Raw genomic sequence first — 405,740 nt, 5'->3', positions numbered from 1 at the left:
GCTTAGCCGATTGAATTAACGACATCACCGCAGCCGCACGTCGACCCGCTTTCTCTGAACCTACAAAGAGCCAATTCTTGCGACCAATCGCGAGTGGACGTATCAAATTCTCTACCGCATTATTATCCATCGGCAGTTGAGCGTCTTCCAAGAGGCGCGTCAAGGCAAGCCAATTGTTTNGCATTGAACCAACCTTGTGCTTCTTCCAAAGGGCTAACCAACAAGCCGTAACCGTTTTACGCTTGACGACCATAGCAAGGTGGTCCCACTCCTTCCCATCCCGAACAGGACAGTGAAACACCTTTGCGCCGATGATAGTGGGTGGACACCTGTGAAAGTAGGGCATCGTCAAGCTTCTTATTCGCTAAACCCTCTAGACCTCCCTCTAGAGGGTTTTTTACGTCTAGCGACCATAACAAACTAGCTCCCCCTCCACGGTTTAAACTCATCGCCATTAAAATAACCCCCTACAACCATCACCACCCCTTCAGACAATTCTCGCTCGCTATTCCTACCTGATATTATCCTTTGCTAACCTCATACGCAAGAGACTAATAGAGTGATCAAGGACTACTTTTAGATAGCGACTATTATTTTATCGAAAACCTAGGAAGAAAAAGTTACGTGAGGCTTAATTCCTTTTGCTCTCATCCCATCCAACTAGCTTGTTCGTTTAAGACTTAATTAGTCCCCTGTGCTGAGCTAAGAATTGATTTAAATAGTCAATCACTCTTGAGACCGCCTGTTTTGCAACGCCCATAGCCTGCTGAATCTCCATAAAATGTCCAGGTAATAATCGGACATCTTTGACACGTTGGGCATCTGCTAAAAGTTGTTGATGCACGCCGGCAGCGACTTCATAGGTAAGCGTCCGGTGAACACATGTATTCATTCCTGCTAAATTGCGCGACACTATGGTTTTGTGTATGTTAGGAGAAATCAATGCCGTCTTTAATGCGTATCGAGACCGCCCAACGAGTGGGAANGGCGTCATCTTCAAAAAGTTTCGCTTGTAGGTCAGGGAGCTGTTCGCTACGTTTAGCAAAGTTGATGCGTCTTAAGATCGCCAACTCCATCTTCACTTGTTCGTAAGCGCTCAGAACACGACGATAGGCCAGATCCTTTTCTTCCACCTGTGCTGCTTTTTTTACAATCAATGCGTCTTGTTGAGCAATTAAGGCTTGTTGTTGCAGCACGAGTTCGCGCAACTGCTCAGCAGTTAACTGGGATAAATCAGAGGAAAGAAAAGCAAAAGAATTCGGCATAAGACGTAGTATGCCTTATGCCGATAAAAGAAGCGATCCCGAGAATACCTAATTGACAAGATCGCCCCATTTAGTNCTCAGCAGTTAACTGGGATAAATCAGAGGAAAGAAAAGCAAAAGAATTCGGCATAAGACGTAGTATGCCTTATGCCGATAAAATAAGCGATCCCGAGAATACCTAATTGACAAGATCGCCCCACTTAGCTCACGATCAAACTAACAATAACGATAGATACCGGCTTCACCTAAACGATGCCAAGGCAGCCCCAAGGCTAAGGCCTGCAGTTGTTCTGCTGACAGTGCCGGATTCATCCGTGAGCCTGCACCGTGAAAGCGTCCTTCATGTAGTCGACGAACACATAGCCACGACCCCATCGCATCGTGCATGAGTAATTTAAGAAGCGTGTGCGTGCGATTCATAAACACATAGGCTTCGTGAGGTGCCACCTGACCAAAGCGCTGAATTGCCTTAGTGCGCAAGGTATCCATCCCCGCTCGTAAATCTGTCGCCTCACTCACCAGGATGATTCTATCTAGTGCCAGTAGGCTAGACGCTTGCTCTTGAATTCCCACTCGTTGGGCGGTCTCGATACGCATTAAAGACGGCATTGATTTCTCCTAACATACGCAAAACCATAGTGTCGCGCAATTTAGCAGGAATGAATACATGTGTTCACCGGACGCTTACATTGCTAACCTCATCAGCATAGACGCTAATAGAGCGATCAAGCACATCAAACCCCATAGCCTCTGCGAGTCAATAACAAACAACCCTGAAAAACACTCAACTTATTGAACTGCTCTTATTCCATAGGAGCTTTTTTCTGTTTATATGAATAACATGCTAGTAATGTCATTTGTCTTATTTTTATAATTGAATAAGAGTAGAATAGAAAGAGTTATAACCATAATGTTTCTTAAGAGGATAACGGAAATGACAACTCATACAGCATTAATTACAGGTGGTACAGGTGGATTAGGTACAGCTTTTGCTCGTGCACTTCATGATTCTGGATATACAGTACTAGTAACCCATTTACCACAAGAGAATCCACAAGCTTGGCTAGCTCAACAGGCAGCAGAGGGGTATACCTTTAAAGCCTATCCTGTAGATGTTAGTGATTTTGATTCTGCTCAAGCTTTGGCTCAAACAGTACAAGCTGATGGTTATGTCGTTGACGTTTTAGTAAATAATGCGGGCATTACACGTGATGCAAGCTTTAAGAAAATGACCAAACAGGCTTGGGATGAGGTTATGGGTGTTAACTTAGACAGTATGTTTAACATGACAAAAGCATTTATTGAAGGTATGTTGGCTAAAAAATGGGGGCGTATTATTAATATTGCTTCTATCAGTGGTATAGCGGGTAATTTTGGTCAAGCAAACTATGCATCGACTAAAGCAGGCATCACTGGATTCACAAAAACACTTGCACTAGAATTTGCAAGCAAAGGAATTACTGTTAATTCTATTTCTCCAGGATTTTTCCGCACAAATATGACAGCCGCTATTCCTGCAGATGTAATGAATAATGTACTGTTGCCTAAAATTCCAGTAGGACGTTTAGGTGAGCCAGAAGAATTAGCAGGTTTAGTTGCTTTCATGGCTAGTGAAAAAGCAGGATTTTTGACTGGTGCAAATGTGAATATGAATGGTGGTCAATATATGCTTTAGGTTTAAATTTATTAAGTTATTTAATATTTAAACTTTAAGTATTAATGACTCGCCACTAAAGTCTTATAGGGTTTAGTGGTGAGTTTTTCTTTTGTAGATCTTTTAATATATTTATCTGATTAGACTCAGAATTATTGTCATATTTACCAGATTTCTCTGTCATCTTATTAATAAAATTTTCCTAATATTTTGAAAACTTTTTGTTTGTAATTAGTATAGCTAGGTTATACGTAGCAAGAATAATTTAGATAGTCAATAAAACTTGTTTGCTTAGCAAAACTTAGACTGCATCTTATCAAACAACACCTTTCTTTTTGAGCTCTTGAAGTTGTTCAGTACTATAGTATCTAGAAAGTATTTCATCTGTATTTTCGCTAAGAGTAGGTGGTGGGTTGCGATATTGAACAGGTGTATCTGATAGTTTGATAGGATTTCCTAGCGTTTGGACAGGTCTTCCTAACTTGGCAAAGTCAATAATCATATTTCTTTGCAGTGTTTGCTCCATTTCTATAGCTTCTGCAATGGTGTTAATTGGGCCACAAGGTACACCAGCCTCTTCAAATAAAGTAAGCCATTCGTCTCGCGATTTAGTCACAAAAATTTCTGACATAAGCGGGATGAGAATTTCTCTATACTTGACTCGATTTGGATTACTTGAAAAGCGAGTGTCGGTATTCCATTCTGTTTGCATAACACGGCAGACAGAGGCAAATTGGGAGTCGTTACCGCATGCAAGAATAATGTGTTGATTTTGATTTGTCTCAAAAACTTGATAAGGGACAATGCTTGGGTGAGCATTGCCTAAGCGTGGTGGAACTTGATGATTGGCTAGATAGTTTTGTCCAATATTAGCTGTCATTGTGATAGCACTGTCAAAAAGTGAAACATCAACTAACTGCCCCTTTCCGGTAAATTGACGGGCGATTAGGGCGGCTTGAATGCCAATAACAAGCTGTAGACCCGTAAACAAATCTACAACAGCTACGCCAACTTTATGAGGTAGTCCCTCACTTGGTCCAGTAATGCTCATTAAACCACTCATACCTTGGATAATATAATCATATCCGGGACGATGAGACTCTGGACCTGTTTGACCAAATCCTGTAAGTGAAGCATAAATAAGTCGAGGATTAAGCTTCTTTAATGATTCATAATCTAAGCCATATTTTTTGAGACCACCAACTTTAAAGTTTTCAACCAGAATATCAGCATCAGCACAAAGCTGGCGAATAATATTTTGTCCTTCGGGGCAAGTAATATCTACTGTTACTGATTTTTTATTACGATTAACAGTTGCAAAATAGGCAGAAGTACCGTCAGGGAAAACAGGTGGATTCCATTGTCTTGTTTCGTCACCGACTATTGGGCGTTCCACTTTAATAACTTCTGCCCCTAAATCTGCCAGTATTTGGGTGCAGCTAGGACCTGCAAGTACGCGTGACAAATCTAGTACTTTAATCCTTTGTAAGGCTTGAGTTTTTTGTTCATTGATTGACATACTAAATCCTAGCTTTTTCTGGTGTTATATAAAGTTATTAAGCAAATGCTTGAATACCTGTTTGTGCCCGACCTAAAATGAGAGCATGAATATCGTGAGTCCCTTCGTAGGTGTTGACGGCCTCCAGATTCATGACGTGACGGATAACATGGAATTCATCAGAAATACCATTGCCACCATGCATATCTCTAGCTACACGTGCTATTTCTAGTGCTTTGCCACAACTATTTCGTTTAATTAATGAGACCATTTCTGGCGATGCACGATTCTCATCCATTAAACGCCCAACTCTTAAGGCAGCTTGAAGACCAAGACTAATTTCTGTTTGCATGTTAGCGAGTTTTAACTGTACAAGCTGAGTCGCTGCAAGAGGGCGGTTGAACTGTGTGCGATCTAATGTGTATTGACGGGCAGCATGCCAACAAAACTCAGCTGCTCCTAAAGCTCCCCAAGCAATACCAAAACGAGCTTTGTTTAAGCATCCAAAAGGTCCTTTAAGCCCTCGAATTTCAGGGAAAGCATTTTCCTCAGGAACGAATACATCATCCATTACGATTTCACCAGTAATAGAGGCACGTAAAGAGAATTTACCTTCAATTTTTGGAGTGCTTAGACCTTTCATGCCTCTTTCAAGAGTGAAGCCACGAATGATATTTTGATCATCTTTTGCCCAGACTACCATTACGTCAGCAATTGGGCTATTAGTAATCCACATTTTGCTACCATTGAGTAAGTAGCCACCATCAGTTTTACGAGCACGCGTTTGCATACTTGATGGGTCTGAACCTGCATTAGGCTCTGTCAGTCCAAAACAACCAACCATTTCCCCCTTGGCTAATTTAGGTAAGAATTTTTGTTTTTGCTCTTCTGTTCCATAAGCGTAAATTGGATACATGACAAGACTTGATTGAACACTCATTGCCGAACGATAACCTGAGTCTACACGCTCAACCGCACGGGCGATAAGGCCATATGAGACGTTTGACATACCAGCACATCCATATCCATGAATCGTGCAACCAAGTAAACCTAATTCCCCCATTTTTAACATAAGGTCTCGGTCAAAGTGTTCATTGCGATTGGCTTCTAATATGCCTGGCATTAATACGTCCTGACAGAAAGACTCAGCTGTTTCAAGAACCATACGCTCTTCATCCGATAATTGATCTATGAGTAAGAATGGGTCTTGCCAGTTAAAAGAAGGGCTTTGCATTTTATTCTCCTAAATAAGCTATTTTGTTTCGCTATGCGAAAAAATGTTTTATTATAAGCAATAATTTAACGTATCTTAATAGAGATGTAAAGGGAAACATAAAGTGTTCAACGAAATCTTATTGGCAATAGAAAAGGCTGAAAAAGAGAATAATCGTCAATTTGTTACTGCTTTGGCTAGGGGGCTTAGTGTTTTATATTTAACAAGTCTTTATCCTCATGGTATGAGTTATCACCAAATATGTGAGATGACAAAGCTTCCTAAGCCCACAGTGACTCGATTATTAAAAACATTGATGAATTTAAAGTTTTTAAAGCAAAATCAACAGACGGGTTTATATGTCGCTGATGTTAGATTACAAGAGCTTGTAATGGGACAAAAAAGTATAGATGTGACGGAACAAATTAAACCATTATTACTTAATTTTGCCACTACGCATAATGTATCGGTGAGTGTGGCCATTGCTCAATATGGAGAAATGTTATATTTGCAAAGTATACGATCACCTGCAAAAATAACTGTTCAATTACAGATTGGCTCTACTGTGCCATTACCAGATACAGCAATTGGGAGGGCTTATTATGCAAGTCTTAGTGAACATGATAAGAAAATTATTAATTCGGATCTAGTAAGATTATATCCAGATGATTATGGCAAGAAATTAGCTATTCTCCAGAAACAAGAGACGTTTATTAAAAAACATGGATATACGGTATCAGAACGAGAATTTTCCAAAGAAATTTTGGCGATAGCCGTAACAGTCAAGCATGCATTAGCACCGCATGGTATTTATGCTATAAACGTTAGTGTTCCTTCTGCTAATATGGATATGAATACATTGATTAGAAAGGTTGCAGAGCCTTTAAAAGAATTAGCCGCAACTATTCAGCAGTATATGGTTAGTGGTTAGTGGGTTTGTTGAAGGTAGTAACCATTCTGAGCGGCTAAGATTATTAAAAAATATAGCAATGATGGCTGGTGCTGTTGGAGATGAGATTCAAGTGGTGGCTAAAGTATTGGTTGAAAAGTCATTAGTACGGATTGATATTGCTCAAGAGGAATTAGCAAAATTAAGAAATAAATAACCTGAGCTTATGAAGGTCTCATTAGTAAAGCGGTTATAACATATATGAAAAAACTGCCCGCCATAATGTTGCTATATACTTATGGGGGCAGCTTGAAATAACGTTTTATTTAATGAGTTATTCTATTCAGTATTAGCAATGCTATCTATTAGTTCTTTGGAATATCGTTTGTAGTAGTCTGGATAGATGCCTTTCACGATTTTTGCAAAGGCTGCTCGATTAACATCTTCGGTGACATTCATTCCCGCTTCTTTTAGTGTTTTTACGCCTGATGCTTCTACCTTATTTACATATTTACGCATAGCAACTACAGCGACTTTTGTTGCTTCTTTTAGTTTCTCTTGGTTCTCTGGTGTTAAGTTGTTATAAAAAGAGGGAGAAAATAGGACTAAAGCAGGTGAATACACATGTCCAGTTAGTGAAAGGTATTTCTGTATCTGATTTAATTTCATTGAAACGATGACAGAAATTGGATTCTCTTGCCCATCTACGGTTCCTTGTTGTAGTGCTGGTGCTACTTCAGGCCATGCCATTGGGGTTGCTAGAATGCCCAGTGCTTTGAATGCTTGGATATGCACATCATTCTCAGTTGTACGAATTTTTAACCCTTTAGCATCCTCTGGTGTTTTGACAGCACGTTTGTTATTCGTTAAATGGCGAAACCCTTGTTCTCCCCAAGCGAGTGCAATGATATTTCGTTGTTCAAATTCTTTAAGTAAATCTTGTCCAATTTTCCCATCTAATACTTTACGTGCATGTTGTAGGTCTCTGAATAGGAATGGAATATCAAATACACCTACTTGTGGAACGAAATTTAATACAGCACCTGTTGAGATAATGGCGGCATCGATAGTACCTAGCTGAATCCCTTCGATAACTTCACGTTCACCACCAAGGGTACTATTTGCAAAGTGTTCAACCTTGAATTCTTTAGGCGCTATTTCGTCAAGTTTTTCTTCAAGGGCATGGGCTGCTACGCCATAATGAGAGTCCTTCGATAAGGCATAAGCTAATTTAAAGGAGTGTTCTGCTAATGCATTTGTAGTGCAAATACCAGTAAAAATACTTGCAATCAAAAATTTTTGTAATAAAGATTTTTTCATATTCTTTATCCTTAGGAGAAGGTTGTTTCTAAGAAAGAAATTTTCGTTTAACTACAATATCTTATCAGTAGCTTTGTTGAGTATAGGTTTTTCTGTAATCTACATCTATAGGGGCTCTTACTAATTTACGTAATGGCCAGACAAGCATTAAATAATGATTTAATTGCTATAACACCTAATAAATAATAGATGGAGATGTCGATGCCTAATATGGTTATCAATGGCAAAAGTGTTGCCTCACTTTCAGGGCAGACGTTGGGGGTAATTGCTCCAGCATCTGGCGAAGTCTTTACCACAATTCCTCGTGGTTCGAGTGATGATGTAGATATAGCTGTTAAAGCGGCAAGAGCTGCGTTGTCTGCTGATTGGGGGAAATTGACGGCTACAGAAAGAGGACGGTTATTAACTAAACTATCTAATAAAATTTTAGACTGTGCGGAAGAGTTGGCTCAATTGGAAGCAAAAGACACGGGTAAGGCAATCACCACTGCTCGTAATGATATACAGGTGTTGGCTAGATATTTTGAGTTTTATGCGGGTGGTGCAGACAAGTTGCATGGAGAAACCATTCCCTTTTTAAATGACTATGCTGTGCAAGTGATTAGGGAGCCATTAGGTGTAACGGCTCATATTCTTCCTTGGAACTACCCTGCGCAGACGTTTGGGCGTAGTGTTTCTATGGGTAATGCGGCAGTGGTGAAGCCAGCAGAGGATGCTTGTCTGTCTATTATTCGTGTGGCTGAGTTAGCATTAGAAGTAGGTTTTCCACCAGGGGCTCTCAATGTTGTAACAGGACTGGGGGAGGAAGTGGGTGCTAGTTTGGCTTCACATGCGGATATTAATTTTATTTCATTTACTGGCTCGGGAGAAGTAGGCGCTTTAATACAAGCCGCAGCGGCAAAAAATGCGGTTAAGTGTGTACTAGAATTAGGAGGTAAGTCTGCACATATTGTATTTAATGATGCTAACTTTAAGCATGCTGCAAAATTAATCGTAAAAGGTATTATTGCTAATACGGGACAAACATGTACAGCAGGTAGTCGTGTATTAATTCAAAAGGATGTTTTTGAAGAGTTTTTAACTATTCTCGCACAAGAGTTTACACAGACAAAAGCAGGTACACCAGAAATGGATTTAAGTTGTGGCCCTGTTGTGAATAAAGCTCAATTTGATCGTGTAAATCATTATGTCAACCTCGGTAAGCAAGAAGGATTACGAGTTATTGCAGAGGGATCTATTGATGCGAATGTTCCTAAAGAAGGCTTTTTCGTTTGTCCTATCTTGTTTGCTAGTGACACACATGATAGTCAGCTTTTACAAGATGAAATTTTTGGACCAGTCCTTGTGGCGGTGCCGTTTGATACGGAAGATGATGCTATTGCTTTGGCTAATGCGACTAAATATGGTTTGATGGGGGCTGTTTGGACAGAGAATGGCGGGAGACAAACACGAGTAGCTAAAGGAATGCAAGCAGGGCAGGTTTATATTAATGGCTTTGGTGCGGGAGGTGGTGTTGAGCTACCTTTCGGAGGGATGAAACGTAGTGGCCATGGGCGTGAAAAAGGTTTTGTTGCTTTAGAAGAGATGAGTACGACAAAAACCATAATTCAATATCATGGTAAATATGATAACTAGACTAATATAGATAGAAGGAAAATATTGTGAAAACATATAAAATTGCGGCTATGGCTGGTGACGGTATTGGAAAAGAGGTGTTACCAGAGGGTTTAAAAGTATTAGATGCGATTATTAAGAAATATCATTTACCTGTAGAGATTGAAAGCTTTTCGTGGCCAAGTTGTGATTATTTTCAAGAGCATGGCAAGATGATGCCGGATGATTGGTTTGCTATTTTAAAAGAATATGATGCGCTTTATTTTGGGGCAATTGGTTGGCCTGAGAGTGTCCCTGATCATGTCTCATTGTGGGGATCATTGTTAAGGTTTAGACGAGAGTTTGATCAGTATGTTAATTTAAGACCCGTACGTCTTTTTAAAGGCGTACCATGTCCTTTAGCGAATAAACAAGCAGGCGATATTGATTTCTTAGTAGTACGTGAGAATACTGAAGGTGAGTACTCATCCGTTGGTGGCAAAATTTATGAAGGAACAGAGCATGAAATCGTCATGCAAGAGTCAATTTTTAGTCGTCGAGGTGTTGATCGTATCTTGCGTTATGCGTTTGATTTGGCTCAAAAAAGAGAAAGAAAGTATCTATCTTCTGCAACCAAATCTAATGGTATCTCTATCAGTATGCCGTATTGGGATGAGCGATTGGCTGATGTAGCGAAAGACTATCCTGATGTTAAATGGGATAAACATCATATTGATATTTTAGCTGCTCGTTTCGTATTGCAACCAGAACGTTTTGATGTAGTAGTAGCGTCTAATTTATTTGGTGATATTTTGTCTGATTTAGGGCCCGCATGTACAGGTACTATTGGTATTGCTTCTTCTGCTAATATTAATCCAACACGTGATTTCCCTTCATTATTTGAACCAGTTCATGGATCAGCCCCCGATATTTATGGCAAAAATATTGCTAATCCTATCGCGATGATTTGGTCAGGGGCGATGATGCTGCAATTTTTGGACAAGCATGAAAATTTCCAAAAAGCTCATGATGATATTATGCGAGCTATTGAAACAGTATTAGAGCATGGTCCACATACGCCAGATATGAAAGGATGTGCCACCACACAAATGATAGGCGATGCTGTTGTTAAACACTTATAGAGGCGGGAAATAATGAGCGAACAACAATCTATCGGTATTATTGGTGTTGGTTTAATGGGCCATGGGATTGCAAGTAATATTGTTAAGCATGGCCATTCGTTAACTATTTTAAATCATAGTGGTAATCAACCTGTTGATATATTACTCAGTCAAGGGGCTAAGTTAGTTGATTCGGTAGCTGAATTAGCTAAATCTACACAAGTGATTATTCTTTGTGTAACAGGCTCACCTCAGGTTGAAAGTATTTTTTATCAGGAAGATGGCTTATTAGCAAACCTACGAGAGGGGAGTATAGTTATTGATTGCTCGACAGCGATTCCAACATCAACAGTTAAGTTGGCAAAGGCGGTACAAGCGAAAAAGGCATTTTTCATTGATGCGCCAATGACTAGAACGCCTAAGGAAGCCGCAGAAGGACGCTTAAATCTTATTGTAGGGGGTGATGAAGAAATTTTCCTACGTGTTAAACCTCTATTAAATTGTTTTGCTGAAAATATTGTTTACGCAGGAAAAGTAGGTACAGGGCATCGCTTAAAATTAATTCATAATTTCGTCTCATTAGGGTTTACCGCTGTATTATCTGAAGCTGTGGCAGCAGCTAGAAAAGCAGACATTGATGCTAATGTGCTGATTGATATTTTAGACGCAGGCGGAGGGCAAGGGGTCGTGTTAAACCGTATGAAACCTTATATCCAATCTAATGATGATTCAAGTTTTCGGTTTGCTTTATCTAATGCTTATAAGGATTTGTCATATTATACGGAGATGACTACTGATAATCATGACTATCAAGTAGTGGCTGAGGCGATCAAACAGACGTTTGCATCATGTTTAGCTGAAAAACCAGCAGCTACATTACCTGAAATAGTCTCTTTATTAGCACAGAAAGGGTAGGTGGTTGTTTAGAGATATTTCCTTTAACAAAATAAATTACCTCCCTTAAGCGTTTAACTTTAGGGAGGTAGTCTCCAAAGAAAGTTTTATTGCTAACCTTATTCGTTATTAGTGTTCTTGACTTTCTTTAGCGTATTTTAAAAGGGCTCCCAATCGATAAAAACCGTGTACAAATTTACCAAATGGCATTGTAATAAAAAGAGATAAAATAACGCTCAAGTGAATTACCAATAAGCTAGCTAATGCATTGGTTTCTCTAAAGATCATTAACAATAAACCAGTAACAGCGGCTAAGAAAAGATGAATAATAAATGCATAATCCATCCCCATTTGTCGAATATCTTTTGTATTTGTATCACTTTTTAGTTTTAGTACAAATAGACCCATTGTTCCAATAGCTAGTGAAATTCCTCCTGTGATGCCACTTAGTTTAGGTAAGCTAAACACTGGGTAAGGGGCAGGGAGGTTAAATACATAATGCATTACTGTTCCTGCAGCAGTTGCCAAGAAGCATAGCATAAACCCATAAAAGGTGAAGTGGTGGAATCTTCTTCTCCAAGGGGATATATTGTCGTCTGGGTATGTACAGCCAGATTTTACGTTGCCGTGTAAATGCTTTAGTGTTAATGCTTCACTTAATGCCTGTTTGAGATATTTGGGCTTAAATAGCGAATGGAATGATTCACCAATATCTTTTAGAAAGTGATTAAATCCTAAAAATAAACAAATTATTACCCAGATAAAACTTAGTCCAAATACGGTGACAAGGAAGTTGTGAGGGAAGATATGATAGAAATTTCCATTGAGTTCTTGAGTATCTAAATTACTGACACCAAAGAACAATGCAATTAAGGCTAATAGGAATACCAGAGAAGCAATTAAACCATTTTTATAAAAAATGCGACTTAAAGGTGCTGGCCACGCATATTCAAGATACGTATCACCTCTTACTTTTGCAAGTTGTTGAGGAATATTAACTTGAAACTCGTGAGGTGGTGCAAATTGACACGCATAAAAGCATTCACTACAGTTGTGACATAAATTGGCTAAGTAATGAATATCACCTGTATTAAATTCTAGACGTTTTTCCATTGCAGGAAATACTGGGCAGAACCCTTCACAATAACGGCATGAATTACAGATACCAATAGATTTTTTTGCCTCGTCAACTATCTTAATTACTTTCATTTTTTGCGGCCTCCTCACCAGCGATACGACCAAAAACTGTTCCAATTGCCATGCCAAAACCAGCAACATATCCCTGACTTAAAATGTTACCTGCCATAATCTCGCCTGCCGCAAAAATATTAGTAGCTTGCGTGTTATTGTCCATAAAGATTCTAGCTTTCTTATCAACTTTCACCCCCATATATGTGAAAGTAATCCCAGTTGCTAATGGGTAGGCATAAAAGGGACCTTGGTTAATTTTTAGTGCCCAGTGTGTTTTATTAGGGGATAGTCCAACCGTTTGACAGTTGTCTAGCTCATTATGATTAAAATTACCCGGTTGGACAGCATCATTGTATTCATTAATAGTTGTTAGCGATTGCTCGACAGGCAAGCCAACTTTTTCAATTAATTCTTCGATTGTATTTGCACTGATAGATGGAAATACCGAAGGCATAAATTTTCCAATCGCTTTTGAATCAATAATACAGTAGGCTACTTGATCTGGTTGTTGGGCGACAAGTCTTCCCCAGATTGCATATCTTTTGGGCCAGAAATCCTCACCTTCATCGTAAAATCTAAGACCATTTTTGTTAAGTACAATGCCTAAAGAAACACAATCAACTCGAGTAACAATTCCTCCGTCATATAATGGAGAGCGTGCATCAATAGCAACAGCATGCCCTTGAGTAGGGTCTCCTATAATCTGTGCTTTATTTCGAATAAGTTCTTTAAGAAGCTTACCTTGGTTATATCTTGTTCCTCTAATAAGGAAGTTTCTTGCAGCGCTGCCCCATGCTTCTTCTAGCCATTCACGATTTGATTCAAACCCCCCAGATGCAATCACATATGATTTTGCCTTAAGCTCATATTCTTTTTTCGTATTATCTATGACGGTAATAGATTGACACGTATTCTGATCCATATTTAAGGCAATGACTTCTGTTTCATATCTGATTTCGATACCTAATTTTTCAGCAGATTTGTAGTAGGCATTGACAAGAGCCTTTCCTCCACCTAAGAAGAAGGCATTCGTTCGACCTAAATGTAGTGTTCCTCCTAAAGACGGTTGAAAGCGTACACCATACTTTTTCATCCATGTCGTACAGGTCGCTGTTGAACGAATCACAAAACGAGCCATATCTTCATTGGTTTGACCTTTTGTTACTCGGTAGACATCTTGGAAAAATTCATCTTCTGGATAACTATCAGTTAAAACATCGGTAGGAGCATCATGCATGCAGCGTAGATTACGAGTATGAGCACTATTGCCACCGCGCCATACTTTAGGTGCACTTTCTAATAATAAGACTTTCTTTGCCCCATTTTCTCTCGCGGATATAGCGGAGCATAGTGCAGCATTGCCTCCCCCTATTACTATTACATCATATATTTCATCCATAAATCACCTTTGAATACTTTTGTATATTATTGTACACAAAGATAGAAAAACTGCAAGTGTATTTGAATGAGTAAAGAATAAAGTGTATGATTGTTTATCATTTATTATTACTAATTATTTATATGACATTGAGGAAAAAGAAATCATCAAATGGGAGTACCGATAAGTCTATGACAGACTTAGAAGGAGATTCTTACGATAAAGGTTTAACAGTGGCAGATCAGGCATATGATCATATTATCAATGCATTGGCAGATGGGAGCATGTTCCCTGGTATGCGTGTAAAAGAAACTGAATTGGCAGCTCGTTTAGGGATTAGTAGAACACCGATTCGTGAAACTCTAGCACGCTTGGTTAATGAGGGATTAGTGAGTAACGATCCTAGGAGAGGATTAATTATTACCGAGTTGGATCAAAGTATGGTAGGTGAGCTCTATGAGATGCGTAGAGTTTTGGAAAGTACCGCAGCTGGATTAGCGGCTAGGCATGCGACAGATGTTGAGATATCTGTTCTTAGAAATATCATGGAAAAAGATTTAACCGAGACGAATCCCCAGACTATTGCTAAGAATAATAAGATTTTTCATCAGGTTTTATATACATGTGGGCATAATCGATATTTATTAAAAACCTTACAAGCATTACAAAATTCGATGTTACTGCTTGGTACAAGTACTTTAGAAAATAAAGAACGGGCTACTCAAGCACAGATAGAACATCAGCAAATAGTAGAGGCACTTGAAGCCCGTGATGCGATAAAAGCAGCACAGATGGCAAGTGATCATATTAGTAATGCTTATAAAGAGCGATTAAACAAGTTTTTATTTAAAAATAAATTGTAGAAGTTCAGACCAAATCTGACAAATGAGTTGCAAAAAAGAGAGTTTCCCGTTTGAATAAGAGGTGCGAATCTTTTAAACAAACAAAAGGAAACTCTCATGTTACATACTACCAATAATGTGATTAAACATAAAGCAGGACTGCTTAATTTAGCAGAGCAATTAAAAAATGTGTCGCAAGCATGCAAAATTATGGGCGTATCGAGGGATACATTTTATCGCTATAAAGAATTGGTTGAAGAAGGCGGTATAGAGGCACTCATTGATCGTAATAGACGGGTGCCTAACCTTAAAAATAGAGTGGACGAAGCCACTGAGTTAGCGGTGATAGAGATGGCGATTCATTATCCTGCCTATGGTCAACTAAGAATTAGCAATGAGTTGCGTAAACAGGGAATATTTGTATCACCTAGTGGTGTTCGTTCCGTTTGGTTGCGGCACAACTTGGAGAACTTTACCAAACGTCTAAACGCCTTAGAGGCGAAAGTACAGCAAGAAGGAATTATTCTGAATGAGCAACAAATACAAGCTCTTGAACGCAAGAAAGATGAAGAGCAAGCCATGGGTGAGATTGAAACCGCGCATCCTGGCTATTTGGGTTCACAAGATACCTTTTATGTGGGGCATTTAAAAGGGGTAGGACGTATTTATCAGCAAACATATGTCGATACTTACAGTAAAGTAGCGCATTGTAAGCTATACACCTCTAAAACCCCTATTACTTCTGCAGACTTACTTAATGATCGTGTATTACCTTTTTATGCAGAGCATGATTTACCTGTATTACGCATTCTGACAGATAGAGGAACAGAGTTCTGCGGTAAGGTAGAGCATCATGATTATGAGCTTTATCTAGTTATTAATGAAATTGAGCATACAAAGACTAAGGCTCGATCACCTCAAACCAATGGTATTTGCGAGCGCTTCCATAAGACCATTTTGCAGGAGTTTTATCAAGTAACGTTCCGCAAAAAACTCTATGCTGATTTAGATAGTTTGCAAAAAGACCTAGACGAATGGCTTGATTTCTATAATAATGAACGAACTCATCAAGGAAAGATGTGCTGTGGGCGAACACCCATAGAAACATTGATTGATGGTAAACAGATTTGGAACAGCAAAAAGCTGAGCTAAATCTAATCTGACAGACACCGCTTGTCAAACGGGGAACTGTCAGATGAAGTCTGAACTTCTACAAATAATGAGTTCTTAACTTAAAACAATTAAATGCTATCAATAATGCTATTTAATGTAGCAGATGGACGCATTGCTGCAGAAGTCGCATTGAAATCAGGTTGATAGTAACCTTTGATATCTTTTGCTGATCCTTGAGAACCAATCAATTCTTCGTTGATTTTTGATTCTTGTTCTTGCATAGCTTTTGCTACAGGTGCAAATTTAGTAGCTAACTCTGCGTCTTTGCTTTGATTTGCTAATGCTTCAGCCCAGTACATCGCTAAATAGAAATGAGAGCCACGGTTATCGATAGTACCAAGTTTACGTCCAGGTGATTTATCGTTATCTAGGAATTTAGCATTTGCTTCGTCCAATGCATCTGCTAATACTTGTGCTTTAGCATTTTTTTGTGTTTCGGCAACATGCTCTAATGAGGCTTGTAAAGCTAAAAACTCACCCAATGAATCCCAACGTAAGTAACCTTCTTCGATGAATTGCTCAATATGTTTTGGAGCAGAGCCACCTGCACCTGTTTCAAATAAACCACCACCGTTCATAAGAGGAACAATAGAAAGCATTTTAGCTGATGTACCAAGCTCTAAAATTGGGAACAAGTCAGTTAAGTAGTCACGAAGCACATTACCTGTTGCTGAAATTGTATCTTCGCCTTTGCGGATACGAGCAATTGAGAATTTGCATGCTTCTACAGGTGAAAGAATGCGAATATCTAAGCCGTTAGTATCAAACTCTTTGAGGTAAGTCTCAACTTTAGCAATGATTTCGCGATCATGAGCACGTGCACTATCTAACCAGAATACGACAGGTGTATTGGATAAACGAGCACGGTTAACGGCAAGTTTGACCCAGTCTTTGATAGGAGCATCTTTTGTTTGGCACATACGGAAAATATCGCCTTGAGCAACATTGTGCTCCATAAATACGTTGCCAGCCGCATCAACAACACGAATAACGCCGTCAGTTTCTGCTTGGAAAGTTTTATCGTGTGAACCATATTCTTCCGCTTTTTGAGCCATTAAACCCACGTTTGGTACTGAGCCCATCGTAGCAGGATCATAGGCGCCGTTTGCTTTGCAGTCATCAATAACAGCAGTATAGATACCAGCGTAGCAACGATCTGGGATTAAAGCAAAAGTATCTTGTTGCTTACCGTCTTTATTCCACATTTGACCTGAGGTACGAATCATGGCAGGCATTGATGCATCTACAATAACGTCAGAAGGAACGTGTAAGTTAGTGATACCTTTGTCAGAGTTGACCATAGCAATGGCTGGACCATTTTCAATAGCTGCATCAATAGCCGCTTTTACTTCAGCTTCTTTTGCATGTCCTGCAATTTTTTCATAAAGTTCGCCTAAACCATTGTTTGGATTAATACCTAATTCAGCAAATAAGTCGGCGTATTTAGTGAATACGTCTTCGAAGAAAACAGATACTACAGCACCAAAAATGATTGGGTCAGAAACTTTCATCATAGTAGCTTTTAGGTGTACAGAGAATAATACACCAGCGACTTTAGCTTCGTCTTTTGCTTTTTTTACAAATGCTTTTAAAGCTTTGAGGCTCATCACAGATGAGTCGATGACTTCACCAGCTTTAAGATTAGTTAATGCTTTTAATTCTTTAACTGCACCATCTTTTGCTACAAATTCAATTTTGAATTGTGTTTCGTTAGGTACAGTGACGGATTTTTCAGAACCATAAAAATCACTATCATCCATGTGGGCAACTTTTGTTTTTGAGTCTTTAGACCAAGCGCCCATTGAGTGAGGGTGTTTTTTGGCATAGTTTTTTACAGCTTTTGGTGCACGACGGTCTGAGTTACCTTCACGTAATACAGGGTTTACCGCAGAGCCTAATACTTTTGAATAGGCTGCTTTGATCGCTTTTTCTTCATCAGTTTTTGGATCAGCGGGATAATCTGGTACAGCAAAACCGTGTTTTTGTAATTCAGCAATTGCCTCATTTAATTGAGGAATAGACGCTGAGATATTTGGTAATTTGATGATATTTGCTTCTGGTTTCTTTGCTAATTCGCCTAATTCAGCTAAGGCATCGGCTGTTTTTTGATCCTCTTTTAAATAGCTTGATAAATTGGCTAGGATACGACCAGCTAAAGAGATATCCTTTGTTTCTACGTCAATACTTGCGGCAGAAGTAAAGGCTTTAACAATAGGTAAAAAAGAATATGTCGCCAACATTGGCGCTTCATCTGTTAGTGTGTATGTAATTTTTGCTGACATAATACAAACCCATAAAAAGTTTTAAAAATAAGCATTGAAGAGAAGCATTGGTTGCATCACTCATCATATATTTGTCTATTTTACACGGAAAACGACTTAACTCATATATAAGAGTTGAAGGAGTTTTATTTTTTAGCGATTTTTTGATTTCAGCAAAAAAATTGTCAGTGTTACAAATAGCATAATGAAGGCTGTGGTAAAGTAAATGTTTTCTTTGCTCCATCCTATTTGTAATAGATGACCTGCGAGGAGAGGAGAGAGAGGATTGAGCCTAAACGACCAACACCAATAGCAGCACCAACGCCTGTGCTACGATAATCAGCGTCGTAGAGGGTGGGATTAATTGTATATAATCCTGTGATACAACCGTTCATTAATGCACCAACAAGAATAGCTAGAGTAATAGCGATGGCTAAAATACTAGCGTTGACAAACCAAATGGCAGCAATAGCAGATAGTACAGTAAAAGCCATTAAAGTAGATTTTGCTGAGTATTTGCTGACGATAAACCCAAAAACAAGTGATCCGATAGTACCACCTAATGAGATTGCTATACCCACGGATTGGCTATGTGTCTTGCTCATTCCCGCAGTTTCCAATAAGGTTGGTGTCCAAGAGCTTACAAAGTAAAAACTAGACATTACTCCAATAAAACTTAACCAGATTAATACGGTCGTTACAAGGTTGCTCGGTTCAAAAAGACGGAAGAAAGAGCCCTTTTTTTGCTGAGGAGATATATCAACTAATGTCCATTCACCAGTTTTTTTTATTTTTTGGGCGATAGTTTGAAGTCTTTGTAATGCCTTGCTAGGACGCTTTGAGAGTAGATAGTCTACAGATTCGGGTAAAAAAGCAGTAATGGCTATAACAGTAATTCCAGTTAGAATAGCACCTGTTAGAAATACAGAACGCCAACCATAAGCTGTCTGTAATAAAATAGCAGACATTCCCCCCAAAGTAGCACCAATGCCAAAGCCGGCGGCATATATTGCAATAGCTAGACCACGCCATTTTTTATTTGAATATTCACTGACAATAACGTTTGTACATGGCAAAATCCCACCTACACCTATGCCTGTAAAAACACGCCAAAAAGTGATGCTTTCTAAACTAGAACAAAAATAGGTCATCAACATGCCTAATGAGGCGATCGCCGTTGAGGTAATCAATAGTGGACGTCGTCCAAACTTATCAGCGAAAGGAGCAAGAAAAAATGATCCTAATGCCATACCAATAAAACCAGCACTCATTAAAGTACCAATGTGAGCAGGTTGTAGATTTAACTCACCGCTAATACTTTTGGCAGTAAAAGCGATAGCGAGTACATCGAAACCATCTAGAATATTTAATAGGACAGCGAGAGATACAACTAGCCACTGATAGCCACTCATTGGGCTATCAGCAATTTTTTGACGCAAATCCATTATTTCCCCCAAACCTCTTCAGCGATATCACGAATGAAGGCTAATTTTTGCCATTGCTCCTCTTCACTGAGGATATTACCTTCTTCAGTAGAAGCAAAACCGCATTGTGGGCTTAAGCAAAGTTGATTAATATCAACAAATTGAGTAGCTTCTTTGATACGAGCAATAATATCATCGCGGTTTTCTAATGTTCCTGATTTAGAGGTTACTAATCCTAAAACAACTTGTTGATTTTTAATAAAACGTAATGGTTTAAAGTCACCAGCACGATCACTGTCGTACTCAAGGTAAAAACCGTCAACATGGCAGTTGGAAAATAAAATTTCAGCAATAGGCTCATAACCACCACTAGAGAACCAGGTCGAACGAAAATTTCCGCGACAAATATGCATAGTAATTGCCATATCAGCTGGAGCAGCTTGACGGATAGCATTAAGAACCTCTACATAGCGTTTTGCGACAGCATCTACATCCACACCTTGGGAAGTGTAGAGTGCACGTTTTTCCTCAGAGCAGAACTCCCCCCATGAGGTATCATCTAATTGTAATTGACGACACCCTAAGTCATAAAAGGCTTTGACAGCATCTAAGTAAGTCTGTGTAATATCTTGGAATAACAATTCTTGGTTATTTTTGTAACGATCAATGAGTTGTGGATTAGCTGTACGAACACACGTAATTAGGTGAAGCATGCTAGGTGATGGAATGGTGAATTTGATAGGATAACCATTAGCCTCTTTATGCAAACGTGTAAAGTGCTCCAAAAAAGGGTGTTCCGGATTCCATTCGACTTTATTCTCAATACGAAGTGTTACAGGACGGTGCATATGTGCTTAAAAGTTGTTGAGTATTTCTCTACATCTTCTAATGCCACACCTTTGAGATTATAGAGGAAGTCTAAGTGCCACCACGTATGACGTACTCACCATCACTTACGGCTTTTAAGCCAATTGCCTTTTGTTTTTGTACAAGTTTTTGAATTTCTTGGTCTTCTACGGTTTGTAATTGTTGAGGACTACATTCGCCACAAGCACATTGTTGGCGTGCTAGTTTGAGTGTTTCAGGACGTAGAAAGCTACCGACGATATCAAAACGGTAAGGGGCTTGTGTACGGAGTTTAGCATTAGGAAATAAAGTGTTCATTGTATTTGTTTAATTTGTTTATTTAAAAAATTCATGGAAATAGCAGTATATCAATATACGTGTGGACGATGAATAAGGTTGGACGTGATATTTTTTTCTGAAAAATATGAAAAATATTCATGTAATAAAAAAGCCTTATCGTATTAGATAAGGCTTCGTGCTATTAATATGCTTAGTCATTGATTAGCTAAGCAACAATAGTATGTTACTTATTTTAAATGTTGGCTAACTAGTTTAGTCATTTCGAACATAGAAACTTGGTCTTTGCCAAAAATAGGACGTAATTTAGCGTCAGCATTGATATTGCGACGGTTAGCGGCGTCTTGTAAGTTGTTAGCTTTAATATAGTCCCAAATTTTCTTAGTTACTTCTGTACGAGGTAAAGGAGTAGAGCCAACAACTGCGGCTAATTCTTTACTTGGTGTTAAAGGTTTCATGAACGCTGCGTTAGGTTTACGAGCTGGTTTTTTTTCTGCAGCAACTTTCTTTTCTGCCATTTATATACTCCTGTGTATATTTATAAAATGTGTGTACTGGGTGATTTTAAGCTATTTATTTATAAAAGAGCAATTTTCTTTTGGTAGAGTTTGTAAAATATTAACTATTGTGGATAAAAAACTAAGGATGGCACAGTTTATGCAGCTAACGGAACAAACAATTACATTTATACGTCCAGATGATTGGCATTTACATTTGAGAGATGGTGAGGCACTTTCTGCCGTACTGAAAGATACTGCTCGGCAATTTGCTCGGGCTATTGTGATGCCAAATTTAAAGCCTCCTGTAACGACTGTAGAGTTAGCAAAAACTTATAGAGACCGTATTTTGCAGGTGATGAAGCAACAGAATATCTCTGGTTTTGAACCGTTAATGACCTTATATTTGACGAATAATACTAGTATCGAAGAGGTGTTGAAGGTAGCTGACAGTGGTTTTGTTAAAGCGTTTAAATTATATCCTGCTGGTGCGACTACTAATTCAGATGCAGGAGTAACAGACTTGTTAGGGAACTGCTCTGCCGTATTAGAGATGATGCAGGAGAAAGGGGTTCCTTTATTAGTGCATGGTGAGGTTACAGATATTACCGTGGATTTATTTGATCGTGAAGCTGTATTTATCGATCGTGTAATGTTGCCTTTGCGTAAACGTTTTCCTACCTTAAAGGTAGTTTTTGAGCATATTACGACCAAGCATGGTGCTCAGTATGTGCGTGATGCAGAGGGACCTATTGGTGCTACGATTACCCCACAACATTTACTGTATAACCGTAATGCCATATTCCAAGGCGGTATTCGTCCGCATTATTATTGTCTGCCAGTCTTAAAGCGTGAAGAGCATCGTTTAGCTTTAGTTGAGGCAGCAACAAGTGGAAATAAACGCTTTTTCCTAGGGACGGACAGTGCTCCCCATGCTAAGGGTGCAAAAGAAGCGGCTTGTGGGTGTGCAGGTTGCTATTCTGCCTTGCATGCTTTGGAACTTTATGCGACAGCATTTGAAAAAGCAGGCAAATTGGATCAGTTAGAAGGTTTTGCAAGTTTAAATGGTCCTGCCTTTTATGGCTTACCTATTAATAAAGAGACAGTAACGCTTAAGCGTCAAGCATTTACTATTCCAGATGAATTAGGTTATGCTGACGGACAACGTTTAGTTCCCTTGGCTGCCGGCGAGTCCTTGGCTTGGTCTTTTGAAAATTAATTTAGTTTATATATAAAGAATATGCGTAGTGCTGTAATACCTTCACCTCTACCAGATGAGGTAGATGATCTTGTTTTTAAGCGTTTACATCAAGATGAAAAGATGTTTGATACCATTTTATCTTTTCATCGGACAAAACCTATTCCCAAAATTAATGTACCAGCCAATCATGGCAAATTCCTGAATTTTCTGATTCGCTTGATGGGTGCCAAACATGTGCTAGAAATAGGGACACTAGCGGGTTACAGCACAGTTTGGATGGCTAAAGATTTACCTGATGATGGCAAAGTAACAACAATAGATTTTGATGAAAATCATATCAAGATTGCTGAGCAAACCTTTGCGATGGTAAATATGCAAGAAAAAATTCGTCTACTACAGGGTAAGGCAATGGATTGTCTGGAGGACTTATTGAAGGAATATAAGCAAGGACTAATTCCTAGTTTTGATTTTATATTTATTGATGCTGATAAGGAAAATAATCAGTATTATTTGGATTATTGTATTGAAATGAGTCATTCTGGAACGGTAATTATTGCAGATAATATGGTTCGAGATGGAAAAATTATTACCGAAGATGATAAGGCACCTAATATTCGAGGGATTAGGCAATATTTGCAAAAATTGCAAGACAATCCACGCTTGGATTCTACAGTGCTACAGACAGTAGGGCACAAAGGGTGGGATGGATTTGCAATAACGATGGTGAAATAAATAGAATCCTTTTTTCTTTAATATGCTCAATTAGTGAAGTATTCTAAAAAGGTCTCGTTAATATCGGATAGATAACGAGACCTTTAGACTTAAAATATTATTAAGTATTAAGCTTATAAAAAGCTAGGTAAATTTTTAGCTGGATCATTTTCACGAGCGTCTAATGCATCCTTTACGCTCAGCCCTAGAGCTTTAGCGACTCCTGCCGCATAGTCAGGGTGACATTTTTCGCAGTTACGTATATGACGATATTTAATAAAATCAGGTGCATCTCCTAAAGCACGAGCTGTATTTCCAAATAAAGCTTCACGTTGTTCTTTAGTCATTAAATTAAACAATGCTCTAGGTTGGCTGAAATAATCACTGTCATCGTCACGAAAATCCCAATGATCAGCGTCACCATTGATTTTTAGTGGAGGCTCTTTATAGTTGGTTTGTTCTTGCCATTGGCTAAAACTATTTGGCTCATAATGAGGTAGGCCACCATAGTTACCATCAGCGCGACCTTGTCCATCGCGATGGTTGCTATGCACAGGACAACGAGCAGCGTTGACTGGAATTTGATGGTAATTGACTCCTAAACGATAGCGTTGTGCATCAGCATAGTTTACTAAACGTGCTTGCAACATTTTATCGGGAGAGACGCTAATGCCGGGAACAATAGTACTAGGTGCAAATGCAGCTTGCTCTACATCCGCAAAGAAGTTTTCTGGATTGCGATTTAATTCAAAGAAACCTACTTCAATTAGTGGGTAGTCTGCTTTTGGCCATACTTTAGTTAAATCAAATGGGTGATAAGGTACTTTTTCAGCATCAGTTTCAGGCATGACTTGTATATACATTGTCCATTTAGGAAAATCCCCACGTTCTATCGCTTCATATAAATCACGCTGATGGCTTTCACGATCTTTACCAATTAATGCTTCTGCCTCTGCATCTGTTAAGTTTTTGATTCCTTGCTGTGTTTTGAAATGAAATTTCACCCAGAAACGTTCTTGTTTGCTGTTGATAAAACTATAGGTATGAGAGCCAAAACCATGCATATGGCGATAAGAGGCAGGAATGCCTCGATCGGACATCACGATAGTTACTTGGTGCAGTGCTTCAGGCAAGAGAGTCCAATAATCCCAGTTATAAGTGGCACTACGTAAATTAGTACGAGGATCCCGTTTAACAGCTTTATTTAAATCAGGGAATTTGCGAGGATCACGGATAAAAAATACGGGTGTATTATTGCCAACTAAGTCCCAGTTTCCTTCTTCTGTATAAAATTTTAAGGCAAAACCACGAATATCACGTTCAGCATCAGCTGCACCACGTTCTCCAGCAACTGTGGTAAAACGAGCGAACATATCTGTTTTTTTACCTACTTCACTAAAAATTTTTGCACATGAATATTGGGTAATATCATTAGTTACCGTAAAAGTGCCAAAAGCACCAGAGCCTTTTGCGTGCATACGTCGCTCAGGAATTACTTCTCGTACGAAGTTGGCAAGTTTTTCGTTTAACCATAAATCTTGGGCGAGTAATGGGCCACGAGTACCTGCTGTCATACTATTTTGATTATCGGCAACAGGTGCACCAAACTGTGTGGTTAAATGAGTAATAGGGCATTTTTTGATGTCGTTAGTCATAATAAGCTCCTTTGGAGGTATTTGTGATTGGGAAGAAGTACTACTTAGGTATGAAATGATAGTCTACTTAGGTTTATGGTTATAGTAAAATTCTATTTTTTTATTTGATCGATAGATAAAAATTATAATTAATTGTGGATATCTGCTTCCATGTGACAATGTGACATAACCAAAACATGCTGAATTCATTTATCCAATATAATTCATTATTGTTATTATGATGTTACAATAACAAGTGCAAAGTAAGCTAGGCAATCGCGAATTATTAATTCGAGGAAAGTCCGGACTCCGTAGAGCGAGATAGCGGCTAACAGCCGTCCACTTAGCAATAAGTGAGGAATAGGGCCACAGAGACGAGACTATTATGTGGGTTTGTCCTCTGGATAAACACTGATACGGCAACTTCCGTATGGCGTTATGTCAATAACAGCATAGTAGGGTGAAACGCGGTAACCTCTATTTGGAGCAACATCAAATAGGCATACGCTAAGGGCTGCTCGTCCGAGTATGCGGGTAGATGGCTTGAGTACTTAAGTAATTAAGTACCTAGAGGAATGATTGCCGACCCATGAAGAGAAATCTTAAGGGTTTACATAATCCGGCTTATAGGCTTACTTTGTCTTTCTTTTTGGTGTATTACTGTCTATTTTTACTTATTATTCATTTTCTCTTCATTGAGTGGTTTTCCCTCATCATATCACCATACTTAACTCCCCCCTACATATCCTCTGATTTCTTTTATCTTTTTGTTTAAACCTACCCACGATTTGCTTTTAATAGTGGCTGAGGACTCTTTGTCTAGGCATACTCTTTGGCGTCTCAGAAAAAACACAGTCGCAATTGTTAAGTTTTGTAAGGTTTTTTGTGATTTTTAAGCTGTATTTAGCGTAATACTTTCAGTTAATTACATAAGCCTTTGATTTTATTAAACTTGAGTTAAGTAGTTGCATTGTTACTAATACATAAGTCTTTATTTTCATTGGAAAAAATGAAATTTCTGCTTGAAAAAGATAAATAAATGCATTAAAGTGGAGATAAGTAGGAAATTGTGTAAAAAAGTGGGATAAAATGATTTTTCAGGGTAACAGTTCACTCACGCTAGATACTAAGGGACGGATGACAATTCCGGCTCGGTATCGTGATGTGCTGTTAACAGAGTCTCATGGCAAGATAACCATCACACGAAACCTTGATGGTGGCTTGTTAATCTACCCCCGATTTGAATGGGAATCACGAAGAAAAATCATTATGGAATTGCCCTCTAATTCGCGAGGATTACAACGACTTTTGTTAGGTAATGCTCAAGATGTGGATATTGATGGTTCAGGACGAGTTCTGATAGCACCAGAGTTGCGTGACATTGCTGGTATTGTTAAGGATGTGGTCTTGGTTGGTATGGGTCAGAAATTTGAGTTATGGGCAGCAGATAAGTTTGCTGAACAGCAAATCACCGATTTGGCCTCCATTGATTTATCCCAATTAGATAGCTTTTCATTGTAATGGACACGATATTTACACATAAAACTGTCTTATTAAATGCGACAGTTAATGCCTTGGTAGCCCGCAACTTTAATGCAAAAGAGGAGTGGGTGCATCTGCCTGTGCCATCAGCTAAGGTGGATGGGGTGTTTGTGGATGGTACTTTTGGTCGTGGTGGTCATAGTCGTTATTTGTTGAGTCATTTGTCTGAATCAGCCAAATTGTTTGTGTTTGATAAGGATCCATTGGCGATACAAGAAGCACAGAGATTGCAGCAACAGGATCAGAGAGTGCACATCATACATGATGGATTTTCGACAATGCAGGAAGCTTTAAAAGAGCATGGTATTGAGAAAGTCCAAGGGATATTGTTGGATCTAGGTATATCATCGCCACAGATAGATGATGCGAGCAGAGGATTTTCCTTTATGAAGGAAGGTCCTTTAGATATGCGTATGGATACAACGAGAGGAATAACAGCACAAGAGTGGCTGGAAACAGCAGATATTAACGAAATTAAAGAGGTAATAAAAAATTATGGCGAAGAACGGTTTGCTTTCCAGATTGCAAAGGCGATTGAAAATCGCCGCAAATCCAGCCCTTTACACACAACGCTCGAACTTGCCGAGCTCGTCTCAGCCACAGTCAGGACGCGTGAGAAAGGCCAACATCCGGCCACACGCACCTTTCAAGCTATACGGATTTACCTCAATGAAGAACTCGAGGAGCTTTCACGCACCCTCGCGTCAATACTAAATTTATTAGCGCCTGAAGGGCGCATGGCGATTATTAGTTTTCATTCGTTAGAAGATCGTTTGGTGAAACAATTTATCGCAAAAGCAGTAAATCCTGCGGCGGCAATTTCTAGGCATTTGCCACTCAGGGAGAGTGAAATGCCCCAAGCGTTATTGAAAAGTTTTGGAAAAATTGTGGCAACAAAACAAGAAGTAGAAGAGAACCCTCGCTCACGGTCGGCTGTGTTGAGAGTAGCGGAGCGGACGGAGGTAGAGCAATGAAAGGTGTGGTCGCTGTATTAGTATTAGTCAGCATATTCATATATAGTGCGATGGATTTGATTACGGTTAGATATCAACAACGTTTGCTCTATAACGATTTGGTGCGTGCGCAAAATGTGGAACAAAAGCTCAATCAAGTGTGGAGCTATTTGCAGTTAGAGCGAGCCAATTTAACTAGTACAGCTTATATTAATACCGTCATGGCTCAAAAGCTAAATTTAAAACCAGCTGATATTGGACAGATTATTTATATAAAAGACTCTGAGTTACATAAACATAATTCAGTGATAGGGAAAGAGTAGTAAGGGGTTATTATGAAAAAATGGTTTAATAATTCCAATTGGAAAAAACAAAAAAACAATACTAATATTAGCCGTAATTATGAAACAGCTGGTGAGAAAGCCTCTTTTAAAACAAGAGGTAATTGGCTTTATGTGGCGTTACTTTGCGGCTTTGGTGCTGTAGCAGCGCAAGCCTTATATCACCAAGCATTTAATAGTGACTTCCTTAGAAAAGAAGGGGATGCTCGCTATGAAGCTAGAATTCCTTTGCATGCGGAACGTGGGCGTATTGTTGATCGTAATGGAGAGTTTTTAGCGACTAGTGTGCCTGCAAGTAGTATCTGGGTTGTGCCGGAACAATTATTGAAAGCACCTGTAGAAAGCCGTGTCGCTCTTGCTAAAGAGTTGGGAATGGATATTAAGCATTTAGATTCTCAATTAGAAGTAAATAAGAAAAAAGCCTTTTTGTTCTTAAAAAGACAAATTGCCTTAGATATCTCTGATCGTATTAAAGCATTAAAAATCAAGGGTGTGAATATCGACTCAGAAAGTAAAAGACTTTATCCTCAGGGATCACTCATGAGTCATATTGTTGGGTTTACCAATATTGAAAATGATGGTATTGAGGGTTTAGAGAAGCAATATAATAAAGTATTAGAAGGGGCTGATGGTTCACGTGTCGTTATTCGAAATCGTTTAGGGGCTGTGATTGAGGATGTTACCTCTAGTGATAGTTTGCCTGCTCAGCATGGAGATAATATTCAATTAACCATTGATAGTCGAGTTCAGTTCATTGCTAAAAATGCCTTAGAAAAAGCTATTAAAGAGCATGATGCTGAGTCTGGTGGTGTAGTGGTTATTGATGCAACTACAGGCGATATTTTATCGATGGTGAGTATGCCAACTTATGATCCGAACAATAATAAAGATCGTAAGGGAGCGGCGTTAAGAAATCGTGTGATTACGGATACGTTTGAGCCGGGCTCTATTATTAAACCATTGGTCGCAGCCTTAGCTTTGGATGCGGGCGTAGTCACCAAAAATACTAAGTTTGCTACAGGTAATGGTGTGTGGCTATATCAAGGCGCTAGAATTACGGACGTAAGTACACGAAATGGTACATTGGATGTAGCAGGTATTTTGCGTCGTTCAAGTAATATTGGTATGGCGATGATGTCTGAGCGTTTGCGTGCACAACAAATGTGGACAGTATTTAATGCCCTAGGTTTTGGACAAACGCCAACAATGGGTTTCCCTGGTGCAGCGGCAGGTCGTGTTAGACCTTGGAAAACTTGGTTGCCTATTGAAAAAGCTACTATGTCATATGGTTATGGTCTTTCTGTTTCGTTGATTCAAGTTGCTCAAGCTTATACTGCATTGGCTCGTGATGGGGATATGATTTCTTTATCATTGGTGAAACGTAATCCAAATGAGCGCCCAACTAGTATTCAAGTATTTTCGCCAAAAATTGCTAAAGATGTGCGTATGATGCTTGAGGGAGCATCTGGTGCGGAAGGATCAAAAATTCAAGCAAAAGTTAATGGGTATCGTTTAGGTGGTAAATCAGGAACAGCACGTCAGTTGGTTAATGGTCAATATTCTAGGACGGCTTACCGTGGATCGTTTGTGGCATTAGCGCCAGTATCTAATCCTCGCATTGTTGTCGCAGTGACCTTAGATAAGCCTAAAAAAGGTGGTTACTATGGTACTGTTATTTCTGGTCCAGTAGTGGCAGAAGTTGTTGAGCAAACACTTAAATATTTGGGTGTACCACCAGATGCGCCAGTAGATAGTATGAATACCACATCCTTAGAGGCCAATAACAAACCAGCTAAAACTCAAACAAAAAGGACGCAAGGATAATGACAACAATTGATTGGTTGAAGCAATTTACTGCTCAAGGATCTCATCTTCGGCTTGACAGCAGAGACATCCAGAAAGGGGATGTCTTTGTTGCTTGTAAAGGGCATCAGGTAGACGGTGCACGATTTATTCAAAATGCTATTGATAACGGTGCTGTGGCAGTATTGGTAGAAAAAGGCTTGGTGGTACCGCCAACCAATATTCCGGTGCAAGAAATAGTTGGGCTTAGACAGCAGCTGGGTAGTTTGGCTGATGAGTGGTATGGACATCCTTCACAACAATTGATGGTTATTGCTATTACGGGGACAAATGGTAAAACGTCATGTGTTAACTGGGTGGCTAGGGCGTTGAACAATAATAACATCCCATGTGCGACTATTGGTACCTTGGGAACAATATTACCAACAGGTGAAAATTTAGGTGGTTCATTGACAACGCCTGATGTATTGAGTATCCATAGATTATTGGCCGAATTGTTGATCAAAGGCATAAAAGCAGTGGCTATTGAAGCTTCTTCAATTGGTTTAGAGCAAGGACGGCTAGATAATGTAAACATTCAAATTGCAGGGTTCACAAATTTAACCCTAGATCATTTGGATATTCATCAAACCATGCAAGAGTATGAGCGTTGTAAGGGATTGTTATTCGCTTGGAAAAACTTAGAGCACGCTATTATTAATGTAGATGATGATGCTGGTAAACGTTTTTTTCAGCAAACTATAGCCAAACATAAACTTGCTTATACCATTCAAAACCTTTCCCAACAATATTCTCCTGCTTTGTCTGCTAACCATATTGATATCAAAGATAAGCGCATAGTCTTTGATTTATTAACATCGTCAGATAATTCTGTTCGGGTAGAAACTAAATTGGTTGGTGATCATAATGTTTCTAATTTGTTGTTAGTGGTAGGTGTTTTACAAGCGATGGGTTTTTCACTAGAAAAGATTATAGATAGTATTTCTTCGCTTGAACCAGTTCATGGGCGTTTGGAAATTGTGACTATTGAAGGCGTGACTGGTAATACTCTATCTTCGTTGCCCTTGGTGGTAGTGGATTATTCTCATACGCCAGATTCTTTATTACAAGCACTAAAGGCGCTACGTCCTTCTGCGACAGAGAAAAAGGGTAAATTAATTTGTGTATTTGGTTGTGGTGGCGATCGGGATCCTACTAAGCGTCCTGTTATGGGTAAGATTGCTGCTGAAAAAGCTGACCTTGTTTATGTGACTAGTGATAACCCTAGAACAGAAGACCCACAGCAAATCTTGAATCAAATTCTGCAAGCAATGCCAAAAGAGACTTTTGTTAATGTTGATCGTGCAGAAAGTATTGTAAGTGCTATATTAAAAGCAAAACCTGAAGATGTTATCTTGATTGCTGGTAAGGGGCATGAGACTTATCAAGAGATTAATCATCATAAATATCCGTTTGATGATAGCCACTGGGCAAAATTAGCGTTGTTATTGAAGTCTGGTGCGCATATTACAACTGATTCTAGAGCAGTTAAAAAAGGGGATATTTTTGTTGCATTAAAAGGTGATAATTTTGATGCGCATCAATTTTTGCAGGATGTCGCTGAGAAAGGTGCGGCGGCTGCTATTGTTAATCATGTTAATCCAAATGTAGGACTAGAACAATTTGTTGTTGATGATACGCTTAGAGCCTTATCACAAGTGGCAAGAGCTTGGCGTTTAAGTTTTGATATTCCAATTATCGCCGTAACTGGAAGCAATGGTAAAACAACATGTAAAGAAATGATTGCTTCAATTTTACGGGCTTATGTGGGAGAAGAGCATTGCTTAGCTACAGTTGGAAATTTAAATAATCATATTGGTGTTCCGCTTAGTTTGTTGAGACTTAATTCAATGGTAAAAGTGGCTGTCTTTGAATTAGGTATGAATCATCCGGGTGAAATTGCTACGTTGGCTCATTTAACACAGCCGCTAGTAGCAATGGTGAATAATGCACAACGAGAACATCAAGAGTTTATGAAAACCGTAGAGGCTGTGGCTTATGAAAATGGTGAGGTGTTTAAATTCTTACCTGCTAATGGTACAGCTGTATATCCAGCGGATGAAACATATACGTCGATTTGGAAAGGTTTATCAGAGCATGTGCAACAAATTCTGTTCGGAGAACAAGGGAATGTTTGGGCATCCAATATCAATACCACAGCAGGTGGTACAAGTTTTATCTTGCATTATGATGCGCCAGTAAATGCTAAGATTGCTAGCGCACAGATTCCTATTACCTTATCCATTCCGGGGGATCATAACGTGAGAAATGCTTTGGCTGCCGCCGCTTGCGCCTTAGCGATTAAAATCCCATTAGCCACCATCGCTGAAGGTTTATTGAATTTTTCGGGTGCTAAAGGTCGTATGCAAAAACAAGTATTAGATAATGGTACTGTGCTTATTGATGATACTTATAATGCCAATCCAGACTCAGTGATAGCCGCTATTGATGTGATGACTAATTTACCACAACCGGGTTTATTAGTGTTGGGTGATATGGGTGAGGTCGGAGATAATGGTCCAGCTATGCATGCTGAAGTAGGGCATTATGCCAAAGAAAAAGGTATTCAAACCTTATTTGCTATGGGAGAACTTTGCCAAGAGAGTGTCAATGCTTTTGGTGAGGGAGCATTGCATTTTACAGATATTGATGAGTTGATTAATGCCATTACAACGAGTCAATATAAAACAATTTTAGTTAAAGGATCACGCTTTATGAGAATGGAGCGTGTGGTGCAAGCACTTTTGAGTCGGTAGTGCTGAAAAGGAAAAATAAATGTTATACGAGTTATTTAAAGCATTATCAGGCACATTTACCTCATTATCAGTGTTTGAATATATCACGCTGCGAGCAATGTTAGCTTGTGGTACAGCGTTATTTATTGGTCTTATTGCGGGTCCTTATGTGATTCGTCGATTAACTGAGTTAAAGATTGGTCAAGCGGTTAGAGCATACGGCCCTAAAGATCATTTGGCTAAAAATGGTACGCCGACAATGGGTGGTGTATTAATCCTGATTAGTATTGCGATTAGTGCATTTTTGTGGGCAGATTTAAGTAATCGTTTTGTATGGGTTGTTTTACTAGTTACTTTAGGTTTTGGTGCTGTCGGTTGGGTAGATGATTACCGTAAAGTGGTTTATCGTAACCCAGAAGGAATGTCTTCAAAAGAGAAGTTTTTTTGGCAAACATTAATTGGTTTAATCGCATCAATTTATTTAAGTTTCGCGGTAGCAGCACCTGCGAATGCTGAATTATGGCCATTATTTAAAGACTGGGTATTAAGTGGTTTTACGATGTCATTGCCAGCACGTGCTGACTTAATTGTGCCATTTTTTAAGCATGTCAGTTATCCTTTGGGGGTATTTGGTTTTGCAGCATTAACATGGGCAGTCATTGTGGGCGCGAGCAATGCAGTAAATTTAACAGATGGTTTAGATGGTCTTGCTATCATGCCAACAGTAATGGTGGGTGCTGCTTTAGGTATCTTCGCTTATGTAGTTGGTCGCGTTGACTATTCAAACTATTTACTCTTTCCATATATCCCTGGTGCATCTGAAATGATGGTGTTGTGTGCAGCATTAGGTGGTGCCGGTTTGGCGTTCTTATGGTTTAATGCTTATCCAGCACAAGTATTTATGGGAGATGTGGGGGCATTGGCTTTAGGTGGGATGCTTGGCACTATTGCGGTCATTACACGTCAGGAAATTGTATTTTTTATTATGGGTGGCGTTTTTGTTGTTGAAACGTTATCGGTAATGTTGCAAGTGACTTGGTTTAAATATACGAAGAAACGTTTTGGTGAGGGGCGTCGTATTTTAAAAATGGCTCCATTGCATCATCATTTTGAAGTAGGTGGTTGGAAAGAAACTCAAGTGGTAGTGCGCTTTTGGATTATTACAATCATGCTTGTTTTGGTTGGGTTGTCGACTTTAAAGCTTCGTTAATACAGAAAAATCATGAGTCAAATTAATTCAAGTTTAAATGGTTTATCTATACTAGTGCTAGGACTAGGTGAAACAGGTTTAGCATCGGCTAAATGGTGTATGCAACAAGGTGCTATTGTTACCGTAGCTGATACGAGAGAGCAACCACCAGGATTGGCTCAATTACGTGAAGCTGGTGTTCCCGATGAGCGCTTTTTTTTAGGTGAGACAAAGGCACTCAGTAATCAGGCATTAGAGGGGGTGCACAGTATCGTATTAAGCCCCGGCTTAGCACCATTTCAGTCTCCTTTAAAAGAGTTTTTAGATGCAGCAAAGGCACAGAGTATTGAGGTCATTGGTGAGATTGAGTTATTCGCGCGAGCCTTAGTTGATTTGCAAAATAATCAACAGTACATACCCAAAGTATTAGCTATTACGGGAACTAATGGCAAAACAACAGTGACTACGATGACTAGAGATATGTGTCTCAATGCTGGACTAGATGCTGTCGCTGCTGGGAATATTAGTCCTTCTGCGTTGGATGCCTTGATGGAAGCTCAACACAAAAATACGCTACCAGATGTATGGGTACTAGAGTTATCTAGTTTTCAATTGCATACAACAGTCTCTTTAAAACCTAATGCCTCAGTCGTTCTGAATGTTACTCAAGATCACTTGGATTGGCATGGCTCAATGGAACATTATCAAGCGTCAAAAGAAAAATTATTAACCATGAGCGAAATTGCTATTGTTAATAGAGACGATGAATTAACCATGAAAATGGTGACCTATATTGATGATGTGAATGTGCGTTCATTTGGTAGTGATGAGCCAGTATTGGATCAGGACTTAGGTATTGAGACAGTCAATGGTATGGCATGGTTATGTGTGAGTGAGTATGATGATTTTGATGCGCCGATCACTAAAACAAAAAGAAAAACTCAAGAAAGACCAATGCGTTTTAATGGAGTCATTAAACGATTAATGCCAGCAGATGCTATGCGTGTAAGAGGTCGTCATAATGCATTAAATGCGTTAGCCGCCATAGGTTTGTGTAGAGCGATAGGGATTGCTTATACACCACTATTGACGACATTAAGAGATTATGAAGCGCAGGCACATCGTAGTAATTTTGTAAGATCAATTAAAGGTGTTGATTTTATTGATGATAGCAAAGGCACGAATGTTGGAGCGACACAAGCGGCCTTACAAGGTATGGGGCGTCCTGTTGTGATTATTCTAGGCGGAATGAGTAAGGGGCAAGACTTTTCATCATTAATTAATCCGATTAAACAATATGCACGAGCTGTTTTACTGATTGGTGTAGATAAAGCTATTATTGAGAATACTTTAAAAGAAACAGGTGTTCCGATAGAGAAATGTGAAACCTTAGAGCAAGCTGTTGAATTATCAATGAATTATGCTAAAGAAGGAGATGTTGTTTTACTTTCACCAGCATGTGCAAGCTTTGATATGTTTAAAGGTTATCATCATCGTGGAGAAGTATTTGTCAATGCTGTTTCTCAATTGGCGATAGAGTTAGGAGAGTTAACGTGAGCGAGGCAACAACTACTGTCAGGGGATTTTCACCTGTAAAACCAACAAGAACTAATATGCGTGATTATGATTTAATGCTTATTAGTACGGTGGGAGCATTACTCATTTTTGGCTTGATTATGGTGTATTCTGCGTCTATCGCCTTGGCTGATGGTCCTAAATATGTTAATGCTGATCGCTATTTCTTTTTTACCCGTCACCTTATTTTTATCATAGTTGGGGTTGTTGCTTGTTTACTTTCCTTACAAATACCCATGGGACTGTGGGAAAAACATGCTTTGCATTTATATATTTTAAGTGCTGTGTTTTTATTATTAGTATTGATTCCATTCATTGGTAGAGAAGTAAATGGAGCGCATCGTTGGATTCCTGTTGGTCCAATTAATTTCCAACCTTCTGAGTTAACCAAGTTTTCAATGATTATTTTTACGGCTTGGTATACGGTTCGTAAGAAACAATATATGAAGCAAGTCAGAGGCTTTTTGCCTATTTTAGGGTTTACTGCCATCGTAGCTTGTTTTTTGATTGCAGAGCCTGATTTAGGGGCGACTATGGTCGTTATCGCTATCGTTTTTGGCTTGATTTTTCTAGGCGGTGTAAATTTAAAAGTATTTGCTTCTTTAATCGTGTTAGCTGTGTTAGGCATTGTGGGGCTCATCGTGATGGCGCCTTGGCGGTTGCAACGTATTTTTGCCTATTTAGACCCTTTTAGTACTGAACATGCTCAATCGACAGGTTACCAGCTGAGCCATTCTTTAATTGCTGTAGGACGTGGCGAAATTTTTGGAGTGGGACTAGGGTTTAGTATTGAGAAATTACACTACTTACCCGAAGCACACACTGACTTTATTATGGCTGTGGTTGGTGAAGAGCTAGGTTTTATTGGTATTTTTATGGTAATTATGCTATTTGCGATTATTGTGAAAAAAGGCTTAAAAATTGGTAACCAAGCGATAGCAATGGATAGGGAATTTAATGGTCTTGTTGCACAAGGAATTGCTATTTGGTTTGGTGTGCAAGCTTTTATTAATTTAGGGGTTTGCTTTGGCTTATTACCGACAAAAGGATTGACCTTACCACTTGTTAGCTATGGTGGCTCAGCATTAGTGATGAATCTGATAGCCGTCGCATTGTTATTGCGAGTGGATTATGAAAATCGCTGCTTAATGCGAGGCCAACATATTGAGGCTAGAAGAAGAGGATAAGCATGCAGAATCAGGTAAAGAGAGCGTTAGTTATGGCCGGTGGCACAGGTGGGCATATTATGCCTGGTTTAGCTGTTGCTGCAGAACTTAAGCAAAGAGGCTGGGAGGTAAAATGGCTCGGCAATCCAGAGAAAATGGAAGGGAAACTTGTGCCTAAATATGGGTTCGAGTTATTGCCTATGGAGTTTGCCGGCTTAAGAGGTAAGGGTATAAAAGCTCTTATTAAATTGCCGTTTACAATGTTAAATGCTTGTTTATCTGCACGCAAAGCTATTAAAGCATTTAAGCCAGACATGGTACTTGGCATGGGAGGATATGTATCTTTCCCAGGAGCTTTAATGGCAAAATTTGCTGGTATTCCCGTTGTAGTGCATGAGCAAAACGCTGTAGCAGGAACAGCTAATAAAAGCATTGCTAAATTTGCAGCTAAAAAATTAACTGGATTTCCAAATGTGCTAGATGGTGGTGTGACCGTAGGGAATCCTGTACGCCAAGCGTTATTAAATTTAGCAAAGCCAGCAAAGCGATATGGGTCACGTCAAGGACCTTTAAACGTTCTGGTGGTTGGTGGTAGTTTAGGTGCAATGGCATTAAATACGTTGGTACCAGAAGCTGTAGCCATGTTGCCTGAGCAAGATCGCCCGATTATTACTCACCAATCAGGTGAGCAACATTTATCGGTACTACAAGCAGATTATCAAAAAGCTGGGGTTGAGGCAAAATGTGTTGCTTTTATTGATGATATGGCAACGGCTTTGGCTGAAACAGATTTAATTATATGTCGTGCTGGAGCGATGACTGTTGCTGAGGTGGCGGCGGTAGGGGTGGCGGCGTTGTTTGTTCCACTACCACATGCGATTGACGATCATCAAACAGCTAATGCTGAATGGTTAAGTAAAGAAAAGGCAGCGTTTACTTATGCACAAAAAAATTTAAACGCATTAGAATTATGTACTTTCTTAAAAACCTATTCGCGTGAGGATTTTAGCCAAGTTGCACAAAGAGCACATCAGATGGCATATACGCATGCCACACAAGATATTGCTGATGTCTGTGAACAAGTCGCTAAAGTTGGTTAGAGGACAAATATGAAACATAAAATACATCATATCCATTTTGTTGGGATTGGTGGCTCTGGTATGAGTGGTATTGCCGAGGTGTTACTCACTTTAGGTTATAAGATCAGTGGTTCAGATATGAGTGATACTGCTATCACTAGACGCTTGGCTAGCTTAGGCGCAACGATTTATAAAGGCCATGAGGCAAGTCATATAGAAAATGCAGATACGGTAGTGACTTCTACCGCTATTCAAGGAAGTAATCCTGAGGTATTAGCTGCTCGAGCTAAGAATATTCCCATTGTTCCTAGGGCGATTATGTTGGCTGAATTGATGCGTTTGAAAAGTGGTATTGCGATTGCCGGAACACATGGAAAAACAACAACAACCAGTCTGGTGGCTAGTATCTTAGGTGAGGCAGGCATGGATCCAACATTTGTTATTGGTGGAAAACTGAATTCAGCTGGTGCGAATGCACGACTAGGGACAGGTGAGTTTATTGTTGTTGAAGCGGATGAGTCTGATGCCTCATTTTTGAATTTATTGCCCGTCATTGCTGTTATTACGAATATTGATGCGGATCATATGGATACTTATGGACACGATGTAGCAAAATTACGTGGTGCTTTCATTCAGTTTTCACAACGATTACCTTTTTATGGAAGTATTATTGCCTGTACAGATGATGATAATGTTCGCAAAATTTTGCCATTAATTTCATGCTCTGTAACAACTTATGGGTTTAATGAGGAGGCAGATGTACGAGCGCTTAATGTCTGTGCTAAAGGTACGCAGATGTTTTTTGATGTTAAAAGAAGAAATCATCGCAAGGAAAATTTACCTGATCTGCATATCACCTTAAATACCCCAGGAAAACATAATGTACTAAATGCGTTGGCAGCAATTGCTGTGGCAACAGAGGTGGGGGCTTCAGATGCTTCTATTGCACAAGCATTAGAGAAATTTAATGGTGTTGGTCGACGTTTCACTCAGATTGGTGATTTTGCCGTCCCTCAAGAGCATGGTGGTGGTACATTTAAAGTGATTGATGATTATGGACATCATCCAGTTGAAATGGCAGCAACAGTAGAGGCTGCTCGTGGTGCTTATCCCGATAGACGTTTGGTATTGGCTTTCCAACCACACCGTTATACCAGAACTCGGGATTGTTTTGCTGACTTTGTTCATGTATTAGGTACAGCTGATGCGGTAATCTTAACAGATGTCTATCCTGCGGGTGAGGCTGCTATTGCAGGAGCAGATGGCTTAGCACTCTCTAATGCTATTGCAGAGGATGGCAAGGTAAATCCATTGTTTGTGAAAGAGGTGACGAATTTGCCACAGACAATTGTTGATTTTGTTCGTAACAATGATGTAGTGATTTGTATGGGCGCAGGATCTATCAATAAAGTCCCTAACCTTATTGGAGAATTGGTGAAATGAAAAATTTAGGTAAAGTTGGTGTTTTATATGGTGGCATTTCTGCGGAAAGATCCGTTTCATTGCAATCAGGACAGGGTGTTTATGAGGCCTTGAAAAGTAAAGGTGTGGATGCTCATCTTTTTGATACAGGTGAAAGAAGTTTAGCTGATTTGGCAGAACAAAAATTTGATCGCGTTTTTATTGCTTTACATGGCCGTTTTGGAGAAGATGGTTGTACTCAAGGGGTATTAGAGTTACTAGGGATTCCCTATACGGGTCCAGGAGTGATGGCATCTTCCATCGCTATGGACAAAATTATGACCAAACGTATTTTGCTAGAAAAAAACTTACCAACTCCTCGCTATTATGTGGCACGTAGTGAGGAAGATTTACATATGGCAGAAGAACAGCTTGGTTTGCCTATGATTGTAAAACCACCTCATGAAGGCTCTACATTGGGTCTGAAAAAGGTGAATGTATCGCAGGAAATTAGTGAAGCGTTTGAATTATCTAAGACTTATGAAAGTGAGTTATTAGCGGAACAATGTATTATTGGTAGAGAATTAACAGTACCAGTTATGGGTAAAGGAAGTGATGCTTATGCCTTACCAATTATTGAAATTATCGCCCCAGATGGTAATTATGATTTTAATAATAAATATATTGCTAATGATACAGTTTATGAATGTCCTGCAAAATTATCGCCTGAATTAACTGCAAAAATTCAAGAATATTGCGTTCAAGCATATAATGCAATCGGAGCTGAAGGATGGTCTCGAATTGATGTTATGCTAGACAAGAATAATCAGCCATGGATTTTAGAAATTAATACCTCTCCTGGTATGACATCTCACTCTTTAGTTCCAATGTCAGCTAAAGCTAATGGTATGTCATATGCTGATTTATGTGTTTATTTAGTTGAAACCGCTAGTACAAAAGTTTTTAAGAAATAGGTTTGTTTTGTGTTTAATAATCCAAGATTTTTAAATTTTATTGCTAATATCATAATGCTGGTTGCCATACTGGCATTACTTGTCGGCGCTGGTTCTTGGGTTATTAAACAGCCAAGATTTAATATTACCAAAATGGTTTTAGAGCCGAAGGAAGGGAATACGCTACTTCATGTGTCACCGGCCAATATTCAAGCGGTTATTGCAGGACATATTGATGGAAATTTCTTTACAGTAGATTTGCCTGCGTTAAAAGAACAAATTGAAAAAGCCCCTTGGGTTAGAAACGTTGATATTAGTCGTGTATGGCCTGATGGATTGTTGCTCCGAATTGAAGAACACGAGGCTTATGCCAAGTGGAATGAAAATCAGATGATTAATACCTGGGGAGAAATTTTTACGGCTAACCGCGCTGAGTTGGATAGTAATGTGGAATATCCCCAATATAATGGGCCTGATGGTTCTGAAAAATTGATAGTACAACGAGCGGGAGAGTTAGCGACATTATTATCACCATTAAATTTACATATTGATACTATGTCGTTAAGTGATCGCTATGCGTGGCAAGTAAAATTAAAAAATGGTTTAGAATTAATATTAGGTCGAGATGGTGGAGCAGAGGTTGTTGACCCGTTAGGAGGTAGCCAAGAAGCTGTCAGTTTTGCTGAAAATGTAAAGAGATTTGTTCAAGCATGGCCAGTTTTATTGGAAAGAACTAAAGGAAGACGCATCAAAAAGGTCGACCTCAGGTATACTAAGGGTTTTGCTATATCTTTTGATCAAGCAGTCGTTAACGAAGAAAGTACAGAGAAAAAATGAATCGTGATTCAAAAAGGGATTTAATAGTAGCTTTAGATATAGGCACCAGCAAGGTAGTTGCTGTTGTCGCTGAAGCACTACAAGCAGAGGGCCGCTTTGAAGTGTTGGGTCTTGGGCAAGCACCAACTCAGGGTGGAATACGCAATGGTTCAGTGATTAATATTGATATTACCGTTAAAGCTATTCAAAAAGCCTTAGAAGAGGCTGAGTTAATGGCAGATTGTAAGATTCGTGATGCTTTGGTAGGTATCGGTGGAGCACATATTTTAAGTTTTAACTCTAGTGGTATGGTGGCCATTCGTGACAAAGAGGTTACGAGCTACGATGTTAATCGCGTGATTGATACCGCAAAAGCCGTTAATATTTCTAATGATCAGCGTATTCTCCATGTGATTACCCAACAATTTATCGTGGATAGACAAGAGGGAATCTCTAGACCAGAGGGAATGGCAGGCGTACGCTTAGAGGTTCGTGTACATATTGTGACAGGCGAGGAAACAGCCGCACAAAACATTCTAAAATGTGTGCGTAGATGCGGTTTAGAGCCTCATCGCTTAACATTAAATCCATTAGCGGCAAGTAATATTTGTTTAACCGAGGATGAGAAGCAACAAGGCGTGTTGTTGATCGATATCGGGGCTGGTACAACAGGTATTGCGATGTATAAAGATGGATTTATTCGTCATAGCCATATATTTGATATGGGTGGTCAATTAGTGACCAATGACTTGGCGAAAGTATTCCATATTCCTGTGCCAGAGGCAGAAGATTTAAAACTAGAAAATGGGATTGCTAAAGCAAGCTTAGTTTCTGAAAATGATTTTGTTGCATTATCACCAGTAGGTGATCAAGGCCGTCAAGAAAGAAAAGTATCACACCAGATTATTGGTGAAATTATTTTCTCTCGGATGGTCGAGATTTTTGAAACAATTCATCAAGATTTAGAAGAACAAGATTTATCACCACACTCAGTGGTTTTAACAGGTGGTGGTGCTTTGTTACCAGGTATTGCTGAATTAGCCGAAGAGGTTTTCCAAATGCCAGCTAAGGTTGGTCGTCCTCTTTATTATGGAAGCTTGGCGGATGTTGTGTCTCAGCCGCAATTTGCGACCGTAATGGGCTTGTTATTAGAAGCTAGAGTTCATTTGGATCATTTACCATTTGAATCAAGTAAACAAGGATTTTTCAAAAAAATTTGGGAATATATAATGAATTAAACGACTTTTCATTATATAATTCTAGGTGAATGCATCTTAAAAAAGATGCGTATGTAGTATTGGTTGGGGAACCAATACTACATAGGAGACGATTCAAAGAGAATGACGAGTAGTCACGCACTGGTGTTTTCTTTGAGGCGATTTCCGAAATTAGCAGGGGGTTTCGTTAATGGTTTCGTTTTCAGGGGTTGATAATGCCAGTAGGATTCAACTTTATTGATGAAGTAGACACTTCATCCGCTCAACAAAGAGGTTCAAGTTTAGGTTTTGATATAGTCGATGATAGCCAACCCAGCAAGACACTCATTAAAGTAGTAGGTGTCGGTGGTGCAGGTGGTAATGCCATCAATCATATGATTGCATCAGGTGTAAAAGGCGTAGATTTTATTTGTGCTAATACAGATGCTCAGGCCTTAAAACAATCAAAAGCAGAGACGCAAATTGCGTTAGGTAAATCGGGTTTAGGAGCAGGTGCTCGTCCAGAGCAAGGTCGTGCTGCTGCTGAGATGGCTCGTGAACAAATTCGTTCTGCATTACAAGGTGCTCAAATGGTCTTTATTACTGCCGGTATGGGTGGTGGTACAGGCACAGGCGCGGCTCCTGTGGTAGCAGAAATTGCCAAAGAGTTAGGCATTCTTACGGTTGGTATTGTGACGAAACCGTTTGACTTCGAAGGTAGTAAGCGTATGCATATTGCTGAAGAAGGTGTTGCCGAGCTTTCAAAACATGTTCATTCTTTAGTCGTTGTATTAAATCAAAAGCTCATTGATATTATGGGTGAAGATGCAACTTATGAAGATTGCTTTAAAGAAGCAGATAGCGTATTAAATAACGCTTGTGCCGGTATTGCTGAGATTATTAATGTTCAGGGTATTGTTAACGTTGACTTTGAAGACGTTAAAACAGTAATGGGCGAGTATGGTCAAGCGATGATGGGTACAGCGACTGCATCTGGAGAAAATCGCGCAGTTAAAGCGGCAGAAGAAGCTATTGCTTGCCCACTTCTAGAGGGTGTTAACCTAAATGGTGCTCGTGGTGTTCTTATCAATGTGACATCTAGCAAATCTATTAAGATGTCTGAGATGAAGAAAATTAACGAAATCATTACTAGTTATGCAGACAAAGATGCAATGGTTATTACTGGTAACGCTTATGATGAAAGCATGGGTGATAAGATTCGAGTAACTGTTGTAGCAACAGGTTTGGGTCGTAACCTTGAGCTAGTTCATTCAGCAGAAGAAACTCAAACTCCTGCTGTCGCTACTGGTACAGACGGTATTCCTTTGTTCAATGATTTACGTTCATCTGAAAACTCATCTATTGGTTCTATCAGAATCCGTACGACTGGTCGTTCTCGTTCGTTAGGTTCTGGTTCTGATGCTGATCGTGATGTTCCAGCTTACTTGCGTAGACAAGCGAATTAATACAGTCTAAATTTCAACAAGACAAGGGCGGAAGCAGTATATAAGCTGGTTCCGCTTTTTATTTCAAAGCTAGGTATTTTGAAATAATATTAACTATAATTTGGATTTCTTTATTGTTATTTGGACTAAAATAGTAATCATTATTGAATAGTCTGTTTATAGGGTGAAATTCTCGTATGTTAAAACAAAGAACAATTAAAAAAATTGTGACAGCCACTGGAGTTGGTGTGCATTCAGGCCAACGTGTTAAGCTAGTCTTGCGACCAGCTGAGCCAAATACGGGTATTGTTTTTCATCGGGTTGATACCCCCGAGATGATAGACTTTCCTGCACAAGCAGATAAAGTTGGTGATACGCGCATGGCTTCTGTATTGCAGAATGGGCAATATCGCGTGTCTACAGTTGAACATTTAATGAGTGCTTTAGCAGGTCTAGGCATTGATAACATCCATATTGATGTCGATGCAGAAGAAATACCAATCATGGATGGTAGTGCTGCTACGTTTGTTTTCTTGCTGAAAGATGCAGGCATTATAGAACAAAATGCTCCTAAGCGTTTTTTACGGGTGAAAAAAACGATTGAAGTAAAAGAGGGTGAAGGTCATGAGGCAAAATGGGCAAGATTAGAGCCTTATGAAGGTTTTGCCTTAGCATTCTCTATTGATTTTAAACACCCAGCGATTAATTCAACAGCTAGTTTTGCTGAAATTGACTTTGGCAAAGATTCTTATGTAGACCAGATTGCTAGAGCGCGTACGTTTGGTTTTGCTAATGAAGTTGAAATGCTTCGTGGTATTGGTCTTGCTAGAGGTGGTAGTTTAGATAATGCTATTGTGCTTGATGAATATCGTATTTTAAATGCGGATGGTTTGCGATATGATGATGAATTCGTAAAACATAAAATTCTAGATGCAATTGGTGACTTATATTTGATTGGTTATCCTTTATTAGCACGTTATGTGGCTTGCAAATCAGGACATGGCATCAATAATAAATTGTCACGTGCTTTATTGGCACAAGAAGATGCTTATGAGATTGTAACTTTTGAAGATGAGCGTGATTTAAGACAGGCTGAAGCATTAAATAGAGATTGGCGCCTAGCTTAAATATATTCTTTTTAGTATCTAAATAAACGAGTTCACCATTAAGTGAACTCGTTTTTTTGTTTGAAAGAAAACTATATCAGGGTGTCTGGCGCTTTGCCAAAATAGATTTCAACGCATCGGCTAAATAACTTTCAGGGCTATGCTCAATTAGAGAGTGGTAAGCCTCATGGCAGGCCTTTTGAGCAGTAGGCTGTGTTTGTGGCAAAGATGATGAGGTAGGTGTTAGATCGCTATTAGGAATATCACAGTTATTCATCACTTTAATGGTTATTTTTTTTATTATTACATTTTTTTGCGAAAGTTCTTCAGCAAGACTCGGAATCATTTGCCGTATCTTAGTCGCTAATGCGGCATTGGGAACTGAGACGGTGAGTTGTGCATCGTTTAACTCCACGACCTTGCAATAATCGCCGAGATGATTGCTTAAACTTGTTTTAATAGATTCTTCAATATCAACAAATAAGCTTGCTTTAACCAATGTGGCGTGTATAGAGGGTTGAGAAGTGTTTCTCAAGCTGTTTAATGGACTCACAAAGCTCGATTGAATAGATTTACGTTTTTTATGTAATTGGCGATGAGTGATAAACATAGCAAAATAGCCACTTGAAAAACTTCATTTAGTCATTATAACAGTCATGATGATAGTACTGTCTTAGAGGGATGCGTTAATTGAGGATAAAGTAGTAAAATCACTCATAGTTTACTTCTAAAAATAGATAATGCTGAGCGTTGTAGAAATGAGTGAAATAATACCATTCTACATTCTTTATGCGTTAAACTATATAGCTTATAAAAATTTAATTAATTGATTGAAAAATGATTTCTTTATTCAAAAAACTCGTTGGTAGCCGTAACGATCGTCTGTTAAAGCAGTATCGTAAACTTGTGCAAAAAATTAATAGCCTTGAGCCTAGTATTCAAGCATTGTCAGACGCTGATTTAGCGGCTAAAACAGCAGAATTTAAACAGCGCTTAGCTGACGGTTCAAGTTTAGATAGTTTATTACCAGAAGCATTTGCTGTTGTACGTGAAGCATCTTCTCGAGTGCTTGGTATGCGTCATTTTGATGTTCAATTAATTGGTGGGATTGTTCTACACAACGGCAAGATTGCAGAGATGCGTACAGGTGAAGGTAAAACGCTGATGGCAACATTGGCTATTTATCTAAATGCATTGACAGGAGAGGGTGTTCATGTTGTCACCGTCAATGATTACTTAGCACGTCGTGATGCGGAAAATAATGGTCAATTATTTAACTTCCTTGGTTTAACCGTTGGAGTCGTTGTCCCAGGTCAGGATAATTTTGAAAAATATAATGCTTATCGTGCCGATGTGACCTATGGTACAAACAATGAATTTGGGTTTGATTATCTTCGTGACAATATGGAATATAGAGCAGAAGAGCGTCGCCAACGTAAGCTTGCTTATGCCATCGTGGATGAAGTAGACTCAATTCTTATCGATGAAGCTCGTACGCCGTTAATTATTTCAGGCCAAGCAGAAGACAATACTGATTTATATGTACGTATGAATCAAGTGCCTGCGTTGTTAACACGAATGAAAGAAGAGCCAAAACCTCAGGAGCCAGAACCAGAAGGTGATTTCTGGGTTGATGAAAAAGCGCAACAAATCTATCTATCAGAAGCAGGGCATATTCACGCTGAAGAAACCTTGACAAAATTAGGTATCTTGCCAGAAGGTGATTCTTTGTATGATCCTCGTCATATTACATTAATGCACCATTTGATGGTGGCATTAAGAGCACATAATTTGTTTTTTAGAGATCAACATTATGTTGTTCATGACGGTGAGGTGGTTATTGTCGATGAATTTACCGGTCGTTTTATGGCTGGGCGTCGATGGTCTGATGGTTTACACCAAGCTGTTGAGGCAAAAGAGGGTGTCGCGATTCAAAATGAAAACCAAACAATGGCATCTATTACCTTCCAAAACTATTTCCGTATGTACGGTAAATTGGCTGGAATGACAGGTACAGCCGATACCGAAGCTTATGAGTTCCAAGATATTTATGGTCTAGAAACAGTTATTATTCCAACGAACCTTCCAATGATTCGTCAAGATCAAAATGACCAAATTTATCTGAACGATGCTGAAAAATATGCGGCTATTATTAAGGATATTCGTGAGTGCTACGATAGAAAACAACCTGTATTAGTGGGTACAACGAGTATTGAAAATTCTGAGTTACTCTCAGAGCTATTGAAAAAAGAAAATCTGCCTCATGATGTGTTGAATGCTAAACAACATGCACGTGAAGCAGAAATTGTGGCAGAAGCAGGTATGCCAGGCCATATTACTATTGCAACTAATATGGCTGGACGTGGTACTGATATTGTATTAGGTGGTAATGTCTCAAAACAAATCATCCAGATTGAAGCTAATGAGCAATTAACGCCAGAAGATAAAGCTGTAGCTATTGATAAAGTACGCCAAGAATGGAAAGTACGTAACGAACAAGTTAAAGCAGCTGGTGGGTTACGCATTATTGGTACAGAGCGCCATGAATCTCGCCGTATTGACAACCAATTACGTGGTCGTGCAGGACGACAAGGCGATCCTGGCTCTTCACGTTTTTATCTATCCTTAGATGATTCATTAATGCGCATTTTTGCAGGAGATCGTGTTAGAGGGTTAATGGAAAAATTAGGCTCTCCTGGTGAACCTATTGAGGCCAAAATGGTTTCTCGCTCAATTGAGTCTGCGCAACGTAAAGTTGAGGGTAGAAACTTTGATATCCGTAAGCAATTATTGGAGTTTGATAACGTTGCTAATGATCAACGAAAAGTGCTTTATGGGCAACGAAATGAGGTCTTAGACGAAAAATCTGTCCGTGACATGATGGTAGAGTTGCGTGTAAATGCCTTGACCGATTTTGTACGTGCGTATATCCCAGAAGAGTCTTTAGAAGAGCAATGGGAGTTAGAGGCTCTAGAAACTGCTCTAGCTTCAGAGTGGGGGATTAAACTACCTTTAAAAGAGTTAGTGGCTAAAAATCATGACTTAGATGATGATGATATTTTAAAAGCTGTTCTTGATGAGGCGGATAGAATTTGCCAAGAAAAATTAGAATTAGTGGGTGAAGAGTCTTGGAGTCAGTTTGAGCGTTCTGTATTATTAGATCGTTTAGATGGTGCTTGGAGAGAGCATTTAGCCGCTTTAGATCATTTGCGTCAGGGTATTCATTTACGTGGTTATGCTCAAAAAGATCCTAAACAAGAGTACAAAAAAGAAGCATTTGAATTATTCAAATATATGCTTGAACGTGTACGTAATGAGACGTCAAAAATCTTATTGAATGTACAAATTCAATCACCTGCACAAGTTGAAGCTCTAGAGGAAGAACAAGTAGCTAAAGCACAGGAAATGGAAGATAAGATGAATTATCACCATGCTGATTATGATGAGGCATTAGCCGAGGATGTGGCAGTTAAGGAAGTTACATCTGATATGTTTGTCGGTGTCGGTAGAAATGATCCTTGCCCATGTGGTAGTGGTAAGAAATACAAGCATTGCCATGGCGCATTAAGCTAATTCTGTATAAGAAATACTAAAATAAATTCTCCCCTGTTTTATAGAGCTAAATATATAATGTTAGCCCTTGAAATAGGGGATTATTTTGTGTAGTTGAATATTGATTAAAGTAAGAAAATAGTTGCTAGTCCTAGGAAAATAAAGAACCCTAAGGCATCAGTAGCGAATGTTAACAAAACAGAAGAGCCAACCGCTGGATCTTTATTAAATTTAGCACGTACAAGAGGGATAAGTACGCCAAGAAAGGCACCAATGAGCATATTGCATATCATTGCTGTGACCATAACAATGGCAATTTTGTACGAATCAGAGACTAGCCAAGCAAAGAATGCCGCCATAATACTGCCTGTTAAACCGACTAATAGCGTTACATACGTTTCTCTTTTCAGCATGGGCATAATACTTTTAACGTTAATACGCCCCATCGCCATAGCCCTAATGACCAATGTGAGAGTTTGGTTGCCTGAGTTACCCCCAATCCCAGCTACAATTGACATCAAAAAGGCCAAGATAACAATTTGACTGACTGTGCCTTCAAATTGTGAGGCAATAAAGGAGGCTGTTGATGCGGTACAGAGGTTGATTAATAACCAAGGCGTACGGTTACGAACAGCGTGAGCTACTGAGGAGAAAGTATCCTCTTCAGCAAGACCGGCACGAGCAAGATCTTGTTCTTGAGAGTCTTCTTGGATGACATCTACAACGGCATTAATCGTTACTCGTCCAAGGAGGCGGTTTTCATTATCTACCACTGGTGCAGAAACTAAGTCATAACGTTCAAATGCTGAGGTGGCAACGGTATCGCTTTCATTTGGTGTAAGAGAAAAGAACTCTGTTTTCATTAGATCTTTGACGTGACTTTCAGGATCATTAATGAGTAAGTCAGCAAGTGATAAAACGCCGAGTAAATGCTCTTCACGATCAATAATAAATAACTGGTCTGTATGGTCGGGTAAATAATCTAGACGTCTTAAATAGCGCAAGACAACTTCAAGAGTAATATCCTCTCGTACACGCACCATCTCGAAATCCATGATGGCACCAACAGTATCTTTTTCATAGCCTAGGGCGGCTAATAACTGATTGCGTTCTTTTTCTGTTAGACCTTTCTGAACTTCAGCCACAATCTCAGCAGGAAGATCTGGGGCTAGATCGGCTAATTCGTCAGTATCAAGTGTTTCTGTTGCTGCCAACAAGTCTTCACGATTCATAGTAGCAATTAGGTCTTCACGAACCCAATCGTCTACTTCTAAAAGAATATCACCGTCATGTTGAGAACTTACGAGTTCCCAGACTTGCATACGCTCTTCATGAGGCAGAGATTCTAGGATATACGCAATATCAGCCGGGTGTAGTGGGCGTAGGAAGTTTTCTAACTCTACATGCTGCTGTCGTTTTAAGAGTTCTTCTACTAATGCGCCACTCTCGGTATTATGTTCTTCTTGTTGATGAACCAAATTTTGCACGAGTGATTGCTTGCTAAGAAGCATTTTAATATGCTCTAACACTTGTTGTGCATCTTCTGAGTCAAGCCTTTTTTGTGAGGTATTGACGTCTTTCTCTGTATCACTGTGCTGGTTTGGTGTTTTTGTCATAGGCAGCTAACCGAGTAAAAATTATGGCAAAGTTTTTAAAGATGGTTTTAGCATGGCGAAAAAATCATCAAAAAGAAGACGGTTTGTCGCAATCACATTCCCAGTGATAGGCCAAGGATGTTGTTTATATAAGTCTTGTACTTGCCCACCAGCCTCTCTGACTAGCAACGTTCCTGCTGCTACATCCCAAGGAGCTAGACGCATTTCCCAATAGGCATCAAAGCGACCACATGCTACCCATGCCAAATCTAGTGCAGCAGCACCATTTCGGCGAATACCTCGGGTTTGATGGATCGCTGCTTTTAGCATAGGATCATATTCATCTTCAAATGAAAAATCACGGAAAGGTAAACCTGTACCGAGTAAGGCATCCCCTAAGGTGGCGGTTTTATTGCAACGAATAGCTTGACCGTTTAACTGACATCCGCCAAAGTAATAGGCACTAAATAATTCTTGACGATTAGGGTCAAGCACAACAGCAACAATAGGTGTGTCTTCTGTGAGAGGAGACATGCCTGCACTTAATACTGTGCCTTTGTGAGCAACTAAACCAATAGAGACTGCAAAATGAGGAATGCCATGTAAAAAATTGGTCGTTCCATCTAAGGGGTCTATATACCATGTAGCTAATGAGCTTTCTGGTTGCTTACCTTGCTCTAATTGGGATTCTTCAGCAATAATTGCAAACTCAGGACATAGCTGAGTTAGCTTGGCAATAATGGCTTTTTCGGCATCTTTGTCAGCTTGTGATACTAAATCATTGCGAGATTTGTGTTCAATCACTAGCTCATCTCTATGATTGAAATATTCCATTAAAATTGCAGCACCTTGATGGGCGGCTTCTGTAGCAGCATGAAGAGCTTTTTGAAAGTCAATATTGGTAGACATGAGAAACCCTTAGAATTCAGAGCATGAAAGATTATAGATATCTTATTGTATATATTTAGCATTACAATAAAGAGTTAGTATTATACACGTTAGCTGTTTAAACGGCTCATTCGCTTGGTATTTATTTTTGTACTACGAGGCGATTAATGGATTGAACATGAAAACTCAGCCTCTGAACATTGCAATTTTAAGTGCCCAATACCTTAAGTATTTACCATCATTATTTGATTTTTGGCAGGGTCAGTCACGTCCTGTTCATATATTAGTTGTTGATGATGATCTCACGGCTCGTCGTGAATTATTACGACGCTTAAGCCAACAATCAATCTCGCCTATTTATGCACGCCTATTGGAACAATGGCCTATTGATTTGCTAGGTTTGCATCGATTAGATATTGAACCGTACCAATTTTGTTTGCATATTTTGAATACTAATCATCCTCATCCTTGGAAAGCATTTAGTGCAGATGTGGATGGTTTTATCGTCGATGAGATTAATCAAGAAGAGCATTTCATGGAAGCATTACGTCTGGCATCACCAATGCCTTTTGTCTATGCTGAAAAAAAATGTGTAGAAATGATTAAGAGTACATTGCAGTATCGACAGTTTTCTTTGCAATGTTCTCAAACTAGTGATGTTGTGATGGATAAATCGTCTGCACCAAATAGTCAGGTATGCTTGGATCCATTAAATTTATTTGCTCAATTTGCTGAGAATTGGCAATATTTACAGCCCACAAGTTTTCGTCCTGTCAAACAGCTAGCTGCTCAAAAAAAACGTGAAATTGCTATTATTGGTGCGGGAGTAGCTGGTGCAGGAGTCGCACATGCAATGGCAAATAGAGGGTGGCAAGTTACTGTTTTTGATCCTATGTTTGCGCATTCTCCCGATGAATTTGTTTTGCAGTTTGCGTCAGGAGCGATTACTCCATTAGTAACAGCAGATGATAGTCATAAGGCTAGGATTAGCAGGGCAGGTGTCTTAAGAGCACGGATACGCTGGCAAGCAATTGCTCAACAGGTTGGTATAAAGTATTGCGGTACGCTAGAACTTAATCGTGATAAAGGTCATGCTAAAGATTTGTTAGATGCTGTAAAGGCGCTGAATTACCCAAGTGAATGGGCGAGATTAGTGAGTGCATCGGAAGCAACGGAAATTGCCGGTATTCCTGTCGAACAAGATGGGGTATATTTTCCAATGGGCATGCAAGTTCCACCTGTTAAATTAGCTCATGTTTTATTACAGCATCCCAATATTCAGTGTAAGGCGCTTAAAATTGAGTGGATAAATAAACAAGCTGATGGGTATGAGTTGATTGGTGTGGACGAGGATGCTGTAGCGACAAAAGTTTTTTTTCATCAGATAGTAGTGGCTAACGCCATAGATAGCAAATCATTGTTAGAGAAAAATGAGTTGCATCGTAAGACACTTAAGTCAGGTAAGCAGGTTAATGCAATAAGTTGCTTAAATACTTTACACGCTTTATCAGGAGAAGTGATGATGATTCCTGATGATTTACTAAATGGTGGGCCAAAATGCATCGTAGGAGGACAGGGCTATTTTTTACCCTCCCAAAATGGATTTTGTGTGATGGGGAGTACCTATGTTCATAATGATTTAACTCCCAAAGTAAGCAAAGAGGGGCAAAAAGTTATTTGGGATAAAATTCCTTTATCACTTTCTCTAGATTTTGAAAGCTTACAACAATCAGCCACTATTAAGGGTAGGGCATGCGTGAGAGCTGTAATTCAAGGAAGGCTTCCCATTATTGGTGAGCTAGAGCATGCCAAAGGAGTTTGGCTTGCTTGTGCGTATGCGTCCCATGGGTTGACATGGAGTAGTTTGGCAGGGGAGTTGATAGGTGCAAGTCTTGAAGGAGAGCCGTTGCCGCTAGAACGGGATTTATTAGTAAGTCTGACACCAAAATAATGGTTTAGCCATAAAATTTTCTGAAGCTTATCATAAGAAATATTTCAGCTAAATCCTTGTATTTACTTTAAATTTTAATGAAAATCAGTCACAATAGCGGTATTAGACAAATAACGTCACCACTTTAAAAGCATAATTGTGATTCAGATCAAAAAGCTCAAGTTAATTGACCACCAACAAGGTCTTTGCCTATTTGAAATAGAAAAAGATTTATTTCTACGTATTGAGGCGACAGCACTAGGGGTATTTCGTATCCGTTGTGGTGCTAAAAACAAGATAGATGATAGTCTTCTTAATCCTCGTGCAAAAGAAAGACAAGAGTTATTATTGGCTCGTAATGAATTAAGTAGTGAGTTTGTTATTGAAGAGCATAAGAAAAACAGTCAGTGGCAAATTTCACATGGTAATACTAGCGTAGAGTTACAAGTAAATCCTTTTGCGATGATATTTCGTAGGGATGGAGAAGTTGTCTTAAAGACTACGGACGAAAATGCGTTAATTGTTGATACAGAAGTAGACGAAGAGGCGTGGACAATTAATTTTGCTCTTCCTAAAAATGATCATGTTTATGGTTTGGGACGCACAGCAGGAGCGTATAGTCGACGTGGCGAGGAATTATTTTCTGATGCACATGACCATCAGTACCTGCCGTTTGCATGGAGTACCAAAGGTTGGGGATTATTTCCTAACAGTTTAAAGCAAGTCAGACATCAGGTTGGTATCAAAAAAGCACCAACGATTTATCAACTGCAGATACATGATAATAGTCTAGATTTATTTGTGTATATTGGTACTGTAGCGGATATTTTTAATCAGTTTAGTGCCTCGCTTGGGCGACCGGGTCAGCCACCTTTATCTGCCATGGGTATTTGGCTTGATCAGATTGATGGGGAATCATTTACTGATGTATTAGAGCAGGCAGAGCAATTAGATCAAAAAGGTTTTGTCGTTGATACAATCAACCTCGCACCTCCTAGCGTATTTTTATTTCAAGATGATAAATTAACTCTTGAATGGGATACTGAGCGTTTGGGCGATGTTCGTCAATTTATTGCTGATTATTTAAAAGAAGGGAAGCATATTTGTGTACCTTCTTGGCCAGGAGTTCCTGTTGGTACTGCGTTATTCAAAGACTTAGAAGATAGGGCATGGTTGCTATTAGATGATGACGGTCACGCTTATCGAGTTAGTACGCCTTACGGTGAGGTGGGCATATTAGACTTGACTTATAAGGATGCTTATAAGTTTTGGGAATCTCGACATCAACAATTACTGGATAACACTGACACGGGGATAAACTTAATTGATGTTATTTCTATCCCTGATCATATTAATGCTAGACAAGGAGAGACGGGGGCTTTTTTACGTCAGCTCTATCCATTACGATTAGAGCAATCAATGTATGATGCTCAGTCTTATCACAAAATTCCTAAAGAAGCTTATTTGCGACGAGAGGCATTAAGTCTAAATAGTCCTCGTTACACTGGATTGCATTTACAGCATTCAATAAATAATTTTGAGGATATTAAGTCTTTATTGAGACTACACTTAACAACACAAGCAAGCGGAGTAATTTCTCAGACACATTCGTTGCTAGTGAATACTAATTCAAGTAATCTTTATTTACGCTTTTTGGCTTTATCGGTTTTTTCAGCTGGATTTAGTTTAGTGGCAGATAAGCAATATTTGCCCGACCAGTTTGATCAAAAAACACAGGAACAGATTAAAGTATTTTTTGATTTACGTTCTCGCTTAATTCCTTATGTGCTAGGAAATATTGAGGATGCGACAAGAACGGGATTGCCTGTTCAACGAATGATGGCAGTTGCTTTCCCTGATGATCAAAAAGCACATAAGTATGAATATCAGTTCTTATTTGGTCCTGCTTTGTTGGTTGCTCCTATATTGGATGGTGGCAATGAGGTAGAGATATATCTTCCTGAAGGTGAGGCTTGGTGGGATGTGAATACAGGAATCCGTTATGAGGGTGGCCAAGTTTTACAATATGAGTGTGATGTAAGTACGATACCTGTTTTTGGTAGAGAGGGACATATGCTATGTATGGGACCTGTCTTAGAAGGTTTATCCAAATTTAATACAGCGAGAATACTTGATCAAGTGTGGTTATTTGGTATGCCATTATATAACCCAGTTGTGATGCGCAATAAAATTCGTGTTATGCAAATGCAAGGCTCTAGTTATATTAAGGGCTTTGAAGGATTAGATATTTTGCAATCGTCGGGATTAGAAGTAAAACGACGTGGTGCTGAAGTACGTATTTCTCGTGAGCGCTAATAGCATAGAAATTTAATATGAGCACTCCCATAAAAAATCCTGCCAAAATAGTGCCTATCCTACGCTATCGTCATGTCACCCCAAATGGTGGTATGTTTAATTGTGCGCCTGAAATGTTTACAGCACATATGGCACATTTAGCCAACTATGGTTATACAGCACTTAGTGCTACAGAGTTTGAAAAATTTCTAAATGGTGAGCCTGTACCGAATCGCTCAGTAGTCATTACCTTTGATGGTGGATATTTAGATAACTATGTTTTTGCGTTTCCAGTATTAAAAAAGTTTGAACTTAAGGCAAATATTTTCCTGAGTACTAGCGTTATTAAACAAGGTGAGATAAGAGCTAGTTTTGATAGTAATGAAATTATCCCTTTTTGTCCTTCGCATGTAGAATGTAAACAGAGAATTAATAGTGGACACCCTGAAAGTGTTATGATGAACTGGGATGAGATTCGTTTAATGCTACAAAGTGGTTTAATTGATGTCCATAGTTTTGCACATACGCAGACTCGTTGGGATCAGCAATTAAATGAAGAAGGCAAAAATGCCGCTATCCAAAAAGAATTTGAGCAAAGTAAATCGGTATTAATAAGTGAAATTGGTTCGGTTAGTCAGCATTTTTGCTGGCCTAATGGCTACTTTGATGATGATTATCTCGCACTAGCAAAAGAAGCAGGGTTTAAATATTTTTATACCAATGATCCAAGGGGATTTAATACACCAACCACATCTCCTGATTACTTGTATCGTTATATTCCTTCAGAAAAAGGTGAAACTGCTTTTGGTTTGCAATTGTACGGCGCAAGACATCCCAATAAATTAGTTAGATTGTTTAGGCACTATAAGTCAGTTGAAGCCTAAGTTTTAAATAGGACTAAATTTCTAAATAGGACTAAAAACGACTAGGCAGGATAATATAGTTTTCCTATCAAGGAATAGGATAAAAATAAATATAGGGGAATGTTTAGAATATCACTATAGGTGGTGGGCTGGGCGAGATTCGAACTCGCGACCAACGGATTAAAAGTCCGCTGCTCTACCGACTGAGCTACCAGCCCTGACATATAACGTTAACAATATTAAGTTATAATGCGTGAATAAAAAAACCACTTATCAAAGTGGCTATTTTATTTCACTGGTGGGCTGGGCGAGATTCGAACTCGCGACCAACGGATTAAAAGTCCGCTGCTCTACCGACTGAGCTACCAGCCCGTGAAAGAAATATAATTATGTACGATAAATAATGTCTTGTCAATATTTATCTAGGGGTTAATCAGTAGCTCAGCGTAGTTTTGGGAATTAAAAGCGGCTTTTATACAACATGCCTAGGATAGGCAAGGATGCTTTTTAATTTATTTAACAAAATTAACAGTTTGGGTTATTTGCAAGTGAGTGGTTTCGCGAGTATGCTTATACTCAATAGATTTTTATCTATGTTTGTATGTAAAGGAGATCAAAATGGCTATTAAAGATTCTGAATATGTTAATCAAAGCCAAGAAACTGAATTAAATTATTGTTTAAGAAAACATGGTTTAGCTCAAAGTGCAGATAATCGTAAGGCATTAAAAGATTTATTGCCTCCAAGAACACGTACAGAAGAAGCTGATCGCTTAATTCTTGCAAATCTTGATAAGTTTGCAAAGAGTGCTAGCCAGTCTTAATACGCACAAACAATATATATAAATCCTTTAATTGCTACCGTGGTGATTAAAGGATTTTTTATCAATAGTATGTTTTTCTTTTTTTTAGTATATAGATAATAGTACTTCATTATTTTTATACTGGTACTATCTAATAGCAATATTACTTACGGCTGTATAGCAGTCTTTCAATCTACATAATCCTCTCGTTAAAATTCCTATCACTATCTATGCAATATTGATTAAATAGTGGGTACTGAATTTTTATCTTTGACTATACAAAATTTTAAAAATAAACTATTCTTATCGATAAATCTTCTATATTGTGAGAAGAAAAGGATAAATTATGTCAATATTGCCATCTAATTTTTATGATGAACTTTTACAATCGGATGGCACACCTCGTTTGGGGTGTGAACATGTCGCACAATGGTTAAAAGAAAATGAAGCCGCTGATATTGCTACATTAAATCAGCAGGCATTGTCCATGTTTTATCGTAAAGGAGTAACGTTTACTGTTTATAGTGAGGCAAGCAATATTGAGCGGGTGATTCCTTTCGATATTATTCCTAGAATTATCCCTCTAGAAGAGTGGCGAATGTTAGAGCAAGGTTGTACTCAAAGAATACAAGCCTTAAATATGTTTTTACATGACATTTATCACGAACGTAAGATTATCAAAGAAGGGCTTGTTCCTGCTAAACAGATTATGGTTAATGAGTGCTATCAACCATGGATGTATGATATTAAATTGCCATTTCCAATTTATGCGCATATTAGTGGTATTGATCTGGTTCGGCATGGAGACGGTAAGTATTATGTATTAGAGGATAATTTACGTACACCCTCTGGTGTGTCCTATATGCTGGAAGGACGAAAAATTACAGAGAGCTTATTACTTGATTTGTTTAATAAGCAAAAAGTTTTACCCGTAGATAATTATCCTCAATTATTAAAAGAGAATTTGATTGCGTGTAGTGGTAAAGATAATCCTCATATTGTAGTTTTAACACCAGGTAGATTTAATAGTGCCTATTATGAACATGCTTTTTTGGCTCGTGAAATGGGCGCAACATTAGTTCATGGTTATGACTTATTTGTTGAAGATAACTTTGTGTATATCAAAACAGTAAGTGGGCGACAAAAAGTTGATGTAATTTATCGTCGTTTAGATGATGCATTTTTAGATCCTTTGGCGTTTAGACCAGATTCTATTTTAGGTGTACCTGCTCTAATGGCGGCGTATCGGTCGGGTAATGTATTGATTTGTAACGCTCCAGGGACAGGTGTAGCAGATGATAAATCTATTTATCCTTATGTTGATGATATGATTCGATTCTATCTAAGTGAAGAGCCTATTCTATTAAATGTACCTACGTACCAGTGTCGTAAACCAGATGATTTGAAGTATGTATTAGCAAACCTTGATAAGTTGGTGGTTAAAGAAACTCAAGGCAGTGGTGGGTATGGAATGTTAGTGGGACCTAAGGCGAGTAAAAAAGAAATAGAAGAATACCGTTTACGCTTGGAAGCAGATCCAGAAGGGTTTATTGCTCAACCAACATTAGCACTATCCACTTGTCAAACCTGTGTGGATGAGGGTATTGCTCCACGTCATATTGATTTAAGACCCTTTGTATTGACGGGGCCTGATAAAGTTCGCATTGTCCCTGGTGGATTAACTCGAGTAGCCTTACGGGAAGGTTCACTTGTGGTGAATTCATCACAAGGTGGTGGTGTGAAAGATACATGGGTTGTTGATACTCAAACTGTACAAGGAGGTCAATAATGAATTTATTATTATCCACCGCCTATAATTTATACTGGCTTGGACGGTATATGCGGCGTACACAAGAGTTACTGCAAACTGCCCTTAAAACTAAACCACAAAAAAGGGCTGAAATGTTGGCTGTTATCGGTTATTCATTAGAGAATTTAGATGATAAATCGGTGTTTAACTTTTTGGTAGAAGAGGCGTTTCCTGAGCATTTTGAGCGGATCCATGCAAATGTTCAAGCCGTCCGTGCTGTCATAGATGCTGATGCTTCTGATTTATTTAACCATGTTCGTCGTCTGTATCAATCAGGCAGTCCAAGGGCAGCTGTTTTTCAACTGGCAGCATGTGATGCTGTGATGCTAGAGCAGCACATATTAGTTACCCAGTTTTGGCAGTTAGGTGACTATGTGGAGATGCTTGATCAACGTATTCGCCAGAATAAGGTAGAGAGTCGTGATTATCGTTATCTTGCTCAAGTGGTCACTAATTTACCAGATGGTACGGGTTGGGACAAAATTAAGCAACAAATTCAGGCCTTAGTTTTTACTACAAAAGATAGTGAGTTTTATGAATGGTTAAAACGACTAGATCAACTCTTTGAAGATGGTGTTTAAAGGAAGAAAAAATGAAGTTGCAAATAGATCATAGCACTCAATATTTTTACGCTAATTCAGCAAAGAGAAGTATCCAAATTTTACGTGTTACGCCACAGACATTGGCGCATCAGCGAGTATTATCGTGGCAATTAACCTTACCTCGTATTTCTGAAGAGTTTTTTGATGGTTTCGGTAATTTTTGTACGGTGTTAAATGTGACCGAACCTCACAATGTATTAAATATTCATGCACAAGGCATTGTGGAGATTGATAATAAGAGTGAATATAGCAATGATGATAGAGTGCCTGCAGATATTTTTCTTAATACGACAGGGTTAACTCATTGCTCGGCTGATATGTATGAGTTTACACAGAAATATACGGTGGGTGTAGGAAATCGTTCTAGCTTAAGTCGCTTAAGTCAGGCTATTTTGGAGTATATTCCTTATACGCCTGGAGCTACGAATGTGGCTACGACAGCGGTGCAATCCTTTGAGGCTAAACAGGGTGTTTGTCAAGATCATACCCATGTATTTTTAGCTTGTGCACGCAGTATTGGGGTGCCTACACGTTATGTATCTGGTTACTTATATGTAGAAGAGGAAAATCATTTGGCTAGCCATTCATGGGCAGAAGCCTACTTAAATAATCATTGGTTTGTTTTTGATGTGAGTAATCAACTATTCCAACCTCGCCAACACGTGCAATTAGCCGTTGGTCTGGATTATAACGATGCGGCACCATTGCGTGGTATGCGTCAAGGAGGAGGACAAGAGCAAATGGAGTTCTTAGTACGTGTATCGCCAGTTAAAGAGCAGTAAAATCGGCTATGGATTTTACTGCAATCTCTTTCTCATCGTAGATAGTTGCTTATGATTCCAGTTAAAATAATGTTTGTATAGTTAGAAAATTAGATAGAGATTGAGTACTATGACATATTGTGTCGCTATTCGTTTGCAGGATGGGATTGTTTTTGCTTCTGATACTCGTACAAATGCGGGGGTAGATCACATTTCTGTGTTTAAAAAGTTGTATACCTTTGGTATTGACGGAGAGAGAAGTATTGTACTCTTAACCTCAGGTAATTTGGCAACATCCCAAGCCGTTGTTAAGATGCTAGAAAATGGGGTAAAATTAGGTGCTGATGAGCATATTTTAAATGCGCCAACTTTATTTGATGCCGCACGAATGGTAGGCTCACTCGTTAGTCAAGTGGCAAGGGAGTCGCAGGCAAGAGCTTTTTCTCAAGAAAGCTTTGGGAGTAATTTCTTATTAGGTGGTCAGATCAAAGGTCAACTGCCTGAACTCTATCATATCTATCAAGAAGGTAATTTTATTAATGCCACAGAAGATACGCCATTTTTACAAATTGGTGAAGCAAAATACGGTAAACCCATCTTAGATCGTTCGCTAAATTACCGGAGCAGTTTAGAAGATGCTGTGAGAGCAGTTCTGGTCTCTTTTGATTCTACTATTCGCTCTAACCTTTCTGTAGGTTTCCCTATGGATTTATTGGTATATCGAAACGGGACTTATCATTTACCTAAAGGCATTAGAATTGATGCGAATGACCCTTATTTACATAATGTCAGAACGCAATGGTCTGATGGATTAAAAGCAATCTTACATAGTTTCTCTGTTCCGCCAGATTACTATTTCGAGTAGCAAAAATAGATCTCTAATCGTGGATTATTGATAACCTTTTTTTGTTGAAGGTTTTCGCTATCAATTATAAAAAAATTAATAGCGCTTAATACATGGGGGAAACCTATACGCCAAAGTACTACTGCATTAATAGTTACACATATCGTTATTATTAGTGTGATTAAGGAATAGCTTAGGTAATTTATATTAGTAAAACTGCTGATTGCTCTAAGTCTTATATAAGACTAAAATGACACAATGCCTTCATTTTATTTTCAGGTGTCAATCATGAGTAATGCACAATTTCGTAAACCTTTACCAGGGACTAATTTAGAATTTTTTGACGCAGCGGCTGCCGTCAATGCTTTGCAGGCGGGTGCTTGGGAAAAATTACCTTATACAGCCAAAATTCACGCTGAAAATTTAGTTAATCGAGCAACCAATGTTGATGATGAAACATTGAATAGTTGGCTATTACAACTTATTGAACGTAAGCAAGAAATAGATTTTCCGTGGTTTCCTGCACGTGTCGTGTGCCATGATATTTTGGGTCAAACCGCATTAGTGGATTTGGCGGGATTGCGAGATGCCATTGCCGATAAAGGTGGTGATCCTTCCAAAGTAAATCCAGTGGTGCAAACGCAATTAATTGTAGATCACTCGTTAGCGGTTGAGTGTGGTGGCTTTGATCCGGATGCTTTCCAAAAAAACCGAGATATCGAAGATCGTCGTAATGAGGATCGCTTCCACTTTATTAATTGGACCAAGACTGCATTTGAAAATGTGGATGTAATCCCTGCTGGTAATGGCATTATGCACCAAATCAATCTTGAAAAAATGTCACCTGTCATTCAGGTACGTAATGGTGTAGCGTTTCCGGATACATGCGTTGGTACAGATAGTCATACTCCTCATGTGGATGCTCTAGGTGTTATTTCAGTTGGTGTAGGTGGCTTAGAGGCAGAAACAGTGATGCTAGGTAGAGCATCAATGATGCGTTTGCCCGATATTGTAGGTGTTGAGTTGGTAGGTAAACGTCAGCCAGGTATTACCGCAACAGATATTGTATTAGCGTTGACTGAGTTCTTACGTAAAGAGAGAGTCGTCGGAGCATATGTTGAATTCTTTGGTGAGGGAGCTTCTAGCTTAAGTATTGGTGATAGAGCAACTATTTCTAATATGACACCTGAATATGGTGCTACTGCTGCTTTATTCTATATTGATCAACAAACGATTGATTATTTAAAAATTACTGGTCGTGATCCTGAGCAAGTAGAGTTGGTAGAAAAATATGCCAAACAAACTGGCTTATGGGCAGATGGCATGAAAGAGGCGGTTTACCCTCGTGTATTACGTTTTGATTTATCCACTGTTGGGCGTAATATGGCGGGACCATCTAATCCACATGCACGCTTTTCAACAACAGATTTAGCCCAAAAAGGTTTAGCAAAACCATACGAAGTACCATCTAATGGTGAAATGCCTGACGGTGCCGTTATTATTGCGGCTATTACTAGCTGTACAAATACATCTAATCCACGTAATGTGGTGGCAGCCGCATTATTAGCACGCAATGCTAATAAATATGGTTTAGTTCGTCAGCCATGGGTCAAAACATCTTTTGCCCCAGGTTCGAAAGTGGCTGAGCTTTACTTAAAAGAGGCTGGTTTATTAGGTGAATTAGAGAAATTGGGATTTGGTATTGTTGGCTTTGCATGTACAACCTGTAATGGCATGAGTGGTGCTTTAGATCCTGTGATTCAAAAAGAAATCATTGATCGTGATTTATATACAACGGCTGTATTATCTGGTAATCGTAATTTTGATGGTCGCATCCATCCCTATGCTAAGCAAGCCTTTTTAGCATCGCCTCCATTAGTAGTGGCTTATGCCATTGCAGGGTCTATTCGATTTGATATTGAGAATGATGTATTAGGCATTTTTGACGGTAAAGAAATTCGTCTAAAAGATATTTGGCCAACAGATGAAGAAATAGATAGCATCGTTGCTAAATTTGTAAAACCAGAACAATTCCGTCAGATTTATATTCCAATGTTTGATACAGGTAAAGCAGAAAAAGCAGCAAGCCCACTCTATGATTGGAGACCGCAATCAACCTATATTCGTCGTCCACCTTATTGGGAAGGTGCATTAGCAGGCGAAAGAACACTTAAAGGAATGCGCCCGCTAGCTATTCTTCCAGATAATATTACGACAGACCATTTATCACCCTCAAATGCTATTTTGCCAAATAGTGCGGCGGGTGAATACTTGGCTAAGATGGGGTTACCAGAAGAGGACTTCAACTCTTATGCGACTCATCGAGGTGATCATTTAACAGCACAACGAGCCACATTTGCCAATCCAAAATTATTTAATGAGATGGTATTAAATGAGGATGGAACGGTCAAACAAGGTTCTTTAGCACGTATTGAGCCAGACGGTAAAGTCACTCGTATGTGGGAAGCTATTGAAACCTATATGGAGCGTAAACAACCATTGATTATCATTGCAGGTGCTGATTATGGGCAAGGTTCAAGCCGAGATTGGGCAGCTAAAGGTGTTCGTCTAGCAGGTGTAGAAGCTATTGTTGCCGAAGGTTTTGAGCGTATTCACCGAACTAATTTAATTGGTATGGGTGTATTACCACTACAGTTCAAGTCAGGCACTAATCGAAAAACATTGGCATTAGACGGAACCGAAACTTATGACGTTATAGGTGAAAGACATCCTCGCACAGATTTAACATTGGTGATTCACCGTAAATCAGGCGAGACCGTTGAGGTACCTGTGACATGTCGTTTAGACACGGCAGAAGAGGTTAGTATTTATGAGGCTGGTGGTGTATTACAACGCTTTGCTCAAGACTTCTTAGAAGGTAATGCTTAGTTTTAACATTATAGTTAATATTTAAAATATATAAGGTTCAGTTATGAGTACTGTTTTTCCTGGTCAAATAAAAATCCCTGCTACGTATTATCGAGGAGGGACATCAAAAGGGGTGTTTTTTAAACTTACTGATTTACCTGAGGTTGCACAGAAGCCCGGTGAGGCAAGGGATAAAATTTTACTACGAGTATTAGGTAGCCCTGACCCTTATGGTAAGCAAATTGATGGTATGGGTAATGCCTCTTCTTCTACAAGTAAGGCTGTTATTATCAGTAAGCCATCTGTTCCAGATCATGATGTGGATTATTTATTTGGACAAGTGTCTATTGATAAACCTTTTGTTGATTGGAGTGGTAATTGTGGTAATTTGACTTCTGCAGTTGGTGCATTTGCCATTAATAATGGTTTAATTGATAAGGCTAAAATTCCTGATAATGGTTTTTGTACGATTAGAATTTGGCAAGCTAATATTCAAAAAACGATTGTGGCTCATATTCCTATTACCAATGGTGAGGTACAAGAAACAGGTGACTTTGAGTTAGATGGTGTTACGTTTCCTGCAGCAGAAATTCAATTAGAATTTTTAGATCCAGCTGATGATGGCGAAGAAGGGGGAGCAATGTTCCCTACTGGCAATGTCGTTGATGATTTAGAGGTGCCTGGTATTGGTATTTTAAAATCAACGATGATTAATGCAGGTATTCCCACTATTTTTGTGAATGCCGCTGATATTGGCTATGTAGGTACAGAACTACAAGATGATATTAATAGCGATCCCAAAGCCTTAGAAAAGTTTGAGACGATTCGTGCTTATGGTGCTGTGAAAATGGGGTTGATTGCAGATATTTCAGAAGCGGCTACACGCCAGCATACGCCCAAAGTGGCATTTGTAGCACCACCACAATCTTATCAAGCATCCAGTGGTAAGCAAGTGGAAAAAGAGAGCATTGACCTATTAGTGCGTGCATTGTCTATGGGTAAACTACATCATGCAATGATGGGAACGGCAGCAGTAGCGATTGGTACAGCTGCAGCTATTCCAGGAACATTGGTTAATCTTGCTGCAGGTGGGGATGAACGAGAAGCGGTGCGCTTTGGACATCCTTCAGGAACACTACGTGTGGGTGCACAAGCAGTGTTGGAAAATAATCAATGGGTAGTTAAAAAAGCGATGATGAGTCGCAGTGCTCGTATTTTGATGGAAGGATGGGTTAGAGTACCAGCCGATACTTTTTAGTTAATACTACGGGAACTGGTGCTAAAGGCTTATAACATTATAGTAAATAATTATTTTTCAACACAAAATAAAAACATTACAATCGGAAGCTAAATAGTTTTAAACTGTAAATCCTTTAATGTTGAATAATAATATTTCATGAGCACCACAAGCTATTTCTTGCAAGGTATTAAGGCAGCTATTCCGACGATGCTGGGTTATATCCCGGCATCGTTGGCTTTTGGGCTAACAGGCGCCAGTATTGGTCTCAGTCCTTTGGAGCTATTTAGTATTTCCTTTTTTGTTTATGCGGGAAGTGCACAGTTTTTTATTTTAGCCTCTTTGCAATTAGGCATGCCTATTTTAAGTATAGTGTTGTTGGTGTTTTTGCTTAATCTTCGCCATGCACTTTATGGTCCTATTATCGCTAAATACCTTCCTGAGTCTTTGAAATTACGCTTAGCTAAAGCTTTTTATTTGACCGATGAGGTATTTGCTGTTTGTTATTTGAAGCTAAAAGATATTCCTGAACAAGGTAAATCAGCATGGTATTTTGGATTGGGTCTCTTCGCTTGGTTCTCATGGCTATTAGGCACAATAATAGGCGTTTTTGCTGGTGCGAGCATTATGCAATCTTTCCCATTATTAGCAAAAACAATGGGTTTTTCATTAACGGCACTATTTATTAGTGTGACTTTATTGACCATGCATGCCACTATGCTACTTCCAATTGCTTGTGGATGTTTAGTTAGCATGGTAGTGACGTACTTTGGCTATCCTAGTTTAGCAATGATTATTGGTGCTGTGGTTGCTTGTTTCTTGTACCATCCTCATGCTAATTTGCCAGCGACAGAGGAGCATAATCATGGCTGATTTTCAAACATGGCATTTAGTTGTTGGCATCGCTCTGATGGCTATTTTGACTTATTTAACGCGTTCTTTACCTTTTGTATTAATGAAGAAAAGTAAGGCATTTAATCGTCTAGGTTCAGGTAGATTTGCCATCTTAGGGCCTGCGTTACTGGCGAGTACGACGAGTATTATTTTATTTTCTGAAGTGAATAAGGCTATTGATGGTCATGAAATATTGCCGTATGGATTAGCAGTCGTTGGTGTTGTCGTAACGCTGAAATTAAGCAAAAATATAGGCCTAGCAATGTTGATAGGCCTATGTGTCTATGGTTTAGGTTTAAACTATTTATAATAAAAACGGTCTTCCAGTTACTTGGGTGCTAGGTACTGCCATATCTTGTGCTTCCATAATGCCTGCTTCATAGGCAAGGCGACCTGCTTGGATCGCTAGTTTAAAAGCTTCAGCCATACGCACAGGGTCATGAGCTTGGGCGACAGCAGAGTTTAGTAAAACGGCATCAAACCCTAACTGCATAGCTGTGACGGCATCTTTAGGAGATCCAATGCCTGCATCAACCACTAGAAAGGCTTCTGGTAAACGAGAACGTAAAATTCGTAAAGCATAAGGGTTAACCAATCCTTGCCCTGAACCAATGGGTGCTCCCCAAGGCATCAAAATACGACATCCTGCATCCAGTAGACGATTACACGTCACAAGGTCATCCGTACAATAGGGGAAGACTTCAAAGCCATCTTTGATTAGTTCTTTAGTCGCTGTAATAAGCTCTATAGGGTCTGGTTGTAGCGTGTAATCATCACCAACGACTTCTAATTTGATCCAGTGAGTGTCAAAAATCTCACGTGCCATATGTGCTAGGGTAATGGCTTCTCTGGCTGTTTTACAACCTGCCGTGTTTGGTAATAAATGGGCACCACTTTCTTTTAATAATTGAAAAAACGTATTTTCTACACCATCTGTAGTGCTTTGGCTTAATGTTGTCTGGCCAGGGGCTAATTGTCTTTTTAAGCCAACAGTCACTACTTGAGCCTCTGAAATTTTAATAGCATCACTTAATACTTTGGGAGATGGGTAAGTAGCTGTGCCAAGGAAAAAACGACTATTTAAATCAATACCTGCTAGCGAATAACTCATAAAAACTCTTTTAAGGTTGAACTATCCTCCAGTAATTGGAGAAAAGGTCATAATCTGATCATTATTTTTTAGGATATAACTTGATCGCTGAGTACGTGGAATAAATACCTCATTAACAGCGGTAGCAATAGCTTTGGGATTATTTTCTTGTTGTAATTCTGTTTGAATTAACACGACAAACTCTTCCAAAGAAATTGGCCTTAGTAGGTCTTTAGGTTGTCCATTTATAAATACAGTGATTGCACTCATACTATCCTCATCTATTATACTTAAATCACAGTATATTCTGCGCCTAAAACTTCTTTTAATGCTTGTTCAACAGTAGCTGGTGCAATTAACCAACCATGTCTAAATAGACCATTAATTCTGCTAATACCGGGAGCAGTTTCTATTCGTGGGAAATTATCAATTAAGGCAGGTCGTAAATTAGTTTCTGTATGAATAATACGTGCCTCGGCAAGTTCTGGCAGAACGCTATGGGCTGCAGTCAGTAATTCTACAGTAGTCCTAACAGAAATGGGTGATCTATCTTCGCTTTCTATTTCACTGGCGCCGACAAAGAGGATATCTGGCTGACGAGGTACCAAGTAGACACGATAACGTGGATGTAAAAGCCTAATAGGTCGTTGCAAGGCGAGAGCAGGTGCTTGTAGCCATAGGATTTCCCCCCGAACTCCTCGTACATTTTGGCAAGAGAGGGTATGAGTATTAGCAAATTTAAGCTCTCTAGCTCCGACGCCTCTGGTATCAAATACCCAATCAAATGTAAACGTTTCTCTATCAGTAATGATTTTGTTGGCTTTTAGTTTTTGTACAGGCGTTTGCCAATGCCAGAGTGTGTTTTTGCAAGAAGCATATAGTGCATACATAGCTTCTCGAGTATGAATATGGCCTTCATTTTGTAGTGCCCACGCATGAGCTGGGCCTGAGATAGAGGGTTCTTCGGCTTTTAGTTGTTCAGTAGTTAATTTAATAGGTTTTTGGTCTACAGGTGCTTTTCTTTCTAATAAACTGATAAGACGTTGCGCTGCCCCCTCATCACCTCTGTGAGCAACCATGAGACTACCTTTATAGTGTAATGAAACAGGGGCATCTAGTTGAGGGACAATATGTTTCCAGAGTTCAAGAGAACGAACGCCAAGATTATAAATATGTTCATCTCCACTTTCTAATTCAGCGACATGACTTAGCATGCCTGCAGCAGTGAAACCTGCTGCTACGGGATCAGTGGGATGTGACGCTTTGTCAAAAACCTGTACTTGATGACCTTGCTGTGATAGTAAGAGAGCACATAAACGTCCGGCTAATCCAGCACCAGCAATACCAATATTCATAAAATTCCCTACCTGTTAATGGTTAAATGCTAGCATGACCTTTTAGTAAAGTGCAAATAAGCCCCCAAAAGAAATATATATTTTTTTATAATATAGGATACATATTTACTAAACATATAAAGCATTGTCTTTTTGGTATTGAGACTATCAAGACATCATCTCTTATGACTGATTTTACTTCCTCTGATTATCAACAAACTATCCCTGACAATAGTGAGGAAGCTCCTACACAAGTGAGTCATGCAGTTAGAATTCTACAAGAAAAATTCGGCTATCGGGGGTTTAGGGGAAATCAGCAAGATATCATTAATCACTTAATTGATGGGAAAGATGCTGTGGTTCTAATGCCCACTGGGGCAGGTAAATCACTTTGTTATCAAATCCCAGCCTTAGTACGCCCTGGGTCAGGTGTGGTGATTTCACCATTGATTGCATTGATGCAAGATCAGGTACAAGCGTTACAAGGATTAGGCATACGAGCAGCTTGCTTAAATTCAAGCATGACATGGGAGCAGATACAGGATACGGAAAACGCATGGTCAAGAGGATATATTGATTTATTGTATATTGCTCCCGAAAGACTATTAACGACACGTGCATTGAATTTATTGAAAAAAGTTCCCATTTCTTTATTTGCTATTGATGAAGCACATTGTGTATCTCAATGGGGGCATGATTTTCGTCCAGAATATTTAGGGTTAAATGAATTAGCTCGTTTATGGCCAACAGTGCCTCGTGTTGCGCTAACAGCGACAGCAACACTAGAAACTCGACAAGATATTGCTGACCGTTTAGCTTTTAATCAGGCAAAGTATTTTGTTTCTAGTTTTGATCGACCTAATATTCGTTATGAAGTGGTAGAAAAAGATAATGTACGAACACAGTTGATGCATTTTATTAGTGAGAACCACCATGGTGAATCAGGCATTGTGTATTGTTTAACACGTAAAAAGTGTGAAGTGATAGCAGAATTTCTAAATAAACAAGGTATTAAAGCATTGGCATATCATGCTGGATTAGATGCTCAAACTAGAGCAAAGCATCAGCAACAATTTTTATATGAAGATGATTTGGTGATGGTAGCTACTATTGCTTTTGGGATGGGGATAAATAAACCTGATGTGCGTTTTGTTGCGCATGTAGATATGCCTAAGTCGATTGAGGGGTATTATCAAGAAACTGGGCGTGCTGGTCGTGATGGCTTACCGGCAACAGCATGGATGGCATTTGGTTTACAGGATGTATTACAACATAGAAAAATGATTGAATCTTCTAATGCTGAAGAGGTTTTTAAGCAACGAGCACGAGAGCAATTACAAGCTATGTTGTCTTACTGTGAGTCATCCTTATGCAGAAGGGTGGCGTTATTAGCGTATTTTGGGCAATCCAGTCATGCCTGTGGTAATTGTGATAGTTGTGATAGACCTATGTCTACTTGGAATGCAACAATTGCAGCACAAAAAATATTATCTACCATTTATTGGTTATATAGATGTTATGAACAACGTTTTGGGGCCAAATATATTATTGATATTTTGTTAGGTAAGCATACGGATAGAATTGATGAGTTTGCGCACTATAAGTTAAGTACATTTGGAATAGGCAAAGAGTATGATGAAGCAACATGGCAAAGTATTATGTTGCAATTAATGGCACAAGGTTATTTGAATGTTGATATAGAAGGTTACTCAACGTTGACATTAACGCCTAAAAGCGTGCCAGTATTAAAGGGACAAGAGTCAGTATTCATGATACAGGCTCCCTCAAATACATCACAAAAATCACGTAATATTATGCCAGTACGTAAAAAGACGTTTGAGGAGCAATTTCCACAAGCGAGTGTACGTTATCATCAGCTTAAACAATGGCGAGAACAGGAAAGTCAAAAAGAGGGCGTAGAGCCACAATTTATTTTCACGGATACTACTCTGAAATATATTGCGTTAGAAAATCCTCAGACGTTAAAAGCATTGGCTAATATAGATGGTATTAATGCTTATAAACTAAATCGCTTTGGATTGTTAGTATTGCACGAATTAAATAGTTTACAAGTAAACTAATGGAGTATTGACAATCTCTTTTATAGTTTACTTTTAAACTAACAGTGTGTTGGCAATCTGTTATGGTATTTTGACGTGCAGGTTTTTTTATCTTAAGTCCAATGAGGAAACTATCAACTACAAAACCTGCACGCCGAAAGTATCTACTTTAGTAATAGACTGATAGTTTACTCGTAAACTAACGGTGTGTTGGCAATCTGTTATGGGATTTTGACGTGCAGGTTTTTTTATCTTAAGTCCAATGAGGAAACTATCAACTACAAAACCTGCACGCCGAAAGTATCCTCTTTGATAGTTTATTAAGAAACTAAAATAGTTCAGAATTATTGTTTTGACTTTTGGGTGATAAACCAAAATGTAGCCATGTATTTTGTGTGGCAACTCGTCCTCTAGGAGTACGCTGAATATAGCCATTTTGGATAAGATAGGGTTCAATCACTTCTTCGATGGTATCGCTTTCTTCGCCAATTGCTGCTGCTAGGTTATCAATGCCAACAGGTCCTCCGTCAAATTTATGAATTAATGTCTCAAGGAGTTTTCTATCCATAAGGTCTAAGCCTTGAGGGTCTACTTCTAACATGCTCAAAGCTTCTGTTGCACACTCATCGGAAATTAAGCCCTTGTATTTAACATCGGCAACATCTCTTACGCGTCTAAGAAGACGATTAGCAATACGAGGTGTTCCACGTGAACGACGGGCAATTTCCAAAGCACCAGCAGGTGTAATTTCAGCATTTAGCAGATGAGCACTACGAGTAACGATTTGTGCAAGATGCTCAGTGGAATAAAATTCTAAACGAGAAATAATACCGAATCTGTCACGAAGAGGATTGGTAAGCATCCCAGCCCTAGTAGTGGCACCTACTAACGTAAATGGTTGTAAGTCAATTTTGATACTACGAGCGGCAGGACCGTCACCAATCATAATATCAATTTGAAAGTCCTCTAATGCTGGGTAGAGAATTTCTTCTACAACAGGGGAGAGACGATGAATCTCATCAATAAATAAGACATCATTTGCTTGCAAATTAGTGAGTAATGCAGCTAAATCACCAGGTTTTTCAAGCACAGGACCAGAGGTTTGACGCATTTGTGAGCCCATTTCATTAGCGATAATATGCGCTAGTGTTGTTTTACCTAAGCCCGGAGGGCCAAATAAGAGCACATGATCTAACGGTTCATTTCTTTTCTTTGCGGCTTGAATAAAAATGCCTAATTGCTCACAGATTTTATCTTGACCCGTATAATCACGAAGTGATTTTGGACGTAGAGCTCTTTCTATCGATTCTTCTGAGCGATTAATTGGTTCAGCTTGAATAATTTCTCGCTGAGGTAAATTAACAGACAGATTATCAGGAACAATAGGCATTTTAAATCCTTAGTTTATCTTTATAAGAGTGCTAATGTAATACTAGGAATATAGGTAATTAATAGCAAACAGATAAATGATACAAATACAAATGGGAGCAATGGCTTAATAATCTGATCAACAGATAATTTGGCCACGGTACATGCCGCAAATAAGTTAACGCCAAATGGTGGTGTAATCATACCAAGTGCCAAATTAACAACCATAATGATACCAAAGTGTACTGGATCGACACCAAATTTTACCGCTACGGGTAGTAATAATGGTGCTAGCACGACAATAGAGGCAGATGTTTCAATAAACATACCAATAAAGAAAAGGGCAAGATTTACACCTAATAGGAATGTGTATTTGTTATCGAATAATTGGGCTAACCATTCACCTAGTTGATTAGGAATTCCTGCTCGATTCAATAAGAACCCAAAGAGTCCCGCATTAGCAATTAAGAACATGATAATGGCTGTAGAAATGACGGTGTTTTGGAATACTTTTTGAAGTTGAGGTAGCTTTAGTGTTTTGTAGACAAATACGCCAATAATTAAGGCATAAACAACCGCCACAACTGAAGCTTCTGTTGGTGTGAAGACTCCCCCGTAAATACCGCCTAAAATAATAATCGGCATTAATAAGGCGAGCTTAGCTTGGTTAAGTGCAGGCCAGAATGATAAACGATTTTCTCCATCGCGTAAGCCAAAATTATTGCGTTTTGCGTATAGCCAAACGTAGAAAACCAAGCCAGCAGCAATCAAGATACCGGGTAGAATACCACCTATAAATAAACTAACTAAATCTGTTTGCGTAGCAACAGCAAATAGAATCATAGGAACAGAAGGGGGAATAATCACGCCTAGCTCTGCGGCAGTGGCTTGTAAAGATGCAGCAAAAGGTCTAGGGTAACCATGAGAAATCATCGCTGGAATCAGAATTGAACCAACAGCGAAAGTGGTGGCAACACTAGAACCAGCGACTGCAGCGAAAATCATACACGTAATAACACAACTACAAGCCAAACCTCCTTGCATATTGCCAACCAAGCTTTTGGCAAAATTCACCATACGTTCAGAGATACTGGCCTCTTGCATTAGGTTGCCTGCCAAAATAAAGAATGGAATGGCTGCTAAAGGAAACTTATCTAACGATGCATAAAATTGCTGAGCAATAACTAACCAGTTAATTCCCGCCACTTCAATGCCTAAAAAAGAAGCTAGACCAATGGCAATCCCTACAGGGACTGTTAGTACGAAAAATACTAACATGGATAAAATCATGATTTGTGCCATGAGTACTACTCCATTGTTTGGGAATGATGAGAATCTTCTTTGCTAAACCATTGTACTAATAGAGCGATTAAGGCAATAGTACAGCCAACAGGAATAGCAAGATAAATCCATGAAATTGAAAAGTCCAAACCCGCAATTGATTGGAAACGGACACGATAAGTCATATTTCCGCCAATCCATGCTAACAGTCCAAGGAAGATGGCACAGAGTAAATTGGCGATATGGCGTACAATTCGACGTGCATTACTAGATAAAAATGTATTAATAACATCCACACGTAACATTTCGCCATGACGGAATGCCAAAATAACGCCTAAAAAGACAACCCAAATCAGTGATGAGCGAGTCCATGGCTCCGTCCAGGCTGCTGGTTCGTGTAATACGAAACGAGCAAATACTTGATAAATTCCTGCTATCACGGCAGACAGTAACAATAACTGAGCAGCGATAGAAACCAGTTTAAAGAGTATTTTATCAAGCCAATAAGTAAAAGATTTCATGATAGAAAATGTTAATCTCTAGAGATGAGTAAAAAGGGTTAGTTCTTACTAACCCCTCAGATTGTGGATAAACCTTTATTTTTTTAATTTTGACGTGCAGCTTTTCAAGTGTAGTCAATAAATCAATTAAGACTGATGATGAAAATCTGCACGTCGAAAGTACTACTTTATCGACAGCCTGAAGCGTTAGTTCTCACTAACCCTTACTGCTTACTAAAAACAAATAGAAAGCCTAAAGTATTGTTAGCAAGAATAATTATTTTGTGTTTTCAATACTATCAATCAGCTCTTTACTAAATTGTTTATAGTACTCAGGGTAAACTTCTTTAACGATTTTAGCAAAAGCATCACGATCAACATCTTCAGTAACTTGCATACCAGCATCTTTTAATGTTTGAACGCCTGATTTTTCGACATTGTCAACGAAATCACGCATAGCTTGACCAGCTTTTTTACCCGCTTCAACGAATTTTGCTTTTTCATCATCACTTAGGCCGTCATAGACGGAAGGAGAAACAATAATAACAGCAGGCGCATAAACATGCCCAGTTAAAGACATGAATTTTTGTTGTTGATTAAGTTTAGCTGATACAATCACAGAAGTAGGATTTTCTTGACCATCAATAGTGCCTTGTTGTAAAGCCGTTTGAACTTCAGGCCAAGCCATAGGTGTTGCTAAAATACCTAATTGTTTAAATGCTAATAAATGAACAGGGTTTTCAGTAGTACGGATTTTTAGACCTTTGGCATCTGCTGGTTCTTTTACCGCATGTTTGTTATTAGTTAGGTGGCGGAAACCTTGCTCACCCCATGCTAAAGCGACTAGCCCACGTTTTGGGAACTCTTTTAACATGTCTTGACCAATTTGGCCATCAAGTACTTTGCGAGCGTGAGCTAAGTCACGGAATAAGAAGGGAATGTCAAATACACCTGCTTGTGGTACAAAATTCAAAATTGCCCCTGTTGATAATACAGCTGCATCAACAGTACCTAGTTGTAAACCTTCGATAACTTCACGCTCACCACCCAAAGCACTATTAGCAAAATGCTCGATTTTGAATTTACCATTAGTGCTTTCAGCTAATGATTTTTCAAAGGCGTTAGCTGCTGCTCCATAATGAGAGTCTTTGGCTAATGCATAAGCCATTTTTAATGATTGTTCTGCAAACGCTGAGGTAGACGCCATAGAAGCAATGACAGCGCAGCTAAATAATGTTTTTTTAAACCAATTCTTTTTCATTTTTCCCCCTGGAAATACATAATTTATTAAAAACTTGAACGCATTCATTGCCTTGTGAGCAAATGTAGATAGTTCCCTTATGAGGAATAGTATCCTTATTTCGTTAAATTTTGTAACGCTAGACGAATACCATCAGCAACAGAAACATCGCTAGCTAAATTTTTTGTTGCATTATTGGCTTCTTTTTCGGAATAACCTAAGGCAACTAAAGCATTGAGTATATCACTCTTCGAGGATTGTTGAGTATTGCTTTGTGGTAATGTGATATTAGAAAGTTTGCCTTTTAGTTCTAAGAGTAGTCTTGCGGCTGTTTTTGCACCAATACCTGGGACTTTTACTAATAAGGTGGCATCTTGTTGTTCTATCGCCTGAGCTAAGTCAGTTGTACTAAGCCCAGATAGAATAGCTAATGCTGTACGAGCACCGATACCACTCACTTTAATTAAGGATCTAAACGTTGTTCTCTCTTCGGGTTTTAAAAAACCATAGAGAACATGTGCATCTTCACGTATGGCTAAGTGAGTGAAAAGAGTGACTTTTGCGCCGACTTCAGGCAAGTCATATAGCGTTGTCATGGGGACTTCTATGTCATAGCCTACACCATTGACATCCACACAAATTGTTGGAGGGGTTTTTTCTATTAATAAGCCAGTAATTCGTCCAATCATAATTTTTTCTTTTTACATGAATGTTAAATATGTAATCGACCACCACGCATTTTACTGGTATGAGTAGTATCTAAATCGAGTTCTTTGAGTTTATTTAGTAAGCTGGAGGCATGTGCATGCGTGATAGCACATGCTAGCGCATCAGCAGAATCAGGTTCAGGCATTGCGTTTAAATTTAGTAAATGTTGAACCATTATTTGGACCTGCTCTTTTCTTGCATGTCCTCGACCAACGACAGCTTTTTTTATTTGTAAGGCGGTGTATTCTGCTACATCTAGTCCAGTATCAGCTAAAGCACACATGGCAGCACCTCTTGCCTGACCCAATAATAATGTTGTTTCAGGATTCGTATTGACGAAGACTTTTTCAAGAGAAGATTCGTGAGGTTTGTAATGTTCAATGACCTCACGAATATGATCCATAATGTGTTTTAAGCGATGATGCAAAGGCAGATCCGTTGGTATAGCAATAGTACCACTTGCCACATAATAGATATGGGCTTGTTGAACATCTATCACACCATAGCCCGTTTTTCTAAGGCCTGGGTCTATACCAAGAATCCGCATAGTTCTGGATTAGTGACGGAAATGACGAGTGCCAGTATAAACCATCACAATGCCATGCTCATCAGCTGCATTAATGACTTCTTCGTCACGAATACTACCACCAGGTTGAATAATACAATCAGCCCCAGCCGCTACGATAACATCTAAACCATCACGGAATGGGAAGAATGCATCAGAGGCCGCCGCCGTATTTTTCAAGCTTAAACCATTTGCTTCTGCTTTGATGGCAGCAATGCGAGCAGAATCTAAACGACTCATTTGACCTGCACCTACACCCATTGTCATGCCATTAGCACAGAATACAATAGCATTTGATTTGACATATTTTGCCACTTTCCATGCAAACATAAGATCGTTAAGTTGTTGTGCTGTCGGTTGTTTTTTAGTGACTACTTTAAGTGATTCAGCTGGTACATCGAAGGCATCAGGGTCTTGGAGTAGCCAACCCCCACCAACGCGTTTTACGTCAAATGGGTTTTGCTCTGAGCCAGAGCTAACTTTTAACACACGAACATTCTTTTTCGCGGCAAGTAATGCTAAGGCATCTTCTGTGTATTCAGGCGCAAGCAATACTTCCATGAACTGTTTGCTAACTTCCTCGGCAACAGCCAAATCAACTTTGCGGTTAAAGGCAATAATGCCACCAAAGGCAGAAGTAGGGTCTGTTTTAAAGGCTTTTTGATAAGCTTCAAAAGGTGTAGCTCCAATAGCAACGCCACAAGGATTTGCATGTTTAACAATCACGCATACAGGTACATCAAAACTACGTGAACATTCCCAAGCGGCATCCGCATCAGCAATATTATTATAAGAAAGCTCTTTGCCTTGTAGCTGTTCATACTTACCTAGTAAGCCATTACCACGAACAGGGTCGATATAGAAAGCGGCTTTCTGATGAGGGTTTTCACCGTAACGTAATTCTTGGTGTTTTTGGATTTGAATAGTGACTGTTTCTGGCCATTGTTGGCGTGCTGGGGTACTTTCCTGTGCTGGCTCGGCATCAGTTAACGCTGTCAAATACTGAGCAATTGCACCGTCATAAGCTGCCGTATGAGCATATGTTTTGCTCGCTAATTTTAAGCGTAAGCCATAAGAAGGCTGGCCAAATTGGTCGATTTCTTTTAGGACTTGTTCATAATCGCTAGGGTCAATAACCACAGTGACACCACCTTGTTCGGTGCCATGGTTTTTCGCTGCTGCACGTAGCATAGCAGGACCACCAATATCAATGTTTTCTACCGCATCAGCAAAAGAACAATTTGGTTTTGCAATCGTTTCACGGAAAGGGTAGAGGTTGACTACTAATAAGTCGATAGGAGATATGCCGTGTTGCTCCATTGTGGCTAAATGTTCGGCATTATCACGGCGACCTAATAAGCCACCATGAATTTTAGGGTGTAGTGTTTTGACACGCCCGTCTAAAATTTCTGGAGAACCTGTATGTTCGGCCACTTCCGTAACGTCTAGACCTGCTTTTTTTAATAAAGCCGCTGTGCCACCAGTAGAGAGTAATTTAATGCCACGAGCCGCTAAAGCTTGGGCAAATTCAACAATACCTGTTTTATCTGAAACAGAAAGAAGAGCAGTGGTTAATTTCATGATGCGTCAATAAGATGGTTAGAAATAAGTTTTTTACGTAATGTATTGCGAGTAATGCCCAATACTTCGGCGGCTTTGGATTGGTTCCCATTGGTATAGGCCATGACTTTTTCAAGCATGGCTTTTTCTACACCATCCATGACCATATTCCACACATTTGAAGCGGGGGCATCACCTAATTCCTTGAAATAAGCGTCAAGATTCGCTGTTATACATTTATCGATAGGATCTATTTTATTCATTTTCTTCAAATCGAATGAGTTCATTAAACCAATCTTCCACAGCGTTAAATTGTTCTGAACATGTATTGAGTTGGTTCATTACTTGGATAAATTCTGTGGCACCAGGTAATTGGGCTACATACCACCCAATATGTTTGCGTGCTGTTCGTACACCAGTATGTTCACCATAAAACTGATAATGTTCATTCAAGTGCTGCAATAAAACCTCTTGCATTTCACTATAACGAGGAGGAAGTAATTCTTTCCCTTGTGCTAAGTAGTAATTTGTTTGTTTGAAAATCCAGGGATTTCCTTGAGCCGCACGGCCTATCATCACTGCATCAGCTTGCGTATAGTCCAATACGTATTTCGCTTTTTGAGGAGAATCAATATCTCCATTCGCAATAACAGGTATGGATAAAGCACTTTTAACCAGTTTAATGGTGTCATATTCTGCTTCACCATTATACATATCGGCACGAGTACGACCATGCAGTGTTAACGCACTAATACCTATGTCTTGAGCAAGAGTAGCAATTCGGAGCACATTTTTGTGCTCTCTATCCCATCCTGTTCTGGTTTTGAGTGTGACAGGTACATCTAATGGCTTACAAACTTGAACAACGGACTTTAAAATCGCAACTACTAGCTCTTCATGCTTTAGTAGCGCAGATCCTGAAGCAACATTGCAAACTTTTTTGGCAGGACAACCCATATTAATATCAATAATCTTAGCACCCTTATGGATATTAAATAGAGCGGCTTGAGCCATCATATCAGGATCAGCACCAGCAATTTGAACGGAAATAGGGTCAATTTCACCGTCGTGATTAAGACGCCTAGACGTTTTGACACTATCCCATAGTTTTGGATTGCTGGCAGCCATTTCAGACACAGCATAACCAGCCCCTAGTCGTTTGCATAATTGACGAAAAGGGCGATCGGTCACTCCAGCCATAGGAGCAACAAATACAGGGTTAGGCAATGTCCATTGTCCGATTTTCATGCATGAAATTGTAGCCCATTTACGTGGCTTAACGGGCATAAATAGGATAAAAAATATAAATATGATTAAAATATGAGCATTCAGAAAAAAGAGGTACTATGGATTTAACAATCGCTCAATGGCTTGAACCTTGGGAGTTTTCACCGACATTAATTATTTGTTTTTTGTTCAGTGCCTATTTATTTATTAAAGGCTCGCTCCATAGACCAATCGGTATAGTAAGACATTGCTTGTTTTGGTCTGGTTTTGTGATGCTTTATTTATCGTTGCATACCCATGTTGATTATTTTGCTGAAAGGGTGTTTTTTGTGCATCGTATTCAACATGTTTTTTTACACCATTTAGCACCACTCTTAGTAATGGCGGCTTATCCAGGACAGGTAATGCGAGCAGGATTGCCAGTAACGCTTAGGTTGAAATTAAGAAAATTTGAGCAAACCTCTCTGGCAATGACGTTACGTAAATGGTGTACAGATAAGTATTTTGTTCCTTTTTTATTTGTTTTCTTGGTGCTTGTTTGGTTAATCCCAACCGTGCAGTTCTATTCTATGTTGGATATTTATTTATATCGCTTGATGAACTGGTCTGTTGTGATAAGCGGTTTTATGTATTGGAATTTGATTTTAGATCGTCGTCCAGCCCCACCTGCGGCGATGACGGTTAAGGGAAGGATTATTTCTCCTATTTTAACGATGGTTCCGCAAATATTGGTGGGAATTTATATTGCTTTAACGCCCAATGATTTGTATCCACTGTTTGATTTATGTGGTAGAGCTGTACCAATTTCAGCGCTAGAAGATCAAGGATTAGGTGGTATTATTATGTGGGTGCCTGCGGCAATTGTAGAAAGTTTCGGTATTCTCGTCGCTTTAGCTACATTTATGCGATTATCAGCTAAGGGGCGACTGAGAGTAAAATAAAAGAGCGATACATCTTTTATATTTTAGATGTATCGCTTCTCTGTTTATTGCCCTAAAACCACTATCGATTAAGGCATACGAGAAATGGTTTTAAGAGTATTTGTCTATTAAACAAAATAAAAAACGCCAGTAATTAAAATACCAGAATACACTAATGCTATTAAGCAATAACCCATAATAGCGCGAGCATTAAGACCAGCTAGACCTAAAAGAGGAAGTGCCCAGAATGGTTGAATCATATTTGTCCAAGCATCGCCCCAAGCAATCGCCATTGCAGAAACGGTTGGAGGCACACCTAATTGGACGCCAGCAGGTAACATGATTGGACCTTGAACAGCCCATTGACCACCACCAGAAGGTACAAATACGTTAACTAACCCAGCACTTAAGAACGCAAGAGAAGGGAATGTTTCCGCTGTAGACCATGCAACGAATTGGTTAGTAATCATGGCGCCAAGAGAAGTACCACCATCAGCAGCCCCCATCATAAGACCCATAATACCACCATAAAATGGGAAGAGTAGAATAATACCACTAATTCCTTTGGCACTTTCTTCCATTGCACGAGAATATCTTTCTAGGGTACCATGCGCTAATAAACCTAGGAATAAGAATAAGCCAATCACAATATTTAATGAAAGTGAAAATCCTTTGCTACTGAAGTGACCATATATATAGGCAGCACCAAAGAACACTAAAATAAGTGCCAAGAAACGGTTGTCGTCAACTTTTTGAGCCCATGTATCTTTTGGTGGTAGTTCGATAGCTTCTTCGATCATTAGTTTTGGATCTACTTCAAAAGGTTTTTTAGGCATCATTGCCATATTAAGCAATGGTAGACCAATCACTAAACCAGCAATAATGGCTAAGTTATACCAAGAGAATAGCGTTTCAGAGACAGGAACTGCTGCTGTAATTGTTTGTGCAGAGATTTTTGCTAAGTCAGCACCACCAGTTGCTAATGCTAATGGAATAGAACCTGATAAACCGCCATGCCAAATCAAGAAACCAGAGTATGCTGAAGCTACTAGTAATGGGTAGTCAGCGCCTTTTACGTTACGTGCTAATGCTTTTGCCATTACTGCACCAACGATAAGTCCAAATCCCCAGTTTAACCAGCATGCTAAAAGTGCTACTAGTGTTACCACAAGAATAGCGACCTTAGGACTAGTTACTTTAGAGGCAATATTATCTAAGAAGCGACCTAGAACAGGTGCTTTAGCTAATATATGACCTGTCGCCAAGATAAGTGCCATTTGCATAGAGAAACCTAATAGACTCCATAGACCATTGCCCCAGAAACTACTAGCTTGTAAAAAATTTTGGTTGGTGAATGTTAAAACAGCCGTAAATGCCATTAAAGTTAGGATAACAACAAAGACAAAAGGAGATGGTAGGTATTGACGAACCAATCTCACACTAGCTTCGGTAATTGCACGAAACATATAGACTCCCTGTTCATACATAAGGTTTCATTGTTGTAAACATAAATAAGGGGAATGAAAATATTCCCCGGTTAGTAATAGATTGTAAATTATATTTTGTAATTATTACATTGGGATTAATCCTAATAAGGGTATAAAAAAACGCAGAACATAGGTCATGTTCTGCGTTAGGCGATTGATAGGATTGTATTTTTGATCAATACTAAGTCAATTATTTTTTAGAACTGTCAGTTTCTACTAGTATTAACGGTTCATTACTAATTGCTTGTACTGGTTTGCGTGCTCGACCTAGCTTAATACTTGGAGGAGTTATTTCTACCACCAAATCAGGCTTGGTTTGAATCCACTGCATTCCAGCACTTTCCACGACTTGAGTCAATGTAGCTGTATCTACCACTGATTTTCCATCGGACACTGTATTCATCGGTTGCTCGATGGCACTTGTTTGAACGATAGTCACACTAGTATCTTCCTCAGTGGTGGAATTGTCATCTAATTTAGCGGCAACAATAACCTCACTCACAACAGGAGGTTCAACTTCTTGAGGTAAATCAACAGCTACAGGCGGAACTGTTTCAGAAACCACAACAGGAGCTACTGTATCTGTAGTTTCAAAGACAGGTACCGGACTAGGCACAAGTGTAGCAGGTTCCACTATAGAGCTTACGCTAGTTGTAGTGTCAGTTGTTTCGCTAAGATTAGCTGTTTCAGGTACATGTTCTTTAACAGTCGCTACTGGCGAAATCTCAGATAAATCCGGTGCATGAGCATGTTCAGGATTTGTTTCGCTGTGATCAATTGTTTCAGTTACAATGGTAGCTGCAAGACCTGCTACACCCGCTACAGTGGCAGGAACAAATGTATTGTTTGTTTCTGTAGGAGGAGTTGCTTGCTGTTGGCTCAATACTTGTCCTTGCTGTGCTTCTTGTTGCTCTAATAAGACTTCGTTAGGGATGAAGGCTAGGTTTTCATTTGGCGTGATTGATTTAGCTTCATCATTTGGACGACGACCACGACGATTACGTCTACGACGTTTGCGAGCTTCCCCTTGGTCATTAGTGAAATCTTCACCTGTCGCATTATCAGTAGCACTATCAATAATATCATCGCCTAGGGCTTGAGAGCTAGTATCAGCATCTGTAACATAGGATGATTCTAAACGAGTACTATTTTCTTCAAAATTGGCTGGTTTAGTCGATACTGTATCTGCATCGGTGGCTGACACTTTTTGAGGTTTGTTTTGAGTCTCTTTTAAAACCTCTTTAGGAGCAGTGTTTTGGTTATTATTAGCTTTAGTTGAAGTTTCTTTTGTAATCGTCGTATTAGCTTGTTCAGCACTGGTCTCTTGACGTTGCTTTCTATTTTGGCGACGAGATTGACGATTCTCAACTTGTTCTTTAGCCGCTTCTTTGTTGGCCTCTTTAGCTGCCTTTAATTCTTCCGCACGCTTGGCTTTACGAGCAATAGCTTTATCGTCATCCTGAGCTTTTTCTGGACGACGAGGGCGATTGCGTTGCTTATCTTGGCGATTATGTTTTGGTTGTGCCGGTAACTCTTTTTTCTCTTGAGAAGCCTCAACAGAAGGAGTGGCTGGCGTACCCATAAACCATGCTTTGATGCGTTGGAAGAAACCTATCGTAGGTTCTTGTGCTTTTACTGCGGGAGTAACGGCAGGTGTAGGAGCAGGGGTTTCGCGATGAATTCCTTTAACAATTGCTTCAGGACGTTGTTTTTCTTCATCTTTTTCTTTTTTGTCTTGCCAAGAAAGTGTCGTATTTTCAGGTGCTTCAATCATTTCTAAGCTAGACTTTTGCTCATCCATACGTGGGTCGTCGTAACGAACACGCTCAATATCATGATGAGGTGTTTCTATATTTTTGTTCGGGATAAGATAAATACGTACTTTTAGGCGTGTTTCGATTTTTACAATATCAGTACGCTTTTCATTGAGTAGGTAAGTAGCTACTTCAACAGGAACTTGCGCATAGATAGCCGCTGTATTTTCTTTCATCGCCTCTTCTACAAGTAGGCGTAAGATATTCAGTGCACTAGATTCTACGTCACGAATTACGCCTGTACCATTACAACGTGGGCAGGTAACATGTGAGCCTTCATTAAGTGAAGGGCGTAAACGTTGACGAGATAATTCCATTAAACCAAAACGAGAAATTTTACCCATCTGAACACGAGCACGATCAACATGTAGAGCATCTCTTAATTTTTGCTCAACAGCACGTTGGTTTTTGCTGTCTTCCATATCAATGAAATCGATAACAATCAAACCGCCTAAGTCACGCAAACGGAGTTGACGAGCAACTTCTTCGGCTGCTTCAAGATTGGTACGCATGGCAGTCTCTTCAATGTCAGTACCTCTAGTTGAACGTGCAGAGTTTACATCTACGGCTACTAAAGCTTCGGTATGGTCAATAACGATAGAACCACCAGAGGGTAATTGAACGTTACGTGAATAAGCTGTTTCAATTTGGTGCTCTACTTGGAAGCGAGAGAAAAGAGGAACAGCATTTCGATAACGTTTTACTTTTTGGACATTTTCAGGCATTACATCTTGCATGAAAGCTAATGCTTGATTATGAATGCTATCAGTATCAATTAGAATTTCAGCGATATCAGGCGAGAAATAGTCTCTAATCGCACGAATAACTAAACTAGATTCTTGGTAGATGAGAACAGGAGCAGGGTATTGTTGAGATGCTGTAAAAATAGCATTCCATAGCTTTAATAAATATTTAAGATCCCAATCCAATTCAGGGGCAGTACGACCAATACCAGCGGTACGGGCAATCATGCTCATTCCTTCTGGTAAATCTAGTTGTGACATGGTTTCACGTAATTCTTGTCTTTCCTCCCCGTCAATGCGACGAGAAACACCACCACCACGAGGATTATTTGGCATTAAGACAAGATAACGACCGGCAAGAGAAATAAAAGTCGTTAGAGCCGCACCTTTGTTGCCACGTTCTTCTTTTTCTACTTGGATGATAAGCTCTTGTCCTTCGGTTAACGCATCTTGGATGCGAACGCTACGGACATCAACGCCTTCTTTGAAGTAACTACGTGCTACCTCTTTGAAGGGTAAAAAGCCATGGCGCTCATGGCCATAGTTTACAAAGCAAGCTTCTAGACTAGGTTCGATGCGAGTAATTACCCCTTTGTAGATATTACCTTTGCGTTGTTCACGACCTGCTGTTTCAATATCAATATCAAGGAGCTTTTGCCCGTCTACGATGGCAACGCGTAATTCTTCTTGATGCGTTGCATTAAATAACATGCGTTTCATATTGGTTCTTCTCAATAAAAATTTAATGCATTCACCATAAATGCATTAACCCTAGGTATCGAGGGCAAACCAATTGCTCATGCAAAGAATCCCATGACCAATAGTTGGTTGGGACTATCTATATTTAAGGCGCTCAAGCTATGTTGAGCATAAAAAGTTTTACTTAAAACCTAGACTAAGCTCTCTAGCGTAATAGGCTCAAAAATCTAGATTTTCTAATCTTTCACTGTGCACAAACAAGGTTCTAACAAACGGATATATGCATTTACGTGGGTAGGGGATTAAATATAAAACTACCGCATTTCATAACGTAAATAAGCATGCGTTTGTAACCTTCAATTACCGAAATAGCGACACCTTTGCGTTAATTCTCTCGCATCGTGCTAAAACGAAACACTGAGCTTTCTCTTCTGAAAGTTTCTTACGTGTGATAGGAGTTTTAGTCATTATGGTTAAACTATTCTCTCTCGGGTGAGCCATTATAGCATAGGGGGGGTAGATAAGAAAGAAATTAAAATCATTTAGTCAGGAATAGCTTTGCATCTTTAAGTATGGAAATAAGGTGAGCCGATATTCATAAAACTAAAATCAATTGGTTTGCGTTAAAATAAGCAATTAATTTACTGATGACAAGTATGGCTAAGCAATTATCATCTCCACTACAAAAAAAAATTTCCCCACAATCCTCTTCAGATAAGGTTAATGCTCTATTACAGGTGAGATTTGTGAAGATTGATGAGGGGGCTGATGGGCAAAGAATCGATAATTTTTTGCTACGTCAGTGTAAGGGTGTGCCGAAAAGTCATTTATACAAAGCTATTCGTTCGGGTCAAGTCAGGGTCAATAAAGGCCGTATTTCATCAGAATACCGTCTAAATGTAGGGGATGAAGTGCGAATTCCTCCTCTCAGAATGGCAGATCCTGATAGTAAACCACCTGTACCTAAAGCAGAATTTCCTATTATTTATGAAGATGATGCAATTTTAGTGATTAATAAACCAGCGGGAGTTGCTGTGCATGGTGGGAGTGGTGTTTCGTTCGGTGTGATTGAGCAGCTGCGATCGGCACGACCAGAGAGTAAGTTTTTAGAGTTAGCTCACCGGTTAGATAAAGAGACTTCTGGTTTATTGATTATTGCGAAGAAAAGAAGTGCATTGGTTGTATTGCATGACATGATGCGACAATCCGAAGGGCATAAATCTTATCTAGCACTCGTTGTTGGGGAGTGGACGGCGAAAAGACAAGAAATTAAGTTGCCACTATATAAGTATTTAACGCCTGACGGTGAACGAAGAGTACGTGTTGACAAAGAACATGGAAAATATGCACATACCATTGTCACTAAATTGCAAGGGTATTTAGGATATACTTTGCTTGGTGCTCAGCTTAAAACAGGTAGAACTCATCAAATAAGAGTGCATTTAGCTTCTCAAGGTTTTCCTATTGTCGGTGATGAGAAATATGGAAAGGATGAGGTTCGTGAAGAAGTCTCGAAAAAAGGCTTTAAAAGAATGTTCTTACACGCCCATCGCTTGCAATTTACGCACCCATTGACTGGGGAAAAATTGCTTTTGGAAGCCCCTCTGCCTGTTGAGTGTTTGCGCTTCTTAGATCAGCTAAAAAAAGGATAAAAATAATGAAGTTTTCATTGGTAGTGTTTGATTGGGACGGCACATTAATGGACTCAACGCATTCTATTGTTGTTGCTATGCAAAATGCAGCGAGAGACTTAAATTTGACGGTGCCTAGTCATCAAGACGCGAGTTGGGTTATAGGAATTACTTTAGTGGATGCGTTGAAACGAGTTATTCCAGACTTAACGGATGACTTGGTTGACGATTTTGTGACTCGTTATAAATATCATTTTTTAACTCGAGACCCAGATTTACGCTTATTTCCGGGTAATTTACAACTATTAGATGAGTTGAAAAGTAAAGGCACTCAAATGGCGGTGGCGACAGGTAAGAGTCGAGTGGGGCTAGATAGGGCTTTGGCTAATCATCAGTTGGGTCATTTTTTTGATGCGACTAGAACATCAGATGAGACAGCAAGCAAACCTGATCCACTTATGTTGAATGAGATAATGGAAGAGCTTATGGTTGAGCCTGAAAATGTGGTGATGATAGGGGATACGACACATGATATTTTGCTAGCTAAAAATGCTGGTGTGCATTGTGTTGCTGTTACTTATGGTGCACATTCTAAGCAAGAACTTTATGAGGCAAAACCAGATCATGTTGTCGAGAGTGTTGATGAGCTCCATCGCTTATTATCTATTTATTGCTAATTAGACGTAGAATAAAAATTTGAATAATAGAAATACTCACCAAGAAAGGATAGTGTCATGTGGCTCAAATTAAAACCAGTATTGTTTCTTATCTCGTTATTGCCTTTGGCAAGGTGGATATATTTGTATAGCGCACAACAATTAGGGCAAGATCCAGGATTATGGTTAATGTCTTCTTCTGGTCAAACTACCTTAAGTTTTCTAATTATTACATTATGTATGACTCCTTTGCGTCAATTGACTAAGCAACAGGGCTTTATCTTATGGCGTCGCATGTTTGGGTTGTTCACTTTTTTCTATGCAACTTGTCATTTGCTCTTATGGTCAGGCATGGAGCGACATTTTAGTTTCGCTTTGATGGGTAAGGATATTGTAGAGCGACCTGCTATCGTATTTGGTTTATTTAACTATGTCTTGTTATGTATCTTAGCTATAACGTCTAATCAGGCTATGGTACGCAAGCTAGGAAGAAATTGGCGACGTTTGCATCGCTTGGTTTATATAGTAGCGGTTTTTGCCGTTATACATGCTATTTTTATGCAAAGATCTGATGAGTCTATAGCGGATATTTATGCTTTTACCGCGGTTGTATTTATATTATTAGTATGGCGTATTGTTGCTCAACGTATACAGCAGCAACGTATTCAGCAACAATTGCAAGCGATTAAGCCTAAGTGATTTTATCCACTGATCTACTATTATGTTCAAAAAATTATTTAAATCTGTTGTTGCTATATGTTGCTTAGTATTGAGCGCTTGTGCGACGGGACCTGTAGATGAGTACCGAGAAGCAAAAGGGCAGGACAGTCGAGTTAAATATATTATCCTACATTACACGTGGGAATCCTTAATGGATTCAATAAAAATTTTAACCGAGCAAGAGGTTTCTGCTCATTATTTGATTACAGATGAGGAACCAGCTAGAGTCATTCAATTGGTGGATGAGAATCGTAGGGCATGGCATGCTGGAAAGAGCCAATGGGGTACAGACACTAACTTAAATGCTCAATCTATTGGAATTGAGATTGTTAATTTGGGACCCAAACAGAGTGGCAAAAAAGTTCCGTCTGATATTAATCAATGGCAAGCCTATACTAGCTCACAAATAGAACGTCTAATTGTTTTATTAAAAGATATCCAACAAAGACATCAAATTCAGGGAAAAAATATTCTCGCGCATAGCGATATCGCACCTCAGCGTAAGCTTGATCCTGGACCAGCTTTTCCTTGGCAATGGCTTGCCCAAGAAGGGTTGGGGCGATGGTATGATGAACATCAGGTGGCTAGTCTGACTAGAAAATATAAAAAAGAGGGGTTGCCTAGTACACTCTCATTACAAAAAGCCTTGAAAACACTAGGTTATGATATTGAACTGACGGGTGATTGGACGAGTAAGAGTCAGCAAGTATTGCGAGCCTTTCAGATGCATTACCGACCGGTAAAATTTGATGGTAGGATGGATGCCCAAACGGCAGCTATTCTGATGAATCTTCGAGCGATGGAAGCGTCAGAGAACTAATTCTGTAGTATCTATTGTGGTACTTGTGGTTCAGAGCTGCTTCCGTTTGCTCAGCGGTGTACTGTTCAAGCTAAAAATAAAAATAAGGTAGCTTGTTTGTCAATATCAGGAACAGCTTGCTTTTTCCATTCAGCAATGGTGTAGGTTTTTATCCATTCGGCATCTGTGGTAATAGCACGCGCAATACAAAGTCTAGTGCTGGGTTTTAGGGTATCTAATAGGGATTGAAACATAGCTAAATTACGGTAGGGTGTTTCAATAAAAAGTTGTGTTTGTTGGTGCTTTTGTGAGTAACTTTCCCATTGTTGCAATTGCTTTACGCGTTCATGTGGTTGTACAGGAGCATAACCATGAAAGGCGAAACGTTGTCCATCCAGACCACTAGCCATTAGTCCTAGCAATAGAGAAGAGGGGCCAACCCAAGGAATGACTCGGATATTCATTTTGTGAGCTTCCTTGACGACTATGGCTCCAGGGTCAGCCACTGCAGGGCAACCAGCTTCGGAGACTAAACCAATACGTCCTTGACTTCCGGGGTTTTTTAACCATTCTCTAATCTCTTGTGGGCTAGTTTTAGATGTTAAAGTGTGAATGATAATTTCTTGGATTGGTTTTACTGGGGTAACAAGTTTTAGAAAAGCACGTGCTGTTTTAGCATTTTCAGCGATATAGACATCAATTTCTGATGCGAGTGTTTGAGCTTCTTGAGGAAGCCAGCGTTGGATCGGGGCATTACCAAGCCCTACCGGGATAAGATGTAAACTAGTCATTATTAAATGAGTCCTGCTTTTAGTGTTGGGTTAAGTCCAAAATGTCTTAGCATTTGTGCTAATTCAATGAGTGGGAGCCCTATAATTGCTGTTGGGTCGTCACTACTTAGTTTTTCCATCAATGTAATCCCCAAACTTTCTGCTTTGGCGCTACCAGCGGTATCAAAAGGTTGCTCAATTTGTAAGTAGTGATCAATTTCGGCATCAGTTAATTGTCTAAAATAGGCATGAGTAATAACATTTCTAGAAAGGATTTCTGTTCCTTTGCATACAGCTAGTGCAGAGTGAAATTGAACATGTTGTCCGCTTAATTGACGTAGTTGTTGTTGTGCTTTTACAAAAGAACCGGGTTTGCCAATAGGGTCATTTCCAAGGGTGGCAACTTGGTCTGATCCGATAACGATTGCATCAGGGAATTGTTTACAGATAGCCTGCGCTTTTTCTATAGACAGCCTGATGGCTAGTTCTACGGGCGATTCAGCCGGTTTGGGCGTTTCATCAATATTAGGTGAAATAGTTTCAAAAGGCAGTTGAAAACGTTCTAGCATCATTTTTCGGTATTTTGAAGATGAGGCTAAAATCAATCGAAATTCTGAGTTTTTCATTGTTTTATTTGACCAAAATTTAATATCAGGTTATTATTTTATGTTTCACGGGAATTGTGAGTTTCTACGGAAAGCACATTTTCGTATTATATATTAGGCTAATTCTAGTAGCTAGTGTGTTTGAGGTGCATTTAATAGATGCGCGGAGAGTAAAGTGGAGAAATATATTGATTTAATGGATTTGGTGCGTTTAGGGCACGAAGTTCATCAGCAAAATCCACTGTCACGCTTTTTGCGTCTTACGGAAGATTTACCAGAACAGACTGATGAAAATCAAGTGTCTTGGAGCATAAAAGGCCATCAAAAGCCGCATGGTCCCGCACTGGTAAAACTTAGTATCACGGCGAACCCACGGTTGCAATGTCAGCGCTGCATGAAATTATTTAATTACGATGTAGCTTCTGAGGTAGAATTACAAGTTGTCACGTCGGAGCGAGCATTTAATGCAGATGTCTCTGAATCAGGCGAAATTGACAATGATGCCTATGAGAAAATTTTAGCTAACAAACCAGTAGATATGTTGGCGTTAGTTGAAGACGAACTTATTTTAAGTTTGCCTTATATTCCTAAGCATGATATATGCCCAGAGTTGGCAGAAATGCCAGAGGATAACTTAGAGAAAAAACCTTCTCCCTTTGCAGTGCTTGAGAAGCTTAAACATTAATTTAATTTTATCTGTCTCTTAGCGATACAGTATTTTTTGGAGTCATCATGGCTGTTCAACAAAACAAGAAAACACCATCTAAACGTGGTATGCATCGTTCTCACGATTTCCTAACTAACCCACCAACAGCGATTGAGCCAACAACTGGCGAATTGCACTTACGTCACCACATTAGCCCTAATGGTGTTTATCGTGGTCGTAAAGTTCTAAAAACGAAAAACGACGAATAATTTTTATTAGTAAATAAAAACTTAATCGTGGTACGTATCGCTATTGATTGCATGGGGGGAGACTTTGGTCTCCCCGTTACTCTTCCTGCTTCCGTACAAGTAGCAGAGGATTACCCAGAGGTGCATTTTTTATTAGTGGGTGATAAAACCCAGATCGAAACTGCATTAAAATCAGCGAAACCTTCTCGACTATCTCAATTCACTGTTGTGCATGCTGAAGAAAGTATTCAGATGGATGACTCTATTGAGGTGGCTCTTCGTCGAAAACGAAAATCTTCCATGCATTTAGCATTGCTGGCTGTTAAAGAACAGCAAGCTGATGCTTGTGTCTCTGCAGGCAACACGGGTGCATTAATGGCTGTTGCTCGCTTCATATTAAAAACATTGGATGGTATTGATAGACCAGCCATTGCTTCTGCTATTCCTAATCAGTTAGGCAAAGGAACAACCGTCCTAGATTTAGGTGCAAATGTTGATTGCACACCAGAGCATTTATTGCAGTTTGCCTTAATGGGATCTGCATTATCACAGGCGATTGATGGAATTCCTGAACCAAAAGTAGGTTTACTAAACATCGGTAGTGAAGCCATTAAAGGCAATGACGTTGTTAAGAAAACAGGTGACCTTTTACAGTCTGCCCCTATTAATTTCATTGGAAATGTAGAGGGCGATGATATTTTTAAGGGAACTGCCAATGTTGTTGTTTGTGATGGTTTTGTCGGAAATGTCTTATTAAAATCAGTTGAAGGTTTAGCAAAGATGATCAGCAAGAAAATTAAAGAGAATTTTTTAAGTTCACTTTATAATAAGTTTGCTGCTTTAATTGCTCGTCCAGTGCTCTCTAAATTTCGTGATGAGGTTGATAATCGTCGTTATAATGGTGCTGCATTGTTGGGTTTACGTGGGGTTGTATTTAAAAGTCACGGTTCAGCAGATATACTAGCGTTTAGATGTGCAATTGAACGTGCAAAACGAGCTGTTGAAAGCCAGCTATTAGATAAAACTGTATTGACCATACAGCAAATGACGCATTTGCATCAAGAAACTAATCAGAATAATAACAACATCCTTTCATAGGATGTGGTGACATCAGGAGATTTAACCATGCCATTCGCAAAGATTATAGGTTCAGGTAGTGCTTTGCCAGAAAACATTGTTTCAAACGATGTTTTAGCTGATCAGCTTGCCAAAAAAGGAATTGAAACTTCAGATGAGTGGATATTTACGCGAACAGGTATTAAACAGCGTTATATAGCAGCAGACAATATTAAAACAAGTGATTTAGCGACTGAAGCGGCTAGAAAAGCGATTGAAGATGCAGGAATTTCAGCTGATGAAATTGATTTGATTGTCTTGGCGACATCAACGCCAGATTATATTTTTCCTAGTACAGCTTGTTTGGTGCAAGCAAAGTTAGGTATCAAAGGCGGAGCCGCATTTGACGTACAAGCTGTTTGCAGTGGTTTTGTTTATGCGCTTACAACAGCAGATAGTTATATTCGTGCCGGGAATGCTAAATGTGCACTTGTCATTGGTGCTGAGACATTTACACGCATTCTGGATTGGAATGATAGAGGAACTTGTGTATTATTTGGGGATGGTGCAGGTGCAATGGTGCTTAAGGTCTCTGAAGAGCCAGGTATTTTAGCGACACAACTAAATGCGGATGGCAGTTTACACACAATCTTGCGTACAGAAGGCGCTATTCATCATGGGCAAGTTACTGGAGATCCATTTTTACGTATGGATGGTCAGGCTGTATTTAAAAAAGCAGTGACGTCTTTAGAGGATTCTGCGTTAAAAGTTTGTGAGAAAGCTTCTATCCGTCCAGAGGATATTGATTGGATGGTGCCACATCAAGCTAATGTTAGAATTATTAATTCATTGGGTAGAAAATTGGGTATTCCTGAGGAAAAAGTTGTGGTTACAGTAGATAAGCATGCTAATACTTCTGCTGCAAGTGTACCTTTAGCTTTTGATGTTGCTTATAAAGATGGTCGCATCAAAGAAGGGCAAACTATCCTATTGCAAGGCGTTGGTGGTGGTTTCACTTGGGGCTCAGTTTTAGTTAAATTATAAGATAATAAAGAGGGAAGAGAAGTGATGAAATTAGCTATGGTATTTCCTGGGCAAGGGTCTCAAGCGGTTGGTATGCTTGATGCATGGAAAGAGGTTGCAGTGGTGCAAAACATTATGCAGAGAGCTAGTAATGCACTAGACCAAGATTTAGTAAACTTAATTGCTAATGGACCAGCCGAACAACTTAATCTTACAACAAATACACAGCCTGTTATGTTGGCTGCTAGTTACGCTATGTACCAAGCTTATATTGAGCAGGGAGGTGTTATTCCATCAGTAGTGGCTGGCCATAGTTTAGGAGAATATACAGCATTAGCCGCTGCAGGAGTGATTTCGTTAGAAGACGCAGTGAAACTAGTGCGTATTCGTGCAAATGCTATGCAAGATGCTGTTCCTGTGGGTGCTGGCTCTATGGCAGCTATTTTAGGTTTAGATGACGAAACCGTTCAAAAGGTGTGCAATGAAGCCGCACAGGGTGAAGTAGTTGAGGCAGTAAATTTTAATGCTCCAGCGCAAGTAGTTATTGCTGGGCATAAAGCCGCTGTCGAAAGGGCTTGTGAATTAGCCAAAAAAGAAGGAGCTAAGAGAGCATTAGTATTACCGGTCTCAGCACCGTTCCATTCTTCATTGTTAAAGCCTGCCGCGACTATTCTTGAAAAAGCTTTAAATCAACTGGATTTAGTATCTGCAAGCATTGATATTATTAATAATGTCGATGTAGAGACAGTAACAGACCCTATTCTCATCAAAGATGGTTTAGTGCGTCAAGCTTGGCATCCAGTACGTTGGGTTGAGACTATTCAACGTATGCAAAAAGAGGGTGTTACTCATATCGTGGAATGCGGACCAGGGAAAGTATTAACAGGTTTAGTAAAACGTATTGCGCCTGAAATTCAAGCGTTATCTATTACTGATCCTACATCATTAGCATCAACTTTGGATGCCTTAAAAAATTAAGGAAGAGTTATGACAAAAGAACTAACAGGTCAGATAGCGCTAGTAACAGGTGCGAGTCGTGGTTTAGGGCAAGCAATAGCTTTAGAACTTGCTAAACGAGGTGCGATAGTTGTTGGTACAGCAACGACTGAGAATGGTGCACAAAGTGTTTCTGAACAGTTAACTCCTTTTGGTGGGCGTGGCGTCGTGCTAAACGTGACTGATGCGGCAGCAAGTGATGCTCTTTTAGCTGAGTTAGCTGCTGAGGGTGGTCCACATATTCTGGTGAATAATGCGGGCATTACTCGTGATGGTCTTATTATGCGTATGAAAGATGAGGATTGGGATGCTGTGATTCAGACGAATTTAACAGCTGTATTCCGTCTTTGCCGTGGTGTAATTAGACCAATGGTTAAAGCCAGAGGTGGCAGAATTATTAATGTGACATCCGTGGTTGGAGAAAGTGGAAACCCAGGTCAAGTTAACTATGCGGCTGCAAAAGCAGGTGTTGCTGGTTTGACTCGTGCTTTAGCGAGAGAAATTGGTAGTCGTAATATTACGGTTAATTGTGTTGCACCAGGATTTATTGATACTGATATGACACGTGCACTTGGTGATGAAGCAACAAATGCATTATTAAGCCAAATTCCTATGGCTCGCTTAGGACAAGTGAACGATATTGCACAAGCTGTAGCGTTCTTAGCTAGTCCAGGTGCAGGGTATATCACAGGTAATACGTTACATGTGAACGGTGGTATGTATATGTCCTAAGGTTTCTTAGGCTGTCAAGAATTTTAATTTTTTGTTTTTGTTCGTTTTTTGCAAAAAATGAACAAATTTTTATAAAATGCAAACTGGCAGTTGTGTTTGTATTTACAGTAGTGAGTACATTGAGTGCTGATTTTTTTTTAATTTAAAACAACCCTTTGTGTTGCATAGGGTATAACTTGGGGAATGATCCCTATTGGAGATTTACATGGACATCGAACAACGCGTCAAGAAAATCGTTGCAAAACAGTTAGGTGTAAGCGAAGCAGAAATCAAAAATGAGTCTTCATTTCTTGACGACTTAGGTGCCGATTCACTAGATATGGTTGAATTAGTTATGGCTTTTGAAGATGAGTTCGAAGCTAGCATTACTGATGAGCAAGCTGAAACTATTACAACAGTTCAAAAAGCGATTGATTTCATTTCAGCTCAAAAAGCTTAATGAGATATCTGTTTTTTTGAAAATAGACAGAGGTAGTTCAAACAAGTATTTTGTACTGCCTCGTCTCAAAGAGCGTCTTGGAAAAATCTAGCAGTGTTGTTCTGTATTTTCCAAAACGCTTTTTTTAGGTCAATATAAAATTTCAAACATGATTTGAATGAAAACGGGAGTTGTCTGTGAAGAGACGAGTTGTTATTACAGGTTTAGGTATTGTTTCACCAGTAGGAAATACACTGGCTACGGCTTGGGATAATATCGTAAATGGACGTTCAGGTATTACTAATATTACTCGTTTTGATGCGAGTGCTTTTAATTCACAAGTAGCTGCTGAAGTGAAAGATTTTAATGCTGAGAACTATATCGGTGCTAAAGAAATTAAGCAGATGGACACGTTTATCCACTATGGTTTAGCGGCATCTATTGATGCTTGGCGTGATTCTGGTCTAGAAGTGACCGAAGAAAATGCTCATCGTTTTGGTGCTATTGTTAGCTCAGGCATTGGCGGACTTAAACGTATTGAAGAAACACAAACAGATTATTTAGCAAAAGGTCCACGCCGTATTTCGCCTTTTTTTGTTCCAGCCTCATTGATTAATCTTATTTCAGGTCACTTAACTATTATGTTAGGTTTAAAAGGACCGAGTTATGCTGTTGTTTCTGCGTGTACGACAGGATTGCACTCAATTGGTGATGCGGCTAGATTGATTGAATATGGTGACGCTGATGTGATGTTGGCGGGTGGTGCAGAAGCGACAGTTTCTCCATTAGGTATTGGTGGTTTTGCGGCTATGCGTGCATTATCAACAAGAAATGATGATCCTCAAACAGCATCTCGTCCTTGGGATAAGGATCGTGATGGTTTCGTATTAGGTGAAGGTGCTGGTGTTCTTGTTTTGGAAGAATATGAACATGCAATAAAGCGTGGTGCTAAGATTTATGGTGAATTTGTGGGCTACGGAATGAGTTCGGATGCTCATCACATCACTGCACCTGATCGTGAAGGACCATGTCGTGGTATTCAGAATGCCTTACGCAATGCTGGTATCAATGCAGATCAAATTAACTACGTTAATGCACATGGTACCTCAACACCGTTAGGTGATAAAAATGAAACTGAAGCATTGAAATTAGCGTTGGGTGATCATGCATATAAAACCGTTGTAAACTCGACAAAATCAATGACAGGTCACTTATTAGGTGCGGCTGGTGGTATTGAAGCAGTCTTCACAACATTAGCTGTTCATCATCAAGTTTCTCCACCGACTATTAATATTTTTAACCAAGATCCAGAGTGTGATTTGGATTATTGTGCCAATACAGCACGTGATTTAAAAATTGATTACGCCTTATCTAACTCATTCGGATTTGGTGGTACTAATGGTTCGATGATTGTTAAGAAAATTTAGGATTAACCATGTTAATCCGTTCTCTTCCAGACTATTGGGCAAATAGTTTAGTCTTGTCTCAGTCAAGAGGAGAATTACATATAAAAGCCCTATTATTGATGTTGGCAATTTTTGTCCTATTAGGAGGAAATTTCGCTCTCATGGTAGTAGGGCTTTTTTATGCTTACCAAAAACTTCAAAAAACCCCTTCTTTATGGGTATTATCATATTCTCCTCAACAGCTTAGTTTGGTTAGTGATGAACGGGCTTATCAAGGTGATGCTATTAATATTTCCAAGGGACCATTCTGGTGGCAATTGGCTATTCGAGAAATAGATGGAAAATGCTCCAATCCGATAATCATTTGGAAATGGCAGTTGTCTGATAAAGCATGGCGAAAATTTAATGTGGTCATGCATTATTTGCAGTACAAACAAGCCTAATCGCTTAATAAAAAATTTCCTCTTGTTTCATGGGGTTGAAAAAAAAATAGATGACTATAGACTATTGATATCCATATAAGACTCCCTATTGCAAGGATTCAACATGTTTACTTTAAAAAAATTATCTGCCTCTTTGTTAGCACTTTCTTTGGCCATTTCTTCATCTGCTATTGCGGAAAATAATATTTCTTCGGTATCTAATACTGTCCCTACTAGTCAAACGGCACCACTAGTGATGGGCTTACCTGATTTTACGCCAGTAGTTCAAGCAACAGAAAATGGTGTAGTAAATATTAGAACAATGAGCAAAGTAAGCTCGCAATCTGGGATGGGGGACTTTGATGGTAGCAATCCAGAAGACCTTTTCCGGTTTTTCTTTGGTCCTGATTTCCCTCTACAGACTCCTAAACGTAATACACCAAAACCAAGCAACCCTAATTCAGAAAGAATAGAGCCTAGCGGTGTAGGTTCAGGATTTATCATCTCAGAGGACGGCTATATTATTACCAATGACCATGTGGTTGATGATGCTACTAAAGTGATTGTGACGTTGAATGATGGTAAGGAATATACAGCTAAAGTTATTGGATCAGACAAACGAACTGATATTGCTTTATTGAAAATTGATGCTAAAGCTCTTAGTGCTTTAGCGATGGGTGACTCAGAGAAACTGAAAAAAGGTCAATGGGTCGTAGCGATTGGTTCGCCTTATGGTCTAGAGTCAACAGTGACTTCTGGTATTGTTAGTGCTATCAATCGTGATACAGGGGATTATTTACCATTTATTCAAACAGATGTGGCTATTAATCCAGGTAACTCTGGTGGACCATTAATTGATCTGGCTGGTAAGGTTGTGGGTGTTAATTCACAGATTTATACCCGTAGTGGTGGATTTATGGGAATTTCGTTCTCTATTCCTATTAATGAAGCGATGAAAATTGTTGAACAACTTAAAAGCACTGGTACTGTTCAGCGTGGTCGCATAGGTGTGATGATTGGTGAGGTTAAAAAAGAAGTAGCTGATGCGTTAGGCCTAAAAGATACTAAAGGTGCTTTGGTGAGCAATGTTGAACCTGGTAGCCCCGCTGAAAAAGCTGGTATCAAATCTGGCGATGTCATCGTTAGTTTTGCGGGCAAGACTATTAACAAATGGAATGATTTACCTCGCTTAGTAGGAATGACTAAACCTGGGACACAATCGGATATTACGGTATGGCGTCGAGGTAAAGAAATTACGGTACCTGTTACCTTAGACCAGACAGCAGCTGATAAAAAAGTGACTGCCACTGGCGAGAATAATGCAGATAATGCTAGTCAGTTTGATAAATTAGGTTTATCAGTCACTGAATTAACAGATGCTCAAAAACAAAAATTCCGTGTTAATAATGGCGTTGTAGTGAATGATGTCGAAGGGCTGGCGCAAGATGTAGGATTGCGTAAGGATGATATTATTTTGGCTATTAATGACAAAGATATCATGTCAGTAAAACAGTTTCAAAATGAGGTGAAACAATTACCTGCAAATAAAGCAGCTGCACTATTAATTCGTCGTGAAGATTTGACGCAATGGGTCACTGTTACACCTAAAAAATAAGTTACAATGTTGGATTGAATAATTTTTACTATTTTTTCGATGCAACACATTCGTAACTTCTCAATTATTGCACATATCGATCACGGTAAATCAACTTTAGCGGATCGCTTAATTCAACGGACAGGGGGCTTGGCTGACCGAGAGATGTCAGCTCAAGTCCTTGACTCAATGGATATTGAGCGTGAACGTGGAATTACCATTAAGGCACAAACAGCTTCTTTGCAGTACAAAGCTAAGGACGGTAAGACCTATAACTTAAATATTATTGATACACCAGGACACGTAGATTTTTCCTATGAAGTCAGTCGTTCATTGTCGGCTTGTGAGGGAGCTTTATTAGTCGTTGACGCAAGTCAAGGGGTTGAAGCACAAACAGTTGCCAATTGTTATACCGCTATTGACTTAGGTGTAGAAGTTATTCCAGTGCTTAATAAAATGGATTTGCCTTCGGCAAACCCAGATGAAGCTCGAGAAGAAATAGAGGATGTGATTGGTATTGATGCTCATGATGCTGTATTGGCGAGTGCAAAAACAGGCATGGGTATTGATGAGATCTTAGAAGTCATTGTAAATAAAGTGCCACCTCCCAAAGGTGATCCCAATAAGCCATTGCAAGCCTTAATTATTGATTCATGGTTTGATAATTATGTTGGTGTTGTGATGTTGGTTAGAATTGTCAATGGTACGCTTAAACTCAAAGATAAAGTGAGTTTTATGGCGACAGGGGCGTCACACTTGGTTGAGCAATTAGGGGTATTTACGCCTAAGTCATCTCCTCGTCCGCAATTATCTGCTGGAGAAGTAGGCTTCATTATCACGGGAATTAAAGAGCTTGCTCATGCAAAAGTGGGCGATACCATTACACTGGCACAAAACCCAGCCGCAGAACCTTTACCTGGATTTAAAGAAATTAAGCCACAGGTATTTGCTGGTTTGTATCCTGTTGAAAGTAGTGAATACGATCAACTACGAGATTCCTTAGAAAAATTAAAGCTCAATGATGCGGCACTCATGTTTGAGCCAGAAGTATCGCAGGCATTAGGTTTTGGCTTCCGTTGTGGTTTCTTAGGACTGTTACATATGGAAATTGTCCAAGAACGCCTAGAACGAGAGTTCGATATGGATCTGATTACGACAGCACCGTCTGTGGTATATGAGGTTGAAAAAACAGATGGTGAAGTGGTCATGATTGATAGTCCATCGCGTATGCCAGATGTAGGGTATATTCGTGATATTCGTGAGCCAATGGTCAATGTGACGTTATTTATGCCACAAGATTATGTGGGGCCTGTGATGACGTTATGTAATAACAAACGTGGTATTCAAAAGAATATGAGTTACCATGGGCGTCAAGTTCATTTGACGTATGAAATTCCATTAGCTGAAATTGTGTTAGATTTTTTTGATAAATTAAAATCGGTGTCACGTGGTTATGCTTCAATGGACTATGAGTTCTTAGAATATCGTAGTGCAGATGTGGTGAGAGTTGATTTATTAATTAATGGTGACAAAGTAGATGCTTTATCTATGATGGTACACCGTTCAGTCGCTCGTTATCGTGGACGTGAAGTAGTTAGTAAAATGCGAGGGTTAATACCTCGACAAATGTATGACGTTGCGGTACAAGCAGCTATCGGAGCTGAAATTATTGCACGTGAAAATGTTAAAGCACTGCGTAAAAACGTTTTGGCAAAATGTTATGGTGGTGATATCACTCGTAAACGTAAATTACTCGAAAAACAAAAAGCGGGTAAAAAACGTATGAAACAAGTTGGTAGTGTGGAGATTCCACAAGAAGCTTTCCTTGCTATTTTGCAAGTTGAGGATAAATAAGCGAGGTTAATAAACGATGGATTTTGCGGTTATATTTTTTATTCTTTTAGTCGTAACATGGGCGATTAAACTATTGGATAAATGGGTCTTAAAACCTCGTCGCGTTGCCACCTATGGTGCTGAGCATGCAGATGAGTATCGCTCTAAACTAGTAGAATATGCGGTTGGTTTTTTTCCTGTGATTTTATTTGTATTTGTTCTACGATCATTTGTGGTAGAACCTTTTCGCATTCCATCGGGATCGATGTTACCGACATTAGAAAGTGGCGATATGATTTTGGTTAATAAATTTTCTTATGGTATTCGCTTGCCTATTATTAATCAGAAAATTATTCCATTAGGTGATCCTCAAAGAGGAGATGTGGTGGTATTTAAATACCCAGTGGATACCAAAGTAGATTATATTAAACGTATTGTAGGTGTGCCTGGAGACGTTATTCGTTTTGAAAATAAGCGTTTAAGTGTCAATGGTGAACAGTTGCCATTACAAGAAGTGGGTCCTTATGTGAATCCAAGTCAGCAATCTGGGTCACCAATGCGTTTCAAAGAAAAATTGGGTGAAGTTGAGCACGATATTTTATTATTGCCCATGCAAGGCCAAATTCGTCCAATTGTGAACTTCCCTAAATTTGATCAATGTACTTATCCAAGTGCAACAGCGGTAGAGTGTAAAGTTCCAGAAGGTTATTATTTTGCTATGGGAGACAATCGTGATAATAGTCAGGATAGTCGTTTCTGGGGGTTTGTACCAGACAAAAATATAGTGGGTAAAGCCTTTTTTATCTGGATGAATTTTAATGAGTTTGGTCGTATAGGATCATCAGTAAACTAATGAAATACCAAAGATTACAAGAACGTTTATCATATAAATTCACAAATATGAATTTGTTAATGCGTGCATTAACTCATCGGAGTTATAGTATGCAGCACAATGAAAGATTAGAGTTCTTAGGTGATTCAATTCTAAATTTTTCAGTGGCTTCTTTATTGTTTACGTTATTACAACATCAAGATGAAGGTGATTTGTCGCGTATTCGTTCTAGCTTGGTTAATCAATCTACCTTAGCTGAATTGGCCATTCAATTAGAGCTACCAGATTTATTATTGTTAGGTGAGGGTGAGCTAAAAAGTGGTGGATTTAGACGACCTTCAATTTTAGCAGATGCTATGGAAGCAATTTTTGGTGCAATTTATTTAGATAATGGTATTGAACAAGCACAACAAGTGATTGAAAAGCTTTACCGTCCTTTATTAAAGGATGTGGACTTTTCAACATTGGGCAAAGATGCCAAAACATTATTACAGGAAATGTTGCAAGCTCGTCGTTTGCCTTTACCTCAATATACTGTATTAGCAACAACTGGTGCGGCACATGATCAACAGTTTGAAGTTGAGTGTAGTGTTCCTGATTTGAATTTATCTGCTTCAGCAACGGGTGGTAGCCGTAGAGCTGCAGAGCAAAGTGCCGCCAAAATTGTGATTAACCAACTTAAGCAAGTATCACCAAATAAGAAAAGCATTGTAAAAGCTAAACAACGTGTTGTTACCCAATTGACCTTACCAGTTGCAGTGGAGCAGGAGATAAAATGACTGAGCAGACATCTTTTAAAACAGGTTTTATTGCGGTCGTAGGTCGCCCTAATGTTGGTAAATCAACGCTTATTAATGCCTTAATTGGAGGCAAAATTTCTATTGTGTCACGTAAGGCTCAGACAACGAGACATAGAATTCATGGTGTACTAACACAAGATAATAAACAGTTTATATTTGTGGATACGCCAGGCTTTCAAACACGTCATGGTGGTACGATGAATCGTATGATGAATCGTGTTGTGACACAAACATTAGCCGATGTAGATGTTGTTGTGCATGTAGTTGAGGCTGGCAAATGGGGAGAAGGGGATGATAATGTGGTGCCTTTATTACCTACATCGAAAAAGTGTATTCTAGTGATTAGTAAAGTTGATTTACTCAAAAGCAAAAATGATTTGTTTGAATTTACCAGCAAAATCTTACAAAAATTTCCTTATGATGCGGTAGTTCCTTTGAGTGCTGTTAAAGATATTCAGCTCAATGTATTATTGGATGAGATTGCACAACGGTTGCCAGAAGGTGAGCCGATGTTTGATGAAGATGCCATGACAGATCGTTCAGTGCGCTTTATCACCGCCGAACTAATTCGGGAGAAAATTTTCCGTTTAGTAGGAGATGAACTACCTTATGCCAGCACAGTCCAAATAGAAAAATGGGATGAAACTCCAGAGGGTGTACATATCAATGCGTGTGTTGTGGTAGAAAGAGAAAGCCATAAACCCATTTTGCTAGGTGCAAAAGGTATGCATATGAAACGAATTGCGACGGAGGCACGTCAGGATATTCGAGAGATGCTAGATAAGCCTGTTTTTCTAGAAATTTATATCAAAGTACGTAAAGGTTGGTCTGATAAAGAAAGTGCTTTACGTGACCTTGGTTATGAGTAAACGTCAGCACAAAGTTATTGATGCCCATGCTTTTTTATTAAAAGCGATTCCATGGAGCGAAACGTCTTGTGTCGCTACGGTATTTTCTCGTGATTATGGACTCGTTGCAGGTATTGCTAAAGGTGCCAAAAGACCGTATTCCGTCATGCGTCCTATTTTGTCTCATTTTCAACCCTTAGTTGTCTCATGGAGTGGGACAGGTGAGGTGAAAACTATTACTCAAGCTGAATTTGATGGGTTTATTGCATTGCCGTCAAAAGCATTAATGTCAGCATGGTATTTGAATGAATTATTATTGCGAAGCTTACCCCCGGAAGATTCTTTTTCTATTTTATATGACGAATATGTGTTTGCTTTACAAAACTTAAGTTCAGGTCTAGACGAAAGAATCGTATTACGACGTTTTGAATGGTTGTTACTTAAAGAAGTTGGTTATGGTATGGATGAATCGATGCCTGATTTTTATCAGCTAGAGAGTGAACCATTATTGAGACAAAGGCTGAGACAAGCTATTGATAATTACTTAGAGGGTAAAACACTCAATACGCGTAAAGTGGTTACAGAATTAAAAAATAGCTATCCTCGTTAATAAAAAACGTATCCCCTGATTATGGAACGCTTTTGCTATAAACAAATAACAGATTGTTTTATATGCCTATTGGTCTATAACCTTGCCAGTTAGGCTTGTCTGGTTTTCCATTCGGATTAGCATGAAGATGAATGTATAAAGGTTTTGTGGTATGTTCATGTTGAAATTGATGTAGTGCTAGACATTGATCTACATCTTTAAGGTTATCTTTGTGTTGGTGATCTTTACCAACTAGAAGCGTCTGAAGAGCTTTCTGCTTGGCTTGCTCTGGACTATTTGCTACGAATAGTCCATAATCATGTTGCTCTGCCAACGAGCCAGGTGTATAACCACCGACATAAACAAAGAATAGTTTTTCTTGCTGATGCGTGGGAGGCGTTTCAGACAATATAATGTCAAAGCCGTCTGCCCAATTAAGCACTGTATAGCCATCGAGATGGATTTTATCTGGGTCACCAAACCAGCGTTGGCGTAGCGTAGGAATGGCTTCTTCAACATTGTGATCAACTACAAATTGTATGTCATGGACTTCAATAGTAGAAAAACCAGCATTTCCACCAAGATAAAACATATAGAGCTGTTGCATAGTAAAATGAAAAATATGATTAAGTAAAAAGAAAAAATAGCGGTTGCTATCTAAACATAAGTACAATCTCATTATATTAATAAGATTCGCTTTATTGTAGTTAAAATGCTATGGTCTAAGCCCAACGTCTATATGTCAAAAATAAAGAAAGGTTTGTTAATAAGTTAAAGTGTTTAGACGATAGTCGGTTAATTTTTACTAAAAGGAGTTAACTCGTGGTCAAGAGAAATCAGTTATCTATCCTAGCGATAAGCTTAATGACAGCAAGCCCTGCACTTTTAGCAGAAACATTTAACGTAGATAGCCATATCCAAGAAGTTATTGTCTATCCAGAGCAAGCGTATTTAACAAGACAGGCAAAAATTCATTTACCGGTAGGTGAGCACCGTCTAGTTTTTTCTAATTTATCTGAGCAAGTTGAAAGCCAATCCTTGCAATTTAAAGCAAATGGCTCTGCGCCTTTAACCCTCATTGGTGTGGAAGAACAACAAATAGAAAAGGATAAAATTAAGATCGAGTCTTTAGAAAAAATCAAAACTCGACTAAAAGAAGCAGAACAAGCAAAACAAAAAGTTATCGATCAAATAAGAGTGTTGGATGGTCAATTAGAGCTTATTAGTCAATTACAAAAAAATATTGCCTCTTCTGAAAGGCCATTTAATCTAGAAGAAGTAAAACAAGTACAACAATTTTCACGTCAATCTCAAGCACAGTTATTAGAGGAGCAATTAGGTCTGAGTGATAAACTTTCTGAGCAAGATAAATTAATTGCGGAAATTAACAATGAGCTAGAGAAAGAAAAAGAAAAACAATTTGGTCGTAATAAACAAGTGGTTGTTAGAGTCAGAGCGAGTAAAGAAGGTGACTATACTTTAGGATTAAACTATATTAACTATGGCGTTAGTTGGGTGCCTAGCTATCAATTATTTTTTGATAGCAATGCAAAGAAAATTCAGCTGAAATATACGGCTAATATCACGCAAAATACCAATGAGGACTGGGAAAATGTCAACGTTAAACTATCTACTGGTCGCCCCGTTCAGGTTGGTGAAGTACCAGAGGTAAGTCCTTGGTTTATTGATTATTATCAGCCACCAATGAGAACAAAACGTATGGTGACAAACAAAGGAATTGCAGGATCTCAAGCAATGGAAGCTACCGTGATGGCTGCAGCACCAGCGCAAGAAGAGGCGGCTGGTGTCGTCTCTGATGCGGCAATCGTTCAGGATAATCAGCTGGCGGTGACTTTTGAAATTAAACATAAAATTAATTTATTAAGCAAAGAAGAAAGCCAAGCCATTGAGATGCAAACTAGCAATCAGGATGTAGAAGTGGTGTATGCTTACTATCCGCAGCAACAAGACAAAGTATTAGTCACAGTAAAAGGAGAAAATAAATCAGAATATCCTCTTTTGGCAGGTGAGTTGCAAACGTATTTTGATGGTCAGTTTGTTGGGCAAGGAAGTTTACCTACCATTTATACGGGGCAAAAATTTACCCAATTAGTTGGCGAAGATCAAAAAGTTGTTGTTAAAAAATCACCACTTAAACGACTAGAAGAAACAAGTGGTGTGATTAATAAAACGAAAAAGCTTAAATTTGTAGAGGAAGTAACGTTGACTAATTCACATCCAGAAGCGATTGAATTAGTGATTAATGAGCGTATTCCTAGTTCAAGACAAAAAGATATTATTGTTACTTTACAAAGTCCTAATAGTAACGATATAAAAATGGATCAATTTGGTCGATACCAACAAACGATTAAATTAGGTCCTAAAGTAGACCAAGTAGTTAAAAAAGAATTTACTATTGAGTATCCAGCAGATAAAAATATCAATACAAATTAAATTTTTGTTAAGAAATGGGTTTTAAGCTATTGAAAATTTGTGTTTAAACTGTTAAAAAAATAAAAATTAGTTATAATGGTTACTCTATCGGATTGATAATTAATATGATTTTAAATGAAATATTAGTTATCTAATTATTATAAAAATTAACGCGCAGTCAAGGCGTGCTACAGGGATTTTAAGATGAAATTAACTCGTTTAGCTTTAGTAATGTCGGCTGGATTTGTTCTTAGTGCTTGCGGAAACTTAAGTAAAGTTTCTTCTGAAGGAACGGCAGATGTTTCTGATTTAGTTTGGCCTAAATTAAGTGCAGCACAATTTAATCATAGCGGTACTCAAGAGGGGTCATGGCCTAATTGGGATAATGTTCGTCTAATTGAACGTGGCATGAATAAAGACCAACTTTATAACTTAATCGGTCGCCCACACTTTGCAGAAGGTTTTGGAACACGTGAATGGGATTATGCCTTTAATTATCGTGAAAATGGTGAGTTAAAGGTTTGCCAATACAAGATTCTGTTCGATAAAGATATGAATGCACAAAGCTTCTTCTGGTATCCAAATGGATGTAATGGCAATGCAAACTATACATTAGGCGATACGTTATTTGATTTTGATAAAGATTACCTTACAACAGAAGGTCAAGCTGTTGTGCAAAATGTGGCTCAAGAGTTAACAAAAAATGGGGCAAAATCTGTTGTAGTGACTGGTTATACTGATCGCTTAGGGTCTGAAAGCTATAATCTTGACTTATCTAAACGTCGTGCGGCTACAGTAGGACAAGCACTTAAAGATAATGGTGTAACGGCTTCAATTGAAACAGTTGGTATGGGTAAGGCTCACCAAATCAAAGCATGTTCAAATGAGACAGGTCAAGCATTACGTGATTGCTTAAAACCAAACCGTCGTGTTGAAGTAAAAGCGAATGGTACAACACCAGTCACTGGTGCTGCAGGTAAAGAAGGACCATCAGCTTTATACGATAAATCTTATCCTCAACCACCAAAACGCTAAGATTGTAGTTTATTAGTAGTTTAAATTTTTAGTTATAGTAAAAATCGAATTGCCCCTCATTAGCAGAAAACTAATGGGGGGCAATTTTTTTAAGAGTTATTATTTTTTAAATTTATTCGCCTAGAGATAGAGGGCGATGCTAGTATTCATAAGCTGTATTATTTTCTCTTTATCTATTATTGAACTAGAAATTATTTTTAATAATATATTACAATATCAAAAATGATAATGAATATCATTTGTGTTTTTATAAAATTTTAAAGAAATTATATGTTACAACGTTTTAATTTATCATCAGTCGTAGTGGCTTCTGCATTAGTTGTTGGTATGGTAGGTTCTCTCCATGCTGCACCCGTTGAAATTACCGATTTAGCTGATCGTAAAGTGACAGTAGATGTGCCTGTTAAGCGTGCTGTTGTTGGCTTTTATTATCAAGACTATTTAGCTATTGCGGGTAAAGATGAGCTAAATAATGTCGTAGGGTTTTCTAAAGCTGTATGGACAGATTGGGCACCAGCAAGCTGGAAAGCATTCAGTGCAGCATTGCCTAAGCTTAATAGCATCGAAGACGTGGGTGAGGTAGAAGTAGGTACATTCTCTATTGAAAAAGTATTATCGCTTAAACCTGATGTCTTAGTATTAGCTAAATGGCAATATGATGCACTAGGTTCAGACTTAGAGCCTTTAGAAGCGGCTAAAATTCCAGTTGTTGTGTTAGATTACAATGCTCAAACAGTACCTGCCCATGTGAAAAGTACAGAAATTATTGGTACATTAACGGGTAACGAAAAACAGGCTAAAGAATTAGCGAATGAGTATGAGGCTGTTGCCAAAGATATTCAAATTCGCGTTGAAAAAGCTAACTTGCCAAAACCAAAAGTATATGTTGAATTTGGTAATAAAGGCCCTGCAGAATATGGTGTAAGCTTTGGTAAGAGTATGTGGGGATCAATGGTTACACTTGTGGGTGGCGATAATATTGCTAAGGATGCTGTAGAGTATTATGCGGCAGTTAACCCAGAGCTTGTCTTAGCGGCTAAGCCTGATGTTGTGATTATTAGTGGACGTGAAACAGAGCTTAAGAAAAATCCTCAAGCAATGGTCATGGTTTTGACATTGAAAAAGCAGAGGCGACTAAGCGCCTAGATGGTTATAAACAGCGCACTGGCTGGGCTGAGTTGCCAGCTATCAAAAACAATCGTTTATATGGTGCTTACCATGCAAACTCTCGTACCCTTTCTGATAGCGCATCTATTCAGTTTGTCGCTAAAGCTATTTATCCTGAGTTATTTGCTGATTTAGATCCTACAAAAACTTATTTGGATTTTTATAAGAAATATTTACCCGTGACACCAGAAGGAATATTCTATTTAGCACCAGAAGGTAAATAGATATATGAATGAATCGGTTGTTGTCGCCGATATTGTAAAGAACCAGCGTTTACTTGAGCGTAAACGCTGGTTTGTACTGTTGGCTTTTTTTCTTATATGTATGGTAGGGCTAGTGCTAGATATTGCCACTGGTCCATCTATGTTGCCGATTAGTGAGGTAGTAAAAGCATTAATTGGTCATGAAACGAGTGATGCTATTAGCAAGGTGATTGTTTATGATTTACGATTGCCGATGGCATTAATGGCGCTAATCGTCGGTGCTGCTCTAGGTGTTGGTGGAGCAGAAATTCAGACATTATTAAATAACCCGATGGCAAGTCCTTATACTTTAGGCTTGGCGGCCGCAGCAGGGTTAGGTGCTTCTTTTGTGATCGCCTTTGGTGGATTTGGCTTGCCACAAGCATTTGCCGTACCCATGGGCGCATTCGTGATGACGATGATTGCGTCGGGTATTTTGTTTCTATTTGCCTCTATTAAGCGGTTTACGTCATCAATGTTAGTGTTGGTAGGTATTGCGCTATTGTTCTTATTCCAATCAGTGCTGTCATTGATTCAGTTTATCGCTGCCCCAGAAATTTCTCAACAAATTTTATTTTGGTTATTTGGTAGTCTTACTAAAGCCACATGGAATAGTTTATTTATTACCACTGTCGTAACAACTATCTGTGTATTTTTCTTATCAAAAGACATGTGGAAACTGACCGCCTTACGTCTGGGAGAAGAAAGAGCGAAAAGTCTAGGAATTAATTTGCAATGGCTGAGGTTTAAAACATTGGTTTTTGTGGCCTTAATGACGGCGACAGCGATTAGTTTTGTGGGGGTGATTGGGTTTATTGGTTTAGTAGCTCCTCATGTTGCGCGTATGCTACTTGGTGAAGATCAGCGTTTCTTCTTGTCTGGAGCGATGATCGCCGGAGCTGCTTTCTTATCCATTGCCTCTGTTTTGTCTAAGGTCATTATTCCGGGTGCGTTGTTCCCTGTGGGTATTGTCACCTCATTTGTAGGTGTCCCATTCTTTTTCTGGATTATCTTAACGAAGCGCTAGGGAATCAACATGCTAATATTAAACAATATTTCAATTTCTCGTGGTGACTTAGTTATTGCTGATAAGGCTAATTTGAGACTTGAAAAAGGGAAAACTTATACAATTTTAGGTCCCAATGGTGCAGGTAAATCAACATTATTAAAAACAATCTTTGGGGAAGTTCCTTTCAAGGGAGATATCCATTATTTGGATATGCCACTGTCATTGAAACATTTGCTTAAATGGCGTAAACCTATTGGCTATATGCCGCAAGATACGGTAGTAGAAGCTTCTTTAACGGTATTAGAGGTAGTGCTGCTGGGACGTTTAGATGCCTTACATATGCATGTGGGGGATGAGTTATTAACAGAAGCCGCGAAAATGTTAGATATGCTCGGGATTGCGCATCTCGCGCATCGTGATGTTATGCGCTTAAGTGGCGGGCAGCGGCAATTAGTCATGTTTGCGCAAGTCCTGCTTCGTCAGCCAGAAATCTTGTTATTGGATGAGCCTGTGAGTGCATTAGATATGCATCATCAACTTAACTTATTAGAACATGTGTGTGCTTATACTAAAGCAAATCATGTTATTACCGTCATGATATTGCATGATTTAAGTCTAGCAGCACAATTTTCTGATGAAATCATTCTATTAGGCAAGAATAATGTCCAAGCACAAGGACACGCCGAAGAGGTATTAACAGCAAAGATTATTAGCGATTTATATAACGTTGATATTGAAATTTTGAAGGATAGCCTTGGATTACCTGTTATCCGTCCTATGCGTAAATTAACTTGACAAGGAAAATATATAATGCTTAAGAAATTATTAGTTATCGGTTTAATGGCAGCTTCAGCTCATACGATAGGGTTTGCTGCGAATCATGAAATTAAAATGCTTGACAATGGTACTGATGGCTCTATAGTATTTGAGCCCGGTTTTGTCAAGGCAGAGGTGGGTGATACGGTTACGTTTATTCCTACCAATAAAGGCCATTGGACACAAAGTCGTGTAGTGCCTGAAGGTGCGGAGAAATTCTTGTCAGAAGAGGATAAAGAGTTTACGGTTAAACTAACGAATGAAGGCGTATATGTATATGTATGCCCTCCACATCGTATGATGAATATGAGTGGTATTATTCAGGTAGGTAAAGCGACCAATAAAGAGCAAGCGGAAAAAATGGTTGTAGAACTTGAAAAACGTGCAAATGATAATAAAGGTCGCTTAGCCAAATACTTTGAACAGGTAAAATAGGTAGTTGGTTGTTAACTAGTGTTTTGAGTGTATAGGTTTTAGGTTAATCTGTATTATTGATTTTTTCAGTTTTATACTTACAATCTATCCATCACCTAATCATTAATGTTTTTCAATAAAACAATATAAGGCATAGAAACAATAGGTTTTATGCCTTTTTTGTTAAAGGAATATCAAAATAAAATGAAAAAGTTATTAGTAGCGACATGCACTGACTGGCCAAATCTCCCTGCGAATGTATTACCTATGGTTAATTTATTAGAGGAAAAAGGTATAAAGGTGACAGTGTCCCCGTGGCAGTCTAGCGTAGCCGCCGATTATATATTGCCATTATGTACATGGGATTATGCACAAACACCGATGGCTTTTTCAGAATGGTTAGCAGATATGAATAAGCATGGTTGCCAAACCGTCAACCCTGTAACGCTGATGCAATGGAATATGCATAAGTCCTATTTACAAGAGATTGCTAGTTGGGGGATTGATGTTATTCCTACGCAAGTTATGCCTCAAATCAATGCAGAAAAACTGCGAGAATTAGCGCTATCTATTTATCAGCAAACACAACAGCATATTGTTGTACTTAAACCGTTAATAGGACAAAGTGGGCAATCCGTTCAAAAATGGGATTGCTTGTCGTCAGAGCTACCTCATTTAGAGTGCTATCAGAACGGCTTGGTAATACAGCCTTACATACAAGCTATTGAACACTATGGTGAAACGAGTTTGATTTATTTTAATGGCGTGTTTAGTCATGCTGTAAAACGTCAGCCACCGGCAGGTGAGTGGCGTGCTAATTCAGCGTATGGTGTACAAATACATACCGTAGTGCCGAGTCAACAAGCCTTAGATCTCGCAACCGCTTTACTAGATAAATTACCTCATACACCTATTTATGCAAGGGTAGATGGTACGGATATATTGGCAGATAATCGATTCTTGCTTAACGAATTAGAAGTCATAGAGCCAGCTTTATATCTTCACACGAATCAACTAGCGAGTGAGCGTTTTGCGAATGTATTGCTTGAGATGATGGGAGTGAGTAAGAATAAAAATTACTGATAAATTCAGATGTATGACTGTCGTTAGATGCCTATCTAACATATTGCAGTACGTAAAAAAACGTTAAACGGAGACAGTTTCCGTTTAACGTTATAAAAAACTATATTTTAATTGATAGCTAATTAATCATCACCGCCAACAATACCAAAGATTTGTAAAAGACTTACAAAAATATTGTAAATGTTCAGGTATAAAGATAATGTTGCTGAGATGTAGTTAGTTTCCCCACCATTCACAATGCGTTGTACATCGAACAAAATAAATAGTGAAAAGATGATAGTACCAGCGGTAGCAATAGCTAGACTTAGTGCTGGAATTTGGAAAAAGATATTAGCTAAAGAGGCTAATATCAGAACGATAACACCAATAAATAATGTCTTACCTAAAAAGCTAAAATCACGTTTTGTTGTAGAGGCAATTGTTGCCATAACCGCAAAAATTATCGCCGTACTTCCAAACGCTAGGGCAATAATAGATGCACCATTCCCTAGTGACATTATTACGCCTAAAATACGTGAAAGCATAATACCCATAAAGAAGGTAAATAGCATAAGAAAGCCAATACCTGCGGCACTATGTTTGTTTTTTTCGATAAGGAACATTAAACCAAAAGCACCCACAAAGAAAATTAATGTACTAGCTAATGGACTCATGCTAGCGAATAAGTTGAAATTCAACGCTAGAATAGCACCAAGTACCGTTGGAATTAGCGAAATAGCTAATAAAATATAAGTGCTTCGTAAAACTTTATTACGAATGGTTATGCTAGTGTTAGCATGACTTGGCATAGAAAAATTGTCAGAATGTTGCATAAAAACTCCGATATTTAAAAAATAGGGGACTTGCATTCATTTTAACGTAGTTAAGACTTTTTACAAGATAGTTCACGACAAATAAATAAAATAAGTATTTCAATGAATTTAACTAAATAATCAATAGTGTTGAAGCAGATTACAAAAAGATACCAATAGTGTTTAGTGTTATTTCACAATTATTTGAAAAGTATATTTATTATTTAGAGCTGATGGAAACGCACTTCATGCCCTGATTGCTTGTAATGTTGAATACGTAGCTTCGCTAATTGTTTATCCTCAGGGTGATTTGAGACAATTTCTAAAACCTTATCGAATACCTCAAAAAAAGGTGGGCATGCTATATCAAGGTTTAGTAGCCAAGGCTTAGTGTCCTCTAAAAAATAGTCAAGAATATTTTCTGGAATTTCCGTTGCTACTTTAATCAAGGTAGGAATACCTTCTTTTTCAGATAGCTGATAATGATAAGGAGAATGGGGGATAAACGCAGTAGGATTAACCCCCCATAGATACTGGCTAAATGCCTCTAATCGTTTTAAGTCAGAGCAGAAAATCAGCAAAGGGCGGCCAGCCAAAAATTGTTTATACACAGTTTGGCTAGCTTGTTTTAGACGATGATCTGCTCCGTGAGCAACTTCAATACGGCTCATATTTATTTATTCAATAAAAATTCAACTAATAAAGGCACAGGACGACCACTGGCTCCCTTATTAGCACCACTAGTCCATGCTGTACCGGCAATGTCTAGGTGTGCCCATGAATATTTTTGAGTAAATTTTGCCAAGAAAGAGGCAGCCGTAATAGAGCCACCGGCAGGTGAACTAGCAATGTTTGCCATATCGGCAAAATTACTTTTTAATCGTTCGGAATAAGCCTCTCCTAAAGGCATTAACCAAGCTGTATCTTGTGCTTTCTTGCCTGAGGCTAGTAATTCTTCAGCTAACGCATCATCATTAGCAAAAAGACCAGTGTGAATATGGCCGAGAGAAACAATAATAGCACCAGTTAATGTGGCTACATCAATAACCGCTTCAGGGTTGAAACGTTCCGCATAGGTTAACGCATCACATAAAATTAGGCGTCCCTCTGCATCGGTATTTAAAATTTCAATGGTTTGACCAGACATACTTGTCACAATATCACCCGGTTTTGTAGCATGACCGCTAGGCATATTTTCTGTTGCTGGTACAAGTGCAATCACTGGGCGATTTAATCCAAGCTCGGCCACTGTTCTGATAACGCCAAATACGGTTGCGGCACCACACATATCATATTTCATTTCATCCATGTTTAAACCAGGTTTTAATGAAATACCACCTGTATCAAAGGTTACGCCTTTACCAACAAGTACGATAGGTTTTTGTTTAGCGTGTTTTTTAGACTCTGGTTGATATTGCAATACGATAAAGCGAGGATCTTGATTTGAACCAGCAGCTACTGATAAGAAAGAGCCCATTTTTAGTGCTTCTATTTGTTTTTTCTCTAACACTTCAGCAGATACTGTTTTATAGTTTTTTGCCAATGCTTTTGCTTGTTGGCCTAAATAGGTTGGCGTACAAATATTTGAGGGTAAATTACCTAATTCTCGGGTAAGGTTCATACCGTTAGCAATAGCTTGCCCTTGCGCTAAACCTAAGGCTACATCTTTATCAGTATCTTTATTAGTCGTGAAAACTAATTTTTTAATCGCAAAAGCAGTTAGCTTATCACTAAACGTTGCTGTGTACTCATAGGTAGCTAACGTTGCTGCACGTGCTGCAAAACGAGCAGCCTCCAATGAGTTAATTGTTTGATTTTCTGATAAGAAAGTAATTACCCCTTCTGATAGACTACTTTCTTTTAAATACTCGACGATAGCAGCTTGTGCTTTCATTAGATTATTCGCGTTATAATGGTCTTTTTTACCAAGACCAACGAGAACAACGCGCTCTGCAGCGATATTGTCTAACTCTCTTAAGACTAGTAGTTGACCTATTTTTGCTTTGAACTCTTTGGCAAGAATTTTTTTGATTTTACCCGCTGTATCAAGTTGTGCGGCAACGTCGCCTAAAAGACCATCTTCATAAACCCCTACAAAAAGAGCAGGAGTTTTTATTTGTTCAAAAGTACGATTGGATTGTGTGGTAAATTGCATTTTAAAACCTCTTTATTTAGATAATAGTATTATTACCCAAGTTTAATTATGTCGCTATTCAAACGCTCAGTTGTTGCTGAAATACTAAGTCATGCGGGTGTTGTTTTTTCAACATTGATTGTCGTATGGCTTAGTGTTTTGTTGGTGAGACTACTTGGACAAGCAGCTGAAGGCATTATCGGTGCGGATATTGTTGTTGCTATTTCTGCCTTTTCAAGTATTACGGCATTGCCCATTATCCTTATTGTTTCACTATTTATTGCTATTTTAACGACTATTTCTAGAAATTACCGTGAACAAGAAATGTTTGTATGGTTTTCTAGTGGTATTTCGTTATTAAATTGGATTCGCCCAGTGTTAAGAGTAGGGCTACCAGTCGCCATTTTAATTGCTATTTTGACAGTGGTGAGTTCTCCTTGGGCATATCGCCAAATTGAAGAATATCGCCAGCGCTATGCACAACGTTCAGATTTGTCTAAAGTGACGATGGGACAATTCTTGGAAACAGCTCAAGGTCAGAAAGTATTCTTTATAGAACCGTCTTCTAATCCTGATTATGAAACGGGTAAGGTATTTGCTCGTGATATGACTAAAAAGGGTGTGATTAGTATTATTAATGCAGATCATGCCAAGTTTAGTCGAAATGAAGAGACGGGTGAACGTTTTATTGAGTTGGAAAAAGGGAGTCGTTATGATGCGACGTTGAATTCACCAGAGTTCAAAATATCCACGTTTGATCATTTGAAAATGCGTATTGAAAATGAGAAAAAAATGTCTGAGAGCCAGATTAGAGCCAGCTCTTTAAACCAACTCAAGGCAAGACCGTTGGAGAAGCTTATTGCAGATAATAATAAAAAAAGTGACTCACAATTAATGTGGCGTTTTTCCTTACCTTTAGCAGCATTAAACTTAGCCTTATTAGCTATTCCATTAGGAGCTGTTAATCCTCGTCTAGGTAAATCGGGGAACGTCATTATAGCAGCTATTGTTGGGCTGTTATATATGAACATTCTCAATATGATGCGAGGTTGGATTGCCGCAGGAAAGATTGGTCTATGGACAGGATTAGTGTCTGTTAATGGCGGTGTATTATTGCTCGTTATATTTTTATTTTGGTGGAAAATGAGAGTTAAAGCACCCAAAAAACGACCAGTAGCATTACAAAAAGCTTAGTTGTTGATAAGTGGCGTGATCCTCGCGAATATAGCGAAAAATTAATGTTCCTTCATAGTTTTTTCGTTTGCCAACTTCAACTGTTAGTTGCCAGGTAGGAATGACTGCTTGGCTCTCTAATTGCTTAATAAAGTCATTCAATTCACCAGTTTGACGTAGATGGTGAATATAAAGTTCCTGAGCACTCCACAATAAACCCTCGTCAGGTCCTGTTTTTTGTTCATCCACAGTAAAGCCTGCATAACGTATAGCGTAGCCATTTTTTATTTTGTCACAGGACGGCACCATTACTTCAGCATTAAGCAATTGCTCTAGTGCTAATTTTGACGGACGAATACTTGGTGTTTTTGATTGTCCCGCACGCAAGGTGAGGAGTTCATCACACAAGGTCATAATATCTTGGGGATTGACCAAAGCTAAAAATTTATTATAAGAAGACCAGCTGCGGTCAGTTTCAGCTTGTTTGGCGCCATCACGTAATAATTTGATTTGCTCGGTATTCATAAGAGGTGAGTCTGAAAAACGAGCTCTATTTTACCAGATTATTATTACTAGGGATTTCCATAGGTTAAGAAGATTCTTTGATTTTTATTAAAGACTTATTGTAATTTACCAGTATGATTAAAAAATATTCGCTCTTTTATTTTCTTTTTAATTTATCGAATATCTTTCTATAAGGAGGGTTATATGGCAGACTTTGATACTGATTTAACGCAAAATGCGGCAAATTTTATTCCTCTTACGCCTGTGGATTTTATTCGTCGTGCGGCAGAGGTATATGGTCATCGACAAGCGATTGTACATGGTGATTTGCGTCAGACATGGAGACAAACTTATGATCGTTGTCGTCAATTAGCTGCGGCACTAAGACAACGAGGCATCAAGCGTAATTCTACAGTTGCTGTACTTCTATATAATACTCCCGCCATGGTTGAGGCACACTTTGGTGTGCCTATGTCTGGTGGCGTGCTTTGTTCGCTAAATGTACGATTAGATACAGAAGCGTTAATTTTTTGTTTACAGCATGGAGAAGCTGAAATTTTACTTGCAGATAGTGAATTTGCTCCCCATATTCCTCAGATAAAAAAAGCATGTCCTAATCTGACAATTATTCAAGTAAACGATAATCTAGGCCCGACAGATGTCGAAGATTTCTCTGATATCACTTACGAAGATTTATTGAATGAAGCGCAGGATTTAACGAATTGGGTGATGCCAGAAAATGAATGGGATGCGATTGCACTTAACTATACGTCTGGCACCACGGGCAATCCTAAGGGAGTTGTGTATCATCACCGAGGGGCTGCGTTAAATGCTATTTCACAAATTCTTGAGTGGGATATGCCTAAGTTCCCTAATTATTTATGGACATTGCCATTATTTCATTGTAATGGTTGGTGCATGGCATGGGCAATTGCAGCACGTGCTGGGGTTAATGTATGCTTAAGAAAGTTTGAACCTAAACTATGTTTTGATTTAATTCGCCAACATCATGTGACACATTATTGTGCAGCACCTGTGGTACACGCGGCATTAGCGAATGCACCAGAGGCGTTGAAAGCTGGTATTAATCACCAAGTTAAAGGTCAAGTGGCTGGAGCTGCTCCGCCAGAAGCTATTTTGGCAAATATGGAAAAAATGGGATTTGATATTAGCCATGTATATGGATTAACGGAAGTTTACGGTCCTTCAGCGGTATGTGCTGAACAAGAAGAATGGGCTGACTTGCCTGTATCAGAAAGAGCTGCCTTAAAAGCACGTCAAGGTGTACGTTATCATTTACAAGGTGATGTGGATGTACTAGATCCTGTTACGATGGAGCCTGTTAAAGCTGACGGTCAAACGTTTGGTGAAATTATGTTCCGTGGCAATATTGTCATGAAAGGATATTTGAAAAATAAAAAAACGACGGATGAGTCATTTGCGGGGGGATGGTACCATACAGGTGATTTGGCGGTAAAATATCCTGATGGCTATGTCCAAATTAAAGATCGTTCAAAAGATATTATTATTTCGGGTGGGGAAAATATTTCTTCACTGGAAGTTGAAGATGTTATCTATAAATTCCCTGGTGTGGCTACTTGTGCCGTCGTTGCCCTAAATGATGAAAAGTGGGGTGAAGTACCTGTCGCGTTTATTGAGCTTAAAGATGATGCCCCTCCAGTGACGGAAGAGGAAATCATTGAATACTGCCGTGAACATATGGCAAAATTCAAAGCACCTAAAAAGGTTGTTTTTGGCGAGTTACACAAAACAGCGACTGGTAAAATTCAGAAATTTGAATTACGTAAACAAGCGTCTGAGTTATTTGGTAGTTAATATTTTTATCTTGAGACTAAGAGTTGGATAATATTATCTGACTCTTAGACCTATATTGATGTTTAATGTATAGCGCATAAGATTTGATCAGAGTGCCTAAGGAAATTAGCAGACATATTAGCGCGATATAATAAACAGCTAAGGGGTTACTGATCATTTTTTTTATTAATGCAATAGCACTACCAGTGAATAAAATAATAAAGAAAGGATAATATTTTGGATTAGCTATCCATGACCATATATGATATTTTTGATTGGTCAAAATCCCAAGGGCCGCACAAAAATAGCCAATCGTACAGCCGATCAAGACACCAAGAGGATAATGAGCTCCTATTGCAACTCTTGATAGTGCTAAACCTAGCTCAATGATGATAAATATAATAAACCACGTAAGTTTATTGGTAAGGTTTTTAGGGCGAAGAGCAAATACCAATACAAATAATGTTGTCGCTATAGTTATTGAGTGTCCAGAGGGTAGGCTATTAAAACCTTTATAGACTTCGCCAATAACAACAAACTCTTCTTGACTAAACATTTGTGCAGGTCGTGGCATCTCGAAAAGGCGTTTCAGACCGTTAGATAAAATTGCAGAGCAAATTGAAGCTGATGCTAGAGCCTCCCATATTTTAGGTAAATACACAAGCACCAGACTTAATAGAGAGAAAGCAATTAACACATTACCTAGCTGCGTTAAGTTATATTGCAACTGAGGAAATTGGGAGAGCTTTGCATTTAAATACAAGAAAATAGGTTTTTGAAGCTCAGCATATTTTACTGGTGAAAAGCGTGGTAGTGAAATAGAACACCTATTACGAGACATAGTATAAGAATAGGTGGTATGAGAGAGTAACTATTGAGGGTATTTAAATTATGGGCGATTTTATTTGCCAATAATGGAGTAGTTGAAGGCGAAAGGTTTTTTTTCCCATAAAAAAACATGGCTATTCCCCAATAGTCATTTGAAAAAGATTAAAAATATGGTTTGAAGCTTTTTTGCTCTTTATATTTCTTATGCAAAAAGTAATAGTATTAGTAGTGCTAATTTTTTGACGTAATATTAAACGAATTTATGATGAAATACCACTCATTTAAGGGATATGAGTAATTTTTAAATGTCATCTAATGAGATTTAACCATAATTATGTATGTAGTTGTTCATACGAGATATTTTAGAGCTGCTTAATTTTTTCTGCAGAAAGTCCGGTGACTTTTTGGATAAGTGTTATGTCCATCCCCTCTGTTTTGAGGCTCTTCGCTACTTGAGTTAAGCCTTCAAGTTTACCTTCAGCCATTCCACTTGTATAGCGTTCATCTAATGCAATAAGGTGATTCCAATGGTATTTATTACGGCGAATAAAGTCCTCAAACTCTTGCGCCGTCATTTGAGCAGTATTGGCTTTTTGAAAGATTTCTCTAAAGGTCTTATCAAGCGTTAGTGATTCAGGCATGGTCTCTATTTCTCCGAGGTAGTTAATAAGATAAAGCCAAGCATCTAGGCGACTATGCTGATAGTCTAACTGATTTTTTTTAATTTTTGGGAGTTCCAGAAAAATAAGATTGAGTTTTGAGCTAATAGCCGTTCCTGTATCTAAATCATTCAGTCTGGTATGACTAATAAAGCTGTCTTTCTCAAAATAGATAAAGTTAACAAATGAAATCACATAGACTGGCTCAAGTGGCTTATGCCAATTGCTCTGAGTATTGAGTTGCTTATTCATGGACGTTATCCCATAGGCAAGGGCACGGTCAATATAGTGTGGCTGCTTGATATTTTGCATTTCGATGATCAGATGTGTGTTATCGCTGGTGGTGCAATAGATATCAAAGATAACATTACGATTGTCTAATTGCTTACCGATTTGTTCGGTATTGTTAAAGGTCAGGTCGATAATGGGCGGCTCTTTGCCTTGCAGAATGGCATTGAGGAGGTCAATCAACAAAGGCTTGTGTTTTTCTTGACCGAACATCCATTTAAAGACCCAATCCGTTTTAAGACTAAGGATAGGCGGTAGAGAGGGAATAGGTGTAGTGATATTTTCTGATGTATTGGGTGTGATAATTTGAGTAGTTGATGTTGTCTTACTCGTGGTTGTAAATAGAGAATTATCTAAAGAAGATGAAGGTATTTTGTCAGTCATAAGTGTGAGTTTCTATTGGATAACAAAGAATAAAAAATTATTTATTTATGCTAAAGTGAATAGTACTGACTGACAATTAGACAAAAATATCCGTAGAGGAAGATTATGTGATGAATGACAGAGCTTGTTAAAGGAAGAACGTTTTTTATAAGTCTTTATATTAATGATAGATAAAATATTCTATCTAATATTGTTGTCTAAGAGTTATTTTTTGTTTTTGAGTATTTATTCTCACAATGAAACAATAAAATTACGTAACTATTAGACAAAACAAGAGGCTTTAAAAGATGTGCTGCGTAATATTTTCATCTAATGGCAATAACTATCCTAGCGTTAGTTATCTTTTTCAAATCTCATTTATAATCGTATCAATTGTAACTATGTTGACCGATTATGACTGTTTTTACGCCCTTATCTCTTACTGAGTTATCGTCATTACCTCCCACGCAGACAACCCTTATTACCGCTAATAATCGTCTAGCGATGTTTATGAAAAAGCTGTTATTGCAACAGCGGGCGGCTGATGTGAAGGTGATTAGTCTGCCTACGATTATGCCTTATAAAGCATGGTTTCAGCAGTTAGCAACGACGTTAAATTTTCAGCAAGTGGAGATGCCTATTGTGCTTAATGAGATGGCACAGCAATGGTATTGGCGACAAGCATTACAAACGGCATTAAAAAATAGTGATGAGCCTTTGGTGAATATGGCAGCGGCAGCGGTCTCCTTGAATCAGGCACATAGTTTGGAGACAGAATGGGGGATTGAGGTTAGGGCGGATGAGGTCAATCCTGAATATACAGCGTTTTGTGAATGGCGTCAGCAATATCAACAGTTATTGGCGGCATTGCCTGCGTGGGATACGCCTGTTTTGGCAACACAGCTGCAGCAAGCGATTCAAGAGGGTAAATTAAAAGCACCTGCACATATTGTATTGTTAGGTTTTTATAGTTTAAGTGCGTATCAACAGCGTCTGCTCGAAGTGTGTATTGCTAATGGAAGCAAGGTTTATCAATTAGTATTACATCGTGAAAAGGCTCAATCGATAGAGGTATATCGTGCCGAGGATTCGTATCAAGAAATGTTATCAGCATTGATGTGGGCAGCACAGTATATTCAACGCAATCCTACGCATAAAGTCGCTTTAGTCGTGCCAGACTTACAGCATTCCGTCCCGCAACTTCGGCGCTTGCTCACGCTGATGTTTAAGGATACGGTATTGGATCAGCAGTGGCATATAGCGGTAGGGCGACCGTTAAGTGAATGGGGATTGGTACGTTCTGTGCTAGCGTGGTTCCGACTATTAGTACGTTTTCAACAAGGTGCAGTGGTGCTGGCGGATGTGGGTAATGCTTTGTTAAATGCAGAGTTTGCGTTTGACTCGTATTATCGTGAACGGTTGGCAATGTGGGATTGTACCTTGCGTTCTGGTACATCGGTAAAATTATCGTACAACGCTTTTTCTGATGAGTTATCAAAAATTCATCCTAGTCATGCTCAGGCTTTTCAAACGAGTATCGATACATGGTCTATGAAAAAAAGAACCTGTGCAGAGTGGGTGCAGGTGTATCAAGAGACCTTAAAATCCTTTTCTTTTCCGAGTGGTTTCTCATTAAATAGTATTAATTATCAGCTTTGTCAGGCATTTGAACAAGCGATGAAAGCCTTTTCTGTGTTAGATGAAATGCTACCTGCGTTGGGTGCAGATGAAGCCTTATCGTTATTTGAGCAACACCTTGGGCAAACTATGTTCCAAGGACAGCGCCCAGCTAATGTCGTACTCGATATCGTGGGGTTATATGAAATAGAGGGAGGGCAATGGGATGCTGTGTGGGTATCGGGGTTAACGGATAATGTGCTACCTCAAATTTCCAATCCTAATCCCTATTTGCCTATACGCAGTCAGCGTAGAGCACATGTGATGCATGCAACGCCAGAAAGTGAAATGGCATGGGCAACACAAGTTTTTGAGGCGATATTGCATAGTGCACCCTTAGTCGTATTTAGTTATCCGAGTCTCAAAGGTGAAGAAATTTTACGTCACAGTAGTTTTTTAAGCCCTTATCTAGCGACACAAAAAAACTTGCCAATACAGCATATTAAGTCTGCTCAAGACGTTGTGTTAGAAAAAATAATAGATGATTGTGGCTTGCCGATGCAAGGGCATGTTGAGGGTGGATATCACACCTTAGAGAAGCAATCCATCAATCCACTATGGGCATATGCTGTGCTGCGGTTACAGCTAGAAACGCTACCTGATTATCCTGAGACTGAATTGACATCTCTAGTAAAAGGTAATTTTTTACATAAGGTGATGGAGTTGTTTTATTTTACAGGGTGTCACCAAAGTAAGCTTCAAGATAAAGAATGGGTTACTCAGCAGTTACAGCAAGCCTTAGAGACGGCAGGTCAGACAGAATTATCACATCTAAGCTCTCCGACATTAAGAGCATTAACGATAGAGCGTGCTCGTGATCTTGTCTTGCAATTAATTGACTATGATGCCGAAAAGCGTTTGCCATTTAAGATTAGGGAAACGGAAAGACGTTATATGTTGGAAGAAGAGGGATTGCACTTTACCTTCAAAGTGGATCGTATTGATGAAAATGAGAAAGAGCATTTGATTTTTATTGATTACAAAACAGGAAGTTTGGAATCTGCGTCAGAATACAAAAAGCACTGGTTGGATCGTGAGCGCTTAAAAAATCTGCAATTACCTTTATATGCATCGCTGTTAAAGATTGCTCCTGCGGCTGATGTAGATGGGGTGGCATTTAGTAGTCTCTCTCGGCAAAAAGAATATTATGTGGGCCTCTGGCAAAATCTTTATGCTCATAATCAAAATGACAGAGTTTTGATTAACGCTGAGCAGTGGATAGAAATCACAGACAAATGGCAGTCTACGTTATTGTTGTTATTCCAAGAAATAGCAAGAGGTGAGGCTAAAAATCGCTACTTGGATATCGATGATATGAGACATTGTGATGTGTTGCCATTTTTAAGATTACATGAGACAGAGGAGGAATAATATGACGAAGCAAGCGACTGACCATATCGCACGGATGCAAGCGGTTAATCCTCATCATTCTTATATTGTGCAAGCACCAGCAGGATCTGGGAAAACGGAATTATTGACGGATAGAATTTTGTCCTTATTAGCGATTGTCAATAGACCAGAAGATATTTTGGCAATTACCTTTACGCGTAAGGCAGCGGCTGAGATGAAAGATCGTGTGATGAAAAAGCTAGAACAAGCGCGATCAAATGAACAGCCTGTACCTGAACACCAACAAGACTCAAGAGAAAAAGCATTGGCTGTGTTACAGAGAGATAGTGAGCTTAATTGGTCTTTGCTAGATAATCCAAGCCGTTTACGTATTCAAACGATAGACTCTTTTGCTCAATCCTTAGTCAGAATGACACCGAGCTTATCTGGTGCTGGGGCAGGGTTAAGCCCTCAAGAGTCGGCAGAGTCATTGCATCGAAAAGCGGTACAAAAAACATTTTCACAATTAGATACTCAAGAGAGTGTGCGTGTGGTGTTATCCCATCTTGATGTAGAGGTGGAAAAATTCCATTCTTTATTAGTTCAGATGTTAGATAAACGGCAAGGGTGGATAGCATTAGCCCAAGAACCAGCACTAGCGTTAACAAAGATGATGGAAACGCTTAACAATATTATTGAGCAAAATCTCAAGCACTTAGATACCTTGCTACCAGTGGGTTGGTTTTCTTATTTATCGCCTATTTTGCCTGAGGCGGCTCAGACCCTACATCAATATTTACTGGATAAAGGTAAAGATCCAAAAGAGAATTCATTAAAAATTTTTAAGCAATGGTCTGGAGAGCCATTTACGCATAGCATTGACGATATCGAAAAGTGGCAGGCATTATGCTTTTTCTTGGCAACGAATGACGGACCTATTCGGAGAGATTTGAGGGTTACAAGTGGTATCGCACCGAAAGCTCCGTTTAAAAAGGGCTTGGTAGAGTGGTTTGAAACTTTAGACGAGCGTTTGGTCGATGTAATCAGTGATGTTAAAAGCTTGCCAACACAATTAATTGATGCTGAAAATATTACCTTATTCCAACATTTTTTTGAGTGCTTATTGCAATGTGAACATAACTTGCAAAAAGTATTTCAAGAGGAAGGGGTGGTTGATTTTACAGAAATCTCACAACGTGCGTTGCGTGCGTTAGGTAGCCAAGAAGCTCCAACAGAGATGTTATTAAAAATCGATGCAGATTTAAAGCATATTCTGATTGATGAATTTCAAGATACAAGTTTTGCACAAAAAGAGTTATTAGATCTCATTACTTCAGGATGGTCTGTGGGTGATGGTCGTACCTTATTTTTAGTTGGCGATCCCATGCAATCCATCTATCGTTTTCGCAATGCGGAAGTGAGTTTATTTCTGACATTAGCTGAAAAAGCTGCCAAAAATACAGGACTTCCTGAGGCAGAAAAACAAGTAGTATTGGGTAATGTGGTGATGGACTTACTGCACTTAAAAGAAAATTTCCGCTCAGATGCTGGTGTAGTGGATTGGGTGAATCATATGTTTAAACAGGTGTTCCCCTCTGACAATCAGCCATCGCTAGGGGCAATTAGCTATACGGATTCACATCCCTTTAAACCCGCAAAGGAGGCAAATGCAGTTCAGTATTATCCATTTAACTTCACCAAACAAAGTGGAGATGAAGGTAAAGAACAAGCATTAAAGCAGGCGGTGTATAAAGCCGTAGCGTTGGTGCAAAATGTATTGGAGCAAAATAAAGCGTCTGAGAAGAAAAGAACGGTGGCTGTATTAGTGCGTTCGCGTACACATTTAGAAGGGTTGGCAGAAGCCTTGAACCAAGCCAATATCCCTGTTCAAGCGGTAAAAATGGTGCCATTAGCACAGACTGAAGAAGTGAGTGATTTAGTACAACTCATCCGTGCGCTTAGTCATGCTAGCGATCGATTGGCGTGGCTGTCTTTATTGCGAGCACCTTTTTGTGGATTAACTTTAGCTAGTTTAACGCGTTTATTTGAGGGGAAAATAGAGCGTAGTATTCCTGCACAGATGCAAGCGTATCGTCAGACACCAGAAGCATTAGCCAGTATATTATCTCCTGAAGAGCAGCAACGGTTTTTATTTGCAGCTCAAGCTTTACTAGATATTCCGTATCTACAAAGCGATATGACTTTTGCTACCTATGTTGAGTTAGTGTGGGAGCGTTTAGGGGCGGCGAGACTTTACGCGAGCGAAGCAGCACAAGAAAATGTGATGTCTGTGTTAACTATTGTGGAAGAATTGGCACCCTATGGCAATCTAGATTTGCGGGAGTTTGATCAGCGTATGGCTAAATTATTTGCTGCGCCAGTCAGTGAAGAAAACGCTGTGCAAATCATGACAATGCATAGTTCAAAAGGATTAGAGTTTGATGAGGTTATCTTATTTGGTTTACATAAAGAGCCTCCACCAAATAAAGGTGATTTACTTGAGATTGAGAATGAACAAGGGCATTTATTAATGGGTTCTATCACTCATAAAGCAAAAGACATTGAAGACCCTATCTCAAGTATTATTAAAAGACGTAATCGAATTAGACAACGCCATGAGGTTGATCGTCTTTTATATGTGGCGTGTACGAGAGCAAAAGAAAAATTGCATTTAATGTATTTACGGTGTGAGGATAAAAAGCCAGCGGCATCAACCATGCTATCTAGTATTGAGGCGTTTATTGACCCTACCTTAGTTGTGAATGCAGACGACATTATCTTAGAAGAGGCACCTAGCATATGGGCATTTGAAAGTGAGGGGGTTAAGCGTTTTACACTTGACACTATTTGTTCGCTACAAAAAGAGTTAGTTAGTGAAGATAAGAAGGAGGAGACTGTGGTTTCTCCTTCTGAAAAGACAGCCATAAGTACAGAGAAGGAAAGTAATCTAGCCGAAGGTATGCCGTTATCAGAATGGGTGTTTGAAAATAGATTGCATTCAGCAATAGGAACGGTAGCTCATGCTTGGCTAGAGCAGATGGGGCGAGCTAAGTTACAAGATTGGTCGATAGAGAGGGTGAAATCTGGTGTAAAACTGATTAAACGACAATTACATCAGCTCGGTGTCTATCCTCAAGAGTTAGAACAAGCCTCTTCACGAGTGATACATTTACTCAGTGAGGTGTTGAATGATGAAAGAGGGCAGTATTTGTTAAGTCATCCACAAGCCACACAAGAATGGCAACTTTATAATGAAGATAATCAGCAACGTATTGTGGATTTAGTCTTGGCAACAGAAGAAGGATGGTTAGTGGTGGATTATAAAACAAATCAACGCTTACCTAATGAGAGTGATGAGGCATTTAAAGATCGCTTACGTGTTTTATATACCTCACAGCTTCAAGCCTATGCAGATTATCTCTCAGGCTTGGATGGGCGCGCTGTTAAAACGGCTATTTATGCTTTAGATGGTTGTCAATGGATTGAGCTTTTATAAAACTATGCTACAATTATTTTCGGTGGGCCCCTTCGCATGGGTCGGCAGTGAATCTGGTCAGGTCGGGAACGAAGCAGCCATAGCTGTGCGGATCTAGTGCCGGAGTAAGGCTCACTCCTTATTTATACCTACACTTAATCCATGACAACAAATAATTATCTAGTCCTTGCACGCAAATGGCGTCCCCGAACTTTTGAAACACTTGTTGGTCAAGAGCATGTGGTAAAAGCCTTGTCAAATGCGCTAAAAACACAGCGCTTACATCATGCCTGGTTATTTACAGGGACACGAGGTGTAGGTAAAACTACCTTAGCACGAATTTTGGCAAAGTCACTTAATTGTGAGCAAGGTATCACACCAACACCTTGTGGTGTTTGTCAAGCATGTACCGAAATTGATGCAGGTAGGTTTCCAGATTATTTAGAATTTGATGCGGCATCCAATCGTGGTGTCGAAGAAATGGCTCAATTACTTGAACAGGCGATTTATGCACCATCAGTAGGTCGTTTTAAGATTTATACGATTGACGAGGTGCATATGTTATCAGGAACGGCATTTAATGCCATGCTGAAAACATTAGAAGAGCCTCCCCCGCATGTAAAATTTATTTTAGCGACAACAGATCCTCAAAAGATACCTGTGACAGTGTTATCTCGTTGTCTTCAGTTCAATCTTAAACAAATGCCTCCTGATGCGATTGTGTCGCATTTGCAAACTATTTTAAAACAAGAAGAAGTTGAGTTTGATGCAGAGGGTCTACGCTTATTGGCACAAGCAGCGGCAGGATCTATGCGTGATGCATTGTCGCTAACGGATCAAGCGATTGCTTATTCAGGTGCTAATATCACGGGCAACGCTGTACGTGATATGTTGGGTACAATTGATCAACGTTATTTGGTACGTTTTTTAAATCAATTAATGAGTGGCAATGCGCAAGGACTTATTGATATAGCGACTGAATTAACGAGTAGGGGATTTTCTTTTTCGAGTGCCTTAGAGGATTTAGCCTCGTTGCTGTCTAAAATCGCTATTGAACAACGCTTGCCTGGAGTGATAACAGCCGAGGATCCAAGCTATGACGATATTTTATCATTGGCTAAAGTAATACATCCTGATGCGTTGCAGTTGTTTTATAGTATTGCTATTCATAGTCGTTCGGAATTAGCCTTGTCTCCTGATGAATATACAGGATTCATTATGGCTGGATTGAGGATGTTGTCCTTGGTGTCTCCACATCAAGTGCAATTAACCTCACCTCTCACTACTGCAGGTCAAGGTCAAACGGTAACTACGCAATCTCCTGTTGAGCATGTAGAGGCTGAAAAAAAAAGTCCTGAGCAATTTGAGCAATCTTCATCTGCCATAACGCCTAACACTATCTCTTTGGCGCCAACCACTGAAATTGTTGATAAGTCTATATCTAGTGATGATACTGATACGGATATCAAGTTTGTCTCCGAAGTGGTTACTGATGCAGGGGAACTTTCTGAAGCAATAGTGCCAGAGTCTCTATCTGAGGAAATAAGCCCTGAGGAGTTGGAAAGAGAAATTTCAGCTATCTCTAACAGTGATACAGTGAGCCATATAGATGATGTGACAGAAGAAAATATGGCACCTTATTATCCGCCAGTAGATGAAGGATATTGGTATGATGGGGATAGTGTTACACCTCCAGCAGACTATATAATTGAACAGGAAAATGGGCAATCTAGTTCTTCTGTTCCAGAATCAGCACCATTGCAAGAGGATGCTATTCCTTTAAACCATATGACTCCTGACGCATGGATAGAAGTGGTTAAGTCATTAAACTTAAAAGGTATGGTCGGTGAAATTGCCAAGCATAGTGAGTGGATTGGTGTTGAAAATCAAACGGTATATTTAAGAATTTTAGTACAAGGTAGTGATAATTTATCCGCAAAAACTACTTTGACGACTAGCTTAACAGAGTACTTTAAAACACCGCTAAAATTGAAGTTTGAGTATGGTGAGGCGAATCAATCAGTACATGCGGTAGAGCAAGCTGAATTACAAAAACGTCAACAGAAAGCTGAACAGGATTATCAACAAAATACATTTGTACAGGCATTACAAGATGAGTTTCAAGCGATTTTGGTAGAGGACTCCATTAAGCCTGTATAGGGTAAACTTATATCGCAAATTATATAAAAGGATGAATAATTATGATGAAAAATCAATTGGCTGGTTTAATGAAACAAGCACAGCAAATGCAAGAGAATATGAAAAAAGCCCAAGAAGCTTTAGGTGATATTATCGTTGAAGGAGCGGCTGGTGGTGGCTTAGTGAAAGTCTCAATGACATGTCGTCATGACGTGAAACGTATCACGATTGATCCATCTTTGCTAGCAGATGCAGAAGAAAAAGAATTTCTAGAAGATCTAATTGCTGCTGCCGTGAATGATGCTTTACGTAAAGTAGAGACAACCTCAGCAGAAAAAATGTCTGCTGTGACAGCAGGGATGCCATTGCCAGGTGGATTAAAATTTCCATTCTAAGCTAAGGGCTATTATTAATGGCACTTTTACCTGATCCAGAACCGTTATTTGAATTGATTGAGGCACTAAATACATTGCCTGGGATAGGCAAGCGTACGGCTAGGCGTATGGCATACCATTTATTGCAGTACGATAGAGAGGGTGCGGCTAAAATCAGTGAAACAATTAATCAGGCACTTAACGAGCTAAAGCATTGCCAGATGTGCAATTCCTTTACAACAGAGGATATTTGCCCTATCTGTGCAAGTCAGAGACGAGACCATTCTCTATTATGTGTGGTAGAAACGGCAGCAGACTTGAATATGATTGAGGCAAGTCATGGCTATCATGGACTGTATTATGTACTTATGGGTAAAGTATCACCTTTGGATGGTGTTGGTGCACAAAAACTAAATCTTGAACGCTTATTTCATCGGGTGTTGGATTATCCTGTGCAAGAAGTTATTTTGGCGACTAACTTTACAGCAGAGGGAGAAACCACCGCTCACTACTTAGGCAATGTATTGCGAGATCAAGGGGTAAAGGTATCTCGCATTGCTCGAGGAGTGCCTAGTGGTAGTGAGCTGGAATATGTGGATGCAGGAACAATTGCTTGGGCATTAACAGAGAGACGTACTGATTAGTGCATCTAACTTAATCGCATCGGCAACAAAAGTTCGAATACCTTCGGCTAATTTCTCAGTCGCCATGGCATCTTCATTCAGCAAAAATCTAAAACGCGATTCTGACAAAGTTAATGGCTCTATCAAAGCTTGTTGAGCACTAGAGGCATCTAATACTTTAGTGCTTAATGAACCTTCCTGTTGAGAGAGTTTGGATAAAAGGTCTGGACTGATGGTTAATAAATCACAACCTGATAGTGCGAGAATCTGATTGATATTTCTAAAACTTGCCCCCATGATTTCGGTTTTCACCGCAAATTTCTTATAGTAATTAAAGATTTGAGTGACTGACTTAACACCTGGGTCATTGAGTCCTGCATTAGCGTTTTCATCCCACTGTTGCCCAGCTTGTTTTTTATACCAATCGTATATTCGCCCCACAAAGGGAGAGATAAGTTGAACATTAGCATCAGCGCAGGCGACCGCTTGAGCTAAGCAAAACACCAAGGTCAAATTACACTTAATGCCTTCCTGTTCTAGAATACGTGCCGCTTGAATACCTTCCCAAGTAGCGGCTATTTTAATCAGGACTTTTTGGTTGGAAATGCCAGCATCATTGTATTTTTGTATGATACTCCTTGCGCGATTGACAGTGGCTGCTGTATCGAAAGAGAGGCGAGCATCTACTTCAGTGGAAACACGCCCTGGTACAATATTCAGAATTTTTTGTCCAAACTTAACTAATAAATAATCAACGACATCTTCCATAGAACTATTGGGATGTTCTTTAATCGTTTCAAGCAATAAAGGACGATAATTATCTTGTTGTACCGCCTTTAAAATTAATGATGGATTGGTAGTGGCGTCAGTAGGAGAGTGTTGTTGAATTGTCTCAAAGTCACCAGTATCTGCAACAACAGTAGTAAATTGTCTTAAGTAGTCAAGCGAAGTAGTCATATATTTGTTTATTGTCCTAGGGGAATTACTATTAAAAAATAACCTCAAATATCCAGTATATGGGTATTCAAATTTTTTTCCTATCTTTAGAATCTATAGACACAATAATAGCAAAAGAGTATTAAATTTTCATAACAAAATAGGCTATTTTTACATTAAAAATTGAAAAAAAAGTATAATCAGAAAGTTTACTTACTGATTTTGAAATTTGGGGTTTTATGGCATTGTCATCACTACTGAAAGGAAATCAAGATTTTCCTAGCGCTATTTTGGCCCTCGCTGATGGAACGGTTTTTAAAGGTGTTTCAATTGGGTCAACTGGCCATACTACAGCAGAGCTTGTTTTTAATACGTCTATGACAGGTTATCAGGAAATTTTAACTGATCCAAGTTATACACAACAAATTGTGACCTTAACGTATCCACATATCGGCAATACTGGAGTTAATACTGAAGATATCGAATCTTCAAAAATCCATGCAGCTGGTCTTGTTATCCGTAATTGCCCAAGTCTCTTATCAAACTTCCGTTCTACACAATCTCTTCCTGATTATTTAAAAGAAAATGGTATTGTAGCAATAGCTGAAATAGATACTCGCAAACTTACACGTATCTTACGAGAAGGTGGTGCACAAGGTGCATGTATTTTGGTGGGTGATGATGTAGAAAAAGCGGTAGCATTGGCTAAGGCCTATCCCGGCATGGTTGGGCAAGACTTAGCGACACAAGTTAGTGTAACGACAGAGCAGGAATGGCATCAAGGAACATGGCAATTGGGTAATGGCTATACAAAGCCAGAACAAGATAAATATCATGTCGTTGCTTATGATTTTGGGGTGAAATCGAATATTCTTCGTTTACTAGCATATCGAGGTTGCAAAATTACGCTAGTACCATCTCAAACACCTGCTGAAAAGGTGTTAGCCTTAAATCCAGATGGTGTTTTTTTAGCCAATGGCCCGGGAGATCCGCAAGCAGTAGAATATGCGATTGAAACAGCAAAAATTCTTATTGATAAAAAAATCCCTTTGTTTGGTATCTGTCTAGGTCATCAAATTATGGGATTAGCGCTAGGCGCCAAAACAGTTAAGATGAAAACAGGTCATCATGGGGCAAATCACCCAGTCAAAGACTTGCAAACCGGTCGTGTGTATATCACTAGCCAAAATCATGGATTTGCTGTTGATGGCGATACCTTACCAAATAACGCTCGTGTAACACATGTCTCACTTTTTGATGGAACGTTACAAGGGTTTGAATTGACAGATCGTCCAGCTTTTTGTTTCCAAGGACATCCAGAAGCAAGTCCAGGACCACACGATATTATTGAATTATTTGACAAGTTTATTAGCCATATGGCGAAGTAGGGAATTATGCCAAAACGTACCGACATAAAAAGTATTTTAATTATTGGCGCTGGCCCTATTATTATTGGGCAAGCATGTGAATTTGACTATTCTGGTGCTCAAGCATGTAAAGCATTAAAAGCGGAAGGATATAAAACTATTCTGGTAAATAGTAATCCAGCTACTATCATGACTGACCCAGAAACTGCCGATGTAACCTATATTGAGCCTATTACTTGGCAAGCCGTAGAAAAAATCATCGAAATTGAGAAGCCTGATGCGTTATTACCAACCATGGGTGGACAAACAGCCTTAAACTGTGCACTTGATTTGGCACGTGAAGGGGTCTTAGCAAAACATGGCGTAGAGCTAATTGGTGCTAATGAAAAAGCCATTGAGAAAGCGGAAGACCGTTTAAAATTTAAAGAAGCGATGACATCTATTGGCTTAGAGTCTGCTAAATCTGGCGTGGCTCACTCAATGGAAGAGGCTTGGGATGTACAACGTAAAATTGCGGCAGAGATTGGGACATCTGGCTTCCCTGTTGTGATTCGTCCTAGTTTTACACTAGGTGGTTCTGGTGGCGGTATTGCTTATAACCCTGAAGAGTTTGAAACGATTTGTCGTAGAGGTCTAGAGGCTTCTCCAACCAATGAGTTATTGATTGAAGAGTCTATGCTAGGTTGGAAAGAGTTCGAGATGGAAGTTGTTCGCGATAAGGCAGATAACTGTATTATTGTTTGTTCAATTGAGAACTTAGATCCAATGGGTGTACACACTGGTGACTCTATTACAGTGGCACCAGCACAAACCTTGACTGATAAGGAATATCAAATTATGCGTAATGCCTCAATTGCGGTATTACGTGAAATTGGTGTTGATACAGGTGGCTCTAATGTACAGTTTGCGGTTAATCCACAAAATGGTCGTATGATTGTGATTGAGATGAATCCTCGTGTATCACGCTCCTCTGCATTGGCTTCTAAAGCAACAGGTTTCCCTATTGCTAAGGTAGCCGCACGTTTAGCTGTTGGTTATACGTTGGATGAGCTAAAAAATGAGATTACTGGCGGTGCCACACCAGCATCATTTGAACCGACCATTGACTATGTCGTCACTAAGATTCCTCGTTTTGCGTTTGAGAAATTCCCAATGGCAGATTCTCGTTTGACGACTCAAATGAAATCTGTTGGTGAAGTGATGGCAATGGGAAGAACATTTAAAGAGTCTTTCCAAAAAGCTTTACGTGGTCTAGAAGTTGGTGTTGATGGCTTGAATCAAAAGACAATCGATCGTGAAACATTACAGGTAGAATTGGCTGAGCCAGGTCCTGAGCGTATTTGGTATGTAGGTGATGCGTTTGATAAAGGCTTTAGCTTGGAAGAAGTGCATCAATTGACTAAGATTGATCCTTGGTTCTTACAACAAATTAAAGAAATCGTTGATATTGAATTAGCCTTAGAAAAGAAAACCTTAGCTGATTTAGATGAAGAAACATTGCGCCAGATTAAAAGAGCGGGTTTCTCAGATAGACGTTTAGCGTATTTGTTGGATACGTCAGAATCTGAAGTACGTAAAGTACGTCATCAATTAGGTGTTCGTCCTGTGTATAAACGCGTGGATACGTGTGCAGCAGAGTTTGCGACAAATACAGCCTATATGTATTCGACTTATGAAGAAGAGTGTGAGGCTCAACCAACTGATAAGAAAAAAATTATTGTTTTAGGTGGTGGTCCAAACAGAATTGGTCAAGGGATCGAGTTTGATTATTGTTGTGTACATGCGGCGTTGGCATTGCGTGAAGATGGTTATGAAACAATCATGGTCAACTGTAATCCAGAAACAGTATCTACGGACTACGATACATCAGACCGTTTGTATTTTGAGCCACTTACATTAGAAGATGTATTAGAAATTGTTCATGTTGAAAAACCTGTCGGTATGATTGTTCAATATGGTGGACAAACACCATTAAAACTAGCTCGTGCATTAGAAGCTAATGGCGTACCTATTATCGGTACTAGCCCTGAGTCTATTGATATCGCTGAAGATCGTGAACGTTTCCAAAAACTCTTACAAAAATTAAACTTAAAACAACCACCTAATCGTACCGCTAGAACAGAAGCCGAGGCGATTACGCATGCAGAAGATATTGGTTATCCATTAGTGGTGCGTCCTTCCTATGTATTGGGCGGTCGTGCCATGGAGATTGTGCATGAGCAGGCAGACTTAGAGCGTTATATGCGTGAAGCGGTGAAGGTAAGTAACGATTCGCCAGTATTGTTAGACCGTTTCCTTAATGATGCCACCGAAGTGGACGTAGACTGTATTTCCGATGGTGAAGCCGTCTTTATTGGTGGCGTGATGGAGCATATTGAACAAGCAGGTGTTCACTCGGGTGACTCAGCATGTAGTTTACCTCCTTATTCATTATCACCGGCGATTATTGAAGAAATCAAACGCCAAACGCGTGTTATGGCTAAAGCATTAAATGTAAAAGGCTTAATGAATGTGCAATTTGCAATTCAGAAAGATGAAGTTTATGTGCTTGAAGTAAACCCACGTGCCTCTCGTACCGTACCTTATGTATCTAAAGCAACAGGCTTGCAACTAGCGAAAATATCTGCAAGAGCAATGGCTGGTAAGACCTTAGCTGAACAAGGTGTAACTAAGGAAGTATCGCCAAGCCATTATTGTGTGAAAGAAGCTGTTTTCCCATTTGTTAAATTCCCGGGCGTGGATACTATTTTAGGTCCAGAAATGAAGTCAACCGGTGAAGTAATGGGTGTGGGTGAGACATTCGGTGAGGCGTTTGTGAAGTCACAAATTGCAGCGAGTGTTAATTTACCTGAATCAGGTCTAGTGTTTATTAGTGTTAAAGCACAAGACAAGGCAAAAGCAATTCCTGTTGCACAAGGTCTCGTGAAGTTAGGCTTCAAGATTGCGGCAACAAGAGGAACAGCGGCTACTCTATACGAAGCAGGCATTCCTGTTCAGGTAGTTAATAAAGTGACCGAGGGGCGCCCACATATTGTGGATATGCTTAAGAATGGTGAAATTAGCCTAGTAATTAACACGGTTGAGGAGAGACGTAATGCTATCAATGACTCGCGTGCAATTCGTACACATGCCTTAGCAGGTCGCGTTACGTTCTTTACGACGATTGCAGGTGCCCGTGCAGCTGTTGAAGGTATGCAATATCTACGTGAAGGTAAAGGCTTACGAGTATATCCTTTACAAGCTATGCATGCAAAAGTGAATAAATAGTATGATGATTATTTAGGCTTAATGTAACTCTTAATAAGAGTCAATCGTATTTACCAACTTAACGGTAAATACGATTTATTAGAAAATTAAAATAACTATGGACTACAATAAGAACATAGTTATTTTTTTAAGGGGTATATCGTGAAAGGCAGTGTAAAAGTTATTGACTATTTCAATTTTTTAATCGCTGGTGAATTGGCTGCTCGTGATCAGTATTTTATTCACTCTCGTATGTATTCAGAGTGGGGATACTCAAAGTTATTTGATCGCCTAAACCATGAAATGGCAGAGGAAACAGAGCATGCAGAAGCATTGATTCGACGTGTATTAATGCTAGAAGGCATTCCTAATATGAAGCCTGAGGCATTAAATGTAGGTAAAGATGTTCCTTCCATGTTGCAAGCTGACCTTGATGTAGAACTCACTGTACGTGAAAACTTGAAAAAAGGTATTGAACTTTGTGAGCAAGAAAAAGATTATGTTAGCCGTGAAATCTTAGTTGCTCAATTAATAGATACTGAAGAAGACCATGCTCACTGGTTAGAGCAACAGTTAGGCTTAATTGAGAAAATGGGTCTAGAAAATTATCTCCAATCTCAACAATAATGACTACTCAGGAAAAATCATTACGTGTATTTATTACAGGTGCAAGTAGTGGCTTAGGGAAAGCCTTGGCTCAGGTTTATGCCAGTCAAGGGGCTACACTTGGGTTATTAGGGCGTAAAGAAGATGCCTTACAAGCGTTAGCACAAGAATTACCCGGTCAGCACAAAACCTATGTTGTTGATGTGGCAGATAGAGAGGCGTTGCATGCCGCTGCTTATGACTTCCAGACGCTAGGACCAACAGATATAGTGATTGCTTGTGCAGGCATTAGTGTAGGCACGGTGACTGAATACTTAGAAGACTTTGAGACGTTTCGTCGAGTTTATGAAACCAATGTTTTTGGGTTGGTCGCTACGTTTGAACCTTTTATCGCTAATATGAAAAAGGCGAAGAAAGGAACGTTAGTCGGCATTAGTAGCGTGGCTGGTGTACGTGGTTTACCTGGTGCTAGTGCTTATTGCTCATCTAAGTCTGCCGTGAGAACGTATTGTGAAAGTTTACGAGTAGATTTATACAATACTGGTGTCAAGGTGGTGACAATAGCCCCTGGCTTTATTGATACGCCAATGACTAAAGTTGATCCTTATAAAATGCCTTTTTTAATGCCAGTAAATGATTTTGCACAAGTGGCTGTTAGCACTATTGAAAAGGGGTGCTCTTATAAAGTTATTCCTTGGCAAATGGGTGTAGTGGGCAAATTGCTCAGATTAGTTCCTAATCCTGTGTATGATTATTTTGTCTCAAAAAGAGGACGTAAACCTCGCCAGCATGAGATGCCTAAGTAAGTCCTATCATTCCTATTATTACCAATAAAAATGCCAGTCTCTTTTTTGCTAAGACGACTGGCATTTTGATTGTAGGCAAATTTCTTATCGGTTTTGATGTGCCTGTTTTTCATTGCATTTTAGCGTTAGAATCCACAGAGTTTTAACTTATATTTTGATGAATTTAGTATAATTTCTGATGAAATTTTCAACACATCTCTTTTAGGACTTCACTCTTATGTCATATTTTCCTGAATGGCGCAAAGTCGAGCAGATTACGCCAGGGACGGTCGTGGCTCCCAACGAATATTTACCCATTAGTCAATCCTTATTAATGGGCGCACAGCACGTTGTTGCTATGTTTGGTTCAACAGTTCTTGCACCATTATTAATGGGGTTTGATGCGAACTTAGCGATTTTAATGTCTGGTATTGGTACATTGATTTTCTTTTTCTTTGTTGGTGGACGAGTACCAAGTTATTTAGGCTCAAGCTTTGCCTTTATTGGTGGTGTAGTATCTGTTACAGGTTATACAGCAGGTTCAGGATTAAATGCAAATATTGGTGTTGCTTTAGGCGCCATTATTATGTGTGGCTTGGTTTACACCATTATTGGCTTAATCATTTGGTTTGCTAATACCAAAGGGAATGCATCGGAGTGGATTGAAAAATTAATGCCCCCTGTAGTAACTGGTGCGATTGTTGCTGTGATTGGTTTAAATCTTGCTCCTATCGCTGCTAAAGGTGCTATGGCAAGTGGATCAATCTTTGATGCGTTAATGGGCATGATGACTATTCTTTGTGTGGGTGGTGTTGCTATCTTTACCAAAGGATCACTACAACGGCTAATGATTTTAATTGGCTTAATTTTCGCTTATTTAATTTATTATGTATGCGCAAATGTTTTAGGACTTGGACAGCCAATTGACTTTACGGGTATTCAAAATGCCGCTTGGTTTGGTTTACCAACAATGAGTTCACCCGTGTTTGATATGAGTGCTATTACTGTGATTGTACCTGTAGCGGTGATTCTAGTAGCGGAAAACCTAGGCCATATTCGTGCTGTTAGTGCCATGACAGGTCAAAATTTGGATCAATATTTAGGTCGTGCATTTGTGGGTGACGGTGTGGCGACAATGGTGTCTGGTTCTGTTGGTGGTACGGGTGTCACTACCTATGCTGAAAATATTGGTGTGATGGCGTTGACTCGTGTGTACTCAACACTATTATTTGTCGTAGCGGCAATTTTTGCGATTATTCTTGGTTTTTCTCCAAAGTTTGGTGCCTTAATTCATAGTATCCCTGGTCCTGTACTTGGAGGTGTATCAATTGTGGTATTTGGTTTAATTGCAGTTGCTGGTGCACGTATTTGGGTCATTAATAATGTAGATTTTTCAGACAACAAAAATTTAATTGTTGCTGCGGTAACATTGATTATGGGGGCAGGTAACTTTGCGTTTGAAATTGGTAGTTTCAGACTAGAGGGTATTGGGACAGCTACTTTTGGTGCCATTATTCTATACGCCTTATTAAATCGTAAGTCAAAAACAGCAACAGAGTGATAAATATCAGTAAATTTCATTAAGACTACTTGAAATTAAACTAAAAATCACTATAATGTACTCAAGGGCGCTCTGCATTGCGATGCAGAGCGTTTAATTTTTAGGAAAACATAACTATAAAGGGACTTATTATGTCAACAGCTTTACCATTAACGGTGTCAGGGGCTAAGCGATTAAATGAGGAGTTGGCCCGTCTAAAATCAGTAGAACGTCCAGCAGTTATTGAAGCAATTGCAGAAGCTCGTGCTCAAGGTGATTTATCTGAAAATGCTGAGTACGATGCAGCTAGAGAGCGCCAAGGCTTTATTGAAGCGCGTATCAAAGAGCTTGAAGGTGCATTGTCTAATTCTCAAATAATCGATCCTACCACCTTAGATGTGGATGATAGAGTTGTATTTGGCGCAACAGTAAAATTGGAAGATTTAGAATCAGGTGATACTGTACAGTATCAGATCGTTGGTGATTTAGAAGCAGATATTAAGCAAAATCTTATTTCTATTTCTAGCCCAGTGGCTCGTGGTTTAATTGGTAAATCAGAGGGTGATGTGGTATTGATTCGCGTACCGTCAGGGGAACGTGAATTTGAGATTCTTGAAGTGAGTTACGTCTGAGACCAATCCTGACCCAATTATTGGGAGGATGGTATAAATACTATCCTCCTTTTTTTATGGGCTGAGATTTTTATCAAGGAAAAAGGTGTTAACTTCTAAAAACCTCAAGCCTTAAAGTCTTTTAACGTCCTCTACGACCGGCACGTAATGTTAATGCACTTCCTTTGCGAGTAGGGATATTAGGTTTAGCAGGACGTGCTATTACTTTGTTCGCTTTGGTTGTGCTAGTTGTGCGTTGAGGTTTTTTAGGTGCTAAGTCATCATTACCTTTTGGTGCTGATGATTTATATTTTTTATCCTTGATTGTTTTACCTGCAGCGGCTAATTTCTTGGGTGTATATTCTTCGTTCGGCGCTCGTCTACTACGCTCAAGAGGAGGTTTAGCTGGTGCTAAAAAGTGAGCATGCTCAGGCGTATTACGGAATAAGGTTAAGATTTTGCCCAAATGAGCGACTAACTGACAGTCAAGTTCTTGGGTGATGGTATCGGCAATAGTAAGACGATTTTCGCGGTCGTCCCCAGCTACTTGGACTTTTATTAGTCCATGAACTGTTAAACTATGGTCAATCTCTTTAAGGACAGAAGGTGTAAGACCATTGTCACCAATTAAAACGACAGGTTTTAGTGAGTGAGCTGCGGCACGTAGCGTGCTACGCTCTTTAGAAGAGAGTACAATTTTCGATATAGTCATTTTCGTTAAACTCAAACAGTATTAATTAGGATTTTAGGCAAATGCCCAAAAAAAAGTTCTCAAAAGAATGGATTCATCAACATATTAATGACCCATACGTAAAACTAGCCAAGCAAAAAGGGTATCGGGCAAGAGCGGCATTTAAGCTGATAGAACTTCTTGATACCGAAAAACTTATGCATAAAGGTGACATTATAGTCGACTTAGGCTCAACACCAGGCAGTTGGTCACAAGTTGCTCGAGAAAGATTGTTAGGACCTGGTGGTGTGATTGATGGCCGGGTTATTGCCTTAGATATTTTACCAATGGAACCGATTGCTGGTGTTGAATTTATTCAAGGTGATTTTCGAGAGGATGAGGTTCTTGAGCAACTTAAAGAAAGAGTGGGTGAGCAACAAGTAGATTTAGTGATTTCTGATATGGCTCCAAATCTTTCTGGCATTAGCTCTGCAGACTCAGCAAGGATTGAACATATTGTTGAGTTAGCGATTGATTTTGCGACAAATCATCTAAAACCAGAGGGTGCTTTAATTGTCAAGGCTTTCCATGGGAGTGGTTTTTCTCAATTAGTGGAGCTGTTTAAACGTCATTTTAAACGTGTCGTAGAGCGTAAACCACAAGCATCAAGAGATAAATCCTCTGAAACATTTATTGTCGGTAAAGGACTAAAAAATCGCTCTTGATTTCTAAGTTTTTCCCCTAATATAAAAAGAACGTAAATAGAGCGTACTTAACAGCCTGTTTTGCCCACAGGAATAATTTCTCATGTAAAATAGGTCTGTTAAGCTAAATTGTAATGAGTAAAACTGTCTGAGTTTTACGCAGGAGTATTCTACGTTGAACAAGAATTTTTCAAAATTTGCCATGTGGGCGATTTTTATCGTTGTATTGTTTACTGTATTCAAACAATACGATGATGTTGGACTGTCTAATCCTAATGGCGTATCTTATAGCCAGTTTATGGCTGACTCTAAAGCAGGAAAGATTAATTCTGTTGTTATCCAAGGTAATACACTAACCGTGACCCCTAATGATGGTCGACCTTATGAAATTACAACACCAAATGATATTTGGATGGTTGGTGATTTGATGAATGATGGTGTTAAGGTAACAGCTAAACCTATAGAAAAGGCCTCGTTCTTAACAACAGCGTTGATTTCTTGGTTCCCAATGATTCTGTTAATTGGCGTATGGATTTTCTTCATGCGTCAAATGCAAGGCGGAGGCAAAGGTGGTGCTTTTAGTTTTGGTAAATCTCGTGCCAAAATGCTTGATGAAAGCAATAACCATGTGACGTTTGCTGATGTTGCCGGGGTTGAAGAGGCGAAGGAAGATGTACAAGAATTAGTGGATTTCTTAAGAGACCCATCAAAATTCCAACGTCTTGGTGGACGTATTCCTCGAGGTGTCTTAATGGTAGGTCCTCCAGGGACAGGTAAAACGCTACTTGCGAAAGCAATTGCAGGCGAGGCTAAAGTTCCGTTCTTTACGATTTCGGGTTCAGATTTCGTTGAAATGTTTGTGGGTGTAGGTGCTTCACGTGTTCGTGATATGTTTGAGAATGCTAAAAAACATGCACCATGCATTGTTTTTATTGACGAGATTGATGCTGTTGGTCGTCAGCGTGGCGCTGGTGTTGGTGGTGGTAATGACGAACGCGAACAAACACTTAACCAGATGCTAGTTGAGATGGATGGTTTTGAGTCTGGGCAATCTGTGATTGTGATTGCGGCAACCAATAGACCTGATGTGCTAGACCCTGCATTGTTACGTCCAGGTCGTTTTGATCGTCAAGTGGTCGTAAATTTACCAGATGTACGTGGTCGTGAGCATATTCTAAATGTACATATGCGTAAAGTGCCATTGGCTCCCAATGTAAACCCATCTGTTTTAGCACGTGGTACACCGGGCTTTTCAGGGGCTGATTTAGCGAATCTAGTGAATGAAGCTGCTTTATTCGCTGCTCGTCGTAATGGTCGCACTGTAGATATGGTGGACTTTGAAAAAGCCAAAGATAAAATCATCATGGGTGCAGAACGTCGTTCAATTGTGATGCCAGAAGAAGAGCGTAGAAATACCGCTTATCACGAAGCTGGTCATGCGATAGTGGCGTGGTTATTACCTAAAACGGATCCAGTTCACAAAGTAACTATTATCCCTCGTGGGCGTGCATTAGGGGTGACTATGCAATTACCAGAGGGTGATCGCTATAGTATGGATAAAGAGCGTCTATTGAATATGATTTCAGTCTTGTTTGGTGGGCGTATTGCTGAAGAAGTCTTTATGAATCAAATGACGACAGGTGCTTCTAATGACTTTGAACGAGCTACTGCATTAGCGCGTGATATTGTGACTCGTTATGGTATGACAGACTCATTAGGTCCTATGGTGTATGCAGAAAACGAAAATGAGGTGTTCTTAGGTCGTAGTGTGACTAAAACGACTCATGTTTCTGAAGCAACGATGCAAAAAGTTGATGCAGAAATTCGTAAAATTATTGATGAACAGTATAAAGTTGCTCGTGATTTGATTGAAGCTAACCGTGACAAAATGGAAGTAATGGCTAAATCATTGCTTGAGTGGGAAACGATTGATGCAGAACAAATTGCGGATATTATGGCAGGTAAGCAACCACGCCCACCTCATGAGCCTGATAAACCTTATGACAGCAAAGGTGACTCAACACCTCCAGCATCTGGCGTAGCTGTTGTGGCAGCGGATGCTCCAACGGCAGTTGATGCTGACAAAAAAGAGGGTGGTGGCGATAAAAATGCCACAGAGCCAATCTAATCTGTTGTACTAATAAACATATAGCAATTATATGAATTCTATTTTTCAATGCGGACGCTTCGAACTACGGTTCGAACGTCCTTTTATTATGGGTATTGTCAATGTAACCCCAGATTCTTTTTCTGATGGGATGCAACATTATTCTACCCAAGAAGCTATTGCCCACGGCTTAAAATTAATTGAAGAGGGTGCGGATATTTTGGATATTGGGGGAGAATCTACACGTCCTGGTGCAGAGCCTGTTCCTATTGATGAGGAAATTAGACGTATAGTTCCTGTTATTGAAGGACTTAAGGACTGTGGCGTTCCTTTATCCATTGATACTTTTAAACCAGAGGTAATGCTTGCTGCTTTAGAGGCTGGTGCTGATTTGATTAATGATATTAATGCACTGCGTGGAAAAGGGGCTATTGAGGTAGTGCAACAGTTTCCAAATTGTGGAATTTGTATTATGCATATGCATGGTCAGCCAAAGACAATGCAAGTCAATCCGCCCGATTATAATAATGATGTTACCCAAGCTGTCTATGATTTTTTGGCTGAACGTATTGCTCAATTAGAGCAGAATGGTATAGCGTCAAATCGTATTATGATTGATCCTGGTTTTGGATTTGGTAAAACTGTTCAACAAAATTATCAATTATTAGCAAAGCTACCTCTTTTAAAATCTCTAAATAAGCCTATACTAGTGGGAGTTTCTAGAAAATCCATGATTGGTTCTGTGACTGGTTTGGATGTCAACCACAGATTATCTGGAAGTATTGCTGCTGGATTAGCTAGCTTGGATAGAGGAGCAGTGGTGCTACGTGTACATGATGTATGGCAAACAAAGAGCGTAGTAGAGGTATGGAAAACAATTGCACAGGAGTCGAATAAAAAATGAGTCGCAAATATTTTGGTACCGATGGGGTGAGAGGTAAAGTAGGTGGTCCAGTTATTAATGCTGAATTTGCTTTAAAGTTAGGGTATGCAGCTGGTCAAGTGCTAACGGCACAGCATGAAGGAAATAACCGTCCTGGTGTCTTAATCGGTAAAGATACTCGTGTATCAGGCTATATGTTGGAATCGGCTCTTGAAGCAGGGTTGAGTGCAGCAGGGATAGATGTTTTTTTAGCGGGACCTATCCCAACGCCTGCAGTAGCGTATTTAACTCGTGCATTACGTCTTGATGCAGGTGTGGTCATTAGTGCCTCTCATAATCCTTATTATGATAATGGGATTAAATTTTTCTCTGCACATGGTATGAAACTTCCTGATGAAGTTGAAGCAGAAATTGAGCGTTTATTAGATGAGCCTATTGGTTGCGTTGATTCAGAAAAAATTGGTCGAGCAAAACGTATCGAAGATGCGGCTGGGCGCTATATTGAATTTTGTAAAAGTACATTCCCTCATGACCTAGACCTAAGAGGATTACGTATTGTTGTTGATAGTGCTCATGGGGCTGCTTATCATATTGCACCACCTGTGTTCCAAGAGTTAGGTGCTGAGGTGATTACGATTGGATCGAACCCAGATGGTTTTAATATTAATAAGAATGTAGGTGCGCTACACCCAGAAATATTAGCCTCAACGGTGAGTGCTTATCGTGCTGACTATGGGATTGCCTTGGATGGTGATGCTGATCGTATCCAGATGGTTGATTCTAGAGGCAATATCTATAATGGCGATCAACTGCTATATGCTGTTGTGCTTGAAAGATTAAAAAATGGTCCTGTCAAAGGGGTGGTTGGCACATTAATGACAAACTACGGCTTTGAAAAACGGATGAATGAAATGGGTATTCCATTTATTCGTGCTAATGTAGGTGACCGCTATGTGATGGAACAATTACTTGCTAATGGTTGGCTATATGGTGGTGAAAGTTCAGGGCATTTATTGTGTTTGGATCGTCATACCACAGGGGATGGGATTATTGCGGCTTTACAAGTGTTAACAGGGTTAGTACGTAATAAGACAACTCTAAAAGAGTGGGTGAAAGATTTAGAGATGTATTCACAGGTTATGGTGAATGTTCCTATTGATTCTGGTATTGATTGGAAAAATCATGCAGGTCTAATAGAAGCACAAAAACAAGTAGAGCAGAAATTAGCTGGTCGTGGACGTACCTTAATCCGTGCGTCAGGGACAGAGCCAAAATTACGTTTGATGGTCGAAGCAGAAAACTATACGTTAGCGAAGTCATGTGTTGATATATTAGCCAACGTAGATTTGAAAAAAGCGTAGTGAATAAGTTGAGAAATAATAAAACAAACGTTTTATTATTTCAGACTGTCGATAAAGTTGTACTTTCGGCGTGCCGGTTTTTATAATGAGTTTAAGAGGTTGCTGTCTTTGTAATTTTATATAAAAAACTGCACGTCAAAATCAACAATCTGAGATAATAAAACAAGTGTTTAAATAATAAAACAAACGTTTTATTATTTCAGACTGTCGATAAAGTTGTACTTTCGGCGTGCCGGTTTTTATAATGAGTTTAAGAGGTTGCTGTCTTTGTAATTTTATATAAAAAACTGCACGTCAAAATCAACAATCTGAGATAATAAAACAAGTGTTTATTAAATAATAAAACAAACGTTTATTAAATAATAAAACAAGCGTTTCATTATTTCTTGTTTGTGAAAAAAAATTGTAAAATGTCTTTGCTAAACTAAACACTTTTATAAAGACTAAGGAAAAAAATAAGATATGCGTGAGATTCTCAGAACGCAATCATCAGATGTCCCAGGAGATGCGGGGCTTGTCTTAGGATTTGCAGAAACAGCGGCTGAGGTTGAAGCCTTGCAGCGGTTACGTTACGATGTGTACACAAAAGAAATGAATGTAATCTTTCCTGATGCAGTTGATGGCATAGATAAAGATAAATACGATGAATTTTGTGAACATTTGATGGTATGTGATGAAAGAAACAATCAAGTTGTTGGTACCTATCGCATATTAAGTCCAGAGCATGCAAAAGCAGCAGGGGGCTATTATTCAGAATCTGAGTTTGATATTAGTTCATTAGATAGTAATCGTCATCTACTTACAGAATGTGGTCGTTCTTGCACTCATCCTGATTATAGAGGTGGTCCAGCAATTATGCTGTTGTGGACTGGTCTTGCACGCTATTTATTCATGCATAACTATCGTTATATGTTGGGATGCGCCAGTGTTAGTCTAGCTGACGGTGGTATTCAAGCAGCAGAAGTTTGGCGTGCAGCTAAACAAGAGATTATGCGCCACCCTGAACTTTCTCAAGTCAAACCATTATTACCTTATCCACTAGATAAATTACCTGTCTTAGAGGGAGATGCTCAAGTTAAAGTACCTCCGCTGATTAAGGGGTATTTAAAGATTGGTGCAAGAATTTGTGGTGAACCAGCATGGGATAAAAATTTTAATTCCGCGGATTTCCCTGTGATTATTGATTCTCATTATATGGATAAGCGTTATTTAAAGCATTTTGGACTCTAGCATAAGCTGTTTTGAATCTCCCCAAACCACTAGTACCTTGTCAGGGATAAGTGGATGGGGAATCATTTGTCCACGGATACCATAAGTTTTTTCTAGGTTATCAGTGGTTAGCACTTGGTTGGGAACACCTTCCGCAATTAGTTTTCCCTCAGCGAGCAAGGCTAGACGATCACAATATAGTGCTGCTAGATTGACATCATGTAAAACAAGCAAAATGCCAATATTGAACTCATGTGCTAATCGTTTAAGACATTTGAGAACACTTTGTTGATGTTTAGGGTCTAGGCTAGATGTTGGTTCATCAAGTAAGCAATATGGGCTATTTTTAGTGATATGTAAAGAGGCAAATAGTTGGACTAGAATCCGTGCGAATTGTATCCGTTGTTTTTCTCCACCCGATAAGTCTTGGTAAATACGATCAATTAACGGTGAAACCTCTGCCCATTCACAAGCCTGTAAAATAAGTTTGTCTCGTTCTGATACAGAAAGTTCAGGAAAAGGATAAGTACCCATTTCAATCACATCATGTACGCTTAATTCAAAGTGTAAACTTGGGTATTGAGGTAATACACTGCGACAACGAGCCAATTGACTAGCAGGTGAGGTGAGAACATTTAATGAATTAAGGGTCACTTCGCCAGATAAGAGTGGTAAGGTAATTTTATCACCAGCCATAATAGTTGAAAGTGTGGATTTACCTGCGCCATTAGCACCTAATAATGCCACCACTTCACCATTCTTAATTGTTAATGATACGTGATCAAGAACAGGGCGTGTACTACTATGCTTGACTAAGATATTTTTTGCTACAAGACCTAAGACAGGTGAAGAAGATGTTGTCATTGTCATATACGTTTATTTCTTAGTAAGAGATAGAGAAAGAAAGGACCACCAAATAGACTCGTTAATAAACCAACGGGAAGCTCTGCAGGTGTAATGAGGGTTCTGGCAACAGTATCTGCCAATGTTAATAATAATGCTCCACCTAGGATAGAAGCGGGCATAAGTTGTTTGTGATTTGCTCCTAATAGCAGGCGCATAATATGGGGGACAACTAATCCTATAAATCCAATTCCTCCTGTGACAGCTACTAATGGACCCACTAAAAGAGCTACAGTGAGGATTAAACGTTTACGTAGCGCAACCATGGAGAAGCCTAAGTGGACAACTTCACGCTCACCCAGTAAGAGAGCATTGAGAGCTTTCCATTGTGAATAAAGAAAAAATAAACCAATGAGTGTCCAAGGGATTAAAAAATAGAGTAAATGCCAAGAGCTGGTTGCTAAACTTCCCATACTCCAAAAAGTTAAATCACGTAACTGAGCATCATTAGCTATATATGTCAGGATGCCAATACTACTAAAAGCAATGGCATTAATCGCAATGCCAGCCAATAAAAGACCAGCAATATTTCCAAAACGTTGTCCAATTAAATACGCTAGAAGAGTTGCGATCAGACTGCCCAAAAAAGCTAAAGTGGCAATAAGTGGTAGCCCTGCACCAAATAATACAATTGCAACTACTGCGCCTAGTGACGCACCTGCAGAAATTCCCATTAACCCTGGTTCCGCAAGAGGGTTACGGAATAGAGCCTGCATGACTACACCTGCAATGGCAAGTACTGCCCCAACAATAGTTGATAGAATAACGCGTGGAAGACGAATATCAATGAGTACTTTCTGCACTAGGGTGTAGGATTCAGTTGTGGATTTGAATAAAACCCCGCTTATTTCTGACCATGAAATACGAACAGCTCCGTATCCTACCGATATAGCAATGATAACCAATAGGCATACTGCTAGCAGTAGATGAAAATAAAAAGGCTTTTTTACAAAGTACATAAACTAGCTGTCATTAAAGGTTAGTGGCGGTTTTTATTTGGCGTATAGCCTCTCCTGTTCGAGGACCAAGCCCCATGGCAAGTAAGTCATCCAAAATAATAATACGATTATTTTTAGCGGCAGGAGAATTTATGATAGCAGGATGTGATTTTATTTTCTCTATACCTCCACTTGCTTTCGCGGAGAACTCTGTGACAATAATGAGTTCAGGTTCAATATTAGCAAGATTTTCTGCTGATACAGGTTTATACCCTTGTTGATGAGCAAAAATATTCTCAACACCAGCAGATTTCATAATTTCATCTGCAGCAGTATGCTTACCAGCAGCCATCAATGCACCTGTACGATTAATGAGTAAAACTGTTTTCAATGCTTTGCCTGGCAAAGCTTGTGCAGAAAGAATATCTTGTTTTACCTTATTAATTAGCTCCTCTCCTTGTTCTGATGCATTTAGTAATTGTGAAATTTGCTTAATGCGAGTATAGATAACTTCAATAGAAGGGGAGTCGGCAATCGTATAAATGGAGAGTCCTAAATTTTTTAAATTATCAATTGTTTTTTTGGGGCCAGCTTGCTCAGAAACAAGAACCATATTAGGATTAAGAGAAATAATACCTTCAATAGGTAAGGCTCGGTAATAGCCTACCTGAGGAAGTTGCATAGCTTGTTGTGGATAAATACTTGAACTATCAACGCCTACTAAATATTTTTCTTGATTGAGAGCATAAATAATTTCCGTAATACTTCCCCCTAAACTGATAATTCGATTTTCATGAGAGGAAGATATATTAGCACGAGCAATGGTGCTGTATAAGGTACTTAAACTAAAGGTAATAAGAATATAGAAGAGTATTTTTTTGATCATTTTAATAGTCATAGGTAATTTACTTAGTACATCATGATGGATTAAGGATATATTCTTTTGAATGAGTAGGAGTAATGTTTTGTATTAATCACTTTTCAATGGTTTAGAACAAATAGATAACATGAGTTGTCTCCATTCTGGTAGTTCGGGGTTTCCTGGCTTGCGAGCTCCAAAAAATTGAGCAATCATTTCACCTCCTTTTTCATAGAGCTCTAATGATGTAACCCATCCATCTTGAGAAGGTTTATTTACAACCCAAGCGCTGGCAATATCATTAGTGTTTAGGTGAAGATTGAATGTTGGGTCGAGCACATTAAACCATGGGCCTGTTCGGAGGAGTTTTTGTATTGGCCCAGTATGAATTTGAATTAAATGAGGGTTACCTACAAAACACATAATTGGTAGACGCGTATTGGCAGTGTGCGTAAGTATTTTTTCAATAATACTAGTAGGATTTTCTAACTTTTGTGCCAAATCATTCCCAGCTGAAGCGAGGGCGGTCAGGCGATGAATATTCCATTTTTGCAACAATGGAAAGAAATCATGAGTATCTTGCATGGACAACCATTCATCACGTAATTCACTAGGAGCCTGTGAAGTATACTGATGATGGACAGTAATATCTTCTAGAGGAGGGACAAGTTCAGAAGATGTAAAGTCAGCAATTAGTTGATGAAAAGCTTCGTTATTTGTTTTTTCAGTGAGATAAACCTTATGAATAGCCACCCCAGCTTTATCAAAAAATTGAATACTATGTCGACTATCTTGAGAAACAGCCCAGACAGTTTGCCAATTTGATAAAAATAACCGTAAATCAATATCGGCACCAAGAACCAATCCTACAGGTGCTTTACCTACAGATATTTTTTCATAGTTTCCTTGTTTTTCATGCACACACCATGGATTTCGGGTTAAGGCCATGACATGTCCTAGTTCTCCAAGGCGACGAAAAATTTCTCTAAATTGTGTTCCAAGAAAAACACTTCTTACGCCACAGCATTCAGCCTGTACAAGATCTCTTTCACTAACCCCTAATTTGTCAGCCACATTTTTGATTCGTAGATGAGGTTCTGTTGTAAGTAAGCTTTGAGCTTGTTCTTTTAATGTAGAAAGATCCATGAGATTTCCTTTTTGAAATAATAAATTGAATGAAATGTTGTCTTAATAGAACCAATCAGATTACTTTTTTCAAGAGTTAGATGTTACAAAAATGTAATTTGATAGGTGTTCTCTTTAAATTTATTTATGATATTATAAATGATAATTATTATCATTCTTATTATAAAGAAATAAATAGTTTTTAGAGGAATGTAAATGCAATTATTTCAGTTAAAACCATTAACGCTAGGATTAGGGATGGCATGTAGTGGATTAGTTTTTGCCCAAACGGATGCCACAGTAAACAGTACTAATAACGCCAGTAAAAAAGATACTGTTCCTATCTTATCTTCTATAGTTGTTACACAAGACTATTTAACAGACACCCCTGCAGCTGCTGATAAAAAAGTGACAAAAAATGAGTTGGAACGTGAAAATATACAGAGTTGGTCTGATTTAAGTAAACGATTAGATGCAGGATTGAATTTTAATGAGCGAAATAAAAGCATTAATATACGCGGCTTAGATGGTGATCGGGTTAATGTAACTGAGGATGGAATTCCTTTACCCTGGCTAAATGATGGTACTCGAGGTGTAACAGGTGGTGTAGATGGTATTAATTTTAATAATATAGCTAGTATTAATATTCAAAAAGGAACAGGTTCTCATGGTACAAATGCATTAGCTGGTACTGTAGCGATACAGACATTAAGGGCAAGCGACATTTTGACTGAAGGAAAGAATATTGGTTTTTTAGGTAGAAGTAGTTATTCAGGGTATGACAATAGCTGGTTGATAGATAGTGCATTAGCTGCAAGATTAGGAGCAAATACCAGGGCACTTATTCAATATGGTTATAAGCAAGGACATGAGGCTAAAAATAAAGCTTCTGTTGGAGGGTATGGCAGCAATCGTAGCAAGACCAATCCTCGTGATTATGATGTAAATCAATATTCTTTACGCCTTGAACATGATATGTCACCATCACAACGGATTGGTTTGGGAGTGAGTATGTACCAGTCTCAAAGCGAAATAGATGAATTAAATCAACAGGGCCCTATTATTAATTCGACTACGGGAGTTAAAACAGAGAATTATTCAATTGGTCAATATCAATCAAGTGAAAAAACTCAACGAGAACGTGTTTGGTTGGAATATGATTACAAAACACAAGAGAATTTCACTGGTTTGGACCAAATTTCAGCTGTTTTATATTGGCAGAAAACAAAACGAACAGATGGTATAGATGCCTATAGGAACCATAAAACAACAACACGCAGTGGGCTCGTGTATAGTATTCATCCTTATGGTGATTATATGCGTAGTAATATGGTTCAATCACAAAGTTATGGTTTAAATCTTAAGGCATCAGGTACGGTGGGAAATGAGGATTTTTCATCTCGTTGGATGACTGGCTTGTTATGGGATAGAGGATATTTTAAACAGTACTCTAGAGGAAATGATAGCTGCTCAAATGGGCAAGCACAAACAGAGTGGGATAATGTCACTTTGCCAGCGATAAAAACGGCGTTTACACTCTTAGGTATTCCATTATCTCAAAAGGCTTTGCAAGGGGCTTATACAGGTTATATGATGGGATGCAGTTTCTTGCATACTAATCAGCAGGATATCCCCAATGTTGATACCAATGATGTCAGTATTTATTTGCAAAATACGTTTGCTTGGAATAATAATACTTTTCAAGTGACTCCAGGTATTCGTTATGATTACTATCAACGCCACCCTAAAGGAACATCACAATTTTCAGCTTCTACTATAGATTTGTTAGCTGGAAGTTTTGCTAAAAGTAGTGATGGTTATTGGTCTCCCTCTATTGACCTACGGTATCAACCGATAGCAGGATTAAATTTTTATACGCGTTATAGTGAAGGATTTAGAGCGCCTACAGCTTCAGAGTTGTATATGCAATATGGTTCAGAAGCTAATTATTTACGTCGTGGTAATCCAAATTTACAACCAGAGACAAGCAGAGGTTACGAAATAGGGGTCATGTATGAGAATCAAAATCTGACAACTTCGTTAGCATTTTTTGACCAGTATTATAAAAATTTCATCGAATCTAATCTAGCTATTGATGAGAAAATTTATGCACAGTTACAAGCTCAAGGTTTATATCCATATGGTGTTTTTGAAACACGTAATTTGAATAAAGTCAGAATTTATGGTGTTGAAGCATCTGCCTTTTTAAATTTTCAACAAAATTGGCATTTAAGAGGCTCGCTTGCTTGGTCAGTAGGTAAAGATAAAACAAACAACACTTATCTTAATTCAGTTGCTCCTTTGAAAGCGATTATTAGTTTGGGTTATGACAAAACTAATTGGGGTTTAGAAGGAACATGGACATTAGTAGCAAAACGCAGCAAAGTGAGATATCCAGCTTCTGATTTTAAAGCAGGTGGATATGGAGTATTTGATTTGTTTGGCTATTGGGCACCAGAATCAGTTAAAGGATTTCGAGTACAGGCGGGGCTGATGAATGTATTTGATAAGAAATATTGGATTGCAACTAATCTTCCAACGTATACAGGTGCTAGTGGGCAAACTGATCGTTCGATAGACTATTATACAGAACGGGGTCGTCATGCTGTGTTATCACTAAGCTATCAATATTAGCAAGAAAAACATCCACATTACTATCGTTGTCACTAAGGCATAAGTGGCAACGATAAAGCATGAATGAAAAATGCCTTGGCCCTTAAAATTCTTCGATACTAAATTCAAAGCCGACAGATTCCCACTCTTTACTTTCAAGATCCAGGCTGTAGCGAGTGAGAGGGTGTGTCTCTAACCATCTTTTATCAATTTTTAGAGATATATGCTGTTGGCGATTGGTATTTAGTTGTAACTCTACTTTAGGTGGTTGACGTTTTCTGAGGAATAACACTGATAATCTTAAACACAAAATAGCCTGCCATTTGTCCATACTCAAATGCTGAATTTGTGCTTTGTTCAATCGACCTTGATGTAGTAGCGCTAATGTAGCTAAACGACGCTGATCATCTCTTGAAAAACCGGGCATATCGGCATTTTCTAATACATAAGCGGTATGTTTATGATAGGACACTTGAGAAATACTCAAACCAATTTCATGTAAATCAGCTGCCCATCCTAAAACACGACGCATATCTTCTTTATTATTGGCATTAATGGAATCAAAGAGTCCAAGAGCAAATGCTTTCACACGTTGTGCTTGTTTGGTATCAATATGATAACGTCGAATGAATAATTTAACTGTTTCATCACGTTTGTCTGATGCCTCATGGCGACCAAGCATATCGTATAGCACACCGACACGTAAAGCACCTTCACCTTGGTACATACGCTCAATTTTAAGTGTACGGAAAATAGCCAGCATAATGGCTAAACCAGCAGGTAAAACCTCCATACGATCGACTTTTAGTCCTCTTAATTCAGGCGTATTGGCTGAGCCGTGTTGAATAAGTACTTTTTTAAGCTTTAGCATGCCTTCTAGAGTAATGCCTTTGTCAGAAAAACCAGAGTCTTGTAGCACAGCCACTAAGGCTTTTGCTGTTCCAGATGATCCAAAAGCCTGCTCCCAACCCATTTTACGATAGGCTTTACTAATGACTTCTAATTCTTTGCTAGCTGCTAATTCTGCCTTTTCAAAGGCTTGAGCTGTAACTTTCCCTGAAGGAAAATAGGCTTTGGTATAACTTACACAGCCCATATGCAGAGATTGCATTAATTTTGGTTCTAAGCCCTTACCAATAATAAACTCAGTCGAACCTCCGCCAATATCCACAACTAAACGTCCCTCTTTAGATGGAGGAAGCTCATGTGCTACCCCTGAGAATACTAGACGCGCTTCTTCTTGACCTGAGATAACCTCAATTGGAAAACCTAAAGCATTCTCAGCTCTGGGAAGTAATTCATCAATATTTTTGGCAACACGGAATGTATTGGTAGCAACGGCACGAACTCTTGTTGCTGGAAAGTCATGAATACGTTCTCCAAAGCGTTGTAATACATTAACAGCACGTTGAATGGCTTCTTCACTTAATACATTATGCTCATTTAAGCCAGCGGCTAGGCGGACAGTTTCTTTTAATCGATCAATAGAATAGATTTGAGTGATGCCTTCATGTTGAACAATCCTGCCGACAGAAAGTCGAAAACTATTTGAACCTAAGTCAATTGAGGCAAGTAAATTATCCATTTCCATGTATCGCTACCTTTGCAATAAGAGTGGTTTAAATTTTAGCGTAAAAAAAAGCAATACAAGTATTTTTTAAAATAGCAGTCAGAATTAATCTCAATATAGGAAAAATAATTTAGACTGAAAGGATTAGCACGTTTAATGTAAACTTTACTTTTTCGCTATCCAATAGTCTATTTTCAGCGTAAAGATTTTTCGTCAATAAATAGTCATATTTATAGGGTATATTGGGAAGTTTATATATTTTTTGTAGCATCTAATGAAATAATAAAAACTAAGGTAGTACATTCTTACATTACTAAATATTAAACTCATGACATCCACGACGACTATGCAAATGCCTAATTTTATCAATCGAGAATCATCACTCATTCGTTTTAATGAACGAGTATTAGCAATGGCTGAAAACCGAAATACGCCTTTGTTGGAAAGGCTTCGTTATGTTTGTATTGTGAGTTCAAATTTAGATGAGTTTTTTGAAATCCGAATCTCTAATTTAAAAAGCAAGTTAGCGAATGACCCCTATACTGTTGATGCTGATGGATTAACGCCAATAGAGGCGTTTGATAGAATTGAAAAACAAGTCCATGCTCTTGTAGAGAGGCAATATGCATTATTGAATACAGATATTTTGCCAAAGCTACGACAGCATGGTGTTTATTTGTATAAGTCAAATGATTTTACAGAAAAACTACATGCGTGGGCAAAAGATATTTTTGAAAATGAAATCTTCCCGTTACTCACGCCAATTGGGCTAGACCCATCACATCCATTCCCTAGAGTTCTTAATAAAAGCTTGAATTTTATTGCGTCATTGACTGGTCAAGATGCTTTTAATCGGCATGCTTCAATCGCTATTGTGCAGGCACCTAGAGCATTACCACGTTTAATTAAAGTCCCTGAGGAGGTATGTGGGCAAGCAAATGGTTATGCTTTATTATCAACCTTAATGCAAGTATTTGCTTCTGAAATTTTTCCGGGAATGGAAATAAAAGATTTCTATCAATGGAGAGTAACTCGTAATAGTGATTTATTTGTTGAAGAAGAGGTACAGGATTTACGTTTGGCATTACAAGGGGAATTATCACAACGTAATTTTGGTAATGCCTTACGTTTAGAGGTCATGAAAGGGATGCCTGAGTATTTAGTGAAATTCCTTCAGCAAGAATATGGTTTAGATGAAAGAGATACGTACCATACTGATGGTTCGGTGAATTTGGTCAGAATTATGCCATTAGCTGATGTTCATGCTGGTGAGGGGTTACATTTTCCACCTTATCAAGCACCAATCCCAGCACCATTTAACAAAATGTCTACTAATCCAGCAGATATGTTTGCAGAGATTGCTAAACAAGATTTGTTACTGCATCATCCATACCAATCTTTTCAACCCATATTGCATTTCTTAAAAGCAGCGGCATTTGATCCTAATGTAGTAGCAATTAAGCAAACGATTTACAGAACGGGTGAAGATTCAGAATTAATGAATTTATTAGTTCAAGCGGCAAAATCTGGCAAGGAAGTCACTGTTGTTGTGGAATTGATGGCACGTTTTGACGAACAAACCAATATTAACTGGGCAGCAAAATTAGAAGAAGTTGGTGCGCATGTTGTGTATGGTGTTGTGGGACATAAAACACATGCAAAAATGGCTTTAGTATTAAGACGTGAAGGCAAGAAATTAGTTCGTTATGGACATTTAGGAACAGGGAATTATCATCCCAAGACAGCACGCTTATATACGGACTTTGGCTTACTGACTAGTCATAAAGATATTACTGAAGATATGGATAAAATCTTCTCGTTATTAACAGGGTTAGGAGCAAGACGACCGCTGAAGATTTTATTGCAATCGCCATTTACGTTGCATCAACAAATGCTTACACGTATTGATGCTGAGATTGCAGCGGCTAAGAGTGGCAAAAAAGCCAAAATAATGCTCAAAATGAATTCGTTGGTAGAGAGAGAGGCAATTGAGAAGTTGTATGAGGCGAGCCAAGCAGGAGTAGAAATTGATCTTATTGTTCGAGGAGTATGTGCATTAAGAGCTGGGGTAGAGGGCTTGTCTGAAAATATTCGTGTTATCTCGATTATTGGACGCTTCCTTGAGCATTCGCGAGTCTTTTATTTTTATGACGGAGGAAAAGAAACTGTTTTCTTATCTTCTGCTGACTGGATGGATCGGAATTTCTTTAGACGAGTAGAAGTGGCATTCCCTGTACTAGATGCTACTTTGAAAAAACGAGTTATCAATGAAGCTTTAACAATGGCATTTAAAGATAATCAGTTGGCATGGAAAGGTGAATCAGATGGTAGCTATACTTTGATACGTAATCGACGCCAAGCATTTAACTTGCATACCAAATTAATGCAATTGTTAGGATCACAGAAGTAAACTTAACTTTTATGTGGATTATGCCAACTGTCATAAATAGTGTCGAAAATATATAATAGAGACATAGAATAAGCTTATACCTGTCTAGAAATAGGCAGGTATATTTTTGCTCAAAATAGTTGGGTAATATTATTTTTATATTAAAAATCAATTGGTTATATTTATTGGTAAGTGGTGTGTGTTGCAACTTGTCTACATTTTTATATTGCATATTGTTGTTTTTTACCACTTATCTGATTTGGTTTTGAGTGAAATATTCATGTAATAATTCAGTCGTATGATGTCACCTAAGTAAGGTAATTACGATTAATTCAAATAATTCTTAACTTAGAAGGTGATGACATGTTAAAACACGCATTCAAAAAAATTACATTAGCAGTAGCATTAGGTACAACTGCATTTTCAGTTCAAGCTGCTGTTGAAGTAACTGGTGCTGGTGCTTCTTTCCCATACCCAATTTATGCTAAATGGGCTTCTGACTTTGCTGCTGCTACTGGCAACAAAATTAATTACCAATCAATCGGTTCTGGTGGCGGTCAAAAACAAATTATCGCTAAAACAGTAAACTTCGGTGCTTCTGATGACCCACTATCAGAGCAAAAATTAACTGAAAATGATTTATTACAATTCCCAGCAGTTATCGGTGGTACAGTACCAGTTGTAAACATTCCTGGTGTTAAAGCTGGTCAATTAAAACTATCTGGTGAAGTTTTAGCTGAGATCTTCTTAGGTAAAATCACTAAATGGAATGATGCAAAAATTAAATCAGCAAATAGTGATGTTAGCCTACCTGATGCAAATATCGTTGTAGTTCACCGTTCTGATGGTTCTGGTACTACTTTCGGTTGGACTAACTACTTATCAAAAGTATCTGCTGAGTGGAAAGAAAAAGTTGGTGAAGGTAAGTCAGTTAAATGGCCTGTAGGTCAAGGTGGTAAAGGTAACGAAGGTGTTGCTGCTTACGTTGGTCAATTACAATTCTCTATCGGTTATGTTGAGTACGCTTATGCTAAACAAAATAACTTAGCATGGACTTCTGTACAAAACAAAGAAGGTAAATTTGTTCAACCAGAACAAAAATCTTTCGCAGCTGCTGCTTCTAATGCAGACTGGAAAGGTACACCAGGTATGGGTGTTGTGTTAACAAATGGTGCTGGTGCAGATAGCTGGCCAATCACAGCAGCTACTTTCATCCTAATCAACAAAAAAGTTGAAAAACCAACAGAAGTTAAAACAGCTCTAGAATTCTTTGACTGGGCATGGAAAAATGGTGCTGAATCAGCAACTAAGTTAGACTATGTTCCATTACCAAAAGAAGTTACTGATTCAGTACGTAAAACTTGGGCTGCTGAATTAAAAACTGCTGATGGTAAAGCAATTTGGCAATAAGACGTACAGATAACACGTAACACTCAATAATGTTAGTGTTTTTGATCTAGTCTAAAAAACATGGCAGATCTAACCGACTGCCATGTTTTCTTATATAAAGTGATTTTAATAATGAATCAAACAACTAGCAATTCATCATCACCAACGCAGCGTAACGTTTTTGCAGATACTATGTTTGCAGGAACGACACGCTTTTTTGCTTTTTTTGTTTTTGTACTATTAGCAGCAATTTTAATCTCTCTTATCTATGGAAGTCGTGAGACAATCCTTGAGTTTGGGCTGAGTTTTTTTACCACCAATGATTGGAATCCTGGAGAAGATATATATGGTGCTGTTGTACCTATTATTGGTACATTAATTACGGCAGGTATTGCGTTATTTATTGCTGTACCCGTGTCGTTTGGTATCGCTATGTTTTTAACAGAATTGTCACCTATGTGGTTAAGACGCCCATTAGGTACGGCTATTGAGATGCTAGCTGCGGTACCATCAATTATTTATGGTATGTGGGGACTTTTTGTCTTTGTGCCATTGTTCCAAAAATATATTCAACCATTCTTAATTGATACGCTTGGCGCTATTCCTGTTATTGGCAGCCTATTCCAAGGAGCACCTTTTGGGGTTGGGTTGTTTACAGCAGGGTTAATTCTTTCTATTATGATTACCCCATTTATTGCCTCCGTTATGCGAGATGTATTTGATGTGGTGCCTCCTATGTTTAAAGAGTCAGCTTATGGTTTAGGCTCTACTACGTGGGAAGTTATGTGGAAAGTTGTTCTACCCTATACAAAGAATGGTGTAGTAGGTGGCATTATGCTGGGCCTAGGTCGTGCGTTAGGTGAAACGATGGCAGTTACTTTTGTGATTGGTAATGCATTCCGCTTACCGAATAGCATTTTTGATCCAGCCAACTCGATTGCATCAGCGATTGCAAATGAATTTAACGAAGCGGATGGTTTACAGAAATCTGCATTAATTGAGTTAGGCTTAGTACTATTTATTATTACAACCATTGTTCTTGCTTTCTCTCGCTTACTTGTCGCTCGTATGGCTAAGAAAGAAGGTAAACGTTCTTAAGGAAAAAGCATGGCAAATACTACTCTTTCTAATTCGGCTTTACATGCAGGTAATCCAATCTATAAACGCCGTAGTGTTGTTAACAAAATCATGCTATTTTTGTCATTTGTGACATTAGCTTTTGGTTTGTTTTGGCTGTTTTGGATTATTTTTACCTTAATCGTAAAAGGTGCAGGTTCTCTCTCACTGTCATTATTTACTGATATCACGCCAGGTCCGGGTGAATCTGGAGGGCTTAAAAATGCCATCTTAGGTTCTTTCTTGATGTCAGCAATAGGAACGTTAATTGGTACACCAATTGGTATTTTGGCAGGAACGTATCTTGCTGAATACGGGCAACGTGGTTGGTTAGCACCGACAACACGATTCTTAAATGATGTGTTGCTATCAGCACCTTCAATTGTGATTGGTTTGTTTATTTATGCGTTAATCGTGTCACAACAAGGCCATTACTCAGGATGGGCTGGTGCATTAGCACTTTCTATTTTGGTTATTCCTGTTGTGGTGAGAACAACGGATAATATGTTAATGCTGATTCCGAATAATCTGCGTGAAGCAGCGGTTGCATTGGGTTGTCCTAAATGGCGTATGATTACTAAGATTTGTTATAAAGCGGCTCGTGCAGGGATTATCACTGGTGTACTACTAGCTGTAGCGCGTATCTTAGGTGAGACTGCTCCATTATTATTTACAGCCTTATCAAATCAATTTATGTCATGGGATATGAATGCACCAATGGCTAACTTACCAGTGGTGATTTTCCAATATGCAGCAAGTCCATTCAAAGATTGGAACCAACTCGCTTGGGCAGGTGCGACGTTAATTACCTTATTTGTATTAGGTTTAAACATTATCGCACGTAGCTTATTCCGTAAATAAAGCAAAATTTAGGTAGATAAAAATGTCAGATTTAATATCAGCAGAAGATACAAAATTAGAAGTTAAAAATTTAAACTTTTATTACGGAAACTTCCACGCAATTAAAAACGTTAATATGCGTATTCCTCGTAATAAAGTAACCGCTTTTATTGGTCCATCAGGATGTGGTAAATCCACTTTATTACGTACGTTTAATCGTATGTTTGAACTTTATCCTGGTCAGCGTGCAGAAGGTGAGCTTTTACTTGACGGTGAAAATTTACTGACGACAAAAACCGATATTTCTATTATTCGTGCTAAGGTTGGTATGGTTTTCCAAAAACCAACACCATTCCCTATGAGCATTTATGATAATGTGGCTTTCGGTGTACGCTTATTTGAAAAACTTAGTAAGTCTGAAATGGATGAACGTGTTGAATGGGCGTTATCAAAAGCGGCTTTGTGGAATGAGGTAAAAGACAAATTAGACCAAAGTGGTAATGGTTTGTCTGGTGGGCAGCAACAACGCTTATGTATTGCACGTGGTGTAGCGGTAAAGCCAGAAGTACTTTTACTTGATGAACCATGTTCGGCATTGGATCCAATTTCTACAGTAAAGGTGGAAGAGTTAATTACTGAACTTAAAAAGGACTATACAGTAGCTATTGTTACGCACAATATGCAACAAGCAGCTCGTTGTTCTGACTATACAGCCTATATGTACTTAGGTGAATTAATTGAGTTTGGTGAAACTAACGAGATGTTTATTAAGCCTAAACGTCAAGAAACTCAAGACTATATTACTGGTCGTTTTGGTTAATCTTGGCTAAGAGTCTAGTTAATTATTTATAGTTAAAATAAATTAGTAGGTCACCTTCTTTGCGCTACGTTTCCTTTGAGAAACGTAGCGTATTTTTTATTGGTTAATCACCTAGTTGTCCATTATTAGAAAATAGGTAAGCGTCNATGAGCAAGTGATTGAGGGGGGATGTTGGGCGCATGCGCGTCGCAAATTCCACGATATTTACCAAGCCAACGGCAGCTCAGTGGCTGAACAGGCCTTACAACAAATCCAACGACTTTATCACTACGAGGCCGAGGCCAGGAACTTAAGTCCACCGGAGCGATTAGCCCATCGACAACGCCACATGGAGCCGGCACTTAAGCAATTAGAAAGGTGGTTGCGTAGTCAGTTTGAGCTGGTGCCGCCGAACTCGGCGATCGCCAAAGCCATTCGTTACAGCCTGAACAATTGGCTTGCCTTGACGCGCCTCTTGGAAGACGCTCAACTGCCGATGGATAATAATGCGGTAGAGAATTTGATACGTCCACTCGCGATTGGTCGCAAGAATTGGCTCTTTGTAGGTTCAGAGAAAGCGGGTCGACGTGCGGCTGCGGTGATGTCGTTAATTCAATCGGCTAAGCTCAATGGCCATGACCCTTATGCTTACCTTAAGGATGTGTTGGAACGATTGCCGACACAGAAAGCGAAGGACATTACTGAGCTTCTGCCTCATCGTTGGCAAGCGCCAAACGACACCAAGAATTAACACAATGCCCCGACAAAATCGGGGCATTGAACGTTTAAAAACGGAAGTCAATCGGAGTTCACCGGACGCTTACGAAAATAGGGTGATGTTAAGGGCTAGGATGTGCAATAAAATGCCCAATAGTCTCTTTGTCTTTTTGATGGATGAGTATTAATGGTGCACTAGCATAATTAGCAAAAATTAATTGGTAGGTGGCTTGTTGGTGGATACTATCGATAGTATTGTGATTGTTTAACAATGAACTACTTATTAAAGGTGAAGACTCAAAAAAAGCATCTAAGTTATTAGCTGAACTGCTTTCTAAAGAATGCTGACAAGAAATGTTGGCGTTATTAAAAATAGTAGCTAAGTCTTTGCTAGCGACTAAGCAAAATCCTATATTAGAAAGAATATAAATAAAACCGTTATCATCCATTAACCATGCATCTATACGTTCAATAGTCTCTGAGGTATTTAAAGTATAAAATTGTTGTTTATCATTTAGTTCTATAACAAAAGGAGCCTCACTTAAATCAATGAATACACGCTGAGGACCATTTTGAAAAAAATATTCGCCTTGTTCAGTATGGCTATAATTTCGAGCAATAAAAGCCAGTATTTGAGGGTTAGTAATCTTTTCTCCTAATGGATTTTTTGCATAATTACCCCCTTGATGTATACGCCATTCTCCAGACTGATTGAGTGATAACCAACCATAAACAGCGGGTACATCAGGCCATTTTTGCATTGCTTCTACAACGAGATCATCCATTATTATCTGCTTCCAATTAATAGGGTAATAAGTGAGAGGGGAGACATAGCTATGAATAGTTAAGTTATATTGTTAAATGTAATGATACATGATGACTCATAAAAATTTTAATTATTCCTATAGTCATTTTATTTGTGCATAGTACAGCCATAAAATAAACATGATTATTTTTTGAGCATAACCGAGCAAGTCGTTAGCTAATTTTTTTAGCTGATTGAAATATATGGAAATTTCTTTTTAATCCCAATATCTTCACTTACTACCCACAAAGTTATCCACAGAAGATGGGGATAACTCAATATTTCTTGGTACTGATCAAGATAAAAAGTAATTTATGATTCAATAGAAGGGGAAAATGAGAGCTTAAAGGCTGATGCTTATTTATTTAGCAGAGCAAAGGAGTTAGCAATCTTAGTGGACTAAGTTATTGATTTATCAAGAGCAAAAGAGATGTTAGAATTTTCTTAAAAACATAATCACAACCTTATCCCCAGATTTTTCGGATAACTATTGATAAGAGAATTAACCCCCAATAAGCACATGTAACTTATCAGGGGTAGTTTATTGGTGACAGTCGTTTAGTTTGAAAACAATCAATGTTAACTTTCTAATAGATAACCATAGTGAAAATGGGTGACTTTATAGGGCAGTCATTGATTAGTTAGTACAAGGGTTTTTCATCTAAACAACGCATTAAGCCAATAATAACTTTATAAATAAACCAGATATACCAGAGTAGCAAGACTAACCAACCAATTAAAATAATATAGGTTAGGAAAGCAACCGCTAAGGCAATCATGGAATACCAGAAAATCTTGATTTGTGAGCTAAAGTGACTCTCGTAAATAGTTCCTAGCGCATCACCACGGCGTATATAAGCAATAATGACGCCGACAAACATCGGTAACCCTGTAAACATAGAGATAATATAGATACCATAAACAAGCTTTGCGTAAAGCGCGGAGTTTTTTAGTTGTATATTCTCGCTATTGGCAGAGGAATTATTTGGACGGTTAATGACTTCATTATCCATAAGTAATCCTTATAAACGTGAGGGTAACAATGATAATCTTAATATGGGATTATTTTTATATTTTGCAAGAAGTAAAAACCGTAAAAATGAATAATAATTTAATCATCCATAAGGGTTTATACTTTTAGTTGAGCGTAATTTGAGTTGATAAATTAGACTATTGCAACAAGATAACTATTAAAAAGTGAATATGTATAGCCAAAAGAAAAATAAGCTGTTATAATTTTACGCTTAACCAGTTAAATGACATGAGTGTTAACTTTTGGCTCATAGATAACATTTTAACGAATCTCTTCTAACTATTTCGATAGTTTAGCATGGCGCGGTAGCAAAGCGGTTATGCAGCGGATTGCAAATCCGTCTAGAGCGGTTCGACTCCGCTCCGCGCCTCCACTTATTTATAAGGCTCTTGAAATGATTCAGGAGCTTTTTTATTTTCCTCAAAATACATCTTTTCCGCAAAAGCTATTTTGTTGGTACAACCTTATCGCCAAGACGATTACGTAAATAATGTTCTGTAGTAGACAATCTTTTGTATCCAAGCTGCTTTTGTGAGTGGCTCTGGCACCCTTAGTGTTTTTAGCCTTGTCTGTTCCTACCTTTGCTTTTGCTTCGTTAAACCACTGATTAAACGAGTGGACTAATCCTGTCAATTAGGAGAATTTTAAACAAGTAAAATTGTCTCCCAAAATCCTCCGTTATGTATAAGTTTATTTAGGGTGAGCAGTACAAGTTTCAATAATTTTTTAAGTTATTTTCAAGATAGTTTTTATTATTTTTCAGTTTTTTTGTTATTCTGATTTTTTATTAGTTATTGTTTTATAAGGTTTTTTTATTAAAATTCAAGATAATTAGTTTTTTATTTTTAAGATAATGGCAGCGACCTTTAAAGATTTTACACTCCAATTGCTAAATCCTTTTTCCTGCCATTAAGTTTTCTGTAAAGCGTGGTTTGGGCTTGGAGGACAAGGCAAAAATTCTTCATTTTTACGCACAACGGTAGCAGAGAATAAAGAAAGAGCGATATTTTTTATTCTTTGCTGATTGTATGGTGCAGGGTGAACATCCTGTATAACATTGGCTAAATTAGCAGTGTTAGTTCAAGGGGACAGTTCAGTATTGATTTCACAGGATATTTGTTTTATATAGTTTTCTTAGACCTTTTTCACTGCTTGCATCAAAAATTGTGGATAAATTCGTCCATTATCACGAACTAAGCGATGAATCTCTGATATTTGGATATGTGTAAATCCTGCTTTTTCGGCATATTCACTGAGTTTATCAGGATCAAAACCAAAATGTTGAACACCTTTAGCGATGTTATTACCATGAAAGGTTCCATCCTCTTCAAATAAATCTATTAATGCCAATTCTCCATCAGGATTTAGGCTGTTAGCAAACGCATGAAATAGACCTTGGGTATCTTTGACATGGTGCATAGCCATAGAGCTGACAATCACATCATATTTTTCAGGTAGTCCCTCAAAAATATCTTTTTCTACCGTTTCTATATTGGCGAAGCCTTTTTCGGAGAGAACTTTTAGCATTTCAGTCGATGTGTCTAAAGCGGTCACTTTTTCTACCAAGGGTGCTACTGCTGTGGCTAGTAAACCAGTACCTGCTCCAAAGTCTAAGACATGCATATGTTTGTCAAATTTAACTTTACTGAGGAGTTTTTGAGGAAGGGGAGCGAGTTGATTAGAGGTATGGCGTTTATCCCATTCACGAGCAGAGGCGTTAAAATGGTCAATTGAGGCGTTATTCATCATATCTCCTGATTTTTAGTTTTTTGCAATCTCGTTAGTTTAGATAGTTACTATACTCATTATAAATATAAAATAATTATCTTGATATTTTGTATATCAAAAGGTTGAGTTAAACAACTAACTACGAACTAAATGTGCCCAAATATTTTAATCAAAATGTGCCCAAATATTTTAATCAGAGTAAATATTCTTTAATGGTTATTATTAGTTAACGGTTATAAAGTAAGAAAATGAGTTATTGCGATTTTGTTAAGCAACTTTCTATGGCAACAGATGATCCTAATAAGGCTTATCATGACTATGCATATGGTTTTCCGATAGAGAATGATGATGAGTTATTTGAACGTTTGGTGTTGGAAATAAATCAGGCAGGCTTAAGTTGGACATTAATATTAAAAAAACAACAAGCATTTAGAGAGGCTTATGCTCAGTTTGATATTGCCAAAGTGGCTAAATTTACAGACCATGATATTGAACGTTTATTAAATGATAAAGGGATTATCCGTAATCGTCTAAAAGTTAATGCAGCGATTTATAACGCTAATAGAATTTTAGAGATTCAGGCAGAATATGGTTCTTTTAAAGCTTGGTTAGACTATCATCACCCTTTAAGTTTAAAGGAATGGGTAAAGGTATTTAAGCAGCACTTTAAATTCGTTGGAGGGGAAATTGTTAATGAATTTTTAATGAGTACCTCATATTTACCCGGTGCTCATGATGAGAATTGTCCATGTTATAAAAACGTTATTTCTGCCAATCCTCACTGGTTAAGAGAACTTTAGGGAATAAAAGGATAAATTTAATAGCCTTTTAGATGATATTAATGGATGAGTCAGTGTAAAAACGTTGAAAATACAACAGATTTTTATAGATTATCTTCCTTTACATAAAAACGTCAAAATGATTTTTTATACTTAAAGCAATTCATCAAAATTGTTTTGTATGAGTGTGATAAGAGATAAAGGGAGAAACCATGTTTATGTATATTCTTCTATTAAGTTTATCAGTGCTGTTAAGTTATTATTTATATCCTGGAAATTATCCTCTATACCCTGAAAGCAATCACTATTGTCAGCGGAAAAGAAGATTTTATAATTTAGAACCTCAGCGCAAGGCGGAAGCCTCATTCAAATTAGCATGGGGAATGATTTTTAAACAATCCTTATTGCACCCATCAAAAAGTCTAGAAGTCCATTCAATTGAATGGGCTTCTTTTTTATCAGCAAATGATAAAGCGAAATATATATGGTTAGGGCATTCAACGCTTTTAATGAATCTGCAACAGCAATGTATATTGACTGATCCGGTATTTGAATCTTCTGTTTCACCTTTGCCGATTATGATGAATCGTTTTCAACAAGCACCGGTACAATTAGAAGAAATACCTAAAATAGATATCGTCCTTATTTCCCATGTGCATTATGATCATATGGAAGCTAAAAGCATTAAAAAACTAGCCAAACAAGCGCATGTGCATTTTATTACTACTCTTGGTGCAGGATATTTTTTAAAGAAATTTGGCGTAGATGCTCATAGAATTAGTGAGCTAGATTGGTGGCAATCAGTAGAGATAAATGGTATTACTTATACGGCAGTCCCAGCAAGGCATAATGCACAACGCAGTGTATTTGATAAAAATAAAACGCTTTGGGCGGGATTTGTTATTGAGTCGGCACAGGCACGTGTATATTTTAGTGGTGATACTGCTTATGGAAAGCATTTTCAAGATATTAAACAGCAGTTTGTAGACTTTGATATTGCGTTCATTGAAAATGGTCAATATAACGAACGTTGGGAAGATAATCATATGTTTCCAAGCGAAACAGCACAAGCCGCAAAAATTTTAAATCCTAAACGTTTTGTGCCTATTCATTGGGGAGCATATCCATTATCAGAGCATACTTGGAATGAGCCTGTTCTTATGAGCATTCCTTTGGTTAAAGAATATGGTATTTCTCCGTTAACTCCTTATTTAGGGCAAGTTTTTGACATAGATACGGAGACAACTGAGTGGTATAAAGAAGACTAAAATTCACAAAATAAGTAGTAAAGCCAACGGAATGAGTTGTAACGTGTCAAAATACTCATCTAAATTAATACAGAGTATGATGATGAAAAATTATGTGCCAGGGCTTGTGCTGATTATTTGCATATATCTAATAGCTACTTTATTAACACACTATCAAATAGGATCCCAATTGGGATTTAGTCCATTAACATTTGCGATATTAATTGGGATGTTAGTGGGGAATACGATTTATCCTAAACTAGCGCCAAGAACAGATAAAGGAGTCGCTTTTGCCAAGGGGCAATTATTGCGTTTAGGCATTATTCTTTATGGTTTTAGGTTAACGTTTGCACAAGTGGCAGGTTTAGGTTTAGGCACTATTTTTATTGATTTATTTATGGTCAGTAGTACGTTTTTACTCACATACTGGATAGGCTATAAATATCTCAATATGGAAAAAAATACCGTTATTTTAACTGGTGCTGGATGTAGTATTTGTGGTGCCGCTGCTGTGATGGCAACTGCCTCTTTAATTAAAGCCAAAACAACAGAAACAACACAAGCAATTGCAGTGGTGGTGTTATTTGGAACCTTGGCCATTTTTCTTTATCCCTGGCTATATACACTATTATTTGATCCAAAAGATGCGGTAAATTTTGGGATTGTGGTAGGTTCTTCCGTACACGAAGTAGCTCAAGTGGTGGCAGTAGGTAAGCAAATCAGTGATGGGACAATGGATTTAGCGGTTGTCACTAAGATGCTACGCGTTATTATGCTGGCTCCATTTCTGTTTATTTTGTTGTATTTTATCAATCGAGATCAGACAGAAATATCAGCAAAAAATAAAGTGACTATTCCTTGGTTTGCGGTGTTATTTTTGGTGATGATAGCAATCAATTCCATCATTAATATCCCCGGTCAAGCCACACAGCTGATTACGCAAGTGGATAATATTTTGTTGACTATGGCGATGGCAGGTTTAGGCTTAACAACACATTTTTCAGCCTTTAAAAAAGCGGGTCCTAAAGCATTACTGCTTGGTGTTATTGTGTTTATTTGGTTAATTGTAGCTAGTTTAGTAGCTTATTATCTTGTGATTGCGTAGTAAAGACTAGTTTTTTTAATAATTAGTGACGAGATGCCGTTGTTTTAATGATTTATATCGTCAATAATAATTAAATTGTTTGTCAGCTTATTATTAAATACGATAAGGAAATATGATGAGTAATATTTTATATAAACAACAATTTTCCACACCAATAGGTGACATGATAACGTTGGCAACAGAAAATGGGGTGTGTTTATTAGAATTTCTGGGGACACGTCGATTAGAAGAAGAACAACGTGATTTAATGAAAATTTATCAAGCATCGATTGTGCAAGAAAGTAATCCATGGACTACTCAAGTAGAACAAGAAGTGGATGCTTATTTTGCAGGAACTCTTCAGGAGTTTACGGTACCACTGGTATATCCGGGAACTGTCTTTCAACAGCAAGTTTGGGAGGCGTTAAGACAACTACCTTTTGGTCAGACGAGTTATTATCAGGCGTTAGCTGAAAAAGTAGGTAAGCCATCCGCATTACGTGCAGTGGCTAATGCTAATGGTCAAAATCGAATTGCGATTATTATTCCTTGTCATCGAGTGATAGGTAAAAATGGTTCGCTCACTGGGTATAGTGGGGGATTAAATCGTAAACAATGGTTATTAGAGCATGAGAGAAAATACACTAATATAGATTCCTCTCATGCCTTTGAGTTGGTTTAATCATTAGCTTGTTAAAGTGATTTAAGTCGTTCCTCGCTAGGAACAAAATAATAAGCACCTCTAACCGCTTTGGATAGATGGGTTAGTAATAAATCAGTTTTACCGTCAGTTTCACCAAACATACTTTTCAATTGCGTTTCAATATTATGCAGTGTGGCACAATAAGCACAGAATATCAGACCATGCTCGCCAGAGATTGAGCCATAAGGCAAGCTACGACGTACAATTTTTAAATCTTCACCATTCTCTTGAAGATTAACTCTTCCTACATGTGAGTCAGGTAAACGAACATCTTCATCAAACTCAAGATCATCTTTTTTAGAACGACCAATAGACGCTTCTTGTTTAGCGGTGCCAATAGCATCCCATTTTTTTAAATCATGTTGATATTTTTGAAGAAGGACATATGATCCGCCAGCATCAGGTTTATCATCACCAATGATACCAACATGGGTGACCTCTTCATCACCTTGAGGGTTTTCAGTACCATCAACAAAACCGTCAAACCCACGATTTTCAAGCAAACGAAAGCCGTGTGTTTCACTTTGGATAGAAATAAGTTCGCCAAAAGTGGCTAAGACTTGAACAGCTAGTGCAAAGGCGACTGCCTGTTGTAAAGACTGAATATGGATGAATAAATCACATTGAGTCGCAGGAGCTAAACCATTGCCAAGGGAAGTAAAAGGTTTTAATTCTTTACCCTCTGACGAGTGTCCTAATTTGTGCCATAAATCGCTACCAAAGCCAATAGCAAGACCTAAATTATCATTAGGAAATTGTTGTTGCAAAGAGTTGAGTATTTGCAAACTATCTTTGCAGGCTTGTCTAATAGCATCTAAGTTATTACCATTCAAATTTGCTTCGATAAAAATACCTGATTTAAGATGATCAGGAACAATAGCACTTTGTGGTTTTGCCATGTGATAACTCCTTAAAATTCAGACTAACTATAGTTTAATTTTAGCCTATCTTATGAGAAAAGGCTTATTGTTTATATTTATCTGTGCCATAAGAAAAATATAAGAGTGTAAATATAGTACCGATTAAAAAATGCTCATCCAAAAGTTTTTTTTATAAAGCTTTTTATTATCTATAAATCTTAATATGCAATGTTATAACATAATAAAAATATTTTAAAATCAATAACTTATTGATTTTTTGCTATGAAAGAATTACACTGTTTGCAATAGATGTTTTTAATAATAAAGGAGTTTGAAATGAGTGAATGTAAAACACATGCAAATCATGAGCATATCCATGGTAAAAATTGTGGTCATACAGCCATTCAGCATGGAGATCATGTAGATTATTTACATGACGGTCATTTGCATCATGAGCATAATGGCCATTACGATGAACACACTATTGAAGTAAGTAATAAAAATCCTGATGGTTGTCATCCAGTAGACACTTGCAAAGGTCATGTGCATGGGGAAGGTTGTGGACATGAGGCCATTCCGCATGGTGATCATATTGATTATATTGTTGATGGTCGATTACATCACCAACATGGTAATCATTGCGATGATCATGGTCCTGTGGAAATCGTAAAATAAATTCTACGGATTTTGCTTAAGAAGAGAGCGAGAATACAGAATATGTATTCTCGTTTTTTATTTGACATATAAAGGTAAAAATTGGAGGAGAAATAATCCTCTCATCATTATTGTCTATTAAGCCAGTCGCCAATCTTAAAAAGCTGTAAAATTCCTGATGTGTGAAATAGGTACCTGTTTATTATGTGTTAGCGCATGATTCGGCGTGATAGAAGAAAAAGGACTAACAGTAGGCTCAGGTAGGGTAGTCATAGGAAACTTTACTATAGTCATCGATTTTCCAATATAGAATTGATTAGCTAAAAGTAAGGTGTAGTAGTAATGAATAATTGGATATAGTTGTGATACTAGCGAGTACTATTTTTTTAATAACGTTATTTTTTGTTATTTGGCAGCCTAAGGGCTTAGGTATTGGGTGGACAGCTAGTATAGGAGCTATTCTGGCTTTAATGGTAGGTGTCATTCATTGGCAAGATATTCCTGTGGTTTGGGGAATTATCTGGAATGCGACGCTTGCATTCATTGCGATTATTATCATTAGTTTGTTGTTGGATGAGGCGGGGTTCTTTAACTATATAGCGTTGTATATAACGCGATTAGCACGTGGTAGGGGAACTAGGCTTTTTGTCTTAATCGTGTTATTGGGGGCGCTTGTCTCTGCATTTTTTGCAAATGATGGAGCGGCATTAATCTTAACGCCTATTGTGTTAGCTATTTTATCTGTGTTGCAATTTCGTTTGCACACCACGATAGCATTTATTATGGCAGCAGGATTTATTGCTGATACGGCAAGTTTGCCTTTATTAGTGTCAAATTTAGTGAATATTGTGGCAGCAGATTTTTTCAATGTGTCTTTTAATCACTATGCCAAGGTTATGATACCTGTCAATATGGTATCCGTTGTGGCGTCTTTACTTGTGCTGTACTTTTTTTATCGAAAGAATATCCCTCACGGCTATGATGACTCTCATTTAATGTATCCAAAGGAAGCGATTAAAGATAGCTTAACGTTTGCTGTAGGTTGGGGAGTACTTATTTTTTTATATTGGATCCTTTGGGAGTGCCTGTTAGTCTTACGGCAGGGATAGGGGCTATTTTATTGTTATTAGTTGCCTTTTATACAAAGAAAATTAATGTGAACAAGGTATTGAAAGGAGCTCCTTGGCATATTGTGATTTTCTCACTCGGCATGTATTTGGTGGTATATGGTTTACGGAATGCAGGTTTGACAGACTACTTAACACAAGGATTAACGATATTGTCAGGGTACGGCGCTGGAGTGGCAACAATAGGTACAGGCTTTATATCGGCACTCTTATCATCGGTGATGAATAATTTACCTACGGTCTTAATTCAAAATATTGCGATCCAAGATGTAAATACAACGAACCTAGTGAAAGAGGGAATGATTTTTGCCAATGTTATTGGCAGTGATTTGGGACCTAAATTAACACCGATAGGTTCTTTGGCTACGTTGCTATGGCTACATATTTTAAATCGGAAAAATATACATATTAGTTGGGTTTATTACTTCAAGGTCGGCTTTATATTGACAGTCCCTGTACTATTTGTCACGTTAATGGCTTTGGTTGGATGGCTTTATGTTATAGGTGTGTGAGGAAAAATGAGAGTAGGGAGTTAAGGGAGAGAACAAAACTGACGTGTATGGGGGAGTGGAGCGGGAAACGAGTCTCGAACTCGCGACCTCAACCTTGGCAAGGTTGCGCTCTACCAACTGAGCTATTCCCGCATAGAGAAATTGTCACTAATATGACAACTAGAGTAATTGGAGCGGGAAACGAGTCTCGAACTCGCGACCTCAACCTTGGCAAGGTTGCGCTCTACCAACTGAGCTATTCCCGCATAAATTCAATGTGCTAGCGATGATTTCTAAATGGATAGACTTAGAAAATTTTGGAGCGGGAAACGAGTCTCGAACTCGCGACCTCAACCTTGGCAAGGTTGCGCTCTACCAACTGAGCTATTCCCGCATTTTCACTTGCTAATGCATCGAAAGAAAATAATTTTATCTATATGTGCTGAGGCTGTCAAGTGTTTTACATCGTCTTTGCGATTATAATGTGTTGTTTGATTATTTAATTTGGTTCAATTTTTCTTACATGTTTTCTCTAACTCATCTCAATACCTTCGGTTTAAAGGCTGATGCTAGCCATTTCTTTGCATTAGCTAATGAACAACAATTGCCAGAGTTACTTTCATTGGTTCAGCAATACCCGCATTATTTTATTTTGGGGGGTGGAAGTAATGTTGTTTTAAGCTCACATATTGAGGCGTTGATTATTCATAATCAATTAAAAGGTATTCGTTTATTACAAGAAGAGGAGTCTTTTTTTCTTGTTGAAGCGGCGGCGGGAGAGGTTTGGCATGAATTTGTTCGTTATTGCCTTGAGCAGGGGTGGAATGGTTTAGAAAACCTTGCTTATATTCCAGGCACAGTGGGTGCAAGTCCTGTGCAGAATATAGGTGCCTATGGTAAGGAAATGAAGAATTATTTTCATAGTCTAACGGCAATAAATGTCTATACTGGAGAACAGAAAGAGTTTTCCTTAGCAGAGTGTCACTTTGCTTATAGGGATAGTGTTTTTAAACATGAGGCAAAAGACTATTTAATTCTTCGCGTACGTTTTGCATTTCCCAAAAATTGGAAGCCCTCATTAAACTATGCCGACTTGAAAAATTTTGGTGGTTTATCTGAGCATAGTAGTGCGATGGATATTTTTAATGCCGTAGTGCAAATTCGTCAGCAAAAATTACCTGATCCTAAGGTATGGGGTAATGCAGGGAGTTTTTTCAAAAACCCCATCGTATCATCAGCCAACTATCAGACATTGCTACAGCAATTTCCTGCTCTTGTGGCATACCCACAGGAAAATGGAGAGTATAAATTAGCAGCGGGTTGGTTAATTGATCAATGTGGTTGGAAAGGGCGTGCTTTAGGAGCGGCTGGCGTTCATGATAGACAAGCATTGGTCTTGGTGAACCGTGGAGGAGCAATGGCAGAGGATATACTGACCTTGGCAAAAGCGATTCAGCATGATGTACAAGAACGTTATGGTGTATTAATTGAACCAGAGCCTATTTTTGTGAAATAGATAACCATAGGCTTAGTTATGTTCGCTATCAATGAGATGGTAGTGATTTATTTCATCGTATTAAAGTCATACTTCAAATAAGTAAAACAACGAGGTAATCTCAATCTGTTACAGTGATGAGATACTATGTTTAAATTTAACATAGACTAAAAATTGACCATTATTTTAGGATGGTTGACCATTGTTTTACCTAGGAGACGATTATGATGGATAAACAATTAGCCGTTGCAGAATTAATTAAAATCAGTAAGCAACAAATGGAGACTAATCCAAGTCGAGACAAACTACAAAATGTTTGTGATGCTTTAATAAAACTTGCTGCTCATAAGGAATGGTGGTCTGCTGAAGAATACCCTGAGCCAACAGGTGATGAACTTCAAAATCGTTTTTTAATTCACGCTGATGAGGATAACTCATACGCATTGTATTTGAATGTGATGAAACCAGGTAAAAAAATTGTTCCACATAACCACACTACATGGGCATGTATTGCGGCGGTTGAGGGAACAGAGCAAAATTACTTGTATGATCGTACTGATGATGGTAAAACGTCAGGTCATGCCACATTAGTAGAAAAAGCAAAGTTGTCTATTAGTCCTGGTGCAGGTATTGCGTTAATGCCTGATGATATACATGCAGTGCGTATTGAAGACAGTAGTATTCGTCATTTACATCTTTATGGTCGGGCATTAGAAACATTAACCGAGCGTTTGGCATTTGATATGGAAAATAATACCTGTAAAGTTATGGATATCGGTGTTAAAACACGTGTTTCGTAAGCATTTCAGCTAGGGAAAGTTATATACCATGTACATTCTTCCACAACAGTTAAAAGACTGGCTTTCTGATCACCATGAAATAGCTTTATTGGATATTCGTGAACATGGACAGTATGGGGAAAATCATCTGTTCTATGCGGTGTCCGCTCCTTTCAGTGTATTAGAAGATAGAGTTGTTTATTTAGTCCCAAGAGTTACAACACGTATAGTCTTATATGGTAACCATGCCGAGGAATCAATAGTTCGAACTTGCATGGAGAGATTAAATCAACTTGGTTATCAGAATGTATATATTCTGATAGGGGGGGTTGAGTCATGGGAAGCTGCTGGATTTAATACGTTTGCGGGTGTTAATGTTCCGAGTAAAACATTTGGTGAATTAGCCGAACATTTTTATCATACGCCATGTATCAGTGCTAAAGAACTATATGACTTACAACATCAAGCTAGTGCTAACTATATTGTGCTAGATGGTCGTCCATTATCTGAATATCAGAAAATGAATATACCAGGCTCTATTTGTTGTCCTAATGGTGAGCTAGCTTTACGTGCTACTGAATTAGCACCAGATCCACAAACAACGATTATTATTAATTGTGCTGGTAGAACGCGTAGTATTATTGGTGCACAGAGTTTGATTAATTTGGGTTTGCCCAATCCTATCTTTGCATTAGAAAATGGTACTCAAGGATGGTATTTGGCAGATTTTACGCTAGAGCATCATGCAGATAGAGTTTATCCTGACATAATTAGTTCAAAACGGGTTGTTGAGCTGCAACTTAAAGCCGCTAAATTAAGTGAAAGATTTGCTTTGGCAAAAGTCACCGTTGATGAAGTACATAGGTGGTTAGATGAGGATGAGGTGACTGTTTATCTATGTGATATTCGTACAGCGAAAGAGTATCATAATAGTCACTGGCCTAGTCTTATTCGTCATACGCCAGGAGGGCAATTAGTTCAAGCGACTGATGAATTTATAGGGGTGAGGAACGCTAGAATAGTATTGATTGATACAGATAATATTCGTGCTATTGTGACGGCGACATGGCTTAAACAGTTAGGGTGGGATGTTTATTTATTACCTGATGATGGCGATTTAAAGCGTTTATCTACGATCAAACGTGAGGTTACTTATCAGTTAAATCACACACAAGTCTATGACGAAGAGCAGCTGATTCAGTTAATTGAAGATAATGCTGATTTGATTATTTTTGATGCTCGTGCCAGTAACGAGTATCGCAAGGTACATCTGCAAAATTCTCAGTGGATTATAAGACCTCTTATAACACAATTGGCGCCTCAAAATAAACACACTAAGATATTAATCATTGGTGATAGTAAAGTGAAAAATCTATGTTTAGCTCAAGATTTTGAACAGCTTGGTTTTAAACAGATTTATATCAGTACGATTACAGCAAATTTTTTTCATCATACAGATTTGCCTATTTCAACAGATAGTACTGTATTGCAGGATAAGGATTGTATAGATTTTCTGTTTTTTGTACATGATAGACATCAAGGTAATAAAAAGGCTGCTCAGCAATACCTTGCATGGGAAACAAATTTAATTAAACAAATTGATGCACAGGAAAAAGCTACTTTTCACTTTGAATGATAAGGCTAGAAAATAGAGTTTGATAGGAGAAAATCCATAGCGTGTAAATGTCTACAGTTTATTATTGATAAAGTGGTAGATAAACCGCTATGGATGTGATAGCAAATAGTGTGATTATGGTGATGAAATTACATCACTCATACTGTATAAACCAGTTGCTTTATCTCTTAAAAATATAGAGGCTTTGCAACTACCTTGAGCATAGGTTGCTCGGCTAGAGGATTTGTGTGCAATTTCAATGCGTTCACCAGTACCGCAGAACATTACTGTATGTTCTCCAATAATATCACCACCACGAGCGACAGAGAAACCAATATGACCGTCCTGACGAGCGCCTGTGTGACCATGTCTTGCCCAGTCTGCGATATCATTGAGATTTTTACCCCATTCATTGGCAATGACCTCGCCCATGATGAGAGCAGTCCCTGAAGGTGCATCAATTTTATGCTTATGATGAACTTCGAAGATTTCTGCATCATAACCACTATTTAATAATTGTGCGGCTAACGCTAATAGTTTTAACGTCGCATTAACACCAATACTCATATTGGGTGCAAAAACAATAGCAATGTCTTTGGAGGCATCTTCAATGGCTTGTTTGCCTTGCTCATCAAAACCTGTTGTTCCAATAACCATTTTGGTTTTGTAATCACGGCAAGCTTTAAGATAAGTGAGCGTACCTTCTGGACGAGTGAAATCAATTAAGCAATCAGCATTCGCTAAAGCAGAAAGATCAGCAGTGATTAAGACGCCTGTTGTTTTGCCTAAAAAAGCCCCTGCATCTTGTCCTAAGTGATTACTTTCAGAATGATCAAGCGCAACACTTAACGTTAATTCAGGATGATTTAAGACAGCTTCAATAAGCATACGACCCATACGGCCATTAGCACCAGAAATCGCGATACGCATAATACGTCCTTAATGATAAAAAATGCAGGTATTTCTCCTGCATTTTGGATGGGTTTAAAAATTAAATTATTGCAATGGAGCTGTTTTAACAGTTTCTTCTGCATTGATAGTAGTAGAGTCAACGGGAGTCGTTTTTGTTTCTGTCGCTTGGGTATTAGGTCTCCAAAGCTGTTGAGTCTCATAATCTGATGGTTGGAAGTTTGGATGTTCATCGCCTTCCCAACGCGCTAGTAGTCCTTTTTGATTGAACCAGACAGAGAACTTAGTCAATACAGGGTCACCATAGCCAGGTTTGAAATAAAATGGATAATCCCAACGATCAGCATGGAAGATATCTGTTAAGGTAGGTGTACCAAGTGCATAGCGAACTTGTTCAGGTGTCATACCTACTTGCAGAAGTGCAATCTGATCTTCGGTAATCCAGTTACCTTGCTGAACAGGAGCACGATAAGGAAATCCCCATTTACCAGATGAACATGCGGTAAGTGCTGAAACAGCTAATAACGTGGCAACTAAGCCTTTGCGTAAAAGCAATGCAGAAAGTAGGTTATTCATAAGCTTGAATTGTTGAGATAAAATCTTAAAAAAAAGTTATTATATAAGTTCAACAGTAATTATAGAGTCTTTTAGATAAAATAATTATTGTTATGAGTTTAATCAGTAAATTTTTGTGAAAAGGCAATCTATGAGCGATCAAAGTGAATTGCAGAGTATGGGTTTAAAAGCCACGTATCCGCGTTTAAAAATTTTAGATATTTTTCGTAATACGACTGAACGCCATTTAAGTGCAGAAGATGTTTATCGTTTGCTTTTGAATGAGAAGGTTGAGATTGGTCTAGCAACTGTGTACCGTGTACTCACTCAATTTGAACAAGCAGGTATTTTAACGCGCAGTCAGTTTGATAATGGTAAAGCGATTTTTGAACTAGACGAGGGTGATCATCATGACCATCTGGTCTGCAATGCTTGTGGTAAGGTAGAGGAGTTTACTGATCCCGATATCGAAGAAAGACAACATGAGATTGCTAAGCAAAAAGGGTTTACATTAGCAAGTCATGCCTTGGTTCTTTATGGTATTTGTTCTGATTGTTCAAAAAAAATTAGAAAATAACCTCATAAGCTACTGAGTCATTAAAAACTACTCAGTAGCATGCGAAAGCATTTCTCTGGCGTGGTCAAGACTTGTCTCAGTAATATTCACGCCACCCAACATACGTGCAATTTCTTGAGTACGTCCTTCTATTGTTAATGGCTTAATCTGAGAAACGGTGTGCCCCTCTTTTTGCTGTTTACTTACTTGGAAATGTTGATGTCCACAAGCGGCCACTTGCGGTAAGTGAGTAACACAAAGTACTTGATGGGTTTTGCCTAATTGACGCAATAACTGTCCCACGACTTCAGCAACGGCTCCGCCAATACCAGTATCGACCTCATCAAAAATTAATGTAGGAACCTGATGAGCCTGATTAGACATCACAGATAAGGCGAGTGAGATACGAGCCAATTCACCACCTGAAGCAACTTTATTCAATGCTCTAGGCGTTGTGCCTGCATGACCTGCGACGTTAAATTGAATGTTTTCTAAACCGTAGGCACTAGGCTTGATATCTTGTAGTTCGATCTCAAATTTACCGCCTTGCATGGCAAGTGTCTGCATTGCTTGTGTAACATTTTTGGCTAAGCTATTTGCAGCTTGTTGTCGAGCCTGTGTGAGTTGCTTGGCGACAGTAAAATAGTTTTGTTGCTCTATTTTTACTTGTTTTTTTAATGCGTCTATATCGACCGTTTGATTAATTTTATCAAGCTCTTCTTGTAAGTATAGTTTATGTATATATAGATTTTCTGGTTCAATTTTGAACTTTTTAGCCAAATCAAACATAGAGCGCATACGTTGTTCTGTTTGCTCTAGACGTGATGGGTCTAAATCCAAACGATTGAGATAAGCATTTAAATCAGAGGCTGCTTCCACACATGTGATGCGTGCAGATTCTAATGTTTCATAGATACTCGCTAATTGAGAGTCTTTATTCGCCAGTTGTGAAATACGGGCACAAGCATGAGAGAGTTCACTGCAAATGGATTGTTGGTCATTATCTAATGCATTAAGTGTTTGTGCAACGCCTTCCATCAGTGCTGAGGCATGAGCTAAGCGATTATAGTCACTGTCGATTTGAGCCCATTCTTCTTTACCGGGATTCAATTGTTTGAGTTCACTTAATTGCCACTCTAAGCGTTCACGAATATGTTCTTGTTGCTCTAAATTGGTAATGGCATTATCCATAGTCTCTTGTGCTTTTTGCCATAACTGCCACGCTTGTTGAACTTGTTTAACAAGTGCTGTATGGCCTCCCTGTGCATCAAGCATAGTGCGTTGTGCATTTGGCTTTAATAATAATTGATGTGCATGTTGTCCATGAATATCAATTAGCATTTCAGAGAGTTCTTTTAATTGTGTCAAAGTGGCAGGCGTACCATTGATAAAAGCTTTGCTTTTACCTTGATTATCCAAAGTACGTCTAAGGACTAATTCATCAGTATCAATATCTTGATTGTTAAGCCATTGTGTCACTTTTTCAGAGGTTTCAAAAATGGCACTAATATCTGCTTTTTGAGCGCCTTCTCTGACCATATGAGCATCACCTCGTTGTCCTAATGTCAGGGATAGGGCATCAATGAGAATCGATTTTCCTGCACCAGTCTCACCAGAAAAAACAGTAAACCCTTTTGAAAAAGAAATATCAAGTTTTTCAACAATAACAAAATCACGGATATGTAGTGAAAGTAACATAGTCGTCTAGTAGATAAAAACAATACACTTAAGGTTTATCAGAAACTTCTGGCATGATATTCCAGTGAAGCTTTTTGCGCAAAGTCGAAAAATAACTATAACCAAAAGGATGTAAAAATTGCACTTTATGAGAGGCTTTTTTGATCATGATTTTATCGCCTGCTTTTAAGTCAGACCATGTTTGCATATCAAAGTGTACGCTTGCAGAACCACCAGAGCGACTAATATCTGATAAGGTAAGGGTTAGCATACCAGATGAAGGGACAGCAATTGGTCTATGCGATAGGGTTTGAGGGGCAACAGGGACTAATAAAAAGGCTTCAACCATAGGGTGAATAATAGGACCATTAGCGGAAAGAGCATAGGCGGTTGAACCTGTAGGGGTCGAAACAATTAAGCCATCGGCACGTTGGCTATACATATGTGTATTATCGTAGTCCACTGAAATTTCAATCATTCCACCTCGTCCAGAACGACTTAATACAATATCGTTAAGGGCTAAATCAGTTGTTAAGACTTTTTTATCACGGATAATCGAGCCTTCGAGTAGAGTCCGTTTTTCAATAGTGAATTTGCCATCTAATACGGATTTAACGGCATTGATGGAGTCATTAACAGGGATATCTGTGATAAATCCCAAACGTCCATGGTTGATGCCTAATAAAGGAACAGCATATTTACATAAATCTCTCGCTGCACCAAGCATAGTCCCGTCACCACCCATCACAATGACCAAATCAGCTAATTGACCTATCTGATCCAACGAACCTGTTTGGTATTCTTTTACTCCTGTGTTGAGGGCGGTATCTTTTTCAATAATCACGCGAATATTTGCTTGCTCCAAAACTTGCGCTAATTCGCGTAAAGGGGCATCCATACCAGAATCTTTATAACGTCCAATAAGAGCAACTATTGAAAAATGCATAGGTAAACCATATAAAATAAGTAGAATGAAAGTTCTTTATGTTGTTATTGTACTGATGTTTTAGAAATTTCATAAACTCTACGATAAAAAAATCATATTTATTCGGATAGCCATGGACGAACGATCAAATCATTTATTAACTGCTTTAATTGAACGCTATATTGAGGACGGTCAACCAGTCGGCTCAAAAGCGCTAGCCGGCTTATTTAAGCTTTCACCTGCAACTATTCGCAATGTGATGGCAGAGCTAGAGGCGCAGGGGTTAGTGCATAGTCCCCATACTTCAGCAGGTCGAGTGCCTACACCCAAAGGTTATCGTATATTTGTGGATAGGTTATTAGCGGTTAAATCATTTAGTACAGAATACTCAGACGAATTAAGCCATGCTTTTACGGATAATTCACCGAGCCAGGCATTAAATACAGCGGCTACCCTAATGTCCAATTTGACTCAGTTTGCTGGAATAGTGGTAACGCCACAACGTTCGCAAATTTTCAGGCATATTGAATTTATTCGTTTATCCGAAAAAAGAGTGTTGTTAATCATCGTCACGCCAGAGGGTGAGGTACAAAATAGGATTTTGAGTGTAAATAAAAACTATTCGGAAGCTGAGTTGATGAATGCGTCCAATTTTTTTAATCAGCATTTTTCAGGAAAGTCATTTCAGGTGGTCAAACAAGAATTAGCAGCTCAGCTTAAGCTTTTACAGGAAGATATTTCCAATTTGATGCAGGCAACCATTGAATATGCCGATGAGTATCGCACAGATAATATGTTGGTGTCAGGGGAGCGACATTTATTAAATATTTCTGATATTGCGTCAGATATGAATCGTCTAAAACAGACATTTTCGCTTTTTGAAGAAAAAACAGAGTTGATGCAATTATTAGATTTATCTTCTCATTCGCAAGGCGTGCAGATTTATATTGGTGGTGAGTCACACTTAGTTCCTTTGGAAGAGTTGGCAGTTGTGACAGCACCTTATGCAGTTGATGGTAAAATTGTGGGTTCGTTAGGCGTGATTGGTCCTAGTCGTATGTCTTATGATAGGGTAATTCCTATTGTAGATATTACCGCCCGCTTATTATCAAATGCATTGAGTCAATAGAATAGTTATGAATACAACGCCTATAGGTGTCTTGTTGGTTAATTTAGGCACACCAGAAAGCTTTCAAGTTAAAGATATTCGTCAATATCTAAAGCTTTTCTTATCTGATCCTCGGGTAGTCGAGTTGCCTAAATGGTTGTGGCAACCAATTTTACGAGGATTGATTCTTCCGTTTAGAGCCCCAAAATTGGTACATAAATACCGTAGCATTTGGCTGAAAGATGGATCGCCATTATTTGTTTATACTCAAGCACAAGCTAAGGCATTGCAGCAAGAGCTTGCAACTGAAAATGTTGTGGTAGATATGGCTATGCGTTATGGGAATCCGGACTTGGGAAGTGCAATAGAACGATTAAAAAAACAAGCCTGTGAGCGTATTCTTATTGTTCCGATGTACCCTCAGTATGCGGCAAGTACGACAGCGACGTTATTTGACCGAGTGGCTGAGCTTTCTAAGACGTGGCGTGAACAGCCTGACTATCGATTTATTAAACGGTTTTGCGCTCATCCTGATTATATTCAAAGTCTATCTACTAAGATTGCTCGGTACTGGGATAAAAACGGTACACCACAACGGTTATTATTGAGTTTTCATGGTTTGCCACAACGAGCTGTGGACTTGGGGGATCCTTATCAACAAGATTGCCAACAAACAGCTGCTTTGTTAAGAGACGCATTATCCGTTTATAATGTGCCCATAGATATTAGTTTTCAAAGTCAATTTGGTAAGGCAAAATGGATTGAGCCAGCGACACAAGCAGTACTTGAGGCTTATCCATCTCAGGGGATAAAACATATTGATGTGATATGTCCCGGATTTGTCGCTGATTGTCTTGAAACCCTAGAAGAAATTCAATTGGGATGTGCAGATGCTTTCAAACAAAAAGGTGGAGAGCAATTTCGTTATATCCCCTGTTTAAATGATGACCCAGAATGGATAAAGGCGCTAGCGAATATAGTGCGTGAAAGGCTGGGTTCTTGGTCTTAATTTGTAAGGAATTAGAGTATGTTAAGAAAAAATCCTCGAGGTGATTACCCAGAAGTTCATGAAACGGCTTTTGTGGATCCTACAGCGGTATTGTGTGGTTTAGTTAAAGTGGGTGCCAATGTATTTATTGGCCCATATGCTGTTATTCGTGCTGATGAAGTTGATGAGAATGGAGATATGGATCCGATTGTGATCGGTGCTAATTCAAATATTCAAGATGGTGTGGTGATTCATTCTAAAGATGGTGCAGCAGTGATTATTGGTGAAAACACGTCTATTGCACATCGTTCTATTGTGCATGGCCCTTGTGAAGTGGGGAATAATGTATTTATTGGATTTAATACTGTTTTATTCAATACCAAGGTGGGAAGTAAAGCGGTTATTCGTCATAACTGTGTTGTTGATGGGCATGAGATTCCTGATTCTTTCTATTTACCTTCTGCAACCGTTGTAAGCAAAGCGACTGATTTGGATGAGCTAGTAACTGTGCCCGAGGAAGCTAGAGAATTTTCAGAGTCTGTGATGTTAACCAATGTGAGTTTTGCTGCAGCTTATCGTAAAGTACAAAATACTTTTTAACATAAAGTTGTGCATTTTACCCAGATATTTTTCTGGGTAAAATCCATTTGTTAAAGATTTATTGGATTTACTTGATATTTTTATTATTGTCTCCATATAAGAGAAAGTGACTATAACTGTGTGGAGAAAATAATGTCTCAAGAATCAAATACACCTAGTGATGATTTAGAAAAGCAACCAGAAGCTGAAGTGCCTACTGTAGAAGAAACTACTGATCAAATTGTCGATAGTGTAGGTGCTGATAGTGAAGAACAAAAATTAATTGGTGAGTTACAAGAACAAGTCTTATCACTAAAAGATCAAGTATTACGTGCTCATGCTGAGATGGAAAATGTCCGCCGTCGTTCACATGAAGAAGTGACTAAAGCACGCAAATTTGGTATTGAGTCTTTTGCAGAAGGCTTAATTCCTGTCAAAGATAGTTTGGAAGCTGCCTTAGCTGTTGAGAATCAATCATTTGATGCGTTAAAAGAGGGGATGGACACAACATTGCGTCAATTGACGTCTGCTTTTGAACGTAACTATCTTAAAGAAATTGCTCCTGCTGTAGGTGATAAATTTGACCCCAATGTGCATCAAGCTATTTCATCTATTCCTAATAGTGATGTAGAAGCGAATGGTGTTGTACAAGTCTTACAAAAAGGCTATACCATTTCCGAGCGTATTTTACGACCAGCATTGGTTATTGTGTCTGCTGGCTAAGAAAACATCATGTCTCATTTAATCCTAAAAAGATTGATTGATAAGTGAAAGTATATTGTTTTTGGGCGTGCAGGTTTTTGTCATAGTAATCTTTTAAGTTTTAGGTAGAAAACCTGTATGTCAACATCATATAGAGAAGATTGCCAGACGTCTGAGACGTTTTTTCAAACGTTTACTATGGAGAAGGCAACCAGTGAGACATTAGACCAGTTGCTTACTCAAGAGAGTGGGCTGCTGGTTTGTTTGTTTTTATGGTGAGACAATTGCTATAACTGCAATGTGTTCAAACAATCAGCTTTGACTATGTCATCTGACATAAAGGCATTACCCATTCGATGGCTAGAAGCAAATGTTTATGAAGATGAGGCATTGGGCCGTCGATTTGCGTTGCATGGCATACCCACTTTTATCTTTTTTTATCAACAAAAAAAGCTTGGAAAGGTTTCTGGATGGCATGGTTTAGCGTATTTTCAGGAAGTGATTCAAACTATTCAAAAAAAATTTAAAATAACCCTTGAAAAAGAATTACCTTCCCTTATATAGAGTCCATAGACAGGCGAGATTGATTTCTCGGTAACAGATTTAATACATTTAAAGGTACATCAAAATGGCAAAAATTATTGGTATTGACTTAGGTACAACAAATAGCTGTGTGGCTTTATTAGATGGTGACCAAGTTAAAATTATTGAAAACTCAGAGGGTGCTCGTACAACACCTTCAATCGTTGCTTATGCAGCAGACGGTGAAGTGTTAGTTGGTGCACCAGCAAAACGCCAAGCGGTAACTAATCCAAAAAATACAATTTTTGCGGTTAAACGTTTAATTGGTCGTAAATTCTCAGACAAAGAAGTTCAAAAAGATTTGGACTTAATGCCTTATGCTATTTCTGCTGCTGATAATGGTGATGCATGGGTTGAAGCTCAAGGTAAAAAATTAGCACCTCAACAAGTTTCTGCAGATATTTTACGCAAAATGAAAAAAACAGCAGAGGACTTCTTAGGTGAAGAAGTCACTGAAGCTGTTATTACTGTTCCAGCTTACTTTAACGATAGCCAACGTCAAGCGACAAAAGACGCTGGTAAAATTGCTGGTCTAGAGGTTAAGCGTATTATTAATGAGCCAACAGCAGCTGCATTAGCATTTGGTCTAGATAAAGCAGGTAAAGGTGATCGTAAGATTGCTGTATTTGACTTAGGTGGCGGTACATTCGATATCTCTATTATCGAAATCGCTGATGTAGATGGTGAAAAACAATTTGAAGTATTATCAACAAATGGTGATACTTTCTTGGGTGGTGAGGATTTTGACCAACGTATTATTGATTACATCATCTCTGAGTTCAAAAAAGAACAAGGAACAGATTTATCAAAAGACGTATTAGCATTACAACGCCTTAAAGAAGCAGCAGAAAAGGCAAAAATTGAATTGTCTTCAAGTGCTCAAACAGAGATTAATTTACCGTATATCACAGCTGACGCATCAGGTCCAAAACACCTTAATTTAAAAATTACTCGTGCTAAGTTAGAAGCATTAGTAGAAGATTTAGTTGAGCGTACTATTGAGCCTTGCCGTGTAGCAGTTAAAGATGCAGGTATCAAAGTGAGTGATATCGACGACGTCATTTTAGTCGGTGGTATGACACGTATGCCTAAAGTACAAGAAAAGGTTAAAGAGTTTTTCGGTAAAGATCCACGTAAAGATGTAAACCCTGATGAGGCGGTTGCAGCGGGTGCGGCTATCCAAGGCTCTGTTCTTTCAGGTGACCGTACTGACGTATTGCTTTTAGACGTAACACCATTATCACTAGGTATTGAAACGCTAGGTGGTGTGATGACTAAAATGATCAAGAAAAATACAACGATTCCTACTCGTTTCTCTCAAACTTTCTCTACAGCAGAAGATAATCAACCTGCAGTAACGATTAAAGTTTATCAAGGTGAACGCGAGATGGCGGTTTACAACAAAGGTCTTGGTGAGTTTAACTTAGAAGGTATTCCACCAGCACCACGTGGTTTACCACAAATCGAAGTAACATTTGATATTGATGCTAACGGTATTTTACATGTATCTGCGAAAGATAAAGGTACAGGTAAAGAAAACAAAATTACGATTAAAGCTAATTCTGGTCTTTCTGATGAAGAAATCCAGCGCATGGTAAAAGATGCTGAAGCTAACGAAGCTGAAGACAAACGTCTAGCTGAATTAGCACAAGCTCGTAACCAAGCAGATAGTTTAGTTCATGCTACTCGTAAGTCATTAACTGAATATGGCGATAAGCTAGAAGCTTCAGAAAAAGAGGCTATCGAAGCAGCTATCAAAGAGGTAGAAGAGGCCATTAAAGGTGATGATAAAGCAGCGATTGATGCGAAAGTTGAAGCACTAGGTACAGCTTCTCAAAAATTAGGTGAGAAAATGTATGCAGATATGCAACAACAAGCAGCACAAGCTGAACAAGCCGGTCAGCAAGCACAACCAGCAGATGAAAACGTGGTTGATGCAGACTTTAAAGAAGTGAAAAAAGAAGACTAAGGTTTTCGAATGTACTAAAAATACCCGATCTGGCTGATAAGTGCTAAGGTCGGGTATTTGTTTAAGATTTTATTTTTAAGGGCGTAATAATTAATGGCAAAACGTGATTATTATGAAGTATTGGGAGTAGCGAAGGGTGCAAGTGAGGACGAGCTAAAAAAAGCTTATCGTAAACTAGCGATGAAATATCACCCAGATCGCAATCCTGATAATAAAGAAGCAGAAGAAAAGTTTAAAGAAGTGAAAGAGGCTTATGAGACTTTATCTGATTCTTCAAAACGACAAGCCTATGATAGATTCGGCCATGCTGGCGTTGATCCTAACCAAGGTATGGGTGGTATGGGCGGCATGGGTGGTGCTGGTAGTTTTGGTGATATGTTCGGCGATATTTTTGGCGATATTTTTGGTGCAGCAGGGCGTCGCTCAGCAGGGCCACAAGTTTATCGTGGTGCCGATCTAAAATATAGCCTTGAGATTACATTAGAACAGGCGGCTAATGGCTATGATACTGAAATCCGTATTCCTAGTTATGAGGAATGTGGTACTTGTCATGGTACAGGTGCTAAACCCGGTACAGAGCCTATCACTTGTCGTACATGTAATGGTACTGGTCAAGAGTTTATACAACAGGGCTTTTTCCGTGTTCAACAGACATGCCATACTTGCCATGGAACTGGTAAAGAGATCAAAGAACCTTGCAGTACTTGTCATGGTGAAGGTCGTATTCGTAAAACCAAAACATTGGCGGTTAAGATACCAGCTGGTATTGATGATGGTATGAGAATTCGTTCAGCAGGTGACGGTGAGCCAGGGATTAATGGTGGACCTCCAGGTGACTTATATGTAGAAGTTCGCTTGAAAAAACATCCTATCTTTGAGCGTGACGGTGAAGATTTACATTGTGAGGTTCCACTACCATTTACGACTGCGGCGTTGGGGGGAACTCTAGAAGTGCCTACACTAGGTGGTAAAGGGGAAATTTCGATTCCTGAGGGTACACAAACAGGTAAGACTTTCCGTTTACGTGGTAAAGGTATTAAAGGAGTACGTTCAGGTGTGGCAGGGGATTTATACTGCCATGTCTTTATCGAAACACCTGTGAAATTGACAAGTAAACAAAAAGAGCTTTTAAAAGAATTACAAAATTCCTTGAGTGAAGATTCTGGTAAACATTCACCTCAAAATAAGAGTTTTGCAGATAAAGTAAAAGACTTTTTTAGTTAAAAATAGTAGCTAATTACTTAGCACATAATTAGAGACCCATATAGATGATTATTTTCCTATATGGGTCTTTTTTCGAGTATATGATTTACCTGTTCTGGATTCTATAAAGCATACTTTTTAGAAGAAAGATTAGGCAAAATCCCCTGCATAGGCTGTACTCATCTCATTAAAGTTTAAATAGTCTCTAAAGGCGGCATTCACGTCTTCCACACTAAGTGCTTTAATGCTTTGCTCAAATTTGGCATTCCAATGAAAATCTCGCCCACTTTCTAAATAACGTAGCCAAGTTGAACTAACAACAGAATCTTGTGTACGAGCTAATGATCGAATATTAATGATGGATTCAATGCCTTGTGTAACTTCTTCAACAGAAAACCCATCACGATAAAGTTGTTCAAAGGTATCGGTAAGTACTTGCTTTAGGGTATCACGGTTGTTAGGTGAATAAATTGCTTGAATTGTCCATTCGGCAGAGGGCTCAAAAGAAGATGCATTAATGCTACTATTGATACTATAAGAGAGCCCCTTGTCAGCGCGAACAGCTTTGAATAGACGAGAGGTTTCATTACCACCAATTAAATGGTTTGCCATTACCAAGGCAGGGAAATGGGGATGAGTATTTTGAATAGGTAAATAGAGTTTACCTATGAATACTGCATTTTCTTTGTCTGGCGTCTTAATAATAAACTCTTTTCTTGGGAATTTATCATAGGGGTCAGGCATATAGTGGTAAGTTGGTGCTTTAGGCCATTTACTGAGAGTATCTTTAATTGTTTTGAGGGTTTGCTTAGCCTCAAAGCTACCAACAATAGCAATATCAATATCGCCAGCACCAAAATTAGTCTGTCTAAAAGACAAGAGTTGTTCGCTACTGATGGCTGCTACCGCCGCTATTTGCTCCTCAAAGGTCATTGCATAACGGAAATCATCTTTCTCATAATGACTTAAGTAACGATTTAAGGTGTGGGCAGCTTTAGCACCTGGTTCAGAGGAACTTGCTTGTAATGTTTGTGTGACTTGCTTTTTGAACTCATTTAGCTTATTCTCAGGGTAAGTTGCTTCTTGGATAAGATAGAAGCTAAAGTCCAATAATTGATTCAAATAGTCACTCGTTGTGGTGAGTGAAGCCACTAATTGATTGGCACTGATGTGATAGCTTAGCGAACCATTGAACGCATCTATTTGATCTTGAATTTGTTGTTGATTAAAGTTTTTTGCTCCCATCGTAATCATGGTTGCCGCAAGACCTGATAAGGTCGCTTGATTGTGTAGGCGATCTAATGCTGAAAATTTGATTCTGTATTTTGCAAATACACGATTCCCTCTAGTGGGCTTTGGCAATAACGCATAGTGAATTGTCCCATTATCAAGCGCTAAGGTACCTTTAAGCGTTTTTTCCTGAATATGTTCAGCTGATGTATCAAACGCGTCAATCAATTGATGTGTAGAATCTCCTTTATAGTTAGCAAACATATCGTTGAGATTAGGAAGCTCAATTTTTGGTGCACGTTTGATAGGCTCTGCTGGAATGTATTGTCCACTAGTACGATTGCAAGCAACAAAATATTTTTCAGCCGCTTGTTGAACTTGTTCGAGAGTTGTTTCTTTTATGCGATCTCTTTCTAAAAATAATAACCGCCAATCACCCGCAGCAATAGCTTCACTGATACTGATGCCGAGTTGTTCTGTATTGGCAAACAGTTTATTCCATTGATTTAACCAATACGTTTTGCTGCGATTAAGTTCTTCTTGAGTAAAGGGTTCATTAGCAAGATTCTCAAGAATGTGATTAAGTGTTTGTTGGCTTTCATCAATGAGTGATGAATCACTTAATTGAGCTCCAAAAATTGCTAAACCAGTACTAAATTGAGTACTAGACACACCAAAGGTATTGGATACGAGTTGTTTATCCTGTACTAAATGGCGGTAGAGGTGTCCGGATGGGCGATCACTGAGCATATTGATAGCCATATCTAGAGGGGCATAATCACTATGACTAGAAGGAGGGATATGATAAGCACTACCAATAGCAGGCATTCCCCCCGTTTTACGTAAAATAATATTTCTTTCACCGTCTTGTATAGGCTCAGCTGTAATATAGTTAGGTTGTATACTGGGTGGCTTTGGAATGCTAGAGAAAATGTCTACCACCAAAGCCAGAGTTGGCTGTATGTCAAAATAACCACTAATTGTTAAGGTAGCATTATTAGGTTGATAATAAGTATGATAGAAGGCTTGTAGTGCCTCTACACTCATCGTTGTTAAATTATCAGGGGCACCAATTGTTGGAACTCCTTGGTTATTCCAATGATAAGCAGCAGCTCGAATACGTTGAAATAGTACTTGAATAGGATTGTTTTGAGAGCGCTCACGTTCATTTAGAACAATATCTACTTCTTTTTTTAGATTTTCCTCATTAATCTGCAAATGTTGCATGGTATCGGCTTGCCAGTGTAGATACCACGATAGGGTTTCATTATTTGTGGCAAATGAAGCATAGTAATTAGTTCTATCTGTGTTAGTGCTACCATTGGCACTTAGGCCTTTTTGAGAGAATAATTCAAGGGCATTAGGATAGTTTTTGCTTCCTCTAAATACTAAGTGCTCTAATAAATGAGCCATTCCCGTTTGACCATATTGTTCGTGTCTTGAACCTACACGGTAGGTCATATTTACAGTTGTGCTAGGTTTAGAAGAATCTGGAATAAGTAATAGCTGTAAACCGTTTTCTAGACGGTATTCTGTGATGCCTTCAATGGTTTGAATAGCTGTTATTGTTTGTTTTGCAAAAGCTATCATAAAAAATTATTAAAAAAATAGTTTAAATAGTAAATATAAAGATAGTTAAAAGCTAGAAGACTATTTTGAAAGTATCTTCATAGCATTTTCAATACCTTCTACTGTGGTTGGATACATTCTATTGTGCATAATATCTTGGATGACTTGATTAGAGTGTCGATAGCGCCAGTAACGTTCTGGTTCAGGATTTAGCCAGACATAGTTGGGCCAGGCAGTAATCAATCTGTTCAGCCACGTTTCACCTGTTTCTTTGTTATAGTGTTCCACAGATCCACCGGACTGTAGAATTTCGTAAACACTCATGCTTGCATCACCAATAAAAATAACACGCCAATCAGCATTAAATTTATTGAGTACATCCCAAGTGGATATATAGTCCCGTTTATTCTGAGCATTATAACGCCATAGTTTTTCATACACACAGTTATGAAAATAATAGACTTCCAGATGCTGGAACTCGCTACTAGCCGCAGAAAATAATTCTTCAATAAGTTGAATATGGTCATCCATGCTACCACCGATATCGAGTAGGAGTAGTACTTTTATCGAATTATGACGTTCAGGAATCATCTTTATATCTAGATAACCAGCATTTTGTGCGGTACTTTTGATGGTATTATCCAAGTCAAACTCTAATGAGGAACTATCTCGTGCAAAGCGCCGTAAGCGTCTCAGAGCTAATTTGAAATTTCGAGTACCTATTTCTTGTTGATTATCATAAGCTTTAAATTGTCTTTCTTCCCAGACTTTAATTGCTGTCCGATGACCAGCAGATTCCCCTCCAATGCGATAACCTTCGGGATGGTAACCACTATTGCCAAAAGGAGAAGTACCACCAGTACCTATCCACTTATTACCACCAGCATGACGTTCTTTTTGTTCCTCTAGTCTTTGTTTAAAGAGCTCTAATAGTTTTTCCCAACCATGTTTTTCAATCGCGGCTTTTTCTTCATCAGTGAGTTGTTTTTGAAATTCTTTTATTAACCATTCTATCGGAATTTCTTTACGCTGCTGAGATATAGATGCTTCAATTTTTTGTGCAAATAAGGCAAATGCTTGGTCAAATTTATCAAATTGACTCTCATCTTTAATTAAGATCAGACGTGCAAGATAATAGAAATCCTCTAGAGTAGGAGACATAATTGGACGACGTAAAGCATCCAGTAATGTTAAAAACTCTTTAACAGAGACAGGAATTTGTAGTTGTCGAAGATGGAAAAAAAACGCTAGCAACATGATAAGAGTTACTATTTTACTGTGGAGAATTTATGTTAAATAAACGGTCAAGTAACAACATATCTTGTTCGTTTTTAATTAAAGCACCACTCATTATTGGTCTATGTGCTGGTTTACTTAAATCATTGGCAGAAAAAGCACTAGCCATTAATAGAGAAATCCAGTCCAAAAATTCGGAGGTAGATGGTTTTTTCTTTAATCCAGGGATGGCTCTTAATTGGAAAAACTGTTGGCTTGCTATAGCTAATAATTCCTGATCTATATGCGGGAAATGTGTTAGCACAATTGCTTTAAGTGTATCGGCATCAGGAAAGTTAATATAGTGGAAAAAGCAACGACGTAAAAAAGCATCAGGTAGCTCTTTTTCATTATTAGAGGTAATAATCACCAGAGGTCTATGTTTGGCTTGTACAAACTCTTGAGTTTCATATACTAAAAATTCCATTTGATCTAATTCTCTGAGTAAATCATTTGGAAACTCAATATCCGCTTTATCAATTTCATCAATCAAAACAACACAAGGCTCATCAGCAGTGAATGCTTGCCACAATACTCCTTTTTTAATGTAGTTAGCAATATGGTGTACTTTTGCATCACCTAATTGCGAATCACGTAAACGAGAAACCGCATCATATTCATATAGGCCTTGTTGTGCTTTAGTCGTTGATTTAATCGGCCATTGTAGTAGTGTGCGTTTCAGAGATTGAGCGACTTCTTGAGCAAGCATGGTTTTACCCGTACCAGGCTCTCCCTTAATTAATAAAGGTCTTTGCAATTGCAGTGCCGCATTAACAGCCAGTTTTAAGTCCTCAGTGGCAATATAGTGTTCAGTACCATCAAAACGTGGTGTGCTATGTGTTGGCTGCATAAAGTTTCCTTAATGGTATTAATTAATGTTTATTGATTCTTTTTTGAAGTAGCTCTAAATATAAATTGTTATTTAAGGGTGTCCCCAAACGTTGTGATTCCCAGATAACCTGTCCAAGACATTCCATAATTTCGTGCATAGCCTCATGAGGGTTAGATTTTTGAGCTAGTTGTTCAAAAATGTTTTTGATGCCAGGAGGGCTATTGATGGAAATTTGTTCCTCAATAGCTAGGTGCATGGACAAATGTAGAAAAGGATTTGTTTGACCTTTGCTAATTGAAAACTCTTGTTCTTTGGCTTCTGCTGAGGATAAAAGGCTATGATATTCGGGATGTTCTAGTATCCATTTTAGGGCAATCGATTCAATAGGCGCTAAAACGCTTTTATTTTGATGTTTTTGCCAAGTGGATAAAAAAAATTCTCGAACCTGGTCTCGGGTAGGATTAAACATAACAGAGTATCAGCCTTATAAGGAATAAGAGTAAAATAGTAGCAATTAGGTTATTATAATGGAATCCTTAATTTTATGATTTTATGGGGAATACTGTGTCATATCAACATATTCAAGTACCACTAAATGGACAAAAAATAACTGTTAATGATGACGATACTTTATCAGTACCGTCAAATCCGATTATTCCCTTTATTGAAGGCGATGGTGTGGGTGTAGATGTCACACCAGTGATGATTGATGTGGTCAACGCTGCTGTTGAGAGAGCTTATCATGGCGAACGACAAATTCACTGGATGGAAATCTATGCAGGCGACAAAGCAATTAAAGTCTATGGTGAAAATGACTACTTACCTCAGGAAACAGTAGATGTTATTAGAGATTATGCTGTCTCTATCAAAGGTCCTTTGAGTACACCAGTTGGTGGTGGTATACGCTCTTTGAATGTCGCTATTCGCCAATCATTGGATTTATATGTTTGTTTGCGTCCGGTGCGTTATTTGAAAGGTGTTCCTTCGCCATTACTTCATCCTCAAAAAACAGATATGGTTATTTTTAGAGAAAACTCAGAAGATATTTATGCTGGTATTGAGTTTCAAGCAGGCTCTGAACAAGCCGCTAAATTAATAGAGTTTCTCACTAAAGAGCTAGGGGTTAATAAGGTTAGATTCCCAGCGACTTCGGGTATTGGTATTAAACCCGTTTCGCAAGAGGGTACCGAGCGCTTAGTGCGTAAAGCCATTCAATATGCTATTGACTTTGATAAGCCAAATGTGACGTTAGTGCATAAAGGCAATATTATGAAATATACGGAAGGTAGTTTCCGTGATTGGGGATATGCGTTAGCACAAAGAGAGTTTGGGGCAGAGGTGATTGATAATGGTCCATGGTGCCGCCTCAAAAATCCAAATACTGGTCGTGAGATTATTATCAAAGACGTGATTGCTGATGCGTTTATGCAGCAAATTTTATTACGTCCTGTCGAGTTTTCAGTTATTGCGACATTAAATCTTAATGGTGACTATATTTCCGATGCTTTAGCGGCTCAAGTAGGGGGGATTGGTATTGCGCCTAGTGCAAACTTATCAGCCAAGGTGGCGCTATTTGAATCGACTCATGGTACAGCACCACGCTATGCAGGTAAGGATTATGTGAATCCAAGCTCGTTAATTTTGGCGGCTGAAATGATGTTACGTCATATTGGTTGGATAGAGGCGGCAGATTTAATTATTAAATCAATGGAAAAAGCTATTCAGTCTAAAAAAGTAACTTATGACTTTGCTCGATTGATGGAAGGGGCGGCTCAAGTGAGTTGTTCTGGGTTTGGGCAGGTCATTATTAACCACATGAAAAATGATTGAGAATAAATAATGTCTGACTTTAGTATTGCTGCCTTATATAAATTTGTTGATTTGCCCGATTTTGAACAATTACAAGAACCGATTCAAAAAGTGGCAGATGATAATGATATTAAGGGTATTTTATTATTAGCTCGAGAGGGTATTAACGGTACCATAGCGGGATCAGCGCAAGGTATTGCTAATATGTTAGCGTACTTGCGTAGTGATCCTCGTTTGGCTGACTTAGTGCACAAAGAATCATACTCTGATGATAAAGCACCTTTCCATCGCTTACGTGTCAGGTTAAAGAAAGAAATTGTCACCATGGGACAACCTAATGTTAACGCATTAAATGCAGGTATTTATGTTAAACCAGAAGACTGGAATGCGTTGATTTCTGATCCTGATGTTGTCGTTGTGGATACGAGGAATGATTATGAGGTTGGTATTGGTACTTTTAAAGGTGCTATCAATCCTCATACGACTAGTTTTAGGCAGTTTCCTGATTGGGTTCAAGAAGAGGCAAAAGAGGGCGGTGTACTAGATAAGAAAAAAACTAAAAAAGTAGCGATGTTCTGTACTGGTGGTATTCGTTGCGAAAAATCTACGGCTTATATGAAATCACAAGGGTTTGATGAAGTCTATCATTTAGAAGGAGGCATTCTAAAGTATTTAGAGACTGTTCCCGCTGAAAAAAGTCTTTGGGAGGGGCAGTGCTTTGTTTTCGATGATCGTGTATCTGTAGGTCACCAATTAGTGCCGGGTGAATATATTCAGTGCCGAGCATGCCGTCATCCGTTAAGCAAAGAAGATACAGCATCACCTTATTATGTACGTGGAGAAAGCTGTCCTTATTGCTATGACAAAATTAGTCCTGAACAGAAATCACGGTTTCGTGAGCGTCAAAAGCAAGTGGATTTAGCTAGATCTCGATCAGAATCTCATTTGGGCGCTAATATGCTAGAACAAATGGCTAAACGCAGGGCAGAAAAAGCACGTCAAAAAGAAATGGCTCGTCAGCGTAACCAGCAGACGAACAATGATAAGTAATTTCATATAAGTATTAACCCAAATAGGGAAAAACCTAGATGAAAATGTTGCTGTAAACTTGCATAATGAACACATGCAGGGGAGGAGACAAACTCTGCATTTAAGGAGAGTGGTACAAATAGTTCATCAGTAGTTATTTGTGCTGTGCAGTAGAGATGGCGACTAGTGTATGAGATTAATCATCAACTATCGTTCAAGCTAATAAATATAAACAAATTAAACAACGACAAAAAATGAACCCCATAGATTTTTATTTATGGGGTTCATTTTTTATTTATTTCATTCCTTATTATTTATTATTCAAGCATATTTAAAAATTATAACATTTAAAATATTAAATATGATGTAGTGTAAATAATCTGTCTTGAATCACGAAGTTATCACGTATTTACCAAGAAAGATTATCTATTAACTATATTATTATTTAGGAGCGAATAATGAGTAAATCTTATTTAGAAATTACCCAACGAGTGTCAAGCAATATGGGTAAATTACGCAAAGAAGTCCCTAGTGTCTTAAAGTCATTTAGTGACATGGCTGCTGCTTCTTTAGTAGATGGTGCGTTAAGCAAAAAAGAGAAAGAGTTTTTAGCTTTAGCTATTGCAGTGACTCAACGTTGTGATCCGTGCATTGGTTTTCACACTAAGGCATTAGCTAACTTAGGGGCAACGAGAGAGGAAGTAGCAGAGGCATTAGGTGTATGCGTGTATATGGGCGGTGGGCCTGCACTAATGTATGCAGCTGATGCTATGCAGGCTTTTGAAGAATTTACAAAGGCTGATTAATAACTCTGTATGGTTAGGCTTGACCTTGCTGAGTATGGAGGGTAATAAAGTAGCACTAGAGGCACAGGCTTTCTGTTTGTATGATAAAGTGATTTATTAAGTGATGATGAGGAAAGCCTGTCTGATAATATTAAATAATCGGAGGTAAATAGCTTACTTAATGCTCAACTACATTTAAGAGTAGAGCCAGTACTCCGGCAGCAATCAAAGGACCAACGGGAATTCCTTTAAAGAATGTTACGCCAATAACGGTGCCAATAATAAGTCCTGTAATAAGAGTAGGCTGTAATGTCATGAGACTTACCCCTTTGCCTCCTAACCAAGCAACGAAAATACCAACTACTATGGCTAGAATAAGCTTCCAATTAGTCACTAGTTCTAGTATGGGAGGGAGTTGTACTTTCCCTGATACGAGAGGACTTAGTACGCCTATGGTTAAAATAATAATGCCAATGCTTAAGCCATTGCGTGCAATCCAAGGAACATAGACCGATAGTGCGGTTTGTTGCATAATTAACAATACACAAGCAGAAATAGTGATGGCATTGTTATGGCTAATAACACCAAGAGCGATTAAGACGAGTAATAAGCCAGCTACTGAATCAAAATGAAAGTTAAACATATATTAGAACTACATAAATAAGGTTTCAAAAAAGAGGAATCAATTTTTACATAAAATTAATAATGCACCATCTCCTCCTAAGTTGTCAGGAGCGGTAACAAAAGCAGCTACTTTATCTAAGTCTTTTAACCATGAAATAACGCGTGGTTTTAGAACTGTTTCCCCTTCTTTTGAACCATAGCCTTTACCATGAATAATCATAAAACATTTAACATTGTGTTCAAAACAAGTATGCACAAAGCTATCAAAACGCTGTGTAGCTTGCTCTAGGTTAGAACCATGTAGATCTAGGGTTGCTTCAATCGGCCATACAAGTTGCTTTAGTTTTTTAATGACATCTTTCCCCATACCTGTAGAGAGAAAGTAGTGGCTATCATCATTTAGCATAGCGTGTTGTTTAGGTATAGGTGTTGTGGTGGCGGTTCTTGTTCTCTTAGGCAATATTGGTGTAGAGTTACCTTCGGCTTGTTCACGTTTGGCTCGATAATAGTCAGTATTTTTAAGGACACCGGCTTTACGATCAACACGATTGGTATTAGTCAGTGGAGTAACCCCTTTTACTGTTTGGTGAAACAGTTTGATATCCTCAGGACTCAGAGGAGGGGCTTTTCCCTCCTGAAGAGCTAATTGCTTTTGTTGCTCATGTTGTTGCTTTTGGTGCAATACCTGTTCTTTGGTAAATTGTTTTTGCAGTTTCTTAAGTGACTGCAAATCTCCTTTAATTGCTTTCATTTTCTTCTAACCAACGTTGAGCATCCAGTGCCGCCATACATCCAGTACCTGCGCTAGTAATAGCTTGGCGGTAAATAGTATCTTGTACATCGCCAGCGGCAAATACGCCAGGTACTGATGTCATTGTTGCTAAACCATCATGACCTGACTTAGTCAGAATATAGCCGTCTTTCATTGCCAATTGACCTTCGAAAATACTGGTATTGGGTGAGTGTCCAATGGCAATAAAGGCACCTGTTACAGGAATAGTTTCTAGTTCGCCAGTATCGGTATGTTTAATGCGAACAGCAGTTACTCCAGAGGAATCGCCTAAAATTTCATCAACAACGGCATTAAGACGTAACTCCATTGTATTGGTCTTAACTTTTTCCATCATTTTGTCAATCATGATAGGTTCGGCACGGAATTTATCACGACGATGAATGACATAGACTTTGCGTACGATATTTGAAAGATATAGTGCTTCTTCAACAGCTGTATTACCACCACCAACGACAACGACATCTTGATTACGATAAAAAAAGCCATCGCAAGTAGCGCAGGCGGAGACGCCTTTACCCATAAAGGCCTCTTCACTTGGCAAACCTAAATAGCGTGCAGAAGCACCTGTAGCAATAATCAGGCTATCACAGGTATAGGTATTACCCATATCAGAAGATAAGGTAAAGGGACGTTTGGATAAATCAATGTTTGTAATATGATCAAAAACAACGTTTGTATCAAAACGTTGAACATGTTTTAAAAAACGTTCCATTAGTTCTGGGCCTTGAACACCGTCAACATCAGCAGGCCAGTTATCAATTTCAGTGGTTGTCATCAATTGACCGCCTTGTGCTAAACCTGTAATTAGCATAGGTTTTAAATTGGCACGAGCAGCATAGAGTGCAGCCGTATAACCAGCAGGTCCTGATCCTAAAACGATTACTTTAGCATGTTGAGTAGTAGACATGGAATATTCACTCCTGAGAATGTTTTACATTCTTTGATAGTTGTTTAGTTATAATATAAAAAAGTAATTATAAATGAGTTTTATGGCACGTACTAAAAATACTTCTGAAAAACGTTACCCTCGTGGTGTAAGAAACGAACCCGAACAATCTCCAAAACCAAATCGTATCATCTCCATGATTGTGGAGGCGAAAGGGTTGATTTACCTTGCTATTACGGCAGCTTTAGCTGTATTGTTATTCTCTTGGGATATTAATGATCCAGGATGGGTAAGTACTACATCTAGTCCTAATCCAGAGGTTAAAAATCTGATGGGTAAATTAGGGGCGGTGACGGCTAATATTCTGTACTATGCAGCAGGGGCTTCTATTTGGTGGTTAGTCATTCTGGCTGCTCAGAGAACTTATGTCGCGTTTAAAAGTGTGATTAAGACTATTGTGATTGATCCTGAACAGGCAATTCCTGGTATTCGTTGGAATGTTTGGATTGGTTTTATCCTCGTGCTTCTTGGTTCAATGGGTATTGAGGCTAGTCAAGCACGTTTCTTTGAAATGGGGTTTCCTGGCGGTCCAGGCGGTATTCTTGGGCAAATGTTTGCCAGTTCGTTACAAACTTATATTGGCGTGGGACCTGCGGCAATCGTTCTCTTAGTGATGTTCTTATTAGGCTTAAGTTTATTTTTTAATTTCTCGTGGTTATCGTTAGCTGAGAAAATTGGTATGTTTATTCAAGGGGTAATCAATCGATTCGCTAACAAACGTGATGAGGAAGAAGATCGCAAGATTGGTGAGCAAGCAGCAGAAGTGCGAGCGACAAGTGTGGAGTCGCATAAAGTTGAGTTACCAGTCCATAATGAGCCAATACGTATTGAGCCTGCTATTAAACAAGTCAAACCTGCGACTCAAGTAACACAGCAAATTAAACAGCCTCAATTATTTACCGAACCAAAAGAAGCCGGACGCTCTGAGCTACCTTCTATTGAATTATTGGATCCACCGTCAGAAATGATTGAAACGGTATCGCCCGAAACTATTGAGTTTAATTCACGATTAATTGAGTTGAAGCTTAAAGATTTCAATGTAGAAGTAAAAGTAGTGGCCGCTCAAGCTGGTCCAGTTATTACACGCTATGAAATAGAGCCAGCGACAGGTGTTAGAGGGACAACAATTGTCAACCTCAGTAAAGACTTGGCTCGTGCACTAAGCTTAGTGCGTTTACGTGTAGTGGAAACCATTCCTGGTAAAAATCTTATGGGCATTGAGTTACCAAATCCGCGAAGACAGATGGTAAATCTATCAGAGATTATTGGCTCGGAGGTATATCACAATAGTAGTTCCTTATTAACTATGGTGCTTGGTAAGGATATTGCGGGTAATCCAGTCGTTGCAGATTTAGCGAAAATGCCTCACTTATTGGTAGCAGGGACAACAGGGTCTGGTAAATCAGTTGGTATTAATGCCATGATTTTATCGATTTTGTATAAAGCAGATCCAAATGAAGTGAAGTTAATTCTGATTGACCCTAAGATGTTGGAAATGAGTGTTTACGAAGGTATTCGCCATTTATTAGCGCCTGTGGTTACCGATATGCGACAAGCGGCTAATGCACTCAATTGGTGTGTAGCAGAGATGGAACGTCGCTATAAGCTTATGAGTAAGATGGGTGTACGCAATGTTGCCTCTTACAATAATAAAATTCGTGATGCGGAGAAAAAAGGGGAAAAAATTTACAACCCATTTTCATTGACACCAGAGGATCCAGAACCATTAAGCACTTTCCCATTAATTGTTGTCATCATTGATGAGTTAGCCGACTTAATGATGGCAATGGATAAAAAGAAAATTGAAGAATTAATTGCACGTTTGGCTCAAAAGGCTCGTGCAGCAGGTATTCATTTAATCCTAGCTACTCAGCGTCCAAGTGTCGATGTAATTACTGGGTTAATTAAAGCAAACGTTCCAACACGTATTTCTTTCCAAGTGTCGACTAAGATTGACTCACGGACTATTCTTGATCAGATGGGGGCAGAGTCCTTATTAGGTCAGGGTGATATGCTATATATGCCACCTGGATCAGGTGTGCCATTACGTGTGCATGGTGCTTTTGTGGATGATGATGAAGTTCATAGAGTTGTTGAGTTCTTAAAAACTCAAGGTGAGCCAGAATATGTTGAGGGCATTTTAGAAGGTGTGAGTTCTTCTGATAGTCTAGATGGTGTAGGTGGTGTCTTTGGCGGTGATGGTGAGAAAGATGAGCTTTATGACCAAGCGGTAGAAATTGTATTACGTACTCGTAAAGCATCTATTTCTTCTGTACAACGACACTTACGGATTGGTTATAACCGTGCGGCACGTTTATTGGAGCAAATGGAGGCTTCTGGTTTGGTTTCGCCTATGCAATCAAATAATAATCGTGAAATTTTAGTGCCTGCATCACAAAATGCTGAGGATTAACTTACTTTTATGTGAAATTACAAAGGAAATAATATATTAGGATTTAGTATCAAACCTGCGCGCCGAAAGTACGCTATTTTTAATAGTCTGAAATCATTTCATGATTGAAATAGCTTTTTGTTTTGACCTATAGGCAAAGGGTTAAAAATCAGTTAAAAAATAATTTTGACAGCTCCTTTAAGGAAATTGTTTACATGAAAAAAACAACTTTTATTCTTTCTGTTAGTGCAGCAGTGTTAAGCTCCAGTTTAGTATTTGCTCAAGAAGGAAAAATTAACGTTAATCCAGACTTATTGGCACCTAACTCTAGTTTACAAGTAGACTTAAGCAATGTAAGTTTTAATGAGATTCCAAAAGTAGAAAATAAAGTTAAAACAGATGCTCGTCAGCAATTGAATGACTTCGTTAAGAATATTAAATCGGCAACTGGGCAGTTTGCTCAAGCTACTGTCGGTGGCAAAAAAGCTAAGCCAGCAGAGTCTGGTGATTTTTCGTTTCAACGACCAGGTAAATTTGTATGGAATGTGACTAAACCATTGGCACAATCCATTATTTCAGACGGTCAAACAGTTTATCAATATGACCCAGATTTGATGCAAGTAACAGAGCGTTCGGCTAAAAATGCAGTAGGGGCGTCACCTGCATCAGTATTATTTGGTACAGGCAGCTTAGAGCAAAACTTTACGGTTAAAGTTTTACCTGCAAAAGATGGCGTTGAGTGGTTGCGTGCAACACCGAAGGTCTCTGATGCGGGAATGAAATACATGGATATTGCTTTTGCCAATAATTTGCCAGCTGAGTTAAAAATAGTGGATTCTTTTGGTCAAACAACAACGATCAAGCTACGCAATTTTAAAGCTAATGTTGCTATTCCTGCATCAAGCTTCAAATTTAATGCACCTAAGGGTGTTGACCGTGTTCGCTTAAATTAAATTCCTATGCAACAACAGGACGTAGATTTATTTTCGCAGAAATTGTTAAATGTTCCTTTAGCGGAGCAGCTGCGTCCTAAACATATTTCTGACGTTGTTGGTCAGACACATTTATTAGCAGAAGGTAAACCTCTACAAATTGCTTTCCAATCCGGGCGTCCTCATTCTATGATTTTTTGGGGACCACCCGGCGTGGGTAAAACTACGTTGGCTCGATTAATGGCAAATGGTTTTGATGCCCAGTTTATCGCTATATCTGCTGTTTTAGGTGGTGTTAAAGATATTCGTGAGGCTGTTCAAACAGCACAAATTGCTCAGTCACAGGGGCGAAAAACTATTTTATTTGTTGATGAAGTTCATCGATTTAATAAGTCACAACAAGATGCTTTTTTACCCTATGTAGAAAGTGGTTTATTTACTTTTATTGGTGCAACAACAGAAAACCCTTCGTTTGAGGTTAATTCAGCCTTATTGTCACGGGCTAGAGTCTATGTCTTAGAAGCCTTAAAACCAGAAGAGCTCAATATACTGATTGATAGAGCCTTAAATGTTGTGAATCAAACGCATCCCGAAACGCCTTTTATCATTGATGAAAAGGCAAGAGAATATTTGTGTTATTGGGCGGATGGTGATGGACGACGACTGATTAATGCGACAGAAGTGATTTTAGAATCTGCTCTCAATATGGGAGAATTTACCATCACTTCAGAATGGTTGGAAAAGTTTTTGCCTCAAAGTTTACGTCGCTTCGATAAGGGTGGCGATGCTTTTTATGATCAAATTAGTGCCTTACACAAGTCTGTGCGTGGTTCGAATCCTGATGCAGCATTATATTGGCTGACACGGATGCTAGATGGAGGGGCTGATCCTAAATATTTGTCTAGGCGTATTATTCGTATGGCATGGGAAGATATTGGATTAGCCGATCCTAGGGCGATGCAGATTGCTAATGATGCAGCAGCAACTTATGAGCGATTAGGGAGTCCAGAAGGGGAGTTAGCATTGGCTCAAGCAGTTATTTACTTGGCTATTGCGGCTAAGAGTAATGCTGGGTATATGGCTTATAATCAGGCAAAAGCCTTTGTGCAAAATGATAAATCACGTTCAGTGCCTATCCATTTGCGAAATGCCCCTACTAAATTAATGAAAGAATTAGGGCATGGTAAATCGTATCGTTATGCTCATGATGAACCTAATGCCTATGCTGCGGGAGAAACTTATTTGCCTGAAGGTATGGATAATCCTCATTGGTATAGACCTGTCCCACGTGGTTTAGAGATTAAAATAGCTGAAAAATTAGCCTTGTTAGAACAATGGGATCAAGAAGCTCGTAAAAATAATAAATCCTAAAATCTTTTTTATTGTTTGTTCACTATTTAGCTCGGTTACAATAATACCGTTAATATTTTTAGATAGGTTGTATGATGCAAGCACAGCAGTTTGCAAGTGATAATTATGCGGGTATTTGTCCAGAAGCATGGCAAGCAATGCAGGCTGCCAATGGGGGATCCGCCATCGCCTACGGTGATGATGAATGGACAGAAAAAGCATCTGATGGTTTTCGTCAATTATTTCAAACAGATGCAGAGGTATTTTTTGTTTTTAATGGGACAGCAGCTAACTCACTTGCCTTAGCTGCTTTATGCCAATCGTACCATAGTGTTATTTGTAGCTCTTTTGCTCATGTTGAAACAGATGAGTGTGGGGCGCCTGAATTTTTTTCTAATGGGTCTAAATTATTAGTAGCGCCCACGACTGATGGTAAATTAACCCCTGAAGTGATTCGTCAGTTGGCACTGAGTCGTACGGATATTCATTTTCCAAAACCAAGAGTAGTAACGATTACTCAGCCAACAGAAACAGGTCTGGTCTATACCGTTGAAGAAATTAAGGCCATTTCTGCTGTATGTAAAGAATTAAATTTACGCCTACATATGGATGGGTCAAGGTTTGCTCATGCATGTGAGTTTTTAGGTTGTGAGCCTGCTGATATTAGTTGGAAAGCAGGTGTTGATGTACTTTGCTTTGGTGGTACGAAAAATGGCATGGCTGTAGGTGAGGCGGTGTTATTTTTTAACAAAGAGTTAGCCGAAGATTTTGATTATCGTTGTAAACAAGCAGGTCAGTTAGCCTCAAAAATGCGTTTCTTAGCAGCACCTTGGGTTGGTATGTTGGAAACGGGGGCATGGTTGAAGAATGCACAACGTGCAAATCAATCGGCTCGTTATTTGGCTGAAAATATTAAAAATTGTCCCGGTATACAATTGATGTTTCCCGTTCAAGCGAATGGTGTATTTGTAAGTGCTAGTGAACAAGTACTCGAAAAATTACGAACCAAAGGTTGGCGTTTTTATACCTTTATTGGTGGAGGGGCTCGCTTTATGTTTGCTTGGGATGCTCAACAAGAACGAATTGACCAACTTATCGCGGATATTAAATCAGCGAGTCAAGAAGTATAATAATCGTTATACAGTTTAACTTTAAATTAATGTGGATATAGAAAAATGTTAGATCCTGTTTTATTGCGTAAAGATATTCAGTTTGTCATTGCTCAATTAGCCCGTCGAGGTTTGTCTTTTGATGTAGAGCGTTTTAATCAATTAGAAGCTTCGCGCAAAGAAGTACAAGTTGAAACAGAAAATTTACAAGCTAGTCGCAATGCATTGGCTAAAGAAATTGGTAAATTGAAATCGCAAGGTCAGGATGCTAGCGAAATCATGGCTAAGGCGGCTGCCATACCAGATCAATTAAAACAATTAGAAGAAAAATTATCGAGTATTAAAAATGAGTTAGATGCTTGGTTGATGACAATTCCTAACTTGCCACATGAATCTGTGCCTATGGGTAAAGATAGTGATGAAAATGTGGAGCAACGTCGTTGGTTCCCTGATGGGGGGTATCAGTCTAATCGAGAGCCAGAAGCTTTTGCGTTTGAGGTTCAAGATCATGTTTCATTAGGTGAAAAGCTAGGTTTGGAGTTTGATACGGCGGTAAAACTGTCTGGTTCTCGTTTTGCGTTTATGCGTGGTGCAGTTGCTCGACTCCATAGAGCATTAGCACAATTTATGCTGGATACGCATACTTCTTTACATGGTTATACAGAATGCTATACGCCATATATTGTTAATGCTAGTACCCTGTTTGGTACAGGTCAATTGCCTAAATTTAAAGAAGATATGTTCTGGGTAACTAAGGGTGGGGACGATGTCGATGAAAATGGTCAAGTTGTTCCGAAAGAGGAGCTTTATCTCATTTCAACCTCTGAAATTACACTAACAAGTACGGTTAAAGATAGTATTGTTGCTAGTACTGATTTGCCTATTCGTTTGACAGCGCATAGCCCTTGCTTCCGTTCTGAAGCGGGAAGTGGTGGACGTGATACCAGAGGAATGATTCGTCAGCATCAGTTTGATAAAGTAGAAATGGTACAAATTGTTAAGCCAGAAACATCTTACGAAACGTTAGAGCAAATGACTGGACATGCAGAAAAAATTCTACAATTATTAAAACTACCTTATCGAGTTGTGCTGTTGTGTACTGGTGATATGGGCTTTGGCTCTAGCAAAACCTATGATTTAGAAGTATGGATTCCTTCACAAAATACATGGCGTGAGATTTCATCAGTATCTAACTGTGAAGCTTTCCAAGCCAGACGTATGGGGGCTCGTTATAAAAATGAGCAGGGTAAAAATGAGTATCTACATACTCTTAATGGTTCAGGATTGGCAGTTGGACGTGCATTAGTAGCAGTGATGGAAAACTACCAACAAGCAGATGGCAGTATTGTTGTGCCAGAAGTATTAAGACCATATATGGGTGGCGTAGAAGTATTAAAGGCGTAAGAGTATGCTATTCCTATTATCTCCAGCAAAGAAACTTGATTATGATACGCCATTAAGCGTAGAGAAACACACACAGCCTTTATTTGTTAAACAAGCTCAAGAACTGATCACGGTTTTGCGTAAAAAATCAGTGCAGGATATTGCTGAGTTAATGTCTCTTAGTCAAGCATTATCAGAATTAAATGTAACTCGCTATGCAGAGTGGAAACCAACATTTTCGTTGGAAAACTCTCGTCAAGCAATCTTAGCGTTTAATGGAGATGTATATGAAGGTTTAAATGCTACGACATTAACGGCTAAACAATTAGAGTGGGCACAGGATCATATGGCAATTTTGAGTGGTCTTTATGGCGTATTGCGTCCATTAGATTTGATGCAGGCGTATCGCCTTGAAATGGGAACTCGTCTGGAAACCCCCAAAGGAAAAAATCTTTATGAGTTTTGGGGGAATCAAATTGCTAATTATCTGAATGAAAGATTATCAGCAGAAAAAGAGCCTATTATTATTAATTTAGCGTCTGAAGAATATTTCAAATCGGTAGACTTAAAAGCACTCAAGGCGAGAGTTGTACAATGCGTATTCCAAGAGTATAAAAATGGTACTTATAAGGTTGTGAGCTTCAATGCTAAACGTGCTAGAGGTTTAATGACTCGTTATGCCATTGAGCATCAGGCGAAAAAACCTAGTGACTTATTGGCTTTTGATGTGGAGGACTATGCTTATGATAAGTCCGTTTCGTCAGAGGATAAGTTAGTTTTTCGCCGCCGATTGGATTAAGCAGCCGATCATTATTCAGTAATTAAACGTTCAAGATACTTGTTTTTCAAACAAGTATCTTTTTTTACATTTAATCCTTTCTCTGGGGATTTTGACATGCCGCCTTTCGTTTTGGTGAGTAGATATAAACGGCTGATAATAACGAGCGAAAGCCTGCACGCCGAAATGGCCAAGATACTTGTTTTTCAAACAAGTATCTTTTTTATATTTAATCCTTTCTCTGGGGATTTTGACGTGCCGCCTTTCGCTTTGGTGGGTGGGCATGAACGGGGTTGATGATAAAAGGCGAAAGCCTGCACGCCGAAATGGTCAAGATACTTGTTTTTCAAACAAGTATCTTTTTTACATTTAATCCTTTCTCTGGGGATTTTGACGTGCCGTCTTTCGCTTTGGTGGGTGGACATGAACGGGGTTGATGATAAAAGGCGAAAGCCTGCACGCCGAAATGGTCAAGATACTTGTTTTTCAAACAAGTATCTTTTTTACATTTAATCCTTTCTCTGGGGATTTTGACGTGCCGTCTTTCGCTTTGGTGGGTGGGCATGAGCGGCTGATGATAAAGGGCGAAAGCCTGCACGCCGAAATGGTCAAGATACTTGTTTTTCAAACAAGTATCTTTTTTATTGGTAAAACAACTTATTATCATATTGGGGAAATTATGTTTTAATGCATTACTAAAATGTCATTTTGAGCCTTTATGTTAGGTTCTATTGAGAGTAAAAATATGAAAAATGCTGGAGTGAGAATTTTTGTTTTATTTGCAAGTGCTTATTTTATCTCTAATTTAGTGAGAGGGATGAATGTAGCGTTTGCTCCTTTTTTAATTAAAGAACTACAGTTAAATGCGACCAATCTAGGATTGTTAACAAGTATTTTCTTTATTGCATTTGCCCTTTTTCAACTTCCTGCGGGGATTGCATTAGACAAATGGGGAGCCAAAAAAACGCATGCTGTGTTATTAATGATCTGTGCTCTGGGAGGAATAATTTATGCTTTCTCTAGTAGTTTCAGTGGTTTGTTAATTGGACGTATCCTTATTGGCATTGGTATTTCTGTAGGATTGGCGGGTAGTATTTTAATTTTTACTCAGAGTTTTCCTATTAGTCGTTTGCCGTTGTTAACAGGATTAGTCGTCGCTATCGGTGGTCTAGGTGGGGTGGTTGTAGGCAAGCCACTTAGTTTTGCCTTAGAGCATCTTCATTGGTCGACTATCACTGTCATCATCTCTGTGATTACATTTTTAATTGGTATGTGTATTTGGTTGTTTGTCCCTAATACACATGTCACACATAATTTGAGTTTCAAATCTCAGTATGAAGGGACTATCAAAATTTTTAAAACTAAAACATTCTGGCGCTGGGTTTCTCTGCCTGCCGCTACGGGTGGTATGTTTTATGCAGCGCATACCTTATGGGTGCGTCCATTTATGTCTGATGTTTTAGGTTATAGCCCGAGCGAAATTGCGAACTATGTCTCTCTTATTGGTATTGCTATGGTATTGGGGACTACATCGACGGGATTATGCGCTCGAGTGGTAGAAAAGATAGGTATCAACTTGCATTATTTCAGTGGTATTGGTTTGATGACTTTTGTATTGATTGAGTTTCTATTGATATTGCAAGTGCCAGTTCCGCCTTTTATCGTTTGGTTTATGTTTGGTTTTGCAGGCTCTAGTTGGACAGTTAATTTTGCAAGTAGTGCGGAGATTTTTCCCAAACATATTCTAGGTCGTGTAACGACTTCCTATAATGTGATCTTTTTCTCTAGTATTTTTGTCACACAATTAGTGATAGGGTATATCCTTGACTTGTGGGAGCAGTTGCCTGACGGTCATTATCCAGTCGTCGCTCATTTGACGGCATGGACATTGTTTTTAGTTATACAGGCGATTGCCGCTATCTTTTTCTTATGGCCTAAACCGTTAACAGTAGATCCAAAACAGTTTGATTAAGACAGCTAGTTCTTATAAGCCTAATTCGAGCCGTACATTCCGAATGGTATGTGCGGCATTTTGCATTTGTTTGAGAGGTAGCATGAATGGTAAGTTTTCAGGCGTATCTTCTAAATGTATAGGTGTAGGAGGGTCGTCTTGTTGCTTAGTTTGTTTAAGTAATTGCTCAATATAAACAAAGTGGTCTTTTAATGTTGGACTTAACTTATCTAGACTCAGTAATAAAGGTCCTAGGGAGTTAATTTGACTAGTCATGGTGTTGAGTGACATGATTAATCGGTTTAAGTGTGAAATATTAAAATGATGTGATTTAGGTTCACTTAACATACGGGCATAACTTTCTGCAAATTCGGCATAAGCATTGTGAATGTTCCGTCGTGCTAGTTGCAAATCAATATATAAAGGATTACTAGCAAAAGTTTCAGCAGAATAATTATGTCTATTAAAACCACTTGTTAATGCTGAATCAACAAACAGTAATTCTTTTTCTAAATAGGTTAGACTGGCGTTAATAGTCTTATTAGCTAAACGCTTGATTTGGTTTTCTTCCCACCAAGGGAAGGCAAAGCTACAGGCAAAAGCAATAATACTAGCAATCACCGTATCTGCTGCACGTTCTCCAATAATTGTAAAAATATTGGGGCTAATAAAATAAAAACCAATAAGCACGTACATGGTAATAAACATTGAACCAGAACGGAAGAAATTCACAATCAATGCTTGTCCTAAAATCATGCAACACAACATACTAATAGTCAGAATGATTGGGTTAGTCGTAATGCTAAATAATAAGAGAGTTAGCAGACAACCAATAACAGTCCCTTGTAGACGCATCATAGTACGCTGACGAGTCAAAGCAAAACCGGGACGCATCGTTAATAGGATAGTGATAGTAATCCAATGACTATGTTCAATAAGCTTATCTATTAATTCATTATGCTCATAAATTAAAACAATACCATTGGTAAAAAGTTGCACAATAACAATGGCGAGCGTTACTCTAAGAGCGTATCTGAAAATGGCTGAACCAAAGTGGAGGTTGTCTAAAATAGGTTGTAAGCGTAAAGATTGATGTGTCCTGAATTGAAGCAACGATTTATCACGACGCATATTATCTAGTGCTTGGATATTGGCGTCATCACGTAAGTTATCGCAAATAATATCTACATAGCGACTGGCATTACGTAACCGACGAAGTACTTGGATAAGTAGGGCATATACTTCGGGTTCAGCTTTTGCCATACCAGCCGCTTTATATTGTTCTATTTCGTATTCGATAGCACGTAATTCAGCTTTAACACTATTACGATAAGGTGCTGTTGAGTTATGGGCTAATTTAAGGGCATTACGTTGTAAAGTACGGCTTAATTTTATTAGCGTATCACGCATAAACAGCATAATGTCATCATTTTTAAAGCGCTGGCGTAGGACTTCATAATCAGTCTGTGTTGCCACCATAGTATCCAAGAGGGCAATAATTTCGATGAAAACATTCCAGAGAATAATACGCTGACGCTGATGATCTTTATGATCCTCAGGAAGATTACGTAGTACATTATCTCTGGCAGCTTGGTGAGCATCCGTCATGGTAATCATATAAGGGAGAAGTTGGCGGAAACAGCCATCTAAATCATTGTCCACATCATAAAAAGCAGCTCTGGCTCGCATATAATCACCAGTGGCATAAACGGCACTGGCAAGGGTTAAACGTTCTTCGTGCAGACGAAAAATATAACTAATGGACAGACTAAAAAGAAAATAATAAGTACTACCAGCCAAAGAAATTAAAGCATAGTGAAAAATATCTGTCCCTTGAATATTGATGCTTAGTGAGAGTAGCATCATCATCAAACAAGCAAAACCGACTAATCCACCTCTCTTACCAAAGACGGAAAACATCGAAAATCCAAAGACTTGCAGGGAAATGATTAACCAAATGATAGATGGATAAGGGCGTGCTAGACCAGTGATTAGAGCCGCTAGGTTACCGGCAATTAGTACAAATAGCATTTCCTTGATACGAAAACGTTTTGTACCCCCTGGTTGGTCAATGAGAGCAATTGCTAGGGCACCAGCAGAAAAAGCAAAACCAAAATGATAAAGATTAAAAAAACCTATTAGTAAAATAATAGGTAGTAAGACCCCAATTCCTTGCCTAAGAGCAAAAAATAGATGCGGTCCCGCCATTAAACGATTAAATTTGCCCGTAGAAATATACATTGGATGGATAGATAAGCCATAAAGCTAGATTTTATCATGTTTTATCACTTATTTAGATGTGAAAACAATACAGAGCTATGGTGGTTTTTTAACAAAAATTGCCTATGTGCATTGCAATATTTTTGGGAATACGGTAAAGTTAATTTTCTTCTTCATCCATAGAAGAATGATGTACAAAAAAGCTAGCTACCCGCTGGTATTTGAGTGTACTTTTACAAGAAAATTAGTTGTTATATTGACCACAAGTTGTTATAGCGACCTCCATTTCGAACTTAAAGCATTTTTGCTATTTGTGCTGACTGGTTGATTTCTTAAGATCTTGTTGATTAAGGTTTGCAGGTGGGCGGTTTTTGTAAAACACGAAGCGCTGTAAATTTTGATAATCAGACTTAAGTACCCTAAAATCAAATCAATGCGGTTGGGCTAGTTATGAAAGGATTTATAATGGAACTTATTGGCGCCGACATTGTAGTGCGTTGCCTTGCCGAACAGGGCGTTAAACATGTGTTCGGGTATCCGGGTGGTGCCGTACTTTATATTTATGATGCCATCTACAAACAAAAAGATTTTGAGCATATTCTTGTTCGACATGAACAAGCTGCGGTACATGCAGCAGATGCTTATTCCCGTTCCTCCCAAAAAGTTGGTGTTTGCTTAGTAACGAGTGGTCCTGGTTTAACCAATGCCGTGACTGGTATTGCAACCGCCTATATGGACTCAATTCCTATGGTCATTATTAGTGGTCAAGTGGGAACTCAGGCAATTGGTGAGGATGCCTTCCAAGAATGTGATGCTGTGGGTATTACTCGCCCATGTGTTAAACATAATTTTCTTGTCCGAGATGTCAAAGATTTAGCCGATACAATGCGAAAGGCTTTTTTCATCGCTACGACAGGACGTCCTGGTCCTGTGTTGGTTGATATTCCTAAAGACGTTTCTATGGCACCATGCAAATATACCCCACCAAAAGGTGAGGTAAAAATGCGTTCATATGCACCGACAACAAAAGGCCATAGTGGGCAAATTAAAAAAGCGGCTCAATTATTAGCGAATGCACAACGTCCAATGATTTATGTGGGTGGTGGAGCAATTTTAGCTAATGCGTCAGAAGAGCTTAAAACATTTGTTGATTTGGTTGGTGCACCATGCACGACAACGTTAATGGCGCTGGGTGCATTGCCAGCTAATCATCCATCTTATTTAGGTATGCCCGGTATGCATGGTACATATGAAGCAAATATGGCGATGCAAAATAGTGATGTGCTGATTGCTATTGGCGCACGATTTGATGATCGTGTCGTAGGTAATACCAAACACTTTATGTCCCATCCTCGCAAAATTATTCATATTGATATTGATCCATCGTCTATCTCTAAGCGTGTTCGTGCAGATATTCCTATTGTGGGTAATGTCAAAGACGTATTGATTGATTTAAATACGTTTGTACGAGAGTTTGGCGGCCCTCGTGAGAAACAAGCGAAAGCGTTGGAGTCTTGGTGGAAACAAGTTAATGAATGGCGTAGTCGTCAATGTCTGGCATATGACACTGAGTCTGATTTAATTAAACCTCAATACGTGGTACAGACACTTTGGGAAGTGACAGGTGGTGATGCTTTTGTGACCTCCGATGTTGGGCAGCATCAAATGTGGGCGGCTCAGTACTATCGCTTTAATCAACCACGTCGTTGGATTAATTCGGGTGGTTTAGGCACAATGGGTGTCGGCTTACCTTATGCGATGGGTGTTCAAAAAGCTAATCCTGATGCTCAAATTGCTGTTATTACGGGTGAAGGCTCAATTCAGATGAATATTCAGGAATTGGCAACGTGTAAACAATATCAGTTTACGCCTAAAATTTTGTGCTTGAATAATCGTTATCTTGGAATGGTTCGCCAGTGGCAAGAGTTAGATTATGAAAAACGTTATTCAGAATCCTATATGGACTCAATTCCTAACTTTGTGAAACTAGCCGAAAGTTATGGGCATATTGGTATTCAGGTTGAGAAAAAAGCGGATGTTGAACCAGCTATTAAAGAAGCTTTTGGTAAATATAAAGATCGTTTGGTCTTCTTAAATATCATCACAGATAGAGAGGAAAACGTCTGGCCAATGGTGAAAGCCGGTAGAGGTTTAACAGAAATGCTTTTAGGCCCACATGATAAGTAGGAGCACAAGATGAAACATATTTTATCAGTCTTATTAGAGAATGCTCCTGGGGCTTTATCACGTGTTGTCGGTCTATTTTCTGCACGTGGATATAATATTGAAACCTTAACAGTTGCTCCTACAGAAGATCAAACCTTATCTAGAATGACGATTAGTACTACAGGCTCAGAGGAAATCATTGAGCAGATTACCAAGCACTTAAATCGTTTGGTTGATGTGGTGAAAGTAGTTGATTTAACAGAAGGTGAACATGTTGAGCGTGAATTGATGATGATCAAGGTTCGTGCTGTAGGCAAAGAGCGTGAAGAGCTAATGCGCTTAACCGAAATTTTCCGTGGCCATATTGTAGATGTCACAGACAAAACCTATACGATCGAGCTGACAGGTGATCAGAGTAAGATTCAAGCATTTATCAATACGCTTGAAAAGAGTTCAATATTGGAAACAGTACGTACTGGTATCTCTGGGATTGGTCGCGCAGAGCGTATTTTAAAGATTTAACAATGTATTAAGTTAGTAGTTTATTTAAATAGATATTAATTATTATTTGTGGAGTTAGTGATGAAAGTTTTTTATGATAAGGATAGTGATTTAAGTTTAATCAAAAGTAAGCAAGTAGCTATTATTGGCTATGGTTCACAAGGTCATGCACATGCTTTAAATCTTCATGATTCAGGTGTTAATGTGACTGTTGGTTTACGTAAAGGCGGTGCGTCTTGGAACAAAGCCGTTAATGCTGGTCTTAAAGTAGCTGAAGTGGATGAAGCAGTTAAAAATGCAGACCTAGTAATGATTCTTTTACCAGATGAGAATATTGCTGAAGTATACAAAAATCACGTTGGTCCTAATATCAAAGCAGGCGCTGCCTTGGCTTTTGCGCATGGCTTTAACGTTCACTATGGTCAAGTTGTTCCACGCAATGATGTGGATGTGATTATGATTGCACCAAAAGCACCTGGTCATACTGTACGTGGTACATATACACAAGGTGGTGGTGTACCTTCTTTAATCGCTGTTCATCAAGATACATCAGGTTCAGCTCGCGATATCGCTTTATCTTATGCAAGTGCTATTGGTAGTGGTCGTGCTGGTATCATTGAAACAAACTTCCGTGAAGAAACAGAAACAGACTTATTCGGTGAACAAGCCGTTCTTTGCGGTGGTGCGGTTGAGTTAATTAAATGCGGTTTTGAAACATTAGTGGAAGCGGGTTATGCGCCAGAGATGGCTTATTTCGAATGCTTGCACGAGTTAAAACTTATCGTAGACCTTATCTACGAAGGTGGTATTGCAAATATGAACTACTCAATCTCTAATAATGCTGAGTATGGTGAATATGTGACAGGTCCACGTGTAGTAACAGCAGAAACTAAAGAAGCAATGCGTCAATGCCTAAAAGATATCCAAACAGGTGAATATGCGAAGAGCTTCATTCTAGAAAATGCAGCTGGTGCACCTACATTAACGTCACGTCGTCGTTTAAATGCAGAGCATGAAATTGAGCAAGTAGGTGCTAAATTACGTGCGATGATGCCTTGGATTGCTAAAAATAAATTAGTAGATCAAAGCAAAAACTAAGCATAAAGCGTTTTGCGATAAATATAGGCTCACTATTTAAGGTGAGTCTATGTGTAAATAGACAATATTAGCCGTGGTGGTACAGGTACTCTTATATCACCACGTTATTTTTGTGTAGAAGCTATGTTGTTAGGATAGAGAAATTAATTGAAATGTTACTTATAGCATACTCTCTAATCCTCAGTATTTAGTGGTAAATAATTTGATAAATAATTCTTGATTTGTTTATATTTACGTAAGCGTCCGGTGAATACATGTATTCATTCCTGCTAAATTGCGCGACACTATGGTTTTGTGTATGTTAGGAGAAATCAATGCCGTCTTTAATGCGTATCGAGACCGCCCAACGAGTGGGAATTCAAGAGCAAGCGTCTAGCCTACTGGCACTAGATAGAATCATCCTGGTGAGTGAGGCGACAGATTTACGAGCAGGGATGGATACCTTGCGCACTAAGGCAATTCAGCGCTTTGGTCAGGTAGCACCTCACGAAGCCTATGTGTTTATGAATCGCACGCACACGCTTCTTAAATTACTCATGCACGATGCGATGGGGTCGTGGCTATGTGTTCGTCGACTACATGAAGGACGCTTTCACGGTGCAGGCTCACGGATGAATCCGGCACTGTCAGCAGAACAACTGCAGGCCTTAGCCTTGGGGCTGCCTTGGCATCGTTTAGGTGAAGCCGGTATCTATCGTTATTGTTAGTTTGATCGTGAGCTAAGTGGGGCGATCTTGTCAATTAGGTATTCTCGGGATCGCTTATTTTATCGGCATAAGGCATACTACGTCTTATGCCGAATTCTTTTGCTTTTCTTTCCTCTGATTTATCCCAGTTAACTGCTGAGCAGTTGCGCGAACTCGTGCTGCAACAACAAGCCTTAATTGCTCAACAAGACGCATTGATTGTAAAAAAAGCAGCACAGGTGGAAGAAAAGGATCTGGCCTATCGTCGTGTTCTGAGCGCTTACGAACAAGTGAAGATGGAGTTGGCGATCTTAAGACGCATCAACTTTGCTAAACGTAGCGAACAGCTCCCTGACCTACAAGCGAAACTTTTTGAAGATGACGCCCATGAGGATCTGGCTGAGCTAGAAACGATGTTAGACAACATCGGTCAGCAATTAACGTCCATGAGTGGTCAAGAGCACACACCTCGCACACCGTCTCGTATGCGTTTGCCGGCGGAATTGCCCTCGGTGGATATTCATTATACGTTGGAAAGCACGAGCTGTGGTTGTGGTGCTGAGATGCGTCATCTTGGGGATGATGTGAGTCAGAAACTGGATTATGTACCCGGTACTTTTAGCGTGGAGAATCACATTCGTCCGAAATACGTGTGTGATTGTTGCAAGACCCTCAATCAAGCGCCGGTACCTCCTCACATCATTGATAAGGGGTTGGCAACGACCGGACTGCTGGCGACAGTACTCATCATGAAGTATGCTGACCATCTGCCGTTGCACCGTCAAGAAGCCATCTTTGAGCGCAGCGGTGTACGCATTGCCCGTTCTACGCTGGCGGATTGGGTAGGCACCTGTGGCGCACAGTTACAACCGCTCGTTGATGCTTTACGCCAAGAGGTGCTCTCGCATTCGGTATTGCATGCCGATGAGACCCCCATCACTTACATGCACCATAAAAAGGGCAAAACGCAACGTGGTTATTTCTGGGTCTATGCCCCGGGTGCTTATGAGCAGATGAAAGCGGTGATTTATGACTTTAAGCCAGGTCGCTCAGGCGCTCATGCCCGCGAATTCTTAGGCGATTGGCGCGGTAGTCTGATGTGTGATGATTACGCCGGTTATAAAGCCCTCTTTGCCGATGAGCAAGTGATTGAGGGGGGATGTTGGGCGCATGCGCGTCGCAAATTCCACGATATTTACCAAGCCAACGGCAGCTCAGTGGCTGAACAGGCCTTACAACAAATCCAACGACTTTATCACTACGAGGCCGAGGCCAGGAACTTAAGTCCACCGGAGCGATTAGCTCATCGACAACGCCACATGGAGCCGGCACTTAAGCAATTAGAAAGGTGGTTGCGCAGTCAGTTTGAGCTGGTGCCGCCGAACTCGGCGATCGCCAAAGCCATTCGTTACAGCCTGAACAATTGGCTTGCCTTGACGCGCCTCTTGGAAGACGCTCAACTGCCGATGGATAATAATGCGGTAGAGAATTTGATTCGTCCACTCGCGATTGGTCGCAAGAATTGGCTCTTTGTAGGTTCAGAGAAAGCGGGTCGACGTGCGGCTGCGGTGATGTCGTTAATTCAATCGGCTAAGCTCAATGGCCATGACCCTTATGCTTACCTTAAGGATGTGTTGGAACGATTGCCGACACAGAAAGCGAAGGACATTACTGAGCTTCTGCCTCATCGTTGGCAAGCGCCAAACGACACCAAGAATTAACACAATGCCCCGACAAAATCGGGGCATTGAACGTTTAAAAACGGAAGTCAATCGGAGTTCACCGGACGCTTACATATTTACTTCTTTATTGGTTGTTTATATTTATATCTTAAACTAATTTTTAATATATAAAAGTTTCAAGTATGATCGAAACTTTTATAAAAAATTGATAAAGTTTAATTTATAAATTTATTGGTAACACAATGAAAAAAGATCTTATTTATCGCAAACGCTACCTGGATCGTGTACGACCGTTTATTGGCAAATCGCTGATTAAAGTCTTTACAGGGCAACGTCGTGTAGGCAAAAGTTATTTGCTATTTCAAATTATGCAGGAGATTCAAGCGAATTATCCACAAGCCCCTTTGGTTTATATCAATAAGGAAGACTTAGCATTTTCAGAAATGAGAACAGCAGAAGACTTGGCTTCATTTGTAATGGCGAAAAAAAAGAGTGGTCAGAAAAATTATATTTTTATTGATGAAATTCAAGAAATTGCTGATTTTGAAACTGCCTTGCAATCGCTATTTAAAGCTTTTTAAATCTGTGCGATCAGCAATAACTAAGAGTGCTGGTTCTTTCGTGTAGACCGTAAAGTTGTCTTTTATTCGATCGCTAATAATAACGGTATGAGTAACCGTATTAGTTATTTTTTTTAGGATACAATCAAAAAAATTTAAAAAATATAAAATATTTATGGTTATAACCAAAATAAAACTTTAAAATAATAAATAATTTAGATTATATCCATAAAAATTTATGATTAGCCGTCCAAACTATCTTCAGCAACTTATACCATTTATCAACAAACCTGTAATCAAAGTGATTACAGGAATTCGTCGCTCAGGAAAATCAACCGTTATAAAGTTACTACAAGCTGAACTGATTGCTCAAGGTATCAGAAATGAGCAAATTATTTATATTAATTTAGAGAGTTTTGCATTTAATGAATTCAAAACGGCGGATAAACTCTATGTTTTAGTTAAAGAAAAAATTCAAACAGCGGATAAATATTATTTGTTACTTGATGAAATTCAGGAAGTTATTGACTGGGAAAAGGCTGTTAATGCCTTTATGGTAGATTTCAATTTGGATTTGTACATCACAGGATCTAATTCACATCTGTTGTCATCAGAGCTTTCTACTTATCTTGCTGGACGATATGTGGAAATACCTATTTTTACGCTCTCATATAAAGAATTTTTAGATTTTAAGTCAGGTTATTTGCAAAAAAATATTGAAAATTCTACTATGCTTTTCAATGAATATCTGCAAAAAGGTGGCTTCCCAATGGTACATACAGCAGATTATCCACAAGAAATTGTGTATAAAATCGTACAGGATATTTACGCTTCTGTTATTTTGAGAGATACCGTTCAACGGCATAAGATTCGTGATGTTGAATTATTGGAGCGTATTGTGAAATACGCATTTGATAATATTGGTAACACTTTTTCGGGTAAAAATATTGCAGATTTTTTCAAAAGCCAACAACGTAAAGTAGACTTGAATACGGTGTATAACTATTTAAAAGCTTTAGAAAGTGCATTTATCTTACATCGTGTTGAGCGTTTTGATGTGAAAGGCAAAGAAATTCTAAAAACTCAAGAAAAATTCTATTTAGGCGATATTTCTTTGCTGCATGCTACCATGGGGTTTCGTGCGAGTTTGATAGCAGGCATTTTAGAAAATTTGGTATATCTTGAACTCAAACGTCGAGGCTATCAAGTTTATATTGGTAAACTTGGTGAAAAAGAAATTGATTTTGTGGCACAAAAGCAGAATGAGAAAATTTATATTCAAATTGCTTATAAATTAGAAAGTGAACAAACCGTGCAACGAGAGTTCTCCCCATTGCAATCTATCGCAGATAATTATCCCAAATATGTTATTACGATGGATGATTTTTGGCAGGAAAATATTGATGGGATTGTGCATCAGCCTATTTGGGAGTTTTTGTTGGAAGGGCATGGGATTGAATAATGATAGTACTGTTATATTATTTGGATTCTTATAATTAAGTAGATTTAATAATATTTTTTACATCATAGGTGAATTATATGGCAATACTTATTCCAGCAAAAAAAAATAATTGAAGAACATAAAGTTCCCCCAACTAATGGAGAAAGGGCGTTAATAAATTTTTTAGAATTTACACTTAATGATGAATATGAAATCTATTATCAACCATATCTAAATGGAAAGAATCCAGATATTGTCTTAATGAGAAAAGGAGGGGGTGTTCTAATTATTGAAGTTAAAGATTGGAATTTATGTCATTACTATATTGACGAGTCTGGTAATTGGGTAATCTCCCCTCAGAACCGTAGTGATTTAAGGTAGAATTTTCTATAAAGGAAATTCAATGCGTAAATCAAGATATACCGATAGTCAAATTTTAGCGATTCTTAAGCAGGCAGAGGCCGGTACGCCGCTGCCTGCGCTTTGTCGTGAGCACGGCATGAGCAGCGCCACCTTCTATAAATGGCGTGCCAAATATGGTGGCATGGACACCTCCATGATTGCCCGTCTTAAGGAGCTTGAGGCGGAGAATAAACGCCTCAAGAAGATGTATGCCGAAGAACGCCTGAAGGCAGAAATCATCAAGGAGGCGATGGAAAAAAAGTGGTAGCGCCATCTCGGCGTAAAGAGATGGCGCAAAAGGCTGTCCAGTATCGTGGTGTCAGCATCCGCTTAGCTTGCCAAGCCTTCGGCATCAGTCAAAGTTGCTACTATTACCAAGCCAAAGGGCGTGAGGAGAATGAGCTCATCGCCGATTGGCTGTTAAAACTAGCTGCTGAGCAGAAGACGTGGGGCTTTGGTCTTTGCTTTCTCTATCTTCGCAACGTTAAGGGTTTCAAATGGAATCACAAGCGAGTCTATCGCATCTATCGGGAGTTGCAACTCAACCTGCGCATCAAGCCGCGCCGTCGCATAAAACGAGATCGTCCGGACACTTTAGGAACAGCCACAGGCATTAACCAAGTCTGGTCGATTGACTTTATGCACGATACACTCTCTAACGGGCGCACCATTCGTTTGCTGACCGTGGTGGATGATTTTAACCGTGAAGGCTTAACTATCGGGGTGGACTACTCTCTACCCTCTGAGCGCGTTACACGCGCTCTGGATCAGGTAATGGAGTGGCGAGGACAGCCTGCTTGCATACGCATGGATAACGGGCCTGAACTCATTAGCAATCACATGGTGTGTTGGGCGAAGGAGAAGCAAATAACGCTTTTACATATCCAGCCCGGTAAGCCACAACAAAATGCGTATGTGGAGAGGTATAATCGAACCGTTCGTTATGATTGGCTGGGGCAACATCTCTACGACGATTTGGAAGAGGTGCAGCAGGAAGCCACGCGTTGGCTCTGGACTTACAATAATGAACGCCCGCATATGGGCATTGGTGGCATTACCCCACAACAAAAGTTAGAACGATTTTTTAATACTGTTTCTACCTAAAATTGCTACTAAAAATGGGGGGACTACACTTGCATGAGTAATCATTGTTGTGCCAGTCATCAGTAGTAGGGTAAAAAGATAACTGATTTTAGTAAACTTCATCATATTCTCCCATCGCTTAAATTTATTTTCTAACACTTTTCTGAAAATATTAGGATAAATAATAGTAGTATCTTTGGCAATATAAGCGTTAAAACAAAAATTAATACAAGTATTAGTATTAGGAAAATAGGAAATATTAAACAAAAAAAAGCCCTTTCTTTTTTTGATTTTGTGAAACACTTAGTATATGATTAAACCAATATATGATAAGTATATGTAGACCTTGTGGATAGGGAGCTTTTTATTGATTGGAAGGCTATTTGCTACAGGGTTTTTAGATTGTCCGTTTAGACGTGAGGTCTAAAGATGGGATGGTCTAAAGGAGAAATAGGTTTCTTTTTTGGAGTGAAATATGAAATTAAAAACGTTATTTGTTGCGACAACTGTTGCAATGGGTGCTCTTTTGTCTGCTACTGCACAAGCAGAAACACTAAAAATTGGTGTTGAGGCGATGTATCCTCCCTATGAGTATAAGGATGCTAGTGGTAAATTAATGGGATTTGATGTTGATTTAGCCGATGCTGTTTGTGCAAAAATGAATGTTACATGTGAGTGGGTTGAATCTAGTTTTGATGGCTTGATTCCTGCCTTAAATGCCCGTAAATTTGATTTCATTAACTCTACAATGAATATCACTGAACAACGTAAGAAAGTGATTAACTTCACTCAACCTATTTACCAATCACCATCACAATTAGTGGTTAAAAGTGATGTTAATGTTGATTTAAGTGCGGATAGCTTACTTAAAAATAATGTGACAGTTTCTGTATTGCAAGGTTCTGCACAAGAAACATATGCTAAAAAACACTGGCAATCTAAAGGTGTAAAAGTGATTTCTTATGGTAATCAAGATCAAGCATTTGTGGATTTATTAAACGGCCGTGTCGCTAGTACTTTTTTGAATACACCAGTCGCTAAAGAAACTTTCTTGAATAAACCAGAAGCGAAAAACTTTAAAATTGTCGATGAGTTTGCTAAGGACGAAGCTATTTTAGGTGAAGGTATTGCGTTTGGTGTACGTAAAGATGATGACAAACTTAAAAAACGCTTAGATGAAGCTCTACAAGCATTGAAAGAAGAGGGTGTTATCTCTAACTTAACTCAAAAATATTTTGGTGGCGATTGGGTCGTTAAAACCAAATAATAGGTGTATGACTGATGAATGGTTTATTTAGAGGTTAAATCATTTGTCATTTAAATACGGCTAGTCTAGTGAGAAATATTGGGCTAGTCGTAATTTCTTTGTGCTTTATTTTTAACCAAATTTATTGATAATTATGTCTATTCAAGTTCAATCTAAAATGCCTAGCGTTGGCACCACTATTTTCACTGTAATGGTTGATTTATTGAAACAGTATCCTGATGTGATTGGACTCTCTCAAGGGGCTCCTAATTTTATGCTAGCGCCAGAAATGATGGATTCTGTGTATAAAGCGATGCAAGCAGGACATAATCAATATGCACCGATGATTGGTATTGAACCACTACGTCAGCGAATGGTTGAAAAAATTGAGCATTTGTATGGACATCGTTATGATGTAGACAATGAAATTACCATTATGCCTAGTGCTAGTGAAGCCATTTATTCTAGTATCGCTAGCTTGGTTCATTCAGGGGATGAGATAATTTGTTTTGAGCCTGGATTTGATAGCTATATACCTATTATTCAATTGCAAGGCGCTATTCCAGTGATTGTTGAGCTGAAAGCACCAAAATTTGATATTGATTGGGATCAAGTGAAAAGTTTAATCAGTCCTAAAACTCGAATGATTATTCTTAATTCACCCCATAATCCAACAGGCCGTATTTTAACAGAGAGCGATATAGATGCCTTAATGGTATTAACAGAAAATACCAATATTATTATTCTCTCTGATGAGGTTTATGAGCATATGGTTTTTGATGAAGAGCCTCATCGTTCAATGTCACGGTATCCATCTCTTGCCGCTCGCTCTATTGTAGTCACATCGTTCGGTAAAACTTATCAAGTGACTGGTTGGCGTGTGGGGTGTTGTGTAGCGCCTGCTGAGCTGATGGAACAAATTCGTCTTGTTCACCAATTTTTGATGTTTAGTGCTAATACTCCTATTCAATATGCGTTAGCAGAAGTATTGGAGCGTCCTGATTTCTATTTAAAATTGGGCGAATTTTTTGAGCGTAAACGCGATATTCTTATCCAAGGTATTGAGGGCTCTCGTTTTGAAGTTATCCCTTCAAAAGGAGGGTTCTTTCAGTTACTAAAGTTTGATCATTTTATGCCTTGTTCTGATATGGATATGGTCAAATATTTAATCACCGAGGTGGGTGTTGGTGCTATCCCTGTGGGGGCTTTTTATAGCCAACCACGTGATACAGGTTTAATCCGCTTAACATTTGCTCGAGATGATGAGACCTTGAGAATTGGGGCAGAACGGTTAAAAAATGCTTAGTTAACTAAATAGTGGGCAATGTGTTATCAAAAGGTTAAAATAGTCAATTGTTTTTCCGTCAGGAGTACAGAATGACTCAGAAACCACATCGTGGATTTTATTTATTACCAAATGCCTTTACGACAGGTAATCTATTTGCAGGTGTATTTGCCATTATGCTTGCGATGAATGGGCGTTTTGAATTGGCATCTACCGCCATTTTTGTAGCGATGCTATTAGATGGTATGGATGGGCGAGTGGCTCGTCTGACGAATACGCAGTCAGCTTTTGGCGAACAATATGATTCTATGGCGGATATGGTTTCTTTTGGTGTTGCGCCTGCAATGGTGATGTATGCCTTTATGTTAGACAATTTGGGGCGTTTAGGTCTTATTGCGACATTTATTTATGTCGCAGGGGCTGCCTTAAGATTAGCTAGGTTTAATACGAATATTAATGTTGTCGATAGTCGATTTTTTCAGGGATTACCGAGTCCCTCAGCGGCAGCATTACTTAGTGGATTTGTTTGGTTAAGTGCCGAAAATCGTTTGCCAGAAACTGATTTTATGCATTGGATAGCCGTATTTCTAACTATCTATGCCGGTTTAACGATGATTTCAACTGCGCCATTCTTTAGTGGTAAATCAATTCTAAAGCGTAACGATGTTAGTGTAGAGGGCAAGAAAAAACCACCAGCATGGTTATTATTAGCCTTGGTACTTACCTTTGCCATTATCGCATTAGATCCAGCGATTATGCTATTTTTGTTATTTGTGATTTATGCTTTATCTGGTTGGGTGATTTATTATTTTCGTTGGAAAAAAGCGAGAGAATTAGTGGATATCAGGCATAAAGAAGATATTTCTCATGATCAAGAGGAGTGAATGAGATAATAGAAAAACTAATTAATGGTTTTTATTTCTTCAATAGAAAAAGCTAGGATACCTAATATGTGCCCTAGCTTTTTTAATGTTTTTCTGTAGATTTTTAATGCTTTTTGTTTAATCCCCAAAAATAAAAAACCTATCTCTTTCGTAACGGGGATCTGGGCCTGAATGATAATGCGTAACAGCCTCACCATAGCGACCAAAGTAAACATACATCAAGTTATTCCAGTAATTTGATTGTTTATAACGATAGGTCCATATAAGCTCATTTTTTTCACCCCAGCCAATACGACCTGTTTCAGCAGGAGGACCAAACATACAGACAACATCTTGTTGAGTCCATGTGCCTTTATCAAGTTGACGAAAATAATCTTCGTTCAATATAGAAACTACTTTATCAATATGACCAGTACTAGAGACGTTGGTTGCATAAGCATATTGCCCATTTGGTTGTTGAGTCCAAATCAAACGCTGAACGCCATCTTTTGTTTTGCATTGATAGGAAGGAGGGCCCATTTTTGCATAGACAGCATCAACAGGACTATTGCTAGGAATATCTCGGTAAGTTGAACAGGCGGATAATAGCACTGGAATAATAGCACTGGCAAAACGTAAGTATAGTTTTGGGGTAAACATCATTTTTTCCTAAATAGGTAATTGCATTGTCTTTTGGATAAAAAATAATATATAATTGCAAATTACGTTGTCATTTAAGTGTGATAGCGTAGCTTTTATTTTAACATTAATTCACGTTAGCACCTATTCATCGCTAACGCTAGTAAAAAGGAATAAATCATGTCAGTAGCAGACATCAATAAAGCAGATATCATAGGCCAATTTGCTCGTACACCAGGTGATACAGGATCTCCTGAAGTTCAAGTGGCTTTATTAACTGCTCATATTAACGAGTTAACAGAACACTTTAAAACGCATAAAAAAGACCACCACTCTCGTCGTGGTTTATTGCGTATGGTTAGCCGTCGTCGTAAGTTATTAGACTACTTAAAAGGTCGTAACCCAGATGCTTACCGTGCTTTAATTGAGAAATTAGGTTTACGTAAGTAATTCACCCTTTGTGGTTTTAGGGTTCAAGACCGTACACAGCACCAATTGGATCTGTGTGCGGTTTTTTATTGTTTGATTTGCCTAAATACATAGCATCATGGTGTATTTTGTAGTGGATAAAGGCAATTTATTAAAAAGGAAAGAACATATGTTCAATAAAGTGACTAAATCATTTCAGTATGGCGCTCACACGGTTGTATTTGAAACAGGTGAAATCGCACGTCAAGCTTCTGGTGCTGTAGTAGCATCTATGGGAGATACTGTTGTATTAGCAACAGTGGTAGCGGCAAAAGAAGCAAAAGCAGGTCAAGATTTTTTCCCATTAACCGTTGATTATGTTGAAAAAACATATGCAGCAGGCCGTATTCCAGGTGGTTTTTTTAAACGTGAAGGTAAACCTAGTGAGAAAGAAACCCTAACGTCTCGTTTGATTGATCGCCCATTACGTCCTTTATTCCCTGAAGGTTTTTACAATGAAGTACAAGTTATTGTACATGTATTATCAGTTGATCCAGAGATTGATCCTGATATAGTGTCTATGCTTGGTACTTCAGCTGCTTTAGCGATATCTGGTGTGCCATTTAATGGTCCTATTGGTGCGGCTCGTGTGGGTTATATTAATGGTCAATATGTATTAAACCCAACAGTAAGTCAAGTTGAACAATCTGATATGGATTTAGTAGTTGCTGGTACTGAAACGGCAGTGCTAATGGTTGAATCAGAAGCTAAACAATTGAGCGAAGAAGTTATGCTTGGTGGTGTTGTATTTGGTCATGAGCAAATGCAAGCAGCGATTGATGCTATTCATGCTTTAGTCGCTGAAGCTGGTAAACCAGAATGGGATTGGGAAGCCACACCGAAGAATGAAACATTAATTTCTGCTGTTAAGGCTGTGGCAGAAGATGGATTGAAAGCAGCTTATCAAATTCGTCAAAAACAAGATCGCTCAAGCAAATTAAAAGAAGTTGCTGCTCAAACAAAAGAAGCACTTGCAAAACAAGCAGAAGAGCGTGGTGAAGAAGCGCCAGACGAAGTGGCTGTAGATAATATTATTTTCGAACTAGAATCAGCGATTGTAAGAGGTCAAATTCTTAATGGTGAACCTCGTATTGATGGTCGTGATACACGTACAGTTCGTCCAATCTCTATCCGTTTGGGTGTATTGCCTCGCACACATGGTAGTGTGCTATTTACTCGTGGTGAAACTCAAGCCTTAGTGGTGGCAACATTAGGGACTAAAGCAGATGAGCAAATTATTGACTCTGTATTAGGCGAAACTCGTGATCGCTTTATGCTTCACTATAATATGCCTCCATTTGCAACCGGTGAATGTGGTCGCTTTGGTAGTCCAAAACGACGTGAAATTGGTCATGGCCGTTTAGCAAAACGTGCTCTAGTTCCAACATTACCTAAGCATGATGATTTCCAATACACTATTCGTTTAGTTTCTGAAATTACTGAGTCAAATGGTTCATCTTCAATGGCTTCAGTGTGTGGTGGCTCATTAGCCATGATGGATGCTGGTGTGCCAGTGAGTGATCATGTGGCTGGTGTGGCTATGGGTCTAATCAAAGAAGGTAATAAATTTGCGGTATTAACAGATATTCTTGGTGATGAAGACCACTTAGGGGATATGGATTTCAAAGTAGCAGGTACTGAAAATGGCATCACTGCTCTACAAATGGATATCAAAATCCAAGGTATTACTAAAGAAATCATGCAAGTTGCTTTAGCACAAGCACGCGAAGGTCGTTTACATATTTTAGGTAAAATGAAAACGGCAATCGGAGGTTCTCGAGAAGAATTATCTAGCTTTGCACCGCGTATGTTAACGATGAAAATCAATCCTGAAAAAATTCGTGATGTGATTGGTAAAGGTGGTGCAACTATCCGTGCTTTAACAGAAGAAACAGGTTGTTCAATTGATATTACAGACGAAGGTGTTGTGACCATTTCTTCTGCTGATTTAGAAAAAGCGAAAGAAGCTGAACGTCGCATTGCAGAATTGACTGCAGTAGTAGAGGTTGGTCAAGTATACGAAGGTACTGTACAGCGTCTATTAGATTTTGGTGGTATTGTACAAATCCTACCTGGTAAAGATGGCTTATTACATATTTCTGAAATTGCTAACTATCGCATCAATGATATCAATGATGTATTAAGTGTTGGTCAAAAAGTAAAAGTAAAAGTGATTGAAGCCGATGACCGTGGTCGTGTTCGTTTATCCGCTAAAGCCTTAGGTGGTTTGGAAGGATTAGAGGGGTCTGTACCTCAACAATCGACAGCAACGGTTGATTCTTCTGCAGAAGGACAGCCATCTGCTGAGTAATAGTTTTACAATTATTTAAATTTAAACCAATAAGAGCACTTTTTAACGTGCTCTTATTTTTTATTAAGCGTGAAAGAGTTGTTCACTCAAGGCATATTTATTTAAGTCTTGAAAGAGTATAAATCTTAAAAAGAAATATACTCTTTTAGTATATATTTATTGTGAATGTTCGCTTAGACTGCACCTTGATCAATCATGGCATTGGCGACTTTACGGAAACCAGCAATATTGGCACCTAATACTAGATTGTGTGGTTGTCCAAATTCTTCAGCTGTTTGTGATGCACTCAAATAAATATTATGCATAATATTTCGGAGACGTCCGTCTACTTCTTCAAATGACCATTGCAACATACTAGCGTTTTGAGACATTTCTAATTGACTAGTAGCAACACCTCCGGCATTGGCTGCTTTACCTGGACCATAAAGAATTTTGGCTTCAAGAAAGGCATGTACTGCTTCAGGAGTTGATGGCATATTTGCGCCTTCAGCTACTAAAATACAACCATTTTTTAATAGCTCTTTAGCATCAGCAAGATTTAATTCATTCTGTGTTGCGGAGGGAAACGCTAAGTCACATTTGATGGACCATACTGGATTACGACCTTTTGGATAGTCCTTGACGGGAATATATTTAGCATCTTTATGAATTTTGGCATATTCTTCTAGAGATTCATTCTTTCCTTGTTCTTTGAGTTGTTGTAAGGTACTAAGGTTAATCCCTGTTTTATGATAGATAAATCCTCTAGAGTCGCTACAACTCACAGGAGTAGCTCCCATTTCAATCAGTTTTTTGATGGTGTAAATCGCCACATTACCTGAGCCAGAAACCACAGCTGTCTTACCTGCTAATTGATCATTACGACTAGTTAGGAGACTATCTGCAAAATAAACAGCGCCATATCCAGTCGCTTCTGTACGTGCTAATGATCCTCCCCAAGGGATTTTTTTGCCAGTTAGTACACCTTCATAACTACCTGTTAATCGCTTGTATTGACCATATAAATAACCAATTTCACGCCCACCGACACCAATATCACCAGCAGGAATATCAATGGTGTCGCCAATATGTCGATATAGCTCTGTCATGAAAGATTGACAGAAACGCATAATCTCATTGTCAGACTTACCTTTAGGATCAAAGTCAGATCCTCCTTTACCACCACCAATAGGTAATCCTGTTAAGGAGTTTTTGAAAATTTGTTCAAACCCTAAAAATTTGATGATACCGCTATTTACGCTAGGGTGAAAACGTAGTCCTCCTTTATATGGGCCAATTGCTGAGCTGAATTGCACACGGTAACCTTTATTGACTTGAATTTTACCTTTATCATCAATCCAAGTTACTCTGAATGTAATCATGCGTTCAGGTTCAACAATACGTTGGATAATATTATGCTCGCTATACTTTTTTTCCTTTTTGAATAAGGGTTCTAATGATTCTAGAACCTCTTCAACAGCTTGATAAAACTCTGGTTCCCCAGGGCTAGATTGTTGAATTCTGGACAAAGTATCTTTAATAAGCGACATGATAATAATTCCATACAGATGATTTGTTAATGAAGAATATTATCTTACCCGTATTTTTGTCATAAGAGTGAAAAAACCTCAATAGAGGTAACTCGATTGAGATTGCATCTAGTGTTGCTAAATTTTATTGATGTTTTTTGACGTACAGGTTTTTTGTGTGGGGGATAGAGGTATCAGTTCACCATGTACAAATAAAAAAACCTCGATAGAGATAACTCTCCATCGAGGTTGATTGACTAACAAACTTACAGTGTTTTATGCGTTAATTTTTTGTAATAGTTCAGCTTTTTTAGCATAATATTTTTTTAGGTTTTTCTCTTTGACATGGCCGTAACCGCGAACTTCATCGGGTAGTTCCGCCAGTGCTATTGCAACATCTATATTATCAGTTGATAGTTTGTTTTCTAGCGTTGTCAAGAGATCCATATAGTCTTGAATTAAAGCACGCTCTGCACGACGTTCTTCGGTTTTGCCAAATATATCTAAACCAGTACCACGTAATCCCTTCATCTTAGTGAGAAGTTTAAAAACTTTAAATACCCAAGGACCATAAGCTTTTTTCTGCAAATGTCCATCTGCTTTTTTCTTACTAAATGTTGGAGGAGCCATATGAACTAAGATTTCGTAATCTTTACCAGGTTCTCCAGCAAAGGTTTTACGCAATTGTTCCATATATTCTGGTCTTGTATAGAGTCGCGCCACTTCGTACTCATCTTTATATGCCATTACTTTTGCTAAATTTTTAGCAGCAGCATCTGTTAATGCATGATGACCTGTCCCTAGAACTTTCTCTTCGGTGGCTTTGATTGGTTCAATCGCTTTTAAAAACTTATCAGCGTAAGCAGCATTTTGATAATCTGTTAAATAGCTTGATAGACGTTTTAACAGAGCAGAGGTATTTTCTGTGAATGACACAGTTTTTTCCTCTTGAATACCTTGTGTTTTAAGGCTGTCATTGCCAAAATGAGCAAGGTAACGCCCCCAATAGAAAGCATCTAAGTTTTTCTCAACAGTGACACCATTGAGCTCAATAGCACGTTGAATCATCTCAAGACGTAGCGGTACTTTACCTTTTTGCCATACATAACCTAACAATAATGGATTGGCGTAAATAGCATCCCCTAATAAAGTAAACGCATAGAAGGAAGCATCGATAAAATCACATGACTCTATACCCACCACTTGGTGTAAATCTTGTTGTGTCGCGAGGGAAGGGAAGCGCCATTTTGGATTACCAAATAATTCAGCAGTAGGGGACTTTGCTGTATTTACAGCAGCATAGGTTCGACCTTTTTGAACTTTAGAGGTAATTTCTTTAGATGTTGCTACAATAGAGTCACAGGCAATAATCAAATCTGCTTCACCTGTACCAATACGTGTTGCATATAAGTCATCTGGACGATTACCAATTTGAATATGACTAACAACAGCCCCTCCTTTTTGGGCAAGACCAGTAATATCCAAAATATTAACGCCTTTGCCTTCTAAGTGTGCCGCCATACCAAGTAAAGCTCCAATCGTGACTACACCAGTACCACCAACACCAGGCACTAGAATATTGTATGAACGATTAATTGACACAAACTCAGGTTGAGGAATATCTTTTTTATCTAGAGTGTTGCCTTGAGAGGTTGGTTTAATTAATTGAGCACCTTTAGCGGTCACAAAACTAGGGCAGAAGCCTTTTTGACAAGAAAAGTCTTTGTTACAGCTAGATTGGTTAATTTTACGTTTGATTCCCATCGGTGTTTCATGCGGTTCAATAGACAAGCAGTTTGATTGAACACCACAGTCACCACAGCCTTCACACACATCTTCGTTAATAAAGGTGCGTAGTGCAGGGTCAGGATAATCGCCACGTTTACGGCGACGACGTTTCTCTGTCGCACAGGTTTGAACATAAATAATTGCTGTTGTTCCTTCAATATCACGCAATTGACGTTGAACTTCATCTAAGTCATCACGATGACGAATTTCAGTTTCGCTGCGAATACCAAGTTTACGAATATTATCTGGTTCATCACTGACAATTACAATTTTGGTGATTCCTTCAGCCACTAATTGATCGTGAATTTGAGGCACAGTTAGTGTGCCGTCAATAGGCTGACCTCCTGTCATCGCTACTGCATCATTGTAGAGAATTTTGTAAGTGATATTGGCTTTGGCGGCGATAGAGGCACGAACCGCTAAGATACCAGAGTGGAAATACGTACCATCGCCCAGGTTTGCAAAAATGTGTTTTTCATCTGTAAAGTCTTTTTGCCCAATCCAGCCAACACCTTCTCCACCCATTTGTGAGAATGTATTAGTGTCCCTGTCCATCCAAATAGTCATATAGTGACAACCAATACCGGCTACAGCGCGAGACCCTTCAGGAACACGAGTTGACGTATTGTGCGGACAACCTGAACAGAACCATGGCTTGCGTTCAGTAATCACAGAAATATGTTTACTTTCTTTCTCTTTGCGATTGATGATTTCAATACGTGCGCGAATTCTCTCACGGACATCAGCAGGTAAGTCTTGTTTTTCTAGGCGTTTAGCAATTGCTTTTGCGATAACCGCAGAGGATAAATCAAGATTAGGGGGTAATAACCATGGACCTCTAGGCAAAGACCATTCACCACCACCATCTTCGCGTGCATCATACTTACCATAAATTTCAGGACGGACATCATCACGCCAGTTATAGAGTTGCTCTTTAATGGCATATTCCATGATTTGGCGTTTTTCTTCAACGACTAAAATTTCGTTTAAGCCTTCAGCAAATTCACGAGCCCCTTGTGACTCAAGAGGCCATACACAGCCAACTTTATACACACGGATACCAATATCGCTACAGGTTTGCTCATCAAGACCTAAATCAACTAAGGCTTGACGAACATCTAAATAGGCCTTGCCCGCTGTCATAATGCCAAATTTTGCCTTAGGCGAGTCGATCACAATCTTGTCTAACTTATTAGCACGTACATAGGCAAGCGCTGCATAGAGTTTATAATTATTCATGCGCTCTTCTTGCGCGGCTGGTGTATCAGGCCAACGAATATTTAGCCCACCTTCAGGTAACGTAAAGTTATCAGGAATAACTGATTTAACACGGTTTGGATTAACCTCAACAGAAGATGAAGATTCTACAACATCGGTTACGCATTTTAGACTAACCCATAGACCTGAATAACGACTCATGGCCCAACCGTGTAAACCATAGTCTAAATACTCTTGTACATTGGAGGGGTAAAGTACGGGAATACCTGCTGCTTGTAAATCATGCTCTGATTGATAGGCAACAGTAGAGGATTTGGCAGCATGGTCATCACCAGCAATTAGTAGAACACCACCGAATTTTGACGATCCGGCATTATTGGCGTGTTTGAAAACGTCCATCGAACGGTCAAGCCCAGGACCTTTGCCATACCACATGCCAAATACACCGTCGCGATTAGCGCCTTGGAAAAGATTTAGCTGTTGTGAACCCCATACAGCAGTAGCAGCTAGTTCCTCATTAAGTCCCGGCTGGAACACAATATCATGGGATTTCAAATGTTTTTTGGCTTTCCATAGGCTTAAATCCACATTGCCTAATGGTGAACCACGGTAACCAGAAATAAAGCCAGCCGTGTTTAAGCCAGCAGCCAAATCACGCTCTTTTTGTAAAAGAGGTAATCTCACTAGGGCTTGCGTACCACTCATGAATACACGTTTGTTGTTAGCTGTGTATTTATCATCCAGAGTCGTATTTTGAATCAGCTCTAGCTGTTCTTTAGTTAGGGGTGCATTCATCGGTTGTCTCCGCTAAATTTTATAGTGGTGATTTTTTGGTTTAGTTTAGCCTCTTTTTGTGTTATCGTAAAATTAATTATATTTCTATCAGGTATTAAAAAAACAAATGTCTAAAAATGTGACGTTAAAACAAATGCGGTATTTTGTCAGTGCTGCACGAGTAGGGCGATTCTCCATAGCTGCTTTGCATGAACATGTTTCTCAGTCAGCTATTACGAGTGCTGTACTAAATCTTGAGGAGGAATTAGGAGTGTTGCTTTTTGATAGATTACAGCATGGAGTGAGTCTGACGGAAGCTGGACAAGCTTTTTATCGACATGCTGTCTTTATCTTGGACTCTGTCAAAGAAGCGATGACGCTCCCTGAGTTGAAAACAATTCATGGCGTGAGTGGTTGTATCAAAGTTGGAGCATCTTATACGATGCTTGGCTATTTTTTGCCCGAATTGATTGCACGCTTTAAAAAAGCGAATCCATTAGTCACAATAGATTTATACGATATGACATTAGATGAAATGGAGCGAGGATTACGCAGTGGAGAGATTGAGATAGCCATTGGTTCTATTTCCAACATACAAGAGCGTCACCATTATGAAACAGAACTGCTAATTCGATCAACGAGAAGACTCTGGTTATCTGCTACGCATCCTCTTGGTGAAAAAGAACAAGTCACGTTAGAGGATATCGCACCTTATCCTTACATCATGATTACTGTAGATAATGCATTGGAGTTTACGGAAAAATTTTGGAAGGAAGCAAATTTAACACCTAACTATGTCTTAAAAACTAGTTCTCTCGAATCGGTACGGGGGTTTGTAGGACAAGGGTTAGGTGTCACTATTTTATCGGATATGGTATATCGTTCTTGGTCGTTAGATGGTAAAAAAATCAATGCTATTAAAATTGCAAATGGCGTACCTGATTTAGAGGGTGGTGTTTTTTGGTTAAAAAATAAAAAATTAAGTAAAGCCTCTGAAGCGTTTAATCAGTTTTTGGCTTATGCTAGCGTAAAATAGTTATTATTTTTCCGTGTTATTGAAGAGCTTTAGGTATTGTTCAAGGTATTAAATTAAGGGTATAGATTATGTGGGTAATAGCGATTATATTGACTGTTATTTTATGGCTATTACTGGACAATATTTTAATTGCCGCTATATTAGCCATTTTTGTCGTCTATATGTATAGTTTACTGAGAGCTTTGTATAGTGCCAAAAAAGGACAGATGATAGAGGGTTCACCAATAGAATCACAACAAACACAGCTTACTCACGAACAGCCCCAAACAATAGTAGCTAATGCAGAGAGTAGACAACCATATTCTCAAGGTAATCAAGTCGATTTATCAAATGAATCAGAGCAAGTAGACTCTTCTTATATAGACTATGTAGAAGGAAAATTTGATTAAGTTTAAGAGAGGATAGAGGAAGAGGGGGAGGAAAAAATGAGGGTATGGTACTATTGGGGTGACCGATGGGGCTCGAACCCACGACAACCGGAATCACAATCCGGGACTCTACCAACTGAGCTACGGTCACCACAGTAAAGAAATAAAATTATATCGATGACTACTTCTTTAATCAAGTTTTTTGTTGTTTTTTTACAAAAATATTCGTTAAGTATAATAAAAATCAATTTGATTAGTATCTCAACTATTATTTTGTAAACAGTCAAAATCTCAGCATAATTTTGACTGTTGTACTTAGAAAAATGAAGATTGCTGTTACATGTGAATAGTATTTGCTGTAATTACGTTATGCATTAATTTTTGGTAAACGACCAAAAATAACATAATTATCCAAGTATTGCCAAATTGTGCCTACTTCATTAAATCCAGCATGTCGTAAGGCGGCTATATGAAAATCTACGGAGCAATCTTCTCCACTGGTTTGGCGTTTGGTTTTTTTGGATGTATAAAATGCGTCACGACGCTCTTTAAGGGATGCTAATTGCGTAATTTGGCTAGCTCTCATCCACCAAGTATCCCAATCATCTTCACCGTTTGTTACGGCTTCTTGTTCAATTTGTTTTCGTATGGATAGTGACAATGAATTTAGCGTTGGCCAACGACTATCAAAACGCATATGATCGCCATTCATAAAAATACCTCCGGGCATGAGTAGTTCGCCAACCACTCCATAGAATTCGGCTAGAGCACCAGGGGAGAGCCAATGCAAGGCAGTGGTAGAAACAAGCGCAGATGGTTTGCCAACCTTTAATGTATTTGCTGCTTCTATTACTTTGTCACGCCAGATTTCATTAGATAAGTCAGCTTCTATAAGAATAGCTCTATCTGCATAGGGAGCTAATGATACTTTTGCCATTTCAAGTAACATCACATCAGCATCAATAGCAATGACTTTAGCCTCAGGAAATCGCTCTAATAATCGACAACTAAGTGAACCAGGTCCGCAAGCGGCATCAATGACGGTAAAATTATTTCCCAAAGTAGTGCCTAATATATCAAACATTATATTAAAACGTTCTTCTCTTTGTTTAATATAACCTTCTTGTTGACGATCCCAGCGAGCAAGTAGCTGAAGAATTTCATTATTAGATGGCATAAATTTTCCTTTAACTGTATAAAAATAAATTTAACTATTGCGCTGATTCCATCGCGCTAGTTTAACATCAAAATGGGGTGGAGCATTTTGCGCAATTTGTACAAATTGTCCTCTGACATTAAAAACTTTCTCTAAGAGACCTGATTCTGATAGTTTTTGAGGTGATCCTGTAAATACTAGATTTCCATGATGAAGTAATGATATTCGGTCACAAATAGCCATAGCATGGTTAAGATCATGAATTGTAATGATAATTCCTACGCCTTTTTCTCGGCTTAATCGATAAGCAAGATCAAGAACTTCGATCTGATAGCCAATATCCAAAAATGAAGTAGGCTCATCTAACAACAGTATTTTAGCTTCTTGTGCCAGTGCAGCAGAAATCCATACTCTCTGGCGTTCACCGCCTGATAATTCACACAGATTTTTATTTGCAAAGTTAGCTAGACTAGTACTTTCTAATGCCCATGCAATGGTCTCTTCATCTTTGAGGCTGTAGCGTCGAAATAGCCCTACATGAGCAAAACGCCCTTGTCTAACCAATTGCTGTACGGTCATTTCATCTGGTGCTATCGGTTGCTGAGGTAAAAAGGCAAGGTGGCGAGCTATTTCCCGACGCGACATGCTTTTTATCGTTTTTTCATTTAGTATCACACTTCCTTCAGTAGGTAAAAGCAATCCTGCCATAGCTTGTAAAGCAGTACTTTTACCAGAACCGTTTGGACCGATAAGCACATGTATTTCTCCGGGATTTAGCTCAAAATCAAATTGATTAAGTGCCTTGTGTAAACCATAGGAGACTGATAATTGTTTGCAAGAAAGTAACATGGTATCCTCAAATCGTACGGCGTAATAATGTAATTAATAAAGGTACACCGCACAGTGCTGTGACAACCCCGATAGGAATTTCAAAATCCTGCCCGACCATACGTCCGATTAAATCACTAAAGGTGACAATAATAATTCCCGATACAATACTTAGTGGCAAAACTAAAGATAAATGACGACCAGCAATAAAACGTGCTAAATGAGGCGCAATTAGACCTACAAAAATGATTGGTCCTACTACACCTACGGCACTAGCAGCAAGACTACAAGCGAGTATTAATGCAAATGAAAAATGCCGTTTATAGGATAAACCAAAAGATTGTGCTACAGTTGTTTCAAAGTGTAGTAGATTTAGTGGGCGAGACAATAGAGGTAAACTAAGTAACCCAAATACTGTAAAAGGTAATAAAAATAAAACATGTTGCCAACTACGAGCATAAAGTGATCCCGATAGCCATTCGAGTACAACCTCAATCCGATGAGATCCCCAGCCAACCATCAATCCTAGCGCTATAGCATGAAGAATTGCTCCTATCGCAATACCACAAAGAGTAATTCGTAGAGGTCCCAATTCGCGTTGCAAAGCAAAAAAATAAATAATTACACCGGCTATTAGACCACCAATCATCCCTATTCCTGGTAGCCAAGCAATAGGCATTACCGGTTGAGATTCACTTACATTACCAGTGTAAACAGTAAATAATAGAAAAATAGTAATGGCTAGCGTAGCTCCTTGTGATATTCCCATAATTGATGGGTCAGCTAATAGATTTCTAGTGATAGTTTGTAAAATAAAACCTGCTACGGACAAATGCACACCTGCTAGCATACCTGTAATAATTCGTGGTAATCGAATATCCATAATAATTGACTGAGCAGTGCTAGAGCCTTGACCTGTAAAAGTCGCTAATATATCGCTTATGGGGATATCTACAACACCCAAAAATATCGCCAAAAAAATTGAAATAAGTGCTAAAACGGCCCAACCAACAATCAGTTTCCAAGATGTATATTGAGGTATGATATGTTCTTTAGTGCTTAGCATAGACTTCATTTCTTTGATCCTTTATTCAAAGAAAAGTTTGGCTTTTGTATCAAATAAATAAATACTGGCCCACCAATTAATGCCATGATGATACTGATAGGTAATTCTTGGGGGGCAGCAATAGAGCGTGCAATAATATCTGCTATTGTTGCTATTAAACCGCCCAAACTAGCTGCTAATATCACACTCCAACAGGGATCATCAGGTTGCAATAAGCGGACAATATGTGGTGTTGCTAGTCCAACAAAAGCAACTGGACCTGCAACTGGGACAACACCTGCAACTAAAATAACGGCTAAAACTAGAAAAATAGACTTCCAGAGATTGAAACGTAGTCCCATACTGCTAGCTGCCTCATCACTCAATACCATTAAGCTAAAAATACGTCGAGTCAACAATGCCCCACCAATGCCAATAGTCATCCAAGGTAACATGTAGGCTAGTTGTAACCAAGTTCGCCCTTGAAAACCTCCCGTTAACCAAAATAATAATGAAGAAGCTTGTGGACCAATTGAGATGAGTAAATAGGTAGTTATCGCATTGAAAAATAATGAGATACTAATGCCTGCTAATGCTAAATGTAAAGGACGCTTTAAATTACCACGAGTAATCCAAAAGACCATCAATGCGGCAGTAAGTCCTCCTAGAAGACCAATGAAAGAGTAAGAGCCAGATGATATTTTTGGAAAAAAGATATAGCAGGATACAATAGCTGCAACGGCTCCAGATGTTACGCCAGTCAATCCTGGTCCTGCTAATGGGTTGCGAGTCAATGTTTGTAATAAATAACCAGAGACTGCTAGACTGGCTCCTCCCATAAAAGCACAAATGCTCCGAGGCAAACGTAGCGTCCAAACAAAAATAGAATCAATTTTATTATCAGGAGAGAAAAGAGCGTTAATCATAGTATCCCATGTGAGTGGCCGTGCTCCAATCATTAACCCAATAAATATGACAGCAACGGCCGTACAGATAGAAGCTATTCCTATCACCATTGATCGTGATGTACGCATATTGATTGGAACAAAAGTCATTTATGAAGTTCTACAGGAATCATTTTTAGGGCTTCTGCTTTTACATCAATTTTAGGGAATATCTCTGGATAAAGATAATGGGCAGACTCTTTTAGCAATATTTCACGCGCAATTGGACCATTAGCTTCAGACCATTCATCCCCGGCATAAATTACACGCCCATTTTTTACGGCTGATAGTTGTTTCCAAATAGGATTATCCTCATGTGTTCGAACAGTATTACCCTTGTCATCTACTAGCCATTCTAATACTATGATAATGTCTGGATTCTTTTCTAATAAAGTCTCTAAACTGATATTTGAGGTGAAGCGGCCGTTAACTGGCATAGACCCCATAATATTCTTACCACCAAGAGCTGTCATAATAGATGCTGCTGTTTGTTCATCGTGAAAAGCCGAGTATGACCCAGCCCACATAATAACAAAGCTAGGATGTTTATCTTTGGAGACTTTTGTTAGGTAGTTAGCTAAATGCTGTTTAAATTCTTCATTAAGTTGTTTACCACGTTCTGGATAACCCATAATCTTGGCAACTTCAGCTACTTCTTTGTAGCTACCGTTTAGGAGTTCCATATTGTATGCAACATAAGGAGCAATCTTCTGTAATTGTTCTGCATTTGCAGCGGTATAACGTTTTATCGCAATAATAGTATCTGGTTTTGTTTCGGAGAGAAGTTCTAAATTTGGTCTGGCACGTTGACCTATTTTTTTTATATTTTTAGTTAATCCTCCTAAAAAGTCAGGATCACGACCCGGAATCATATAGGTAGTAGCAACAGGTTTGATACCTAATGCTAAACCAACATCAACAGCTAAATACGAAATTGCTGCAATACGTTGTGGTTTAGCAGGGACTTCAACAGTAACATTGCGATCATCTGTAATTGATAGCGTGTTATTATTTTGCGACGCAACTGATGTAGAGACAAATATATTGGCTAAAGCAAAAATTAACAAAAACCTTTTGGAGTGAAGAAATTTCATATTAATAAGCCTTTTATAAATAATAAAGCAAATGATTATCATTTTTAATAATAATTAAAAATGATAATAATTATTATTTCAAGATATTATTAAGATGGCTATTTAATTTAATAAGCAGCTAATATTCTTTTATAGGAAGCTAAGTTAATTGTTTATTATGAGGTTACTTTAGTGGAAAGGGAAATTATTTTATTTGTATATTGGAAGTTAATTTTAGAAAGAAAAGAGGTCTAGACAAAATGACGGATACCCACATAGTGGCAAAATGAGTTTGTGTCAGGGGGTATACAATAATATTTTGTAATAAGAAGATGGCGCCTCCAGCGAGAATCGAACTCACAACCTACCGCTTAGAAGGCGGTTGCTCTATCCAGTTGAGCTATGGAGACGCTAAGTCGGTAATTATACTGTATTTTTAAAATAATTTCTAAAAACAAACTTAATTAATATTCTTTTATAAAAAATGAAGACGTTTATTTAAGCTAAGTTTAGGGAAAAGCAATTTATTCTCAGTCTACTATTTAGAGAAGAATAATAACTCATTAATAGGCTCTCTTTATCTGCAAACTCTTGCCAGTAGCATTTGTGATGGTATTAATTTTTACATTTTCTTTATATCTTTGATTTTAATCTTGATGCCATTTTTATATTTATTTTGAAATAATAAGTTTCGTCCAATTTTATTGTTTTTAGGAGCATGAAATGCAATTATTGGCAGGATTGATGGCATTTGGCTTGTTCATCTATTTGATTTATGTATTGATATATACGGAGGATTTTTAATGAGTACCTCTTCAATATTATCGCTTATTGTATTTTTATTAATACTTTTTGCCCTGGCTTATCCATTGTCAGGTTTTATTGTAAGGAAAATGCAAGCACCTTTATCTACATCCGAACAGAAGTGGTTCAGTCGCTTGGGAATGCTATATAAGGATTCTTCTGGGAATACCTTTAGTGAAATGAATTGGAAACAATATGCATATGCAATTGTTCTTTTTAATGGAGTAGGTTTAATAACACTATTTGCTTTACAAATGTTACAAGGCTTCTTACCGTTAAATCCTGAAAGTTTTAAGGCACCGACCTGGCATTCAGCAATAAATACGGCTGTAAGTTTTGTGACCAATACTAATTGGCAAGGCTACAGTGGCGAATCCTCAATGAGTTATTTGACACAGTTGTTAGGTTTATCTTTGCAGAATTTTTTGTCAGCAGCAACCGGTATCGCTGTAGCATTTGCTTTAATTAGAGGGTTAATTAGTAAGGGTTCACAAGGCATTGGTAATGCATGGGTAGATTTATGGCGCAGTAATATTTATATTTTGCTTCCTATTTCTATCATAGTTGCTTTGTTATTAGTAAGTCAGGGAGTTATACAAACATTATCACCAAGCTTAGATTTTCTAAGTGTACAGGGTGATCATCAATCTATTCCTTTAGGACCTGTTGCTTCACAAGAGGCAATAAAAATGTTAGGCACAAACGGGGGGGGCTTTTTTAATGCCAACTCTGCGCATCCATTTGAAAACCCAACGGGATTATCAAACTTAATTGAAATGTTATCTATTTTCTTGATACCAACGGCATTAACTTTTTGCTTGGGCAAGATGAGTGGAGATCTACGTCATGGAATAGTGATTTTAGCCGCTATGACGGTGTTGTTTATAGGAATGTACTTATTGACACTAAGTAGTGAGTCAACAGGTAATACATGGCTTGCTCATCAAGTTCATGGATTGGTTGATCCATCAGTTAGTGGAAATATGGAGGGGAAAGAAACTCGTTTTGGGATAGTATCTTCAAGTTTATTTGCTACGGTGACTACAGCTGCTTCATGTGGAGCGGTTAATGCTATGCATGATTCATTTACTCCATTAGGTGGGTTAGTACCGATGCTTCAAATGCAATTAGGTGAAGTCATATTTGGTGGAGTGGGATCAGGATTGTATGGCATGTTGTTATTTGCCATTCTAGCTGTCTTTGTTTCAGGTTTAATGATAGGGCGTACGCCAGAATATTTAGGCAAAAAAATTGAGCCATTTGACATGAAAATGGTTGTTATAGGACTCCTAGTGTCACCTTTAGTTATTTTAAGTGGTACAGCACTTAGTGTTATTTTACAAGTGGGACAAGATGGGATTTTTAATTCATCAGCACATGGTTTTAGTGAAGTACTTTATGCGTTTAGTTCAGCGGCTAATAATAACGGATCGGCTTTTGCCGGCTTAGGCGCTAATACTCCTTTCTATAATTTAATGTTAGCTTTTGCAATGTTAGCAGGGCGTTTTGGGGTTATTTTGCCTGTTCTAGCATTGGCAGGTTCTCTGGGAAGAAAAAAACGCTTAACCGTCAATCTTGGTACCTTACCTACAAATACTCCGCTGTTTGTGATTTTGTTAATCGGTACTGTTCTATTGATGGGGGCATTGACTTTTATTCCAGCTTTATCCTTAGGTCCAATTATTGAACAAATCTGGATAAACCGTTAAAGAATTATTTAAAGGATTTTGTATGATGAAACCAGAAATAAAATCATTAACTAAAACTAAGAATGATAGTGAGTCTACTACTTTCAATACACATGGTAATGCAACAAAACAAAACATGCTTAATGCAAAGTTAATCAAAGAGGCAATAAAACAGGCATTTATTAAGTTGCATCCTAAAAAACAGTGGCGCAATCCAATCATGTTCGTTGTGTATGTGGGTAGCATATTGACGACATTACTTACTATTCAAATGTGGGCTGTAGGTCATAATTCAGACTCTTATTTCAACTTATCCATTAGTTTATGGCTATGGTTTACCATTTTATTTGCTAATTTTGCAGAGGCCTTAGCTGAGGGGCGAAGTAAAGCGCAGGCAGATAGCTTAAGGCAAACACGCCAAGATATCAAAGCACGAAAGTTGGAGAGTGTAGTCCACAAAGAGACGTTCACAGAGATACTTGCGAGCGATTTAAAAAAGGGTGATATTGTCATTGTAGAAGCAGGAGAAATGATTCCTGCTGATGGAGAGGTAATAGAAGGACTAGCCTCTGTAGATGAGTCTGCGATAACAGGAGAGTCTGCTCCTGTTATCCGGGAGAGTGGGGGAGACTTCAGTGCCGTAACAGGAGGTACAAGAGTTTTATCTGATTATTTGATAATAAAGATTACCCAAGATAAAGGGCAGGGCTTTTTAGATCGAATGATTGCTTTAGTTGATGGTGCTAAACGTAGGAAAACGCCTAATGAGATTGCATTAACTATTTTATTAGTTGCATTGACGTTTATTTTTTTGATGGTGTGTGTGACTTTGCTACCGTTCTCTAAGTTTGCTGTACTTTCTTCGGGAACAGGTGTGCCTGTGACAGTAGTTATACTAGTGGCTTTACTAGTTTGTCTAATACCTACCACAATTGGAGGCTTGCTTTCAGCCATTGGTGTTGCGGGTATGAACCGTATGATGCAAGCTAATGTAGTGGCTACTTCTGGTCGTGCTGTTGAAGCAGCGGGGGATGTAGATGTATTGCTATTAGATAAGACAGGGACAATAACATACGGAAATCGTCAGGCATCGCAATTTATAGCTGCTCCAGATGTTAGCGATAAAGAACTAGCTGAGGCAGCATTAATAGGATCATTCATGGATGAAACGCCAGAGGGACGAAGTATTGTTAAATTGGCTCAGCAAAAATTTAAATTCACTAATGAAGTGACTGAGTCAAAAGATTTTACTGTAATAGAGTTTAGTGCTCAGACTAGAATGAGTGGTATAGATATAGACGAGCGTAAGATCCGTAAGGGGGCGTTTGATTCAATCTCTCGGTGGGTTACAAATTTGGGGGGGATTGTCCCTGAAATTATTACTTTTCATGTTGAAAGTATTGCGCGTCAAGGTAGTACACCGTTGGTAATTGCCGATAGAAAAAAAATATTGGGTGTAGTTGAATTAAAGGATACAGTGAAAGCAGGTATTAGAGAGCGTTTTGCTGAATTGCACAATATGGGTATTAGTACGGTAATGATCACTGGTGATAATGTGTTAACAGCAGCTGCTATTGCTGCAGAAGCAGGAGTAGATGACTTTATGGCAGAGGCTACTCCTGAGCAAAAATTGACGCGCATTCGTAGTTATCAGGAGCAGGGCAAATTAGTAGCAATGACAGGAGATGGCACTAATGATGCTCCCGCTTTAGCTCAAGCTGATGTTGCCGTAGCGATGAATAGTGGTACTCAAGCAGCTAAAGAGGCAGCTAATATGGTTGATTTAGACTCAAATCCAACTAAACTTATTGAAATAGTGCAGATTGGAAAACAAATGTTAATGACTCGCGGTGCTTTAACGACGTTTAGTCTAGCCAATGATATTGCAAAATATTTTGCTATTATTCCTGCAGCTTTTGCTAGTACATATCCAGAATTAAAAGTGCTAGATATTATGGATTTAGGTAGCCCTTCATCTGCTATTTTATCGGCTATTATTTTTAATGCATTGATTATAGTGGGTCTAATTCCTCTTGCCTTAAAAGGGGTAAGGTATCGTGCCACTAAAGCAGCTACTTTACTAAGAATTAATTTTTTAATTTATGGTTTTGGGGGGGTAATACTTCCTTTTGTTTGTATTAAAGCTATAGATATTTTTCTAAATGTTTTTCATTTAGTTTAGGATTGGAGAATGTTATATCATGAATAATACAACGATTCTTAATAGTACAAATAGTGCCATTACGGTAACTAACAAAGAGAGTGTAATGACTAAAGTTTCATTTTTGAAGCCTACTTTTTATTTGTTTTTTTTATTGAGTCTTATTTTAGGTCTTATTTACCCTTTGGGAATGACAGTTGTTTCACAAGTATTGTTACCAGAAAAAGCGAATGCTAGTTTGTACTATGATTCGAATGGAAAAATAATAGGATCTGAATTGATAGGACAAAAGTTCGATTCCCCTAAGTATCTTTGGGGGCGCCCTTCGGCTAGTGGATATGATGCAAAATCGTCTGGTGGTAGTAATTTTGGACCATTGAATCCTGAACTTGTCAAAAATGTTCAAGAGAATGTGGATGCCTTGAAAAGTAGTCACCCAAATAATAATAATCCTATCCCCTTAGATCTTGTGACAGCTTCAGCAAGTGGACTTGATCCACATATATCTCCTGAGGCAGCTGCTTGGCAAGTAGGTCGTATTGCTAGGGAGCGTGGAGTGAGTCAAACCATTGTGCAACAAATTATACAAAACCATACTACTTTTCCTATAATAGGATTGTTAGGTGACCCTACGGTAAATGTTCTCGGAGTTAACCTAGAGTTAGATGCAATGATTAAGTAAGCTAAATGTGGAGCTGATATGAATGATAGTCGTCCATCACCTGATGAATTACTAGATCAAATACATCAAGAATTTATTGAAACCCAAAAAGGTAAACTAAAAATCTTTTTTGGCTCATCAGCTGGTGTTGGTAAAACATATGATATGCTCATGGTTGCTCATCAAGCACAAGAAAAGGGGCTTAAGGTAGTAGTAGGAGTTGTTGAAACTCATGGTCGTAGTGAAACAGCAGCTTTGCTTGAGGGTTTGACAGTATTGCCACTGAAGACCATTCAATATCGTGGACAAGATCTTAAGGAGCTTGATTTAGACGCTGCTTTAGAACAACGCCCTGATATTTTACTAGTTGATGAGTTGGCACATAGTAATGTACCAACTTCACGTCATGCAAAACGCTGGCAAGATGTGGAAGAACTCATTAATGCAGGTATCAATGTTTATACTACTCTTAATGTTCAGCACCTGGAAAGTGTTAATGATGTAGTTAATCAAATTACTGGTATCACGGTAAGAGAAACAGTACCTGACTGGTTTTTTGATTCAGCCAATGAGGTTGTATTAGTAGACTTGTCAGCTAATGAGTTATTAAACAGATTTCACAGTGGAAAAGTTTATCTTCCGAATCAAGCAAAAAAAGCGGTTAAAAATTTCTTTCGTAAAGGGAATTTAATTGCTTTAAGGGAATTGGCCTTAAGAAGAACAGCGGAACATGTGGATGCAGATATGCGAGATTATCGAAAAAGAGCTCGAATATCGCCTATATGGAATACAACTGATCAATTACTTGTTGGAGTAACAAGCACTGGAAATAATGAGGTATTAATACGTCATGCATATAGATTGGCAGGCAGCTTACATTCAAAATGGCATGTGGTTTATGTTGAAACTCCCCATTATATAAATAAAAATAAAAAAAAAGTATTAGACGCTTTAAGAATGGCAGAGGAGCTTGGAGCTACAACGCAAATTATTAATGCTAATACTATTGCTGAGGGGCTAGTTAGTTATGCACACCAATTTAATATAAGTAGAATTGTTATAGGACAACAGCGCCCCAAAATTATGAGTTTTGGATCTTCATTGGTTAATCAACTTTCCAATCAAGATGCTAAGCTTGATTTAATTTTAGTTAATCAAGTAGCTGAGAATGATAAGCCTATATCTCAAGAGGTTAGATCTGAGAGCTCAAATAATGGTAGCAATTATTGGTCTAAAGATAACTTATATGGTTATTTAATGGCATTTTTAGGATGTATAGTTGTTATTTCTTTAGCAACCATTACTCATTGGCTTGATTTAGCGAATGTGTTAATGCTATATCTGTTGGTAATTGTATTTGTATCAGTGAAATTTGGCCGTTTACCAGGTATTTTTGCAGTTTTTATTAGTGTTTTAAGTTTTGATTTTTTCTTTGTTGAACCAAAATTTTCTTTTTCGGTGAGAGATGTACAATACCTATTAACTTTTAGTGTTTTGATTATTGTATCATTATTGATTAATAATCTAGCGGTAAATTTACGTTTTCAAGTACATTCAGCGAGATATCGAGAACAACAAGCTAAATCAATCAGCCAATTAGCGCAAGGGTTAAGTGCTTCACGTAAAACCGATCAAATAGCCAGTCATGCAACAGCATGGTTATTACAATACTTAGCTCAAAATGTATTGATAATTACCCCAAATCATCAAGGACGTTTAAAAATAGCAAATAATACTCAAGCTTCTTTAGAATTTGACTGGATTGTAGCTCAATGGGTTTATGATAATAAGCAAAAAGCGGGTGTTGGCACACATACACTAGCGGCAAATAAAATGCAATATAGACCATTGATTGCATCAGGAAATGTTTTGGGAGTATTGGCCTTATATCCTAAAGATTTGACTTCTTTTAACGCACCAGAACAACAGCGTTTTTTGGATGTGGCAGTAGCCCAAATAGCTTTGGCTTTAGAGCGAATTTTTTTTGCCAAAATCGCCCAAGAGGCTGTGGTGAAAGCAGAGTCTGAACAGCTTAGGAGTACTTTATTATCAGCGTTATCCCACGATATTCGGACGCCTCTAACCGTGTTAACAACGCTAGCGGATAGCTTGTTAAAGGTCACAGATCAGCAACAACAATATCAGCTAGTAAAAGATATTCAACAACAAAGTAGAGCAATTCAACGATTAGTTGTAAATATTTTGGATTATGCTGTATTGCAATCAGGGGGGGTAACTGTGAATCAGCAATGGATAAGTTTAGAGGAGTTGATAGGAGGATTGTTACATCAATTAGAGTTTGCTCTGGATAACCGGCATGTTAGTGTAAAGATTCCCGAGGAATTACAGTTTGTCTATACAGATGAATTACTACTGGCAAGAATCTTAAATAATTTATTGAATAATGCTATTAATTATTCACCTCCACACTCACCAATCTATATCGAAGCAATGATTGCTGATAAATCACATTATCACATTAATGTTATTGATGAGGGGATGGGGGTACCTTTACAAATGCAAGAAAAAATTTTTGAAAGATTTACACGAATAAATACAGAAAGCACAGTGACTGGCTTAGGCTTAGGTTTGGCATTAAGCCGTGATTTAGTCAAACGATTAGAGGGGACATTAACAATGCATAATATCGTTCCTCATGGTGCTTGTTTTACCATTGAATTACCATTATTTGTTGAATAACGCAGAAAGGCGTATTATGATAGCGTTCTATAGGTGTTAACTATTTTTCAATGATTAAGAATTAGAAACATACTTAAATGAAAAAAATTTTAGTTATAGAGGATGAACAGCATATATCTCGATTTATCCTAAAAGTTCTTGAAGATGAAGGGTATCAAACATTTATGGCTCTCAATGGTCAGCGAGGTCTGATTGAGGCGGCATCACGTAGACCTGATTTAATCGTTTTAGATTTAGGTCTACCTGATGGTGATGGTGTGGATATTATCCGTGATGTACGTACTTGGTCGAATGTGCCAATTGTCGTTTTATCTGCTCGAGTAGATGAGCAAGATAAAATCAATGCCTTAAATCAAGGAGCCGATGATTATTTGATTAAACCATTTAGCATTGGTGAATTAATCGCAAGAATTAATGCCCAATTGCGACGCTATCAACATGGTGAAAATGATAATGCCATCATAAATATAGGCAATATAGAGGTTGATTTGAGTTGTCGTCAAGTCATTAAGAATAATGAAATTGTACATTTAACCCCCATTGAATATAAGTTGTTAATCGTACTATTACGTAATGCTCAAAGAGTACTGACTTACCAGCAAATTTTGAATGAAGTATGGGGAAAGGGGCATCAAACACAAGAGCATTATGTACGTATTTTTATGTCAAATTTACGTCAAAAACTAGAGGATGAACCGTCACGCCCTAACTATTTACTGACTGAGATTGGCGTGGGTTATCGATTAAGAATGTAATACTGTTAAAAACTTCTAGACTATAAAGAAGTTTTTAGTAATTATGTTTATTTAAATTCAAAAATTCTACTGATTTTGACACTATGACTGTTTTATTTGATATTCACCCAGACAATCCTCAGCAACGCTTTATTTATCAAGCAGCGACTATTATTAAAGAGGGTGGAGTAGTAGCTGTCCCAACAGATTCTAGCTATGCAATAGTGGCTCGCTTAGATGATAGTGATGCAGCGAAAAAATTGCGTCATATTAGGGGGCTGGATGATAAGCATTTATTGACATTGTTATGTAGAGATTTAGCAGAAATTGCCCATTTTGCTAAAGTAGACAATCAGCAATATCGATTGCTTAAATTGGCGACTCCGGGGCCGTGGACATTTATTCTTCAAGCAAGTAAAGAGGTTCCTCGTCGTGTGTCTCATCCTTCACGTAAGACAATTGGTATCAGGGTACCACAGCATGCAGTCTTACTTGCATTGATTGAAGAGGTGGGAGAGCCTTTATTATCAACTACGTTTATTGCTAAAGATGAAGAACATCCATTTACCGATCATGAAGATTTTATTGATCTTTATAAAGGGCAGTTAGATGGTGTAATCGTTTCGGGTGCTGTTTCTGCTCAACCAACGACGGTGATTGATTTAACTGGTGAGGTGCCAGAGGTACTTCGTCTAGGTATGGGTGATCCCGAAAAATTAGGTATCTTTAGTGATTGAAACATGAAGAATCAATAAATTGACTGTTTTCTTTTGTTTTTTTCATTTTATTGCTATTGCTAACGGTCATTTTCATTTAAACTAGAACATAATTATATTTTGGCTATTATTTTAGGACTAGAGTTATGGTAGCAAATGCTTTTGACTATCCTCAGTTTAAAGGCAGTATTCCTGCGTTAATCACACCGATGCTAGAAAATGGTGAGATCGATTTTGAGGCTTACAAAAAATTAATTGATTGGCATGTGCAAGAGGGTTCAGATGCTTTAGTAGTGGTAGGTACTTCTGGTGAGTCACCCACCGTTGATTTTGAGGAACATGGTGAACTTATTCGTGTCGCTGTGACTCATGCCAATGGTAGTATTCCAATCATCGCTGGTGTTGGTGGTAATTCTACAAAAGAAGCCATTTATTTAACACAACATGCTGAAAAAGCAGGTGCTCAAGCGGGTTTATCAGTAGTTCCTTACTATAATAAACCTACGCAAGAGGGGATGTATTTGCATTTTAAAACGATTGCCGAAAATACATCGTTACCTATCATTCTTTATAATGTTCCTGGTCGTACATCGGTTAATATGACTAATGAGACGATTATTCGTCTTGCACAAATCCCGGGCATTATGGGGATTAAAGAGGCTAGTGGTGATATTTCTCGTCTAGGGGAGCTTCTTCGTGATAAGCCAGATCATTTTCAAGTATATTCTGGTGATGATCCAACGGCCGCTGCATTAATTTTGCTTGGTGGTAGTGCCAATATTTCGGTGACGGCTAATGTTGCACCAAGAGCGATGCATGATTTATGTGTAGCAGCAGCTCAAGGAGATTTGGCAAAAGTTAGAGAATTAAATGGACGTTTAGCCACCTTAAATCGTTTATTATTTGTTGAAGCTAATCCTATTCCAGTGAAATATGCTGTAGCACGAATGGGTTTATCTCAATTAGGTTATCGTTTACCTTTATCTCATATGTCAGAAGGTAATAGAGTTTTAGTTGAACAGGCATTGAAACAAGCCGGTTTGATTCAATAATTAAAAAGGGTTATAAATAAATGCGTATGATGACCATGAAACGTATTGCTTCAGTTTTATTAGTCGGTTTTTCTTTATCAGCATGTAGTACGATTGATGATTTAATGGAGTCAGAACAAGTCGATTATAAAAGTACAGTAAGAGGTGATCCATTAACATTGCCGCCAGATTTATCATCTGCACAGATTAACCCACAATATTCAACACATGATGGGGCTGCATCAGCAGCAGCTTATAATCAAGCTTTAGCTAAATCTCAAAAACAACGTGCTAATGGTGGTGTTTTACCGACTGACGGTGAGATGCAAGTGCTACGAGAAGGTGATAAACGATGGCTACAAGTTAATCGTGATCCCAATGTTGTCTACCGAGATGTTATTGCTTTCTGGGGGAATGAGGGCTTTACCATCAACAGAGACAATCCAGCTGCAGGGATTGTTGAAACTGATTGGGCAGAGAACCGTGCCAAAATTCCAGGAGGACTCTTACGCCGTGCTTTAGGGTCTATTATTGATATGGTGGCTGATAGTGGTGAACGAGAGCGCTTTACTACGCGTCTAGAAAGAGTTAATGGCAAAACAGAGGTCTTTATTAGCCATGAGCGTATGGTAGAAACATCGATGGATAGAGATGGTACATCATTTAAATGGTTACCAGCAGAAGAGCAACAAGAGTTAAATGCAATTATGTTATCTCGTTTAATGGCATTTATGGGGGCTCCCAAAGAAAAAGCTCGTGAAGCAGTGAAAGCAGCTAATTCGACAGCAGCACAGAAGGCTTATAAAGCAGACTTTGTAGGAAATAATGTTGCTTTAGGGATGAATGCGAATCAAGAAAGCGCTTATCGCCAAGTTGGTCAAGCACTTTCAAGTTCTGGTTTTACCATTGATAGTTCAGATGCAAGTAAAGGGGATTATGTTGTTCGTTATCTAGATACGGATACAGGCGAAAAACGTAAGTCATCAAATATTATTTCGCGCTTGTTTGGTGACAAGGGTAATAAGATTGCTGTTCCATATACAATTAATGTTACTGGGGAAGGGTCTCAGTCAGTTATTAGCGTGCGTAATGCACAAGGAGCTGTTGATCAATCTGAAACGGCACATCGTATCCTTTCCGTATTACGAGAAAAACTTTAATTTAATGAGTTAGGTATAAAGTTATTCCGATTGAATACTGCTTATCGAATATAAAACCCCGTAAGTGAATTTACTTACGGGGTTTTAATTAGATTGTATTAGAGTAAGCTAATTAGCCAATTATTATTCAAATTAAGCCAGTACTAGCCAACCATCATCAATCCAGCGATGTAATAATTCAAAGGTTTCCATATCTGATAGACAAGCTTCACCAGCCGTGATATAACGATTATCCGCTAACTGTTTTAATAGTTTATTTAATTTGATAGTGACAGCTTCCCCATTGATAAACAATTGTTTATCACGATAAATGATGCGAGTTTTTCTATCGGTTTTAATTAAGGTCGATGCTGGTAAGTCCTCAATATTTATTTCCTCTTCAGCAAAATCAAATACACTTAATTGATTGGGCTCTGTTAGCCAACAGCCAAGAAAACGTACAGCTAAATCTTCAGTGAATTTAATTTTTTCAGCTGCTTTTAGGGCATCTGTAATCATTTTTTCAGGTAATGCAGCAGGGTGACTGCTCGCTTTAGCACCCTTGTCGTGATAGTAGCCAGAAACCTTAAAACCTTTTATCGCTGGTTCGGAATAGACACCACTTCCTAAGCCAGAGTTAACACTGACTTGATCGGCAGCGGCTTCAAAAATGCCGCGGACCATATTAGCAAACGATAATGTTCTGAATCCAAAAGAAATTGTCACACAGTCTTCTGTCTCAGCAATACCGTCATGAGCACATTGTGGTGGCAAATAGAGCATATCTCCTGGCTCTAGTACCCATTCTTCTTCTACTTGGAAATTTTCAAGAATACGGCAAGGTAAGTTTGGAATAAGCGTTTGATCTTTTTGCTGGCTGATTCTCCAGCGACGTTGTCCATGACCTTGAAGTAGAAATACATCATAAGTGTCAAAATGAGGGCCTACACCACCACCCTTAGAAGCAAGACTAATCATCACATCGTCAAAACGTGCATCAGGGACAAAGCGAAACAATTGAGCTAGATTAGCCACATTATCATCATGTAAGTCAACACTTTGAACTAATAGTGTCCAGTCATTTTCACTCATCTTCGGTAATCGTGAAATAGGTCCTTTTTTTAGCTTCCATTCACCATTAAAATTGGATACTAGACGAGACTCGACATTCTCTTGCTTGGCGAGTTTTTTTAAATTGGGTATGCTAATCGGAAGAGAGAAATTTTTAAATGCTTGGCGTATTAGCAATGGTTTGCGTTGCCAGTATTCTTGCATAAATTTCTCTGGACTACTGCCACCTAATAAATCTGTATTTTCCGTTAAATTAATCATTGTCATAGCTTATTGACGACCTTCGTCGTCTCCAAAAAGATTGCGAAGTTTGTATAAAGCATTGAGCGCCTCTCGGGGACTCATATTATCAGGGTCTAACTCATTAATGAATTGGTGTAGTGCTTGTAATTCCATGAAATTATCATTTTGTTCCTCATCTTGAATTTGGGCTTGAACAAATAAGTCTAGCTGCGGTGTTGGTGTATGAGCGGTATTAGCCTCTAATCGTTCAAGTTCTTTTTTAGCTTGTTTGATGACGGCGGCAGGAAGACCTGCCTTTTGTGCGACTTGAATACCATAGCTACGACTAGCGGGGCCGGCTTGAACCTCATGTAAAAAAGCAATACCCGTAGACGTTTCAGTAGCAGCAAGATGAACGTTTTTTACACCGTCTAGTTGCTCAGGTAGTTGAGTGATTTCAAAGTAATGCGTAGCAAATAAAGTAAGTGCTTTATTATGGGTTAATAAGCGACATGCAATTGCCCATGCCAAAGAGAGACCGTCGTAAGTTGATGTACCACGACCAATTTCATCCATTAATACAAGACTGTGTGCTGTACTATTAGCTAAAATAGCAGAAGCTTCAATCATTTCCATCATAAAGGTAGATCGCCCACCAGCTAGGTCATCAGCTGCACCAATACGGGTAAAAATACGATCAATAGTCCCTATGGAGGCTGAGGTGGCAGGGACAAAACTTCCCATTCTGGCTAATAAAGCAATCAGCGCTACTTGACGCATATAGGTTGATTTACCCCCCATGTTTGGTCCCGTAATTAATAACATTCGGGTCTGCGGATCCATATGGCAATCATTAGGTGTAAAGCGCTCTATAGTACGTTCTACGACAGGGTGACGACCACTTTCAATATGAATAGTAGGATGATCAGTGAGAGCAGGGCGCACCCATTCATATTCACGAGCGTGGTGAGCTAAGCTTGTATATACATCAATTAAGGCTAGCGTTTTAGCTAATTGTTGTAATGGTGTTACCCATTGTTGAAGGGATTGTAATAATTGATCAAATAAAAATTTTTCTCTACTTAAGGCGCGATCTTTTGCGGAAAGAACTTTATCCTCCCATGACTTTAATTCTGGTGTGATATAGCGTTCAGCATTCTTAAGTGTTTGTCTACGACGATAATGTTCAGGGACTTTATCTATGTGCGATTTGGTGACCTCAATAAAAAAGCCATGTACGCGATTGTATTCTACACGGAGATTGGGAATGCCTGTACTTTCTTTTTCACGTGCTTCTAATTCAAGGAGAAATGCGCCGCTATCACTCGCTAATAGTCTGAGCTCATCTAACTCCATATCAAACCCGTTGGCAATCACACCACCATCGCGTACCATCACTGAAGGCTCTTGTTCTAAGCTTTTAGCTAGTAATGGATATAGAGGGGCTGGTGTCAATAAAGGGTTAATTAATTCAGTCTCTGTGTCTAAGTTTATATAGTGAACTAGAAACTCAGCTAATTCAGGTAAGCTAGCAAGCGCTTCGCGTAGGCTTGCTAATTCACGAGGTCTGACAGAAAGTAATGCAATACGTGTACTAATACGCTCAATATCGGGAAAAATAGCTAATTTATCTCGTATGGTTTGCAATACTTGGTCAGGATGCAATTCTAAGGTACGAGGGCTTAAAAAGTGTTCAATAAAATTTAATCTTTCTTCAACACGTAAGTTGTCTCTCAAAGGGTGATGTAACCAATGTCGAAGCAAACGACTACCCATAGGAGTTTGGCAATGATCCAATAGAGAAAAAAGCGTAGGCGAAGTTTCACCGCTTAATGTCTCTGTGAGCTCAAGATTTTTGCGACTAACAGGATCAAGAATTATATAGTCTGAGCTATGTTCTTGAGTAATACTATGGATATGGCTGAGTGATTGGTTTTGTGTACGTTGTACATAACGTAATAATGCACCAGCAGCACAAATTGCACTAGTAAACTCTTCAATTCCAAAAGAGCTTAATGAGGAAATCTGAAAAAATTGAGTGAGCTGATGAGTAGCTTCTTTTAAGTCAAAATGCCAATCAGCTGTTTTGCTCATTGCGGCTGAGTAGGTTGTTTCAAATTTGAAAGAATCAGCCGTGATAATTTCAGCAGGAGCAATTCTAAAGATTTCAGATTCAATATTTTCATCATCTGTTTCGCAAATTTTAAATTCACCACTGGCTAGATTTAACCATGCAAGACCAAATTTAGGTTGTTTACCTTTATGTGGCTTAAATACAGAGAGAAGTGTTTTGTCGGAACGAGAGGGAAGAAGATTTTCATCCGTTAATGTACCTGGAGTCACAATACGAACAATTTTACGCTCTACAGGTCCTTTGCTTGTTGCTGGGTCACCTATTTGCTCACCAATAGCAACAGATTTCCCCATAGCGACTAAACGGGCTAAATATTGTTCCATGGCATGAGCCGGTACACCTGCCATAGGAATAGGCTCTCCATTAGATTGTCCACGTTTGGTTAATGTTAGATTGAGCAAACGTGCTGTATCAATCGCATCATCATAGAACATTTCATAAAAGTCACCCATACGATAGAATAACAATACGTTGCCAACCTCAGCTTTAAGGCGTAAGTATTGTTGCATCATAGGGGTATGCCCTGAAAAAGGATTTTGTTCTGTAGTTTGATCAGACATGCTGTTATATCGTGTTTTTGCTATTAATCATTGTGGTAATTTTAACATGCACAATAGTTAAAACAGTAATGAATAGTATTATTTCATGTGGACTAGAATTGATTAGAAATAGTAAAAAAAGAAAAACAAACTACAATAATAGGAATCATAAAATTTAAAAGGTTATCTTGATGGATTGGGTGAAAATGTGGGAGAGATATTCTCCTTTAGTAGAAGACTTTGTGCTTAATTTCTTTTCAGCAATAATTATTTTTATCATTGGTTGGTTTATCTCTAAATGGGTAGCTAGGGGTATCCGTCGAATGGCGATGAAGTCCAGTGTTATTGATAACACGGCAGTTCCTATGATACAAGCCATTGTTCTCTGGACAATCCGCATTATTGTTGTTATGGGTGTACTCACTCAGTTTGGCATTAAAACAACTTCTTTTATAGCGGCTTTAGGTGCAGCAGGTTTAGCGATTGGTTTAGCTCTCCAAGGAACTCTACAAAATATTGCGGCAGGTATTATGTTAATTATGCTAAGACCCATTAGAACAGGTGAGAGTGTAGATATTATTAGTGCGAATGTTTCAGGCGTAGTATCTGAAATTAGTCTATTTTTGACCCGAATTATCAAGTATGACGGTATTCAAGTGACTATCCCTAATAGTGTTGTATGGGGGAGTACTATCACAAATTATAGTCGGAATAAAAATCGTCGTATGGATATATTGGTCACGGTGAGTTATGGTGATGATTTAAATAAAGCTATTCAAGTATTACAAGAGGTAGTAGATAAACAAGATTTTATTCTAGATGAACCTATACCAGATATTTATGTTAGCGAGTATCGTGAATCAGTCGTCGTTATTACTATACGTTTATGGACGCCGGCTAATGTATATTGGACAGTAAATGCAGCGTTAATGAAAAAAGTACGAATCGCACTTGAAGAACAGCATTTCCAATTACCCGTACCAGCTAGAATTAGTAAAAATACGGTGGATGCTACAGTGTAATTAATTTGTGTATTTTATTTATTATTAAGGCTTAATACCCTTTAGGTGTTTCATCTAAAGGGTATTTTAGCTTTTTGCTAAGTTGTTTTTTAGGGGTGATAATAGGTTTTAGCTTATGCAACAAAAAAATATTTTAGATTGAAAAAATTTACTAGTGAACTAACTAGATTTAATTGTGTATAGAGCTATTTATTGTTATCGCTTTCTTGATGATTAGAAAAGGGTGAAGGTAGTTTTAAAATTTGTGTGCATACCCCGCGCATCATATCGGTCTCTTCTTGAGTCAGTTGGCTACGATTGAACCAGTGACGCATACGAGGCATCAGCTTTTTGGGATGAGCAGGATTGAGAAAACCAATATGTTCGAGAGCTTCTTGCCAATGTTGAATTAATGCTTCTACTTTCGCATGGGAGGCGAGAAGTGGATGATGGTCATGAGTGGTAGACTCTTTTACTTGGCTTGAATAAGCATAGCGTAATTCCCATGCGGCTAATTGCAATGCCTGGGCAACATTGAGAGAATTATAGGCTGGATTAGCGGGGATATGACAGATACGATGACAAAGACTTATCTGTTGATTATCTAACCCAATCCTTTCTGGTCCTAGAATAATCGCAATTTGAGTATTGCTATTGTCACTAAGGTGGTGGGTACTTTCAATGGCGGCTTGTCGAATATCAACAACGGGCGGTCCCATATCACGTGAACGTGCGGTTAGGCCAAAAGCAAGAGTAATAGGAGCTAAAGCTTGCTCTAAGGTGTTACAAATAATGGCTGTGTCTAAAATATCGACAGCACCACTAGCAAGGGCAATAGCATCAGGATGTTTATGCAAATCTGGATATTGAGGTGCTGCTAACACAAGTTCTTTAAATCCCATCGTTTTAATAGCACGGGCAGCAGATCCAACATTACCTGGATGACTAGTTCCCACCATAATAAAACGAGTACGATTAAAATAGTCTTGCATAATAACCCTTAAAAATAAGTAAAAAATATTAATTTCACTAGTATATAAGAACATACTCCTTTAAAATAATGGTTTATCTTATTTAGCCATAATTCTTTGACTCTTCGATTCACGATTGATTCCTTGACTCAGTATTATTGGCACTATCTTTAATCTCTTTAACATAGTAAAAAATGCATCAGTTTCTAACGATTGCCACCAAGGCTGCCCGTCGTGCGGGTAATATTATTAATCGTGCTAGTCTTGAATTAGAAAAAGTACAAGTGGCACGCAAAGGGGCTCATGACTTTGTCACAGATATTGATCGAGCATCAGAGAATGCCATCATCGAAATTATTCACGAAGCCTATCCAGAACATTCAATTCTAGGTGAAGAAACAGGTCTTACCAAGGGTACTAAGAGTGAGCCTGAGTTCCAATGGATTATTGATCCATTAGATGGTACTAAGAACTTTATCCATGGTCTTCCTGACTATGCTATTTCTATTGCTGTTGCCGAACGAGGCAAGATTATGCATGGTTTAGTCTATGATCCTAACCGTAATGAGATTTTCACAGCTTCTCGTGGTGTAGGGGCTTTTTTAAATGATCGTCGTATCCGTGTTAGTCATCGTACGCGATTAGAGGATGCATTAATTGCTGGGCGCTTACCTTATAATTCTTCAGACGAGGATAAAGCACGTTTTTATCACTTAATTGAAAAAAGTAATGCTTATCGTCGCTTAGGCTCAACAGTATTAGAATTAGCTTATGTGGCAAGTGGTCGTCTAGACGGCTATTGTGGTGCCAATCTTCAAGCGTGGGATGTCGCTGCCGGTAGTCTACTCGTATTAGAAGCAGGTGGATTAATTGGTGACTTTGACGGTGAGCAAGGTTGGATGAGAACAGGCAATGTTCTTGCAGGCTCCCCCAAATTATTCCCCCATCTAGTGAGTGCCATTAACGGTTAATTGGATATAAAAATGCTTGATTTTTTATTTTTACTAAAAGCCGCTTTTTTAGGTATTGTAGAGGGTGTTACTGAGTTTTTACCAATTTCAAGTACAGCTCATTTATTGATTGTTGGTGACTGGATAGGCTTTGATGCAGGTCAAGATAAGGTCTATGAAATAGTAATCCAATTGGGGTCGATTTTAGCGGTAATGTGGATTTATCGCCAAAAAATTAGTGACGTCTGTGTAGGGACGATTAAACGTAACCGTAGTGATTTGTTTTTTGTCCGTAATTTATTATTGGCTTTTTTACCTGCAGCAATTATAGGTCTTTTACTGATTAAATATATCAAGCAATTACTAGATGGTCAGTTTATGGTTTATGCCATTACATTGGTAGTGGGTGGTCTCATTATGTTATGGGTAGAAAGTCGCCCTGAAATGGCGAAACATACCCATCTAACAGATGATGATTTAAGTCATAAAACACAGCGTATTGAGGATATTTCTGTGAAGCAGGCACTTGTTGTTGGTTTTGCACAATGTTTAGCGATGATACCGGGGACATCACGTTCAGGATCAACAATTATTGCTGGCATGTTAGCAGGTATTCACCGTAAAACAGCGACGGAATTTTCTTTCTTCTTAGCTATGCCGACAATGATTGCTGCAACGGTATTGAGTCTTTACAAATATGGCTCTTATTTATCTGAGAGTAATTTATTAGCCGTTGTGATTGGTTTTGTAATGGCATTCTTGAGTGCCTTACTAGTGGTAAAAGCGTTATTAAGCTTTGTGGCAAAGTATTCATATAAACCATTTGGCTGGTATCGAATTATTTTTGGTTTGATTGTCGGGATATGGGCTTATAATCTGGTTTAAATTTGAACTGATATAAGTATAAATTTAAAGATTAAACCTCTTGTAGTGGCAAGAGGTTTTTTTTAGTCTGCAATATGAACTGGTATGGATATTTATATCTATCTCTATTTAAACGAATTTATCTAAGAAATGATATATTAACTATTACTTTATCAATAGAGTAATATCTAGTTGCTACGGCTATCCCATCAATACTGAGAACTATGTATGATTGATGGAAAATTAACAGGAACTTGTATGCATCAATTACCCATTAATATTAATGATTTATTAGCTAACCATAGTATTGAAAGTGAGCGTATTGAGTATAAAGAGGGTTGGAATCCTGAAAGTATTTTACATACAATTTGTGCTTTTGCTAATGATTTTTATAATTTAGGTGGTGGGTATATTGTAATTGGGGTAAAAGAAAAAGATGGTATTCCTCAAATTCCACCAGTTGGATTGCGGTCCGAACAGATTGATGTTATTCAAAAAGAATTGGTGAGTTTAGAAAAAAATGCAATTCAGCCGAGTTTCAATACATTAACAGCTACTTATAATATTCAAGGTAAACTAATTCTGGTACTTTGGGTTGTAGGTGGTGAAGTTCGTCCATATAAAGCAAAAAAAAGCTTGGGTAAAGAAAATAAAGGTTGGGCTTACTATATTCGTAAGCATACAAGTACAGTGGTAGCTACTGGAGCTGATGAGCAAGAATTAATCAGTCTTGCCAATTCAGTTCCATTTGATGATAGATTGCAGATTGCCTCTAGTCTTGATGATTTAGAGCCACACTTAATTCGTGAGTTTTTAACAGAAATAAAAAGTGATTTAGCTAAAGAAGCGAAATCTTTATCAGTAATAGAATTAGGACAACGGATGAATATCATTGGTGGTACAGCTGAAACATTGTTTCCTAAAAATGTAGGTCTGATGTTTTTTAATAGTACGCCAGAACGCTTTTTTCCCTATAGTCAAATCGAAGTGGTGTATTTTCCTGATGGTACTGGTGGCAATCAGATTGATGAAAAAGTATTTAAAGGTCCTGTTGGACGTATTGTTCAGGATGCTTTAATATTTATCAAAAATCTATATCTGAAAGAAAGAATTCATAAATTACCAGATCAGGCAGAATCTAAACGATTTTTCAACTTCCCATTTGAGGCGATCGAAGAGGCATTGGTAAATGCCGTTTATCATCGTTCCTATGAAATTCGTGAACCGATAGAAGTAAGAATAGAACGGACAGGAATAAGTATTTTGAGTTACCCTGGTCCTGATAGGTCTATTAGCTTAGATAAACTACAACTAGGTAAAGCAGTGAGTCGCCGATATCGAAACCGTCGGATAGGTGAGTTTTTGAAAGAATTGGATTTAACAGAAGGTCGGTCGACAGGTATTCCGAAAATTTTACGAGTAATGATGGAAAATGGTTCTCCGGAACCTATTTTTGAAACTGATGATGAACGTAGCTATTTTCTAATTCATTTACCAATTCATGCTGATTTTTTGGATAATGATGAGAGGAGTATTCAAGATACCCCCCAAGATACCCCCCAAGATACCCCCCAAGATACCCCCCAAGATACCCCCCAAGTGACTTCACAAGTGCTTGCTTTGTTACAAAGAATTGATGGGGAAGTGACAAGGCAAGACATGATGGAGTTACTTGATTTGAAAGATTCTAAACACTTTCGAAAAAACTATCTACAGCCTACTATCCAATTAAATTTGTTAGAAATGACTATACCAGATAAACCTAACAGCCGTTACCAAAAATATCGTTTAACGCCAATAGGTAAGCAGTTAATACAGGATAGGTAAGAGGAATACTGACAATAATTATTTTTTAAGAAAAGAAACTATATTCAATTCATTATTATCAAAATGGTGAATGATTGGAACTAATACATGGATATCGCTCAAGAATTTTTACAAACATTTAATCGATTAGAAAGTTACCTTAATCAACTAGTAGAAGGAGATGGTCATTACCCCTTTTATACATTGATTGATAAGGTTAAATCACGGCAGATATTTATTGCAAGACATGAAAGCTTTTTAAAGTACATGGCAAATATTCGTAATTTAATTGTGCATGATGAATATTATCCAAAGCGAATAGTACTTACGCCAGATGCTTCAATTGTGGATAAATTTAAATCCATTACACAACAAATTATTTCTGCACCCAAAGCTATTGATATCGCTAGTAAAGATTTAAAAGTATATGGTTTGAATACCTTATTGATTGATGTTTTGCAATATATCAAAGAGCGAGATTATTCACAAATTATTATTCAAAAAGACGATGGTCAGTATGGATTATTGACCCGTAAAACAATTTCGAGATGGGTTGAAAGAAATATTCATGATGGAACAGTTAATCTCAAAAATATCAAATTAACACAAGTGGTAAGTCTGGAGAAAAAACAAGAAACAGCTTATATCGCTGCACAGAAAAATATTTATGAAGTAGCCTCATTATTTGCTGATCAACAAAAAAGAATTCAGGCGATTATTGTGACACAGGACGGACAAGCATCTAGCCAACCAATGGGGCTGATTTCATTTTGGGATGTAAGTAGGGCGATAGTGGGGGAAGGGTGAGGTATAAAGAGTGAAAAATTTAAAAAGGTATAGCTAATTCCAGAATTACTTTTTTATTATTTGTAGAAGTTCAGACTTCATCTGACAGTTCCCCGTTTGACAAGCGGTGTCTGTCAGATTAGATTTAGCTCAGCTTTTTGCTGTTCCAAATCTGTTTACCATCAATCAATGTTTCTATGGGTGTTCGCCCACAGCACATCTTTCCTTGATGAGTTCGTTCATTATTATAGAAATCAAGCCATTCGTCTAGGTCTTTTTGCAAACTATCTAAATCAGCATAGAGTTTTTTGCGGAACGTTACTTGATAAAACTCCTGCAAAATGGTCTTATGGAAGCGCTCGCAAATACCATTGGTTTGAGGTGATCGAGCCTTAGTCTTTGTATGCTCAATTTCATTAATAACTAGATAAAGCTCATAATCATGATGCTCTACCTTACCGCAGAACTCTGTTCCTCTATCTGTCAGAATGCGTAATACAGGTAAATCATGCTCTGCATAAAAAGGTAATACACGATCATTAAGTAAGTCTGCAGAAGTAATAGGGGTTTTAGAGGTGTATAGCTTACAATGCGCTACTTTACTGTAAGTATCGACATATGTTTGCTGATAAATACGTCCTACCCCTTTTAAATGCCCCACATAAAAGGTATCTTGTGAACCCAAATAGCCAGGATGCGCGGTTTCAATCTCACCCATGGCTTACTCTTCATCTTTCTTGCGTTCAAGAGCTTGTATTTGTTGCTCATTCAGAATAATTCCTTCTTGCTGTACTTTCGCCTCTAAGGCGTTTAGACGTTTGGTAAAGTTCTCCAAGTTGTGCCGCAACCAAACGGAACGAACACCACTAGGTGATACAAATATTCCCTGTTTACGCAACTCATTGCTAATTCTTAGTTGACCATAGGCAGGATAATGAATCGCCATCTCTATCACCGCTAACTCAGTGGCTTCGTCCACTCTATTTTTAAGGTTAGGCACCCGTCTATTACGATCAATGAGTGCCTCTATACCGCCTTCTTCAACCAATTCTTTATAGCGATAAAATGTATCCCTCGATACGCCCATAATTTTGCATGCTTGCGACACATTTTTTAATTGCTCTGCTAAATTAAGCAGTCCTGCTTTATGTTTAATCACATTATTGGTAGTATGTAACATGAGAGTTTCCTTTTGTTTGTTTAAAAGATTCGCACCTCTTATTCAAACGGGAAACTCTCTTTTTTGCAACTCATTTGTCAGATTTGGTCTGAACTTCTACAACTTAGGTTTAATGAAAATCACCCTATCAAATTTTATAGGGTGATTTTTGTTTTACTCTATATTCTGTGCTTGTTCTCTTAATTGCTCAACTAACAATTTTAATTCAATGATAGCTTGTGTGATTTCAAGCGCAGTGGATTTAGAGCCTAGGGTATTAATTTCACGATTCATTTCTTGGAAAAGAAAATCTAAGCGTTTGCCAAGACTTTGTTTGTTTTTAGTTTTAGGTATGTTGCCTTGAGTGATGTCTGATTCTTGCTGGAGTAATGTAGCTAGCTCAGTTTGATGTGATTCTAGTCGATCAAGTTCCTCAGCTACATCAATGCGTAAACTAAATAGAGAGGATTCGGCCGCAATGCGAGCACTTAGCTCTTCGCCTTTGATATGTTCGAAGCCGTTAGGAGCTACTGCCTCAAGATTTTCGCGTAATTTTCGAGTTAATTTTTCGCGATAATCAGTATGAATTTGTGGCAATTTTTCTCTAATTTTTCCTAATATTTGTTGAATTTGTTGTGTGTAACCAAGCATTGTTTCAGCTAAGCGTTTTCCTTCTCTTGCTCGGTTAAGGATAAAGTTATCTAAAGCGTCATCAGTTGTCTTTATCAATAGCTGATGCCATTGTTCAAATGTATCATCATCTTGACTAAGTTGTTTGTTTTGGCTAAGGGTAATTAATTCACTAAGAGAAGGAGCGCCAGTATCAGGAATAATTTGTCTCGCTTGATTGAGTTGTTGTAAACAAAGTGCTACTACTTCATTATCCAATTGCATATCGTCTAAATTTTTATGCTTTTGTAGGGTAATCCGAAGTTCAATTTTTCCTCTGTTTAATCGGTTACTGAGTAGTTCGCGTAGTGCACTTTCGGAAGCTCGGAGTTCTTCTGGAATACGTAGGTGTAAGTCAAGGAAACGGTTATTAACGCTTTTGAGCTCAACAATTAATTGTCCTAAGGCGTGTTCGCTATGTTGGCTTGCAAAAGCGGTCATGCTATAAATCATGGAAAATTCTCTACTTGGTTTTGCCGGTTGGCAATATGGATTACAATTTACTCTATATTTTACATTGGATTTTAGAGAATGAATATGAATACACAGACTCGCCCAAATGGTAGGCAGCATAATGAGCTTCGTCAAATTAAAATCACCCGTTCTTACACTCCTTATGCTGAAGGATCAGTGTTAATACAAATGGGTAATACTCATGTTCTTTGTAATGCCAGTGTGCTAGATAAAGTGCCTCCTTTTTTAAAGGGAAAAGAGCAGGGGTGGGTTACTGCTGAATATGGTATGTTGCCAAGGGCTACGCATTCTCGCGCTGACCGCGAAGCGGCTAAGGGAAAGCAAACAGGACGCACACAAGAAATTCAGCGTTTAATAGGACGTAGTCTTCGTGCCGTAGTAGATATGACAAAATTAGGTGAACGTACTATTCATTTGGATTGTGATGTTATTCAAGCGGATGGGGGAACTCGTTGTGCCAGTATTACGGGGGCATGGATTGCGATGGCTGATGCAATTGAGCATTTGTTGGCAAAAGGTGATATCACTGAGAATCCTTTGAAAGATAAGGTGGCGGCTATTTCTGTAGGCATGGTAAATGGTCAGCCTGTGCTGGATTTGGATTATTCTGAAGACTCAGGCTGTGATGCTGATATGAATATTGTAATGACTGGGGCTGGGAGTTTTGTGGAAGTTCAAGGAACGGCAGAGGGAGAAACATTTTCCCGTAAAGAATTAAATGAGTTGTTAGATTTGGCTGAACAGGGTATTACTACCTTGGTTACTATTCAAGAACAAACATTAAAAAGTAATACTAAATAGTTTAAGGTTAAAGTGGCATGTCTAAAATTGTCTTGGCATCAAATAACAAAGGAAAATTAGCAGAATTTCAACAACTATTTGCTCCTCTAGGGATTGAGTTAATTAATCAGGGAGCGTTAGGTGTAGGTGAATGTGAAGAGCCATATTTTACCTTTTTAGAAAATGCGTTAGTTAAGGCTCGCTTTGCGAGTAAACATACGGGGTTACCTGCGATTGCAGATGATTCCGGTTTGGTTGTACCTAGTTTGAATGGTGCTCCCGGTGTTTTATCTGCTCGTTATGCATTAAGTTTAGGGGCGATAGAAAAATCCGATGCTTTAAATAATGCTTATCTATTGAAAGCCTTAGAAAACGTAAGTGATCGCTCCGCTTTTTATGTCGCTTGTTTGGTATATGTTCGCAATGAACAGGATCCATGTCCAATCGTTGCTCAAGCTTTTTGGCATGGTTGTATTGCTTTACAAGCAAAAGGTGACAATGGATTTGGTTACGATCCTTATTTTTACCTACCAGAGTTAGGTAAGACTGCTGCAGAGCTAACACCAAGTGAGAAAAATAGTATTAGTCACCGTGGGCAAGCATTGAGAAAATTATTAGCTGAGTTAAAAAATGCGTGATAAGCCAAGTAGTTCAGGATCATCGAATCAAAGAGTGACGATACCGATTGAGGTAGCTAGAGATAAATCGAAGAATAGCACTAATCATTCATCACTAACGTCTCTAATGACAACGTTAAACAAAGGAGTTAGTTTTACTCAACCATTGCCGCCTTTGTCTATTTATATTCATGTTCCTTGGTGTGTTAAAAAGTGTCCTTATTGTGATTTTAATTCACACGCTATTTCAGGTGAGATACCAGAAAAAGAATATTTACAAGCACTTGAACAAGATTTGATCTCTGTATTACCAAGTGTCTGGGGACGTCAAATTCATTCTATTTTTATTGGTGGTGGAACGCCAAGCTTGTTATCTGCTAAAGCGCTTGATGATTTATTAACCGTATTAAGAAATTTGTTCAATTTAGCGCCCTATACAGAAATTACGATGGAAGCTAATCCAGGAACAGTCGAGGTAGAACGGTTTAAAGCTTTTGCAGCATCAGGCGTGACTAGATTATCGTTAGGTGTTCAGAGTTTTAATGATGAGATGCTTAAACGATTAGGGCGTATACATGATAGTTATCAGGCGAAAAAGGCGATTGAGATTGCACAGCAATCATTTCAGCGTATTAATTTAGATTTAATGTATGCCTTACCATTTCAAACATTGGAAGATTGCCATCAAGATGTACAAACAGCGCTATCGTTTGGAACAGAACACTTATCTTTATATAACCTTACCCTAGAGCCTAATACAGTATTTGCCAAATATCCTCCTGAAGGTATTCCCGATGATGATTTAGCAGGGGATATGCAAGATATGCTGATTGATTTAACGCAACAACATGGTTTCGAGCAATATGAGGTTTCTGCTTATGCCAAAAAGAATGCCTACTGTCAACATAATCTAAATTACTGGGAATTTGGGGATTATATTGGTGTAGGGCCTGGGGCACATGGCAAAATTTCATCGCATAATCAAATTCTACGAACAGCACGTGTTAAGAATCCAGATAGTTGGATGCAAAAAGTAAAAACAAGTGAACAGCTTGCCGAGAGTCGATTATTAACAGTGGAAGATATTCCTTTTGAGTTTATGCTTAATGTACTGCGATTAAAGCAAGGGGTTCCAACCCATTATTTTTCTGATCGCTGTGGTGTTCCGTTGAGTCTGATGACAGCAAAAATAAACGAAGCGGTCTCTAAGGGGTTGCTGGATAGTGATCCCACAAGATTAAAAGCCAGTGCACTAGGCTGGCGTTATTTGAATGATTTACAAGAGATGTTCTTGATGGATTGAATTAAGATAATCATTATTAACTAGTTAGTTGTAATGCTCTTAGTATGTTTTTTTGTCTTAATTTAGCCCTCTTTGTAATCTTAAAAGGTGCACTACAATAAAAAGTAGTGCCTATAAAAAATAATTCGTTCCAAAATGAACCATAATGCACCAAAATAATACATTATTAAATTGATAACGCACCAAAATAATGCAATAATGAAAAAATAAACAGTGCGCTGACGGTAAAAAAGTTGGCACGGAAATTGCTTTAGCTAAAGTGATAAGTTTGAACGTTAGTGAAATCGTTCAACAAAGTTTAGATTTTAGGAGAAATCAACATGGCAATAACTGCTCAAGACGTTTTAAATAAAATGAGTGAAAACGAAGTTAAATTTGTAGACTTTCGTTTTACAGATACTCTCGGTAAAGAACATCATATGACTGTACCTGCTCATCAAGTGGATGAAGATAAGTTTGAGTCAGGTCAACCTTTTGACGGTTCATCTCTTGCTGGTTGGAAAGGAATCGAGGCATCTGATATGTTATTGATTCCAGATGCTTCAACAGCACGTATGGATCCTTTCCGTGAAGAGCCTACGCTAATTTTAACGTGTGATGTAGTTGAGCCTTCTGATTTAAAAGGTTATGATCGTGACCCTCGTTCTTTGGCTCGTCGTGCAGAAGCTTATTTAAAATCATCAGGTATTGGTGATACCGCTTTCTTTGGTCCTGAGCCTGAGTTCTTTGTTTTTGATGGTATTTCTTGGGGCGATGATATGTATAATCGCTTCGTTAAAATTCATTCTGATGAAGCAGCTTCAGCAAGTGCGCTTGATTATGACGGTAAAAACCATGGTCACCGTCCTCGCGTGAAAGGAGGTTATGTTCCTGTGTCACCAGTAGACTCTTTTGGTGATATGCGTTCAGAAATGTGCTTAGTACTTGAGCAACAAGGTGTACCTGTGGAAATTCATCACCATGAAGTAGCAAATGCAGGCCAATTAGAGATTGGTACTCGATTTAGTACGCTAGTTCAACGTGCTGACTGGAACCAAATCTTGAAATACACTATTCATAATGTTGCTCATATGTATGGCAAAACAGCTACATTTATGCCAAAACCAATCGTAGGTGATAACGGTTCTGGTATGCACGTGCATCAATCTATTTGGAAAGATGGTCAAAACCTATTTGCAGGTAATGGTTATGCTGGTTTATCAGAAACTGCGCTTTACTACATTGGTGGTATTATCAAACACGCTCGTGCCTTGAATGCTATTACTAACCCAGGTACTAACTCATATAAACGTTTAGTTCCTCATTTTGAAGCACCAGTAAAATTGGCTTATTCTGCACGTAACCGTTCTGCTTCTATTCGTATTCCGTATACAAGTAATCCAAAAGGTCGCCGTATTGAAGCTCGTTTCCCAGATCCATTAGCTAACCCATATTTAGCCTTCTCTGCTTTATTAATGGCTGGTCTTGATGGTATTCAAAATAAAATCCATCCTGGTGATCCAGCGGACAAGAACTTATATGATTTACCACCAGAAGAAGACAAAAAAGTACCTACAGTAGCCTCTTCATTAGAACAAGCGCTAGAAGCCCTAGATGCTGATCGTGAGTTCTTAACTCGTGGTGGTGTATTTAGTAATGATATGTTAGATGCTTATTTAGAACTTAAAATGCAAGAAGTGAATCGTCTACGTATGACAACTCATCCAGCTGAGTTTGATTTGTATTATTCACTATAAGTTTTAAAGTCGGTAGTCATTAAAGTGTTTTACAGGAGGTTCAACAATGTCTAGTACAACGTTAACTCCTGTAGCACAACAATGGCAAACATTTGATTTACTCCTGACCTGCATTATTGTTGCCAATGAGGCAGGTCAAATTGAGTGGGTAAATTCAGCCACTCAAAATCTTTTTGAACGTTCTCGGCGCTCTTTTATCGGTGCTACAGTAGCTTCTTTATTTGAGGATAAAGAGAGTTTTCAAAAAGCTTTTGACACCATTGTTAAGCGTCGTTCTGTCTCCGTTGCTTTTTCTGGAGGGATTGCTAAATTTGAATCCACAGAAACAGTGAATGCTGTTATGCATTTAAGTCATGACAATATCATTCTTGAGCTACATCCTATTGAACAGCAAGCCTTGTCAGAGCGTAGTATTCGCTTGGCTAGAGAACTTGAAATCTATCAGGAAACGTTTAGAAATCTTGCCCATGAAGTTAAAAAACCATTGGGTGGTATTAGAGGGGCTGCCCAACTGTTAGAGTTGGAGCTAGAAAATACTGATCATCAGGAATATACCAAAGTGATTATTGCTGAGGTAGATAGGTTACAGCAACTTGTGGATAGATTAATTAAACCAGCACAGTCTGGCTTGCAATTATCAGTGTTTAATATACACGAAATTTGTGAACGGGTATTTACCTTACTTAATGCTGAATATCAGGGAAAAATTACTTTTGTACGCGACTATGATGCTTCGATTCCAGATATAAAAGCAGACAAAGCGAAATTAGTTCAAGTGTATTTGAATATATGTGGTAATGCCGCTCAAGCGATTTTAGGAGCAAAGGAAGCGATTGAACAACCAAAGATTATTTTGCGTACTCGAATATTACATCGATATTTGTTACTAGATAAGATTTATCGCATGGTATTGTGTTTATCCGTGATAGATAATGGTCCTGGGGTACCTGCGAATATAGTAGATAGGGTTTTCCATCCTTTGGTGACAGGTAGAGCAAATGGGACTGGTCTGGGCTTAAGCTTAGCACAAGAATTAGTACGCCAGCATGGTGGATTAATTGAGTTCGATACAGTACCTGGTAGGACGGAGTTTAGAGTGTTGTTACCTATGGAGGATTCACATGAGTAAGATATGGATTATCGATGATGATCAAGGAATCCGTTGGGTATTAGATAAAGCATTACAAAGAGTTCATTTACAAGCTACCACGTTTGATACTGTTGATAGCTTACTTACAGCCCTAAAGACTAGTCAACCTCATGTGCTAGTAACTGATATCCGTATGCCTGATATGTCAGGGCTAGAACTATTGAAAAAAATCAAGCATGATTATCCGGATATTGTTGTCATTGTGATGACAGCATTTACTGACTTAGATAGTACGGTTGAGGCCTTCCAAGGTGGTGCATTTGATTATTTACCAAAGCCATTTGATATTAATGATGCCGTTAGTTTGATTCAAAGAGCTTGTGAGCATAGCCAAATGCTCAACTTGAATAAAAAATCTATGGCAGAGAGTGCAGATATTCCAGCGCCGTCTTCAGCTGATGTGGGAAAAATGATGACCCAATCGCATTCTAAGTCTATGCAAGAGATTTTCAGGGCCATAGGACGGCTTGCTCCTTCCAAAGTGACTGTGTTGATTACGGGTGAATCTGGTTCAGGTAAAGAATTAATTGCACGGGCTGTGCATGAGCATGGTAATCGTAAAAACAAACCGTTTGTAGCAATTAATGCCGCCGCTATTCCAAAGGATTTACTCGAAGCAGAATTGTTTGGGCATGAAAAAGGAGCGTTTACAGGGGCGAATCAACTACGTAAAGGTCGATTTGAGGAAGCCGACGGTGGCACATTATTTCTGGATGAAATTGGTGATATGCCACTGGATTTACAAACACGTTTACTACGCGTTCTCGCAGAAGGTTCTTTTTATCGAATTGGTGGCACTCAGCCAGTACATGTAGATGTGCGTATTATTGCGGCTACTCATCAACCATTAGAGGATCGTGTCGAGCAAGGGGTTTTTAGGGAGGACTTATTTCATCGGTTGAATGTTATTCGTCTACGTATCCCACCACTACGCGAGAGAAAGGATGATATTCCTCAATTGGCAAGGCATTTTCTTCGCTTATCGGCAGCAAGCTTAGGTGTACCTGTTAAGCAACTAAGTAATGAGGTCTTAGAGGCTTTATGTCAATTTGATTTTCCCGGCAATGTGCGTCAATTAGAAAATTTCTGCCATTGGCTGACAGTGATGTCTCCAGCAAGTCTAATAACTATGGATGATTTACCTCCAGAGTTGTTAGCAAGTCTTAGTGCCAAAGTAGAGATGGGATCTACCACTAAGGGTAGTCAATTAACGCATCAGACGCAGCCATTATCATATGAGCAAGGATCACACTCAGTAAGCCCTTATAACAATGTCGGCAAAGCAGATATTACAATTGCAGAGCAAGGGGGAATACAACATTTTCCTAGTGATTGGGAAGAGTTATTACGATTAGAGGTACAAAAAAGGCTGAATTCAGATGAACAATCTATCATGGATAATTTAAATAAAATCTTTGAAAAAGCCGTGATTGAGACTGCCTTACACTATTATCGAGGTCGAAAAATTGATACGGCCAATCGCTTAGGTATCGGCCGTAATACAGTTACGCGGAAATTAAAAGAGTTGGATCTAGAAGCGTAGCTTATTGAAAAAAATGTGGTAAGGATGTCACCAACATAGAAATTCCCGAAAAAGTCAGTAGCGTTAAAATAATTTGTTTGAAACGTTGCTGACTAATGCCATGGTACATTTTTGTCCCAAAATAAGAAGTGAATACAACGATAGGGGAAACAATATAAATGTATGGCAGCATATTGCGGGTAATTAAGCTATTACTAATATAGCTAATTAACACAACAATGAGCATGGCAAAGTTGAAGTTTTGAATGATGGAACGTTGAGTGTCTCTATCAAAACCTCGGATAGTACACCAAAGTGTTGGCAATGTGCCAGTGAAACCACCAAGTCCTCCCATGACACCTCCGCCCATACCAGCTAGTGCGTCAAAGAATCGATGTGTATTGGTTAGCTTAGGCAGACGATTGGCAAATAACATAAAAGGACACCATAGAATCAAGAAAACCCCAAGGATTGTTTTAAATTTATAGATATCCAACATAGGTAATAGATAGACGCCAATAGGGATGCCTACTAAACCACCAATAATAAAGGGTAGGATGAGTTTTAAATCAAACCCTCTTCGAACAGTAAATGCGGCGACTATTTGCCCGGTGAGTCCTCCTACAACCGTTAAGGCAGCAGCTAGTTGAGGTTCTAATACCCAAGCCCAAAAAGACATCGCCACTAGACCAAATCCAAAACCAGATAAACCTTGAGAGAACCCTGCTACAAGTGCACCAAAAGCAATAATAAAAAAAATACTGTCCATAAAAAAACAATTTTACTAGTCAATAAAATCGACTAATTAATATAAATAAAGAATAAAGGGGGTTAATCTTATCAGGATTTTACTAGTCTATAAATACAGGCTTACCATAATAAACACAATTATTTTATAAAAAGATAGCTTATTTTATTTTAGTGACATAGTGAGTATGCATAATTTTGCTAGAATAGTGAAGTCAATAATTTTTTTTAAAGGACGATGATATGACAGCCAAAACGATTGTACATACTGATAAAGCGCCAGCGGCAATTGGACCATACTCACAAGCGGTGGTTGCTGAAGGTGGAAAAAACCTTTATCTTTCTGGTCAGCTTGGTTTAGACCCAGCGACAGGAGCGTTAGTTTCCGATAATGTAGAAGAGCAAGTGCGTCAAGCGTTTAGTAACTTAACTGAGGTTATCAACGCGGCAGGTGGATCTTTAGAAAATATTGTTAAGTTAACGTTATTTGTGACTGATTTAGGGAATTTTGGCATTGTGAATTCAGTTATGTCAGAGTTGATTCCAGAGCCATTTCCAGCACGCTCAACTGTTGAAGTGAGTGGATTGCCTAAAGGTGGGTTGTTTGAAGTTGAGGCAATTGTTGTTATTTAGTTTAAATAGTAATTCTTTTAAACCAATAGAATTATTCCTGTAGTCCAGTGTAAATTTTGATTATATGGCAGTCAAACGAACAGCATCAGAAGAGAAAATGCAGGCACTTGGTTTGGTGTCAGATAGTGATTTTGTCTTTCATTTGCCACTACGTTATGAAGATGAAACCCAAATTCATCACATTGCCGATATTTATCCGGGACAAGTAGCTCAACTAGAAGGCGTTGTTGAAAATGTAGCGGTATCATATGGTCATCGTAAACAATTAACGGCAACGTTTAAAGATGCGACTGGGAAAATAAGTTTACGCTGGATTCATTTTTATGGCAGCCAAAAAGCACAATTAGAAAAAGCTGGCTTAATAAGAATCAGGGGAGAGGTACGAGGTAGTAGTATGTGGGGGTATGAAATTATTCACCCCAAAATATCTAAAGCGGGTCAAAGCCTACCGCAAACACTTACACCGGTTTATCCAAGTACTGAAGGTTTAACTCAACCAGTGCTACGAAAGGCGATTTTGGCAGCTTTATCACGTGTAGATTTTAAGGATACGGTTCCAGAGGAAATTAAGGAAAAATTTCACCTTCCTTCACTTAAAGAATCGATTTTTATACTGCATAATCCTAGCCAACATGAAAATACATATGCCTTATTGGATAAAACACATCCAGCGTGGCAGCGGATTAAATTTGATGAATTATTAGCACAACAAATAGCTTTGTATTTGGCTAGACAAGCCAGGACTCAGTTAAATGCACCTAAATTAACGTTTGATGATACGTTGTTATTTGATAAGGTACTTAAAACATTTGGATTACCTCTAACGGCCGCACAGCAACGTGTCATTCAGGAAATAAAACAAGATTTACTTAAGCCATACCCCATGCATCGCTTATTACAAGGTGATGTAGGGAGTGGTAAAACCATTGTTGCCGCTTTAACAGCAGCATTAGTTTTACAAAATCATCAACAAGTAGCGATTATGGCACCAACGGAGATTTTGGCAGAACAGCATTTTTATAAAATGAAAAAATGGTTTGAGCATACGTCAATTGAGGTGGTATGGCTATCGGGTAGTTTAAAAGTAAAAGAAAAACGTGAGGCATTAGAAAAAATACAGTCTGGTGAGGCTCAACTGATTATTGGGACTCAAGCATTAATTCAGAAGGGTGTGGAATTTGCAAACTTAGCCTTAATGATTATTGATGAACAGCATCGTTTTGGCGTGGGGCAGCGTTTAAGTCTCAGTAAGAAAGGGGAAGATAGTCAATTAGATATCGTGCCTCATCAGTTAAATATGAGTGCTACACCCATTCCACGAACCTTAGCCATGAGTTATTTGGCGGATGTTGATGTTTCTATTATTGATGAATTACCACCGGGGCGGCAGACAATTTTAACTAAGTTAATGTTAAATGAACGACGTGATGAGTTGTTGAATCATTTGAGGGTAGAGTGCCAGAGTGGTAAGCAAGTGTATTGGGTATGTCCATTGGTTGAGGAAAGTGAAACATTGCAATTACAAACCGCTGTTGATACCTATCAATATATTCAAGAATATTTGCCTGATTTAAAAATTGGTTTATTGCATGGACGTATGGCTGCTAAAGAAAAAGCGCAGGTGATGCAAGCGTTTGCTAATCGTGAATTGGCCATCTTGGTAGCAACTACAGTGATTGAGGTGGGTGTAGACGTGCCTAATGCTAGTATTATGGTTATTGAGCATGCGGAGCGTTTTGGTTTAGCACAGCTACATCAATTAAGAGGTAGGGTAGGTCGTGGTGATATTGCCTCTGTTTGTATTTTGTTATATCAAAATCCTTTATCTAATACAGCCAAATATCGTTTAAAAGCACTTCATGAAACAAATGATGGTTTTGAAATTGCCCGTCGAGATTTGGAACAGCGTGGTCCCGGAGAGTTTTTAGGCTTGCGACAATCAGGTGAACAGTTATTGCGTTTTGCTGATGTACATAGTGATGCTAACTTAGTTGAAAAAGCCAGAGAAGGCGCTATGCTGTTTCTTCAACACTATCCAGAACTAGCCCACCAACATGTAGAACGTTGGTTAAAAGGCAGAACGGATTATTTACGATCTTAATTATAAACAAAAACTATTAATCAATAATATTTAATTGTAAAAAATAGTGTTTTTTATAGATTTTTTAATTTTTTACGTTAGAATTGATAGGTAATTTTTATTAATAGGGGTAGGTGGAGGTAGCATATGACATTAATTGAGTTGAAATATGTGATTGCTGTAGCACGTGAGAAACATTTTGGTCGAGCTGCTGAAGCCTGTTTTGTTAGCCAGCCCACATTATCTGTAGCAATCAAAAAATTAGAAGATGAGTTAGGGGTTGCTATCTTTGAGCGAGGTGGTAGTGAAGTGTCAGTGACTGGTATTGGTCAGCGTATTGTCACTCAAGCTCAAAAAATTCTTGAAGCCAGTAGTTATTTAAAAGAGATTGCAAGACAAGGTCATGATCCTTTAGAAGGCCCCTTAAAAGTAGGGGTGATTTATACTATTGGTCCGTATCTGTTACCAAAGTTAGTACGTCGTCAATTAGAACTGACACCACAGATGCCATTGATTCTACAAGAAAATTTCACAGTTAGGCTGTTGGAGTTATTACGGTTAGGAGAAATTGATTGCGCTATTATGGCGTTACCATTGCCAGACTCTGGGCTTGAAATAGAACCTTTATATAAAGAGGAATTTATTGCGGCCGTTCCTGTGAATCATCGATGGGCAAATGCTTTAAGTATTACGACTGAAGAACTTAAACAAGAAACAATGTTGCTACTTGGAAGTGGACATTGTTTCAGAGATCAGGTTTTAGAGGTGTGTCCAGAGATGTCACGTTATTCTTCAACGGAAGAAGGAATTCAACGCTCCTTTGAAGGATCCTCACTAGAAACGATTCGCCATATGGTAGCGGCAGGGCTGGGAATCACTTTATTGCCTAAAAGTGCAGTGCCTGAAATAAGTACAGAGGAGAATAGTTTGGTACGTTATATACCGTTAGCTGACCCTGTGCCTAGTAGGGATGTTGTTTTGGCATGGAGACGTAGCTTTACACGTCAACCCGCTATTGATGCACTGGTAAAGGCTATTAAAGAGTCTGGCTTATTTGGTGTAACAATGGTTGACTAAATACCAATGCATCATCTCAATTTGGGCATTCTTAGTTTCTTAAGCAAGAGCGGAATAACTCTGTTAGTGCAGGGTCAATCGGTGTCTCTTGTTGAAGTGTAATTTTGCCATTAATATCATCTGTAGAGCCAAAAATATCGTAAACAGCTCTAGGTTTATCTGCCTCTGGACCAGGAATCATTCCATCATAATAATTTTGCATGATATATGTTAGGCTCGCAGCAGGATATTTTGCTTTTAATTTTTCTTGTAGACAAGAGGCAATAAATTTAACAGGAATATTTGCTTGCTCTTTATCCATTGTAGTGACTAGATGCGGATAGCGAGGCGTACTATCAAAAAGATCTGTTGTTGAGCAAGCACTTATAAGGGAAGTACTACATAGTGCAAGTAAAGTATAGCGTATTTTCATCATTGTGACCTTTAACTTTAAAAAAAAAGAGTTAGTGGCTTATGTTATCTTTAATTGTACTCAATTAGTTAGTATTGACTACCCAAATAGTATCACCAATAGAGACTTTGTGTTTTTCAAACCAACCTTGATTGACTTCTAAAGCAAACTTAGCTGGTTCAGCTGAGCAGATAGACGTTTGGTCTTGGGGTTCCATATTTCTAATATCAATGATTTTACTTTCGGCATTTATATAAGCAATGGATAAAGGGATAAAAGTATTTTTCATCCAAAAACAACGCGTTTGTTCATCTTCAAAAACAAAAAGCATACCGGCTTCTGTAGGAAGAGAGGCTCTAAACATGAGACCACGTGCTCTGGTTTGATTATTATCTACAACTTCAGTGCTGATTCTATGAGAATTAATTTCTAGCGTGATTTGGTAAGTTAGCTTATGTTGTTTAATAACGTCATCTAGGGAATGTAGTGTAAGATTTGCTGCAAAAGCGACAGGAGTTAAACTAATAAGGGCAAGTTTGCTAAGAGAAACATAACGTAGCAAGTTAAGAAAGGATTTGAACACAATACCCACCAGAAATAAGTTAAGATATTGTCATTGTAGCGGTTAAAAAGAGCGTTAGGAAGTTGTTATGTCAAAACTTAACGCTCTTTTAAATTCCTATAAATAGCCTATAGGAGCCAACATTACTTAGCTTCGGTAATATTAAGAGCTAGTTTACCCTTAGGGCCATCTGCTAGTTCAAAACTGACGCGTTGCCCTTCTTTTAGGGTTTTGAAACCAGACATTTGAATGGCAGAAAAGTGTGCAAAAAGGTCTTCTGAGCTACCATCCGGAGTAATGAAACCAAACCCTTTGGCATCATTAAACCATTTAACAGTGCCTAATTGTTTGTTTGTTGTTTCTGTTGTTACATTTTCAGACATAACGTCTCCTCACTTCAATTTTAGTTACAGTGTTGTTATGTCACAGAATATAAAGCTGATTTTGCATGGCGTCAATCCATGAAACTACTAATACTCTGTAAGTAAACGATAGAAATCGTTAAAATGGTAACCTTGATGATGATTGTATTTTAATTTTTTAACCTTATATTATGAGTACTGGTGTTGCAACTGAGCAGTCTATACAAGTCAAACCACCTACACCGTATGTGGTGGTTTTGCTAAATGATGACTTTACGCCCATGGATTTTGTAGTAAATATACTAAAAATTTTCTTTCATAAGTCTGAAGATGAGGCGACCCAGATTATGCTGGAAGTGCATTTTAAAGGTAAAGGTATTTGTGGTACTTATACCAAAGATATTGCTGCCACTAAGGTGGCACAGGTTAATTCTTATTCACGAGAGCATCAATATCCATTGTTATGTGTGATGGAACAAGCTTAGTGAGTGAGTTCTTCGTTTTGGAGATAGTATGATTTCTCAGGATTTAGAGGTTTCTTTGCAAAAAGCCTCTGTGATGGCTAGATTGGCGCATCATGAATTTTTGACAGTAGAGCATTTATTGTTAGCATTATTAGATAATCCTTCAGCTAAAGCTGTGCTAGAGGGGTGTGGAGCTGATTTGCCTACGCTATATCGAAAATTAGATGCCTTTATTGATGAGAATACGCCTAAATTATCTGAGGAAGCTATCGCCAAGGATTTTGATGTGCAGCCTACGTTAGGTTTTCAACGCATTATTCAACGTGCGGTATTAAGTCTAGGAGATAAGGTACAACGAGGAGAGGGGGTGACCGGGGCACATATTATTGCGTCTATGTTTTCAGAAAAAGATACTCATGCTGTCTTCTTTTTAGAAGAGCAAGGGATTACGCGCTTAAAAGTGACCCAATTTATTGCCCATGGACCAAGTGAATCTGAGCCAGTGAGTGCACAAGGCGATAACAAGCAACAAGCTGATGATAAGGACAAAAAATCAGCACTTGAACTTTATACGATTAATTACAATGAATTAGCTGCAAACGGCAAGATTGATCCCTTGATAGGTCGTGATGCAGAGCTTGAACGTGTTATTCAAGTGTTATGTCGTCGTCGCAAAAATAATCCCCTATTAGTGGGTGAGGCTGGCGTCGGTAAGACAGCGATTGCCGAAGGACTTGCATTGAGAATTATCGAAAGTGCTGTGCCAGAGATTCTTAGTGATGCTGTGGTTTATGGCTTAGATGTTGGGGTATTATTAGCAGGTACTAAATATCGAGGTGATTTTGAGCAACGGTTAAAAAATTTACTCAAAGAAATTGAACAAAAGCCTAATGCCATTTTATTTGTTGATGAAATTCATACCATTATTGGGGCTGGTTCAACTTCGGGCAGTTCCATGGATGCCTCAAACTTATTGAAGCCTGCATTATCGTCTGGTCGTTTACGTTGTATGGGGGCAACTACCTTTAAAGAATACCGTGGTATTTTTGAGAAAGATCATGCCTTATCAAGACGTTTCCAAAAGATTGATATTGAAGAACCCTCTATCAATGACACAATTGCTATTTTAAAAGGTCTAAAGTCTCGTTTTGAAGAACATCATCAAGTGAAATATGCGAATGCGGCACTTGAAGCGGCGGCTGAGTTATCTGCTCGTTATTTGAATGACAGACATTTGCCTGACAAGGCTATTGATGTTATTGATGAGGCAGGTGCAGCACAACGCTTATTACCTAAATCGAAACAAAAGAAAATTATTGGTAAGGCTGAGATTGATGCCATTATTAGTAAGATGGCTAAAATTCCTGCACAAACGGTATCCTCAGATGATATTAATAAATTATCAACGCTAGAGCGTGATCTCAAAACCTTGGTTTTTGGTCAAAATCAAGCTATTGAAGCACTGACAGCAGTGATTAAAATGTCACGTTCTGGTTTAGGTAAATTGGATAAACCAATTGGTTCATTCTTATTTTCCGGTCCTACTGGTGTGGGTAAAACAGAAGTAGCAAAACAGTTAGCGCAGATTTTGGGTGTAGAGCTTATCCGTTTTGATATGTCAGAATATATGGAGCGTCATGCTGTATCTCGTTTAATTGGCGCGCCTCCCGGTTATGTAGGCTTTGACCAAGGTGGCTTATTAACAGAGCAAATTACCAAAAACCCACATGCTGTTTTATTGTTGGATGAAATTGAAAAAGCTCATCCTGATATTTTCAATATTTTATTGCAGGTAATGGATAATGGCTCTTTAACTGATAATAATGGTCGTAAAGCGGATTTCCGAAATGTCGTGATTATTATGACGACCAATGCTGGTGCACAATTACTTAATAGTAAATCCATTGGATTTAATAATAGTCGTCAAGCAGGGGACGAAATGGTGGAAATTAAACGTCTATTTACCCCTGAATTCCGCAATCGTTTAGATGCGATTATTCCATTTGCACCATTAACCCAAGACATTATTCTGCGTGTTGTGGATAAATTCTTATTAGAGCTAGAAAATCAATTAGCTGTTAAGAAAGTTGAAGCGACTTTCTCGGATAAATTAAGAGAATATCTAGCAGAGAAAGGCTTTGATCCAGTGATGGGGGCAAGACCTATGCAACGTTTAATCCAAGACATGATTCGTAAAGCCTTAGCGGAAGAATTATTATTTGGTAAATTGGTTGATGGCGGCTCAGTGCAAGTAGATATTAATGATGACCACTCTTTAAAACTAGATTTTCAGCCTCATGCACCTGCCGTAAATTCAACAGGTAATGAAGCCTTATTATCTGAGAAAGAATAATAAAGCGTTATTTATGTTAATCAGTTCTTAGAAGAAATACCCTATCAAAAAAGATAGGGTATTTTTATGGTATTTTTGTGTTGATAGTATGTAATTAGTGTGTTTATTATATGGTATTTAATGGAATGAGATTATCGTTATCCGTAGCTATGTACTCACACTGACGGGTGTTATGAATTGAGAAAATTGTAGTAAACATATACAATGACTAAAGTATTTAATCATTTAATTTTAATCCCTAAGTTCCTAAGGAATAGTTATGAAAAAGCATTTATTAAGTTCTTGTGTTATTGGTGCATTTGTTTGCCCAACACTAGCACTGGCAGATATTAATGTCGGTATTGATTTATCGACGACTGGCCCAGCTGCCGCGATTGGTATTCAATCTCAAAATGCAATTTCGTTATGGCCTAAGACTTTAGGTGGCGAAAAATTAAATTATATTGTGCTTGATGATGCTTCTGATGTTAGTCGTGCAGTAAAAAATGTACGTAAATTGACGCTAGAGGATAAAGTTGATTTGGTCGTGGGTCCAAATTTGACAGCAGCAGCATTAGCATTTTTAGATGTGTTAAAAGAAACCGAAACACCAATGATTGCACTAGCAGCCTCTGCTGCGATTGTAGTTCCTGTTGATGACCCTGGTCGTAAATGGGCGTTCAAAATGCCACAAAACGATACCTTAATGGCAAAAGTACTTGTTGAGGATATGCTTAAGAAAGGCTATAAAAATATAGCTTTTATTGGTTATGCAGACTCATATGGTGAAAATTGGTGGAATGAATTTAATAAAGTCGCTGATAGTAAAATCAATGTGATTGCACGTGAATCTTATCAAAGAACAGACACGACAGTAGTTGGTCAGGTAATGAAATTAATCGCTGCCAAACCAGATGCTATTCTAATCGCTGGTGCAGGAACTCCAGCTGTATTACCTGCACGTACACTAAAAGAGCGTGGTTACAAAGGTCCAATCTATCAAACTCATGGAATTGGTACATTAGAGTTTTTACAAGTAGGGGGTAAGTCAGTTGAAGGGACATTATTCCCAACAGGTCCGGGCGTAGTAGCTCATACATTGCCAGATGATAATCCTGTTAAAAAAGTGGCCTTAGACTTTACTCAAAAATATGAAGCTAAGTTTGGTGCAAATACAGCGACTCAATTTGCTGGTGATGCTTATGGTGCTTGGATGATTGCTGACCAAGCAGCATCACGAGTTATACAAAAAGGTATCAAACCAGGAACAGTCGAGTTCCGTCGTGCTTTACGTGATGAAATTGAACAAACCAAAGAGCTTACCGCACCGAATGGTGTATTCAATATTACAGCGAAAGACCATCAAGGATTTGATGATAGAGCAACGGTGTTAGGTGAAATTAAAGACGGCAAGTTCCAATATGCGAAGAAATAGTAGTTTGAAAATATAAAATGAGGGGGTTACCACGAAGTGATAACTCCCTTTTTTATGTGTGAATAATGAACGTTTTCGGCGTGCAGGCTTTCATACTTGATTATTAGTGATGAACAGAATGAATAGTAAATTGAAAGCCTGCACGTCAAAATCAAAAAAAGAGAGTTGATTATTTTAAAGGGGGTTACCACGAAGTGATAACTCCCTTTTTTTATAATGGGGCATTAGATCTCTACTTTAGCACGCATTTCAACGACGTTATTGCTAGGCAATTTTAAGAACTCTGCAGCTGCACCAGCGTTTCTATGCATATGAGCAAATAATTTTTCACGCCATAATGCCATACCTTCCACATGCTCAGAAGCAATCACTGTTTCATTTGATAAGTAATAACTAAGTTCAGACGGCTTTAACTCAAAATTAAAGGATTGAATATTTTGTAGTGCTTCTGGAATATCAATATCATTTTTAAATCCAAAATTTAGTACTACTTTCCAGCAATTATGTCCTAAATAGGTGACATTAGCCCGTTTATGTTGACCAATCCAAGGAATTTCATGCATTTGAACAGTAACAAAAAGATTAGTTCTATGTAGGCATTTATTATGTTTTAGATTTTGTTTTAAGGCAATGGGGACGATATCTTCTTCAGCCACCAGAAAGACCGCTACTCCATCGATTAGTTGAATATTGTTAAAAAGCGTATGATAGTCGGTATGACAATCCAGTTTTTCTTGTAAGGCAAGATGCTGAGATTGTAATTCTAAAAAGTTTTCGTGCATAGCACTTTCAGGAGGCGTCCCTAACAGTTGAATTTTAGTTTCTGTATCGTTTAGTACTTTTTGTAAGCGTTTAGCGGTAAAACTATTAAAAAGTTGATCAAGGAATTGTTTTAAATCAACCTTGGTCGTTACATGAGCACGATGAACTAATTGTTGTCCATCACGCCATGTTACCATCATAATAAACATACTTGTCCCCAATAGGATAGGGAACCACCCGCCATGGAATAGTTTGAGTAAATTTGATGACCAGAACAATAAATCCACTATAAAAAACAGTCCTGTCACACCAAAGCAAATATAAATAGAATAATTCCATACATATCTAACGACAAAATAGGTTAGTGTGGTAGTAATTAGCATATCGGTACATACGGCAATACCATAAGCTGCTGCCAAGGCATTCGAAGTCTTAAACATAATGACAGCAAAACAAATGGTCAAAAATAATCCCCAGTTAATCATAGGAATATAAATTTGTCCTGTTTCTTTTATATTGGTATAAAAGACGCGCATTCTAGGAAGTAGCCCCAGCTGTATCACTTGCTTGGTAATACTGAATGAGCCAGAGATTAAAGCTTGTGATGCAATGACTGTAGCGAGTGTTGCCATTACAATCATAGGGATACGTAAGCTATGCGGAATCATTAAGAAAAATGGATTGATACTTGCTTCGGGATGATTGAGTAAGAAGGCTCCCTGTCCAAAATAATTAAGAATCAAAGCAGGCATTACAATGGTAAACCATGCTAAACGAATGGGTTGTTTACCAAAATGCCCCATATCCGCATATAGAGCTTCAGCACCAGTTACACAAAGGACAATAGCACCAAGTAAAATAAAGGACAATGAAGGATTATGGTGAATAAAAGAAATCGCATAAATAGGATTTAGGGCATACAGAATTTCAACGTGCGACAGTATGTGATAAATACCAAGTGCGGCAATTAAAATAAACCAAACCAACATAATAGGACCAAAAAACTTCCCAATACCTTTGGTGCCGAATTTTTGTACAAAGAATAAGCTAAATAAAATTGTTAAGGTCAGAGGAATAACTACTTCGTGTAGTTCGGGAGAGAAAACGGTTAATCCTTCAACGGCAGAAAGAACTGAAATGGCAGGAGTAATAACGCCATCCCCATAAAATAAACAAGTACCAAAAATACCAACAAGCAGAATGATGGAATGTAAGTTGGGGCGATTTTTAACACCATTTAGTGCTAAGGCCAACATGGCAATCAAGCCACCTTCGCCATTGTTATCTGCCCTTAAAACTAGGACAATATATTTTAAGCTGACAATAAAGGTGATTGTCCATGTAAATAAAGAAAGAATACCGTAAATATTTTGAGTATTAAAAGCGACGTGACCCGTAATAAAGACTTCTTTTACCGCATATAAAACACTGGTACCGATGTCACCATATACAACACCAATGGCGCCTAATGTTAAGCCAAATGATGAGCTAATTGTTGCTGATTTCTTCATAAAAAGAATGCAGAGTGGAAAACGGTGCTTATTATAAAGAAACTTGTTTTAAATGAATACGAATTTTTTGTTGAAAGAAAATCAACAACGGAATTTTTTGTTGAGGTTAAAAGAAATTTGGGGGATTTAACGTCGTTTAATCCCCCAAAGCTGTTAATTAACAGAAGATTTTTTTTTGTAACTTATTGAATTTTAATATTAGAAACTTCAATAATTGTTTTATATTTTGCATATTCTTTCTCTGCAAAGGCCTTAAAGTCTGCTGCAGAACTTGGAGTTAGATCAGAGCCCATAGTGTTTAATTGTTTTTTCACAGATTCATCGATCATCGCTTTAGCATATGCTTTATTTAGGGTTTCAATAACATCTTTAGGTGTACCAGCAGGGGCTACTACACCAAACCAAGTACCTATATCAAAACCATCCACACCTAACTCTTGCATTGTTGCTACTTCGGGTAAAAAATTAGAACGTTTAGCTGTGGTGACGGCAAGTGCTTTCACTTTTCCGTCAGCAATTAGGCTTTGAGCCGATGCTAGATTGTCAAACATTATCTGTGTTTGATTGGCTAATAGTGATAGTTTAGCGGGGTTTGCGCCTTGAAATGGGGCGTGTACAATCTCTAGATGCAATTTGTTTTTTAATAATTCACCAGCAATATGACCAGCACTACCAGCCCCACCAGAAGCATAGGTTAGCTTGCCAGGATTTGCTTTAATATAGTCAAATAGGTCTTTAGCTGAATTGATTTTTTCTTTATCTGCAAATTCTTTATTAATAATCAATACATTAGGAACATCAGATAGAAGAATAACAGGTGCAAAATCTTTGCTTGCATCAAATGGAATGTTGCTATATAACCAAGGATTAATAGCCATAGTAGCAACAGCGCCCATGGCAAGGGTATAGCCATCCGCTTTTTGTTTTAACATATAAGACATACCCACATTACCACCTGCACCGGCTTTATTTTCAACAATAACCGGTTGGCCTAAATCAGCTTGTACTTTTTCTCCTAGTAAACGAGCAACGGTATCCAAAGGACCACCTGCTGCATAAGGAACAACAAAATGAATGTTATCATGAGGATAATTGTTTTGTGCCAAACTATTTGTTGTTGTGACACAGCTTAGGCATAACGCTAGTAGGCTGACTATTTTTTTCATTGCTTTCATCCTTATTTAGTTAAACTAACCACGACCAGTACTACCGAAACCACCTTCACCACGAGTACTTGCATCAAAGTCTTCAACAAGATTGAATTCAACTTGTTGCACTGGAACAATCACTAATTGTGCCATACGCTCTAAAGGCTCTAATGTAAATGGTGTTTGACCACGATTCCAAATAGAAACCATTAATTGACCTTGATAATCTGAGTCAATCAGACCGACTAAATTACCTAGCACAATACCATGCTTGTGACCAAGACCAGAACGAGGCAAAATGATAGCGGCATAACCAGGGTCAGCAAGATGAATCGCCAAACCGGTTGGTACTAAGACAGTTTGACCTGGCTCAATCACAATGGCATCTTCTAAGCAAGCACGTAAATCTAGACCAGCGGAGCCAGTAGTAGCATAAGCAGGTAATTGCTCTTTGATACGTTCATCAAGAATTTTTAAATCAACTTTCATGCGAATCCTTTTGCTTAATAGCCGTGTTATGACGGTGTCGTTTGTTTTTCTTTTCAGGTGTCTTGTGTGGCCAAAATAAATAAATCACTAAACCAATACCTGAAATGACTGAGAAAATAGTAAATATTTCACTAAAACTAGAGTGTGATTTTTCAGCAATAGCCTGTGTACCTTTAGCTGAAAAAAATCCAGGAGCTAGCATCACAGGTAACCAGACAAGTGCTGATAAAAAATTAGCCAACTGAAATCTAAAAGGTTCTAGATTCATAATCCCTGCGACAGTGGGCATCGTTGATCGTACTGGCCCCATGAAACGTCCGAAGAAAACTGATAAAGTTCCATATTTTTTAAAGAATAAGCGAGAGTGAATAAAAAAACCTCTATGCTTTAAGAACACAGGTTTTCGGGTAATTTCCCATCCTAAGGAGCGACCTATATAATAGGAAACGGTATCGCCAATAATGGAACCAATAAATCCCCAAATTAGTATTGGCCAGGGATCTAAAGTACCTACCCCAATTAAGGCACCAGTAAAAATCAAGATGGCTGTTGCTGGAATCATTAAGCCGATAATAATTAAAGACTCACCAAAGCATAATAAACCAGTAATTGGACCCGCCCATTCTTGATTATTGGCAATGAATTGATTTAGTAAATCGATGTATTCTTGCATTGTCTTGAGCCAATTTATTTAATGGAAGGCAAGCGTTTTGCAATGGCTTGAATAAGATATTGTGCAGCAAGTGTTTTACTGGTGGTTGGCAAAGGTTCTTCACCATGCTCATCAAATAAAATCATGGTAGTTTCATCAGCATTCATGACATTTTGTGCAAGATTACCAACTAATAAAGGGACATTTTTGCGTTTGCGTTTTGCCTGAGCATAGTCGGATAGATTTTCTGTCTCTGCGGCAAATCCCACGCACCAAGGACCATTATCAAGTGCAGCAACTTCAGCGAGTATGTCTGGATTAGGAGCAAACTCTAGTTTAAGCCCATCTTGATGTTGTTTCTTTTGTTTTTGATCTGAATAATTACTGACATACCAATCAGCCACGGCAGCAACACTAATGAAAATGTCTGAATCATAGACTTGTTTCATGACAGCTTGGTACATCTCTCTTGCTGTATTCACAAATTCTGTTGTGACACCATAAGGTGTTGCTAATTGAGTGGGGCCAGAGACCATATATACGCTTGCACCGGCATTAAAGGCGGCTTCGGCAATTGCATAGCCCATTTTGCCAGATGATTTGTTTGTAATGACACGAACGGGGTCTATAGGCTCTTCAGTGGGTCCTGCCGTTATTAAGATCTTTTTATTGAGTAAATATTTGGTACTAAAAAAAGCAAGTGTTTCAGCAATTAATTGCGGTACCTCAAGCATACGACCATCACCAAACTCTCCGCAAGCTTGACTACCATGACCAGGTCCCCAAACAGCAATACCATCTTGTGTTATACGGTCAAGATTGCGTTGTGTAGCCGGGTTTGACCACATTTCTTTATTCATAGCGGGGGCAATAGCTAAAGGGCAATTGCCACGAGCAAGGCATAAGGTTGATAGTAAGTCATCGGCAAAACCATTTCCAAGTTTTGCCATAAAGTCTGCGCTACAGGGGGCAATGATAATTAAATCAGCTTGGCGGCTAAGGTTGATATGGGCCATGCTATTTGCCATACGGGCATCTTGTGTTTGGGTAAACACAGCTTGTCCACTGAGGGCTTGCATTGTGGTGGGTGTAATAAAGTGAGTGGCGGCTTCAGTCATCACTACTGTTACAGTAGCGCCTTGATCCATCAATCGTCGGCAAAGCTCTGCGCTTTTATAGCAAGCGATACCTCCTGTTAACCCTAAGACAATGCGTTTCCCTTGAAGTCTCATGCTAATTCCTTACTTTTCTTTTTAGAAAAAAATAATTCCTCAATAATAATTAGGGTTGCACCTACTGTAATAAAGCAATCTGCAAGATTAAAAGCAGGGAAGTAATATTGCCAGTTTTCCCAATAAAAGAGCAGAAAATCAATAACATGACCATAAGCAATACGGTCAATAACATTGCCTAGTGCTCCCGCTAAAATAAGGCTTAGTGCAAAGCAAAAAAAGGTATCCGTTTTGTGTTTTTTTAATAAATACAAAATAAAGCCACTTGCCCCAATAGCTAACACAATAAAGAACCAACGTTGCCAACCACCAGCATCTGCCGCCATACTGAAGGCAGCTCCCTTATTATAGACAAGAATAAAGTCAAAAAAGGGTAAAATATTTTTGCGTTCTAGAAACTCAAAATTATGTTCAAAATATAATTTCGATAGTTGATCTAGAACGATAAAAAGACTGGCAAGAATAATCCAAAAACGGTATGGTTTTGCTGGATTAGGCATATTGTCTTGACTCTCCATCACCAAATAAATTACTACTACAGCGACCGCAAATACTTGGATGATCTTTGTCTGATCCTACGTCATCGGTGTAATGCCAGCAACGCTCACACTTAGTATGGCTAGATGCATGAATACTAAAAGTTGGCTCATCGCCACTACCTTGAGAGACACGAATGCTAGAAACCATAAAGACAAAACGCAAATCTTGACCTAAGCTATTTAGTAGAGCAACATCGTTGGCATTGGCTTGAAGAGCAACTTCAGCTTGTAAAGAAGCACCAATAATACCTTCGCTACGCTTATTCTCCAATTCTTTATTTAATAAGGTACGAATTTCTAATAAACGTTGCCATTTTTGCATTAGCTCATTTTGTTGAGTAAATGTAGGCACTTCTTCATATAGCTCAGTAAATACAGTAATTTTATTAGCTAAAGATGTGTTTTTAAGGAAAGTTTGACGCATTTCACCCCATGCCTCTTCAGCCGTAAAGGATAGAATAGGCGCCATAAGTTTGACCATAGTCATCGTGATATAGTACAGCGCTGTTTGAGCTGAACGACGAGCTAAACTATTCTTGCCAGTTGTGTACAAACGATCTTTGAGCATATCAAGATAAAATGCACCTAAATCTTCTGAGCAGAAAATTTGTAGTCTAGCAACAGCGGGATGAAACTCATATTTTTCATAATTGGCTAGAATTTGTGCTTGCATATTCTTAGTAATGACTAAGGCATATTGATCTACTTCAATAAGTTTATCTTGAGGTACCAAATCTTTAGAGGCATCAAAGTCGTTTAAATTACCTAGTAAGAAGTACAGGGTATTACGGATACGACGATAGCTTTCAACCACACGTTTTAAAATTTGGTCGGAGATAGATAGTTCACCTGAATAGTCAGTAGAGGCTGTCCATAGACGGATAATTTCAGCACCTAGTGTATCGGAAATTTTTTGTGGTGCGATGACATTACCTAATGACTTACTCATCTTACGGCCATCACCATCTACAACAAAGCCATGGGTTAATAAGGCATTGTAGGGTGCACGACCGTATAACATGGATGATGTTAATAATGAAGAATGGAACCAACCACGATGTTGGTCAGAACCTTCTAGATATAAATCAGCAGGCCAAGCAAGCGTATCAGCATGAGAGCCTTGGCAGTCATGTTGTTGTCCACCTAATACGGTAAAGTGTGTTGTGCCAGAATCAAACCAGACATCTAAGGTATCACGATTTTTTTCATATTGATTGGCTTCATCGGCGGGTAATAAGTCTTGAGGCTCAATTTTTTGCCATGCTTCAATCCCTTCTTTTTCGACACGTTGAGCAATTTGTTCTAATAGCTCTACTGTACGAGGATGTAATTCACCTGTTTCTTTGTGGACAAAAAACGCCATAGGTACACCCCATTGACGTTGACGCGATAAAGTCCAGTCAGGACGATTGGCAATCATGGCGTGTAAACGGGCACGACCCCAAGCAGGGAAGAAGTTAGTATCTTCTACGGCTTTTAATGCTTTTTCACGTAGTGTACCTGAGCCATCATTTGGTGTAACATCCATACCTGCAAACCATTGGCTTGTAGCACGGTAAATAACAGGTGTTTTATGACGCCAGCAGTGCATATAGCTATGGTTAAGCATTTTTGTTTGGATCAGAGTGCCAATATGGCGCAATGTTTCTACAATTTTTGGATTGGCATCCCAAATGCTTAAGCCACCAAATAGAGGTAATGTACTGATATATTGACCATTACCCATCACAGGGTTGAGGATTTGATCATCTGTAATACCATGAGCTTTACAAGAGATAAAGTCTTCTACACCATAAGCAGGGGCTGAGTGAACAATACCAGTACCTGTATCAATGGTGACATAGTCAGCGAGATAAATAGGTGATAAGCGATTGAAGCCTTCATCAGCACGACTTAAAGGATGTTCAAAAGCGATATTATTTAAAGTAGAGCCTTTAGTTGTGGCAATCACAGAGCCTTCTAATTTCCACTGAGCTAAGCAAGCTTCATAGCGATCTTTGGCAAGGAGTAATAATTTACCGGTAGGTAATGCTTCGTTTAATTCCACTAACACATAGTCTAATTCAGGATGAACATTTAATGCTTGGTTGGCGGGAATTGTCCATGGTGTTGTTGTCCAAATCACCACGGCTCCGTCGGCAATGCTGTCTATACGAAAAGCCTTCGCTAGTTTTTCTTTTTCTGCAAAACGGAAAGCGACATCAATGGTAGGGTCTTTACGGTCTTGATATTCAACTTCCGCTTCAGCAAGAGCAGATTGACAGTCAAAGCACCAGTTAACAGGCTTTAACCCTCTAAATACATAACCTTTTTCTAAAATGCCAGCAAGTGCACGAATTTCGTTTGCTTCATTGGCATAATTCATCGTTAAATAAGGGTTAGCCCACTCACCAAGAACACCTAAACGTTTAAAGTCCTTACGTTGGCGTTCAATTTGTTCATGTGCATACGCACGGGCTTTGGCTTGTACTTCCGCAACAGGTAAATGCTTACCAAATTGTTTTTCAATTTGGATTTCGATAGGCATACCATGACAGTCCCAGCCAGGAACATAAGGTGCGTCAAAACCTGCCATGCTTTTACTTTTAATAATAATGTCTTTTAATACTTTATTGACCGCATGACCAATATGGATATCACCATTCGCGTAAGGAGGGCCGTCATGTAGAATAAATTTAGGACGCCCTTTACTCGCTTCGCGAATGGCTTCATAAACTTTATTTTCTTCCCATTCTGCAACCCATTTTGGTTCGCGTTGTGATAAGTTACCACGCATCGGGAAGTTCGTTTCAGGTAAATTTAAGGTATTTTTATAATCCATGATGGTCAAAATAATGTTGTGTGATATCGATATCTTTTTGAATAGTCGCCTTCATTGTCAATAAATCAGGGAATTTTTCTTCGTCTCTAATATATTGAAGAAAGGCAATAGTTACGATTTTACCGTAAGCTGAGCAAGAATGATGCAGAATATGTACTTCAAGTAACACTTCGCCATTGGTTTCTAACGTAGGACGAACACCTAAGCTAGCAATTGCAGGTAAGGGTTGTTCAGATAATCCTTCAACTTGCACAATATACACGCCTGAACGCAAGGCACAGCGTGGCATAACAGGAATATTTAAGGTAGGAACTCCAATAGTTCGTCCAATTTTTTTGCCATGAATTACATGACCACTAATAGTGTATGGACGTCCAAGAATGGCATTGGCTTTTTCAATTTTGCCAAATACCAATGCTTGACGTAACTCTGTACTAGAGTAGCGAATATGGTTATTATCTAGAATATCCTTCATGGTTTCTACTTCAAAACCATAATGCAGGCCAGCCTCTGTGAGTAGTTGAATATTGCCTGAGCGACGATGCCCAAATTTAAAGTCTTCGCCCACAAAAAGGTATTTAACTTGTAATTGTTTAATCAGAATCTCCTCTATAAATTGCTGAGGAGACATTTGTGCCATTTCTGCATCAAAATTTTTTAAATAAATAGCCTCAATACCTTGGCAGAATAGTGCATAGCTTTTGTCACGTAATGTCGAAATGCGAGTAGGGATTAGCTCAGGGCGTTGTTCTTTTAGGCCAAAATATTCTCTGGGATGTGGTGTAAAAGTAAGTACGCTAGGCACGAGCTGACGTTTACTCGCCTCTGTAACAACATGAGACAGTAAATGCTGATGACCAATATGCACACCGTCAAAGTTACCTATGGTTAAGGCTGTCGGTGAGATGGCTTTTTGATTACGATAAAGTTTAATAGAATTTTTCACGCTTAACAGTTTACAATTTCTATAATTAATTTGTAGGAGATTATCATGTCAGCACAAAAACAAGCCCCTAAACGATTCGTTATTTTAATCTCAGGAAGGGGATCTAATATGCAAGCTATTGTCCAGATGGCAAAAAAACGTGCCGATATTGAGATTGCTGCCGTGATTTCGCATAAAGCTAATAGTGCAGGAACGGTTTGGGCTGCTGAACAAGGTGTTCCAACAGCCGAATTATTACATAAAGATTATCCAGTAAGAGAAGAATATGATAAGCACTTAAAAGAGTTAGTACAAAGTTATCAACCTGACTATGTATTGCTCGCTGGGTTTATGCGTATTTTGACACCTATTTTTGTGGATGCTTTTCCTGGTAAATTAGTCAATATTCATCCTTCTTTACTACCAAGTTTTACAGGACTTGATACGCATGATAGAGCGATTGCTGACGGTGTCAAAATTCATGGTTGCACGGTGCATTTTGTAACACCTGTATTGGATGAGGGACCAATTATTGCACAGGCTATTGTGCCAGTACTTGCTAACGATGATGCTGATGCTTTAGCTGCACGTGTATTGGGTATGGAGCATCAAGTATTTCCTGCTGTGGTGGATTATTTAGCGAGAGATTTACTTCAAGTGAATGATGAGAAGAAAGTGGTGTACCAAGAGCCAGTTAAAACACTTTTTGTCCATGAGGATATTAGTGCTTCATAGATCCAAGTTTAACGAATTTGTTTGCTGTACTTGTCTCAACAGGTATTTGATCTAGAGCAAGCGATAAATACTATATTCCACTATAATAAACAATCTTAAATTTTCTTTGATTAATTGATAATGACTAGGCGTACTTATTCTAATAATTCCCGCTCAACCAATACTTCCAAACGTCACCAAAAAACGAGTGTTCCAGTGGCAAAATTACCTATACTGCAACAACGTATTATTCAGATAGCAGATGTTTTGGATAAAGTGCTTAAATTTCGTTTTCCTGCTGATTCTGTATTGTCTGCTTGGTTTAAAGAAAATCGTCAATTGGGCGGGCGTGATCGTGGGGATGTTGCCGAAGCTGTGTTTGATGTGATGCGCCACCTACGTCGCTATCGTCATTATGCAGAAAGTGGGGTAGGACCTGCGAATCAGCGTTTAGCTATTTTAGGCCTAGTCAATACAGTAGGTAAGGAACCCGTTATCGCTGTGTTAGAGGCTGCTCAGCAAGATTGGCTAAATCGTGTTTTACAAATTAATGTATCTAGTATTCCTCCAATGGTGCGTTTTAGTCAGCCTGATTGGCTATACGCAGAATTAAATAAGCAAGATCAAGCGGAAAGCTTATTAACAGCATTGAATACTAAAGCTCCTTTGGATTTACGAGTTAATCCTTTAAAAGTAGGGCGCGATGATGTATTGACTAAGCTTAAAGCGGATGAAATGTTAAGTAAATTCACTATTAGCCCTACGCCTTTTTCTCCTTATGGTATTCGCTTTGATGGAAAACCAGCGATTAATCGTTGGGAAGCATTTGAAAAAGGTGAGCTAGAAGTACAGGATGAGGGAAGCCAATTGCTGTGTATGTTAGTCAGTCCAAGACGCAGTGACATGGTGATTGATTTTTGTGCAGGTGCGGGGGGTAAAACATTATTGATAGGTGCTATGATGCGTTCACAAGGGCGTTTATATGCCTTTGATGTATCGGGTGCTAGATTGGCAAAAGCTAAGCCTCGTATCGCACGCTCTGGCCTATCAAATGTGACGTGTATTCAAATTGACAATGAAAATGATGTGCGTGTTAAGCGATTAATGGGAAAAGCAAATCGAGTGTTAGTGGATGCTCCATGTTCAGGGACAGGTACATTACGTCGAAATCCTGATTTGAAATGGCGTCAAACACCAGAAGATTTGGTAGAGCTTACACAATTGCAGGCGAAGATTTTAACGAGTGCTGCTCGTTGTATTACGTCTGGAGGACGTTTAATTTACTCAACATGTAGTTTATTGCCACAAGAGAATGAACAACAAGTGCAGGCATTTTTAGCCACACATCCAGACTTTTCGTTGGTATCAATTGAGCAAGTATTAGGAGATAGAATGCCATCAGGCTTAACATCTGTAGATGGAATGCTTAAATTACGTCCTGATGTACATGGTACAGATGGTTTTTTTGCGGCCGTATTAGAGAAAAAGTAATACATTTTTTACTGAGTAATAGTGAATAATTAAGGAGATACAATGAGCCAAATAGCATTTGTGACAGGAGCGACAGCAGGCTTTGGGGCGGCTATTTGCCGTGCTTTTGTTAACGCAGGTTATCGAGTGATTGGTGCGGCACGTCGTGCTGAAAAATTAGCTGCTTTACATCAAGAGTTAGGGGATAATTTTTTACCATTAGTCTTTGATGTGACTGATCGTGCTGGATGTGAAAAAGCCATTGCTAGTTTGCCAGTTGAGTGGAAATCGGTTGATGTGTTGGTAAATAATGCTGGTTTAGCCTTAGGGTTAGACCCGGCAGAGAAAGCCAGCTTAGATGATTGGGAAACGATGATTGATACAAATGCCAAAGGTTTAGCCTTAGTTACTAAATTATTATTGCCTCAAATGGTTGAGCGTAACCATGGTCATATTATTAACCTTGGCTCTACAGCAGGTACTTACCCTTATCCAGGCGGAAATATTTATGGGGCCACCAAAGCATTTGTGAGACAATTTAGTTTAAATTTACGTGCAGACTTGGCTGGTACGGCTATACGCGTAAGTAATGTAGAGCCAGGTCTATGTGGCGGTACAGAGTTCTCTAATGTGCGTTTCAAAGGTGATACGGAGCGAGTTCAAAAAACTTATGCTAATGTGGATTATGTTACCCCTGAGAATATTGCAGATATCGTGCTATGGTTAAATCAGCAACCGCCACATGTCAATATTAATGCCATTGAGATTATGCCAGTTGCGCAAAGTTTTAGTGCTTTATCTGTTAGTAGAAAAAGTTAATAGTTAACATCCATATAAGGGTGTAGATAGGTTTATAGTCAAACTATTTATCAGCTTATGTACTGTTAATGTTTAACAACCTTATTCATTTTTAATCCCCATTAGTGCTTGTCATCACGATGGGGATTTTTCATTGCTTCTTTGTGTAGAAGAGTTGTTATTTAGTCTGGAAATGTTGTTATTTTGCTGGAAAAAAATGAATACTCATTTCATTGCGTTATATCAAAAAAATTAAATATAGTTATCATAAGAAGATGACATAAATATGTTATGATTAATACATTGTTTAAATTTTTGTTTAAATTCCATAAACGTTTATTTTTAAAAGAAAAATATGCAATCAATTCTAGATTTTTTAGCGGGTGGTGTGTTGCAACTGAGTGTTTGGCAAGTGGTATTAATTACGCTAGTGCTAACGCATATTACCATTGCAGCAGTAACTATTTATTTACATCGTAGTCAGGCTCATCGGGGTCTAGATTTACACCCGATAGTTGCACATTTTTTCCGTTTTTGGTTATGGCTAACTACAGGTATGGTGACCCGAGAGTGGGTAGCTATTCATCGTAAACACCATGCTAAGTGTGAAAAAGAGGGAGATCCTCATTCTCCTGTCATTTATGGCATTAATAGAGTGTTATGGTGTGGTGCCGAACTGTATCGTGAAGAGGCTTTGAACGAAGAAACTATTAAACGTTATAGCCATGGAACGCCAAATGACTGGGTTGAAAATCATATCTATCTTAAACATTCAACATTAGGTATTTTATTGATGTTGAGTCTTGATGTTGTATTATTTGGTGCAATGGGCTTATGTGTATGGGCTGTGCAAATGGCATGGATTCCATTCTGGGCAGCAGGTGTTATCAATGGTCTAGGACATTGGATGGGGTATCGTAATTTTGCTAGTCCTGATACTAGCACCAACTTAGTGCCTATCGGTATTTTGATTGGTGGTGAAGAGCTACATAATAACCATCATGCTTATGGTACTTCCGCAAAATTTTCAAGTAAATGGTATGAGTTTGATATTGGTTGGATGTATATTTCTATTCTCCAGTTTTTTAAATTAGCAGAGGTTAAGAAAGTTGCTCCCAAATTAAAATTGGCGAAAAATATCCAAGATGAAGTTAATGAAAAAACCTTACATGGTATCATTACACATCGCTATGAAATTATGACGCGTTATGCGACGATGTTAAAAACAGCAGCTTTACAAGAGATTGCTAGGCTTAAACAAGACCCCAACGCGCAAGATGAAGTAGCTCAGTTAAATTTTGTTTCTCAACATATCACTCAATCAGAGCAAGGGCTTAACGAGACTGAAAAAGAACAGTTAAGTGCAGGTTTGCGTCAAAATCAACTGGTTGCCCAATTAGCACAGAAGCGTGATGAACTATTTAAGGTTTGGAATAGTTCAACAGCGAGTACTGAGCAGTTGGTTAATGAGTTACGCGCATGGTTGCAATCTGCTCAACAAAGTGGTGTGCAAAGTCTAGAAGAGTTCGCATTAAGATTGCGTCGTTACGCTACATGATCAATTTAGAAGAATTAAATCCTGAACAACGTACCGCCGTCACCACTGATGAGCGGTACGTTTTAGTTTTAGCTGGTGCTGGAAGTGGTAAGACAAAGGTATTAACCACTCGTATGGCTTGGTTAATTGAACAAGGTATAGCTAGTCCTGGAGGGATTTTAGCGGTGACCTTCACTAACAAAGCCGCCAAAGAAATGTTGAGTCGTTTGAGTCTGCAATCGCCCATTAATACACGAGCAATGTGGGTGGGTACCTTCCATGGTTTGTGTAATCGTATGCTTAGATCACATTATCATGATGCAAGATTACCACAGAGCTTTCAGATTATGGATATGCAGGATCAATTGTCATCTATTAAACGCGTGTTGAAACTGTTTAATATTGATACAGAAAAATATCCTCCCAAAGAAATCCAATCCTTTATCAATAATGCTAAAGAAAAAGGAGCGCGCCCAAGTGATTTAGCGCCAGTAGATCCTATGGAGGCTCAGTCAATTGAGCTATATCATTTGTATCAGCAGCAATGTGATAAAGAAGGTGTTGTAGATTTTCCTGAATTATTACTGCGTTGCTATGAGTTATTGCGAGATCATCCTGCGATAAGAGAGCATTATCAACGTCGATTTAAGCATATCTTGATTGATGAGTTTCAGGATACCAATAATCTTCAATATAAATGGTTGCGTATTTTAGCGGGTGAGCAAAATTGTATTTTTGCTGTTGGTGATGATGATCAATCTATCTATTCTTTCCGAGGTGCCAATGTTGGCAATATGGAAGAGTTTGCTCGTCAATATGCACAAGGAAATATTATTCGATTAGAACAAAACTACCGTTCGTATAACCATATTCTACATTCGGCTAATGCGTTGATTGCGGAGAATAAAGATCGGTTAGGGAAAAATTTATGGACAGATAGAGGACATGGAGAACCTTTACGAGTCAATGAATTATCTACAGATAGAGAAGAGGCACAGTGGATTTTAGAAGAAGCAAAGTCTTTAATTAATGAAGGCGTTGATAGAAAAGAAATTGCTGTTTTATATCGAAGTAATGCGCAGTCACGTGCGATTGAACATGCATTTTTTTCAGCTGGTATACCTTATCGAGTATATGGAGGCTTACGTTTTTTTGAACGACAAGAGGTTAAGCATGTATTAGCTTATCTTCGTTTAATTAATAATCTAGATGATGATAATTCATTCTTAAGAGTGGTTAATTTCCCTGCTCGGGGTATTGGTGCCAGAACACTAGAAAACTTAACAGATGCCGCACAAAAAATAGGATGTAGTTTGGCATTGGCGATTGGCGCTTTAAATGGTGCTTCTGCGACCAAATTAGCACAATTTGTTGGTATGATCATGACTTTAAAAGAAACTGCGAAGGTGCTAACTCTACCAGATTTAATCCAGCAAGTAATTCATGATACAGGTATAGAAACTTTTTATCAGAATGAGCGTGAGGGGGAAGAGCGTTTAGAAAATCTTCAGGAATTGGTGAATGCGGCTCAAACATTTTGTATTGAGGAAAGTTTTGAATCGAGCTCTGCTTTAGAAAAAGTCACTATTGCCGCTAATGATGATCAAGCTTTTCCGGAACAATTATCTGCTTTGGACATGTTCCTTAGTTATGCTAGTCTGGAAGCAGGAGATAATCAGGCTAAATATGGAGAGGATGCCGTACAATTGATGACAGTTCATGCAGCCAAGGGACTGGAATTTAAAGTCGTATTTGTGGCTGGCTTAGAGGAAGGTTTATTTCCGCATGAGAATAGCTTAAAAACTCACGGTGGTTTGGAAGAGGAACGACGCTTGATGTATGTAGCGATTACTAGAGCCAAAGAGCGTCTTTATCTATCAGGAGCACATGAGAGGATGCTGTATGGTCGCTCAGCTTATACAACGAGATCACAATTTTTAGAGCAAATTCCTGATGAACATATGAAATGGCTATGCCCTAAAACACGGTCTTATTCGTATAGTCAAGCTAATAGGGTTGATACTGATGCTTGGCAATCAGCGCCAACAACTACACGGAAAAACCCTTTTCAAAAAGGCACTAGCAATCTTTCTAGTATGGGTAGTGGTGTTCAGGTAAAGGATCAGTTATTCAAAGTTGGTAGTAATGTTCGTCATGCTAAGTTTGGTGATGGAGTTATTATTAATCTTATTGGGCAAGGGATTGAGGCTCAGGCCTTAATTATGTTTAAAGGAGTTGGTGTTAAAACTCTTGCTTTAGGGGTTGCCAAATTAGAAGTAATATAGTTTTAAATTCATGAAACTAATCGTTATAAATAAATAATTAGTTTACTGGAGTGGGCTATAAAATTAGGGTATAGTCTCAAGAAAATGCTCGTAAAGGATTGTATGATGAAAATATGGCAAAAAGTATTATTGGCTACATTATCTACAAGTGTCTTAAGTGCTTGTGTAGTACACCCTCACGATCGTGGTTATGAAAGGGGGAATAAGGCATATGGTCATTCTAGGGGGAATGGACCGAAGAATGGTGCATATCATTCACCAAAAGTTGAGGTATATGGTACTGTTGATGCAGGGGTAGGTTATTCAAATACAAAATATAAACGCAAGCATAAACATGAAGACGATTAAGCGATTTACTTGATGTTGAAAAGCTATCTGTCATTAGCGTCTAAGTCAAATTAATTGATAGTATTTATGATGATAGCTCAGATGCTGAAAACAAGTGAGACGATCAACCGAAACCAACACAGAATAGTGTTGGTTTTTTATTGGGGGAATCCCGATATTCAAATTAAACATAAAACTATACAATGTTCCTAATCTTTCGTGGGATTAGTGATTAATAATATTTCATACTAAATTGTAGTGAACTAAAGAAAAACGTTAATTATGTATTTTTCATCAAAAAGGTGGTTCAATATTGACCCCAAAATAACGTTCTTTTTCCCTTAAAAATAGTTGGATATACAACAAAAATTTATACCAACTTATTTTAAGGATTCACTATGGATAATTTTAAACATTTACCAGAGCCTTTCCGTATTCGCGTGATTGAGCCTGTAAAGCGTACCACGCGTGCACATCGAGAACAAGCTATTCTTAATGCTGGGATGAACCCCTTTTTATTAGATAGTGAAGATGTTTTTATTGATTTACTAACTGATAGTGGTACGGGTGCTATTACCCAAGAAATGCAAGCTGCAATGCTTAGAGGTGATGAGGCTTATAGTGGTAGTCGTAGTTATCATGCCTTAAGTCGTGCCGTAAAAGAAATCTTTGATTATGACTTTACCATACCTACTCACCAAGGCCGTGGTGCCGAGCAAATCTATATTCCTGTACTGATTGCTAAACGTGAAAAAGAAAAAGGTTTGGATCGCTCGAAAATGGTGGCGTTCTCAAATTATTTCTTTGATACCACACAAGGGCATACTCAATTAAATGGCTGTACTGTCAGTAATACTCCTGTGAACAATGCTTTTAATACCAGTGTTTATGAAGATTTTAAAGGCAATTTTGATGTAGAAAAATTAGAGCAGGGGATTCAAAGTGCAGGTGCGGCAAATGTTCCTTATATTGTGATGACAATCACTTGCAATTCAGCTGGTGGTCAGCCCGTATCATTAGCCAATATGCAAGCAGTTTATGCTATTGCCCGTAAATATGATATCCCTGTGGTGATGGATTCGGCACGGTTTGCGGAAAATGCCTATTTTATTCAACAGCGAGAACAAGCCTATAAAGACTGGTCTATTGCTGACATCACTAAAGAGAGTTATAAGTATGCTGATATTTTAGCGATGTCTGCTAAAAAGGATGCTATGGTACCAATGGGTGGACTATTGTGTTTCAAGAATGATGATTTTTTTGATGTATATACGGATTGCCGAACTTTATGCGTTGTTCAAGAGGGGTTTCCAACTTACGGCGGTTTAGAAGGCGGTGCAATGGAACGCTTAGCCGTTGGCTTACATGACGGTATGCGAGAGGATTGGTTAGCGTATCGTATCGGACAAATTCGCTATTTAGTTGAAGGATTAGAAGCGGAGGGAATTTATTGCCAACAGCCAGGTGGTCATGCTGCTTTTATTGATGCGGGTAAATTATTACCACATATTCCTGCTAATCAATTCCCCGCGCAGGCTTTATCTTGTGAGCTTTATAAAGTGGCTGGTATTCGTGCGGTAGAAATTGGTTCATTTTTATTGGGGCGTGATCCAAAAACAGGAGAGCAGTTACCTTGTCCGGCAGAATTACTTCGTTTAACCATTCCAAGGGCTACTTATACTCAAACTCATATGGATTTTATTATTGAGGCATTTTCTAAGGTAAAAGCTAATACGCACAATATTAAAGGTTTAGAGTTTACGTATGAGCCTAAAGTGTTGCGTCACTTCACCGCACGTTTAAAAGAAGTAGGGTAGGTTTTTCAGGCAGTCAGTTAAGATAGACGGTGACGATACTGAGCAGCCCCTATACATTGAATATCAGCGTATAGGGGCTGTTTACTGAAGTAGTTCTATTGCTTTATAGTCAAACTAACATTATGTTTAGATGGATAAATAGTGATGGTATATTAGCGTTTTAGTTTAGCAAACGCGGCTGCCATTGCACCTAAACCTTGAGAGCCCTGTTCTCTTGGGGTGTCTTTACGAGGAGGACGAGATGCCACACTATTGCTATCACGCTCACCACGTTTAACTGGGACAGAATCGTCATTTAAACGCATAGTTAGTCCGATACGTTTTCTAGGTGCATCAACTTCCTGTACCTTCACTTTCACAGTTTGACCAACACGAACAACATCACGAGGGTCTTTAACAAAAGTATCAGATAAGGCAGAAATATGTACTAAACCATCTTGATGAACACCAATGTCTACAAAGGCGCCAAAATTAGCTACATTGGTGACTACGCCTTCTAGAATCATACCGACAACTAAATCATTGATGGTTTCAATACCCTCTTTAAACGTTGCTGTTTTAAATTCAGGGCGAGGATCTCGTCCCGGTTTTTCAATTTCATTAAAAATATCGCGAACCGTAGGAACCCCAAATTTTTCATCGGTAAAATCAGTTGGTGATAGACCTTTTAAGGCATCTTTTTGTCCAATAATCTGTTTTACGTCCTGTTTAAGTTTGTCTAGAATACGCTCGACAACAGGATACGCCTCAGGGTGTACAGCAGAGGCATCTAAAGGATTATCACCGTCATTAATGCGTAAGAATCCTGCCGCTTGTTCAAATGCTTTGGCACCAAAACGTGAAACATCCATTAGTTTTTTACGATTTTCAAAACGTCCATTTTGGTCACGGTATTCAACAATATTTTTCGCTAAAGAAGCATTAAGACCTGATACACGGCTTAGTAAAGGGGCAGAGGCTGTATTAACATCAACACCGACAGCATTTACACAATCCTCAATAACAGCATCTAATGAACGAGCTAATTCCCGTTGATTAACATCATGTTGATATTGTCCGACACCAATAGCTTTGGGCTCAATTTTAACTAGTTCAGCCAGAGGGTCTTGTAAGCGGCGGGCAATAGAAACAGCGCCACGTAAGCTTACATCTAACTCAGGGAACTCTTTGGCGGCGAGCTCAGAGGCTGAATAGACTGAAGCACCTGCTTCAGATACGACAATTTTTTTAACCTGAGACTCGGGAATGGTTTTTAATAAATCAGCGACTAATTTTTCAGTTTCTCGTGAGGCTGTGCCATTACCAATAGCGATTAAATCGATATGATATTTCGCAATCAGTGCTAATAGTGTATGTGTAGAGCCAGTGACATCACGGCGAGGTTCGAACGGATAAATAGTTGTTGTTTCTAATAATTTACCAGTAGTATCAATAGCGGCTACTTTAACACCAGTACGGATACCCGGGTCAAGACCCAGAACAGCTTTAGGACCTGCAGGTGCAGCTAATAATAGGTCTTTTAGGTTGGCAGCAAAAACACTAATAGCTTCTTCTTCAGCTTTTTCACGTAATTGAGTAATTAACTCGGTTTCAAAAGCTGGTAATAATTTTACACGCCATGTCCAACGAGAAAGCTCCGCTAACCATTTATTTCTAGTGCTAGCATCTAAAGAATAGTCAGCATCTAGTGTTAGGAACTCACTGATATTGACTACACAAGGATGTGGTGTTAATGCCTCTTGTTCAGGGTCAAGACCGATACGTAGGTCAAGGATACCTTGGGTACGCCCACGCAATAAGGCTAAAATACGGTGAGAGGGGAGCGTGCGAATGGTTTCAGAAAAATCAAACCAGTCTCTAAAATTATCTCCTTCTTGCTCTTTACCCTCAATAACTTTGGCGTAGAGGTAAGCATATTTATTAAGATAGTCACGCATATAAGCGAGTAAATCGGCATTTTCAGAGAAACGCTCTGCCAGAATATCTCTTGCTCCGTCGAGCGCTGCCTTGATGTCATCAATTTTATGCTCAGGATTTAGGTAGCTTTCAGCAAGTGTAGCGGGATCGGCTGATTTATCGCTTAGAATAGCATCGGCTAATGGCTCCAAACCTGCTTCTTTGGCAATTTGTGCACGTGTACGACGTTTAGGTTTAAAAGGAGCATATAAGTCTTCTAAGCGTTGTTTAGAGTCTGCTGCATCAATTTGGGCTTGCAGCTCATCCGTCATTTTGCCTTGTTCAGTAATAGAATGAATAATCGCTAGGCGGCGTGCTTCTAATTCACGTAGATAGATTAGACGAACTTCTAAATTTCTTAAAATAGTATCGTCTAGACCTCCAGTGACTTCTTTACGGTAACGTGCAATAAAGGGAATAGTTGCGCCATCATTTAATAAATCTACAGTAGCAGAAACTTGTTGGGGACGAACATTTAGCTCTTGGGCTAACTGTTCAATAATACGCTTCTCATCAATCGTTTCGTTTACAGTGCTCATAACATCCTATTCAAGTTTATGTCAAAGCTTAAGAATGTATCACATTGCTTTCCTTAAATGTCAGTGAAAAAGCCATTGGTGCACAATTAGTGATTAAAATTTTGTAAAGATAGAAAATACTGTATAGAATACTGTATAAAATTAGGATAAAAAGCTCTCATGGTCATTTTTAAAGGGCTAATTCTGATACTATATGAACCATATTATTGGGCTATATTTTTGACGGCGAGCTATGTTGAGTTTGAATATTAAGGATTTTTTCGAAAAAAAATTAGCAAAAATTCAACCAGGTTATAGTATTCGTCAATCACAAATTGAACTCTCTTTAGCCATAGAAAAGACAATTAAAGAACATGGCACCTTGATTGCCGAGGCAGGAACCGGTACAGGTAAAACATGGGCATATTTAGTCCCAGCATTTGCATCATTGCGCAAGGTTATTGTGTCAACGGGAACAAGGGCTTTACAAGATCAACTTTATCGTAAAGATGCGCCAATGATAAAAAAGGCTACTGGTTTACCTGTTCAAGTGGCATTACTCAAGGGACGTGCAAATTATATATGTCATTTCAATTATCATCGCCTTGTAGATGATGAGTATAGTTTGCTAAAAAATCAACAGGAAGTTAAGCAGCTTAATGAAATCAAACTATTTTTCCAACGCACACAAACAGGGGATAAATCTGATTGTGATGGGGTGCCTGATAGTGCCAGTATATGGTCTAGGGTAACATCAACTAAAGAAAGTTGTTTGAATAAAGACTGTCCCTATATTGATGAGTGTTTTATTGCCAAGGCACGTGCAAAAGCCAAAGAAGCCGATATTATTATTGTTAATCATGCACTCTTTTTTGCAGATATCGCTTTAAGGCAAGAAGCCGATATTGATTTGCTTCCTTTAGCAGATACGATTATTTTTGATGAGGCTCATCAATTACCAGATGTTGCTACACAGTTTTTGGGTAGTACTATTTCTTTGGCCGATATCGATAAGGCCACTAAAGATATTGAAACAGTGACGGCAAGCTATGTGAAAAGCGTGACAGACTGGGATAAGCTATGTAAGGCTGTTAAATATAATTTGTTAGAATTGCGATTGCTTGCTAAGCCGATTGATGATTTACCTAACAAAAAAGTAGTCTATGAATCTATTCCTGATAAAGACAATTTTCTAACAGGCTTAGATACGTTATTAGATAGCTTAAATAATATATTATCTGCATTGGCTAAAGTCGTTGAGCATCATATAGATATTCAAGAAGTCTACAACAGGTTAAGCGCTTATTGTTCGGTGCTACAACAATGGGCAAATCCTGAAAAATTTAGTTCAGATGATAAAAATGTTTATGTGCGTTGGGTAGAGTTTGGTCCACATCAACTGAGATTTAGTCGTGCACCATTATCTGTCAAGGGATTTGCTAATTTTAAACGACCGGATCAGAGTTGGATTTTTACGTCTGCAACCTTGTCAGTAGCGAAAAAATTTACCCATTTCCAAGCACAGCTAGGGCTTTATGATGCGGAGTGTTACTCTTGGGAGTCTCCGTTTCATTATGCAAGTAATGGTATTATGTATGTGCCGACAAGTTTACCAGAAGTTAGGCATTCTACTTATGAGCAGTCGTTTGTCAATTTGCTTATCCCATTCATTCAAAAGACACCCGGTGGTGTTTTAATTCTGTGCACTACCTTAAAAGCAGTGGATAGCCTTGGAGATTTATTACAGCAGGCGTTTGAAAAAGCAAAAATAAATCGAACTATTTTTCGACAAGGTGAGTCAGCCCATCGTATTTTAGTAGATAAGTTTAGGGCGACCTCCAAAGGTGTGCTAATAGGTAGTGCAAGCTTTTGGGAGGGTGTAGACTTTCCAGGCGATTTGCTTACCTTATTAGCGATTGATAAATTACCTTTTGCCCCTCCTGACGATCCTGTACTGGCTGCTCGTATTGATGATTGTCGTAAAAAAGGAGGTAATCCTTTTATGGATATTCAAATTCCTTTGGCGACTATTGCACTTAAGCAAGGGGTGGGTAGACTCATTCGTACTGAATATGATAGTGGGGTTTTGATTATCGGTGATGAGAGATTGATTAATCAACGCTATAGTCGATTATTATGGGGAAGTCTACCTGATTTCTACCGGACGAGCAGGGCTGAGATTGCTTTAGAGTTTTGGGACTAAGAGATCTAAGGGGGAGCCAATAACCACTGATCTTTTTATCAGATAATTTTAGGTATAGTGCTTACGTATTAATTAAAAAGACCTCAGTGTTTTGACTGAGGTCTTTATTTGTGTAGATAGGTATGGAATTACTTAGTTAAACCAATTGTGTGGTGAGAACCAATCCGTCCAAGAAGAAGGACCTTCAAGACCATATTTATAATATTTACTATCAGGGAAGTTTTGGTCTAATACGCGTTTGGCATCGCTAGCCTGTTCTGGCATATTTAATTCTTCATATGATTTCATCATAATATACAAAGCACGTTCAGAGGCTTGAACACCGGAGAATTCACGTAAAACAGCTTGAGCACGATTGATAGCGGCAACATAGCCATGTCGTTTATAGTAGTACTCTGCTACGTTAGTTTCATTATCGGCAATAGTACTAACTAACCAAACTAAGCGCTGACGTGCATCAATAGAATAACGACTGTCAGGATAGCGCTCTACTAACTCTTTGAAGGCATGATAAGATTGACGCAAACCTTTGGGATCACGTTCACTAGGGTCTTGACCCGTATAACTTGTTAAGAACGCACTGGGTGGAGTAAACGTTACCATCCCTTTGAGGTAAAGCATATAGTCCGTGCCCGGGTGGTTTGGATATAGAGCTAAGAAACGATTAATGGCAGCTGTCGCTTGTTCTGGCTCATGGTCTTTCCAATTTACATACGCTTGATCAATAAGTGATTGTTGAGCATAGGATGTATGAGGATGACGATTTTCAATAACAGATAAGTAACGTCTAGCTGATTTCCATTCGGATTCACGAACACTTTCTCGAGCAGCGTCATATATTTGTGCGGCAGACCAGCCTTTAGTTTCATCAACTTCTTTTTGTAGAATGCCACAACCAGTCAAAATGGTTGCACAAAGGAAAATTAAGCTACCTTTATAGATTTGTTTCATATCAGTGCAGATGAATAATTAAATATTAAACGAATAACGCTAATCATACCATTACTATGAATATTCGTGTAGTTTTATACCGTTTAGACAAATTGGAAATCAATAACTACTACAATATTACATAGTTTTTTATTGAAGTCATCAACATGCCAAATAATGAAATAGAAAATCCTTTAGATGAATTATTGGATACGTCAGCACAAGAGCCTCACATTTTTAGACTAGATCGTGAAGTTAAGGGTGATAGGCTAGATAAAATTTTGGCGCAACTCATGCCAGAGCATTCAAGAGGTCGTTTACAAACATGGATTGAAGATGGGTTTGTTACGGTCAATGATAAAAAAACCAAAGTTAAACAAATTGTAGGTCCTGGTGATGTCATCGCCGTTCTTGAACAAGAAAGTGAGCAAAGCAAAGCATTTTCTCCTGAACCGATAGATTTTGACGTGATAGCAGAAAGTAGTGAATGGATTGTGGTTAACAAACCAGTTGGTTTAGTTACGCATCCTGGTGCAGGGAATTGGCATGGTACGTTATTAAATGGTCTTTTGTACCGTTACCCAGAGTTGGCAGTTATTCCTAGGGCAGGGATAGTTCACCGACTAGATAAAGATACTTCTGGTTTATTAGTAGTAGCAAGAACAGAAGTAGCACAGACACATTTAGTGAGGCAGTTGCAGGCACGCACAATGGGGCGTCGATATAGAGCGTTGGCACAAGGCATAATGAAAGAGCAAGGCACTGTGGATAAACCAATCGGTCGAGATACTAGAGTCCCCGTTCGTATGTCTGTAGATAAACCAATTGCACCTAAACCAGCTGTCACACACTATACATGCTTGCAGACAGGGGTATATGAAACTACTAAGGTAGAAAAAAGTGTGAGTCTAATTGAATGTAAATTGGAAACAGGTCGTACACATCAAATTCGGGTGCATATGGCTAGCTTAGGACACCCTTTGCTGGGAGATAGTTTATATGGAAGTCAGATTGCAGCTACACGACAAATGCTACACGCATTTAGATTGAGTTTTATTGATCCAAAAACAGAAGAAATGGTTGAGTTTGAAGCATCTATTCCAGATGATATGCAAACGTTAATAGATTCTATTCGATGGGAGTCAATGTGTTAGATAAGTTAGTAACAGGTCATAAATGGAATAATGTTTTTTATGGTACAACCACTCGGTATATGGCTGGAGTAAGTGAACCACCTTTTGATAGTTTCAACTTGGGTCTTCATTGTGGTGATAATCCAGAACACGCACAAGCTAATCGGGCTTTATTAAATGCAGCTTTACCTAATTCACCTATCTGGTTAAATCAGGTACATGGTACAGAGGTATTAGATGCTGATAGGCCTTTCGACTATCCAGCCAAGGCAGATGCAGCTGTAACAACATGTGATAAAAAAGTATTGGCTATTATGACGGCAGACTGTTTACCTGTCGTTCTTGCGGATGAAGAGGGCACAATTGTGGGGGCAGCACATGCTGGTTGGCGAGGATTGCAAGCAGGTATTTTAGAAAGAACTGTAGATCTTATGCGCAGTAAAAAACCAAATGCACATTTCAAGGCATGGATTGGACCTGCTATTTCGCAAAAAGTATTTGAAGTTGGAGCAGAAGTTTATGACGCTTTTGTGAGTCAGAATAGTAATTTGGCACCATTTTTTGAACCGGGTGTTGTAAATAAATACTTTGCTAACTTGTCTGGTATAGCAAACATGAAGTTGAAACAAATTGGTGTTAATATGGTAGAAGAGAGTAATGAATGTACTTATCTTGACAAACAACGTTACTTTTCTTATCGGCGAGAAAATCCCACAGGACGCATCGTAACGCTAGTGTGGAAGGGAGTATAAATCCCTATTTTGATTTAAGTCCAAATTGTTTAACCTATAGCTATAGAATGGGGAGGAGCGTATGTCAGAGCAGCAAAATAACGATATTAACGCATGGTTAGCACCGTTGTATCAATCTTCAGAGGCATGGCTTTCTTTACAGGCCAATTTTGTAAAAGATTTTCAACAGATTTTTTCACAGGCGTTGACTGGTAACTTACCAGAAATCAAGGATCGTCGTTTTAGTAGCGAAGCATGGAAAAAAAATCCCCAATTACTAAGTTTGGCACATTTGTATTTGTTATCTTCCAAAGCAATTTTTGATGTGTTAGACAAGATTGAACTTGATCAAGAAACAAAAGATAAATTAGATTTTGCGGTACATCAATGGGTAGATGCCGTTGCACCGTCGAATTTTTTTGCTCTTAATGCAGATGCTATTGAGACTTTCGAAAAAACGCACGGTGAATCATTACAAAAAGGTATCCAAAATTTAATGATGGATATCCAAAAAGGTCGTATGACACAGACTGATGAGGATGCATTTGAAGTTGGTAAAAATTTAGCTATTACGCCAGGTAAAGTGGTATATCAGAATGCTTTTTTTGAACTAATTCAATACGCCCCTCAAACAGAGACTGTGTACGAAATTCCTTTGTTAATGGTGCCTCCTTGTATTAACAAATTCTACATCTTAGATTTACAACCAGAAAACTCTTTTGTGCGTAATGCGGTTGAGCAAGGGCATACTGTATTTTTAATGTCTTGGCGAAATCCTTTACCAAATGATCCTGACGGTGTTCATCGTTTCACATGGGGAGATTATATCGAGCAAGGTGTGATGCGTGCATTGCAAGCTGTAAGTGAAATTACCAAAAAAGAAAAAATTAATACGCTTGGCTTTTGCGTAGGGGGGACAATGTTAGCATCAGCATTGGCTATCGCTAAGGCAAGAGGGCAAGATTATGCTAATAGTATGACGTTGTTGACGACTTTCTTGGATTTCTCCGATACAGGCATCATGCACGTATTTGTTGATGAAGCTAGTGTGGCTATTCGTGAACAAACAATCGGACAAGAAGGATTAATGCCTGCTAAGGAATTAGCGATAACTTTCTCATTTTTAAGACCGAATGAATTAGTGTGGAACTATGTGGTGAGTAATTACTTCAAAGGTGAGACACCACTTCCATTTGACATTCTTTACTGGAATGGGGATAGCACTAACTTGCCTGGGCCCTTTTATGCCTACTATCTGCGTAATGCCTATTTAGAAAATAATTTTATGGTACCTAACAAAACACAGATTGGAGATACAGGGCTTGATTTTTCTTTATTAGATATGGACACCTACTTATATGCGTCAAAAGATGACCATATTGTCCCTTGGAAGTCAGCTTATGCTAGCAAAGATATCCTTACGGGTGATATTAAATTTTGTTTAGGTGCTTCAGGTCATGTAGCGGGTGTTATCAATCCACCTGCTAAAAATAAACGTAATTATTGGATTAATAATTACATTTATGATGATGGTTATTTAAGTAGTGAGCAATGGTTTGAGGATGCTGATCAAATGCCAGGAAGTTGGTGGACTGATTGGTATGAGTGGATTGCTGAGCGAGCAGGTAATCGTATCAAAGCTAAGAAAACACTAGGTGATAGAACAATATATAAACCACGAGCAGATGCGCCCGGTGAGTATGTTAAGGTTAAAGCAGTTTAGAAATTAATTTAATGTTAAACTATTTCGATAATAGCAATTATACAAAAAGTAAAGGAGAATAAAATGAGCCGCAAGATTGCCTATGTAACAGGTGGTATGGGTGGTATTGGGACAGCTATTTGTCAGCGTCTAGCAAAAGATGGGTTTAAAGTCATTGCTGGCGCAGGTCCAAGTCGTAATTATCAAAAATGGCTAGATGAACAGGCGCAATTGGGATATACATTCTATGCTTCTGTGGGTAATGTTTCAGATTGGGATTCCACAGTAGCTGCTTTTAATAAAGTTAAAGAAGAACATGGAGCGGTGGATGTTCTTGTCAATAATGCGGGCATTACACGTGACGGTGTATTTCGTAAAATGAGTTTAGAAGATTGGACAGCAGTAATGGATACCAATCTTAATAGCTTATTCAATGTGACTAAACAAGTGATTGATTCAATGTATGAAAAACGTTGGGGACGCATCATTAATATCAGTTCTGTGAATGGTCAAAAAGGTCAATTTGGTCAATCTAACTACTCTACAGCTAAGGCAGGTATCCATGGTTTTACAATGGCATTGGCTCAAGAGATGGCGAGTCGTGGGGTAACAGTGAATACGGTTTCTCCAGGGTATATTGGTACTGAAATGGTTCGTGCTATTCGTCCAGAAGTTCTTGAGCAAATTGTTTCAACCATTCCTGTTCGTCGTTTAGGAACACCAGAAGAAATTGCTTCTATTGTTTCTTGGTTAGCTTCTGAAGATGCTGGTTTTGCTACTGGTGCAGATTTCTCTGTAAACGGTGGCCTACACATGAGTTAATGATAGGAAAGTAGTTAATGACTAATCTAACTATGCGTATTATTAAAAAGTATCCTAATCGCCGGTTATATGACACAGAATCAAGTGCCTATATTACCCTCAGTGATGTAAAGCAATTAGTGCTTGATAATATGCAATTTCAAGTAGTTGATGCTAAAACTGGTGAGGACTTAACGCGCAGTATTTTATTGCAGATTATTCTAGAGCTAGAAAGTGGTGGTGTGCCCATGTTCAATGCGAATATGCTTAAGCAAATTATTCGTTTTTATGGGCATGCCATGCAAGGTGTTATGGGGATGTATTTGGAAAAAAATATGCAAGCATTTGCAGATATTCAGAATTCCCTCACGGAACAATCTAGATCTTTATATAATCAGCCATTTAATCCTGAAACATGGTCACAGTTAATGAGTAATTTCCAAGTGCCAGGATTAAACAATGCCATGAATGCTTACGTGGAACAGTCTAAAAATTTATTTTTGCAAATGCAAGAGCAAATGCAAAACCAGACGAATACTCTTTTCAATGCGTTTAATATAGATAAAACAGAAAAGGAAAATAAGTAATATCAGTGTCTAGAATTCCTGTCAGTTTACTCTTAGGAAAAGCAGAACGGGTTAGATTGTCGATTAAAGATAATTTAACCCAAATTTTTGCATCCAGTGTATTTGCTCCATTGCGTCACAGCATTCCTTTAGCTCAAGGTGTTTGTCTATGTTGCCAATTGCATAATGAGACATCAGAAACACTAAGGAATCTTTTTATGCAAGCGTTACAACGCAAAATCCAACCTTTTCAGCATCTATTTTTAGACTGTCATGAAAATATCGATCCAGCGAATATTATTTATACATTAGGACAGGAGTTTTTTTTAAAAGAACGTTTTGTCTATGAGGCTACATTATTAGTGTTGGAGCCATCTGATATATTGATGATTGCTACGTCAACTATAGATACGAGTTTGTATAAGCTATTAAAAAATACAGATGCTATTGTAGTTGATGAGAATAAAATTGATAGAGAACAATGTGATTCATTTTATCAGCAGCTAGATCAGCTTTATCGGCAGTTTACATCATTGAGTCCACTTTTAAAGCCTGCAACTATTATACGGCTGGCTCATTTTGAAGAAGATTATCTTCAAGCGCGACAAGATTGGCTACTGAGAGAGCATCAACTCAAAAAACATCGTTTATTTCTATAACTTATTAAAAATTACTTTAATATTGCATAGATTTATTTTTATCCATTCATAAAGCAATACCCTATACATAAAAGTATTCTACAATATGGGGTTTAGTTAATTTCATCATTTTTCAGGAAAATTTACAGTGATTTCTACGGCAAATCTGACTATCCAATTTGGTCCTAAACCTTTGTTTGAAAACGTTAGTGTTAAGTTTGGTGGAGGCAACCGCTATGGACTTATCGGTGCTAATGGTTCTGGTAAATCAACTTTCATGAAGATTATTGGTGGTGATTTAGAGCCTACTTCAGGTAATGTCTCTTTAGATCCTGGTGTACGTTTAGGTAAATTACGCCAAGATCAATTTGCTTATGAGGATTGCCGAGTCTTAGATGTGGTCTTGATGGGGCATAAAGAGATGTGGGATGCTATGACAGCAAGAGATGCTATCTATGCTAATCCAGAGGCGACAGATGATGACTATATGAAAGCAGCAGAATTAGAAGCAAAGTTTGCTGAGTACGATGGGTATACAGCAGAGGCTAGGGCAGGAGAGTTGTTACTAGGCTTAGAAATTCCTGTTGAGCAACATAATGTACAGATGAAAGAGATAGCACCTGGATGGAAGTTACGTGTGCTTTTGGCACAAGCCTTATTTTCTAATCCAGATGTATTGCTGTTAGATGAGCCAACCAATAACTTGGATATTAATACGATTCGTTGGTTAGAAGGTGTGATTAATAGCTATCAAAGTACGATGATTATTATTAGCCATGATCGTCACTTTTTAAATCAAGTTTGTACTCATATGGCGGATTTGGACTATGGTGAAATTCGTATTTATCCGGGTAATTATGATGATTATATGTTGGCATCTGCACAAGCAAGAGAGCGTTTAGTTGCTGATAATGCTAAGGCAAAAGAAAGAGTAGCAGAATTACAAGATTTTGTTAGACGATTTGCAGCAAATAAATCAAAATCTCGTCAAGCTACGTCACGCTTAAAACAAATTGATCGTATTAAGTCTGAACAAGTTGAGGTTAAGCCATCATCTCGTCAAAATCCTTTTATTCGATTCGAACAAAATAAAGTGATGCATCGTTTAGCTGTTACAGCAGAACATGTATCAAAAGCTTATGATAAACCAGTGATTACCGACTTTTCTGCAATGGTAGAAGCGGGCCAAAAAATAGCAATTATTGGTGCTAATGGTGTGGGTAAAACGACCTTATTACGTTTATTTGCACAAGATCTGCAACCTGATAGTGGCGAAATGAAATGGTCTGAAAATGCCGATTTGGGCTATATGGCGCAAGATGTTTCAGAAGCTTTTGCCAACTCTATGAATGTGTTTGATTGGATGGCTCAATACCGTCAAGCGGGTGATGAGGATCAGCAAATTCGTTCTGTATTAGGGCGCTTATTGTTCTCAGCGGATGATATCGTTAAAGATGTAAAAGTATTATCTGGTGGAGAGAAAAACCGAATGTTTTTTGGACGCTTAATGTTAGGTAGACATAACGTCTTATTAATGGATGAGCCAACTAATCACTTAGATATGGAATCTATTGAGTCGTTACAGCTAGCATTAGAAAAATTCAAAGGAACACTTATTTTTGTCTCTCATGACCGTGAGTTTGTCTCTGGCTTAGCGACTAGAGTTATCGAGATCTTGCCTAATGGTGAACTGATTGATTATATGGGTGGCTATGAAGAGTACCTGGCATCACGAGGTATTGAAGGCTAATGGCTATATAATACGTTAAAGGTAAGCTAACTTACTTTGTAATCGCCTAAGTAACTGATATGTATACGTTAACGGCTGAGGTTTCTTTTGAAGAAACGATTAAAAAAAGTCTATTTATTTGTCATGCTGCGCCTGTAGAAACCGTAGAACAAGCAATGAACTTTTTCCAACAGCATAACCAAGCAGATGCTACGCATAATTGTTGGGCATTTAAGCTGAAGGATAATTATCGCTTTAATGATGACGGGGAGCCAGGAGGTACGGCAGGGCGTCCTATTCTGCAGGCGATTGAAGGACAGGACTTAGTGAATGTGGCAGTGCTGGTTATTCGTTACTTTGGTGGTATCAAGTTAGGTACTGGGGGACTAGTTCGAGCTTATGGTGGATGTGCAGCTAAGTGTTTGCAATTAGCCGAAAAAAATAAGATTATTCCCATGACTAAAGTTATATGTAGTGCCGAGTTTTCTGAAATGGCCATGCTTAAGTCTAGGCTAATGCAACCAGGTGTAGCGTTATTAACCGAAGACTTCAATGATCATGGTGTTACTTGGACGCTTAGTATTCCAGATACGGAACTAAGTACGCTAGAACAGCTCTATATTAATTTAACAAGAGGTAAAGGAAGCTGGTCTGTTTGAAGAGATAGTGACGGAAAAGCAGAAGCTTAAGTAGTGAGTTACTTAAGCTTCTATTTCTGTATGACAGAAAAAACGATGTAATAGAGCAATTGTTTCAACAATACGCTCATCGGTTAGATAATAAATACGCTCTCTATGCTTAATTTCACAGGCGACAAAACCAGCTTCTTTTAACAACATTAATTGATTAGAAAGAGCGGCTTGTGGCATATCTAGCAGATGAGATAGCTCAGTTACATTATGACGCTGTTCATGCAAGCTACAAAGAATAGCTAATCTATTTGGATTGGCGAGAAGCTTTAAAAATTGACTAGCTTCATCGCATTGAGCACGCATTTCTTGCGTATTAAGCATAGAACATTGTCCTTTTGTGTTGTTATCATATGGATGACGACAGAGGGTATCCATTCTTCAAAACGTATAGTTATAACATATACATCAGCAAATTGTTGATAGACTGAGAATTAGTTTTGCAAATAGTTACGATTCCATGGCATACCTTGTAATAAACGAGCTAATCCACAAAAACCTGTGATACCAGCAAAGAGTAAGCCTGCACCAACAAAACCACTGATGATGAAAAATGCGAGATGAATAAACCAACCAGCTAATACACCCACTAATATCATTAAGCCTGCAGCAATTTGTACTTGTCGCATTAGTTCTAATGGTTGTTTTTGATCTTTATAGGTGCTTAAACCTGCTTTTTTCCAACCATCAATACCATCTTGAAGGATATAGCATTCTTTGCCATTTGCACATTGACTAAGCAATGCGGCAGCACCACCAGTTCTCATTCCTGAGCGACAATGAAAAATAATAGTGGAAGCTTGTTCTGCCTCTTGTGGTAAACCATTGGTAGAAAGCTGTTCAGGCGTGCATTGAACAGAATTTTGGATATGTTCACGACGATATTCATTAAGCTGACGAATATCGATCAACAAGGCACCTTCTTTTAGTTTTTGTGCAACATCATTTGGACTAAGAATGCTAATACTCATTAATAACCTCTATATCTGGAAAAAACTACTTATTTGTATTGATACCTAAGAGTGAATAAAGAGCACAACGAGAAAAAATACCAGTAGCCAACGGAATAACACCAATCCAGCCCCAAGCACCAATATTTCCGTTTAAGGTTAAACCAATTAAAACTAAACCTAAAATAATGCGAATTGCACGGTCAATTGTTCCTACATTTACTGGCATATCATTCTCCTAAAATATTCAAAAAATAAAATATTAAATTTATTATATATTAAAAATAATTGATATGTAAAGAGAAGGATATGTATTTATTGAATAATTAATAATGATAAAAAAGAAGTTAAGAAGTGAATGAGAATAGGGAGCTATTAGTAAACAATCATTAGAGTTTAAGTAGTGAGAGAATACATATTGATAGAACTGATATATAGGAAATAGTGGATAGTGTTTTACAACGGTAGGATAAATGAGCGAGCTGATGGTAGAGGTCAGAATAGTCAAAATGACACAGAAAAAGAGACATGTTCATCGCTGTAACAAATAAAGCTAGAGCAGATGGTCAAACGATATAGAAGAAGAGGTAAAAGAGTGGGGCTAGAGCGCTAAGAGAGCAGAATGTAGAATAAATAGAGAGAATTAAAGAGTTAGGAAAGAATAACAAAAAATCATAAAACAAAATAGCTTTGTGCATATCCAATGTATATACCCAAAGCTAAGGGGGGTTAAAGATAAGCTATGTATTTAAGCAGGCTTAGATTCGTTCTTTTGCTGAGCTGCAATTTCCGCATGAACTTTTGCCATATCAAGTGCCTTGACTTGAGTGATAATATCTTCAAGGGCAGCAGGAGGTAATGCGCCTGCTTGGTTAAATAACATGACTTTTTCTCTGAAAATCATCAGTGTAGGAATAGAGCGAATATTAAAGCTCGCTGCTAAACCTTGTTGTTCCTCGGTATTTACTTTGGCAAAAACAATATCAGGATGTTTTTCTGCTGCCGCTTCAAATGTTGGAGCAAATTGACGACATGGGCCACACCACGGTGCCCAAAAATCGATGATAACAGTGTTAGTATCCGTTAATACAGAGGCAAAATTGCCTTCATTTAGCTCTTGAACAGACATAATATAAATCCTTTTTCTGAGTGGTTAGCGAATTACCTATGTATTATTGGGTAGTTTTCGATATTTTCAAGTTAAGCTGAAATCATCTGTTATCTCTTAAGAGAATAAAGGAAAAAGATTATCAATGTGAGCATAGAGAATTAGTTGATTAGTATATGGTTTTTGTAAGAGGTATTTTGGTTTTTATATAAGCTCCTTTATGTAAGAGGTGAGTTAATCAGGTTTTAATCAACACTATCTCCGTAAGAATAAGTCATACCCTGATATTTATTGCATAAAAGAGTCTATATCTATAGTAAGGCTAAGCTTTATACAGATTTATATAAACATATTAAATATATATTAATAATATGTTTAATATGTGTTTTTTATTGATGACTTAATGAGTAGTTAAATAACTTAGCTATATATTTATCAATTCAAAGAGTTAATGATAAAAAAATAGAAATCCCCTCTGATGCGTAAACATGAGAGGGGACTAACTATCAAAAATCGTCTATTTAATGATTCAATGAACAAAATGACTCAATTAATAGCTACTAAATTCCTAGACTTTATTAAGTGCAGCCAAGCATGCATCAATCGATGCTTTTTGAGTAGCCGCATATAATGCTAGTTCATCTTGAACTTTGGCGCCTAATGCTTCTTCAAACGCCGTGCGATTAGATGATTCATCATAATGCTTTTGTGCTGTACCTCCTAAGTTTGATTGGAAAATACCAGCAGCTGAAACAGGTAGAAAATCCTCATAGACAATCGGTTCAATACGAATAAGCCCATCATTTAAGAGTTGCGGTAAATCTGCTATAGAGACTGTCTTGTTAGGTTTTGCTCCTTCTACTGGGTAATAGTAGAAATAGGCAAGGTCTTGTGCTTGCAATTCAAGATACGTATCAGGAAAAGGTTCGAACGTTTTACTTAATACAGTCATGTATGCATCAGGATTATCCTCAATACGCTGTCCTTTTGTGGCAATACGAGTTTTATTTAATAACTCATCATATAATGCTCGACCTTTTGCTGTTAGAGCAATACCACGTTGTTCAATTTCACCAAATCGTGCTGTATGGCTACCGTCCACTTTATTATCCGCATCGATAAAAGAAACGGCTTCCTCTAGTGCTTTAAAACTTGTTTGACGTAATAGAATTGGACAGTTTCGACGAGGAGGGCCTTCAATAATTTCTTTAGGTGGAATACCTCGTTTACTCATACCTATTTGAACTTCATCAATATCTAAGGTGCGAGGTGTTAGATGGTTAATGTGAGGTCCTTTGAAAGCAACAACATCGGCAATTAATCGATGCTGATCATGTAAGGCTTGATAAATATCTTTTGACACTGCAGCTTCTTTGTGCCAACGGAATGTTTCCAATACTTCTTGTACAAAAATTTCTGCATCTTCCGCAGATAGTCCCCCTTGTTGTTCAGACTTTTCCGTTAATTCAATAGCTTTATCTGTGAAGATATTGCGGTTGGCTAAAATATTAGTTGCAGTTTGTCGAAGCTCTTCGTTATCAATAAGTTCTAAACGCAATAGAGAGGTAAAGATGCGGAATGGACTTTTATTTAATGACTCGGCTTCGATAGCACGAAATGCTGTGGAATGTACAGGAACGCCAGCAGGGGCTAAATCATAATAGCCTACAGGAAACATCCCCATAACGGCAAATACTCGACGAATTGTAAAAAGTTCTTCTGCTTTACCTAAACGAATAGCACCATGACGTTCTAAGTCTAAACGAGGTAATTCACCTGTTTGAGTCAGTTGATTTTTAATTTCAGGAGATTTTTCTAAAACACTTTTATTAACATCAGAGACAAGGCTAATCAAATCGCCATAAAGAGGTACCTCTTTTTGATACATATCTGACATCAAAGCAGAAAAGCGCGATCGAATTTCGTCAGGGTTTAAAAAATGAGACATTGTGTCGCTCCTTCTAGTAATTGTTTTTCTAAAGATTTAAATTTTAAAATCAGCATATTCTTTAAGAATGTCTGACAAAATAGTGAGTCCTTTCTCTAATATTTCTGGCTCAATAGTGAGTGGAGTGAGCAAGCGAATAATATGTCGACTTTTACCACTAGGCATCAATAACAAACCACGTTCACGAGCAGTGACTAATATTTTACTTAAGAGGGCTGAACCTGCACCAAATTCTGGGTGATATAACTCTATACCACGCATGGCACCTACGCCAGTTAGTCGACCTAACCATGGCGTTATGTTTTGTTCTTTCCATTGATGGTATGTTTTTTCAATTGTCTCTTCATAGTGTTTTGATGAGCTAAGGAAAGGTTCACTCTGCATAATGGAAAGAGTAGCTGATGCTGCTGCACAAGCAATAGGGTTACCTGAAAAAGTCCCCCCTAAGCTACCAACTGGAGGATAATTAACTAAGTCAGTTTTGCCAATGACAGCTCCCAAAGGCATACCACCAGCAATACTTTTGGCCAGTAACAGAAGATCTGGCTCTATACCTAAATGCAAGAAAGCGAATGGTTTGCCTGTACGACCGAAACCAGATTGAATTTCATCGAAGATGAGGATAATGCCATGTTTATGGCAGAAATCACGAAGATATTTGGCAAAGTCAATATCCAATAATTGGAATCCACCTTCTCCAAGAACCGGTTCAACAATAATAGCCGCAATTGTGTTGATATCTACTTCTATTTGAGTTAAACGTTCCAAAGCAGCTACAGCAGTCTCTTTGCTGATACCGTTATCCTTACTTGGGAACGGGATATGATAAACAGGGCCTGGTAAATTGCCTAAGCCTTGTTTATATGGATTCACTTTACCATTTAAATTGACCGTTGCTAATGTACGACCATGAAATCCTCCATCAAAAGCAATCACACCTGTGCGTCCTGTTTTGATGCGTGCAATTTTTAGTGCATTCTCTGTGGACTCTGCACCACAATTAGTAAGCATCCCAGCAAGCTCACCACTCATAGGGATAAAATCTACTAACTCTGCCATGAACTTTTTATATGGTTCATGCTCTGCGGCATTAAATGCGTAATGGGTCATTTTAGTGGCTTGCTCTTGGATGGCTTGGACAATAACTGGATGACAATGTCCGAGGTTGAGCACTCCAATGCCACCAACAAAATCAATATAATGCTTGCCATCAGTATCCCAGACTTCAGCATTTTTTCCGTGAGAAAGAGTGATTGGGTGAACTAGACCTAGTGCTGTGCTAATACCTTTTCTATTCATATAAAAACCTTTGTAAAACATATAATCTCAATCAAGTAGAGAGAAATTATGGTGATAGTCGGAAATAGTCGTTTAGTCGTTTAGCCGTTTAGCTTGACGTCTTTGAACTCTGCCATTTTTCTGTTTGGTCTACTACTTTTGCAGCGACTAAATCTCCAGTGACATTACCACATGTAAAAATCATATCAACGAGTGAGTTAATGCCTGCGGTTAGGGCAACAATTTCAATCGGTAAACCTGCTTGTGTAAATACGATTGACATACCGATTAAACCCGCACCAGGCACACCAGCTGTACCGACAGCGGCCATTGTGCCAATAAGTACGATAGAAACTAGTTCATTGAAAGATAAACTAATTCCCATAATTTCGGCAGCAAAAATCACAGCCATACCAAATCGTAGGGCAGTACCATTCATATTAACTGTAGCACCAATAGGTAAGGTTAATTTAGCCACACGCTCTCCAATGCCTGCTTTTTCTGCAGAACGAATGGTGATAGGTAAGGTACTTAAACTTGAGCTAGTGGCAAATGAAGTAAAGACAGCTTCTTTAATGTCACGATAAAATTGGATAACTTTAACGCCAAATAATTTTAGAATGATTGGATAGACAATCACTAGCAAAGCGATAACACCAATATAGGCAGTACCAATAAATTTTCCAAGAGCAATCACGGTATCCATACCTTGACTTCCTATGGTATTCGCAGTAATCCCCATGACACCGATAGGCGCATATTGCAAGATGCCAGCTAAAATTTTAGAGACGACTTCATTACCTGCCTCGATAACTTTGTAAATTAATTCACCCATTTCTCTTTGTTGAGCATTATCAGCGTGACGCAAAAAGAGAATCGCTAAACCCACGACAATAGCGACAAATACGACAGCAAGAATATCGCCATTTGATAGGGCGCTGAAAATATTACTCGGTACCATATTGATTAATGTATCAATAAACTTTGGGCTTTTTGGAGGGGTAACTGTTGCTCCTTCAGGTAGACTTAAGCCAACACCGGGGTGGGTAATTTGGGCAATGGCAATCCCTACAAAAATCGAAATACCAGTAGCAATGAGATAGAAGGGGAAAACCTTAGCGCCAATACGTCCTAATTCTCTAGGGTTTGAGTGGTTAACTGCAACGATAAGTGATAGCACAACTAAAGGAATTACTACCATACGTAATAAATTTAAAAATAGCTTGCCTAAGGGAGCTAATACGCTACTACCTTCCCCAAAGATGAATCCAAATAAAATGCCGAGAATAAAGCCTACCGTCATTTTCGACATAAAGGATTTATTCAAATACCATGACCAGATGTTCATATTGTGCTCCTATTTTTATATAACCACTTAATATGGTTGTGTGTTTTTTATTAATGTACGAAATACTGTACGAAAAGCAAAAGCTAGTAATTTTTATAGATTAAGGACAATATTCTTTTATGTTTGAATTATTTAAAAAATAAGGATTATCCCTAAAAAATGTTATGTCTTGTAATAAGAGAAATTTAATGGATGTAGTGATATTTAACAAACGAAAAAATAGACTCATACTATTCCGATTTGGAATATAGTAAAGAGAAAATTTCCAATGCCTATACAGAACAAGGACTGTACTAGCTCTCCGAGGAGTGGAAAGGTTCAATCCTAAAAAACTTAGGGATTATCATATGTTGCATATAAAGTGTTTTGGATAAACTGTAAAAACCGTGACAACATTATGACCACTTTTTTTAGGAGGTATTCTTATTATGATAAAAGTAAAATTATCTAGTTTAGCGACTGCTTTAGGGTTAGTGTTATCAGTTTCTGTGGCACAAGCTGAGGTAGTAAAAATCGCTGTCGTTAGTCCTTTTACGGGGCCAGTTACTCAGTATGGTCATATGACTCGGGATGGGGTAATGACTGCCATTGAAAAGATTAATGCTGAAGGGGGTATTAATGGGAATACTTTTGAAATGGTGGTGGTTGATGATGCTTGTGAACCTAAACAGGGACCTACTGCCGCTAATACGGTTGTAAATCAACAGATAGGTTTTGTTATTGGTCCATTTTGTTCTGGGGCGATAATGGGGGCTGCACCTATTTTTAATGAGCAAGGCGTAGTAATGATTACTCCTGGCGGAACATCTCCAACGGTGACCGCAGGCAAAAATTATGAAACAGTGTTTCGGTCAATTGGACGCGATGACCAACAAGCACCTGTAGCAGCCAAGTATGTGATGGAAAAGGTAAAACCTACGAAAATAGCCGTTCTTCATGATAAACAAACCTATGGTCAAGGAGTTGCTACGTATACGCGTGATAATTTAAAACAACTAGGTGGTAATGTCGTAATTTTTGAAGGTATTAATGCAGGTGAATCGGATTATTCGTCTGTGATTACAAAAATGAAATCAGCAGGTATAGATTTTGTGTTTTATGGAGGGCTCTATCCTGAATTAGGCTTACTATTACGTCAGGCTCGTGAGCAGGGGTTGAAGGCACAATTTATGAGTGCTGAAGGAGCTGTTGGTACAGACTTAAACGCTGTTGCTGGAGATGCTGTTGAGGGCTTATTAGTGACCTTATCTCCTGATTTCTCATTGAAGCCAGAAAATGCTGCAATTACTAAATTATTCCAAGAGAAGGGGCGTGATCCATCGGGTACTTTCCAAATGACTGCCTATGCAGGTGTTCAGTCTATTGCAGCAGGTATTAAAGCAACCAATAGTACTGACCCGATAGAAGTAGCGAAATGGTTGCATGGTAATAAAGTTGATTCTGTGGTTGGTCAATTAAGTTGGGAGCCATCAGGAGATTTGACCTCTTTTGACTTCCAAGTGTTTACATGGCACAAGGATGGTACTCGTACACTCATGAAATAATCAAATATTGCTAGTAAGGTTAGCTTGCTTATTAGGCAAGCTAACCTTTATTTTTTGAATGGTTTAGCTTTTATTCTCTTGAGCTAATATAGCGGCGGCAAGATCCTCTAAAGCATTTCCCACGGATTTGAAAATAGTAATTTCAGTATCACTAGTGCGACCAAGATGCTCTTTTTTACATAGCTGAGAAAGGTTAGCCTTGATGTCTTCTGCTTTTATCACGCCGTTATGGATGGGAGAAAGCAGATCGCCCGCTTTTAATAGTGCCTCTTCGGTATCAATAAAGACGGATGTGTTTTTGAAACAAGAGTCGTCAGTTTCTCGCATATCAGGTGTAAAACTACCAATTAAGTCTAGATGTACACCTGGTCGTAACCATTCCCCTTTAATAATTGCTTGTGTAGAAAGTGTTGCGCAACTAATAATATCCACTTGCTTAGCTGTGGCCTCTAAGTCATCGGCATAATGCGCATTAAAACCTTGATGGTTTAATTCTTTTACTAGTTGTTCGGCATTTTGCTGAGTTTTACTCCATACATAAATAGTTTTTAGAGGGCGTATAGCTTGATAGGCTTGAGCAATTAAACTAGCGACACGACCTGATCCAACAATTAGTAGAGAATTAGCGTCAGGACGACTTAAATATTTTGCTGCAAGTGCAGAGGCTGCCACTGTTCGGCGAGAGGTAATCACATCACCGTCAAACATAGATTCAGGTTTACCAGTTTTTGCTGAATATAGTAGGTAGACAGAGTGTAAGCCAGGTAAATGATAGTCGTGATTATGAGGGAAAACAGAAACAGTTTTGATACCCAACCATCGCTCAGATTGCCATGCAGGCATAATTAATAATGTTCCTAATGCTTCATTGTGTTGATTATTAATTTTATGAGTATGTCTAAGAGGAGCTTCGCAACCTTCAATAAACATTTTCTCAAGAGCATTAATTAAATCAACAAAGGGGAGTGCTTGTTCAGTTTGTTGGGCGTCAAAAATCTGCATATGATATTCCTAAAAGTATTATTTCAAGATTAAAGCTTTATAAAAATCTTTGCATAAGGAATTACCCTAATTAAGAAAAAAAGTAATCATATAGAGATATTTTTTCAGTTGACCTGTATTAGACTTAAACCATAGTATTAAATACTTGGTAAAGTAAATTTTAGGATGAACTGATAAAAGGAGAGAAAATGATTGAAGCGTTAATGAGCAAATTTGGTGTTGATTCGGCAGTGTATCAACAAGGTAGCTTAGCCGTTCATTCTCCTATTGATGGACAGCAAATTGGTCGCGTTAAAGAGCATACTATTGCAGATGTGGATGTGCAGATTCAACAAGCAGAAGTTGCTTTTAAGGCATGGCGTCAAGTTCCTGCACCTCGGCGCGGTGAGTTAGTCCGCATTTTAGGAAATGTGCTACGTGAGCATAAAGAAGATTTAGGTCGTTTAGTGTCTTTAGAAGCGGGCAAAATCACCCAAGAAGGCTTGGGTGAAGTTCAAGAAATGATTGATATTTGCGACTTTGCCGTAGGACTGTCTCGTCAACTTTACGGTTTAACCATTAGTTCAGAACGACCAGGGCACCATATGCGTGAGACATGGCATCCTGTAGGGGTCGTAGGTATCATCTCAGCCTTTAACTTCCCTGTTGCAGTGTGGTCATGGAATGCCGCGTTAGCACTGGTTTGCGGTAATGCATTAATTTGGAAACCCTCAGAAAAAACACCACTTACAGCATTGGCTTGCCAAGCGTTGTTTGAAAAAGCTATGGCACAATTTGGTAGTGATGCTCCCAAGCATTTATCACAGGTATTAGTAGGTGATGCTAGTGTGGGGGATAAACTTGTTACAGATCATCGTGTGCCAGTCATTAGCGCAACAGGTAGTACTCGTATGGGACGTATTGTAGGTCCTAAAGTGGCAGAGCGTTTTGGTCGTAGTATTTTAGAGCTTGGTGGTAATAACGCCATGATTCTGACACCAAGTGCAGATCTAGATTTGGCGATTAGAGGCATTTTATTTGCTGCAGTAGGTACAGCAGGACAACGCTGTACGACTTTGCGTCGCTTGATTGTTCACGAAAGTATTCGTGATGAGGTTGTGGCTAAATTACAAAAAGTCTATGCCTCTGTGACAATTGGAAACCCATTAGAGGGCAATTTAGTTGGTCCATTAATTGATGAACAAATTTTTAATCAAATGCAATTAATGCTAGAAAAAGCTACTCAAACTGGTGGTAAGGTATTTGGAGGTAAACGAGTGTTAGCTGACAAATATCCTGAAGCTTATTATGTTGAGCCAGCTATTGTCGAAATGAATGAACAAAATGAAGTTGTTAAGACAGAAACGTTTGCCCCCATTCTTTACGTACTTCCTTATAAAGATTTACAAGAAGCGATTGATTTACAAAATGCAGTACCTCAAGGCTTGTCTTCTTGTATATTTACCAATGATATTCGTGAAGCGGAAACGTTTATTTCAGTCACAGGTAGTGATTGTGGGATAGCTAATATAAATATTGGGACTAGCGGTGCTGAAATTGGCGGTGCTTTTGGTGGTGAAAAAGAAACAGGTGGTGGACGTGAGTCTGGATCTGATGCATGGAAGGCTTATATGCGTCGCCAAACGAACACGATTAACTATTCACGTGATTTACCACTGGCACAAGGTATTAATTTTGGGTAATTATTTCTTCATTTACGAGTAAGGTAATTTAGCAAGTGGCTGTCTAAAACAGATAGTCACTTGTTTTCAATAGTGTTCCAAAAGGTAAATTAAATGATACAAGACCAAGTTCTATGGCATACCCTAGTTGATTCAATTGATACTTATCCAAGACTTAACGGTGATACTAAGACACAAGTATGTATTATTGGTGGTGGTTTTACCGGTCTATCCTCTGCTATTCATTTGGCAGAAAAAGGTTATGACGTTGTCTTACTTGAAGCAAATCAAATTGGAGCGGGAGGGTCTGGTAGAAATGTGGGGCTTGTGAATCCCGGAACATGGGCAAAACCGGATGATTTAAATAAATATCTAGGTGACGAACAAGGAGAAATTTTAACGACGGCACTTGGCAAAGCCCCTAGTTTAGTGTTTGGTATGATTGATCGGTTCAATATTGACGCACAAGACAGTCGTACAGGTAATCTGCATATGGCACATAATGCAGAAGGTGAAGCAGATGTAGATAATCGTTATCAACAACTGACCCGTCGAGGCGTTAATGTTGAAGTATTATCCGGTGCTAAATGTCATGAATACTGTGGGACGACGAGTATTCAAAAAGCATTGTTGGATAAACGAGCAGGTACAGTTAATCCATATGCTTATGTGGTAGGTTTAGCTAAAGCTGCTTATCAATTGAACGTTAATATTTTCGAAAATACCGCCGTTCAACAGCTAAACCGTGTAGGAGATGCCTGGGATGTGGTCACCTCATCTGGTACTGTGCATGCAGATAAAGTAGTTATTGCAACTAATGCGTATACAGAAGGGGAATGGACTGATATTTTAAAAACCATTTATTTCGTTTGTTATTATCAAATTGCTTCTGAGCCTTTAGTAGGTGACGCTTCAGATAAAATTTTGCCTTATCGAAATGGTTCTTGGGATACTCGATTAGCCCTTTCTAGTATTCGACGAGATAAAGATAATCGCTTGTTATTAGGTACAGTTGGTTTGTCTGAAAATAAAGAAAGTTTGTATGTGGCTTGGGCTAATACTATGCTAAAAAAATATTTTCCTGAGTATATGGATCAGATCAAGTGGCAATATCGTTGGTGTGGTCGCTTTGGTTTTACTACAGATCATATTATGCGTATTTTTGAGCCAGCGCCAGGGGTTGTAGCTGCTACCGCATTTAATGGTCGGGGTATTACGACAGGGACAATGTTAGGCAAAGCATTTGCAGATTATTTACATACAGATGATAGAAGTGTTTTACCGTTGCCATTTAAAACGATAGAGGAAAGCATTATTTCTTTCAGAAAGATGAGAGCGACGCTTTATGACACTGGTATTGCCCTTTATCACGCAGGACAATGCCTTAAAATCGTTGTTTAATCCATTCAATAAGTGTTTTGACATGAGGTACATCTGACTTATTAGATGGATGTACCATATAATAAGCACCATTTCGTTCCAACATATGTGACCAAGCAAGTTTCAGTTTGCCCGTTTGTAATTCTTCTTTGACAAAAATATCAGGAACAAGAGCTACTCCACATCCTGAAATAGCTGCATGAACTACGTCATAAAAAGAATCAAAGCGAGGTCCAGCAAAGACACCTTCCCAAGACATATTAGCTGAGGCAAAATAGTCAAGCCAACCATGTGGACGGATACGAGATTGTATAAGTGTGACACTATCAATGCAATTTGGATCAGACATTGGTAATGGATTGAGTTCGGGCGTACAGACGGCGACAAAATGACTATCAAATAATTTAATACTTGCCATGCCGGGCCATACACCATGCCCATGCAAAAAACCCACATCAAGCTCACTGGCATCGGTATGAATAAAATCACCAACTTGATCGTGTACATCAAGGTGGATATTAGGATTAGCTTTGCTAAAACCTTTTAAAGCAGGAATTAACCATCTAGCACAGAAGGTAGGATGAGAGACAATTTTTAAGGTAGCCATAGCATGACTATGAGCCAGAACATTTAATACTGATTCCTCAACCTTATTTAAGGCATCTTGTGTATCATGAAAAAATCTTTCGCCTATAGGTGTGAGCTCAAGACGCTGTTTGTGACGTATAAATAAATTGCAGTCTAGAATGCTTTCTAATAAAGCAACTTGTTTACCTACAGCACTTTGTGTCATATAAAGTTCTTTTGCTGCATGAGTAAAGCTTAAGTGACGAGCCGCGGTTTCAAAACAACGCAAGGAGGTCATGGAAGGAAATTTGCTGGCAGCAATTTTTCTCATATACATTCACATTTAATAAAGTACAACTGAACAATTATACGAAATAATTGATTTTAATATGATATATCGGAAGTATTTTAAGGGTTTACCTTGGTTTTACGAACAGATAATTCAGAGTAATATGTTGCAATGTAGCGATAGTTTCAACGGCGATCTTTATATTGACTCACAAGGTCAAGAATAGCCACAGTATTACCACTACTGAATTGACTATGCACAAAAGTTTTGTATTTCTTGATTGTAGCAAGACGTAGTAATACGTCTACATAGAGTATTGGATTTTTGATGTTTGAACAAAAGAAGTGGTTAGTGCTTGAGGATACACTACAAGTCATTTTATTAGCAGCATTAGCCTGCATTACTATGGGTAACGTATTAGTACGTTATTTTTCTACACAATCATTTGCGTGGACCGAAGAGATCTCAATTTTTTTATTAATCCTAGTTACTATGTTGGGAACTAGTTCGGCTTTTGTACGTTACCAACATATCCGTATTGAGCTTTTATTAAATCGAGCTACTACAAAGACACGTCAGGTACTTGATTTTTTATCAGGAACAATTTGCCTGTTATTCTTTATCTTATTTACTGTATTACTAGCCAAACTTTGTTTGGATGAGATGGAATATGGAGATGTCTCTCCTGCCATCGGTATACCAACATGGTGGTATTCTATTTTTTTACCTATATTATCAACATTAATTACTTTCAGATTACTTCGGCAGTGGTGGGTAATGTTAGTTGCGTTAAAACGAGGTGATGCATGATTGCTGCCTTGTTATTTATTTTATTTGCTATTTTTCTCATCATTGGTGTGCCCGTTGCCATTGCTTTAGGTGTTTCAGGTATTGTGGCGATTGTCTTTAATAATTTAGATACAACATGGTTTGGATTGATGAGTGTTCCTCAAAGTTTTTATGCAGGACTTTCTAAATATCCTTTGTTAGCTATTCCTATGTTTGTTCTATTAGGCACAATTTTTGAGCGTTCAGGTGTGGCACTGCGTATTGTTAATTTTGCGACAGCTGTTATTGGGCGAGGGCCAGGAATGCTACCAATGGTTTCAGTATTAGTAGCTATGTTTATGGGTGGTATCTCGGGATCAGGGCCAGCGAGTGCAGCAGCGGTTGGTGGTGTGATGATTGGTGCTATGACTAAGGCGGGGTATAAGCCAGAATTTTCTGCTTCAGTAGTCGCTGCTGGTGCTGCAACGGATATTTTAATTCCACCGTCGGTAGCGTTTATTATCTATGCTATTTTAGTTCCGCAAGCATCTGTATTAGATTTATTTGTTGCGGGAGCAATACCAGGCTTATTAGCGGGCATATCAATTATTATTCCTGCGATTTATCTTTCTCGTAAATACAAGATGGGGCTTTTGGAAAAGGATATTGAACGTCCCGCTATTTGGCCTAGTTTTGTGCGAGCATTTTGGGGATTAACAGCACCTGCCTTACTCTTAAGTGGCATGCGTTTAGGTTGGTTTACACCGACAGAGGCAGCTGTTGTTGCTGTGTTTTATGGTCTTTTTATTGGTATGGTGATTTATCGTACGATTACATTCAAAGACTTATTGATTATTTTACGTGACTCGGCAGAGTTATCAGCTGTTATTCTATTTGTGGTGACGATTGCTGGAATTTTTGCTTGGGCATTATCAACCTTAAGTATTATCGATCCTATTACAAAATTTGTGGTGAATTCAGGATTGGGAGAGTATACCGTTTTGTTATTACTTATTTTGCTATTGATAATTTTTGGTATGTTCTTGGATGGGATTTCAATTTTCTTAATTTTTGTTCCTATCTTATTGCCAATAGCAGAGCATTTTCAGTGGGATCTAGTATGGTTTGGGGTGCTGTTAACCATGATGGTGGCGATTGGTCAATTTACTCCCCCTTTAGCTGTCAATTTAATGGTGTCATGTCGTATTGCGAAAGTGCCTATTGAGAGTACTGTTCGTTGGGTATTGTGGATGTTAGGAGGAATGTGTGTCGCTTTATTGTTATTAGTGATTTTTCCAGATTTAGTGACAGCATTACCAAGATATTTAAATAGTTAAGGAGATAACATGAGAAAAATAGTTAAACAATTATGCTTAGGTGCTACATTAATGATGGGTATGGTGGCACTATCACCAATAGTTCATGCTGAAGGTAAATATAAGGATGAATATAAATTATCATTAGTGGTAAATACGACTTTTCCATGGGGGCAAGCTACTGAAATTTGGTCTAACTTAGTCAGTGAACGTACACAAGGTCGCATTAAATTCAAGATTTATCCGGGTACTTCACTTGTACAAGGAGATCAAACACGAGAGTTTCCGGCTATTCGACAAGGTATTATTGATGTGGCTGTTGGTTCGACAATTAACTGGTCACCACAGATTAAAGAGTTAAATTTGTTTTCAATGCCTTTTTTAATGCCTGATTATGCAGCAGTGGATGCTTTAACGCAGGGAGAGGTTGGTAAAAAGATCTTTGAACGAATTGAAAAAGCAGGTGTGATTCCTCTTGCATGGGGTGAAAATGGTTATCGTCAAGTGAGTAATTCTAAACAAGCGATTCGTAAACCAGAAGATTTAAAAGGATTAAAATTACGAGTGGTAGGTTCACCATTGTTTATGGATACCTTTACGGCATTAGGTGCTAATCCAGTGCAAATGAGCTGGGCAGATGCTCAACCAGCTTTAGCAAGTAAAGCGGTTGATGGACAAGAAAACCCACTGGCTATTTATAATGGCTCTAAACTTTATAATGTGGGTCAAAAATATTTAACACTTTGGAATTATGTAAATGATCCTTTAGTTTTTGTGGTTAATAAAGAGGTATGGAATTCTTGGTCTAAAGAAGATCGTGAAATTGTCCGTCAAGCGGCTATTGATGCTGGTAAACAAGAGATTGCTATTGCTCGCAAAGGAATTTCACCAGGTGATGATGGTTTAATTAAAGATATTCAAGGTCAAGGAGTAGAAGTAGTCTCACTAACAGCAGAAGAGTATCAAGCTTTTGTTAAAGCAACGCAGCCTGTTTTTGCTAAATGGAAAGATCGCATTGGTGCTGATTTGATTGATTTAGCTCTAAAAGATATTGAAAATCGTAAAAAATAGGTAGTATTTTTCTAAGTTAATGAAGATTGGTTTTTAATGCAATTTTGTTTATCTCCCGTAGACGACTTATCAAGTTACGGGAGAATATAAGAGGTGATCAGCAATCAACAAGTCTTTTTGAGCGACTATATTGAGAAGCTTTATAAAGTACAGTGATAAGTAGCCAGACAAAATAAAAAGCAGGACTGATAAAATCAGACCTGCTTTTTAGAATATCTTGGAGCTGTACCATCACTTATTGTAGAGTATATGCCCATATTTGGACATCTGCTAGTAAATTGCTAACTAATCAACAATATTTAACGATGGTTGCGAGGGCGTGCAATGGAACATAGATACGAGCCCAGCATTCTTATTGTTCAGATACGACTACATCATTCTTAAATACCCTAAACCGCAGTATTGACAAAACCTCGGGTGCGATGCATAATGGAGCCACTACTAAATTTCCAAGCGGTTTCCGCACCCGTCAGTCAAGCGGTTTTTTTGTGCCTATTGAATTAGGCAGTCACGTCTTTTATGACGGGTCGAGAACTGGAAATACAAGACCTTCGGGGAATACCAGTCGCCGTCTTGGAACGGTAGTTGAAGCCCGTCACCCTAATTTGGGTGATATTACTAACTAAATTTCCAAGGAGTTCAGTTATGAACAATCACATCAATAATGCTCAACAAGAGCAGATTCAGCAGTTATCTCTTAACGAAAAAGTCTCTATAGCCGTCGGCATGAAAATCTTGGCCGCACAGCTACGTGCACGTGATGCAGCTAGGGCAGCAGCGACAGCACAAGACCCTAAAACACGTCCAGTGTTTACATTAGTGAAGTAGGAGAGGAAGATGAAAGATTTAACGTTGGAAGAGATAGCAGAAGCCTTAATGACTGTTGAATTTGCCATTAACAGCACCTTTGACATCTGGGATCAATACGTCCATTATCACCCGATATCGATGGATAAGATCCTGGCCATTTTAGGACCACATCTAACGGTTCTTAATACATTGGTTGTGGCACTTCACGATAATGTGGATAAAGGCAACTTTATCGAAAATATGAATTAATCTATACAGAGATAACTAGAACCGTCCTATTTAGGGCGGTTTTTTGTGTATACATTTGATTGGTTTGTATTGGTTTATATTGGTTTGTATTGGTTTATATTGGTTTATATTCCTTTTTTTATACTAGATTGGTATAATAAATTAAACATATCATTTGATGTTTAGGAACACAATGCAAGGAGAATTGATATGAAAGGTTTTTTATATGAAGGATGGGATGGAAACTAACGTGAGTGAAATTGTGTTATATCTCGGTGAAACCATTGGCTTCTGGATACAAACAGGAGCCATTATTTTATCTGCTATTTGTGCGACTATTGTTATTTATCATAATGGCAAAATTGCACGTCGTAGAGCAACAATTGATTTAATTATTGCTGAGCAACGAGACGAAGAATATAACACTAAATACGCAAGCATTAGTAGGTTAGTAAGTGGTGGTGTTTGTTTAGTTGATTATGCTAAGTTTTTAGATGAAAAGCATGACGAACTGGATAATATACGTTTTGTATTAAATCGATTAGAGTTTATTGCACAAGGCGTACGAAAAAGAGCATTTGAAGAAGAAATTTATAAAGATTTGAATTTCACTAATCTCATAAAATTATGGAGTGCAGTGGAACCATTGGTTATGGAAATTAGAAGAAGGAAAAATGTTCCTACATATTATCAAGAATTAGAATGGATTGCGAAGCGTTGGAAAAAGCGAGGAATTAAAAAACTATAATTTTTAAATTAAAAATTATTCAAACCGTCCTTTAGGGGCGGTTTTTTTATGGTTAATGATGTAGTTGTTTATTTGCAAATTTGCTAATTTTTCTTTACATTATATGCAAATTTGCATATAATAAAAACATGTTCAACAACTTAGGAGTCACAGTGAAGCAAAGCGAGTTCCTAAGGTGGCTGAAAAGCCAAGGGGTCACAGTTGAGAATGGTTCCAAACATTTAAAACTGTACTACAACGGCAAAATAAGCCACCTCCCCAGACACCCAGCACAGGAGTTAAAAACGGGATTAGTCGAAGGGGTTAAAAAGCAACTAGGCTTAAAGTAAAAGCAAGCCACCGTAAGGTGGCTTAGCTGGCACACTGTGAACAGCACACAAACTTTAAAGGATTATTAATTATGTTTTATCCAGCACATTTTGAACCAGCCGAAGAAGGCGGATTTGTGGTTACTTTTCCTGACTTACCAGAAGGTATTACGCAGGGGGATACCTATGAAGAAGCAATGGAAATGGCAGAAGATATATTAATTTCATGCGTAGAGATTTATTTTGATGAGGAAAAGCAATTTCCAGCGCCTAGATTAGTTAAAAAAAGTGAAGAAGCCGTGTTTTTACCCGATAGTATTTATGCCAAAGTATTATTGCATAATACTATGCTTAGAGAAAAAGTAAGTAAAGCGGAGTTAGCACGTCTTACAGCGATTAGACCTCCAGAAATCCAACGTATTTTGACACCTAATCATAATACTAAGATTGATACGATTAGCCGTATTATGGCTAAAATAGGTAATCCTATTACGTTATCTGTGTCACACTAATTAGCTTTTTGTTATTCAAGCCGTCCTATTTAGGGCGGTTTTTTTATGGCTAAAAGCTGGTTTTCCCTGCTTTTTTTGTGATGAGTATCTGTGAATGCTTAAATATAAAAATAATTAATATAAAAATTATTTTGAATGAATTTAAATAATAAATATTCACGAAAAAAAAGTTAGGTATATGTACGGGAAAAGTGTAATTTATGTAATTTTTTTCTAAAATCGTCTTATAAGCCTTTATTCATCAGTGTTTTAGAAAATCTTAAAAGTGTAATTTTTATGTATCTAAAGTGTAATCAGGTTACAGTCTTAAAGTGTAATTTTTCGAAAAGTCAAAATATAATAAAATCAATAACTTATAAAAAAATTACATTTTAGGTTACAGTAAATTACAGTATGACTGTAATTTTTTTATATAGTATCTATACGGTTCTTCAGTATGTTTTACTATCAAATTACATAAATTACACTTTTCCCGTGCATATACCCTATTTAAAAGTTATTCTCATTTGATAAATGAGTAAAAAAGGCTACATTGAAATGTATAAAAGCGTAGTGCCCTATTTTTAGGTATAAAATCATCAAAACACGGATCTATAAAGGCTCTCTTAATAGATAAAAACTATTAAAATGCGTAGTTTAAACGCTTGTTTTAAATTTTTATCGAGGGCGCGGAGGGGTCGGACAAAACCTCCATTGCGGAGTTGGTTTATATTCGTTTGGTGGTACTTACATTCCTTTAGTTTTAATGTACTTAAATCAAGATATTAAAAAAAATAAAATTGAATGTAGGGCTTGTATTGGCTTCCTATGCGATTTTTGGTTTTTGCTTAAAAAATGAGTATTTAAGAGGCGTAATAGATAAAATCTATTATTGAGAGAAATCGAGGCGAGATAGTAGAGCGTACCGCCTAAATGTCATACAGACAGCCGTCCTTTCGGGGGCGGTTTTTTGTTGTATTCGTTTTGATTTGATTGTATGCGTTTGCAATCTTGGTATAATGGAATCTAAACACAGGGGGGTAGAGTTATGGAATTATTACAGAAATATACTGAGAAGTTGAATACTTGGTTAATGCCTAAACCTCTAGAAATTAATAAAAAGGATGTCATTATTCTTGATACTAAAAATGGTGCAATTAGATTGAATTATGCTAATAAAGAGGTACAAGAAAAAATCAGTAAACAGATTAAGACGTTAGCTAAAATCAGAATGAAGTAGGAGGCTTAGTGTATGGGCGTTGTTTTTATATTAATGATTCTCGTACTCGGGTATTATTATGTAAGTAATTATTTGCCTGCTAAGGTAGAGTTAAAACGTAGTAATGGATGGGAAGCCTATGTTAATCTTGGAAAACATGGGCTTATTTTTTTATTGCAAGGTTTTGTAATTTCTGCTTTTTTCTTTATAGCGCTTTGGCTGATAGAGAAATTATTCTACATCTTAGGTTCTTTATTTTCGTGGAATAGTATTGATTTGACAACATGGTTTTTTAAACCTATTGTTGCTGATTTTTGCGCAGGGTATATGTGTATTCTCGCTATTTCTTTTATTTTATGTAAAGGAAAAGTTAATGAAAAAAATAAGGATCGAGGAAAAATTTTGCATGAGCTTAGAGGTGCAGATAGTATTTTAAACTTAGTGATAGAAGCGGCGAGTGTTTTAAGTTTAGTAAAAATTTCTCTAAAGTCTAAGAAAGTGTATATAGGGTTGATTGATAGTGAACAGTTTGAGTATGCGGATTTAGACAATATCGTGATTATTCCATACTTAAGTGGCTATAGAGAGAAAGACTCTCTTAGCATAAAGTTTGATTGCAATTATGCTGTCGTTTATGATAAGAAAAAGCTGACATCAGAGGATATACGTTCATTTAGAATGGTTATCAGAACGCCAGAAATAGAGTCTATTTCATTATTTAATGATGATTATTATGAGGACTTTGAGTATTATGATTATGCTCAAGATACAGCAGGTAAGCCCTCCTAACAATTAATACAACCTCACTTATTATTCTCCAAGCTTAAATCGTAGTCTTTAAACTGAATAACTTCCTCCCCGAGCCACTCATTAATTGCACGGAGTTTAGACTGTAACGGTTTGATCTCGTTAATGTTGAATACTTTAGCTGCGTCAGAGATTGATCCGAATCCCCCCGTATTTTGAGGAATAATCCCCATCAATTGAGGAGGAACACGATGGGCAGCAAGAATATCGTCTCGAGTGACATTTTTGATGTTAAAAAATTCATCTTTGGCCGCGACTTCGGATAATGGTATGACTTTTAAACCGTCAGGCTTTCCATTAGGTGCATACATGAATAGGTTTCTGAAGTTACCTGGACCTTTGGATTTTTTAATGGCTTCACGTAAAGCTTCAATATCTTTGGTATCGTGCGATTCGTCTGTGATGTACATAATGTAGCCAGCATGCGAGCCATTTTTGTAATAGCGTCGTCTAAACAGCGTGGCGCTTTCGTTTAGCCATGCTGAACTAAGGGCGCTGAGATACTCAGGGATACCATAAATCTCTTGATCGATATCGGATTGGTAGATATGGCAAATGGAGTTATGTCTAAAGTCGATATGAGTACCGTCATTATTAAGATAGATATAGTCTACTTCATTGATTTTTCTACGAGTGTATTTAGCCATCACTCTACGTAACTTGTAGTTCTCACCTCTGAGATTGCGGATACGTTCGAGATAGGCGTTACCGTACACAAGGTAGTCCAGTAGCAACGCCTCAAAGTCGGCTAGGCTGAGTACTTTATTATTGATGTAGGTGCTGGCAATCACATTACGCTTGACAAAAATCGCTGAGGAGTGGTGTGAACTAGCTTTAAATGACTTACTTAACTGGTCAAAAGACATAGGAGGGTCATAGTAAATACTGTTTCTGGTGGCTTGTAGCATGGTGATAATATCGCTGCGATTAATCACCGATTCCTCTTCACCGAAGCTAAAGACTTCAATATCTTGTGTCATAGGCTGATTTCCATAATATTGTTAGAGTTTGCTTTAGAGCCGTCTAGTGGTTCATAAATTAGGACGTTCATGATTGCCCAGGCAAGATCACTATGTCCAGTGGCTTGCGTGCGTCCAGCGTTATAGGTGGCGTGTTGGCCACTAGCGGTAATCGTTTTCTTGATATTTAAAAAGGACTGTGCGATATCCGTATCCCCAGCGTCAAACTCCAAACGGCCATTACGCATCACGTGTTGTGCTTTAAGTACCATTCTATTTTTAAGGTCTAGGGAGTACTGTAGTGAGGTTACAGCTGGGTAGAATTTACGCACTAATTCACAAACGGCTGATCCAATCCCTGTAGTGTCGATAGCGATATGTTCGACTACATATTTTTTAGTCATATGCTTAATTAATTCAGCTTGTTGGGCGTAGTCCATACCTTTGTATGAAGTTTTTTCCAGCACTCTGAATTTGCCTCCGGGCACTTCAGGCGGTGCTACAACTACTAAGCCAGCATTATCACCAGTCAAAGAGGGGTCGTAGCCTAACCAAACTTTCTTTTGGCCAAAGGGGCGGAGTAGGTGAGGTTTAAAGTCTTCCCAGATTTCCCAGCTATCCACAGCGCAACGTTGCAGTAGTTCAAAAGCAAAGACAGAATTAGTATCATCCATAAACTCGCACAACAGCAAGTTTTTGAATTGATCGTCTGTGTATTCGTATTCTTTGAGGTCGTCAATGTCGAATAAGTCGCAACCGCCAGCTTCAGCATCGTAGATCGTCACAATTTGACGCCAGACTTTATCCTCACAGAGTACACCGTCTTTTAGTCGATTATGGCTTAAATCCATCGTGATACCTTTCTTTGTGGCGAATTTATCACCAGTCCAGAATGGATAGGCTTGATGGCTTTTAGATGATGGCGTAGAGAAATACGTTTTTCTCCATTTTTTGTGTAAAGCCATGCCTGAAGCAAGTTTGTTTAATTCTTCAAAGTTCGTCGTCCAGAAGAATTCATCAAAATAGAAATCGCCGTGGTAGCCTTGAGCTGTTTTACTCTGTGATCCGAGAAAATAAAGTTCAGCTCCGTTGGGTAGCTTGATAGGGTTACCTTCCAGTTTTACACCTGTTATTTCCATAACAAACTGTGCCATATAGTTTTTAAATATAAAAGCTTGCGCCTTTGAGGCTGATAAGAAGATTTTGTTGCGCCCTGTTTTATAAGCATCCACAATCGCCTCACGTGCGAAATACCATGTCGCCCCAATTTGACGTGATTTAAGAATCTCACGAGTGCGATGTTGACGATTGTTATACCAGTTTTTTTGATACTGAAAGATTTTTTCCAGAAAAGCTTTTTCTAACTGAGTAATTTGGTCATCATCTAAATAGTTTTTGATTTTGTTATAGCGATTTTTAAGCTTAGGGTTAAGATCTATTTCATTGCCTTCAGTTAAGTATTTATGAATGCGAGCGAAGCGTTCAAGCTGTCTTGTCAGTGCTTGAATTTCTTTATAGTCAGCATTGGATTTTTTTTCTTTTAACATTAAGTAATACAGTCGAATTTCAGCCACATTCTCAATGCGATTCACACAAGCAGCATCATCCCAGCCTTGACGGCGTTTCCATGCGGAGACAGTGCCAGGCTTTTCAGAGATACGTTCAGCGATATCGATAATACGCCAGCCTTGCCAATACAGAAACTTGGCTAACTTGAATTTATCAATAGTATTGTCAATAAGTAAGTCCATAACGACATTATGTTGATGACGTAACTATTTAAAAATAAAGGTTTTTTGTTATTAATGCTTTAACAAAAACAAACGATTTATTTATTAGGGTAGCTGATGCAAACTGTCCGTATTGTTAAATTCGTGAGGTTGTTATGGGACAAAAAACGAAATTTTTTAGAGTAGCGACAGAGGGTGCTACAGCAGACGGTCGTCGCATTGAACGTAGTTGGATTGAGCAGATGGCGAAAAACTACAATCCAGAAGTTTATGGTGCACGTGTCTGGTTAGAGCATTTACGTGGCGTCTTGCCAGATGGTATTTTTAAAGCGCAAGGGGATGTCTTAGCACTTGAGGCACGAGAGGTTGAAGACGGTAAATTAGCACTGTTTGCAGCTATCGACCCGACAGATGAGTTAGTCCAAACGATTCGTTCACGTCAAAAAATTTATACAAGCATTGAAGTATCCTCACGTTTTGCTGACTCTAATGAAGCGTACCTCACAGGTTTAGCCGTGACTGATTCGCCCGCAAGTTTAGGTACTGAAATGCTTAAATTTAGTTTGACTGGATCAGCAAATGATCGTTTTACGACAGAAGTTGAAGAAACAGTGATGGAGTTTGATGTTGAGGATAAAACCTCATTTTTGGATAAAGTGAAAGCTATGTTTTCAGTTAATAAAAAAGAGCAAGAGCAGGCAAATGAAGCAACTATTCTACAAGCACTGGACACAGTTTCTCAGGAGTTCAACACATTGGAGGCTTTGTGCCAATCACAGGCAGGAAAGATTGACTTAATAGAAAAACAATATAACCAGCTATATCAAGAGCTTGAATCATTAAAAACAATGTTTAATCAATTACCAGAACCAGTGCCACAACGTGAATTATCGACTGGAGGTAACGGTTATCAAACAGATTGTTAAAAACGCTTAATTAAAAATTTCATTTGTATTTCTAAGGTAGATGATTATGAAAAATAATACTCGTGTTGCTTACGATAACTATGTTGCTCGTCAAGCAGAGTTAAATGGCGTATCAGTTGCTGCTGTAGGTTCTAAATTTTCTGTAGAGCCATCTGTTCAACAAACGCTAGAAACAAAAATTCAAGAAAGTTCAGCCTTTCTCGGTCTGATTAATATGGTAGTGGTTGATGAACAAGAAGGTGAGACAATTGGACTAGGTGTCTCTGGCCCTATTGCTAGTCGGACGAATACGACGACAACAGCACGTGAACCACGTAGCTTACATAATTTAGATTCAATTAAGTATCGTTGTGAAAAAACAGATTTTGATTATTTTTTAAGCTATCAACAGCTAGATGCGTGGGCAAAATTCCCAGATTTCCAGTTAAAAGTGACTCAAGCGTTAGCACAACGTATTGCACTAGATAGAATCATGATTGGCTTCAATGGTACTAATGTTGCTTCACAAACTAATTCAGCCGTTAATACTTTATTGCAAGACGTCAATAAGGGTTGGTTGCAACTTATTCGTGAAACAGCACCACAGCGCAATATGACTGAATCTGAAAATGGTACGGGTAAAGTTGTGATTAATTCTACTGGGACAGGTTATAAGAATTTAGATGCACTAGTGGAAGATGCTGTCTCTAATCTTTTAGAGCCTTGGTTTTCTGATGATACTGAACTGGTAGTAATTTGTGGACGTAAATTAATCTCGGCAAAATATTTTGATATTACGAATAATGCTGATAAAGCAACTGAGAAGCTTGCGAATGGTGTATTACAGACTCGAAAAATCTTAGGAGGGTTACCTGCGATTCGAGTTCCATATATGCCAGATAACGCAATGTTAATTACTCGTCTAGATAATATTTCTATTTATTCTCAAGCGGGTGCAATGCGTCGCAGTATTATTGATAATCCAGCGCGTGATCGTATTGATAGTTTTATTAGTTCAAATGATGCTTATGTTATTGAAGATTTTGGTGCAGCAGCATTGATTGAGAATATCACAATTGAGGGCTAATTCTATGATGACACCAGCGCAACGTCACTTTTTAAAAAAATCAGCCGAGCATTTAGCATTACAAGAAAACCCAACTCAGCAAGTGAGCAATAAGTACCAATTAATGTTAGCAAAGTTGGCCACGGATAAACGTCGTTTAAAAGAAGTGAAGTCTTTAGAACGTCGTACTGAAATTAAAAAGGAAATTTTACCAGACTATTATGACTGGTTAGATGGTGCGCTGGCATCGGAACAAGGTAACCAAGATGATGTTGTTGTCACCATTTTGGTGTGGTTACTAGATGTCGGTGACTTTGAACGTGCTTTGGCTGTAGGTCAATATGCTATTCGAAGTCAAATGACAATGCCTGACCAGTTTGAGCGTGATATTCAGACGGTGATTGTTGATGAAATCTCTGACGCTGCGTTAAAAGCTCAGAAAAATAATCAATCATTCAGTTTGGATTGCTTGTATCAAGCAGAAGCTATTGCTGATGGCCATGATATGGCAGATCCTGCTAAAGCTAAGTTGTATAAAGCCATCGCAGTAGAAGAACATGCGAAAGGGGCTCTAGAAGAAGCCTTGAGACATTACAGATTGGCAGAATCTTTAAACGAGCGGGTAGGTGTTAAAAAACTTATACAAGCTATTGAAAAAGAGTTAGCCAAGTAAAGAACCTTCGCGGTTGTGGCCTTGGTGCGTGTGTCAATTGGCATATTCATTTGAATAAAAAAGGTTGCCACACGTACCAACTCACCACATAGGAGAGATGATGAGTTTTGCTGTAGCACAACCAGTACCTAGATACCCATTAGACAGTACAGAACAAAACGTAGATGTTATCGTTGGCGATGATTTGTGGCCAGATATTGATCCAAAAATAGCTAGGGTAGTGATTAGATTAAACGGAACAGTCACTAATGTACGTTTAGTGGAGTCATTAGAAAACTCAATACAAGCAGTTCAGAGAGAGCTATCTGAGTGGCGTAGTCAACAGGACGGTCTAAATGATAAGCAAAAAGGATTATATAGGCGAGCTGTTTATTTCACGACAAAGGCGGAGCTTATGGAGCGTTACCGTGATTTTGATAGTACAGAAGCAGGTAATAGAGTAGCTGATGCACTGGATCCAGCTATCCGTGATGCTTGGCAAACAGTCCGTTGGGCGATTAGTGACATTATGGAGCGTCCTCGAGTGACGATTGACGTCTTATGATAGTGATTGCTAAAGAAAATGACACGATTGATGACCTTTGTTGGCGTCATTTAGGTAGGACTGCTGATGTTGTGGAGAAAGTGTTAGAGATGAATCGTAACATCTCGCGACAAGGATTATTTTTAAAAGCAGGGACGTCTGTCAGATTACCGACTAAAGAGAAGAAAAACGCACAAATACAAACAGTTCGTCTATGGGATTGAGGAATTTTTATGCATGATTGGTTGAAATGGTTAAATGAATACATACCGAGCTTTATAGGTTCAGCTAGCTCTTTATTGTGGATGGACGGCTCTGTTACACGTAAGTTTTTTATGTTCTTAGTAGGGTTTTATGTTGGATATCATGCTGGTATTTATTTTAACGAATTAACGCATGTGCCATTAACGCTTTCTTGGATTGCTATGGGTTTATATTCTGTTTCTGTCATTTCAAAGGGATATGACGCTATCGCTAATATGAGCTTATTAGATTTTATTCCTGGTCTAAAACGCAAGTTTGGAGGTGATAAATGAGTAATTATATTTTTTTGATGTACTCAATATCATGGATCGTTACGATGATTGGCGCTTTTAATCAAAAATATAATGCAACGTTTGCCCAAGCGTTAGGTATGTCTTTTTTAGGGCTAGGTGCATTGTGGGGAGCATCAGTGCAGTGGCAGCACTCATTGATGAACTACCATGACCTAATGATCTCTACAGGGTTAGCTTTTTTTAGTGTAGGTACATTAATAAAGACTTATTTTTGGAGTAAAAAAAATGTTATTACGAAGAGATGATACGGGTACTGAAGTAGGTGATTTACAAAAAACACTTTACGAAAATGGCTATACAAAGGTTTTAAAGACGCATATTTTTGATGATGCGACAGAGGATGCTATTAAGACATTACAAAAACGTCATAGATTAGTAGTTGATGGCATATATGGACCTAAAACTGCTGCTGTGCTTTTTGGTAAAAATGCATCTAAATTATTAAAACAATCAGATTTACAGGCAGCCGCAGAATCGTTAGAGTTGCCAATTTCTGTAATCCATGCTGTTAATGAAGTCGAATCAAAAGGGCGTGGTTTTTTAGAGAACGGTAACCCAATTATTTTATTTGAGAGACATATTTTTTATCGGTTATTAGCTGAAAAAAAATACGATGTCATTGAGCTAAGTAAAAGTTATCCAGGTATCGTAAATAAAACACCAGGAGGCTATGCAGGAGGTCGCTTAGAGTATACGCGCTTAGCCGTCGCTGATACGATTAATAATGAAGCAGCATTAGAGTCTTGTTCGTGGGGTCTCTTTCAAATAATGGGATTTCACTGGAAAGATTTAGGCTATGAAAGTATTCATCATTTTGTATTAGAGCAGAGTAAAAATGAAGCGGCACAATTAGATGCGTTTGTGCGTTTTATAAAAAATGATAAGAAGTTGTATGCTGCAATGAAAGCTCAGAAATGGTCTGAAGTTGCACGTATTTACAATGGTCCAAATTACCGTCGTAATTTTTATGACGTTAAATTAGAACGTGCGTTTGAACGATATGCTACTAACAATACTTAGTTTTTGTAAGAACTACGGGCGTTTAATAGTTCTAGGATTGTCTGCTTTTTTATTAACCTATTTTTATTTGCAGTGGACAAAAACAGAGCAACAGTTAATAAAGTCACAAGTTGAAGTAGCTAGCTTAAGTAGCCAGTTAGTACGACTTAATCAACAAATTGCGTCCAATGATGAGGTCATTGAAGATTTATTAAACCGTAATGATGAGTTGCTGAAATCTTTTTCAGAAAAACGACAGACGATTAAAAAGGCACAACAGAATGAAAGCGTTAAGAGCTGGGGTAGTCAGCCTGTACCTGATGATATTAAGCGCGTGCTCAACCGTTAATCCGATATACCAGATTAACCAATGTCCAGTTATTACGACTTGTCAATTGCGTGGTTACACCATTGAACGCAATGAAGACTTAGTAGATGCTTTATTACAAGTAGAAGAAGATTGGTCATTCTGTGCGGCCAAAGTCGATGTGATTGTTCAGTGTCAGGAGCGAACTCGTGCTAAAACCCAATGAAGTGAGAGAGATTATTGCAAGGGCGAATCTGTATTTGCAAGAGAATCCAGATAAATTACAGGTGTTTATTGATGCAGGTAAGGTAGTGAGTACTGGTGCTGTCGGGTTATCATTTGAATATGACTACACATTGACCGTGATTGTTCAGGATTTTAATGGCCATGCGGATTTAATTGTTTTACCACTATTAGTCTATTTGAGAACAAATCAGCCAGAACTTTTTGAAAACTACAACAAAAATAAAGAACTAATCCAGTTCGATGTAGAATTTTTAGATCAGTCAAGTATTGATCTGATGTTAAAAGTAAACTTGACTGAACGAGTATTAGTACGTGATGATGGGGCAGGTAAATTGCGTGCTGAACATATCACAGAACCAGAACATCCAGAATTACCGAATCAGGATTACCATATCCAGATTATTGACCGACATACCGATGAACTTATCGGTAATATTACAATACCGAAGTGGCAACCCACGCTATGAGTGATGATTTAAATCAGTTAGAGACATGGATTGGTGACTTGTATGCACGATTAGATGCTAAGCATATGAGTCGTGTCAATCGGACTGTAGGGACAACATTAAGACGCTCACAAGCTCAACGCATTATAGCTCAACAAAATCCAGATGGTAGCCAATATGCACCTAGATCTAATCGTCGCTTGCGTACTAAAAAAGGGACTATCCGACGTCGAAAGATGTTTAGTCGAATACGATTAAATAAATACTTTATAAACGCTAGTAATGCCAATGAGGTGACAGTTGGATTTAGAGGTCGGAATGCTGTTATTGCAGCCGTTCACCAGTATGGTGAAAGTACAAAAAACTTTGGTCGCATGATTCGCATGCCAAAGCGTGAGCTATTAGGCTTAACTGACCAAGAAATAGAGACTATTCGTGATATTTACCTGTCTTTGTTATCAGGTAAGTAGCTAAATTTTGTTATACCCATAATAACAAAACACCCATAGCGACAATGATAAGCAACTATTACAAAATAGTCGCATGGATATTTTTGAACTTGCACGATTATTACAGAATCTGATTAGGCTAGGTACAGTGACAGCTGTTCGTCATAGTACCCCGTCAGCTGTTCGTATCAAGACTGGAGAGCTTGAGACCAATTGGATACCTTTTTTGACATTACGAGCAGGTGATGTCAAGACATGGTGTCCGCCGTCCGTTGGTGAGCAGGTGGTTTTGTTATCACCAGGTGGAGAGCTGACTAATGCGGTCGCATTGACAGGGCTTTATTCTGACCACATGGCGGAACCTAGTAATAGTGGAGCTGTGCATACGATTACCTATCCAGATGGTGCAGAAATCAAATACGACCATGGAAGTAGTGCGTTGAGTATCAGTGGAATTAATACATTAGAAATTAATGCTTCAGGGGCAATTAGCATTAATGCGCCACAAACAACGATTAATGGCATTGTTACACAATCAGGTGGTCCTATGAGTTCAAACGGTATTGTAGTTGATACACATAAGCATGCAGGAGTGATTCCTGGTGGTTCAAATACACAGGGGCCAGTATGAGTTTAGGAATGGATGCTAACACAGGCACATGGTTAAGTGATATTGACCACCTTCAGCAAAGTATAAAGAAAATTTTAACGACACCAATTGGTACACGAGTAGAGCGTCGAGAGTTTGGGTCATTAGTCCCTGACTTGGTAGATAGACCTGTGAATCAGGAGTATCCATTGCTTGTATATGCGGCTATTGCAACAGCGTTAATGCATCACGAACCGCGCTTAAAACTAGAACGTATGCAATTAGATCTATCTACTGGTACAAGACCACAAATAGAGGTGTCTGGTGCTGTTGTGATGGATGATTTTGATCAACAAGTAGATATATCAGTGGGGTTATAGATGGAGTTTAATACATTTGCTGATATTGACTTAAAGCGATTGCCAGCACCTAAAATTATTGAGTCACTAAATTTTGAACGTGTATATGAAACGCGTAAGTTAGAGTTTTTGGCAGCCGTACCTGAGTCAAAACGAGCACAAGTAGAAGCAACTTTAGCACTAGAATCAGAGCCTATCACAATCTTATTGCAACAATCTGCTTATCGAGAGCTCTTATTAAGACAGAGGGTAAATGATGCGACGCATGGCGTGATGTTGGCTTTTGCTATAGGTTCAGATTTAGATCAAATCGGTGCAAATAAAGGGGTATATCGATTAGTAGTGACACCAGCAGATGATACTACTACACCACCGACGCCAGCTGTAATGGAAGATGATGAAGCTTTTAGACGGCGCATACAGTTATCACCAGAGGGTTATAGTTGTGCAGGGCCCTATTCAGCTTATTTATTCTATGCATTGAGTGCGCATGGACATGTAAAAGATATTTCTGTGATGCGTCCACGGCCTGGTGATGTTGCTATCTACGTGTTAAGTAATCAGGGTGATGGCACGACTGAGCAAGTTGTCTTGGATTATGTCTCTGCAGCTTTAAATGCAGACGATGTACGACCATTGAATGATACGGTGCTGGTGAATGCTGGAGAGATTGTGAATTATCAAATCACAGCGACTTTGAAGTTCTACCCTGGCGTCCACAAAGAATTAAGCTTGTCAGCAACTAGATCAGCGGTAGAAGAATATACCCGTATTAATCACCGTCTTGGTCGAGATATTACGATAGCAGGAATTGTACACGCATTGAAACAAGAGGGTGTACAAGATGTCACAGTAACCTCACCAATGAGTAATTTGACTATCAGCAAACAACAGGCTGGGTTTTGTACTCAAATCACCTTAAATGATGGTGGTACTGATGAATAATGTCATTTTACAGCCTACGGCCAGCACAAACTGGTTAGAACGAGCTCTAGAGCAAGGTACAGAAACGGCATATGACTTACCTGTCAGACTCTCTGAGATTAAAGATCCTGAAAAGTGTCCTATTGCGTTTTTACCATTTTTAGCGTGGGAAGAGTCTATTAGTGATGAAGAGGGATGGGCTTTTGCAGAAGGTGAAGCAGCACGTCGTAATCTCATCGCACGTTCAGCCGATATACATAAGAAGAAAGGAACCATTTGGGCGATTCGAGAAGTATTTAGGATGCTTGGTTTAGGTGAAATTGAGCTTCTAGAAAATGTCGGACGTTTATTTTATGACGGTACCTATACACATAACGAAGAAATGATTTACGGTGGTGATTTCAGTAGTACGTGGGCGACTTACATTGTACGACTCAGAGTACCGATTACCAACGATCAGGCAGAAATAGTGAAGAAAATTCTCGCTGGTATTGCACCTGCCCGAAGCGAGTTAAGACGATTAGATTATAGTGCTGTAGCGATACGATATAACGCAGTTGCTACGCATGATGGAACATACAATTATGGGAGTGCGTAATGGCAACTAATACTTTTTTTGCTCAAAATCTTGTTTGGCAGACAGGCATACGACAATTAGAAACATCAGATCCTGTATTAGGTGGACCAGATGGAGTAAGTAATATAGCACCACGGCAGTTGGCTTGGCGAACAGATTTTTTGCTAGGCGCATTAGAAATTGTGTATGACAAGGTTAGACTTGATGATGGCTCATTACCTCAAGAATTAATCACACCTGTTAAGTCTGGAGGTACTGGACTCAAAAGTGTATCTAATGGTAGCTACTTACGAGGTGGACCTAATAATACATTGGTGACAGTATCTACTGCTGATGTAGTGACCGAATTAAAAGCACTATCTTATTACGATAATATCCCTAGTAATCAGACATCCCCAGTGATATATGTGCTTGGCAAAGGCTATCTAGAGTGGCAAACATTTGGATCTTGGAGTGGTTATGCTAGTTTGGGAATTGGTAGTTATGTTACTGATACTACAGTAGCACCACGTAGTAATACTATTGAGCTAATCGGTGGAGTATTTTCTAAAACAAAATATCCAGCTTTGTGGGCTTGGGCGCAGGCAAATAATCATGTTGTGTCTTCAGCAGTCTGGAAAGAAAAAACTTTTAAATTCCTTGATCTTGGTGGTGACAACTTTAAAGTACCTGATATGCGGGATGTGTTTATTCGTGCGACAGGTGTCGACGCTGACAGTGTAAATGCGTTAGGCTCGTATGGTCAAGACCAAATGCAACGTATTACGGGTATGATGGCGGACTTTTTATATCAATCAGTGACAAGTGATGCTTTAATCACAACTTCAGGTGCGTTTTATACGAACAATGACGCTTTAAATGTTGGTCATTCCGCTGCACAACTAACGACCCAAACACGACCCGGCGATGCTATTCATTTTGATAGTAGCCGAGTAGTCCGCACTGGCACAAAAACAATGCCTGAGCGTACACACCTACATCCTCGCATTGTCGCGTTTTAAAAAGCGATTATGCGTGGGTGTAAAGCAGTGTTCATACCCTCAATGATTAATTTGTAGTCTGATGTCGAACTCCCGTAGGACGAATTATCAGAGGTAACTGGGATATGACCACCTGTCGTATCAAACGATGTCCCACCCCAAGTATTACTTGTAAAGTGTGTATGAGCCTTAATACCATCAGACTGATAAGACCCTAACTGTCTAACATTTGCATTGTCAGATACTTTTTTGAATGCCATTTTAAATGGCTTTTTTTATGGATAAATGAAATGATTACATACCAATTAGACGAATTTTTTTTATTTTTTTGTGTTAATCCTGATTATAAAGACAAGCCAAACTTGGCTGTTTTAACGGCTCCACCAGAAATCCCAGATGGGAAAGTGGCTAAGTGGAAAACGGAGCTATGCCCGATTAAAGACGTTACATTTGGTGATGCTGGAACAGGTCAATGGATAATATTAAGCGATAATCGAGGTAAAACACTCTACAACACGATTGATGGTTCCAACTACTCTGGAGACTATATAGGTATTGGTGATTTACCTAATGGTGTTACAGACATTGTCCCGCCGTCACCATTGCACGAATGGAATGGTACAGAATGGTCGATTTCCTCTGAAGTAGAAAGTGAACAAGAGGAAAAAAGAGCCATTACTCTTATAGAAGCACGCATTGCAGATGGCGTAGCAAAATACAATTTTGCTGTTCAGCCGTTACAATACGCAGTTGATTTAGAAATGGCAACACCAGAAGAGGAAACTCTACTTGCAGAGTGGAAAAAGTATCGTGTATTGCTTAACCGAGTAAAATCACAGGAAGGCTATCCATTTGACGTGGAGTTTCCTGCAGAGCCTGTATAGGTATCTTCTGCCATTAAATTTTGAATTAGCTTTATTTGTTCTTTACCATAAATAGATTGAGCAAATTTCTGACTTAACTTATGTGCATCTGGATGATAATACCTTAGTAGCATACGGGTATCTTTATGGCCTGTAATTTTGGCTAGTTCATGTGTTTCGTAAACTTCGGCTAACCTTGATGTCGCTTCATGGCGCAAGTCGTGAAAACGAAGATTGATAAGGTGATGAGGGTTAGGTATTTGCTTTTTCTTTTTACAAAGATGCTCATATTCTTTTCTAGCTCTCTTACATGCACGGTTAAAGGCGGATGTTACGGCTGTTGTTGATATATTAAATAATTTATCCATATTATCATTCTTTGATAAATAGGTGACAAGATAGTACTTGGCAAGTGGTGTTAGAGGAACAAGCCTAGAAGTACCATTTTTTGTATCAGGTAGGTATATTGTGCTTTTTTTAGATCGATAAACTTTTTTCTAATACTGACAAGCTCAGATCGTCTCATAGCTGTTTCTAACGCTAATGTAATGATTAATGGAAGAAAGGATGATTTTGTTGATTGTAATATCCAATCAATTTCATTTGAGGGGCAATCTATAGCATTTACGCCTTTAATTTTAATATCTGTAATTAACCTCCTGTTTCTATCATTAGAAACTGACGGTTTTTTTACTAGTATGACAGGATTTTCTGGAATATAAGACCATAGCCAATCTCTGCGCATAACAGTATAAAGATTTGAAAGAATAGCGAACCGTCTAGAAACTGTGGCTGGGTTTAGGTATTTTAACCATTCATCTTTGATGCGATTAAGGATGGGAGGTTTGATAAGCCCTACAGGTTTATCGTAAATAATAGTTTTAGACCATGCTCGTACTAATGAGGTCTCTTGGTAAAGGGATTTTTTCTTTGATGAAATTTCAATTAAGTAGCGATTAAAAGCTGTTTCAAGAGTAGGGCTTGATTTAAGTTGTCGTAAAGTATGCATAAATCTAATAGTTTATGTATGAGAGGAATGATATGGATAATCAATAAATATAATTAAGTAATTAAACTAATTTAATATTTTTATAACCAGCCCCTGAGTAATTTCAGGGGCTTTTTTATTGGATTCAAAATGGATAGTGAAACAAAAGCAGCAGTGATGAAGATGTCTGTAGCAGGAGCAGGTGCATCATTGTATGGACTTACTTTGAACGAGTGGATGGCCTTGGTCACGATTTTTTATGTCGTGATGCAGATAGGTTTGCTGATACCAAAATATTGGGAACTGATTTTTAAGCGAGGTAAAAAATGACTGATATTAAAAAACAAGTTTTTGGACTGATTGGGTCTGGGGTATTGGCTATTTCAGCTGCAGTGGTGGGGTATTTTGAGGGCAAACGCAATTATGCTTACTTAGATGTGGTCGGTGTTCCTACTATCTGTTATGGGCATACGTCTGGAGTTGCGTTAGGTGATTATATGACGGATGAGGAGTGCTTAACATTATTAAGAAATGATTTGAACGTTTATTACAAAGCCGTTGTGGATAGTGTAAACGTACAGATGACTGAAGTACAGACAGCAGCGCTTGTTAGCTTTGCTTATAACGTGGGCATTGGCGCATTTAAGAAATCTACGTTACTTAAAAAATTAAATGCTGGAGATAGGATAGGGGCTTGTGATGAATTAAGGCGGTGGGTGAACGCAGGAGGGAAACCTTGGAAAGGCTTAATCAATCGCAGAGAAGTAGAACGTTGGATGTGTCAGCTTTAATTTCTTTAAAACATATTAATGGCGTTCAATAAATGTTCTCATTAATAATACATAAAAGAAAACCAAAACTGCGGGAACAGCTTTGGTTTAGAGATTAACCTTCAAATAAATGAATATGATGGAGACCATCACAAGTGAATTTTAACATAGATTTAAAGGTGGAAAAAGTGCTAGAAAAGTATGAGAAATCCTCAAGAGTACGCACATTAATCAATAGGTTGGTATTTATATTATTTCTGTTTGTTTTTGGAACATTTATTTCGGCTATTCGATGGTGGTGATATGTATAAAAAATATCTAATCGGATCAGGAGCAGTCATTTTGACTGCTCTTTTTGTTTATACGTATGGGCAGTATCAATATGGAATCGGTAAGAAAGACGCAGAGACGGCTCAATATTTAGCTGATTTAGAACAGTTTAAAAATCAGGTAAAGCAGTTACAGTCGGTATCTGCTCATATCTCGCTTTTATCAACACGTCTACAGTCAATATCTGACGATATTATTAAGGAGTATAACAATGAAGTTATTCAAAATCCTCTGTCTACTGACTGCATTATGTCTAATGGCAGGGTGCGTCTCATCAACGACATCATTAAGGAGAGCACCACTACCCGTCAATCTAGCCAAGTCTTGCCCAGAAGTGCAACAAATAAGTAGTAACTCATGGGACGCACTCGCACAGTCTTATATTCAATTAGTACGTGACTATACAGACTGTGCGATGCGCCATGATGCTGTGGTTAGAATGTGGGATAAGTAGTAAGTTATCTCATCAACGCTTCTTTCATGCAAGGGAAGATGTGATGCATTCTATCCCACGGTTCTGTATAGCCATAGATTGGACTATGCTTTTTGCCTTCTGGTGGGCATTGAGCAAGAATTTTTTCAAATAAAGGCAGCCTTTCTAATAGACTATGCTGATATTCAAAGCCTTGGCTGTATAGTGAGCCAGCATGTGCGTTACCCAAGAGGCGTAATGGTTTTTCTAACCAACGTATGGTGTCATTCATATAGCATGCCATTGTAAACACACTCATGATGTCATAAACTTCTTCCTTTGTAAAAGTGAATGTGTTGCTAATAGGTGCAATATGTGTTGTTTTTGTGTTATCTTCTACAAGCTCCCACTCGACATAGTGCCGTTGAACAATGCTTACCGCTTCTGTAAAACTTTCCTGAGGTATTTTGCGATAAGGTACTTTGTAATGTGACTTTAACTTGCTCCATGCTTGTACTATCGCTCCTGCTTGTTTATCTCGAGGGAGTTTTTTGGCATTATTAACCACCAATTCTCTCAGTGATTTTTGTTGCTCTTCGGTGAGTAGATCCGTTGGTTTCACTGTGTAGCTGTAACCACCAGTTTTGCGGATCGTGGGGAGGACTTCAGAAGTGACCCAACGACGGAATTGTTTTACTTGTTCTTTACGACTTTTGAAAGCTGCATGATATAGTCCACTTTCCGAAATAATTAAAATATTTTGCTTTCCACCAAGGGTACTCATATTATGAGTACCCTTTTCATCATCATCTAAAATTCGAGTCAGATTTGATGCATCACGATAGCCGAAAATTGTAGCAACTTCTGAAGCGATGAACCAAGCTTCATTGTCTTTGTTGATGACTTGGATAGATTGAGTTTTGAAATTAAAAGTTGTGACATTCATTGTTTTGTCCTTTTCTAGAGGAACCAACAAAGGCTGTTGGCGGCCAAGAGCTAGAAACCGTAAAACAGGACGGCGGACGTATTTCCACGAGGGTATTGTATTAGTCGCACTCTCGGCCATAGAAATCTATGGACGAAACAATAGCCACAGACTGACGGGGTGGCTCAACCGCTGTTCTAAGTGTTTCTAGCACTTAGACTCATCATAACTCATCAGACAAGGTTTGTAAACAGGAGTTGGTGGTGAAATTGTGGGGTGAATGAAAATAATAACGACCAAATAATAAAATGACACGTTTTAATCACAACAGCAAATTGATATATTGATTCAGATAGTGTATTTATTGCTTCGAATTTTCTCTATAGCCTTTATCCACAAGGCTATGGTCTTTTTAGAGTTGTGGCAAAATTGTGCCATTTTGATGTCAAAAGCAGTAGAAAATAGTGGAATTAAGACGAAAATTACAGAAACTACATTTTCTAACTATTTGATTTTATTGAGTTTTGAAAAATCAATGGTCGGAGCGGCGGGATTCGAACTCGCGACCCCTTGCACCCCATGCAAGTGCGCTACCAGGCTGCGCTACGCCCCGACTAAGTCAGCTATTCTAGCATAGTATTTTGGTAAAATAAATAGTGTCTTTTTAATTATTAAAATCAATAACTTGGCTATTAAACCATGTTGCTTCACTAATCTCTTGATCAAAAAAATCAATATAAATTTTGTTAGTTTTACTACTTACGTGGTAGTGCAAAAGACAATTATTTTCTTCATCGTAGAATAGACCTGATATACCATCGGCATAGTCAGGAATATAGCCGTATCTCATAAAATGCAGGTAGATATCCTCGGCTTCTTTGCCTAAATAAGGTGAGTCAGCATCAGTGCATTTTGGATAAATACATCTTGGTGCAAGTGGTAGATTAGGATGCAATTTTATTTTCATCATTAGACTTTATCTAGACAAAGTTTATTATTTACAGGAATGTTGAATTAGTATACGCAATTATTTAATACGGGCGTGTATCACAGGACATAAATATCCTAAATATTTGCTATAGGGCGTAATGTTCTTCTTGTTAGCAACGCTTAATTACTTAAACTAATCCAGCAATGTTTTATCCATGCAAGGGGCTATTATTTTGGTAGTTTCTTTGGTAATGTTTAGCATTTAGTATTATATGCCAGTGCAAGCACATAGGCAGAATAGATAGTAAAAGGTGCCATTACGAGCATAAGCGAGATGGTAAGCATTACTATTGATCATTCGCTATATGTATTAAGTAGAAAAAGCACTATTAAGTGTTTTTCTATTGCCTATCGTTTTTGGGGATCAGTGGTTGGTAGGGTAATTATCAATTCGACAAAATAAAACTTATTTTGTGTTATAATGCAATGTATTATAAAAAGGATGGAAAAATGTACACCATTGTTGAGAGTGAAATCTTTAAAGGTAAGGTAGGAAAAATCTGGACTGAAGAAGAGCGTTTAGAGTTTTTTACTTATCTTTCTCAAAATCCTCTAATGGGTGATGTAATCAAGGGGGCTCAAGGCTTACGTAAAATCCGATGGCAACCCCCTGGAAGAGGAAAAAGAGGAGGGGCTAGGGTTATCTATTTCAACGTATTTGATGATGGTTTTATTTTGGTTTTAGATGTTTATGTAAAAAATGAACAAGAAAACCTATCAAAAAAAGATTTAAAGTTACTTTCGGAGCGTAAAAATGCTTAAGAAACAAATTAAAGAAGCGACAAAAGACTGGGATATTGAGGCGATGTTGCAAGCGGTGGTCAGAGATGATCCAGAGATGAAAAAACATCAAGAGAGTCTACGTCAAGCCTTATTAGAGGCTAAGAGTGGACGCTTTGCTCGTAAAACAGAGGTTGAGGTGTCCCCTATTGTCCAGACTCGTCATAAAGTGGGCTTATCACAAAGTAAGTTTGCGAAACGCTTAGGAATTTCTGTTAATACTTTAAAATCGTGGGAGCAAGGGCAACGAAACCCAAGTGGTGCTGCCTTAAAACTCATTCAGCTGTTGGAGAAGCATCCTGATTTAGTGATGGAGTTGGCTTAAAAAAACAAAACCCACTCGGGGAGTGGGCTAGGGAAGATAATTTAACTATCTACTATAACCAATTTTTATCAATAAGCTAGTTTTTAAAAATCTAACTTATTGATTTTACTAAAAAATTGGTCCTCCCAGCTGGACTTGAACCAGCGACCAAAGGATTATGAGTCCTCTGCTCTAACCAACTGAGCTATAGGAGGTAAGCTGCCTATTATACTTTATTTTGTAGATTTTGCAAAAATTTAATTAGAATCTGAGAAGAAATAAAGCGAGCTACTTCTGTTAAAAAACGTTTGAAATCTGTATGAGCGGTCTGATCTGCTTTATCAGAAATAATACGCATCACGGTAAAAGGTATGTCGTATTCATAGCAGACTTGTGCAACAGCTGCGCCTTCCATTTCTGTACAGAGTCCTTCAGGAAAGACGGAAATAAGGTCAGCAGCAGTTATTCTATGTCCAACAAATTGATCACCACTAAGAATAAGTCCTTGATGAATGCGTAGGTTATCTAAAGAGAATGTTTTGAAAGCATCACGAGAAATGATCTCATGGATATTATCGTTGATACTTGGATCTAAGAATTCATGTGCTGAGTGTAGTAAGGCGTGATTTAACTGTACATCACTTTCAAAAAATGTCTTGCCTAATAAAGGCACTTCGTAGCGAGGGAAAAAAGGATCTGCGTCTAAATCATGCTGACAAAATGAGGTACCAATAACAATATCACCTATATTCACATTGGGTGCTATGCTCCCAGCTAAACCAGTAAAAATAATTCGTTTAACATTGAAAGATTGGATTAACGTAACGCAAGTGGCACTAGCCGCTACTTTTCCTACTCTAGCTAGAACAATAATGCAATGCTGTCCATAGAGATTACCTTCATAAAAATCGCGTCGTCCAATGGTATGTTTCACCATATGCTCTTTCATTTGATCAAGTAAGTCAGCAATTTCTTCAGGTAAAGCCGCAATAATTCCGAGCGTCATATTAATCGTCCCAAGTAAATAGGGTAAACAGTTTATTGTTAAAAATTTTAAGTAGAAATAATGAAGGGCTTAACATATAAGCCCTTATAGTACCGTATTGAATTAAATTTCTTTAATCCTCAATTAATCTTCCTTGCGTAAGTGAGGGAAGAGTAATACATCACGAATGCTAGCGCTATCCGTAATTAACATCATTAAGCGATCAATACCGATACCACAACCACCAGCAGGAGGCATACCGTACTCAAGTGCACGAATATAGTCAGCATCATAGTACATTGCTTCTTCGTCACCGGCATCTTTAGCACGAACTTGAGCCATAAAGCGTTCTGCTTGGTCTTCAGGGTCATTTAACTCAGAGAAGCCATTGGCAATTTCACGGCCAGTGATAAATAATTCAAAACGTTCAGTGATACCTTCTTTTGTATCTGAAGCACGTGCGAGTGGAGATACTTCAACAGGATAGTCAATGATAAAGGTAGGATTCCATAATTGGCTTTCTGCTGTTTCTTCAAAGAAAGCTAATTGTAGACCACCAAGACCTGCGTTTTTAATGGCAGGATCATTCATATCCGCCCCTAATTTTTTCAACTCACTACGCAAGAAATCACTATCACTAAGTTGTGCTTCTTGGTATTGAGGGGCATATTTTAGTACGGCTTGAACCATTGTTAAACGTTCGAATGGTGACTCTAAGTCTAATTCTCGTCCTTGATGAGTAATTTTTGCTGTGCCTAATGTTTTACGAGTTGTCTCACGAATAATTTTTTCCGTGAAATCCATCATCCAGTTGTAGTCGGTATAGGCTGCATAAAATTCCATCATCGTAAATTCTGGATTATGTCTAGGACTCACACCTTCATTACGGAAGTTGCGATTAATCTCGAATACACGTTCAAAGCCACCAACGACTAAACGTTTTAAGTAAAGTTCAGGCGCAATTCTTAAGAACATATCCATACCCAATGCATTGTGATGGGTAATGAATGGCTTGGCAGAGGCTCCTCCTGGAATAGGGTGTAGCATAGGGGTTTCGACTTCTAGGAAACCAGCTTCTGTCATTAAACCACGAATTGCATTCATGGCAAAACTACGTTTTTTAAAGGTCTCACGTGTTTGCTCTGTCATGATAAGATCAACATAGCGTTGACGGTAACGCAATTCTTGGTCAGCAATACCATGGAATTTATCAGGAAGAGGGCGTAGCGATTTGCTAATTAATTCAACAGATTGAGCATGAATAGATAGCTCACCTTTATTGGTTTTAAACACACGACCTTTTACACCTAAAATATCACCAATATCCCAGGTTTTAAATGCCTCGTAGACATCCTCGCCAATATGAGCTTTGTCTAAGTAGACCTGAATTCTACCTGTTGAGTCTTGTAAAGTGGCAAAACTTGCCTTACCCATGACACGCTTTAACATCATACGACCAGCGACACAAGCAGGAATTTCTTTAGGGTCTAATTCAGCCTTTTCTAATGAGTCATAGGCTTGATGTAAAGCTTGAGCTGTATTTTCTGGACGAAAACTATTGGGGAACGCTACACCTTTTTCTTGGCGGATCTTATCTAACTTTGCGCGTCGTTCAGCAATTAATCGGTTTTCGTCGAATTCAGGGGTTTGAGTTTGTTCTGTCATGATTAGTCTTTAATTAAACGAATATCTGCAAGGGTTTGAGTAGCAAAATCATCACTTAAACGATATTTTAAAATTTTATCTGCTACTTCATAAGGAGCACTAAGTGCTTGGTTTGTATGTAAATCTTTAAATCGTTGTAGATTAGGAAAGTCGTCTACGGTGGAATTACGAATATTAGCTTGCATACCTGTATCTAAAACACCAGGAGCTAACGATACAATTTTTGCAAAAGGAGCTTCTAGTTGAGCCACTTCACTATAACGGTCTAAGGCGGCTTTGCTTGCACAGTAAACAGCCCATCCAGGGTAGGCTGAACGCGCTGCTCCTGAGGAGATGTTGATCACTTGGATGTTAGCACCAGAATGTTGTTGACAAGCAGTAAGGAACACACTAGTTAGTGTGATAACGGAAGCAATATTTAGATTAAATGTATGCGCAATTTCTTGTGCTTTGTCAGATGTCAGCCCATTAAATTGCTTGATAGGACCTAGCTCGCCAGCATTATTAATTAATAAGTAATTATCAAAAGATTGATTTAAATATGAATCAATTTGACGGGCAATACAGCTTACTTGTTCCATATCGCTCAAATTTGCCGAGAAATGAATATGCTGACAGCCGAATTGCTTGGCAAAAGAGGAAATCGTTTCAATCTCATCTTGGCGAGCAATAGTGATTAAAACCTTGCATTCCTTAGCTAACTTTTCTGCTAGAGCAAGTCCCAATCCTCTGGATGCACCTGTGACAATGGCAATAGTCATTAGATTCCTTGTTTTAAACTAGCTTCAATAAATAAATCCAAGTCACCGTCAAGTACTTTTTGAGTATTTGAAATTTCAACATTGGTACGTAAATCTTTGATGCGACTTTGATCCAAGACATAAGAGCGAATCTGATGTCCCCAACCTACATCTGTTTTTGCATCTTCCAGTTTTTGTTGGTCAGCCATACGTTTGCGCATCTCTAACTCATAAAGTTTTGAACGAAGCATAGACATAGCCTCTGCTTTATTACGATGCTGAGAACGGTCGTTTTGGCATTGCACGACAATACCTGTTGGCTGGTGGGTAATGCGAACGGCAGAGTCCGTTTTATTAATATGCTGACCACCAGCACCACTAGCACGATAAGTGTCAATACGTAAATCAGCGGGATTGATGTCAATCTCAATAGAATCGTCAATTTCTGGGTAAACATATAAACTAGCGAATGACGTATGTCGACCATTAGCTGAGTCAAAAGGGCTTTTGCGAACAAGGCGATGAACACCACTTTCTGTTCTTAAAAAGCCAAACGCATATTCACCTTCAACTTTAATGGTAGCTGATTTAATACCAGCAACATCACCGTCAGATTCTTCTAGTACTTCAGTTTTAAATCCTTTGCGTTCGCAATAGCGTAAATATTGGCGTAATAACATAGAAGCCCAGTCTTGCGCTTCAGTACCACCAGCTCCTGCCTGAATATCGATAAAGCAATTCATCGGGTCAGCCGGATTGTTGAACATACGTCTGAATTCAAAACCTTCAATAATTTCGCCATATTTTTTAGCATCTTCTTCAATGGCTAAAAGTGTTTCATCATCATTGTCACTACTGGCGAGTTCGAATAGATCTTGACTATCTTTAATGGATTGTTGAAGCTCAGTTAGAACAAGGACAATATTTTCTAGGTTCTTTTTTTCTCGACCGAGTTCTTGTGCTTTTTCAGGATTTTCCCAAATTGTAGGGTCTTCCATTTCTAGATTAACCACTTGTAGGCGCTCTGACTTCGTATCAAAGTCAAAGATACCCCCTAAGGGCTTTTTCACGCTCTGCATAGTCAGCTAAAGTGTCGGCTAGCTGATTCTGACGTTCAACTTCCATGTAAATTCCAGTGATAATTTTAAAGATTAAGCTGATTATTTTACCTTATTTAGACTAATTAGATACAGTCTGAACCGCTAATCATTGAATTTGCTTGAGAAAATGAATAAAGTGCATGAATAAAGAACAAGACGACAAAAACAAGAAACATCTATTACATAGAAAAATTTCTTGTTGCTTGCTCAAAATACGGGGATTTAACTAATTATTTAGGCTGATTAATATTGCCAAAAGCACCACCAACTGTACCGACTACGCCATCAACAGACGCATTGGGGTCTACCATATGGCAAGCCTGCAAAAGAAGGATAAAGCTGAATAAAATTAATTTTTTCATCATTTTTTACATAGCATGTCTAACCATTAATTGAGTATAGACATTTCCATTCCAGTAATTAGGGACAAACTCATAGACTAATTCTACGGTATTATCAACACTTTCTGTGTGATTAAACCAAATAGCATCAAATATCATACCATCACGTTCTACTTGTAGTTTTAGGTGTTTTTCTTTTAATAATCGCTGATTTCTAACGCTAAAGACATCTCTAAATAAGGGGGGAGGAAAACCTGCACCCCAGACAAATTGACTCAAGCCAACCGCTGTTTCTGCTGTTGCATAAGCGACATCTAAAGATCCATCGGTTTCGATTAGGGGATAAAAAGTCGTTTTACCACTAATATCGACAACCGCTTTATCAAAAGCTTGAATGAATTCAGTAAAGTCTTGCTCTGCAATGGTTAATCCTGCTGCCATAGCATGACCACCAAATTTATGAATGAGGTTAGGGTGGCGCTTTGATACTAAGTCAAGAGCATCCCTGAGGTGGACATCAGGAACAGAGCGTCCTGAACCACGAATTTCTCCTTCATCACCTGGTGCAAAGGCTAAGGTAGGTTTCCAAAACTTTTCTTTTAAACGTGAAGCAACAATACCGACTACGCCTTGATGCCAGTCGGCATTAAAAATACAAATAGAATGTTTAAGTGTAAAAGAATCACTTTCTATTTCTTCTAATGCCTGCTCGCTCATGTCTTGCTCAATATTACGGCGTGCTTGATTCCATTGATCTAATTCTTTGGCTAGGGATAATGCTTCATCATAGTCTTGGCTAATGAGGCAACGGATACCAATACTCATATCGGCTAAACGGCCAGCGGCATTGATACGTGGCCCAATTTTAAACCCTAAATCCATACTATTTGCTTGGTAAGGATTTGTTGACGCAACATCAAATAAGGCTCGAATACCGTACTGCATTTGACCAGAACGGATTTTGTTTAAGCCTTGTGTCACTAGAATTCGATTGTTTGCATCTAGTTTGACGACATCGGCAACCGTACCCAAAGCGACTAAATCAGCTAATGAATCCAAACGAGGCTCAGAGATAGTCTGAAAATGACCTCGTGAACGTAACTCACTACGTAAAGCGATTAGGGTATAGTAGATAACACCTACACCGGCTAAGTTTTTAGAAGGGAAAGTACATCCTTTTTGATTTGGATTGATAATAGCTAATGCATCGGGGAGAATATCACCAGGTAAATGATGGTCAGTAATGAGGACTTCCATGCCATACTTTTTGGCTTCAGCAACTCCATCGACACTGGCAATACCATTATCGACAGTGATCAAAATATCTGGCTTTGGATCTACTCTCTCCATAATCACATTAATGACAGCGGGTGATAAGCCATAGCCTGTTTCAAAACGATTAGGCACAACAAAATCAACATTGGCGCCCATCATTCGCAATCCGAGTATCCCTACTGCACAAGCTGTTGCACCATCGCAATCATAGTCAGCAACAATTAGGAGGCGTTTACCCGATTGGATAGCATCAGCCAAAATTTTTGCCCCATTCGTTACTTGAGAGAGTAAAGAGGGGGCGATAAGCTGTTGCCAAGATGTTTGCGTCTCAGCAATATCCGATACACCACGAGCAGCCCATAGTTTAGCCATAAAGGGATTTACCCCTTGCTGGATAAGTTTCTCAGCGTAAGAGGTATTAACGGTACGATTGTTTACTTGGACAGAGACCACCATTGCTTCCAGTTGTTTTTGTTATTAAAAATAGATTTCACCCACGAATCAGGTGTTAGGGTAACAATTCTATCAAAACCTATTAGTTGAATTTGCTCTATTTCTTTCTGATGAGAATTTAATTGTTCATCAATGCTAGGTAAGGTGGCTAACCAAGTCCCCCAGTCTTGATGTAAATGAGGTAAATATAATTTATCTATAATCAATGTCTGGGTATTCTGGTGTTTTTCAGTGTTAGACAAAGGCTGCATAAAATGATTCAATTGCGCTCCCCCATAAATCCAAGCATGATTGAGTGGTTTTAATCGCTTTTGTTCTCTAGCTTGGTTGACGGGATGATTAAAAAGAGTCATTTGTACTTCATTTAAGAGTGCACGTAATTCTCTTGGTAGTGATAATTGACGATACCAATCGTTAAGATTACCTGTCGCTAATAAACTAGGGCTTGGTAATGGGTGGTTAAAATTAGCTCCCATATCAATCAAAGCATAGCGATGATTGTGGTCTAGAAAAGTAAAAGGTGTTTGTTCAAAAAGCGATTTAACCGTGTCAAATAATTGCAGGGTCTCACTTTGCTGTGCACCTAGTTCATCATATAGAAACAGACTGGCATTATTTAATCCCATCTCAGCGTGGCTTAGCTCCATTAAATAAATGTTTTCTGATGGATAAGTGTTAAAATGCTGAGAACTATGGTAAGCGTAAAGAATACCTAAGCCTTTGGCACAATACCCATCAAGGTGTTGATAGTGTGCTTTTTGGAGTTGATAGTATTCATAAGGTGTGCAACCGATGGATTCTAAATCAAACCATTGTGTACTGGCAGAATGGGTTTGTAATAGGCGAGTAAAATGCGGGGCTTGTTTAGGTAAATAAGCCTCACTTTCTTTTGCCATTGTCGTGTGGGGTAATGCCCCTAAAATAATTATTTCCATAGCTGAAATTGTACCTGTATTTATTTTAATTAGAAGAATTATTGTGAATTTACCTTATGAAATTTGGATTGGTTCTCGTTATGCTGGATTGACGAGATCCAAAGGAAGAGGGAAAAAGCGGGATCGCTTCGTCTCTTTTGTCGCGGCAAGTTCGATGGCAGGGATTGCCTTGGGTGTCGCTGCATTGATTGTTGTTTTGTCGGTAATGACTGGTTTCCAAGTGCAAGTCCGAGATCGGATGTTATCTGTATTACCTCATATTCAAGTGTATAACCCAGGTGTACCAGCGACAACAGCTATTGAGGATTGGAAAAACCTCAAAGAGCTTACGATGAAAAATCCTGAGGTAGTAGGTGCATCTGCTTTTGTGGCAGCAAGTGCCATGTTAGCACGTCAAGACTCGTTAAAAGGCGTAGAGATTCGAGGTATTTTGCCTGAATCAGAGGGTGATGTATCAGATTTGCCAAAGCAAATGCAACAAGGGGATTTGGCTTCTTTACAACCGGGGTCGTTTAATATGGTGCTAGGGACTAGAGCGGCAGCTCAGTTGGGCGTTGAGCTTGGAGATACCGTGCTAGTGATGTCTCCTCAGGGGTCAATGAATCTAGCGGGATTTTCACCAAGGATGCGGCAATTCACTGTTACAGGTATTTTTGCCTCAGGTCATGCTGAATATGATTCAAATTTAGCCTTTATTGCGGTTAAGGATGCGGCAGTCTTATTTAGAGATTCTGGTATAGCAGGTGCTCGTCTCAAAATTAAAGATATGATTAAAGCACCACAAGTGGCGAATGAATTAACGAACAGTTTGCCACCAGGATATATTTTGAGAGACTGGACGTATGATAATCGCACATGGTTTGCAGCGGTCAAAACAGAAAAACGTATGATGTTTATGATTTTGGCGTTGATTGTAGCTGTGGCGGCATTTAATTTATTATCTTCTTTAGTGATGTCTGTTAAAGATAAACAATCAGATATTGCTATTTTAAGAACATTAGGCGCAAGTCCTAAATCTATTGCGGGTATTTTCTTGGTACAAGGCTCTTTGATTGGTATTTTGGGAACCATCATTGGCGTGGGGTTAGGTTGTCTAATTGCTTATAATATTGATGTGATTGTGCCATTTATTGAAAATCTTCTTGGTACTCATTTTATTGACCCGGGTGTTTATATTATTAATCAATTACCTTCACAAGTAGAGCTTGATGAAGTGGCAACAGTTGGTATTACATCGTTGGTGTTATCGTTATTAGCAACGTTATACCCAAGTTGGCGTGCGTCTCGTTTACAACCTGCGGAGGTTTTACGTCATGACTAATCAAACAGTTTTACAGATTAATGCTGTGACGAAGTCTTATTTCGATGGGACAGAGCATCTTGAAATTTTACGAGGGGTTGATTTATCTGTCTCTCAAGGTGAAATGCTAGCTATTATTGGTGCCTCTGGATCGGGCAAAAGTACCTTATTGCATATAATGGGTTTATTAGATCAGCCAAGCTCTGGGGAGCTTTGGATTGATGGTACAAATGCAGCCAAACTGAATGAAAATCAGCGTAGTAAGTTACGTAATCAAAAACTAGGCTTTGTATATCAATTCCACCATCTACTACCTGAATTTACAGCATTAGATAATGTGGCTATGCCATTGATTATGCGTAGAGTTTCTTATGCTGAGGCGCGTCAGCAGGCAGAAGTAGTATTGGGTAAAGTTGGTTTAGCGGAGCGTATCCATCACCGTCCTGGGGAGTTATCTGGGGGAGAAAGACAACGTGTAGCTTTAGCGAGAGCATTGGTCGCTAACCCTGTGTTGGTGCTAGCAGATGAGCCAACGGGTAATTTGGATACGGAAACAGCGGAGAGTATGTTTAGTTTGCTTAAAGAGGTTAATAAAGAGTTTAATACCGCTTTTATTATTGTGACTCACGATCCCAAACTAGCGGCTTTAGCCGATCGTCAATTGGTGATGGAGAAAGGCGTATTAAGAGGGTAGATAGTCAGTGATTTATGTGGTTGGATAGGTTTTATCAATTATGCTGAAAGCCTGTCCATTGATATTAATCAAGAGAAATTTATTCACACCCTACGGCTAAGTTCAAAAGGTCAGTTTAAAACTGACCTTTTTTATGGAAATTATTTCAAAACTGAAGCAAAAAATAATCACTCGCTACACTTTAGTTAGCTGACGAGTAATTAGATATTTTATGGGTGGGAAGTTATTACTAAAACGCAATACCGCTGAGCGTAATACTTTCACAGGCGTATATTCAGTCGTAAAGAGTTTAACAACTAAGTTTGTACCATGATACAGCGGTCTTGTATTAAGCATATGTTGACGCTCGTATTTGACTAATAAACTTGGAGAAGCAATATCGTGACCTGCTTTGGCTGCCTCGGCAATAAGTCCCCCTAAAATCGTCCCACTTTGTAAGCCTAAGTTATAGCCTTGGGCCGTCACAGGGTGCATACCAACAGCGGCATCACCAATGACAGCACAAGATAAACCATAGAAACGTTGGGCGTGAACACCTACTAAGGGGTAACTGACGATTTTGCCATCTAATGTCATATCGCCTAGCTTATGATTTAGCTGAGCCATAATACTTTGAGCGAGCTCCTCAGGGCTTAAGTCAGTAATCTCATGCGATTTATGAGTATCAATTGTGACTACACAGCTAGAAAGATTTTCTTCCAAAGGTAGGATAGCAAGTGTACGTCCATAGTGGAAGCATTCTGTAGCGGTATGTTCATTAGAAATAGTATGACGCATACGGAAAACATGTACCGTACGACCAAAATCATTCATATCAGCACCAATACCCATTTTACGGCGAGTGTTTGAGAAGCGACTATCTGCAGCAATCACCATGCGTGCACTGATCTTGTCACCATTCTCTAAGGTGACGGTAGCGCCTTGAGTGCTAAGACTCACATCATTTACACCTAAACCATAGCGAATTTGAACATTTTTTTGATCTTTAATGGCTTGATAACTCGCCTCTCTAATTCGATAATTAGGAATAAGAAAACCTAAACCCTCACCAGGAATGCGAGGTTGGCTAACATCAAAATGCAGTTGATAATCTGAATTACCATTGATTACTGTGGCATCTTTTAAAAGGTAAATTTCTTCTACTGGCAGATGATCCCAAATACCCAGCTGCTGCATAATTTGACGAGAAGAATGGGTAATAGCAATCTCTCGACCATCAAACGCGGGTGTGCTTACACTACTTTCAGGCTGTTTCTCTATAACTAAAATAGAAACGGGACTATTGGCTAGCGAACGGCAGAATGCTAAACCAGCTGGCCCTGCACCCACCACAATAATATCAGCGTCAAAAGACATTATGCCTCCCTAATGGGGTTACTAAAAGTACAATATAAATATTTAACAATAGCCTCCATTTTAACAAATTGCAACGATAACCATGCTAATAGATACACATTGCCACTTAGATGCCCCAGAATTTGATAGTGATCGCCCAGACGTTATTCGTGATTGCCAAGTATCAGGCGTTGGTGCTGTAATTATTCCTGCGGTATGGCGTGAAAATTTTGTCACGGTAAAAACATTAGCCCATCAATTTCAAGGAGGCTACTACGCCCTTGGTATTCATCCTATGTATGTACGCTATGCCAAGGATGAGGATTTGCAAATATTGGATCAGACAATTGAAGAGGCTTTACAAGCAGAAGATGAACGTCTGGTGGCGGTAGGAGAGATTGGGTTAGATTATTTTGTACCAGAAATCTCATCAGGATTGGAAAAAGAGCGACAAGAATTTTTTTACCAACAACAAGTAAAGATGGCAAAAAAGTATGATCTTCCTGTGCTATTGCATGTGCGTCGATCTCAGGATCGGGTACTTAAATATTTAAGACAATATGATGTGAGAAAAGGTATTGCTCATGCGTTTAATGGTAGCGAGCAACAGGCAAAAGCCTATATTGAACAGGGTTTTTGTCTTGGGTTTGGAGGAACAGCAACATTTACCCGTGCTTTACAAATTAGACGATTAGCTACTGAATTGCCCATAGATAGCTTAGTATTGGAAACGGATGCACCTGATATTCCACCTGCATGGTTAAGCAAAGATAATCCACGAAATAGTCCAGCTTTTTTACCTCAAATTGCTCAAGTAATAGCGAATTTGAGAGGAATTACACTGGCTGAGCTCTATGAACAAACAGCTATAAATGCCCAAAGAGTATTGCCTCGTCTAAAAAATCATTGTCATATGTAAAGTAGCTTATTACGGTAATATGCCGCTATCTATTTCAGATGCAATAGTAGGGATGAAGTAAGCGATTTAGTTGCTACGTACGGAAAAATCCTATTGGATACTTCTATCCACTTACCCCTATGCTCTTATATAAATTCACCTAAGATAATCAATTGACTATGCGAGTTAAATGGTATAGCCAGAGGGTATTTCTATGCTGTCTTTTTTTGGCTAGGTGATGATTGATATGCTGAGTCTATTTCTGGCGGGAATGATTCTTGGTTTTTTTGCCGTACAACGCTTAACAAGCTTACCTACAACCATGACTCTTTTGTTTGGATTGTTGAGTTTAGCTGTCATATCTTATGGTTTGTATTTTGACACTATCAATAAGTATTTTTTAGAAAAAAATCCGTTAATCCCAAAAATAAGAGAGGTTAGAGAATATTGCTGCACTCACCAAGGATTAGCCACTAGATTTCCCTTGTTAAATAGTTTTTTTAGCTTCTTATTGGGGGTGAGTGTGGCAGTTTGTTATGTGCTTTTGCTAGCATATCCTCGCTTATATAACCAACTTAGTGACAACTATGATAATAAAGTCACTACGTTAGATCTCTGTGTAGTGAGTCTAGCTACCTATAGGGATGATTCAATAGAGTTTGATGCTGAATTACTATCGCCGATAAAGGGTATTCCTTCTACTATTAGAGTGCTGTGGAATCTATCCTCTACGTTTGATTTGTATCAATCGAAAAAGGTAGCTACGAAGCCGACATTAAGACCGGGCGACTGTTGGAGAATGAGTTTACGACTTAGAAAGCCAAATACCTTGATGAACACAGGAGTGTTTGATAATGAGACCTACCTTTTTCAAGAAAATATTCGAGCATTGGGAACGGTGAAGCAGACGCCTGAAAAATTAGCGATTCAACAGCTAGGGTTTAATACGTATATTCAGGCTGTCCGAGATAGGGTTAGAGAGCGTATGCAAGCCTATTTACAAGGTAAGCGATATGCAGGTGTGATTCAAGCCTTGGTGATAGGAGACCAACAAAGTATTGCACAAGCGGATTGGCAGCTATTTAACCGTACTGGAATGACTCATTTGGTGTCTATTAGTGGCTCTCATATTACGATGGTTTCTAGTCTTGCCGTAGCGGTGAGTTTAGTCTGTTTCAAAAGAATACGGTATAAGCGAAAACTACTTGCTGATTATGTCGCCCTTAAGTCTTTTGCCTTAGGAATAGGTGTTATTGTTGCTTTATTGTATTGTTTATTAGCAGGCTGGGGGATTCCTGCTCAACGTACTTTTTTGATGTTATTAATTTTTTATATAGTGGAGTTAAGTAAACGAAAATTTAGTTCGATTTTTTTATTATTGTTAGCAGCGGTAATTGTGTTATTGCTTGATCCTTGGGCAATATTAACTACTGGCTTTTATCTGTCATTTGGGGCGGTGGTTATCTTATCTATTATGGTAAACAAACTTAAACAAACACCTCACAAGAATAATAGTCGAATCCGTAACGTTTGTTTTTTTATCAAGGAATGGCTGCTGTTGCAAGGTATCATAACCATAGGAATGATGCCTTTTTTAATCCAGTTTTTTCATCAGGTATCTTTAATTTCTCCTATCGTCAATAGCTATGCCATTTTAGTAGTAGGGTATTTAATTACGCCATTAGCGTTGTTGCTAGGTATATTCAGTGTATTAAATCCATGGCAAACACTTAATCAGTGGGTCGCTGATACGTGTCATCAACTATTGGAATGGGTGATGCAATTAAGTAGTTACCTAAGTGAATTTACTTGGGCGGTTATTGATGTGGGGGAATTACCTGAGTGGATTAACGTGTTAAGCGGGATCGCTTTATTGATTTACTTGATGCCCAAGGGTATTCCTTATGCGCGATTAGCACCGATTTATTTTATGCCCAGCTTTTTATATGCACCACCAATGTTACAAGAGGGAGAATGGCAGATCCATGCTTTAGATATTGGTCAGGGAGGAGCTGTACTTATTCAGACACAACATCACACGCTATTATTCGATACAGGTTTACGAAGTTCTCCTCATTATGAGTCCGGCACCAGAGTGCTAATTCCTTTTTTAAGGGCTCAGCATATCCATTCGTTGGATGCGGTGGTTATATCACATGCTGATTTAGATCATAGTGGTGGCTTATCTAGTTTAGTGGAAACAATTCATTTAGAAAAAATGTTTGCCTCTTTTCAAGTTAATCGCTTTATTGATGAAGAGGAGCGGCGCTTGGGAAAAATCATTAGTAGCAAAAACCCACAATTAATGTATCAGCAATGTAAAGAGGGGGTGGAGTTTGAGTGGGATCAGGTAAGGTTTCATTTTTTAAATAAAGCTGAGCAAGCTACTATTCCTATTAAGTCTAAAAATTATCAAAGCTGTATTTTATCCATTGAAGGGAAGTATGATCGTGCGCTATTGACGGGCGATATGCTACAAGAGCAAGAGCGTATGAGAAATTGGCAACATTACACCTTAGTGCAAGTGCCACATCATGGCTCCAAAAGCTCATCAAGTGAACACTTTATTCAACAAATAGCAGCGAAGTATGCTTTTGCGCAGACGGGCTTTTACAATAGTTACCGTCATCCTCATCCTGTTATTGAAAAACGATGGCAGGATTATGGTAGTCAGTTTTTTAATACAGCCTTAACGGGAGAAATAGTGTTTGCATCCACTCATTTGGGTTTTCATATTAGTCAATGGAGACATCAGCAACGACGATATTGGCATCGATAAATGTAGACATTGTGGTATAGTGGATAAAAACTATGGGAGTAAAAAATGAGCTCTTCTCAACAAGAACCACGTCTGAAATTTGTGACATGTGCTAATCCTCAAGGTTTTCACCGTATGGCCTATTGGGAATGGGGTGATCCACATAATAAGAAAGTGTTGATTTGTGTGCATGGACTTACACGGACAGGACGTGACTTTGATGAAGTAGCACGTCGTATGAGTCTGACGCATAGGGTGATATGTCCTGATGTTGTGGGACGTGGGGCATCAGACTTCCATATCAATCCAGATTATTATGCCGTGCCTTTTTATGTGGCTGATATGTTAACCTTGATTGTCCATTTAGGCGCTGAGCATATCGATTGGCTAGGTACATCCATGGGTGGGCTAATTGGACTTGGGCTAATGGGGGCTCGTTCACAGTTACAGATGAGTTTAGGGCATAATCAGTTTTTGCCTCCTCAGACACAACTACCAATTAAACATTTTATTCTTAATGATGTAGGACCTCGTCTTGAAATACAAGCACTTAATCGTATAGGTGACTATATTGGTAAAAAAGTTACGTTTGATACCTTAGAAGAGGCGGCACAAACATTAAAAGTAGTATCGGCTTCTTTTGGACCTATGTCTGATGAACATTGGTTGGTGTTTGCTCGAGCAGGTCTCAAACAAGAAGGTACTCAATGGGTGACACAATACGATTTAAAATTGGCAGATTCATTTAAAACAGCTAATTCTAGTACATATCTTGAGGTTAGTGAAAATCTGCTCTGGGGATGCTATACAGCAATTGATTGTCCTATTCTGATTATTCATGGCGAACAGTCAGATTTATTGAGTGCACAAACGGTGGAGCAAATGCTCGCTTTTAATGCTAGGGCGACGGCTAAGCATATTCCACTGACAGGGCATGCACCGGCATTATTAGAGACTGAACAAGTTGATATGGTTCAGGATTTTTTATTGGATAAGTGATATGGAGTATTCAGGTATAGATTTACATTGCCATTCTACGGTTTCTGATGGTGTGCTTACTCCCACACAGCTTGCTCAGAGAGCTTATGAAAATGGAGCAACATTGTGGAGTTTGACTGACCATGATGAAGTAGGTGGTCAAGCAGAAGCACGACAAGCTGCATTAGCGTTGGGCATGAGCTATATCACTGGAATAGAAATTTCAGTGACTTGGCTCAATAAAACGGTGCATATTGTGGGGCTTCATTTTGATCCGGAAAATACGACTTTACTGAATGGCTTGCAAAAAATACGTGACGACCGAGTCAGTCGTGCACATGTTATGGCAGCCAGATTAGAAGAGTTTGGGGTAAAAAATGCGTTTGAAGGAGCGCTTGCTTTGGCAGGGAATCCTGACTTATTAAGTAGAACACATTTTGCACGTTATATGGTTGAACAAGGCCATTGTAAACATATGCAAGAAGTATTTGATCGTTATTTAGGCGATGGCAAACCTGCCTATATACCGGGCACATGGGCAACATTATTGGAAGCGGTGACGTGGATTACAGAAGCGGGAGGAACTGCTGTTATCGCTCATCCGGGACGTTATAAGTATTCTAGTAGTGAGTTTTCTACGCTATTTCATAGCTTTAAACTGATGGGAGGCACGGCAATTGAGGTGGTGACTGGTTCACATAAACCTGAGCAATACCATCAATATGCCAATGTGGCAAAACATTATGGCTTTTTTGCTTCTTGTGGATCGGATTTTCATGGACCAAATGAAAGCAAAATGGATGTGGGTAAAGTTCCTGAACTACCCTTAGGGCTGACCCCTGTGTGGGAACAATGGCTAGATGATTAGCATATGATAAGAAATAGTAGATAGAGCAATTAATAAGAAGATATGAATAAAGCGTTTGTAAAAGAAACTGAACAAGAAGATGATGACCCACAGGAAGCCTTAATTCCTAAAGGGTTAAAAAATTACATGACATTACAAGGCTATCAAGTATTGAGAAAAGAGCTTGAGCATTTAGTCAAAGTAGAAAGACCTGATGTGGTATCGGTGGTAGCATGGGCGGCGTCCAATGGAGATCGCTCTGAAAATGGGGATTATTTATATGGTAAAAAACGATTAAGAGAAATCGATAGGCGTATTCGTTTTTTAACTAAGCGATTAGAAATCGCTGAAGTCATTAATCCCGCTACACAACCCAATAAGGATCAGGTTTTTTTTGGTGCCACTGTTATTTATGAAAATCAAGATGGTGAAGAGGTACAAGTCACCATCGTCGGTATTGATGAAGCAGATCCTTTAAATGGCAAAATTAGTTGGATATCACCAGTCGCAAAAGCATTATTAAAGGCACGAGAGGGTGATAGCGTACACTTGATGACTCCAGCGGGTAAGCAGGAATTAATTGTGTTGGACATTATTTATCCTGACGAATAAATCCTTATTTACCGAGTGCCAACGATGAATATTGCCGTTATTAAAGGACAGAGCGCATGTGTTTGAATACGACTTATTTTTCAACGTGTTCTAAGGTATATAACGCATGTGTATCTTCAGCGAGATGTTCTTTAAGATATGGCAATATTTGCTCTAAAGCAGGGTATAGGGTATAGGGAGGATTAATAATAAACATCCCACTTCCATGCATACCATAGCCATCTTTGCTAGGTTTTTTAATTGTCAATGATGCATTAATCCATTCAATATTGGGTAATTTTTGCAGGTGCTGCACCATATCATAGACTTCTTTACGCTGAACGAGAGGATACCAGATAAGATAACATCCCGTCTGAAAACGTTCTAAGCCTTCTTTCATCGCCTTGATGACATGGCGATAATCATGCTTATCTTCATAAGAAGGATCTATCAGAGTAATAGCACGGCGAGTAGGTGGAGGAAGTTGAGATTTTAAGTACTCAAATCCATTTTTTGCAAAAATACTGACCTGTCGACGAATTTGTGCATCTTGTTGTTGAATATTATCCGTTAGGATTTCTACTTCACTAGGATGTAGCTCAAATAGACGCAACTTATCTTTATCACGCATATACTCTAGTGCAATCCAAGGAGAACCGGGGTAGAATTGAAGCTCCTCTCCAAGGTTTAACTCCTTGATATATTGCACATAAGTCGCCAAATCTTCTGGTAAGTTAGTGCGTCCAAATAAACGACTGATGCCCGTTTCAAATTCGGCATTTTTCTCAGCCCATTCATCAGCCAAATCATAAATACCAGCCCCTGCATGAGTATCAATCACCCAGTAGGGATTTGGTTTACGATTAAAGTAATCTAATGTATGAATTAAAACGGTATGTTTTAACACATCGGCATGATTACCTGCATGAAAAGCGTGACGATAACTAAACAATATAACCTCGAAAATTTAACAAGTGAACAAGATAGTATTTTAGAGTAACAGCAACGACTAAGCCATAGAGGCAGGTACACGCTCTAATTCATCGGTAAAAATAGCGTCACATCCCCAAGCTAGCAATTGTTTAGCTCGTTGATAATCATTGACTGTCCATGCACAAATACGGTAGCCATCTTTGTGAATTGTTTTAATTATTTTTTCAGTTAAGGTGCTTTCACGAGGATTCACGGCAACACAATCTAATTTTTTTAGAATCTGTTTAGCATTATCATCATATTGTTCACATAGATAAGCTCTAGGCAGTTCAGGAGCTGCTTTGTAGGCAGCTTCTAGTGCTTCAGCTGAGAAAGACGATAGTAAAGGTAGGATTTCGGCATTTTTAAACCAAGAAGAAACAGCCTCTGCCGCTAGTTTACCTGTGATTTTTTCACGACCGGGGCATGGTTTGATTTCAACATTACAAATAATATTGTTTTCTTGTGTAAAACGGATAATACTTTCTAATTTAGGAATGGGTTCACCCGTATAAAAGGCAGAATGCCACTGACCCATATCAAACTCTAGTAATTCAGCATATGTTTTTTTAGCCGCTAATCCTTTGCCATTTGAGGTACGTTTGATATCGTCATCATGTAAAAGAATTAATACATTATCTTTGCTCAGTTTTGCATCAAACTCCACCATATCAAAGCCATAATTTAAACCACAGCGCATAGCGGCAAGTGTATTTTCTGGTGCAAAATGACCACCACCACGGTGAGCAATAAGACGAGGATAAGCCCAAGTTGTAGACATAATAATCCTTTAAAAACAAAGATAGATAAAAACATGCAAGTAAACCAAATACTACGACCCAGTTTATTTAATAGGGTATCGCATGGTTCCTAGTACGCGTATTGTAAAGCATGCTCTGCAAATATGGCATATTTTTAGGGAATATTTTTTTAATATTCTGTTAGAATAGATGGTTACTTATCGATATGAATAGAAAAGTAATCTAGTTTATGTCATTGTCTGGCTACTGATTGGCTGGTAGTAATGATGTAATCAATAAACAATTATGCAATCTAGAACGAAGAGAAAATAATATGTTAGAGTTTTTTCGCCGCCATTCACGTTTAGTGATGATACTCTTGTTTGTCCTTGTGGTACCATCCTTTGTCTTTTTTGGTGTGGCTGATTACCAAAGTTTTAATACGAATGAAGTTCCACTGGTAAAAGTAAATAAACAACAAATTACCCAACAGGATTTTAACCAGTCATGGACACAGCGCTTAAATGAATTACGCGAAAGCCAAGGTCAAGCATTTGATGTCAGTAAAACTGACACACCAGAGGCACGTGAACAATGGTTAAATGCATTGACAGATCGTATGGTTGTAGAGCAAACAGCCGTAAATGACAAATTTTCTGCTCCTTCCTCTCTAGTGCGTCTACAAATTAGTCAATTACCTCAAACACAAGAAAATGGCAAGTTTTCTATGGAAGCCTATAATCGCTTTTTAACTAGCGTGGGTATGACGGCAGAACAATACGAAGCATATGTAAGAAATTATGAGTCTTTAGGGTTGGTAGTTAATCCTATCGCAGACAATGTGATTTTACCAGCTGCCACATTAGGTGCTATTGAGAAATCAATGACAGAAGAGCGTTTAGTGCGTTTCCGTTTTATTAGTGCAGAGCAATTTGTGAAAGATGTTACGCTATCTGATGATGAATTAAAGCAATGGTATGATCAGCATAATAAGGCATTTGAGATTCCAGATTATGTAAATCTTGACTATGTTTTATTAAATCAAGACGCAGCGGTAGCACAAGTTCAGACTCCTGCTGAGGCAGAGCTAGAAACATACTACAAAAACAATCTTGCTCGCTTCTCCACTGTAGAGCGTCGCCATTTAAAGCATATTCAAGTGGATGATTTAGCTAAGGCTCAAGAGATTATTGCCAAAGCAAAACAAGATCCTGCTCAATTTGATGCTTTAGCTAAAGAATTTTCTTTAGATGCAGGTACTAAAAATTCAGGTGGTGATTTAGGTATGATTCGCCGTGGCGAAATACCAGAGCTTGATACGACTGTATTTGCATTAGCACGACCGGGTATCTCTGAACCAGTGAAAATGGGAAATGATTACCATGTTTTCCAAGTAGTGACTATTGAGGCAGGAACGGTTAAATCTTTTGCTGAAGTAAAAGATGAGGTAACTAAAGAAGTTCGCCTACAATTAGCTTCTGATAAGTTTGCCCATTTAGCCACTGAATTGACTCGCTTAGTTCAAGAACAACGTGATTCTTTAGCACCTGTGGTTGATCAATTAGGGTTAAAAGTACAGGAAGTTGCTGGAATTAGCCGTACAGGTCTGTTAAGCAAGGAAGAGGTTGGTGATAAAGCGGTTGCTGGTACAGAGCTAGCGAAAATTTTCGATACACCACGCGTGCGAGAGGTAGCTTTTTCTGCGGATGTGTATAACCAACAGCTTAATTCTGGAGTGATTGAGCTATCACCATCAGAGTTTTTAGTTGTGAGAGTTAAAGATAAAGTAGCTAAACACATTCCTACGTTGGATCAGATCAAAGGACTAGCAGAAAGCAGACTCAAAACAGAAAAGGCATCAGCGTTAGCTCAAAAAGACGGTGATAGTGTATTGGCTCAAGCACAGCTAAATGCTACGACAGATGGTTTTGAGCCTGCTGTACCAGTTAGCCGTATTGCTACCAATTTACCAGATAATGTATTAAGTAAAGTAATGGATGCGCCTAGCGATAAATTACCGTTCTATGTGGGTTTATCAGTAGATAATGGCTATTTATTGGCTCGAATTGAGTCAGTCACACCAGAAAAACCAGAATTAAAAAATCTATTCCAACAATTTAAATCTCGTTTGGCGAGTATTGTTGGTGTAGAAGCGGGTAAAGCTTATACCCATAATTTACGTGCTAAAAACAAAGTAGAGTTTTTACCAGCGGCTAAAGAAGCTATTGCGGGTGAACAAAAACAATAAGGTAAATGTGTAGACGTTTAACCGACACTAAAATCAACATAATCAACCTAAGCCCATCAAAGAATTTCTTGATGGGCTTTTTTGATAACGACAGTGATTAGTGTAAAAAAAGAATAGTCTGGGAGTCTAGAAGCCTATAGTTGTTTTATAGAGATTGACCAGACTGAAAAACGCTTTTCCTTTCTTTGATAGTTATCGTTTTAAAAGAGTATTCAAAAAAATTAAGTCTCTTATCTAATGTGTAAATAGATTTATACCACTTAATCATCAGTAAGTAATATCTGAAAAAGAATAATTTATATTTTCAAAAGTAATATAAAAACAATAAAACATTATTATTTGAATTAAGAAAATGGCGTTATACTGCTACTCAAGGATTAAATCTATTGGCTATAAGCGTTCATGTTTTAGTCAAAATTATTATAAATAGTGTGTTACGCTACCGTCGTGGCAGTAGTTATCTATGTAGTCTCTGCTCAAGCACTGAAGCGTTTAAAACACATAGCGTTAAAAAGGATTAGAGAAATGTCTAAATGGTTTGAAAATAATGCTCAGTCTATTGGCCGTACACCGCTTATTAAACTTAACCGAATTGGTGATGGTGTTAAAGCCACTATCTTGGTGAAGATTGAAGGACGTAATCCAGCTTACTCTGTTAAAGACCGTATCGGTGCTGCGTTGGTTAATGATGCGGAAGAAAAAGGTATTCTTGGTCCGGGCAAAGAGATTGTGGAGGCAACTAGTGGTAATACAGGTATTGCACTTTCTTATGTTGCTGCTGCAAAAGGATATCCAATTACGATTGTGATGCCAGATACAATGAGTTTAGAGCGTCGTAAGCTAGTGGTTGCACTAGGTGCTAAACTTGTCCTTACTGAAGGTGCTAAAGGAATGAAAGGGGCTATAGCCAAAGCAGAAGAAATTGTGGCAACTGATCCTTCTAAATATGTATTACTTCAACAATTTAAAAATCCAGCTAACCCTGCTATTCATGAGCAAACAACAGGACCGGAAATTTGGGAAGATACTGATGGAAAAGTCGATATTTTTGTCTCAGGTGTTGGGACTGGAGGCACGCTAACAGGGGTATCTCGTTTTATTAAACATACAAAAGGTAAAGCTATTCAGACGGTTGCTGTAGAGCCTAGTGCTAGCCCTGTAATTACTCAATTTCTTAATAAAGAAGAATTAAAACCTTCTCCTCATAAAATCCAAGGATTGGGTGCTGGCTTTATCCCTGATACCTTAGATGTCTCATTGATTGATAGTGTAGAGCAAGTTTCTAATGAAGAAGCTATCCAATATGCCTTACGTTTAAGCCGTGAAGAGGGCATTTTGTCAGGGATTTCAAGTGGAGCAGCAGTAGCAGCGGCTATTCATGTTGCTTCTAAACCAGAGAATGAAGGCAAATTAATTGTCGCTATATTGCCAGATTCGGGAGAGCGTTATTTGAGCTCTACATTATTTGACCAGCTTTTCGATGAGAAAGGATTGCCGATAGCGTAAATAATGGTATACTAAGCACTTAATCAAGTTAAAGCATTTCAAAGGCAAACCTGTTAATTTATGTTAACAGGTTTGTTTTAGTTTTTATAAGGCTTTACAATCATGTCAGCTATTCTTAGTCAATTATTAGCTGACTATTTTTGTATTGATAAACTATTTGTGACTTTTTTTACTGAGCAAGACCAGACGGGTGATGGCCAATCGCTAGGCATAGCCATTCATGGTGATTGGACTATTCATAATTATGCGGAAATCAAACAGGCTTTAAATACGTTTAAAGCTCGTGGACAGTCATATATTTTGCACTTAGAGGATGTTAAGACGCTAGATACCGCTGGTGTATTGTTATTGGCGGACGCTTTTGGATTGGGTAGTTTAGAAAAAGCGTTATCTTCAGATAATTTACCCACAGAAAGAAAAGCGATGGTAGACGCTATCGTCAGTGCTATTCCCCATGAGGATGCATTAAAATCACCGCCCAAACCTTTTTTTCTTACGGCTTTTTTTGAAAATCTAGGTATTCAGGTTGTTGATCTTTGGGAAGAGTTTCTGCATTGGGTGGGTTTTTTAGGCCTAGTCATTGTTGCCTTTTTCCGTGTGTTGATCAATCCTGCTAGATGGCGTCTTACTTCATTGGTTGCAAATATAGATAGCAGTGGTTTTAAAGCGGTTCCTATTGTTATGCTACTATGCTTTATGGTGGGTGCTGTAGTGGCTTTTCTAGGGGCAACTGTACTAGAAAATTTTGGTGCACAGGTATTTACCGTGCATTTAGTGACTTTTTCTTTTTTGAGAGAGTTTGCAATTATCTTAACCTCTATTCTTATTGCCGGCCGTACCGCGAGTGCCTATACCGCACAATTAGGCTCAATGAAAGTGAATGAAGAAATTGATGCTTTGCGTGCTTCAGGTATTGACCCTCTAGAGGTTTTGGTCGTTCCAAGGATACTAGCCTTAGTCATTGTGATGCCAATTTTGACCTTTTTAGGTATGATGGCAGGGATTTTTGGGGGCATGATTGTCGCGAAATTCTCAATGGATATTTCTCCTTTATTGTTTATTGATATCTTAAAGAATAATGTTGATGTTAGGCATTTTTTTGTCGGTCTTGTAAAAGCCCCAATTTTTGCTGTGGTAATTGCTATTACAGGGTGTATTGAGGGATTTAAGGTTTCTGGTAGTGCGGAGTCAGTTGGCGAACATACGACGAGTAGTGTTGTTAAATGTATTTTCTTGGTGATTCTATTGGATGCTTTATTTGCTGTTTACTTTATGGAGGCAGGATGGTAGACGATAATTTATCGAGTCATTCAACTCAAGAAGTAGATACATCACAGCAGGTAGATACACCAGCAACGATTGACGCATCCACTCAGCAGGAACGCAAGCAACAGTACATAGTAGGTTCTGATGATAGGACTACACCCGTGATAAAGGTTAGAGGACTAGATAATGCGTTTGGTGATTATTATGTACACAAAGGCTTAGATTTGGATGTGTACTCAGGTGATATCTTAGGTGTTGTTGGTGGATCTGGGACAGGTAAATCGGTTTTATTAAGAAGTATTGTCGGACTACGTACGCCTACTGCGGGTAGCGTAGAAATCTTAGGTAAATCCATTGATAGTTTGTCTGATAAAGAGCGTGCTGTATTAGGGAGAAATTTGGGTGTTCTCTTTCAGGCAGGGGCATTGTATTCGTCTCTAACCGTACAGGAAAATATTGCTTTTCCTTTGATTGAGCAATTAGGTTTAGCCAGAAAAGATGCCGAGCATATCGCTATGCTGAAAATTCTATTAGTGGGCTTACCTACCAATGCGGCGCTTAAATATCCAGCAGAGTTATCTGGAGGGATGGTTAAGCGTGCATCATTAGCAAGGGCATTAGCCTTGGACCCTAAAATCTTATTTTTAGATGAACCTACGGCTGGGCTGGATCCTATCGGTGCCGCGGCATTTGATCAGTTAATGTTGACGTTAAGAGATGCCTTAGGCTTGACGATGTTTTTAATTACGCATGATTTGGATACCTTGTATACCGCATGCAATAGGGTAGCTGTACTTTCTGAAAAAAAAGTATTAATAAACGATACGATTGAAAATATTGTAAAAGTTGATAATGAATGGATTCAGGCATATTTTAATGGTCCACGAGGAAGAGCCGCCTATACGGCTCATGAACAACTAGGAGTTAAATAAAATGGAGCCTAAAGCTAGGCATATACTTATCGGTTTGTTTACGTCAATCATGATTTTGGCTGCCGTGGCCTTTGCTTTTTTTCTGACTCAGAACAAAGGTCAGGAAAAGTATTTTTATAAAGTTCTCTTCCAAGAAAATGTCACTGGACTTGCCAGAGGGAGTGCGGTTCTTTATAGTGGTATTAATGTAGGTGAAGTTGTACGTTTAACGTTAAATAAGAAAGATCCTCGTCACGTAGATGCCATTATTTCAGTGGATAAAGATATTGTGGATATCCGTGAGGGTGTCAGAGCTAGATTACAGTTAATGGGTGTCACCGGACAAGCGGTAATTTCGTTAAAAGGCGGAAACCCAAATTCACCACAATTACCAAAAATCACTGAATTACCACCTGAGGATGATGATGATACGTCAATTGCAGAGATGATTAGTCGAAAAGGAAGTGAAATTTTTTCTAACCTAAAAGGTGAAGATGGTGTAGCTAAAATTGAGTTACCAGTTATTCCTAGTGATACGTCTCCATTGAGTGCCTTGTTAGAGGACGGTCAGAATGCAATGGCAAATTTAACAGAGATTAGTTTAAATTTAAAAACCCTTTTCTCTGATAAGAATATGAAGCATGCAGGGAATATTTTGGAGCATATCGATGGTCTTACAGGTACTGTAGCAGGTGAAGATGAAACGATTAAAGAAGTCATTAAAGGTGCCAATAAAACAATTGCTGAGTTTAATAAGACACTGGCTAGTTTTGAACGTTTAGCTAATAACACCGATAAGATGTTGACTTCTGAGGGTAAAAAAGCGTTAAGTAATGCTTCTCAAGCGATGATTAGCTTGTCGGACTCAACAAAAAAAATACAAGGTGTTATTACACAAAATCAGGGTAATTTGAACCAAGGTTTACAAGGATTTAAAGAGCTTACTCCCGCTATTATTGAGTTTAAACGTGCATTTGGTTCTTTACAAAAAATTTTACAGAATATGGAAGATAACCCTGGTGGATATTTTATTGATGGCAATGCCATGAAGGAGTTTAGACCATGAGTATTAAGCGATTAGCGGTGATGTCGAGTATAAGTTTATTACTTGGGGCCTGTGGTATTTTACCGAGTAACCCTGCTTTGCAAACGTATCAGTTACCTGCGGGGAGTACTCCTATACAAGTAAGCATGTCATCTAAAAGCTTGTCGATTCCAGAGCCTTATGCCAATCGTGTGATTAATCATCAACGAGTTGCTGTGGTATTGGATAGCCTTGAGGTGCAAGCCTATGAGGGGATTCGTTGGGAAGATACTGCTCCTAAAGTATTCAGGGATCGATTAGTTGAGGATTTTCGTCGTGCTAATGCGTATAAAACAGTACTGATTAATGATGAACAAGTCACCGTAGATCGTTCTTTGCGCTTGGATATGCAGGCCTTTCAATTACAATACAAAGAGAAAAAGCCGTATGTTGTCATTGCTGTAGGGGTAACATTGATTAACCGCTTATCCGGTACTGTATTAGCGGCAAAAACATTTCATATTGAACGAGAAGTGCCTAATGTCAATGTTGATACGATAATGCCAACATTTGCACAAGCAGTAGATCAAATAAATGCTGATATTATTAGCTGGACCCGTCAGAACGATAGATAATGAAGATAGTATTACAAAAAGTGGCACAAGCATCTGTTAGCGTCAATCGAGAAGTAGTCGGTGAGATTAAAGAAGGCTTGTTGCTACTCGTTGGTATCAGTCCTGAGGACACACAATCGGATATTGATTATATCGCCCGAAAAGTGACTCAAATGCGTGTTTTTGAAGATGAAACGGGGGTTATGAATCTATCTGTTTTGGATAAGAAGGCAGAGATTCTTTGCGTGAGTCAATTCACGTTATTAGCGTCTACCAAAAAAGGAAATCGTCCTTCATATAGTCAAGCGGCAAGACCAGAAATAGCATTACCACTGTTTAATCAACTGGTGGAAACATTTTCTGTTATATTACAAAAACCGATACCAACAGGTGTTTTTGGGGCACATATGCAAGTGAGCCTTATTAATGACGGTCCAGTAACCATACTCTTGGATAGTAAACAAGTATAAGTGGCTACTGTTTACGAGGAAAAAAACTATGTCAATGAGTGAATGCTTATTACAAATAGATCATTTATCTCGCATTGATAGTCAAACTGGACGTGTATTTTTTAAAGATTTTTCCTGTACGGTTCATGCTGGGGACAAAATATTAGTAGATGGTGTATCAGGTTCGGGTAAATCCGTTTTTTTAAGAGCCCTTGCTTTATTGGATCCTATTGAACAGGGCAAAATTTATTTAGAAAATACGCTAATTACGCCTAAGAACGCCTCTTTTTATCGTAGTCAAGTGTTGTATATATCACAAATGCCTGTGGTTGAGGGAGAAACTGTACGCGATATGTTGGAACTACCTTGGGGACTATCCATTAGGAAAAAGAGCACGTTCCCTGAAAAAAATCTGCAAACTTATCTGCAAGCCTTACAAAAAACGCCTGATTTTTTAACGCAATCGACAAAGTTATTATCAGGCGGTGAAAAACAATTATGTCAGCTGTTAAGAGCCTTATTAATTAATCCTAAAATATTATTGCTTGATGAGCCAACGTCTGCACTGGATGCAGAAAAAGTGACATTAGTAGAAGCCTTATTAGAGCAATGGTTAAGTATGAATGAACAGCCTAAAGCGTGGTTTTGGATTAGTCATGATAATGCTCAAAAAGCGAGAGTAGCTGAGCGGCGATTATTGGTTCATGACCAGCTAATAGAAGAGGTAGGGCGTTATGAATTATCATGAGATTGGCTTAACAGAAATATTTTTAGCGGCTTGTTTAGTATTTATTAATGGGCTGATTTCCTTTGTCTTAAATTTAGGCTTAGGTAAATCATTATTGATTGCCAGTATTCGTACTATCGTCCAGTTAAGCTTAATTGGAATTATCCTGAAGTGGATTTTTTCTATTAATGAGTTTTGGGTTGTGTTGCTATGGGTAACGCTGATGATGGTTATTGCAGCTCAAGCCGCCAAAAATCGACTATCATGGTCTTATTCAGGTATTTTTCACGATACGTTTATATCTGTTTTTATACCAGCTTGGTTCGTTGTTATTGTAGGGATTGAGTTAATTTTAAATATACAACCTTGGTATAGCCCACAATATTTAATTCCTATGGCAGGTATGATTATTGGAAATATTCTTACCGCGATTTCTCTTGTGCTGAATAATTTATTGTCGCAATTAACATCACAAAGAGAACGGGTAGATAGTTTACTAGCACTTGGTGCAACCCCTTGGGAGGCTTTTCGAGGGCAAGCCGCACAGGCAGTTAAAACAGGTATGATGCCTACTATTAATAGTATGACTGTTGTGGGGCTAGTGAGCTTACCCGGTATGATGACAGGGCAAGTATTAGCTGGCCAAGACCCAGAACAAGCCATACGGTACCAAATTGTGATTATGTTTTTCTTAGCCGTGGGAACAGGTCTTTCCTGTGTTCTGTTGGTATATACGGTATTTAAACGGCTTTTTGATGCTAATGGCACTTTCTTATTTAATCGCTTAATGATGAATGCTAAGAAGAAAAAATGAAACAGTATTTACGCATAGAAGGACAAGAGCAACCACTCTTATGGCAATCAGAGCATCAAGCCAAATTACCTAAGCAGTGTGTATGCGTGGATGATTCATTGACAGCAGAAAAAGCACTTAACTTTGCTCGTAATGGTATTGTGATGTTGTGGCAAGGGGATTATCACAATGCCAAACAATTATTAAGTGCCATGGCTAGGCATATTGATAAAAAGAAAAAGAAAAAATTGTCATCTTCTATAGGTAATGGGATAAGTTTAGATAGTAGTAGTGATGGTTATGATATATCAGAGACTAAGTGCCCAGATTCATCACAGCACCAATCACATTTACTCAAAGAACAATTCAATTTATACCGTTTAGCACAAGCGCAAAAAGCACAAATTCTCAGTATGCTATTGCTTAGAGTGAATTATGTGGATACGCATTTCATGATACCGTTAAGACGTAGCCCAGAGATTGATTTGGCTATTAGACAAGTGTGTTCTTGGCAAGAAGACTTTGTGATTTCTCTTAGAGAATTGCTTGGTATCATTGGTGCCTATGAGTGGAGAAAAAAGGGAGTAGATGTAGCTGCGCTAGGTAAAGACGCTAAAATTTATCCTTTTTATGGTGTGTTTTCTCCTATCAGGGGAGAGTATTTGGCATTAGTTGCCCAAGCACCATTACCATCACAAACCAATATAGCGATTGAAATTGGCTGTGGTACAGGTGTCTTAGCCGCTATAGTCGCCAAAAGAGGGTTTAGCAAAGTCGTTGTCACTGATATTTCTAAGCGTGCTATTGAGTGTGCAACATATAATCTACAACAACTCGGCTTAAATCACTGTGTTGAGGTACGTCAACACGCCTTTTTCCCACCAGAATCGGCTGATTTAATTATCTGTAATCCGCCTTGGTTGCCGGCCAAAGCCAGTACTAGTCTGGAAGCTGCTGTGTATGATCCTGATAGTCAAATGTTAAAAGGCTATTTATCGGATCTTGTTAAACATTTAAATCCAGATGGGGAAGGGTGGTTAATTATGTCTAATTTAGCAGAGTTACTTGGGCTAAGAGGCGAGACGCAATTAGAGGACTGGATTAGCACAGCAGGTTTAAGAGTCAAAGCCAAATATGATACGCAGGCACAGCACAAAAAAGCACGTGATGGGCAAGATATATTAGCAGAAGCAAGACAACAAGAAGTCACCTCGTTGTGGGTATTAGTAAAAGCGTAATTTTTAATAAAAAATGTGCCATTACTTAGTATTGAGCAGTCATGACTTTACATTTAACACGTCCAGTGTCAATACTAAGTAAGGCTAAATACGAGTCTAATGAAACTGGTTGACCTTAAAAACTATTGGCAACTAAACGTCATAAAATAAGCATCATCAGGTGAGCCTGAACCAGTAGGAGATAATTGTTGCACATTAGCGACTTGTTGTGGCGAGCATAATTGTTGCGCAGATGCCATACAACCTTCCCAGTTAGGGGCACTGTTAGCATTAGCAGAGCATTTTAGCCCGTAACTATTTCGATTGCTTAGGTCTATATTCCCAGTGGTAGAACAAGCAGCTAATAACGCAGTCAAAGAAATAATAATGAGTTTTTTCATTTTTAATCAATCGATAAAAAAATAAGCAAAGAAGAAATAAAACAAAGTATTTTAAACATCAAAAAGTGGCATCAATCTCTAGCCTATATGACTAATTTACTGAGTAACACTTTGTCTGGTTAATGATATTTTCTCATAAACCGTCGCCAAAATGTTTGATACTTAAAAGATTATATTGTTTATCTTGTGTCATTACCCTAACTTTTGATAGATTAGTAGTATTTTATAGCACGAAAGCATGCTTAGTACTGTAAATTTGCTAGTTAATTTACTTTTGATGGCGCTATCCTATCAAAAGAAATCATAACACTCACAATGGCACAACGATGTTGGGTAGTGATAGATATTAGTATGAAAAAAATAACAATTGAAAGTGAGCAAAACAAGTAGGATAAATAGCTCAAAAATTACAACAAAATGTTACTGGCAAATAATAGTATGCTTACTTACTAATATTAATTTATAGCTATTTATAAACACGGGCATCATTCAAGGGGCTAAACCCCAATCCTTGAGTTTATCCTAATCTTACACTCATTAAAGGCATTTTTAGAGGAATAGGAGAGGAATAATTATATTTTTTCTATTGTAGAGACATACAAATCTCTTAATAGTACCCAACTACTTAGAGGTTAAAGACTAAAACATAATAGCGAGAATTTCCTATATAAATGTAATAGTCTGTAGCTTTTATCATGATTCGGGTGTTCACAAAAAAGATCGTATTTGTTAGCATTATAGTAAGATACTAATTAATTCATTACTTTTATTAAAGGGAGTTTAGTATGAAAAAAGTTTTATTGACAGCATTAATGGCGTTATCTGCTACAACAGCATTTGCAGAGAGCGAGGTTGACAATCGTCCTGCTCGTCAAAAAGCTCAGGATATGTATGTAGAGCCTACACTACGTATGAAGCAAACAACAACAACATCAAATGCAGGCACAGGCGAAGTAATCCGTGTCGAAGAAAATACAAAAGTTATTAATCATGCAGGCGATGTGGTAGGTGGAACAGGTACTACAACACCGGAGGTAGCACCTCAGGCACAGCCTACTCAAGGAACAATGCCTGCACCAGCTGTTCAGCCACAACCTGAACAAGTAAAACCTGCTGTTGAGCCTATGAAAAAAGAAATTACTGATAAAAGCCGTGTTATTCAATAAATGATTACGAAGGTTTAGAGTTTAGGGTTTAAAAATTAGGGGGATTTCCCCAATTGATAAAACCTATCGTTATAGCGTCTAATGCCACAAGAAATAATTCTTGTGGCATTTTTCTTGATTAATAACCTGAGTAAACGCACCTCAGCATTTTAAATCAGTAGATGTTTCACATTTCTTAAAAAGCTTTTAAGAGCACTATTATTTGGTATTTTTTGTTTAAATTTACAGAAACTAATAATTTTCTTATAATTAAACTGCCATTTAAAACTAAATGTTTATGATTTTTATTAATAAATAGAAAATAGGGAGAAGTTATGGGTTTAAATCCTATGTATGTAACGTTTGTCCTTTACATTATTGCCGTATTAGGGATCGGGGTTGCTGCTTATCTTGCTACACGCAATTTTGATGATTATATTCTTGGAGGCCGCCGACTAGGTGGCTTTGTAACGGCTATGGCTGCTGGCGCATCAGATATGTCAGGTTGGCTATTGATGGGTTTACCGGGCGCTATTTATGCGAGTGGCTTAATAGAGGCGTGGATTGCAATTGGGTTGACGATTGGTCAATACTTTAACTGGTTATTAGTATCAGGTCGTTTACGTGTACATACTGAATTAAATAATAATGCTTTAACGCTACCGGAGTACTTTGCTTCTAGGTTTGGTGAATATGGGAAGTTATTAAAAATAGGTTCAGCAGCGATTATTTTATTTTTCTTCACTATTTATAGTGCTTCTGGTGTTGTTGCTGGTGCGCGTCTATTTGAATTGTTGTTTGAAGTGGATTACGGAACAGCTATCGTATTAGGTGCCGTAGCAACGATTATTTATACCTTTATTGGTGGTTTCTTAGCCGTGAGTTGGAGTGATAGCCTACAGGCGACACTCATGTTTTTCGCGTTGATTTTTACGCCAATTGCTATTTATTTGCAACTAGGTGGTGCCGAAGAATTGAGCGCAGCATTTGCAGCTGCTTCACAAGCGACTAATATTCCCTATTCTAGTTTAGTACCAGATACATCAAGTGCTGCTATTATTGGGATTATCTCAGCCGCTGCATGGGGGTTAGGATATTTTGGTCAGCCACATATTTTGGCTCGCTTTATGGCATCATCGTCTGTTAAAACACTAAAAAATGCACGTCGTATTAGTATGACATGGATGATTTTATGTTTACTTGGCGCTGTATTAGTGGGGTATTTTGGTATTGCTTACTTCCAAGAGCATCCTGAGCAAGTGGGGGTATTAAAAAGTAATCCAGAGCGTATTTTCATGGTGTTATCAACTATTCTATTTAACCCATGGATTGCAGGAGCTATTTTATCGGCTATTTTAGCGGCGATTATGAGTACCTTAAGTGCTCAATTATTAGTTTGCTCATCAGCCCTAACAGAGGACTTCTATAAAGGCTTTTTGCGCCCACAAGCTAGTCAAACAGAATTGGTATGGATTGGTCGCTTGATGGTATTAGCGGTTGCGGTATTAGCTATTTTCATTGCCCAAGACCCTAATAGTAAAGTGCTAGGATTAGTGTCTTATGCATGGGCAGGTTTTGGTGCAGCGTTTGGACCAGTAGTGTTATTTTCAGTATTCTGGAAACGCACTACAGCTATTGGTGCCTTGGCAGGTATGATTGTAGGTGCTGTTGTTGTCGTCTTCTGGAAAGATGTCAGTGGTAGTGCTTTATATGAAATTGTTCCAGGCTTTATAGCATGCTCGGTAGTACTTTACGTTGTCTCTTTAATGGGTAAACCACCTGCTGAAGTTGTTCAACGTTTTGATACAGCGACTCAAGAGTTTAAACGCTTAAGTGCGGAATAATAGGTAGAGCCTATTTGATACTAGACTAATTTATTAATATAAATAGACAATAATAAATAAGATGGTGGTAATTAACTATCTGGGAACTAGATATTAACTCTATTGACTATTAGTGAATTATGGAAACCTTGTTTAGAGAGCTTATTGCTCTAAACAAGGTTTTTTTTATGTAAAAAATAAATAGAAAGTGAATAGAAAATGGATAGGGCAAATCTATCCTATTCATCTTGATTCTTAAGGGAGATGGTTTTATTGTTAACGCTCGATAGCTATTACTATTAATGGGAATAAGACATACAGAATAAATAATAAGCAATAAGAAAGAGCTTGCTATGAAAATATCGGGCGAGGAGGATGGCAGCTATTAGAAAGGAGTAAGAGCAACATAAGGGTGATAGGTTTTATAAAGATTATAAGTTATATCATAAGAATCATAAGAGTCATAAGAATCATAAGTTTAATACGTTAGACCAAGAAGAGTATATAAACAGGATTGATGGTATAGATGGATAGAACAGATAAGGTGGATAGGACAGATGATGTGTATAGGATAGATGAAGTGGAGGTTATAGAAGGTATAGATGACTCAATGAATCAACAGAGACATATTCCATTATGGGCTGGTTTAGAAAAGCATCCGCTGACAGCAAAACAATATCAAGCTTGCTCTTCTAATGCACAGAGTACACTTGTCTTGGCGGGTGCAGGAACGGGGAAAACCAGTACCATTGTCGGTCGTTTAGCCTATCTTTGGGAAAATCATTTAGCCAATGCGGAGCAGGTATTATTGCTAGCCTTTGCTGTAGAGGCGGCAAATGAGATTAATGACAGGGCATCAAAGATTATGCACCATTATCCGTGGATTAAAGAGCAGGCAGAGGAAAATCAAGGCTTTCAAGCACGCACTTTTCATAGTTTAGGGTGGTCGATTATTCAAGCCGTTGAACAAGCGGAGAAAGAGCAACAGTACAAAGAACAACAGGAGAAAGAACAATATAATCAGCTAAGACTAGACGGAGAATATTCAACTCAGGTTATAACACCTAATTCTTGCGAAGAAAATGGAGATTTATTTTCACAATCAGAGGTAAATTCCTTCTCAAAAAATACATGCTTAAAACTAAGTGCCTTAGTGGATGAGGAAAAATTAAAGGAGTTTATTGCTAGTCATCTTAAACAGCAAATTAGCCATAAAGCTATTTTTACTTACTTTACGTTTTATCACCAACCAGTAAGGGCATTGGTATGGCGAACGCTGAAAGATGATTATGTGCAAAACCAATTAGAGCTAATCATCGCTAATACGCTTTACTATCACCAAATTCGCTATATCTATCAAGCACATTTTAAAGAGGATATTTATTTGGACAAAAAAAGCGATGAGCCTTACCGATGCAGTTTTTTGATACCTGAGCTGAATATCTATGTTCAAGTATTTGATGCATATTTACATGATATAGATGAAAACCATACGCTAACAAGTTTTAGACATATGACGCGTGAAATTCATCAGCAGTATAAGACATCATATATTGAAATATATAGAGATACGTGCTGCTTTTTTAATGTAAATTTGATCATCCATACAGATACCAATATCTATATAGATACTAATATAGATACTAATATTGATACTGTTAATAGTATCCATATCAAGGGTGATATGGTAGAAAAACAAAATGTATTTATCTGGTATGACTATTGGAATAGTATTTGTTTAAGTTTAAAAGAGTTAATTGTATATAACCAATCGCCCACACAATATCAGGAGCAGAGCCAATATCAACTACACCATGTAGTGCAACCACCATGTCAATATCAAGAGCAGAAGTCGTTTGAATCCATTCCATTGGCGATTAATAGCCCGGGAAGGCTTGATGAGCTGATCGCACTTTTACAAGATTATTTTATCTATTTGAAATCTGAAGGAAAAACAGCGGCTAATTTAGCAGAAGAGCAAGCGCAGCTTGAACAAATTAATCAGCAAACCAATCATTATTTTTCTAGTGAACGTATACAAGAAAAACAACACTTAGCAGAAATAAAGGAACAACAAAAAAATCAACAGCGCAATACAGGTATAAATACTGAAGACTTATCATCAGAGACATTAATGCTGACATACTGGATTAATAGTGAAAAAATGTTTATATATTCGTTGTTAATCCCTATTTTTGAGGCTTATGAAGATTATTTACGTGAGGAGCAAGCTATTGATTTTGATAGCATGATTAGCCTTGCTACACATTATGTGCAAGAGGGTAAATTTCAAATTCCATGGACAGATATTTTGATTGATGAGCTTCAAGATATATCTGTGGCTCGTTTTAAATTGATTCAAGCAATGCGACAACAACGGCCTAGCCTTCGTTTATTTTGTGTAGGAGATGATTGGCAAACAATTTTTGAGTTTGCTGGTAGCCAATTAGCGTATATTCGTCATATTGAAAACTATATTGGCGATACAACAAAAATAAGTCTGGACGTGAGTTTTAGGTTTCATCAAGGATTGAGCGACCTAAGCAGTGCATTTATCCAAAAGAATCCTTCGCAATATAAAAAAACGTTGCAGGCACTTGAGGTTAAACAGGAGGAAGGTAATGGTGTCACGCTGGTACCATATCAACGTGAGCAACGCCAAGAGTATCAATTTCAGAATCAACAATCCCAGTATCGATATCAACAGAAGCTTCAATATCAATGTATTGAGCAGCTTTTATCGCGTATTGAACAAAAGTATATATTATCTAAACTGACTCCATCATCAACGGAAACAGTGTTTCACCCTACAAAAATCACTTGTCTTATATTGGCACGTTTTAATCATTTATTACCAAGTGAGTCACAATTAGCAATTTATCAGCAAAAGTTCCCATCTATCCATTTACGCATGTCAAGTATTCATAGTGCCAAAGGGCAGGAGGCGGATATTGTGATTTTGCTTGGCTTAAATAAGGGAGAGTTTGGCGTACCTTCAGAAAAAGCAAGCCGTTTGGAGAAATATAAACCGACTTTCGAGCAATTCCCTTTTGCCCAAGAGAGGAGAGTTTTTTATGTTGCACTGACCCGCGCTAAGAAGCATGTGTATTTGATGTATGAACAAGATTATCCAACACTTTGCAATGATAAACAACGTCAATCTATATCTGAGACTAGTCATTCAGTATTTTTAGAAGAGTTAATAAGAGAGTTTACTGTGAGTATTGAACCTTTAGTTGATAACCCTGACGTTCCTCAGCAATCTCAATCCCAATCGCAATTCTTATCTTTTATTCTACGTAAATTGAGGGCTTCTTTTAATAGAATAGCGGAGTGATATTATTTTAGGTCTAACTATTTTTAATATTAACGTTTAGAGAGCCTAATTTAGACTGACAAAAAATCGTGTTTTTAATAAATGAATATAATTACGCTATTCACGCCAAGAGATAAATAATTGATTTTTGGCTTAAATAGAGAAGATACGTATTCTGAGTAGAGAAAAGTTCTCAAATTAAATGCTTATGAAATTAAAAATAAAGCCGTGAGAGTCATGAACATTCAATTAGTTTAACTATAAATAGTTTAAAAGAGAACAATAAAAATCTCTTTAATATTTTCTTTTTACTTACATAACCATCAACATTGTGAGGTTGGGAATTTATTTGGTAAATTAAAATATCAAAGGGGTATTATGTACTAGAGAGTATCTATTAACGCTGAGTTAGTATAAGGAAAATAACAACGTAGGTCTAACGGCCTAAGACAAGACAATAGCAGCTCAAGATAAGATATGGCTAGCATTGATAAAGGTTAAACCATCCACAATATTATCTTCATCCTCACAGAAAAACACCACCGTATCACCGTCATCCATATTGGCAAGAATAGACTCCATTTCATCAGCAACATCAATCTGTGCATTCAGTTCACCAACGTGTACATTATGACCTGTTTGAAAGCGTTCTTCAGGAATAATGTGGGGGAGGGCATCGAAATCTGTTTCAGATAGGTAAAAACAAACAAACAGGGTTAAATTATTAACCTCTGTTTTGATTTCTAAGCCACCCTCAAATTGGCGATTTATCTCCGAATGGAGGAAATAATCACTGCTACTCATAACCTAAGATTTCTTTTGTAATAAATCAGTTGGAGGAGGGATATCTGCTGGTGGAGGTGGACGATCATCTTTTTTACCTGCACAAGCGACAAGCAATAGGCTACATAGGAGAATAGGGATAAATTTTTTCATTATGATCTTCTGTAAAAATACAAAGGTTGTTTTAAATCGTTATAAACAGTATTTCAATCATACTACTAAAAAGCAGCTAAGAGTAATAGTTAAGCCGTTAATACAGCAAGTAGTTAAGCAGTTAAACTGTTAAGTAGTTCAATCGTTAAACGATTAAGAAGCTAAGTGTCTAGGATCATTAAACAGTTAAATAGGAACAAAACTAAAAGAAACAAAACTAAAAACGGCTGTTTAAATTTCAATGGTGATGATTTGAGCTGAATAGCTTCTATTCAAGTAAAATAAGAGGTGTTATTTTTGACTAGCAGACTAGCCGTTATGCTGTCAGTTTATACCTATAATATTTGTACGCTTCAGCCGAATGAGAAAAATTATTCATATCGATATGGATGCTTTTTATGCATCAGTTGAGTTAAGAGAGAATCCTCATCTAAAAGGCTTGCCTGTTGTGGTAGCGTGGGACGGACCACGTTCAGTCATCTGTGCCGCCTCATACGAAGCAAGAAAATTTGGCTTGCGTTCAGCCATGTCGGTAAGTCGAGCTAAGAAACTATGTCCTCAAGCTATTTATATTCCTCCCCATTTTGAGCTATATCGCCAAGTATCTAGACAGATTCGTCAGATTTTTGAGCAATATACTCACTTAATAGAACCTCTTTCTTTAGACGAAGCTTATTTAGATGTGACGCATAATTTAAGAGGTATAGCCTCTGCAACGGAAACAGCTAATTTGATTCGTAAAGAGATTTTTCAACAAACACAATTGACAGCTTCTGCAGGCGTTGCGCCGAATAAGTTTATTGCTAAAATTGCTTCGGATTGGAATAAACCAAATGGTATTTGTGTAGTGTCCCCTCAAAAATTGATGGCATTTTTATTACCACTTCCTTTAGAAAAAATACCCGGCGTTGGAAAAGTGACGTTGTCAAAGTTTCATCAGCTAAATATGTTCACTGTGGAAGATATGTCTAAGAGAAGTTTAGAGGAACTGACTTTTCATTTTGGTAAATATGGGCTACGGTTGTACGAATTAGCTAGGGGAATTGATGAGCGTCCAGTACAGGAAAGGCAATTAGCTAAACAAATTTCTGTTGAAACAACATTTGATACTGATATTCCGATTATGCAAATGAGCGATGTATTAACCCGTTTGAGTGATAAATTATGGCAACAATTGCTCAGGAAAAATCGTTTTGCTCGTAGCGTTACAGTAAAGTTTAAAACACAACAATTTAAGGTGATCACACGTAGCAAGACATATGACGTGCCGTTTCAATCAGAAGAGGATATGCTAAATGCAGCAAGGCAGTTATTACTATCCACTCAACAAGAAATGCCAAATAAGTTATTTCGCTTATTTGGCATTGGTGTGGGCACTTTTATGGATGAGGAGCAATCAGCACAGATCTCATTGCTTTAATCGTTAAACGACAAATTTTAATGCTAAAGACTTAACTCTTTTCAATCTTAATAATTAGTTGCTAATGAGAAAGTTTAATCATTAAAATTTTAACCCTTAACAATCCATAGTTTATTCGCTTGTGAAGCGTATGTGTAAACGTTAATCCTACTTATATCTATAGCTTAAAGCATTATAGAGCAGCTTTGAGTAATTGAGATACTTTACCCATATCTGCACGACCAGCTAATTTAGGTTTAAGAATAGCCATCGCTTTACCCATAGCAGGTGCACCAGTTACTCCTTGAGCTGCTACTTCAGCAAGAGCCGCTTTAATTTCTGTCATTAGCTCTTCATCAGATGCTTGTTCAGGTAAAAATTCAGATAAGACAGCTAATTCCGCTTTTTCAGCTTCTGCTGTTTCTGTACGACCTGCGGCTTCAAACGCTGAAATAGACTCTTTGCGTTGCTTAATTTGTTTTTCAATAATAGCTAAAACATCGCCGTCAGATAGTTCGACTCTTTCATCCACTTCTTTTTGTTTGATAGCGGCTTGTAAAAAACGGAGCGTTGCTAGACGTGCTGTTTGTTTAGCTTTCATCGCTTCTTTTACTTGCTGGGTAATCGTTTCTTTTAATGACATGATGAATCTCTTTAGATGAATAGGTATAAAAAATGAATAAGTGTAAAATACAAAGATACAAGATAATCTATGGTGTTATTTTAGCAGAGTTAAAAAGCACACAAGCAATATAATAATGAGATGAAAAGGTTTTTTATGTCACTTTTTACCATTGAACAAGCATTACAACCCCAAGGTGGGCAGGTATCACAGCTATTTATGATATTCACAGATGCACATGAACGTCATGATAAACAAGCGGGCTATCAAGAAGTCATTCAAGCTATTGCCAAGACATTTCCTAGCGCAGCAATTGTCTTAGCAAGTCCTGGGGAAAAATTAACTCATTACGAATCATTAGTTGAACATCATAGTTTGAGTGATGAGCAAATTAAGTCTTTTGTTCAACAACATCAGCAGGATTTACAAGGGCTTATTAAAACCTTTCAATCTCATTTACAGATTGATTCTGCGGCAACGGCTGTGATTGGTATAGGACAAATTGGTAGTTTAGTCTTAGAATTAACCAAGCTTGCAGAGCCTTTGGCGGGTAGGGTGATTACGTTTGGTAGTCGTTATGCCGAGTTACCAACAGAAAAATTGTCATTGGATCAAACGATTCATTTATTACATGCAGGACAAGATAAATTGATTCCTTTTGCACATGCTGTTAGTGCACAGCAAACAATTGCTGCCCTTGAAGGAGATGCAACGATTGATGTTGCCCATCAGATAGAACATTCATTTTCTACGCTATTAATTGAGCAAATGATGCAACGCTTGTTGTCGTGTGTGCCATTGCGTTATTGGAAAGAAGCTCAAGAAAGTGCCTTAAGTCCTGACCCAGCTTCTAAACAGGATAGCATTCATTAGGACATTCAAGCATAAAATATAAGGCACTAAAAAAGCATAAAGACTAAGAATCTGACCTTTCTTAGTCGCTATGCTTGGAAATACTATATACCTATATACAGGTGATTTGTTAAGTTATGCCGTATTAATAAAGTGACGGATAATCGTTTTGCACGATATGACGTACACGGATAGCATCGGTAAAGCGAGTAACCGTTTTCTCACCATTGAGAAGAACAATTGCCATATCTTTACCATTAACTTTTGAAATCATCACTAAGCAGTTGCCTGCTTCACGAATATAACCTGTTTTAGAAATACCAATTTTCCAGTCGTTATTACGGATTAAACGGTTGGTATTATGGTATTTTTGAGCACGACCACTTGCTGTCGTGATAGTGTAGTCATCACTAGTGGTAAATTGGTGAATAATAGGTTCTTTATAAGTAGCTTGCAATAAACGTACCAAATCTTGAGGTGATGCTACGTTTTGGGGAGATAAACCAGTTGGCTCAACAAAACGGCTACGTGTCATACCAATCGTGCGTGCCATAGCATTCATTTCTTTCACAAAATTTGCTTCGCCACCGGGGTAAGTGCGTGCTAAAGCATGTGCGGCACGGTTTTCAGATGACATCAAGGCTAATAATAATGCTTCACGACGAGTTAGGGTAGTTCCTACAGATAGACGAGAAGCAGATTTTTTGACATAGTCCACATCATCATTAGTGATCGTAATTAGCTCATCTAAATTAACTTTTGAGCGAGCGATAACTAATGCTGTCATTAATTTAGAGATGGAAGCGATTGGGCGCACCGTATTCATATTTTTTGAATACTCAATATGATTGTCATTTAATGACATCACCAAAGCGACTTCGGAGTTAATAACACCACCACCTTGAGCCATACCTATTACTTTGGCAGACGTTAAATCATTGGCGGCATTTATATTATCTTCTTGAGCAAATGTAGCTTGCCCCAAGAAAAGAGTGCACAAAGCACCATAGCAAAATTGCTTAGATAGTTTCAGTAGCATAGATATAATTTATTATAGGTTTAGGGTATGGCTATTATAGCGTTTAATTTAAAAAAAATATATAGCAAAATTAACTATTTAGGGGTTTTTCCTAAAAAAAATTTTAAGTTGAGGTAAATCTCAATTATTAACCGTGAGAAAAAGTCCAATAAAAATAACAAGATGCTAAAAACCAATAGGTATCATGTTTTTAAACTTTTTTACAATTTTTTCGATTATTACTTTTTCATAGGAAAAAATGATCATCAATATTTTGTTTTATTCTCTTAACTGAATAGATAACAGAAAAAAATAGCAAAAAACAGTAAAATAGAGGCTTAATTTGGCGAGATAACTAATTCCTAGCTCGTTTTTATTTTATCTTCTTTTTTAAGCGAAACTACAAAGTGACGACTTATCAATTTATCCCCGGCTCTATTGCGCTGACCTCATTCAAAGCTGAAAAATTAATTGAAGACCTCAAGAAAACTCAGATTCCTGTACAACAAATTTCTGCTCGCTATGAGCACTATGTATTTGTGGAGGGTGAGTTATCTACTCAAGAACAGACACAATTAGAGAATTTACTGAATTATGGCAAGACCTCAGTAGAGGATGACAATAAAATCAATGATAGATTTCTGGTGCTAAGAGTGATTCCTCGTGTAGGTACTGTATCACCTTGGGCAAGTAAGGCAACGGATATTGCACATAATTGTGGATTGAGCAATATTAAACGCATTGAGCGTGGTATTGCTTATACGATTGTGCCAGAGTCAGGCTGGTTAGGAAGTAAAAAATTCTCTGATGAACATATCCAACAAATTGCTGATGTGATTCATGATTGTATGACAGAGTCAGTTGTTAATAGTGACTTTGATGCATCGACCCTAATGACGGAATTAGAGGGTAAGCCTTTGCAACAGGTTGATGTGTTGAGCGAAGGTAAGCAAGCGTTAGAAGTAGCAAATAAAACGCTAGGTTTGGCTTTATCAGATGATGAAGTGGACTATTTACACAACGCATTTAGTGAGTTGGGGCGTAATCCTACAGATGTCGAGTTAATGATGTTTGCGCAGGCAAATAGTGAACATTGCCGCCATAAAATTTTTAATGCCACATGGACAATTGATGGACAAGCTCAAGAAAAAACATTGTTTGGCATGATTCGTGATACGCATAATGCTCAGCCACAAGGTACGGTAGTTGCTTATTCTGATAATGCGGCAATTATGCAGGGGCGAGAGGTTAATCGTTTTTACCCAATTGAGTCTGCTGGTTCATCAGCTCGTTATGGTATGCACCAACGTTTGACTCATACATTGATGAAAGTGGAAACACACAACCATCCAACAGCGATAGCTCCTTTCCCCGGTGCTTCTACTGGTGCTGGCGGAGAGATACGCGATGAAGGGGCGACAGGACGAGGCTCTAAGCCTAAAGCAGGCTTAACAGGCTTTACGGTGTCTAATCTTCATCTAAATGAGGCGACAGAGAAATGGGAGAGCGATTCTCATGGCATGCCTAGCCGTATTTCAAGTCCAGTGGATATTATGATTCAAGGACCTATCGGTGGTGCTGCCTTTAATAATGAGTTTGGACGCCCAAACTTATTGGGTTATTTCCGTGTTTTTGAACAGACAGTAGCGGGTCAGAAATGGGGCTATCATAAGCCAATCATGATTGCGGGTGGTCTAGGTAGTATTGATGATAAATTAACCCATAAAGATGAAATACCTGCAGGGGCTTTACTTATCCAGTTAGGTGGTCCGGGTATGCGTATTGGTATGGGTGGTGGTGCCGCTTCTAGTATGAGTGTGGGTAGCAACACGGAGAGTTTGGACTTTGATTCTGTACAACGTGGTAATCCAGAACTAGAACGACGTGCACAAGAAGTGATTGATGCATGCTGGCAATTAGTGGATAAAAATCCTATCGTGGCTATCCATGATGTGGGTGCTGGTGGTCTGTCTAATGCTTTCCCTGAATTGGTGAATGATGCTGGACGTGGTGCTATTTTTGACTTAAAACGTGTTCATCTAGAAGAATCCGGAATGTCTGCGGCAGAAATTTGGAGTAATGAGTCACAAGAGCGTTATGTATTATCTATCCTGCCTGAGAATTTAGACTTATTCGATAAGATATGTGCACGTGAGCGTTGCCCTTATGCTGTTGTGGGGATCGCGACTGAAGAGCGTGTATTACGTGTGGTAAATGGTGAAGGCTTGCCTGGTGAAGTAGGTGAAACGAGTACCCAATTGGCAACAGTCGTTCGTCCTGTTGATGTGCCTATTGATGTGATTTTAGGTAAACCTCCACGCATGCATCGTGATGTTCAGCGTGAACAATTGACTAGTGCACCTGTGGATGTGGTTGGGCTAGATTTTGATGAAATTGGTCGTCAGGTAATGCGTCATCCAACAGTGGCAAATAAAACTTTCCTAATTACTATTGGTGACCGTAGTGTAGGTGGGTTAAATGCACGTGATCAGATGGTGGGTCCTTGGCAAGTACCTGTAGCAGATTGTGCGGTTACGTTAGATTCTTATGAGGGATATACCGGTCAAGCGATGGCAATGGGTGAAAGAAGTCCATTGGCTATTATCAATGCGCCTGCATCTGGTCGTATGGCAATTGCAGAGTCTATGACTAATCTAGTAGCGGCTGATGTTGAGAAGATTGAAGATATTAAATTGTCAGCCAACTGGATGGCGGCTACTGGTGTCAAAGGTCAAGATGCTGCCTTATATGATACAGTGACCGCGGTGAGTAAGTTCTGTCAGGAAGTAGGTTTGTCAATTCCTGTGGGTAAAGACTCACTCTCTATGCGTACATCATGGCAACAGAATGATGAAAAACAAGAGGTGATCTCACCGGTTTCTCTGATTGTGACGGCTTTTGCTAATGTGAGTGATGCGCGTAAGACATTAACGCCTCAATTGAGAACAGATTGTGGTGATACAGCCTTAATCTTCATTGATTTGGGGCAGGGTAAAAATCGTCTAGGAGGCTCAGTCCTATCGCATGTTACTAATCAATTTGGGCATGAAGTACCCGATATTGAGGATGCAGAATTATTACGTAAATTCTTTGTCGCTATTCGCGCCTTAGCACAAGACGGTGCAATTTTAGCGTATCACGATCGTTCGGATGGTGGTTTATTTGCGACGGTGGCAGAGATGGCATTTGCTGGGCATGTGGGTGTTTCGGTAAACGTGGATATGCTTACGTTTGATGCCAATAGTGCCGATTGGGGGGATTACAAAATTAGACCTGAGCAAGTCTCTGTACAGCGTGATGAAAGCACCTTTAAAGCATTATTTAATGAAGAGTTAGGAGCTGTTATCCAAGTTAGAAGTAGCGATCGTGATGCTATTTTACAAGTCTTGCGTGAAGCAGGCTTATCATTATGCACATATGTAATTGGTAGCTTAAATAACAAAGATAAAATTGAATTTTATCGTGATGGTCGGGTTATTTTTGACTTTAATCGTGCTGATTTAGGTCAGGAATGGAGTAAAGTTAGTTACGAGATCATGAAGCAACGAGATAATCCAAAAACAGCCTTGGCGGAGTTTAATCGTTGGCAAGATACAAGTGACCCAGGGATGTCACCCAAAGTTGCTTTCAATCCTCAAGAAAATATTGCTATGCCGTTTATCAATACGGGAGCAAAACCAGCTGTCGCTATTTTGAGAGAGCAGGGATGTAATAGCCATATCGAAATGGCTTGGGCATTTGATAAAGCAGGGTTTAATGCTTTTGATGTGCATATGACAGACTTGATTAGTGGTAGAACAAAACTGAGTGATTACCAAGGCCTAGTTGCTGTAGGTGGATTTAGTTATGGCGATGTGCTAGGTGCAGGTGAAGGTTGGGCGAGAACCATTCGTTTTAATGCACAATTAGCGGAACAGTTTACAACGTTCTTTAATCGTCCTGATGTCTTTGGTTTAGGTGTGTGTAATGGTTGTCAGATGATGGCAAACTTGGCAGATATAATCCCTGGCGCTAACCATTGGCCAAAATTTACCCAAAATACCTCAGCCAAATATGAGGCACGATTGACTATGGTTGAGATTCCAGAATCACCGTCAATCTTCTTATCTGGTATGGCAGGTACACAAGTGCCTATTGCTGTTGCTCATGGCGAAGGGTTTGCTAATTTTGCGGCTCAGGGCGATATTAATGAAGTATATACAGCACTGCGTTATGTCAATAACAATGGCATGATTACAGAGGCATATCCAGCTAACCCAAATGGCAGTATTAATGGTATCGCTGGGGTGACAACAGCCGATGGTCGCTTTACCGTTATGATGCCTCATCCTGAACGTGTGACTCGTAATGTGATGATGTCTTGGAGCCCTGAAAAATGGGGCGAACAGGACTCAGGTGGAGATTATTCACCTTGGATGAGAATGTTTATGAATGCGCGTGTGTTCTTAAAATAATTCTCTTTTTATACAAATGGCAAAGCAGATAGATTCAATATTTATCTGCTCTATAATTAAGTGGTTGTAAAACGCTTACAAATCAACGGTTTATTGATAATTGACTTGAATATTGAATTTGATAGGCGTATAATCGGTTTTTGTGCTTGGAGTATTTCATGCGTCTCATTAAAAAAGCGCTTACCTTTGATGATGTATTATTGGTTCCTGCGTATTCAAATGTGTTGCCTCGCGACACGTCTCTAAAAACTCAACTCACTCGTAACATTTCCCTTAATATTCCTCTTATTTCTGCTGCCATGGATACCGTGACAGAGTCGCGATTAGCTATTGCTATGGCTCAAGAGGGTGGGATTGGTATCATTCACAAAAATATGTCTGCTGACCAACAAGCGTTAGAAGTGTCACGTGTTAAGCGACATGAGTTCGGTGTGGTGATTGATCCTGTGACTGTTTCACCACAAACAACAGTGAGAGAGGCTGTTGCCTTACAAAAAGAGAATGGTATCTCTGGTTTGCCTGTTGTTGAAAACGGTAAAGTAGTCGGTATCGTGACTAACCGTGACTTACGTTTTGAAGATCGTTTGGACGAACGTATTGCTAACGTGATGACACCAAAAGAACGATTAGTTACCATGAATGAGCATGGTACGTTAGAAGAGGCACAAGCCTTAATGCACAAACACCGTTTAGAACGTGTTTTAATTGTAAATGATGCTTTTGAGTTACGTGGTTTAGCGACGGTTAAAGATATTTTTAAAAATACAGAGCATCCTAATGCCAATAAAGACGCCCTAGGTCAATTACGTGTTGGTGCAGCGGTTGGTGTTGGAGAAGGTACCGAAGAACGCGTGAGTAAATTAGTAGCAGCTGGCGTTGATGTGATTATTGTTGATACAGCACATGGACATTCTCAAGGCGTATTAGATCGAGTCCGTTGGGTAAAACAAAACTTCCCTAAAGTAGATGTTATTGGTGGCAATATTGCTACAGGTGAAGCAGCTCTAGCCCTAGTTGAGGCTGGTGCTGACGGGGTCAAAGTAGGGATTGGTCCTGGCTCTATTTGTACTACACGTATTGTTGCAGGTGTAGGTGTTCCTCAAATTACCGCGATTGCCGATGTTGCCAAAGCACTAGAGGGTTCTGGTGTACCGCTAATTGCTGACGGTGGTATTCGTTTCTCAGGGGATGTATCAAAAGCATTAGTGGCTGGTGCGCATGCTTGTATGCTTGGTGGTATGTTTGCAGGTACAGAAGAAGCTCCTGGTGAAGTCATCCTATTCCAAGGTCGTTCGTATAAATCATATCGTGGTATGGGTAGCTTAGGTGCGATGGAAAAAGGATCTGCTGATCGTTATTTCCAAGATAATGAAGCCAATAATGCAGATAAATTAGTACCAGAAGGTATCGAAGGTCGCGTACCTTATAAAGGTAGTGTATTAGCTATTATTTATCAATTAATTGGTGGTGTGCGTGCCTCAATGGGGTATTGTGGTTGTGCTTCCATTGAAGATATGCGTACTAAGCCGCAGTTTGTGGAAATCACAGCGGCTGGTGTGCGTGAGTCTCATGTACACGATGTACAAATCACTAAAGAAGCACCGAACTATCGTGCTGATTAATTAGCCTATTTAGTAATGTTTATCCCCTATTTAAAGAGTTTTCTATAAGTAGGGGATTTCTTATATAAAGACTGAACAATGAATAATATCCACAATCATAAAATCCTTATTTTAGACTTTGGCTCTCAATACACGCAGCTAATTGCACGTCGTGTGCGTGAAATCGGTGTTTATTGCGAACTTTGGGCATGGGATGTCTCAGAACAAGCCATTAAAGAATTTAATCCAACAGGGATAATTTTATCAGGTGGTCCAGAAAGTACCACGGAAGATAATAGTCCAAGAGCACCTGAATATGTATTTAATGCAGGCGTCCCAGTATTAGGCATTTGCTATGGTATGCAAACAATGGCAATGCAACTAGGTGGCTTAACCGAAGGGTCTGAACACAGAGAATTTGGCTATGCCGCTGTGGATATTAAAGTCAAGGATAAATTACTCGGTGATTTAGGTGATGAGCTGCAACGTCTAGATGTGTGGATGAGTCATGGTGATAAAGTTACTAGACTACCAGAGCAATTTCAGGTCACAGCGGTGACATCAACATGTCCAATAGCGGCTATGGCAGATGAAACTCGCCGTTTTTATGGTGTACAGTTCCACCCAGAAGTGACACATACGAAAAAAGGTCTTGAATTATTAAAGAACTTTGTACTTAACATCTGTGCTTGTGAAGCCAATTGGACTGCTGAAAACATTATTGAAGATGCGGTAGCTCGTATCAAAGCACAGGTTGGTGATGATGAAGTGATACTAGGCTTATCGGGTGGTGTGGATTCATCCGTGGCGGCGTTATTATTGCACCTTGCTATTGGTAAAAATTTACATTGCGTATTCGTGGATAATGGTTTATTGCGTTTAAATGAAGCTGATCAAGTGATGCATATGTTTGGCGATAAATTTGGTTTAAATATTACCAAAGTGGATGCAGAAGCTCGTTTTATGGATGCATTAAAAGGGGAGTCTGATCCAGAAGCTAAACGTAAAATTATTGGTAAAGTATTTATTGATGTTTTTGAAGAGCAGTCTAAAAAACTCAGTACAGCAAAATGGCTTGCCCAAGGTACTATTTATCCAGATGTTATTGAATCAGCAGCCAGTAAAACAGGCAAAGCTCATGTCATTAAGTCACATCATAATGTTGGTGGCTTACCTGATTATATGAAGCTAGGTCTTGTAGAGCCATTACGTGAATTATTTAAGGATGAAGTCCGCAAAATTGGTTTAGCACTTGGCTTACCAGCAGAAATGATTAATCGCCACCCATTCCCGGGACCAGGCTTAGGCGTGCGTGTATTAGGCGAAGTGAAAAAAGAATATTGCGATTTATTACGACGTGCCGATGCGATTTTTATCGAAGAGTTGCATAAAGCCGATTGGTATTACAAAGTTAGCCAAGCCTTTACTGTATTCCTACCCGTTAAATCAGTAGGCGTTATGGGTGATGGGCGTAAGTATGATTGGGTGGTGTCTATTCGTGCTGTAGAAACAATTGACTTTATGACAGCGCATTGGGCACACCTACCTTATGAATTACTAGGCAAAATCTCTAATCGTATTATCAACGAAGTGGATGGCATTTCTCGAGTGGTATACGATATTTCAGGTAAGCCTCCAGCTACGATAGAATGGGAATAATTAGGACAAGGAATAGTCCTAGTGGACTATTCCTCGCCTAATTATTCTGAGAGCCTCTGGCTCGAAGTGGGATTCTGAGAGCCTCTGGCTCGAAGTGGGATTCTGAGAGCCTCTAGCTCGAAGTGGGATTCTGAGAGCCTCTAGCTTGTCATAGTACTTCACTTTTTTGACGGTATAATTGACGGTAAAAATAAATTTACCGTCATTTTATTGCTAATTTTACCGTCAATTTCTGACGCTAAAATCAAATCCCTATAGCAAAGATGCTGATTTTGCTTCGTCTCTTGCTTCTTAATCATCCACTGTCCAACAATCATTCGTCACATCTAATCGTTTATTAGTATCTTTAATTCAACCCTCTAAAACTGATTTACGTCTCGTTACTATTTGCTATAGGTTTGACGTAAGTAACATGTAAAAATAATCTTCTATCATTTAAATTCAGTTTAGAGTGTTTAATCATTTTATTGATAAGAGAAATAAAGAATAGGAGATTGTCATGTTAAAAAAATCATTGATTACTACTTTGCTTGGTGGGCTATTATTAAGTTCGCCTTTGTCTTATGCCAACCAAGCAGGAAACGACAATCATGAAACAAAAAGACGAGCGACTATTACTGATTTTCCTCGGGTAAAAGCGTTAGCTGAAAAAGGAAATGCAGGTGCGCAAAATAATTTAGGCTTAATGTATCAAACAGGCGATCAGGTCAAACAAGATGGTAAATTGGCTGTCCAATGGTTAGAAAAAGCAGCAAAAACCTTACCAGAGGCGAAATATAATTTAGGTCAAACCTATTTAGAGGGCTTGGCTGGTGAAAAAAAAGACTATGAAAAAGCTCGCTCTTGGTTTGAAAAAGCGGCGAATGACGGTTATGCAAGTGCCCAATTCCATCTAGGTCAAATGTATTATTTACCTCAAGGGATACAAAAAGATGATAAACAAGCAATTAAGTGGTTTAGTTTAGCGGCTGAGCAGGGGCATAAAAACGCGCAATTTAATCTAGGGCAATATTATTGGTTCGGTAAGGGCGGGTTGAAAAAAGATCCTCAAAAGGCAAAAGAGTTACTTGAAAAAGCTTCTGCACAGGGACAAATAGAAGCACAGGCATTGCTTGGAATGATTTATTTATCAGGAGAGGGTGTTGAGCAAGATTTTGCTAAAGCCAAGCCTTTGTTGGAGAATGCTTCAAAAGAGGGTAATGCAGACGCATTATTTCATTTGGGTTTGATGTATGGTGATGGCTTGGGTGTAACAAAAGATACTCATAAAGCAATTCAATACTACACAGAAGCAGCAAGCAAAAATTCAAGTCGAGCACAATTTAATTTAGGTGCTATTTATGCCAATGGCACAGATGTTCCACAAGATATTGATAAAGCCAAACGTTATTTTACACAGGCTTGTAATAATGGACAGCAAGAAGGATGTGATGCTATTAAACAAATTGAAAAAGCAATCGCACAATAAGTTAAGTTTGGGGTGATGTAAAATAGATTGTTTGATGTAGATTGTTAACGATGTTGCAATTGGATGCGAGTTACTTTATAGCCTTGTCAGGTAGTGCTGATAATCCCCGTTATGGGATTATTTAAGTCTTAGAGGCGATAGGATTAAAGCTTGTGGCTATTTCAGATAAACCCCCGCATTGGGGATAGAGTTTGTTTAGATTAAATAGTTATATTGTGATACAATGAAATTACAACGTAGTAACAGGAGTATTGCAAATGTCAACTAATTTTAATTTGCGTTTAGATGATCAGTTAAAAAATAAATCGTTTAGTGTGATAGAGAGCTTTGGCTTAACACCTAGTCAGTTTATTCGTCTTGTGCTTAAGCAAGTGGCTGATACAGAGAGTTTGCCTCTATCTTTTGAGAAGAGAAGGGATACGTTAAGTAAAAATGGTGAAAAGCTGTTGCTAGAAGCGATTGAAGACGTTAAGCAAGGGCGAACCACTCGATATGAACGCTTAGAGGACTTTGTTAAAGCAGTGTCATGAGAGCACTACAAACTTCAAAGCATTTTGATAAGGACTTAAAGAAGTTTGGTTTATGTACTGAGCTAGTAGAAATTCTTAGTCCCGACCAGCAGTTTCACACTTAAGGATATTTAGGTAGACTTAATAACTCTTAAAAATCCTTATTTCTCAATCTGTTAGGTCGATTTCCGACAAACAATACAGTGATTAAGCGGGATTTAATATTATATAAAATCCTTGCTTTTTTACGGTATCAAATTAGTCTAAAGTGACGGTATTTCCTATTTTTAATGGAGTAGATACCGTATGCTTACAGACAAAGAAATTAAGACAGTCATTATCCCTTCCAATAAATCCTCCAAATTAACAGACGGAAAAGGTCTGTATTTGCTTGTTACGAGCCGTGGTAATAAGTATTGGCGATTTGATTATAAGTTTAATCAGAAGCGCAAGACCTTGGCTTTGGGGGTCTATCCAGAAATCTCATTAAAACAGGCACGAGAGCTGCACCGTAAAGCCATGCTCCTTTTGGAGCAGGGAACTGATCCTATGGTTGATAAGACACAAAAACAGGCTATTATCAATCAGGATAAGGCAAATACATTTGAAGTGGTTGCTCTTAAGTGGTGGGACTACTGGCACTATGGAAAAGCACAGCATTACACCCAAACGACATTAACAGGGCTGTATAACGTTGTGTTCCCAGAAATTGGCAATATTCCCATTAAAGAACTTGTTTACTCTGATATTAGACGCTTAATTGAATCCATTGTGGCTAGAGGTGCTTTTGATATTGCCAAAAGAACACTACAAAAAATTAATCAAATCATGAGATTTGCGTATGCTCGAGAGTATGTGACAGTACCTTTGCCTGAAATTCGTCCAGGAGATTTGATTCCTAGCCGTAAAAGGGTTAACTTTAAGCGTATTCATACTCACGAAATTCCTCAATTACTAGAAGATATTGATCTATACACAGGCTCTCCAATTACAGTTATTGCCATTAAATTGATGTTACTTACGTTCGTGCGGACAAGTGAATTAATTAATGCGCAATGGAGTGAATTGGATTTACTCAATCATCGTTGGATTATTCCTGCAGAGAGGATGAAAATGGGTAAAGAGCATATTGTGCCATTGAGTAAACAAGCGCTTAATCTGTTAAGAGAATTGCATCATTATTCATCTGGGACAAAGTGGCTATTTCCATCTAGCTCAGGCAGGAAGGGTGAGAAATCTATATCAAATAACACGATACTGTTTGCTTTATATCGTATGGGATATAGAGATAAAATGACCGGGCATGGATTTCGTGGATTGGCTAGTACAGCATTGCACGAAATGGATTTTCCTCATCAGCATATCGAAGCACAGTTGGCGCATGCAGAACCAAATCGGGTTAGTGCTGCTTATAACCATGCAACCTACTTGAAGCAAAGGGTAGAAATGATGCAGGTGTGGGCTGATTTCTTGGATAATCATGCTCCGAAAGGGTTCTTTGATTATAATGAACCAAAGGGTCACAGAGCTGGTTTTAAGACAAGTACATACGAGGTGCTTAGTCGTCGTTTTGGAGGTGAGGTGCCAAGCCGTTTTGGAGTAAAATTTTTGGATGATTAAGTTATAAATTTTTGGCGCGCCAGCTTTCAGGATCTTTTAAAAACTCACTGATGGTAGTGGCACGCCATCTTAAAAATTTGTGCCCTTTGATATCAGGTTCTGGCATTGTTTTTGCGTAATACCATTTTCTTACTGTGTTCTCACTTTTTAGCCCGAGAATATTTGCTATATCTCGGGCTGACAATAAGTATTCTGGTGATATTGGCGTATCAGTCATGGTTGCTCTCTTAAAGGTTAGTTCATGGTAGGGGTTCTCTTCTAAAAAAATTCTATAGTGTTTTCTTGTGATAATAGTGCTTTGGTCAATACTCTGTTTCTCAGGGTTCTTACCAAAGCACACTGCATACTTGAGTATGCAGTGCCTTATCTGACAACTGTTCTGCCCGGTCAACTCGATTAATGCGTTTCAACAGTTTTTACTCCCTCTGAGGGTTCTGCTCATTTCGCATCGTAAATATAAGTGTTTACAGCGAGTAATTTCCACTTCATGCGCCCATGATATGTCGGACAGGTAAACTCAACCTTGTCTATGCTATGGTGTGCATACGTGCTTTGTATCATAGTGGATACCAGGCGCACCGACAAATCGCCTGTAATGACTTTAAAATGAGTGTGTCATTAGTGAATTACTTGCGAGGTAATTCTATGATTGCAGGTTGTTAAGGAGCCGATAGAGCGATTGGTCGTCTCTATGGCTTGATATTAACTAAAGTTTTTTTGATGGTCAATTAAATAAATATTAGTTGGTTGTTAAGCAACATTTAAAATTAACTTTAGTTTAATTTTGGAGAAAGAGAATGTTTTTATGCTATCCTTTCTTGTTTAGTTAATTGTTTTTCTTCAAATTTTTGTATTTTCATAAGAATATAGTCCTCAATGTCCTCAATGTATTCTGCAGGTAGGTGCCGTAGATCCTCTAGTGAGATTTTTTTGAATGGTGAGGTCGCATTACATCCGTTAACTAGCCAAGAAATGGATACGTCCAGGCAGTCAGCCACTGCGATTAAATGAGTGCCTTTTATATTTTTTGTGCTGCCTTTTATCCACTTGTTAACTGCTGTGGTTGATACACCAGCTATTTTTGCCAAATCTAACTGGCTTACACCCTTTTCTTTCATTGCGTATAAGAGTCTTTCAGAAAAAGTATTCATCATCTTTCTATAATCCATCTTGACATAAAAATTAACTAAAGTTATTATTTTTGAAATTAATTTTAGCGTCTAAAATTAACTATAGTTAAATGATACATTAACCTAAGTTAAATTGAAAGGGCAATATGAAAGATAGCAACAAAATTATTGATGAGCTTGGTGGGACTGCAGCCGTTGCAGAATTATTTGGTATTAGTGATGCTGCTGTTTCGAAATGGAGGGTTACTGGGATTCCAAAAGCTAGGTTGATGTACCTAGAGGTAAAGTATCCAGAATTAATGAAAAAATGTCATAAGGAAAGCTGAGTGGCTGTTTTTGATGGCGATATTTTTCAAAAAGAAAGAGAGCTGGGGTTTATGAGCCGCTATTTGGCTCAAATATCCCTGCCTCATTCTAAGTTGAATACGCATTATTTTGAGAGAACTACTGGGTTGATGACTTTAAGTATTCTTTCTAATCCTAAGATAGGTTGTCCTTATGGTACTTATCCAAGATTATTATTAGCATGGTTATGTACCGAAGCCGTCAAAACACAAAGTCCCATCCTGTATTTAGGTGTAAATCAGACTGAGTTTTTAAAAAAATTGGCGCTTAGGAACAGTGGTAGTTATATACAACCCTTACGAGAACAAACAAACAGACTTCTGTCCTCCGTTTTTAGAATAGATTTTAAAGATAAAAATATTAGTGGATTTAAAAATATTTTATTGGCAGATTCAGGGTTTGAATTGTGGATTCCTCAGAAAAAAGAATGGGAGTCGTGTATTAAACTTAATAAAGATTTCTTTGATTCTATTGTTCAGCATCCAGTTCCTTTGGATTTAACGATTCTACATTGTCTACGAAAAAGCCCAATGACGATGGATGTTTATGTGTGGTTGATATATAGAGCTTATAGTATTTTGGTCTCAAGAAATCGAGCTGTTAAAATCTCATGGGCTGATTTGCAATTGCAGTTTGGGGCGAATTATGGTGGTGAGGTGGAGAATGAGCATTTGACTGCAGATCAGTTATTGAAGAAAAGACAGAAAGGGTTATATAACTTTAAACAAAGTTTTGTTGAGTCATTATCTAAGATTAAACAGTACTATCCTAATCTTGATTCTGTTGTATCTGCGAATAGCCGTTTTTTGATCATTACTGGAGCAAGATTGATTAAATAAAACGTTAGATGGGTAGAAAAATAACGTTAGAAGGGTAGAAAAAATACGTCATAACGGTAGAAAAAATTTACCGAAAAAATCATAAAAAGTTATTAAAAATCAATTTGTTGTGTATTCTTTGTTTGAGGTGCAAATAGCTTCCAACTAGGTAAGCAATACAACTTAGATTTTGAGGAGGGATTCATTAGAAGTATATATTCAGGAATTGCATGTTCAAAACCCTTTGCCTCACATATTTATTTTATTTTATTTTTTTTTTTTTTTTTTTTTT

At 38.5% G+C, this 405,740-nt stretch carries 363 protein-coding genes, 10 tRNA genes, 1 rRNA gene, 2 other RNA genes and 6 pseudogenes; 249 read left to right on the top strand and 133 right to left on the bottom strand.

Annotated elements, in window-relative coordinates; all coding sequences use genetic code 11:
• Positions 1-172 (bottom strand): annotated as a pseudogene (locus BQ4443_RS05515) (transposase); the annotation flags it as partial.
• 69 nt (positions 173-241) lie between these two features.
• Here BQ4443_RS05515 and rrf point away from each other — a divergent pair.
• A 5S ribosomal RNA gene (rrf, locus tag BQ4443_RS05510) occupies positions 242-354 on the top strand.
• A 319-nt stretch (positions 355-673) separates the two neighbouring features.
• Here rrf and BQ4443_RS12765 read toward each other — a convergent pair.
• Both BQ4443_RS12765 and tnpB (BQ4443_RS05495) read right to left on the bottom strand, forming a co-directional pair.
• Complete coding sequence (locus BQ4443_RS12765) at positions 674-892, bottom strand: type 2 periplasmic-binding domain-containing protein (RefSeq protein ID WP_071058272.1); 219 nt, start codon at positions 890-892, stop codon at positions 674-676.
• 589 nt (positions 893-1,481) lie between these two features.
• Positions 1,482-1,874, bottom strand: a complete 393-nt coding sequence (tnpB, locus tag BQ4443_RS05495) for an IS66 family insertion sequence element accessory protein TnpB (RefSeq protein ID WP_023950278.1) — start codon at positions 1,872-1,874, stop codon at positions 1,482-1,484.
• 325 nt (positions 1,875-2,199) lie between these two features.
• Between tnpB (BQ4443_RS05495) and phbB (BQ4443_RS05490) the strand changes: the two genes are divergently transcribed.
• The gene (gene phbB, locus BQ4443_RS05490; protein WP_023949651.1) at positions 2,200-2,940 is read left to right on the top strand and encodes an acetoacetyl-CoA reductase; all 741 of its coding nucleotides are present in this window, start codon (positions 2,200-2,202) and stop codon (positions 2,938-2,940) included.
• Between the two features lie 295 nt (positions 2,941-3,235).
• Here the strand turns inward: phbB (BQ4443_RS05490) and BQ4443_RS05485 are convergent, their stop codons facing one another.
• Together BQ4443_RS05485 and BQ4443_RS05480 are read right to left on the bottom strand one after the other, a co-directional pair.
• On the bottom strand, positions 3,236-4,438 hold the full coding sequence (locus BQ4443_RS05485) for a CaiB/BaiF CoA transferase family protein (protein ID WP_071058270.1): 1,203 nt from the start codon (positions 4,436-4,438) through the stop codon (positions 3,236-3,238).
• A 37-nt stretch (positions 4,439-4,475) separates the two neighbouring features.
• On the bottom strand, positions 4,476-5,651 hold the full coding sequence (locus tag BQ4443_RS05480) for an acyl-CoA dehydrogenase (protein WP_071058269.1): 1,176 nt from the start codon (positions 5,649-5,651) through the stop codon (positions 4,476-4,478).
• Between the two features lie 103 nt (positions 5,652-5,754).
• Between BQ4443_RS05480 and BQ4443_RS05475 the strand changes: the two genes are divergently transcribed.
• Together BQ4443_RS05475 and BQ4443_RS05470 are read left to right on the top strand one after the other, a co-directional pair.
• A complete protein-coding gene (locus BQ4443_RS05475) occupies positions 5,755-6,561 on the top strand; it encodes an IclR family transcriptional regulator (RefSeq protein WP_023949645.1) in 807 nt (268 codons plus the stop codon).
• Positions 6,554-6,736, top strand: a complete 183-nt coding sequence (locus BQ4443_RS05470) for a hypothetical protein (RefSeq protein ID WP_071058268.1) — start codon at positions 6,554-6,556, stop codon at positions 6,734-6,736. Before BQ4443_RS05475 ends, BQ4443_RS05470 begins: the two co-directional genes overlap by 8 nt.
• A gap of 122 nt (positions 6,737-6,858) precedes the next feature.
• Here BQ4443_RS05470 and BQ4443_RS05465 read toward each other — a convergent pair whose 3' ends face one another.
• The gene (locus BQ4443_RS05465; RefSeq protein WP_071058267.1) at positions 6,859-7,839 is read right to left on the bottom strand and encodes a TRAP transporter substrate-binding protein; all 981 of its coding nucleotides are present in this window, start codon (positions 7,837-7,839) and stop codon (positions 6,859-6,861) included.
• Between the two features lie 201 nt (positions 7,840-8,040).
• Between BQ4443_RS05465 and BQ4443_RS05460 the strand changes: the two genes are divergently transcribed.
• Genes BQ4443_RS05460 through BQ4443_RS05450 form a run of 3 tightly spaced genes read left to right on the top strand, consistent with a single transcriptional unit; the run spans position 8,041 to position 11,468 of the window.
• On the top strand, positions 8,041-9,474 hold the full coding sequence (locus tag BQ4443_RS05460) for an aldehyde dehydrogenase family protein (protein WP_071058266.1): 1,434 nt from the start codon (positions 8,041-8,043) through the stop codon (positions 9,472-9,474).
• 23 nt (positions 9,475-9,497) lie between these two features.
• Positions 9,498-10,574 (top strand): tartrate dehydrogenase, encoded by a 1,077-nt coding sequence (locus BQ4443_RS05455; protein ID WP_071058265.1) that lies wholly within the window; start codon positions 9,498-9,500, stop codon positions 10,572-10,574.
• 12 nt (positions 10,575-10,586) lie between these two features.
• On the top strand, positions 10,587-11,468 hold the full coding sequence (locus tag BQ4443_RS05450; protein ID WP_071058264.1) for an NAD(P)-dependent oxidoreductase: 882 nt from the start codon (positions 10,587-10,589) through the stop codon (positions 11,466-11,468).
• A gap of 108 nt (positions 11,469-11,576) precedes the next feature.
• On the opposite strand, the gene tcuB is transcribed toward BQ4443_RS05450, so the two are convergent.
• Together tcuB and tcuA are read right to left on the bottom strand one after the other, a co-directional pair.
• Positions 11,577-12,656 (bottom strand): tricarballylate utilization 4Fe-4S protein TcuB, encoded by a 1,080-nt coding sequence (tcuB, locus tag BQ4443_RS05445; RefSeq protein ID WP_256330904.1) that lies wholly within the window; start codon positions 12,654-12,656, stop codon positions 11,577-11,579.
• Positions 12,643-14,037 (bottom strand): FAD-dependent tricarballylate dehydrogenase TcuA, encoded by a 1,395-nt coding sequence (tcuA, locus tag BQ4443_RS05440; RefSeq protein ID WP_071058262.1) that lies wholly within the window; start codon positions 14,035-14,037, stop codon positions 12,643-12,645. Before tcuA ends, tcuB begins: the two co-directional genes overlap by 14 nt.
• Before the next feature lie 170 nt (positions 14,038-14,207).
• On the opposite strand from tcuA, the gene BQ4443_RS05435 reads away from it, so the two are divergent.
• Together BQ4443_RS05435 and BQ4443_RS05430 are read left to right on the top strand one after the other, a co-directional pair.
• On the top strand, positions 14,208-14,879 hold the full coding sequence (locus BQ4443_RS05435) for a GntR family transcriptional regulator (RefSeq protein WP_071058320.1): 672 nt from the start codon (positions 14,208-14,210) through the stop codon (positions 14,877-14,879).
• Between the two features lie 96 nt (positions 14,880-14,975).
• Positions 14,976-16,010 (top strand): IS481 family transposase, encoded by a 1,035-nt coding sequence (locus tag BQ4443_RS05430; RefSeq protein WP_071057811.1) that lies wholly within the window; start codon positions 14,976-14,978, stop codon positions 16,008-16,010.
• Positions 16,011-16,099: 89 nt separating this feature from the next.
• On the opposite strand, the gene BQ4443_RS05425 is transcribed toward BQ4443_RS05430, so the two are convergent.
• The 5 genes from BQ4443_RS05425 to BQ4443_RS05410 all read right to left on the bottom strand — a co-directional run bounded on the left by BQ4443_RS05425 (position 16,100) and on the right by BQ4443_RS05410 (position 21,377).
• Positions 16,100-18,313, bottom strand: a complete 2,214-nt coding sequence (locus BQ4443_RS05425; protein WP_071058261.1) for an NADP-dependent isocitrate dehydrogenase — start codon at positions 18,311-18,313, stop codon at positions 16,100-16,102.
• Positions 18,314-18,537: 224 nt separating this feature from the next.
• Entirely contained in the window at positions 18,538-19,737 is a 1,200-nt protein-coding gene (locus BQ4443_RS05420) for an MFS transporter (RefSeq protein ID WP_218118027.1), read from the bottom strand.
• Positions 19,737-20,564, bottom strand: a complete 828-nt coding sequence (locus tag BQ4443_RS05415; RefSeq protein ID WP_256330902.1) for a 5-methyltetrahydropteroyltriglutamate--homocysteine S-methyltransferase — start codon at positions 20,562-20,564, stop codon at positions 19,737-19,739. The genes BQ4443_RS05420 and BQ4443_RS05415 overlap by 1 nt, the downstream gene beginning before the upstream one ends.
• Before the next feature lie 70 nt (positions 20,565-20,634).
• Positions 20,635-20,880: a hypothetical protein gene (locus BQ4443_RS12605; protein ID WP_256330901.1), complete on the bottom strand. Its 246-nt coding sequence runs from the start codon at positions 20,878-20,880 to the stop codon at positions 20,635-20,637.
• 209 nt (positions 20,881-21,089) lie between these two features.
• A complete protein-coding gene (locus tag BQ4443_RS05410) occupies positions 21,090-21,377 on the bottom strand; it encodes an SWIB/MDM2 domain-containing protein (RefSeq protein WP_023950353.1) in 288 nt (95 codons plus the stop codon).
• A gap of 139 nt (positions 21,378-21,516) precedes the next feature.
• Between BQ4443_RS05410 and pyrC the strand changes: the two genes are divergently transcribed.
• On the top strand, positions 21,517-22,575 hold the full coding sequence (pyrC, locus tag BQ4443_RS05405; RefSeq protein ID WP_031274392.1) for a dihydroorotase: 1,059 nt from the start codon (positions 21,517-21,519) through the stop codon (positions 22,573-22,575).
• Between the two features lie 21 nt (positions 22,576-22,596).
• A complete protein-coding gene (locus tag BQ4443_RS05400; protein ID WP_071058260.1) occupies positions 22,597-23,289 on the top strand; it encodes an O-methyltransferase in 693 nt (230 codons plus the stop codon).
• Positions 23,290-23,402: 113 nt separating this feature from the next.
• Here BQ4443_RS05400 and BQ4443_RS05395 read toward each other — a convergent pair whose 3' ends face one another.
• Positions 23,403-24,923: a catalase gene (locus BQ4443_RS05395; RefSeq protein WP_071058259.1), complete on the bottom strand. Its 1,521-nt coding sequence runs from the start codon at positions 24,921-24,923 to the stop codon at positions 23,403-23,405.
• A 239-nt stretch (positions 24,924-25,162) separates the two neighbouring features.
• Here BQ4443_RS05395 and rnpB point away from each other — a divergent pair.
• The 16 genes from rnpB to lpxC all read left to right on the top strand — a co-directional run bounded on the left by rnpB (position 25,163) and on the right by lpxC (position 44,262).
• An RNA gene (gene rnpB, locus BQ4443_RS05390) (RNase P RNA component class A) lies at positions 25,163-25,545 on the top strand.
• Positions 25,546-25,994: 449 nt separating this feature from the next.
• Positions 25,995-26,423, top strand: coding sequence for a division/cell wall cluster transcriptional repressor MraZ (gene mraZ / locus BQ4443_RS05385; RefSeq protein WP_173391498.1), 429 nt, complete (start codon positions 25,995-25,997; stop codon positions 26,421-26,423).
• A complete protein-coding gene (gene rsmH / locus BQ4443_RS05380; protein WP_071058258.1) occupies positions 26,423-27,418 on the top strand; it encodes a 16S rRNA (cytosine(1402)-N(4))-methyltransferase RsmH in 996 nt (331 codons plus the stop codon). Before mraZ ends, rsmH begins: the two co-directional genes overlap by 1 nt.
• Positions 27,415-27,720 (top strand): cell division protein FtsL, encoded by a 306-nt coding sequence (locus BQ4443_RS05375; protein WP_071058257.1) that lies wholly within the window; start codon positions 27,415-27,417, stop codon positions 27,718-27,720. Before rsmH ends, BQ4443_RS05375 begins: the two co-directional genes overlap by 4 nt.
• 12 nt (positions 27,721-27,732) lie before the next feature.
• The gene (locus BQ4443_RS05370; RefSeq protein ID WP_023950342.1) at positions 27,733-29,562 is read left to right on the top strand and encodes a peptidoglycan D,D-transpeptidase FtsI family protein; all 1,830 of its coding nucleotides are present in this window, start codon (positions 27,733-27,735) and stop codon (positions 29,560-29,562) included.
• Positions 29,562-32,336 (top strand): bifunctional UDP-N-acetylmuramoyl-L-alanyl-D-glutamate--2,6-diaminopimelate ligase MurE/UDP-N-acetylmuramoyl-tripeptide--D-alanyl-D-alanine ligase MurF, encoded by a 2,775-nt coding sequence (murF, locus tag BQ4443_RS05365; RefSeq protein WP_023950340.1) that lies wholly within the window; start codon positions 29,562-29,564, stop codon positions 32,334-32,336. Before BQ4443_RS05370 ends, murF begins: the two co-directional genes overlap by 1 nt.
• 19 nt (positions 32,337-32,355) lie before the next feature.
• Complete coding sequence (gene mraY / locus BQ4443_RS05360) at positions 32,356-33,525, top strand: phospho-N-acetylmuramoyl-pentapeptide-transferase (protein WP_023950338.1); 1,170 nt, start codon at positions 32,356-32,358, stop codon at positions 33,523-33,525.
• 12 nt (positions 33,526-33,537) lie between these two features.
• On the top strand, positions 33,538-35,061 hold the full coding sequence (gene murD / locus BQ4443_RS05355) for a UDP-N-acetylmuramoyl-L-alanine--D-glutamate ligase (RefSeq protein WP_023950336.1): 1,524 nt from the start codon (positions 33,538-33,540) through the stop codon (positions 35,059-35,061).
• A gap of 56 nt (positions 35,062-35,117) precedes the next feature.
• Positions 35,118-36,266: a putative lipid II flippase FtsW gene (gene ftsW, locus BQ4443_RS05350; protein WP_052019285.1), complete on the top strand. Its 1,149-nt coding sequence runs from the start codon at positions 35,118-35,120 to the stop codon at positions 36,264-36,266.
• Positions 36,267-36,268: 2 nt separating this feature from the next.
• Entirely contained in the window at positions 36,269-37,345 is a 1,077-nt protein-coding gene (gene murG / locus BQ4443_RS05345; RefSeq protein WP_071058256.1) for an undecaprenyldiphospho-muramoylpentapeptide beta-N-acetylglucosaminyltransferase, read from the top strand.
• Positions 37,346-37,354: 9 nt separating this feature from the next.
• The gene (murC, locus tag BQ4443_RS05340; RefSeq protein WP_071058255.1) at positions 37,355-38,767 is read left to right on the top strand and encodes a UDP-N-acetylmuramate--L-alanine ligase; all 1,413 of its coding nucleotides are present in this window, start codon (positions 37,355-37,357) and stop codon (positions 38,765-38,767) included.
• Positions 38,764-39,699 (top strand): D-alanine--D-alanine ligase, encoded by a 936-nt coding sequence (locus tag BQ4443_RS05335; protein ID WP_071058254.1) that lies wholly within the window; start codon positions 38,764-38,766, stop codon positions 39,697-39,699. The genes murC and BQ4443_RS05335 overlap by 4 nt, the downstream gene beginning before the upstream one ends.
• A gap of 9 nt (positions 39,700-39,708) precedes the next feature.
• Positions 39,709-40,515 carry a cell division protein FtsQ/DivIB gene (locus tag BQ4443_RS05330; protein ID WP_023950328.1) on the top strand — a complete coding sequence of 269 codons (807 nt, stop codon included), beginning with the start codon at positions 39,709-39,711 and terminating at the stop codon, positions 40,513-40,515.
• Positions 40,512-41,732: a cell division protein FtsA gene (gene ftsA / locus BQ4443_RS05325; protein ID WP_023950326.1), complete on the top strand. Its 1,221-nt coding sequence runs from the start codon at positions 40,512-40,514 to the stop codon at positions 41,730-41,732. The genes BQ4443_RS05330 and ftsA overlap by 4 nt, the downstream gene beginning before the upstream one ends.
• A gap of 194 nt (positions 41,733-41,926) precedes the next feature.
• Positions 41,927-43,156 (top strand): cell division protein FtsZ, encoded by a 1,230-nt coding sequence (ftsZ, locus tag BQ4443_RS05320; protein ID WP_023950324.1) that lies wholly within the window; start codon positions 41,927-41,929, stop codon positions 43,154-43,156.
• 176 nt (positions 43,157-43,332) lie between these two features.
• Positions 43,333-44,262, top strand: a complete 930-nt coding sequence (lpxC, locus tag BQ4443_RS05315; protein ID WP_023950322.1) for a UDP-3-O-acyl-N-acetylglucosamine deacetylase — start codon at positions 43,333-43,335, stop codon at positions 44,260-44,262.
• Between the two features lie 76 nt (positions 44,263-44,338).
• On the opposite strand, the gene BQ4443_RS05310 is transcribed toward lpxC, so the two are convergent.
• Positions 44,339-44,851, bottom strand: coding sequence for a DciA family protein (locus BQ4443_RS05310; protein WP_071058253.1), 513 nt, complete (start codon positions 44,849-44,851; stop codon positions 44,339-44,341).
• A gap of 227 nt (positions 44,852-45,078) precedes the next feature.
• Between BQ4443_RS05310 and secA the strand changes: the two genes are divergently transcribed.
• On the top strand, positions 45,079-47,814 hold the full coding sequence (gene secA / locus BQ4443_RS05305; RefSeq protein WP_023950317.1) for a preprotein translocase subunit SecA: 2,736 nt from the start codon (positions 45,079-45,081) through the stop codon (positions 47,812-47,814).
• A gap of 104 nt (positions 47,815-47,918) precedes the next feature.
• Here secA and mgtE read toward each other — a convergent pair whose 3' ends face one another.
• A complete protein-coding gene (gene mgtE, locus BQ4443_RS05300) occupies positions 47,919-49,409 on the bottom strand; it encodes a magnesium transporter (protein WP_071058252.1) in 1,491 nt (496 codons plus the stop codon).
• A 21-nt stretch (positions 49,410-49,430) separates the two neighbouring features.
• The gene (locus tag BQ4443_RS05295; RefSeq protein ID WP_023950312.1) at positions 49,431-50,297 is read right to left on the bottom strand and encodes an inositol monophosphatase family protein; all 867 of its coding nucleotides are present in this window, start codon (positions 50,295-50,297) and stop codon (positions 49,431-49,433) included.
• 157 nt (positions 50,298-50,454) lie between these two features.
• Between BQ4443_RS05295 and BQ4443_RS05290 the strand changes: the two genes are divergently transcribed.
• The 3 genes from BQ4443_RS05290 (at position 50,455) to BQ4443_RS05280 (ending at position 55,385) form a co-directional block, all read left to right on the top strand.
• Entirely contained in the window at positions 50,455-52,227 is a 1,773-nt protein-coding gene (locus BQ4443_RS05290) for an FAD-dependent oxidoreductase (RefSeq protein ID WP_023950311.1), read from the top strand.
• Positions 52,228-52,365: 138 nt separating this feature from the next.
• Entirely contained in the window at positions 52,366-54,522 is a 2,157-nt protein-coding gene (locus BQ4443_RS05285) for a TIM-barrel domain-containing protein (RefSeq protein ID WP_083331867.1), read from the top strand.
• Positions 54,523-54,539: 17 nt separating this feature from the next.
• On the top strand, positions 54,540-55,385 hold the full coding sequence (locus BQ4443_RS05280) for a polysaccharide deacetylase family protein (protein ID WP_023950307.1): 846 nt from the start codon (positions 54,540-54,542) through the stop codon (positions 55,383-55,385).
• Positions 55,386-55,506: 121 nt separating this feature from the next.
• On the opposite strand, the gene BQ4443_RS05275 is transcribed toward BQ4443_RS05280, so the two are convergent.
• Positions 55,507-55,582, bottom strand: a tRNA-Lys gene (locus BQ4443_RS05275).
• Positions 55,583-55,660: 78 nt separating this feature from the next.
• Positions 55,661-55,736, bottom strand: a tRNA-Lys gene (locus BQ4443_RS05270).
• A 246-nt stretch (positions 55,737-55,982) separates the two neighbouring features.
• Between BQ4443_RS05270 and BQ4443_RS05265 the strand changes: the two genes are divergently transcribed.
• From BQ4443_RS05265 to BQ4443_RS05225, 9 genes are all read left to right on the top strand, one after another.
• Entirely contained in the window at positions 55,983-56,186 is a 204-nt protein-coding gene (locus BQ4443_RS05265) for a hypothetical protein (protein ID WP_023950303.1), read from the top strand.
• A 325-nt stretch (positions 56,187-56,511) separates the two neighbouring features.
• Positions 56,512-57,954 (top strand): circularly permuted type 2 ATP-grasp protein, encoded by a 1,443-nt coding sequence (locus BQ4443_RS05260; RefSeq protein WP_071058250.1) that lies wholly within the window; start codon positions 56,512-56,514, stop codon positions 57,952-57,954.
• Positions 57,954-58,556, top strand: a complete 603-nt coding sequence (locus BQ4443_RS05255) for a hypothetical protein (protein ID WP_023950299.1) — start codon at positions 57,954-57,956, stop codon at positions 58,554-58,556. Before BQ4443_RS05260 ends, BQ4443_RS05255 begins: the two co-directional genes overlap by 1 nt.
• Before the next feature lie 11 nt (positions 58,557-58,567).
• On the top strand, positions 58,568-59,359 hold the full coding sequence (locus BQ4443_RS05250) for a transglutaminase family protein (protein ID WP_071058249.1): 792 nt from the start codon (positions 58,568-58,570) through the stop codon (positions 59,357-59,359).
• A gap of 109 nt (positions 59,360-59,468) precedes the next feature.
• A complete protein-coding gene (locus BQ4443_RS05245) occupies positions 59,469-60,203 on the top strand; it encodes a proteasome-type protease (protein WP_023950297.1) in 735 nt (244 codons plus the stop codon).
• Positions 60,204-60,470: 267 nt separating this feature from the next.
• Positions 60,471-63,071, top strand: coding sequence for a Fe/S-dependent 2-methylisocitrate dehydratase AcnD (gene acnD / locus BQ4443_RS05240; RefSeq protein WP_218118026.1), 2,601 nt, complete (start codon positions 60,471-60,473; stop codon positions 63,069-63,071).
• A 43-nt stretch (positions 63,072-63,114) separates the two neighbouring features.
• Positions 63,115-64,308: a 2-methylaconitate cis-trans isomerase PrpF gene (gene prpF, locus BQ4443_RS05235; protein ID WP_023950293.1), complete on the top strand. Its 1,194-nt coding sequence runs from the start codon at positions 63,115-63,117 to the stop codon at positions 64,306-64,308.
• Positions 64,309-64,446: 138 nt separating this feature from the next.
• A complete protein-coding gene (locus BQ4443_RS05230) occupies positions 64,447-65,160 on the top strand; it encodes an AzlC family ABC transporter permease (protein WP_071058248.1) in 714 nt (237 codons plus the stop codon).
• Positions 65,153-65,491: an AzlD domain-containing protein gene (locus tag BQ4443_RS05225; RefSeq protein ID WP_023950290.1), complete on the top strand. Its 339-nt coding sequence runs from the start codon at positions 65,153-65,155 to the stop codon at positions 65,489-65,491. Before BQ4443_RS05230 ends, BQ4443_RS05225 begins: the two co-directional genes overlap by 8 nt.
• Here BQ4443_RS05225 and BQ4443_RS05220 read toward each other — a convergent pair.
• The 3 genes from BQ4443_RS05220 to BQ4443_RS05210 are packed head-to-tail and all read right to left on the bottom strand — an operon-like array spanning position 65,486 to position 67,626.
• Positions 65,486-66,292: a thiazole synthase gene (locus BQ4443_RS05220; protein ID WP_023950288.1), complete on the bottom strand. Its 807-nt coding sequence runs from the start codon at positions 66,290-66,292 to the stop codon at positions 65,486-65,488. The genes BQ4443_RS05225 and BQ4443_RS05220 overlap by 6 nt on opposite strands.
• A gap of 21 nt (positions 66,293-66,313) precedes the next feature.
• Positions 66,314-66,541 carry a sulfur carrier protein ThiS gene (gene thiS / locus BQ4443_RS05215; RefSeq protein WP_071058247.1) on the bottom strand — a complete coding sequence of 76 codons (228 nt, stop codon included), beginning with the start codon at positions 66,539-66,541 and terminating at the stop codon, positions 66,314-66,316.
• A gap of 20 nt (positions 66,542-66,561) precedes the next feature.
• The gene (locus tag BQ4443_RS05210; protein ID WP_023950284.1) at positions 66,562-67,626 is read right to left on the bottom strand and encodes an FAD-dependent oxidoreductase; all 1,065 of its coding nucleotides are present in this window, start codon (positions 67,624-67,626) and stop codon (positions 66,562-66,564) included.
• 164 nt (positions 67,627-67,790) lie between these two features.
• Here BQ4443_RS05210 and recQ point away from each other — a divergent pair, with 164 nt between their 5' ends.
• Positions 67,791-69,686 (top strand): DNA helicase RecQ, encoded by a 1,896-nt coding sequence (gene recQ / locus BQ4443_RS05205; protein WP_083331866.1) that lies wholly within the window; start codon positions 67,791-67,793, stop codon positions 69,684-69,686.
• Positions 69,687-69,993: 307 nt separating this feature from the next.
• Here recQ and ruvB read toward each other — a convergent pair whose 3' ends face one another.
• The 9 genes from ruvB to dusB form a co-directional block, all read right to left on the bottom strand.
• The gene (ruvB, locus tag BQ4443_RS05200) at positions 69,994-71,055 is read right to left on the bottom strand and encodes a Holliday junction branch migration DNA helicase RuvB (RefSeq protein ID WP_023949113.1); all 1,062 of its coding nucleotides are present in this window, start codon (positions 71,053-71,055) and stop codon (positions 69,994-69,996) included.
• Positions 71,056-71,075: 20 nt separating this feature from the next.
• Complete coding sequence (locus BQ4443_RS05195; protein ID WP_023949115.1) at positions 71,076-72,335, bottom strand: TRAP transporter large permease; 1,260 nt, start codon at positions 72,333-72,335, stop codon at positions 71,076-71,078.
• Between the two features lie 5 nt (positions 72,336-72,340).
• Positions 72,341-72,835, bottom strand: coding sequence for a TRAP transporter small permease (locus tag BQ4443_RS05190; protein WP_071058246.1), 495 nt, complete (start codon positions 72,833-72,835; stop codon positions 72,341-72,343).
• A gap of 256 nt (positions 72,836-73,091) precedes the next feature.
• Positions 73,092-74,075: a TRAP transporter substrate-binding protein gene (locus BQ4443_RS05185; protein WP_071058245.1), complete on the bottom strand. Its 984-nt coding sequence runs from the start codon at positions 74,073-74,075 to the stop codon at positions 73,092-73,094.
• 95 nt (positions 74,076-74,170) lie between these two features.
• A complete protein-coding gene (ruvA, locus tag BQ4443_RS05180; RefSeq protein WP_071058244.1) occupies positions 74,171-74,743 on the bottom strand; it encodes a Holliday junction branch migration protein RuvA in 573 nt (190 codons plus the stop codon).
• A 23-nt stretch (positions 74,744-74,766) separates the two neighbouring features.
• The gene (ruvC, locus tag BQ4443_RS05175) at positions 74,767-75,309 is read right to left on the bottom strand and encodes a crossover junction endodeoxyribonuclease RuvC (protein ID WP_023949123.1); all 543 of its coding nucleotides are present in this window, start codon (positions 75,307-75,309) and stop codon (positions 74,767-74,769) included.
• A gap of 9 nt (positions 75,310-75,318) precedes the next feature.
• A complete protein-coding gene (purH, locus tag BQ4443_RS05170) occupies positions 75,319-76,908 on the bottom strand; it encodes a bifunctional phosphoribosylaminoimidazolecarboxamide formyltransferase/IMP cyclohydrolase (protein WP_071058243.1) in 1,590 nt (529 codons plus the stop codon).
• Positions 76,905-77,150 carry a helix-turn-helix domain-containing protein gene (locus BQ4443_RS05165; RefSeq protein ID WP_031274030.1) on the bottom strand — a complete coding sequence of 82 codons (246 nt, stop codon included), beginning with the start codon at positions 77,148-77,150 and terminating at the stop codon, positions 76,905-76,907. Before BQ4443_RS05165 ends, purH begins: the two co-directional genes overlap by 4 nt.
• On the bottom strand, positions 77,143-78,135 hold the full coding sequence (gene dusB / locus BQ4443_RS05160) for a tRNA dihydrouridine synthase DusB (RefSeq protein ID WP_071058242.1): 993 nt from the start codon (positions 78,133-78,135) through the stop codon (positions 77,143-77,145). Before dusB ends, BQ4443_RS05165 begins: the two co-directional genes overlap by 8 nt.
• 98 nt (positions 78,136-78,233) lie before the next feature.
• Between dusB and BQ4443_RS05155 the strand changes: the two genes are divergently transcribed.
• Positions 78,234-79,055, top strand: coding sequence for a cytochrome c oxidase assembly protein (locus BQ4443_RS05155; protein ID WP_031274031.1), 822 nt, complete (start codon positions 78,234-78,236; stop codon positions 79,053-79,055).
• 107 nt (positions 79,056-79,162) lie between these two features.
• On the opposite strand, the gene BQ4443_RS05150 is transcribed toward BQ4443_RS05155, so the two are convergent.
• The gene (locus tag BQ4443_RS05150; protein WP_023949133.1) at positions 79,163-80,500 is read right to left on the bottom strand and encodes a short-chain fatty acid transporter; all 1,338 of its coding nucleotides are present in this window, start codon (positions 80,498-80,500) and stop codon (positions 79,163-79,165) included.
• Positions 80,501-80,711: 211 nt separating this feature from the next.
• Entirely contained in the window at positions 80,712-83,798 is a 3,087-nt protein-coding gene (locus BQ4443_RS05145; RefSeq protein ID WP_071058241.1) for an Rne/Rng family ribonuclease, read from the bottom strand.
• A gap of 635 nt (positions 83,799-84,433) precedes the next feature.
• Here BQ4443_RS05145 and BQ4443_RS05140 point away from each other — a divergent pair.
• From BQ4443_RS05140 to BQ4443_RS05125, 4 genes are read left to right on the top strand one after another with little or no spacing between them, the layout of a single operon-like run.
• A complete protein-coding gene (locus tag BQ4443_RS05140; protein WP_083331877.1) occupies positions 84,434-85,429 on the top strand; it encodes an RluA family pseudouridine synthase in 996 nt (331 codons plus the stop codon).
• Between the two features lie 5 nt (positions 85,430-85,434).
• Positions 85,435-86,085 carry an HAD-IA family hydrolase gene (locus tag BQ4443_RS05135; protein ID WP_023949137.1) on the top strand — a complete coding sequence of 217 codons (651 nt, stop codon included), beginning with the start codon at positions 85,435-85,437 and terminating at the stop codon, positions 86,083-86,085.
• Between the two features lie 57 nt (positions 86,086-86,142).
• Positions 86,143-86,763, top strand: a complete 621-nt coding sequence (locus tag BQ4443_RS05130) for a protein-methionine-sulfoxide reductase heme-binding subunit MsrQ (protein WP_071058240.1) — start codon at positions 86,143-86,145, stop codon at positions 86,761-86,763.
• Between the two features lie 22 nt (positions 86,764-86,785).
• On the top strand, positions 86,786-87,604 hold the full coding sequence (locus BQ4443_RS05125; protein WP_023949141.1) for an N-acetylmuramoyl-L-alanine amidase: 819 nt from the start codon (positions 86,786-86,788) through the stop codon (positions 87,602-87,604).
• A 65-nt stretch (positions 87,605-87,669) separates the two neighbouring features.
• Here BQ4443_RS05125 and BQ4443_RS05120 read toward each other — a convergent pair whose 3' ends face one another.
• Together BQ4443_RS05120 and BQ4443_RS05115 are read right to left on the bottom strand one after the other, a co-directional pair.
• The gene (locus BQ4443_RS05120) at positions 87,670-88,377 is read right to left on the bottom strand and encodes an SAM-dependent methyltransferase (RefSeq protein ID WP_143000559.1); all 708 of its coding nucleotides are present in this window, start codon (positions 88,375-88,377) and stop codon (positions 87,670-87,672) included.
• A complete protein-coding gene (locus tag BQ4443_RS05115) occupies positions 88,377-88,979 on the bottom strand; it encodes a Maf family nucleotide pyrophosphatase (RefSeq protein WP_071058239.1) in 603 nt (200 codons plus the stop codon). The genes BQ4443_RS05120 and BQ4443_RS05115 overlap by 1 nt, the downstream gene beginning before the upstream one ends.
• 154 nt (positions 88,980-89,133) lie before the next feature.
• On the opposite strand from BQ4443_RS05115, the gene BQ4443_RS05110 reads away from it, so the two are divergent.
• The 15 genes from BQ4443_RS05110 (at position 89,134) to recO (ending at position 102,422) form a co-directional block, all read left to right on the top strand.
• The gene (locus BQ4443_RS05110) at positions 89,134-89,643 is read left to right on the top strand and encodes a YceD family protein (protein ID WP_218118025.1); all 510 of its coding nucleotides are present in this window, start codon (positions 89,134-89,136) and stop codon (positions 89,641-89,643) included.
• A gap of 47 nt (positions 89,644-89,690) precedes the next feature.
• Positions 89,691-89,873 (top strand): 50S ribosomal protein L32, encoded by a 183-nt coding sequence (rpmF, locus tag BQ4443_RS05105; RefSeq protein WP_023949147.1) that lies wholly within the window; start codon positions 89,691-89,693, stop codon positions 89,871-89,873.
• Between the two features lie 27 nt (positions 89,874-89,900).
• Positions 89,901-90,950, top strand: coding sequence for a phosphate acyltransferase PlsX (gene plsX, locus BQ4443_RS05100; protein ID WP_023949149.1), 1,050 nt, complete (start codon positions 89,901-89,903; stop codon positions 90,948-90,950).
• Positions 90,951-90,977: 27 nt separating this feature from the next.
• Positions 90,978-91,952, top strand: coding sequence for a beta-ketoacyl-ACP synthase III (locus BQ4443_RS05095; RefSeq protein ID WP_023949151.1), 975 nt, complete (start codon positions 90,978-90,980; stop codon positions 91,950-91,952).
• A gap of 24 nt (positions 91,953-91,976) precedes the next feature.
• A complete protein-coding gene (gene fabD / locus BQ4443_RS05090; RefSeq protein ID WP_083331865.1) occupies positions 91,977-92,909 on the top strand; it encodes an ACP S-malonyltransferase in 933 nt (310 codons plus the stop codon).
• A 9-nt stretch (positions 92,910-92,918) separates the two neighbouring features.
• Positions 92,919-93,659 (top strand): 3-oxoacyl-ACP reductase FabG, encoded by a 741-nt coding sequence (fabG, locus tag BQ4443_RS05085; RefSeq protein WP_023949155.1) that lies wholly within the window; start codon positions 92,919-92,921, stop codon positions 93,657-93,659.
• 205 nt (positions 93,660-93,864) lie between these two features.
• A complete protein-coding gene (gene acpP, locus BQ4443_RS05080) occupies positions 93,865-94,098 on the top strand; it encodes an acyl carrier protein (RefSeq protein ID WP_023949157.1) in 234 nt (77 codons plus the stop codon).
• A 176-nt stretch (positions 94,099-94,274) separates the two neighbouring features.
• Complete coding sequence (gene fabF / locus BQ4443_RS05075) at positions 94,275-95,504, top strand: beta-ketoacyl-ACP synthase II (protein ID WP_071058237.1); 1,230 nt, start codon at positions 94,275-94,277, stop codon at positions 95,502-95,504.
• An 8-nt stretch (positions 95,505-95,512) separates the two neighbouring features.
• Positions 95,513-95,926: a hypothetical protein gene (locus BQ4443_RS05070; RefSeq protein WP_023949160.1), complete on the top strand. Its 414-nt coding sequence runs from the start codon at positions 95,513-95,515 to the stop codon at positions 95,924-95,926.
• A 103-nt stretch (positions 95,927-96,029) separates the two neighbouring features.
• Positions 96,030-97,520, top strand: coding sequence for a DegQ family serine endoprotease (locus tag BQ4443_RS05065; protein ID WP_023949161.1), 1,491 nt, complete (start codon positions 96,030-96,032; stop codon positions 97,518-97,520).
• A gap of 39 nt (positions 97,521-97,559) precedes the next feature.
• Positions 97,560-99,353, top strand: coding sequence for a translation elongation factor 4 (gene lepA / locus BQ4443_RS05060; protein ID WP_023949162.1), 1,794 nt, complete (start codon positions 97,560-97,562; stop codon positions 99,351-99,353).
• Positions 99,354-99,369: 16 nt separating this feature from the next.
• Positions 99,370-100,185 carry a signal peptidase I gene (lepB, locus tag BQ4443_RS05055; RefSeq protein ID WP_071058236.1) on the top strand — a complete coding sequence of 272 codons (816 nt, stop codon included), beginning with the start codon at positions 99,370-99,372 and terminating at the stop codon, positions 100,183-100,185.
• Complete coding sequence (rnc, locus tag BQ4443_RS05050; RefSeq protein ID WP_023949163.1) at positions 100,185-100,943, top strand: ribonuclease III; 759 nt, start codon at positions 100,185-100,187, stop codon at positions 100,941-100,943. Before lepB ends, rnc begins: the two co-directional genes overlap by 1 nt.
• Positions 100,940-101,833, top strand: coding sequence for a GTPase Era (gene era / locus BQ4443_RS05045; protein ID WP_023949164.1), 894 nt, complete (start codon positions 100,940-100,942; stop codon positions 101,831-101,833). The genes rnc and era overlap by 4 nt, the downstream gene beginning before the upstream one ends.
• Positions 101,826-102,422 (top strand): DNA repair protein RecO, encoded by a 597-nt coding sequence (gene recO, locus BQ4443_RS05040; protein WP_023949165.1) that lies wholly within the window; start codon positions 101,826-101,828, stop codon positions 102,420-102,422. Before era ends, recO begins: the two co-directional genes overlap by 8 nt.
• Positions 102,423-102,480: 58 nt before the next feature.
• On the opposite strand, the gene BQ4443_RS05035 is transcribed toward recO, so the two are convergent.
• The gene (locus tag BQ4443_RS05035) at positions 102,481-103,008 is read right to left on the bottom strand and encodes a DUF1543 domain-containing protein (protein ID WP_071058315.1); all 528 of its coding nucleotides are present in this window, start codon (positions 103,006-103,008) and stop codon (positions 102,481-102,483) included.
• A 215-nt stretch (positions 103,009-103,223) separates the two neighbouring features.
• On the opposite strand from BQ4443_RS05035, the gene BQ4443_RS05030 reads away from it, so the two are divergent.
• The 8 genes from BQ4443_RS05030 to BQ4443_RS05000 all read left to right on the top strand — a co-directional run bounded on the left by BQ4443_RS05030 (position 103,224) and on the right by BQ4443_RS05000 (position 110,600).
• Entirely contained in the window at positions 103,224-104,855 is a 1,632-nt protein-coding gene (locus tag BQ4443_RS05030; RefSeq protein ID WP_143000558.1) for a mucoidy inhibitor MuiA family protein, read from the top strand.
• Between the two features lie 183 nt (positions 104,856-105,038).
• A complete protein-coding gene (locus tag BQ4443_RS05025) occupies positions 105,039-105,869 on the top strand; it encodes an OmpA family protein (RefSeq protein ID WP_071058234.1) in 831 nt (276 codons plus the stop codon).
• 270 nt (positions 105,870-106,139) lie between these two features.
• Positions 106,140-107,015, top strand: a complete 876-nt coding sequence (locus tag BQ4443_RS05020) for an ABC transporter substrate-binding protein (protein ID WP_218118024.1) — start codon at positions 106,140-106,142, stop codon at positions 107,013-107,015.
• 32 nt (positions 107,016-107,047) lie between these two features.
• Entirely contained in the window at positions 107,048-107,260 is a 213-nt protein-coding gene (locus BQ4443_RS12535; RefSeq protein WP_218118023.1) for a hypothetical protein, read from the top strand.
• Positions 107,261-107,264: 4 nt separating this feature from the next.
• Positions 107,265-108,305 carry a FecCD family ABC transporter permease gene (locus BQ4443_RS05015; protein ID WP_071058233.1) on the top strand — a complete coding sequence of 347 codons (1,041 nt, stop codon included), beginning with the start codon at positions 107,265-107,267 and terminating at the stop codon, positions 108,303-108,305.
• 9 nt (positions 108,306-108,314) lie between these two features.
• The gene (locus BQ4443_RS05010) at positions 108,315-109,082 is read left to right on the top strand and encodes an ABC transporter ATP-binding protein (protein ID WP_023949169.1); all 768 of its coding nucleotides are present in this window, start codon (positions 108,315-108,317) and stop codon (positions 109,080-109,082) included.
• A gap of 15 nt (positions 109,083-109,097) precedes the next feature.
• Positions 109,098-109,538 carry a pseudoazurin gene (locus BQ4443_RS05005; protein ID WP_071058232.1) on the top strand — a complete coding sequence of 147 codons (441 nt, stop codon included), beginning with the start codon at positions 109,098-109,100 and terminating at the stop codon, positions 109,536-109,538.
• A gap of 183 nt (positions 109,539-109,721) precedes the next feature.
• Positions 109,722-110,600: an ATP-grasp domain-containing protein gene (locus BQ4443_RS05000; protein WP_071058231.1), complete on the top strand. Its 879-nt coding sequence runs from the start codon at positions 109,722-109,724 to the stop codon at positions 110,598-110,600.
• Positions 110,601-110,722: 122 nt separating this feature from the next.
• Here BQ4443_RS05000 and BQ4443_RS04995 read toward each other — a convergent pair whose 3' ends face one another.
• The 3 genes from BQ4443_RS04995 to BQ4443_RS04985 form a co-directional block, all read right to left on the bottom strand.
• The gene (locus tag BQ4443_RS04995) at positions 110,723-111,412 is read right to left on the bottom strand and encodes a Bax inhibitor-1/YccA family protein (RefSeq protein ID WP_023949171.1); all 690 of its coding nucleotides are present in this window, start codon (positions 111,410-111,412) and stop codon (positions 110,723-110,725) included.
• A gap of 203 nt (positions 111,413-111,615) precedes the next feature.
• Entirely contained in the window at positions 111,616-112,062 is a 447-nt protein-coding gene (locus BQ4443_RS04990; protein WP_071058230.1) for a DNA polymerase III subunit chi, read from the bottom strand.
• A 2-nt stretch (positions 112,063-112,064) separates the two neighbouring features.
• A complete protein-coding gene (locus BQ4443_RS04985) occupies positions 112,065-113,546 on the bottom strand; it encodes a leucyl aminopeptidase (protein WP_023949172.1) in 1,482 nt (493 codons plus the stop codon).
• 48 nt (positions 113,547-113,594) lie between these two features.
• On the opposite strand from BQ4443_RS04985, the gene lptF reads away from it, so the two are divergent.
• Entirely contained in the window at positions 113,595-114,719 is a 1,125-nt protein-coding gene (gene lptF, locus BQ4443_RS04980; protein WP_071058229.1) for an LPS export ABC transporter permease LptF, read from the top strand.
• On the opposite strand, the gene BQ4443_RS04975 is transcribed toward lptF, so the two are convergent.
• Complete coding sequence (locus BQ4443_RS04975; protein WP_023949173.1) at positions 114,705-115,223, bottom strand: hypothetical protein; 519 nt, start codon at positions 115,221-115,223, stop codon at positions 114,705-114,707. The two genes, lptF and BQ4443_RS04975, sit on opposite strands and share 15 nt — an antisense overlap.
• Before the next feature lie 183 nt (positions 115,224-115,406).
• Between BQ4443_RS04975 and BQ4443_RS04970 the strand changes: the two genes are divergently transcribed.
• Entirely contained in the window at positions 115,407-117,038 is a 1,632-nt protein-coding gene (locus tag BQ4443_RS04970) for an acyl-CoA synthetase (RefSeq protein ID WP_023949174.1), read from the top strand.
• A gap of 16 nt (positions 117,039-117,054) precedes the next feature.
• Here BQ4443_RS04970 and BQ4443_RS04965 read toward each other — a convergent pair whose 3' ends face one another.
• Together BQ4443_RS04965 and BQ4443_RS04960 are read right to left on the bottom strand one after the other, a co-directional pair.
• Positions 117,055-117,858, bottom strand: a complete 804-nt coding sequence (locus BQ4443_RS04965; RefSeq protein ID WP_083331864.1) for a phosphatase PAP2 family protein — start codon at positions 117,856-117,858, stop codon at positions 117,055-117,057.
• Positions 117,859-118,207: 349 nt separating this feature from the next.
• Positions 118,208-119,176 (bottom strand): Rpn family recombination-promoting nuclease/putative transposase, encoded by a 969-nt coding sequence (locus BQ4443_RS04960; RefSeq protein WP_071058228.1) that lies wholly within the window; start codon positions 119,174-119,176, stop codon positions 118,208-118,210.
• 393 nt (positions 119,177-119,569) lie between these two features.
• Here BQ4443_RS04960 and BQ4443_RS04955 point away from each other — a divergent pair, with 393 nt between their 5' ends.
• From BQ4443_RS04955 to recR, 6 genes are all read left to right on the top strand, one after another.
• Positions 119,570-122,203, top strand: coding sequence for a PD-(D/E)XK nuclease family protein (locus tag BQ4443_RS04955; RefSeq protein ID WP_083331863.1), 2,634 nt, complete (start codon positions 119,570-119,572; stop codon positions 122,201-122,203).
• 1 nt (position 122,204) lies between these two features.
• Positions 122,205-125,657, top strand: a complete 3,453-nt coding sequence (locus BQ4443_RS04950; protein ID WP_071058226.1) for a UvrD-helicase domain-containing protein — start codon at positions 122,205-122,207, stop codon at positions 125,655-125,657.
• A 21-nt stretch (positions 125,658-125,678) separates the two neighbouring features.
• Positions 125,679-125,776, top strand: an RNA gene (gene ffs / locus BQ4443_RS04945) — signal recognition particle sRNA small type.
• Positions 125,777-125,798: 22 nt separating this feature from the next.
• Positions 125,799-127,796: a DNA polymerase III subunit gamma/tau gene (gene dnaX, locus BQ4443_RS04940; RefSeq protein WP_071058225.1), complete on the top strand. Its 1,998-nt coding sequence runs from the start codon at positions 125,799-125,801 to the stop codon at positions 127,794-127,796.
• 41 nt (positions 127,797-127,837) lie between these two features.
• A complete protein-coding gene (locus tag BQ4443_RS04935; RefSeq protein ID WP_023952919.1) occupies positions 127,838-128,170 on the top strand; it encodes a YbaB/EbfC family nucleoid-associated protein in 333 nt (110 codons plus the stop codon).
• A gap of 17 nt (positions 128,171-128,187) precedes the next feature.
• Positions 128,188-128,793, top strand: a complete 606-nt coding sequence (gene recR / locus BQ4443_RS04930; RefSeq protein WP_071058224.1) for a recombination mediator RecR — start codon at positions 128,188-128,190, stop codon at positions 128,791-128,793.
• Here the strand turns inward: recR and tal are convergent.
• Positions 128,770-129,729 (bottom strand): transaldolase, encoded by a 960-nt coding sequence (gene tal, locus BQ4443_RS04925; protein ID WP_023952923.1) that lies wholly within the window; start codon positions 129,727-129,729, stop codon positions 128,770-128,772. The genes recR and tal overlap by 24 nt on opposite strands.
• Before the next feature lie 218 nt (positions 129,730-129,947).
• Here tal and carA point away from each other — a divergent pair, with 218 nt between their 5' ends.
• From carA to greA, 6 genes are all read left to right on the top strand, one after another.
• Positions 129,948-131,096 carry a glutamine-hydrolyzing carbamoyl-phosphate synthase small subunit gene (gene carA, locus BQ4443_RS04920; RefSeq protein ID WP_071058223.1) on the top strand — a complete coding sequence of 383 codons (1,149 nt, stop codon included), beginning with the start codon at positions 129,948-129,950 and terminating at the stop codon, positions 131,094-131,096.
• Between the two features lie 6 nt (positions 131,097-131,102).
• A complete protein-coding gene (carB, locus tag BQ4443_RS04915; protein ID WP_071058222.1) occupies positions 131,103-134,342 on the top strand; it encodes a carbamoyl-phosphate synthase large subunit in 3,240 nt (1,079 codons plus the stop codon).
• A 141-nt stretch (positions 134,343-134,483) separates the two neighbouring features.
• Positions 134,484-134,948, top strand: coding sequence for a bacterioferritin (bfr, locus tag BQ4443_RS04910; protein WP_023952927.1), 465 nt, complete (start codon positions 134,484-134,486; stop codon positions 134,946-134,948).
• Positions 134,948-135,733, top strand: a complete 786-nt coding sequence (locus BQ4443_RS04905; protein WP_023952929.1) for an SDR family oxidoreductase — start codon at positions 134,948-134,950, stop codon at positions 135,731-135,733. The genes bfr and BQ4443_RS04905 overlap by 1 nt, the downstream gene beginning before the upstream one ends.
• A 217-nt stretch (positions 135,734-135,950) precedes the next feature.
• Positions 135,951-137,273, top strand: a complete 1,323-nt coding sequence (locus BQ4443_RS04900; RefSeq protein WP_071058221.1) for a solute carrier family 23 protein — start codon at positions 135,951-135,953, stop codon at positions 137,271-137,273.
• 131 nt (positions 137,274-137,404) lie between these two features.
• On the top strand, positions 137,405-137,884 hold the full coding sequence (gene greA, locus BQ4443_RS04895; protein ID WP_023950379.1) for a transcription elongation factor GreA: 480 nt from the start codon (positions 137,405-137,407) through the stop codon (positions 137,882-137,884).
• Between the two features lie 121 nt (positions 137,885-138,005).
• Here the strand turns inward: greA and yhbY are convergent, their stop codons facing one another.
• Positions 138,006-138,569 (bottom strand): ribosome assembly RNA-binding protein YhbY, encoded by a 564-nt coding sequence (gene yhbY / locus BQ4443_RS04890; protein ID WP_173391499.1) that lies wholly within the window; start codon positions 138,567-138,569, stop codon positions 138,006-138,008.
• 47 nt (positions 138,570-138,616) lie between these two features.
• Between yhbY and BQ4443_RS04885 the strand changes: the two genes are divergently transcribed.
• The 5 genes from BQ4443_RS04885 to BQ4443_RS04865 all read left to right on the top strand — a co-directional run bounded on the left by BQ4443_RS04885 (position 138,617) and on the right by BQ4443_RS04865 (position 144,818).
• Positions 138,617-139,258, top strand: coding sequence for an RlmE family RNA methyltransferase (locus BQ4443_RS04885; RefSeq protein ID WP_023950383.1), 642 nt, complete (start codon positions 138,617-138,619; stop codon positions 139,256-139,258).
• Between the two features lie 154 nt (positions 139,259-139,412).
• A complete protein-coding gene (gene ftsH, locus BQ4443_RS04880) occupies positions 139,413-141,365 on the top strand; it encodes an ATP-dependent zinc metalloprotease FtsH (protein WP_083331861.1) in 1,953 nt (650 codons plus the stop codon).
• Between the two features lie 31 nt (positions 141,366-141,396).
• Positions 141,397-142,248, top strand: a complete 852-nt coding sequence (folP, locus tag BQ4443_RS04875; protein ID WP_071058220.1) for a dihydropteroate synthase — start codon at positions 141,397-141,399, stop codon at positions 142,246-142,248.
• Positions 142,245-143,588: a phosphoglucosamine mutase gene (gene glmM / locus BQ4443_RS04870; RefSeq protein WP_023950389.1), complete on the top strand. Its 1,344-nt coding sequence runs from the start codon at positions 142,245-142,247 to the stop codon at positions 143,586-143,588. The genes folP and glmM overlap by 4 nt, the downstream gene beginning before the upstream one ends.
• A 462-nt stretch (positions 143,589-144,050) precedes the next feature.
• Complete coding sequence (locus BQ4443_RS04865; protein WP_071058219.1) at positions 144,051-144,818, top strand: GNAT family N-acetyltransferase; 768 nt, start codon at positions 144,051-144,053, stop codon at positions 144,816-144,818.
• Here the strand turns inward: BQ4443_RS04865 and BQ4443_RS04860 are convergent.
• The 4 genes from BQ4443_RS04860 to BQ4443_RS04845 all read right to left on the bottom strand — a co-directional run bounded on the left by BQ4443_RS04860 (position 144,798) and on the right by BQ4443_RS04845 (position 148,643).
• Entirely contained in the window at positions 144,798-145,661 is an 864-nt protein-coding gene (locus BQ4443_RS04860; protein WP_052019289.1) for an ATP-binding cassette domain-containing protein, read from the bottom strand. The two genes, BQ4443_RS04865 and BQ4443_RS04860, sit on opposite strands and share 21 nt — an antisense overlap.
• 2 nt (positions 145,662-145,663) lie before the next feature.
• Positions 145,664-146,659, bottom strand: a complete 996-nt coding sequence (locus tag BQ4443_RS04855; protein ID WP_071058218.1) for a FecCD family ABC transporter permease — start codon at positions 146,657-146,659, stop codon at positions 145,664-145,666.
• 13 nt (positions 146,660-146,672) lie between these two features.
• The gene (locus tag BQ4443_RS04850; protein WP_083331860.1) at positions 146,673-147,536 is read right to left on the bottom strand and encodes a heme/hemin ABC transporter substrate-binding protein; all 864 of its coding nucleotides are present in this window, start codon (positions 147,534-147,536) and stop codon (positions 146,673-146,675) included.
• Positions 147,537-147,608: 72 nt separating this feature from the next.
• Positions 147,609-148,643, bottom strand: a complete 1,035-nt coding sequence (locus BQ4443_RS04845; protein ID WP_023950397.1) for a hemin-degrading factor — start codon at positions 148,641-148,643, stop codon at positions 147,609-147,611.
• 195 nt (positions 148,644-148,838) lie between these two features.
• Between BQ4443_RS04845 and BQ4443_RS04840 the strand changes: the two genes are divergently transcribed.
• Positions 148,839-151,256 carry a TonB-dependent hemoglobin/transferrin/lactoferrin family receptor gene (locus BQ4443_RS04840; RefSeq protein WP_071058217.1) on the top strand — a complete coding sequence of 806 codons (2,418 nt, stop codon included), beginning with the start codon at positions 148,839-148,841 and terminating at the stop codon, positions 151,254-151,256.
• 82 nt (positions 151,257-151,338) lie between these two features.
• On the opposite strand, the gene ppx is transcribed toward BQ4443_RS04840, so the two are convergent.
• The gene (gene ppx, locus BQ4443_RS04835; protein ID WP_173391500.1) at positions 151,339-152,820 is read right to left on the bottom strand and encodes an exopolyphosphatase; all 1,482 of its coding nucleotides are present in this window, start codon (positions 152,818-152,820) and stop codon (positions 151,339-151,341) included.
• Between the two features lie 313 nt (positions 152,821-153,133).
• Here ppx and ppk1 point away from each other — a divergent pair, with 313 nt between their 5' ends.
• The 6 genes and pseudogenes from ppk1 to BQ4443_RS04805 form a co-directional block, all read left to right on the top strand.
• Positions 153,134-155,215, top strand: coding sequence for a polyphosphate kinase 1 (gene ppk1 / locus BQ4443_RS04830; RefSeq protein ID WP_071058216.1), 2,082 nt, complete (start codon positions 153,134-153,136; stop codon positions 155,213-155,215).
• A gap of 342 nt (positions 155,216-155,557) precedes the next feature.
• Positions 155,558-156,604 (top strand): phosphate ABC transporter substrate-binding protein PstS, encoded by a 1,047-nt coding sequence (pstS, locus tag BQ4443_RS04825; protein ID WP_071058215.1) that lies wholly within the window; start codon positions 155,558-155,560, stop codon positions 156,602-156,604.
• 111 nt (positions 156,605-156,715) lie between these two features.
• Entirely contained in the window at positions 156,716-157,681 is a 966-nt protein-coding gene (gene pstC, locus BQ4443_RS04820; protein WP_023950403.1) for a phosphate ABC transporter permease subunit PstC, read from the top strand.
• A 9-nt stretch (positions 157,682-157,690) separates the two neighbouring features.
• Positions 157,691-158,560 carry a phosphate ABC transporter permease PstA gene (pstA, locus tag BQ4443_RS04815; RefSeq protein ID WP_071058214.1) on the top strand — a complete coding sequence of 290 codons (870 nt, stop codon included), beginning with the start codon at positions 157,691-157,693 and terminating at the stop codon, positions 158,558-158,560.
• 22 nt (positions 158,561-158,582) lie between these two features.
• Positions 158,583-159,359 carry a phosphate ABC transporter ATP-binding protein PstB gene (gene pstB / locus BQ4443_RS04810; protein WP_023950405.1) on the top strand — a complete coding sequence of 259 codons (777 nt, stop codon included), beginning with the start codon at positions 158,583-158,585 and terminating at the stop codon, positions 159,357-159,359.
• Between the two features lie 154 nt (positions 159,360-159,513).
• Positions 159,514-160,089 (top strand): annotated as a pseudogene (locus tag BQ4443_RS04805) (IS66 family transposase); the annotation flags it as partial.
• An 88-nt stretch (positions 160,090-160,177) separates the two neighbouring features.
• Here BQ4443_RS04805 and BQ4443_RS04800 read toward each other — a convergent pair.
• The gene (locus BQ4443_RS04800; RefSeq protein WP_023951928.1) at positions 160,178-160,840 is read right to left on the bottom strand and encodes a DUF2946 family protein; all 663 of its coding nucleotides are present in this window, start codon (positions 160,838-160,840) and stop codon (positions 160,178-160,180) included.
• 661 nt (positions 160,841-161,501) lie between these two features.
• Positions 161,502-161,873: a DUF4870 family protein gene (locus tag BQ4443_RS04795; RefSeq protein WP_023951926.1), complete on the bottom strand. Its 372-nt coding sequence runs from the start codon at positions 161,871-161,873 to the stop codon at positions 161,502-161,504.
• 319 nt (positions 161,874-162,192) lie between these two features.
• Here BQ4443_RS04795 and BQ4443_RS04790 point away from each other — a divergent pair.
• A tRNA-Cys gene (locus BQ4443_RS04790) sits at positions 162,193-162,266 on the top strand.
• A gap of 761 nt (positions 162,267-163,027) precedes the next feature.
• Here BQ4443_RS04790 and BQ4443_RS04780 read toward each other — a convergent pair.
• The gene (locus BQ4443_RS04780; RefSeq protein WP_081710687.1) at positions 163,028-163,642 is read right to left on the bottom strand and encodes a class I SAM-dependent DNA methyltransferase; all 615 of its coding nucleotides are present in this window, start codon (positions 163,640-163,642) and stop codon (positions 163,028-163,030) included.
• A 260-nt stretch (positions 163,643-163,902) separates the two neighbouring features.
• Here BQ4443_RS04780 and BQ4443_RS04775 point away from each other — a divergent pair, with 260 nt between their 5' ends.
• The 4 genes from BQ4443_RS04775 to BQ4443_RS04760 all read left to right on the top strand — a co-directional run bounded on the left by BQ4443_RS04775 (position 163,903) and on the right by BQ4443_RS04760 (position 167,413).
• The gene (locus tag BQ4443_RS04775) at positions 163,903-164,421 is read left to right on the top strand and encodes a DNA-3-methyladenine glycosylase I (RefSeq protein ID WP_245587028.1); all 519 of its coding nucleotides are present in this window, start codon (positions 163,903-163,905) and stop codon (positions 164,419-164,421) included.
• A gap of 191 nt (positions 164,422-164,612) precedes the next feature.
• Positions 164,613-165,668, top strand: coding sequence for an MBL fold metallo-hydrolase (locus BQ4443_RS04770; RefSeq protein ID WP_071058212.1), 1,056 nt, complete (start codon positions 164,613-164,615; stop codon positions 165,666-165,668).
• Between the two features lie 31 nt (positions 165,669-165,699).
• Complete coding sequence (locus BQ4443_RS04765) at positions 165,700-166,752, top strand: YeiH family protein (RefSeq protein ID WP_218118022.1); 1,053 nt, start codon at positions 165,700-165,702, stop codon at positions 166,750-166,752.
• Positions 166,753-166,864: 112 nt separating this feature from the next.
• Positions 166,865-167,413: a methylated-DNA--[protein]-cysteine S-methyltransferase gene (locus BQ4443_RS04760; protein ID WP_052019378.1), complete on the top strand. Its 549-nt coding sequence runs from the start codon at positions 166,865-166,867 to the stop codon at positions 167,411-167,413.
• Positions 167,414-167,424: 11 nt separating this feature from the next.
• Here BQ4443_RS04760 and BQ4443_RS04755 read toward each other — a convergent pair whose 3' ends face one another.
• A complete protein-coding gene (locus BQ4443_RS04755) occupies positions 167,425-168,333 on the bottom strand; it encodes a Dyp-type peroxidase (protein WP_071058210.1) in 909 nt (302 codons plus the stop codon).
• Positions 168,334-168,630: 297 nt separating this feature from the next.
• Here BQ4443_RS04755 and BQ4443_RS04750 point away from each other — a divergent pair, with 297 nt between their 5' ends.
• Together BQ4443_RS04750 and BQ4443_RS04745 are read left to right on the top strand one after the other, a co-directional pair.
• Entirely contained in the window at positions 168,631-168,969 is a 339-nt protein-coding gene (locus tag BQ4443_RS04750) for a hypothetical protein (RefSeq protein WP_023951916.1), read from the top strand.
• A 341-nt stretch (positions 168,970-169,310) separates the two neighbouring features.
• Positions 169,311-170,587: pseudogene (locus BQ4443_RS04745) on the top strand (arsenic transporter).
• Between the two features lie 56 nt (positions 170,588-170,643).
• Here the strand turns inward: BQ4443_RS04745 and BQ4443_RS04740 are convergent.
• The 3 genes from BQ4443_RS04740 to BQ4443_RS04730 form a co-directional block, all read right to left on the bottom strand.
• Positions 170,644-170,719, bottom strand: a tRNA-Gly gene (locus BQ4443_RS04740).
• 37 nt (positions 170,720-170,756) lie between these two features.
• Positions 170,757-170,832, bottom strand: a tRNA-Gly gene (locus BQ4443_RS04735).
• Positions 170,833-170,884: 52 nt separating this feature from the next.
• Positions 170,885-170,960, bottom strand: a tRNA-Gly gene (locus tag BQ4443_RS04730).
• Positions 170,961-171,089: 129 nt separating this feature from the next.
• On the opposite strand from BQ4443_RS04730, the gene murB reads away from it, so the two are divergent.
• The 3 genes from murB to BQ4443_RS04715 all read left to right on the top strand — a co-directional run bounded on the left by murB (position 171,090) and on the right by BQ4443_RS04715 (position 174,476).
• Positions 171,090-172,082 carry a UDP-N-acetylmuramate dehydrogenase gene (gene murB, locus BQ4443_RS04725; protein ID WP_071058313.1) on the top strand — a complete coding sequence of 331 codons (993 nt, stop codon included), beginning with the start codon at positions 171,090-171,092 and terminating at the stop codon, positions 172,080-172,082.
• Between the two features lie 257 nt (positions 172,083-172,339).
• Complete coding sequence (locus BQ4443_RS04720) at positions 172,340-172,861, top strand: cysteine dioxygenase family protein (RefSeq protein WP_245587029.1); 522 nt, start codon at positions 172,340-172,342, stop codon at positions 172,859-172,861.
• A gap of 28 nt (positions 172,862-172,889) precedes the next feature.
• The gene (locus tag BQ4443_RS04715; protein WP_071058209.1) at positions 172,890-174,476 is read left to right on the top strand and encodes a rhodanese-like domain-containing protein; all 1,587 of its coding nucleotides are present in this window, start codon (positions 172,890-172,892) and stop codon (positions 174,474-174,476) included.
• A 114-nt stretch (positions 174,477-174,590) separates the two neighbouring features.
• Here the strand turns inward: BQ4443_RS04715 and dapB are convergent, their stop codons facing one another.
• Both dapB and BQ4443_RS04705 read right to left on the bottom strand, forming a co-directional pair.
• Positions 174,591-175,385, bottom strand: a complete 795-nt coding sequence (dapB, locus tag BQ4443_RS04710) for a 4-hydroxy-tetrahydrodipicolinate reductase (RefSeq protein ID WP_071058208.1) — start codon at positions 175,383-175,385, stop codon at positions 174,591-174,593.
• 66 nt (positions 175,386-175,451) lie between these two features.
• A complete protein-coding gene (locus BQ4443_RS04705; protein WP_023951106.1) occupies positions 175,452-175,940 on the bottom strand; it encodes an outer membrane protein assembly factor BamE in 489 nt (162 codons plus the stop codon).
• 130 nt (positions 175,941-176,070) lie between these two features.
• On the opposite strand from BQ4443_RS04705, the gene fur reads away from it, so the two are divergent.
• Complete coding sequence (gene fur, locus BQ4443_RS04700; RefSeq protein WP_071058207.1) at positions 176,071-176,496, top strand: ferric iron uptake transcriptional regulator; 426 nt, start codon at positions 176,071-176,073, stop codon at positions 176,494-176,496.
• Positions 176,497-176,523: 27 nt separating this feature from the next.
• Here the strand turns inward: fur and recN are convergent, their stop codons facing one another.
• Both recN and BQ4443_RS04690 read right to left on the bottom strand, forming a co-directional pair.
• The gene (gene recN, locus BQ4443_RS04695) at positions 176,524-178,173 is read right to left on the bottom strand and encodes a DNA repair protein RecN (RefSeq protein WP_023951102.1); all 1,650 of its coding nucleotides are present in this window, start codon (positions 178,171-178,173) and stop codon (positions 176,524-176,526) included.
• 28 nt (positions 178,174-178,201) lie between these two features.
• Positions 178,202-179,098, bottom strand: coding sequence for an NAD kinase (locus BQ4443_RS04690; protein WP_023951100.1), 897 nt, complete (start codon positions 179,096-179,098; stop codon positions 178,202-178,204).
• A gap of 112 nt (positions 179,099-179,210) precedes the next feature.
• On the opposite strand from BQ4443_RS04690, the gene hrcA reads away from it, so the two are divergent.
• The 7 genes from hrcA to dnaJ all read left to right on the top strand — a co-directional run bounded on the left by hrcA (position 179,211) and on the right by dnaJ (position 186,229).
• Positions 179,211-180,206 (top strand): heat-inducible transcriptional repressor HrcA, encoded by a 996-nt coding sequence (gene hrcA / locus BQ4443_RS04685; protein ID WP_023951098.1) that lies wholly within the window; start codon positions 179,211-179,213, stop codon positions 180,204-180,206.
• A gap of 7 nt (positions 180,207-180,213) precedes the next feature.
• Entirely contained in the window at positions 180,214-181,194 is a 981-nt protein-coding gene (hemH, locus tag BQ4443_RS04680) for a ferrochelatase (protein ID WP_071058206.1), read from the top strand.
• A gap of 18 nt (positions 181,195-181,212) precedes the next feature.
• Positions 181,213-181,773 (top strand): LbetaH domain-containing protein, encoded by a 561-nt coding sequence (locus tag BQ4443_RS04675; protein WP_023951095.1) that lies wholly within the window; start codon positions 181,213-181,215, stop codon positions 181,771-181,773.
• 132 nt (positions 181,774-181,905) lie between these two features.
• Positions 181,906-182,475 (top strand): nucleotide exchange factor GrpE, encoded by a 570-nt coding sequence (grpE, locus tag BQ4443_RS04670; RefSeq protein WP_071058205.1) that lies wholly within the window; start codon positions 181,906-181,908, stop codon positions 182,473-182,475.
• Between the two features lie 303 nt (positions 182,476-182,778).
• Entirely contained in the window at positions 182,779-183,018 is a 240-nt protein-coding gene (locus BQ4443_RS12150; protein WP_143000557.1) for a YbbN family protein, read from the top strand.
• A 64-nt stretch (positions 183,019-183,082) separates the two neighbouring features.
• Complete coding sequence (gene dnaK / locus BQ4443_RS04660; protein ID WP_071058204.1) at positions 183,083-185,005, top strand: molecular chaperone DnaK; 1,923 nt, start codon at positions 183,083-183,085, stop codon at positions 185,003-185,005.
• Positions 185,006-185,098: 93 nt separating this feature from the next.
• Entirely contained in the window at positions 185,099-186,229 is a 1,131-nt protein-coding gene (gene dnaJ, locus BQ4443_RS04655; RefSeq protein WP_023951087.1) for a molecular chaperone DnaJ, read from the top strand.
• Positions 186,230-186,358: 129 nt separating this feature from the next.
• Here the strand turns inward: dnaJ and BQ4443_RS04650 are convergent, their stop codons facing one another.
• From BQ4443_RS04650 to BQ4443_RS04635, 4 genes are read right to left on the bottom strand one after another with little or no spacing between them, the layout of a single operon-like run.
• Entirely contained in the window at positions 186,359-189,028 is a 2,670-nt protein-coding gene (locus tag BQ4443_RS04650) for a M16 family metallopeptidase (RefSeq protein WP_071058203.1), read from the bottom strand.
• Between the two features lie 60 nt (positions 189,029-189,088).
• Positions 189,089-190,264 carry a vWA domain-containing protein gene (locus BQ4443_RS04645; RefSeq protein ID WP_023951083.1) on the bottom strand — a complete coding sequence of 392 codons (1,176 nt, stop codon included), beginning with the start codon at positions 190,262-190,264 and terminating at the stop codon, positions 189,089-189,091.
• Positions 190,265-190,280: 16 nt separating this feature from the next.
• A complete protein-coding gene (locus BQ4443_RS04640; protein ID WP_023951081.1) occupies positions 190,281-191,132 on the bottom strand; it encodes an AAA family ATPase in 852 nt (283 codons plus the stop codon).
• 22 nt (positions 191,133-191,154) lie between these two features.
• The gene (locus BQ4443_RS04635) at positions 191,155-191,583 is read right to left on the bottom strand and encodes a DUF1841 family protein (protein ID WP_023951079.1); all 429 of its coding nucleotides are present in this window, start codon (positions 191,581-191,583) and stop codon (positions 191,155-191,157) included.
• A 95-nt stretch (positions 191,584-191,678) separates the two neighbouring features.
• Here BQ4443_RS04635 and icd point away from each other — a divergent pair, with 95 nt between their 5' ends.
• The 3 genes from icd to BQ4443_RS04620 all read left to right on the top strand — a co-directional run bounded on the left by icd (position 191,679) and on the right by BQ4443_RS04620 (position 194,758).
• Positions 191,679-192,944 carry an NADP-dependent isocitrate dehydrogenase gene (gene icd, locus BQ4443_RS04630; protein ID WP_023951077.1) on the top strand — a complete coding sequence of 422 codons (1,266 nt, stop codon included), beginning with the start codon at positions 191,679-191,681 and terminating at the stop codon, positions 192,942-192,944.
• A gap of 9 nt (positions 192,945-192,953) precedes the next feature.
• Entirely contained in the window at positions 192,954-193,973 is a 1,020-nt protein-coding gene (locus BQ4443_RS04625; protein WP_071058202.1) for an oxygen-dependent tRNA uridine(34) hydroxylase TrhO, read from the top strand.
• A gap of 437 nt (positions 193,974-194,410) precedes the next feature.
• Positions 194,411-194,758 carry a carboxymuconolactone decarboxylase family protein gene (locus BQ4443_RS04620; protein ID WP_023951075.1) on the top strand — a complete coding sequence of 116 codons (348 nt, stop codon included), beginning with the start codon at positions 194,411-194,413 and terminating at the stop codon, positions 194,756-194,758.
• 157 nt (positions 194,759-194,915) lie between these two features.
• Here the strand turns inward: BQ4443_RS04620 and BQ4443_RS04615 are convergent, their stop codons facing one another.
• Genes BQ4443_RS04615 through trxB form a run of 3 tightly spaced genes read right to left on the bottom strand, consistent with a single transcriptional unit; the run spans position 194,916 to position 197,061 of the window.
• Positions 194,916-195,380 (bottom strand): DUF441 domain-containing protein, encoded by a 465-nt coding sequence (locus tag BQ4443_RS04615; protein ID WP_023951073.1) that lies wholly within the window; start codon positions 195,378-195,380, stop codon positions 194,916-194,918.
• Positions 195,381-195,419: 39 nt separating this feature from the next.
• A complete protein-coding gene (locus BQ4443_RS04610; protein ID WP_023951071.1) occupies positions 195,420-196,112 on the bottom strand; it encodes a Smr/MutS family protein in 693 nt (230 codons plus the stop codon).
• Entirely contained in the window at positions 196,099-197,061 is a 963-nt protein-coding gene (trxB, locus tag BQ4443_RS04605) for a thioredoxin-disulfide reductase (RefSeq protein WP_023951069.1), read from the bottom strand. Before trxB ends, BQ4443_RS04610 begins: the two co-directional genes overlap by 14 nt.
• Positions 197,062-197,143: 82 nt before the next feature.
• Between trxB and BQ4443_RS04600 the strand changes: the two genes are divergently transcribed.
• The 8 genes from BQ4443_RS04600 to BQ4443_RS04560 all read left to right on the top strand — a co-directional run bounded on the left by BQ4443_RS04600 (position 197,144) and on the right by BQ4443_RS04560 (position 207,016).
• Positions 197,144-199,513, top strand: coding sequence for a DNA translocase FtsK (locus BQ4443_RS04600; RefSeq protein ID WP_023951067.1), 2,370 nt, complete (start codon positions 197,144-197,146; stop codon positions 199,511-199,513).
• Positions 199,514-199,707: 194 nt separating this feature from the next.
• Positions 199,708-200,445 carry an outer membrane lipoprotein periplasmic chaperone LolA gene (gene lolA, locus BQ4443_RS04595; protein ID WP_071058201.1) on the top strand — a complete coding sequence of 246 codons (738 nt, stop codon included), beginning with the start codon at positions 199,708-199,710 and terminating at the stop codon, positions 200,443-200,445.
• A 6-nt stretch (positions 200,446-200,451) separates the two neighbouring features.
• Positions 200,452-201,795, top strand: coding sequence for a replication-associated recombination protein A (locus BQ4443_RS04590; RefSeq protein ID WP_023951063.1), 1,344 nt, complete (start codon positions 200,452-200,454; stop codon positions 201,793-201,795).
• A 74-nt stretch (positions 201,796-201,869) separates the two neighbouring features.
• Complete coding sequence (locus BQ4443_RS04585; protein WP_031274573.1) at positions 201,870-202,904, top strand: threonine aldolase family protein; 1,035 nt, start codon at positions 201,870-201,872, stop codon at positions 202,902-202,904.
• Positions 202,905-202,949: 45 nt separating this feature from the next.
• A complete protein-coding gene (gene serS, locus BQ4443_RS04580; RefSeq protein WP_023951058.1) occupies positions 202,950-204,287 on the top strand; it encodes a serine--tRNA ligase in 1,338 nt (445 codons plus the stop codon).
• Positions 204,288-204,291: 4 nt separating this feature from the next.
• Complete coding sequence (yaaA, locus tag BQ4443_RS04575; protein WP_023951056.1) at positions 204,292-205,065, top strand: peroxide stress protein YaaA; 774 nt, start codon at positions 204,292-204,294, stop codon at positions 205,063-205,065.
• 415 nt (positions 205,066-205,480) lie between these two features.
• Positions 205,481-205,732, top strand: a complete 252-nt coding sequence (locus BQ4443_RS04565; RefSeq protein ID WP_071058199.1) for a hypothetical protein — start codon at positions 205,481-205,483, stop codon at positions 205,730-205,732.
• Positions 205,733-205,762: 30 nt separating this feature from the next.
• A complete protein-coding gene (locus BQ4443_RS04560; protein ID WP_083331858.1) occupies positions 205,763-207,016 on the top strand; it encodes an MFS transporter in 1,254 nt (417 codons plus the stop codon).
• 12 nt (positions 207,017-207,028) lie between these two features.
• On the opposite strand, the gene BQ4443_RS04555 is transcribed toward BQ4443_RS04560, so the two are convergent.
• On the bottom strand, positions 207,029-209,236 hold the full coding sequence (locus tag BQ4443_RS04555; protein ID WP_071058198.1) for an FUSC family protein: 2,208 nt from the start codon (positions 209,234-209,236) through the stop codon (positions 207,029-207,031).
• A 444-nt stretch (positions 209,237-209,680) separates the two neighbouring features.
• Between BQ4443_RS04555 and ilvB the strand changes: the two genes are divergently transcribed.
• The 12 genes from ilvB (at position 209,681) to pssA (ending at position 222,249) form a co-directional block, all read left to right on the top strand.
• Positions 209,681-211,402, top strand: coding sequence for a biosynthetic-type acetolactate synthase large subunit (ilvB, locus tag BQ4443_RS04550; RefSeq protein WP_071058197.1), 1,722 nt, complete (start codon positions 209,681-209,683; stop codon positions 211,400-211,402).
• Between the two features lie 9 nt (positions 211,403-211,411).
• Complete coding sequence (gene ilvN / locus BQ4443_RS04545; RefSeq protein ID WP_023949400.1) at positions 211,412-211,903, top strand: acetolactate synthase small subunit; 492 nt, start codon at positions 211,412-211,414, stop codon at positions 211,901-211,903.
• A 60-nt stretch (positions 211,904-211,963) separates the two neighbouring features.
• Positions 211,964-212,980, top strand: coding sequence for a ketol-acid reductoisomerase (gene ilvC, locus BQ4443_RS04540; RefSeq protein WP_071058196.1), 1,017 nt, complete (start codon positions 211,964-211,966; stop codon positions 212,978-212,980).
• Between the two features lie 314 nt (positions 212,981-213,294).
• Positions 213,295-213,687 (top strand): IS66 family insertion sequence element accessory protein TnpB, encoded by a 393-nt coding sequence (gene tnpB, locus BQ4443_RS04535; protein ID WP_023950278.1) that lies wholly within the window; start codon positions 213,295-213,297, stop codon positions 213,685-213,687.
• Positions 213,688-213,773: 86 nt separating this feature from the next.
• A complete protein-coding gene (locus BQ4443_RS04530; protein WP_143000556.1) occupies positions 213,774-215,387 on the top strand; it encodes an IS66 family transposase in 1,614 nt (537 codons plus the stop codon).
• Positions 215,388-215,590: 203 nt separating this feature from the next.
• Positions 215,591-215,929: an AAA family ATPase gene (locus BQ4443_RS04525; RefSeq protein ID WP_071058195.1), complete on the top strand. Its 339-nt coding sequence runs from the start codon at positions 215,591-215,593 to the stop codon at positions 215,927-215,929.
• A gap of 217 nt (positions 215,930-216,146) precedes the next feature.
• Positions 216,147-217,370 (top strand): ATP-binding protein, encoded by a 1,224-nt coding sequence (locus BQ4443_RS04520; RefSeq protein WP_071058194.1) that lies wholly within the window; start codon positions 216,147-216,149, stop codon positions 217,368-217,370.
• A 72-nt stretch (positions 217,371-217,442) separates the two neighbouring features.
• Positions 217,443-217,730: a nuclease-related domain-containing protein gene (locus BQ4443_RS12760; RefSeq protein ID WP_218118032.1), complete on the top strand. Its 288-nt coding sequence runs from the start codon at positions 217,443-217,445 to the stop codon at positions 217,728-217,730.
• Between the two features lie 22 nt (positions 217,731-217,752).
• A protein-coding gene (locus tag BQ4443_RS04510) for an IS3 family transposase (protein ID WP_143000555.1) occupies positions 217,753-218,855 on the top strand; the annotation gives its coding sequence in 2 pieces (ribosomal slippage) (positions 217,753-218,005 and positions 218,005-218,855; 1,104 coding nt in all).
• 454 nt (positions 218,856-219,309) lie between these two features.
• Complete coding sequence (locus BQ4443_RS04505; protein WP_023950573.1) at positions 219,310-220,101, top strand: transporter substrate-binding domain-containing protein; 792 nt, start codon at positions 219,310-219,312, stop codon at positions 220,099-220,101.
• A 133-nt stretch (positions 220,102-220,234) separates the two neighbouring features.
• Positions 220,235-221,386: a methionine aminotransferase gene (locus BQ4443_RS04500; protein WP_071058192.1), complete on the top strand. Its 1,152-nt coding sequence runs from the start codon at positions 220,235-220,237 to the stop codon at positions 221,384-221,386.
• Positions 221,387-221,457: 71 nt separating this feature from the next.
• Positions 221,458-222,249, top strand: coding sequence for a CDP-diacylglycerol--serine O-phosphatidyltransferase (gene pssA / locus BQ4443_RS04495; protein ID WP_023950577.1), 792 nt, complete (start codon positions 221,458-221,460; stop codon positions 222,247-222,249).
• A 117-nt stretch (positions 222,250-222,366) separates the two neighbouring features.
• Here the strand turns inward: pssA and BQ4443_RS04490 are convergent, their stop codons facing one another.
• Complete coding sequence (locus BQ4443_RS04490) at positions 222,367-222,891, bottom strand: hypothetical protein (RefSeq protein ID WP_071058191.1); 525 nt, start codon at positions 222,889-222,891, stop codon at positions 222,367-222,369.
• Between the two features lie 156 nt (positions 222,892-223,047).
• Between BQ4443_RS04490 and rpsO the strand changes: the two genes are divergently transcribed.
• Positions 223,048-223,317: a 30S ribosomal protein S15 gene (gene rpsO, locus BQ4443_RS04485; protein WP_023950580.1), complete on the top strand. Its 270-nt coding sequence runs from the start codon at positions 223,048-223,050 to the stop codon at positions 223,315-223,317.
• A 148-nt stretch (positions 223,318-223,465) separates the two neighbouring features.
• The gene (gene pnp / locus BQ4443_RS04480; protein ID WP_071058190.1) at positions 223,466-225,646 is read left to right on the top strand and encodes a polyribonucleotide nucleotidyltransferase; all 2,181 of its coding nucleotides are present in this window, start codon (positions 223,466-223,468) and stop codon (positions 225,644-225,646) included.
• A gap of 173 nt (positions 225,647-225,819) precedes the next feature.
• Here pnp and gdhA read toward each other — a convergent pair whose 3' ends face one another.
• The gene (gene gdhA, locus BQ4443_RS04475) at positions 225,820-227,175 is read right to left on the bottom strand and encodes an NADP-specific glutamate dehydrogenase (protein ID WP_071058189.1); all 1,356 of its coding nucleotides are present in this window, start codon (positions 227,173-227,175) and stop codon (positions 225,820-225,822) included.
• Between the two features lie 255 nt (positions 227,176-227,430).
• Entirely contained in the window at positions 227,431-230,955 is a 3,525-nt protein-coding gene (locus BQ4443_RS04470; protein ID WP_070476699.1) for an indolepyruvate ferredoxin oxidoreductase family protein, read from the bottom strand.
• Positions 230,956-231,061: 106 nt separating this feature from the next.
• Here BQ4443_RS04470 and BQ4443_RS04465 point away from each other — a divergent pair, with 106 nt between their 5' ends.
• Positions 231,062-231,970, top strand: a complete 909-nt coding sequence (locus BQ4443_RS04465; RefSeq protein ID WP_070476703.1) for a LysR family transcriptional regulator — start codon at positions 231,062-231,064, stop codon at positions 231,968-231,970.
• Positions 231,971-232,038: 68 nt separating this feature from the next.
• Entirely contained in the window at positions 232,039-232,359 is a 321-nt protein-coding gene (locus BQ4443_RS04460) for a hypothetical protein (RefSeq protein ID WP_071058188.1), read from the top strand.
• Between the two features lie 54 nt (positions 232,360-232,413).
• Here BQ4443_RS04460 and BQ4443_RS04455 read toward each other — a convergent pair.
• The 7 genes from BQ4443_RS04455 to BQ4443_RS04425 all read right to left on the bottom strand — a co-directional run bounded on the left by BQ4443_RS04455 (position 232,414) and on the right by BQ4443_RS04425 (position 237,794).
• Positions 232,414-232,489: transfer RNA gene (locus tag BQ4443_RS04455), tRNA-His, on the bottom strand.
• A gap of 216 nt (positions 232,490-232,705) precedes the next feature.
• Complete coding sequence (locus tag BQ4443_RS04450; protein ID WP_023950590.1) at positions 232,706-233,515, bottom strand: class I SAM-dependent methyltransferase; 810 nt, start codon at positions 233,513-233,515, stop codon at positions 232,706-232,708.
• 30 nt (positions 233,516-233,545) lie between these two features.
• Positions 233,546-234,343 carry an ABC transporter ATP-binding protein gene (locus BQ4443_RS04445; protein WP_023950591.1) on the bottom strand — a complete coding sequence of 266 codons (798 nt, stop codon included), beginning with the start codon at positions 234,341-234,343 and terminating at the stop codon, positions 233,546-233,548.
• A 7-nt stretch (positions 234,344-234,350) separates the two neighbouring features.
• Entirely contained in the window at positions 234,351-235,397 is a 1,047-nt protein-coding gene (locus tag BQ4443_RS04440; protein ID WP_023950593.1) for a FecCD family ABC transporter permease, read from the bottom strand.
• Positions 235,394-236,422 carry a FecCD family ABC transporter permease gene (locus BQ4443_RS04435; RefSeq protein ID WP_218118021.1) on the bottom strand — a complete coding sequence of 343 codons (1,029 nt, stop codon included), beginning with the start codon at positions 236,420-236,422 and terminating at the stop codon, positions 235,394-235,396. The genes BQ4443_RS04440 and BQ4443_RS04435 overlap by 4 nt, the downstream gene beginning before the upstream one ends.
• The gene (locus BQ4443_RS04430) at positions 236,419-237,405 is read right to left on the bottom strand and encodes an ABC transporter substrate-binding protein (RefSeq protein ID WP_071058187.1); all 987 of its coding nucleotides are present in this window, start codon (positions 237,403-237,405) and stop codon (positions 236,419-236,421) included. The genes BQ4443_RS04435 and BQ4443_RS04430 overlap by 4 nt, the downstream gene beginning before the upstream one ends.
• Before the next feature lie 312 nt (positions 237,406-237,717).
• Positions 237,718-237,794 (bottom strand) — tRNA-Arg (locus tag BQ4443_RS04425).
• A 313-nt stretch (positions 237,795-238,107) separates the two neighbouring features.
• Here BQ4443_RS04425 and kdpF point away from each other — a divergent pair.
• From kdpF to bamC, 9 genes are all read left to right on the top strand, one after another.
• Entirely contained in the window at positions 238,108-238,188 is an 81-nt protein-coding gene (gene kdpF, locus BQ4443_RS12755; protein ID WP_071058186.1) for a K(+)-transporting ATPase subunit F, read from the top strand.
• On the top strand, positions 238,188-239,897 hold the full coding sequence (gene kdpA, locus BQ4443_RS04415; protein ID WP_023950597.1) for a potassium-transporting ATPase subunit KdpA: 1,710 nt from the start codon (positions 238,188-238,190) through the stop codon (positions 239,895-239,897). Before kdpF ends, kdpA begins: the two co-directional genes overlap by 1 nt.
• Before the next feature lie 22 nt (positions 239,898-239,919).
• On the top strand, positions 239,920-242,058 hold the full coding sequence (gene kdpB, locus BQ4443_RS04410; protein WP_371128777.1) for a potassium-transporting ATPase subunit KdpB: 2,139 nt from the start codon (positions 239,920-239,922) through the stop codon (positions 242,056-242,058).
• Positions 242,059-242,077: 19 nt separating this feature from the next.
• The gene (gene kdpC, locus BQ4443_RS04405) at positions 242,078-242,719 is read left to right on the top strand and encodes a potassium-transporting ATPase subunit KdpC (protein ID WP_256330887.1); all 642 of its coding nucleotides are present in this window, start codon (positions 242,078-242,080) and stop codon (positions 242,717-242,719) included.
• Positions 242,720-242,737: 18 nt separating this feature from the next.
• Positions 242,738-245,398, top strand: coding sequence for a DUF4118 domain-containing protein (locus BQ4443_RS04400; RefSeq protein WP_071058185.1), 2,661 nt, complete (start codon positions 242,738-242,740; stop codon positions 245,396-245,398).
• Between the two features lie 77 nt (positions 245,399-245,475).
• A complete protein-coding gene (locus tag BQ4443_RS04395; RefSeq protein WP_023950599.1) occupies positions 245,476-246,153 on the top strand; it encodes a response regulator in 678 nt (225 codons plus the stop codon).
• Positions 246,154-246,236: 83 nt separating this feature from the next.
• Positions 246,237-246,869 carry an L-threonylcarbamoyladenylate synthase gene (locus BQ4443_RS04390; RefSeq protein WP_023950601.1) on the top strand — a complete coding sequence of 211 codons (633 nt, stop codon included), beginning with the start codon at positions 246,237-246,239 and terminating at the stop codon, positions 246,867-246,869.
• A gap of 125 nt (positions 246,870-246,994) precedes the next feature.
• Positions 246,995-247,900 (top strand): 4-hydroxy-tetrahydrodipicolinate synthase, encoded by a 906-nt coding sequence (gene dapA / locus BQ4443_RS04385; protein WP_071058184.1) that lies wholly within the window; start codon positions 246,995-246,997, stop codon positions 247,898-247,900.
• Between the two features lie 20 nt (positions 247,901-247,920).
• The gene (bamC, locus tag BQ4443_RS04380) at positions 247,921-249,039 is read left to right on the top strand and encodes an outer membrane protein assembly factor BamC (protein ID WP_071058183.1); all 1,119 of its coding nucleotides are present in this window, start codon (positions 247,921-247,923) and stop codon (positions 249,037-249,039) included.
• A 132-nt stretch (positions 249,040-249,171) separates the two neighbouring features.
• Here the strand turns inward: bamC and BQ4443_RS04375 are convergent, their stop codons facing one another.
• Together BQ4443_RS04375 and mutS are read right to left on the bottom strand one after the other, a co-directional pair.
• The gene (locus tag BQ4443_RS04375; protein WP_371128779.1) at positions 249,172-250,347 is read right to left on the bottom strand and encodes a JmjC domain-containing protein; all 1,176 of its coding nucleotides are present in this window, start codon (positions 250,345-250,347) and stop codon (positions 249,172-249,174) included.
• 12 nt (positions 250,348-250,359) lie between these two features.
• On the bottom strand, positions 250,360-253,005 hold the full coding sequence (mutS, locus tag BQ4443_RS04370) for a DNA mismatch repair protein MutS (RefSeq protein ID WP_071058181.1): 2,646 nt from the start codon (positions 253,003-253,005) through the stop codon (positions 250,360-250,362).
• 170 nt (positions 253,006-253,175) lie between these two features.
• On the opposite strand from mutS, the gene BQ4443_RS04365 reads away from it, so the two are divergent.
• Positions 253,176-254,006: a mechanosensitive ion channel family protein gene (locus BQ4443_RS04365; RefSeq protein ID WP_023950609.1), complete on the top strand. Its 831-nt coding sequence runs from the start codon at positions 253,176-253,178 to the stop codon at positions 254,004-254,006.
• Positions 254,007-254,191: 185 nt separating this feature from the next.
• Here BQ4443_RS04365 and BQ4443_RS04360 read toward each other — a convergent pair whose 3' ends face one another.
• Positions 254,192-254,977 (bottom strand): RNA methyltransferase, encoded by a 786-nt coding sequence (locus BQ4443_RS04360; protein ID WP_143000554.1) that lies wholly within the window; start codon positions 254,975-254,977, stop codon positions 254,192-254,194.
• Positions 254,978-255,150: 173 nt separating this feature from the next.
• On the opposite strand from BQ4443_RS04360, the gene BQ4443_RS04355 reads away from it, so the two are divergent.
• The 4 genes from BQ4443_RS04355 (at position 255,151) to BQ4443_RS04340 (ending at position 259,383) form a co-directional block, all read left to right on the top strand.
• A complete protein-coding gene (locus BQ4443_RS04355) occupies positions 255,151-255,927 on the top strand; it encodes an inositol monophosphatase family protein (RefSeq protein ID WP_071058180.1) in 777 nt (258 codons plus the stop codon).
• A gap of 12 nt (positions 255,928-255,939) precedes the next feature.
• On the top strand, positions 255,940-256,791 hold the full coding sequence (locus BQ4443_RS04350) for an undecaprenyl-diphosphate phosphatase (protein ID WP_023950613.1): 852 nt from the start codon (positions 255,940-255,942) through the stop codon (positions 256,789-256,791).
• Between the two features lie 207 nt (positions 256,792-256,998).
• Positions 256,999-258,597, top strand: a complete 1,599-nt coding sequence (locus BQ4443_RS04345; RefSeq protein ID WP_218118020.1) for a Fic family protein — start codon at positions 256,999-257,001, stop codon at positions 258,595-258,597.
• An 87-nt stretch (positions 258,598-258,684) separates the two neighbouring features.
• The gene (locus tag BQ4443_RS04340; protein WP_071058178.1) at positions 258,685-259,383 is read left to right on the top strand and encodes a DUF294 nucleotidyltransferase-like/CBS domain-containing protein; all 699 of its coding nucleotides are present in this window, start codon (positions 258,685-258,687) and stop codon (positions 259,381-259,383) included.
• Between the two features lie 124 nt (positions 259,384-259,507).
• Here the strand turns inward: BQ4443_RS04340 and BQ4443_RS04335 are convergent.
• Positions 259,508-260,542 (bottom strand): annotated as a pseudogene (locus BQ4443_RS04335) (IS481 family transposase).
• Between the two features lie 153 nt (positions 260,543-260,695).
• The gene (locus BQ4443_RS04330) at positions 260,696-261,643 is read right to left on the bottom strand and encodes a YicC/YloC family endoribonuclease (protein WP_071058177.1); all 948 of its coding nucleotides are present in this window, start codon (positions 261,641-261,643) and stop codon (positions 260,696-260,698) included.
• 78 nt (positions 261,644-261,721) lie between these two features.
• Between BQ4443_RS04330 and rph the strand changes: the two genes are divergently transcribed.
• The 6 genes from rph (at position 261,722) to ntrC (ending at position 268,793) form a co-directional block, all read left to right on the top strand.
• Positions 261,722-262,465, top strand: a complete 744-nt coding sequence (gene rph / locus BQ4443_RS04325) for a ribonuclease PH (protein ID WP_071058176.1) — start codon at positions 261,722-261,724, stop codon at positions 262,463-262,465.
• Between the two features lie 17 nt (positions 262,466-262,482).
• Positions 262,483-263,082: an RdgB/HAM1 family non-canonical purine NTP pyrophosphatase gene (gene rdgB, locus BQ4443_RS04320; protein ID WP_071058175.1), complete on the top strand. Its 600-nt coding sequence runs from the start codon at positions 262,483-262,485 to the stop codon at positions 263,080-263,082.
• A 106-nt stretch (positions 263,083-263,188) separates the two neighbouring features.
• Entirely contained in the window at positions 263,189-264,364 is a 1,176-nt protein-coding gene (gene hemW, locus BQ4443_RS04315; protein WP_083331852.1) for a radical SAM family heme chaperone HemW, read from the top strand.
• A gap of 320 nt (positions 264,365-264,684) precedes the next feature.
• Positions 264,685-266,100, top strand: coding sequence for a type I glutamate--ammonia ligase (gene glnA / locus BQ4443_RS04310; protein ID WP_023950174.1), 1,416 nt, complete (start codon positions 264,685-264,687; stop codon positions 266,098-266,100).
• 46 nt (positions 266,101-266,146) lie between these two features.
• A complete protein-coding gene (glnL, locus tag BQ4443_RS04305; protein WP_071058174.1) occupies positions 266,147-267,229 on the top strand; it encodes a nitrogen regulation protein NR(II) in 1,083 nt (360 codons plus the stop codon).
• The gene (ntrC, locus tag BQ4443_RS04300; RefSeq protein ID WP_071058173.1) at positions 267,222-268,793 is read left to right on the top strand and encodes a nitrogen regulation protein NR(I); all 1,572 of its coding nucleotides are present in this window, start codon (positions 267,222-267,224) and stop codon (positions 268,791-268,793) included. The genes glnL and ntrC overlap by 8 nt, the downstream gene beginning before the upstream one ends.
• A gap of 1 nt (position 268,794) precedes the next feature.
• Here ntrC and BQ4443_RS04295 read toward each other — a convergent pair whose 3' ends face one another.
• Positions 268,795-269,541 carry a sulfite exporter TauE/SafE family protein gene (locus BQ4443_RS04295; RefSeq protein ID WP_023950171.1) on the bottom strand — a complete coding sequence of 249 codons (747 nt, stop codon included), beginning with the start codon at positions 269,539-269,541 and terminating at the stop codon, positions 268,795-268,797.
• Between the two features lie 221 nt (positions 269,542-269,762).
• On the opposite strand from BQ4443_RS04295, the gene BQ4443_RS04290 reads away from it, so the two are divergent.
• The 3 genes from BQ4443_RS04290 (at position 269,763) to BQ4443_RS04280 (ending at position 273,309) form a co-directional block, all read left to right on the top strand.
• Entirely contained in the window at positions 269,763-270,152 is a 390-nt protein-coding gene (locus tag BQ4443_RS04290; RefSeq protein ID WP_071058172.1) for a Rid family detoxifying hydrolase, read from the top strand.
• A 64-nt stretch (positions 270,153-270,216) separates the two neighbouring features.
• The gene (recG, locus tag BQ4443_RS04285; protein WP_071058171.1) at positions 270,217-272,253 is read left to right on the top strand and encodes an ATP-dependent DNA helicase RecG; all 2,037 of its coding nucleotides are present in this window, start codon (positions 270,217-270,219) and stop codon (positions 272,251-272,253) included.
• A 126-nt stretch (positions 272,254-272,379) separates the two neighbouring features.
• Positions 272,380-273,309, top strand: a complete 930-nt coding sequence (locus BQ4443_RS04280) for a LysR substrate-binding domain-containing protein (protein WP_023950168.1) — start codon at positions 272,380-272,382, stop codon at positions 273,307-273,309.
• A 31-nt stretch (positions 273,310-273,340) separates the two neighbouring features.
• On the opposite strand, the gene BQ4443_RS04275 is transcribed toward BQ4443_RS04280, so the two are convergent.
• The 3 genes from BQ4443_RS04275 to BQ4443_RS04265 all read right to left on the bottom strand — a co-directional run bounded on the left by BQ4443_RS04275 (position 273,341) and on the right by BQ4443_RS04265 (position 274,645).
• A complete protein-coding gene (locus tag BQ4443_RS04275) occupies positions 273,341-273,724 on the bottom strand; it encodes a hypothetical protein (protein ID WP_143000553.1) in 384 nt (127 codons plus the stop codon).
• Positions 273,725-273,785: 61 nt separating this feature from the next.
• Positions 273,786-274,283, bottom strand: a complete 498-nt coding sequence (locus BQ4443_RS04270) for a DUF192 domain-containing protein (RefSeq protein WP_083331851.1) — start codon at positions 274,281-274,283, stop codon at positions 273,786-273,788.
• Positions 274,284-274,405: 122 nt separating this feature from the next.
• A complete protein-coding gene (locus BQ4443_RS04265; protein WP_023950165.1) occupies positions 274,406-274,645 on the bottom strand; it encodes a cold-shock protein in 240 nt (79 codons plus the stop codon).
• Positions 274,646-274,815: 170 nt separating this feature from the next.
• On the opposite strand from BQ4443_RS04265, the gene clpS reads away from it, so the two are divergent.
• The 3 genes from clpS to BQ4443_RS04250 all read left to right on the top strand — a co-directional run bounded on the left by clpS (position 274,816) and on the right by BQ4443_RS04250 (position 278,855).
• A complete protein-coding gene (gene clpS, locus BQ4443_RS04260; protein ID WP_023950164.1) occupies positions 274,816-275,109 on the top strand; it encodes an ATP-dependent Clp protease adapter ClpS in 294 nt (97 codons plus the stop codon).
• A gap of 28 nt (positions 275,110-275,137) precedes the next feature.
• Positions 275,138-277,441 carry an ATP-dependent Clp protease ATP-binding subunit ClpA gene (clpA, locus tag BQ4443_RS04255; RefSeq protein WP_071058170.1) on the top strand — a complete coding sequence of 768 codons (2,304 nt, stop codon included), beginning with the start codon at positions 275,138-275,140 and terminating at the stop codon, positions 277,439-277,441.
• Positions 277,442-277,700: 259 nt separating this feature from the next.
• The gene (locus BQ4443_RS04250) at positions 277,701-278,855 is read left to right on the top strand and encodes an ABC transporter substrate-binding protein (protein ID WP_023950163.1); all 1,155 of its coding nucleotides are present in this window, start codon (positions 277,701-277,703) and stop codon (positions 278,853-278,855) included.
• Positions 278,856-279,079: 224 nt separating this feature from the next.
• Here BQ4443_RS04250 and BQ4443_RS12750 read toward each other — a convergent pair.
• From BQ4443_RS12750 to BQ4443_RS04210, 9 genes and pseudogenes are all read right to left on the bottom strand, one after another.
• Positions 279,080-279,541 (bottom strand): annotated as a pseudogene (locus tag BQ4443_RS12750) (potassium transporter Kup); the annotation flags it as partial.
• 105 nt (positions 279,542-279,646) lie between these two features.
• Positions 279,647-281,128: pseudogene (locus BQ4443_RS04245) on the bottom strand (potassium transporter Kup); the annotation flags it as partial.
• Between the two features lie 182 nt (positions 281,129-281,310).
• Positions 281,311-282,294, bottom strand: a complete 984-nt coding sequence (locus tag BQ4443_RS04240) for a Bug family tripartite tricarboxylate transporter substrate binding protein (RefSeq protein WP_023950161.1) — start codon at positions 282,292-282,294, stop codon at positions 281,311-281,313.
• A 24-nt stretch (positions 282,295-282,318) separates the two neighbouring features.
• The gene (dut, locus tag BQ4443_RS04235; RefSeq protein ID WP_023950160.1) at positions 282,319-282,765 is read right to left on the bottom strand and encodes a dUTP diphosphatase; all 447 of its coding nucleotides are present in this window, start codon (positions 282,763-282,765) and stop codon (positions 282,319-282,321) included.
• Positions 282,755-283,438: a DedA family protein gene (locus BQ4443_RS04230; RefSeq protein ID WP_071058168.1), complete on the bottom strand. Its 684-nt coding sequence runs from the start codon at positions 283,436-283,438 to the stop codon at positions 282,755-282,757. The genes dut and BQ4443_RS04230 overlap by 11 nt, the downstream gene beginning before the upstream one ends.
• 14 nt (positions 283,439-283,452) lie before the next feature.
• Positions 283,453-284,649 carry a bifunctional phosphopantothenoylcysteine decarboxylase/phosphopantothenate--cysteine ligase CoaBC gene (coaBC, locus tag BQ4443_RS04225; RefSeq protein ID WP_023950158.1) on the bottom strand — a complete coding sequence of 399 codons (1,197 nt, stop codon included), beginning with the start codon at positions 284,647-284,649 and terminating at the stop codon, positions 283,453-283,455.
• The gene (lspA, locus tag BQ4443_RS04220) at positions 284,646-285,149 is read right to left on the bottom strand and encodes a signal peptidase II (RefSeq protein WP_023950157.1); all 504 of its coding nucleotides are present in this window, start codon (positions 285,147-285,149) and stop codon (positions 284,646-284,648) included. Before lspA ends, coaBC begins: the two co-directional genes overlap by 4 nt.
• A complete protein-coding gene (gene ileS / locus BQ4443_RS04215; protein ID WP_071058167.1) occupies positions 285,142-288,009 on the bottom strand; it encodes an isoleucine--tRNA ligase in 2,868 nt (955 codons plus the stop codon). Before ileS ends, lspA begins: the two co-directional genes overlap by 8 nt.
• The gene (locus tag BQ4443_RS04210) at positions 287,999-288,955 is read right to left on the bottom strand and encodes a bifunctional riboflavin kinase/FAD synthetase (protein WP_023950155.1); all 957 of its coding nucleotides are present in this window, start codon (positions 288,953-288,955) and stop codon (positions 287,999-288,001) included. Before BQ4443_RS04210 ends, ileS begins: the two co-directional genes overlap by 11 nt.
• A gap of 45 nt (positions 288,956-289,000) precedes the next feature.
• On the opposite strand from BQ4443_RS04210, the gene purN reads away from it, so the two are divergent.
• The 8 genes from purN to tnaA all read left to right on the top strand — a co-directional run bounded on the left by purN (position 289,001) and on the right by tnaA (position 297,882).
• The gene (purN, locus tag BQ4443_RS04205; protein ID WP_023950153.1) at positions 289,001-289,669 is read left to right on the top strand and encodes a phosphoribosylglycinamide formyltransferase; all 669 of its coding nucleotides are present in this window, start codon (positions 289,001-289,003) and stop codon (positions 289,667-289,669) included.
• Between the two features lie 195 nt (positions 289,670-289,864).
• Positions 289,865-291,139, top strand: coding sequence for an RsmB/NOP family class I SAM-dependent RNA methyltransferase (locus BQ4443_RS04200; RefSeq protein WP_071058304.1), 1,275 nt, complete (start codon positions 289,865-289,867; stop codon positions 291,137-291,139).
• Positions 291,140-291,181: 42 nt separating this feature from the next.
• Positions 291,182-291,937 (top strand): SDR family oxidoreductase, encoded by a 756-nt coding sequence (locus tag BQ4443_RS04195; RefSeq protein ID WP_023950152.1) that lies wholly within the window; start codon positions 291,182-291,184, stop codon positions 291,935-291,937.
• Positions 291,938-292,271: 334 nt separating this feature from the next.
• A complete protein-coding gene (locus BQ4443_RS04190) occupies positions 292,272-293,474 on the top strand; it encodes a DesA family fatty acid desaturase (protein WP_023950151.1) in 1,203 nt (400 codons plus the stop codon).
• The gene (locus BQ4443_RS04185) at positions 293,471-295,738 is read left to right on the top strand and encodes a UvrD-helicase domain-containing protein (RefSeq protein ID WP_371128776.1); all 2,268 of its coding nucleotides are present in this window, start codon (positions 293,471-293,473) and stop codon (positions 295,736-295,738) included. The genes BQ4443_RS04190 and BQ4443_RS04185 overlap by 4 nt, the downstream gene beginning before the upstream one ends.
• Before the next feature lie 102 nt (positions 295,739-295,840).
• Positions 295,841-296,086 carry a hypothetical protein gene (locus BQ4443_RS04180; protein ID WP_143000552.1) on the top strand — a complete coding sequence of 82 codons (246 nt, stop codon included), beginning with the start codon at positions 295,841-295,843 and terminating at the stop codon, positions 296,084-296,086.
• A 261-nt stretch (positions 296,087-296,347) separates the two neighbouring features.
• Positions 296,348-296,410 carry a tryptophanase leader peptide gene (gene tnaC / locus BQ4443_RS12745; protein WP_081710650.1) on the top strand — a complete coding sequence of 21 codons (63 nt, stop codon included), beginning with the start codon at positions 296,348-296,350 and terminating at the stop codon, positions 296,408-296,410.
• A 53-nt stretch (positions 296,411-296,463) separates the two neighbouring features.
• Positions 296,464-297,882: a tryptophanase gene (tnaA, locus tag BQ4443_RS04175; protein WP_071058166.1), complete on the top strand. Its 1,419-nt coding sequence runs from the start codon at positions 296,464-296,466 to the stop codon at positions 297,880-297,882.
• 152 nt (positions 297,883-298,034) lie between these two features.
• Here tnaA and BQ4443_RS04170 read toward each other — a convergent pair whose 3' ends face one another.
• Positions 298,035-300,377 (bottom strand): Tex family protein, encoded by a 2,343-nt coding sequence (locus BQ4443_RS04170; protein ID WP_071058165.1) that lies wholly within the window; start codon positions 300,375-300,377, stop codon positions 298,035-298,037.
• A 232-nt stretch (positions 300,378-300,609) separates the two neighbouring features.
• Here BQ4443_RS04170 and BQ4443_RS04165 point away from each other — a divergent pair, with 232 nt between their 5' ends.
• Positions 300,610-302,559, top strand: coding sequence for a DNA repair helicase YoaA (locus BQ4443_RS04165; RefSeq protein WP_023950144.1), 1,950 nt, complete (start codon positions 300,610-300,612; stop codon positions 302,557-302,559).
• A gap of 132 nt (positions 302,560-302,691) precedes the next feature.
• Here the strand turns inward: BQ4443_RS04165 and BQ4443_RS04160 are convergent, their stop codons facing one another.
• Positions 302,692-303,510 carry an outer membrane protein assembly factor BamD gene (locus BQ4443_RS04160; RefSeq protein WP_071058164.1) on the bottom strand — a complete coding sequence of 273 codons (819 nt, stop codon included), beginning with the start codon at positions 303,508-303,510 and terminating at the stop codon, positions 302,692-302,694.
• 146 nt (positions 303,511-303,656) lie between these two features.
• Between BQ4443_RS04160 and BQ4443_RS04155 the strand changes: the two genes are divergently transcribed.
• From BQ4443_RS04155 to BQ4443_RS04120, 8 genes are all read left to right on the top strand, one after another.
• Positions 303,657-304,643: an RluA family pseudouridine synthase gene (locus tag BQ4443_RS04155; protein ID WP_023950143.1), complete on the top strand. Its 987-nt coding sequence runs from the start codon at positions 303,657-303,659 to the stop codon at positions 304,641-304,643.
• Complete coding sequence (gene pgeF / locus BQ4443_RS04150) at positions 304,637-305,374, top strand: peptidoglycan editing factor PgeF (RefSeq protein WP_245586963.1); 738 nt, start codon at positions 304,637-304,639, stop codon at positions 305,372-305,374. The genes BQ4443_RS04155 and pgeF overlap by 7 nt, the downstream gene beginning before the upstream one ends.
• 61 nt (positions 305,375-305,435) lie before the next feature.
• On the top strand, positions 305,436-307,076 hold the full coding sequence (locus tag BQ4443_RS04145) for a PHA/PHB synthase family protein (RefSeq protein WP_071058163.1): 1,641 nt from the start codon (positions 305,436-305,438) through the stop codon (positions 307,074-307,076).
• A 63-nt stretch (positions 307,077-307,139) separates the two neighbouring features.
• Positions 307,140-307,877: an acetoacetyl-CoA reductase gene (phbB, locus tag BQ4443_RS04140; protein WP_023950141.1), complete on the top strand. Its 738-nt coding sequence runs from the start codon at positions 307,140-307,142 to the stop codon at positions 307,875-307,877.
• Between the two features lie 17 nt (positions 307,878-307,894).
• Positions 307,895-308,443, top strand: coding sequence for a polyhydroxyalkanoate synthesis repressor PhaR (gene phaR, locus BQ4443_RS04135; RefSeq protein ID WP_071058162.1), 549 nt, complete (start codon positions 307,895-307,897; stop codon positions 308,441-308,443).
• Positions 308,444-308,448: 5 nt separating this feature from the next.
• Entirely contained in the window at positions 308,449-309,081 is a 633-nt protein-coding gene (locus BQ4443_RS04130) for a GTP-binding protein (protein WP_071058161.1), read from the top strand.
• A gap of 127 nt (positions 309,082-309,208) precedes the next feature.
• Complete coding sequence (locus BQ4443_RS04125; protein WP_023950137.1) at positions 309,209-310,810, top strand: ABC-F family ATPase; 1,602 nt, start codon at positions 309,209-309,211, stop codon at positions 310,808-310,810.
• A 59-nt stretch (positions 310,811-310,869) separates the two neighbouring features.
• Positions 310,870-311,448, top strand: a complete 579-nt coding sequence (locus tag BQ4443_RS04120; protein WP_071058160.1) for an IMPACT family protein — start codon at positions 310,870-310,872, stop codon at positions 311,446-311,448.
• A 42-nt stretch (positions 311,449-311,490) separates the two neighbouring features.
• Here the strand turns inward: BQ4443_RS04120 and BQ4443_RS04115 are convergent, their stop codons facing one another.
• From BQ4443_RS04115 to BQ4443_RS04085, 7 genes are all read right to left on the bottom strand, one after another.
• Positions 311,491-311,802, bottom strand: coding sequence for an ArsR/SmtB family transcription factor (locus BQ4443_RS04115; protein ID WP_071058159.1), 312 nt, complete (start codon positions 311,800-311,802; stop codon positions 311,491-311,493).
• Between the two features lie 110 nt (positions 311,803-311,912).
• Entirely contained in the window at positions 311,913-312,449 is a 537-nt protein-coding gene (locus tag BQ4443_RS04110) for a rhodanese family protein (RefSeq protein WP_071058158.1), read from the bottom strand.
• 25 nt (positions 312,450-312,474) lie between these two features.
• A complete protein-coding gene (locus BQ4443_RS04105; RefSeq protein ID WP_023950132.1) occupies positions 312,475-312,657 on the bottom strand; it encodes a YgaP family membrane protein in 183 nt (60 codons plus the stop codon).
• A gap of 519 nt (positions 312,658-313,176) precedes the next feature.
• Entirely contained in the window at positions 313,177-313,557 is a 381-nt protein-coding gene (gene trxA, locus BQ4443_RS04100) for a thioredoxin (RefSeq protein ID WP_023950131.1), read from the bottom strand.
• 547 nt (positions 313,558-314,104) lie between these two features.
• Positions 314,105-315,484, bottom strand: a complete 1,380-nt coding sequence (locus BQ4443_RS04095; RefSeq protein ID WP_071058157.1) for a 2-oxoadipate dioxygenase/decarboxylase HglS — start codon at positions 315,482-315,484, stop codon at positions 314,105-314,107.
• A gap of 36 nt (positions 315,485-315,520) precedes the next feature.
• Complete coding sequence (locus tag BQ4443_RS04090; RefSeq protein WP_031274845.1) at positions 315,521-316,783, bottom strand: 2-aminoadipate transaminase; 1,263 nt, start codon at positions 316,781-316,783, stop codon at positions 315,521-315,523.
• A gap of 88 nt (positions 316,784-316,871) precedes the next feature.
• On the bottom strand, positions 316,872-318,110 hold the full coding sequence (locus BQ4443_RS04085) for a dicarboxylate/amino acid:cation symporter (RefSeq protein WP_256330880.1): 1,239 nt from the start codon (positions 318,108-318,110) through the stop codon (positions 316,872-316,874).
• Positions 318,111-318,538: 428 nt separating this feature from the next.
• Between BQ4443_RS04085 and BQ4443_RS04080 the strand changes: the two genes are divergently transcribed.
• Positions 318,539-319,654 carry a high-affinity branched-chain amino acid ABC transporter substrate-binding protein gene (locus tag BQ4443_RS04080; RefSeq protein ID WP_023952832.1) on the top strand — a complete coding sequence of 372 codons (1,116 nt, stop codon included), beginning with the start codon at positions 318,539-318,541 and terminating at the stop codon, positions 319,652-319,654.
• 63 nt (positions 319,655-319,717) lie between these two features.
• Here the strand turns inward: BQ4443_RS04080 and BQ4443_RS04075 are convergent, their stop codons facing one another.
• Positions 319,718-320,656, bottom strand: a complete 939-nt coding sequence (locus BQ4443_RS04075; protein WP_023952830.1) for a bifunctional Delta(1)-pyrroline-2-carboxylate/Delta(1)-piperideine-2-carboxylate reductase — start codon at positions 320,654-320,656, stop codon at positions 319,718-319,720.
• A gap of 188 nt (positions 320,657-320,844) precedes the next feature.
• On the opposite strand from BQ4443_RS04075, the gene BQ4443_RS04070 reads away from it, so the two are divergent.
• Positions 320,845-322,338, top strand: coding sequence for an L-piperidine-6-carboxylate dehydrogenase (locus tag BQ4443_RS04070; protein ID WP_071058156.1), 1,494 nt, complete (start codon positions 320,845-320,847; stop codon positions 322,336-322,338).
• A gap of 93 nt (positions 322,339-322,431) precedes the next feature.
• Entirely contained in the window at positions 322,432-323,718 is a 1,287-nt protein-coding gene (locus BQ4443_RS04065) for an L-pipecolate oxidase (protein ID WP_071058155.1), read from the top strand.
• Here BQ4443_RS04065 and BQ4443_RS04060 read toward each other — a convergent pair.
• Positions 323,702-324,595, bottom strand: a complete 894-nt coding sequence (locus BQ4443_RS04060) for a LysR substrate-binding domain-containing protein (RefSeq protein WP_071058154.1) — start codon at positions 324,593-324,595, stop codon at positions 323,702-323,704. The two genes, BQ4443_RS04065 and BQ4443_RS04060, sit on opposite strands and share 17 nt — an antisense overlap.
• A gap of 285 nt (positions 324,596-324,880) precedes the next feature.
• On the opposite strand from BQ4443_RS04060, the gene BQ4443_RS04055 reads away from it, so the two are divergent.
• The 10 genes from BQ4443_RS04055 to BQ4443_RS04010 all read left to right on the top strand — a co-directional run bounded on the left by BQ4443_RS04055 (position 324,881) and on the right by BQ4443_RS04010 (position 332,301).
• Positions 324,881-325,363, top strand: coding sequence for a TRAP transporter small permease (locus tag BQ4443_RS04055; protein ID WP_023951394.1), 483 nt, complete (start codon positions 324,881-324,883; stop codon positions 325,361-325,363).
• Positions 325,360-326,658, top strand: a complete 1,299-nt coding sequence (locus BQ4443_RS04050; RefSeq protein WP_023951392.1) for a TRAP transporter large permease — start codon at positions 325,360-325,362, stop codon at positions 326,656-326,658. Before BQ4443_RS04055 ends, BQ4443_RS04050 begins: the two co-directional genes overlap by 4 nt.
• Positions 326,659-326,709: 51 nt before the next feature.
• Complete coding sequence (locus BQ4443_RS04045; RefSeq protein ID WP_036694517.1) at positions 326,710-327,708, top strand: DctP family TRAP transporter solute-binding subunit; 999 nt, start codon at positions 326,710-326,712, stop codon at positions 327,706-327,708.
• Between the two features lie 645 nt (positions 327,709-328,353).
• A complete protein-coding gene (locus tag BQ4443_RS04040) occupies positions 328,354-328,536 on the top strand; it encodes a hypothetical protein (protein ID WP_071058153.1) in 183 nt (60 codons plus the stop codon).
• A 9-nt stretch (positions 328,537-328,545) separates the two neighbouring features.
• On the top strand, positions 328,546-328,767 hold the full coding sequence (locus BQ4443_RS04035; RefSeq protein WP_071058152.1) for a hypothetical protein: 222 nt from the start codon (positions 328,546-328,548) through the stop codon (positions 328,765-328,767).
• A 205-nt stretch (positions 328,768-328,972) separates the two neighbouring features.
• Positions 328,973-329,494, top strand: coding sequence for a DUF4760 domain-containing protein (locus BQ4443_RS04030; RefSeq protein ID WP_083331849.1), 522 nt, complete (start codon positions 328,973-328,975; stop codon positions 329,492-329,494).
• A gap of 128 nt (positions 329,495-329,622) precedes the next feature.
• Entirely contained in the window at positions 329,623-329,823 is a 201-nt protein-coding gene (locus tag BQ4443_RS04025; protein WP_371128775.1) for a type II toxin-antitoxin system HicA family toxin, read from the top strand.
• A 71-nt stretch (positions 329,824-329,894) separates the two neighbouring features.
• Positions 329,895-330,314, top strand: coding sequence for a type II toxin-antitoxin system HicB family antitoxin (locus BQ4443_RS04020; protein ID WP_071058149.1), 420 nt, complete (start codon positions 329,895-329,897; stop codon positions 330,312-330,314).
• A 1,027-nt stretch (positions 330,315-331,341) separates the two neighbouring features.
• Positions 331,342-331,533, top strand: a complete 192-nt coding sequence (locus BQ4443_RS04015; protein WP_071058148.1) for a hypothetical protein — start codon at positions 331,342-331,344, stop codon at positions 331,531-331,533.
• A 12-nt stretch (positions 331,534-331,545) separates the two neighbouring features.
• Positions 331,546-332,301 carry a hypothetical protein gene (locus BQ4443_RS04010; RefSeq protein ID WP_071058147.1) on the top strand — a complete coding sequence of 252 codons (756 nt, stop codon included), beginning with the start codon at positions 331,546-331,548 and terminating at the stop codon, positions 332,299-332,301.
• Between the two features lie 14 nt (positions 332,302-332,315).
• Here BQ4443_RS04010 and BQ4443_RS04005 read toward each other — a convergent pair whose 3' ends face one another.
• Positions 332,316-333,299, bottom strand: a complete 984-nt coding sequence (locus tag BQ4443_RS04005; protein ID WP_071058146.1) for a phage portal protein — start codon at positions 333,297-333,299, stop codon at positions 332,316-332,318.
• Positions 333,296-335,029 (bottom strand): terminase large subunit domain-containing protein, encoded by a 1,734-nt coding sequence (locus BQ4443_RS04000; RefSeq protein ID WP_071058145.1) that lies wholly within the window; start codon positions 335,027-335,029, stop codon positions 333,296-333,298. Before BQ4443_RS04000 ends, BQ4443_RS04005 begins: the two co-directional genes overlap by 4 nt.
• A 134-nt stretch (positions 335,030-335,163) precedes the next feature.
• Here BQ4443_RS04000 and BQ4443_RS03995 point away from each other — a divergent pair, with 134 nt between their 5' ends.
• From BQ4443_RS03995 to BQ4443_RS03920, 17 genes are all read left to right on the top strand, one after another.
• On the top strand, positions 335,164-335,934 hold the full coding sequence (locus BQ4443_RS03995; protein WP_071058144.1) for a GPO family capsid scaffolding protein: 771 nt from the start codon (positions 335,164-335,166) through the stop codon (positions 335,932-335,934).
• Between the two features lie 46 nt (positions 335,935-335,980).
• Complete coding sequence (locus BQ4443_RS03990) at positions 335,981-337,000, top strand: phage major capsid protein, P2 family (protein WP_071058143.1); 1,020 nt, start codon at positions 335,981-335,983, stop codon at positions 336,998-337,000.
• A gap of 4 nt (positions 337,001-337,004) precedes the next feature.
• Positions 337,005-337,652 (top strand): phage terminase small subunit, encoded by a 648-nt coding sequence (gpM, locus tag BQ4443_RS03985; protein ID WP_071058142.1) that lies wholly within the window; start codon positions 337,005-337,007, stop codon positions 337,650-337,652.
• A 97-nt stretch (positions 337,653-337,749) separates the two neighbouring features.
• Positions 337,750-338,196, top strand: a complete 447-nt coding sequence (locus tag BQ4443_RS03980; protein ID WP_083331848.1) for a head completion/stabilization protein — start codon at positions 337,750-337,752, stop codon at positions 338,194-338,196.
• Positions 338,193-338,399: a tail protein X gene (locus BQ4443_RS03975; protein ID WP_071058140.1), complete on the top strand. Its 207-nt coding sequence runs from the start codon at positions 338,193-338,195 to the stop codon at positions 338,397-338,399. Before BQ4443_RS03980 ends, BQ4443_RS03975 begins: the two co-directional genes overlap by 4 nt.
• Before the next feature lie 9 nt (positions 338,400-338,408).
• A complete protein-coding gene (locus BQ4443_RS03970; protein WP_071058139.1) occupies positions 338,409-338,711 on the top strand; it encodes a hypothetical protein in 303 nt (100 codons plus the stop codon).
• Positions 338,708-338,977 carry a hypothetical protein gene (locus BQ4443_RS03965; protein ID WP_071058138.1) on the top strand — a complete coding sequence of 90 codons (270 nt, stop codon included), beginning with the start codon at positions 338,708-338,710 and terminating at the stop codon, positions 338,975-338,977. Before BQ4443_RS03970 ends, BQ4443_RS03965 begins: the two co-directional genes overlap by 4 nt.
• A complete protein-coding gene (locus BQ4443_RS03960) occupies positions 338,958-339,752 on the top strand; it encodes an N-acetylmuramidase domain-containing protein (protein WP_071058137.1) in 795 nt (264 codons plus the stop codon). Before BQ4443_RS03965 ends, BQ4443_RS03960 begins: the two co-directional genes overlap by 20 nt.
• Before the next feature lie 37 nt (positions 339,753-339,789).
• A complete protein-coding gene (locus BQ4443_RS03955) occupies positions 339,790-340,080 on the top strand; it encodes a hypothetical protein (RefSeq protein WP_071058136.1) in 291 nt (96 codons plus the stop codon).
• Entirely contained in the window at positions 340,013-340,264 is a 252-nt protein-coding gene (gene lysC / locus BQ4443_RS12530) for an Rz1-like lysis system protein LysC (RefSeq protein ID WP_371128774.1), read from the top strand. The genes BQ4443_RS03955 and lysC overlap by 68 nt, the downstream gene beginning before the upstream one ends.
• Positions 340,248-340,751 (top strand): phage tail protein, encoded by a 504-nt coding sequence (locus BQ4443_RS03950; RefSeq protein WP_256330877.1) that lies wholly within the window; start codon positions 340,248-340,250, stop codon positions 340,749-340,751. Before lysC ends, BQ4443_RS03950 begins: the two co-directional genes overlap by 17 nt.
• The gene (locus BQ4443_RS03945) at positions 340,748-341,200 is read left to right on the top strand and encodes a phage virion morphogenesis protein (RefSeq protein WP_071058135.1); all 453 of its coding nucleotides are present in this window, start codon (positions 340,748-340,750) and stop codon (positions 341,198-341,200) included. The genes BQ4443_RS03950 and BQ4443_RS03945 overlap by 4 nt, the downstream gene beginning before the upstream one ends.
• Before the next feature lie 73 nt (positions 341,201-341,273).
• Entirely contained in the window at positions 341,274-341,810 is a 537-nt protein-coding gene (locus BQ4443_RS03940) for a phage baseplate assembly protein V (protein ID WP_071058134.1), read from the top strand.
• Complete coding sequence (locus BQ4443_RS03935; RefSeq protein WP_071058133.1) at positions 341,807-342,148, top strand: GPW/gp25 family protein; 342 nt, start codon at positions 341,807-341,809, stop codon at positions 342,146-342,148. The genes BQ4443_RS03940 and BQ4443_RS03935 overlap by 4 nt, the downstream gene beginning before the upstream one ends.
• On the top strand, positions 342,149-343,072 hold the full coding sequence (locus BQ4443_RS03930) for a baseplate assembly protein (RefSeq protein ID WP_071058132.1): 924 nt from the start codon (positions 342,149-342,151) through the stop codon (positions 343,070-343,072). It begins immediately after the preceding gene.
• Complete coding sequence (locus BQ4443_RS03925; RefSeq protein WP_071058131.1) at positions 343,065-343,649, top strand: phage tail protein I; 585 nt, start codon at positions 343,065-343,067, stop codon at positions 343,647-343,649. Before BQ4443_RS03930 ends, BQ4443_RS03925 begins: the two co-directional genes overlap by 8 nt.
• Positions 343,649-344,629, top strand: coding sequence for a hypothetical protein (locus BQ4443_RS03920; RefSeq protein ID WP_071058130.1), 981 nt, complete (start codon positions 343,649-343,651; stop codon positions 344,627-344,629). The genes BQ4443_RS03925 and BQ4443_RS03920 overlap by 1 nt, the downstream gene beginning before the upstream one ends.
• Here BQ4443_RS03920 and BQ4443_RS03915 read toward each other — a convergent pair.
• Positions 344,626-344,868 (bottom strand): hypothetical protein, encoded by a 243-nt coding sequence (locus tag BQ4443_RS03915; protein ID WP_071058129.1) that lies wholly within the window; start codon positions 344,866-344,868, stop codon positions 344,626-344,628. The genes BQ4443_RS03920 and BQ4443_RS03915 overlap by 4 nt on opposite strands.
• Before the next feature lie 30 nt (positions 344,869-344,898).
• On the opposite strand from BQ4443_RS03915, the gene BQ4443_RS03910 reads away from it, so the two are divergent.
• Positions 344,899-345,492, top strand: a complete 594-nt coding sequence (locus BQ4443_RS03910; protein WP_071058128.1) for a tail fiber assembly protein — start codon at positions 344,899-344,901, stop codon at positions 345,490-345,492.
• Here BQ4443_RS03910 and BQ4443_RS03905 read toward each other — a convergent pair.
• Together BQ4443_RS03905 and BQ4443_RS03900 are read right to left on the bottom strand one after the other, a co-directional pair.
• Entirely contained in the window at positions 345,453-345,938 is a 486-nt protein-coding gene (locus tag BQ4443_RS03905; RefSeq protein ID WP_083331845.1) for a tyrosine-type recombinase/integrase, read from the bottom strand. The genes BQ4443_RS03910 and BQ4443_RS03905 overlap by 40 nt on opposite strands.
• Positions 345,890-346,480 carry a site-specific integrase gene (locus BQ4443_RS03900; RefSeq protein ID WP_071058126.1) on the bottom strand — a complete coding sequence of 197 codons (591 nt, stop codon included), beginning with the start codon at positions 346,478-346,480 and terminating at the stop codon, positions 345,890-345,892. The genes BQ4443_RS03905 and BQ4443_RS03900 overlap by 49 nt, the downstream gene beginning before the upstream one ends.
• Positions 346,481-346,609: 129 nt before the next feature.
• Here BQ4443_RS03900 and BQ4443_RS03895 point away from each other — a divergent pair, with 129 nt between their 5' ends.
• The 3 genes from BQ4443_RS03895 to BQ4443_RS12300 all read left to right on the top strand — a co-directional run bounded on the left by BQ4443_RS03895 (position 346,610) and on the right by BQ4443_RS12300 (position 348,013).
• Complete coding sequence (locus BQ4443_RS03895) at positions 346,610-346,789, top strand: phage holin family protein (RefSeq protein WP_071058125.1); 180 nt, start codon at positions 346,610-346,612, stop codon at positions 346,787-346,789.
• Positions 346,786-347,250 carry a lysozyme gene (locus BQ4443_RS03890; protein ID WP_071058124.1) on the top strand — a complete coding sequence of 155 codons (465 nt, stop codon included), beginning with the start codon at positions 346,786-346,788 and terminating at the stop codon, positions 347,248-347,250. The genes BQ4443_RS03895 and BQ4443_RS03890 overlap by 4 nt, the downstream gene beginning before the upstream one ends.
• Before the next feature lie 520 nt (positions 347,251-347,770).
• Complete coding sequence (locus tag BQ4443_RS12300) at positions 347,771-348,013, top strand: hypothetical protein (RefSeq protein WP_143000549.1); 243 nt, start codon at positions 347,771-347,773, stop codon at positions 348,011-348,013.
• Positions 348,014-348,017: 4 nt separating this feature from the next.
• Here the strand turns inward: BQ4443_RS12300 and BQ4443_RS03880 are convergent, their stop codons facing one another.
• The 3 genes from BQ4443_RS03880 to BQ4443_RS03870 form a co-directional block, all read right to left on the bottom strand.
• Positions 348,018-349,037, bottom strand: a complete 1,020-nt coding sequence (locus BQ4443_RS03880) for a BRO family protein (RefSeq protein ID WP_143000548.1) — start codon at positions 349,035-349,037, stop codon at positions 348,018-348,020.
• A gap of 395 nt (positions 349,038-349,432) precedes the next feature.
• Positions 349,433-349,509: transfer RNA gene (locus BQ4443_RS03875), tRNA-Pro, on the bottom strand.
• A 51-nt stretch (positions 349,510-349,560) separates the two neighbouring features.
• The gene (locus tag BQ4443_RS03870; RefSeq protein ID WP_071058121.1) at positions 349,561-349,866 is read right to left on the bottom strand and encodes a hypothetical protein; all 306 of its coding nucleotides are present in this window, start codon (positions 349,864-349,866) and stop codon (positions 349,561-349,563) included.
• Positions 349,867-350,336: 470 nt separating this feature from the next.
• Between BQ4443_RS03870 and BQ4443_RS03865 the strand changes: the two genes are divergently transcribed.
• Together BQ4443_RS03865 and BQ4443_RS03860 are read left to right on the top strand one after the other, a co-directional pair.
• The gene (locus tag BQ4443_RS03865) at positions 350,337-350,648 is read left to right on the top strand and encodes a type II toxin-antitoxin system RelE/ParE family toxin (protein WP_071058120.1); all 312 of its coding nucleotides are present in this window, start codon (positions 350,337-350,339) and stop codon (positions 350,646-350,648) included.
• Positions 350,641-350,991 carry a helix-turn-helix domain-containing protein gene (locus BQ4443_RS03860; protein ID WP_023950112.1) on the top strand — a complete coding sequence of 117 codons (351 nt, stop codon included), beginning with the start codon at positions 350,641-350,643 and terminating at the stop codon, positions 350,989-350,991. Before BQ4443_RS03865 ends, BQ4443_RS03860 begins: the two co-directional genes overlap by 8 nt.
• Before the next feature lie 117 nt (positions 350,992-351,108).
• Here the strand turns inward: BQ4443_RS03860 and BQ4443_RS03855 are convergent.
• From BQ4443_RS03855 to BQ4443_RS03825, 8 genes are all read right to left on the bottom strand, one after another.
• Positions 351,109-351,185 (bottom strand) — tRNA-Ile (locus BQ4443_RS03855).
• 11 nt (positions 351,186-351,196) lie between these two features.
• Complete coding sequence (locus BQ4443_RS03850; protein WP_071058119.1) at positions 351,197-351,976, bottom strand: 5'-methylthioadenosine/adenosylhomocysteine nucleosidase; 780 nt, start codon at positions 351,974-351,976, stop codon at positions 351,197-351,199.
• A 123-nt stretch (positions 351,977-352,099) separates the two neighbouring features.
• Entirely contained in the window at positions 352,100-353,620 is a 1,521-nt protein-coding gene (gene lysS / locus BQ4443_RS03845) for a lysine--tRNA ligase (protein WP_023950110.1), read from the bottom strand.
• A gap of 2 nt (positions 353,621-353,622) precedes the next feature.
• Positions 353,623-354,381 carry an SDR family NAD(P)-dependent oxidoreductase gene (locus BQ4443_RS03840; RefSeq protein WP_023950109.1) on the bottom strand — a complete coding sequence of 253 codons (759 nt, stop codon included), beginning with the start codon at positions 354,379-354,381 and terminating at the stop codon, positions 353,623-353,625.
• Positions 354,381-355,485 (bottom strand): peptide chain release factor 2 gene (gene prfB, locus BQ4443_RS03835; RefSeq protein WP_143000547.1). Its coding sequence is split into 2 segments (ribosomal slippage): positions 354,381-355,403 and positions 355,405-355,485, totalling 1,104 coding nucleotides; the frame shifts between segments, so codons are not numbered across the junction. Before prfB ends, BQ4443_RS03840 begins: the two co-directional genes overlap by 1 nt.
• Positions 355,486-355,690: 205 nt before the next feature.
• Entirely contained in the window at positions 355,691-355,825 is a 135-nt protein-coding gene (locus BQ4443_RS12600) for a hypothetical protein (protein ID WP_256330876.1), read from the bottom strand.
• Between the two features lie 3 nt (positions 355,826-355,828).
• Positions 355,829-357,529 carry a single-stranded-DNA-specific exonuclease RecJ gene (gene recJ / locus BQ4443_RS03830; RefSeq protein ID WP_071058300.1) on the bottom strand — a complete coding sequence of 567 codons (1,701 nt, stop codon included), beginning with the start codon at positions 357,527-357,529 and terminating at the stop codon, positions 355,829-355,831.
• Positions 357,511-358,464 carry a hypothetical protein gene (locus BQ4443_RS03825; protein ID WP_143000545.1) on the bottom strand — a complete coding sequence of 318 codons (954 nt, stop codon included), beginning with the start codon at positions 358,462-358,464 and terminating at the stop codon, positions 357,511-357,513. Before BQ4443_RS03825 ends, recJ begins: the two co-directional genes overlap by 19 nt.
• 40 nt (positions 358,465-358,504) lie before the next feature.
• Between BQ4443_RS03825 and BQ4443_RS03820 the strand changes: the two genes are divergently transcribed.
• Both BQ4443_RS03820 and lolD read left to right on the top strand, forming a co-directional pair.
• Positions 358,505-359,785, top strand: coding sequence for a lipoprotein-releasing ABC transporter permease subunit (locus tag BQ4443_RS03820; protein WP_031274224.1), 1,281 nt, complete (start codon positions 358,505-358,507; stop codon positions 359,783-359,785).
• Positions 359,778-360,458, top strand: coding sequence for a lipoprotein-releasing ABC transporter ATP-binding protein LolD (lolD, locus tag BQ4443_RS03815; RefSeq protein WP_023949943.1), 681 nt, complete (start codon positions 359,778-359,780; stop codon positions 360,456-360,458). Before BQ4443_RS03820 ends, lolD begins: the two co-directional genes overlap by 8 nt.
• A gap of 174 nt (positions 360,459-360,632) precedes the next feature.
• Here the strand turns inward: lolD and ubiM are convergent, their stop codons facing one another.
• Complete coding sequence (gene ubiM / locus BQ4443_RS03810) at positions 360,633-361,814, bottom strand: 5-demethoxyubiquinol-8 5-hydroxylase UbiM (protein WP_071058117.1); 1,182 nt, start codon at positions 361,812-361,814, stop codon at positions 360,633-360,635.
• Positions 361,815-361,896: 82 nt separating this feature from the next.
• Here ubiM and BQ4443_RS03805 point away from each other — a divergent pair, with 82 nt between their 5' ends.
• The 5 genes from BQ4443_RS03805 to greB all read left to right on the top strand — a co-directional run bounded on the left by BQ4443_RS03805 (position 361,897) and on the right by greB (position 367,886).
• Positions 361,897-362,712: a TatD family hydrolase gene (locus BQ4443_RS03805; RefSeq protein WP_071058116.1), complete on the top strand. Its 816-nt coding sequence runs from the start codon at positions 361,897-361,899 to the stop codon at positions 362,710-362,712.
• Between the two features lie 226 nt (positions 362,713-362,938).
• Complete coding sequence (locus BQ4443_RS03800) at positions 362,939-365,470, top strand: DNA internalization-related competence protein ComEC/Rec2 (protein ID WP_176752449.1); 2,532 nt, start codon at positions 362,939-362,941, stop codon at positions 365,468-365,470.
• A 45-nt stretch (positions 365,471-365,515) separates the two neighbouring features.
• The gene (locus BQ4443_RS03795) at positions 365,516-366,448 is read left to right on the top strand and encodes an alpha/beta fold hydrolase (RefSeq protein ID WP_071058114.1); all 933 of its coding nucleotides are present in this window, start codon (positions 365,516-365,518) and stop codon (positions 366,446-366,448) included.
• Position 366,449: 1 nt separating this feature from the next.
• A complete protein-coding gene (locus tag BQ4443_RS03790) occupies positions 366,450-367,295 on the top strand; it encodes a 3',5'-nucleoside bisphosphate phosphatase (RefSeq protein ID WP_071058113.1) in 846 nt (281 codons plus the stop codon).
• A 42-nt stretch (positions 367,296-367,337) separates the two neighbouring features.
• Entirely contained in the window at positions 367,338-367,886 is a 549-nt protein-coding gene (gene greB / locus BQ4443_RS03785; protein ID WP_071058112.1) for a transcription elongation factor GreB, read from the top strand.
• Between the two features lie 73 nt (positions 367,887-367,959).
• On the opposite strand, the gene BQ4443_RS03780 is transcribed toward greB, so the two are convergent.
• Both BQ4443_RS03780 and ugpQ read right to left on the bottom strand, forming a co-directional pair.
• On the bottom strand, positions 367,960-368,817 hold the full coding sequence (locus tag BQ4443_RS03780) for a 23S rRNA (adenine(2030)-N(6))-methyltransferase RlmJ (RefSeq protein WP_071058111.1): 858 nt from the start codon (positions 368,815-368,817) through the stop codon (positions 367,960-367,962).
• Positions 368,818-368,874: 57 nt separating this feature from the next.
• Positions 368,875-369,618 (bottom strand): glycerophosphodiester phosphodiesterase, encoded by a 744-nt coding sequence (gene ugpQ / locus BQ4443_RS03775; protein WP_071058110.1) that lies wholly within the window; start codon positions 369,616-369,618, stop codon positions 368,875-368,877.
• Positions 369,619-369,911: 293 nt separating this feature from the next.
• On the opposite strand from ugpQ, the gene BQ4443_RS03770 reads away from it, so the two are divergent.
• The 10 genes from BQ4443_RS03770 to BQ4443_RS03725 all read left to right on the top strand — a co-directional run bounded on the left by BQ4443_RS03770 (position 369,912) and on the right by BQ4443_RS03725 (position 380,353).
• Positions 369,912-371,825: a SurA N-terminal domain-containing protein gene (locus BQ4443_RS03770; RefSeq protein ID WP_071058109.1), complete on the top strand. Its 1,914-nt coding sequence runs from the start codon at positions 369,912-369,914 to the stop codon at positions 371,823-371,825.
• A 525-nt stretch (positions 371,826-372,350) separates the two neighbouring features.
• Positions 372,351-373,331, top strand: a complete 981-nt coding sequence (gene cysK / locus BQ4443_RS03765; RefSeq protein ID WP_071058108.1) for a cysteine synthase A — start codon at positions 372,351-372,353, stop codon at positions 373,329-373,331.
• Positions 373,332-373,433: 102 nt separating this feature from the next.
• Positions 373,434-374,621: an MlaE family ABC transporter permease gene (locus BQ4443_RS03760; protein ID WP_023949957.1), complete on the top strand. Its 1,188-nt coding sequence runs from the start codon at positions 373,434-373,436 to the stop codon at positions 374,619-374,621.
• A complete protein-coding gene (locus tag BQ4443_RS03755) occupies positions 374,615-375,529 on the top strand; it encodes an ABC transporter ATP-binding protein (protein WP_083331844.1) in 915 nt (304 codons plus the stop codon). Before BQ4443_RS03760 ends, BQ4443_RS03755 begins: the two co-directional genes overlap by 7 nt.
• A 1-nt stretch (position 375,530) precedes the next feature.
• Positions 375,531-376,574: an MlaD family protein gene (locus BQ4443_RS03750; protein WP_071058107.1), complete on the top strand. Its 1,044-nt coding sequence runs from the start codon at positions 375,531-375,533 to the stop codon at positions 376,572-376,574.
• Entirely contained in the window at positions 376,571-377,167 is a 597-nt protein-coding gene (locus BQ4443_RS03745) for an ABC-type transport auxiliary lipoprotein family protein (protein ID WP_071058106.1), read from the top strand. Before BQ4443_RS03750 ends, BQ4443_RS03745 begins: the two co-directional genes overlap by 4 nt.
• On the top strand, positions 377,167-377,616 hold the full coding sequence (gene dtd, locus BQ4443_RS03740) for a D-aminoacyl-tRNA deacylase (RefSeq protein WP_071058105.1): 450 nt from the start codon (positions 377,167-377,169) through the stop codon (positions 377,614-377,616). The genes BQ4443_RS03745 and dtd overlap by 1 nt, the downstream gene beginning before the upstream one ends.
• Before the next feature lie 28 nt (positions 377,617-377,644).
• Positions 377,645-378,343 (top strand): ABC transporter ATP-binding protein, encoded by a 699-nt coding sequence (locus tag BQ4443_RS03735; RefSeq protein WP_083331843.1) that lies wholly within the window; start codon positions 377,645-377,647, stop codon positions 378,341-378,343.
• Entirely contained in the window at positions 378,330-379,136 is an 807-nt protein-coding gene (fetB, locus tag BQ4443_RS03730) for an ABC transporter permease (protein ID WP_071058104.1), read from the top strand. Before BQ4443_RS03735 ends, fetB begins: the two co-directional genes overlap by 14 nt.
• Positions 379,133-380,353, top strand: coding sequence for a methyltransferase (locus BQ4443_RS03725; RefSeq protein ID WP_071058103.1), 1,221 nt, complete (start codon positions 379,133-379,135; stop codon positions 380,351-380,353). The genes fetB and BQ4443_RS03725 overlap by 4 nt, the downstream gene beginning before the upstream one ends.
• Positions 380,354-380,475: 122 nt before the next feature.
• Here BQ4443_RS03725 and BQ4443_RS03720 read toward each other — a convergent pair whose 3' ends face one another.
• Positions 380,476-380,733 (bottom strand): hypothetical protein, encoded by a 258-nt coding sequence (locus BQ4443_RS03720; RefSeq protein ID WP_023949971.1) that lies wholly within the window; start codon positions 380,731-380,733, stop codon positions 380,476-380,478.
• A 785-nt stretch (positions 380,734-381,518) separates the two neighbouring features.
• Here BQ4443_RS03720 and BQ4443_RS03715 point away from each other — a divergent pair.
• The 3 genes from BQ4443_RS03715 to BQ4443_RS03705 all read left to right on the top strand — a co-directional run bounded on the left by BQ4443_RS03715 (position 381,519) and on the right by BQ4443_RS03705 (position 387,038).
• A complete protein-coding gene (locus BQ4443_RS03715) occupies positions 381,519-381,899 on the top strand; it encodes a hypothetical protein (RefSeq protein ID WP_023949973.1) in 381 nt (126 codons plus the stop codon).
• Between the two features lie 314 nt (positions 381,900-382,213).
• Positions 382,214-383,722, top strand: coding sequence for a sodium/proline symporter PutP (putP, locus tag BQ4443_RS03710; RefSeq protein ID WP_023949975.1), 1,509 nt, complete (start codon positions 382,214-382,216; stop codon positions 383,720-383,722).
• 505 nt (positions 383,723-384,227) lie between these two features.
• Positions 384,228-387,038 (top strand): UvrD-helicase domain-containing protein, encoded by a 2,811-nt coding sequence (locus BQ4443_RS03705; protein WP_023949977.1) that lies wholly within the window; start codon positions 384,228-384,230, stop codon positions 387,036-387,038.
• Between the two features lie 444 nt (positions 387,039-387,482).
• Here the strand turns inward: BQ4443_RS03705 and BQ4443_RS03700 are convergent, their stop codons facing one another.
• Both BQ4443_RS03700 and BQ4443_RS12595 read right to left on the bottom strand, forming a co-directional pair.
• Positions 387,483-387,821, bottom strand: coding sequence for a hypothetical protein (locus tag BQ4443_RS03700; protein WP_023952228.1), 339 nt, complete (start codon positions 387,819-387,821; stop codon positions 387,483-387,485).
• Positions 387,822-387,824: 3 nt separating this feature from the next.
• Positions 387,825-387,953 carry a hypothetical protein gene (locus BQ4443_RS12595; protein WP_023952226.1) on the bottom strand — a complete coding sequence of 43 codons (129 nt, stop codon included), beginning with the start codon at positions 387,951-387,953 and terminating at the stop codon, positions 387,825-387,827.
• A gap of 361 nt (positions 387,954-388,314) precedes the next feature.
• Here BQ4443_RS12595 and dinB point away from each other — a divergent pair, with 361 nt between their 5' ends.
• Positions 388,315-389,373 carry a DNA polymerase IV gene (gene dinB, locus BQ4443_RS03695; RefSeq protein WP_023952224.1) on the top strand — a complete coding sequence of 353 codons (1,059 nt, stop codon included), beginning with the start codon at positions 388,315-388,317 and terminating at the stop codon, positions 389,371-389,373.
• 172 nt (positions 389,374-389,545) lie between these two features.
• On the opposite strand, the gene BQ4443_RS03690 is transcribed toward dinB, so the two are convergent.
• Positions 389,546-389,995 carry a GatB/YqeY domain-containing protein gene (locus tag BQ4443_RS03690; RefSeq protein ID WP_023952222.1) on the bottom strand — a complete coding sequence of 150 codons (450 nt, stop codon included), beginning with the start codon at positions 389,993-389,995 and terminating at the stop codon, positions 389,546-389,548.
• A gap of 135 nt (positions 389,996-390,130) precedes the next feature.
• Between BQ4443_RS03690 and BQ4443_RS03685 the strand changes: the two genes are divergently transcribed.
• Complete coding sequence (locus BQ4443_RS03685; protein ID WP_023952220.1) at positions 390,131-390,847, top strand: dienelactone hydrolase family protein; 717 nt, start codon at positions 390,131-390,133, stop codon at positions 390,845-390,847.
• Between the two features lie 124 nt (positions 390,848-390,971).
• Here the strand turns inward: BQ4443_RS03685 and BQ4443_RS03680 are convergent, their stop codons facing one another.
• Positions 390,972-391,865 (bottom strand): serine hydrolase, encoded by an 894-nt coding sequence (locus tag BQ4443_RS03680; RefSeq protein WP_071058102.1) that lies wholly within the window; start codon positions 391,863-391,865, stop codon positions 390,972-390,974.
• Positions 391,866-392,251: 386 nt separating this feature from the next.
• Between BQ4443_RS03680 and purL the strand changes: the two genes are divergently transcribed.
• From purL to BQ4443_RS03650, 6 genes are all read left to right on the top strand, one after another.
• Positions 392,252-396,298 carry a phosphoribosylformylglycinamidine synthase gene (gene purL, locus BQ4443_RS03675; RefSeq protein ID WP_071058101.1) on the top strand — a complete coding sequence of 1,349 codons (4,047 nt, stop codon included), beginning with the start codon at positions 392,252-392,254 and terminating at the stop codon, positions 396,296-396,298.
• Positions 396,299-396,456: 158 nt separating this feature from the next.
• On the top strand, positions 396,457-397,920 hold the full coding sequence (gene guaB / locus BQ4443_RS03670) for an IMP dehydrogenase (protein ID WP_023952215.1): 1,464 nt from the start codon (positions 396,457-396,459) through the stop codon (positions 397,918-397,920).
• A 78-nt stretch (positions 397,921-397,998) separates the two neighbouring features.
• The gene (gene guaA / locus BQ4443_RS03665) at positions 397,999-399,558 is read left to right on the top strand and encodes a glutamine-hydrolyzing GMP synthase (protein WP_071058100.1); all 1,560 of its coding nucleotides are present in this window, start codon (positions 397,999-398,001) and stop codon (positions 399,556-399,558) included.
• Between the two features lie 499 nt (positions 399,559-400,057).
• Complete coding sequence (locus BQ4443_RS03660) at positions 400,058-401,026, top strand: tetratricopeptide repeat protein (protein WP_071058099.1); 969 nt, start codon at positions 400,058-400,060, stop codon at positions 401,024-401,026.
• A gap of 257 nt (positions 401,027-401,283) precedes the next feature.
• Positions 401,284-401,556, top strand: coding sequence for a type II toxin-antitoxin system RelB/DinJ family antitoxin (locus tag BQ4443_RS03655; RefSeq protein WP_031274764.1), 273 nt, complete (start codon positions 401,284-401,286; stop codon positions 401,554-401,556).
• A 285-nt stretch (positions 401,557-401,841) separates the two neighbouring features.
• Complete coding sequence (locus tag BQ4443_RS03650) at positions 401,842-403,155, top strand: tyrosine-type recombinase/integrase (protein WP_071058098.1); 1,314 nt, start codon at positions 401,842-401,844, stop codon at positions 403,153-403,155.
• A gap of 1 nt (position 403,156) precedes the next feature.
• Here the strand turns inward: BQ4443_RS03650 and BQ4443_RS03645 are convergent, their stop codons facing one another.
• On the bottom strand, positions 403,157-403,372 hold the full coding sequence (locus BQ4443_RS03645; RefSeq protein WP_071058097.1) for a hypothetical protein: 216 nt from the start codon (positions 403,370-403,372) through the stop codon (positions 403,157-403,159).
• A 586-nt stretch (positions 403,373-403,958) separates the two neighbouring features.
• A complete protein-coding gene (locus tag BQ4443_RS03640) occupies positions 403,959-404,309 on the bottom strand; it encodes a helix-turn-helix domain-containing protein (RefSeq protein WP_071058096.1) in 351 nt (116 codons plus the stop codon).
• Positions 404,310-404,431: 122 nt separating this feature from the next.
• On the opposite strand from BQ4443_RS03640, the gene BQ4443_RS03635 reads away from it, so the two are divergent.
• Both BQ4443_RS03635 and BQ4443_RS03630 read left to right on the top strand, forming a co-directional pair.
• Entirely contained in the window at positions 404,432-404,611 is a 180-nt protein-coding gene (locus tag BQ4443_RS03635) for a Cro/CI family transcriptional regulator (RefSeq protein ID WP_071058095.1), read from the top strand.
• Complete coding sequence (locus BQ4443_RS03630; RefSeq protein WP_256330871.1) at positions 404,612-405,469, top strand: replication protein RepA; 858 nt, start codon at positions 404,612-404,614, stop codon at positions 405,467-405,469. It begins immediately after the preceding gene.
• Positions 405,470-405,740 lie beyond the last annotated feature (271 nt).

This window comes from Pelistega sp. MC2 (assembly GCF_900099475.1).
In the GTDB taxonomy this organism is placed as follows: domain Bacteria; phylum Pseudomonadota; class Gammaproteobacteria; order Burkholderiales; family Burkholderiaceae_B; genus Taylorella; species Taylorella indica.
The sequence above is the reverse complement of the archived record's forward strand: the minus strand, read 5'-3'. Positions and strand labels throughout refer to the sequence as shown.

Bases quoted from the DNA above. Each gene is read 5' to 3' on its own strand.
- BQ4443_RS12765 (WP_071058272.1), bottom strand. From the start codon at position 892: ATGAATACATGTGTTCACCGGACGCTTACCTATGAAGTCGCTGCCGGC.
- tnpB (WP_023950278.1), bottom strand. From the start codon at position 1,874: ATGCCGTCTTTAATGCGTATCGAGACCGCCCAACGAGTGGGAATTCAA.
- phbB (WP_023949651.1), top strand. From the start codon at position 2,200: ATGACAACTCATACAGCATTAATTACAGGTGGTACAGGTGGATTAGGT.
- BQ4443_RS05485 (WP_071058270.1), bottom strand. From the start codon at position 4,438: ATGTCAATCAATGAACAAAAAACTCAAGCCTTACAAAGGATTAAAGTA.
- BQ4443_RS05480 (WP_071058269.1), bottom strand. From the start codon at position 5,651: ATGCAAAGCCCTTCTTTTAACTGGCAAGACCCATTCTTACTCATAGAT.
- BQ4443_RS05465 (WP_071058267.1), bottom strand. From the start codon at position 7,839: ATGAAAAAATCTTTATTACAAAAATTTTTGATTGCAAGTATTTTTACT.
- BQ4443_RS05460 (WP_071058266.1), top strand. From the start codon at position 8,041: ATGCCTAATATGGTTATCAATGGCAAAAGTGTTGCCTCACTTTCAGGG.
- BQ4443_RS05450 (WP_071058264.1), top strand. From the start codon at position 10,587: ATGAGCGAACAACAATCTATCGGTATTATTGGTGTTGGTTTAATGGGC.
- tcuB (WP_256330904.1), bottom strand. From the start codon at position 12,656: ATGAAAGTAATTAAGATAGTTGACGAGGCAAAAAAATCTATTGGTATC.
- tcuA (WP_071058262.1), bottom strand. From the start codon at position 14,037: ATGGATGAAATATATGATGTAATAGTAATAGGGGGAGGCAATGCTGCA.
- BQ4443_RS05435 (WP_071058320.1), top strand. From the start codon at position 14,208: ATGACAGACTTAGAAGGAGATTCTTACGATAAAGGTTTAACAGTGGCA.
- BQ4443_RS05430 (WP_071057811.1), top strand. From the start codon at position 14,976: ATGTTACATACTACCAATAATGTGATTAAACATAAAGCAGGACTGCTT.
- BQ4443_RS05425 (WP_071058261.1), bottom strand. From the start codon at position 18,313: ATGTCAGCAAAAATTACATACACACTAACAGATGAAGCGCCAATGTTG.
- BQ4443_RS05420 (WP_218118027.1), bottom strand. From the start codon at position 19,737: ATGGATTTGCGTCAAAAAATTGCTGATAGCCCAATGAGTGGCTATCAG.
- BQ4443_RS05415 (WP_256330902.1), bottom strand. From the start codon at position 20,564: ATGCACCGTCCTGTAACACTTCGTATTGAGAATAAAGTCGAATGGAAT.
- BQ4443_RS12605 (WP_256330901.1), bottom strand. From the start codon at position 20,880: ATGAACACTTTATTTCCTAATGCTAAACTCCGTACACAAGCCCCTTAC.
- BQ4443_RS05410 (WP_023950353.1), bottom strand. From the start codon at position 21,377: ATGGCAGAAAAGAAAGTTGCTGCAGAAAAAAAACCAGCTCGTAAACCT.
- pyrC (WP_031274392.1), top strand. From the start codon at position 21,517: ATGCAGCTAACGGAACAAACAATTACATTTATACGTCCAGATGATTGG.
- BQ4443_RS05400 (WP_071058260.1), top strand. From the start codon at position 22,597: ATGCGTAGTGCTGTAATACCTTCACCTCTACCAGATGAGGTAGATGAT.
- BQ4443_RS05395 (WP_071058259.1), bottom strand. From the start codon at position 24,923: ATGACTAACGACATCAAAAAATGCCCTATTACTCATTTAACCACACAG.
- rsmH (WP_071058258.1), top strand. From the start codon at position 26,423: ATGGACACGATATTTACACATAAAACTGTCTTATTAAATGCGACAGTT.
- BQ4443_RS05375 (WP_071058257.1), top strand. From the start codon at position 27,415: ATGAAAGGTGTGGTCGCTGTATTAGTATTAGTCAGCATATTCATATAT.
- BQ4443_RS05370 (WP_023950342.1), top strand. From the start codon at position 27,733: ATGAAAAAATGGTTTAATAATTCCAATTGGAAAAAACAAAAAAACAAT.
- murF (WP_023950340.1), top strand. From the start codon at position 29,562: ATGACAACAATTGATTGGTTGAAGCAATTTACTGCTCAAGGATCTCAT.
- mraY (WP_023950338.1), top strand. From the start codon at position 32,356: ATGTTATACGAGTTATTTAAAGCATTATCAGGCACATTTACCTCATTA.
- murD (WP_023950336.1), top strand. From the start codon at position 33,538: ATGAGTCAAATTAATTCAAGTTTAAATGGTTTATCTATACTAGTGCTA.
- ftsW (WP_052019285.1), top strand. From the start codon at position 35,118: ATGCGTGATTATGATTTAATGCTTATTAGTACGGTGGGAGCATTACTC.
- murG (WP_071058256.1), top strand. From the start codon at position 36,269: ATGCAGAATCAGGTAAAGAGAGCGTTAGTTATGGCCGGTGGCACAGGT.
- murC (WP_071058255.1), top strand. From the start codon at position 37,355: ATGAAACATAAAATACATCATATCCATTTTGTTGGGATTGGTGGCTCT.
- BQ4443_RS05335 (WP_071058254.1), top strand. From the start codon at position 38,764: ATGAAAAATTTAGGTAAAGTTGGTGTTTTATATGGTGGCATTTCTGCG.
- ftsA (WP_023950326.1), top strand. From the start codon at position 40,512: ATGAATCGTGATTCAAAAAGGGATTTAATAGTAGCTTTAGATATAGGC.
- ftsZ (WP_023950324.1), top strand. From the start codon at position 41,927: ATGCCAGTAGGATTCAACTTTATTGATGAAGTAGACACTTCATCCGCT.
- lpxC (WP_023950322.1), top strand. From the start codon at position 43,333: ATGTTAAAACAAAGAACAATTAAAAAAATTGTGACAGCCACTGGAGTT.
- BQ4443_RS05310 (WP_071058253.1), bottom strand. From the start codon at position 44,851: ATGTTTATCACTCATCGCCAATTACATAAAAAACGTAAATCTATTCAA.
- secA (WP_023950317.1), top strand. From the start codon at position 45,079: ATGATTTCTTTATTCAAAAAACTCGTTGGTAGCCGTAACGATCGTCTG.
- mgtE (WP_071058252.1), bottom strand. From the start codon at position 49,409: ATGACAAAAACACCAAACCAGCACAGTGATACAGAGAAAGACGTCAAT.
- BQ4443_RS05295 (WP_023950312.1), bottom strand. From the start codon at position 50,297: ATGTCTACCAATATTGACTTTCAAAAAGCTCTTCATGCTGCTACAGAA.
- BQ4443_RS05290 (WP_023950311.1), top strand. From the start codon at position 50,455: ATGAAAACTCAGCCTCTGAACATTGCAATTTTAAGTGCCCAATACCTT.
- BQ4443_RS05280 (WP_023950307.1), top strand. From the start codon at position 54,540: ATGAGCACTCCCATAAAAAATCCTGCCAAAATAGTGCCTATCCTACGC.
- BQ4443_RS05265 (WP_023950303.1), top strand. From the start codon at position 55,983: ATGGCTATTAAAGATTCTGAATATGTTAATCAAAGCCAAGAAACTGAA.
- BQ4443_RS05260 (WP_071058250.1), top strand. From the start codon at position 56,512: ATGTCAATATTGCCATCTAATTTTTATGATGAACTTTTACAATCGGAT.
- BQ4443_RS05255 (WP_023950299.1), top strand. From the start codon at position 57,954: ATGAATTTATTATTATCCACCGCCTATAATTTATACTGGCTTGGACGG.
- BQ4443_RS05250 (WP_071058249.1), top strand. From the start codon at position 58,568: ATGAAGTTGCAAATAGATCATAGCACTCAATATTTTTACGCTAATTCA.
- BQ4443_RS05245 (WP_023950297.1), top strand. From the start codon at position 59,469: ATGACATATTGTGTCGCTATTCGTTTGCAGGATGGGATTGTTTTTGCT.
- acnD (WP_218118026.1), top strand. From the start codon at position 60,471: ATGAGTAATGCACAATTTCGTAAACCTTTACCAGGGACTAATTTAGAA.
- prpF (WP_023950293.1), top strand. From the start codon at position 63,115: ATGAGTACTGTTTTTCCTGGTCAAATAAAAATCCCTGCTACGTATTAT.
- BQ4443_RS05230 (WP_071058248.1), top strand. From the start codon at position 64,447: ATGAGCACCACAAGCTATTTCTTGCAAGGTATTAAGGCAGCTATTCCG.
- BQ4443_RS05225 (WP_023950290.1), top strand. From the start codon at position 65,153: ATGGCTGATTTTCAAACATGGCATTTAGTTGTTGGCATCGCTCTGATG.
- BQ4443_RS05220 (WP_023950288.1), bottom strand. From the start codon at position 66,292: ATGAGTTATTCGCTAGCAGGTATTGATTTAAATAGTCGTTTTTTCCTT.
- thiS (WP_071058247.1), bottom strand. From the start codon at position 66,541: ATGAGTGCAATCACTGTATTTATAAATGGACAACCTAAAGACCTACTA.
- BQ4443_RS05210 (WP_023950284.1), bottom strand. From the start codon at position 67,626: ATGAATATTGGTATTGCTGGTGCTGGATTAGCCGGACGTTTATGTGCT.
- recQ (WP_083331866.1), top strand. From the start codon at position 67,791: ATGACTGATTTTACTTCCTCTGATTATCAACAAACTATCCCTGACAAT.
- ruvB (WP_023949113.1), bottom strand. From the start codon at position 71,055: ATGCCTATTGTTCCTGATAATCTGTCTGTTAATTTACCTCAGCGAGAA.
- BQ4443_RS05195 (WP_023949115.1), bottom strand. From the start codon at position 72,335: ATGGCACAAATCATGATTTTATCCATGTTAGTATTTTTCGTACTAACA.
- BQ4443_RS05190 (WP_071058246.1), bottom strand. From the start codon at position 72,835: ATGAAATCTTTTACTTATTGGCTTGATAAAATACTCTTTAAACTGGTT.
- BQ4443_RS05185 (WP_071058245.1), bottom strand. From the start codon at position 74,075: ATGAAAAAGAATTGGTTTAAAAAAACATTATTTAGCTGCGCTGTCATT.
- ruvA (WP_071058244.1), bottom strand. From the start codon at position 74,743: ATGATTGGACGAATTACTGGCTTATTAATAGAAAAAACCCCTCCAACA.
- ruvC (WP_023949123.1), bottom strand. From the start codon at position 75,309: ATGCGGATTCTTGGTATAGACCCAGGCCTTAGAAAAACGGGCTATGGT.
- purH (WP_071058243.1), bottom strand. From the start codon at position 76,908: ATGAAATTAACCACTGCTCTTCTTTCTGTTTCAGATAAAACAGGTATT.
- BQ4443_RS05165 (WP_031274030.1), bottom strand. From the start codon at position 77,150: ATGAATAAAATAGATCCTATCGATAAATGTATAACAGCGAATCTTGAC.
- dusB (WP_071058242.1), bottom strand. From the start codon at position 78,135: ATGAAAATCGGACAATGGACATTGCCTAACCCTGTATTTGTTGCTCCT.
- BQ4443_RS05155 (WP_031274031.1), top strand. From the start codon at position 78,234: ATGGATTTAACAATCGCTCAATGGCTTGAACCTTGGGAGTTTTCACCG.
- BQ4443_RS05150 (WP_023949133.1), bottom strand. From the start codon at position 80,500: ATGTTTCGTGCAATTACCGAAGCTAGTGTGAGATTGGTTCGTCAATAC.
- BQ4443_RS05145 (WP_071058241.1), bottom strand. From the start codon at position 83,798: ATGAAACGCATGTTATTTAATGCAACGCATCAAGAAGAATTACGCGTT.
- BQ4443_RS05140 (WP_083331877.1), top strand. From the start codon at position 84,434: ATGGCTAAGCAATTATCATCTCCACTACAAAAAAAAATTTCCCCACAA.
- BQ4443_RS05135 (WP_023949137.1), top strand. From the start codon at position 85,435: ATGAAGTTTTCATTGGTAGTGTTTGATTGGGACGGCACATTAATGGAC.
- BQ4443_RS05130 (WP_071058240.1), top strand. From the start codon at position 86,143: ATGTGGCTCAAATTAAAACCAGTATTGTTTCTTATCTCGTTATTGCCT.
- BQ4443_RS05125 (WP_023949141.1), top strand. From the start codon at position 86,786: ATGTTCAAAAAATTATTTAAATCTGTTGTTGCTATATGTTGCTTAGTA.
- BQ4443_RS05115 (WP_071058239.1), bottom strand. From the start codon at position 88,979: ATGAAAAACTCAGAATTTCGATTGATTTTAGCCTCATCTTCAAAATAC.
- rpmF (WP_023949147.1), top strand. From the start codon at position 89,691: ATGGCTGTTCAACAAAACAAGAAAACACCATCTAAACGTGGTATGCAT.
- BQ4443_RS05095 (WP_023949151.1), top strand. From the start codon at position 90,978: ATGCCATTCGCAAAGATTATAGGTTCAGGTAGTGCTTTGCCAGAAAAC.
- fabD (WP_083331865.1), top strand. From the start codon at position 91,977: ATGAAATTAGCTATGGTATTTCCTGGGCAAGGGTCTCAAGCGGTTGGT.
- fabG (WP_023949155.1), top strand. From the start codon at position 92,919: ATGACAAAAGAACTAACAGGTCAGATAGCGCTAGTAACAGGTGCGAGT.
- acpP (WP_023949157.1), top strand. From the start codon at position 93,865: ATGGACATCGAACAACGCGTCAAGAAAATCGTTGCAAAACAGTTAGGT.
- BQ4443_RS05070 (WP_023949160.1), top strand. From the start codon at position 95,513: ATGTTAATCCGTTCTCTTCCAGACTATTGGGCAAATAGTTTAGTCTTG.
- BQ4443_RS05065 (WP_023949161.1), top strand. From the start codon at position 96,030: ATGTTTACTTTAAAAAAATTATCTGCCTCTTTGTTAGCACTTTCTTTG.
- lepA (WP_023949162.1), top strand. From the start codon at position 97,560: ATGCAACACATTCGTAACTTCTCAATTATTGCACATATCGATCACGGT.
- lepB (WP_071058236.1), top strand. From the start codon at position 99,370: ATGGATTTTGCGGTTATATTTTTTATTCTTTTAGTCGTAACATGGGCG.
- rnc (WP_023949163.1), top strand. From the start codon at position 100,185: ATGAAATACCAAAGATTACAAGAACGTTTATCATATAAATTCACAAAT.
- era (WP_023949164.1), top strand. From the start codon at position 100,940: ATGACTGAGCAGACATCTTTTAAAACAGGTTTTATTGCGGTCGTAGGT.
- recO (WP_023949165.1), top strand. From the start codon at position 101,826: ATGAGTAAACGTCAGCACAAAGTTATTGATGCCCATGCTTTTTTATTA.
- BQ4443_RS05035 (WP_071058315.1), bottom strand. From the start codon at position 103,008: ATGCAACAGCTCTATATGTTTTATCTTGGTGGAAATGCTGGTTTTTCT.
- BQ4443_RS05025 (WP_071058234.1), top strand. From the start codon at position 105,039: ATGAAATTAACTCGTTTAGCTTTAGTAATGTCGGCTGGATTTGTTCTT.
- BQ4443_RS05020 (WP_218118024.1), top strand. From the start codon at position 106,140: ATGTTACAACGTTTTAATTTATCATCAGTCGTAGTGGCTTCTGCATTA.
- BQ4443_RS05015 (WP_071058233.1), top strand. From the start codon at position 107,265: ATGAATGAATCGGTTGTTGTCGCCGATATTGTAAAGAACCAGCGTTTA.
- BQ4443_RS05010 (WP_023949169.1), top strand. From the start codon at position 108,315: ATGCTAATATTAAACAATATTTCAATTTCTCGTGGTGACTTAGTTATT.
- BQ4443_RS05005 (WP_071058232.1), top strand. From the start codon at position 109,098: ATGCTTAAGAAATTATTAGTTATCGGTTTAATGGCAGCTTCAGCTCAT.
- BQ4443_RS05000 (WP_071058231.1), top strand. From the start codon at position 109,722: ATGAAAAAGTTATTAGTAGCGACATGCACTGACTGGCCAAATCTCCCT.
- BQ4443_RS04995 (WP_023949171.1), bottom strand. From the start codon at position 111,412: ATGCAACATTCTGACAATTTTTCTATGCCAAGTCATGCTAACACTAGC.
- BQ4443_RS04990 (WP_071058230.1), bottom strand. From the start codon at position 112,062: ATGAGCCGTATTGAAGTTGCTCACGGAGCAGATCATCGTCTAAAACAA.
- BQ4443_RS04985 (WP_023949172.1), bottom strand. From the start codon at position 113,546: ATGCAATTTACCACACAATCCAATCGTACTTTTGAACAAATAAAAACT.
- lptF (WP_071058229.1), top strand. From the start codon at position 113,595: ATGTCGCTATTCAAACGCTCAGTTGTTGCTGAAATACTAAGTCATGCG.
- BQ4443_RS04975 (WP_023949173.1), bottom strand. From the start codon at position 115,223: ATGAATACCGAGCAAATCAAATTATTACGTGATGGCGCCAAACAAGCT.
- BQ4443_RS04970 (WP_023949174.1), top strand. From the start codon at position 115,407: ATGGCAGACTTTGATACTGATTTAACGCAAAATGCGGCAAATTTTATT.
- BQ4443_RS04965 (WP_083331864.1), bottom strand. From the start codon at position 117,858: ATGTCTCGTAATAGGTGTTCTATTTCACTACCACGCTTTTCACCAGTA.
- BQ4443_RS04960 (WP_071058228.1), bottom strand. From the start codon at position 119,176: ATGACTGACAAAATACCTTCATCTTCTTTAGATAATTCTCTATTTACA.
- BQ4443_RS04955 (WP_083331863.1), top strand. From the start codon at position 119,570: ATGACTGTTTTTACGCCCTTATCTCTTACTGAGTTATCGTCATTACCT.
- BQ4443_RS04950 (WP_071058226.1), top strand. From the start codon at position 122,205: ATGACGAAGCAAGCGACTGACCATATCGCACGGATGCAAGCGGTTAAT.
- dnaX (WP_071058225.1), top strand. From the start codon at position 125,799: ATGACAACAAATAATTATCTAGTCCTTGCACGCAAATGGCGTCCCCGA.
- BQ4443_RS04935 (WP_023952919.1), top strand. From the start codon at position 127,838: ATGATGAAAAATCAATTGGCTGGTTTAATGAAACAAGCACAGCAAATG.
- recR (WP_071058224.1), top strand. From the start codon at position 128,188: ATGGCACTTTTACCTGATCCAGAACCGTTATTTGAATTGATTGAGGCA.
- tal (WP_023952923.1), bottom strand. From the start codon at position 129,729: ATGACTACTTCGCTTGACTACTTAAGACAATTTACTACTGTTGTTGCA.
- carA (WP_071058223.1), top strand. From the start codon at position 129,948: ATGGCATTGTCATCACTACTGAAAGGAAATCAAGATTTTCCTAGCGCT.
- carB (WP_071058222.1), top strand. From the start codon at position 131,103: ATGCCAAAACGTACCGACATAAAAAGTATTTTAATTATTGGCGCTGGC.
- BQ4443_RS04905 (WP_023952929.1), top strand. From the start codon at position 134,948: ATGACTACTCAGGAAAAATCATTACGTGTATTTATTACAGGTGCAAGT.
- BQ4443_RS04900 (WP_071058221.1), top strand. From the start codon at position 135,951: ATGTCATATTTTCCTGAATGGCGCAAAGTCGAGCAGATTACGCCAGGG.
- greA (WP_023950379.1), top strand. From the start codon at position 137,405: ATGTCAACAGCTTTACCATTAACGGTGTCAGGGGCTAAGCGATTAAAT.
- BQ4443_RS04885 (WP_023950383.1), top strand. From the start codon at position 138,617: ATGCCCAAAAAAAAGTTCTCAAAAGAATGGATTCATCAACATATTAAT.
- folP (WP_071058220.1), top strand. From the start codon at position 141,397: ATGAATTCTATTTTTCAATGCGGACGCTTCGAACTACGGTTCGAACGT.
- glmM (WP_023950389.1), top strand. From the start codon at position 142,245: ATGAGTCGCAAATATTTTGGTACCGATGGGGTGAGAGGTAAAGTAGGT.
- BQ4443_RS04865 (WP_071058219.1), top strand. From the start codon at position 144,051: ATGCGTGAGATTCTCAGAACGCAATCATCAGATGTCCCAGGAGATGCG.
- BQ4443_RS04860 (WP_052019289.1), bottom strand. From the start codon at position 145,661: ATGACAACATCTTCTTCACCTGTCTTAGGTCTTGTAGCAAAAAATATC.
- BQ4443_RS04855 (WP_071058218.1), bottom strand. From the start codon at position 146,659: ATGTACTTTGTAAAAAAGCCTTTTTATTTTCATCTACTGCTAGCAGTA.
- BQ4443_RS04850 (WP_083331860.1), bottom strand. From the start codon at position 147,536: ATGACTATTAAAATGATCAAAAAAATACTCTTCTATATTCTTATTACC.
- BQ4443_RS04845 (WP_023950397.1), bottom strand. From the start codon at position 148,643: ATGGATCTTTCTACATTAAAAGAACAAGCTCAAAGCTTACTTACAACA.
- BQ4443_RS04840 (WP_071058217.1), top strand. From the start codon at position 148,839: ATGCAATTATTTCAGTTAAAACCATTAACGCTAGGATTAGGGATGGCA.
- ppx (WP_173391500.1), bottom strand. From the start codon at position 152,820: ATGGATAATTTACTTGCCTCAATTGACTTAGGTTCAAATAGTTTTCGA.
- ppk1 (WP_071058216.1), top strand. From the start codon at position 153,134: ATGACATCCACGACGACTATGCAAATGCCTAATTTTATCAATCGAGAA.
- pstS (WP_071058215.1), top strand. From the start codon at position 155,558: ATGTTAAAACACGCATTCAAAAAAATTACATTAGCAGTAGCATTAGGT.
- pstC (WP_023950403.1), top strand. From the start codon at position 156,716: ATGAATCAAACAACTAGCAATTCATCATCACCAACGCAGCGTAACGTT.
- pstA (WP_071058214.1), top strand. From the start codon at position 157,691: ATGGCAAATACTACTCTTTCTAATTCGGCTTTACATGCAGGTAATCCA.
- pstB (WP_023950405.1), top strand. From the start codon at position 158,583: ATGTCAGATTTAATATCAGCAGAAGATACAAAATTAGAAGTTAAAAAT.
- BQ4443_RS04800 (WP_023951928.1), bottom strand. From the start codon at position 160,840: ATGGATGATCTCGTTGTAGAAGCAATGCAAAAATGGCCTGATGTACCC.
- BQ4443_RS04795 (WP_023951926.1), bottom strand. From the start codon at position 161,873: ATGGATAATGAAGTCATTAACCGTCCAAATAATTCCTCTGCCAATAGC.
- BQ4443_RS04780 (WP_081710687.1), bottom strand. From the start codon at position 163,642: ATGATGAATAACGCCTCAATTGACCATTTTAACGCCTCTGCTCGTGAA.
- BQ4443_RS04775 (WP_245587028.1), top strand. From the start codon at position 163,903: ATGGCAACAGATGATCCTAATAAGGCTTATCATGACTATGCATATGGT.
- BQ4443_RS04770 (WP_071058212.1), top strand. From the start codon at position 164,613: ATGTTTATGTATATTCTTCTATTAAGTTTATCAGTGCTGTTAAGTTAT.
- BQ4443_RS04765 (WP_218118022.1), top strand. From the start codon at position 165,700: ATGAGTTGTAACGTGTCAAAATACTCATCTAAATTAATACAGAGTATG.
- BQ4443_RS04760 (WP_052019378.1), top strand. From the start codon at position 166,865: ATGATGAGTAATATTTTATATAAACAACAATTTTCCACACCAATAGGT.
- BQ4443_RS04755 (WP_071058210.1), bottom strand. From the start codon at position 168,333: ATGGCAAAACCACAAAGTGCTATTGTTCCTGATCATCTTAAATCAGGT.
- BQ4443_RS04750 (WP_023951916.1), top strand. From the start codon at position 168,631: ATGAGTGAATGTAAAACACATGCAAATCATGAGCATATCCATGGTAAA.
- murB (WP_071058313.1), top strand. From the start codon at position 171,090: ATGTTTTCTCTAACTCATCTCAATACCTTCGGTTTAAAGGCTGATGCT.
- BQ4443_RS04720 (WP_245587029.1), top strand. From the start codon at position 172,340: ATGGAGACTAATCCAAGTCGAGACAAACTACAAAATGTTTGTGATGCT.
- BQ4443_RS04715 (WP_071058209.1), top strand. From the start codon at position 172,890: ATGTACATTCTTCCACAACAGTTAAAAGACTGGCTTTCTGATCACCAT.
- dapB (WP_071058208.1), bottom strand. From the start codon at position 175,385: ATGCGTATCGCGATTTCTGGTGCTAATGGCCGTATGGGTCGTATGCTT.
- BQ4443_RS04705 (WP_023951106.1), bottom strand. From the start codon at position 175,940: ATGAATAACCTACTTTCTGCATTGCTTTTACGCAAAGGCTTAGTTGCC.
- fur (WP_071058207.1), top strand. From the start codon at position 176,071: ATGAGCGATCAAAGTGAATTGCAGAGTATGGGTTTAAAAGCCACGTAT.
- recN (WP_023951102.1), bottom strand. From the start codon at position 178,173: ATGTTACTTTCACTACATATCCGTGATTTTGTTATTGTTGAAAAACTT.
- BQ4443_RS04690 (WP_023951100.1), bottom strand. From the start codon at position 179,098: ATGCATTTTTCAATAGTTGCTCTTATTGGACGTTATAAAGATTCTGGT.
- hrcA (WP_023951098.1), top strand. From the start codon at position 179,211: ATGGACGAACGATCAAATCATTTATTAACTGCTTTAATTGAACGCTAT.
- hemH (WP_071058206.1), top strand. From the start codon at position 180,214: ATGAATACAACGCCTATAGGTGTCTTGTTGGTTAATTTAGGCACACCA.
- BQ4443_RS04675 (WP_023951095.1), top strand. From the start codon at position 181,213: ATGTTAAGAAAAAATCCTCGAGGTGATTACCCAGAAGTTCATGAAACG.
- grpE (WP_071058205.1), top strand. From the start codon at position 181,906: ATGTCTCAAGAATCAAATACACCTAGTGATGATTTAGAAAAGCAACCA.
- BQ4443_RS12150 (WP_143000557.1), top strand. From the start codon at position 182,779: ATGTCATCTGACATAAAGGCATTACCCATTCGATGGCTAGAAGCAAAT.
- dnaK (WP_071058204.1), top strand. From the start codon at position 183,083: ATGGCAAAAATTATTGGTATTGACTTAGGTACAACAAATAGCTGTGTG.
- dnaJ (WP_023951087.1), top strand. From the start codon at position 185,099: ATGGCAAAACGTGATTATTATGAAGTATTGGGAGTAGCGAAGGGTGCA.
- BQ4443_RS04650 (WP_071058203.1), bottom strand. From the start codon at position 189,028: ATGATAGCTTTTGCAAAACAAACAATAACAGCTATTCAAACCATTGAA.
- BQ4443_RS04645 (WP_023951083.1), bottom strand. From the start codon at position 190,264: ATGTTGCTAGCGTTTTTTTTCCATCTTCGACAACTACAAATTCCTGTC.
- BQ4443_RS04640 (WP_023951081.1), bottom strand. From the start codon at position 191,132: ATGCAGCCAACACATAGCACACCACGTTTTGATGGTACTGAACACTAT.
- BQ4443_RS04635 (WP_023951079.1), bottom strand. From the start codon at position 191,583: ATGTTTAATCCTACCCGAGACCAGGTTCGAGAATTTTTTTTATCCACT.
- BQ4443_RS04625 (WP_071058202.1), top strand. From the start codon at position 192,954: ATGTCTGACTTTAGTATTGCTGCCTTATATAAATTTGTTGATTTGCCC.
- BQ4443_RS04620 (WP_023951075.1), top strand. From the start codon at position 194,411: ATGAGTAAATCTTATTTAGAAATTACCCAACGAGTGTCAAGCAATATG.
- BQ4443_RS04615 (WP_023951073.1), bottom strand. From the start codon at position 195,380: ATGTTTAACTTTCATTTTGATTCAGTAGCTGGCTTATTACTCGTCTTA.
- BQ4443_RS04610 (WP_023951071.1), bottom strand. From the start codon at position 196,112: ATGAAAGCAATTAAAGGAGATTTGCAGTCACTTAAGAAACTGCAAAAA.
- trxB (WP_023951069.1), bottom strand. From the start codon at position 197,061: ATGTCTACTACTCAACATGCTAAAGTAATCGTTTTAGGATCAGGACCT.
- BQ4443_RS04600 (WP_023951067.1), top strand. From the start codon at position 197,144: ATGGCACGTACTAAAAATACTTCTGAAAAACGTTACCCTCGTGGTGTA.
- lolA (WP_071058201.1), top strand. From the start codon at position 199,708: ATGAAAAAAACAACTTTTATTCTTTCTGTTAGTGCAGCAGTGTTAAGC.
- BQ4443_RS04590 (WP_023951063.1), top strand. From the start codon at position 200,452: ATGCAACAACAGGACGTAGATTTATTTTCGCAGAAATTGTTAAATGTT.
- BQ4443_RS04585 (WP_031274573.1), top strand. From the start codon at position 201,870: ATGCAAGCACAGCAGTTTGCAAGTGATAATTATGCGGGTATTTGTCCA.
- serS (WP_023951058.1), top strand. From the start codon at position 202,950: ATGTTAGATCCTGTTTTATTGCGTAAAGATATTCAGTTTGTCATTGCT.
- yaaA (WP_023951056.1), top strand. From the start codon at position 204,292: ATGCTATTCCTATTATCTCCAGCAAAGAAACTTGATTATGATACGCCA.
- BQ4443_RS04565 (WP_071058199.1), top strand. From the start codon at position 205,481: ATGATAAAAGGCGAAAGCCTGCACGCCGAAATGGTCAAGATACTTGTT.
- BQ4443_RS04560 (WP_083331858.1), top strand. From the start codon at position 205,763: ATGTTAGGTTCTATTGAGAGTAAAAATATGAAAAATGCTGGAGTGAGA.
- BQ4443_RS04555 (WP_071058198.1), bottom strand. From the start codon at position 209,236: ATGTATATTTCTACGGGCAAATTTAATCGTTTAATGGCGGGACCGCAT.
- ilvB (WP_071058197.1), top strand. From the start codon at position 209,681: ATGGAACTTATTGGCGCCGACATTGTAGTGCGTTGCCTTGCCGAACAG.
- ilvN (WP_023949400.1), top strand. From the start codon at position 211,412: ATGAAACATATTTTATCAGTCTTATTAGAGAATGCTCCTGGGGCTTTA.
- ilvC (WP_071058196.1), top strand. From the start codon at position 211,964: ATGAAAGTTTTTTATGATAAGGATAGTGATTTAAGTTTAATCAAAAGT.
- tnpB (WP_023950278.1), top strand. From the start codon at position 213,295: ATGCCGTCTTTAATGCGTATCGAGACCGCCCAACGAGTGGGAATTCAA.
- BQ4443_RS04530 (WP_143000556.1), top strand. From the start codon at position 213,774: ATGCCGAATTCTTTTGCTTTTCTTTCCTCTGATTTATCCCAGTTAACT.
- BQ4443_RS04525 (WP_071058195.1), top strand. From the start codon at position 215,591: ATGAAAAAAGATCTTATTTATCGCAAACGCTACCTGGATCGTGTACGA.
- BQ4443_RS04520 (WP_071058194.1), top strand. From the start codon at position 216,147: ATGATTAGCCGTCCAAACTATCTTCAGCAACTTATACCATTTATCAAC.
- BQ4443_RS04505 (WP_023950573.1), top strand. From the start codon at position 219,310: ATGAAATTAAAAACGTTATTTGTTGCGACAACTGTTGCAATGGGTGCT.
- BQ4443_RS04500 (WP_071058192.1), top strand. From the start codon at position 220,235: ATGTCTATTCAAGTTCAATCTAAAATGCCTAGCGTTGGCACCACTATT.
- pssA (WP_023950577.1), top strand. From the start codon at position 221,458: ATGACTCAGAAACCACATCGTGGATTTTATTTATTACCAAATGCCTTT.
- BQ4443_RS04490 (WP_071058191.1), bottom strand. From the start codon at position 222,891: ATGATGTTTACCCCAAAACTATACTTACGTTTTGCCAGTGCTATTATT.
- rpsO (WP_023950580.1), top strand. From the start codon at position 223,048: ATGTCAGTAGCAGACATCAATAAAGCAGATATCATAGGCCAATTTGCT.
- pnp (WP_071058190.1), top strand. From the start codon at position 223,466: ATGTTCAATAAAGTGACTAAATCATTTCAGTATGGCGCTCACACGGTT.
- gdhA (WP_071058189.1), bottom strand. From the start codon at position 227,175: ATGTCGCTTATTAAAGATACTTTGTCCAGAATTCAACAATCTAGCCCT.
- BQ4443_RS04470 (WP_070476699.1), bottom strand. From the start codon at position 230,955: ATGAATGCACCCCTAACTAAAGAACAGCTAGAGCTGATTCAAAATACG.
- BQ4443_RS04465 (WP_070476703.1), top strand. From the start codon at position 231,062: ATGTCTAAAAATGTGACGTTAAAACAAATGCGGTATTTTGTCAGTGCT.
- BQ4443_RS04460 (WP_071058188.1), top strand. From the start codon at position 232,039: ATGTGGGTAATAGCGATTATATTGACTGTTATTTTATGGCTATTACTG.
- BQ4443_RS04450 (WP_023950590.1), bottom strand. From the start codon at position 233,515: ATGCCATCTAATAATGAAATTCTTCAGCTACTTGCTCGCTGGGATCGT.
- BQ4443_RS04445 (WP_023950591.1), bottom strand. From the start codon at position 234,343: ATGTTACTTTCTTGCAAACAATTATCAGTCTCCTATGGTTTACACAAG.
- BQ4443_RS04440 (WP_023950593.1), bottom strand. From the start codon at position 235,397: ATGAAGTCTATGCTAAGCACTAAAGAACATATCATACCTCAATATACA.
- BQ4443_RS04435 (WP_218118021.1), bottom strand. From the start codon at position 236,422: ATGACTTTTGTTCCAATCAATATGCGTACATCACGATCAATGGTGATA.
- BQ4443_RS04430 (WP_071058187.1), bottom strand. From the start codon at position 237,405: ATGAAATTTCTTCACTCCAAAAGGTTTTTGTTAATTTTTGCTTTAGCC.
- kdpF (WP_071058186.1), top strand. From the start codon at position 238,108: ATGCAATTATTGGCAGGATTGATGGCATTTGGCTTGTTCATCTATTTG.
- kdpA (WP_023950597.1), top strand. From the start codon at position 238,188: ATGAGTACCTCTTCAATATTATCGCTTATTGTATTTTTATTAATACTT.
- kdpB (WP_371128777.1), top strand. From the start codon at position 239,920: ATGATGAAACCAGAAATAAAATCATTAACTAAAACTAAGAATGATAGT.
- kdpC (WP_256330887.1), top strand. From the start codon at position 242,078: ATGAATAATACAACGATTCTTAATAGTACAAATAGTGCCATTACGGTA.
- BQ4443_RS04400 (WP_071058185.1), top strand. From the start codon at position 242,738: ATGAATGATAGTCGTCCATCACCTGATGAATTACTAGATCAAATACAT.
- BQ4443_RS04395 (WP_023950599.1), top strand. From the start codon at position 245,476: ATGAAAAAAATTTTAGTTATAGAGGATGAACAGCATATATCTCGATTT.
- BQ4443_RS04390 (WP_023950601.1), top strand. From the start codon at position 246,237: ATGACTGTTTTATTTGATATTCACCCAGACAATCCTCAGCAACGCTTT.
- dapA (WP_071058184.1), top strand. From the start codon at position 246,995: ATGGTAGCAAATGCTTTTGACTATCCTCAGTTTAAAGGCAGTATTCCT.
- bamC (WP_071058183.1), top strand. From the start codon at position 247,921: ATGCGTATGATGACCATGAAACGTATTGCTTCAGTTTTATTAGTCGGT.
- mutS (WP_071058181.1), bottom strand. From the start codon at position 253,005: ATGTCTGATCAAACTACAGAACAAAATCCTTTTTCAGGGCATACCCCT.
- BQ4443_RS04365 (WP_023950609.1), top strand. From the start codon at position 253,176: ATGGATTGGGTGAAAATGTGGGAGAGATATTCTCCTTTAGTAGAAGAC.
- BQ4443_RS04360 (WP_143000554.1), bottom strand. From the start codon at position 254,977: ATGCAAGACTATTTTAATCGTACTCGTTTTATTATGGTGGGAACTAGT.
- BQ4443_RS04355 (WP_071058180.1), top strand. From the start codon at position 255,151: ATGCATCAGTTTCTAACGATTGCCACCAAGGCTGCCCGTCGTGCGGGT.
- BQ4443_RS04350 (WP_023950613.1), top strand. From the start codon at position 255,940: ATGCTTGATTTTTTATTTTTACTAAAAGCCGCTTTTTTAGGTATTGTA.
- BQ4443_RS04345 (WP_218118020.1), top strand. From the start codon at position 256,999: ATGATTGATGGAAAATTAACAGGAACTTGTATGCATCAATTACCCATT.
- BQ4443_RS04340 (WP_071058178.1), top strand. From the start codon at position 258,685: ATGGATATCGCTCAAGAATTTTTACAAACATTTAATCGATTAGAAAGT.
- BQ4443_RS04330 (WP_071058177.1), bottom strand. From the start codon at position 261,643: ATGATTTATAGCATGACCGCTTTTGCAAGCCAACATAGCGAACACGCC.
- rph (WP_071058176.1), top strand. From the start codon at position 261,722: ATGAATATGAATACACAGACTCGCCCAAATGGTAGGCAGCATAATGAG.
- rdgB (WP_071058175.1), top strand. From the start codon at position 262,483: ATGTCTAAAATTGTCTTGGCATCAAATAACAAAGGAAAATTAGCAGAA.
- hemW (WP_083331852.1), top strand. From the start codon at position 263,189: ATGACAACGTTAAACAAAGGAGTTAGTTTTACTCAACCATTGCCGCCT.
- glnA (WP_023950174.1), top strand. From the start codon at position 264,685: ATGGCAATAACTGCTCAAGACGTTTTAAATAAAATGAGTGAAAACGAA.
- glnL (WP_071058174.1), top strand. From the start codon at position 266,147: ATGTCTAGTACAACGTTAACTCCTGTAGCACAACAATGGCAAACATTT.
- ntrC (WP_071058173.1), top strand. From the start codon at position 267,222: ATGAGTAAGATATGGATTATCGATGATGATCAAGGAATCCGTTGGGTA.
- BQ4443_RS04295 (WP_023950171.1), bottom strand. From the start codon at position 269,541: ATGGACAGTATTTTTTTTATTATTGCTTTTGGTGCACTTGTAGCAGGG.
- BQ4443_RS04290 (WP_071058172.1), top strand. From the start codon at position 269,763: ATGACAGCCAAAACGATTGTACATACTGATAAAGCGCCAGCGGCAATT.
- recG (WP_071058171.1), top strand. From the start codon at position 270,217: ATGGCAGTCAAACGAACAGCATCAGAAGAGAAAATGCAGGCACTTGGT.
- BQ4443_RS04280 (WP_023950168.1), top strand. From the start codon at position 272,380: ATGACATTAATTGAGTTGAAATATGTGATTGCTGTAGCACGTGAGAAA.
- BQ4443_RS04275 (WP_143000553.1), bottom strand. From the start codon at position 273,724: ATGATGAAAATACGCTATACTTTACTTGCACTATGTAGTACTTCCCTT.
- BQ4443_RS04265 (WP_023950165.1), bottom strand. From the start codon at position 274,645: ATGTCTGAAAATGTAACAACAGAAACAACAAACAAACAATTAGGCACT.
- clpS (WP_023950164.1), top strand. From the start codon at position 274,816: ATGAGTACTGGTGTTGCAACTGAGCAGTCTATACAAGTCAAACCACCT.
- clpA (WP_071058170.1), top strand. From the start codon at position 275,138: ATGATTTCTCAGGATTTAGAGGTTTCTTTGCAAAAAGCCTCTGTGATG.
- BQ4443_RS04250 (WP_023950163.1), top strand. From the start codon at position 277,701: ATGAAAAAGCATTTATTAAGTTCTTGTGTTATTGGTGCATTTGTTTGC.
- BQ4443_RS04240 (WP_023950161.1), bottom strand. From the start codon at position 282,294: ATGAAAAAAATAGTCAGCCTACTAGCGTTATGCCTAAGCTGTGTCACA.
- dut (WP_023950160.1), bottom strand. From the start codon at position 282,765: ATGAAAGTTGATTTAAAAATTCTTGATGAACGTATCAAAGAGCAATTA.
- BQ4443_RS04230 (WP_071058168.1), bottom strand. From the start codon at position 283,438: ATGCAAGAATACATCGATTTACTAAATCAATTCATTGCCAATAATCAA.
- coaBC (WP_023950158.1), bottom strand. From the start codon at position 284,649: ATGAGACTTCAAGGGAAACGCATTGTCTTAGGGTTAACAGGAGGTATC.
- lspA (WP_023950157.1), bottom strand. From the start codon at position 285,149: ATGCCTAATCCAGCAAAACCATACCGTTTTTGGATTATTCTTGCCAGT.
- ileS (WP_071058167.1), bottom strand. From the start codon at position 288,009: ATGGATTATAAAAATACCTTAAATTTACCTGAAACGAACTTCCCGATG.
- purN (WP_023950153.1), top strand. From the start codon at position 289,001: ATGTCAGCACAAAAACAAGCCCCTAAACGATTCGTTATTTTAATCTCA.
- BQ4443_RS04195 (WP_023950152.1), top strand. From the start codon at position 291,182: ATGAGCCAAATAGCATTTGTGACAGGAGCGACAGCAGGCTTTGGGGCG.
- BQ4443_RS04190 (WP_023950151.1), top strand. From the start codon at position 292,272: ATGCAATCAATTCTAGATTTTTTAGCGGGTGGTGTGTTGCAACTGAGT.
- BQ4443_RS04185 (WP_371128776.1), top strand. From the start codon at position 293,471: ATGATCAATTTAGAAGAATTAAATCCTGAACAACGTACCGCCGTCACC.
- BQ4443_RS04180 (WP_143000552.1), top strand. From the start codon at position 295,841: ATGATGAAAATATGGCAAAAAGTATTATTGGCTACATTATCTACAAGT.
- tnaA (WP_071058166.1), top strand. From the start codon at position 296,464: ATGGATAATTTTAAACATTTACCAGAGCCTTTCCGTATTCGCGTGATT.
- BQ4443_RS04170 (WP_071058165.1), bottom strand. From the start codon at position 300,377: ATGAGCACTGTAAACGAAACGATTGATGAGAAGCGTATTATTGAACAG.
- BQ4443_RS04165 (WP_023950144.1), top strand. From the start codon at position 300,610: ATGTTGAGTTTGAATATTAAGGATTTTTTCGAAAAAAAATTAGCAAAA.
- BQ4443_RS04160 (WP_071058164.1), bottom strand. From the start codon at position 303,510: ATGAAACAAATCTATAAAGGTAGCTTAATTTTCCTTTGTGCAACCATT.
- BQ4443_RS04155 (WP_023950143.1), top strand. From the start codon at position 303,657: ATGCCAAATAATGAAATAGAAAATCCTTTAGATGAATTATTGGATACG.
- BQ4443_RS04145 (WP_071058163.1), top strand. From the start codon at position 305,436: ATGTCAGAGCAGCAAAATAACGATATTAACGCATGGTTAGCACCGTTG.
- phbB (WP_023950141.1), top strand. From the start codon at position 307,140: ATGAGCCGCAAGATTGCCTATGTAACAGGTGGTATGGGTGGTATTGGG.
- phaR (WP_071058162.1), top strand. From the start codon at position 307,895: ATGACTAATCTAACTATGCGTATTATTAAAAAGTATCCTAATCGCCGG.
- BQ4443_RS04120 (WP_071058160.1), top strand. From the start codon at position 310,870: ATGTATACGTTAACGGCTGAGGTTTCTTTTGAAGAAACGATTAAAAAA.
- BQ4443_RS04115 (WP_071058159.1), bottom strand. From the start codon at position 311,802: ATGCTTAATACGCAAGAAATGCGTGCTCAATGCGATGAAGCTAGTCAA.
- BQ4443_RS04110 (WP_071058158.1), bottom strand. From the start codon at position 312,449: ATGAGTATTAGCATTCTTAGTCCAAATGATGTTGCACAAAAACTAAAA.
- BQ4443_RS04105 (WP_023950132.1), bottom strand. From the start codon at position 312,657: ATGCCAGTAAATGTAGGAACAATTGACCGTGCAATTCGCATTATTTTA.
- trxA (WP_023950131.1), bottom strand. From the start codon at position 313,557: ATGTCTGTTCAAGAGCTAAATGAAGGCAATTTTGCCTCTGTATTAACG.
- BQ4443_RS04095 (WP_071058157.1), bottom strand. From the start codon at position 315,484: ATGTCTCATTTTTTAAACCCTGACGAAATTCGATCGCGCTTTTCTGCT.
- BQ4443_RS04090 (WP_031274845.1), bottom strand. From the start codon at position 316,783: ATGAATAGAAAAGGTATTAGCACAGCACTAGGTCTAGTTCACCCAATC.
- BQ4443_RS04085 (WP_256330880.1), bottom strand. From the start codon at position 318,110: ATGAACATCTGGTCATGGTATTTGAATAAATCCTTTATGTCGAAAATG.
- BQ4443_RS04080 (WP_023952832.1), top strand. From the start codon at position 318,539: ATGATAAAAGTAAAATTATCTAGTTTAGCGACTGCTTTAGGGTTAGTG.
- BQ4443_RS04075 (WP_023952830.1), bottom strand. From the start codon at position 320,656: ATGCAGATTTTTGACGCCCAACAAACTGAACAAGCACTCCCCTTTGTT.
- BQ4443_RS04070 (WP_071058156.1), top strand. From the start codon at position 320,845: ATGATTGAAGCGTTAATGAGCAAATTTGGTGTTGATTCGGCAGTGTAT.
- BQ4443_RS04065 (WP_071058155.1), top strand. From the start codon at position 322,432: ATGATACAAGACCAAGTTCTATGGCATACCCTAGTTGATTCAATTGAT.
- BQ4443_RS04060 (WP_071058154.1), bottom strand. From the start codon at position 324,595: ATGAGAAAAATTGCTGCCAGCAAATTTCCTTCCATGACCTCCTTGCGT.
- BQ4443_RS04055 (WP_023951394.1), top strand. From the start codon at position 324,881: ATGTTTGAACAAAAGAAGTGGTTAGTGCTTGAGGATACACTACAAGTC.
- BQ4443_RS04050 (WP_023951392.1), top strand. From the start codon at position 325,360: ATGATTGCTGCCTTGTTATTTATTTTATTTGCTATTTTTCTCATCATT.
- BQ4443_RS04045 (WP_036694517.1), top strand. From the start codon at position 326,710: ATGATGGGTATGGTGGCACTATCACCAATAGTTCATGCTGAAGGTAAA.
- BQ4443_RS04040 (WP_071058153.1), top strand. From the start codon at position 328,354: ATGAACAATCACATCAATAATGCTCAACAAGAGCAGATTCAGCAGTTA.
- BQ4443_RS04035 (WP_071058152.1), top strand. From the start codon at position 328,546: ATGAAAGATTTAACGTTGGAAGAGATAGCAGAAGCCTTAATGACTGTT.
- BQ4443_RS04030 (WP_083331849.1), top strand. From the start codon at position 328,973: ATGAAGGATGGGATGGAAACTAACGTGAGTGAAATTGTGTTATATCTC.
- BQ4443_RS04025 (WP_371128775.1), top strand. From the start codon at position 329,623: ATGTTCAACAACTTAGGAGTCACAGTGAAGCAAAGCGAGTTCCTAAGG.
- BQ4443_RS04020 (WP_071058149.1), top strand. From the start codon at position 329,895: ATGTTTTATCCAGCACATTTTGAACCAGCCGAAGAAGGCGGATTTGTG.
- BQ4443_RS04015 (WP_071058148.1), top strand. From the start codon at position 331,342: ATGGAATTATTACAGAAATATACTGAGAAGTTGAATACTTGGTTAATG.
- BQ4443_RS04010 (WP_071058147.1), top strand. From the start codon at position 331,546: ATGGGCGTTGTTTTTATATTAATGATTCTCGTACTCGGGTATTATTAT.
- BQ4443_RS04005 (WP_071058146.1), bottom strand. From the start codon at position 333,299: ATGACACAAGATATTGAAGTCTTTAGCTTCGGTGAAGAGGAATCGGTG.
- BQ4443_RS04000 (WP_071058145.1), bottom strand. From the start codon at position 335,029: ATGGACTTACTTATTGACAATACTATTGATAAATTCAAGTTAGCCAAG.
- BQ4443_RS03995 (WP_071058144.1), top strand. From the start codon at position 335,164: ATGGGACAAAAAACGAAATTTTTTAGAGTAGCGACAGAGGGTGCTACA.
- BQ4443_RS03990 (WP_071058143.1), top strand. From the start codon at position 335,981: ATGAAAAATAATACTCGTGTTGCTTACGATAACTATGTTGCTCGTCAA.
- gpM (WP_071058142.1), top strand. From the start codon at position 337,005: ATGATGACACCAGCGCAACGTCACTTTTTAAAAAAATCAGCCGAGCAT.
- BQ4443_RS03980 (WP_083331848.1), top strand. From the start codon at position 337,750: ATGATGAGTTTTGCTGTAGCACAACCAGTACCTAGATACCCATTAGAC.
- BQ4443_RS03975 (WP_071058140.1), top strand. From the start codon at position 338,193: ATGATAGTGATTGCTAAAGAAAATGACACGATTGATGACCTTTGTTGG.
- BQ4443_RS03970 (WP_071058139.1), top strand. From the start codon at position 338,409: ATGCATGATTGGTTGAAATGGTTAAATGAATACATACCGAGCTTTATA.
- BQ4443_RS03965 (WP_071058138.1), top strand. From the start codon at position 338,708: ATGAGTAATTATATTTTTTTGATGTACTCAATATCATGGATCGTTACG.
- BQ4443_RS03960 (WP_071058137.1), top strand. From the start codon at position 338,958: ATGTTATTACGAAGAGATGATACGGGTACTGAAGTAGGTGATTTACAA.
- lysC (WP_371128774.1), top strand. From the start codon at position 340,013: ATGAAAGCGTTAAGAGCTGGGGTAGTCAGCCTGTACCTGATGATATTA.
- BQ4443_RS03945 (WP_071058135.1), top strand. From the start codon at position 340,748: ATGAGTGATGATTTAAATCAGTTAGAGACATGGATTGGTGACTTGTAT.
- BQ4443_RS03940 (WP_071058134.1), top strand. From the start codon at position 341,274: ATGGATATTTTTGAACTTGCACGATTATTACAGAATCTGATTAGGCTA.
- BQ4443_RS03935 (WP_071058133.1), top strand. From the start codon at position 341,807: ATGAGTTTAGGAATGGATGCTAACACAGGCACATGGTTAAGTGATATT.
- BQ4443_RS03930 (WP_071058132.1), top strand. From the start codon at position 342,149: ATGGAGTTTAATACATTTGCTGATATTGACTTAAAGCGATTGCCAGCA.
- BQ4443_RS03925 (WP_071058131.1), top strand. From the start codon at position 343,065: ATGAATAATGTCATTTTACAGCCTACGGCCAGCACAAACTGGTTAGAA.
- BQ4443_RS03920 (WP_071058130.1), top strand. From the start codon at position 343,649: ATGGCAACTAATACTTTTTTTGCTCAAAATCTTGTTTGGCAGACAGGC.
- BQ4443_RS03915 (WP_071058129.1), bottom strand. From the start codon at position 344,868: ATGGCATTCAAAAAAGTATCTGACAATGCAAATGTTAGACAGTTAGGG.
- BQ4443_RS03910 (WP_071058128.1), top strand. From the start codon at position 344,899: ATGATTACATACCAATTAGACGAATTTTTTTTATTTTTTTGTGTTAAT.
- BQ4443_RS03900 (WP_071058126.1), bottom strand. From the start codon at position 346,480: ATGCATACTTTACGACAACTTAAATCAAGCCCTACTCTTGAAACAGCT.
- BQ4443_RS03895 (WP_071058125.1), top strand. From the start codon at position 346,610: ATGGATAGTGAAACAAAAGCAGCAGTGATGAAGATGTCTGTAGCAGGA.
- BQ4443_RS03890 (WP_071058124.1), top strand. From the start codon at position 346,786: ATGACTGATATTAAAAAACAAGTTTTTGGACTGATTGGGTCTGGGGTA.
- BQ4443_RS12300 (WP_143000549.1), top strand. From the start codon at position 347,771: ATGAAGTTATTCAAAATCCTCTGTCTACTGACTGCATTATGTCTAATG.
- BQ4443_RS03880 (WP_143000548.1), bottom strand. From the start codon at position 349,037: ATGGCCGAGAGTGCGACTAATACAATACCCTCGTGGAAATACGTCCGC.
- BQ4443_RS03870 (WP_071058121.1), bottom strand. From the start codon at position 349,866: ATGATGAAAATAAAATTGCATCCTAATCTACCACTTGCACCAAGATGT.
- BQ4443_RS03865 (WP_071058120.1), top strand. From the start codon at position 350,337: ATGTACACCATTGTTGAGAGTGAAATCTTTAAAGGTAAGGTAGGAAAA.
- BQ4443_RS03860 (WP_023950112.1), top strand. From the start codon at position 350,641: ATGCTTAAGAAACAAATTAAAGAAGCGACAAAAGACTGGGATATTGAG.
- BQ4443_RS03850 (WP_071058119.1), bottom strand. From the start codon at position 351,976: ATGACGCTCGGAATTATTGCGGCTTTACCTGAAGAAATTGCTGACTTA.
- lysS (WP_023950110.1), bottom strand. From the start codon at position 353,620: ATGACAGAACAAACTCAAACCCCTGAATTCGACGAAAACCGATTAATT.
- BQ4443_RS03840 (WP_023950109.1), bottom strand. From the start codon at position 354,381: ATGACTATTGCCATTGTCACAGGTGCATCCAGAGGATTGGGACTTGCT.
- BQ4443_RS12600 (WP_256330876.1), bottom strand. From the start codon at position 355,825: ATGATGAAAAAATTAATTTTATTCAGCTTTATCCTTCTTTTGCAGGCT.
- BQ4443_RS03825 (WP_143000545.1), bottom strand. From the start codon at position 358,464: ATGGAAATAATTATTTTAGGGGCATTACCCCACACGACAATGGCAAAA.
- lolD (WP_023949943.1), top strand. From the start codon at position 359,778: ATGACTAATCAAACAGTTTTACAGATTAATGCTGTGACGAAGTCTTAT.
- ubiM (WP_071058117.1), bottom strand. From the start codon at position 361,814: ATGTCTTTTGACGCTGATATTATTGTGGTGGGTGCAGGGCCAGCTGGT.
- BQ4443_RS03805 (WP_071058116.1), top strand. From the start codon at position 361,897: ATGCTAATAGATACACATTGCCACTTAGATGCCCCAGAATTTGATAGT.
- BQ4443_RS03800 (WP_176752449.1), top strand. From the start codon at position 362,939: ATGCTGAGTCTATTTCTGGCGGGAATGATTCTTGGTTTTTTTGCCGTA.
- BQ4443_RS03795 (WP_071058114.1), top strand. From the start codon at position 365,516: ATGAGCTCTTCTCAACAAGAACCACGTCTGAAATTTGTGACATGTGCT.
- BQ4443_RS03790 (WP_071058113.1), top strand. From the start codon at position 366,450: ATGGAGTATTCAGGTATAGATTTACATTGCCATTCTACGGTTTCTGAT.
- greB (WP_071058112.1), top strand. From the start codon at position 367,338: ATGAATAAAGCGTTTGTAAAAGAAACTGAACAAGAAGATGATGACCCA.
- ugpQ (WP_071058110.1), bottom strand. From the start codon at position 369,618: ATGTCTACAACTTGGGCTTATCCTCGTCTTATTGCTCACCGTGGTGGT.
- BQ4443_RS03770 (WP_071058109.1), top strand. From the start codon at position 369,912: ATGTTAGAGTTTTTTCGCCGCCATTCACGTTTAGTGATGATACTCTTG.
- cysK (WP_071058108.1), top strand. From the start codon at position 372,351: ATGTCTAAATGGTTTGAAAATAATGCTCAGTCTATTGGCCGTACACCG.
- BQ4443_RS03760 (WP_023949957.1), top strand. From the start codon at position 373,434: ATGTCAGCTATTCTTAGTCAATTATTAGCTGACTATTTTTGTATTGAT.
- BQ4443_RS03755 (WP_083331844.1), top strand. From the start codon at position 374,615: ATGGTAGACGATAATTTATCGAGTCATTCAACTCAAGAAGTAGATACA.
- BQ4443_RS03750 (WP_071058107.1), top strand. From the start codon at position 375,531: ATGGAGCCTAAAGCTAGGCATATACTTATCGGTTTGTTTACGTCAATC.
- BQ4443_RS03745 (WP_071058106.1), top strand. From the start codon at position 376,571: ATGAGTATTAAGCGATTAGCGGTGATGTCGAGTATAAGTTTATTACTT.
- dtd (WP_071058105.1), top strand. From the start codon at position 377,167: ATGAAGATAGTATTACAAAAAGTGGCACAAGCATCTGTTAGCGTCAAT.
- BQ4443_RS03735 (WP_083331843.1), top strand. From the start codon at position 377,645: ATGTCAATGAGTGAATGCTTATTACAAATAGATCATTTATCTCGCATT.
- fetB (WP_071058104.1), top strand. From the start codon at position 378,330: ATGAATTATCATGAGATTGGCTTAACAGAAATATTTTTAGCGGCTTGT.
- BQ4443_RS03725 (WP_071058103.1), top strand. From the start codon at position 379,133: ATGAAACAGTATTTACGCATAGAAGGACAAGAGCAACCACTCTTATGG.
- BQ4443_RS03720 (WP_023949971.1), bottom strand. From the start codon at position 380,733: ATGAAAAAACTCATTATTATTTCTTTGACTGCGTTATTAGCTGCTTGT.
- BQ4443_RS03715 (WP_023949973.1), top strand. From the start codon at position 381,519: ATGAAAAAAGTTTTATTGACAGCATTAATGGCGTTATCTGCTACAACA.
- putP (WP_023949975.1), top strand. From the start codon at position 382,214: ATGGGTTTAAATCCTATGTATGTAACGTTTGTCCTTTACATTATTGCC.
- BQ4443_RS03705 (WP_023949977.1), top strand. From the start codon at position 384,228: ATGGATAGAACAGATAAGGTGGATAGGACAGATGATGTGTATAGGATA.
- BQ4443_RS03700 (WP_023952228.1), bottom strand. From the start codon at position 387,821: ATGAGTAGCAGTGATTATTTCCTCCATTCGGAGATAAATCGCCAATTT.
- BQ4443_RS12595 (WP_023952226.1), bottom strand. From the start codon at position 387,953: ATGAAAAAATTTATCCCTATTCTCCTATGTAGCCTATTGCTTGTCGCT.
- dinB (WP_023952224.1), top strand. From the start codon at position 388,315: ATGAGAAAAATTATTCATATCGATATGGATGCTTTTTATGCATCAGTT.
- BQ4443_RS03690 (WP_023952222.1), bottom strand. From the start codon at position 389,995: ATGTCATTAAAAGAAACGATTACCCAGCAAGTAAAAGAAGCGATGAAA.
- BQ4443_RS03685 (WP_023952220.1), top strand. From the start codon at position 390,131: ATGTCACTTTTTACCATTGAACAAGCATTACAACCCCAAGGTGGGCAG.
- BQ4443_RS03680 (WP_071058102.1), bottom strand. From the start codon at position 391,865: ATGCTACTGAAACTATCTAAGCAATTTTGCTATGGTGCTTTGTGCACT.
- guaB (WP_023952215.1), top strand. From the start codon at position 396,457: ATGCGTCTCATTAAAAAAGCGCTTACCTTTGATGATGTATTATTGGTT.
- guaA (WP_071058100.1), top strand. From the start codon at position 397,999: ATGAATAATATCCACAATCATAAAATCCTTATTTTAGACTTTGGCTCT.
- BQ4443_RS03660 (WP_071058099.1), top strand. From the start codon at position 400,058: ATGTTAAAAAAATCATTGATTACTACTTTGCTTGGTGGGCTATTATTA.
- BQ4443_RS03655 (WP_031274764.1), top strand. From the start codon at position 401,284: ATGTCAACTAATTTTAATTTGCGTTTAGATGATCAGTTAAAAAATAAA.
- BQ4443_RS03650 (WP_071058098.1), top strand. From the start codon at position 401,842: ATGCTTACAGACAAAGAAATTAAGACAGTCATTATCCCTTCCAATAAA.
- BQ4443_RS03645 (WP_071058097.1), bottom strand. From the start codon at position 403,372: ATGACTGATACGCCAATATCACCAGAATACTTATTGTCAGCCCGAGAT.
- BQ4443_RS03640 (WP_071058096.1), bottom strand. From the start codon at position 404,309: ATGATGAATACTTTTTCTGAAAGACTCTTATACGCAATGAAAGAAAAG.
- BQ4443_RS03635 (WP_071058095.1), top strand. From the start codon at position 404,432: ATGAAAGATAGCAACAAAATTATTGATGAGCTTGGTGGGACTGCAGCC.